This is a genomic window from Paenibacillus sp. FSL H7-0940 (assembly GCF_037979415.1).
GTDB lineage: Bacteria > Bacillota > Bacilli > Paenibacillales > Paenibacillaceae > Paenibacillus > Paenibacillus amylolyticus.
The window spans coordinates 6055215-6516587 of the sequence record NZ_CP150280.1 but is presented as its reverse complement, the minus strand read 5'-3'; the positions used below and the strand labels follow the sequence as shown (position 1 = coordinate 6516587).

General features: G+C 47.6%; 365 protein-coding genes, 1 tRNA gene, 3 rRNA genes, 1 pseudogene and 1 riboswitch (2 of these 371 running past the window's edge). Of the genes and pseudogenes, 83 read left to right on the top strand and 287 right to left on the bottom strand.

Annotated features, from left to right (window positions below):
- The 5 genes from cysE to MHB71_RS28545 form a co-directional block, all read right to left on the bottom strand.
- Nucleotides 1–543, bottom strand: partial view of a serine O-acetyltransferase gene (gene cysE / locus MHB71_RS28565; RefSeq protein ID WP_221825254.1) — the 5' portion only. Its footprint begins 117 nt before the window's first position; only the first 543 of its 660 coding nucleotides appear in the window; the start codon lies at nucleotides 541–543; its stop codon lies off the left edge, out of view.
- A gap of 538 nt (nucleotides 544–1081) precedes the next feature.
- Entirely contained in the window at nucleotides 1082–2539 is a 1458-nt protein-coding gene (gene gltX / locus MHB71_RS28560; protein ID WP_036607153.1) for a glutamate--tRNA ligase, read from the bottom strand.
- 33 nt (nucleotides 2540–2572) lie between these two features.
- Nucleotides 2573–3049 (bottom strand): 2-C-methyl-D-erythritol 2,4-cyclodiphosphate synthase, encoded by a 477-nt coding sequence (gene ispF / locus MHB71_RS28555; RefSeq protein WP_017692052.1) that lies wholly within the window; start codon nucleotides 3047–3049, stop codon nucleotides 2573–2575.
- Nucleotides 3046–3741, bottom strand: a complete 696-nt coding sequence (gene ispD, locus MHB71_RS28550) for a 2-C-methyl-D-erythritol 4-phosphate cytidylyltransferase (RefSeq protein ID WP_076320294.1) — start codon at nucleotides 3739–3741, stop codon at nucleotides 3046–3048. Before ispD ends, ispF begins: the two co-directional genes overlap by 4 nt.
- 82 nt (nucleotides 3742–3823) lie before the next feature.
- Nucleotides 3824–4909: a PIN/TRAM domain-containing protein gene (locus MHB71_RS28545; protein WP_100528521.1), complete on the bottom strand. Its 1086-nt coding sequence runs from the start codon at nucleotides 4907–4909 to the stop codon at nucleotides 3824–3826.
- Nucleotides 4910–5082: 173 nt separating this feature from the next.
- On the opposite strand from MHB71_RS28545, the gene MHB71_RS28540 reads away from it, so the two are divergent.
- Entirely contained in the window at nucleotides 5083–5478 is a 396-nt protein-coding gene (locus MHB71_RS28540; RefSeq protein ID WP_017692049.1) for a hypothetical protein, read from the top strand.
- Between the two features lie 126 nt (nucleotides 5479–5604).
- Here the strand turns inward: MHB71_RS28540 and pssA are convergent, their stop codons facing one another.
- The 12 genes from pssA to MHB71_RS28480 all read right to left on the bottom strand — a co-directional run bounded on the left by pssA (nucleotide 5605) and on the right by MHB71_RS28480 (nucleotide 20944).
- Entirely contained in the window at nucleotides 5605–6336 is a 732-nt protein-coding gene (gene pssA, locus MHB71_RS28535) for a CDP-diacylglycerol--serine O-phosphatidyltransferase (protein ID WP_017692048.1), read from the bottom strand.
- Nucleotides 6337–6381: 45 nt separating this feature from the next.
- Nucleotides 6382–7458: a DNA integrity scanning diadenylate cyclase DisA gene (gene disA / locus MHB71_RS28530; RefSeq protein ID WP_036607144.1), complete on the bottom strand. Its 1077-nt coding sequence runs from the start codon at nucleotides 7456–7458 to the stop codon at nucleotides 6382–6384.
- 13 nt (nucleotides 7459–7471) lie between these two features.
- The gene (gene radA, locus MHB71_RS28525; RefSeq protein WP_036671578.1) at nucleotides 7472–8839 is read right to left on the bottom strand and encodes a DNA repair protein RadA; all 1368 of its coding nucleotides are present in this window, start codon (nucleotides 8837–8839) and stop codon (nucleotides 7472–7474) included.
- A gap of 272 nt (nucleotides 8840–9111) precedes the next feature.
- Nucleotides 9112–11574 (bottom strand): ATP-dependent Clp protease ATP-binding subunit, encoded by a 2463-nt coding sequence (locus tag MHB71_RS28520; RefSeq protein ID WP_036607223.1) that lies wholly within the window; start codon nucleotides 11572–11574, stop codon nucleotides 9112–9114.
- A 184-nt stretch (nucleotides 11575–11758) separates the two neighbouring features.
- A complete protein-coding gene (locus tag MHB71_RS28515) occupies nucleotides 11759–12829 on the bottom strand; it encodes a protein arginine kinase (RefSeq protein WP_036607140.1) in 1071 nt (356 codons plus the stop codon).
- Between the two features lie 28 nt (nucleotides 12830–12857).
- Complete coding sequence (locus MHB71_RS28510; protein WP_036607138.1) at nucleotides 12858–13382, bottom strand: UvrB/UvrC motif-containing protein; 525 nt, start codon at nucleotides 13380–13382, stop codon at nucleotides 12858–12860.
- A gap of 31 nt (nucleotides 13383–13413) precedes the next feature.
- Nucleotides 13414–13875: a CtsR family transcriptional regulator gene (locus MHB71_RS28505; RefSeq protein WP_036607135.1), complete on the bottom strand. Its 462-nt coding sequence runs from the start codon at nucleotides 13873–13875 to the stop codon at nucleotides 13414–13416.
- A gap of 461 nt (nucleotides 13876–14336) precedes the next feature.
- Nucleotides 14337–15512, bottom strand: coding sequence for a GNAT family N-acetyltransferase (locus MHB71_RS28500; RefSeq protein WP_340028283.1), 1176 nt, complete (start codon nucleotides 15510–15512; stop codon nucleotides 14337–14339).
- Nucleotides 15513–15690: 178 nt separating this feature from the next.
- A 5S ribosomal RNA gene (rrf, locus tag MHB71_RS28495) occupies nucleotides 15691–15807 on the bottom strand.
- 142 nt (nucleotides 15808–15949) lie between these two features.
- Nucleotides 15950–18997: ribosomal RNA gene (locus tag MHB71_RS28490) — 23S ribosomal RNA — on the bottom strand.
- 210 nt (nucleotides 18998–19207) lie between these two features.
- A tRNA-Ala gene (locus tag MHB71_RS28485) sits at nucleotides 19208–19283 on the bottom strand.
- 108 nt (nucleotides 19284–19391) lie between these two features.
- Nucleotides 19392–20944, bottom strand: a 16S ribosomal RNA gene (locus MHB71_RS28480).
- The 16S, 23S and 5S rRNA genes sit together here with 1 tRNA gene alongside, the layout of an rRNA operon.
- 599 nt (nucleotides 20945–21543) lie before the next feature.
- Here MHB71_RS28480 and MHB71_RS28475 point away from each other — a divergent pair.
- Nucleotides 21544–22917 (top strand): molybdopterin-dependent oxidoreductase, encoded by a 1374-nt coding sequence (locus MHB71_RS28475; RefSeq protein WP_340028282.1) that lies wholly within the window; start codon nucleotides 21544–21546, stop codon nucleotides 22915–22917.
- 133 nt (nucleotides 22918–23050) lie between these two features.
- On the opposite strand, the gene ligA is transcribed toward MHB71_RS28475, so the two are convergent.
- The 15 genes from ligA to uvrB form a co-directional block, all read right to left on the bottom strand.
- Complete coding sequence (gene ligA / locus MHB71_RS28470) at nucleotides 23051–25072, bottom strand: NAD-dependent DNA ligase LigA (protein ID WP_047840609.1); 2022 nt, start codon at nucleotides 25070–25072, stop codon at nucleotides 23051–23053.
- 211 nt (nucleotides 25073–25283) lie between these two features.
- Nucleotides 25284–27638: a DNA helicase PcrA gene (gene pcrA, locus MHB71_RS28465; RefSeq protein WP_340028281.1), complete on the bottom strand. Its 2355-nt coding sequence runs from the start codon at nucleotides 27636–27638 to the stop codon at nucleotides 25284–25286.
- A gap of 357 nt (nucleotides 27639–27995) precedes the next feature.
- Complete coding sequence (locus tag MHB71_RS28460; protein WP_076254149.1) at nucleotides 27996–28691, bottom strand: heptaprenylglyceryl phosphate synthase; 696 nt, start codon at nucleotides 28689–28691, stop codon at nucleotides 27996–27998.
- A 115-nt stretch (nucleotides 28692–28806) separates the two neighbouring features.
- On the bottom strand, nucleotides 28807–29682 hold the full coding sequence (locus MHB71_RS28455) for a phosphatidylinositol-specific phospholipase C/glycerophosphodiester phosphodiesterase family protein (RefSeq protein WP_339195764.1): 876 nt from the start codon (nucleotides 29680–29682) through the stop codon (nucleotides 28807–28809).
- A gap of 134 nt (nucleotides 29683–29816) precedes the next feature.
- A complete protein-coding gene (gene rfbD / locus MHB71_RS28450) occupies nucleotides 29817–30698 on the bottom strand; it encodes a dTDP-4-dehydrorhamnose reductase (RefSeq protein ID WP_340028280.1) in 882 nt (293 codons plus the stop codon).
- Nucleotides 30695–31720, bottom strand: a complete 1026-nt coding sequence (gene rfbB, locus MHB71_RS28445) for a dTDP-glucose 4,6-dehydratase (protein WP_076328771.1) — start codon at nucleotides 31718–31720, stop codon at nucleotides 30695–30697. Before rfbB ends, rfbD begins: the two co-directional genes overlap by 4 nt.
- A 54-nt stretch (nucleotides 31721–31774) precedes the next feature.
- Nucleotides 31775–32323, bottom strand: a complete 549-nt coding sequence (gene rfbC, locus MHB71_RS28440) for a dTDP-4-dehydrorhamnose 3,5-epimerase (protein ID WP_340018603.1) — start codon at nucleotides 32321–32323, stop codon at nucleotides 31775–31777.
- Nucleotides 32324–32504: 181 nt separating this feature from the next.
- Nucleotides 32505–33383, bottom strand: a complete 879-nt coding sequence (galU, locus tag MHB71_RS28435; protein ID WP_036612381.1) for a UTP--glucose-1-phosphate uridylyltransferase GalU — start codon at nucleotides 33381–33383, stop codon at nucleotides 32505–32507.
- A gap of 294 nt (nucleotides 33384–33677) precedes the next feature.
- On the bottom strand, nucleotides 33678–37328 hold the full coding sequence (locus MHB71_RS28430; protein WP_340028279.1) for a DEAD/DEAH box helicase: 3651 nt from the start codon (nucleotides 37326–37328) through the stop codon (nucleotides 33678–33680).
- 110 nt (nucleotides 37329–37438) lie between these two features.
- Complete coding sequence (locus tag MHB71_RS28425; RefSeq protein ID WP_017692029.1) at nucleotides 37439–39952, bottom strand: U32 family peptidase; 2514 nt, start codon at nucleotides 39950–39952, stop codon at nucleotides 37439–37441.
- A 502-nt stretch (nucleotides 39953–40454) separates the two neighbouring features.
- Nucleotides 40455–42350, bottom strand: a complete 1896-nt coding sequence (locus tag MHB71_RS28420) for a stalk domain-containing protein (RefSeq protein ID WP_340028278.1) — start codon at nucleotides 42348–42350, stop codon at nucleotides 40455–40457.
- A gap of 43 nt (nucleotides 42351–42393) precedes the next feature.
- Nucleotides 42394–43563, bottom strand: a complete 1170-nt coding sequence (locus tag MHB71_RS28415) for a trypsin-like peptidase domain-containing protein (RefSeq protein WP_340028277.1) — start codon at nucleotides 43561–43563, stop codon at nucleotides 42394–42396.
- Between the two features lie 461 nt (nucleotides 43564–44024).
- Nucleotides 44025–44237 carry a hypothetical protein gene (locus MHB71_RS28410; RefSeq protein ID WP_017692026.1) on the bottom strand — a complete coding sequence of 71 codons (213 nt, stop codon included), beginning with the start codon at nucleotides 44235–44237 and terminating at the stop codon, nucleotides 44025–44027.
- Between the two features lie 338 nt (nucleotides 44238–44575).
- Nucleotides 44576–47434 (bottom strand): excinuclease ABC subunit UvrA, encoded by a 2859-nt coding sequence (uvrA, locus tag MHB71_RS28405; protein ID WP_340028276.1) that lies wholly within the window; start codon nucleotides 47432–47434, stop codon nucleotides 44576–44578.
- 723 nt (nucleotides 47435–48157) lie between these two features.
- Nucleotides 48158–50149, bottom strand: coding sequence for an excinuclease ABC subunit UvrB (gene uvrB, locus MHB71_RS28400; RefSeq protein WP_076328766.1), 1992 nt, complete (start codon nucleotides 50147–50149; stop codon nucleotides 48158–48160).
- 169 nt (nucleotides 50150–50318) lie between these two features.
- On the opposite strand from uvrB, the gene MHB71_RS28395 reads away from it, so the two are divergent.
- Both MHB71_RS28395 and MHB71_RS28390 read left to right on the top strand, forming a co-directional pair.
- Nucleotides 50319–51116 (top strand): flagellar motor protein, encoded by a 798-nt coding sequence (locus MHB71_RS28395; protein WP_062837042.1) that lies wholly within the window; start codon nucleotides 50319–50321, stop codon nucleotides 51114–51116.
- A complete protein-coding gene (locus MHB71_RS28390) occupies nucleotides 51100–51942 on the top strand; it encodes a flagellar motor protein MotB (protein ID WP_340028275.1) in 843 nt (280 codons plus the stop codon). The genes MHB71_RS28395 and MHB71_RS28390 overlap by 17 nt, the downstream gene beginning before the upstream one ends.
- Nucleotides 51943–52042: 100 nt before the next feature.
- Here MHB71_RS28390 and MHB71_RS28385 read toward each other — a convergent pair whose 3' ends face one another.
- Genes MHB71_RS28385 through MHB71_RS28375 form a run of 3 tightly spaced genes read right to left on the bottom strand, consistent with a single transcriptional unit; the run spans nucleotide 52043 to nucleotide 55358 of the window.
- Nucleotides 52043–53221: an ABC transporter permease gene (locus tag MHB71_RS28385; protein WP_339191160.1), complete on the bottom strand. Its 1179-nt coding sequence runs from the start codon at nucleotides 53219–53221 to the stop codon at nucleotides 52043–52045.
- The gene (locus MHB71_RS28380; protein WP_340028274.1) at nucleotides 53214–54410 is read right to left on the bottom strand and encodes an ABC transporter permease; all 1197 of its coding nucleotides are present in this window, start codon (nucleotides 54408–54410) and stop codon (nucleotides 53214–53216) included. The genes MHB71_RS28385 and MHB71_RS28380 overlap by 8 nt, the downstream gene beginning before the upstream one ends.
- A gap of 12 nt (nucleotides 54411–54422) precedes the next feature.
- Nucleotides 54423–55358: an ABC transporter ATP-binding protein gene (locus tag MHB71_RS28375; protein WP_036667718.1), complete on the bottom strand. Its 936-nt coding sequence runs from the start codon at nucleotides 55356–55358 to the stop codon at nucleotides 54423–54425.
- A gap of 211 nt (nucleotides 55359–55569) precedes the next feature.
- Here MHB71_RS28375 and MHB71_RS28370 point away from each other — a divergent pair, with 211 nt between their 5' ends.
- Nucleotides 55570–56781 (top strand): histidine kinase, encoded by a 1212-nt coding sequence (locus tag MHB71_RS28370; RefSeq protein WP_340028273.1) that lies wholly within the window; start codon nucleotides 55570–55572, stop codon nucleotides 56779–56781.
- A 21-nt stretch (nucleotides 56782–56802) separates the two neighbouring features.
- Entirely contained in the window at nucleotides 56803–57492 is a 690-nt protein-coding gene (locus MHB71_RS28365) for a response regulator transcription factor (RefSeq protein ID WP_340028272.1), read from the top strand.
- Between the two features lie 91 nt (nucleotides 57493–57583).
- Here the strand turns inward: MHB71_RS28365 and MHB71_RS28360 are convergent, their stop codons facing one another.
- The 5 genes from MHB71_RS28360 to ftsE form a co-directional block, all read right to left on the bottom strand.
- Nucleotides 57584–58912: a PDZ domain-containing protein gene (locus tag MHB71_RS28360; RefSeq protein WP_340028271.1), complete on the bottom strand. Its 1329-nt coding sequence runs from the start codon at nucleotides 58910–58912 to the stop codon at nucleotides 57584–57586.
- 64 nt (nucleotides 58913–58976) lie between these two features.
- On the bottom strand, nucleotides 58977–60449 hold the full coding sequence (locus MHB71_RS28355; protein WP_074096593.1) for a S41 family peptidase: 1473 nt from the start codon (nucleotides 60447–60449) through the stop codon (nucleotides 58977–58979).
- 135 nt (nucleotides 60450–60584) lie between these two features.
- Nucleotides 60585–61865, bottom strand: coding sequence for a M23 family metallopeptidase (locus tag MHB71_RS28350; protein ID WP_036612408.1), 1281 nt, complete (start codon nucleotides 61863–61865; stop codon nucleotides 60585–60587).
- A gap of 187 nt (nucleotides 61866–62052) precedes the next feature.
- Nucleotides 62053–62970, bottom strand: a complete 918-nt coding sequence (ftsX, locus tag MHB71_RS28345; RefSeq protein ID WP_036612410.1) for a permease-like cell division protein FtsX — start codon at nucleotides 62968–62970, stop codon at nucleotides 62053–62055.
- Nucleotides 62960–63646, bottom strand: coding sequence for a cell division ATP-binding protein FtsE (gene ftsE / locus MHB71_RS28340; protein WP_024631580.1), 687 nt, complete (start codon nucleotides 63644–63646; stop codon nucleotides 62960–62962). Before ftsE ends, ftsX begins: the two co-directional genes overlap by 11 nt.
- A 254-nt stretch (nucleotides 63647–63900) precedes the next feature.
- On the opposite strand from ftsE, the gene MHB71_RS28335 reads away from it, so the two are divergent.
- The gene (locus MHB71_RS28335) at nucleotides 63901–65334 is read left to right on the top strand and encodes a VanW family protein (RefSeq protein WP_340028270.1); all 1434 of its coding nucleotides are present in this window, start codon (nucleotides 63901–63903) and stop codon (nucleotides 65332–65334) included.
- Between the two features lie 213 nt (nucleotides 65335–65547).
- Here the strand turns inward: MHB71_RS28335 and MHB71_RS28330 are convergent, their stop codons facing one another.
- The 4 genes from MHB71_RS28330 to MHB71_RS28315 all read right to left on the bottom strand — a co-directional run bounded on the left by MHB71_RS28330 (nucleotide 65548) and on the right by MHB71_RS28315 (nucleotide 69258).
- On the bottom strand, nucleotides 65548–67101 hold the full coding sequence (locus tag MHB71_RS28330) for an MDR family MFS transporter (RefSeq protein ID WP_340028269.1): 1554 nt from the start codon (nucleotides 67099–67101) through the stop codon (nucleotides 65548–65550).
- Nucleotides 67102–67173: 72 nt separating this feature from the next.
- On the bottom strand, nucleotides 67174–67857 hold the full coding sequence (locus tag MHB71_RS28325) for a hypothetical protein (protein WP_100528447.1): 684 nt from the start codon (nucleotides 67855–67857) through the stop codon (nucleotides 67174–67176).
- A 34-nt stretch (nucleotides 67858–67891) separates the two neighbouring features.
- The gene (locus MHB71_RS28320; protein ID WP_340028268.1) at nucleotides 67892–68620 is read right to left on the bottom strand and encodes a polymer-forming cytoskeletal protein; all 729 of its coding nucleotides are present in this window, start codon (nucleotides 68618–68620) and stop codon (nucleotides 67892–67894) included.
- Nucleotides 68621–68634: 14 nt separating this feature from the next.
- The gene (locus tag MHB71_RS28315) at nucleotides 68635–69258 is read right to left on the bottom strand and encodes a YhbD family protein (RefSeq protein ID WP_340028267.1); all 624 of its coding nucleotides are present in this window, start codon (nucleotides 69256–69258) and stop codon (nucleotides 68635–68637) included.
- 274 nt (nucleotides 69259–69532) lie between these two features.
- On the opposite strand from MHB71_RS28315, the gene MHB71_RS28310 reads away from it, so the two are divergent.
- Nucleotides 69533–70321 (top strand): alpha/beta hydrolase family protein, encoded by a 789-nt coding sequence (locus MHB71_RS28310; protein ID WP_076254082.1) that lies wholly within the window; start codon nucleotides 69533–69535, stop codon nucleotides 70319–70321.
- 206 nt (nucleotides 70322–70527) lie between these two features.
- On the opposite strand, the gene argH is transcribed toward MHB71_RS28310, so the two are convergent.
- The 7 genes from argH to argC all read right to left on the bottom strand — a co-directional run bounded on the left by argH (nucleotide 70528) and on the right by argC (nucleotide 80020).
- Complete coding sequence (gene argH, locus MHB71_RS28305; RefSeq protein ID WP_340030237.1) at nucleotides 70528–71931, bottom strand: argininosuccinate lyase; 1404 nt, start codon at nucleotides 71929–71931, stop codon at nucleotides 70528–70530.
- 107 nt (nucleotides 71932–72038) lie between these two features.
- Nucleotides 72039–73274, bottom strand: coding sequence for an argininosuccinate synthase (locus MHB71_RS28300; RefSeq protein WP_017692004.1), 1236 nt, complete (start codon nucleotides 73272–73274; stop codon nucleotides 72039–72041).
- Nucleotides 73275–73599: 325 nt separating this feature from the next.
- A complete protein-coding gene (gene argF / locus MHB71_RS28295) occupies nucleotides 73600–74565 on the bottom strand; it encodes an ornithine carbamoyltransferase (RefSeq protein ID WP_047840650.1) in 966 nt (321 codons plus the stop codon).
- Nucleotides 74566–74764: 199 nt separating this feature from the next.
- The gene (locus MHB71_RS28290) at nucleotides 74765–76018 is read right to left on the bottom strand and encodes an aspartate aminotransferase family protein (RefSeq protein WP_340028266.1); all 1254 of its coding nucleotides are present in this window, start codon (nucleotides 76016–76018) and stop codon (nucleotides 74765–74767) included.
- 406 nt (nucleotides 76019–76424) lie between these two features.
- Nucleotides 76425–77264 (bottom strand): acetylglutamate kinase, encoded by an 840-nt coding sequence (gene argB, locus MHB71_RS28285; protein ID WP_127551507.1) that lies wholly within the window; start codon nucleotides 77262–77264, stop codon nucleotides 76425–76427.
- 335 nt (nucleotides 77265–77599) lie between these two features.
- Nucleotides 77600–78838 carry a bifunctional glutamate N-acetyltransferase/amino-acid acetyltransferase ArgJ gene (argJ, locus tag MHB71_RS28280; protein WP_340028265.1) on the bottom strand — a complete coding sequence of 413 codons (1239 nt, stop codon included), beginning with the start codon at nucleotides 78836–78838 and terminating at the stop codon, nucleotides 77600–77602.
- A 132-nt stretch (nucleotides 78839–78970) separates the two neighbouring features.
- Entirely contained in the window at nucleotides 78971–80020 is a 1050-nt protein-coding gene (argC, locus tag MHB71_RS28275) for an N-acetyl-gamma-glutamyl-phosphate reductase (protein WP_036612448.1), read from the bottom strand.
- 330 nt (nucleotides 80021–80350) lie between these two features.
- On the opposite strand from argC, the gene cls reads away from it, so the two are divergent.
- On the top strand, nucleotides 80351–81799 hold the full coding sequence (gene cls, locus MHB71_RS28270) for a cardiolipin synthase (protein WP_340028264.1): 1449 nt from the start codon (nucleotides 80351–80353) through the stop codon (nucleotides 81797–81799).
- A gap of 280 nt (nucleotides 81800–82079) precedes the next feature.
- Here cls and MHB71_RS28265 read toward each other — a convergent pair whose 3' ends face one another.
- The 73 genes from MHB71_RS28265 to MHB71_RS27905 form a co-directional block, all read right to left on the bottom strand.
- Nucleotides 82080–82988 (bottom strand): YitT family protein, encoded by a 909-nt coding sequence (locus MHB71_RS28265; protein ID WP_076209832.1) that lies wholly within the window; start codon nucleotides 82986–82988, stop codon nucleotides 82080–82082.
- Between the two features lie 132 nt (nucleotides 82989–83120).
- A protein-coding gene (gene prfB / locus MHB71_RS28260) for a peptide chain release factor 2 (RefSeq protein WP_101313559.1) occupies nucleotides 83121–84234 on the bottom strand; the annotation gives its coding sequence in 2 pieces (ribosomal slippage) (nucleotides 83121–84161 and nucleotides 84163–84234; 1113 coding nt in all).
- A gap of 242 nt (nucleotides 84235–84476) precedes the next feature.
- Nucleotides 84477–86981 (bottom strand): preprotein translocase subunit SecA, encoded by a 2505-nt coding sequence (secA, locus tag MHB71_RS28255; protein ID WP_047840658.1) that lies wholly within the window; start codon nucleotides 86979–86981, stop codon nucleotides 84477–84479.
- A gap of 788 nt (nucleotides 86982–87769) precedes the next feature.
- Nucleotides 87770–88333, bottom strand: coding sequence for a ribosome-associated translation inhibitor RaiA (raiA, locus tag MHB71_RS28250; RefSeq protein ID WP_047840659.1), 564 nt, complete (start codon nucleotides 88331–88333; stop codon nucleotides 87770–87772).
- Nucleotides 88334–88754: 421 nt separating this feature from the next.
- Nucleotides 88755–88952: a cold shock domain-containing protein gene (locus tag MHB71_RS28245; RefSeq protein ID WP_024631599.1), complete on the bottom strand. Its 198-nt coding sequence runs from the start codon at nucleotides 88950–88952 to the stop codon at nucleotides 88755–88757.
- Between the two features lie 390 nt (nucleotides 88953–89342).
- Nucleotides 89343–89678: a hypothetical protein gene (locus tag MHB71_RS28240; RefSeq protein ID WP_340028263.1), complete on the bottom strand. Its 336-nt coding sequence runs from the start codon at nucleotides 89676–89678 to the stop codon at nucleotides 89343–89345.
- Nucleotides 89671–90066, bottom strand: coding sequence for a flagellar export chaperone FliS (fliS, locus tag MHB71_RS28235; protein WP_338707158.1), 396 nt, complete (start codon nucleotides 90064–90066; stop codon nucleotides 89671–89673). The genes MHB71_RS28240 and fliS overlap by 8 nt, the downstream gene beginning before the upstream one ends.
- Before the next feature lie 29 nt (nucleotides 90067–90095).
- Entirely contained in the window at nucleotides 90096–91652 is a 1557-nt protein-coding gene (fliD, locus tag MHB71_RS28230) for a flagellar filament capping protein FliD (RefSeq protein WP_340028262.1), read from the bottom strand.
- 36 nt (nucleotides 91653–91688) lie between these two features.
- The gene (locus MHB71_RS28225) at nucleotides 91689–92075 is read right to left on the bottom strand and encodes a flagellar protein FlaG (protein WP_340028261.1); all 387 of its coding nucleotides are present in this window, start codon (nucleotides 92073–92075) and stop codon (nucleotides 91689–91691) included.
- Between the two features lie 135 nt (nucleotides 92076–92210).
- Nucleotides 92211–93887 (bottom strand): flagellin, encoded by a 1677-nt coding sequence (locus MHB71_RS28220; RefSeq protein WP_340028260.1) that lies wholly within the window; start codon nucleotides 93885–93887, stop codon nucleotides 92211–92213.
- 145 nt (nucleotides 93888–94032) lie between these two features.
- The gene (gene csrA, locus MHB71_RS28215; RefSeq protein ID WP_074096614.1) at nucleotides 94033–94278 is read right to left on the bottom strand and encodes a carbon storage regulator CsrA; all 246 of its coding nucleotides are present in this window, start codon (nucleotides 94276–94278) and stop codon (nucleotides 94033–94035) included.
- Nucleotide 94279: 1 nt separating this feature from the next.
- Nucleotides 94280–94711: a flagellar assembly protein FliW gene (gene fliW / locus MHB71_RS28210; protein ID WP_340030236.1), complete on the bottom strand. Its 432-nt coding sequence runs from the start codon at nucleotides 94709–94711 to the stop codon at nucleotides 94280–94282.
- 102 nt (nucleotides 94712–94813) lie between these two features.
- On the bottom strand, nucleotides 94814–95383 hold the full coding sequence (locus MHB71_RS28205; RefSeq protein ID WP_076254060.1) for a DUF6470 family protein: 570 nt from the start codon (nucleotides 95381–95383) through the stop codon (nucleotides 94814–94816).
- Nucleotides 95384–95402: 19 nt separating this feature from the next.
- Nucleotides 95403–96323 (bottom strand): flagellar hook-associated protein FlgL, encoded by a 921-nt coding sequence (gene flgL, locus MHB71_RS28200; protein WP_340028259.1) that lies wholly within the window; start codon nucleotides 96321–96323, stop codon nucleotides 95403–95405.
- Nucleotides 96324–96346: 23 nt separating this feature from the next.
- Nucleotides 96347–97900 carry a flagellar hook-associated protein FlgK gene (gene flgK, locus MHB71_RS28195; protein WP_338707165.1) on the bottom strand — a complete coding sequence of 518 codons (1554 nt, stop codon included), beginning with the start codon at nucleotides 97898–97900 and terminating at the stop codon, nucleotides 96347–96349.
- 19 nt (nucleotides 97901–97919) lie between these two features.
- Nucleotides 97920–98423, bottom strand: a complete 504-nt coding sequence (locus MHB71_RS28190; protein ID WP_338707166.1) for a flagellar protein FlgN — start codon at nucleotides 98421–98423, stop codon at nucleotides 97920–97922.
- An 11-nt stretch (nucleotides 98424–98434) separates the two neighbouring features.
- Nucleotides 98435–98719 carry a flagellar biosynthesis anti-sigma factor FlgM gene (flgM, locus tag MHB71_RS28185; RefSeq protein WP_047840678.1) on the bottom strand — a complete coding sequence of 95 codons (285 nt, stop codon included), beginning with the start codon at nucleotides 98717–98719 and terminating at the stop codon, nucleotides 98435–98437.
- Nucleotides 98720–98893: 174 nt separating this feature from the next.
- Nucleotides 98894–99301: a TIGR03826 family flagellar region protein gene (locus MHB71_RS28180; protein WP_076328744.1), complete on the bottom strand. Its 408-nt coding sequence runs from the start codon at nucleotides 99299–99301 to the stop codon at nucleotides 98894–98896.
- A 150-nt stretch (nucleotides 99302–99451) separates the two neighbouring features.
- Nucleotides 99452–104929, bottom strand: a complete 5478-nt coding sequence (locus MHB71_RS28175) for a fibronectin type III domain-containing protein (RefSeq protein WP_340028258.1) — start codon at nucleotides 104927–104929, stop codon at nucleotides 99452–99454.
- A gap of 311 nt (nucleotides 104930–105240) precedes the next feature.
- On the bottom strand, nucleotides 105241–106137 hold the full coding sequence (locus MHB71_RS28170) for a ComF family protein (protein WP_340028257.1): 897 nt from the start codon (nucleotides 106135–106137) through the stop codon (nucleotides 105241–105243).
- A gap of 72 nt (nucleotides 106138–106209) precedes the next feature.
- The gene (locus tag MHB71_RS28165; protein ID WP_340028256.1) at nucleotides 106210–107229 is read right to left on the bottom strand and encodes a helicase-related protein; all 1020 of its coding nucleotides are present in this window, start codon (nucleotides 107227–107229) and stop codon (nucleotides 106210–106212) included.
- A gap of 1323 nt (nucleotides 107230–108552) precedes the next feature.
- Nucleotides 108553–108930: a hypothetical protein gene (locus tag MHB71_RS28160; RefSeq protein ID WP_036612497.1), complete on the bottom strand. Its 378-nt coding sequence runs from the start codon at nucleotides 108928–108930 to the stop codon at nucleotides 108553–108555.
- A 357-nt stretch (nucleotides 108931–109287) separates the two neighbouring features.
- Nucleotides 109288–110010: a response regulator transcription factor gene (locus MHB71_RS28155; RefSeq protein ID WP_026081439.1), complete on the bottom strand. Its 723-nt coding sequence runs from the start codon at nucleotides 110008–110010 to the stop codon at nucleotides 109288–109290.
- Nucleotides 110011–110017: 7 nt separating this feature from the next.
- The gene (locus MHB71_RS28150; RefSeq protein WP_017691966.1) at nucleotides 110018–111178 is read right to left on the bottom strand and encodes a sensor histidine kinase; all 1161 of its coding nucleotides are present in this window, start codon (nucleotides 111176–111178) and stop codon (nucleotides 110018–110020) included.
- Between the two features lie 47 nt (nucleotides 111179–111225).
- On the bottom strand, nucleotides 111226–113949 hold the full coding sequence (locus tag MHB71_RS28145) for a stalk domain-containing protein (RefSeq protein WP_340028255.1): 2724 nt from the start codon (nucleotides 113947–113949) through the stop codon (nucleotides 111226–111228).
- A 231-nt stretch (nucleotides 113950–114180) separates the two neighbouring features.
- On the bottom strand, nucleotides 114181–115407 hold the full coding sequence (locus MHB71_RS28140) for a stalk domain-containing protein (RefSeq protein WP_340028254.1): 1227 nt from the start codon (nucleotides 115405–115407) through the stop codon (nucleotides 114181–114183).
- Between the two features lie 116 nt (nucleotides 115408–115523).
- Nucleotides 115524–119231 carry a SwmB domain-containing protein gene (locus MHB71_RS28135; protein ID WP_340028253.1) on the bottom strand — a complete coding sequence of 1236 codons (3708 nt, stop codon included), beginning with the start codon at nucleotides 119229–119231 and terminating at the stop codon, nucleotides 115524–115526.
- Between the two features lie 192 nt (nucleotides 119232–119423).
- Complete coding sequence (gene metK, locus MHB71_RS28130; protein WP_074092510.1) at nucleotides 119424–120626, bottom strand: methionine adenosyltransferase; 1203 nt, start codon at nucleotides 120624–120626, stop codon at nucleotides 119424–119426.
- A 255-nt stretch (nucleotides 120627–120881) separates the two neighbouring features.
- Nucleotides 120882–121154 (bottom strand): alpha/beta-type small acid-soluble spore protein, encoded by a 273-nt coding sequence (locus MHB71_RS28125; protein WP_017691962.1) that lies wholly within the window; start codon nucleotides 121152–121154, stop codon nucleotides 120882–120884.
- Nucleotides 121155–121302: 148 nt separating this feature from the next.
- Complete coding sequence (locus MHB71_RS28120; protein ID WP_340028252.1) at nucleotides 121303–121869, bottom strand: hypothetical protein; 567 nt, start codon at nucleotides 121867–121869, stop codon at nucleotides 121303–121305.
- 140 nt (nucleotides 121870–122009) lie between these two features.
- On the bottom strand, nucleotides 122010–124607 hold the full coding sequence (locus MHB71_RS28115; RefSeq protein WP_340028251.1) for a hypothetical protein: 2598 nt from the start codon (nucleotides 124605–124607) through the stop codon (nucleotides 122010–122012).
- Between the two features lie 126 nt (nucleotides 124608–124733).
- Complete coding sequence (locus MHB71_RS28110) at nucleotides 124734–128003, bottom strand: S-layer homology domain-containing protein (protein WP_340028250.1); 3270 nt, start codon at nucleotides 128001–128003, stop codon at nucleotides 124734–124736.
- A 586-nt stretch (nucleotides 128004–128589) separates the two neighbouring features.
- Nucleotides 128590–128931, bottom strand: coding sequence for a hypothetical protein (locus tag MHB71_RS28105; RefSeq protein ID WP_076332560.1), 342 nt, complete (start codon nucleotides 128929–128931; stop codon nucleotides 128590–128592).
- Nucleotides 128932–129135: 204 nt separating this feature from the next.
- Nucleotides 129136–133092 carry an S-layer homology domain-containing protein gene (locus MHB71_RS28100; protein WP_340028249.1) on the bottom strand — a complete coding sequence of 1319 codons (3957 nt, stop codon included), beginning with the start codon at nucleotides 133090–133092 and terminating at the stop codon, nucleotides 129136–129138.
- Nucleotides 133093–133256: 164 nt separating this feature from the next.
- Nucleotides 133257–134384 (bottom strand): MraY family glycosyltransferase, encoded by a 1128-nt coding sequence (locus MHB71_RS28095; protein ID WP_036667762.1) that lies wholly within the window; start codon nucleotides 134382–134384, stop codon nucleotides 133257–133259.
- Between the two features lie 374 nt (nucleotides 134385–134758).
- Entirely contained in the window at nucleotides 134759–135520 is a 762-nt protein-coding gene (locus MHB71_RS28090) for a WecB/TagA/CpsF family glycosyltransferase (protein WP_340028248.1), read from the bottom strand.
- Between the two features lie 7 nt (nucleotides 135521–135527).
- The gene (gene csaB / locus MHB71_RS28085; protein WP_340028247.1) at nucleotides 135528–136709 is read right to left on the bottom strand and encodes a polysaccharide pyruvyl transferase CsaB; all 1182 of its coding nucleotides are present in this window, start codon (nucleotides 136707–136709) and stop codon (nucleotides 135528–135530) included.
- Entirely contained in the window at nucleotides 136685–138706 is a 2022-nt protein-coding gene (locus tag MHB71_RS28080) for a DUF5693 family protein (RefSeq protein ID WP_340028246.1), read from the bottom strand. The genes csaB and MHB71_RS28080 overlap by 25 nt, the downstream gene beginning before the upstream one ends.
- Before the next feature lie 410 nt (nucleotides 138707–139116).
- A complete protein-coding gene (locus MHB71_RS28075) occupies nucleotides 139117–140838 on the bottom strand; it encodes a phospho-sugar mutase (protein WP_340028245.1) in 1722 nt (573 codons plus the stop codon).
- A 111-nt stretch (nucleotides 140839–140949) separates the two neighbouring features.
- On the bottom strand, nucleotides 140950–141381 hold the full coding sequence (gene fabZ / locus MHB71_RS28070) for a 3-hydroxyacyl-ACP dehydratase FabZ (RefSeq protein ID WP_036613058.1): 432 nt from the start codon (nucleotides 141379–141381) through the stop codon (nucleotides 140950–140952).
- A 488-nt stretch (nucleotides 141382–141869) separates the two neighbouring features.
- Nucleotides 141870–142094, bottom strand: coding sequence for a DNA-directed RNA polymerase subunit beta (locus MHB71_RS28065; protein ID WP_017691949.1), 225 nt, complete (start codon nucleotides 142092–142094; stop codon nucleotides 141870–141872).
- Nucleotides 142095–142106: 12 nt separating this feature from the next.
- Complete coding sequence (locus tag MHB71_RS28060; RefSeq protein WP_340028244.1) at nucleotides 142107–142946, bottom strand: flagellar hook-basal body protein; 840 nt, start codon at nucleotides 142944–142946, stop codon at nucleotides 142107–142109.
- A gap of 418 nt (nucleotides 142947–143364) precedes the next feature.
- Nucleotides 143365–144249, bottom strand: a complete 885-nt coding sequence (locus tag MHB71_RS28055) for a flagellar hook-basal body protein (RefSeq protein ID WP_105600129.1) — start codon at nucleotides 144247–144249, stop codon at nucleotides 143365–143367.
- A 102-nt stretch (nucleotides 144250–144351) separates the two neighbouring features.
- Nucleotides 144352–145350: a rod shape-determining protein gene (locus MHB71_RS28050; RefSeq protein ID WP_036612542.1), complete on the bottom strand. Its 999-nt coding sequence runs from the start codon at nucleotides 145348–145350 to the stop codon at nucleotides 144352–144354.
- Between the two features lie 219 nt (nucleotides 145351–145569).
- Nucleotides 145570–145857, bottom strand: a complete 288-nt coding sequence (gene spoIIID / locus MHB71_RS28045; RefSeq protein ID WP_024632710.1) for a sporulation transcriptional regulator SpoIIID — start codon at nucleotides 145855–145857, stop codon at nucleotides 145570–145572.
- A 170-nt stretch (nucleotides 145858–146027) separates the two neighbouring features.
- Nucleotides 146028–146768, bottom strand: a complete 741-nt coding sequence (locus MHB71_RS28040) for a M23 family metallopeptidase (RefSeq protein ID WP_036667765.1) — start codon at nucleotides 146766–146768, stop codon at nucleotides 146028–146030.
- Nucleotides 146769–147806: 1038 nt separating this feature from the next.
- Nucleotides 147807–149147, bottom strand: a complete 1341-nt coding sequence (gene spoIID / locus MHB71_RS28035; RefSeq protein ID WP_340028243.1) for a stage II sporulation protein D — start codon at nucleotides 149145–149147, stop codon at nucleotides 147807–147809.
- A 464-nt stretch (nucleotides 149148–149611) separates the two neighbouring features.
- On the bottom strand, nucleotides 149612–150958 hold the full coding sequence (murA, locus tag MHB71_RS28030) for a UDP-N-acetylglucosamine 1-carboxyvinyltransferase (protein WP_017691942.1): 1347 nt from the start codon (nucleotides 150956–150958) through the stop codon (nucleotides 149612–149614).
- A 522-nt stretch (nucleotides 150959–151480) separates the two neighbouring features.
- Nucleotides 151481–151738, bottom strand: a complete 258-nt coding sequence (locus tag MHB71_RS28025; protein WP_340028242.1) for a DUF1146 family protein — start codon at nucleotides 151736–151738, stop codon at nucleotides 151481–151483.
- A gap of 606 nt (nucleotides 151739–152344) precedes the next feature.
- Nucleotides 152345–152749 carry a F0F1 ATP synthase subunit epsilon gene (locus MHB71_RS28020; protein ID WP_036612555.1) on the bottom strand — a complete coding sequence of 135 codons (405 nt, stop codon included), beginning with the start codon at nucleotides 152747–152749 and terminating at the stop codon, nucleotides 152345–152347.
- Between the two features lie 62 nt (nucleotides 152750–152811).
- Nucleotides 152812–154215 carry a F0F1 ATP synthase subunit beta gene (gene atpD / locus MHB71_RS28015; protein ID WP_047840699.1) on the bottom strand — a complete coding sequence of 468 codons (1404 nt, stop codon included), beginning with the start codon at nucleotides 154213–154215 and terminating at the stop codon, nucleotides 152812–152814.
- Between the two features lie 95 nt (nucleotides 154216–154310).
- Nucleotides 154311–155183, bottom strand: a complete 873-nt coding sequence (gene atpG, locus MHB71_RS28010) for an ATP synthase F1 subunit gamma (RefSeq protein ID WP_036612560.1) — start codon at nucleotides 155181–155183, stop codon at nucleotides 154311–154313.
- Between the two features lie 210 nt (nucleotides 155184–155393).
- The gene (gene atpA / locus MHB71_RS28005) at nucleotides 155394–156908 is read right to left on the bottom strand and encodes a F0F1 ATP synthase subunit alpha (protein WP_047840700.1); all 1515 of its coding nucleotides are present in this window, start codon (nucleotides 156906–156908) and stop codon (nucleotides 155394–155396) included.
- A gap of 16 nt (nucleotides 156909–156924) precedes the next feature.
- Entirely contained in the window at nucleotides 156925–157473 is a 549-nt protein-coding gene (locus MHB71_RS28000; protein ID WP_036612565.1) for a F0F1 ATP synthase subunit delta, read from the bottom strand.
- The gene (gene atpF / locus MHB71_RS27995) at nucleotides 157470–157958 is read right to left on the bottom strand and encodes a F0F1 ATP synthase subunit B (RefSeq protein ID WP_211084047.1); all 489 of its coding nucleotides are present in this window, start codon (nucleotides 157956–157958) and stop codon (nucleotides 157470–157472) included. Before atpF ends, MHB71_RS28000 begins: the two co-directional genes overlap by 4 nt.
- 113 nt (nucleotides 157959–158071) lie before the next feature.
- Nucleotides 158072–158296: a F0F1 ATP synthase subunit C gene (gene atpE / locus MHB71_RS27990; RefSeq protein ID WP_017691934.1), complete on the bottom strand. Its 225-nt coding sequence runs from the start codon at nucleotides 158294–158296 to the stop codon at nucleotides 158072–158074.
- A gap of 78 nt (nucleotides 158297–158374) precedes the next feature.
- Nucleotides 158375–159193, bottom strand: a complete 819-nt coding sequence (gene atpB, locus MHB71_RS27985; RefSeq protein ID WP_017691933.1) for a F0F1 ATP synthase subunit A — start codon at nucleotides 159191–159193, stop codon at nucleotides 158375–158377.
- Between the two features lie 45 nt (nucleotides 159194–159238).
- Complete coding sequence (locus MHB71_RS27980; protein ID WP_017691932.1) at nucleotides 159239–159616, bottom strand: ATP synthase subunit I; 378 nt, start codon at nucleotides 159614–159616, stop codon at nucleotides 159239–159241.
- On the bottom strand, nucleotides 159609–159863 hold the full coding sequence (locus MHB71_RS27975; RefSeq protein ID WP_017691931.1) for an AtpZ/AtpI family protein: 255 nt from the start codon (nucleotides 159861–159863) through the stop codon (nucleotides 159609–159611). Before MHB71_RS27975 ends, MHB71_RS27980 begins: the two co-directional genes overlap by 8 nt.
- Before the next feature lie 185 nt (nucleotides 159864–160048).
- Entirely contained in the window at nucleotides 160049–161206 is a 1158-nt protein-coding gene (wecB, locus tag MHB71_RS27970) for a UDP-N-acetylglucosamine 2-epimerase (non-hydrolyzing) (protein ID WP_036667768.1), read from the bottom strand.
- A 223-nt stretch (nucleotides 161207–161429) separates the two neighbouring features.
- On the bottom strand, nucleotides 161430–162059 hold the full coding sequence (upp, locus tag MHB71_RS27965) for a uracil phosphoribosyltransferase (RefSeq protein ID WP_017691929.1): 630 nt from the start codon (nucleotides 162057–162059) through the stop codon (nucleotides 161430–161432).
- 429 nt (nucleotides 162060–162488) lie between these two features.
- A complete protein-coding gene (glyA, locus tag MHB71_RS27960; protein WP_164783303.1) occupies nucleotides 162489–163736 on the bottom strand; it encodes a serine hydroxymethyltransferase in 1248 nt (415 codons plus the stop codon).
- Nucleotides 163737–163970: 234 nt separating this feature from the next.
- The gene (locus tag MHB71_RS27955) at nucleotides 163971–164564 is read right to left on the bottom strand and encodes a TIGR01440 family protein (RefSeq protein ID WP_340028241.1); all 594 of its coding nucleotides are present in this window, start codon (nucleotides 164562–164564) and stop codon (nucleotides 163971–163973) included.
- A 141-nt stretch (nucleotides 164565–164705) separates the two neighbouring features.
- Nucleotides 164706–164787, bottom strand: a riboswitch (ZMP/ZTP riboswitch).
- Between the two features lie 96 nt (nucleotides 164788–164883).
- Nucleotides 164884–165456 carry a low molecular weight protein arginine phosphatase gene (locus MHB71_RS27950; RefSeq protein ID WP_036612575.1) on the bottom strand — a complete coding sequence of 191 codons (573 nt, stop codon included), beginning with the start codon at nucleotides 165454–165456 and terminating at the stop codon, nucleotides 164884–164886.
- 58 nt (nucleotides 165457–165514) lie between these two features.
- Nucleotides 165515–166075, bottom strand: a complete 561-nt coding sequence (locus MHB71_RS27945) for a manganese efflux pump MntP family protein (RefSeq protein WP_076209792.1) — start codon at nucleotides 166073–166075, stop codon at nucleotides 165515–165517.
- A gap of 175 nt (nucleotides 166076–166250) precedes the next feature.
- Nucleotides 166251–167333, bottom strand: coding sequence for an L-threonylcarbamoyladenylate synthase (locus MHB71_RS27940; protein ID WP_340030235.1), 1083 nt, complete (start codon nucleotides 167331–167333; stop codon nucleotides 166251–166253).
- Nucleotides 167334–167893: 560 nt separating this feature from the next.
- Complete coding sequence (spoIIR, locus tag MHB71_RS27935) at nucleotides 167894–168553, bottom strand: stage II sporulation protein R (RefSeq protein ID WP_340028240.1); 660 nt, start codon at nucleotides 168551–168553, stop codon at nucleotides 167894–167896.
- Between the two features lie 925 nt (nucleotides 168554–169478).
- On the bottom strand, nucleotides 169479–170699 hold the full coding sequence (locus tag MHB71_RS27930; RefSeq protein ID WP_047840705.1) for an FtsW/RodA/SpoVE family cell cycle protein: 1221 nt from the start codon (nucleotides 170697–170699) through the stop codon (nucleotides 169479–169481).
- 270 nt (nucleotides 170700–170969) lie between these two features.
- The gene (locus MHB71_RS27925; RefSeq protein ID WP_076254008.1) at nucleotides 170970–172190 is read right to left on the bottom strand and encodes an FtsW/RodA/SpoVE family cell cycle protein; all 1221 of its coding nucleotides are present in this window, start codon (nucleotides 172188–172190) and stop codon (nucleotides 170970–170972) included.
- An 85-nt stretch (nucleotides 172191–172275) separates the two neighbouring features.
- Nucleotides 172276–173160 (bottom strand): peptide chain release factor N(5)-glutamine methyltransferase, encoded by an 885-nt coding sequence (prmC, locus tag MHB71_RS27920; RefSeq protein ID WP_340030234.1) that lies wholly within the window; start codon nucleotides 173158–173160, stop codon nucleotides 172276–172278.
- Nucleotides 173161–173184: 24 nt separating this feature from the next.
- A complete protein-coding gene (prfA, locus tag MHB71_RS27915) occupies nucleotides 173185–174252 on the bottom strand; it encodes a peptide chain release factor 1 (RefSeq protein ID WP_017691918.1) in 1068 nt (355 codons plus the stop codon).
- 638 nt (nucleotides 174253–174890) lie between these two features.
- Nucleotides 174891–175991 carry a redox-regulated ATPase YchF gene (gene ychF / locus MHB71_RS27910; RefSeq protein WP_340028239.1) on the bottom strand — a complete coding sequence of 367 codons (1101 nt, stop codon included), beginning with the start codon at nucleotides 175989–175991 and terminating at the stop codon, nucleotides 174891–174893.
- Nucleotides 175992–176183: 192 nt separating this feature from the next.
- The gene (locus MHB71_RS27905) at nucleotides 176184–176654 is read right to left on the bottom strand and encodes a GNAT family N-acetyltransferase (protein WP_340028238.1); all 471 of its coding nucleotides are present in this window, start codon (nucleotides 176652–176654) and stop codon (nucleotides 176184–176186) included.
- Nucleotides 176655–176869: 215 nt separating this feature from the next.
- Here MHB71_RS27905 and MHB71_RS27900 point away from each other — a divergent pair, with 215 nt between their 5' ends.
- Complete coding sequence (locus MHB71_RS27900) at nucleotides 176870–177304, top strand: hypothetical protein (RefSeq protein WP_340028237.1); 435 nt, start codon at nucleotides 176870–176872, stop codon at nucleotides 177302–177304.
- Between the two features lie 70 nt (nucleotides 177305–177374).
- On the top strand, nucleotides 177375–177827 hold the full coding sequence (locus MHB71_RS27895; protein ID WP_340028236.1) for a hypothetical protein: 453 nt from the start codon (nucleotides 177375–177377) through the stop codon (nucleotides 177825–177827).
- Between the two features lie 149 nt (nucleotides 177828–177976).
- Here MHB71_RS27895 and fni read toward each other — a convergent pair whose 3' ends face one another.
- The 9 genes from fni to MHB71_RS27850 form a co-directional block, all read right to left on the bottom strand.
- A complete protein-coding gene (gene fni, locus MHB71_RS27890; protein ID WP_036612604.1) occupies nucleotides 177977–179044 on the bottom strand; it encodes a type 2 isopentenyl-diphosphate Delta-isomerase in 1068 nt (355 codons plus the stop codon).
- Between the two features lie 333 nt (nucleotides 179045–179377).
- Entirely contained in the window at nucleotides 179378–180859 is a 1482-nt protein-coding gene (gene crtI / locus MHB71_RS27885; RefSeq protein WP_340028235.1) for a phytoene desaturase family protein, read from the bottom strand.
- Nucleotides 180856–182004, bottom strand: coding sequence for a glycosyltransferase family 2 protein (locus MHB71_RS27880; RefSeq protein ID WP_340028234.1), 1149 nt, complete (start codon nucleotides 182002–182004; stop codon nucleotides 180856–180858). Before MHB71_RS27880 ends, crtI (MHB71_RS27885) begins: the two co-directional genes overlap by 4 nt.
- A gap of 1 nt (nucleotide 182005) precedes the next feature.
- Nucleotides 182006–182767: a lysophospholipid acyltransferase family protein gene (locus MHB71_RS27875; protein ID WP_036612609.1), complete on the bottom strand. Its 762-nt coding sequence runs from the start codon at nucleotides 182765–182767 to the stop codon at nucleotides 182006–182008.
- Entirely contained in the window at nucleotides 182736–183503 is a 768-nt protein-coding gene (locus tag MHB71_RS27870) for a carotenoid biosynthesis protein (RefSeq protein ID WP_340028233.1), read from the bottom strand. Before MHB71_RS27870 ends, MHB71_RS27875 begins: the two co-directional genes overlap by 32 nt.
- Nucleotides 183503–184375 carry a phytoene/squalene synthase family protein gene (locus MHB71_RS27865; RefSeq protein ID WP_340028232.1) on the bottom strand — a complete coding sequence of 291 codons (873 nt, stop codon included), beginning with the start codon at nucleotides 184373–184375 and terminating at the stop codon, nucleotides 183503–183505. Before MHB71_RS27865 ends, MHB71_RS27870 begins: the two co-directional genes overlap by 1 nt.
- Nucleotides 184372–185835, bottom strand: a complete 1464-nt coding sequence (gene crtI, locus MHB71_RS27860; protein ID WP_340028231.1) for a phytoene desaturase family protein — start codon at nucleotides 185833–185835, stop codon at nucleotides 184372–184374. The genes MHB71_RS27865 and crtI (MHB71_RS27860) overlap by 4 nt, the downstream gene beginning before the upstream one ends.
- Nucleotides 185832–187382 carry a phytoene desaturase family protein gene (gene crtI, locus MHB71_RS27855; RefSeq protein ID WP_340028230.1) on the bottom strand — a complete coding sequence of 517 codons (1551 nt, stop codon included), beginning with the start codon at nucleotides 187380–187382 and terminating at the stop codon, nucleotides 185832–185834. The genes crtI (MHB71_RS27860) and crtI (MHB71_RS27855) overlap by 4 nt, the downstream gene beginning before the upstream one ends.
- A gap of 264 nt (nucleotides 187383–187646) precedes the next feature.
- Entirely contained in the window at nucleotides 187647–188591 is a 945-nt protein-coding gene (locus MHB71_RS27850) for a MerR family transcriptional regulator (RefSeq protein ID WP_036612617.1), read from the bottom strand.
- Between the two features lie 372 nt (nucleotides 188592–188963).
- On the opposite strand from MHB71_RS27850, the gene MHB71_RS27845 reads away from it, so the two are divergent.
- The 8 genes from MHB71_RS27845 (at nucleotide 188964) to MHB71_RS27810 (ending at nucleotide 198572) form a co-directional block, all read left to right on the top strand.
- Entirely contained in the window at nucleotides 188964–190334 is a 1371-nt protein-coding gene (locus MHB71_RS27845) for a phospholipase D family protein (RefSeq protein ID WP_235193714.1), read from the top strand.
- Nucleotides 190335–190459: 125 nt separating this feature from the next.
- Nucleotides 190460–191083 (top strand): TetR/AcrR family transcriptional regulator, encoded by a 624-nt coding sequence (locus MHB71_RS27840; RefSeq protein ID WP_340028229.1) that lies wholly within the window; start codon nucleotides 190460–190462, stop codon nucleotides 191081–191083.
- Nucleotides 191080–191421 carry a multidrug efflux SMR transporter gene (locus MHB71_RS27835; protein WP_017691902.1) on the top strand — a complete coding sequence of 114 codons (342 nt, stop codon included), beginning with the start codon at nucleotides 191080–191082 and terminating at the stop codon, nucleotides 191419–191421. The genes MHB71_RS27840 and MHB71_RS27835 overlap by 4 nt, the downstream gene beginning before the upstream one ends.
- Entirely contained in the window at nucleotides 191421–191735 is a 315-nt protein-coding gene (locus MHB71_RS27830) for a multidrug efflux SMR transporter (RefSeq protein ID WP_017691901.1), read from the top strand. Before MHB71_RS27835 ends, MHB71_RS27830 begins: the two co-directional genes overlap by 1 nt.
- Nucleotides 191736–192006: 271 nt before the next feature.
- The gene (locus tag MHB71_RS27825; protein WP_279303093.1) at nucleotides 192007–192138 is read left to right on the top strand and encodes a hypothetical protein; all 132 of its coding nucleotides are present in this window, start codon (nucleotides 192007–192009) and stop codon (nucleotides 192136–192138) included.
- Between the two features lie 212 nt (nucleotides 192139–192350).
- Complete coding sequence (locus tag MHB71_RS27820) at nucleotides 192351–193298, top strand: TetR/AcrR family transcriptional regulator (protein ID WP_340028228.1); 948 nt, start codon at nucleotides 192351–192353, stop codon at nucleotides 193296–193298.
- 33 nt (nucleotides 193299–193331) lie between these two features.
- Nucleotides 193332–196556 (top strand): efflux RND transporter permease subunit, encoded by a 3225-nt coding sequence (locus MHB71_RS27815; protein ID WP_340028227.1) that lies wholly within the window; start codon nucleotides 193332–193334, stop codon nucleotides 196554–196556.
- 339 nt (nucleotides 196557–196895) lie between these two features.
- The gene (locus MHB71_RS27810; protein WP_340028226.1) at nucleotides 196896–198572 is read left to right on the top strand and encodes a PucR family transcriptional regulator ligand-binding domain-containing protein; all 1677 of its coding nucleotides are present in this window, start codon (nucleotides 196896–196898) and stop codon (nucleotides 198570–198572) included.
- Between the two features lie 16 nt (nucleotides 198573–198588).
- Here MHB71_RS27810 and MHB71_RS27805 read toward each other — a convergent pair whose 3' ends face one another.
- The 11 genes from MHB71_RS27805 to MHB71_RS27755 form a co-directional block, all read right to left on the bottom strand.
- Nucleotides 198589–198816 carry a hypothetical protein gene (locus MHB71_RS27805; RefSeq protein WP_047840726.1) on the bottom strand — a complete coding sequence of 76 codons (228 nt, stop codon included), beginning with the start codon at nucleotides 198814–198816 and terminating at the stop codon, nucleotides 198589–198591.
- Nucleotides 198816–200261 (bottom strand): dihydropyrimidinase, encoded by a 1446-nt coding sequence (gene hydA, locus MHB71_RS27800; RefSeq protein WP_340028225.1) that lies wholly within the window; start codon nucleotides 200259–200261, stop codon nucleotides 198816–198818. The genes MHB71_RS27805 and hydA overlap by 1 nt, the downstream gene beginning before the upstream one ends.
- Nucleotides 200258–201553 carry an NAD-dependent dihydropyrimidine dehydrogenase subunit PreA gene (preA, locus tag MHB71_RS27795; RefSeq protein WP_076319240.1) on the bottom strand — a complete coding sequence of 432 codons (1296 nt, stop codon included), beginning with the start codon at nucleotides 201551–201553 and terminating at the stop codon, nucleotides 200258–200260. Before preA ends, hydA begins: the two co-directional genes overlap by 4 nt.
- A gap of 685 nt (nucleotides 201554–202238) precedes the next feature.
- The gene (locus MHB71_RS27790; RefSeq protein WP_340030233.1) at nucleotides 202239–203606 is read right to left on the bottom strand and encodes an NAD(P)-dependent oxidoreductase; all 1368 of its coding nucleotides are present in this window, start codon (nucleotides 203604–203606) and stop codon (nucleotides 202239–202241) included.
- A 49-nt stretch (nucleotides 203607–203655) separates the two neighbouring features.
- On the bottom strand, nucleotides 203656–204537 hold the full coding sequence (locus MHB71_RS27785) for a nitrilase-related carbon-nitrogen hydrolase (protein ID WP_036612648.1): 882 nt from the start codon (nucleotides 204535–204537) through the stop codon (nucleotides 203656–203658).
- A gap of 4 nt (nucleotides 204538–204541) precedes the next feature.
- Entirely contained in the window at nucleotides 204542–205831 is a 1290-nt protein-coding gene (locus MHB71_RS27780) for a M20 family metallo-hydrolase (RefSeq protein WP_340028224.1), read from the bottom strand.
- Nucleotides 205832–205928: 97 nt separating this feature from the next.
- Entirely contained in the window at nucleotides 205929–207302 is a 1374-nt protein-coding gene (locus MHB71_RS27775) for an aspartate aminotransferase family protein (RefSeq protein WP_340028223.1), read from the bottom strand.
- A 21-nt stretch (nucleotides 207303–207323) separates the two neighbouring features.
- Nucleotides 207324–208388 carry an ABC transporter substrate-binding protein gene (locus MHB71_RS27770; RefSeq protein ID WP_282320062.1) on the bottom strand — a complete coding sequence of 355 codons (1065 nt, stop codon included), beginning with the start codon at nucleotides 208386–208388 and terminating at the stop codon, nucleotides 207324–207326.
- 140 nt (nucleotides 208389–208528) lie between these two features.
- Nucleotides 208529–209467: an ABC transporter permease gene (locus MHB71_RS27765; protein WP_340028222.1), complete on the bottom strand. Its 939-nt coding sequence runs from the start codon at nucleotides 209465–209467 to the stop codon at nucleotides 208529–208531.
- Complete coding sequence (locus MHB71_RS27760; RefSeq protein ID WP_340028221.1) at nucleotides 209464–210276, bottom strand: ABC transporter permease subunit; 813 nt, start codon at nucleotides 210274–210276, stop codon at nucleotides 209464–209466. The genes MHB71_RS27765 and MHB71_RS27760 overlap by 4 nt, the downstream gene beginning before the upstream one ends.
- The gene (locus MHB71_RS27755) at nucleotides 210257–211081 is read right to left on the bottom strand and encodes an ABC transporter ATP-binding protein (protein ID WP_100528372.1); all 825 of its coding nucleotides are present in this window, start codon (nucleotides 211079–211081) and stop codon (nucleotides 210257–210259) included. Before MHB71_RS27755 ends, MHB71_RS27760 begins: the two co-directional genes overlap by 20 nt.
- Before the next feature lie 364 nt (nucleotides 211082–211445).
- On the opposite strand from MHB71_RS27755, the gene MHB71_RS27750 reads away from it, so the two are divergent.
- The 3 genes from MHB71_RS27750 to MHB71_RS27740 all read left to right on the top strand — a co-directional run bounded on the left by MHB71_RS27750 (nucleotide 211446) and on the right by MHB71_RS27740 (nucleotide 216005).
- Entirely contained in the window at nucleotides 211446–213671 is a 2226-nt protein-coding gene (locus MHB71_RS27750; RefSeq protein ID WP_340028220.1) for a methyl-accepting chemotaxis protein, read from the top strand.
- A gap of 119 nt (nucleotides 213672–213790) precedes the next feature.
- The gene (gene moaA / locus MHB71_RS27745; RefSeq protein ID WP_340028219.1) at nucleotides 213791–214792 is read left to right on the top strand and encodes a GTP 3',8-cyclase MoaA; all 1002 of its coding nucleotides are present in this window, start codon (nucleotides 213791–213793) and stop codon (nucleotides 214790–214792) included.
- Nucleotides 214793–215168: 376 nt separating this feature from the next.
- Nucleotides 215169–216005 (top strand): methyl-accepting chemotaxis protein, encoded by an 837-nt coding sequence (locus MHB71_RS27740; protein WP_340028218.1) that lies wholly within the window; start codon nucleotides 215169–215171, stop codon nucleotides 216003–216005.
- A gap of 212 nt (nucleotides 216006–216217) precedes the next feature.
- Here MHB71_RS27740 and MHB71_RS27735 read toward each other — a convergent pair whose 3' ends face one another.
- On the bottom strand, nucleotides 216218–216826 hold the full coding sequence (locus MHB71_RS27735) for a LysE/ArgO family amino acid transporter (protein WP_340028217.1): 609 nt from the start codon (nucleotides 216824–216826) through the stop codon (nucleotides 216218–216220).
- 135 nt (nucleotides 216827–216961) lie between these two features.
- Here MHB71_RS27735 and MHB71_RS27730 point away from each other — a divergent pair, with 135 nt between their 5' ends.
- On the top strand, nucleotides 216962–218455 hold the full coding sequence (locus MHB71_RS27730) for a PLP-dependent aminotransferase family protein (RefSeq protein ID WP_340028216.1): 1494 nt from the start codon (nucleotides 216962–216964) through the stop codon (nucleotides 218453–218455).
- A gap of 159 nt (nucleotides 218456–218614) precedes the next feature.
- Here MHB71_RS27730 and MHB71_RS27725 read toward each other — a convergent pair whose 3' ends face one another.
- The 6 genes from MHB71_RS27725 to MHB71_RS27700 form a co-directional block, all read right to left on the bottom strand.
- Nucleotides 218615–219442, bottom strand: a complete 828-nt coding sequence (locus MHB71_RS27725; RefSeq protein ID WP_047840740.1) for a carbohydrate ABC transporter permease — start codon at nucleotides 219440–219442, stop codon at nucleotides 218615–218617.
- Entirely contained in the window at nucleotides 219439–220323 is an 885-nt protein-coding gene (locus MHB71_RS27720) for a sugar ABC transporter permease (RefSeq protein WP_340028215.1), read from the bottom strand. The genes MHB71_RS27725 and MHB71_RS27720 overlap by 4 nt, the downstream gene beginning before the upstream one ends.
- 181 nt (nucleotides 220324–220504) lie before the next feature.
- Nucleotides 220505–221785: an extracellular solute-binding protein gene (locus tag MHB71_RS27715; protein ID WP_221825477.1), complete on the bottom strand. Its 1281-nt coding sequence runs from the start codon at nucleotides 221783–221785 to the stop codon at nucleotides 220505–220507.
- Nucleotides 221786–221932: 147 nt separating this feature from the next.
- Nucleotides 221933–223042: a response regulator gene (locus MHB71_RS27710; protein WP_340028214.1), complete on the bottom strand. Its 1110-nt coding sequence runs from the start codon at nucleotides 223040–223042 to the stop codon at nucleotides 221933–221935.
- On the bottom strand, nucleotides 223039–224829 hold the full coding sequence (locus tag MHB71_RS27705) for a sensor histidine kinase (RefSeq protein ID WP_340028213.1): 1791 nt from the start codon (nucleotides 224827–224829) through the stop codon (nucleotides 223039–223041). Before MHB71_RS27705 ends, MHB71_RS27710 begins: the two co-directional genes overlap by 4 nt.
- Nucleotides 224830–225176: 347 nt before the next feature.
- Nucleotides 225177–227180 (bottom strand): beta-galactosidase, encoded by a 2004-nt coding sequence (locus tag MHB71_RS27700; RefSeq protein ID WP_340028212.1) that lies wholly within the window; start codon nucleotides 227178–227180, stop codon nucleotides 225177–225179.
- 245 nt (nucleotides 227181–227425) lie between these two features.
- Between MHB71_RS27700 and MHB71_RS27695 the strand changes: the two genes are divergently transcribed.
- Nucleotides 227426–228400, top strand: a complete 975-nt coding sequence (locus MHB71_RS27695) for an AraC family transcriptional regulator (RefSeq protein WP_340028211.1) — start codon at nucleotides 227426–227428, stop codon at nucleotides 228398–228400.
- Here the strand turns inward: MHB71_RS27695 and MHB71_RS27690 are convergent.
- The gene (locus MHB71_RS27690; RefSeq protein ID WP_340028210.1) at nucleotides 228370–228999 is read right to left on the bottom strand and encodes a molybdenum cofactor guanylyltransferase; all 630 of its coding nucleotides are present in this window, start codon (nucleotides 228997–228999) and stop codon (nucleotides 228370–228372) included. The two genes, MHB71_RS27695 and MHB71_RS27690, sit on opposite strands and share 31 nt — an antisense overlap.
- A gap of 157 nt (nucleotides 229000–229156) precedes the next feature.
- Here MHB71_RS27690 and MHB71_RS27685 point away from each other — a divergent pair, with 157 nt between their 5' ends.
- On the top strand, nucleotides 229157–230350 hold the full coding sequence (locus MHB71_RS27685; RefSeq protein WP_036667790.1) for an MFS transporter: 1194 nt from the start codon (nucleotides 229157–229159) through the stop codon (nucleotides 230348–230350).
- Between the two features lie 195 nt (nucleotides 230351–230545).
- Here the strand turns inward: MHB71_RS27685 and MHB71_RS27680 are convergent, their stop codons facing one another.
- Nucleotides 230546–231103 (bottom strand): stalk domain-containing protein, encoded by a 558-nt coding sequence (locus tag MHB71_RS27680; protein ID WP_340028209.1) that lies wholly within the window; start codon nucleotides 231101–231103, stop codon nucleotides 230546–230548.
- A 258-nt stretch (nucleotides 231104–231361) separates the two neighbouring features.
- The gene (locus MHB71_RS27675; protein WP_127548964.1) at nucleotides 231362–233095 is read right to left on the bottom strand and encodes a glutamine--tRNA ligase/YqeY domain fusion protein; all 1734 of its coding nucleotides are present in this window, start codon (nucleotides 233093–233095) and stop codon (nucleotides 231362–231364) included.
- A 259-nt stretch (nucleotides 233096–233354) separates the two neighbouring features.
- Here MHB71_RS27675 and MHB71_RS27670 point away from each other — a divergent pair, with 259 nt between their 5' ends.
- Together MHB71_RS27670 and MHB71_RS27665 are read left to right on the top strand one after the other, a co-directional pair.
- A complete protein-coding gene (locus tag MHB71_RS27670; RefSeq protein WP_076253656.1) occupies nucleotides 233355–233618 on the top strand; it encodes a DUF2164 domain-containing protein in 264 nt (87 codons plus the stop codon).
- A 127-nt stretch (nucleotides 233619–233745) separates the two neighbouring features.
- Nucleotides 233746–234294: a GNAT family protein gene (locus MHB71_RS27665; RefSeq protein WP_036612698.1), complete on the top strand. Its 549-nt coding sequence runs from the start codon at nucleotides 233746–233748 to the stop codon at nucleotides 234292–234294.
- Between the two features lie 114 nt (nucleotides 234295–234408).
- Here the strand turns inward: MHB71_RS27665 and MHB71_RS27660 are convergent, their stop codons facing one another.
- Nucleotides 234409–235197 (bottom strand): SDR family oxidoreductase, encoded by a 789-nt coding sequence (locus tag MHB71_RS27660; protein WP_036667794.1) that lies wholly within the window; start codon nucleotides 235195–235197, stop codon nucleotides 234409–234411.
- Between the two features lie 27 nt (nucleotides 235198–235224).
- Entirely contained in the window at nucleotides 235225–235725 is a 501-nt protein-coding gene (locus tag MHB71_RS27655) for a GNAT family N-acetyltransferase (RefSeq protein ID WP_340028208.1), read from the bottom strand.
- A 266-nt stretch (nucleotides 235726–235991) separates the two neighbouring features.
- On the opposite strand from MHB71_RS27655, the gene MHB71_RS27650 reads away from it, so the two are divergent.
- Nucleotides 235992–237191 carry a methyltransferase domain-containing protein gene (locus tag MHB71_RS27650; RefSeq protein ID WP_340028207.1) on the top strand — a complete coding sequence of 400 codons (1200 nt, stop codon included), beginning with the start codon at nucleotides 235992–235994 and terminating at the stop codon, nucleotides 237189–237191.
- 79 nt (nucleotides 237192–237270) lie between these two features.
- Here the strand turns inward: MHB71_RS27650 and MHB71_RS27645 are convergent, their stop codons facing one another.
- Together MHB71_RS27645 and MHB71_RS27640 are read right to left on the bottom strand one after the other, a co-directional pair.
- Nucleotides 237271–240663 (bottom strand): cellobiose phosphorylase, encoded by a 3393-nt coding sequence (locus MHB71_RS27645; protein WP_340028206.1) that lies wholly within the window; start codon nucleotides 240661–240663, stop codon nucleotides 237271–237273.
- Nucleotides 240664–240824: 161 nt separating this feature from the next.
- The gene (locus MHB71_RS27640; RefSeq protein ID WP_340028205.1) at nucleotides 240825–241814 is read right to left on the bottom strand and encodes a LacI family DNA-binding transcriptional regulator; all 990 of its coding nucleotides are present in this window, start codon (nucleotides 241812–241814) and stop codon (nucleotides 240825–240827) included.
- Between the two features lie 763 nt (nucleotides 241815–242577).
- On the opposite strand from MHB71_RS27640, the gene MHB71_RS27635 reads away from it, so the two are divergent.
- The 3 genes from MHB71_RS27635 (at nucleotide 242578) to MHB71_RS27625 (ending at nucleotide 247154) form a co-directional block, all read left to right on the top strand.
- Entirely contained in the window at nucleotides 242578–244224 is a 1647-nt protein-coding gene (locus MHB71_RS27635; protein ID WP_076253662.1) for an AraC family transcriptional regulator, read from the top strand.
- Nucleotides 244225–244334: 110 nt separating this feature from the next.
- Complete coding sequence (locus MHB71_RS27630) at nucleotides 244335–245363, top strand: ABC transporter substrate-binding protein (protein WP_076253663.1); 1029 nt, start codon at nucleotides 244335–244337, stop codon at nucleotides 245361–245363.
- A gap of 78 nt (nucleotides 245364–245441) precedes the next feature.
- Nucleotides 245442–247154, top strand: coding sequence for an ABC transporter ATP-binding protein (locus MHB71_RS27625; RefSeq protein WP_036612711.1), 1713 nt, complete (start codon nucleotides 245442–245444; stop codon nucleotides 247152–247154).
- A gap of 52 nt (nucleotides 247155–247206) precedes the next feature.
- On the opposite strand, the gene MHB71_RS27620 is transcribed toward MHB71_RS27625, so the two are convergent.
- The 20 genes from MHB71_RS27620 to MHB71_RS27525 all read right to left on the bottom strand — a co-directional run bounded on the left by MHB71_RS27620 (nucleotide 247207) and on the right by MHB71_RS27525 (nucleotide 281271).
- Nucleotides 247207–248781 (bottom strand): hypothetical protein, encoded by a 1575-nt coding sequence (locus MHB71_RS27620; RefSeq protein WP_340028204.1) that lies wholly within the window; start codon nucleotides 248779–248781, stop codon nucleotides 247207–247209.
- Between the two features lie 197 nt (nucleotides 248782–248978).
- Nucleotides 248979–250271 carry an ABC transporter substrate-binding protein gene (locus MHB71_RS27615; RefSeq protein WP_340028203.1) on the bottom strand — a complete coding sequence of 431 codons (1293 nt, stop codon included), beginning with the start codon at nucleotides 250269–250271 and terminating at the stop codon, nucleotides 248979–248981.
- On the bottom strand, nucleotides 250250–252025 hold the full coding sequence (locus MHB71_RS27610) for a sensor histidine kinase (RefSeq protein ID WP_340028202.1): 1776 nt from the start codon (nucleotides 252023–252025) through the stop codon (nucleotides 250250–250252). The genes MHB71_RS27615 and MHB71_RS27610 overlap by 22 nt, the downstream gene beginning before the upstream one ends.
- 92 nt (nucleotides 252026–252117) lie before the next feature.
- Nucleotides 252118–253767 carry an extracellular solute-binding protein gene (locus tag MHB71_RS27605; protein WP_315371733.1) on the bottom strand — a complete coding sequence of 550 codons (1650 nt, stop codon included), beginning with the start codon at nucleotides 253765–253767 and terminating at the stop codon, nucleotides 252118–252120.
- A gap of 27 nt (nucleotides 253768–253794) precedes the next feature.
- The gene (locus MHB71_RS27600; RefSeq protein ID WP_036667808.1) at nucleotides 253795–254664 is read right to left on the bottom strand and encodes a carbohydrate ABC transporter permease; all 870 of its coding nucleotides are present in this window, start codon (nucleotides 254662–254664) and stop codon (nucleotides 253795–253797) included.
- 15 nt (nucleotides 254665–254679) lie between these two features.
- A complete protein-coding gene (locus MHB71_RS27595) occupies nucleotides 254680–255645 on the bottom strand; it encodes an ABC transporter permease subunit (RefSeq protein ID WP_017691858.1) in 966 nt (321 codons plus the stop codon).
- Nucleotides 255646–255872: 227 nt separating this feature from the next.
- The gene (locus tag MHB71_RS27590) at nucleotides 255873–257420 is read right to left on the bottom strand and encodes a response regulator (RefSeq protein WP_340028201.1); all 1548 of its coding nucleotides are present in this window, start codon (nucleotides 257418–257420) and stop codon (nucleotides 255873–255875) included.
- Between the two features lie 289 nt (nucleotides 257421–257709).
- The gene (locus MHB71_RS27585) at nucleotides 257710–258933 is read right to left on the bottom strand and encodes an MFS transporter (protein ID WP_036667966.1); all 1224 of its coding nucleotides are present in this window, start codon (nucleotides 258931–258933) and stop codon (nucleotides 257710–257712) included.
- Between the two features lie 192 nt (nucleotides 258934–259125).
- Nucleotides 259126–261189: a molybdopterin oxidoreductase family protein gene (locus MHB71_RS27580; protein ID WP_340028200.1), complete on the bottom strand. Its 2064-nt coding sequence runs from the start codon at nucleotides 261187–261189 to the stop codon at nucleotides 259126–259128.
- A 425-nt stretch (nucleotides 261190–261614) separates the two neighbouring features.
- Entirely contained in the window at nucleotides 261615–262466 is an 852-nt protein-coding gene (locus MHB71_RS27575; protein WP_340028199.1) for a formate/nitrite transporter family protein, read from the bottom strand.
- Nucleotides 262467–262845: 379 nt separating this feature from the next.
- Entirely contained in the window at nucleotides 262846–264207 is a 1362-nt protein-coding gene (locus MHB71_RS27570; protein WP_074092585.1) for an FAD-dependent oxidoreductase, read from the bottom strand.
- A 485-nt stretch (nucleotides 264208–264692) separates the two neighbouring features.
- Nucleotides 264693–265172, bottom strand: a complete 480-nt coding sequence (locus tag MHB71_RS27565; protein ID WP_340028198.1) for a glutathione peroxidase — start codon at nucleotides 265170–265172, stop codon at nucleotides 264693–264695.
- 239 nt (nucleotides 265173–265411) lie between these two features.
- The gene (locus tag MHB71_RS27560; protein WP_036612750.1) at nucleotides 265412–266296 is read right to left on the bottom strand and encodes an ABC transporter ATP-binding protein; all 885 of its coding nucleotides are present in this window, start codon (nucleotides 266294–266296) and stop codon (nucleotides 265412–265414) included.
- 486 nt (nucleotides 266297–266782) lie between these two features.
- The gene (locus MHB71_RS27555; protein ID WP_340028197.1) at nucleotides 266783–269998 is read right to left on the bottom strand and encodes a hypothetical protein; all 3216 of its coding nucleotides are present in this window, start codon (nucleotides 269996–269998) and stop codon (nucleotides 266783–266785) included.
- Nucleotides 269995–271254, bottom strand: a complete 1260-nt coding sequence (locus MHB71_RS27550; RefSeq protein WP_024632789.1) for a hypothetical protein — start codon at nucleotides 271252–271254, stop codon at nucleotides 269995–269997. The genes MHB71_RS27555 and MHB71_RS27550 overlap by 4 nt, the downstream gene beginning before the upstream one ends.
- A 90-nt stretch (nucleotides 271255–271344) precedes the next feature.
- Entirely contained in the window at nucleotides 271345–271992 is a 648-nt protein-coding gene (locus MHB71_RS27545) for a beta-mannanase (RefSeq protein ID WP_076209731.1), read from the bottom strand.
- A gap of 19 nt (nucleotides 271993–272011) precedes the next feature.
- Nucleotides 272012–273295: a vWA domain-containing protein gene (locus MHB71_RS27540; protein WP_340028196.1), complete on the bottom strand. Its 1284-nt coding sequence runs from the start codon at nucleotides 273293–273295 to the stop codon at nucleotides 272012–272014.
- 85 nt (nucleotides 273296–273380) lie between these two features.
- Nucleotides 273381–275828 carry a transcription initiation factor TFIID gene (locus MHB71_RS27535; protein WP_340028195.1) on the bottom strand — a complete coding sequence of 816 codons (2448 nt, stop codon included), beginning with the start codon at nucleotides 275826–275828 and terminating at the stop codon, nucleotides 273381–273383.
- 1 nt (nucleotide 275829) lies between these two features.
- Entirely contained in the window at nucleotides 275830–279219 is a 3390-nt protein-coding gene (locus MHB71_RS27530) for a tubulin-like doman-containing protein (RefSeq protein ID WP_036667823.1), read from the bottom strand.
- 258 nt (nucleotides 279220–279477) lie between these two features.
- Nucleotides 279478–281271 carry a VWA domain-containing protein gene (locus MHB71_RS27525; RefSeq protein WP_036667825.1) on the bottom strand — a complete coding sequence of 598 codons (1794 nt, stop codon included), beginning with the start codon at nucleotides 281269–281271 and terminating at the stop codon, nucleotides 279478–279480.
- A 262-nt stretch (nucleotides 281272–281533) separates the two neighbouring features.
- Between MHB71_RS27525 and MHB71_RS27520 the strand changes: the two genes are divergently transcribed.
- Entirely contained in the window at nucleotides 281534–281677 is a 144-nt protein-coding gene (locus MHB71_RS27520) for a hypothetical protein (protein WP_179086527.1), read from the top strand.
- A gap of 2 nt (nucleotides 281678–281679) precedes the next feature.
- Nucleotides 281680–282612 carry a hypothetical protein gene (locus MHB71_RS27515; RefSeq protein ID WP_036667826.1) on the top strand — a complete coding sequence of 311 codons (933 nt, stop codon included), beginning with the start codon at nucleotides 281680–281682 and terminating at the stop codon, nucleotides 282610–282612.
- A 489-nt stretch (nucleotides 282613–283101) separates the two neighbouring features.
- Here MHB71_RS27515 and MHB71_RS27510 read toward each other — a convergent pair whose 3' ends face one another.
- From MHB71_RS27510 to MHB71_RS27415, 20 genes are all read right to left on the bottom strand, one after another.
- Entirely contained in the window at nucleotides 283102–284706 is a 1605-nt protein-coding gene (locus MHB71_RS27510; protein WP_036667827.1) for a DEAD/DEAH box helicase, read from the bottom strand.
- Between the two features lie 1456 nt (nucleotides 284707–286162).
- On the bottom strand, nucleotides 286163–287614 hold the full coding sequence (locus MHB71_RS27505; protein ID WP_340028194.1) for a SulP family inorganic anion transporter: 1452 nt from the start codon (nucleotides 287612–287614) through the stop codon (nucleotides 286163–286165).
- Nucleotides 287615–288128: 514 nt separating this feature from the next.
- A complete protein-coding gene (locus MHB71_RS27500) occupies nucleotides 288129–289799 on the bottom strand; it encodes an AarF/UbiB family protein (protein ID WP_036667829.1) in 1671 nt (556 codons plus the stop codon).
- Nucleotides 289800–290180: a phasin family protein gene (locus MHB71_RS27495; RefSeq protein ID WP_036612779.1), complete on the bottom strand. Its 381-nt coding sequence runs from the start codon at nucleotides 290178–290180 to the stop codon at nucleotides 289800–289802.
- Between the two features lie 72 nt (nucleotides 290181–290252).
- On the bottom strand, nucleotides 290253–290891 hold the full coding sequence (locus tag MHB71_RS27490) for a ThuA domain-containing protein (protein WP_036667831.1): 639 nt from the start codon (nucleotides 290889–290891) through the stop codon (nucleotides 290253–290255).
- Between the two features lie 43 nt (nucleotides 290892–290934).
- Complete coding sequence (locus MHB71_RS27485; RefSeq protein ID WP_235193706.1) at nucleotides 290935–291657, bottom strand: SDR family oxidoreductase; 723 nt, start codon at nucleotides 291655–291657, stop codon at nucleotides 290935–290937.
- Between the two features lie 178 nt (nucleotides 291658–291835).
- Complete coding sequence (locus tag MHB71_RS27480; RefSeq protein WP_076319281.1) at nucleotides 291836–293335, bottom strand: cobyrinate a,c-diamide synthase; 1500 nt, start codon at nucleotides 293333–293335, stop codon at nucleotides 291836–291838.
- A 206-nt stretch (nucleotides 293336–293541) separates the two neighbouring features.
- A complete protein-coding gene (locus MHB71_RS27475) occupies nucleotides 293542–294372 on the bottom strand; it encodes a uroporphyrinogen-III synthase (protein ID WP_076319282.1) in 831 nt (276 codons plus the stop codon).
- 130 nt (nucleotides 294373–294502) lie between these two features.
- Complete coding sequence (locus tag MHB71_RS27470; protein WP_076319283.1) at nucleotides 294503–295705, bottom strand: endospore germination permease; 1203 nt, start codon at nucleotides 295703–295705, stop codon at nucleotides 294503–294505.
- 56 nt (nucleotides 295706–295761) lie between these two features.
- A complete protein-coding gene (locus tag MHB71_RS27465) occupies nucleotides 295762–295983 on the bottom strand; it encodes a hypothetical protein (protein ID WP_036612790.1) in 222 nt (73 codons plus the stop codon).
- On the bottom strand, nucleotides 295976–297175 hold the full coding sequence (locus tag MHB71_RS27460; protein WP_076319284.1) for a Ger(x)C family spore germination protein: 1200 nt from the start codon (nucleotides 297173–297175) through the stop codon (nucleotides 295976–295978). Before MHB71_RS27460 ends, MHB71_RS27465 begins: the two co-directional genes overlap by 8 nt.
- 4 nt (nucleotides 297176–297179) lie before the next feature.
- The gene (locus MHB71_RS27455; RefSeq protein ID WP_091036071.1) at nucleotides 297180–298775 is read right to left on the bottom strand and encodes a spore germination protein; all 1596 of its coding nucleotides are present in this window, start codon (nucleotides 298773–298775) and stop codon (nucleotides 297180–297182) included.
- 174 nt (nucleotides 298776–298949) lie between these two features.
- On the bottom strand, nucleotides 298950–299285 hold the full coding sequence (locus tag MHB71_RS27450; protein ID WP_340028193.1) for a hypothetical protein: 336 nt from the start codon (nucleotides 299283–299285) through the stop codon (nucleotides 298950–298952).
- Nucleotides 299286–299329: 44 nt separating this feature from the next.
- Nucleotides 299330–300031 carry a pirin family protein gene (locus tag MHB71_RS27445; protein WP_340028192.1) on the bottom strand — a complete coding sequence of 234 codons (702 nt, stop codon included), beginning with the start codon at nucleotides 300029–300031 and terminating at the stop codon, nucleotides 299330–299332.
- Nucleotides 300032–300230: 199 nt separating this feature from the next.
- The gene (locus MHB71_RS27440) at nucleotides 300231–300644 is read right to left on the bottom strand and encodes a DoxX family protein (protein WP_100528505.1); all 414 of its coding nucleotides are present in this window, start codon (nucleotides 300642–300644) and stop codon (nucleotides 300231–300233) included.
- A 50-nt stretch (nucleotides 300645–300694) separates the two neighbouring features.
- A complete protein-coding gene (locus tag MHB71_RS27435) occupies nucleotides 300695–301555 on the bottom strand; it encodes a M56 family metallopeptidase (protein ID WP_340028191.1) in 861 nt (286 codons plus the stop codon).
- Between the two features lies 1 nt (nucleotide 301556).
- On the bottom strand, nucleotides 301557–301973 hold the full coding sequence (locus MHB71_RS27430; RefSeq protein ID WP_036612800.1) for a BlaI/MecI/CopY family transcriptional regulator: 417 nt from the start codon (nucleotides 301971–301973) through the stop codon (nucleotides 301557–301559).
- A gap of 208 nt (nucleotides 301974–302181) precedes the next feature.
- Nucleotides 302182–303645: a catalase gene (locus tag MHB71_RS27425; RefSeq protein ID WP_036667842.1), complete on the bottom strand. Its 1464-nt coding sequence runs from the start codon at nucleotides 303643–303645 to the stop codon at nucleotides 302182–302184.
- A gap of 290 nt (nucleotides 303646–303935) precedes the next feature.
- Nucleotides 303936–304742 (bottom strand): winged-helix domain-containing protein, encoded by an 807-nt coding sequence (locus tag MHB71_RS27420; protein WP_036612804.1) that lies wholly within the window; start codon nucleotides 304740–304742, stop codon nucleotides 303936–303938.
- Nucleotides 304718–305113: a transcriptional repressor gene (locus MHB71_RS27415; RefSeq protein ID WP_036612807.1), complete on the bottom strand. Its 396-nt coding sequence runs from the start codon at nucleotides 305111–305113 to the stop codon at nucleotides 304718–304720. Before MHB71_RS27415 ends, MHB71_RS27420 begins: the two co-directional genes overlap by 25 nt.
- 272 nt (nucleotides 305114–305385) lie before the next feature.
- On the opposite strand from MHB71_RS27415, the gene MHB71_RS27410 reads away from it, so the two are divergent.
- Nucleotides 305386–306498, top strand: coding sequence for a diguanylate cyclase (locus MHB71_RS27410; RefSeq protein ID WP_100528313.1), 1113 nt, complete (start codon nucleotides 305386–305388; stop codon nucleotides 306496–306498).
- Between the two features lie 124 nt (nucleotides 306499–306622).
- Here the strand turns inward: MHB71_RS27410 and MHB71_RS27405 are convergent, their stop codons facing one another.
- On the bottom strand, nucleotides 306623–307561 hold the full coding sequence (locus MHB71_RS27405) for an aldo/keto reductase family protein (RefSeq protein ID WP_047840782.1): 939 nt from the start codon (nucleotides 307559–307561) through the stop codon (nucleotides 306623–306625).
- A 153-nt stretch (nucleotides 307562–307714) separates the two neighbouring features.
- Nucleotides 307715–309352 (bottom strand): histidine kinase dimerization/phospho-acceptor domain-containing protein, encoded by a 1638-nt coding sequence (locus MHB71_RS27400; protein WP_340028190.1) that lies wholly within the window; start codon nucleotides 309350–309352, stop codon nucleotides 307715–307717.
- A gap of 481 nt (nucleotides 309353–309833) precedes the next feature.
- On the opposite strand from MHB71_RS27400, the gene MHB71_RS27395 reads away from it, so the two are divergent.
- From MHB71_RS27395 to MHB71_RS27385, 3 genes are all read left to right on the top strand, one after another.
- Complete coding sequence (locus MHB71_RS27395) at nucleotides 309834–311795, top strand: anaerobic ribonucleoside triphosphate reductase (protein ID WP_340028189.1); 1962 nt, start codon at nucleotides 309834–309836, stop codon at nucleotides 311793–311795.
- Complete coding sequence (gene nrdG / locus MHB71_RS27390; protein WP_340028188.1) at nucleotides 311792–312301, top strand: anaerobic ribonucleoside-triphosphate reductase activating protein; 510 nt, start codon at nucleotides 311792–311794, stop codon at nucleotides 312299–312301. The genes MHB71_RS27395 and nrdG overlap by 4 nt, the downstream gene beginning before the upstream one ends.
- Nucleotides 312302–312517: 216 nt before the next feature.
- Nucleotides 312518–313357, top strand: a complete 840-nt coding sequence (locus MHB71_RS27385; RefSeq protein ID WP_074092610.1) for a methyl-accepting chemotaxis protein — start codon at nucleotides 312518–312520, stop codon at nucleotides 313355–313357.
- Between the two features lie 152 nt (nucleotides 313358–313509).
- On the opposite strand, the gene MHB71_RS27380 is transcribed toward MHB71_RS27385, so the two are convergent.
- A complete protein-coding gene (locus MHB71_RS27380; RefSeq protein WP_340028187.1) occupies nucleotides 313510–316332 on the bottom strand; it encodes a glycoside hydrolase family 3 C-terminal domain-containing protein in 2823 nt (940 codons plus the stop codon).
- A gap of 368 nt (nucleotides 316333–316700) precedes the next feature.
- Here MHB71_RS27380 and MHB71_RS27375 point away from each other — a divergent pair, with 368 nt between their 5' ends.
- The 5 genes from MHB71_RS27375 (at nucleotide 316701) to MHB71_RS27355 (ending at nucleotide 321151) form a co-directional block, all read left to right on the top strand.
- Entirely contained in the window at nucleotides 316701–318245 is a 1545-nt protein-coding gene (locus MHB71_RS27375) for an FAD-dependent oxidoreductase (RefSeq protein WP_340028186.1), read from the top strand.
- 296 nt (nucleotides 318246–318541) lie between these two features.
- Nucleotides 318542–318871: a PadR family transcriptional regulator gene (locus MHB71_RS27370; protein ID WP_036667851.1), complete on the top strand. Its 330-nt coding sequence runs from the start codon at nucleotides 318542–318544 to the stop codon at nucleotides 318869–318871.
- Nucleotides 318864–319457: a DUF1700 domain-containing protein gene (locus MHB71_RS27365; RefSeq protein ID WP_340028185.1), complete on the top strand. Its 594-nt coding sequence runs from the start codon at nucleotides 318864–318866 to the stop codon at nucleotides 319455–319457. The genes MHB71_RS27370 and MHB71_RS27365 overlap by 8 nt, the downstream gene beginning before the upstream one ends.
- Complete coding sequence (locus MHB71_RS27360; RefSeq protein WP_340028184.1) at nucleotides 319454–320353, top strand: DUF4097 family beta strand repeat-containing protein; 900 nt, start codon at nucleotides 319454–319456, stop codon at nucleotides 320351–320353. The genes MHB71_RS27365 and MHB71_RS27360 overlap by 4 nt, the downstream gene beginning before the upstream one ends.
- 78 nt (nucleotides 320354–320431) lie before the next feature.
- Nucleotides 320432–321151: a 3-ketoacyl-ACP reductase gene (locus MHB71_RS27355; protein ID WP_340028183.1), complete on the top strand. Its 720-nt coding sequence runs from the start codon at nucleotides 320432–320434 to the stop codon at nucleotides 321149–321151.
- 292 nt (nucleotides 321152–321443) lie between these two features.
- Here the strand turns inward: MHB71_RS27355 and MHB71_RS27350 are convergent, their stop codons facing one another.
- Both MHB71_RS27350 and MHB71_RS27345 read right to left on the bottom strand, forming a co-directional pair.
- Nucleotides 321444–321983 (bottom strand): XRE family transcriptional regulator, encoded by a 540-nt coding sequence (locus MHB71_RS27350; RefSeq protein ID WP_036667855.1) that lies wholly within the window; start codon nucleotides 321981–321983, stop codon nucleotides 321444–321446.
- Between the two features lie 67 nt (nucleotides 321984–322050).
- Nucleotides 322051–322416 (bottom strand): glyoxalase superfamily protein, encoded by a 366-nt coding sequence (locus tag MHB71_RS27345; RefSeq protein ID WP_340028182.1) that lies wholly within the window; start codon nucleotides 322414–322416, stop codon nucleotides 322051–322053.
- Between the two features lie 228 nt (nucleotides 322417–322644).
- Here MHB71_RS27345 and MHB71_RS27340 point away from each other — a divergent pair, with 228 nt between their 5' ends.
- The 5 genes from MHB71_RS27340 to MHB71_RS27320 all read left to right on the top strand — a co-directional run bounded on the left by MHB71_RS27340 (nucleotide 322645) and on the right by MHB71_RS27320 (nucleotide 327047).
- Nucleotides 322645–323319, top strand: coding sequence for an alpha/beta hydrolase-fold protein (locus tag MHB71_RS27340; RefSeq protein WP_340028181.1), 675 nt, complete (start codon nucleotides 322645–322647; stop codon nucleotides 323317–323319).
- Nucleotides 323319–324089, top strand: a complete 771-nt coding sequence (locus MHB71_RS27335) for a class III extradiol ring-cleavage dioxygenase (protein WP_340028180.1) — start codon at nucleotides 323319–323321, stop codon at nucleotides 324087–324089. The genes MHB71_RS27340 and MHB71_RS27335 overlap by 1 nt, the downstream gene beginning before the upstream one ends.
- 460 nt (nucleotides 324090–324549) lie before the next feature.
- Nucleotides 324550–325146, top strand: a complete 597-nt coding sequence (locus MHB71_RS27330; protein ID WP_340028179.1) for an SMI1/KNR4 family protein — start codon at nucleotides 324550–324552, stop codon at nucleotides 325144–325146.
- Between the two features lie 144 nt (nucleotides 325147–325290).
- Nucleotides 325291–326292, top strand: a complete 1002-nt coding sequence (locus tag MHB71_RS27325; protein WP_340028178.1) for a cation diffusion facilitator family transporter — start codon at nucleotides 325291–325293, stop codon at nucleotides 326290–326292.
- A gap of 254 nt (nucleotides 326293–326546) precedes the next feature.
- On the top strand, nucleotides 326547–327047 hold the full coding sequence (locus tag MHB71_RS27320) for a hypothetical protein (protein ID WP_017691802.1): 501 nt from the start codon (nucleotides 326547–326549) through the stop codon (nucleotides 327045–327047).
- A 376-nt stretch (nucleotides 327048–327423) separates the two neighbouring features.
- Here MHB71_RS27320 and MHB71_RS27315 read toward each other — a convergent pair whose 3' ends face one another.
- Genes MHB71_RS27315 through MHB71_RS27300 form a run of 4 tightly spaced genes read right to left on the bottom strand, consistent with a single transcriptional unit; the run spans nucleotide 327424 to nucleotide 331210 of the window.
- Entirely contained in the window at nucleotides 327424–328497 is a 1074-nt protein-coding gene (locus MHB71_RS27315; protein WP_340028177.1) for an ABC transporter substrate-binding protein, read from the bottom strand.
- Nucleotides 328494–329303, bottom strand: a complete 810-nt coding sequence (locus MHB71_RS27310; protein ID WP_062836831.1) for an ABC transporter permease — start codon at nucleotides 329301–329303, stop codon at nucleotides 328494–328496. Before MHB71_RS27310 ends, MHB71_RS27315 begins: the two co-directional genes overlap by 4 nt.
- Nucleotides 329278–330111, bottom strand: a complete 834-nt coding sequence (locus MHB71_RS27305) for an ABC transporter permease (RefSeq protein ID WP_017691799.1) — start codon at nucleotides 330109–330111, stop codon at nucleotides 329278–329280. Before MHB71_RS27305 ends, MHB71_RS27310 begins: the two co-directional genes overlap by 26 nt.
- The gene (locus MHB71_RS27300) at nucleotides 330101–331210 is read right to left on the bottom strand and encodes an ABC transporter ATP-binding protein (protein ID WP_036612848.1); all 1110 of its coding nucleotides are present in this window, start codon (nucleotides 331208–331210) and stop codon (nucleotides 330101–330103) included. Before MHB71_RS27300 ends, MHB71_RS27305 begins: the two co-directional genes overlap by 11 nt.
- A gap of 256 nt (nucleotides 331211–331466) precedes the next feature.
- Here MHB71_RS27300 and MHB71_RS27295 point away from each other — a divergent pair, with 256 nt between their 5' ends.
- Nucleotides 331467–332870: an MFS transporter gene (locus MHB71_RS27295; RefSeq protein WP_340028176.1), complete on the top strand. Its 1404-nt coding sequence runs from the start codon at nucleotides 331467–331469 to the stop codon at nucleotides 332868–332870.
- 49 nt (nucleotides 332871–332919) lie between these two features.
- Here MHB71_RS27295 and MHB71_RS27290 read toward each other — a convergent pair whose 3' ends face one another.
- Nucleotides 332920–334131, bottom strand: coding sequence for a nitric oxide synthase oxygenase (locus MHB71_RS27290; protein WP_340028175.1), 1212 nt, complete (start codon nucleotides 334129–334131; stop codon nucleotides 332920–332922).
- Nucleotides 334132–334258: 127 nt separating this feature from the next.
- A complete protein-coding gene (locus tag MHB71_RS27285; RefSeq protein WP_340028174.1) occupies nucleotides 334259–334738 on the bottom strand; it encodes a DNA starvation/stationary phase protection protein in 480 nt (159 codons plus the stop codon).
- A gap of 360 nt (nucleotides 334739–335098) precedes the next feature.
- On the opposite strand from MHB71_RS27285, the gene MHB71_RS27280 reads away from it, so the two are divergent.
- On the top strand, nucleotides 335099–335449 hold the full coding sequence (locus MHB71_RS27280; protein ID WP_340028173.1) for a cupin: 351 nt from the start codon (nucleotides 335099–335101) through the stop codon (nucleotides 335447–335449).
- A gap of 71 nt (nucleotides 335450–335520) precedes the next feature.
- Here the strand turns inward: MHB71_RS27280 and MHB71_RS27275 are convergent, their stop codons facing one another.
- Nucleotides 335521–336258: an HAD family hydrolase gene (locus tag MHB71_RS27275; RefSeq protein ID WP_340028172.1), complete on the bottom strand. Its 738-nt coding sequence runs from the start codon at nucleotides 336256–336258 to the stop codon at nucleotides 335521–335523.
- A 226-nt stretch (nucleotides 336259–336484) separates the two neighbouring features.
- Between MHB71_RS27275 and MHB71_RS27270 the strand changes: the two genes are divergently transcribed.
- A complete protein-coding gene (locus tag MHB71_RS27270; RefSeq protein ID WP_340028171.1) occupies nucleotides 336485–336670 on the top strand; it encodes a hypothetical protein in 186 nt (61 codons plus the stop codon).
- Between the two features lie 122 nt (nucleotides 336671–336792).
- On the opposite strand, the gene MHB71_RS27265 is transcribed toward MHB71_RS27270, so the two are convergent.
- The 7 genes from MHB71_RS27265 to MHB71_RS27235 all read right to left on the bottom strand — a co-directional run bounded on the left by MHB71_RS27265 (nucleotide 336793) and on the right by MHB71_RS27235 (nucleotide 344384).
- Nucleotides 336793–338532, bottom strand: a complete 1740-nt coding sequence (locus MHB71_RS27265) for an adenine deaminase C-terminal domain-containing protein (RefSeq protein ID WP_340028170.1) — start codon at nucleotides 338530–338532, stop codon at nucleotides 336793–336795.
- Between the two features lie 173 nt (nucleotides 338533–338705).
- The gene (locus MHB71_RS27260) at nucleotides 338706–339764 is read right to left on the bottom strand and encodes an ABC transporter ATP-binding protein (protein ID WP_047840797.1); all 1059 of its coding nucleotides are present in this window, start codon (nucleotides 339762–339764) and stop codon (nucleotides 338706–338708) included.
- 18 nt (nucleotides 339765–339782) lie between these two features.
- A complete protein-coding gene (locus MHB71_RS27255) occupies nucleotides 339783–340574 on the bottom strand; it encodes an ABC transporter permease (protein WP_340028169.1) in 792 nt (263 codons plus the stop codon).
- A 4-nt stretch (nucleotides 340575–340578) separates the two neighbouring features.
- The gene (locus MHB71_RS27250; RefSeq protein ID WP_036612869.1) at nucleotides 340579–341400 is read right to left on the bottom strand and encodes an ABC transporter permease; all 822 of its coding nucleotides are present in this window, start codon (nucleotides 341398–341400) and stop codon (nucleotides 340579–340581) included.
- Nucleotides 341401–341679: 279 nt separating this feature from the next.
- Nucleotides 341680–342618, bottom strand: a complete 939-nt coding sequence (locus MHB71_RS27245; protein WP_047840798.1) for a nucleoside hydrolase — start codon at nucleotides 342616–342618, stop codon at nucleotides 341680–341682.
- A 100-nt stretch (nucleotides 342619–342718) separates the two neighbouring features.
- Nucleotides 342719–343789 carry an ABC transporter substrate-binding protein gene (locus MHB71_RS27240; protein WP_036613093.1) on the bottom strand — a complete coding sequence of 357 codons (1071 nt, stop codon included), beginning with the start codon at nucleotides 343787–343789 and terminating at the stop codon, nucleotides 342719–342721.
- A 250-nt stretch (nucleotides 343790–344039) separates the two neighbouring features.
- On the bottom strand, nucleotides 344040–344384 hold the full coding sequence (locus tag MHB71_RS27235; protein ID WP_017691786.1) for a Na-translocating system protein MpsC family protein: 345 nt from the start codon (nucleotides 344382–344384) through the stop codon (nucleotides 344040–344042).
- Between the two features lie 374 nt (nucleotides 344385–344758).
- On the opposite strand from MHB71_RS27235, the gene MHB71_RS27230 reads away from it, so the two are divergent.
- The 3 genes from MHB71_RS27230 (at nucleotide 344759) to MHB71_RS27220 (ending at nucleotide 348732) form a co-directional block, all read left to right on the top strand.
- A complete protein-coding gene (locus MHB71_RS27230) occupies nucleotides 344759–345673 on the top strand; it encodes a hypothetical protein (protein WP_340028168.1) in 915 nt (304 codons plus the stop codon).
- A 320-nt stretch (nucleotides 345674–345993) separates the two neighbouring features.
- A complete protein-coding gene (locus MHB71_RS27225) occupies nucleotides 345994–346740 on the top strand; it encodes a DUF3105 domain-containing protein (RefSeq protein WP_340028167.1) in 747 nt (248 codons plus the stop codon).
- Nucleotides 346741–347013: 273 nt separating this feature from the next.
- Nucleotides 347014–348732 (top strand): methyl-accepting chemotaxis protein, encoded by a 1719-nt coding sequence (locus tag MHB71_RS27220; protein ID WP_340028166.1) that lies wholly within the window; start codon nucleotides 347014–347016, stop codon nucleotides 348730–348732.
- Nucleotides 348733–348968: 236 nt separating this feature from the next.
- Here the strand turns inward: MHB71_RS27220 and MHB71_RS27215 are convergent, their stop codons facing one another.
- The gene (locus tag MHB71_RS27215; RefSeq protein ID WP_127548851.1) at nucleotides 348969–349922 is read right to left on the bottom strand and encodes a nucleoside hydrolase; all 954 of its coding nucleotides are present in this window, start codon (nucleotides 349920–349922) and stop codon (nucleotides 348969–348971) included.
- 269 nt (nucleotides 349923–350191) lie between these two features.
- Nucleotides 350192–352423 (bottom strand): MMPL family transporter, encoded by a 2232-nt coding sequence (locus MHB71_RS27210; RefSeq protein ID WP_340028165.1) that lies wholly within the window; start codon nucleotides 352421–352423, stop codon nucleotides 350192–350194.
- A 178-nt stretch (nucleotides 352424–352601) separates the two neighbouring features.
- On the opposite strand from MHB71_RS27210, the gene MHB71_RS27205 reads away from it, so the two are divergent.
- Complete coding sequence (locus MHB71_RS27205; RefSeq protein ID WP_340028164.1) at nucleotides 352602–353228, top strand: TetR/AcrR family transcriptional regulator; 627 nt, start codon at nucleotides 352602–352604, stop codon at nucleotides 353226–353228.
- A 157-nt stretch (nucleotides 353229–353385) separates the two neighbouring features.
- Here the strand turns inward: MHB71_RS27205 and MHB71_RS27200 are convergent, their stop codons facing one another.
- Nucleotides 353386–354183 carry a hypothetical protein gene (locus MHB71_RS27200; protein ID WP_340028163.1) on the bottom strand — a complete coding sequence of 266 codons (798 nt, stop codon included), beginning with the start codon at nucleotides 354181–354183 and terminating at the stop codon, nucleotides 353386–353388.
- Nucleotides 354184–354216: 33 nt separating this feature from the next.
- Between MHB71_RS27200 and MHB71_RS27195 the strand changes: the two are divergent.
- Nucleotides 354217–354606, top strand: a pseudogene (locus tag MHB71_RS27195) (GNAT family protein); the annotation flags it as partial.
- A 40-nt stretch (nucleotides 354607–354646) separates the two neighbouring features.
- On the opposite strand, the gene MHB71_RS27190 reads toward MHB71_RS27195, so the two are convergent.
- Nucleotides 354647–355543: a diacylglycerol kinase family protein gene (locus MHB71_RS27190; protein ID WP_076328679.1), complete on the bottom strand. Its 897-nt coding sequence runs from the start codon at nucleotides 355541–355543 to the stop codon at nucleotides 354647–354649.
- 315 nt (nucleotides 355544–355858) lie between these two features.
- Between MHB71_RS27190 and MHB71_RS27185 the strand changes: the two genes are divergently transcribed.
- Complete coding sequence (locus MHB71_RS27185) at nucleotides 355859–356452, top strand: hypothetical protein (protein ID WP_340028162.1); 594 nt, start codon at nucleotides 355859–355861, stop codon at nucleotides 356450–356452.
- 98 nt (nucleotides 356453–356550) lie between these two features.
- Here MHB71_RS27185 and MHB71_RS27180 read toward each other — a convergent pair whose 3' ends face one another.
- The 4 genes from MHB71_RS27180 to uxaC all read right to left on the bottom strand — a co-directional run bounded on the left by MHB71_RS27180 (nucleotide 356551) and on the right by uxaC (nucleotide 362534).
- Entirely contained in the window at nucleotides 356551–358428 is a 1878-nt protein-coding gene (locus tag MHB71_RS27180) for an ABC transporter ATP-binding protein (protein WP_076319302.1), read from the bottom strand.
- Complete coding sequence (locus MHB71_RS27175) at nucleotides 358425–360152, bottom strand: ABC transporter ATP-binding protein (RefSeq protein ID WP_340028161.1); 1728 nt, start codon at nucleotides 360150–360152, stop codon at nucleotides 358425–358427. The genes MHB71_RS27180 and MHB71_RS27175 overlap by 4 nt, the downstream gene beginning before the upstream one ends.
- Entirely contained in the window at nucleotides 360149–360691 is a 543-nt protein-coding gene (locus MHB71_RS27170) for a MarR family transcriptional regulator (protein WP_036612904.1), read from the bottom strand. Before MHB71_RS27170 ends, MHB71_RS27175 begins: the two co-directional genes overlap by 4 nt.
- A gap of 400 nt (nucleotides 360692–361091) precedes the next feature.
- Nucleotides 361092–362534 (bottom strand): glucuronate isomerase, encoded by a 1443-nt coding sequence (gene uxaC / locus MHB71_RS27165; RefSeq protein WP_036612908.1) that lies wholly within the window; start codon nucleotides 362532–362534, stop codon nucleotides 361092–361094.
- 203 nt (nucleotides 362535–362737) lie between these two features.
- Here uxaC and MHB71_RS27160 point away from each other — a divergent pair, with 203 nt between their 5' ends.
- A complete protein-coding gene (locus MHB71_RS27160; protein ID WP_340028160.1) occupies nucleotides 362738–363499 on the top strand; it encodes an MBL fold metallo-hydrolase in 762 nt (253 codons plus the stop codon).
- A 157-nt stretch (nucleotides 363500–363656) separates the two neighbouring features.
- Here the strand turns inward: MHB71_RS27160 and MHB71_RS27155 are convergent, their stop codons facing one another.
- The 3 genes from MHB71_RS27155 to MHB71_RS27145 form a co-directional block, all read right to left on the bottom strand.
- Entirely contained in the window at nucleotides 363657–364289 is a 633-nt protein-coding gene (locus MHB71_RS27155) for a hypothetical protein (RefSeq protein WP_340028159.1), read from the bottom strand.
- A gap of 557 nt (nucleotides 364290–364846) precedes the next feature.
- Nucleotides 364847–366328 (bottom strand): alpha-amylase, encoded by a 1482-nt coding sequence (locus MHB71_RS27150; RefSeq protein WP_076328674.1) that lies wholly within the window; start codon nucleotides 366326–366328, stop codon nucleotides 364847–364849.
- Nucleotides 366329–366692: 364 nt separating this feature from the next.
- Nucleotides 366693–369005: an ATP-dependent DNA helicase gene (locus MHB71_RS27145; RefSeq protein ID WP_340028158.1), complete on the bottom strand. Its 2313-nt coding sequence runs from the start codon at nucleotides 369003–369005 to the stop codon at nucleotides 366693–366695.
- A 168-nt stretch (nucleotides 369006–369173) separates the two neighbouring features.
- Between MHB71_RS27145 and MHB71_RS27140 the strand changes: the two genes are divergently transcribed.
- The 4 genes from MHB71_RS27140 (at nucleotide 369174) to MHB71_RS27125 (ending at nucleotide 372656) form a co-directional block, all read left to right on the top strand.
- Nucleotides 369174–369386, top strand: a complete 213-nt coding sequence (locus tag MHB71_RS27140) for a helix-turn-helix transcriptional regulator (RefSeq protein WP_036612923.1) — start codon at nucleotides 369174–369176, stop codon at nucleotides 369384–369386.
- Nucleotides 369376–369690 carry a hypothetical protein gene (locus tag MHB71_RS27135; RefSeq protein ID WP_339180267.1) on the top strand — a complete coding sequence of 105 codons (315 nt, stop codon included), beginning with the start codon at nucleotides 369376–369378 and terminating at the stop codon, nucleotides 369688–369690. The genes MHB71_RS27140 and MHB71_RS27135 overlap by 11 nt, the downstream gene beginning before the upstream one ends.
- 320 nt (nucleotides 369691–370010) lie before the next feature.
- Nucleotides 370011–370508, top strand: coding sequence for an antibiotic biosynthesis monooxygenase (locus tag MHB71_RS27130; protein ID WP_340028157.1), 498 nt, complete (start codon nucleotides 370011–370013; stop codon nucleotides 370506–370508).
- Between the two features lie 171 nt (nucleotides 370509–370679).
- Nucleotides 370680–372656 carry an LTA synthase family protein gene (locus MHB71_RS27125; protein ID WP_340028156.1) on the top strand — a complete coding sequence of 659 codons (1977 nt, stop codon included), beginning with the start codon at nucleotides 370680–370682 and terminating at the stop codon, nucleotides 372654–372656.
- Nucleotides 372657–372840: 184 nt separating this feature from the next.
- Here MHB71_RS27125 and MHB71_RS27120 read toward each other — a convergent pair whose 3' ends face one another.
- Nucleotides 372841–373734, bottom strand: coding sequence for a LysR family transcriptional regulator (locus tag MHB71_RS27120; RefSeq protein WP_340028155.1), 894 nt, complete (start codon nucleotides 373732–373734; stop codon nucleotides 372841–372843).
- Between the two features lie 167 nt (nucleotides 373735–373901).
- Here MHB71_RS27120 and MHB71_RS27115 point away from each other — a divergent pair, with 167 nt between their 5' ends.
- Nucleotides 373902–374759 carry an alpha/beta hydrolase gene (locus MHB71_RS27115; RefSeq protein ID WP_036612931.1) on the top strand — a complete coding sequence of 286 codons (858 nt, stop codon included), beginning with the start codon at nucleotides 373902–373904 and terminating at the stop codon, nucleotides 374757–374759.
- A gap of 159 nt (nucleotides 374760–374918) precedes the next feature.
- On the opposite strand, the gene MHB71_RS27110 is transcribed toward MHB71_RS27115, so the two are convergent.
- The 4 genes from MHB71_RS27110 to MHB71_RS27095 form a co-directional block, all read right to left on the bottom strand.
- Nucleotides 374919–375590 carry a GNAT family N-acetyltransferase gene (locus tag MHB71_RS27110; RefSeq protein WP_340028154.1) on the bottom strand — a complete coding sequence of 224 codons (672 nt, stop codon included), beginning with the start codon at nucleotides 375588–375590 and terminating at the stop codon, nucleotides 374919–374921.
- Between the two features lie 46 nt (nucleotides 375591–375636).
- On the bottom strand, nucleotides 375637–376311 hold the full coding sequence (locus tag MHB71_RS27105; RefSeq protein ID WP_339284639.1) for a GNAT family N-acetyltransferase: 675 nt from the start codon (nucleotides 376309–376311) through the stop codon (nucleotides 375637–375639).
- A gap of 254 nt (nucleotides 376312–376565) precedes the next feature.
- Nucleotides 376566–377423: a carbon-nitrogen hydrolase family protein gene (locus tag MHB71_RS27100; RefSeq protein WP_036612939.1), complete on the bottom strand. Its 858-nt coding sequence runs from the start codon at nucleotides 377421–377423 to the stop codon at nucleotides 376566–376568.
- Nucleotides 377424–377535: 112 nt separating this feature from the next.
- Nucleotides 377536–378420: a LysR family transcriptional regulator gene (locus MHB71_RS27095; RefSeq protein WP_036612948.1), complete on the bottom strand. Its 885-nt coding sequence runs from the start codon at nucleotides 378418–378420 to the stop codon at nucleotides 377536–377538.
- 161 nt (nucleotides 378421–378581) lie between these two features.
- Between MHB71_RS27095 and MHB71_RS27090 the strand changes: the two genes are divergently transcribed.
- From MHB71_RS27090 to MHB71_RS27070, 5 genes are all read left to right on the top strand, one after another.
- Nucleotides 378582–378953: a CidA/LrgA family holin-like protein gene (locus tag MHB71_RS27090; protein WP_017691758.1), complete on the top strand. Its 372-nt coding sequence runs from the start codon at nucleotides 378582–378584 to the stop codon at nucleotides 378951–378953.
- Nucleotides 378950–379630 carry a CidB/LrgB family autolysis modulator gene (locus MHB71_RS27085; RefSeq protein WP_340028153.1) on the top strand — a complete coding sequence of 227 codons (681 nt, stop codon included), beginning with the start codon at nucleotides 378950–378952 and terminating at the stop codon, nucleotides 379628–379630. Before MHB71_RS27090 ends, MHB71_RS27085 begins: the two co-directional genes overlap by 4 nt.
- Before the next feature lie 105 nt (nucleotides 379631–379735).
- Nucleotides 379736–380254 carry an AbrB/MazE/SpoVT family DNA-binding domain-containing protein gene (locus MHB71_RS27080; RefSeq protein ID WP_036612972.1) on the top strand — a complete coding sequence of 173 codons (519 nt, stop codon included), beginning with the start codon at nucleotides 379736–379738 and terminating at the stop codon, nucleotides 380252–380254.
- A 127-nt stretch (nucleotides 380255–380381) separates the two neighbouring features.
- Nucleotides 380382–381077, top strand: a complete 696-nt coding sequence (locus MHB71_RS27075; protein WP_076329276.1) for a Crp/Fnr family transcriptional regulator — start codon at nucleotides 380382–380384, stop codon at nucleotides 381075–381077.
- A gap of 77 nt (nucleotides 381078–381154) precedes the next feature.
- Nucleotides 381155–381994 carry a DNA alkylation repair protein gene (locus MHB71_RS27070; RefSeq protein WP_083677525.1) on the top strand — a complete coding sequence of 280 codons (840 nt, stop codon included), beginning with the start codon at nucleotides 381155–381157 and terminating at the stop codon, nucleotides 381992–381994.
- A 125-nt stretch (nucleotides 381995–382119) separates the two neighbouring features.
- Here the strand turns inward: MHB71_RS27070 and MHB71_RS27065 are convergent, their stop codons facing one another.
- Complete coding sequence (locus MHB71_RS27065; RefSeq protein ID WP_051447288.1) at nucleotides 382120–382500, bottom strand: DoxX family protein; 381 nt, start codon at nucleotides 382498–382500, stop codon at nucleotides 382120–382122.
- Nucleotides 382501–382924: 424 nt separating this feature from the next.
- Between MHB71_RS27065 and MHB71_RS27060 the strand changes: the two genes are divergently transcribed.
- Nucleotides 382925–383224 (top strand): helix-turn-helix domain-containing protein, encoded by a 300-nt coding sequence (locus MHB71_RS27060; RefSeq protein WP_026081419.1) that lies wholly within the window; start codon nucleotides 382925–382927, stop codon nucleotides 383222–383224.
- A gap of 104 nt (nucleotides 383225–383328) precedes the next feature.
- Here the strand turns inward: MHB71_RS27060 and MHB71_RS27055 are convergent, their stop codons facing one another.
- From MHB71_RS27055 to MHB71_RS27035, 5 genes are all read right to left on the bottom strand, one after another.
- Nucleotides 383329–384333, bottom strand: coding sequence for a Gfo/Idh/MocA family oxidoreductase (locus MHB71_RS27055; protein ID WP_076329275.1), 1005 nt, complete (start codon nucleotides 384331–384333; stop codon nucleotides 383329–383331).
- A 68-nt stretch (nucleotides 384334–384401) separates the two neighbouring features.
- Nucleotides 384402–386060, bottom strand: coding sequence for an FAD-dependent oxidoreductase (locus tag MHB71_RS27050; protein ID WP_076320319.1), 1659 nt, complete (start codon nucleotides 386058–386060; stop codon nucleotides 384402–384404).
- A 401-nt stretch (nucleotides 386061–386461) separates the two neighbouring features.
- Nucleotides 386462–387949, bottom strand: coding sequence for a glycerol kinase GlpK (gene glpK, locus MHB71_RS27045; protein ID WP_340028152.1), 1488 nt, complete (start codon nucleotides 387947–387949; stop codon nucleotides 386462–386464).
- A gap of 28 nt (nucleotides 387950–387977) precedes the next feature.
- Nucleotides 387978–388547, bottom strand: coding sequence for a glycerol-3-phosphate responsive antiterminator (locus MHB71_RS27040; protein ID WP_074092664.1), 570 nt, complete (start codon nucleotides 388545–388547; stop codon nucleotides 387978–387980).
- A gap of 192 nt (nucleotides 388548–388739) precedes the next feature.
- Complete coding sequence (locus tag MHB71_RS27035) at nucleotides 388740–389507, bottom strand: GTP cyclohydrolase II (protein WP_340028151.1); 768 nt, start codon at nucleotides 389505–389507, stop codon at nucleotides 388740–388742.
- A 362-nt stretch (nucleotides 389508–389869) separates the two neighbouring features.
- Here MHB71_RS27035 and MHB71_RS27030 point away from each other — a divergent pair, with 362 nt between their 5' ends.
- From MHB71_RS27030 to gntK, 4 genes are all read left to right on the top strand, one after another.
- Nucleotides 389870–391105, top strand: coding sequence for an ABC transporter substrate-binding protein (locus tag MHB71_RS27030; RefSeq protein WP_340030232.1), 1236 nt, complete (start codon nucleotides 389870–389872; stop codon nucleotides 391103–391105).
- 116 nt (nucleotides 391106–391221) lie between these two features.
- Nucleotides 391222–392100 (top strand): sugar ABC transporter permease, encoded by an 879-nt coding sequence (locus MHB71_RS27025; protein ID WP_143781166.1) that lies wholly within the window; start codon nucleotides 391222–391224, stop codon nucleotides 392098–392100.
- A gap of 20 nt (nucleotides 392101–392120) precedes the next feature.
- Nucleotides 392121–392948 (top strand): carbohydrate ABC transporter permease, encoded by an 828-nt coding sequence (locus tag MHB71_RS27020; protein WP_036612996.1) that lies wholly within the window; start codon nucleotides 392121–392123, stop codon nucleotides 392946–392948.
- A 266-nt stretch (nucleotides 392949–393214) separates the two neighbouring features.
- The gene (gntK, locus tag MHB71_RS27015) at nucleotides 393215–394765 is read left to right on the top strand and encodes a gluconokinase (RefSeq protein WP_340028150.1); all 1551 of its coding nucleotides are present in this window, start codon (nucleotides 393215–393217) and stop codon (nucleotides 394763–394765) included.
- A 603-nt stretch (nucleotides 394766–395368) separates the two neighbouring features.
- On the opposite strand, the gene MHB71_RS27010 is transcribed toward gntK, so the two are convergent.
- Nucleotides 395369–395758, bottom strand: a complete 390-nt coding sequence (locus MHB71_RS27010; RefSeq protein WP_340028149.1) for a nuclear transport factor 2 family protein — start codon at nucleotides 395756–395758, stop codon at nucleotides 395369–395371.
- A 393-nt stretch (nucleotides 395759–396151) separates the two neighbouring features.
- Between MHB71_RS27010 and MHB71_RS27005 the strand changes: the two genes are divergently transcribed.
- From MHB71_RS27005 to MHB71_RS26995, 3 genes are all read left to right on the top strand, one after another.
- On the top strand, nucleotides 396152–396469 hold the full coding sequence (locus MHB71_RS27005; protein WP_340030231.1) for a metalloregulator ArsR/SmtB family transcription factor: 318 nt from the start codon (nucleotides 396152–396154) through the stop codon (nucleotides 396467–396469).
- 69 nt (nucleotides 396470–396538) lie between these two features.
- Nucleotides 396539–397354, top strand: coding sequence for a hypothetical protein (locus tag MHB71_RS27000; RefSeq protein WP_340028148.1), 816 nt, complete (start codon nucleotides 396539–396541; stop codon nucleotides 397352–397354).
- 118 nt (nucleotides 397355–397472) lie between these two features.
- A complete protein-coding gene (locus MHB71_RS26995) occupies nucleotides 397473–398432 on the top strand; it encodes an MraY family glycosyltransferase (protein ID WP_036613004.1) in 960 nt (319 codons plus the stop codon).
- A gap of 121 nt (nucleotides 398433–398553) precedes the next feature.
- On the opposite strand, the gene MHB71_RS26990 is transcribed toward MHB71_RS26995, so the two are convergent.
- From MHB71_RS26990 to MHB71_RS26980, 3 genes are all read right to left on the bottom strand, one after another.
- Nucleotides 398554–399372, bottom strand: coding sequence for a carbohydrate ABC transporter permease (locus MHB71_RS26990; RefSeq protein WP_074092669.1), 819 nt, complete (start codon nucleotides 399370–399372; stop codon nucleotides 398554–398556).
- A complete protein-coding gene (locus MHB71_RS26985; protein ID WP_036613007.1) occupies nucleotides 399372–400265 on the bottom strand; it encodes a sugar ABC transporter permease in 894 nt (297 codons plus the stop codon). Before MHB71_RS26985 ends, MHB71_RS26990 begins: the two co-directional genes overlap by 1 nt.
- 138 nt (nucleotides 400266–400403) lie before the next feature.
- Nucleotides 400404–401747, bottom strand: a complete 1344-nt coding sequence (locus MHB71_RS26980; RefSeq protein WP_340028147.1) for an extracellular solute-binding protein — start codon at nucleotides 401745–401747, stop codon at nucleotides 400404–400406.
- A gap of 489 nt (nucleotides 401748–402236) precedes the next feature.
- Between MHB71_RS26980 and MHB71_RS26975 the strand changes: the two genes are divergently transcribed.
- Entirely contained in the window at nucleotides 402237–403268 is a 1032-nt protein-coding gene (locus MHB71_RS26975) for a LacI family DNA-binding transcriptional regulator (RefSeq protein WP_036667984.1), read from the top strand.
- A gap of 200 nt (nucleotides 403269–403468) precedes the next feature.
- On the opposite strand, the gene cydC is transcribed toward MHB71_RS26975, so the two are convergent.
- From cydC to MHB71_RS26955, 4 genes are read right to left on the bottom strand one after another with little or no spacing between them, the layout of a single operon-like run.
- Nucleotides 403469–405406: a thiol reductant ABC exporter subunit CydC gene (cydC, locus tag MHB71_RS26970; RefSeq protein WP_340028146.1), complete on the bottom strand. Its 1938-nt coding sequence runs from the start codon at nucleotides 405404–405406 to the stop codon at nucleotides 403469–403471.
- A 1-nt stretch (nucleotide 405407) separates the two neighbouring features.
- A complete protein-coding gene (cydD, locus tag MHB71_RS26965) occupies nucleotides 405408–407324 on the bottom strand; it encodes a thiol reductant ABC exporter subunit CydD (protein WP_340028145.1) in 1917 nt (638 codons plus the stop codon).
- 1 nt (nucleotide 407325) lies between these two features.
- Nucleotides 407326–408381, bottom strand: a complete 1056-nt coding sequence (gene cydB, locus MHB71_RS26960; RefSeq protein WP_244898245.1) for a cytochrome d ubiquinol oxidase subunit II — start codon at nucleotides 408379–408381, stop codon at nucleotides 407326–407328.
- Nucleotides 408326–409741, bottom strand: coding sequence for a cytochrome ubiquinol oxidase subunit I (locus tag MHB71_RS26955; protein ID WP_076320331.1), 1416 nt, complete (start codon nucleotides 409739–409741; stop codon nucleotides 408326–408328). Before MHB71_RS26955 ends, cydB begins: the two co-directional genes overlap by 56 nt.
- 382 nt (nucleotides 409742–410123) lie before the next feature.
- Here MHB71_RS26955 and MHB71_RS26950 point away from each other — a divergent pair, with 382 nt between their 5' ends.
- The 4 genes from MHB71_RS26950 to MHB71_RS26935 are packed head-to-tail and all read left to right on the top strand — an operon-like array spanning nucleotide 410124 to nucleotide 414619.
- Nucleotides 410124–411416 (top strand): hypothetical protein, encoded by a 1293-nt coding sequence (locus MHB71_RS26950; RefSeq protein WP_076329262.1) that lies wholly within the window; start codon nucleotides 410124–410126, stop codon nucleotides 411414–411416.
- On the top strand, nucleotides 411413–412408 hold the full coding sequence (locus MHB71_RS26945) for a glycosyltransferase (RefSeq protein ID WP_340028144.1): 996 nt from the start codon (nucleotides 411413–411415) through the stop codon (nucleotides 412406–412408). The genes MHB71_RS26950 and MHB71_RS26945 overlap by 4 nt, the downstream gene beginning before the upstream one ends.
- A 1-nt stretch (nucleotide 412409) precedes the next feature.
- Complete coding sequence (locus MHB71_RS26940; protein WP_340028143.1) at nucleotides 412410–413951, top strand: glycosyltransferase; 1542 nt, start codon at nucleotides 412410–412412, stop codon at nucleotides 413949–413951.
- Nucleotides 413948–414619: a class I SAM-dependent methyltransferase gene (locus MHB71_RS26935; protein ID WP_340028142.1), complete on the top strand. Its 672-nt coding sequence runs from the start codon at nucleotides 413948–413950 to the stop codon at nucleotides 414617–414619. The genes MHB71_RS26940 and MHB71_RS26935 overlap by 4 nt, the downstream gene beginning before the upstream one ends.
- Nucleotides 414620–414885: 266 nt before the next feature.
- Here the strand turns inward: MHB71_RS26935 and MHB71_RS26930 are convergent, their stop codons facing one another.
- The 6 genes from MHB71_RS26930 to MHB71_RS26905 form a co-directional block, all read right to left on the bottom strand.
- Nucleotides 414886–415350, bottom strand: a complete 465-nt coding sequence (locus tag MHB71_RS26930) for a hypothetical protein (RefSeq protein ID WP_340028141.1) — start codon at nucleotides 415348–415350, stop codon at nucleotides 414886–414888.
- Entirely contained in the window at nucleotides 415317–416924 is a 1608-nt protein-coding gene (locus MHB71_RS26925; RefSeq protein ID WP_340028140.1) for a glycosyltransferase, read from the bottom strand. The genes MHB71_RS26930 and MHB71_RS26925 overlap by 34 nt, the downstream gene beginning before the upstream one ends.
- 80 nt (nucleotides 416925–417004) lie before the next feature.
- Nucleotides 417005–418975, bottom strand: coding sequence for a glycosyltransferase (locus MHB71_RS26920; protein WP_179088728.1), 1971 nt, complete (start codon nucleotides 418973–418975; stop codon nucleotides 417005–417007).
- The gene (locus MHB71_RS26915) at nucleotides 418932–421214 is read right to left on the bottom strand and encodes a glycosyltransferase (RefSeq protein ID WP_076320337.1); all 2283 of its coding nucleotides are present in this window, start codon (nucleotides 421212–421214) and stop codon (nucleotides 418932–418934) included. Before MHB71_RS26915 ends, MHB71_RS26920 begins: the two co-directional genes overlap by 44 nt.
- Nucleotides 421215–421292: 78 nt before the next feature.
- A complete protein-coding gene (locus MHB71_RS26910) occupies nucleotides 421293–422699 on the bottom strand; it encodes a DUF6385 domain-containing protein (RefSeq protein ID WP_235200712.1) in 1407 nt (468 codons plus the stop codon).
- A 45-nt stretch (nucleotides 422700–422744) separates the two neighbouring features.
- Nucleotides 422745–423242: a DUF6385 domain-containing protein gene (locus tag MHB71_RS26905; RefSeq protein ID WP_036606672.1), complete on the bottom strand. Its 498-nt coding sequence runs from the start codon at nucleotides 423240–423242 to the stop codon at nucleotides 422745–422747.
- A 198-nt stretch (nucleotides 423243–423440) separates the two neighbouring features.
- Between MHB71_RS26905 and MHB71_RS26900 the strand changes: the two genes are divergently transcribed.
- Both MHB71_RS26900 and MHB71_RS26895 read left to right on the top strand, forming a co-directional pair.
- The gene (locus MHB71_RS26900) at nucleotides 423441–423974 is read left to right on the top strand and encodes a hypothetical protein (protein WP_036606670.1); all 534 of its coding nucleotides are present in this window, start codon (nucleotides 423441–423443) and stop codon (nucleotides 423972–423974) included.
- Between the two features lie 30 nt (nucleotides 423975–424004).
- Nucleotides 424005–424586, top strand: a complete 582-nt coding sequence (locus tag MHB71_RS26895) for a hypothetical protein (RefSeq protein ID WP_076320338.1) — start codon at nucleotides 424005–424007, stop codon at nucleotides 424584–424586.
- 335 nt (nucleotides 424587–424921) lie between these two features.
- Here the strand turns inward: MHB71_RS26895 and MHB71_RS26890 are convergent, their stop codons facing one another.
- The 24 genes from MHB71_RS26890 to lspA form a co-directional block, all read right to left on the bottom strand.
- Entirely contained in the window at nucleotides 424922–425170 is a 249-nt protein-coding gene (locus MHB71_RS26890) for a hypothetical protein (protein ID WP_076320089.1), read from the bottom strand.
- 34 nt (nucleotides 425171–425204) lie between these two features.
- Complete coding sequence (locus MHB71_RS26885) at nucleotides 425205–425987, bottom strand: hypothetical protein (RefSeq protein WP_076320090.1); 783 nt, start codon at nucleotides 425985–425987, stop codon at nucleotides 425205–425207.
- A gap of 643 nt (nucleotides 425988–426630) precedes the next feature.
- Nucleotides 426631–427977, bottom strand: coding sequence for an MFS transporter (locus tag MHB71_RS26880; protein ID WP_083669954.1), 1347 nt, complete (start codon nucleotides 427975–427977; stop codon nucleotides 426631–426633).
- A gap of 69 nt (nucleotides 427978–428046) precedes the next feature.
- A complete protein-coding gene (locus tag MHB71_RS26875; RefSeq protein ID WP_076320091.1) occupies nucleotides 428047–429225 on the bottom strand; it encodes a winged helix-turn-helix domain-containing protein in 1179 nt (392 codons plus the stop codon).
- Nucleotides 429226–429418: 193 nt separating this feature from the next.
- Nucleotides 429419–430213 (bottom strand): ATP-binding cassette domain-containing protein, encoded by a 795-nt coding sequence (locus tag MHB71_RS26870; protein WP_036606660.1) that lies wholly within the window; start codon nucleotides 430211–430213, stop codon nucleotides 429419–429421.
- Nucleotides 430214–430215: 2 nt separating this feature from the next.
- The gene (locus MHB71_RS26865) at nucleotides 430216–431136 is read right to left on the bottom strand and encodes an ABC transporter permease (RefSeq protein ID WP_017691724.1); all 921 of its coding nucleotides are present in this window, start codon (nucleotides 431134–431136) and stop codon (nucleotides 430216–430218) included.
- A 133-nt stretch (nucleotides 431137–431269) separates the two neighbouring features.
- A complete protein-coding gene (locus MHB71_RS26860) occupies nucleotides 431270–432319 on the bottom strand; it encodes an ABC transporter substrate-binding protein (RefSeq protein WP_074092683.1) in 1050 nt (349 codons plus the stop codon).
- Between the two features lie 732 nt (nucleotides 432320–433051).
- Nucleotides 433052–433699 carry a winged helix-turn-helix transcriptional regulator gene (locus tag MHB71_RS26855; RefSeq protein WP_081745846.1) on the bottom strand — a complete coding sequence of 216 codons (648 nt, stop codon included), beginning with the start codon at nucleotides 433697–433699 and terminating at the stop codon, nucleotides 433052–433054.
- Between the two features lie 12 nt (nucleotides 433700–433711).
- A complete protein-coding gene (locus MHB71_RS26850; RefSeq protein ID WP_036606654.1) occupies nucleotides 433712–434599 on the bottom strand; it encodes a rhodanese-related sulfurtransferase in 888 nt (295 codons plus the stop codon).
- A 239-nt stretch (nucleotides 434600–434838) separates the two neighbouring features.
- Nucleotides 434839–435945: a hypothetical protein gene (locus MHB71_RS26845; protein WP_051447007.1), complete on the bottom strand. Its 1107-nt coding sequence runs from the start codon at nucleotides 435943–435945 to the stop codon at nucleotides 434839–434841.
- A 60-nt stretch (nucleotides 435946–436005) separates the two neighbouring features.
- The gene (locus MHB71_RS26840) at nucleotides 436006–437511 is read right to left on the bottom strand and encodes a HAMP domain-containing sensor histidine kinase (protein WP_340028139.1); all 1506 of its coding nucleotides are present in this window, start codon (nucleotides 437509–437511) and stop codon (nucleotides 436006–436008) included.
- Nucleotides 437508–438218 carry a response regulator transcription factor gene (locus tag MHB71_RS26835; protein ID WP_340028138.1) on the bottom strand — a complete coding sequence of 237 codons (711 nt, stop codon included), beginning with the start codon at nucleotides 438216–438218 and terminating at the stop codon, nucleotides 437508–437510. The genes MHB71_RS26840 and MHB71_RS26835 overlap by 4 nt, the downstream gene beginning before the upstream one ends.
- Before the next feature lie 211 nt (nucleotides 438219–438429).
- The gene (locus MHB71_RS26830) at nucleotides 438430–439281 is read right to left on the bottom strand and encodes an Rpn family recombination-promoting nuclease/putative transposase (RefSeq protein ID WP_076329252.1); all 852 of its coding nucleotides are present in this window, start codon (nucleotides 439279–439281) and stop codon (nucleotides 438430–438432) included.
- Nucleotides 439282–439366: 85 nt separating this feature from the next.
- Complete coding sequence (locus MHB71_RS26825; protein ID WP_081745845.1) at nucleotides 439367–440263, bottom strand: AraC family transcriptional regulator; 897 nt, start codon at nucleotides 440261–440263, stop codon at nucleotides 439367–439369.
- 235 nt (nucleotides 440264–440498) lie between these two features.
- Complete coding sequence (locus tag MHB71_RS26820; RefSeq protein ID WP_036606645.1) at nucleotides 440499–441908, bottom strand: MATE family efflux transporter; 1410 nt, start codon at nucleotides 441906–441908, stop codon at nucleotides 440499–440501.
- Nucleotides 441909–442144: 236 nt separating this feature from the next.
- Nucleotides 442145–443008 carry a carbohydrate ABC transporter permease gene (locus tag MHB71_RS26815; RefSeq protein WP_340030230.1) on the bottom strand — a complete coding sequence of 288 codons (864 nt, stop codon included), beginning with the start codon at nucleotides 443006–443008 and terminating at the stop codon, nucleotides 442145–442147.
- A gap of 54 nt (nucleotides 443009–443062) precedes the next feature.
- Entirely contained in the window at nucleotides 443063–443944 is an 882-nt protein-coding gene (locus tag MHB71_RS26810) for a sugar ABC transporter permease (RefSeq protein ID WP_036606643.1), read from the bottom strand.
- Between the two features lie 38 nt (nucleotides 443945–443982).
- The gene (locus MHB71_RS26805; RefSeq protein ID WP_036671596.1) at nucleotides 443983–445302 is read right to left on the bottom strand and encodes an extracellular solute-binding protein; all 1320 of its coding nucleotides are present in this window, start codon (nucleotides 445300–445302) and stop codon (nucleotides 443983–443985) included.
- 114 nt (nucleotides 445303–445416) lie between these two features.
- On the bottom strand, nucleotides 445417–446211 hold the full coding sequence (locus tag MHB71_RS26800; RefSeq protein WP_036671597.1) for a response regulator: 795 nt from the start codon (nucleotides 446209–446211) through the stop codon (nucleotides 445417–445419).
- Entirely contained in the window at nucleotides 446201–447973 is a 1773-nt protein-coding gene (locus MHB71_RS26795; RefSeq protein ID WP_340028137.1) for a sensor histidine kinase, read from the bottom strand. Before MHB71_RS26795 ends, MHB71_RS26800 begins: the two co-directional genes overlap by 11 nt.
- A 329-nt stretch (nucleotides 447974–448302) precedes the next feature.
- A complete protein-coding gene (locus MHB71_RS26790) occupies nucleotides 448303–449130 on the bottom strand; it encodes a carbohydrate ABC transporter permease (protein ID WP_036606635.1) in 828 nt (275 codons plus the stop codon).
- Entirely contained in the window at nucleotides 449130–449996 is an 867-nt protein-coding gene (locus tag MHB71_RS26785) for a sugar ABC transporter permease (protein ID WP_036606633.1), read from the bottom strand. Before MHB71_RS26785 ends, MHB71_RS26790 begins: the two co-directional genes overlap by 1 nt.
- 24 nt (nucleotides 449997–450020) lie before the next feature.
- Nucleotides 450021–451259: an extracellular solute-binding protein gene (locus tag MHB71_RS26780; protein WP_339190733.1), complete on the bottom strand. Its 1239-nt coding sequence runs from the start codon at nucleotides 451257–451259 to the stop codon at nucleotides 450021–450023.
- Nucleotides 451260–451523: 264 nt separating this feature from the next.
- Nucleotides 451524–452015: a signal peptidase II gene (lspA, locus tag MHB71_RS26775; protein WP_036606631.1), complete on the bottom strand. Its 492-nt coding sequence runs from the start codon at nucleotides 452013–452015 to the stop codon at nucleotides 451524–451526.
- 226 nt (nucleotides 452016–452241) lie between these two features.
- Here lspA and MHB71_RS26770 point away from each other — a divergent pair, with 226 nt between their 5' ends.
- On the top strand, nucleotides 452242–452721 hold the full coding sequence (locus MHB71_RS26770) for a heme-degrading domain-containing protein (RefSeq protein ID WP_340028136.1): 480 nt from the start codon (nucleotides 452242–452244) through the stop codon (nucleotides 452719–452721).
- Between the two features lie 77 nt (nucleotides 452722–452798).
- Here the strand turns inward: MHB71_RS26770 and MHB71_RS26765 are convergent, their stop codons facing one another.
- The 10 genes from MHB71_RS26765 to MHB71_RS26720 all read right to left on the bottom strand — a co-directional run.
- Nucleotides 452799–453746, bottom strand: coding sequence for a nucleoside hydrolase (locus MHB71_RS26765; RefSeq protein WP_340028135.1), 948 nt, complete (start codon nucleotides 453744–453746; stop codon nucleotides 452799–452801).
- A 57-nt stretch (nucleotides 453747–453803) separates the two neighbouring features.
- On the bottom strand, nucleotides 453804–454208 hold the full coding sequence (locus MHB71_RS26760; RefSeq protein WP_017691702.1) for a DUF350 domain-containing protein: 405 nt from the start codon (nucleotides 454206–454208) through the stop codon (nucleotides 453804–453806).
- Nucleotides 454190–455593, bottom strand: coding sequence for a glutathionylspermidine synthase family protein (locus tag MHB71_RS26755; RefSeq protein WP_340028134.1), 1404 nt, complete (start codon nucleotides 455591–455593; stop codon nucleotides 454190–454192). Before MHB71_RS26755 ends, MHB71_RS26760 begins: the two co-directional genes overlap by 19 nt.
- A 4-nt stretch (nucleotides 455594–455597) precedes the next feature.
- Entirely contained in the window at nucleotides 455598–455882 is a 285-nt protein-coding gene (locus tag MHB71_RS26750; protein WP_036671603.1) for a hypothetical protein, read from the bottom strand.
- Entirely contained in the window at nucleotides 455882–456349 is a 468-nt protein-coding gene (locus MHB71_RS26745) for a hypothetical protein (protein WP_340028133.1), read from the bottom strand. The genes MHB71_RS26750 and MHB71_RS26745 overlap by 1 nt, the downstream gene beginning before the upstream one ends.
- Nucleotides 456350–456741: 392 nt before the next feature.
- Nucleotides 456742–458823, bottom strand: a complete 2082-nt coding sequence (locus MHB71_RS26740; protein ID WP_340028132.1) for an ABC-F family ATP-binding cassette domain-containing protein — start codon at nucleotides 458821–458823, stop codon at nucleotides 456742–456744.
- A 98-nt stretch (nucleotides 458824–458921) separates the two neighbouring features.
- Nucleotides 458922–459083, bottom strand: coding sequence for a hypothetical protein (locus tag MHB71_RS26735; protein ID WP_017691697.1), 162 nt, complete (start codon nucleotides 459081–459083; stop codon nucleotides 458922–458924).
- A gap of 113 nt (nucleotides 459084–459196) precedes the next feature.
- Nucleotides 459197–459481, bottom strand: coding sequence for a YesK family protein (locus MHB71_RS26730; RefSeq protein WP_036606621.1), 285 nt, complete (start codon nucleotides 459479–459481; stop codon nucleotides 459197–459199).
- 53 nt (nucleotides 459482–459534) lie between these two features.
- Nucleotides 459535–460533 carry a glycosyltransferase gene (locus MHB71_RS26725; protein ID WP_340028131.1) on the bottom strand — a complete coding sequence of 333 codons (999 nt, stop codon included), beginning with the start codon at nucleotides 460531–460533 and terminating at the stop codon, nucleotides 459535–459537.
- A gap of 18 nt (nucleotides 460534–460551) precedes the next feature.
- Nucleotides 460552–461373: the 3' portion of an aminoglycoside phosphotransferase family protein gene (locus tag MHB71_RS26720; RefSeq protein WP_340028130.1), read on the bottom strand. The gene runs 162 nt beyond the window's last position; 822 of the gene's 984 nt are visible here — the last part of the coding sequence; the start codon falls outside the window, past its right edge — the gene reads right to left on this strand; the stop codon is at nucleotides 460552–460554.

Here is a 461373-nt window from a genome sequence, read left to right as displayed (position 1 = left end):
TTGCTGACTGAGGCGATCTACCCGTCGGCCATCCTGTTTAACAATTCTGCCCGGTATACCTACCACGGTACTATTGGAAGGGACCTCCTTAAGCACAACGGAGTTCGCACCAATGTTACATTGATCCCCCACGCTAAATGAACCCAGCACCTTGGCTCCGGATGAGATAACCACATTATTACCAATGGTCGGATGTCTCTTTCCTTTTTCTTTCCCTGTTCCGCCCAAGGTAACCCCCTGATAGATAACAACATCATCGCCAATCTCACATGTTTCTCCAATAACGACGCCCATTCCATGGTCAATAAACAACCGATTTCCGATCGTAGCTCCAGGATGTATCTCGATTCCTGTCATAAAACGGCTAACCTGCGAAATGAACCGGGCAACCGAGAACCATCTTCGCTTGTATAAAAAATGAGCCATCCGGTGTGCCCATATCGCATGCAGCCCTGAGTAGGTAAATACCACCTCAAACCAACCTCGGGCCGCCGGATCGTTTTCAAACACCGCCTGGATATCTGATCTGATCTTCTTGAACATGCTCGTTCCCCTCTTGTTCAGGTTCCCGTCCTCCGGCTTACCGGACGGCGCGTTCCTTGGTAGTGTACTGCACACTCGCCTAAACAAAAAAACGCCCCTGCAGCATTTAGCTGCAGAGGCGTTTATCGCGGTCCCACTCTGCTCGGTCCATTCTTAAATAGAATGAGCCCTCAAGCGGTTTGGTAACGGAAACCAATCGTCACAACCTATCCTAACGTTTTCCCATGTCATGATCGACAAAGGCGGGGCCGGATTCGGCTGTGCAGCTCACGGGCGCATTTCGACTGATGGACAGTGGATGGTTCACAGCCACCGCATCCAAAGAAATCTCTCTTTGCTACGGGACCATCCTCTCTGAATCTGTACGGGTCAGTCTACTCCTCCCGATCTTTGCTGTTCTATTAGATAAATCATATCAATTATTCGTTGTGTTGTTATTATAGCGAAAAGGCCTCAGACTGACAACAGCCTCCTACGTAATCTATCCATCGTAGGACTGTGTTCAGATTCCAAATAAACGGAATGTCTTCGACTAAGATTATTTTACTTGTGCAAGCAAACGTTCGATCACCGTATCACGACCCAGAAGCACGATCGTTTGGTTCAGATCCCGTCCATGCGTCTGTCCAGTCAAGGCTACACGAATTGGCATAAAGAGCTGTTTGCCCTTAAAGCCGGTTTCTTTCTGTACTTCCTTGATCAATGCAGCCATTTTGCTTGGAGTAAACTCTTCGCTCGCCTGTACTTTATCCGCAAATGCCTTCAGTACAGTTGGCACCTGCTCCTCCGCAAGCACTGCTTCTCCTTCACTTTCAAGCTCCAGATTGGAACGGAAGAATACTTCCGACAATTCGACAATATCGGAGGCAGAATTCATCTGCTCTTGGTACAGGTGTACCAGAGTATAAGCCCATTCTTTTTGTTCAGCAGACAGCTCGGAAGAAATACGTCCAGCCTTTTGCAGATGCGGAATGGCCATTTCGGCAATACGTTCCGGGTCAGCATGTTTGATATAGTGGTTGTTCAAGTGCGCCAGCTTGTGGGTATCAAATACCGCAGGGCTCTTGGACAGACGTTTCGTATCAAAAATGGAGATCAGTTGCTCTTGCGAGAAGATCTCTTCTTCCCCTTCCGGCGACCAGCCGAGTAAGGAAATAAAGTTAAACATCGCTTCAGGCAAATAGCCGAGCTGATCATACTGCTCAATAAACTGGATAACGGACTCATCCCGTTTACTCAGCTTCTTGTGATTTTCATTCACGATCAACGTCATATGACCGAATTGCGGTGGCTCCCAGCCAAGCGCTTCATAGATCATCAGTTGACGCGGCGTGTTCGAGATGTGATCTTCCCCACGCAGGACGTGGGAGATCTTCATCAAGTGATCATCCACAGCAACGGCATAGTTGTATGTGGGAATGCCGTCTTTTTTCACAATGACGAAGTCACCGGATTCCTTGCTGTTGAACGAGATTGTGCCTTTAACCATATCATCAAACGTATATGTGCGCTCTTCCGGCACACGGAAACGAATACTCGCTACGCGGCCTTCCGCTTCAAACGCACTAATTTGCTCTGGAGTCAGGTCACGGTGTTTGCCAGAATAACGCGGTGTTTCTCCACGTGCTGACTGTTCCTCGCGCTCTTGCTCCAATTCTTCTTCCGTGCAGAAGCAACGGTAAGCCAGACCTTTATCCAGCAATTCCTGCGTATATTTACGATAGAGGTCCAGACGTTCCGTTTGACGGTATGGTCCGTATTCTCCACCCACGTCAATACTTTCGTCCCACTCAATTCCGAGCCATTTCAGGTATTTCAGTTGGCTTTCTTCACCACCGGCAATATTCCGTTTCACGTCCGTATCTTCAATACGAATAATGAATTTACCGTTATTATGTTTGGCATATAAATAGTTAAACAACGCCGTACGGGCATTCCCGATATGCAGGTGTCCCGTTGGGCTCGGCGCGTAACGCACACGAATATCCGTGCTCATATGATCCCCTCCGTCACTAATTGATTGATGATATCACACACGTACAAGGCAAACAACGGATTGAGCGGCAATGCCCTCTCCCCGTCCCGGGAATCCCAGTTGCTCTGTCGTTGTTGCTTTCACGTTCACCTGCGTTACATCCGCTTCCAGTGCCTTGGCAATAACCTCAGCCATCTGTGGGATATAAGGAGCCATCTTTGGCTTCTGGGCAATAATCGTTGAATCGATATTCCCTAGCTTATACCCGCGATCCTTCACAAGCTGCCATACATGCTCCAGCAATTTCAGGCTGTCGGCATCTTTGAATTCCGGATCGGTATCCGGGAAGTGCTTTCCAATATCCCCAAGTGCCAGTGCACCCAAAATGGCATCACTGATCGCGTGCAACAGCACGTCTGCGTCCGAGTGACCCAGCAGACCTTTTTCATAAGGAATCGTTACTCCGCCAATAATACACGGGCGTCCCTCTACCAGCTGATGTACATCAAATCCCTGTCCTACACGTATCATCGCTTCTTCTCTCCCCCCAGCAAAAACGCAGCATATTTCAAATCTTCCGGCGTTGTTAATTTGATATTGGTATAATTGCCTTCCACAACCTTGACCGACATTCCCTGACGTTCAGCCAGCATGGCATCATCTGTTCCCAGAAATCCGTCCTGCTCAGCTGATTCGTAGGCGGAGAGCAGGGAAGAAAGACGAAAAGCCTGCGGGGTTTGAATGCTCCACAGACTGCTGCGGTCTGGCGTCGCCGTAACGACTCCTTCCGCATTCACTTGTTTGATCGTATCCTTCACGGGAACCGCCAGTACAGCTGCTCCACCACCGGCTATGGCGGCCGCCATGCATCCCTTGATCTGCTCATGGTTCACAAAAGGACGTACCCCGTCGTGAACGAGAACCCAATCCGTCCCAAGTGCCTCAAGACCTTTATGGACAGAATGTTGTCTCTCTTTCCCTCCGGGGATAACACGGACACGTGAATCCAGTTGGTATTCTTTTACCCAATCCTGGCAGCGTTCAACATCTGCGGTTCCTGTGACCAGCACCATCTCGCGGATCTCGTCCAGCACAGCAAATACCTCAAGCGTATGTATGAAAACGGGCTTGTCCTGCAGCAACAGAAACTGTTTGCTCTCGGTCGTCCCCATCCGGGTTCCGCGACCTGCTGCCACAATGACAACGCCCCACCCTTTATCCATGCCGCAATCCCTGCCTTGTCTGTCAGTTTATCGTCCAAAGATATACAATATCATTCAACGATACACTACCCATCATACCGCTTTATTGGGCTTTTTCCAACAGTTTCGGCTTGGCAAAAATCATTCGTCCGGCTGAAGTCTGCAACACACTGGTCACCAGCACTTCCATCATCATGCCGATATACTCGCGTCCGCCCTCCACAACGATCATTGTGCCATCATCCAGATAGGCTACACCTTGACCATGCTCCTTGCCATCCTTGATGATCTGCACCATGATCTCCTCACCTGGCAGAACAACCGGCTTAACCGCATTGGCGAGATCATTAATGTTCAACACAGATACACCCTGGAGTTCGCACACTTTGTTCAGGTTAAAGTCATTGGTGACCACTTTGCCCTGAAGCACTTTAGCCAGTTTAACCAGTTTGCTGTCCACCTCGGAGATTTCCTCGAAATCCCCCTCGTAGATCAGGACTTTTACATCGAGTTCCTTCTGGATTTTGTTCAAAATGTCCAGTCCACGCCGTCCTCTGTTCCGCTTGAGCAGATCCGATGAATCAGCAATATGCTGTAACTCCTCCAGAACAAATTCCGGAATTACGATCGTGCCTTCAATAAATCCGGTTTTGCATATATCAGCGATACGCCCATCGATAATAACACTGGTATCCAGAATTTTATGTTCTTCCATCCGTCTATCCTCGTCCACCTCGGGATGACCCCATCGTCCAGACATCCAGAAGGCCCCCAGATCGTCTTTCTTCGCCATGGCAAGGGTATAACCGCAATAAGCACTAATCACCGTCAGCGCTACTTGCAGCACTTCTCCTGCCGTCCCCATCCATCCCACAACAGGGTAGAGCAACAAGGCCACCAGCAATCCTGCAACGGTACCTGCGGCACCTGCAGCCAATTCGTTCATAGGTACTTTTGCCAATGAGTCAATTCCACTATGCAGCCTATCTGCCATCAATGTTCCACCAATATTACATACAGCCATAAACATTACAGCTCCCAGCAGCGTCGATATACCAGCTCCCAGTAATCCTGCTGACTGAATCCACTCCGCCATCCATGGGACCGATTTTCCTGCCAGATGATATGCCGTGTAGCCGAACCATGCACCGCACAATCCTGTAAAAGTTAAAATGCCTTTTTTCCACATTAGTCCCTGCACCTCCTTCAATGTATCTCGAACTTTATATCCAGTATGATCCAATTCCTAGATTGCTAATCCCATCTGGAAGAACTTTTTGGAAATGTTGCAATCGTCAGTTGAAAGTAGGTAAATTATTGGCATATAATGAATTCAATTCATATCCCGAGGTGAGTGGCAAAATGAGTACGCTAAGTTTACAGGCTTTCCAGGATCAAGTTTCTGAACTGTTGTTGCGTCATCGCAGCCTGATTGATGTACTGTCCAAAACGGGACAAGCCGGAGCGTCTGTTAACCGTGCCGTGTCCAAAGCCATTACCGAATGCGGCTGCATCGAGCTGCACGCCACCAAGCAGAAATATGCCCCGGAGAGCGATATCGCTCAAACCAAGGGCCTGCTGGAAACGCATGTGGAAGGTGAGTTGTGTGAGAACTGCAGAGAGGTCATCAGCTCTGAGCTAGGGCGTAACCTGTTCTACATGTCGGCTCTCTGCAATCTGCTGGACATTAACATGGAAGAGGTCGTAAATCACGAATCACAGAAGTGTTCAACGTTAGGGATGTTTAATCTGTCGTAAGAAGATATGTATGTCGTCCGTAAGGGTTTCTTTTACCGTAAATAGATCTGAATAAACAAAAAGCACGCATTCTCCAGTTCAGGAGAGTACGTGCTTTCTTTGTATAGTGTCTGTCCCCAAGGCGACTTAACGATCGGAAGGACGGGAAGATTTCTCATCCTTGCGCTTTTTCGCCCGACTACGCGAGGCCGCTGTTCGCACATTATGCTTCATTCCATACAAGGCGTATAACACCAGCGGAATAAAGATCAATTTGGATAACTGCTCTGGGAAAATAACGGCTACAGCTATGGCAAATAACACAACCCATGGTGCAATCCAGATTGCCTTGCGTGGCAAACCGACCTTTTTGAAATTGGGATATTTAAGCGAACTCACCATCAGATACGATAACAGCAACGTAGCAATCATCATGCTAACCGGGCCAATATCCTTATTGAACAAGGACAGTGTGGCCAGTACCCCGCCGGCTGCCGGTATCGGCAGACCTGTGAAGTACCCGGGAATTCCCGGACGAACATTAAATCGAGCAAGACGAATGGCTCCACAAATCGGAAAAGCCGCTGTTGCGATCCAGGCGAGGATCGGCATCGAATCTTGAAACGACACCATAAATATGATCAGGGCTGGTGCTGCACCAAAGGAAACCATGTCAGACAAGGAATCCAGTTCCTTACCGAATTCACTTTGAGCATTGAGTGCACGTGCCACTCGGCCATCCAAACCATCCAGCAGCATCGCTACAATGACCATAATGGCAGCCAAACTGTAATTTCCATCAATCGCAAGCAAAATTGCCATCATTCCAAGAAACAGATTACCCAGGGTAAAGAGATTCGGAATGAATCTGGTTAGCATCGTTGTTTCACCTCATCCATTTCAAGCCTTTATATAGGCAAACCCTTACATCTGTCTGTCGATAAACATTTGCTCCTGCAAACGTTTGAGGCCTTCCTTAATGGTCCGGGCACGAACTTCACCAATACCGTCCACTTCGTCCAGTTCTTCAATTGTAGCCATAATAACATGAGGCAATTGTTCGAATTGATCCACCAGATTATGGATAATAACATTGGGCAGGCGGGGGATCTTATTTAATACCCGGAATCCACGAGGGGCAACCGAATCCTCAGAAGTAGCCGCTGATGATGGATAGCCGAGAAGACGGACAATATGATGTGCATCCAGCAACTCATCGTCCGACAATCTTTTCAGTCCCACGATAATTTCACGGATTTTGTCATCACTGTCGTCACGGGCATAGTCTTTATACAATAACCAGGCTTCTTCTTCCGTTGTACCCACAAGTTCTTCCATTTGCATGGAAATGAGTCGTCCCTCATTCCCGAGTTCATGAATGTACCGTTGGATTTCCGTTTTGATCCGCATCACCATTTCGGTACGCTGAATCACATTAACCACTTCAGGAATCGTTACTAATTCCTCAAATTCCGAAGCACTCAGATTCGTAAGGGACTGTGTTAATACCGCTTTGTATTTCTCCAGGGTTTGGATCGCTTGATTCGCTTTGGTCAGAATAACCCCGATTTCCTTGAGGGAATAACGAAGTGTTCCCTGATACAAGGTAATGATATTCCGGCGCTGTGATATGGATACCACCAATTTACCCGTTTGCTTTGCTACACGCTCTGCCGTCCGGTGACGAATCCCCGTCTCTGATGAAGAGATAGATGAATCCGGGATTAACTGGGTATTGGCGTAAAGAATACGCTTCAAATCCTCGCTAAGAATAATGGCTCCATCCATCTTGGCGAGTTCGTACAGATAGTTTGGGGAGAAATCACAGTTAATCGAGAATCCCCCATCCACCACTTCCATTACTTCAGGGCTGTATCCTACAACAAGCAGTGCGCCCGTCTTGGCGCGCAGCACATTTTCCAGACCTTCGCGGAAAGGTGTACCTGGTGCGATCAGCCTTAACAACTCATTCATATTATCCAGTTGGCTCATATCTTTCATCTTGTTATGCCCCCTAATCTAAAGCAACCGCTAGTGCATCTGCCACGGTATTCACACCGATCAGTTGTATCCCGCGAGGATGTTTCCAGCCCTTTAAGCTTTTTTCTGGTAAAATGACTCGTTTGAAGCCCAGCTTTGCGGCTTCCTTCACTCGTTGTTCGGCCCGTGATACGGCTCGAACTTCACCTGTCAGACCGATCTCGCCAAAGATGACGTCGTCTGGCTTGGTCGGTACATCTCTCAAACTGGATGCAATGCTGACAGCAACCGCCAAGTCTACAGCGGGCTCATCCAACCGTACTCCACCAGCTACATTTAAGTATGCATCCTGGGTCTGTAAAAACATCCCCATCCGTTTCTCCAGCACTGCAATGATCAGATTTAATCGATGCAGATCTACCCCTGTTGCCATACGGCGGGGAGAAGGGAAATGGGTGGTTGAGATCAACGCCTGTAATTCCACGAGCAGAGGACGTGTCCCCTCCATACTGGCAACTACCGTTGAACCTGCTACACCCAGTGGACGTTCCGACAAAAAGAGTTCGGACGGATTGCCCACCTCACGAAGTCCATCCTCACCCATTTCAAAAATGCCAATCTCATTGGTGGAACCAAAACGGTTCTTCACCGCACGCAGCAGGCGATACGTATGATGCCGTTCTCCTTCAAAATAAAGCACGCAATCCACCATATGTTCTAACATACGTGGACCGGCAATGGCACCTTCTTTGGTAACATGCCCCACAAGAACCGTTGCAATGCCTCTGCCTTTGGCAATCCGCATGAACCTTGACGTACATTCCCTTACCTGTGCTACACTACCCGGCGCACTGGTAACTTCGGGAAGATATACCGTCTGAATGGAGTCGATGACAAGAAAATGCGGCTGGATCTGATCCACCGCTTCCTCTACACGTTCCATATTCGTTTCACACAGTACATACAACTCGGCAGAGAGTGCCCCAAGACGGTCGGCCCGCAATTTGGTTTGCTTGACTGATTCCTCACCGGAAACATATAACACACGCAAACCCGAATGCGTCAAAGCATGAGACGTCTGCAACATCAACGTTGATTTACCAATACCCGGATCTCCGCCCACCAGAACGAGTGAACCCGGAACGATTCCGCCACCCAATACCCGGTTCAACTCTCCGATTCCAGTCTGTACACGCGGTTCCTGACCGCTATCTATATCTATGATAGGAAGCGGTTTATCTTTACTGTCAAACAGAGGAGAATTTCTCCCTTGTGTTTTGACCACCGTCTCTGTTTCTTCCACCATTGAATTCCATGACTGACAACCCGGACACTTACCGTACCACTTGGGGGCTTCATAGCCGCATTCCGTACATTGAAACTTGGTTTTAACTTTGGCCACTTCAGCACTCCTATAATTTAATTTTATAACAGCATTTTGCATTATTCGACGAATTTCACCCAAACTCCCTGACGTGCAGGGTTACTAAAAGTTTACCATTGTTTGAGATTTTTCGTAAAGGATTATTGCAAACTTTACACATGTTCCTGACATAATCATGTCCGTCTTCTGTCCAAAGTGCAAAAAATCCTCCCCGGCCGAAGCCGGGAAGGATTTGATTAAGGATTATGGATCAATACAAGCTGAAGTTTAACTCCAAAGCTTGCTAAATATTATTTAGTTTCGATTTCCTCATTGGACGGAACGACCACGTCTTTTTTCGTAACAGACAGTGCACCGTTCTCTTCGTCGATGAGCAATGAATCCCCTTTGGTTACGTTACCTGTGAGCAACTCTTCGGACAATTTGTCCTCGATATGCTTCTGGATTGCCCGACGAAGCGGACGCGCACCGTAAGCTGGATCAAAGCCTGACTTCGCAAGGAACGACTTGGCATTATCAGTGAGTTCGAAATCGACCTCATGTTCGAGCAGTCGTTTACGAAGTTCTTCACTCATAAGCGTAACAATTTCAGCGATGTGTTTTTCTTCAAGTGAGTGGAACACGATAATTTCATCAATCCGGTTAAGGAACTCTGGACGGAAGCTTTTCTTCAGCTCATCCATCACTTTCCCCTTCATGTTGTCATAATCTGCTCCTGCATCTACAACTGCAGTGAAGCCCAGTGTAGAGTTACGTTTGATCGCTTCGGCACCCACGTTGGATGTTAGAATGATCAGCGTATTGCGGAAGTCAACGACGCGACCTTTGGAATCCGTCAGACGACCATCCTCAAGCACTTGTAACAAGATATTGAATACTTCTGGATGTGCTTTCTCGATTTCATCGAGCAGGACTACGGAATATGGTTTGCGACGAACTTTCTCTGTCAGCTGGCCACCTTCTTCGTACCCAACATATCCTGGAGGCGCTCCGACAAGTCGGGAAGTCGAGTGCTTCTCACCATACTCGGACATATCAATCCGGATTACTGCATTTTCATCGCCGAACATCGCTTCAGCCAGAGCACGAGCAAGTTCTGTTTTACCTACCCCTGTAGGGCCGAGGAAAATGAATGAACCCATCGGACGTTTTGGATCTTTAAGTCCCGCACGAGCACGACGAACCGCACGGCTGACAGACTTCACTGCCTCATCCTGACCGATGACACGTTCATGTAGAATAGACTCCAGATTCATCAGACGCTGTGTCTCTTCTTCTTTCAGTTGGTTCACAGGGATTCCTGTCCAGCTGGCTACCACTTGTGCGATATCCTCAGGAGTAACCTCGGAATCGGTGCGACCTTGTTTCTCTTTCCACTGGTTCTTCGTTACATCCAGCTCTTCACGGATTTTTTGTTCCGTATCACGCAGAGCTGCTGCTTTTTCGAACTCCTGACTTTGAACTGCAGCGTCTTTTTCCTTACGGATATCTTCCAGACGGCTTTCCAGTTGTTTCAGGTTTGGTGGGATCGTGTAAGAGTTCAATCTTACTTTGGAACCCGCTTCATCAATCAGGTCAATCGCTTTATCTGGCAGGAAACGGTCTGTAATGTAACGGTCAGACAGTTTAACGGCCTGCACAATTGCTTCGTCCGTAATTTTCACGCGGTGATGCGCCTCATAACGGTCACGCAAGCCGTGCAAGATTTGAATCGCTTCTTCTGGAGAAGGCTGATCTACAGTAATCGGTTGGAAACGACGCTCAAGCGCTGCATCCTTCTCGATGTATTTACGATATTCATCCAGTGTTGTCGCACCGATACATTGCAATTCTCCACGAGCCAGAGCCGGTTTCAAAATGTTAGAAGCATCGATGGCACCTTCAGCCCCGCCTGCGCCAATCAAGGTATGCAATTCGTCGATAAACAGGACAATGTTACCTGCTTGGCGAATCTCATCCATGATTTTTTTCAGACGATCTTCAAACTCACCACGATATTTGGTTCCAGCGACTACTGAACCCATATCCAGGGTCATTACCCGTTTGTCGCGCAATGTTTCCGGAATCTCATTTGCAATGATTTTTTGTGCAAGGCCTTCAGCAATCGCTGTTTTACCTACACCTGGCTCACCGATCAATACCGGGTTGTTCTTCGTACGACGGCTGAGCACCTGGATGACACGTTCAATTTCTTTGCTACGTCCAATAACCGGGTCAAGGTTATTCTCTCTGGCGTATGCCGTGAGGTCACGTGCCAGACTGTCCAGCGTTGGTGTGCTTACATTGGCAGGTGTGCCATTATGGCTGGATACAGCTTCACTGCTGCCAAGCAATTGCAGCACTTGTTGACGTGCTTTGTTCAGGCTAATTCCTAGGTTATTGAGCACACGTGCTGCAACACCCTCGCCTTCACGAATCAATCCGAGCAGGATATGCTCTGTGCCTACATAAGTGTGGCCCAATTTACGAGCTTCATCCATAGACAGTTCAATTACTTTTTTCGCACGTGGCGTATATGCAATGTTGGTAGGTTGCTCTTGGCCACGGCCAATTAGCGTTTCTACTTCATCCTGAATTTTTTCCAATCCGAGTCCCAGGCCGATCAGTGCTTTGGCTGCGATGCCTTCGCCTTCACGAATGAGGCCGAGCAAAATATGCTCAGTACCGATGTTATTATGACCGAGACGGACAGCTTCTTCCTGCGCGAGTGCGAGCACCTTTTGGGCCCGTTCCGTAAATCTTCCAAACATCATATCTCCTGCACCTCCATGGTTTTGGATAAAACGAGGTCATGTAATGAAATAACCGTCGTATTCTTCATATCATTTTTGTTTGCAGCCGTGCTGCGAATAAAGTCATTCGGCATTTGTACATGCCTTATTATATAAAAGCCGCAATGCGGCATGAAACCATAATTCAATACTATATCAGGCTAAACTAGGACTGCTTCGCTGCATTGATCGTATCACGAATCAACTGAGCACGGTATATGTCACGCTCATCTGTGCGCATATCTTCCCCGAATGTTTTCTGCAAAAATCCCGGCTGTGTCATCACATTCAACTCATTCATTACCGTGATGGACAGTCCATCCAACAATCCGAGATCCACGCCAAGGCGTACATCCGATAAGCGCTGTGCAGCTTCCTTGGAATCAACAATAGCTGCATGAGACAATATGCCATAAGAACGCATGACACGATCCGTAATCCGCAGTCTGGAGTCGGTAATTAACCGTTCTCTGGCTGTACGTTCATGACCAATCATCTGTAACACAACACCATGCAGGTTCTCAATGACTTCCTGTTCGGTCTGTCCCAATGTAATCTGGTTCGAGATCTGGAACAGGTTACCCATCGCCTCGCTACCTTCACCGTATATTCCTCTTACCGTCAATCCCACTTGGGAAACTGCGGTTAGAATACGGCCTATCTGTTGTGTCATCACCAGGGCAGGCAAGTGCATCATAACCGATGCTCTAACACCTGTACCTACATTAGTAGGACAGCTGGTTAAGTATCCTCTGCGATCATCAAAAGCATAATCCACGTGCGCTTCAAAAGCATCATCTATTGCGGAAGCTTTCTCCCAGGCTTCTTTCACCTGGAACCCCGGATAGAGGCACTGGATACGAAGATGATCCTCTTCGTTAATCATAATACTGACTGACTCATCCTCACTGAGAATAACCGCACCATTCCTGGATTCATTCGCAAGACTTGGACTGATGAGATGTTTCTCCACCAGCACCCGTTTGTCGAGTTCGTCAATATCGATCAGATCCAACGTATGAAAATCCCCAAAGGCATGAACGTCATCGTATTGAAGTACTTCGCTCAGCTTATTCAGCACCTCTTCCGATTGCTCATTGGAAGCCAGCATCGGAAACGGAACATGCTGAAGGTTGCGTGCAATCCGGACACGGCTGCTAATGACAATTTCGGAATCAGCCGCATCACTGCGCATCCAGTCGCTGAGCGCCTTCTCTGTAAAGCGCAGATTAGGCATTACGCATCCCTCCTACTCATGACAAACTTTACTCCTGAGCTATTCCTTTTTCAAGTCCTCTGATCTGGTCACGGATCTGGGCCGCCTCTTCAAATTCCTCTTGCGCGATGCTCTCTTGGAGCTCACGCTTCAGATCAGCGATTTGCCGTTTCACCTTGATGCGACCACCAGCTCGTGCAGGTACTTTGCCTACATGGGACGTATTACCATGAACCCGCTTGAACAAAGGATCCAGACGACTGTCAAAATATTTATAACATGAACTGCAGCCGAACCGGCCTATCTTACTAAATTGTGCGTACGTCATACCACACTCTTCACATTGAAGAGCTTTTGCAGGTGGTGTTCCTGCCGATCCACTTTTGCCGGCTGGATCAAAATCAAGCAATCCGGACAACAAGTTGTGAATGGAAAACCCACCTGCTGTTCCAGGGATCATTTCCCCTTTTTCACGGGCACATGACTCACAAATATGGAATTCCGTCTTCTCTCCATTTACGATCTTCGTAAAATGAAGTGTCGCCGGACGTTTATTGCATTCTTGGCACAGCATATTGATGTACCTCCTTTGACCCCGATAGTTTTCATTTACCGAGCAAAGATATTAACATCGCCTTCAACATTCTGGCACGAATTTGATCCCGGTAAGGAAGTTTGACCAATATAACCTCTCTAGATACAGCAGCTCGCATCAACCCGGCTTCCCGCTTGCTCAAGAAGCGCGCTTCTTCCAATTGATAGATCAGACCTTCGGCAGCTGTCTGCCCGATCTCTTCACCAATACTATGGTGCAAATGATTATGCAGAGCTGATTGGGCCGGTAATTCAATGCGCTGTATGCGAACATAACCACCACCGCCGCGTTTACTCTCTACCAGGTATCCCTTCTCGAGTGTAAAACGTGTGCTGATGACATAATTGATCTGGGAAGGTACACATGAGAATTGATCTGCCAGATCATTACGCTGAATTTCAACCATTCCTTCGGGACTTTCATGCAAAATACTCTTCAGATATCGTTCGATAATATCAGAGATATTACGCATCCAATCATCCTCCACTGTCTGAAACGTTAAGTCAATAAGGACCCACACGCCCCCACAGAGTACACCTTCTCTACCCATTTAACCAATCAGGGAAACAGCGAATCTTGCTTCCACAGGTGTCAACAGGAGAGCGAAGGAAGCACGAAGGTCCTTTAATATTCCCTTGATCCTCCGATGAAATGAATCCCGTATATTGGCGATCATGCATCAGATTGTAGAAAGAAAGCTACTTAAGTATTAAACCTTTAGTTGACTTTGACTTTCTTTGACTTTATAACCATTATAGCATATTTTGTGGTTTTGCCAAGTGGGGTCACTATTCATTTTTTACGATTTTACACGAAATATTCCCCAGACACAAAAAAACCTCCCCAAAATTGCTGGAGAAGTCCATTTGTCTTTCAATCACGCCGTATTTCTATATAAGCTAATCAAGTTAAATGGAGCAGTGGGAATAGTCATCAGAAGAAATCGAGCAAATAGGTTTCCCGTTCAGGAATCGCTTGTTCCAAAGCCTTGATTGCTGTGTTCGGTCCGTGAATTCTTCCGATTCGTGCCATTTCCGTTGGTCTGCGATATCCCATGAGCACCGAGGTAAGGGATTGAATATCCACCTTAATGATCTGATCATCAGTAATTGGCTCCGATGTTTTCCATATGGACGCCGTTCCGTTCATTGCCACGTTTAATTGCCATACCCCTTCATTCCATGGAGCGTGGGCATCTTCTACCTGAAGTACAATCTGCACCGGTGAGTCCTGGCTTGCAAAGGGATACTGGGATATAAACTGCTCTACACTAACGATACGCGCCATAAAATAAGGTACAATCTCCTGCTGAATCCGTGGGTTATCCAATTGGAAGGCAAGCGTGTCACTGGCAGGCGCCTGCAACGTAACTTCCTGGATCATGGAATCATGGTTAGCAATGAAGGTCCACAGCCCTTGCCTAGCCTCTTCATTCAGATAGATGATCTCTTTAATGGTAAACTTATTTTCCTTAACCTCATATAAAAGATAACCTTGTGCTGCATCAGCTTCATCGTAATATACAGCCTTCTGGCTGGTCCCATTAACAAGAACTGAATTCTCCCACCTTGCATCATCCCGGACCAGAGTTCCGTTATAACGCTCAGCATAAGCACTGTATACTTCCTTTAATATGCTGAGGCCTGGATCCCCACGCCGAATTGTTCCAGGTGTCGCTTTTTTCGAAGGCAAATGAGTTGTAGGTACTTTATAACGTTTAAATTCAACATACGTCTCCCATCCATACTTCCGATAGAAACCAAAAGAGAATGGATGCAAGAATGATATGCTCTGTTTGTTACGATTCATTTCTTCCAACGCATGCTTCAGCAGACCCGCTACCCAGCCTTTGCGTCTATACTCTGGCCAGGTGGCAACACCCGCAATACCGCCCATCTCGAACGATCTGCCATGAATATAGGTTTGAAAAGGAATGATGTGAAGTTTGGCTCCTAGCTGCCCGTCCTCATATACACCCCATATATCCTGTGACGAAAATTGACTCCGCCGTTTTTCTTTCTGTTCTTCACTCATCACTACTTGAAAAGCATATTCGGAGAGTGCCATCGCCGGTTCAAAATCATCTACCGTCAATTTCTGAATTTCCATGTTGTCCTACACCCCATTCGCTAGAGTTATATCAATCCAAATCATGGCCTGATATCTGATATATGTACCCCTTAGAGTGTGTCAGAGGATTCTTACAAAGTCAAATAAGAGATGCTTCCGCATCCCCTAAAATAAACAAATAAAAACCACCACCGAATAACATCGGCAGTGGTTCTTCGCTTGGCGGCGTCCTACTCTCCCAGGACCCTGCGGTCCAAGTACCATCGGCGCTAGAGGGCTTAACGGTCGTGTTCGGGATGGGTACGTGTGGAACCCCTCCGCCATCGCCACCAAACGCGATTTGTCGAAGCATAGCTTCTTAAAATCAGATATGGACTGAAAATCATACACACGTTCTGTGATGTACCAATTTTCATTTCAGAGATCGTTCTCTGAAAACTAGATTCGAAACGAAACATGCGATTTACAACTTGCTATTGGATAAGCCCTCGACCGATTAGTACTGGTCAGCTCCATGCATTGCTGCACTTCCACCCCCAGCCTATCTACCTCGTCGTCTTCAAGGGGTCTTACATACTGGGAAATCTCATCTTGAGGGGGGCTTCACGCTTAGATGCTTTCAGCGTTTATCCCGTCCGTACATAGCTACCCAGCGGTGCTCCTGGCGGAACAACTGGTACACCAGCGGTACGTCCATCCCGGTCCTCTCGTACTAAGGACAGCTCCTCTCAAATTTCCTACGCCCACGACAGATAGGGACCGAACTGTCTCACGACGTTCTGAACCCAGCTCGCGTACCGCTTTAATGGGCGAACAGCCCAACCCTTGGGACCTACTTCAGCCCCAGGATGCGATGAGCCGACATCGAGGTGCCAAACCTCCCCGTCGATGTGGACTCTTGGGGGAGATAAGCCTGTTATCCCCAGGGTAGCTTTTATCCGTTGAGCGATGGCCCTTCCATGCGGTACCACCGGATCACTAAGCCCGACTTTCGTCCCTGCTCGACTTGTAGGTCTCGCAGTCAAGCTCCCTTATGCCTTTGCACTCTTCGAATGATTTCCAACCATTCTGAGGGAACCTTTGGGCGCCTCCGTTACTCTTTAGGAGGCGACCGCCCCAGTCAAACTGCCCACCTGACACTGTCCCCGCACCGGATTACGGTACCAGGTTAGAACCTAGATACGATCAGGGTGGTATCCCAACGTTGCCTCCACGCAAGCTGGCGCTCACGTTTCAAAGGCTCCCACCTATCCTGTACAGATCGTACCCAAATTCAATATCAAGCTGCAGTAAAGCTCCATGGGGTCTTTCCGTCTTGTCGCGGGTAACCTGCATCTTCACAGGTATTAAAATTTCACCGGATCTCTCGTTGAGACAGCGCCCAAGTCGTTACGCCATTCGTGCGGGTCAGAATTTACCTGACAAGGAATTTCGCTACCTTAGGACCGTTATAGTTACGGCCGCCGTTTACTGGGGCTTCGGTTCACAGCTTCGGATTGCTCCTAACCACTCCCCTTAACCTTCCAGCACCGGGCAGGCGTCAGCCCGTATACTTCGCCTTACGGCTTCGCACAGACCTGTGTTTTTGCTAAACAGTCGCTTGGGCCTTTTCACTGCGGCCCCCTCGTGCTATTCACACTACCGGGGCACCCCTTCTCCCGAAGTTACGGGGTCATTTTGCCGAGTTCCTTAACGAGAGTTCTTCCGCGCGCCTTAGAATACTCTTCTCGCCTACCTGTGTCGGTTTGCGGTACGGGCACCATCACCTGGCTAGAGGCTTTTCTTGGCAGTGTGAGATCATGACCTTCGCTACTATAATTTTCGCTCCCCATCACAGCTCAGCCTTACAATGTGCGGATTTGCCTACACATCAGCCTTACTGCTTAGACGGACATCCATCAGTCCGCGTCACTACCCTACTGCGTCCCCCCATTGCTCATAACGGCTTACGGTGGTACAGGAATTTCGACCTGTTGTCCTTCGACTACGCCTTTCGGCCTCGCCTTAGGTCCCGACTTACCCTGAGCGGACGAGCCTTCCTCAGGAACCCTTAGGCTTTCGGCGGATCAGATTCTCACTGATCTTTTCGTTACTCATACCGGCATTCTCACTTGTATAATGTCCAGCGCTCCTTACGGTACACCTTCAACCCTTATACAACGCTCCCCTACCCCTGGATCGACTTCACTCCAGCTTCGAAGTCCTGTGTTTATCCCCTGGGAAGCATTTGGTCATCCAAGATAGAGTCTCTTGTCAGACAAAAATGTTCTTGTGGTAAACACCGCCTCAAAGAAGCAGTGAAGTCGATCCAAGCCATAGCTTCGGTGGTGTGTTTAGCCCCGTTACATTTTCGGCGCAGAGTCACTCGACCAGTGAGCTATTACGCACTCTTTCAATGATGGCTGCTTCTAAGCCAACATCCTGGTTGTCTGTGCAACTCCACATCCTTTCCCACTTAACACACACTTGGGGACCTTAGCTGATGGTCTGGGCTGTTTCCCTTTTGACAATGGATCTTAGCACTCACTGTCTGACTCCCGGAAGTAAGTCTATGGCATTCGGAGTTTGACTGAGCTTGGTAACCCTTGCGGGCCCCGCACCCAATCAGTGCTCTACCTCCACGACTCTGTTTTCCGAGGCTAGCCCTAAAGCTATTTCGGGGAGAACCAGCTATCTCCGAGTTCGATTGGAATTTCTCCGCTACCCCCACCTCATCCCCGCATTTTTCAACATGCGTGGGTTCGGGCCTCCAGTGCGTGTTACCGCACCTTCACCCTGGACAGGGGTAGATCACCCGGTTTCGGGTCTACGTCCACGTACTACATCGCCCTATTCAGACTCGCTTTCGCTGCGGCTCCGGCTCTTCACCTTAACCTTGCACGGGAACGTAACTCGCCGGTTCATTCTACAAAAGGCACGCCATCACCCCTAAAACGGGCTCTGACTTTTTGTAAGCACACGGTTTCAGGTTCTATTTCACTCCCCTTCCGGGGTGCTTTTCACCTTTCCCTCACGGTACTGCTTCACTATCGGTCGCTAGGAAGTATTTAGCCTTGGCAGATGGTCCTGCCGGATTCATACGGGGTTTCACGTGCCCCGCACTACTCGGGATCCGTCTCGGAGGGAACAGACTTTCAACTACAGGGCTTTTACCTTCTTTGGCGGGCCTTTCCAGACCTCTTCGCTTAACCGGTTCCTTTGTAACTCCATGTGAGACGTCCCACAACCCCAAAGAGCAAGCTCTCTGGTTTGGGCTTCTCCGCGTTCGCTCGCCGCTACTGACGGAATCACTATTGTTTTCTCTTCCTCAGGGTACTTAGATGTTTCAGTTCCCCTGGTATGCCTCTGCATAACCTATGTATTCAGTTATGAGTAACTGGAAATTACCCCAGCTGGGTTTCCCCATTCGGACACCCCCGGATCAAAGCTTGCTTACAGCTCCCCGAGGCAGTTTCGTTGTTCGCCACGTCCTTCATCGGCTCCTAGCGCCTAGGCATCCTCCGTGTGCTCTTAGTAGCTTAACCATTTTGTTCCGGTTTCGGTCGCTCGCTTCCCTTGTTTTGCTTGCGCAAAGTCAAAAGTCGCTCTCACCCGATACCATCACAAAAGCAATTTAACTACCTTTATACACTTGACTTGTTTGCACAAGTTCAGCTTAAAGGAATGTTCTAATTCGCGTTTGTTTCGTTTCGATATCTAGTTTTCAAAGAACAAGCCAAATAGATGAAATTGTTTGGTGGAGCCAAGCGGGATCGAACCGCTGACCTCCTGCTTGCAAGGCAGGCGCTCTCCCAGCTGAGCTATGGCCCCTCAAATTCCATCAAAACTGAACAAATGGATAAGTAACTGTGTTGCTGTTGCAGGTTCTAAGAACCTGCATATTTGAATGTTTCCGTTGCAGGAAACGATTCTCCATAGAAAGGAGGTGATCCAGCCGCACCTTCCGATACGGCTACCTTGTTACGACTTCACCCCAATCATCTATCCCACCTTCGGCGGCTGGCTCCTTGCGGTTACCCCACCGACTTCGGGTGTTATAAACTCTCGTGGTGTGACGGGCGGTGTGTACAAGACCCGGGAACGTATTCACCGCGGCATGCTGATCCGCGATTACTAGCAATTCCGACTTCATGCAGGCGAGTTGCAGCCTGCAATCCGAACTGAGACCGGCTTTGTTGGGATTGGCTCCATCTCGCGATTTCGCAGCCCGTTGTACCGGCCATTGTAGTACGTGTGTAGCCCAGGTCATAAGGGGCATGATGATTTGACGTCATCCCCACCTTCCTCCGGTTTGTCACCGGCAGTCTATCTAGAGTGCCCACCCGAAGTGCTGGCAACTAAATATAAGGGTTGCGCTCGTTGCGGGACTTAACCCAACATCTCACGACACGAGCTGACGACAACCATGCACCACCTGTCTCCTCTGTCCCGAAGGAAAGATACATCTCTGCATCGATCAGAGGGATGTCAAGACCTGGTAAGGTTCTTCGCGTTGCTTCGAATTAAACCACATACTCCACTGCTTGTGCGGGTCCCCGTCAATTCCTTTGAGTTTCAGTCTTGCGACCGTACTCCCCAGGCGGAGTGCTTAATGTGTTAACTTCGGCACCAAGGGTATCGAAACCCCTAACACCTAGCACTCATCGTTTACGGCGTGGACTACCAGGGTATCTAATCCTGTTTGCTCCCCACGCTTTCGCGCCTCAGCGTCAGTTACAGCCCAGAGAGTCGCCTTCGCCACTGGTGTTCCTCCACATATCTACGCATTTCACCGCTACACGTGGAATTCCACTCTCCTCTTCTGCACTCAAGTCACCCAGTTTCCAGTGCGATCCGGGGTTGAGCCCCGGGATTAAACACCAGACTTAAATGACCGCCTGCGCGCGCTTTACGCCCAATAATTCCGGACAACGCTTGCCCCCTACGTATTACCGCGGCTGCTGGCACGTAGTTAGCCGGGGCTTTCTTCTCAGGTACCGTCACCTTGAGAGCAGTTACTCTCCCAAGCGTTCTTCCCTGGCAACAGAGCTTTACGATCCGAAAACCTTCATCACTCACGCGGCATTGCTCCGTCAGGCTTTCGCCCATTGCGGAAGATTCCCTACTGCTGCCTCCCGTAGGAGTCTGGGCCGTGTCTCAGTCCCAGTGTGGCCGATCACCCTCTCAGGTCGGCTACGCATCGTCGCCTTGGTGAGCCGTTACCTCACCAACTAGCTAATGCGCCGCAGGCCCATCCCCAAGTGACAGATTGCTCCGTCTTTCCAGTTTCCTTCAGGCGAAGAAAACAATTATTCGGTATTAGCTACCGTTTCCGGTAGTTGTCCCAAACTTGAGGGCAGGTTGCCTACGTGTTACTCACCCGTCCGCCGCTAAGTATCAAGGAAGCAAGCTTCCTATCAACTCCGCTCGACTTGCATGTATTAGGCATGCCGCCAGCGTTCGTCCTGAGCCAGGATCAAACTCTCCAATAAAGTATTGAAAAGAGCGATAAGCTCATTTTGAATCTGACGATTCATTGTGAATCAAAAGTTACTATCCATTTGTTCAGTTTTCAAGGAACTTGTATGTCCGTTTATGTTGATGTTTGTCAACCGGACAGGAATCTTATCATATCATGTTAACTAACTTACTGTCAACATTTTGTTTTCGTCATCTTTCAAATGATTATGACAATCATTCGTTTGAAGCGACAAGAAATAATATATCACGTAGTGATTTATTTAGCAAGCATTTTTAATCAACCTTTTGATATCATGATATCTTCATCTACGGTGTCTTGTTTCCAACCTGTATTCGACAGATTAGCACATTCTCTGAACCCAAGATGGGATAACGATCCCTGCCCTTCTGTTGGTTTGAAGAAAGTGATCCAAAAACTCTATAATAAGGTATATAGATATAGAGATAAGGTTAAGCAGTCAAGTGTACTACTTTCATAAGTAGCCTATGAACAATCGTATAACCATCTCGCATTGCACCTTTACACAGATCACGTACTCCATTCACAGCTAGCTATTACATATCAAAGTTCTGAATAAACTCATTACTAACCTATATGGGGTGATCGCACTTGAAGCAATGGTTGAAGAACAGACGCAAAGGTTACGGCAAAAAGTTGGTTTCCATCCATGCTTGGAATGCCTGGATTGTTGTGATCCTTGCTATAACAGGTCTTATGCTGGTAGGCGGCTTTTGGCGCGAGATACTCGGAATTGGACGTGTCTGGTTAAAATGGCTACATATCATCGTTGGGCTAGCTATGCTGGCACCCGTAGTATATTACTTGATTTTGGCCGGAAAGCACTGGAGACAGCTTCGTAATAGGCCTTGGCAAAGGGTGAACACCATCTTTGTTCTTGCGCTGCTGGTAGGCTGGCTCCTCTCGGGTATTGTATTATGGCAGTTCAAGCTAGCTGGACCTCGATGGTCGAATGCTGCACTTTTGATCCATGACCTGCTGACTTGGGTGGGCTTACCTTATATTATCTATCACTCCATCACTCGGACCAAATGGTTAAAGGACCCTGCACGTCGTGCGGTTAAAACCACTACAACTTCAACACGAACTCAAAATACAGCTGATCCATCTGATTCAATATCGGATGAAAAAGAAACTCCGGCTGCTATATCTTCTTCCCAGTTTGATCGCAGTTCCGAGAGAGATCCCCTCAAATCAGAGGAGCGACCTCAACCGTTGTATACACGACGAGCTTTCATCCGTTCTGCTGTGGGGGTTGGTCTCGCCGTGACTCTTGGTCCTACTTTTATATCCTGGGTAGGACGAAATCTCAAGATCGATAATAGTATTGATAGCATGCTGGAGAACGATCCTAACCGTATGGTTCCTCTGCCACAACCGCTGTCTGCCTCTTCACCTCCCATTGGAGGCGGAGCTGAAGGTCATTTCCGCGTATATACGGTTACGCCTATACCGTCCTTCTCCAATGCTAACTGGTCTTTCCGAATTGATGGACTGGTTGAACGGGCACAGGTTTGGAATTGGGAACAATTCGTGAAGCTGACGCGCACCGTACAGGTTAGTGATTTTCACTGTGTAACGGGCTGGTCTGTATATAAGAATACCTGGGAAGGTATCTCTCTTGCACAGCTTTTGAAACAAGCCGGGGTCAAACCGGAAGCTCACAGTGTGAAATTTTATTCCGGTGATGGTGTGTATACGGATGCTATTACGATGGATCAAGCACAAATGGAAGATATTATGGTCGCTGTCATGCATGATGGCAAACCGATTCCTGCTGATCTTGGCGGTCCGGTACGGCTCGTCATTCCTCAGATGTATGCCTATAAATCAGTAAAATGGTTGAATCGCATTGAACTCATCGACAGCGAACATATCGGTTACTGGGAAGAACGAGGATATGATAAGGATGCATGGCTTACAGGGGCATCTCAGCGCATCCCTAACAATTTAAGTGGATCATGATGAGATAAGATAAGATTGGTGAGCGTTCTTTCGTTGTAAAAATAATTCAATAAACAGCAAAAGCCCCCGATCACATATTCGTGTCTTCGGGGGCTTTTTTCTTTTTCCTCATTATGAACTCTCTGATTACACTTTAACCCTGTGGGTTCAAAAGACGTACAAGTTCGTCCTCATCCTCAATCGTTGGAATACCGAGATCATGAGCTTTGGTTAGTTTACTACCTGCCTTCTCTCCGGCAATAACCAAATCTGTCTTTTTCGACACACTGCCAGTAACCTTCGCTCCGAGCGCTTCCAGTCTTTGCGTTGCCTCTTCCCGCGTCAATTGGTGCAGCGTTCCGGTCAAGACAACCGTTTTACCACTGAAGAAGGAATCTTCCACAACAGCAACGGCTGGTGCCTCAGGTGCCTGAGCTTTCACGCCCAAGTTGAGCATTTTCTCAATCGCAGCCTGTGTAAACGGATCTGCAAAAAAGTTTACGATGCTCTCAGCAACGATACCACCCACGTCGGGTAGTTCAACCAGTTCTTCCACGGTTGCATTCATAATGGCGTGCAGATCTCGATAATGATCAGCCAGCATGCGCGTTGTCGATTTACCTGTGTTCGGAATACCCAGTGAGTATAAGAAGGAAGCCAAGTCTCTATCTTTACTAAGCTCAAGCGCAGCGATAAGATTGTTCGCTTTCTTTTCCCCAAACCGCTCCAGCTTCACCAGATCATCAAACTGTAACGTATACAGATCGGCAGGCTCACGTACGTTCAATTCATCATACAACTGAATCGCCGTTTTCTCACTGAACGTCTCGATGTCCATAGCATCACGGGAAGCAAAATGGGAAATACGTGCCACCGTTTGCGGTTTACACGCAAGTCTATTGTTACAGAACAGATGCGCTCCGCGTTGCTCCAGTGGGAATCCACATGCAGGACACTGCTCAGGGAAGACGATCTCCTCGCCATCACTCTCCTCCGTCACTTTACCCAGAATCTCAGGAATGACGTCGTTGGAGCGACGGATAAAGACCCGTGTACCCAGAGCAAACTTCAGATTTTTGCGCTCAATATCGCCGACATTGTTCAGAGTACAGTTCTGTACCGTTACTCCGGCAAGTTCAACCGGTTCTACCCGTGCCAACGGAGTTACTTTGCCAGTACGACCCACATTCCATACCACAGCGTTAAGAACCGTCGTGGTCTCTTCTGCTTCGAATTTATATGCTACCGCCCAGCGAGGGAACTTATCGGTATAACCCAACACCTCGCGGGTGCGCATGTCCGTAATTTTGATAACAGCTCCATCGATCAGATAGTCTAGCTGCCCCCGGTTCTCCTGAATCGCGGCCAATTGTTCCATCACATCATCAAACTCATGGAAATATGTGATGGATGGATTAACTTTGAATCGGTTCTCACGCAGGAAGTCCATCATCTGCTGATGATTGGCAAACTGAATGTCATCCGAATAACCTACATTATAAAAATAAGCATTCAACCGACGCTCAGCCGTCGCCTTCGGATTCAGGTTGCGGAGCGCTCCCGCTGCTGCATTCCGCGCATTTTTGAGCGGCTCTGCCGCTGTCTCATTGTATCGATCCAGGACAGACAGATTCATGATACCTTCACCCTGTACTTCAATTGTACCGCTTGTGTAAGGAATTTTGAGCGGAACGGATCGGATCGTTCTTACCTGTGCCAAAATACCTTCACCTACGGTACCGTTCCCTCGTGTAGAGGCTTGCACCAACTCACCGTTGGTGTATGTCAGGTTCAGCGTCAATCCGTCAAACTTCAACTCAATGACATAACCTGGTTCCGGTAAAGGCGTATCGGGATTTTTACTGTTATAGTCATTAATCAGTTTCAGTACACGGGTATTCCAACTCCGAAGTTGCTCAATATTCTGTGCTTTGTCCAGACTCCATAAGGAGGATAAGTGGCGATGCGGGGTAAACCCCTTGAGCAGTTCGCCACCCACACGCTGTGTTGGAGAATCAGGCAGAACCATGCCGCTTTCCTGTTCCAGCGTAACCAGTTCATCGTACAGAAGATCATATTCCTTATCGCTGATCTGTGGCTGATCCATCGTGTAATACTGATAATTATGCTGGTTCAGCTCGGTAACGAGTTGCTCCATCCGGTGCATCGGGTCCATACAGGGCCATCCCTCCGTTAATTTGATCTATGTAGAACGAACACTCCTATTGCACGTGAACTCCGATAACAGAATAACTTTCCGATCGCTGTTATCCCCGGATTTCTTTTAATCCATTTTAAAAGGTGGAAATCCGGGGATAAAGGCGAACGCTATGCTTCTTCAAGTTATTTCTGCTCTATCTGTTATCGTGCAAAAGGAGGTTCCGTTCTTATTCTACTTTCGTAATTGGGGCAAATCCGGCAAGCAAACGTTTCACACCCACCGGAGCCGGGAAGGCAATCTGCAGTTCGGTATCATTACCTGTCCCTTTGACCGCAACAATGGTGCCTGTCCCCCATTTGCCATGCTGCACTTTATCTCCTGCCTTGAATCCTGCTTCACCATCAGAAGCTACCGGCTTGGAAGCAGATGATGGCGTAGAATATGTTGGGCGGGAGACACTTGTGGTCACACGCGAAGTTGGCGTGGATGAGGTAGCAGATGAACCGCTTTTACTTTGGTGATCGAACAGCTTGGTGCCACCACCGAAGTTACTTCCTCCACTGGAACCTAGTCCGCGTCCACCATATGAGCCTCCTCCGATACTGCCACGGCGGTAACGATCACGAGCCATGGAGGTGTCTTCCTTCAGCTCATCCGGAATTTCATCCAGGAAGCGGGAAGGCGGGTTCGCTGTTGTACGTCCAAACAACGTCCGCATCTGTGCACAAGACAGGAACAGTTGCTCTTCCGCACGGGTGATCCCTACATAAGCAAGTCGGCGTTCTTCTTCCAATTCTTCATTGTCCATAAAGGCACGGCTATGCGGGAAGACCCCTTCCTCCATACCCACGATAAAGACAACCGGGAACTCCAGACCTTTGGCGCTGTGCATGGTCATCAGGGTAACAGCGTCGCTCTGATCCTCTTCATCATCGTTCATGCTGTCGATGTCAGCAATCAATGCAAGATCGGTGAGGAACGACACGAGCGTTTTGTCTTCATTATTTTTCTCAAATTCCATCGTTACCGACAGGAACTCTTCAATGTTCTCCAGCCGTGCACGGGATTCGAGTGTGTTTTCATTTTGCATCTCAAGACGGTATTGGCTCATCTCAAGAATCTTCTCGGTCAGTTCAGTTACAGACAGATACTCTACCATCTGATGCAACGCAGCGATCATGTCATAGAACTCCACCAGCGCATTCCGCGTACGACCAGCAAAACCAAGATCATCTACGACCTGAAGTACACGGAAAATAGAAATTCCACGCTCTCCTGCCGCAGCCGCAAGCTTAGCTACCGTTGTATCACCAATGCTACGTTTCGGTACATTAATGATCCGGGTAAGACTGATATCATCGTCCGGGTTAGATAACAGGCGCAGATACGCCAGAATGTCCTTGATCTCTTTACGATCATAGAACTTGATGCCGCCGACAATCTGATACGGAATATCAGACTTGATCAGAATTTCCTCTATAACCCGGGACTGAGCGTTGGTACGGTACAAAATGGCATGGTTCTGATAGGATTTGCCGTTCTTCACATTTTTACTAATCTCAGAGGTAACAAAATACCCCTCATCATGCTCGGAATCCGCACGGTACACCTTGATCTTCGAACCACCCTCTTTGTCCGTCCACAGTTTCTTCGGTTTACGCCCTGTATTCAGGCCGATCACTTCATTCGCTGCATTCAGGATATTGGAAGTTGAACGATAGTTCTGCTCCAGCAAAATCGTACTTGCTTCAGGGTAATCTTTCTCAAAGTTCAGGATATTGCTGATATCCGCCCCACGCCAGCGATAGATCGACTGGTCACTATCCCCTACAACGCAGATGTGATGGTGACTGTCAGCGAGCATACGGCACAGCATGTACTGTGCACGGTTCGTATCCTGATACTCGTCCACGTGAATGTATTGGAATTTCTTTTGGTAAAAGTCGAGGACTTCCGGCACTTCCTTGAACAGTTGAATGGTCTGCATAATGAGATCGTCGAAATCAAGTGAGTTGTTGGCTCTTAACTTTTTCTGATACATCTTATATATCTTCGCTACAATACCCTCGAAATAATCTCCTGCCTGCTTCTCATATTGCTCCGGACTAATCAGTTCATTCTTCGCCGTGCTCATCATGGATTGAACTGCTTTGGGCTCGAATTTCTTGGTATCAATATTCTGGTCTTTCATACAGCTGCGAATAACAGATAATTGGTCCGATGAGTCCAAAATACTGAAGTTGGAGGTAAAGCCAATACGTTCAATATCACGACGCAAAATACGCACGCACATGGAGTGGAACGTGGATACCCATATGTCGCGGCCTTGGGAGCCACCAACTAGTTGGGATACACGATCTTGCATCTCACGGGCGGCTTTGTTCGTAAATGTAATCGCTAAAATGCCCCACGGGGGTGCCTTCCGTGTTGCAATGAGGTAGGCAATCCGGTGTGTCAGCACCCGGGTCTTGCCGGAGCCGGCTCCGGCCATAATCAGCAGCGGGCCATCCGTCGCCTCGACGGCTTGCCGTTGAGGGGTGTTAAGCCGTGCAACGGCATCATGTATATTTACAGGTTGCATGCATGCATGCTCCTTTCGTTGGTTGGTCTATAAAGCAAAATTAATAGGTTACACTCGCCACTCCGATTGACAGAATAATCTTCCGATCGCTGTTATTCCCGGATTTTTCGATCTACTTTTCAAAGGTAAAAATCCGGTAATAAAGGCGAACGCTCCGCTTCTCCAGCTTATTTCTGCCCTCTTCGTTCTCGTGTAAAAATTAGTTTAGCTTATATTTAAAGGTAGTAAAAATACAAGAGAGAACACTTCTTTTCTGTGTAAACCTTACTCTTGTATATGAATTGCTTAATTAGTAAGGGCAAAGTTCTATTTTAACAGATCATAAGGGGAAAATGGGGGAATGGTAAACTAAACCGATTAAATGGTTCCTTTTACAGCCAACACTGTCTCAAGCGCCTTAGTCAAATCGCTGTATACAATGTTACCTACCACGACAGTATCTGCCACCTGGGCAGCTTGCGTGGCTTTCTCCGGATCATCAATTCCACCGCCGTAGATGAGGTGTGCCCGCTCCAATTGTCTGTGTGTCTCACCAACAAGTTCCATATCTCCGAACGTTCCGCTGTACTCCATATATACAATTGGAAGATTGAGCAGACGCTCCGCAGCCTGGGCATATGCCACCGCAGCTCCTGTCGTCAGATCCGTATCTGCACCAGTCAACCGCGCTACCGTAGAGTTTGCATTCAGGACGATATAACCTTCGGCAATCAGCAGATCCCAAGGGATAAGATAACCGTAACGCTCTATGGCTTGCTGGTGGTGCCCAATCATCCATTTGCTGTCCATTGCATTCAAGACCATAGGGATCAAATATCCGTCAAACCCGGGAACAACAGCCTCCAGATCGGATACTTCAAGCACACATGGCAATTCATAACGACGCACTCGGGACATCAGGTCTACCGTGTTATCATAGGTAATTCCGGAAGATCCGCCAACGATAATTGCATCTGTCCCCGACATGCAGACCAGATCGAGTTCTTCGTCCGTAATCTCCCGGTCCGGGTCAAGCTTAAATACATGTCTCCACTGCTTAATCATGTCTATCAACGAACATTCCTCCAGAGGTTCTTCTGCATCCTAGAAAGCTTGTAAACTAAGTCTAAGTCAGCAGACAGTGAGTGTCAATGTTCGTATAAAAAGGGGAACAGGAAAACATGAATTTTTACGGTTTCCAGGCAAAACGTGTATTCATCTCATCCAGTTCTTGCTCTGTCAGCACGTCCGAGTAGACCCCGTACACGCCCCATTTCTCATAATTAGCCACTTGTTCAGTGTCATTGATGGTATGCACGTATGTGACTGAGCCTGCACTATTCAGCTTGGCCACGAAATTCTGGTTTACTTTATATTCCGGCATAGTCACGGCATCAATATCATTCTTTTGCACAAAATCAACAACCTGAGCTTCTGTATCCTGTGTGGCATATAACGTATAGATAATGGAAGGGAATGCATAGACTTCTTTCACCGTTTCGAGCATCGGTTCGTTATAGATCTGTACAACCACCCGGTCCAGCACGGATGGGTCATGTTCTTTGGCTGCATCCACGAGGGATCTTAACACCTGCTGAATATCCTCATCCTTCTGTTCCTTGGTGTCAGTTACGATATACATATCCGGATACTCGGCCAGTACATCTATAATGCCATCGGCATCCATGGGTTGATACATGCCTAAAATAGGCGTATTCATAAATTCATCATGTGTCAGTGCCCCGGCTTGTTTATCCTCCGGAAGCTCTTCGTCTTGTCCTAGCATTTTGCTCATATTAGCGGTCCATTCATGTCTGGCTACGGCTTTGCGATCCGATGTTAACATAAAGTCGATCTCAAATACACGTGTGCCTTTCTCGTAATTGGCAATCATCGCTTCATAGGCGTTGGTATATGGTTGATCACGAATGCTGCCCATCGCATGGGCGATTAATCTATAAGCGGTAAATCCGTCCCGTTGTTCCTCACTCTCGCTTTCATAGGCGAAAAAGAGTGTGCCCACGGTAACGATCAGTAGTATTAACACGGCGGCAATGCGTTTCATATAGCATTCACATCCTCAGTACCTTTTTGTTAGCTAACTACCCGAATTGATGAGGTGCAAAACAAAATAGCCGCCCGAGGCGGCTGTTAAATGGTGGGTGCAGTTTGGGAATAAAGCAGAGACCCTCCACATGCTCAGTCCTTTTGCTGTACACTCAACTCTTTCAAAAACGCAATCAGTGCCTCACGCCAAGGTCTCAGAGGTTCCAGACCGTTCGTTCGAATCGTCAGATGATCCATCACCGAGTATGCAGGACGAGGGGCTGGACGCGGAAACTGATCGGTTGTGCATGGCGTAAGTTCGGCTGTAGGCTCGAACCCACTCTGCTTATTGGCTTCTTCTTTTATTGCCTCTGCAAACTCGTACCATGTGCAAGTTCCTGAATTGGAGGCATGATAGATACCATATTTTTCACTTATGGAAAGGATATGAATGAATCGGGCAAGATCGACCGTATAGGTTGGCGAACCTTGTTGGTCATGAACAACTTGCAGTTGTGGACGTTTTTCCATAAGTTCCAGCATGGTTTTGACAAAATTACTGCCATACACGCCAAACACCCATGATGTTCGAATGATAAACCATTGCGTACACAAACTTTGAACCAGCCGTTCCCCAGCAAGCTTCGACTTGCCATATACACTCTGCGGATTCGTTACATCGTACTCGCGGTAAGGTGTACTCCCGCTCCCATCAAATACATAATCAGTACTGATATATACCAATTTTGCTTTCACTTTCTCGGCGGCAACCGCGATATTTCTAGTACCTGATGCATTAATTGCGTATGCTGTATCCTCATCTACCTCAGCCTGATCGACCGCCGTGTAAGCAGCGCAGTGAATAATGATGTGAGGCCGGAACGTTGTAATCATATCTGTGCACTGCTGTTGATCGGTAATATCCATCTGGTTTTTGTCACAGGCCAATACCTGATGACCCTCTGCTTGAAAGGTCTTCACCACATCATAACCCAGCTGTCCTGCCGCGCCAGTCACCATAACTCTATAGTTCATTTGGACGAATCACCCATCCGCTTACCGTACTGAAGCTGAACATAGTCCTGATATGTGCCTGATTGAATTCTCGTCCACCAATCTTGATGTTTCAGATACCATTGGATCGTCTCCTTGATCCCTGTCTCAAAATTGTGTGCAGGTTGCCATCCGAGCTCTGTACGTATCTTGGTAGGATCTATACCATAACGTCGGTCATGTCCCAATCGATCCTGTACATATTGAATCAGACTCGCCGGTTTACCCAGTTGTTCCAACACGCTCTCCACAATATATATATTAGTACGTTCATTATTACCACCAATGTTGTATACCTCTCCAGATTGTCCATTATGAATCACCAGATCAATCGCGCTGCAGTGATCCTCAACATAAAGCCAGTCACGAATATTGAGGCCGTCACCATATACTGGAATGGCTTCATCATTTAATGCACGGGATATAATCAGCGGAATCAGTTTCTCAGGGAATTGAAAAGGCCCGTAGTTATTGGAGCAACGTGTAATATTTACAGGCAGTCCAAAGGTTTCATGATAGGCTCTTACGAGCAGATCCCCGCCAGCTTTACTTGCAGAGTAAGGACTGTTTGGCATCAGAGGTGTATCTTCAGTAAATAACCCTGTTGCACCCAATGATCCATATACCTCATCCGTCGATACCTGAACAAATTTGGTGACTTGATACTTCTTTGCCGCATCCAGCAGAACCTGAGTACCCATCACATTGGTACGCACAAAGATATCCGGGGACAAAATACTTCGATCCACATGAGACTCGGCAGCGAAATTCACAACCACATCGATGCCTTGAGAAAAAACAGCTTCCATCTGCTGTACATCTGCAATATCTGCCTTGATGAAGGTATATCGGGGATTGGACTCTACCGTATGCAAGTTCTCCAAGTTCCCTGCATACGTTAATGCATCCACATTGATAATTTCATAACTCGGATGTTCACGAAGCATATATAACACAAAGTTGCTGCCGATAAATCCGGCCCCACCCGTAACCAGTAGTTTCATGCTGTCTCTCTCCCTCTGCCTCCAGATACAGAAGTATCTGAAAAGTCTGATTAATTAGTCGAAATTCAGTTCAGCATCTTTCAGTAAAGGATGCTTCTGATCCTTCTCCGATAATATAGGTTTCGTCACAGGCCAATCAATGGCGAGCGCCGGATCGTTCCACAGAATTCCACGATCATGTTCAGGCGAATAATAGGCATCTACCTTATAAGTTACCCGGCAATTAGGCACCAAGGTACAAAATCCATGAGCAAATCCTTGAGGAACAAGCAGTTGCCGCTGGTTGTACTCACTTAGAATGACACTTTTCCATCGGCCAAAAGTAGGGGATGAGGTGCGGACATCCACAATCACATCATATATAGCCCCAGATATAACCCTAACCAATTTAGTCTGTGCTTTGGGCTGAAGTTGATAATGAAGCCCACGCAGAACACCTGCTTCAGCCGACAAGGATTGATTGTCCTGAATAAAGACGTGCTGTATCCCCTGTTCACGCAGAACCTGCTCATTATAACTCTCCATAAAATATCCACGGTGATCACCATAAACCTTGGGTTCCAATATGGCAGCGCCATCCATAAACAGCGGAAGTACCTTCATGACATCCCTCCGTTTTGCTGTTGACATCATTTCTTCATATTGACTATGTATATGTAAAGTGTCGGGTATGTGTTTGTTCATTGGCCTGTATAACCCTCATATTTACTCTTCCATAAAATAAATTAAAGCCCAGCCGCGATATCATTCTTCGGCTGGACTTCAAGGGCATGCGGAAAACCATTTATTGATCCTTTACGACCTGTTCCAAATACTTTAAGAGATCTTTCCGTAGATCCGGGCGTTGCATTGCGTAGTGAATCGATGTCTCAATAAAGCCCAACTTCTCACCAACATCATGACGCAGTCCGTCAAAATGATATGCGAGAATCTGTCGCTGTTCATTCAATCGGGACAAGGCATCCGTGAGCTGAATTTCTCCCCCTACACCAGCAGATTGTTGACCCAGGATCTCGAAGATATCCGGTGTAAGAATGTATCGTCCCATAATAGCAAGGTTCGAAGGGGAATCTTCAGTCTTTGGTTTCTCAATTAAGCGGCGCGCGCGAAAGACACGATCATCGGTAGGAGTCAGCAATTCTCCGTCTACAATCCCGTAGCGGGATACCTCGCTCCAATCAACAGGCTGTACACCAACAATCGGAGATTGCAGTTCATCGTAGACATCGATCATCTGCTTCAGGCAGGGATGTTCCGCTTCCACAATGTCATCACCTAACAGGACGGCAAAAGGCTCGTTGCCGATAAACTTGCGGGCGCACCAGATGGCGTGACCCAGTCCCTTCGGTTCCTTTTGACGGATATAATGGATATCTGCCATCTCGGAGGGTTTGCGTACTTCGTTAAGCAAGTCCCACTTCTGTTTATCCGCCAGATTCTGCTCCAGCTCAAAAGAATAATCGAAGTGATCTTCAATGGCCCGTTTCCCTTTACCTGTCACAATAATGATATCTTCAATGCCTGAAGCTACGGCTTCTTCAATAATGTACTGGATCGTTGGCTTGTCCACGATGGGTAGCATTTCCTTAGGCATCGCCTTGGTGGCAGGCAGAAACCGGGTACCCAGCCCTGCGGCTGGAATAATCGCTTTGCGAATACGCACACGAACCCACTCCTTTTGCTAGATAAGTTGAACTAAAGATTATTTACACTGACACTACGATGACAGAACAACCTTCCAATCGCTGTTATCCCCAGATTTTTTAATTCACTTTTACAAAGGTGAAATCTGGTGATAGCGTATGCTTCCGATGCAGCTTTCTTTCAGAAAGCTTTTAGGCGAACGCTTCGCTTTTTCAGGTTATTTCTGTCCTCTCCGTTATCATGTAAATGATTAGTCCATCTTGTATAGATTCATATATTTAATGATTCTTATTGCTAGGATGCTTGGACTCCATTATACCATCAACAATTCGCGGATATCCTGTTCGGATAAGGTCGTCGATCCCCCGTCTCCCGGTTCGATTACTTCCGCAATCAAGTCCTTCTTGCGCTGCTGGAGTTCCAAAATCTTCTCTTCAATCGTACCCTCGGTAACCAAGCGGATGACTTGCACCACTTGTTTCTGTCCCATGCGATGGGCACGGCCAATTGCCTGTTCTTCCACGGCAGGATTCCACCACAGATCATATAATATAACGGTATCTGCCCCTGTTAAGTTTAATCCGGTACCTCCAGCTTTCAGGGAGATTAAGAACAGTTCAGCTTCGCCCTCATTAAATCTGTGACACATCTCGACCCGGCTCTGAGCAGGGGTCTGACCATCGAGGTAAAACAGGTTTCTTCCCTGTGCCGCAAGGGTCTGACGAATCAGGTTCAACATGCTCGCAAATTGGGAGAAGATGAGAATTCGTTTGCCTGAAGCCAAACAATCCTCGACCGTTTCAAGCAACTGTTCCATTTTCCCGGAATCGCCTTGATAGCCTTCAACAAAGAGGGCCGGATGACAACACAACTGACGCAAGCGCGTGATGCCAGCCAGAATTTTGATACGATTCTTCTGGAATCCGTTATCCTCCATGTCCTTCGATGCTTCATCCTGAAGCTGGGAAAGGTATGCGGCATACAATTTCTTCTGTTCAACCGTAAGCTCTGACCGCTGTACCGTTTCAATTCGATCAGGCAATTCTTCCAACACATCCTTCTTCAGGCGGCGCAGAATAAACGGACGCACCATCCGCGAGATCCGTTCCGGAGGAAGGTCGCGGAATCTTCTGTAACTTGGAAACAACCCAGGGAATACCGCTTCAAAAATGGACCACAATTCATCCAGTGAGTTCTCTACAGGCGTTCCTGTGAGTGCAAAACGACGCGGGGCTTGAATTTGTTTCACTGCCTGCGCGGTCTGGGAAGAAGCATTTTTGATTGCCTGAGCTTCATCCAAAATGAGCGTATGGAAGGTTCGGCCGAGATAGGTGTCCAAATCCCGTCGCAACAGAGGATACGACGTCACAATTACATCTGCCTCATCCATGCCTGAAAGCATATTGGCTCGCTCTTCTTTCTGACCGGCTGCGATCAGGACTTTCAGATGCGGGGCAAACCGTGCAAACTCATTAGCCCAGTTATAGGTTAGCGAGGCAGGCGCCACGACAAGTACCGGGGGATGAATGACCCTCGTTCGGATCGTCAGTCCATCCTGCTGCATCGTGGACCATAAGCCATCCGCATTGTCTGAACCCATCTTATCCAATGGGAGCCCAGTTTCGGGATCGATGTCGGAAGTCGCCAACGTTTCACCGCCCCATAGCGATCCGCTCTCCCGGTATTTATCAACGCCCGTATTGTCCATATTGTAGTCGGGCTTCTCCTGAAGAACCGCTGTGATATAGGCGATACTTTGCAACGTTTTGCCAAGTCCCATATCATCCGCCAGAATGCCGCCAAAACGATAATAAGCGAGGGTACGCAGCCACTGGTATCCACTGTTCTGATAATCCCGCAGGATGGGGGTCAGTGTCTCTGGCAATGCAAAATCCATCCGTTCGGGATCTCGCAGATCATCAAGGAAACGTTTCAGGGAGCCTCCCCACTTCACATGACCAGAAACTTCATCCCTGCCTGGCAATTGTAACGCCCGAACAGCTGGCAGCCGGATATGGCTACTCTTGATGTCATCTGCTCCCAGCCCAAGTGAATCGGCCATGTGAGCGAAGCTATCTGCACCTTCATTTTCAAGCGAGAGAAAGACACCGCTCTTGAGACGGAAATACGGTTTCTTTTCCACAATGCGACGCATGAGTTCCTGAAGCTCCTGCTCGTCCACACCTTCCATCTCAAATGAAATCTCCAGCCAGTCCAATCCTCTTCCCAAATCTGCCCGTACTTTCGGCGGTGTTGGATAGGATTGCACCATCGCCTTCACGGCGTTTGGCATATAGATATCTACCTGTTTCTCAAGCTCAGGCAACAGATGATACATTACATCATATATTGCATCTTCCCGTTCGCTCGCCCAAACACTACCATCCCTTTCGAGAAAGGATCGATCAAGCCGTTCAATCAGATTCCGCTCTTTGTATCGATCACGCACCAAAATAACCTTTTTCTCTTCTTCATCTATTAAATACTCGGCAAGCGGATTAATAACCATGACCTCATAATCGAATTCCAGACGCGCTGTAATACGTTCACGATAGAAGTCAATGTACAGCTTCGGTGAAAGTTCCGGTTCCGCGATCTGTTCACGCACCTGCGAATCAATGGACAGATGTCCAAGCGTACGCAGTTCTGGCACGACATGCTGTACGAATTCATCCACCTGCTGAGTCGAAATATCGATGCTTTCCTTGATTCCATACGACGTGAGCGCCCCACTCAAGTCCTCCAGACTTCGCATCTGCATCGGCTCCAACATATGCAACTGTCCTTCCACCACAGCGGCATCATAAGCAGGGAGAAGAATCAGCTCACGCAGTCCAGAAATTTCAAGCTGATATCCTTCATTCGCTCCCTGGGCGATCCGGTAAAATAAAGGAAGTACCCCCTCACCCAGTGTGAGTGGTCCATTGGCAAATCCCGTGCCCTCCATCCGGCTGTCAGCCTGTAGCAACAACTCCAGCAATGGCTTCCATACGAGAGGAGCAATCAATATATCCCGTCCGTCCGAAGCTCCCAGATAACCGGAGATGGATTGGCGATAGGCCTCCTCACTCTGTCTCATTCGAATAAGCATCGAGAGAATGGCCTGATCCTGCGGAGTGAAAACATGCATTAATGGATCATAGTGAAACAGCTTGGTAAATGACATGGGCTCGCCCTTCTCGATACAGTTCAGGAATTGCTTCACTTTCTGCACCACATACAGACGTTTGTTACCCACTTTCAATTCAAGAGCAAGTTTCCCACCACCCTTGTGAACCTGTATCAGCTTACATATAAACTGAACCTGCAATTCTTCCCGCAGGGAGGAACGGCTGACAGGGGCAGTGTATTTACGATCATTTCCATGCAGCGGTCTCCGATCCTTGGCAAACATGGACAGAATCTGATCCGCCGTACGGTAAGAAGGTTTATCTGCCGAGCGGCCCCACCCCGAAGCTGAGCTTGGCCGACCTGCTTGGGCAAAGTGAACGGGCGGACGCTCTGGGGCATCATTCAGTTGCTCTCGTTGTGAAGGGGACTGCGGTCGCTCCCACATGCTCTCTTCGACCAACGTCCCAACCCTGGACTTGGAACCTGAACTGGAACTGGTATTGGCTCCTTGGCCTGTAGTAGTTTGAGGAGGCTTCCCAGAGGCAATCGTCGCATTACGCTCCTGCTGCTCACCCCATTCGTGAATAGCCAACAGGACAGCAGCGACATGTTTGCAATAGTCGTAATGCCTGCCGTCACCCGGACAACTGCAGCCTGCCACAATCTCACCTGATCCATCTATATCCACCGTCACCTGATAACGCTCCGATCCACGTACCTGTGCTTCAAAATGAAGCTGATCCTCACTAACCACCAGATTAGTTACCCTGCCAGATTGGTTATAATCTTCTCCGCGCTTGAATGCCGTGACCCCGCACAGCAATTTGATATCCATAATTGTGAATGGCGCCACGCTTCTTCGCCTCCTGTGTCATGATGTAAAAAAACCCCAAGAGCTCCGTAAAGCAGAGATTGGGGTTGCTTCATGCTTGATTGTAAATGTTGATGTAAAATACAATCTGTTTATTTCACCAATTGACCACGTGTAACGCCCAGTTGGTTCGTTGCTTTGAGTGTTTTCCAAACTTGTGTACCACTGATCTCGCCGCGCAGTGCACGGTTGTACAGATCAATTACTTCGCGTACCTGCTCCGGTGTCTCTTCCAGGAATTCCACACGGTAGCGGGATACACCCAGATCCATAAAGTTAGTCAGATACTCGGCACCCGACTGCTCCACTGCGTTGTATACCGTATTACGGCAGCCTTCATCCACACGTACCGGGTGGGACATGCCGATCCGGTCTTGCAGTGATGCACGCTGTTCCTCACAAGGACGGCCACAGTTCGTGAAGTCCGTTCCTTCGCTCATGAACGTACAATATACACAGTGCTCGGTGTGGAACATCGGCAGATGCTGATGGATGACCACTTCGGTCTGACTTGTACGGGAGTGGCCCAGCAAATCAACCATTTGTTGAATGTTCAGGTCATAGGATGGGGTAATCCAATCACATCCGGCTTCCAGGAACAACTCTACTGCTTTGTGATTGGCGATGTTCAATGAGAAGTCGCCGATCAGTTCCGGGTGCTTCGCATCCGGGTTTTCCATCCGGTGGCGCAGGTAGAAGTACAGTGCGCCTGTATTACGAACCAATACCGCATCCGGCTTCAGACGCAGGATGTTATTATGATATCCGTTCTCCCCAGGCATATGAATACGCGGTGTTGCCAGCGCGATCTTGCGACCAGCGGCATGCACAGCTTCCACGGCTGCCGGGAACTGTTTGATAAACTCGAAGTCGGCATAGATCATACCGATTCCTGCTTCAATCGCTGCCTCCACTTGTGGCAGGCTACGGCAGAGTGCGGTCAGTTCTGCTTGACCGCGAGCGACTGGTGATGCCGGTTTAACCGAATCGCCGTACACATCTACCGCGCGTTTCACGTAGACGGGCGGTTTAGGACGCTCGCCCGCGAGTTGTTCTACCGCCTGACGACGAATGTTATTCAACTCGCGCATTGGGATGATGACGTCACCGTGCAGGTTGACGTCCATTCCTTCCAACTGGAACACGGTGCCTCCCAGACGTCCGAACTGCTCTTCGAGCAATTCATGTGTCATTGGACGTTTCTGCGCGATGTCCAGTTCCATCTCGGAATCAATCCGGACGGTCGTGCCTTTCTGTACGTCTGTCCACCATGTGCTAAGCGGCTGCCCCGGGCTGCCGATGACCTTCACCTTCACCGGGAATACACGGTACGGCTTCTCGGTCTCGAAGCTTTGACGCAGACGTTTATCCAGCGCCGGGTCATTTGTTTTCCACACTTTGTCGCCAACTTTCACGCGGCGCAGATCTACGTCACTGCGGCCTGGCACAACGTCAACGATCCAGCCCTCTTCGGCTTCGCCTTCGAGTTTTACGCCTTTGCGACGTACATCGTATACACGTCCGCCCTCTTCCTTCTGAGTAGGGTCTCCGGCGTCAAATACAATTCCGTCTCCACGTTTCACGGGTGCATCCAGCTTCAGGACCACACCATCGCGCAACACTTGATCCACACGACCGAGGTAGACACCACGGCTTTTCGGGAACGTTCCATCCACCAGTTCTTTGTTGTTTGTACCACTGAGGAAACCATGCGTGAAGCCACGGGAGAAGCTTTGCTGCAATTCGCGAACTTCTTCCTTGCTTGGCGGTGTGTTATCTCCATCAAAATAACGGTCAATCGCTTTACGATATTTGCTTACTACGTTTGCTACGTATTCCGGCGTTTTGAGACGTCCTTCAATTTTGAAAGAAGTTACTCCTGCTTCGATCAGTTCCGGCATCAGATCAATCGCTGCCAGATCCTTCGGAGACAACAGATAGGCTACATCACCCATCGGTTTGTGCACCCCATCCACCATCAGATCGTATGGAAGACGACAAGCTTGTGCGCACTCTCCGCGGTTCGCCGAACGTCCTCCCCACATTTCGGAAGTCAGACACTGCCCCGAGTAGGATACACACAGCGCACCATGCACAAATACTTCCATTGGAAGTTTTGCTTGCTCACCGATCTTCTGGATCTGCTTCAGGTTATTCTCCCGTCCCAGAACGACACGTTCCATATCAAACGGCTTCGTAAACTCGACCGCTTCCGGTGACGTAATCGTCATCTGTGTTGAACCGTGAATCGGGAAATCCGGTGAGATCTCGCGGATCATCTTCACCAAACCCAAATCCTGAACAATTACAGCGTCCACACCTGCATCCACACAAGCGTCAATCAGTTCTTTGGCATCCGTCAATTCATTTTCAAAAATCAATATATTAAAGGTCAAAAAACCTTTTACGCCATAACTGTGCAAAAACGCCATTATCTCCGGCAGCTCGTCCATACGGAAATTGTTCGCCCGTGCCCGTGCATTAAACTTTTCGACTCCGAAGAAAATTGCATCTGCGCCATTAGCTACCGCCGAACGCATACAATCCCAGTCACCAGCGGGTGCCAGAAGTTCAACGTCTTCTCTTCGTATTGTTGCTGTTTTCATGTAGATCCTCCCCATAACCGGCTATCCGCCGGATTTCATCCCTATATCCTTAAACGCCTGAACATACTAAGCCTAAGACTGCACCTTATCAGGTACACCTGCATTGTCACGGTATTACAATATCTATCTATTATGTCTGTATTGCCTGAACTCCAAGCTTACAGTCATTCCTATTCATCAGATCAGCAGTCATAACTCCTGAACTAGTATAGTGTACCACTTCTGCACCGACTCTTCTACGTTTTCCTGAAAAAACCGTTTACCATTTTCATTTCCATTAAGATTTACACTAGACACTTCGATTGCAGTACCATCTTCCGATCGCTGTTACCCCCAGATTTTTTTTATTTCCTTTTCTAAAGGGGAAAAATCTGGTGATAAACGCGCACGCTTCGCTTCTTCAGATCGGTTCTGCACTCTTCGTCCCAGTGTAAATATTTAATTTATCTTATACAGAAAACAAATAAGCCGAAAGGTCTTTTGACCCTCCGGCTCCACTACATTATTTAATAAAAGTAAATGAGTTCACTGCTTTTTCCAAGGCGGCCGCCTGAACTTCTGTCTTGTTGGCATCATTCAGCCCACTTGTGATCGTATAGGTTGTTCCGTCCTTTTCAAACACGATCTGACGACCCGCATATGGCACGCCTTTGTCCAGCTCATGATACGTAAAGGAAAATGCAGGCACACCCGCAAACGTCAGCTCTTCACTGCCAAGAAACTTGAAGTTCTTACGGGTTTTGGTGGCTTCGGCATAGGCTTCTCTCAATTGGCTGACCGTCATCTCGATCGACTTGTCTTCGCTCGCCGCAATGGAGAATTCTCCGCCAGTAAAGGTGTACACCACAGGTGAGTATTCGAATCGATCACTATACGGCGTCCAGTAACGCGGAATATCTACACTGTATTTATAACGTTTGGACGTACGTGTAAGTGTCTTCGTTTTGTCTGTCAAATACGGATCTTCATCCAGCTGACCGAAATTATCGGCAACCGTATCAAAATCAATCTCCACACTCTTCATAATCCGTTCAAACCATGCCCGATCTGCACTTTGCTCCTCAGGGAACGTATACTCTGCATAATATCGATACCCATTTTTCTGCAAAAGAACATCAAACTCGGTCTGCCAGCCCCCACCAAAGTTATAACGGAATTCATTCACCTCGGCAGTTTCTCCTGAGATATCCATCGTATATGAACCAATTGGCTCGTAACTCTCTGGTGTAAATGTCTCGCGCATCCACTTATCCAGTTGGCCGCTCCAGTCTTTTACCGTTGTACCTGCTTTCGCCGAAGTGACACGCCATTGCAGATACGCACCATCCTTGGCTTCATAGATCATCTGATTGTTATCCATCGACCAGCCGGCTGGAATCTTCAATTCAATACCATAGTCATCGTTCCACGCGGAGCGCATGCCATTATCTACGGTGGATAGATCCTTAATCGTTCGATCCGACTCTGCATAGGTTGGCTGGAATGAATTGAGTAGCGCTGCACGTTTGCCCAGATCTTTATAATTCAGGGCTTCGTAATCCGCGAGGTACACATCATATTGACGACCTTCACTCAGATACTGACGCATCTCCCATAACATGCCGTCTACATCTTTCACGATAATCCGTGCATAAGGTGTTTTGCCTTTCGACACCGCTTCACGATCCAGCACCGTATCTCCCGATTGTTTGGCCTCCTGGACAAGTTGCTGCAACAAATCATCCGCATCCAGAGCCACATCCTGATCGCTAACATACACTTCAAGATAATAACTGTTGTCCGCAGCGCCGAATGTCATCATGCGCTCCTGCTCACCGGTCTGGAAAACTATAAGGTCTGCCGGGTAGTTAATGGACCAACCGTAAAAACTGTTGCCAATTCTGGTTTTGCCTTCATCCGGATGAATGCCATCCTCGTCATCCACCGAATCATCGGTTTGCAACAGACGAATGACCATTTCTCCGGAGCTAGTTGGAGCTAGCGTCGCCCCGATACCGGCAGCAACCGGACGAAGTGGAACCATAAGTACACCATTCACCATCTTGGGAGCGGCACCCATCTCATGTTTTACACCATCCACCCAGGCAATTGAACTGCCAATCGTTAGGGTAACCGTGTGTGGACCTTCCTTGATTTTGACAACATCATTTTTCTCCAACCGGATTTCACTGCCAAATGCTTTCTTGAACACTCCCACAGGCACCATCGTAACACCCTTGAACTTGTAAGGTTTGGCTATGGCCTGCTTATCGCCGTTGATATAGGCGCTCGTGCTCCCCGCTTTCACCCGTAGTTCACTTGTCGTCAGATCAGATGCCCATACAGGCAATGCCGCGCCAATGGTCAGCATCCCGGTTAATACACCTGTGCTTAGCACACGTATCCATGACTTTTTCATTCCGTTCTTTCGTCCTCTCTCCATCCGGGCTGATCGCCGGGCTTTATTGTTCTTCATCTGCAAGGAACGCTTCATCTTCCTCGTCTACGATGTCTGCGCGATCAGCAAGCACCAACGTGCGGGTGACGATATCGCCATCCGATTGCATCAACAGCTTAACCTTTTGCCCAGGCAGATACTTTTTGAGCAACTCATTGATATCCACTACTGAAGAGACACGTGTGCCCGCAACACTGTAAAGGACATCGCCCTCTTTGATTTTGGCTTTCTTGGCTTCTGGAGACAGTACGCCCGTAATCGTTAAGGGATCATCTGTAGGCAGGCCCACAATTGCAGACCAACTTTCCTCCAGCTGTAGCCCCAGACTTGCACGTTTTATTTTGCCATATTTAAAAAACTGATCGATGATATATTGAACGGTATCCACCGGAATCGAAAATCCCAAACTCTCTACGCCGACCGCAGAAAATTTCATGGAATTGATACCAACCACTTCACCCTTCAGGTTGACCAGTGGTCCTCCGCTATTTCCTGGGTTAATGGCCGTGTCGGTCTGAATCAACCGGTAGGTCGCCTCAACACCACGATTCAAGCCGCTAATTACCCCTACCGTTGCCGAGTTGCGCAAAGAAAAGGAAATCGGCGTACCCAAGGCAATCACCGTTTCTCCAACAGTGGTTTGTGAAGCTTTGGCAAAGCTCGCCGGTTTGAGTGATTTGGCATTGATTTTGATTAGAGCCAGATCACTTAGTGCATCACTGTATGTTTTCGTAATTTTGTATGTATTGCCATCCGTCGTTACGACCACGGGGTTCGTTAATCCGTCGACCACGTGAGCATTCGTTACAATCCATCCGTTCGACCGGATAATGACACCTGTACCATGTGCAAGATTATAACGGTCGTCTGATGTTGCACCGTCCTGCGCTTCGGTAGATTTCCCAATAATTCCTACGACAGAAGGAGATACCTTTTCGATCACTTTGGGAATGGCTTCACTTCCCTTGTACGTGTACGTTCCGGATTTGGCATCATATTGTCCACTTCCACCAACTGCCTTGAGCAGATCCTTGGTGTTCACATAGACTTGACCGTCTACCACTTTCGCTTGCATCGCCGCTTTGGATTCAGCTGCACCGGCCGTTGCCGCTACACTAATCGAGAGTACAGCAGCCATCAGAATGGCTATCCCCTTTTTACCCAACACGCTCATATTCTCACCTGACCCTCTCTATACATCCTTCTTGCGCGACTCGACATCGGATTCATCGCTGAATCTATTCTCTCTTTCTCTCATCTGCAATTCCGGTATCCCTCAATGTATCATACAGAATCTGGATATACAATTGTTTTAAGTCCTATTTTAGTAGAGAAGATAGAATCCTGTTCAATCGTTTCAGTATAAATGAAAAAAACACCCTCCATGTCTCTCTGGAAAGTGTTCGTCTGTACCTCTTTTAGAGGTTGTTCAAAAAGTCCGCTTTTGATTACCAAGGATGCCTAGTGGCATCATCAGCATCGAATATGGAATTCAGCCGAAATGTCCGTTGCTCACGTAGTTCTCCCTACGCTCCGCTACTCCATTTCTAGCTTCATCCCATCTTCTCGGTACTGAAAACCGATCTTTTTGAACATGCACTATTGGCTTAAATTCCATTCACTTCAGTGGCATTCCTACTGAGCAAACCAACCGGTTATCATCGCATAGTCTGTCATCAGAAATACCAGTAGGCTGACTACTGCAAATCCGATCGCAAACAGATTTTTCTTCGGTGCCCGAAGAAGCCGAACAACTCCGATGAAAATCAGGATCGTAAATAAGATGACAAAAATATCAAATGCATTAAAATTCGATGTACTCGCCGTGGCAGCTTCTGCAAACAGCATGGATAGACAGACCTCCTTACCATAGTTGAACAGCTAACGCATACCCTAATATCTTCCTCTATGTTATCTGTACCCTGCTTGTAATGCAAGCCCTATCATCCATAAAAATGAAAAAAAGACAATTCGGCCGAATATTCCTGTAACGTTCGTCGCAATGCATATGTAAACACTTTCACCAAATAACCTTAGTCCGAAGGAAACACCGTGCATAACTCAAAATGAAAAACCCTTCTTCTCGGAAGTAGAGCACATCAGATCGTAATCCAACGTCTTTACCTTTTCGAAAAGAAGGGCCAATACTGCCACTTCATATTGATATAACTACTGGTTAGAGGACCTTAGTCCACCAACTGCAGTGCCTTGCTCCGCTCGGTATCCCTCTCCAGAACCGGCTTCAAGTACTTGCCGGTATAAGAAGCTTCCACTTTAACGATATCCTCAGGTGTTCCGGTTGCAACAATGGTACCTCCACCGCTACCGCCTTCTGGACCCAGATCAACAACATAGTCTGCCGTTTTGATCACATCCAGGTTATGCTCGATCACTAACACCGATTCCCCGGAATCAACCAGACGGTGCAACACGTTCAGCAAACGGTCGATATCATCGACATGCAAACCGGTAGTCGGCTCATCGAGGATGTAGATGGTTTTCCCTGTACTGCGGCGATACAGCTCGGAAGCGAGCTTCACACGCTGGGCTTCACCACCAGACAATGTGGTTGCAGGTTGTCCCAGGTTGATATAACCCAATCCCACATCCATCAGCGTCTGCATTTTGCGATGGATCTTCGGAATGTTCTCGAAGAATTGGGTTGCATCTTCAACCGTCATTTCCAGCACATCGGAAATATTTCTGTTTTTATATTTCACTTCAAGTGTTTCCCGGTTGTATCGTTTGCCTTTGCAGACTTCACAAGGAACATAGACATCCGGCAAGAAGTGCATCTCGATTTTGATAATACCGTCTCCACGGCAGGCTTCACAACGTCCACCTTTGATATTAAAACTGAACCGGCCTTTCTTGTATCCACGTACCTTGGCTTCGTTCGTCTGAGCAAACAGATCCCGGATATCATCAAAGACACCTGTATACGTAGCCGGGTTGGAACGTGGTGTCCGCCCGATTGGCGACTGGTCAATATCGATAACTTTATCGATATGCTCCAGACCACGAATCTCTTTATGTTGACCCGGACGTACCCGAGCACGGTTCAGATCACGTGCCAGCGTTTTGTAGAGGATCTCATTGATCAATGTGGATTTACCTGAGCCAGACACACCCGTTACCGCAGTAAATACACCTACAGGAATCTTCACATTCAGATTCTTCAGGTTATTTTCTTTGGCTCCACGTACTTCCAACCAACGGTCTCCTACACTTCTACGTTCTGTACGAATCGGAATGAATTTGCGTCCACTCAGATATTGACCGGTTAAGGAGTTCTCATCGTTCATGATCTCTTGCGGTGTACCCTGTGACATAATGGTACCTCCGTGTATACCTGCACCCGGGCCAATATCAATAATATAGTCGGCAGCCATCATCGTGTCCTCATCATGTTCAACCACGATCAATGTGTTACCAATATCCCGCATATGCGCAAGGGTTGAAATCAGGCGGTCATTATCCCGTTGATGCAGACCGATACTTGGCTCATCCAGAATATACAGCACACCCATCAGGCTGGAACCAATCTGTGTAGCCAGTCTGATCCGCTGGGCTTCCCCACCGGACAATGTTCCGGCAGCACGACTCAGTGTAAGGTAATCCAGACCGACATTCACGAGGAAGCCTAGACGGCTGTTGATTTCTTTCAGAATAAGTTTGGCAATCGTCTGCTCTTTCTCACTCAATTCCAATGAATCGAAGAATCGGCCAGCTTCACCAATGGACAAACTAGTCACATACGCCATGTTGTGATCATTAATCGTAACTGCGAGACTTTCCCGTTTCAGACGCTGACCTTTACATGTACCACAAGGCTTCGCACTCATGTAACCTTCGATGAATTCACGAATACCTTCAGAAGCTGTATCACGGTAACGACGCTCCAGGTTATTCACGATACCTTCAAAGGTAACCAGCGCTTCCTTCCGTTGTCCAAAATCATTCTCATAGCGGAAACGGATTTTCTCCGTACCTGTACCCTGCAACAACTTGTTCATCTGCTCAGTTGGCAGATCTTCGACAGGTACATTTTGCGGAATGTTGAAGTGCTCACATACTGACTTCAGGAACTGCGGATAATAGGTGGATGTACCACCTGTCCAAGCATCAAAAGCTCCATCTTCGATGGTCTTAGTCCGATCCGGGACGAGCAGATCAGGGTCAACGATCATTTTGACACCCAAACCATCACAATCCGGGCAAGCTCCGAAGGGACTGTTAAATGAGAACATCCGCGGTGCAAGTTCTTCAATACTGAATCCACACACCGGGCAGGCAAAGTTGGAACTAAAGCGCAGCTCTTCTTCGCCCATAATGTCCACTAGTAGTTGTCCACCGGACAAATTAAGTGCTGTTTCAATAGAGTCGGCCAGACGCGCCTGTACATCATCTTTAACGACGATCCGGTCAACAACGACTTCAATGGTATGCTTTTTATTTTTCTCCAATTGAATATCTTCTGACAGGTCACGCAATTCCCCGTTCACTCGTACACGAACAAAGCCCTGTTTGGACACATCGGCAAATACACTTTTGTGCTCACCCTTACGGCCCGAGATAATGGGTGCCAAAATCTGCAACCGGGTACGCTCTGGATATTGCATAATGCGGTCAACCATTTGTTCTACGGTCTGGGAACTGATCTCCACGCCATGGTCCGGACAATGTGGATGGCCCACACGTGCAAATAACAGGCGCAGGTAATCATAAATTTCGGTCACGGTTCCTACTGTGGAACGTGGGTTACGGCTTGTTGTTTTCTGATCTATTGAAATGGCAGGAGATAATCCTTCGATGGAATCCACATCCGGTTTCTCCATCTGTCCCAAAAACTGCCGTGCGTAAGCTGACAATGATTCTACATAACGCCGCTGTCCTTCGGCATAGATCGTGTCAAAAGCCAGCGAGGACTTGCCTGAGCCACTCAGGCCGGTCAATACAACAAAGCGGTCACGTGGGATGGTAATGTCGATATTTTTCAGGTTATGCGCTCGTGCGCCTTTAATGACAATGTTATCGCTCGCCAATAGTATTCATCCTCTCAGTGTGTTAATCCAAACCTTTATAAAGGCTTTTCGATCCCTCCCAAACCCTCCCTTCCAAGGGAGGGCCCCAGAGGGCGCAGCCCTCTGGACACCCGAAACAAGCGGTGCAACGGTGAGGGGTCGGGTCTTGCTATGTGAAGGGTTGTCGTGTGCCCGCGGCTCCACATAAGGTTCCGGCTCATTGCCGGAACCTTATGTGGCCGCTCTACTGGGAGGTGACGCTCTCGGCTTCGCCACGTTCGCGACAGGGTCGCCATTGCCTTCGGCTCGGCTCCAAGGTCAAGAGCGGGACGCTCTCGGCTTCGCCTTGGTCGCGACAAGTCGCCATTGCCTTCGGCTCGGCTCCAAGGTCAAGAGCGGGACGCTCTCGGCTTCGCCTTGGTCGCGACAGGGTCGCCATTGCCTTTGGCTCGGCTCCAAGGTCAAGAGCGGACGCTCTCGGCTTCGCCCTGGTCGCGTCAGGTCGCCATTGCCTTCGGCTCGGCTCCAAAGGTCAACACTGGGGCACTCTCGACTCCCAATTGCTTTCCTATAAACCTTTTAACCAATTTCAACATTTCTATCAGTATAGACTTGATTTCAAGATTTCAACATCTCTTATTATCGGTAGATATCAACGATTTCCTTACTCAACAAGAGAACGGCCAATTGGCCGTTCTCTTGTTACAGATCCATCTTTACCGGAGCATATGAATGAGCTGTATCTTATTCAGCGCGAAGTTCCAGCAACGCATCGCGAAGCTCGGCAGCACGCTCAAACTGCAGGTTTTTGGCTGCATCTTTCATCTCTACCTCTAGGCGCTGAATAAGCGCCTGGCGATCCTTCTTCGACATCTTCTCGGCTGCGCCTGTGAGATAGTCTTTCTTGGATTCGGCAACTTTGGTTGCCTCAATCACGTCACGCACTTTTTTGCGAATCGTCTGCGGTGTAATGCCATGTTTCTCGTTGTACGCGATCTGAATTTCACGACGGCGTTCGGTTTCCTTTATCGCCTTATCCATCGAATCGGTCACTTTGTCACCGTATAGAATAACGCGACCCTCGCTGTTCCGCGCGGCACGACCAATCGTTTGGATTAATGAGCGTTCGGAACGCAGGAATCCTTCCTTATCGGCATCCAAAATGGCTACCAAGGATACTTCAGGCAGATCGAGACCTTCCCGGAGCAAGTTGATTCCGATTAGGACATGGAAAACGCCCAATCTTAAATCACGTAAAATCGCCATCCGTTCCAACGTCTTGATCTCGGAGTGCAGATAACGAACTTTGATTCCAACTTCCTTCAGATAATCCGTCAGGTCCTCGGACATCTTCTTCGTTAATGTTGTAATCAACACACGCTCGTCTTTGGTAATCCGGTCGTTAATCTCACCAATCAAGTCATCGATCTGCCCCTTTGTTGGACGCAGTTCAATGATTGGATCAAGCAGTCCGGTTGGACGGATAATCTGTTGCACCATCGTATCGGTATGCTCTATCTCATACGGGCCTGGTGTGGCCGATACATAGATGATCTGATCCATCTTGCCTTCGAACTCATCGAATTTGAGTGGACGATTATCCAGCGCTGACGGCAGACGGAAACCATGCTCAACCAATACCGTCTTCCGCGCCTGGTCACCATTGTACATCGCACGGATCTGTGGCAGAGTCACGTGAGACTCATCGACCACGATCAACATATCATCCGGGAAGTAATCCATCAGTGTGTATGGGGTATCGCCGCGTTCGCGGAAAGTCAGCGGACCGGAATAGTTCTCAATCCCCGAACAGAATCCAACTTCCTTCATCATCTCGATATCATACCGTGTGCGCTGCTCCAGTCGCTGAGCCTCCAGCAATTTCCCCTGTTCACGCAACACTTCAAGACGCTCCTCCAGTTCACGCTCAATGTTCACCAGCGCAACCTTCATTGTCTCTTCTTGCGTTACGAAGTGAGACGCCGGGAAGATGGCAATATGTTCACGTTCACCAATCAGTTCTCCGGTTAACACATCAATCTCCGTAATTTTCTCGATCTCATCACCAAACAATTCAACCCGAATTGCATGTTCACCCTTGGAGGCAGGGAAAATCTCAACAACATCCCCACGAACACGGAACGTACCCCGCACAAAGTTAATATCGTTCCGCTGATACTGGATCTCTACCAGACGAGACAAAATCTGATTGCGCGGTTTCTCCATGCCTACCCGGAGTGACAGCAACATGCTTGAATACGAGTGCGGTGAACCCAAACCATAAATACAGGATACACTCGCTACAATGATGACGTCCCTGCGCTCAAACAACGAACTTGTCGCTGCGTGCCGCAGTTTGTCTATCTCTTCATTAATACTTGAATCCTTCTCGATATAAGTATCGGAGGACGGGATATATGCTTCTGGCTGAAAATAATCGTAATAACTGACGAAATACTCAACCATGTTGTTAGGAAAAAAATCTTTGAACTCACTTGCAAGCTGCGCTGCTAACGTTTTGTTGTGTGCAATAATCAGCGTCGGACGTTGCAGTTGGGCTATCGTCTGGGCTATCGTAAACGTCTTACCCGTACCCGTTGCACCCAGTAGTGTCTGGTATCTCTTCCCCTCCTGAACACCCTTCACCAATTCTATAATGGCTGCAGGCTGATCACCTTGGGGAGAAAACTCTGACTCGATTTCGAACGTTTTGTCGCTCATTATAATATCGCTCATTGCCGTATCTCACCCTATCGTCTAAAATAATAGTCACTATATATTGTCGAAGTTCCCCGAATTTTCATATGGGAAAACTTATAGTAATAGGAATATTTGTTCCCGTTTAATTATACCTCGTTCGTTTTAGTGATGCAAACGTGAAATGAAGATAGGAGTGGGTTAATTTATGGATATTGCGACACTTATCGGTATTATTGCCGGAATTGCCGCAGTCATTAGCGGTTTTTTGTGGGAAGGCGGCCAATTGTCTGGTCTCCTGCAAAAAACGGCTGCTTTAATTGTATTCGGTGGAACGATTGCTGCTGTGGTTGCCAGTTTCCCGGCGCATCGCCTTCGTACGATTCCAGCTGCCCTGCGTATGGCTTTTGGACGTAACAATAATGAGTCAGGCTTGTGGGTTGAAGAACTGGTGGAGATGTCTTCAATCGCACGCCGCTCAGGTGTACTTGCATTGGAACGCAAGGTTATGGATCATCCGCATCCATTTTTGCAAGACGGTATTCAGATGGTTGTTGATGGTACCGATCAGGATGTAGTTCGCCAGATCCTGGAGATGGAGATCGATTCTATTGAACAAAAACATGAGGGTTACGCCAAAATATTCGAATCCGCTGGTGGGTACGCTCCAACCATGGGGATCATCGGAACCGTGATGGGACTTATTCAGGTACTTGGCAGTTTGACCGATCCAACCGGACTCGGACCTGCCATTGCTGTTGCCTTTACCGCAACCCTGTATGGGGTCGCCAGTGCCAATCTTATCTTTTTGCCCATTGCCTCTAAGATCAAATCCAGAGGTGCCGATGAAGTACAGACCATGGAAATGCTTCTCGAAGGTGTACTTGCCATTCAGAACGGTGAGAATCCCCAGCTTGTACGCAAAAGACTGGAGTCCTTCACCCTTACGCATCGTCAGCATATACGCCCCCTAGCAAAGGAGGGATTGGATGAGTCGGCGCAGTAAACGGCGCGGAAAACGTGAAACTATCGATCATCGGGATCGCTGGATGATTACTTATGCCGATCTCATAACTCTGCTTTTGATCTTTTTTGTCATCATGTATGCCATGAGCAATCTGGATTCCGGTAAATATGACGTCGTTACTCAATCGTTACAAAATACATTTAATGCGTCCGACTCAATCCTTGAGCTTGGTGAGGGACTCGGTGAGAAACCCGGTCAAACGATTACAGAGACTCCACCATCCGAGGTGCAGGGTGAAGATCCTTCAGATGGTGAAGGAAACCCTTCCGATTCCGGGACTGCAACACCAGATAATGACAACAAGCCCCTCACAGAACGGGAAGAACAGTTCAGATCACAGGAGCAGGAATTGCAAAATCTGTTCAATGTGATTACCCAATATATCGAGGATAATAAACTGGAAAATCAGATTTTTGTTGCGGACAAGCCACAGGGCCTATCCATTACACTTAGTGACCGCTTCCTGTTTGATCAGGGACAGGCCGCTCTAAAGGACGGTGCAGCACCAACGCTAAGTAAACTTGCCAGCCTGTTCCGTGATCTGAACACCGTTGTCAGCATTGAGGGTCACACCGATAATGTTCCTGTGGGAGCAAACTCCGCCTATACCGATAACTGGCAGCTTTCCGGGGAACGTGCACTGTCTGTATTACGATTTTTTCTGGATACAGAGAAACTTAACCCGGACGGATTCCAGTATGCCGGATATGCGGATACTCGCCCAACGGGTGACAACATCACAGCCGCCGGAAGACAAAAGAACCGTCGGGTTGAAATAACGGTCCTGCGTCAACTCCAACCTTAATCATCAATATCTCACATAATGCATCATTCCTTATGCAAAGAAAGCACGCTCTAACTGAATTCAATTCAGCAGAGTGTGCTTTCTTTTATGTCGTATTACCTTATGCCTCTACTCCTGGCTGGCTAGGGCGTAGAATCGCAGAGCCAACAGTCAGTAAAATGGCAGCCATGCCAAACAAAATCAATAGTGGCAATGTGATATCCGACAATGTACCGCCAGCAGAGATCGTCTCCACCGCCTGAATCGCCCATTTCTGTGGAACAAAGTTGGCGAGCTTTTGCATATAATCCGGCATCAACGAGATCGGCCAGAAACAACCACCTATCATACAGGTTGGCATAATGACAAGTGAATTCAGCATATTGGCATTTTTGGGATTACGGATTAATCCTGCCACGGTACTTGCGATCCCCATGGAGACCAGCATGAATGCAGCCAAGATGATGAAATGAATGCCAAAAGGAATACCGGCATCATAATGCAGCAGCCACCTGCTGACTCCCAAAACCATAACAATCTGTATCATGCCAATGACAAAGCTGCCGAGGAAATTACCAAGCGCAATCTCATATGCACGGACGGGTGCCGTATATACTCTGGCCATCGTACGTTTCCTGCGATCTTCCATTATCACAGCCACTGCACTGGTCAACAGCCCCATCATAAACATGATTGTAAATCCAGTCACATTGTTCAGGCCTGGCTTGGGATAGATCTGCAGATCGGTGACTTCACCAGCAACCTGATGTTTTCCTATCTCCTGTAAAAGCTGTTCAAATGGCTTCTGTATACTCGATAGTATATCAGTCTCACTTGAGACAGGACCTGCCGCCACCTTAACAGCTGAAGCAGATTGTAACAATCCGCTCGTCAAACCTTCAACTGCTGCTCGTAGGGTATAGGAACTTTCACTTATACGCAGTTCCACCAATTGAATTTCGGTTGGCTTTCCTTGTAACAGATCCTCCGTATAATGTGCCGGAATGATGATGCCAGAACTTCCTTTTTGCTGAGCGATGGCTTCCTTCACTTCTGCTTCGTTTGTCATCGGTTTGAGCAAGTACTCCTCCTTGTCAGCAAGTTCATGAATCATCCATGGCCCTGCCACCCCTCCATCCTCATTCACATAGGGAATAACAGTACGTGTAATCTGCTCGCTTCCAAAAAGAGCAACCGCTCCTGTAACCACCAGGCAAGGCAGAAGCAGAAACGTAATGAAGCCCATTTTACGGCCAAGTGTACGTCTAATCATCAACCAGGCGATGTGTAGACTATTCATATCGGTATCCTGCCTTTCTATAGATCAATCCTGAGATGAGCAGTAATACAGCGCATACTACGCCTAACATTAGAATGTTATACAGGATCTCAGCTACAGGTGCATCCAGCATCATTCTCAGAAAACTTTGGAGCGCCCAGTGGTTAACCGTAAATTGGCTAAGCCGTTGTACAAAATCAATCGGAATGGGCATGAACCCACCGCTGATGAATGTCATGGCAACGATGATACCTTGTAAGGTTGCACTGGCCGATGCTGTGCTTTTGCATACCAGTGCGACGATCACGCCAAGAGTCATGGAGGCCAATGTTATACATACACAAGTCAGCACAATATACCAAGGATGGGTTCCCCAATCCACACCGTAGAGCCAGTATGTCATAAGTATGATCGTTGTTGCTTGTAAGAAAGCGAGTAGACTATTACCTGCAATTTTGCCAGCGAAAATAACTCCATTACCTATCGGCGCAGCCTGAAGGCGAATTAACGTTTTGTTATCACGCTCTCCAAAAAGGCTGGTACTGGTAGTCATGCCTGAGTACAACATGAACATTGCCAGCATGGAAGCTGCATAGTATTGGGAGGCACTATACGCCGTACCTGTCTTACCAGGATTAGTGACAGCAATGGAGGTGGAATTCGCCGCACCAGACTCCGAAGCAGAGGCCATCGCAGCAATTACTTCCGGACCGAGCACTTTGGTAATCGCCATCTGTCGGTTCCATTCATCCGTAAAACGTGTGAATAAAGTTTCACCCAAGGTATTAAGTGTGTTGTCCTTTCCTCGTATCCACTGTAACCTGGCCTCTTTCCCCATCACCACGTTTTGCTCAAAATCCGAAGGAATCATTACAGCAAAGTCCAGCTTGTCGGTACGCAACGAATGAACAGCCTCTTCTTCAGTCGTAAAGTTCTGCACCTTGACCATCTCAGCCACTTCCGGGGATTTAACGAATGTATCCAGCGCTTGATTAACCGTACTTGATCCTCCACCAGATTCAGTACTCAAATGAATGATTCCCACACGTACAGTATCCGGAATAACATCATCCGCCGTACCCATCGTACTGGAAAGTGCCGTGCCCAATATAAAAATCAGTAACAACGGCAAAATAAACAGGTTTAACACCACAGATCGAATCTTAAGAATACGCCTTAATTCAAAGATGCAAATATGCCATATATTCATCTCTTGCTCCCCCTAGTCCCGAAGCGTACGCCCGGTCAGATTGAGGAACAACGTTTCCAGATCCGGCTCTTCGACCTTGAGCGACTGAATGGATACTTCATGTTTGCTGCAAATGAAGAGCAGATCCTGGAGATCCTGCTGTGCCGAAGGCAGCGTAATGGTCAGTGTATTCTCTGAAACGTCTACCATCCGCACACGGGGGTGAAGTTTCAGTTCTTCCACGACGTCGGGACCGATACCGGAAGTGGAGAGCACTACTTTTTCCTCCGATGCTACCCGTTCTCTCAGCTCTGCTTCAGTCCCACAGGCAATAATTCGCCCCTGATCCATAATCGCAACCCGGTGACTAATCGCCGCCACTTCCTCCATGTAATGACTTGTATATATGATCGTTGAACCCATCTTGTTGAGTGTCCGTACCGATTCAAGAATATGATTCCGAGATTGCGGATCAATGCCAACTGTCGGTTCGTCCATGATAATTAGATCCGGGCGATGTGTAATCGCACATGCGATGTTTAACCTGCGTTTCATACCACCAGAGAAGGTCGAGGGGGCATCCTTTGCTTTATCCTGTAACCCTACAAATTCAAGGGACTCCTGCACTCTTTCCTTAAGTAATTTCCCACGCAGTCCATACAGTCGGGCAAAAAAAGTCACATTCTCGGCAGCAGACATGGTTTCGTATAAAGCCAGATCCTGCGGAACCAGTCCAATCTTGCGTTTCACTTCAAGCGGTCGCTCCTTGACCGATATGCCATCTAATCTAATTTCACCCTGATCCATATTCAGGAGCCCTGCAATCATGCTGATGGTCGTACTTTTTCCTGCTCCATTGGGACCGAGCAATCCAAAAATCTCGCCTTTGCCAACACTAAGGTTCAAATGATCCACGGACAGCTTGCTGCCGTATCGTTTCACAACATGATCCACTTCAAGTATACCCATCCCTTTTACGCCCCTCTTCCGTTTCGGCTTCCGCCGCTGGATTTCATATTTGTATTGTAACGGATCGCAATCTGTAGCGAAGGTACAAAAAGTCATGAATCGAAGGTGACTTAAGTCATCTCCTGATTCGAATGCTGCTTATGGTATAATCAAGGGCGCATTACCAAGAGATTTTCTACTCCACTTTTTATATAAAGGATGTCATTTACATATGCCAATGCGGTTTCTGCAATACGGATTAATTATCGTTCCAGCAGTGCTGTACATGTTGGTGCTGCCCTTGGAAAACGAAGCCGTCTACACCCTATATATCATCATCGCGCTTGGACTCTCCGTGTGGAAAGATTTTAACCGTTCAAGTACACAGCAATGGCTGTTGCTTCTGACCGAAATGCTCTGGAACTGCTGGCTGATTGCTTCATATGGACCATTTATGTTTTTCCTCTCTCTATCCGTGCTCTACGTGTATATATACAGACTGGAGGGAAGTCGCAGATGGTTGATGTTTGCAATTCAGCTTGTCGCTAACAATGTCGCTTTGCATTGGCATTATTCTGTCCCAGAGGCATCGCAGCGAGGGTTAACCACACTAAATACAACCGCCACTACATTACTCTCCGCAGAGACAACTTCGATGGTTCTTGGCAACCTGCTTCTGCTCATCACAGCAGCTCTGTCTTGGCAGGGATCAAGAACGGCGAGCAGCCGTGGACAACTGGAACAAGTCTATGACGAACTTCGCAGCAAACATTACGAGCTACAAGAAACTCGTGCGCAGCTGCTGTTATTTACAAAGCAACTTGAAGGAGTGGCTCAGGCAGAGGAACGTACCCGTATCTCCAGACAGCTTCATGACGATATCGGTCATCGACTGATTCGCACTAAAATGATGTCGGAAGCCGCCCTGCTGACCCTCCCCCTGAGTATGGAACAAGGAACGGAAATGGTGAGACAGATTCGCGATCAATTGGCCGATAGTATGGATGATATGCGCAGCACACTACACAAACTGCAACCTAATTCCTATGCATCCGAAGCCTACGCCCTGGATCGTCTCCTAGAGGAAGTGGGTAGAGATACCGGCGTGAAGACAAATTATAAAGTTCATGGCTCATCCCATGTGCTGTATCCCAGCATACAAATCGTTTTGTTCAAAAATGCCAAAGAAGCCCTGACCAATGCCCTGCGACATGGAAATGCTTCTTCGATCACATTGGAGTTGGTATTCGGGGATCAGGAAGTGTGTATGAGTGTAAGTAATGATGGCAAAATCAATCCTCATTCTTCCAAGCGAAATGGCATAGGACAGGAAGGGATGCTTCTGCGCACACAAATGGTGGGAGGAGTCCTGGAGATTCAATCGGCTTATCCGTATACAGTGATTACACGCATTCCATTAACGAACCAATTGAATATACTCTGAAAAAAGGAAGTGAATGTTCTCATGTCCGAACGGAATGATGTAAACAACAAGAATGATTCAGCCCACCCTCCGCTTATCCGGCTGATTCTCGCCGACGATGACTATTTCATTCGCGAAAGCCTGAAAGTGCTACTTGGACTCGGCTCCGGCATTAGTGTTACAGGCACAGCCTCAAACGGGCAGGAAGCGTTGGAATTGCTTGAAGCAGGAACGCCTGCGGACGTGGTTTTAATGGATATTCGGATGCCGGAATGTGACGGAGTTGATGGTACCAAACGCATCAAGGCACGTTTTCCTGAAATTCAGGTGCTCATGCTGACTACGTTTGACGACGATGAGTATATTATTCAGGCATTACAGAATGGAGCAAGCGGTTATTTGCTAAAAAATGTTCCACCCGAGCGGATCATTCAAGGCATCAAGACCGTACATAACGGTGATATGTTAATTCATCCGGATATTGCCCGCAAATTGGCAGGTCTTCTTCGTCCCGCTGCAATTCCCCTGACACAGAATCCAATCGAAGCCTATGGACTGACACGTATGGAGCTGGCGGTTGCCGAGGCCATATCGGAGGGTTTATCCAATAAGGAAATTGCCGCCAAATTATTCCTCAGTGAAGGCACGGTCAAAAACTATGTCACGGATATTCTCGGCAAGCTGAGCTTGCGTGATCGAACCCAAATCGCCATCTTTATGTTAAAACAATAACAAAAAAGGTATTTCCCTTGCCTGTGACGGCGCTCGGAAATACCTTTTTCATGGCTTGATTTATGCAAACATACTTCATTACGTATTCTAGTTACATCTCCACGGACCCTTTATCACTGGCCACCGGGGCTGGCGGTAACGCCAAGGGAGCTTCGTCCCTTTGTGGTTTTTTCAGACGGGCAAACAATTTGAGGTTGATGATATGGAACAACGTCAGTGGACGTAACCGAATCGCCCAGACCTCGTGATTGTCCGGTGCCATAATGACCCCAAGCTGATGATGCTCCCCTTCATAGATCGCTCGTTGCATGAACTTGCTTTCACCCTGGTGATTGCGAACCTCAAGTTTGCAAAAAGCCGGGTTCATCCGCAGAGCACGATGCAACTCTTCCGGTGAATGAACCAACTTACCATTCACCTTGTACAATGTCTCTCCTGCTTCAATCCCCAAATCTGCAGCAGGACTCTCCGGAATAACAGCCAATACCTTCAGGCCATGCTGCGGATGGACAAATACCGGACTGCGGTTTTGCTCTTCAAACGCGCTGTACCATACCAGAAATTCATGTCCAATAAATGCGATCAGCGCAGCAACCACTATGAGTGGAGACCACCATGCAGCAAGCAAACTGAACACAAGCAAAGTTGCCCCGTATATCATCAACCGCTTGGATGAGATCTGTACCTTTTGTCCCGGAAGCATACTCTGCGTTATCTCACCAAATCCGAGCATAATCGGCAACGCAACCAGCATGTAACTATGACCTGCATTCATCAGTGGATTCCATGCCAGCTCCGCGCCACCTCCTGTGACTGGAACAAGAATCAGTAGAGGAATAGCCCAGAACTGCTGCAGTTGATATCCCCCAACCAGTTTCCCGCGTTTTCCCTCGAAGAGAAGTGGTGATGCCATCGATACCCCCTGCATGCGTACCAACAAGGCTTCACCCATATGTAGAAGGGCCGCCAGGACAAGCAGTGCAGGCATATCCAGGGTACGTAGCGTTTCTGTGATAGTGCCCATCCAACCCGTTGGTTGCCAGCCTGAAGCCACATTCAAACCAAATTGTAACACACCCAGTAACCCGGCCGCATAAGCAAAGCACAGATACCGGATACGGAACAAGGATAGAATTAATGTTGCAGCCCATATGCATGTGAGGCTTCCCAGTGTAAGATGTGCACCGAGGAATAAGGACACGATCGAGACAATGGTACCGATGAGTATACCTCCAAGCACCGCACGAATCGTCTGTGTTATCGAGCTTTGCAAACGGACATGAAACAATTTACGCTCCTGCAGTAACTGACGATGATAGATCAGCGCAATCAGGATCACCGCAATATAATAAAACGGCTGAATAAACAACTGCAACAAAGCTTCCCCTAATGTAGTTAACCACGGCCATACCCATTCCATTGTGGTCGGTCACCCCTCTCTTTCAGCCGGTTCAGAAAAAAAGAAGGCTGAAAATCAGCCTTCTTTATGGCTTCGACACAGCGGACGAAATATCCTTTGAGACATTTTCGATCGCGCGTTTCAGCTGTGCATCATATTGAGGATTGGCAATACGTTCAATCAGAGCCGCTTCCAGTGATTCAGCGGTTTTCTCATCAATCTGGCCTGTAGCCTGAATGCCCTTTTGCTTCTGGAATGCCTTGACCGCTTCTTCCGTCTTCTGGTCGTAGTATCCATCCACACGATCCGGTTTGAAATCGAGTCCTCTCAGCATCGTCTGCGCACTTTTCACATCCGTGCTATTACTGTCATATTTCAGTGGTAACTTCTCTTTGTTAATCGGTGCCACCGAGAAATAATCCGGCTGGTCTACCGCAATATCCGGTTTGATTCCTTTTTCATGAATCCAGTCTCCGTTCGGAGTGAGCCACTTGGCAATAGTGATCTTCAGCAAGCTGCCATCACCCATCTGCTTGTCATAACTCGTCTGTACGGTTCCTTTACCAAAGGAATTTTCTCCAATCAACTTGGCACCTGCTGACTGTTGTAATGCACCGGCCAAAATCTCCGACGCACTCGCACTGCCTTTGTTCATCAGGACTGTGACTGGGTAAGCTTTAGCTGAACCATTGGACTTGCTTTGTTCCTTTTTGCCGTTCTTGTCTTCAACTTGCACAATAACCTTGCCTTTAGGAACAAACTGTTCAGCAATATCAATAACGACTTGCAATACACCGCCTGGGTCATTCCGTACGTCGATGACCAGACCTTTCATGTTCTGCTTCTCAAGCTTCGCCAACTCTTCCTTAAAGCGATCGCCTGTATTCAAAGAGAATTGAGTAATGGCAATAACGCCAATTCCGCCATCCTCCATGTGAGCATATACGGTCTCCAGATCAATGTCATCCCGTACAATGACAAATTCAATCAGCTCGGAAGATCCGGCACGTTTGACCTGTACCTTCGCTTCACTGCCCTTGGGACCTCTGATTTTGTTAACAGCCTTGTTCAGTTCCAAACCTTGCAGGGATTCGCCGTTGACCGACATAATCATGTCTTTTGCACGAATACCCGCTTTCTCGGCAGGAGATCCTTTGATTGGGGAAACAACAACAACGTTTCCATCCTGGGAGGATACCTCTGCGCCAATACCGGTAAATGAACCTTCGATCGACTCTTCAAACTGAGCAGCCGTTTCCTGCCCCATATAGTTGGAGTACGGATCACCAAGCGATTCCATCATGCCGTTGATCGCACCGTCAATCAATTTGGTCTGATCCACGTCTTTATAATAGTTGCTTGAGATCAAATCCATCGCAGTTTCAATCTTTTTCAAATCGTTCTTCTGCTGTGTATTGCCGGTTACACTAGCCAGCAAACCTTCGCCCGCTGTGGTTTGGTTTGCTATTCCCGGGTAAGTCATTAGTACCAGGGTTAGCAAACTACCACCCAGGAGACCCACAATGACAAGCAGTAGCGCCGATCTTTTCTTCATCATCCGTTTGTCACCGCCTTTAGTTTTGAAGCGTGTCCGATTCCATTGTTGCCAGAATCCATTCCCTGAACATGCCAGCTTAGTATATGTCTAGCTTGTACGGAATATGTTTTTTCCATTCGAACGATGGAGCAATAATTACAAATAGTTCATCGGATTTACAGCAGTACCGTTGTCTCTCACTTCAAAGTGCAAGTGAGGTCCAGTAGAGTTCCCTGTATTTCCTGACTCCGCAATGGTATCCCCCTTGCTCACTGTGTCTCCCTTGCTGACTTTGAATCCACCTTCGCGCAAGTGACCATATAACGTCCATAGTCCACCGCCGTGGTCCACTATAACCGTATAACCATAACCGCTATACCATTCAGCCATGATCACGATTCCGCCAGAAGCAGCGTGAACCGAAGTTCCCTGAGGAACAGCAAAATCGACACCGGCATGCATTTTACCCACTACACCCGTAATTGGATGGGTACGGGGGCCGAATCCAGAAGAAATACGTCCTCCAGATACCGGTCTTGAGAAGATACCATTACCGGATGAGTACGTGACCTCACTGCTACTATCCGAACTCACTCTAGTAGGCGCCTTGGCTGCAGCTTTCGCCCGAGCCGCTGCTGCGGCTTTTGCTTTGGCTGCGGCAGCTGCCTGCTGTTCACGCAATTTATTTTTCTCTTGAAGAAGTGCCGAACGTTTGCTGGCAATCTGCATTAATACATCTTCCTGCTCTTGTGTCAGCTCTTCTGACTCTTCAATTTTAGCATCATATGAAGCGAGAAGCACTTGCTTTTCCGCTTCTTTTTCATTCAATTGGGACTTGCGCTGTTTCTTCTGTGCATACAGACTCTTGGCTTCCGCATATTGCACATCCAATTCTGCCTTTTTGTCCACAACCAGTTGCTTGTCCGCTTTATGTTCATCCAGCAGATGCTGATCCTGATCCACAATCGTTTTGAGTGAATCCGCACGGGTCAGGAAGTCAGTGAAGCTAGTAGAGGACAACAATACATCCAGATAGGATACAGCACCGTCCGTATACATCAGACGCACGCGTGACTCCAAAAGTTTCTCCCTTGCAACAATGCGTTCTTCTGCCGCTTGCAGATCTTTTTTTGTTGTACGAAGATCTTCCTCCGTGTTCTCGATCTGCAAGGATACACTCGCCAGTTCATCACTAACGACATTGATCTGTTCCATGACAACCTTCAGATAAGCGTTGGTTTTGTTCTTGTAATGCTGTGCTTCCTTTTTGTTGGAAGCCGCTTTTTTTTGCTCCTGCTTGGCAGAAGCCGCCTTGCTCTCCAGTTGCTGAATCTGTTGGTCAATATCGCTGATGCTACTCTTGGCATATCCGTCAGAAGGTTGAAGCGTCAAACTGGCCAATAACGTAAAGGCCAGCAGCGAAGCGGTTTTTTTCAAAATGATGATCCCCCATCCTATGATTTCACAAGAAAGCAACCTGCACAGGTGGTGAACAGCATGTTCTTTGCTTTCTTCAATCTTAAAAGACTCCGTCTTTCCTACATATCGTCAAACAGCGTCCATTAATGAACCTGCTTTACCATTCTTTTCGACATATTCTGCAATTCGATCGTTGAAAACAAAATTAAACGTTGAGTGATTTCCGAATGGACAGCGTACTTCCCAAAATACCTACCAGCACACCAAGTCCGATCAACAGTGTTCCAAACAGCCCCCAGATTTCGCCGAGCGGGATTAAGTTAAGCATCTGCATGAAAACATCCTGACCAATCGTCTTCATCAACTGGCTGTACCCAACAAACAGCACACCAACCGTAATGACAGAGCCAATAAATCCAATGAGTGCACCTTCAATAAAGAAAGGCCAGCGAATAAAGGTATTGGTTGCACCAACCAGCTTCATAATTCCGATCTCCCGGCGACGTGCCAGAATCGTTACGCGAATCGTATTCGAGATCAGGAACATGGACATGAGACCCAGTCCCCCGACAAAAATAAATCCGATGTTACGAACAAGCTTCGTAAATTTGAACAACACTTCCACCGTTTCCTTGCCGTAGTTCACTTTCATGATCGGCTTCTCCGGGTGTTTTTCGTTCAAAGCTTCGATTTTTTGCGCCACAAAAGTGACGGTTTCCGGTTCAATGACCTCAACTTCAATGGTCTCCGGCAGTGGGTTGTTGTCCACATCGAAACCGCTAAGCACGTTATCTGCGCTCTCTCCAAGACGCTCACGGAACTCCTTGAGTCCTTCTTCCTTGGAAACAAAACGAATCTCACTTACTTCAGGCATCGCGCTGATTTCTTGCTCCAGTGTGTTACGCAGGTTCTCGTCCACATTCAGTTCGAGGAACGTGCTGATCTCCACCTGGCTATCAACCTGATTCGCCATGGAGTTCACATTGAGGACCAGTAGCATAAACACACCAAGAATCAATAACGACACAATGATGGACATGATGGAGGCCACAGACATCCAGCCGTTGCGGAATACGTTTTTGAATCCCTCCCGCAGATGGCGCAAGAGAGTACTAAAATTCATAACCGTATTCCCCTCTCATCTGATCCCGTACAATCTGTCCACGTTCAATCGCAATTACCCGCTTACGCATCGTATTCACGATATCTTTGTTGTGGGTTGCCATAACAATGGTTGTTCCCCGGAAATTAATCTCATCCAATAGTTGCATAATGCCCCACGACGTCTCCGGATCGAGGTTACCTGTAGGCTCATCCGCGATAATAACCGATGGGTTATTGACGATAGCCCGTGCAATGGCAATACGCTGCTGTTCTCCACCCGAGAGCTGTGAAGGTTCGCGATTTGCCTTGCTCCGCAGTCCCACCAAGTCGAGCACTTCCATCACTCGTTTCTTGATATGACGCTTCGGTGCTTCAATAACTTCCATGGCAAATGCCACATTCTCAAATGCTGTCATCCGTGGCAGCAGACGAAAATCCTGGAACACAACGCCGATGTTACGACGCACATAAGGAATCTTTCTTGGCTTCAACTTACCAATATTAAATCCGTTAATGGATATTTGTCCTTTGGTCGGAACTTCTTCTCTGTACATCAATTTCATAAATGTTGATTTACCTGCGCCGGACGGACCGACGATATAGACAAATTCATTGCGGTCGATCTTCACCGACACCCCTTGTAATGCGTGGGTCCCATTGGCGTAGGTCTTCCACACGTCCTGCATTTCTATCACATCATCACTTCCTGCTCGCATAGTTAGCCATTATAATTTCGACACAATCCCGGCATTTCCTTTAAAAAGACCTGAATTTCATCAGGGAAAAATCCACTTCGTTCCTGTTTCAATGGTGAAGCATGGATTCATATGAAGTTTATTGTAACAAATTTGTTACCTATTGAGTACCCGAAAGTTTTCCTGCATTGGATCATATATATAGAAAGTGTTACAAAGTCGGGAACAACTGAAGTATAAAGGAGCGTACGGTTATGAAAAAAATACATTTGACGGTCATTGTTCTATTCTCCATCCTCTTGATCGGCTCCGCGTCTTATGGATTGCTGTATATGTACGTGAATCAACCTGCCCTGCCCAAAAACGTTCATGTTGGCGGCATGCTGGTGGAGGGGAAGAATCGCAAGAACGTATTGCATGAATTGGATGAGCAGATCCAAAAGCTGGAGGACTGGCCTGTCACCTTTGAAGTGACTGAACCCAACCCCCAGACGATGTCGTATAGCGCAGCTCAGGTGGGGGTGAGCTACAACGTTAACAGCTTGAAATCCGCGATACAACAGCTGGAGGAAGGTAACCTGTGGGAACGCGCTTATGCACGTTATCATTTTCCGAAAGAGTTCTCTCTCGATATGACCTACAACTCAAGACCACTCCAAGAACATCTCAGCCCTGCCTGGGAAAAAGAAACCTTTGGTACACCTGCGGACGCTGTTCGCCGCATTACCACAAGTGACAAAGTCCAGTATATCCCGGAAAAGGGCGTCCGCCGCATTGATTGGGATACACTCACAAGTCTCATTCAGACCAAGTTGCACCGAGATTTCAGTGTACTGAACCCGGATGAAAAACCCGCCCCATTGCTGATCCAGGTACCACTGTATACGCTGAAACCTGAAGTAACTCTTGATTCGTTGCGCCAGGAAGGCATTGACCGAAAGATCATCCAGTTCTCCACGGGTCTAGGCAATAGTAGTGAAGGCCGGATACATAATGTCAGCGCAGCAGCGGAAGCGATTAACGGCATGATTTTGCCACCAGATGCCACATTCGATTATGAGAAGGTCGTCCGTCAAGCTGAAAAGGAGTATGGGTTTCGTGAGGCCCCGGTCATTGTTAATGGCAGACTAACCCCCGGAATTGGCGGGGGAATCTGTCAGGTATCCAGTACGGTGTATAACGCAGCGCTATTGACGGGTCTTGATATTATTGAGCGTCGCAACCATTCCCTGCCGGTCAAATATTTACCCAAAGGACTGGATGCCACCTTTGCCTCGGGAGCCATCAACTTTCGCTTCAAGAACAATACAGGAAAATCCTTACTCATTCATGCAGAGGTGAAGAACCATCAATTGATGGTGAAATTTTTCGGCACCTTCCCGGAGAATGTCAGCTATGCACTTGAATCTCGCACCATTGAAACATTAAGTGTTCCGGTAAAGTATGTGTCCAGTACGGTACTGCCTGATGGTGCACAGCAGGTGCTGCAAGACGGACAGCCTGGATATATTGTGGAGACGGTAAGAACCAAGAGGCTGGACGGAAAAGTGGTCGAATCCAAAACGATTACACGGGACACGTACAAAGCTCAGAATCGTCTAATTGCCCGATCCGGTCATAGTAGCCTGCCTGACCCGCAAGGGCCTTCTGTGGTCGAGGACGGGATTAGCGATACGAAGCAACCTTAGGCTCCTTTTCTGAAGCAGCCAAAAGAGTTCAATCCGTAATTCATGCATTCTAGGATAAACTGATCCTACGAAAACAAAAAGACACACTTCCCGCCCCTTTTAAGGATACGCAAGAAGTGTGTCTTTTTATGGTTTAAGATATGTTATTCGAGTTTTACCAAGCTACGATCAGCTGTACTACCTTAACTTATAGTTAGTTTACTGCATTACGGTTTAGTGACCACCGGTGTATTCGCCTTGCTCTTCGCCTACAACCATCTTCTCTCTTCCCATGAAGAAGGAAGCGACCAACGCGAGTGCAGCCGGAATGACAGCCCAGGCAAATAACTGCACGATGGAAGAGGACAGGGCATGTGTGATGGTATCCAGCACCTGAGGCGGAATCTCCTGTCTGAGTTCTGGTGAGAGCAACGCATGTGGATCGGTCAGATCCACTCCCTGCGGCACGCCACCCGCTGAAGCACCGCCTGCTTCAGCAGCTGAACCAGCGAGAGCATCGTTCATTTTACGCGTAAATACCTGGCTCTGTACGATACCAAAGATCGTAATGCCCATCGTCATACCGAGGGACCGCAAAAAGTTAAGTGTGGAGCTTGCCGCACCGCGTCTTTGCGGTTCAAACGCATTCATGGCTGCATTGCTAAGTACGGAGAACGAAGCACCGACACCCAGACCAACCATCACCATGTAGATACGTATCGTCCAAAGGGATGAGTTCTCATCCAACGTAGTCAACAATCCAAGTCCTATGACAAGTAAAGCCAACGTAGGAATCATGATATTACGATACTTGATTTTGGTCATCAACACCCCGCCCAAGGACGCCGTCACAACGGACCCAAGCATCATGGGCAGCAGCACAAGACCGGAGTTGGTCGCTTTACCACCGAGTACCCCCTGTATGAAGATCGGAATGTACACGGATGCTGTAATGAACGCCGCACCACTGAACATACCAATAACGTTACTGGACCAGTAGACCCGGTTGCGGAACATGCTGAAAGAGATGATTGGTTCTTTGGCTTTGGTTTCTGCAAAAAGGAAGAGCAGCGCTAATGCTACAAATCCGGCAAACAAGCCAAGAATCTGCCATGAACCCCAGGCAAATGTTTTGCCGCCAAGTTCCAGACCAAAGATCAGGCACACAACAGCACCGATCAGCGTTACAGCACCCAGCCAGTCGATCTGTTGGGATTGATGCTGATGGGATTCTTTATAGAAGAACGCAATAAACACAAATGCAATCAAGCCTAGCGGCAGGTTGATATAGAATACCCATTCCCATGTCGCATACTGGGTAATGTAAGCACCGAGCAGAGGTCCGAATACGCTGGAGAGGCCAAAGACGGCTCCAAACAATCCACCCAATTTACCACGAGATTCTGGCGCAACGACATCAAACATGATCGTAAAGGCTATCGGTACCAGGGCCCCCGCGCCAATACCTTGAATCGCTCTGTACATCGTCAATTCCACAATAGACGTTGCCGTTCCGCACAGCGCTGAGCCAAGCATAAACACAATAATACCAAATACAAAAAACTTCTTCCGTCCATACATATCGGATAACTTACCGAAGATCGGCATCCCTGCCATCTCAGCCACCATGTACGCGGAGGTAACCCAGACGAACTTGTCGAGCCCACCCAGCTTCCCGACAATGTCCCCCATAGCTGTTGCCACGATGGTATTATCCATCGAAGCCATTAGTATGCTGAGCAGTAACCCTGCCAGCACCAATCCAATACTGTTTTTACGTGCAGCCATTGTACTCAATCTCTCCATTCACGCTCTATTCATATGACTGCATTAGTATATCCGAAAAGAAGTCTGCGTTAATCAGTCCAAGGACCGATTGCTTTGCAGCAAAACTTCCGATTGCGGATGAATTTGCAGAGATGAACGATATTCCACTGTACCAATCCGGCAGCCAGGACCGATTTTTATTTTATCGCCACGGACAATCTCGGCCTCCGTATTCTCTAATTCAATGTCATCACCTTCGATAATCTGTGCCTTGAGAATTGATTTATTCCCCGTAAACAAGTCATTCAACCGGCCACTCTTCACCGAGATGATGGAACCACCCATTTCCTTGACCTCGGATGGACCCATGATTTTGAGTGTCATGTGTTCAGCGCTTAGCATCCCCGCTATCGTCAAACGCCCGTTCAGCTTGATATTTTCCGCCTGACAATCCCCTGACAGATGAAGTTCACCGACCACTTTTATATGCTCAGCTTTGGCATGCAGGCCAGATGCCTGGATTCCATCCTCACCATCGTTGCTGGTCTCTCGCTCTGTTAGAGTCAGGGTTCCGGTAATTTTAATATCTGTGGATTCAAGCGATCCGTATATGACCGATGTACCCGTACATTTGAATCGTTCACAAGATAGATTGTCGTTAAAGGACGCGTCCCCTACAACCTTGATCTTGCCGTACACGCCACCAGAAGAACTGCCATCACCAACGATGCTGATATCCATTTTTTTGTCCAATGAACGCCCAGGATTGTTATTCATGTCGATCCCATCCCTTTCTCTCCATATCCAAACTTTAAATTCGCTGACTGCTGCCCACCTTGGCATCCTGATCTACCTCAAGTTCACCTGAATACTCAACCAGTCTGATGTTACAGCCGCGACCGATAAAAATGTTACTCCCCCGAACAATGTCAGCTTCGGTATCTTCCAGCACAATCTCATCACCCTCAATTAAGGAAGTCTTAAATGAAGGAGTCCCGCCCAGACCAATACTTTTCCAAAAGCCATTCTGTTGTTCCTTGCGACGAATATCGATACGCTCTCCGCCAATCTCTTTAGCCGAAGATGATGTATGCAGCCTGATCTCCACTGTTCCCGCATTCAGTAAACCGCTGATCTTAATATTGCCCCGTACATTCAGGGACTCACATTGGACATCCCCTTCAATATCGATCACACCGCCAATATCAATTCGTTCCCCATCCACTCTTCCACGTACGGTACACTTTCCGTTCACTTCAAGTTCAGGGCTATGGAGATCTCCGTTAATCGTCGTCATGCCATCCACCCGAACACGAGAACTGGTCAGAGGTCCATTCAACGTGCACATGCCGTTAATCGCTGCACTCTCGGAGGTCAAAGCGCCGTGCATCTTCAATGTTCCATTCACTTCCATAGAGGTGCAGTCCAGGTTGCCGTTCACCTTAGCCATGCCATCAATAGATACACGGTGAAAATTCCCGCCTGCCGTTTGACTTATGCCCGCCACATTCAGATCATTCCGCTTATTCCGCTCTTCCATAGATGATCCTCTCCTTATCCCAATTTGAGTTTTAATTCTTCCATAAATGTTCCCATCGGCTGCCTAAGAACCACTTTCACACCATTGTCAAAATAAAACTCCGTTCCTGCTGTTACCAGCATGAATGAAGGAACACCCATCTTACGAATAAGCACGAGTTCGCTGGGTTTGCCTGTAAAACGATAATAATGTTCGGACATCACTTCGATCAGCAACGCACCCTCTTGCCGAGTAATATCTCCGCTCATTAACAGCTTATCAAGGACGTAGAGCATCATAATCTGCTCCAAAGCATACAGCGGTTGTTCTCGACCTGCTTCTTTTAACAGATCCAGCGAGATTTGTGAAACAATGTTTCGATCTAATAGTTGCTGTGCAGACATCTCTACTTCACCCAACGTAGGTGAGAACACGTCTGCCAGCTCATCCAGCGATAATCCGTCTTTCATATTGAGAATCTTGTCAATGCGCAGTAAAATCTGTTGTTTGGGAAAAAAAGTCTCTTGTCCGGTGTAGGACGACTTCCGAATGAACCATTCTTCCGGAATGAGATTTTTCCGCTTCCAACGGTATAACTGGCCGTATGAGATTCCTGTCAGGTCCAACAATTCTTTCTTGGAGATCAAATCATCCGTCATATATGGTCCCCCTTTTTATTGAAGTGAGTGTAACATAACATTGTTACGTTGTAAACCAGATTGAAAAATCGATGATCAGATTACAGATTTCCACTTTAACCACTGGTGTGAAATTCTTTGTTTTCTACTGTAGATCTTGTTATTGCAATGGAAGCGTAATGCGTATAACCTGTTACATATAAACACTTTGGAGGCTCAGGCATCCGATTTCCATCCCATCGTCTCATGTCAGAACACGTGGTTAACGAACTTATGAAAGGGGTTTCTTATACTCATGGCACTTATTAAATGTGATTTTTACTCGGATACGCTCGGGCTTAGCACCAGCATGCATGTCATTCTGCCGCAACAAACCCACAATCAGATCGGTATGGAGAATGTGACTGGCAAAGGACTGCACCCAACCCTGTACCTGCTGCACGGTCTGTCTGATGATGATTCCATCTGGCTGCGTCGGACTTCCATCGAACGTTATGTGGCCAACCTCGGGATCGCCGTTGTTATGCCACAGGTACATCGCAGCTTCTATACAGATATGGTAGAAGGCGGACGTTACTGGAGCTTTATCAGTGAAGAACTGCCGGCACTTGCTCGTTCTTTCTTCCCGCTGTCAGATCAACGGGAGGACAACTTCGTTGCCGGATTATCCATGGGTGGCTATGGGGCGTTCAAGCTGGCCCTTCGTAAACCAGATCAATATGCGGCTGCTGCCAGTTTGTCTGGAGCACTCGATATGTCTGCACATATGGATAGAAACGCATCCTCTGCTTTGCAACAGACGGAGTTACAACGGATTTTCGGACCACAGGTGGCAGGCACTGAGAACGATCTGATTCATCTGTTAAAAGAAAGCCAATCTAGTGAAAGTCCTCGACCTTTGCTCTACCAATGCTGCGGAACGGAAGATTTCCTGTATGAGGATAATCAAACCTTCCGTCAAGCCTGTGAACAAACGAACTTCGAACTGACATACGAGGAAGGGCCTGGTGAACATGAGTGGGGCTACTGGGATGCCAAGATTCAGGATGTATTGAAATGGTTGCCTTTACAAAAGCGCGATTAGTGGAGAATTGCAATGGAGCTACCGCGAGTAACTAAACTGGTACTCCGATAGTAGAACAACCTAACTTCCGTTCGCGGTTGAGTTCAATATATCTAGAGCACATCGCTGTAAAACACAAAGAAGCAGGCCGTTGAGAACAAAGTTCTCTGACCTGCTTCTTTGTTGTACTGTTGTATCTGTAAGGGTACCTTATAGTGGCGGTGGTATTAACCGCGGTTCGTAATCCATTGCTCGGTGATCTCCAGTACCTTCTCACTGCGTCCAATCGCTTCAGCAACTTGACCCGAAGCTGTCCCGCCGTAAACATTACGAGCGTTCACTACCGCTTCCGGTTGCAGTACATCAAAGATCCGGTCATCAAACAGTGGTGAGAACTGACGGAATTCATCAATCGTCAGATCCAGCAAATACTTGTTGTTCTGGATGCAGTACAGCACCGTTTTACCAATCACTTCATGCGCCTGACGGAAAGGCAAGCCTTCGCCCACGAGGAAGTCAGCAATATCCGTAGCATTGGAGAAATCCTGGTTGACCGCTTGACGCATCCGATCCTTGTTTACTGTCATTGTCGCGATCATTGGAGCAAACAGTTGCAGTGCACCCTCCAGCGTCGCTACCGTGTCGAACATACCTTCTTTGTCTTCCTGCATGTCTTTGTTGTATGCCAGTGGAAGAGATTTCAATACTGTCAGCAAACCGATCAGGTTGCCGTACACACGTCCTGTTTTACCACGAACGAGTTCAGGAACGTCCGGGTTTTTCTTCTGAGGCATGATGCTGCTGCCTGTGCAGAATGCGTCGTCCAGTTCAACGAACCCAAACTCTGTGCTGCTCCACAGCACCAACTCTTCACTCAGACGGGACAAGTGAGTCATGATCAGCGAAGCTGCCGCCAGAAACTCAACGATAAAGTCACGGTCGCTTACTGCGTCCAGACTGTTCTCGTAAACCCCATCAAAGCCCAGTTGTTCCGCGACAAAATGACGGTCAATCGGGAATGTTGTGCCCGCGAGCGCACCTGCGCCCAGTGGCAGGATGTTAATGCGTTTGTAGCTGTCCATCAGACGCTCCGCATCCCGTTGGAACATGGATACATACGCCATCAGGTGATGAGCGAACAGAATCGGCTGTGCCCGTTGAAGATGCGTATAACCCGGTACGATGGTATCGAGGTTATCTTTCGCTTGTCCAATCAGTGCTTCCTGCAAGGAATGCAGCATGCCTACAAATCCAACGACGCGCTCACGCAGGTACAAGTGCATATCCGTTGCAACTTGATCGTTCCGGCTACGGCCTGTATGTAATTTACCGCCTACAGGACCAATCGTCTCGATCAGGTTTTTCTCAATATTCATGTGGATGTCTTCATCCGATACGGAGAATTCCACTTCGCCCGCACGGATTTTGTGCAGAACGGTGATCAATCCTTCTTTGATGGTCTCTACATCTTCCGCTGGCAGAATGCCGCATTTGCCCAGCATCGTTACATGAGCCAGACTTCCTTGAATATCTTCCTCTGCCAAAGCCTTGTCAAAATTGATCGATGCCGTATATTCCTCAACCAAATGATTGGTTTGTTTTGTAAAACGTCCTCCCCACAGCTTGCTCACGGTGAGTACTCCCCTTTCGCTCATGGACAAAGCCGCTCCTGCCAGATGTGCAAGAACGGCCTGCCTTGTCATTTATATTGATATAGCTCTATAGATGCAGGTTGAAATTAGTTTTTGTTTTGCTCCACGCCGGAGTTTACTTTCAAACGCAGTGCATTCAGGCGGATAAAGCCTGTTGCATCACCTTGATCGTAGGCTTGCGTTGGATCAGCTTCCATCGTTGCGATGTCCGGATTGTAGAGACTGACAGGACTTTTAACACCTGCGCCGATGATGTTGCCTTTGTAGAGTTTCACACGAACTGTACCTGTAACGTTCTTCTGACTTTCAGTCACCAGTGCTTGCAGCGCCAGACGTTCCGGTGCGAACCAGAAGCCGTTGTAAACGAGTGTGCTGTAACGTGTGATCAAGCTATCACGCAGGTTCATCACTTCACGGTCCATCGTGATGGACTCCATTTTGCGATGTGCGGTGAACAAGATTGTTCCACCTGGTGTTTCGTATACGCCACGGCTCTTCATACCAACAAAACGGTTCTCAACCATATCTACACGGCCAATACCATGTTTGCCACCCAGCTCGTTCAGTTGCTCCATCACTTGCAGTGGGCTCAAGCGCTCACCGTTCAGTGCAACACAGTCACCTTGTTCGAATTCCAGTTCAACATATTCCGCTTGATCTGGTGCATCTTCAGGTGCACTGCTCAGCAGGAACATGTCTTTGTTCTCGTCCGCGCTTGGATCGAACCAAGGATCTTCGAGCACACCGCTCTCATAGCTGATATGCAGCAAGTTACGGTCTGTGGAGTATGGTTTAGCCGCAGAAGCGGTTACCGGAATGCCATGTTTCTCAGCGTATGCGATCATCTCGGCACGTCCCGGGAATTGGTTACGGAATTCTTCCAGACGCCAAGGTGCAATTACGTTAATGTCTGGTGTCAGTGCAGCCGCGTTCAGCTCAAAGCGAACTTGGTCATTTCCTTTACCTGTAGCGCCGTGAGCGATGGCTGTAGCCCCTTCTGCACGAGCGATGTCCACCATACGTTTAGCGATCAGTGGACGAGCGATACTTGTACCAAGCAGGTATTGTCCTTCATAGAGGGCACCCGCCTGGAACATCGGATAGATGAAATCTTTTGCGAATTCATCGCGCAGATCGTCGATGTATACTTTGGAAGCGCCTGTTGCCAGTGCTTTTTCCTCCAAACCATCCAATTCATCCTTTTGTCCAATATCCGCTGTGAATGCAATAATCTCAGCATCATACGTTTCTTTCAACCATTTCAAAATTACAGATGTGTCCAACCCGCCTGAATACGCGAGTACAATTTTTTCCTTAGCCATGTTCAATGGTCCTCCCCAAGATCAGTTAAGTTAAACAGAGCCTTCATACACTGAATCCTACGAGCCAGAAAATCCTTCCGATCACTGTTATCCCCAGATTTTTTTCATCCCTTTATGACAAAGGGTAAAATCCGGGGATAGCCTATGCTTCGGATGCAGCTTTCTTTCAGAAAGCTTTCAGGTGCACGCTTCGCTTCTTCAGGCTTTTTCTGTCTCTCCGTGTTTGTGTATGCTTCTTATTTAATTAACTTTTTAAAGTACATTATAGATGAATCTATCATCGCGAAATCTGCGCCTAAAATCAACCCATAAAGGCAAATAGCATCTATTCGCTCATTAATGCAGCCATTAATGCTTTCTGTGCATGCAAGCGATTCTCCGCCTGATCAAAGATCAGGGAGTTCGGTCCGTCAATTACACCGGCACTCACTTCTTCGCCGCGGTGTGCTGGCAGACAGTGCAAGAACATGTAGTCCGGCTTCGCACCTTTCATCAGTTCCTCGTCCACTTGATATGCGGCAAATGCCTGCTCACGAATCTTCTGCTCTTCCTCAAAGCCCATGCTCGCCCATACATCCGTATACACGATATCTGCATCTTTGGCTGCTTCTTGTGCACTGTACGTTACAGTCACTTCAGAACCGCTCTCCTGTGCGATAATGCGCGCCTGCTCCACAACTGCACTATCCGGCTCATAACCTTCTGGCGTTGCGACAGCAACATGCATTCCCATCTTCGCTGCTCCGAGCATCAGGGAGTGAGCCATGTTGTTGCCATCTCCGATGTAAGCCATTTTCAGACCTGCCAGCTTGCCTTTGTGCTCCAGCACCGTTTGGAAGTCTGCCAGTACCTGACAAGGATGCGCTGCATCGCTCAGGCCGTTAATGACCGGAACATCCGCATGCTCTGCCAGTTCAGTTACATTATGGTGTCCAAAGGTACGGATCATGATGCCGTCCAGGTAACGGGACAATACTTTGGCTGTATCATGTGTTGTTTCCCCGCGACCCAGCTGGATATCATTTTTGCTCAGGAAGAGCGCGTGTCCGCCCAATTGGAACATACCCACTTCAAAAGATACACGCGTACGTGTGGATGATTTTTCAAAAATAAGTCCGATCGTTTTGCCTTTCAACGGTTGAAAAGGTACACCGCTTTTTTGTTTGCCTTTAATCTCAATTGCGAGATCAAGCAGATAACGAATTTCCTCGGCTGTGTAGTCCGTGAATTCGATAAAATCCCGGCCTCTCAGATCAATTTTCTGAATCTTTTCCGTCTGTTGTGCTGTCATGTATAATGTCCTCCTTATTTCCGGTTCCCTGCACCCGCATGGGCAGAAGAGAGAGCAACATTGACACTTTGTCTTGGTGCTTCTCAAGTTTATTCTTTTCCGCCTTCTGCAAGTTCACCGCGCGGCTACAGGGATTCATCATCTCGTTCTGCTTCGAGGCCGGTAATGGCCCCGAGACAGAAAGGTTCTCATTTTTATGTTAGGCTTTCGCCGCTACGTGCTCTTCGATCAATGTGGCTACCAAGGATACCGCCTCGTCGATCTCTTCTTTGCTCACATACAGGTTCGGAAGCAAACGGATCACATTCGGTCCTGCAGAGACAAACAAAATCCCGCGTTTTTGCCCAGCAAGTACAATATCACCTACCGGCTCAGCACATTCTATGCCGACCAACAATCCCAAGCCACGAACCTCTTTTACAAAGGAATTACCCGCCAAACGATTCCGCAGGGAGCTCATGAGGTATTCGCCCATCTCCGCTGCGCGCTCTGGCAAGCGATCTTCCAGCATTGTTTCGATTGTTGCTATCACAACGGATGAAGCAAGTGGTGTTCCGCCAAATGTTGTCGCATGGCTACCTGGCGTGAACGCATCCCGCAGGAAACCTTTACCCAGCATTGCGCCTACAGGGAAACCACTGCCGATACCTTTGGCAACGGTGAACACGTCTGGCTCAATGCCATAATGTTCGTGTGCAAACAGTTTACCCGTACGTCCCATTCCTGTCTGTACTTCATCAACAATGAGCAACAATCCATTCTCGTCACACAATTTCCGTACATGTTTGACGAATTCCGGTTCAACCGGATATACACCACCCTCGGCCTGAACCATTTCCAGCATAATAGCTGCTGTGTTGGGTCCAATTACCGCTTCAAGAGCAGGGATATCATGCAAAGGTACAGTTACAAATCCGGCTGGCAATGGTAAAAATCCTTCTTTCACCTTATCCTGTCCGGTTGCTGTCAGCGTTGCGAGTGTCCGTCCATGGAAGGACTGGGCAAAGGTGATCACTTTATAGCGATCTGTGCCTTTCACCTTTTGGTGATAACGACGTGCAACTTTGATAGCTGCTTCATTCGCTTCGGCACCACTGTTGCAGAAGAACACTGCATCAGCGCACGTATTGGCTGTCAGCAATGCTGCTGCTTTCTCCTGGCCTGGAATCTGGAACAGGTTGGACACATGCCACAACTCATCAATCTGAGCTTTCAGCTTGGCTCCAACTTTCTCCGGTGCATGGCCCAGGCTAGTTACAGCGAGTCCGCACATGAAATCGAGATAGCGGTTGCCCTGGTCATCCCACAACCAGCTGCCTTTACCTTTGACCAGACTGATTGGATAACGTGCATACGTTTGGAAAAGCGAGCTTTCCGTCTGTGCCGCTGCACCTGTTGCTGTTGCGCCAGCTACCGCTGTGCCAGAACCTGGCAGTTCGTTGCCTTTTGCCATGACCATATCACTCCTTATTGGTTGGTGCAACGGCAATTATATAAGAGCTCTTATTTACACTAGATCACTCCGATTGCGGAACCATCTTCCGAACGTATGCATACTCCACTTCGATGACAGAACAACCTTCCGATCGCTGTTATCCCTGGATTTTTTTTATTCCCTTCAATGGGGAAAATCCTGTGATAAAGGCGAGATGATGCTTACGAAGTAGCTTTCTTTCAGAAAGCTTTTAGCTCCGCTTCTTCAGGTTATTTCTGTCCTCTCCGTTATGCATTTTTATTCTTCAGATTGGTTCTGCACCCTACGATATGTGAGTGTAATATTAGATTTCTTATATAAAAAAGCCGTGCACATATTTTTCTATTTAAATAAGACTATTAAGACCCTAGCGTATCGAGCAATTTTATTGCATACGGATGATTCTAGTTCCGATGATTTCTCCGCCGAGCACTCGGCTCAGGATCTGGGGTTCGCTTCCGTCTACGATGACGACCTCACGTACTTGGCCATGGATACATGCGATTGCTGCACGCACTTTGGGAATCATTCCGCCATAGATTTCTCCGGTCTGGATCATGTCCTCAATCTCTTGTACAGATACGGATGGCAGTACTTTTTTCTCGCCGCCTACGTTCTTCATGATGCCAGGAACGTCTGTCACGACAATCATCCGGCTTACGCCGAGATGAGATGCCACTGCACCCGCAGCTGTATCTGCGTTAATGTTGTAGCGTTGTCCAGTTGCATCTACGCCAACCGGTGCGATAACCGGCATGTATCCCATGTTCACGATACCTTGAATAATCTCTGCGTTCACACCAGTGACATCGCCTACCCAACCGATCTCTGCGTGGTTCGATACGGGCTTCGCCTGAATGAGACCCCCGTCCACGCCGGACAAGCCTAGTGCACGACCGCCCACACGCTGAATCAGGCGCACGATCTGTTTGTTGATACTGCCCGCAAGCACCATCTCCACTACGTCCAGCACAGGTTCAGTCGTTTTGCGCAGGCCATTAACGAATTCGGTTTCGATACCAAGCTTCGCCAGGTTATCTGAGATCGCAGGACCTCCACCATGCACGATTACCGGCTGCGTGCCCTGAGACTGCAAATCACGCAGATCCGCAAAGAAAGACTCGGGCAATGCTGCCAGCGTGCTGCCTCCACATTTCATGACAAACATCTGTTTCTCTGTGCTCGCTTCCGTTGCGGTACTCTCGTTTGGCATTGTTGAATTCATGAGGGCAAGCTCCTATCATAGTAAAAATTATATTCAAAAAAATATAACACTTTTATAAGGTGACGAAGGCTGGTAGGAGTCCATTCCGAATTCGGATTGTTCTTTCAATCGCTGTTGTCTCCAGGTTTCTTGAATTATCCCTATATAGGGGAACACCCGGAGACAAAGGCGACCGCTCCGCTTCTGCAGAATCAATTCCGTCTTCTCCATTACTATCGCTATATGTCCAACACCAAACAACAAGTTTAAATTTTATTGATAATTTTGAAACATCTCACGAAACAGCTTCACAATAGAAGACAGCTGTTTCGCAAAACCTTTACCCCAAAGGTTTATTACGTGCGGTATGCTGCGTTAATTCGGACGTAGTCATACGTCAGGTCACAGCCCCAGGCTGTTGCTGTTCCTTCGCCGTGGTGCAAATCCACCACGATGCGAACTGTATCAGTCTGCAAATAGGCCAATGCCGCTTCTTCGTCAAACACGACTGGGCGGGACTGCGCAAGTACCGAAATATCTCCCAAACGGATATCTACGGTATCCGGGTTCACCGGCTGTCCTGCACGCCCTACGGCTGCAATAATCCGTCCCCAATTGGCGTCAGCGCCAAACATGGCTGATTTCACAAGACTCGAACCGATGACAGTTTTCGCGATTGCTTGCGCGGATTCATCACTTACCGCACCTGTAACTTCTACCTCAACCAGTTTGGTTGCTCCTTCACCATCACGAGCAATGGCTTTGGCCAGCACTTGGCATACATAGGTAAATCCAGCTGCAAAAGCGTCCCAATCCGGGTGCTCCATCGTCAGCTCTTCATTGCCTGCATAACCACTGGACATAGCTACCAGCATGTCGTTTGTACTTGTATCCCCATCAACGGTAATCATGTTAAATGTATGATTGGTTGCCTGGCGCAGCAGGCGCTGCAACGCTTCTGCACCAATGACCGCGTCAGAGGTCATGAAAGCGAGCATTGTCGCCATATTCGGATGAATCATACCCGAGCCTTTGGCGGCTCCCGCAATCGTAACCGTCTTGCCGTTAACTATAACGGAGACGCAAGCTTCCTTTTTCACCAAATCCGTTGTCAGAATCGCTTGTGAAAATTGCTCCGCCTCATTCGACTCCTTGCCCATATGCGCTGGAAGTCCGGTGACGCCTGAATGTACAGCATCCATCTTGAGCAATTCACCAATGACACCTGTGGATGCCACAGCCACGTCCTCTTCTGCCACACCCAACTCACGCGCAGCCGCCGAACGCATCGCATAAGCATCTTCTTCACCTTGTTGCCCTGTACATGCATTGGCGTTGCCGCTGTTAACGATAACAGCCTGAAGGCGTCCGTTGCTCAAGCTTTCGCGCGTTACTTTGAGTGGTGCGGCCTGAAACACATTCGTTGTGTATACAGCAGCAGCTGTAGCCGGTACATCACAGCGGATCGCTCCGATGTCATTGCGAGATGTCTTTTTCAATCCGCAGTGAAGTCCACCAGCAGTGAATCCCCCAGGGGTTACAATTGTTCCGTTCTCAACCACGGTAAATTTCTGTTGCTCCACATTCGTTCCCATATCATATCCCCCGTATGCGTTCAGCTATATGCCGATGATCCGCCTGCTTAACCCTGATCCGATCTCCCTAAGTTAACTCCAAGAATGCACTCTTACGTCCATTGTTCCAATGCTCTTCTTGAATTCCATCTCTTATGGATATACCGGTGTCATGTTCAGCCCGAGGTTCTCCTCCCATCCCATCATCAGGTTCATATTTTGAATCGCTTGCCCGGAAGCACCCTTCACCAGGTTGTCGATGACCGAAATAATCGTTAAACGCCCTGTGCGAGGATCCACCGCAAATCCGATATCACAATAGTTGGATCCGTACACTTCTTTGGTAGAAGGCCAGATGCCCGGTTCACGTACACGTACGAAAGGTCGGTTCTCATAATATTTGCGGTACAAATCCACGATCTCCCGGTCGCTGTGTTCCCCAACGAGGTTTGCATACATCGTACTCATAATTCCACGTGTCATTGGCACCAGATGTGTTGTGAAGGTAACTGTAACAGGCGTTCCCGTTATATTGCCAAGCACTTGTTCGATCTCGGGAATATGTTGATGTTTATTCAGTTTATAGGCTTTGAGATTCTCGTTCATCTCTGCATAATGGTACGACAGATGGGTTCCACGTCCTGCACCGGATACGCCCGATTTGGCATCAATAATAATAGTTGAAGGATCAATCCAGCCTGCCTCTACTGCAGGGATCAGTCCAAGAAGTGTAGCCGTTGGATAACAACCTGGGTTGGATATAAAATTCTGCCCCTTCACTTCTTCGCCATACACCTCAGCCATGCCGTATACCGCTTGTTCCAGCAAATCAGCTGGAGGCGCCGGATGTTTGTACCACTCTTCGTACACTGTTCCATCCTTAAGTCTGAAATCGCCAGACAGGTCAATCACCTTAAGTCCTGCTGCCAGCAGGCTTGGTACGAGCTTAGCACTTACGCCGGACGGGGTCGCTGTGAATACCAGATCCGCACGACTCGCAATTTCAGCCGGATCTACACCGTCGAGTGGCCTGTGAATCACGCCCGTCAAATGCGGAAATCCATCTGCGATGGACTCACCACTGCTCGATGATGAGATCACCGATGTGATTTCAACCAGCGGATGGTTCTGGAAAAAACGAATCAGCTCCACCCCGCCGTAGCCGGTGGAACCGACGATTGCTACTTTTAATTTGTTATTCACTCTCGCTCCCCCAATCTCGATGTATGCGCTACTTGTGCTATGTCCTTGCCTGAAGGATACTTGAACACAGCAATTCCGTCGCTTATATGCATATTTGTGTATTATTATACGACTCTGGTTATATAAATACAACACTCTATCATCAATTTCACATGGATTTTCATCCAATCCGAACATATCTTTTTTTCTCATCCGGGACGAATAGGTATACATCTGTTAAAATACGTATTAGTAGGAAACATTACAATCAGGGTCTCATTCATAACTAACCTGCTACCAAGGACATATGAATAGATTCATGATGGTCATTATGAGACGTGGGGGACTATAGTGCATATCGAATCCATTTTACTTATTGTACTCCTTGGCCTGAATATTATTTTTGCGGCAGCAGTCGTTTTCTTCGAACGGAAGGATGCCAGCGCTTCATGGGCTTGGCTGCTCGTCTTGAACTTTATTCCAGTGTTTGGGTTTGTACTTTATCTTTTAACCGGTCAGAACCTGACCCGATACCGGCTTTTCCAGTGGAAAGAACGTAAGAAGCTCGGGCTAGAGGAACGTATTGAAGCCCAGCTCACGCAGTTGCACGATAACCGCACACCTTTCCGCAACCAAGCAACCGAGACTAGCCAGGACATGATCTATATGAACCTGAAGCAGAACGGTGCTCTGGTGACGGAAGATAATGCGGTCGAGATCATTACGGATGGAACAGATAAATTCCAGCGGCTCTTGGATGACATCGAAGCGGCTCAGGATCACGTGCACGTACAATACTACATTTATAGAGGCGACCGTCTGGGCAAAAGAATTCGAGATGCACTCATCCGCAAAGCGCGGGAAGGCATCAAAGTTCGTTTGCTGTATGACGCGCTCGGATCACGGCGGGTATCAAAACGCTTTTTCAAAGAATTGCGCGAAGCAGGCGGTTTGGTTGAAGTCTTTTTCCCTTCCAAATTCAGTCTGATCAACTTACGTATGAACTACCGGAACCACCGAAAGATTGTCATCATCGATGGTAACCTGGGGTACACGGGCGGATTTAACGTTGGAGATGAGTATCTTGGCTTGAACTCGAAATTCGGTTACTGGCGTGACACACATCTGCGCATTCAAGGGAATGCCGTTCATGCTCTGCAGACCCGTTTTCTCCTGGATTGGAATGAAGCGTCCAAACAACACGACACACCTTATGTTCCGTCGCATTTCCCTCATATTGAGGGTACAGGAAAGATTGCCATGCAGATTGTCTCCAGTGGACCGGATGCAGAGACTGAACATATCAAGAACAGTTATCTTAAGATGATTAACGGGGCCAAACAATCGATTCTGATTCAAACGCCTTATTTTATCCCGGATGCCAGTGTATTCGAAGCTATTCGTCTCGCGTGTCTGTCCGGCATAGATGTTCGCATTATGATTCCAAATAAGCCCGACCACGCCTTTGTATATTGGGCTACGCTATCTTATATTGGTGAGTTGCTAAAAGTGGGCGCCAAAGTATTTATATATGATAATGGCTTCATTCATGCCAAAACACTTATCATTGACAGTTTGGTTGCATCCGTGGGAACCGCCAATATTGACTACCGTAGTTTCCGGTTGAACTTTGAGGTTAATGCTTTTATGTACGATGAAGCGATTGCGACAGCACTTGTACAAACCTTTGAGCACGACCTGCATGTATCGCGGGAGATGACGCTTGATGAATACCAAAAACGCAGTCTGATCATTCGCTTCAAAGAAGCGATTTCCCGTCTGTTGTCTCCGATTCTGTAGTGGTGGCACTCCGATGACAGAACATCCTTCCGATCGCTGTTATCCCCAGATTTTTTTGATTCCCTATTCTAAAGGGGAAAATCCGGGGATAAAGGCGAACGTTCCACTTCTTCAGGATATTTCTGTCCTCTCCGTTATGTGAAATGTTAAGTTGAACTTTTAATAATAGAAAAGCAGGTACTCCCTCTCCGTTATCTCAGAGGAGGGCGTACCTGCTTTTTTTCTTAAATTTTCAAACTTATGAGCCTATATTGGCTCACTCATTATATTTTCAACCAGTTCACACATGCTCTCCCCGCTTAAAACCTTCACCAAGCACTTCATGCGCGTTACTGATAATGACAAAAGCTCCCGGGTCCACAGACCGGATCAATGCCTTGAGTCTTGGCACTTCATTTTGCCCAACCACTACCATCAGTACGGTTCGTTGGTCGTCGGTGTAACCGCCTTTTGCCTCCAGCTTTGTTAATCCACGATCCAAGTCATCCAGAATCACTTTGCTAATCGCTTCGGTCTGGTTGGAGATAATATAAGCCACCTTGGAAAAGCCCAGCCCCATCTCAACGGCATCGATCACTTTACCGGTAACATACAACCCAATCAGCGCATAGAGAGACTGCTCCAATGACAGCACAAATGCAGCCATAATAATAACCGTAGCATCCATGATGACTACACACAATGAGTAACTCAGTCCACTGTATTTCTGTACGATTCTGGCAAGAATGCTCATGCCACCTGTTGACCCTCTACCTCTATATACAATTCCAATCCCTAAACCAACGCCAATCCCACCATACAGTGAACCAAGTAGTGGATTCGTTGTTGGAATGGCCCAATCCTTCGTCAGATAAACTAACAGTGGCAGGACAATACTGCCCAATACGGAGCGAACACCATACTGCTTACCAATAAGCAGGAAACCAGCGATCAAAAGTGGGATATTAATTGCCCATTGGGTATATGCCGGCTCCCAATTAAGCCACTCCTTGCCCAGGATCGATAACCCGGACACCCCACCCGAAGCAATCTGATTCGGTAATAAAAATAAATTAAAGGCCACGGCAATTAAAAACGAACCTAAAATGATAGATACCGTATCCACGACGTTTCTCCATGGACCATTGAGTGGAATGAGGCTAGTTATCCTCTTTTTGCGATTATTGTGAAGTTGTGATCGTTGTTGCATGTTCTCGTGCTCTCCTTTTATGTGACTGATCAGTTGTTCGCTCATTTTTTCTATCCTATAAAATTATTCAAAAAAAAGCTCCCGTATACACCAGCATACGCCTACACGTATGGGTCCATACAGGAACTTATATTAATCGGTTTCTACTTTAATCTGGCTACGCAAATAACCATCGATGAATGCATCGAGGTCGCCGTCCATTACTGCCCCTGTATTTCCAGTCTCTACGCTTGTACGGTGATCCTTTACCATACTATAGGGATGGAACACATAGGAGCGAATCTGGCTACCCCATGAAATATCCGACTGATCTCCTCGGATTTCATCCAGCTGTTGTTTTTGCTCTTCAATTTTACGCTCATACAATTTCGAACGAAGCATCTTCATCGCCCGCTCACGGTTCTTGATCTGTGAACGTTCATTCTGACACGTTACAACTACACCTGTCGGAAGGTGGGTAATCCGCACGGCTGAGTCGGTGGTATTGATATGCTGTCCACCCGCGCCACTCGCACGGTAGGTATCAATCTTGAGATCCTCTGTTCGAATGTCCAATTCAATCGTATCATCAATCTCAGGAACCACATCACATGATACGAAGGACGTATGTCTACGGCCCGATGAGTCAAAAGGAGAGATCCGCACCAGTCGGTGTACACCCTTCTCGGCTTTCAGATAACCATAAGCATTGTGCCCCTTGATCGATAGCGTGACGCTCTTGATCCCCGCCTCATCTCCTGGCAGATAATCCAGCACCTCAACCTTGAAGCCACGCTTCTCGGACCAACGTGTGTACATCCGGAGTAACATTTGTCCCCAGTCCTGTGACTCGGTACCACCTGCCCCCGGATGAAGCTCTAGAATGGCATCCATCTTATCATACGGCTGGTTCAGGAGCAGCTGAAGTTCGAACTCTGCCACCTTGCTCACGATCGCTGTGACGCTTCTACCGATCTCTGCAGCGAGGTCTTCGTCGCCTTCCTCGTCAGCCAGTTCTACCATCATCACCGCATCATCATAGTCCTGTTGGAGTTTGGTGTATTGATCCACAGATCCCTTCACCGCATTTAGCTCAGCGATTACGGATTGCGCCTTGTCACTATCGTCCCAGAAATCGGGGGCAGACATCTTCACTTCGAAGTTGCCGATCATCTCTTGCTTCAGATCTAAGTCAAAGAGACCCCCTAAGGTTTGTTAGTTTTTTGCCTATTTCACGCAGGTCATGCTTCACGTTTGGATCGATCATGTGCAATTCCTCTTTTCATTAAGATAAGCTCCCCGCATCCAGGGCATCCCTCCAGATCAAGCATCCGATGCGTCACCCTGGTGTTGAGACTACTGTTGTATCAGTATATCTCTTCCCCGTGATCATGGTCATATTATTATAACTATGCACCATTAATCGGTTTTGCATCCTTCACTTCATCCTATGGAATACCCGGCTGCAAGGAGCCATTCATGTCATTCGTGTATAAATGAACCCTTCAACTACTCTTGACCGTGGCAGTGTTTGAACTTCTTGCCACTACCGCATGGGCATGGATCGTTACGTCCGATTTGGTCAGAAACCTTCACTGGACGTTTCTCAGCAGGTTCACCGCTTGTCGAGATCTGACTTTCCTCAACAACCGCTTGACGCTCCTGATTGCTCTCGATCTGTGCTCTCATCACATAAGTCGCTACTTCTTCTTGAATCGAAGCGATCATCTGATGGAACATCTCGAAGCCTTCGAACTGGTACTCACGCAGTGGATCTGTACCGCCGTAGGCACGAAGGTGGATACCTTGACGCAATTGATCCATTGCATCAATATGATCCATCCACTTGCTGTCTACTGCACGGAGCACAACCACTTTCTCGAACTCACGAACCATCTCTTCGCCAATTCGCTCTTCACGTGCATTGTACTTGTTCTGAACTTTCGTGAACAGGAACTCGATGATCTCTTCTGCTTCCTTACCCCACAGATCATCTTTAGTTATGGAACCATCGTCCAGCAATTTGCTGTTCATGTAATCAGCAACTTCCTGAAGCTCCCAGTTTTCCGGGATATCGTCACTACAATGTGCTTCAACGATACGTTCAATGGAAGGCTTGATCATATCCATAACGATCTGTTTGATATTTTCGGACTCCAGTACCTCGCGGCGCTGTTTATATATAATTTCACGTTGTTGGTTCATTACATCATCATATTGGAGAACGACTTTACGCACGTCAAAGTTGTTACCTTCAACACGCTTCTGCGCTGATTCTACTGCACGGGTAATCATCCGGCTCTCGATCGGTTGGTCTTCTTCAAAACCAAGACGCTCCATCATGTTCAATACATTGTCTGCACCGAAACGTCTCATCAATTCATCACCCAGTGACAGGTAGAATTGTGTTGAACCCGGGTCACCTTGACGTCCCGCACGGCCACGTAGCTGATTATCAATCCGGCGTGATTCGTGACGCTCTGTACCGATGATATGAAGGCCGCCTACTTCAGCTACACCATCACCCAAGATAATATCTGTACCCCGTCCTGCCATGTTGGTTGCAATCGTTACTGCACCCGCTTGACCAGCTCCTGAGATGATCTCTGCTTCTTCCGCGTGGTACTTGGCGTTCAGTACCTGGTGTTTGACACCACGGCGTTTAAGCATGTCAGACAGGCGTTCAGAGTTCTCAATGGACACTGTACCTACCAGAATCGGTTGATTCTTACTGTGGCGTGCCACGATCTCTTCTACAACGGCATTGAACTTGCCATCGATGCTCTTGTACACGACATCTGCCATGTCATCCCGCTTGTTTGGGCGGTTGGTTGGAATTTGCAGTACTTCGAGACCGTAGATTTTTTTAAACTCTTCTTCCTCGGTTTTCGCTGTACCCGTCATACCCGCAAGTTTACGGTACATCCGGAAATAGTTCTGGAAGGTAATCGTAGCAAGCGTCATGCTCTCATTTTGTACTTCAATGCCTTCTTTGGCTTCAATCGCTTGGTGCAATCCATCACTGTAACGACGTCCAGACATCAGACGACCTGTGAATTCATCGACGATCATGACTTCCTCATCACTGACAACATAATCCACGTCACGACGCATGATTGCATTAGCTTTCAAGCCCTGTACAATGTGATGGTTGAGAGTTACATTGGCATGATCATACAAGTTCTCGATACCAAATGCTTTCTCTGCTTTTGCCACGCCCGCCTCAGTCAACGCTACGGATTTCACCTTAATGTCTACCGTAAAGTCTTCTTCCGGCACCAAACGTTTCACAAAACGATCTGCTGCATAGTACATATCCGTCGACTTCTGAGCTTGTCCAGAGATAATGAGTGGCGTACGCGCCTCATCGACCAAGATGGAGTCTACTTCATCAATGATACAGAAGAACAATGGACGTTGTACCATTTGCTCTTTGTACAGCACCATGTTGTCACGTAGATAGTCAAAACCAAACTCATTGTTCGTTCCGTACGTAATATCACATGCATACGCATGTTGTTTCAAAGCATGGTCCATACCGCTCAGGTTAACCCCTACCGACATGCCCATGAATTCATAGATTTGTCCCATTTCCTGGCTATCCCGTTGTGCCAAGTAGTCATTGACCGTGACCACGTGTACACCTTTGGACATTAACGCGTTCAGATATACCGGAAGTGTTCCTACCAGCGTTTTACCTTCACCCGTTTTCATCTCGGAAATACGGCCTTCATGCAGAGCGATACCGCCCAGCATCTGTACATCGTAGTGACGTTTGCCCAGTACACGACGTGATGCCTCACGTACAGTTGCAAATGCCTCTGGAAGAAGCTCATCTGTTGTTTCTCCCTTTTCAATACGAGCACGGTATTCGTCCGTTTTACCTTTCAGTTGTTCATCAGACAACGCCTGAAATTGTGGTTCCAGTTTATTGATCACATCGACCGTCTTCATCAGACGTTTAACATCACGTTCATTCATGTCGCCGAAGATCTTTTTGACAAGTCCTAGCATGGTATACCCCTTTCGTGCAAAACAGAATAGACCCCCTGTTGCCGCCACGCGACACCATCGGATGGATGTTGCATCCACTTGCCCGGGGGTGACAAACAATATAAAAAGTAATATGGATGAATCAACTCCAGGCTTGCCAAGGGTTCCTCATGAAGCTGATTCGGTATTCAAACGGATTCGGTTATTAAAAAGTAGCCGAAGCCCGAGCCTTGCGAATCATGTTCATGGTGCTGTGCCTGTCATTGATTATGATTAGCGATCATTCGTTGACAATTCCTCATCAGGACAATGATTCTCTTTGCATAAATTGTAACAGTTTGTAAGAGCCGCCGCAACACGCCACGGCACACTTCTTTGAACTTCTGAGACATATCAAATGGAGTTTAAGTGCAAAAAATCATAGTCGTTAGCGGAAGCGTTCGATTGTCATGTTTCGTTTTGCAGGATAGACAGCCCTGTCAACGAATTTTGATGGTAAATTTGGATGGAAATCTCAATATCCAGTTCTCGAATGTAGGTATACGAATATTTTCGTGAGCATCGGAATCTGGTGATAAACTTGTACCAATTATGATTATTCTTACTATCTATTAGACGCAACAGCATAGGGAATAGTTTCACCATTTTATTTCCAAAGGTGATTTCCCAGCTTCTCTACGCACAAAAGAGCCCCATCCCCTAAGGGATGGAAGCTCTTGTTAAGTCCAATCCAGGAAACTACAGTCCCTGTCTTCATTATTATTAGATATTCATACGCATGTCCGTTCCGATGATCCTGTACGTTAATATTAACCTTGTTCGATCAATCCGTACTTACCATCGTTCCGTTTGTAAACAACGCTAACTTCTTCACTGTCAATGTTGGAGAATACGAAGAAATTGTGACCAACCATGTTCATTTGGAGGATGGCCTCTTCCACGTCCATTGGTTTCAACATAAAGCGTTTCGTCCGTACAACTTCCAGATCATCGTCATCCGTGTCCGCATCCAGTTCAGCTGTAGCTACAGTACCTGTTGGATCTTCAACGAAGAGTGTTTTCAGGCTGCCTTCCTGGCGGAACTTACGGTTAATTTTTGTTTTGTGTTTGCGGATCTGACGTTCCAGCTTGTCCACCACGGAGTCAATAGATGCGTACATATCGTCGCTCTCATCCTCGGCGCGGAGCACAATGCCTTTCAAAGGGATCGTCACCTCTACCGTATGCAAACCTCTCGTCGTGCTCAATGTAACAGCACCGTCAGAGTTAAGGGGTGCATCGAAATACTTCTCGAGTCTACTCAACTTTTTGTCGACATAATCCTTCAAAGCATCAGTAACCTCGATTTGTTGACCTCGAATACTTAAATTCATAGGGCACTCCTCCTTTTTCCTTTGCCACTTCATTATAACACGAATGTAAGCGCCATGTAAAAACTCCCGGTGACCGAATAATGACATCTGTTCAAGCCACATCTGCCAACGTAGGCATAACGCCATATTTCGCGATATTTCATCATATTCAGCCCTAATCGTATATTTACATGGTATGTCTTATTAGGCGCTTGATGATGTATTTAACCGTTTTTGAGCTACCTCAATCTAATATGTAAAATGAACTTCAATCTGTCTCTTGAATCTATTAAATTTAATAGAAAAATGTTCCTGGGATGATTCTCAAATTTCTAATCTATTGAATCAAAAAAAGACCCCGGAAAGTACCGGAGTCTGATGCTAGCGATAATTCAATTTGGTAACCATCTAACCATATATGTAGGTCGGATTGTCCGGATGATTATAATTTGATTACGTTAGCTGCTTGCGGTCCACGCGCGCCTTCGACGATGTCGAATTCTACGGATTGACCTTCTTCCAAAGTTTTGAATCCTTCGGATTGAATTGCGGAGAAATGTACGAATACGTCGCCGCCGTCTTCAGTCTCAATGAAACCGTAACCTTTTTCTGCGTTGAACCATTTTACTTTACCTTGCATGCACTAACATTCCCTTCGTCATCAAATGAAGTGAAGCTTTCGGCCTTAACCTCTGCCCACAATTCAGATAATACCATCCAAAGTTATCCATTGTCAATTGGAAACGTAAATGTTTTCTTGGAATTTTTTGTAGATTAATTGGGGTTTGTGTTGAAAGGTGGGATATCTTGAATATATCAGGTAATTGGAGGGTTGGTAAGTCTATTTTTGATGTATTAATGATAGACGATTGGATGAGAGTTTACTGTTCAGATAACGAGAAATAGATACACCTTGCGTAGGTAAACATTTCATAATTCCAAATATTAAGAAAATTAAAACAAGATAACACAACAGAAAAAGGACGCAAAATATCCCTCACAGGTATCTTACATCCTTCTGAATTCTTATTTAATATCTTTTTGTGTCTACAATAATACTGTCCACTGCGTAAGACATCTCATATGCATTCTTTTGTACTTTAGCCTGCTTGCGTTGAATGAGCCAGTCTTTTGCTTCTATTTTCAAGCTGTTCATGCGCATCAGAATGGCATGATCATTATCCATAATCTTCTTAAGCCGTGCTTGTTGAGGCACTGAAGCTTCGCGCTGATCCTGCTTTAACATAGAATCAATAATGTTCTGACGCTTGTCCACAAATAGTTCCAATTCATCTGAACTCACCTCATCAATCTGAAGCATGATATCTTGCGTTAGCCGCTCTAGCTCTTTAATCAAATCATCCATGAACGGCTCCAAGTTCAGATGAGGATACCATTTTGCTTGCCTGAACCCAGGTCTCTTTCAACTCTTTCAAATAACCCAAAGCTTCCTCAGCTGGCTCAGCAACCTTCTTCGTATTAGCATCAATAAGAAGATAATTAATATATTCATACAAAGCATTAAGATTCTCTGCAATATCAGAAGAGCGATCCAATGTAACTGATAACTCGCTAACAATGGTTTGTGCTTTTCCAAGATTCAAACTAACCTTCTGATAATCCTTGGCACCCAATCCATCAATCGCTGTCCGTACAAAACGAATAGCCCCATCATATAACATTATCAACAACTGACCTGGTGAAGAGGTCTGAACGGACGACTGACGATATTGATCATATGGAGACTTAATCATATTTACACCCTTTCAATCTTTAAGTTAACTTAGCTGGAGAAGAAACTGGATAAGCTTGAAGCCTGACTTTGATACTTGCTCATAGCCGTTTCCATAGCCGTGAATTGTTTGTAGTAACGATTTTCAAGAGCACTCAGGCGTTTTTCCAAGGCTGTAATCTGAGTATTATAGCCTTTGAGCGTTTTACCCATGACGCTCTCTTCCTTGAATAGACTGTTAACATCACCGCTAAATTTAGTTGTACCGGCACGTTCTGCAACTTTGCTCATTGCTGTATCCATCTCTTTATACATCTTGCCAAAAATAGAGCTATCTGCACCGGCACCCGTACCTTGTAGTAAATCAGAGACCTGCTGAGGATTATCAAGTATGGCTTTTTTAAACTTATCCTCATCCAAGTATATTTTCCCATTTTCGTAATACTTACCACCTGTGATTCCAATACTACTTAGTTCTCCCATTTTCTCGCCCATGATGTTTCTCATCGTTGAAGCTAAGTTCGTAAGGATATCATCGTTTTTAAGAAGACCACTCTTGGCCTTTTCTTCCCACAACTTAATGTCACTTTCTGACATAACGCTACGTTGTTCTGTAGTTAACGGTTGGAAGCTACGATACTTCTCTTCACTAACCTTGGTATTTAACAATTCTAGCATTTTATTATAATCTTCTATAAAGGACTTAACCGTTGAAAGAGCCTTATCAGGATCATTTTGCGTATTGATTGTAAAGGGTTTATCACCATTCAATGTAATTGCACCATTATTCTCCGTAAATGAACTTGCAGTCGTTGAAAGCAAATTCATTTGCACCCCATTGTAAGTAATCACATTACTTGAAGGTGGAGGATCTAACTTCACACCATTGATTAAAACAATAGCATCCTTCGCTACAACCTCATTGATTACTGCAGTAGAGTTTTGCCCAAATAAATCCATTAGCGAATTATTCCCAGCGCCTGGTGCCTCAACCTTAAGTGTGCCTTTAGAGCCTAGATCTTTAGAAGCAATGGTAAACTTTCCTGTCAGTTCATCAAAACTAGCTTTTACGTTTAATTCCGTCTTACTATTGATTTTTGCAATAATAGAAGAGACTGTATCCTGCCCTGTAAAAGTCATTTCTACATCATTAATCTTAATCTTGTATTCTTTTGTATTATCGCTTGCGCCTAAACTTGTAGTTGGCTCTCCAAATTTTATGCCGTTTGCTAATTCAGCTAACGACTGCCTCGAACTATAACCTTGGCCCTTCCCATCGGTTTCTTGAGCTTTCGCAGTAGCAAGCTGCGCAACCGAAACCTCCATTTTAATACCATTAGCTGCTGCACCTGCTTCAGCTTTAACCGCATCCGTATTACCTGTTACAACCGCCTTTTGTGTATTAAGCGCTGTTGATTGTCTATATGTCTGTTGTAGCTTGGTATTACGGAACTCATACATCTTACTATTCAATTCACGATAACTGTCACGTTGCCATTCCAGTGTCGTCTTTTTTTGATTCAATTTATCCAGCGGAGCCCTTTTGGCTGTCATGAGTTCCTTAACCATACTATCGATGTCCATACCGGAAAATCCGTTAATACGCATAAATTCACTCCTCGCTCATTAAGTTACTTTGTACCTTTATACTTTCTCGTCGATCAGGATGCCCGCTATTTCCATCATCTTGGCTACCAGATCCAATGTCTTCTCAGCAGGAATCTCGCGAAGCACTTCTCCCGTTTCCTTGTTCAGCACTTTGACCATGATATCATGAGTCTTCTCGTGAATGCTGATATCCAGCGTTGTCTCTGGACCTTGTAGTGCTTTCACTGCTCTATCAATATTACGGATCAGTAGTTCTTCTCCCATGGATAGATTTAAACCCTGCTTTTCTTTGCTATAGGCTTCTTTCGCTGTCCTGATGTTTACTGTGTCGGTTCCCGCTTGAGAAGCGCCTGCCGGGTGCTGTACCTCGATAGCAGGATTACTTGCAGATGAGGCAGCAGATAAGGAAAATTGAATGTTCACCCTTGAACGACCTCCAAATATTTCGCATTTATATTATATATCGGCGTTTCGCCTGTCCAGCTTTAGGAAATATGTAAAATTCAATAAAAAAACCTTGGATCAGAGATCCAAGGTTTAAGATGAAGCAAGGTGAAATTAACGAAGCAATTGCAGAACACCTTGTGGTTGTTGGTTAGCTTGAGCCAACATAGCTTGAGCTGCTTGAGCCAAGATGTTGTTTTTCGTTTGTTGCATCATTTCTTTAGCCATGTCAACGTCACGGATACGGGATTCAGCAGCTGTCAGGTTCTCAGAAGCTGTTCCCAAGTTGTTGATTGTGTGCTCCAAACGGTTTTGAACAGCACCCAGCTTAGCGCGCTCGCTTGAAACCAGGGAAGTTGCTTTGTCCAGAACATCGATTGCTTTGGAAGCATCTTCACGAGTGGAGATATTCAGAGCTGCTTCAGCCTTGATATCGTTTGTTCCGTTAGTAACGGAGTTCTCTTTCGTGAAACCAGCTTGTCCAGCGTTACCTGTAATACCCAGGGCAGCAGAACGAACATCGTTGATTGTCAAAGACATAGATTGACCAGTGTTAGCACCGATTTGGAACTTCGTGGAGAAGCCTACGCCTTGAGCGCCTGCGCCTACAACTTGCTCAACGTTTTTAACTGCTGACATATCACCTGCAGTAGTAAAAGCCAACCCAGTTGCACTTGCAAGTGGTGTATTAGCACCGTCAGTCAATTTGATATCTTTACCTGTTTCAGAAATGAACTGAATTTTATTATCGGAAGATAATGATGCAGTTACTTTCGAATCAAGACCAGCTTTTTGCAATGCTGCATTAACATCCTTGATCAGATCTTGTCTAGCAGCATCTGCAATATTTTTATCTGTGTTAAAAGTATCATACACTTTAGGGTCAGTGCCTTCATTCAGCTTAACTTCTACTTCACTGTCAGATCCAACTGTGACTTTAAAAGTACTTCCAGCGGCAATTGAAGTATCAGCAGTAGCACCCAATGCTGCAGTTGCTTGCAGACCAGCACGTTCTACAGTACTTGGATCTCCAACTGTTTCAGCTTGAGCTGCCCCTAAACCAATAGCTGCATCAGCAGCTTGGCTGAATTCGATTTTGCTATTTTTACCTTCGGATTTAGCTGTAAATTCAAACCCAGTTGTACCAACTTTGATGTCCACCAAATCAGACAACTTAGTTCCGCCAGATGTTACATTACCCAAAAGATCTGCGTTTGCAGCATCAAAAGCTGTAGTTATAACACCACCAAGGTTAAATGTTTGACCATCAACTTTGATAAAAGTTCCAGTAGCAACTGTACCTGCTGTAACTGCTCCGAGTTCAACTTTTGCACTTGTTGCAGCAGTCAATTTACCGCTTTCGCCTGAACCGATACCACCGTTCAGCAATTTTTGAGTATTGAACTCCGTTGTGTTACCGATACGGTTGATCTCGGAAGTCAGTTGGTTCATTTCGTCTTGCAGAGCTTGACGATCAGAATCAGTGTTCGTTCCGTTAGCAGATTGGTTAGCAATTTCGCGTTGACGTTGCAGGATGGAGTGAGTTTCATTCAAAGCACCCTCAGCTGTTTGGATCAAAGAGATACCGTCTTGAGCGTTACGGGAAGCTTGGTCCAAACCACGGATTTGACCGCGCATTTTTTCGGAAATTGCCAGACCTGCAGCATCGTCACCAGCACGGTTGATACGAAGACCGGAAGACAATTTTTCGATATTTTTGTTAGTGTTAGCAGTGTTTGCAGACAATTGACGGTGTGTGTTCAATGCCGCGATATTATGGTTGATAATCATTAGAGTATTTCCTCCCTGAAAATAAATTAGTTCCACATCCATGTGGTAAACGCCGCGACATTAAGGTCGGCCGCCCTGCCGAAGCAGCGTCTAAATTATATATCGACGGAAGGTGAGCAACTGTTTATAGCAAATTGGAATATTTTTAATCTTTTTTATTTTCTGTTTTTCTTAAACGTTCCATAAACGCTTCAATATTGGCTGCGAGAGGTGTAGCAGACTCCCGATTCGCTTCCTGAATGGACGCGTATATCTCCTGCCGAAAAATATCTATATGCTTAGGTGCAGAAATACCAATTCGCACGGTATCCCCCTCTACAGCAAGTACGGTCACCTCAATATGATCCTGAATAACAATGGATTCACCCTTTTTTCGTGATAATACCAGCATGTTAGACTCCACCCTTCACTGAGTTTGCTTCTTCGTCTTCTGACCAGATTAGATGGCGCGTTTCATAGATCGACTGATGGAGTATAACTTGCTTGCCTAGACGCTTTTCCGGATTGAGCACAACAGGTGCAAGAAGGTTCATTGTGGAATGATTCGTCTGGGAATGAATTGTGACCAGCGAGTATACAGATACTTGCTCTACAATCTCCAATTCTTCCTTATCCACTTCGCTTAACTCAAAACTATAATCCGTAACAAACGTAAATGGACTTACCAATAAGAAAGACAAATCCTTTTCTCGAACAGATTGTAAATAACTAAAAGACGTGTCTTCCCATGGGATTAGCGCGAACTCAGTCTCCTCTTCAAATCCAGGTAACCCTTTTGGAAATTGATATATATCTCTCTCCTGAACCTCTACTTCTCCCCACATGCTTGTCTGAATATGAATAATAAACGCCTCCTTGGCGATGAATTTATACAAAAAGAGCCATAGAGGGCTGCGTCCGAGACCCTCTATAGCTCACATTATAACTTATAACTCCATATCTATGGCTGGTGGAGTGTATTGTACTGATGCGTACTGTTTCACATAAATGTCCAGCTTACCTCTCTGATACTCAATCTCTGGCTTATTCACGATAACGTTCATCTCAGAGACCGCGGGATCATAGCTGATATCTGGAGGTCTTGTGTTGATACGAATATCCACATTATCAAAAGAAGCAGGGGTTCTCGTCTCAGGAAAAGGTTGCGGCTTCCAGTCGGTACCCACAATATTAGCAATCGTATTTCCCGGTTTATGAATAGCCGCTAACTGATTACCCTGCTCCACACGCGAAGCTATGTTTTGCAGAAATTTCTGTTGGATCCCCGAATAAATACGAGCGTTCATATCAATCATGTTGCCACCAGTATATGCAGAGAATGCCCTGCTTTGATCAACATTCAGCTCAATTGGATGGCTTTGTACAGTCAGTTTTGCAGGTTTGGTATGAAGTTGAACCTCCGCCTTAGGTTGACGAATGGAGTACTGTCCAGGGTCAGCATCCATGTTTAATATAGATGGAGTAGTTCGAATCTGAACAACAGGAAGAGTGTTCATAACATAACTCCTCCTTATATTATCTCAGGAAGTCCACCAGAGATGGCGAGATGATTTTGGCACCTGCTGAAAGAGAAGCATTATAGATATTTTCTTGAATTTTAGATTGTAAGGATAGCTCTGCGTAATCCGCATCTTCCACCTTGGATTGCAGATCTGTCAGGTTAATACCGAGATCCTCCAAACGACCCATCATCAGGTCAACACGGTTAGTCTTTGCGCCGATTTCAGATCGAATCGACAACATTTTACCCATTCGACTATCGATGTTGTCCAGCTGATCAGATAGCTCTTTCTGATCACCTTCCGTCAAAGCTTGCATGATCGTATTCATGATGACAAAAAGATTGTCTTCTTCCGTCTCTGTTCCAAATACTTCATTACCACTCACATTAATAGGCAATTGAACACTTTCACCTACAATGAAGTTAATTTTTCCTTTATCAGTAACAACAGAAGCAGCATTCGTTGTATCCAAAGTACCATCTGGATTTGCAGGGAAATCATATGGCTTCACATCATAGGTCTCACCATTGAATACATATTTGCCGTTAAGCTTACTATTGGAAATATCAATTAACTGTTCATTAAGCTGTTTTACCTCTTCATTGATACTGTCCAGCGCGGACTGAGGATTCGTTCCTGTCGAAGCTTGTACCGTCAACTCACGTAGACGCTGCACGACATTCCCCGCCTGATTCATAACAGTATCGTTAAACTCAAGCCAGGAAACTGCACTATCTACGTTTTTCTGATACTGCTCATTGGATGAAAGTTCTGCCCGATAACGAAGGGAGTATGTGATCCCTACCGGATCATCCGAAGGTTTGTTAATTTTACGGCCTGTTGCCAGTTGAGTCTGAGTATTGTTCATCTGCTGTGCATTCCGGTTCAAGTTCAAGAGCAATTGTGAACTAAGCATGTTATTCGTGATTCTCATGGTTGTTAGGTCACTCCCTTCTATTATCTGCCTACCATGCCTGTAGAGTTAATCAATTTATCGAGAAGTTGATCATATGTGGTCATGAAACGTGCAGAAGCACTGTATGCATGTTGAAACTTGATCATGTTCGCCATTTCTTCATCCAGTGATACACCACTCACAGATTGACGACGGGTATCCACTTGCTCCACCAAGAACTCCGAGTTGGATGTCTGACGAGCTGCCTCCTGGGACTGCACCCCCAGTTGTCCCACAATCGCACTGAATTGCGCACCAATCGTGGCATTACGTAAACCGTCCGCTGATTTCATCGGCGTATCTTTCAGATTCGCAAGTAAAATGGCAAGTGTATTGTTACCTTTTATTACAGTTTCAGTGCCAGAAGCATCCGTTGTGCGGAGCGAAGTAGCAATCTTATTTGGATCAGCCAAAATCTCTGCGTTTAATGAGATATTGCCAGCTGTAATAGCTGTCCCGCCATCCGCTGCTGTAAAGAACGGTAATCCTCCCGTATTTGTCCCATCCATGCTGTATCCAAGCTGATGTAGTCCGTTCAGACCTTTGACCGTAACCTTGAGATCTGTAGCTAGTGTCCGTGCTGCACCCGTGTATGTAACACCATCCAGGATAGTATTATCCGGCAAGACAGAACCCGCAGGAAGAGTAATATCAATATCACCGTTGGCAAGCGTATTAGCTAAGTCATCCATTTGTTTCTGGTAATCACTTACCAACGTGTCTCTGGACTTAATCATGCCGTGGACTTCACCATTAGTGAGCGTGCCTGCTGTATACGCGGCATTCAGAAAAGCAGGATCTACTGCAACCTGCACTGCTCCGCCTGTAACAAGTGCTTGTCCATTCATTTGAATCTGATATCCTTGTGGAGAATCCGTAACAGTAACATTCATGATTTTAGACAGCTTGTCCGTCATCAGATCACGTTGGTCACGTAAATCGTTGGCATTGTCGCCAAGAGACTCTACTTTCACAATAGCACTGTTAAGGTTCGCAATGTTACCCAGGTAACCTTGGATCTCATTACCTTTGACCGCGATGTTGCTATCCAAATCCTGACTAAGCGAACCCAGTTGGCGGCTAATCTGGTTCATCGCATCTGTCAGCGCCAGAGTCGTTTCTTTCACGATCCGACGTGCTGTAACATCCTCAGGATTCTTACTCAGATCTGACCATGATTTGTAGAAGTTATCCATAACGGTCCGAAATCCGGTGTTTGATGGTTCATTCACAATAGCTTCAAGTTTCTCAAGCGTGTCTCGTTGAATGGACCAACTCCCGAAGTTGGTATTTTCATTGCGATACTGGTCATCCAGAAATTTCTCACGCACACGTGTAATGGAGTCAAATTCTACCCCTGTACCGAGCTGTCCTGGTGTTGTACTATGCAGAAATGCAAATGGCTCCATTGGAATGGAGGCCTGCATGTTTACCTTTTGGCGTGAGTACCCTTCCGTGTTGGCATTGGCTACGTTATGACCTGTTGTGCTAAGAGCCGTCGTCTGTGTGAACAAACTGCGTTTAGCCGTTTCGATTGAATGAAATGTAGATGTCACCTGGTTTCCCCCTAATTAATCAGGCACGCGTGTCAAACAGACCGATTCGCCCTGGATTACCGTTCTTATCAGCAGGATGCTGATATGTGGCATCCTGTTCTGGTCGAGAAGCAAAGATGTCCATAGATAAGTCAATAAACATCAGCGATTGCTCGATCAACTTTTGATTCAGTTGATTGATTTCCTTTAATTCATGCAGTGTTTCCGCCAGCTTTTTCTGGACTTCAAGCAATCGCAGTTTGTCAGCCGGATCAAAAATCAGTTTGGAGATCTCCGTAATGTTCAGGTTCAGCATGGACTTGATCCCACGCTCCTGAAGCAATTCGTGAACTGCGCTCTGCCTTTCAATCTCCAATGGCTCCTGTTGTTTCATGAAACGGGATTCTTTGTTCAGAATGGCAATGAGTTCATCCACATCGTTTTTGACAATGACCTGTCTCTTGACCTCACTGAGTGCCAGCATATCGCGGTGACTTTGTTCCATTTGCTGCAAAACTGCAATCAATCTGTCCAGTGCTGCCATTACGTGATCACCTATTCCTTATCAAAAGACTTAAAATACGGCAGCAGCTTGTCAGCAAGCTTGCTACTATCTACCTGATACGTTCCCGAACTCACCTGTTCTTTCAGTTCCTGTATCCGTTGTATGCGTCCTGCATCCTGTGTACGACTTTGTTCCTCAAGCATCTTCATCGCCTCCGGAGAAATGGATACTTCGTCCTTACGGCGGCTCTTCTTGGCATCAGCCTGCTGATTGGATTCAACGTTCCTTTGATATGAATTGATTGCTCCAATTCTACTCGGTTCATTGATTTTCATTCAAAATACACTTCCTTCCATGATTAGGAGTTTATGTTGATATACGTTTTTCTTACTTTATCTTTATGTTATCGAAATGATTAGGATAATAAAAAAAACCGATAATCTTTAATAAGTTTATCGGTACGTTTCAAAACATTTGTTATAGCAAGATCTGTATTTAAGACCTCGTTCCTATGAATCGCGTAGTTTGTCGACAGCATTGTAGGTTCGTCCGCCTATATTGCCGTTATCCTTCTGACCTACATCACGAGCTGCACTAGCTAAGTCTTTCGTCAAGCGATGACGACAAGAGTCACACATATGACCTTCACGAATCAATGTTCCGCATACTTCACAAGGATACATCATATTCGGGGCATTTTCGATGGAAATCCGTCCCTCACGGATGAACTTGGTAATGGTTTTGATCGAAACTTCTGTTGCATCAGATAGTTCCTGTATATTGGTGCCTTTGTTTTCGCGCAAATAATCTACACAGATCTGATATTCCTGTTCCATTTCTTTAATACAATTCGAGCATACATCTCGAAAATTCAACGCATATAATTTACCACAGCGAGGACAATTGCCTAGATTCATCGCTAAAACGCCCCTCTCAAACTTCCATTTCCGAATAGATAATAACTATAGATTACCTTATTTTCTCTGATGAAGCCATAGTCTATTTGCAAAACAAAAGAAGGGAGCAGGATGCACATATACGCAACCCTGCTCCCAAATTTTATATCCCTAATTCAATGTTCTAATACTTAATACAGGAGACCATGCACTTGTGTTCTGATCGTTGAATGCCCGAATGCCATATTTATGCAAACTGGACGGTAACAGGTCAGAATGAATAAACGTTGTGTCATTGACAGTCGCCACAATTTGCCCATCTGCTTCAATTTCGTAAGACGAAGCACCCATAGCCGCCTCCCATGTCAGAATAACGTTTGTTTTGTCCGAAGTTCCCTTCAGCACAGGTGTAGTTAATTGAGTCATTCCCGTTATGATCTCACTCCAAGCTCCCGCACCAGAAGCATTTTTGGCACGAATCCGGAAAGTATGCTCCGTATTTGGTGCAAGTCCGCTCTTCGTATAAGCTACTCCACTCACGGCAACCACCGTACCATCAATCTCCAGATCATACCCGGTAGCTCCAGTTACAGCACTCCATCTCAGCGCAATAGCCGCTGTGGTTGCAGAGTTAATACTTAAACCGGAGACACTGGCAGGTAACGTAGTTTGCGACAATATTGCTGTCCATGCACTCACATTGGTGTCGGTCAGGGCACGAATACGATATTTATGAATGGTTCCACCAAGTACTCCATTATGGACATACAAGAGATCACTTACAGTAGCAACCACTATGCCATCTGCCTCAATCTCATATTTGGTTGCACCAACAACTTCATTCCATGTCAGCGTAACTGCGGTTTCTTCAGGTACAGCTTTCAGCGTTGTTGGTACATTTAATTGGGTCGAGGCGGTTACAATCTCACTCCAGCTACCAATCCCAGCAGCATTTTTGGCACGAATGCGGAAGGTATGCTCTGTATTGGCTAGAAGTGCTGTTTTGGTATAAGCCAAAGCGGTTACTGCGACTATTTTACCGTCAATTTCCAGATCATATCCTGTTGCTCCCGTAACTGCATTCCACTTCATAGCAATGGCTACTGTTGTTGCAGAATTCATACTCAATCCGGTCACACTGCCTGGTATAGTGCTTTGAGTCAAGACCGTAGACCAAGCGCTGCTGTTCTTATCCGTTAATGCACGCACACGATAGGTGTGCGATGTTCCTGCAAGCAAATCACTATGAACATATGAGGGATCGGTTACTGTAGAAACAATTGCTCCATCTGCCTCAATTTCATAACTGGTTGCATCTTTGATATCAAGCCAATTCAAAGTAATAGCTGTTTCCTCTGATGTTGCTTTCAGAGCAGGTGTGTTTAACTGGGTTGTAACATCTGTTACATCTCCCCAAGCCCCAGCCCCAGCAGTATTCTTGGAACGAATACGGAATGTATGATCCGTATTGGCGATAAGTCCCGTTTTGGTGTAAACCACTCCACTAACAGGTACCACCGTGCCATCAATTTCAAGGTCATATCCCGTCGCTCCTGAGACTGCGTTCCACTTCAGAGCAACAGCTGTGTTCGTTACACTTGTTACCGTTAGCCCGGTCACAGAACCAGGCAACGTATTTTGTGTCAAGACCGCAGTCCAAGCTCCAACATTGGTTTCGGTCAGAGCGCGTACGCGGTATTTATGTGCTGTTCCAGCTATCAGATTATTGTGAGTATAAGTAGGCACCTTAACAGTACCCACTAAGACTCCATCCGCTTCAATCTCATATTTGGTTGCATCTTTAACTTCAGGCCATGTCAAGGTGACCGCTTGTTCCTCAGAAGAAGCCTTTAGCACAGGTGTGTTAAGTAAAGTTGTGCCATCTACAATCTCACTCCATATACTTGCACCTGCTGTATTTTTAGAACGAATACGGAACGTGTGATCCGTATTTGTCACAAGCCCACTCTTCGTATAAGCTACTCCCGTTACTGGTACAACTGTACCATCGATCTCAAGATCATATCCTGTTGCTCCCGTTACTGCCGTCCATTTCAATGCAATGGCTACGTTCGTAGCCGAGCTAATACTTAAACCAGTAACTGAAGCAGGTATCGTACTTTGCGTCACCACTGCAGTCCAGGCACCTGTATTAGAGTCCGTCAGTGCACGTACACGATATTTATGCGCCGTTCCTGGAAGCAAACTAGTGTGCACATATTTCGGTTCGCTAATTGTACCAGTAACGACTCCATCTGCTTCAATCTCATACTTGGTTGCATCTGTTACATCTGCCCATGTCAATGTAATCGCAGTGTCTTCCGAGGAAGCTTTTAGAACAGGGGTATTTAATAATGTTGTACCACTTACCTCATCACTCCATGCTCCGGCACCTGCCGCATTTTTGGAGCGAACGCGAAACGTATGATCCGTATTAGCCGCAAGTCCGGTCTTGTTGTAGCTTAATCCAGTAGCAGCTACAACTGTGCCATCAATTTCAAGTTCATAACCTGTTGCTCCGGTTACAGCATTCCATTTCAAAGCCATTGTTGTGTTCGTTACAGAGGTAATGCCCAATCCAGTAACTGAACCTGGTAGTGTATTTTGATTTAAGACAGCAGTCCAAGCCCCGTTGTTTGTATCTGCCAGTGCTCGTACACGATACTTATGCACTGTTCCTGGCTGAAGACTTGAATGCACATATTTCGGCTCATTAACTGTTGCAACAATTGAGCCATCTGCTTCAATCTCATACTTGATCGCATCTGATACATCTGCCCATGTTACTGTAATAGCAGTCTCTTCCGAGGAAGCTTTTAAAACAGGGGTATTCAACAATGTCGTACCGTCAATGATATCACTCCATACTCCGGCACCTGCCGTATTTTTGGAGCGAACCCGGAACGTATGATTCGTATTGGCTGCAAGACCTGTCTTGTTGTATGTTAATCCACTTACAGCTACTACCGTGCCATCAATCTCCAAGTCGTAACCCGTTGCTCCAATTACGGCATTCCACTTAAGCGCGATAGCGACATTGGTTGCAGAGGTTACACTCAATCCTGTGACTGAACCCGGTAAAGTATTCTGAGTGAGAAGTGCAGTCCAAGGGCTAACGTTCATCTCCGTCAGGGCTCGTACACGATACTTATGCGTTGTTCCTGGAGTCAAACTCTCGTGCGTATAGACTGGCGCCGTAACCGTAGCTACAACAATACCATCTGCCTCCACTTCATATTTGGTTGCATCAGTAACATCTGCCCAAGTTACTGTAATTGCATCTTCTTGGGAAGATGCTTTCAGAACAGGCGTATTGAGTTGAGTCATGCCACTTACTACGTCACTCCACACACCCACACCTGCAGTATTCTTGGAACGGATACGGAACGTATGGTCCGTATTCGCTGTAAGACCACTCTTCGTATATGTTAAACCAGTAACTGGAACTACCACTCCATCAATCTCCAAGTCATATCCAGAGCTACCGGTCACTGCACTCCATTTCAAGGCAATTGTGGTGTTTGTTGTGGATGTTAAACTGAGACCTGATACTATTGCAGGCAATGTACTCTGCGTCAGGATTGCTGTCCATGCACTTGTATTGGTATCCGTCAACGCACGAATGCGATACTTATGGGCTGTTCCTGGCAGCAATGCTGTATGGCTATAACTAGGTTCTTCTACTGTTGACACTACTGCTCCATCAGCCTCAATTTCATATTTCGTTGCGTCCGCTACATCATCCCATGTCAGATTGATTGCATTTTCTTCTGATGTTGCTTTCAAGATAGGTGTGTTCAACTGCGTTATTCCGCTGATCAGATCACTCCATGCCCCTGCACCAGCGGCATTCTTTGAGCGAATACGGAAGGTATGATCTGTATTTGCTGCGAGACCATTCTTCGTGTAGGTTACTCCTGTTACAGGGACAACTGTTCCATCGATCTCGAGATCATAACCTGTGGCTCCGGTTACTGCTGTCCATTTCACAGTTACAGCTGCATTGGTCGCTGCACTGACCACCAATCCATTAACGGAATCAGGCAACGTATTCTGTGATTTTACTGCCGACCATGCGCTAACGTTATTGTCACTTATAGCTCGTACACGATACTTATGGGCCGTTCCAGATTTGAGCCCTGTGTGCGTATAGATTGAATCTGATATATCTCCAACGACAACGCCATCTGCCTCAACTTCATATGACGTTGCACCATCAACTGGTGACCAGATGAGAACAACTTCTTCTTGTGAAGGGTTGGACTGAATAACGGGTGTACTCATCTGGGTGATTCCTGTAGTTACATCACTCCAGCTTCCTGCACCACCAGCATTTTTAGGTCTGATTCTAAAAGTGTACTCTGTATTAGCTACAAGGCCAGTTTTACTATAAGTGGTGCCTGTTACAGCAACATTAGTGCCATCAATCTCCAAATCATATCCTGTAGCACCCTTTACCGCAGTCCAAGCTACCGTTAATTTATTGAATGTGGCATCAGTAACCGTCAGCCCGTTGGTACGATCAGGTACTGTTAACTGACTCACCATTTTACTCCACGCACTCTCATTGTTAGCCGAGAAGGCTTTTAGCACATAGGTATGCGTTGAATTAGCTTCAAGCCCTTCATGTACATAGGAAGTTACGTTTCCTAATTCAAATGGTGTACCACCATCAATCTGCAACTGGTAGCGATCTGCAGACTCAACCGCCATCCACTGAATCGTATTCTTGCCTTCCTCTGGCGTTACGGCCAAAACAGGTTTCTCAAGCAAGGTTGTTATTGCAACCGGCTCACTCCACTCACTAGCTCCTAGTCTGTTAATTCCACGTACTCTATAGGTGTATGTAGTATTGGGTGTAAGTGAAGAACGTGTATAATTGATTCCGTAAAAAGGCCCTTTGACTACGCCATTCTCTTCAATCTCATATTGAACAGCTTGTGGAGCAGCAGACCAATTGAGATTAATAGCTACATCACTGGCATCAGCCGCCAAATTAGCTGGAACAGCAGGATTTGTAGTAATAGGCTGTGTTGTCCCCGGCTCTTTTACAAAACTGAATGATTCTGCTTTCCGTATGTAATACGGATTCAGGTTAGATACAAAATCTACTACCGCTCCTGTATCGGCATTAATCACAAGACTTAACTGTGTAGCCTCATAGCTTTGCACATATCTTGGCGTAGTCATTCCAAATTCATCAACGGTGGAATTATTCCATACTCCAACACTGGTTCCGGATTGTCTGTATTCCATAGTCGTGTAATACTCCCATACCTCAGCAAAGTCGATGATAAAGGCATTGGTAACTTTACCGGCATAAGTAGATGTATAGGAGCCAAATGAAATCTTGGTTATGTCCTCAACTGCTCCATTAATCGATTGGCTTCTCCTAAAAGAATATCCTGATGTTGAAATCTCATATGATCTCACCCAACCCAGCTTAACTGATTTTTGATTCACCTGTAATTGGCCGTTGTTGTTGGTCAACACATATTGGTAATCATTACTTGATGAGACTATCCCACTTCCTACGGCTGCATGTGCCCGGTTCCCCCCGTACACGCCAAACTGTCCGAATACCAGCATGAATACTAGTAGACGGACAGTCCATAAGTAAAATCCATTTTTTCTTTTTCCTGCGACCACTTTTGTTCTCCCCTTCAACAGATATGTTGTGCCACTCCCTATGCTGTCACCTGTGGTGAACGGCAAAACTATCTATTCTGCGCGAGAAAATCAATTCCTCTTTTTTACATGTAAAAAATTCCTTGTTACGCTTTCATTATAATTTCATCAAACAACTATATCTTAAACGTATGGAAAAAAGACACACATTAACATACCAATACTTAATAAAAGAATATATTTTCCTGTCTACTATTAATCTTAGAGTATAGATCACCCACCTAAAGTGGCTGAAGAATGCTGGGCCGTCATTTATTACTTGAATTTACTTTCTAGGATCTTGCCAGTGTCAGCGTGTAAATCTCGACTGGAATCTTCATAGCGAATCCAGCATTTAGAATAACCCGGCCACAAGCGTCCAAGGTGCTACCTGTTGTATAAATATCATCAATCAGCAGTAACTGTAAGGGTTTGGCATGCGATATGCCCATATGTGTTGGCAGATGAAATCCCCTGTATAACTCTTCAATTAAATGCATGCCATCCGGGTTGATGGAGAAAGCATTCTTCATCGTTTCGATACGCTCACCGCGTGATTTGAAGCTTTGTTTGGTGGTGTTGATCTGGCGCTGCAACAGATCCACGATGGGTAGGCGGCAGGCGGTGGCGAGCCCAGCAGCCAGCCGCTCCGCCTGATTGAAGCCGCGCTCGGCCAGACGCTCGCTGCTCACCGGGACATAGGTGACCGCGTCAGGCCGCCATTGCGGCTTCGTTTGTTGAGCATGTGTGGCGGAATGAGCCACGGGGGCTGGGGGTTCTTTTGCCAAAGCAGAATTCTGTTCATCACTCATCGCTTGAAAGGCTTGAATCAACAGCGCGGTTAAGAGCGGCGCGTATCTTTCATGACCTCTGAATTTGTACATGCCTATCCATTCTTTCATGAGAGCGTTGTACTGTACGGCGCTGCGGTTGGCGATAAAAGAACGGTTTTGCATGTGTGGACGAGCACAGTCCGGGCACCCAACACCCCGACCACAACGCAGGCAGCGGATAGAACGAATCCATGGAATCTGCTTCACACAACGTGGGCATATGCCCGGATAGATTGAAGACAGAATCGCTCGAGTACCACATGTTAAACAAGTCGCTCCCGGCGGGGCGAGCAGGTGATGGAGACGCTGGGTCAGGTGTTGCGCGTGATCGGTTATGTTGCTGAACCAGTTGAACATGGATGAGCAAACCTCCAGTCTTGGGAATGTATTGTGCAATGTGGATACGAACTTGTCAGATAACGATTAAGTTTAGGATGGTGGGTGCAGGTAGCCTTTGCGACGAGCGATGGTGTTCATTTTCCGAATTTGTGCAACGGCCTTCACCTGTGAACGTGTCCGACGAGATGATGCAAAAACCACTCTACCCGCTGGGTCATCCATGGAACGCCCTGCTCTACCCGCCATCTGGACCAGCGATGCTTCATCAAAGAGACCATTGTCTGCATCCAATATAAAGACGTCGCTACGTGGAATGGTAACGCCACGCTCCAAAATTGTGGTGGTTACGAGCAGACGAATTTTGCGTTCACGAAAGGCTATAACTTTGCTAGCGCGATCAGGGTCCTGAGATGAAGTTCCTTCGATATGGATTCCGGGAAAAGTACGACGCATTAGATTCACAAACGCCTCAATCTGGGCAATGCGTGTTACAAAGACAAATACCTGAGCGTCACGCTTCAATGAAATTTGGATGTTAGTCCTCAAGGCAGAAGGAAGATTTCGTTTCTTAATACATTCAGCAACGGTAACCATTTTGATCAATCTTGGCACGGGCAAAGGATGGCGGTGGAAACGTACTGGAACTTTGGCATGGGTTAGTTTCCCCTGTGCTGCTTCCCTCTGCAGCCGAGCTGGCGGTGTAGCAGATAGATAAACGAAATTCCCGTCTGGTTTACATGAGGATGCCGCCGCGTGAGCGAGCATGGGATCGTTGTGGTACGGGTAAGCATCCAGTTCGTCGATAATGACGAGATCAAACCCCTGATAAAAACGCATCAGTTGATGTGTGGTCGCGAGCGTGAGCTGAGCGTCTTTCCAGCGTTCGTCACTGCCCCCGTAAAGAGTAGCGAGCGAGGTGTCCGGAAAAGCTTTGGCCAGACGCGGAGCTAGTTCCAGCACCACATCCCTGCGCGGCGTAGCGACCAAAGCTCGTCCGCCACGATCCAATGTATGTTGGAGTAGAGGGAATATCATTTCGGTCTTGCCGGCCCCGGTCACGGCCCACAGCAAAAACCGCCCCGGCCCATCCCCTGCGGGTGGCCGGGCCAAAAACGCAAGCGCCGCGGCGGCCTGCCGCGCTCTGCGCTGCGCTTAGCCCCCACCGGGCGAGCCCGCCGCCGGTGGGGGCCAAGGCCGTGCCACGCGGTGCTTCGCCGCGTCGTGGCACGGCCTCTTGCGCTGCACTGCGTAGCAGCAGCGCACAAGCACGGCTGCGCCCGAGCGCGAGGCAAGCCTCGCAGTAGGCGCACGCCGCCAGGCCGCAGGCAGCGCAGGGCACGCGCTGCCTGGCTTCGCTGCCACAACGGTGGCAGCGGGGCGCGCTCCGCGCGCGTCCAAGCCACGCGTGCCGACGGCGCGTGGCAGGCCCTTCGAGGGCGGCTGTGATACTCAGCCGCCCGTGCAAGCGCGCGAGCCTGCGCAGCCGCGCGCGCGCCACCTTTGGCGGCTGGGCGGTATCCGCCAGCAACGCCTCCGCCTCGGCCGCCAGTAATTGGCGGCCGCTGATCCGCTCAGCCAGCAGGGCCGCGTCCCGCTCCAGCTGAGCCCACTGCCCGGCGGGATACGGCTCGGGCATCCCGCCTACCTGATTGCCACGCACAGCGGTACTTCCCGCTTTGCCCGCTATACCTTTTCTGGCCTCTGTTTCCCCCGAGGCCAATTCATACACATCCAGCTTCCGCGCAAGATAGTTCTGCCATTCGCGCTTGCCCCACTGATCCATACCTCGCTCCATCTCATAATGTTCAACCAACCAGGATGCCTGACTTAACGGTAACGCCTTGTCTAACAGCAACCAGCGCAGCACATGTCGCCCACATCCTCCCTCCAGCCACCAAGCCACATCCACTCGAATGTCGAGTGATAACATCATGCTCCACCCTTCCCCTACACGGCACATATACAAAGCAACCTTCATTTACTCTCCTCCCCCATCGCACATTCTCCGAACGCAAAAAAAGCACATGCCAACCCGGCTGTTCGCCGGAGCATGTGCTTCATGTCCATATTCCATCTTCTTATGATTAATCTATTTATCACTATACCAATTGAATCTTTACATCACAAGGTTAGTCACACAACATGATACCATCATACAATTCTGCTAATAACCAGAATCTTTCTATAAAATTGCGAAACTTTTTCCAATCTGAATCGTCTATACTTTTAAATTAAGAGTTCTGACTTCGAAAAGTTTATTTTAATACTCATGAACTCGTCAAAACCCAGACAATAACCATAGATTGCATAAAAACCCATTTTTAATTTAAAAGCAGACTTGGCTACAATTACAAAAAAAGACTACAGCTTCTGCTGTAATCTTTTCACTGTAGATCTGCGAAATGCTAATCCCATTTCCGTTCACATGATGATTTATTGCTCTGACTCACGCAAATCAATCAGGCGAAACGTGTGATCGGTCTGTGCTACCCGTTCAATATCAGCAGGGACAGCAGGCAGATAAGATGTCTCCATGCCTTGCCTTTGCATAAGCTTTTCAATAATCGTAATCGTTTCCGCTTCTGTACGATCAGCGACAACTGTTAATCTGAAGCTCTTTCCACGGTATAACAATTCCCGGCAAAGTTCTCTTACAATGCCTTCGATCCGCCCTGCCTGATTGGAAGGGATGAGCAGGATCTGCTCGAAACCTTCAGATTCCGGACGGGAAAGATGGCGCTGGTGCATGGCATGAACGGCCATTGCCGCCAGGAAGTATATGAGCAGAATCATAGTCAGATGAGCAACCATGGCAACTGCACCTCCTCGGAAGGTCATGCTCACCCATGGCGAACATCCCTGTATACAACAAGTATATGCTGTACTTCCTGAAGGGTTACACTTGCATTTCCTATCACTCATATTCCACGCTGATCGACACCGGACGAAGAAAGACAGGCCAGGTCATTCATTCACACCTAAGCTTGAACATATGTTCCGCACAACCTTACACTTTGCTCATTTGCAGTGATAAAGTCCATTAACCCGCAGACCAATCCAACATTCTGGAAAGGGCGCGAGTGAACACCAATCTATACTTCGTCTAGGTTGAATCAACCAATGGACTGACTTACCGTAAGAATACTGCTTTACGAAAAATATAAGGTATTAGAGCGTAACCCAACCATATTTGATCGAATTGATAACAGCTTGAGTACGGTCGTCCACTTCCATCTTCTGCAGAATACTGCTGACATGGTTTTTTACTGTTTTTTCACTGATGAACAGGAATTCACCAATCATTTTATTGCTCTTACCTTCTGCCATCAAGCGAAGAACTTCAGCCTCACGACGTGTGAGCGGGTTATTGTCGCCAGCGACAAATTTAACACCTGCTTCCTTCGAAGCTCCTTCACTCATTGCCCCTGTTTCATTAAGATACGTCATACGACGCAGCTGCATGATCAGTTTGCCTGTTACTTTCGGATGTATGAACGCATGTCCTTCATGCACGGAACGAATCGCATTGATCAGAGACTCGGCCTCCATATCCTTCAGCAAGTATCCGTTAGCCCCTTTACGAAGCGTCTCAAACACATAACTTTCATCATCATGAATGGACAAGATAATTACTTTGACATCAGGGAACAGCTCACGCAATTTCTCCGTGGCCTCAACCCCGTTTTCGATTGGCATGTTGATATCCATCAATACGATATCAGGTTTATCCTGATTGCAGAATTCGAGCACTTGAATACCATCGCCGCATTCACCGATGACCTCAATGTCGTCCTCCATATTTAAAATGCGTTTCAGTCCCTCACGGAACAGCTGATGATCATCAGCCAAAAGAACTTTAATCGATGCTTTACCAGTATCACGGTTTTCCATCATCCTGCTACTCCTTTCCCTTATCCACGTTTGTCGGGATATGAATCACTATTTTGGTTCCTTGATTTTCTCCGGATTCAATCTCTATTCTTCCTTCTAACAGTTCAACCCGTTCTCTCATCCCAATCAGACCGAAGTGGGTATGATCCTTGCTTTTCTTCGCAAGAAGCTCCGGTTTGAACCCAAGCCCATTGTCCTGAACGACAATTTTGACGAGCTGAGCCTGGTATGTAATTTCCACTACAACATATGTGGGATAAGCATGCTTTGCAGCATTCGACAGACCTTCCTGCACAAGGCGGTAGATTGCAGCCTCCATGGCTGAAGATAAACGATGTTCCTTACCTCTTGTTTCAAAAAGCGACCGGATTTTCGTTTTTACCTCAAAATCCTGCACGTACTTCCGAAGCGTTGGAATCAGTCCCAGATCATCCAGTGCCATAGGACGCAGATTGAAAATAACTTTTCTCATTTCTTCAAGACTGGAACGAACCTGGCCTTTCAAATCTACTATTTCGGCCTGGACCATCTTAAAATCCTGCTTAATGAGCATTCTTTCTACAATTTCCGTCCTAAGCACTAGATTGGCGAGCATCTGGGCAGGCCCGTCATGAATTTCACGAGCAATACGTTTCCGCTCTTCTTCCTGGGCCAAAATTATTTTCAAACCAATCATTTGTCGATTTTTGGCATTTTCAATGATCCGGGTCACTTGACCCAGTTCACCTGACAGGTATTCGAGTACAACACCCATCTGCGAACCGATGGTCTCGGCACGCTCCACAGAAGCTTCCACATTTTTGGCACGCTTCTGTAGGTCATCCCGACGGGCCTTCAGATACATTTCCTTCTCACGATAAATCATCAGATCCAGCTGCAGCTGTGTTGCTTTCTCGTACGCCTGCTTGATATCATGTTCGGAATAACGGACAAAGTCGCGGCTAACCTCAGTCAGCCGGATCCGGGAACGGCGGTAGTTCAGCTCCAATTGATCTACTTTCTCGATCGTTTCCGCCGTTTCCTTCAGCACCGACTTTAACTCCTCGTTGAGTGTTTTCAGCTCATCGCGAGTTGCGTCCATGATCTCGAACATTTGATATTTGCTGTTTTCCATGACTTGTATGGCGTTTTTAATGACGCGGTCTATGGCATCGGCTTGTAAATCCACGTTTGTTCGACTCCATTTCTATCGTTTCCGGTATATATCATACCATATCACGATGAGATGGTAACGGTCTTCGTTTTCTGTTCCCATTTTACAGTCAGACCAAGTTGCTCGGAAACAAGTCTAAGCGGGACTAAAGTCCTACCACCCGTTACGTATGGTGCAACAGTTGCGCTCTGTCTTTTACCATTCAGAATGAATTCTTTCTGCCCTACAACCAGATCAATCAGCTTGCCACCACGTAATACCGTGATCCGCTGATTTTTGCTATCCCAGCTTGCCTGACCACCAAAAGCGTCCAAAACATGTTTGATTGGCACATACGTTGTACCATTTTTAAGGACCGGTGCTGCATCAATCGCTTTTTTCGTTCCGTTCACCGTCATCGATTTCTGTCCAAGCACAAGTGAGGCAGTCCCCGTAGGCAATCCGACTTCACTGGACTTGGAAGGCATCGTGAATGCGATATTGTCAAAAGCAACCGTACCTGATTTCGCACGCTCATCCTGACCTTCCTCCACGTTCACCACATAGACCCGCTTCAGCTTCGCCGGATAGGAGATGTTCAGTCCGTTCAGGTCCACACTCAGCTTCTTCCACCCGTTCCAGTCAATTGCCTTGGCGAGATCGGCATATACCGTTTTGCCATTGGCATCCGTAAATTCGGCACGTAACCAGTTTAGGCTCTTATCTCCCATAACATCCATTGACATCGATGTAGCTGCAGCAGATACCTCTCTACCGGTAGAGCCATTCAGTTGTGCATAAGCGTACATTTTGCCTGTTCCAGCAGTCATATCATAACCGAGTTGCAGTACATTGGAGCCGGCTTTTTCACCAGTTCCTGCTGTAACGGTTGCTGTACCAGTTACACCCGCTGCGTTTGTCGTGAAGTTGATCGGATAATTCACATTCTCGAAGTTCTCCCAGATCGTTTCGCTCGCAGAAGCCGAGAGTACTACGACTGTGCTGTAACCATCATAACGTCCAATCGCATATCCTACTTGTGCACCAGAATTGACAGAAGATACGGTTAATTGGTCAGCAGTGACTTTACCTTTGAACCCGATAAATTCCCATGTCAGCGAGTCTGCCGGAACCGTAACACTTTGTCCGCTCTTCGTTGTTGCTGTTACCGGAATGGACATCGTTGTGCCTGCTTTAAGCGAACCGAGACCTGATCCTGCTGTCAGTGAAGCCAATTCACTTCCACCCAATACCGATACTTTAATAGAAGATGAAGCTCCATTGCTCGTTGCCGTCAGTGTTGCTGTGCCTGGCTTCACGCCTTTGATCGTGCCGTTGCTGACACTCACGATGCTGTTGTTGCTGGACTTCCAGGACATGCTGATATCGCCTGTTGCGATCGGGTTGTAGTAGGTGTCATATCCTTTGGCTGTGTACTTGCCCTCTTGACCCACCAGCAACGTTTGGCTGCCACTCACGGCAAAGCCCTTCAGTTTACCTACAGGAGCCGTAGAGAACACACCTAGCGTGTTTACAACCTGACGTTGCTCGGTGCCATACTCTGTGTTGAACGTCAGACCGGCGGTCTGCTCACCTAACGGACGGGTTACCATGGTTGTGGAGCCGCCTCCGTCCAGGTTCATGCCTTTCCAGACACCCACACTGGCCATAAAGGATTGCAGTTCCGTCAGCGACATCCCGCTGCTGTTACTGTTTTTCTCCGCTGCAATGATATAGACATACCGACCATCCTGGGAGTATCCTACTGCCGTTCTTGCACGAATGCCACCAATGCCGGAAGATGCGATATCACGGGAAAAGGATGCTGCCTTTCCACCGTTCACAAGAATCGTATGACCGCCAATCATCATCTCCAGATTACTCGGATCAACCGATTGTCCGGTTGTTTTGGCTTTTAACTTGTAATCCGCATCCAAGGTTTGCCCAACGGATAGATGGCTCATGATCCATGTCGCCGCTGTTCCATGCGCACGCAAAATGTACCCATCCTTCGGCACCGTCATGTTTAGCGCTTTTTTATCCGAGATTTGGGTGATTACTCCGTTCTGCACGAGAACCTCTGTTGGGGTTGTGGAAGGATCATTTGGACGTTTGGAGGAGGTCCATGCCGGTGTATAAATATACATTGAGTTGGCATGACTATACTTCACCGCACCCGACTCTACCGTATAATCCTCTTTATTTATCCCACGCAAAGCAAAGGTTGAACCATCCTGTGCCTTCACTGTTCCGTCAAAAGAATACTCATCGATCATCGGTTTGCCATCCTTGGTCACCGTGAGGGCATACATGCCTGACAGTTCGGAAGGTGTGGAGACCAGCACGCCATCGGAGACCTGTCCACCAATTGGCGAGAGTTCCCCGGATACATTGAAGTAATCGCCATTTACAGCAGCTACTGCACCATTTTCCTTGGCCATGGCACCTGTGCTCTGTTTACTGTTCAGATTACCGCCCTTGCCTGTCATTACATCCAGCTTCACATACGGGTTCTGCAGATCCACCTGGATTACATCCGCCAGTACGTTGACCTTGGAACCGGAACGTGTTGTTGTATATCTGTATTTCATGAGCTTCGCACCCGAAGTCAGAATTTCTTCACTCAACTTGCTTGTATTTGTAGATGCTGCAGCGGCCACCGATTGCCACGAAGTGCCTGACCACATCTGCCCGCCTGCGCTCATCACCGGTGCAATCCAGATCACACCCGCCAGCGTCACAATCGCCCATTTCTTCACCTTACTGCCCTTAACGTCTTCCAGCTGTTTCTCATGTTTCCCCAGCATGTCTGAAACGTCTCTCCCATCTTGTATATCAATCTTAGACATCACGAACACTGCCAAGTAGGCAGCCGATAGCGAGATCTCTAGTATACTCTTCTATTAATAGACTGCTTTTTGTGGAAAAAGTTACGCCCCCAGCTAACTTTGAGGGGATTCTTGGCAAAAAGAAACCCATGTATGGAATTAGCTACTCATACATGGGAATTTATCTGTATACTGATATTCGTTATATTTTCAATTTAACTCTGGGAAATGAATTTCGGGTAACATTCGATTGGGGTCCTCTTCGTTCACACCAATGTCATGATCATAACTATAATTCCAGTGCCCATTGGCGTAATCGAGGTAGATCAGCGCCTCATATATAGAATGGTTCTGCTCTCTGTTCTCTGAAATGTAGCTCCATTCCAAGGTTGCATGAACAACAGCCTGCTTCTCCCCAAGGAACACGACTCGTTCATTAGACATATGATACGTAGTGTCTCCATACTCAAAAGAAGCTCTTGTAATGTGCTCCCATGTCCTCCATTCATCAACTGCATTTGCGTTAATTCGTTCAATATCAAATGGCGAAGTATATTTATACGTTAAATCAAAATCTTTCTGATTATATGCTCTATAATATGTCTTTAAGTCAGATAGGACTCTTTGTTGCTCATCATTAAAATTCTCTTTTACTATATTTACAGATTTATCGATATCTTCTGGAAGCGCAGTATTACTGGAAAGATATCGATCCTGAAGTATTTTCCACTGATTGTTCTCCTTTATAATTCGAAATACGACCTCATGTTGGTCATTTATTACCTGATTATTATGAATATAAGTAACGTACAATAATGCCTGGTTCGCAGATTCGTATGTAATGCTTGTTATATCAACATTGTAGATTCGATCAGGGATTTCTCTTTCTTGGGGTGCAATCCAACTCTCAGTCAGATAAAATCTCTGCATATGTTTAGAAGCTAGTAGTTTTACAGTAAATGCTCTATCATACGCCCTCACCAGATCGAGAATCGCTTGTTCTTGACCATAGCCGTACGCTACCATTCGCGCAGTGTTTGCTTTTCGATCATAAGCCATCGAATGTTTTGTATACCAAGCAGCAAATCGAATAGGAAGATAGAATTTCCCATCAATGAGTATACCTGGTTTTTCCAACTCAATATATCCTTCCTTATCATCAGAGTATCCTACATCTGGTATAAAATATGTCTCCGAATGATCCGTTCTAGCAAAAATTTCACGACTTTCTATTGAGTAGTCCGCTCGGTACCCCATTAGTTGAATAAACTCTCGAAATGGAACATACACCGTCCCTGATTTTGTTATCAGTTTAATGTCTGTAGGCTTTTCATTCACGTACAGTTGTATGGGTTCTTTATTATTTTGAGCATAAACCAATGATGGTATGGATATTAAACCTACAGCAAAGAAGAATACTAGTATTTTTTTGAGCAAATCTACACCCTCTATCCATGAAATTCATGATTTATGATATTAAAAAGCGAAACCAATCAGTTGAATTTATTCCCCTGATCGATTTCGCTTCACTAAGATAAAAAAGCTAATTACTATTACAGATATTCCAACTTATCCAAAACCCGTTTCAACATGACTGCAGCCTGTGCACGAGTTGCATTTCCCTGAGGTTCAAACGTTCTGGCTGTCATGCCTTGAATGATTCCCTCCTGCACCGCTTTGGCAACAGAATCCTTAGACTGGATTTTGTTGCTGTCCTTGAACTTGGATAGAGTGGTAGCAGCCGAAGATTGAAGAGAGACTGTTTTCCCACCGTAATTCATCGCACGTACCATCATAAGAGCCATCTGTTCACGAGTGATTTCACTTTCCGGTTTGAATGTACCGTCCGTGTTGCCTGTAATAATTCCGGCTTCTGCCGCAGCACCAATGTAGGCACTGGTCAGATCTCCTCCACGAATATCACGGAAACGACGTGCAGCAGTCTGATCTCCTTTCAAACCAAGGCCTTTGGCTACCAATTCGGCAAACTCGGCACGCGTTATTTTCTGATTAGGTCCATAATAGGAGCCGTTCGTGGCCCCAATGATCCACTTGGATGATAACTCTTTGATGACTGCACCTGCCCAATGGCTGGAGGTATCCTGATAGCTCACAGAATGAGTGACAGGCACTATGGTCTGGTTACCGTTTAGTTGTCCTTTAACTACCAAACCTCCTGTTGCATTCGCAAATGTATGTGGCACATTCGCCAGGATCAGTGTAGTGGGATCAATATACGTAAACCCGGAAGTCGCTGTAGGTGTGTTTACAGGCAACTGCATCGCGAGCTGGCTTTTGATATTTTGTTCTACCCGTTGATTCGTATTTCCACTAAACGCAGATAGGTAGATGTCTGTAACATTACCAAGTTTCTGTGCGCCTGCAACCGCCAGCATTCCATCTATCGTACCTGAACTGGAGACAGGAACCGTCTCCACCTGTACATAGAAGTAGGAGGCATCCGTGTTCGTTGTGTTTCCCCCTACAGCTTGACTCATTGCGGATACATTCAGATTGGATAGTGGGACCATCCACAGACGATCACCATATTTGACACCAATTGAACCTGTACGGTTACTCGATGCAACCTGAGCCAATGTATTCAGCGGGAACCCTACATAAGCGGACGATTCGCTGGCAGGGACTTCAAATACAACAGGTTGTGTTGTTTTGCCAGTCGTTGTTGCGTACTGGAAGGCCTGCAAAAGCTTGGCCCCGTCTACATTGAACTGACGAGTAGAGCGATTGTTGCGTGACATCATGGAAGCTGTAGCTGCCGTATCGGTACTCATCACAAGCAGAGCTTGCCCATAAGTTGACGAGTCTTCTTCTGTAAGCCAAGAAGGACGGCTGTTCGTCTGGTTGCCTGTCGAGCTGCTGCCATTTTGTTGCAGGGCAAGCGGTCCAAAAGCAGCAATGGTGTTGTTCAACGCATCACGTAGTGGAACTGCTCCCGGAGTATAGCTGACAGTACCTGTCTGTCCTGCTGTTGCGGAGTTCGAAAGATTAAGAGTCACGATCGAGCCTGATATCGAAGCGTTCAGAACATTCGTTGTTGTTCCTCCAAGCTGCACACTAAACTGCGAAGCCGTTAAAGCCGTCTGAGCCTGAAGCGCATCTCGAAAGTTAATATACACTTTGTCCCCTTGAAGAGTAGCCGACAATATTTTCCCGTTACCAAAGGTATATTTTACTGGAGCCAGATTAACGTATCCTGCAGGATTGTTGTTTAGATCGGTTAACCGCAGGGTGCCTGGCACATAAGAAAAGGTTACGTTTTGAGTACTGGCAACTGTGTTGGCTAGCGTCAATGTAATCATATCATCCTCAATCTCGGAATCATTCACAAATACTGCTTTACCATCTACCAATACGGAATATTGGCTCTTGAGTGGTTTGTTCGTCCGGCTCAGCGGCTCGTTATATCTGATCCACATCGTCGTACCACTCACTTCTGCACTCTTGAACTCAGGTGGTTTCGTATCAATACTGTTACGTACATAGAACCCGTTGAATCCAGCAAGAGCTTGACCACGACTGTCTTTCACTGGCCATGTTCCTGGCGCATAGGATACTTGTACCACTTCACCATTCTGGATGGAACGACTGAGACTAAGCGTTACCAACGAACTATTATTGGTGGATATGCTGCTGATGCCCACCGCTGACCCGTCTGCTGTAACACTGAATTGTCTCACAGCATCACTGGAGTTGATATAGACGGTCTCTGGATAGTACAGACTGATTGTATTGTAATAAGCTGTTCCTTCGCGTGGTTTAGACATAATGGAATCGAGACTGTTCTCTACATCTCTCGCTCCGAATGCTGGAGCCGCGTTAAGAGACAAATCCTGAATTTTACGTGTTCCTGTTCCCGGTGCGTAGGCAATGCGGACAACCTGCCCTACGGCTACACCTGTATCCAGAACAACGTACACACTGTCTCCTGAAACATAGGAAGAACTTACATTCCGGTTTTCTCCGTTAACCGTCACTGTGAAGCTGGAAGCAAACGGATCAAGGCTAGAGAGTAGCTCATCATACGTTAATCGAATGATCGTATTGCTGTACATTTTGGCTGTTTTCAGCACAGGTGGTGTTGTGTCTACGGTCAGTGTTCTAAAGGTCCACGATGTGGCTCCATTCAGACCAGTAAACAGATTTCCCGTCTGATCCCGGAACACATTCGCAGGAATATCAATCGTATACGTTGTGTTACTTGTCAGAGTGGTTTGCGGGATAATACGCAACTGTCTAGGGTTGGACGTATTAATTAACGTGGTTGAAGCCACAATTCCGCCATTTGCATTCTTAACTGTAGCCGAACTTGTAAAGTTCCGGTCCAGGTCTTTGTTGAATGTCAGAGTGAATTCATTGGTGAGCGATACGCCTGTTGCTCCGTTTGCAGGAGACAGGGTGGATACGGTCACTGCTGTGGGATCGGATATCACATTGAATCCCCATGTAGTTCGCTGAATGGCTCCCGTATCATTGTTCATGTCATCACGCAAAAAACCTTCCGGTACTGCTATGTAAATCGTGCTGTTATTCGCCCAATTGTTCACTGGATCAATCGTCACCGTTGTTCTCGCCGTGTTGAAACTAATTCGGGCTGAATTGGCATCGATTTCTTCCAATAATGTACTGCCACTATAGATCTGAAGCTTGCCTGCACCGACCTTCATTGCCCGATCATACGTAAGCTGGATATTGGCTGAAGGAGACACATTGGATGCCGCATTAAGAGGTGACTGCCCTGTTAATCGAGCTGTACTAACTCCTGCTGTACGGAATGTCCACTCTTTGTTCAATCCCTCAACCGGTTGACCGTCCCCATATACGAAAGACTGGCTACCTATCCTAACATAGAATGAACCTCCAGGCAGAGATGCAGGAAGCTGGATTTCCACACGTTTCCCCAAACCCGCAATAGCAGCATCATCTGCAACAACAGTCACAGCTGCATCCGTTACAGGAACTCTTGTTACAATGGATTCATCCTGGACTCGTTGTATAAAGATTTCCTCTGTAGAAGCGTCGATTTTCTTTACTGGCTTAATAAAATCAATCGTTAGTGGTGCTGATCCACTTGCCTGTTGTTCGTTCACAGCAGGTGACGTTGTACTAATCCCTTTTCCCGTCAACTCATCGGCGGCATACGTGGACTCTACTCCTACCCATCCGGCGAGTACTCCTTGAGTGACTAACATCAAAATCATAAGACTAGCTAATCCCCTGCGGGCCATTTTTTTCACAAACACCCAACCTTCCCCCTTATCTCATTTCCCTAATTGTCTGATATACAGACCTCTATATTTATGTCGGTCAGAGGGAGATTTTCAATTAATAAAATGGAAATGTATGGTGTTTTATTTTGTAAAAAGATGCAAAAAGCCCCTGATTCCACAACGGAATCAAGGGCTTCATTTGATAATCCACTTACTTTTAGCTAATTACAGACCTGCTTGAGTTTTCAAAAGGTCTACTTTATCCACTTGCTCCCAAGGTACGTCCAGGTCTGTACGGCCGAAGTGACCGTAAGCAGCGGTTTGTTTGTAGATTGGGCGACGCAGATCCAGCATACGAATGATGCCAGCCGGACGAAGATCGAAGTTGTTACGCACAAGCTCAACCAATTTCTCTTCGCTGACTTTGCCTGTTCCGTATGTATCCACATTGATCGATACCGGGTTGGCTACACCAATCGCGTAAGCGAGCTGGATTTCCAATTTGTCTGCAAGACCTGCAGCAACAAGGTTTTTCGCTACGTAACGAGCTGCATATGCTGCGGAGCGGTCTACTTTTGTTGGATCTTTACCGGAGAACGCACCACCGCCGTGACGTGCATAACCGCCGTAGGTATCTACGATGATTTTACGTCCAGTAAGGCCTGCATCTCCCTGAGGTCCGCCAATAACGAAACGTCCTGTTGGGTTGATGAAATATTTAGTCTGCTCATCCAGCAATTCAGCTGGAACGACAGGCAAGATTACGTGTTCTTTGATGTCTTTTTGGATCTGCGCAAGTAGAGTCTCTTCAGCATGCTGAGTAGACACAACGATTGTATCTACACGTACCGGCTTGTCACCGTCGTATTCAATCGTTACTTGCGTTTTACCATCCGGACGAAGATATTCCAGTGTACCGTTCTTACGCACTTCCGCCAGACGGCGTGCGATACGGTGGGATAATGCAATTGGTAAAGGCATGAGTTCAGGTGTTTCGTTCGTTGCAAAACCGAACATTAGACCTTGGTCACCTGCACCAATGTTTTCTGTTTCACGAGCGACTTGTTCCGGGTCACGGTTCTCAAGCGCTGCGTTCACGCCTTGGGCAATATCAGCGGACTGCTCATTCAGAGAAGTCAGAACTGCACAAGTGTTATAATCAAAACCGAACTGGGCATTGGTGTACCCAATTTCCTTAATTGTATTACGAACGATGGACGGAATGTCCACATATTCAGACGCTGAGCTAATCTCACCGATAACAAGCACAAGGCCTGTGGCTACAGAAACTTCGCACGCTACACGAGCATTAGGATCATTCAACAGGAACGCGTCCAAAACGGCGTCTGAGATCTGATCGCAGATTTTATCCGGATGTCCTTCGGTTACAGACTCCGATGTAAATAGATGCCGGCCTTTAACAGACATGAAGTTTCAACCTCCCATAACTAATAGTATGGCGATTGCCCGAACAAAACATGACAGCGATTCGTTCACTGTACCCTCGAAGCTTTCCAAAATGGAATAAGGACCCAGGGTCCGCAGTTACGAAGATAAGGATTTTTCAGGTAATTGCCTCAAACGAAAATCAACCTTTCCCTAGTGGAAAAGGTTGCATACCTCAAGTGCCATCTTAACGTATTTGTCAAGACGTGTCAAACGAAATGGGGTAAGGAAAATGCCCTATAAGTGCTGCTCTGCCTGACGAATTAGCCTTTTTGTGATCTCTCCACCAACGGATCCATTCTCGCGGGAAGTCAGATGTCCCCACCCTTTGTATTGCCCATAAGAGTGATCACTCACTTCACCCAGTTCAGATCCAAATTCTGTATCCGCACCAGCCAAACCTCTGCCACCATAACCCACATTGAGACCAAACTCTGCAGCAATCTCATACTTCATCTGATCCAGCATTTGACGACTTTCGGGTACCACTTTGCGATTGCTTCTAGCCATGGTTCCTGCACCTCCATTAATTGATTGTCAACAGTTATAGAGTGAGCAGGAACAAGGCTGGCTAGCCGTATTAATGTTTGTTAGAACTGGGTAATCTGAGCAAATGAAATGTATAACTAATGAATAATTCCTTTAACAGCTACAAATCCTATTTCAGAGTATATCCACCACGAACCATTACAGTCAGGCTATACTTGTTTCCTTCCAAGACGGCGATCCCCCGTCCATCCCTTGGAAAAGAGAGCAGGTGATTGGTCGGCGCTGCCTGTCCATTCGTCAGATCAATCCCATCCGTCAGATCAGCTACACCATTCGTACCCTCACTGACGATCACAGCTTTACCGCTACGTACAATGAACTCCGCGCCAGACTTGCCGATCAGCTGTTGACCCGGCTTCACCGTTACGATCTCAACGGCATCAGAAGCGCCTGAAACTAGTGGAGGAAGTGAAGTGTCTCCACCTGTGCTACCTGAGTTCCCGGATCCCGTAGAACCGGAGTTACTACCAGATGAGTTGCCAGAACCAGTGCTAACGCCACCACCTAATGCTTTCTGAATCTGCTGGTCTACATAACTCTTAGTTACAACCGGATCGTCTGCTGTTCCTGGCTGACTTGTACCAGCACCGATGGCTGTATTGCTGTATACCGACCCAACCCACACGCCAACACCAATCGCGAGCGCTGCAAGGGATACTTTCATATAAGGTTTCATGTGAATCATTTTCCTCCTCTGGTAATCTATTAACTTTAACTATAGAGAAAAAATAGGGATGCGACAAGCAAAACCTCGTTTCCGTTAAGGTGGAAACGAGGTTTTGTGTACAAATCTAATGATTATTCGAATATGTGCATTTATCTCAAATCAACAGGCTCTTCCTTCGGAAGTTTGGTCAGGTCATATCCGTAGCTTTGCTCTGCAAGACGAATACGTTGTCCCTGGAACTGATCATCTACGCTTAAGCGATACGAACCACCACGCAACTTCTCGAAGAAGCTATCTTCTATGCTCCAGCTCAGTGTCTGGTTGGTTCCCACTTTCAGATCGGTTCCCAAAGTCAGCTCTTTCTCATATGATTTACCTGCTTGGTCCGTCATTGTAAGGATTAACTTGTGCTCGTTCTCACCCATCTCAATCTCTTCATTACGGGATAAGCTGTAATTCATCTCGATCTGTACAGACGAGCTGCCTGCCAGATATGCTCTCACACTGTTGGCAGTCCAGGAGTAAGGATAGAGATTAATATTAGTCAGCGTGCCTTGAACACTAATGGAAGTTGGCGGCACTTCAAATGCCAGAGCATTCACATAAGCAGTCGCTTCTCCTTCACCCGTTACAAACTTGCTGTCTGCAATACCTTCACCCACAATTAGACGCAGGTCAGAGAAGGTAACGGACTTCGGAATCTTAGCCCAGAACGTAACAATCGACTTCTGACCCGGTCCAGGCAGTCGCTCTGCTTGCTTCGCTGTTGCTCTGTAATACTGGCCATCCGATGTTTTGAAGTAACCTACCAGTTTACCGAGACCACTTTGACGCAGTGATTTGTTCGTCATTTCGAATTCGGTATATACGATGTCAGATGACGTTCCCGGATAACGAATCGTTCTCCGCACACCCATTTCGGTCTCTTTATCAGCAGTACCCAAAGTATATGTCTTACCGCTTCCAACATAAGATACCGGTGGAATTAATCCAGACGTATTCAATGTAATCCACTCATTCGTTTCTTCTTCACTAACTTTCTCGTTCAGACTAAGTTCGAGACGCGAAATACGTAATTCAGAAGGAATCTTGGTCAACAGGTAAGCCTCAGTTGTCATGCCGGCTCCAAGAAGCTTGCCACTTTGTGTGTAGATTAACTTCTTGTCTCCTTCAATCTCAGCAGAATCAATCATAAACATCGCTTCAAGTTCAGGAAGTTGAACTGTTTTGTTACCTGCATTACGAATGGTCACTTTTGCGGCAATAATATCACTATCAAGCCAAGGCAAACGCTGTAACGATCCAAAAGACACACCAAATGTACCTTTGTTATTTTTAACGACAGTTTCGGTCGTCAATCCATCTCCACTGGATACCGATTCAGGAATCGCATAGACACCCACAGGATAGGAGAAAACAAATCCATTCGTTGGAGCAGAGGTTGTCGATTCTGTGCTCTCATTTTTGTCTACCGGACTCATTACATACAGCTTGATTTTGCTTGTATCACCATCACCCTGAAGGGTTACACTGAGCTTAATTGTCTTGATATCGCCGGGGTTCAACTTCAATGTATCCAGAGCTTTGGTTTCGATCGGATATACTGTTCCGTCTGTATTCCGTACCTCGAAGGTATATGTTGGCACCTTAATGGCTTTCTTGCCTTCATTCTTGAGTTTCATTTGAAGGTTAAGACTATACTCACCATCTTCGATCCGGACTTTGGCAGATTCAAGCAATGTCGATAATCGTTGTCCTTCAACAGAAATGATGTTTGGTTGATTGGCGGCGACTTCTACATTCGTTTTGCTAGCCTCTGGCAATTGCAATGCAGCAACAGGCAGAACACTTTTCTCTTCACCCTGTTCCTCTACAAGCAACAGCTCAGACTTTTGCAGCTTCACTGACGTAGGGAGAGATGCCATCAGATTAAGGGCCTTATTAGCTTGAGCCTGAATGCTGACACTCGTGCTGTCTTTATCCGGAGTTAAAGGATAGTTCGTACCACTTGGCGTACGCAAAATCCATTTGATATTTGGATTTTCAAGCAATTTATAACTGATATTGTTTAAATTCACGCCAATTTTCACATACTGTTTCTTATCTTCACCTGGAAACACTTTAATGCCAGATACTTTCACCTTCACCGCAGAGTCGCTTAGACGAACCGTCTTTGGTTTACCTACAGGTGTAGTAATGCTATAGGATGCGGGGACGTTAAACTTACCCAGCGTACGTTCATAGTTAGCTTGACTGAAATCCCATTTCACGATGAGGAAGTTCAGATCACTGAGTTTTACCTCGCGACCCACTTTCATGACATAGGTCAGGTCAACTGTTGATCCAGGCGCGACTGTTTTCTTTTCCTGATCTTTTGCGATCAGTTTAGGCGAGAACGATGTTCCACCCTTGGTTTTCACTTTGCTCCAGTAATCGAGCATCATCATTGGGGTGCTGTCATTGTTCTTATAAGACAATGTATACGTAACCACATTACCATCATCCTGTGCCAAGATATTTACATCTGTTAATCTTACGGAACTTCGTGCTGTCACTTTAACAGCCGATAGGTTACCGAGTGTATGTACAACCTTTTTCGTGGTTGATGTCGTTTTCTTCGATGTACTGCTATTTGAACTGGTGGCAGACGTTTTATTGGTTGTGCTCGCTGCCATGGCAATGCCAGCCGTTGAACTAATCAACATTGCACTCGCGAGCAAGCTCACAAACATTTTCTTTTGATCCACTTCCAAACCTCCCATAAGTTGCTTGGTGCTATTATAGTATAAACGTTTGGGAAGGGGAGAAAGTTACGATGTTGTTAAACAAAAAAAAGCAAGCTAGGATAACCTAGCTTGCTTTAAAACTAATAATTAGTTTTTAGTTACTGTAACAGCACCAGCATCAGCAGGAACAATTACATCAAATGTTTGAGTTGTAGTAGCTGCACCTTTAGTGATAGTTGCAGTAATAACGTTTGTTACATCTGGAGTTGCAGTTGCTGGTCTAACTGCAGTGTATGTGTTACCAGTTACACCTGTTCCACTCCAAGCAATTGTAGTTCCGTTAGTACCTGTTGGAAGAGCGATTGTAGCAGCAGCTGTAGGATCAGTAACAGACAAAGTAAGAGCAGCTTTTTCTGCAGCTACAGCTGTTTGATCAGCAGTTGCTGTAGCTGTTTCAGCCAATTCAGCACTCATACCGTCGAATGCAGCAACAGAGTTACCAGCATTGTCAGTGATGATATTGTTCTCTTTAACAGAAACTTTATAAGCAGTAGCATCTGTACGAGTTGCAAGATCATTAACAGTTACAGTTACTCTGTTTGCATTAGCGCCTGTTCCAATGGCAACTTTAAAGTCACCATTAGCAGCTTTCAATTCTTCGTTGTCACTATTGCGGTTAATAGTGAATGCACCAGCAGCAAGATCATCAGAAGCGGATTTAACTGGCTCAGAGAATACAACTACAAATTGATTATTGCTATTAGCTACTTTCTCGAAAGCATAAGAATCATTTGCTTTCTCGACAACTGGTTTCACAGAGTCAGTGAAGTTAGCTGCATTTGTAACTGTTCCTGATGTACCTGCTGCACCAACATTACCAGCATTAGTTGTCAGAAGTGGATAACTAACAGTCAAGTTAAGGTCGCTACCATCTGTTTTCAGATCAGAAGCAAATTTAACTGTTACTGTAGAAGTTCCATTAACTTCAATGCTTGATACAGCTGGATTATTTTGTGCGTTAACGATTGCTTGGCTAGAGGAATAATTGTTGATTCCGCTGTTAAATTTGAGTTTAACAGTTCTTCTGTCAACCAATTCTGCTTTTCCTTCCAAAGCAATAGAAGTGTTAGCATTCAACAGAACTTGGTTGGCAGCTCCACCTTGAGTGAATTCTTTAAGAACAATACCTGTGTTGCTCTTAACAGCCAATACAGTCAAAGAGTTGAAGTTTGTTTGAGTTGCAGAACCTGTACCTGCAGCCAAAGCTACAGTTTTACCATTCAAGCTCTCTGCGAATTTGATTGAAACCGCTGAACCATCTTGGAATGGAGTGATTTCCGCAATTGCAGGAGTCAAAGATTGGGTTTGGCTATCGATGCTAACCAAGTAGTTAGAATAGTTAGTCAAACTTTCGATATCCATAGTTTTGTCAAATTTAACAACTACACGACGATCGTTAGTATTAACTGTTTTGGATTCCATGATTGGAGCAGCTTTATCAGCCAAGTTCACTTTACCAGTGTAATCCAAGATTGTGTTTTGCAATTTAGTGTCATCTTTCACGTTTTGGATCGTGAATGTGTTGTCTCCAACAGACAAATTAGTGTACAGTTTCACGCGAACAACTTTAGTGTCAAGAGTGTCACGAGTTGCGCTTTGTACTGTAACTGTTTTTCCGTCTTTATCTTTTACAGTGTAGTTAGTGCTCAATTGCGCACTAGCTGCATCCACTGATTTCGAGAAAGTTACTTTGATTGTTTTAGCGTCTTCAGCAGTTACAGAAGCAACTTCTGGACGAACTTGATCAATTACTGGAGTTACAACAACAGATGTATCTGCAGCAATTTGGTTTCCGGAGTAATCTTTCACGCCTTCAACGAAGATCGAAACTGAACCTGTTGGAAGGGATCTGTTAACACCGAAAGTGAACTGCCATTTGTTATCAGCAAGTTGCTTTTTGCTTACTGCTGTAATTTTGTTAGTACCAGATTTCCAGTAAACTTTAGCAGCATCAATTGTATCTACATCTACATCTTCAGAGAAAGTAACTGTTACACTTTCCAAAGTTGCAGTTGCTTCAGCAATTGTAGGAGCAGTAGTATCTTCTACAACTTTGATGTCATGAGTAGAAGCCAAAGATACGAAGTCAGCGAAGTCTTTAACGCCGCTTACTGTAAGTTTGTGATCACCAACAGCCAATGAAGTTGTGCTGTATGGAGTCAATACAACTGTTCTGTAGTTATTGCTTACAGTTACTTTACCGAAGTACTCTTTGCCATCCAAAGTGAAGTTGGATTGAGCAACGTTTTTAACTGGCTCGCTGAATACTACTTTAACAGATTTAGTTCCCAGAGATTGTACGGATGTAACTTCTGGAAGAACGTTATCTACTGCTGTGAATTCAACGTTAGTAGCGCTAACTGTAGCTGTTCCAGCTTTTACGTTGGAAACAGTTACTGCATCAACACGGTTGTTAGTCAATGCGCTGTCTTTCAAGAGCAATGTTGCAGAAGTTTGATCGTCGGAAAGTGTTACACTATCAACCACTTTACCAGATCTCAGAGTGTAGTTAACTACGTTCTCTGCGGAATCTTTATCAACTTTACCGTCAAATTTGATTACTACTTCTTTGAGGTTAGTTGCAGTTGCACTTTGTACTTTAGTAGCTGTAGTTACTACATAAGTAACTTTCTCAGTGAACTCTTTATCTTTGTAAGTGAATTTCACTTCAGTTTCTTTGTTAGCTTCAAGAGCTTTATCCAAAGTTACTTTTACAGTTTCGCCGTCGCTGATTTTGAACTCAACTACTTTACCAGCTTCAGTTACTGTGTAAGATTCTACTTTCAAGCTTTGAGCTTGATCGATAGAGTAAGCTGCACCTACCAACAATTCGCGGGAAGCGTTGCCGCTGAAGTTAGCGTTAGCGTCGATCAGACCTGCGTTGATCGCTGCTTGAACATAACCTTTAGCCCATGCTGCTGCATTGTTGTTAGTTTCAGTTGGGATTTCAAGATCAAGTGCACGAGTCAAGATTGTAGCCATTTCAGCTACTGTCACTTTACCGTTGAAGTCAAAGATTTTTTTCTCTACGTTTTTACCTTCCATGATACCCGCAGCAGTTACTGCTTCGATGTAAGGTACAGCCCAGTTTTTAGCTGTGTAGTTTTTGTCTGTGTAAGAAAGAGTTCCAGTGATCTCTTTCAGACCAAGCAATTTAGTGATAACTTTTGCGAACTCAGCGCGAGTCATCTCTTTGTCCAGACCAGCTGTGCCATCTGGGTAACCATTGAAGATACCTTTTGCTTTCAATGCATCAAACTGTTGTTGTGGTGTTACTGCTGTGTCACCGAATGCTACAGATGCAAACATTGAGAATGCCATTGCTGTAGACAGTGCTACGGATAAAATTTTCTTCATAACCTTTTTGTCTCCTCCTTGGGCGTTCATAACATTGGAATTTTCTTTAATAGGGTCGCTCGTATTCCTCATTCTATTGTCGCACCCCCTTTCCAGAGTTATGAGCAAGTTAATATAAATGATGTCTGTGAGCATATCACAGAAACTTGTAAACAGGAATAAATGATAGAATCATACGTAAATAGAGTAGTTTCCTAATCCTACCTTACGTATTATACAATGGGTCTCTCGTGCCGTAAAGCAATTTTTTCTAATAAATAGACAAGATTCTTCACGAGGTCATTCTTGGTAAGTTGCCCAATGTTTTCGACTCTACATCTTAAACGCAGCAGATTTCAAAAAGTTGCGGATTCCTCAAAAAAAGTTTTGAATTTGTTTATGTATTGGTGCAGTGCGGGTCTTTAACGGGTTCAAAACCTTTAATGCAGTTGTATTTATGACGTTTCCTCCGTAATCACCCTGTGTAAGGAATGATGTGGACGTTTATTTATACCCGTTATTTTCCACAATGAAGCGACAAATTCTACAAAATTGAAAATAAAAAAGAGGGCCCTCAAGGCCCTCTTCTTGGATCAGTGACTATGACTTAGCGGATCTTCATCGCTAGCTCAATAATCTGAGCACGCATATTCGGATCACTGTTCAATCTCAGATACATATCATCAATTGGTTGTCTGTTCTCCCGGTATGTCTTCTCATGCTTCATCGTGGTGTGAGACCATTCAATCAATTCATTCTCGGCCAGAACCAGACTGTTATACGCATCATGGAAGCCAGTGGACTGTACAAGTCCTTCCATGACTTCCTGAGAGATCTCCTCTGTCTTACGTGTATCTTCCAACTTTTTCTCCAGAATGACTGCCTGCTTCTCAAACTGTGTCTTTGCCTTCATGTAGCCCAGTTGGGCTCTCGAATAAATCGGTTTCATTAGCTAACTTCACCCTCTAGATCATTGTGTATTTACCGTTATTGTATCTTAATCTCTAGCAAATTACAAAAATAGTTATTGGTAAAAAACAGATTTCTTCTATTATAAATGAATTCTATATAAGCTCTTCTACAGTCATAAAAAGAACCCATCCCTTTAGTAAAAGGGACAGGTCCTTCCTAAAATTATTTCAACTATGCTAGATTAGCTCAATGTTTTAGGGAATAACTTCGTGCTCTTCTTAAGCAATTCTACAGCAATCTTGGCTGCTTCTGCACGAGTCATATTCCCTTTTGGATTGAATTGGAATTGCGTTTTGGTTGCACCTGGAATATTTACAGGGCTTCCTTCCATGATTTTTGCTTTGGTAACCGCCACAATGGCTGGTCGTGCATAGAAATCGATAGATGTTGAATCCAGGAACGATTTGGCCAAAGTAGCCGTCAGCTTACTGTCATTGGCTGCAAGCTTGGCATTCATCGCCCGTGCAATCATAACCGCTGCTTGCTCCCGTGTAACCGGCTGATCCGGTCCAAAGAAGCCATCGCTAAGTCCTTGAACAATACCTGCGCGTGCTGCTGTTTCAATCGCTTCATACGTCCAACGATCCGATTTGGTGTTCTCGGAAACGTCTGTGAAGGTTGTTTTACTTGGTTTAACCAGTTGAATGTCCATACCTTTGACAAGCAAAGTGGCAAATTCACCACGTGTTGTCTGATCATCCGCACCAAATGCATTGGTTCTGAGCGGATTCATAATTCCTTTGGAATACATTGCATTCAGCAAGTTCCGTGCCCATGGATGATTCGTGATATCCGGGTAGCTTTGACTTTGCTTCATAACTTTATAATAACCAAATTCATCAAACGGCACCGTAATGGTGTGACTCTTCGTATCCACTGCACCACCTATGGAAACCCATTTACCTACATTAGAGTCATCAGAGTAACGATATACCGTAATCGTAGACCCTACATCGTCAACAATGGATGGATCATAGCTCAGTGTTAACGTTCCGCGCTGGGATGGGGTCAGAATACGCTCTTGAGCATATCTAGTAAACTCTCCATCAATGGAATACGGCGTGATTCCGTTCGTTCCTGCTTTGTATCCGTTCGTACCACGATCCCCCAGTTCACCCAGACCTCCGTTGATCCAGTAAATATCAGATACTTGAGTAAAGTTGGCTGTATTGATCACCGAGGCGAAGAAGCTCGACAACTCGGTAGGAATACGGATTACGCTGGCACCATTGGTACTTCTGTCATCTGCATTAACCCCGATAACATTACCGTAGTCATTCTTCCGTTCTACAACCCCATCTTTTGGATCAGTGATACCAAACAACAGTTTATTGTCTGGATAGAACTTCACCATGCCACTTGTTGTTGTCGATTGCAGTACCGTTCCTTTCGGGAATGAAAGCACCACATTTTTGTTGAACACGGTGTACTTGTTGGCTACCTTAGGAGCCATGAATTGTGAATCAATCGCGATCGCACCTGTATAATACACATTGACTGTATCGTTGATCGTGCCGCCCTCGCGTATAATCTGAATCTTGATTGCATTATTTTTATCTGCTTTGAGTCCTACATAATCCAATACAAAACGGTTATTCATGTCAGTACGTTTAACTGCAGGCTCTTTACCAATTAATACTTGGGATGCTCCCTCAGCTTCAATATCGAAACGAACAAAGTTTTTGTTCACAACGATGTTGTTACCTACCGTAGGTTGTGGAGACAAAATACGGTAAGACGAAGGTTCACGTACAATCTCAAGACGTTGTGTCGTTCTCGCACCTGTGCTGTTGATGAGTTCGAGTGTGTACACATGTGTTCCTGGTACATCAAACTTAAGATTCTGAATCCGTGCAAGGAAAAGATCGCTATTACCTGTAATATCATAGCTTGGCAACCCAGCTGTAGCTGGTTGATTCACTTCAAAAATCGTTGTACTTGTGAGCTCTTTAGTGAAAATTTTATCAGAACCGAAGTAGACATTCACAATATCAGCGCCACCGCCATTAATGACGAGATCATAATTCTCTTCACTTGTTACATACTTGTCTTCTTTGAAAGCAAATTCAGGTGTAACCGAGAAAATGCGCTTCATCTCATCATCTTCATATTGCGTGATTGGTTTGTTGATAAACTGCTGACGTGAGTCCTTAGGAATCAGCGTAGGCATGAATGATGTCACTGTTGATTGATTCTGGTCAATGACATTGATCTTCAACGTAGTCGAGATCGTGATTGGGAGTTTGTTCGCATCCTCGTCCGTAGCACGGATCAGAATGGTGTTCTCACCATAGACAATCGGTCCTGATTTCAAGACCGGAAGGTCCACACTGAACGTTCCATCCTCTTTTTTCGGGAATGCTGTTGTTGTTGTGAATTTTTTACCATTTACAAGTATTTCCGCGACAAAGTTATCACCGCCTAGGGTTTTAAAACCAATGAAACGACCTTTTAACGTAAGCTTATCCGTACTGCTCTTGGAGTTAAAAGTGTAGGTTTGTCCGTTTTGAAGACTTTCCACATAAATAGAGCTCGCTGTTACATAAGAAATTTTCACAATCTTAGGCAAGTTTGTCGGACTACCATAGTAAAAGCGTACTTGTTGGTCTCCACCAAGAAAACCGGAGACTTTATAGATTTTTTGGTTATTTTTCAGTTTCATCGCATCAACAGTATCGACAGGGTCAATTGTAAGCTTTGTAGTACCTGTTGGTAAATATTCACCCACAAGCGTTGCAGTGCTCGTAATGGGCTCACTGGATTCTACCATAATGAAGAAATCATTTTTTTGAAGTTTCGTACCGTCAAGCTTTGTTTGTGAATCGACAGCTGTACCTGCAACATAGTCAGGCAGGAAGTAGATTTCAGAAATATCCTGTGAACCAGCCGAGTAGGTATAACTTGCATTGTAGCCTGCACTGAAGTTACCGTATGCAAGGCGGATACGCAACGTTTGATTTTTTTTCGGATCATTTCCATCTACCTCAAGATTGTAAGGCGTTTTAACCTGGAATTTAACCAATCGGTATTCAATCGTTACACCATCTGCCCCTGTAATCAGTATTTCATCAGCAGGTGTTGTTTCAATTTCAAAATTTGTTGGTTGTGTCAGGTTCCCGTTTGATAATGTAATCTGGCCGTTCGTTGCACTAAAGGGATTAGGGCTAGCTGAATACGGAAGCAGGACCTGTCCGGTTAACGTTGCTGTTGTTTGGGTTGTACCCGTAAATACCGGATTACTGTCGAGAATAGATTTATTCTGGCCCCCCAATTGTACCTTCAAATCTGTGAATGGTTGGTCTTTATCAAAGTAGTAAATCGAACGTTCAGTTTCAATGGCATTGGATGCACTTGAAATTTTGAACTTCAGATTATTCAGTCCTGCTTTTAATGCTAGCTGTGGCAAGAAGAATGACCCATCTTGCAGCATGGAGGCATTGATTTCATCCCCGCCGTTCACTTTAACACTTACAAGTGTAGAGTTCTGTACTTTACCTTGAATGGACACACGTTGTGTATCTACAACCGTATTGGAACCCTCATTCAGGTTATAAGACTTGTTGCCACCTGTAGCGGAACTGTCCGTAAACACTTGGAAGCTCTCTATAAATGGAGCCTGATCGTACAATACATAGAATGTATCTGACCGTTCAACTGATCCCTGGTTACCAGAGAAAGTAACTCGGTTGAATCCCGGGAACAGATTCAGGTTATTGGCTGTGAATTTGTTATTACCACTTGGATCAGCAGTAACAGCCGTTGTGATTGATTTAGTGGAGTCCGGTACCCATTTGCTATCGTCGCCGTCAGTCACCAAATTTAGTTGTTCAACCTTAACCTTCAAGCTCGTATTGGATACAAATGCATATGAACCTGAAATTGTAATTGCTGAAGTTGAGGTTGTATATGCATTCGAACGTGTCAAGAAAGCCTTGGTTGCATCTGGAACTATAGATAGAGCAGCGGTCTCCCGCAATGTTCTAAGATCTGGCGTAAAATATGTGGTATAAGCATTAGATCCAACCGGATCACCGTCTGCAGCCGAAGCAACAGCCCCACCGAATAGACCTTGTGGGAACAATGAGAACACCATGGTGACCAACATGATCCAGACCAACGGCCGTTTCTTTTGTTGCATTACGTATCATCTCTCCTCTTTTAAGTCAGTTACCTTTATATATCGGCAAAAGGTTCCAATTATTTAGTAAAAATCTCAAAATAAACAAAAAACCTTATCCACTAGGGATAAGGTTGGGTCTGGAATAATATTCAAGAATAGCTGTAACCATTACATTTATCTATTTATGATTTCGAACGAGTCTCCGGATTCAACTTGACGCGCATGCGCATCAGGAAGTTAATAACCGGTCTTCTCGTTTTGCTAACAAGCCCGATGACTTCTGCTCCCACCTGGAGGAAGAACATCATGATACAGATGACCACGAATGTTACCCAGTTCGCTTCGAACATAGCAGCGGAAGATTGGATAATCGCCAGAACTCCGAAGAATGCGGCAATTCCATAAATGATCAGCACCGTCTGACGGTGACTGAATCCAAGTTCACGCAAGCAGTGATGCAGGTGACCTTTGTCCGGTGCGAAAATCGGTTTCCGCTGTACCGCACGACGAATAATCGCGAAGAAGGTATCCGAGAGCGGCACACCGATAATGATCAGCGGTGTAATAAAGGACACGATAGCAATTTGTTTGAATCCCAGCATGGACAGCATCGCCAGAGAGAAACCAAGGAATAGTGATCCGGTATCCCCCATGAAGATCTTGGCCGGGTGGAAGTTGAAGAAGAGGAATCCGATAATACTACCCAGCAACACAAGGCACATCAAGGCAATCATCATGTTACCCATCAGGAAGGACATCACGGCAATGGTACCAATTGCAATACCAGATACACCGGCTGCCAGACCATCCAGACCATCAATCAGGTTAATCGCATTGGTTACACCAACGATCCAGAAGATCGTCAGCGGAATGGATACCCAAGCTTCGAGTGAAGAGTAGGAATCCTGAAACGGAATGTTAACGAAATCTACCCGGATATTAAATCCAAATACAACGACAGAAGCAGCAACGATCTGACCAAGCAACTTCACTTTGGCCGATAGTTCAAACCGATCATCAAGTGCGCCGATCAGCACGATAATTGTTCCACCAATCAGAAACGCGCTGACAAAACTCATATCACGAGTCGTGAACCATGCCGATACAAACGGAAGCAATGCAGCAACTGTAATAATAAAGGCCAGGAATATCCCCAGACCACCAAGACGTGGCATGATCCGTGTGTGTACTTTACGTGCATTCGGCGTATCCATTGCGCCAATGCGGACTGCGAACTTTTTGACAAGTGGTGTCAGGGCAAGAGCCAGTCCCATTGACACGATAAATCCAATGATAAAGATCGCTACCATTTGAACATTCGACCCCCAATTATAATACCTGTACGAAATTATAAATCCCCTGATCTCTTTTTATATATAAAAAATTATTGTTAGTCACTTTTGATGAAAAATCTTGTTACACGATAACGGAGAGTGCAAGGAAAACCTAGAGAAGTGTAACGTTCGCATTTATCACCGGATTTCATCCTTTAAAAAAGGATAAAAAGAAATCTGGGGATAACGGCGATCGACAGGTTGCCTTGCAATCGTAGTGCCAAGTGTAACGCTTCTGTTTTCATGGAGTGGCGCACATGTAATCCGGAATGAATTATACGCTCATCACACCCGAAAAGCCATCCTCAATTTCTAGCAAAAACACGCATTTATCTCGCAATTACCTGTTTTTAACGGACTTTCGTCACGTTTTCTTTGTCACGCATCACCTTAACAGCGAATTTCGGAAGCGCAAGCATCCGTCCAGCCCGGCTTGGTTCACGCAATAAGCGATAGAACCACTCCAGTCTTAACTTTTGGAACAGCATAGGCGCACGTTTGGTTTTGCCCGAAATCACATCAAAGCTGCCGCCAACGCCCATGGTTACAGGAACCCGTAGTGCATCTTTGTGCTGGTGAATCCACGGTTCTTGGGTGTCGGCCCCACGTGCTACAAACAACAGATCAGGTGCTGCTTCTCGAATGGAAGCGACGACCTGTTCATCCTCAGCCGGACCAAAATAACCGTCGCGATAACCCACAATTCGAATCGCCGGATACTGCTGTTGTAACCGAACTGCCGTTTCTTGAATCACCTCAGGGGTGGAACCCAGCAGATATACGCCCCATCGATAGTTTTCTCCAACACGCAGCAATTCATGTAAAAGCTCAAAACCCGGCACACGCTCAGCTACAGGATCTCCACAATAGTTTGCAGCCCATACGACACCTGTTCCATCAGGAACAATCAATTCCGCAGCTTGCATAACTTCCATAATTGCGGGATTTTCCAATGCGGCCATAACCATAATGGGATTGGCTGTAATGACCTGATGTGGTGTCTGCTTGGACAGCACAGCTTCCTGGAGAACCTTTACCGTTTCTTTCATCGTCAGTTTGGAAAAAGGAATGCCGTAGATCGAAACGGTAGGTATTGATCCGGTCTGACTCATCTTTATCTCATCCTTTGCGGCCTAAATAGTTGATAATCTGCTGTGCAGGCACTCTGGCTTCCTGCTTCAGTTGGGTGATGCCTTCTTCATGTTCCTTCAACCACTGTGAACGTTGATCCAGCAGTCCAACGACAGTCTTAGCGAGTTTGTCGCCATCGAGTGTATCCGTATTGCCTGCTGGTTCACTATCCAGACGAAGCAGGAATTGATCGATTTTCGGATCATACGAGATACCCACCGGAGGCACATATTGCGAAGCTGCATAGATCAGACTGTGCAGACGCATACCGATGACAAGATCACACTTGCTGACTTCCTCCAGCATAAGCTGAGGGTCGGTCAGATCTTCTGTGATGCTAATCTCGCTGCCTTTGCTGGTCACATCACCTAGCATTTCCATAAGGAATCGTGATGCCTGTTCATCAACCGGCAAATGAAATGGCAGAAAACGCAAGTGCACCGCTCTTTTGGAGCACAGCTTTTTCAATCCTGCGGCAATAGCCGTAAGTTCCTTCCGGTCTGACTCCCAGAAGCGTACCGATACGCCGATCACAGGAAGCTTGGTATGTCCTCCAGTTGAAGGTTCCACTCGATTAGCTTGAGTAGCAGCATCTGCTGAGACAGCACCTGCGCCCCTCTCAACTTTTGTTTCAGGTAATGGCAAACCCATTACGGGGTCGGGTACAACATGGATCTGATTCCACTGTAACCCGAGCCCACGCAGGTAGTCTGCAGATTGTTCATCCCGAACGGATACATAGGTGCAGGCCTTAAAGACCGATTTGATCATTGGATTAAAAATTTTACGATTCACAGGGCCGATCCCCTGTGCATAGATAAACGTTGGTTTTTTCAGCCACTGGGCCAGCTTGATTACACCCAGATAATAAGGAATGGATTTCAGTCCAGTTGCATCCTGCAATAGACTTCCTCCGCCACTGATTAACCCGTCGCTCTCTTTGAGTGCTTCACGGACTTCCTTCAATTTCATACGATGCACGGAGCGCACACCGTACATGGCGGTTGTCGAGTCGGGATCACCCGAGAGAACAATAGGTTCAATCGTTATGTTCGACCTTTGGCTTTCCTCTTCCAGCGCTGTCAAAATCGACTTTAGCACCGCTTCGTCTCCGCTATTGCGGAATCCGTAATACCCCGAGATGACTAACTTTTGAGAAGTGGTGACCATTTTTTCCAACATCCTTCCGCTACTTGCCACACACCCACAGCAATGATACCGAAGATTAAGCCAAGTCCCAATCCCATCACTCCACGAATGAGTGACAATACAGCCGGCGTATGGATATGCGCGAACGTATCCACCATGGACAATTGCCCAATCGCTGCAATAATGAGCACAAAGATGACTTTACGATATTTTAAAGCGGCGAACACGCCAACGATAAATAGCGGGTGTCCCAGCATAAATTCTTTGAATCTCGGACGTACACCGAACGTATCTTCCAACGTGGTACGAAGGAACATCTCCAATGGTGTTACTGAACCCGAGTTGCCTGTACGGCTCAAGTAATAGTACCCAACAACGGCAGCAACAAGCGCCAAAACAACCATTAAAACATTAATTGGCATACGAAGCATTTCTTTAATTTTCTTAATAGAGAACGAACCTGAACCACGATAAAACACAATATAGATCGCTACCAGTGCCATAGGTGCAAAGTGCAACAGACTCACGCCGCGGAACTGGTTAATCACCAGACTGTACGTAATACTGTTAAGCAATGCGATGACAAAAGGTACCGCCAGGAATGACAGAATTGAAGTTCTTACATATAACACCAACGTTTGTTTCAAACGACGACCCGCAGATGCGTCGGGTTGACGCTGTTGCTGATAGTTCACTGTACGAACGGCCAGCACCATCGCTATGGTCGGCGCGGCGATTGCCACAAGCAAGGCAATTCCTTGCTCCAGCAGCGTTGGTTTCAAAAGGAACAATCCTGCACTGCCCACCAAAGCGACCACAAATGCGATCAAAGTCAGTAGTGGGATAAAATAAGAAACCATAAGTGCAATCATGGCAATTGCACCAACAAGAGCAACCAGCTTGGCATAACGCTGAATCGAAGAATCCTTAACTGTAAATGCTTCAGCTTGTCCTAGCTCGAATCCATGCTTCGCCATGCGTTCTACCGCATGACCCGGCTCACCCAGACTATTGATCAGATTCTCAATTGGATCTGTAATCATAGCCTTTGCTGTATTCCGGCTTGGCGATGCATTCATATAGAGCATACGAATGTTGCGATCCTTGGTTGCCAGAACAAAACGGTCAGCAATCGTGTCTACGTCCAGATTGGCATCTCCATCACTAAGCGAGTACAGACGCGTAACGTTGTAATCCGTTTTATATGCAAGGGTCTCGAACCCAGACTGCGGTTTCTTCAAGTTCTCGATAGCTGCAAGACCAATATTGTGCTTGTTCAGCAACTGTGCGAATTGGTCGAGACTTTTCATCTCTTCATTATCATTGTACCCTTTCACAGCATCACCATCAAACAAGATGCGCGTTACGCCATTCTGTTCGAAGAAGGTAAGCAAGCGCTCCATCGATTCTTGGCTGTATGGCACACTGTCCGAGATCCGCGGCAAAATGTAGAAACCTTTATCACGCAGCATCTTCACGGCAACCGGATCGGGCTGCAAAGGCTGCATGTTGGCATTCTCCGGAGGAGTCTGCAATATTAAGCCGCTACGACCTTCATATTCCCATGGTACTACCGGAATCTGCCGATCAGCGAACGTTTGTTCAATAATAGGGGTATACGTCTGTGCGTTTTCCTCTGATGTAAATAACACATACGTGTAATTTGCATTAGAAGGGATCACATCTTTGGTCAGGTTCGCGAGATCCTGGCCGTTATATACCATTAGTCGGCGTGTCTTTCTCAGCTCGTCCAATGTACTTTCGAACACAGCCATCGTTGTTACGCCTGCGTCTTTTAGACGAGTCAATTGTTCATTCATGAAATCTTGCGGATGTGCCTGATACGCTGAGATATCCAGCAGTCCTCGATAGTTAAAGACAAGCTCCACCTTTTTGGCAGAAGATTCTGTCTGCACCCGATCACTGATGACAGGGATGGACGCGACCAGACCGATAATAACGACGAGCCACAACCACTTCCGAGAAGCGTTATTCCAATAAAGCCATTTTTGACGCACTACATGTACCTCCTCAAGTGTTGGAACCAAATGCACGTTCATCTCAAGTAATTCGTTCATCTAACATTTATACAATAGGTTACAAACAGCTTGTGTCAACAAGCCCTCTTATATGCTATATAGATTGAACTAAAGCATTATTTACACTCGCCACTTCGATGGCAGAACAACCTTCCGATCGCTGTTATCCCCCGATTTTTTTGATTCACTTTTAATAAAGGTGAAAATCTGGTGATAAAGGCGAACGTTTCACTTCTTCAGGTTATTCTGCCCTCTACGTTCTCGTGTAAATGTTCAGTTCAATTTATATAGATCCATCTGTAATATTATTTCAAAGAAAAACCCCTCCGCCAACCAACCTTACGGTGCGGAGAGGCCTTCTCATGTTCTTGCTCATTGTTGCATTTGTATTATTGTGCGTCTACACGCGACATCACTGTAGTCACCAGACGCTCGATCCGGCTTTCCGCATCTTCCAAATTCTCTCCACGCACGGCGAAGTATACTTTGATCTTCGGTTCTGTTCCTGAAGGACGCAAGCAGAACCATGAACCGTCTGCCAAAATGAACTTCAGTACGTTCTCCTTCGGAAGACCGTCCAGACCAAGGGAGTAGTCCAGTACATCTTGTACAGCAATTCCCGCTACTTCTTGTGGTGGATTAGAACGCCAGTCCGTCATTTTGGCTTGAATCTGAGCTACGCCGTCTTTGCCTTTCAGCGTACGGGACTCCAGCTTCTCCAAGAAGTATCCGAATTGGTTGTACAGCTCTTGCAAGACATCATACAGCGTCTTGCCTTGGCTCTTATAATACGCAGCTGCTTCAGCAATTAGCATCGAGGCAAGGACAGCATCCTTGTCACGGGCATAGTTACCGGAAAGGTAGCCATAACTCTCTTCATATCCGAACAAGAATGTATGACTGCCTGTTGCTTCGAACTGGTTCATTTTTTCACCGATATATTTGAAACCTGTCAGTGTGTTCATCACTTCTGCACCATAATGTTCAGCAATAACAGCACCCATCTCACTTGTTACGATTGTTTTCACAACCGCACCGTTGCTTGGAAGTGTACCCGTCTCTTGCAGGCGACTGAGCAGGTAATGTACCATAATGGCACCAGACTGGTTACCGGACAAGACGAAATATTTGCCATCATTGTCTTTCACGACAGCACCCATACGGTCTGCATCCGGATCTGTTCCGATCAGAATGTCAGCGCCTACGGATTCTCCCAGCTTCATTGCAAGCGTAAACGCTTCGCGTTCTTCCGGGTTAGGGGATTTCACGGTAGAGAACTCAGCATCCGGCTGTTCTTGTTCAGCTACAATGTGCACTTGCTCGAATCCGATCTGCTCCAGTACGCGACGTACAGGGATGTTGCCTGTTCCGTGCAGCGGTGTGTAAACGATTTTGAAATCACGGCCTATGCCGGATTGGATCAGTTCGCGGCTCAGACTGCGGCTTGCTACGGTATCCACAAACGCTTGATCTTGGTCTTCACCCAACCAGATCAGGAGCCCTTGAGCTTCTGCTTCTTCTTGCGTCAGTTTCTTCACATCAGCAAGGGAAGGTACTTCCTGAATGTACTGAATGACCTTTTCCGCTTCAGCCGGTACCAATTGACCGCCCTCATGATTGTAGACCTTATATCCGTTATATTCCGGTGGGTTATGGCTCGCTGTTACAACGATCCCTCCAGTTGCCTTCTGATGACGCACTGCGAATGACAACTCAGGAGTTGAACGCAGGGATGGGAACAGCTTGGCTACAATGCCGTTTCCAGCCAGTACAAGCGCAGCATCCAGTGTGAATTCAGGTGAGAAATGACGGGAATCATGAGCAATGACAACAGAAGGTTTACCTTCTTGATCACCATGCTGCTCAAGCAAATAACGCGCAAATCCTTGCGTTGCCCGACCTACGGTGTAACGGTTCATCCGGTTGCTTCCGGCACCAATGACTCCACGCAATCCACCTGTACCAAACTCAAGGTTTCTGTAAAAACGTTCCTCCAGCTCTTTCGGCTGATCCTGCAAGTCACGAAGCTCCTGTTTCGTTGCTTCATCAATCGAAGCATCCTCCAACCATTGCTGCAACGTCTCTGCTGCTGCTGTGCTTAACTGTTCCATTCCGATAAACCCCTTCCGTCTATATAAATTCAGGTGTGCTGAGTTACTTCAGCATCTTGCATCATTCGGTTCGTCTACGTTCCTGCATGATGTAAATGCTCACGTATGTAATCAGCTTGGGTCAGACAGTGCAAACATGATCTCGCCTTCAGCGACCACTTTGTCGTTCACTCGGGCAGTTGCTTTACCTTTACCAATAGAACCCTTCAGACGTGTAATCTCCACTTCCAGAATCAACGTATCTCCGGGCACAACTTGTCCACGGAATCGGAAGTTGTCCAGTCCCGCCAAAAAGCCGATTTTTCCTTTGTTGCCTTCCAAATTCAGAATGGCTACTGCACCAACTTGCGCCAGCGCTTCTGTAATCAGTACACCCGGCATTACCGGATACTCTGGGAAATGACCAATGAAGAAAGGTTCGTTAATGGTTACGTTTTTCAAACCAACGGCACGTTTACCATCCTCAATCTCTAGAATCTTGTCCACCAGCAGAAACGGGGGGCGGTGCGGGATGATTTCTTGAATCTGTTTGATATCGAGCACAGTGTAATCTCCTCTCGGGATGTTTATATGAGCCTTCTTCATCATGGACTGACTCTTAGCGCTACGGTGGTCGTTACGGTTACGGAGCGTCCCTCTGATCGCTGTTGTCTCCGAATTTTTTTGATCAACCTCAGAGAGGTCAAAATTCGGTGACAAAGGCGAGCGCTTCGCTTCTTCTGAACGATTCCGTTCCCTCCACTTACTTCGATGCTGCAAGGTCAACCCCCACATGACAAAGTCAAAAGCTCATATAAATGGGTTTTTAATTTTTGAATTTTGTATGGAAAGCATATTTTGGGTTAACACTAGTGATATCCTTCATGACTGCAGTAGTGAAGGTTAAGATAAGGGGTCTCTCTTCGCGATGACGAATGTCTTTCGCAGGGGAGGCCTCTTTTGTGACGTCAAACGTCATCCATCATTATACTGTTTTCAACGTCAAAAAGAAAACTCCTGCCTGCGCAGGAGTTTTCGCTTAACTCGTTACATTATGGAGCGAATACCAGATTATATACATGTTCCCATGTACTCCATTGCCATACGGAACCGATATCCTGTTTGCCCAGTACCACATATCCAGCTACCATTCCGCCAGCGAGGGCAAGAACAAGCAGAACCGGAACCAGGAACCATCTTGCGATGCGCCATCCACTCTTCTTCTTCTTGACTTCCTTTTTCTCCGGCTTACTGTTCTGCTGCTGTGTTTCTGTCATCACATTCACCTTTTACGCTCTCATATTGTTGGCAAGACCCAACATGGAATCACTTGAAGTTAGCGCCTTTGCCGCCAGCTGATATGTCCGCTGTCCTTGCATAAGCAAAGACATCTCCTGTGTCAGATCCACATTGGATTGCTCTAGGAATCCTGGACGAATCAATGCAGCTGCTTGACGGGTAGCTGCATTAGCACCAAATACATCATCCTCGGTCAATCCTGCATCCAGACCAAACAGGTTATCCGCATACTGCACCAGCCCCTCAGGGCGTTCAATGTCTACCACTTGCAGCTGTGCTCCAATGGTTGCGTTTGCCGCATTACCGCGTCGGATTAACAGGTTGCCATTTTCATCAAAAGCAACTTTGCTATTATTCGGTGCCGTAATACGATTGCCTAGACGATCCAAGGCAAAGTGGCCTTCGCCATTAACCATCACCATCATATCAGGTGAATTCGGAGTAGGCTTAGGTCTTGTATCAGGTACAAAATGAAATGCACCTTGACGTGTCCACATTTTCTCCCCATTCGCTTCAACTGCAAACATCGCATTTCCTTCAATGGCCAGATCGGTCGGAAGGCCAGTCTCGTTCATGGGGCCTTGAGACATATCCTTCGTTACATCTGCCAAGCGAGCACCGAAACCGAGGTTATATCCCATCGGTGTGGAACGTCCATCCAGTTTGTACTTGTCCGGTTGTTGTTGAACCCGGGTCAGCACATCCTCGAATGCCGCCTGCTTGCTCTTATAGCCTGCCGTATTCACGTTGGCAATATTATCGGAAATGACATCCAGACGCTGCTGTATGGCAGTCATGGAAACCTTGGCACTAATCATGGAATTATTCATTGGTGGTATACCCTCCCTTGTGTCCTGTCCACCCTCCCAAACCCTCCCTAGTAGGGAGGGCCCCAGATGGCGCTGCCCTCTGGACTCCCGAAACAGGCGGATTAGGTAAGTGGGGTACGATCTTGCTAAGTGACGGTGGTGTGTGTTCGCCGCGACTGCCCGACTATGATTCCCGCCATCGTTTCACATGGCTGAATCATAGTCGGGCACGCTCTTTATGCGGCGTGTAGCTCCGCGGGGTCTCTCCTTGCTTTGCTCCGCAAAGGACTGTCGAGACCATCGCTTCGCTCAAGTACTGCTACGCATTCCTCGCATAGGCTCGGTTGCGTCTAGGTCTTGCGCTTCGCGTGAGCCTCTGTTCTTTGCTGCGCAAAGGGCGTTTGGCTCTCCGCTGAGCGGTTATATTTAAACGTCGGCGTTATACACGCCCGACTTCATTGACGGCTTTATCCAGACTGCGGTCGTAGAATTGTACGATCTTCTGGTTTGCTTCATACGCACGGAATGCGGCGTTCATATCAACCGTTGCCTGTGAGGCATCCACATTGGAACCTTCCAGGTATCCCTGACGGATCTGCACATTATCACCGGCAGCCATCATCCGGGACGTTGCCCCGTTTGCATCGCTGAGACTGAAATTGCCATTACCTTGACGAACCAGTTGATTCGGCTGGTCAATGACACTAATGCCAAGAGTAACTCCTGTTGGTGCACCCGTTGCTGCATCTACCAAACGGCCTTGCTCATCCACTTTAAATTGCTCCACAGAACCTGTCAACACTACAGGTTGTCCATTATTATCCAACACTTGTGAACCTGTTGAACTCAGCAATTGTCCCGTTCCAGTGATCTCGAAGTGACCATCGCGTGTATATCCGGTGTTACCTTCTGCATCCTGAACTGTAAAATACGCCTGAGGCTGGTAAGTCACCGTGCCGTCGGCCCGTACAAATTTGCCTGATGCGTCAAACGGGACAGGTTGTCCAGTCTGCGGATCATTGACAGTCATATTGGATGAAATGGAAAAATCATTTTTCTGCCCAGTCTCCATAATGGTCCCCTGCAAATTCATGGACAAACTCTCTTCCGCGAACACCCCCGTGTTCAGCTTGCCCAGCCGCTTTGTTGGAAGATTTGCATCTCCGCCTACCAAAGTAATGAGCATTTCCGGGAAGGAACGGCTTACGCTGTTCACCTGTTTATATCCCGTGGTGTTCATATTTACGATATTCTGTGTTGCTGTGTCATGGCGGCGTTGTTGCGTAATCATTCCCGCAGTAGCGGTGTACAGACCTCTTAACATGAATTAACCCCTCTCCTCAAGCGCTTGACCTGCATCACAGGTTGGCTGCTTGTCCGTTCTGCTTTCCGAGCATGGCGAACCTTTGCTATTTATATCGACAGATTAGAACTTTTTCTTAACCACCTGATCCAAATTATTAAGCATTATGCCTGTCCCCTTCACGACACAGTGCATTGGATCTTCCGCCACCCATACCGGTACATGCAATTCATTGGACAAAAGCTCGTCCAGTCCGTTCAGCAATGCACCTCCGCCAGTCAATACAACACCACGGTCGATAATGTCCGCTGACAATTCAGGCGGTGTACGTTCCAATACCGATTTGGCTGCCACGATGATGGATTGTACGGAATCCCAAAGCGCTTCCTGTACTTCATTGCCCGATATCGTTACGGTAACAGGAAGGCCGGATACCATATCGCGTCCGCGAATGTCCATCTCTGTTTGATGTCCACCCGGATGTACGGTACCAATCGCAATTTTGATGTCTTCAGCGGTCCGTTCACCGATCATGAGCTTGTACTTGGCTTTGATAAACTTGATAATGGCTTCGTCGAACTTGTCCCCTGCGACTTTAATAGAAGAGGCGGTGACCACGTCGCCCATAGAAAGGACTGCAACGTCAGTCGTACCGCCGCCGATATCCACGACCATATTGCCGCTCGGCTGAAAAATATCCATTCCCGCACCGATCGCTGCCGCTTTCGGCTCTTCTTCCAGAAACACTTCTTTGGCACCGCTGCGTTCTGCCGCCTCACGGATGGCCTTCTGCTCCACGGAAGTAATGTTCGTTGGTGCACAAATCAAAATCCGAGGGTGGCTGTACCAGCTTCTTGCACCCACACGATTAATGAAATGTCTGAGCATCGCTTCTGTAATCTCGAAGTCCGCAATAACGCCGTCACGCAGCGGTCTAATGGCAACAATGTTACCTGGAGTACGCCCCACCATACGACGCGCTTCTTCCCCAACAGCAAGGACACGCTTCGTATCTCTTTCAATGGTCACGACGGAAGGTTCATCGAGGACAACCCCACTTCCTTTCACGTGAATAAGCACGTTAGCCGTGCCAAGATCAATACCGATATCCTTGCTAAACATAAAAGAGCCCCCAAAGTGATATTATTTGGTCAGCGTATCCTGTGAAAAAGAGTCCCTTATCACGTCACCGCTCGTTCGACAAAGTGCAACATATATATGTAAAAATCGGGCTGATAAGATGTCATAATTCGATCCTGTACCAGCATTTAACATATCATACTTCAGGGGAGGGATTCAATGCATGTGTGAGCTTTTTGGCCTACGTCTTTGTGAAGATGCTTACGATTTGGCGGAAGCCAACACCTCACGTTTCTTGCCACTCGTTTTTTTGTATTTAATTTTGGTCGCTTCACCGCCCCGCAAATGGCGGATGGACTTGTGATACTCCAAAATGTGTTTCACCTGGTCAGCAAGATCAGGGTTGATTTCCGGCAGACGCTCCGTCAGATCCTTATGCACAGTACTCTTTGACACGCCGAATTCTTTGGCTATGGTACGGACCGTATTCCTCGTCTCAACAATGCAGCGACCAATTTTGATGGTCCGTTCCTTGATGTAATCGTGCACGCTCCCGCCTCCCTACTGTGTGGATAGTTTGGTACATTATATGAGGAGCATGCCTATATATTCGCGGTTTAGAGGTGTGACAAGCTTCGAAGGTCCCATTATTTTCTGAAAAGCACAAAAAGAGCAGAGGTTTAACCCTCTGCCCGTCATGTTGCTGCGGTAAAATTCATTTATTTTTCCGGAAGATATCCTTGCGGGTTAACTGGCTGTCCGTCTTCGTACACTTCAAAGTGAAGGTGGTTGCCAAGCGTTTTACCCAATTCATTGACGCCAGCGGATGCAATCGCATCTCCCTGTTTCACTTCGTCGTCCTGTTTCACTTTGACGTCTGCCAAGCTTTGGTATACCGTTTTCAGGTTATCGCTGTGTGTGATTTCCACAACTTGACCTGTGAGCGGATTTTGCTCAACCCGGGTAACTTTACCGGCAAGCGCTGCTTTTACTTCAAACGTTTTGTTATCCCCACGTGCCAGATCCACACCTGTGTTCGGGATGAATGTATCATTGTACTGCACCATTGCCGCTTCATGTTCCTCGGTTGAAGCTTCGCTATCATAGAAAGGTTTTACTACCGAAATTTCAGACGGTACCGCTACCGGCCATACAAAATTCTCCGACTTTGCAACAACTTCCACACTTTCTTCTTCTCCGCCTACTGCTGTTCCTTCTGTACCCGCCGATGCGCCTGTTTCTACTACCCCGCTAGCAGGGTCCGAGTTCAGCGTTTTGTCGCCTGTGCCCTGATAGACCCACACTAAGGTTAGTATAATGCCTGCTGCTGCGATGTAGGCTGCCGGGAAGACCCAGCGTTTGGACATTGCTCTTTTCCATGAAGAGGGCTGGCTAGCCGGTACTCCTTGAGTTGTTTTAGGAGTTTCTTCTTGGTTTGTTTTTTTGTTTTGTTCATTCATGTTAATCACCTCAGTAACAAGTGTTACCGGGTGCAACTCTTTTATACACGCGCGACTCTAATTATTTTCACGGAGGTTTCAGAGAGTGCTATATATGTGAAGGGTGAGTGGTTAGTGCGTGCGCCGCTTCGGGGCCAGAAAACCTTTCGACCGCTGGTTACTACCAGATTTCTTCTATCACCTTCTTCAAAGGTGAAATCCGGTAGTGAAGGCGGACACTTTGTTTCTACAGGTCTTTTCTGTCCCCTGCGCTCCCCATACGCTAGCACTCTCCTCATATATAGCCGAATCTCGAAAGCTCCGGAATGGGTGTTGGTAGACTGGTCCGGATTGGCTGTAGAGGCCAATCCTTCTATGAAGTGCATTTATCGGTGAGAGCGAAATGATATAGGATGTGACTGGATAATACAGATGTAAGGTGCTCTAGGTTCGTTAAAGTGAGATGTGAGATTAGAGATTTGGCGATGCCACATCAATAATAACTGTTCAATACAACATCTAGATTTAAAAGAAGCTCGATCATGAATGGTTACAGTATAGTTAGAAGTTGCTTGGTAGGCGGGGAACATAAATCAATTTTTTAACCTTAGAGCTTGGAAACTTGATTTCAACGTTCTGATTTTATTTTTGGTTTGGCTGCTTATTGCGAATGAACATGTGGTGAATGACAGCACCCTCAATTTTGCTAATGATTAGATAATAATATATTTCTAACGACCTCAGGCCGCCTTATTGGCAGGGAAACCGTGGCTTAGGAATTCTAACGAACCGTAGACACGCTAATTACTCTTTTGGGCGCTATTATCGGATCAGTTCGGTGGTATGTCGTGATATAACGTGTCCGAGATTTTTTAGAATTTCCATTCGTTGTGATAACGCCCAATAAGGTCTCTCAGATTCGTTAGCGCGCCAATGGTATGTGGGAAGTCTGATGAGTTCCAAACCTAAATTGCTCTCATTCACATACATTTGTATACATTCGCACATACTCCTACTCATTCGAATTATTTCGCTTTACCCATCCTTGTTAATTCCCTCCTACTTCGACGCAAGCATCTTAGATGCCTGTCCGAATGAAATGCCGGTATAGTAGTGTTTGAGAATTTGGGTGGCCGTGTGTCCCCCCTGCGCCATGCCGTTTGCTCCCCATTGGCTCATGCCAACCCCATGACCGTAACCGTACGTTGTAATCTGGATTTCGTCACCTGTGGTCTTCCAACTGAACTGGCTGGATCTTAATCCAAGCAGTTTACGAACCTCGGGTCCACTGAATGTCTCACCTGCAATCTGCATTTCCTTAATTCGATGCCCTTTGGTTGTAGACAATACTTCCATCCACGATCCACCCTTCTGGGCGGTAACCGGAATGGCATCCAAGTTTAACTTTTGCAGAATCTCGTTACGCTTCATGGTGACGGTCTGTTTGAATCCTGGTGCCAGGTTTTTGTCCCACGGACTGTCTACACTTTGCAGATACGGCACAGCGTTTCCCCATACATCCTCAGCATTCTCGGTATACCCATTACTTGTGGAAAAAAAGGATGCGGTGATTGCCTTGCCCTGATATGTCATCACCGTATCTCGACTTTCGCGCACAGCCTGTTGCAGCTTCTCCCATTCCTTCGCCTTCCCTAGACGCGTCCAATCCGCTTTCACCTGATCTGGCGGAATAAACACCTGATGGTTGACCGTATCCGTCACATCCGCCGCACCTGATGGAACACCGCTTGTATCACTCGCAGCTAACCTACGCACGATAAATGTACGAGCAGCTATTGCCTGCGCCTTTAACGCCTCCAGTCTGAATTCCGCTGGCATCTCAGCTGCCACAACCCCGGTAACATAGTCTTCCAATGGCAGATTCATCGTTGTGCCCGTTGCAGACAGGTATACGCGCACTTTAGGTTCAGGGTACGTAACAGGAACGGCTGGCGCAGGAGCTGGGGTTCTTGTACTGCTTGAATCTGTTGGAGCAGGGATCGGCTTTGGTGATTCGCTTGTCCGCGGCCATACCAGAATTACCGGAATCAGCAGCGCCATCGCCAATAAGGCAGATACAGCGGCAGCAGGTTGCCATCGCGTCGTATTACGTCCCCATCGGGGTTTTCGTCCAAATGTCCGCATTCGGCGACGCTTCACTCGGCGGAACTGGTCCAGCTCAATAACAGGTATATGAATATGCTCGGTTGTCTTTCGGTTCAGTTCATCTGCCGACACCCGTCCTGGATTGGATAATCTTGCAGGCTGTGATGGAACAGTCCTCAGGTTCAATGGGGCAGGCTTGTCTTTTTCCACTCCAGAAACGGTATTTCCCTCCGGCTCTTGCATACCTGGACGAGGGACAAGGGGTACCTTTACCTGTACACGAGCTTCTTTCATTCGAATATAACCCTCCGTTATCTATGGCCGGTCATGTGCCGGTCGTGTTGTTCAAATCCATAGTTTAGGTTATGAGCTGGCTTGATCTGATAGAACCTGATTTGAGAGAAACGAGGCCCTTTTCGTTCTGTTCAATTTCTTGTTTTCTTTTGCTATGTACATCTTAGAAACGTTGATCTGTCGCTGAATACCAGTGTTAGCTGGAATCGACACTCTATATAAAGTACGCTCTTTCATTTGGTTCAGAATCGATACAGAATACGATGTTATGCTATACAAGTTAGGACCAGCTATTAATAGAATCAGGTATCAAATATCTCGTTGCCTTCTTAAAACACAAAAAAAGCCAAGCCAGATGGCTTAGCTTTATCATTTTTTTACAATATACGTTCCATCGCATTCATAATCCACACAACTGTGTGACTTATAATAGAGGGACCATATTTTTTCTATTCAATCCAGTGTTAAGCCAAAGTTGGTTGCACCTTAAACATCGGTACTTCTTTCTCCACTTTTTCACTAGGTGCTTTGGTTGCTTCCAGCTTAGGCTCATCAACCGAGATCCGATAGATGTCAGCGCCAAGTCCGTTAAGCTTCTCAGCGAGATGTACATAGCCACGGTCGATGTGATGAACACCGCCCACTTCCGTTGTACCTTCAGCAACAAGACCTGCAATAATGAGTGCGGCACCCGCACGCAGATCGGTAGCCGTTACTTTGGCACCCTTCAGTTTGGCATTACCTGTGACGATGGACGAACGTCCTTCAACTTTGATCTCCGCATTCATCAATTGGAATTCATCCACATGCATGAATCGGTTTTCAAAAACAGTCTCTGTCACGACACTTGTTCCTTCAGATGCAAGCAAGAGTGCCATCATCTGGGATTGCATATCGGTCGGGAATCCTGGGTATGGTAATGTTTTTACATCCACAGCCTTAAGAGGGCGATCTGCGATTACACGCACGCCATTCTCATCCGGTTGGATTGTAACACCCATCTCTTCAAGCTTCGCGATAACGGAGCCTAAATGATCAGAGATTGCACCTTCAATGTACACGTCACCACCCGAAATTGCAGCAGCAGCCATATACGTACCAGCTTCTACCCGATCCGGAATAACGGTGTGTGTAACACCTGTCAGTTTCTCCACACCTTCAATGCGGATCACTCCAGTACCAGCACCACGTACGATGGCACCCATTCCATTCAGGAAGTTGGCAAGATCCACAATCTCAGGTTCTTTTGCCGCGTTCTCCAGAACAGTTACACCTTCGGCCAATGTTGCAGCCATCATAATATTTTGAGTGGCACCTACGGAAGCCACATCCAGATAAATTTTCGCGCCACGCAACCGACCTTGGCTACGAGCTTCGATATAACCTTGGCCCAAGCTGATCTCTGCGCCCATGGCTTCAAAACCTTTCAAATGCTGATCAATAGGCCGTGTACCGATGGCACATCCACCAGGAAGTGAGATTCTTGTATGACCCATACGAGTCAACAAAGGCCCCATGACCAGGAAAGACGCCCGCATTTTACTTACCCATTCATACGGGGCTTCACAGGAAGTAAGTTTCTCCGCATTTACGGTAATCACTTCGTCCCGGTATGTAACTCCCGCTCCCAGCGATTCCAACACCTTGTTAATCGTCATCACATCGTCTAGAGGAGGCGCGTCAATAATAACGCTTTGTCCTTCTTCCCCTAAGAGAGAGGCAGCGATGATCGGAAGAACAGAATTTTTAGCGCCGCTAACTTTGACACTTCCGGTCAACCTTTTGCCACCGCGGACGATAAATTTGCTCATCATGGTTCCCTCCGCGCTTTTATTCCCTTTTCTTCATTCCGGAATACGTAAGCCCCACTATGCTAGAAAGGACTGTTGCTGTGTGTGGAATTTCGACATATTCTGGCATATTGCCACAGATGTCTGTTCAGAAAAGAATTGGTTTTTATAATCCATATCAATGATACCATGTGCCGTGCATCTTGCTATTCAGCATGTAAAAATCAGTGTCTTACAAGCCAGCAGAGCATCAGAACAGACAGAGTGGGATGGTTATTAGCCGGCATGAACCGGATATCCCGTTTATAACTACAAAATAAGTGAACAATTGTGAATTCCCTAACTTCCATCATAACATTGTTGAATTGTACGATACAAGCATTTTTACATAAAACATCTCAAATTCATCCAATTTTACGTCACATTTTTTTCTTAATTTCTTTACCGACAACTCATACTCTAATTGTTAACACAATTAATCGATGTTATTCGACAATGAGCAGCTTGAAGAACCTAACAGATGATTAACCAACCATCTCAACATTAAAACAAATTACGCAACATTTGAGTCCAGGACAAGTAGTCAATGACAAAGCCAGCAACGGCATGCCCCAAAATGATGGCGAGCAACAAATGCAACAGTCTTCCCTGAGCACCTCGTGGTTGCCTGATGATTAAATCCAGTTTGAGATTTGTCAAAGCCCACCAAGACAACGCAATACATAACAGGGAGACGATGATTGAGACCAAGCCATTGGTGCTTAACGCTTGGTTCACCTGATTCATCAGATCAGTATCCATATATTCTTTACCTCCACATTTGTTGCAGCGATCAGCATATCATATGCCCGGCACCCATAACTTGTTAGTATACTGGAATGTCTTAAGCACAACATACTGAGCGTACTGTCAGATTTACTCCTGCCAGGCAGGAATCTCCTGATGCCCAATCACCGAGCAGCAACAATGCGGCTGTGCATGACTATGGAATCTACTACGCAGCTTCCTGCTTCTGCTGACTCTATGGAATATAGGCTCTTTCATCATACATTGTCAATTACATTGATTTCCACTTCTAAAATATTTTAATTTTAAAATGCCGGGATTTTGTGACTAAAACGACATAAAAGAGCGCTATTTCGATATCGATTCTGTCATTTCCTCGGAAATAATTTAAATTTACTCATGAAAAAAATGGTTCTCTTAGTGGTAAATGCGCCCACTACTTTAGTCCTACATTCTATTCAAATAATCATAATCGGTGAATAGTTTGCTTAAAATACTTCTGTTTACTGAAGGGATAGGATGGATTTATGGTCAGCCCTTTTGATATATTCGATAAAACAATTCTATCAAACAAACTCAAAAAAGCCCGGCAGACTAAGCCGCCAGGCTTCAAAGAATCGTTTATTTGCCGAACACATTAATCCGGTTAACCGCTTTTTGCAGCGCAATCTCTGCACGACGGTGATCAAAGTGGTCCTGATTGCTTTGGCTTGCAAGCCGACGTTCTGCCCGCTCTTTCGCCGCACGCGCACGATCCACATCAATGCTTTCCGGGAATTCAGCACTCTCTGCGAGTACAACAACCTTATCTTTACGAACTTCGATAAACCCGCCACCGATAGCAACTCGTTTATTTTCTTTTCCGTTATGGATATAGATTGGTGCAATCTGCAAAGGTGTAACCATAGGAATATGACCTGGCAGAATGCCCAGTTCCCCTTCAATACCACGAGCCGTAATGCTATTCACCTGTTCTGAATAGACCAAACGCTCGGGTGTTACGATTTCCAACAAAAAGGTGCTCAATTCCATCCCTCCTGAAATATCCGAAGGATAGCCCGCTTCATAAGGACAATCCTGGATTCAGACTAAACCAGTGTTTTGGCTTTCTCCACTGCCTCTTCAATTGTACCAACAAAGAGGAAAGCTGCTTCCGGAAGATCATCATACTTACCTTCGAGAATCTCTTTAAAGCTGCGCACCGTTTCTTTAACTGGAACGTATTTACCCGGAATACCGTTAAATGCTTCAGCAACGTGGAAAGGCTGGGACAAGAAACGTTGGATTTTACGAGCACGGTATACAAGCGCTCTATCTTCTTCACTCAACTCGTCCATACCCAGGATTGCAATGATATCTTGCAATTCATTGTAACGTGCCAAGATACGTTTAACGCCTTGAGCTACGCTGTAGTGTTCTTCACCTACAACTTCAGGGGACAAGATCCGGGAGCTGGAAGCCAGTGGATCTACCGCAGGGTAGATACCCATCTCGGAAATTTTACGCTCCAAGTTCGTCGTTGCATCCAAGTGAGCAAACGTCGTTGCAGGAGCCGGGTCAGTGTAGTCATCCGCAGGCACGTAGATGGCCTGGATGGATGTTACAGAACCTTTTTTCGTTGATGTGATACGTTCTTGCAGTTGACCCATTTCTGTTGCCAGCGTAGGTTGGTAACCTACCGCGGAAGGCATACGTCCAAGCAAGGCAGATACTTCTGAACCCGCTTGGGTGAAACGGAAGATATTATCGATAAAGAGCAACACGTCACGGCCTTCTTCATCACGGAAGTATTCCGCCATCGTCAGACCTGTGAGGGCTACACGAAGACGTGCGCCTGGAGGCTCGTTCATTTGTCCGAAGACCATTGCTGTTTTGTTGATAACGCCGGAATCACTCATCTCGTGATACAAGTCATTACCTTCACGTGTACGCTCACCAACACCCGCAAATACGGAGATACCGCCGTGCTCTTGTGCGATGTTGTTGATCAATTCTTGAATGGTTACCGTCTTACCTACACCGGCACCACCGAAGAGACCGATTTTACCACCTTTAGCGTAAGGAGCGAGCAAGTCGATAACTTTGATTCCTGTCTCCAACATTTCTGCTTGGGTAGTCAGTTCATCAAATGCAGGTGCTGAACGGTGAATCGGGTTCTTGTGCTCAGCAGCTACGGCACCGCCAGTATCAATCGCTTCGCCGAGTACGTTAAATACACGACCCAGTGTTGCTTCTCCGACGGGTACAGAGATTGGTGCTCCTGTATCTAAAGCTTCCATACCACGAACAAGTCCATCCGTGGAGGACATCGCAATACAACGTACTCGGTTGTCACCCAGATGTTTCGAAGCTTCGAGTGTAAGGTTTACACTAACGCCGCTCTCACTTACTGTAGTGATCGTAATGGCATTGAGGATTTCCGGCAGACCGCCGCGATCAAACTCGACGTCAACAACCGGACCCATGATGCTCACAACGCGTCCTTTGTTCATCTTAACGTTCCCCTCCTACAAGCCTGCTACTTTTGCAAAAATAATGTACCGTTCGTTTATCTTTGCTCTGCAAGCCTTCATTAATAAAAAAACGGTTAGCCTTGTGCTGCGTTGGCACCTGCCACAATTTCCGTAATCTCCTGCGTAATCGCCGCTTGACGGGCACGGTTGTATGTCAATGACAAGTCGTTAATGAGTTTGGATGCATTTTTGGTTGCATTACCCATTGCCGTCATTTTCGCGCCGAGCTCACTTGCCTTACCGTTCAGAAGTGCACCATAGATCAGCGTTTCCGCGTAACGCGGAAGCAAGACCTCAAGTACAGCTTCAGCAGACGGCTCGTATTCGTAGCTTGCCGTTGGTCCTTCCGCAGCAGTTACCTCAGGTGTTTCCATCGGAAGAAGTTTTTCTACCGTAGGAATCTGGGTCAACGCATTCACAAAGCGGTTATAACAAATGTACAATTCATCAAATTCAGCCAGTTCAAACCCATGAACAGCCTCGTGTGCGATGGATTTGATGTCTGCAAATGAAGGCGAATCCGACAGATCCGTTGTTGTGGATGCCATCGCAATTTCACGACGTCTGAAGTAATCGCGTCCTTTACGTCCAATGACGAACAATTCGTAGTCATCCTGGGAGTTGTGGCGTTCTTTGAGCGTCTGATTAACCTGACGCAAAACGTTCGCATTGTATCCACCTGCAAGACCACGGTCCGATGTAATGATCAGGTAAGCTGTCTTTTTGACCGGACGGCTCTCCAGCATCGGATGCTGTATACCTTGCGTGCTTGATGCAATACTAGCTACAACTTCTTTCAGTTTCTCCGAATAAGGACGGGCTGCTTCCGCTTTTTCCTGCGCTTTACGCAGTTTTGCAGCAGCTACCATCTCCATTGCTTTGGTGATCTGCTTGGTGCTTTGTACGCTTTTAATTTGCCGCTTAATTTCGCGCATGCCTTTTGCCATGATTTCACCACCTTAAAGTTTTGACAAAGTCAAAACTACATCGTAAGCACAACCCTACTTTGACGGGGTCAAAGTTACTTCGTAAGCATCACCACTAGTTTTGACAAAGTCAAAACTACATCGTAAGCATCATCTTTTTTTGACAGAGTCAAAGTATTACATGCAGACATGCGGAATCGGTTAGACAACTCCGCACCTGCAATCATTTATTTAGACAGAGACAGCAAAGCTCTTTCTGAACTTCTCAATTGCACCTTTCAGTGCATTTTCGTTGTCTGCAGTCAATTCTTTAGTATCACGGATGGATGCAAGAATCTCCGGATGGCTGCTCTCCATGAACGCGAGGAACTCACGCTCGAAACGAGTAACATCACCTGTTGGAATCTCATCCAGGAATCCTTTAACCGCAGTGTACAAGCTGACAACCTGTTGTTCTACAGGCAGAGGCTGGTTAACACCTTGCTTCAGGATTTCCATCATACGCGCACCACGATTCAGGCGGGCCTGAGTCGCTTTATCCAGATCGGAACCGAACTGGGAGAACGCTTGAAGCTCACGATATTGAGCGAGGTCGAGACGCAGGGAACCTGCAACCTTTTTCATCGCTTTGATCTGAGCAGAACCACCGACACGGGATACGGAAATACCTACGTTGATCGCCGGGCGTTGTCCAGCATTGAACAAGTCAGCTTCCAGGAAGATTTGTCCGTCCGTGATGGAGATTACGTTCGTTGGGATGTAAGCAGATACGTCGGAAGCTTGTGTTTCAATAAACGGCAGTGCGGTTAAAGAACCACCACCAAGTTCATCATTCAGCTTCGCAGCACGCTCCAGCAAACGGGAATGCAGGTAGAAGACGTCACCCGGATAAGCCTCACGGCCCGGTGGACGACGAAGCAACAAGGAAAGCTCACGATATGCAGAGGCTTGTTTGGTCAAGTCATCATAGATAACCAGAACGTGCTCGCCTTTGTACATGAAGTACTCACCCATCGAACAACCGGAATACGGTGCGATGTACAAGAGTGGTGATGGATCGGAAGCTGCTGCAGTTACAACGATTGTGTACTCCATTGCGCCTTTACGACGAAGAGTTTCCACAACTTGAGCAACCGTAGACTGTTTCTGACCAATAGCCACATAGATACACTTCATGCCGCTACCTTTTTGGTTCAGGATCGCATCAATCGCGATGGATGTTTTACCTGTTTGACGGTCACCGATGATCAACTCACGTTGTCCACGACCGATTGGAACCATTGCATCAATGGCTTTGATCCCTGTTTGCATCGGCTCATGAACCGATTTACGATCCATTACGCCTGGTGCTTTACCTTCAACCGGACGGAATTCCGTTGTAGCGATTGGCCCTTTGCCATCTACAGGAATACCGAGCGGGTTCACAACGCGTCCAATCAATGCTTCGCCTACAGGCACTTGCATGATTTGACCAGTACGTTTCACTTGGTCACCTTCACGAATATCGTAGTAAGGTCCCAGGATAACGACACCGACATTGCTTTCTTCGACGTTCATGGCGAGTCCCATAACACCGCTTGGGAATTCAACCAACTCGTTGGACATGACGTTCTCAAGTCCGTAAACACGAGCGATACCATCACCAACCTCGATTACCGTTCCGACTTCGACTACATCGATATCAGTCTTGTATTGTTCGATTTGGCTCTTAATTAATGTACTGATTTCTTCTGGTTTGATACTCAAGTGTCCTCACCCCAATCTACTGTACTCGTCTGTTAAAAGACTGCTCAAGACGTTCGAGCTTGCCAGCCAAGCTGCCGTCATAGATCGTATCGCCAATGGCGACTTTCAATCCGCCCAGCAGAGTCGGATCAACAATGTTCTCGATACGAATCTTTTTATTCACACGGCCACCGAATTCACGGGCTACCGCTTCTTTTTCTTCATCATTCAACGCATAAGTCGAATAGACACGCGCATCAGCGATGCCCAGCGACTCACCTTGGATCTTCCGATAATCATTCAGCAAGTCTCCCAGCAATTCAACGCGCCCGCGCTCAATCAACAACAAGACTGTACGAAGGACTGAATCGGATACCTTGCCATCAAGACTTGAGTGAATTACGTTCTGTTTGGCTTCATCAGAAATGTTAGGGGATACGATAAACTTCTCGATATCTGCATCTCCGGTCAATGCACTGACTACTGCAACCAGTTCCTGTTCAACCTCAAGCACCTGCTGTTGCTGAAGAGCAACTTCGAACAATGCTTTCGCATAACGCTTGGCAACTATCGTATCGCGGCTCATTGTCGGCCTCCTACCTCATTGAGGTATTGGTTCACAAGCTCTTCTTGTGCAGGACCGTTCTCAACTTCTTTTTTGATCAACTTGGATGCAATCTGAACGGAAGCTGTACCCAGTTCGCTGCGAAGTGCTGCGACTGCTTTGTTCTTCTCGCTCTCGATTTCGCGTACTGCATCGTCTTTCAGACGATTAGCTTCAGCTTTTGCATCAGCCAAAATCGATTCAGCTTGTTTGCCACCTGTTTGTTTGGACTGTTCAATGATGTCGTAAGCATCTTGACGTGCTTGCTCAAGAGCTTGTTTTTGTTCCTCCACATAGGCAATGGCCTGTTCCCGAGTCTGTGCAGCCTCATTCATCTGCGTCATCACGAGTTCACGACGTTTTTCCATAATGGAGAACAAAGGCCCGAAGGCATAACGGCTAAGCAGCCAATATAAAATTACAAATGCAATCATCGCAAGAAGCGTATTTTCCCATATGAAACTCAATCTGTTCACTCCTTCCTGGAGGTATCCTTAAAACGTCATCCGTTAGAACGGACATTACCTAAAAAGAAGGCGCGGATGGCTATGGCCTTCCCCGCCAAACCTTTAAAATTTGATTAAGCCATACCGTAGAACATGAACGCGAGTACCACACCGATGATCGGCAATACCTCGATCAAACCTACACCGATAAACATTGTTGTTTGAAGAGTGGATTTTGCTTCCGGTTGACGGGCAATACCTTCCACCGTTTTGCTGATTACCATACCGTTACCAATACCTGCGCCAAACGCGCCCAGTCCTGCAACAATTGCTGCTGCGATTAATGCCATTGCTCCCATTTGTATATCCTCCTTAAAATGATAAATCGAATTTTTTATTGTTCAGCCTGGTGAAGAAATCTTCGTAGGGCTTGAAACTTAATGCTCGTCATGCGTCTCGATGCTCTGTGAAATGTACACCATCATCAAGATAACAAACACAAATGCCTGGATCGCGCCGATAAAGATACTAAAGCCTTGCCACACCATAAGTAGCGGAATCGCTGCAATAGCACCAAACACTTTGAATGTGGTCAGTTTCAGGATCGTTGCGATCAGTACCTCACCTGCAAAGATATTCGCGAATAAACGCATACCGTGTGTCAACAGCTTGGATGCCGTCTCAATCAAGTTGATTGGCAAGAACAAGGCGAATGGCTTGAAGTAATGCTGGAGATACCCTTTGGTGTTACGGAACAATCCAAGTCCATGAGATACAAGGAACGCTACGAGAGCAAGTCCCATCGTTACAGACAAGTCGGCTGTTGGTGATTTCCACCAAGCCAGTTCAACGTGTGGGTGTGCTTCAGGGTCCTTGGCATGCGCTTTTTCAAACGCCTCCACCGCTGTAACAATCGGCTTACCGAATACCTGTGCCTGATTAACATCTGTTACCTCAGATACAGCCACGAGCGGAAGGCCGAGCATGTTCCCTACAAAAATGAACATAATCATGGAAAGAGCGAGAGAGATAAAATGTTTACCTTTCTTCATATCCATTGTACTGGAAATCAGATTGCGGACGAATTCTACTGCCCACTCCATAAAATTTTGCAGCTTGCCGGGATTTTCAACGGATAATCTCCGTGTTGCCAGTACAGCAAAAATAAAAACAATTGCACCTGTAACTACCAGCATCAACAGAACCGATAGATCCAGTCGAAATCCGCCAAGCATAATAATTGGAGCTTCATGCATATTTTTCTCACCCCTTTCTCGACTTGAAAGCTGCAGCCCTTAACATCATTCTGCTCTGCGGGAATAGACAATCCCTATAATCAATAAGGAATATTGTGCAATGACGAGACCGCCTGCAACCGCATATGTATTGAAGTACTGCGGAAAGCGCATCGATATGAATATACCGAGCACAGCGAATGCCGCTCTTGTCAAAAATCCCAAGTTGACACGCTTCAAGTTACCTTCTGCCGCATCATCAGACATTTTCCTTACTTTGTAGCCCAGGTAAAATGCATTGATCCAGCTAACTCCTGTACCCAGGGCCAGTCCCAAAGCAATTGTCTCCACACGTGGCATAAAGGCCGCTGCGAGAAAACAAATCATAAGAAAGTACATGACGAAAACAGTCATCGATCTGCGGTATCTGGTTAGTTCACTCATCACTTTCCCCCATGATTTTTTTCGCGATAAAGTAGATGCTTACACCGCCTGCCGCAAGAAAAAAGAGAACGCTTACGGCGATCCATATTCCGTTACCTCCGATGGTCTTGTCCAACCAGGAGCCAGCGTAATATCCGGCAACAGCGAGAATGGCAATCTCGATCCCAAAAGCTGTCACGAGTCCCATCGCTTTCCATACATTATCGTCATGGTTACGGGATGAATTTGGTTTGTTCGAATCGGCCATTTTCCACGCCACCCTTGCAATCCCAGTTAATTTTACTGAATGATGAGAGCCTTTGTCAATTGAATGATTTTAGCGTTTTAAAGGGGGAAACGACGGGAATACAGACCCTCAAAGCCCATAAACCCGCGTAAACCGTACAGTTTAACTGTATGCTTGCCCTTTATAAATCCGTCAGAAAAAATGTATTATTTTTTGAATTTTCTGTGAAATGATTCCGGACGCTCACTATTTACACCGAAATGATGCAAAATCGCATTGACAATTCTTTCCGAAGCATGTCCATCACCGTATGGATTGGCAGCCTGGCTCATGCTTGCATACAGGGTTTTGTCTGTAAGCAGAGCTTTGGTCCGTTCATACACACGTTCCTCTTCGGTACCTACCAATTCCAGCGTTCCGGCTTCAATACCTTCCGGGCGTTCTGTTGTATCGCGCAATACGAGCACAGGCACACCAAACGAAGGTGCTTCTTCCTGCAAACCGCCTGAATCGGTCAAAATCAAGTGAGTGTGCGGGTAAAAGTTATGCAAATCCACCACGTCTAGTGGATCAATTAATTGAATACGGGGATGATTCCCCAAGATCGCGTGAGCCGGCTCCTTCACAGCAGGACTTGGATGCACCGGGTACACGATGGCAATATCTTCGAATTCGTCGGCAATCCGTTTGACGGCCTGGAAAATGTTGCGGTGAGGCTCGCCTTGAGATTCACGGCGATGAGCTGTCATCAGCACTAGGCGTTTGCCTTGGGCCCAATCAAGTACCGGGTGTGTGTAGTCTTCCCGTACAGTATATTGAAACACATCTGTTACCGTGTTGCCTGTGACGTACGTACTAGACTCCGATTTATTTTCTTTGGCAAGATTGGAAGAAGACCAATCCGTAGGCGCAAAGTGTAGATCAGCCAGTACTCCCGTCAGCTGACGGTTCATCTCTTCCGGATATGGAGACAGCTTGTTCCACGTCCGCAGCCCCGCTTCCACATGTCCTACCTGAATCTGTTGCAAGAATGCTGCATAGCTCGCTACAAAGGTAGTTAATGTATCCCCGTGAACCAGTACAATATCCGGCTTAGCTTCGGCTAACACTGGCTCCAGACCGCCAAGCACACGAATTGTGATTTCATTCAATGTCTGACGGTCCTTCATCACATCCAGATCATAATCGGGATGAATGTCGAAAACTTCAAGTACCTGATCCAACATCTGGCGATGCTGCGCAGTTACGCAAACAATAGATTCAATAGACTCAGGGTGTTTCTGCAATTCCAAAATAAGCGGAGCCATCTTGATGGCTTCCGGACGCACCCCGAAGATCGTCATGACTTTAATTTTGTTGGACATTCGAGCAAAGCCCCTTTTCTATAAGTTCATGTTCAAAAAGTCCGGTTTTCAGTACCAAGAAGATGGAATGAAGGTAGAAATGGAGTAGCGGAGCGTAGGGAAAACTACGTGAGCCACGGACATTTCGGCTGAATTTCATATTCGATGCCGATGATGCCCTTGGGCATCCTTCGTAATCAAAATTGGACTTTTTGAACAACCTCTTACAAAGCATGCGATATGCTTATTTAGTGCCGTAAAGACGGTCTCCTGCATCTCCAAGCCCTGGAACGATATAACCATGATCGTCCAGACGGTCGTCCAATGCTGCTACATAGATGTCCACATCGGGATGTGCATCTTGCACAGCTTTTACGCCTTCCGGTGCCGCAACCAGGTTCATCATCTTGATTTGGGTACAGCCACGTTTTTTGAGCACGTCAATAGCTGCAATTGCCGAACCACCGGTTGCCAGCATCGGATCAATTACAATCAATTGACGCTCTGTTACGTCTGTAGGCAGTTTGGTGTAGTATTCTACCGGTTGCAGTGTTTCCGGGTCACGGAACAGACCCACATGTCCAACTTTTGCCGCTGGCAACAATTTCACAACGCCATCCAGCATTCCGAGTCCTGCGCGCAGAATCGGCACCAGTCCGAGCATACGTCCAGAGATGACTTTACCTTGTGTTGCAGCTACAGGTGTCTGTACATCAATCGTTTCCAGTTCAACATCTCTTGTAATCTCATAAGCCATCAACGTTGCTACTTCATCCACCAATTCACGAAAATCTTTCGTATTCGTACGCATGTCGCGTATAAACGTCAGTTTGTGTTGAATCAAAGGGTGATCACATATTACTAATTTTCCCATCTAATTTGTCCCTCCGGTAAGTTCTTCATGTTCAGCATTTCCAAATATACCTAGCCACCATTCATGGGCTCGATAAATCCTGTATATTATATCATCACCAACAACGAATTACACCATCAAAGGGCACCCAATCATTACAGATTACCGAATCCTATAAAAAACAGGACCGGAAAATGATCCATCCGGTCCTGTTTTGCTCCTGCTGTTATGTCGTTAAGAAAATGAAAATGATGAATACAATGGCACTCCGCCTACAGAATGATCCTTCGATCGCTGTTATCCCCAGATTTTTTTTATTCTCCTTTTAACAAGGGAAAAATCCGGAGATAAAGGCGAACGCTTCGCTTCTGCGGTCTCATTCTGTCTGCTTCGTTTTTTTGTATCCCATTTTAAGAACATCTCAAATACAAACAGCATGAGCAAAGTTTTTTAGTATTTAAGATCTGTATAGAGCGGGAATTGGTCTGTCAGTGCAGTCACTTCTGCACGGGCTTCATCCAGCTTCGCTGTATCTTTTGGATTTTTCAGCGTTTTAGCAATGATCTTACCAATAGCGACCATCGCTTCTTCGTTCATGCCACGGGAAGTTGCAGCAGGTGTACCAATTCGAATACCACTTGTTACAAACGGGCTTGTAGGGTCGAATGGAATGGCATTTTTGTTCACGGTAATACCGATGGAATCAAGCACATGCTCAGCTTCCTTACCTGTGATGTTCACACTGCGTGTGTCGATCAGCATCAAGTGGTTATCTGTACCACCGGATACGATGTTCAATCCTTCAGCGATCAGTGTTTCAGCCAGAACCTGTGCGTTTTTCACGACATTCTCAGCATACGTTTTGAACGATGGTTGCAAAGCTTCACCGAATGCTACCGCTTTGGAAGCGATCACGTGCATCAAAGGTCCACCTTGGGAACCTGGGAATACGGCTTTATCAATCGCTGCTGCCCACGCTTTGCGGCACAGAATCATACCACCACGAGGTCCACGCAGCGTTTTGTGTGTAGTTGTTGTTACGAAATGCGCATGTGGAACCGGGTTTGGATGCAAACCAGCAGCAACCAGTCCTGCGATGTGAGCCATGTCCACCATGAACAAAGCGCCTACATCATTGGCGATGGAAGCCAGCTTTTCAAAATCAATGGTACGCGGATATGCACTTGCACCTGCAACGATCAGACGAGGGCGGTGTTTGAAAGCCGCTTTGCGTACTTCATCATAATCAATCAGGAATGTATCTTCCTGTACGCCGTATGCTACAAAGTTGTACAGCAAACCAGATGCGTTAACCGGGCTACCGTGTGTGAGGTGTCCACCATGGGCAAGGTTCATACCAAGTACAGTATCACCAGGTTTCAACGCTGCAAGATAAACTGCCATGTTCGCTTGTGCACCGGAGTGAGGTTGAACATTCACGTGTTCTGCTCCGAACAATTCTTTTGCACGATCACGCGCGATGTCTTCAACGATGTCCACATGCTCACAACCGCCATAGTAACGTTTGCCTGGATATCCTTCAGCGTACTTGTTGGTCAGAACAGATCCCATTGCTTCGATTACTGCTTCACTTACGATGTTCTCGGATGCGATCAGTTCGATGTTGTTCTGTTGACGTTTCAGTTCAAGATTCATCGCTTCCAGTACTGCCGGGTCATTCTTGCGCAATTGTTCCATGATTAAATTCCTCCCAGGTATAAGTGAAGTTATAAAGCGAAACTACAGTGGTTACACTCCTGACTTCGATTGCATCACCATCTTCCGATCGCTGTTATCCCCGGATTTTTTCTGAACTCCCTTATAATAAGGGGAAAATCTGGGGATAAAGGCGAACACTTCGCTTCTTCAGATTGGTGTTGCACTCTCCGTTTTCGTGTAAAGTCTAATTTAGCTTTATATTGGTTGAAGATATCAGTCACAAAATGTCGAATCTGGTTGTTCTTCCACACGATACACCGCGCGTTCGCCGCCAATCAACTTCGGACGGGTCAACGCTGTGGTTACACGAGCATCTCCAACATAGCGGAGCGCTGTACGATAGGGTACGGCTACATGCCGGAGATGCATCCCAATCATCGTCTCCCCAATGTCAAGTCCCGCATGGGCCTGCACATGTTCAGCCAGGCATGGATCGGTCAGCGAACGATATGCTGCGGATGCCATTGAACCTCCGGCCTTGGGCACGGGTATAGCACCAACCTCGGTCAATCCAAGTCGAGTAAGCACAGAACGTTCCATTACCAGCGCACGGTTCAGATGCTCACAACATTGGAATACCGTGTCAAAACCGAACTCTTCCTGCACCTCGCGTATACCCGCAAGAAGCTGCTGTGCCACTTCAATGGCACCACTCGTACCAATCCGAGCGCCTGCGACTTCACTTGTGCTTGTACCGATCACAACGATCTGTCCAGGCCCAAGCTGTCCGGCAAGCGCCAGTTCATGCAGAATAGACGCGGTCTGTTCCTGCAATCCGGGTTGTTCCGAATCTAACTCTATAGTCATCCTATTATCGCCTCCCGATAAAATCATGCCCGCTGTCTCTTGGTTGTCCTTCGTATTCTTGCACGGCATCTCAGGTACTATTATAGCGAATAATCAGATGAAAGACGAAAAAAAGAGCAGTCTGCGGGTAACGCAGAATTGCTCTTTTGCCCAGGCGACCGGCCGTTTGTTCCGGTGCTCCATCGTGGTTATGCCCACTTCGTCGCCAGTTACACCGGATCCCTGTTTTCCCCTTCATCATAAAACAACCCGCGGCTAAAATCAACGGTTAATTTACATCACGTGTCCTATTTCTATAACCTGCCTCGCAGGATCAGAATTATCCCAGCTTATCCAAAAGCCGGTCCAATGCCGTCCGAATCTCAGCTGCAGCTATATTGTAATCATCACGACTTCCCCCAAACGGATCGGAGATGTCGAAACTTGGAATTCGTTGTCTAATCTCAATGGCTCGCTCACGCTCCGATGCCAGGATCTCTTGGCCAAGGGCACGTTTCATCTCAAGCGTTGCAAACAGGCTGTCCAACTCCTGAACATCACTTAATACCTGTTCATCATCCTCCACATATTCTTTCAATGTATAGGTTTTGTGGACTGAATCGGGAAAAACCTGCATGACATGTTGCTTATGACTCCGTGTTAATGTAAGAACCAGATCGGCCCAACCTACCAGGTTAGAGCTAAGCTGTGTGGAATGAGGTGGACCTTCAACGTTATGATCTCTCAAAACCGCTTCAGCATGTCGGGAGATCGGCATACCCGACGTTGCTGCCACACCTGCGGAGCGAACCTCTACCTGAATGCCACGCTCCGATGCCAATTTTCGCAAAAGCCCCTCTGCCATGGGGCTGCGGCACGTATTTCCTGTACACACGAATAAAATATGTTTCATTGTGTTAGCCTCCCCATTTTACATATGATGCGAATGATATGATATCTCAAGTTTTATTCTAAAATATAAACAAAAGTCCAAACGCAAGCAAGATTGCGCCACCAATTGCTTCGCCGTAATCCCCGAGATTCTGGCTCACCCGACGGCCTAATAGCAGACCCATAACCGACATCACCCCGCCACACACACCGAAAGCAAGTACAGTTAAGATCAGATCACTGCTGAACATCCCTAAGGATACGCCAACGGAGAATGAATCCACACTTACGCTGAGGGAGAACAAAACAACGCCGAGCAGGGAACGGTGGTCCACCAGCTTTGTATCGCCTTCACGGAATGCATTCAGAATCATATGAGCACCCAGCAAAACAAGCAATCCACCTGCCGCATACGTCGTAATGTCACCGAGCAGGGAGCTAACGTATTTGCCCATATACATGCCGATGAGCGGCATGATGATATGAAATAGCGCCGTTACAATACTGATTCGCAATACATCCCGCAGCCGAATGCCCTTCATGCCAATTCCGATCCCGAGTGAGAACGCATCGAGGCCAAGCGCAATAGCCATGATCAAAATGGTTACCAACTGCCCTACATGGGCAGACACATCCCACATCCCCATACCCCCAAGTCACGTAAAGGTTCTTGTACACGATATGCGGACAAGGACCTAAACATGACCGATGAAAGGCAAACGGCGACGGATGTCTGGTCAGTTGCTGGCTTTATAGAATCTTGATTTTGTTTTGGAAAAAGAGTGATTACTCTCCTGACTGTATGATCAGGAGAGGTTATAAGGGGCGCTGGTTGCCAACTTGTATGAGTTGGTTCCCCGCAGCCTTGAGCAGCCGATTCATGACGGCTGCTCCCAGCCCTTCGCGTGAGCAGGCTTCAGCCACAATATATGTGGCGCCTTGCTCATCGCAGCTGCGCAGCGCGGCGTATAGCCGGCGCGCTGCTTCTTCCAGCTCGCTGGCGTCACCCAGCGAGAACACGGCATCGGCGCGGTACTGCTCCGCGTGCTCGGCGAACGCCAGCACAGCGGTGCGCTCTCCGCGCTGCGCCGCCTCTGCGAGGGCGGCGCTGATCCAGGTCGCCACCGCTGCGGGCGGCCCCTCTACCACGCACAGCGCCCCTGCGGGCGCGTAGTGCGTGTACTTCATGCCCGGCGAGCGCGGCGCCGGGCTACCCACGCCATCGGCCCCCTCCGCGAGTAGCGCGGGGTCCGTGGCGACACGGGCGGCAACGGCGGACAGTTGTTCCGCCGTAATGCCGCCAGGACGCAGGATGGTGACGGTACCGTCGTCACCGACCTGCACAACCGTGGACTCGACGCCCACCCCGGTGGGGCCGCCGTCCACAATGCCGCCGATGCGGCCATCCAGATCCTCGCGTACATGAGACGCGAGTGTCGGGCTTGGCCGCCCGGAGCGGTTGGCGCTTGGCGCAGCTACAGGGCATGCCGCCGCCGCGATTAACTGCAAAGCCACCGGGTGGTCCGGCATGCGCACGGCCACCGTGTCCAGACCGGCGGTGACACGTGGGGACACCGCCCCCGGCCTAACCGGCAGCACCAGCGTCAGTGGTCCCGGCCAGAAGGCCGCCATCAGCGCTTCCGCCGTTTCATTCACTTCCGTGACCAGCGAATCCAACTGGTCACGGTGCGCGATATGCACAATCAGTGGATTGTCGGAAGGTCGGCCTTTGGCGACAAATACAGCCTCCACGGCTGCTGTGCTACGCGCATCGGCACCCAAGCCATAGACCGTCTCGGTCGGAAAGGCCACCGTCTGACCTTGACGAATGCAGGCTGCGGCAGCCTGCAAGTCGGCGAGCGCCTGTTGATCGGCGCTCCCCTTTTTCACATCCAACATTTCAATATTACCCAATCCGTGATCGTTCTCAGCGCTCACCAAGACGCGTACATCCCACATCTCAGTGACCAGCTCTCCCGGAGCTTTCATATCACGTTCTTCTCTATCATCCCTCATCTCAGAGGTGTGTTGCACTGGTTCGTTTTCTCTGCTCATATATCATCATTCCTAAACTTCAAGTAGGTTAGTTCATATCCATATTCAATATAAGAGGTTGTTCAAAAAGTACGCTTTTGATTACGATAGATGCCTAGCGGCATCATCAACGTCGAATATGAAATTCAGCCGAAATAAGCGGGGGCTTACGAAGTATGTTTCCGAAGGAAACATTTTGGTTGCTCACGTAGTTTGCCTACGCTCCGCTACTCCATTTCTAGCTTCATTCCATCTTCTTGGTACTGAAAACCAGACTTTTTGAACACGCGCACTATAAGTAATTATAACATACCTGTCCCAACTCGGATGCCCTTCAAACTTCGCCCGGAAATTCACCACTAATTCATATTAAAAGGGCAGCTCCCTGAATCGAAGTCGCCCTCTACTATATTATAAATACGTTGTTATGAGAACAATCCAGTTACCCAACTCCATAGTTTCACAGCCATATCCCACAGAAAGAATCTCGCTTCCGGTGTGTCTCCCTGCACAGATGCCTCGGCATCTCCTGGTTCAGTTGCTGCGGCTGATACGGTTGAAGGTTTCGCCAGTGCATCCCCGGTCCCTGCATCAATGAAGCACAACGGCGGGAACAACACACACCACCAGTTCTGACCTTTTCCTTCGCCCAGCGTAATCCGAACCGCTTCATAATCTCCGGCAGGATACACAGTGCCACCATATAGTTTGGTCGGGAACGGAACGGAACCCAGCTCCACCTGATACTCATAATTTAAACCGCGACTGGCCAGCTCTTCTCCTACTCTATTCTCAATCTCGGACAAATGCTCACGAATAACCTTGCGCGCTTCATCCAGACTTTGCGGATTCTCCAGTTCGGCTACCCACTCGCCCATCTGAGCAACGACAGCATCCCGAATCTCACGTTTCACCAATTGATCTCCCGGTGCATCCGAGTTTGCTAGAATACGCAAGCGAATCGATTGTTCCGGAATTGCTGTGGCCGCCACAGCTGCATCCGTTTTCTGACCTTCCCACATCATGATAATCAACATAAGACATACAATAATAAGTCCAATTTGCTTTACAATTCTTCTGCTCATTCCGTTCTCCCCCTCGGCTCTCTGATCACGTTGCCTGCAACTCTCTCATGTCTATCAGTATGCCCGGTAGAGAAGGAAGTAAACCTAGCATTTGTAATAAATCTACTAGAGGTTGTTCAAAAAGTCTGCTTTTGATTACGAAGGATGCCCAGCTGCATCATCAACGTCGAATATCAAATTCAGCCGAAATAAGCGGGAGCCTTACGGAGTATGTTTACCAAAGAACCATTTTGATTGCTCACGTAGTTTATCCTACGCTCCACTACTCCATTTCTAGCCTCATCCCATCTTCTCGGTACTGAAAACCCAACTTTTTGAACACGTACTACTAGAATGTGTGGTTAAACCCAGGCAAGTTATACGATGACAAAATGTCAGCGTCCAAAAAGCCTTGAAGACTGTACTGGCTGACCCTAGGCGAATGACTCTCGCGAGTGACCAGTCGATGTTCTAAAGAACCGAGGACGTCTTATTTGCCCTTCAGGTATTCTTTTGAAATTGTAAGGAACATGAGGCACGTTATTCCCCAAAGTTATCTGATCAACACGCTACAGAAGGCTGTTTATGCTGATATAACGTGTCTCAGATTCCTTAGTTTTCTCCAGACACTTCAAATCCCCGAATAAGACGTGTGTGGTTCGTTAGCTCCTAACACCACCTAACTCTTAACTCCTAACAGCTGGCACCTGAAGCTCCACACAATGCTCAACACTCTATTTCCAACTCTTTCAGGTTCGCCTCAGCCTACAGCAGGCTCGAAGACACCTATGCATTGCTTCTTTCATCTCTCATTCACACTTTCTCACCCATCATGTTAAAAAGGCTGATCCGCACCTGGTTACAGGGCAAATCAACCTCTTCATTCCTATAAACGATCACGTTATACGTCTCACCGCTTTACTTTTCACCTACACCGACTCAACAGTTACACAGCACTTTTCTCTTTCTTGAGCATATTCCATAAACGTTCCGACAACCGGGGTTGCTGCTCTCCCATCAGAAGTTCATCCTCCTCTTCTTGCCCGTACAACTTAATGCTCATGACTACACCGATGCAAGCCATATTAATAAGCAAAGAGGTGCCGCCGTAACTGATGAACGGTAACGTAATACCTGTGAGTGGCATCAGTCCGAGGAACGCCCCCACGTTCTCAAACACCTGATACAACAACATTCCGATAATACCTACAATGATGACGGGTCCCGCGCGATCTCTACATGCCAGAGCAATCAGCACCATGCGGTGGATCAGGATAAAGTACAACAGAATCAGTACGGATGCACCAACAAACCCAAACTCCTCTGCGATCACAACAAAAATGGAATCAGAATACGTATAGGGGACTCGTCCACTCTGAACGGATGTTCCTTGCAAATAACCTTTGCCGATGATGCCCCCTGAACCGATGGCTAAACCTGCATTTTTCGTATGCCAGGAAGCCTTTGAGGTAGCCTTTTCCGGTACAAGCCAGGGATCAATCCGCTCCGCCCAATGCTCACGTTTTATCTTCTCAAGAAAAGTGAATACTTCATCATGGTAGAAGGTATAGGCTTTGACAAAACCAAAGAACGCCACTCCCACAATCGCCAGTGCAATCAATGCGTGCTTCAGCCTCATATTCCCGATCCAGAATACCGCAGCCAGAATCACCACATACCCCAGCGCATTCCCCAAATCATTCTGAGCCATAACAAGGGCAAACGGAATAAACGCCCAACAGCCAATCGGCACAATATCTCTCCAAAATTTCAGCGTGCCTCGTTGTCTCTTCACGATCAAATGGGCGAGAAACAAAATCAGAATCATCTTGAACAACTCTGCCGGTTGAAAAGAAAAGTTTTCGCCCAGCTTCAGCCAACCGTTGGCGTTATTGATTGAACTTCCCAGGACATTGGCCAAGATCAGTAGTATGATCCCCAAGCCATACAAATAAAACGCATATTTCACGTATAACTTATAATTTACAAGCCCGATCACAAGCACCGCAATGAACCCGGCCACATAGAAATACATCGTTTTGACATGATGATTCGCCAAGTTGGCATCTGTCTGCGTTCCGCTATAAATCGCAAATACACTAATAATCATGAGCAACAGCATTACAAAAAGAATAACACCGTCCATCTTTTTCAACATTCTCAACATGACTCTGTCCATCCCCCTGAAATCTAGCATTCTATGATTTCCAATTGAACTCAATATTACCATTGTATATAATTGGATAATAAAATGGAAATCAGGGTCGTTTCAGGTTAAAAAACGAACTATTCAACGGCCTGAATTACGCCGTAAAAACAATAAAAACCCCAAAACATCCACCCAATGTAACTTGGGTTGGTCTGTTCCAGGGTTCTATAGTTATCTAGCTTATATACATAAATCTGACGTGCTATTTCACGGTTTGACTCAGAAACGTTATTGCTCCTGCTGGGACGGCTTGCGTCTTAGCAATTTTCTCACCAGATCCGTAATACTCGGTTGTTCCGCAGAGCCAAGAATATCCTCATTCTCTTCCGTGTGGACCTTAATACTCATCACAAGACCCATGCTGATCATGTTGATCATAATGGAGGTACCACCCGAACTGATAAACGGCAGCGTAATCCCTGTCAACGGCATCAGACCAATGAATGGACCAATATTAACAAAGATCTGGTAAAGCAGCATCGCTATGATCCCAACAATGAGATAAGGCCCCGCGCGATCCTTACACTCCAGTGCAATCAGCACCAGCCTGTGAATCAGGATAAAGTACAGGAGAAGCAGTACCGAGGCACCGATGAAACCAAATTCTTCCCCAATCTGCACAAAGATGGAGTCAGCATAGGCCAGCGGCACCCGATTTGACTGAATCGTCGTGCCTTCCATATAACCTTTGCCTGTAATCCCACCAGAACCAATTGCAAGCTTTGCATTATACGTCTGCCAGAGTACATCTCTTGAGGTCAGCTCTGGTACAAGCCAAGGATCAAAACGATCCGCCCAGTGCGAACGTCCAATGTCATTCAGGAATTTAACAATCTCATCATGGTAATGAATATACGCCTGTGTACCACCGATAAAAGCAGCCACTGCGATCATAAAGCCAATGAGGGCATGCGTAAATTTAATGTTACCAATCCACAGTAGGCCCACAAGAATGACTACATAGCTTAATGCATTTCCCAAGTCATTTTGAAGCAATACGAGTAGTAACGGCGGCAGAACACAGAGCGAAATCGGAATAACGTCACGTCCAAAATAGAGCGGACGGTTCTTCTTTCGGGCCAAAAAGGCCGATAAAAACACAATCAGGCATAACTTGAACAATTCAGCAGGTTGCAAACTGACCCCGAAGATGGACAGCCAACCTTTTGCACCATAATACTCCTTACCAAAGAACATAACGAATATGAGCAGGAGCATCCCCACGCCATAGATATATAAATAATTTTTGATTATGAATTTATAGTTGATCATCGACATCCCAAAAAAGACTACGAAGCCCAAAATATAAAAGATCACTGCGCTTTTCGGGAGTCCCTCCAGCTTTGGACGACCAAACGTTGTACTGTAAATCGATAAAATACTGATACCCATCAGAATAACGAGTATAAAGACAATAGAATAGTCTATCTTTTTAAATTTGTGCAGCATGTAATTATGTTCCCCCAAGCATTCAGAAATCTTCGGTATATCTCATTGTAGAGGATTTCACGGCAAAAAGAAAACCCGCGGAACCTTACATTTTCGTCACCTGTTCCGAAGTACGAACACCCAGGACATGCCGCTCGATTCCGGCAAGGTCCGGTACAATGATAATTTCCGGCCAATGTCCCGCCGTTTCAAGCAAAGCTGCGATGTCGCGAGCCTGCCCTTGGCCCAGCTCAAAACCAATGATCTGCGGCGGCGCAGGCAACAGCGCCAACTGCTCCAGCATGATACGGTACGGTGCAAGCCCGTCCGGACCGCCGTCCAATGCCATGCGCGGCTCATGATCGCGCACCTCTTGCTGTAACCCGGCGATATCAGCCGCCGGGATGTATGGCGGGTTGGACACCAGGATGTCCACCCGTGCCCCGGCGAACGGGGCCAGCAGATCGCCTTCACGGAAGTCGATCTGTACGCCGTTCGCGGCCGCGTTCCGCGCGGCCACTTGCAGGGCAGCCGCCGAGAGATCCCCGGCGCCTACCTGCCAGCGCGGGCGCAGTGAAGCCATCGTCACCGCGATGGCACCACTGCCCGTGCCAATATCGACGGCGAGCGGAGCGCCGTCAGGAAACACGCGGTCGGCTTCGCGCAGCACAGCCTCGACCAACAGCTCAGTCTCCGGCCGCGGAATCAGTACGGCCGGCGTGACCTCGAACGGCAGCCCATAGAATTCCTGGCTGCCGATAATGTATTGCGCCGGCTCACCCGCAGCCTTGCGCGTGACGGCGTCCTCCCAGCTGCTGCGATGCTCGCTGGGAAAAGGCTCCGGCTGCATCATGTAATACGCGGCGCCATAAACGCCGAGTACATGTTCCAACAGCAGCCGGGCATTGTTTTGCGGCTCGTACACGCCGCACTTCTCCAAAAAAGAGGAAGCCTCAACGAAGGCTTCCCGACAGCTCTGTTCCAGCGTCATGACAAACTGCGCGCGGGTCACAGATTATTCTCCTCTATCCATCAACTCGGTCTGCTGAGCAATCGTCAGTGCAGACAAGATATCTTCAATCTCCCCGTTCATGATCTGATCCAGCTTGTGCATCGTCAGACCGATACGGTGATCCGTCACACGGCTTTGCGGGAAGTTGTACGTACGAATACGCTCACTACGGTCGCCCGTTCCCACTTTACTTTTCCGCTCAACAGAGATCTTTGCTTCCTCTTCCATACGTTTCATATCGAAAATACGTGTACGCAGAACCTGCAACGCTTTTTCCTTGTTGGAGTTCTGTGATTTTCCATCCTGACATGTCGCCACAATTCCCGTTGGAACGTGCGTTACCCGTACTGCGGATTTCGTCGTATTAACCGATTGTCCACCGGCACCACTGGAACAGAACGTATCAACACGGATGTCTTTGTCATGAATTTCAATATCAAAATCTTCGGCTTCAGGCATAACCGCAACCGTTGAAGTTGACGTATGAATACGTCCGCCGGATTCAGTTGTTGGAATACGCTGCACACGGTGTGCGCCGCTTTCGTATTTCATTTTGCTGTAAGCGCCGCGTCCGTTGATCAGGAAAACAACCTCTTTGAATCCACCGAGATCATTTGTGTTAACGTCCATCAGCTCTACACGCCAGCCTTGTGCATCTGCATAACGTGTGTACATCCGATACAGATCTGCTGCAAACAACGCTGCTTCATCTCCACCAGCTGCTCCGCGAATCTCAACAATAACGTTTTTGTCGTCATTCGGATCTTTTGGCAGCATGAGTACACGAATCAATTCGTCCAATTCCTTCTGGCGAGTGCTCAGTTCGTCAATTTCCATTTTGACCATTTCGCGCATCTCATCATCCAGTTTCTCACCCTGCATTTCCTTGGCAGCTTCGAGATCCTGACTTACCTGTTTGTATTCATTGTACGCTTCATAAGTTGGTTGCAGATCGGATTGTTCTTTGGAGTATTCCCGCAACTTTTTGTTGTCACTTGCCACATCCGGGTCACACAAAAGCTCGCTCAACTTGTCATAACGGTCGGCTAACGCCTGTAATTTATCCAACATGTATAGTCACCTCACACATTATTTTGTCCATGCAAATATCGTTTTTAATAATTATTTCGGTTTCATTATTCATAACATCTATAATCTATATTCCACAACGCACAGGATTCTCACCGAATCCCCTGACTGCAGCATGTATTCACATTCCTGTATGATCGACGTATAACATCGCTACAACGTCATCAAATCCTTTACTTTTAAAGTGAAATCAAGAAATCGCGTACCCTGTATGAAACTCGCTTAAGCTCATCTGTTCAAGCGCGAATTTTAACGTGGTATACGACTCTTAATTATAGCATATTCTTATGGTTCTGAATAGTAACTGTTCCGCATGCGGATGAACTAATTTTTGGTGCTGCGAAATACAAAATGAAATTGTTGTTCGATGTTGTTCCGAAATGTAAAATAAACAAAAGCCACGATGCGCTAACATCGTGACTTCTCTAACAAAGGCCGGTGGGCGACCACGGCGAATTTCAATCAAACGAATGAAAAACCACCGGATTGCAAGGCGACCAACCTAATCCCAATGTTTTTTCTTGTTCCTCATCTGCAAAACTCTAAGTCAAAGACCCCACGAACTTCACGAGAAGGTCGCAGGGTCATGTTATTGAATCTACATATAAACGTGTAACAACCTATACGTTGAAACGGAAGTGCATAACGTCACCGTCATTTACAACGTACTCTTTACCTTCAAGACGAAGTTGTCCGCGCTCTTTGGCACCGTTCATGGAACCCGCTGAAACCAGATCGTCGTAGGAAACCACTTCTGCACGGATGAATCCACGTTCGAAGTCGGTGTGAATGACACCCGCTGCGCCAGGTGCTTTGGTACCTTTACGGATTGTCCACGCACGAACTTCCTGCACACCTGCTGTGAAGTATGTGTACAGACCGAGCAATTTGTAAGCCGCTTTGATCAACAGGTTCAGACCGGAATCCTCGATACCGAGTTCTTCCAGGAACATTTGTTTATCTTCGCCTTCCAGCTCAGAAATCTCTTCTTCAACCTTTGCACTGATCGGCACCACTTCTGCGTTTTCAGCAGCTGCGAATTCTCTTACTTTTTGCACGTAAGCATTGTTCGCCACGTCGCCGATTTCGTCCTCAGCTACATTGGCTGCGTACAGAACAGGCTTCAGGGTAAGCAAGTGCAGATCGCGCACGATCAGAAGCTCATCATCCGTAAGTTCCATGCTACGTGCCGGCTTGTCATCGTACAGAACAGCCTTCACTCTCTCCAATACTTCTACTTCTTGAGAGGCAGTCTTGTTGCCGCCCTTCATGTTTTTCTTGGAGCGATCGATTTTCTTCTCAACACTCTCGATATCGGCCAGGATCAGCTCCAGATTGATTGTCTGGATGTCGCTTACCGGGTCAATTTTGCCATCGACGTGTGTAATGTTCTCATCTACAAAGCAACGTACCACGTGTACAATCGCATCTACCTCACGAATGTGGGCAAGGAACTTGTTACCGAGACCTTCGCCTTTGCTCGCACCGCGAACAAGACCAGCGATATCTACAAACTCAAACGCCGTTGGTACTGTTTTCTTAGGTACAACGAGTTCTGTCAGTTTGTCCAGACGCTCATCTGGTACTTCAACGATCCCCACGTTAGGGTCAATTGTACAGAACGGATAGTTTGCCGATTCGGCACCTGCTTGTGTAATTGCGTTAAACAACGTAGATTTTCCGACGTTCGGAAGCCCTACAATTCCTGCTTTCAAAGCCATGTATATGACAACTCCTCATTGATTACTTGTTCGGTATGGATAATCCTATACATTATATATGACAAACCTCAAGGCATCAAGGAACTTCGCCAATTCGACCAGAGTCCCTTCCGCTTCCCGAAATCCCCAGTTAATGCTGATAATTCGTTTTGCGCAGATCTTAAGTTTGGCCTATATTATCCGTTTTTAGATTTACCCTCTGATTTCCTTGTACATCGTCAGGTCCGTTACCTCATATCCCATCTTGCGATACAGGCTGCTCGCCCGCACATTATGTCCAAACACATGCAAACCAATGCGATCCACGCCAAGACTCAAGGCCGTCTGTTCAAGCGCCTGCATCGTCTCTGTTCCGTATCCCTTACCACGGTGTGCTTCTTCAACCACAATATCCAGCAAAAAAGCATCTTTTCCACGACGATTATCCGTGATATTAAACCAGATATACCCTACATTGCCGTCCACAGGATGCACCAGATTGTAGAGATACGCTCCGGGTGTGTTCAAGCCTTCTGGCAGATAACGTTCATAAGATTCCTCCGCCAGTTGCTGTGCCTCTTCCTCAGCCCAGGTACCCGCTTCTACTTTTTCTTCTGCAAAATCCTTAATCGATCGAATGCGAAAACTCGCATAATCTTCCTGATTCATTGGAGAAAGTTCCAAGTTATTCCCCTCCTTATTTCGAGTGATCTTGATTATGTATGATCTCTGTGCAGCCCTTTTTGCACTACTAGTATCTTATTGTATCCTTTTCTCCTATTAAGCGCATGAAGTTATTCTGACGATTCGAACTTCAATTTTCATATTCATCCATTTTATTTATAACTTTTGATCTCTTCCCATCGTTTATACCTCATGAAGGAAAGGAGTGGATCATATTGAACACACGTCGCCGATTCTCCAAAAAGAAAACAATTATCTTATCCGCTATCATACTCGGAATCGCCATAGTCGCTTTTATGAGCTTTCTGAATGCAGTGGATCCCTTTCGCCACTTAAGGATCACGATCTACAATCAGTCCGACTATGACCTCACCCATATTCAGGCTAGTCTAGTTCAAGGCGACAACTCATTTAACAACAATGAGAGTGGCTCCATCTACATATTCAAAAAAGATATTCCCAGCGGAGCAAACGTGAAATTCGCTCCGCAGCTGAAACGTTCCGGGGAGGGGGCCGTCTCCTTGGCGTTTACGGACAGCCGCGGAAAAACCTATAACAAAACAGTTTGCGGTTATACCGAATACTTGTCCGGCAATTCCTACGTCACTGTAACCAATGAGAATGTCACCGTGAAAGAGGAATGTATGTAATAATTCGACAACACGATCATGTAAGTAATTGAAACATTATTACATAACACTGAATAAGGAGGAAATTACATTGTTATTCAACATAATTTTAGGTGCAGGCGTAGCTTTGTCCATATTACTTTCTGCACATCCAGCTAGTGCTGTTGATTTAGAGGATAGAGTGCAAGATGCTCTCACTACTTCTCCAATCACTATGGAGAACACTGAGGATTCGATTATCAATCCAATGGATGTACAGCTTATCAGACCATTCAATTACAGCAGTTACAATGCGTACGAAAAATCATTCACATTGGTTCCTGACAATGGGGAAGATGCAGATGTTTGGATTCAAAACAATAGTACGGATACTATTTATGCCAAACTTACTGTGGGCAATCTTTCCTCCATTGATATTCCAATCAAGAAAGGGACTCAAAAAACAACAAGAATAGGTGTCATAGGCACAACAAACGTCAAAGTTTATATCTATAGTTCAACAGGTCATAAAATGGATATGAATATCAGCGCCCGACAATTTTAATATTATAAATAGTGTAGAGGATACTTCTTAATGAAGTATCCTCTACACTATTTTTGTTCCAGATTATATAGAAGCAATACGAGTAGACTCAAAATATATAATTAAATAACTCCTAATGAAGTTTATATCATCTTCATTTCAACCCCGGTCTAACGCCGTTCCACCAGACGTGACGTCTGCTTCAAATCCTCAATCCGACCTGCGCCAATACCAAACATCACGGTACGAAGTTCAAACTCAACCTGTTCCAGCCGCTCATTCAGCGCATCATCGGAAGCTACTGCGGATTCGAGCAGAGATCGACCGAAACCAGCGAGATCTGCACCGAGCGCGAGGGCTTTGGCCGCATCCACGCCAGTGTACAGTCCACCGCTGCCAATCAGGGAACCAGTAGGATTCAGCGCTCGTACTTCCTGAATACATTCCGCTGTCGGAATACCCCAGTCGGCAAAAGCTTCAGCTGCGGCTCGGCGTACCGGGTTATTGTTGCGGTACTTCTCCACCTGTACCCAGCTTGTACCTCCAGCCCCGGCCACATCGATAAACGCGACACCTGCTTCATATAGGCGTTGAGCCGTCACACCATCGATGCCAAAACCTACTTCTTTCACACCAACAGGTACGTCTAGCTCACGACACAAGTTTTCAATCCGTTGAAATAATCCACTGAAGTTGGTGTTACCTTCCGGCTGGAAAACTTCCTGCAAGGTGTTCAGGTGAAGCACGAGCATGTCCGCACCCGCAATATCTACAGCACGCTGGAAATCAGCCGTGGTGAACCCATAGTTCAGCTGCACCGCGCCCAGGTTGGCAATGACCGGGATGTCCGGTGCCCAGCGCCGCACATCGAAGGTACTTGCCAGTTCTGGCTGTTCCACGGCAGCCCGGATCGAACCTACGCCAAGTGCCCAGCCTCTGGCGTTTGCTACTCGGGCGAGGCGCTCATTGATGGCGCCCGTTGTTTTGCTTCCACCCGTCATCGAACTGATGAGCAAGGGTGTACGTACTTTTTTGCCAATAAACGAAGTTTCCAGATGCACCTCTTCAAAATCCAGTTCCGGCAGTGGGTGATGGCGAAACGCAAACCGCTCCATACCGCTGGTTACCCCTTCTCCTGCCACATTCTCCTCAAGACAGAGGCGCACGTGCTCTAGCTTCCGTTCTCCCGTAGCCACTTCGGGAAGCAGCCGTTCGCCGGCTCGCTCTTGTTCATTCATGATGAGACCTCCTATGTGAGAATCGCGCGGATCGACAGGATAACCTGCCCGTTCCTTACTTCTATGTATACACGTCTTTTGCAAAAGACAAAAACATTAATCCTATAAGCATTGCAGCTCAGCAGTTTAACTCTATCCAGTATAACGTTCCAAACCGGCTATTGAAAGGATGCCCCGACACCAAATGTCTCACTTAAATCCCGGAGCACCACTATCTCATCCTACTCAACAGCACGGATCATCTGTCGCATCTTCGAAGCTGGTTAGCAGAGACGATACACACGCACATGGATCAACAAAACACATTTTCACTCCATCATCTGCACAACAAACTTATCTCAAAATTTCCGATGCCAATTGCTCACCAACAAGCTGTCCGGACAACGTTACAATCGGGGTTCCACCGCCTGGATGCGTGGTTCCGCCCACGTACCAGAGACCTTGTACATCTTTGCTTCGGTTGCCCGGTCGCATGAAGGTCTGCTTCACCGAGTTGGACGAGATGCCGTAGATCGACCCTTGATGCGCCAAGGTATCCCGTTCGATATCTCGCGGTGTGTACCGGATCAGCACATCGGATTCATTCAACCCGGTAATTCCCCGCGCCGCCAATTGTTCCAGCACAAACGCTCCGTAACGTTCCGTCTGCTGCTCCCAATTCCATGAATCCGACAAATAGGGGGCATTGACCAGAATGAACAGATTACTGGCTCCCGCGGGAGCCATGCCCGCTTCCGAATAACCGGAATAACAGATATAGATCGTGGGATCGGCGGGCATTTTACGGTCACGGAAAATATGGTCAAACTCCGGTTCATACCGTTCCGGGAAAAAGACCGTATGGTGTAACAACGCATCATATTGCCTTCGCACACCTGCCAGCGTTACAAATCCTGAAATGGATGGCTCATACTTCTGTATGCGCGCATCGCTCATCTCTTTCCGGTGTTCCGGTGCGAGCAGCAGTCGATTTACGCTAAGCACGTCTCCATTCGCAACCACCTGATCGGCTTCCCGAAAGCCTTGATCCGTATCCACACCTGCCACTTTGCCATTCCGAACAACAATCTGCCGGACCTCTGTGCCGGTAATGATCTGTACACCTTTTTCCCGAGCCAGCCGGGTCATTCCTTCGATCAGTTGATAGGTTCCACCTTTGACCCCGTAGATGCCGACTTCTGCTTCCACATGCCCCATCATGGCAAAAATGGAAGGCGATTGATACGGCGATGAGCCCACATAGGTCGCGTACCGTCCGAACATAGCCAGCGTATGCGGATGTCGGAAATACGAGCGCAGCAACTTATCCAGCTTCACCGTTGGCCGCACGCGGAGCAGGCTGCGCAGCATTTGAAGATTGTATTTGTCAGAAGGAGACAGCAGCAACTTACCGAGAAAATGACGATTGGCTTCCGCATATAGCGCAGCAGACTCATCCATAAATGCATCATAACGAGCCGCATCCTCCGGACTGTACGCTGCGATCTGCTCCTTCATCCACCCACGATTACCTGACAAATCTACCACTGTGCCATCTGCGAAAATATTACGTGTGCGCGGCTCTAACTCATATAACTGTACGTAATCTTCCATTGCTACACCCGCATGGTCGAAGACTGAACGAAAGGTCGATGGCATCGTGATTGTGCTCGGTCCCCGGTCAAAATGATACCCGTCCCGCTCAATCTGCTGCAGCTTGCCACCTACGTGCTTCTGCCGTTCCAGAATGGTCACCTGCACACCTTGTGAAGCCAGTCGTATCGCACACGACAGACCTCCAAAACCTGCACCGATTATAATGACGTTACCTCTCAACTGTACCGCCTACCTTTCCATACATACCCCTTGCCGGAGCGGCCTGCCTGCCAGGAAGCAAGTCCGATGGCAATGACACAGGCCATGCTGACCGGTTGCAGAAGGGCGAGCCACCAGGGTTGTCCGCCAGCATGATCCGCTACTCTTTTCACAGCCATACCTAATAATGTTCCTAACAATCCATACAGAATGGACATAGAACTGCCCATAAGGAGTCCAATAATCAAGCCTAGCGGGGGCACAATATACATCAGTGTATACATTAACATCGTGACAAGCAGCAACACGTCTTTGCGCCCCATACCTTCGTACATGTTTTTCTTATATCCGTTCCATACTTCTGCACCGTTCTGATACATGCGGGTATTCGTTACGTCATGCACGTCGGTCAGTATCACCGGATGACCTGCACGCTTGACTGCTTTGGCGAGACTCATATCATCCACCAGATGCGCCTGAATGGCAGCATGACCGCCGGATGCCTCGTAACTGGAGCGATGAATCAGCAAAAAAGCCCCCGTAGCGGCCACAAACATCGGACTGGATGATCTGCGTATCATGAAAATGGGCAGATGACTGATGATGGTGAAGACCATCATGGGCACAACAAGCTTTTCCATCCACGTCTTTGTTACCTGATAAGGAAAACCGGTTACCAGCCCCCCGCTCTGCTCACACCCTGCCGCAAGAGTCTGCCGAATGGCACTTGGCTCCAGACGCACATCCGCATCCACGAACATATACCATTCTCCCTTGGCCTCCTGAACCAGCCTGTGACACGCATGGGATTTCCCCATCCAGCCCTCTGGAAGATCGACACCATGCAGCAAACGCACACGCGTATCACGATCCGCAATCGCTTGTACCATGGCCGCTGTCTCATCTTCAGAGCGATCATCCAGCACCAATACTTCCATCCGGAATCCCGACGTATCGCTCGCAAGCACACTTTCCAGACATCCTTCAATATGTAGTCTTTCATTTCTGGCTGGAATCAGCACCGAGACCAGCAGGTCTGGTGGTTGTATTCGGTCTGCTCGAAATGAACGCACTTTAGGCAGACAGGAGACATTCCATAGAGCGAACAGCAACTGTATGCCCAATATGCAGGTAAGCACAATCCAGAAGATTTCAGATGCATTCATGCTAACGGTTCACCCGCTTTCGTGCCGCATCGTATTTTTCACTTGTCGAACGTACATGACGAATCAGTGGAATCGCATCTGGCAAACTTCCCTGCCCCATCCGTATAAGCTCTGATCTATGATCGTCTAACTGCTGTTCCAGCACATGGCCGAGTCTGGCGGCAATCTCTTCACTCTTCAACGCCTTCCAGTCTTCCATCACAGCTGGGCCCGCCTGCATCGATATTTCCGGTAGATCATGCTGGACCATCCCATGGCACAAGGTTACCGGTACGGCGATGGCATTCGGAGAACGACGAAGCAACAATCCGATGCCTGGACGGAACTGAATTGGTCTGGCCTCCTGATGCAATATTTCTCCTTGGGGAAAAATCCAGACCCTTTTACCTGAATCCAATAATTCACTGGTGTACTGTAGAGAGGTCCGAATACCGGACGCACTCTCCTTATTGATCGAATACGCACCCAATTTACGAAAAAAAGCATATTGCTGAAGCTGTTGCTCCTCCATCATCACATAATGATCACCCCGCGATGTCTGCCTGGCCGCATGATAGAGCAGCAGACCATCCCACCAGGAGCTGTGATTCATGAAATAGATCACCGGACGAGTCGCTTCAATCGGGGAGTTGTCCCTGATGTCCACCTGTGGGTCCAGTGACCCTGTGAGCGTGAAGGAGCGGAAGCGCCGACGTAGCAGATAATAGTGATTGTATAAGGCAAAAATACGATTAAACGGTTTTGATTTTACGGCGCGAATCATAGAGCCAGCTCCCTTCGGCAAGAAGCACACCAGCAATGGCGATGATAAAACTGCCTGTAATCCCTTCCTTTAGAGCAAGCAGGCCGAACAGAAGAATAAACAGCTGATACAACCATTTTGCACGCAGCAATGAGCTACGGTCATTAGGCATGGCCGGAAGGAAAAGAGATAAGAATGCACCCATGATAAACCAGCTTATGTAATTGGTCCACGGAACACCGTAGAAACCACCTGTAGCCTGCCACTCCCAGAATCCTCTTGCATGCGCAACAGGGTCGAGCACCAGATCAAGTACAATCGCCCAGAACCCGGTCTTCACTGCTCGAAGCAGTCTGCCAGTCCACGTTGAACCACCGCCACTTAACAGCGCCGAGTTACCCACCACTGCGATCCAGGCGAAACCCAGCGTAACTGGCACACTGAACAGATGAATCCCGAAGAAGTCTGAGTAAGCATACTCACCAAAGGGCCAATGCGTATGAACGCCTACCCACTCTACGCCCATACCTCCAAGCCAGATAATCACAGAGGATATCCAGAGTCCGGGTTTCAGCCAGATGACTGACTGGTCGGACAGGCCTGTCCGATTACGCCCTTGATAGATCAGATCCAACACATACAATGCGTAGAAGATTAGAAATAAACCATTTGAAAAAGATAATACGTCAGGCACACCGATCGTTAGCATCAAGGTTGCTCCAATGACATACCACGCCCAGTAAAGCCACTGGATCATCAGGATACCGCCGTTCGGGAGGCTTGATAGGCCAGCATCGGGTAACGTTTCACAATTGCACCCAGCATCTCCAGTTTCAATTCATCGCTAACATATGCACGTTTGGTATATACGTCATAGTCGTTGCGTTCAACCGCGTGTAGAATGGTGGAGTAAAAGGCTGCTGCCAGCTCGATGGAAAACGCACTTTCTGTTGGGTACGTATCCAGACGATCCATGCCAATACGGAACCAGTTCAATGCTGCAGATTTTAATTCATGAACAATGGCAATAAAACGTTCGTCCACGACTCCGTCTTCAAAGTCCTGCTCAGTGTAACCATGTTTCTCCATGATCTCCAGCGGAACATACCGACGCACTCTGGCCCGATCCTCACCAACATCCCGAATAATATTAACGATCTGCATCCCTTTACCCAAAGCAATCCCGTTCATGGCTACTTCCGCGCCGTTATCATCCCGCAATACAGGCAACAACATCTCGCCTACGGTTCCGGCCACCAGATAACAATAATGCTCCAGTTCCTGCATCGTTGTATAATGCGTTACTTTAAGATCTGTGAGCTGCCCTTCCATCTGACGGAAAAATGGCCCCTTATCCAGATGAGGAAAACTGCTGAACAACCATCTCAGTGCTGGCCAGATAAAATGTCCTTCCGCGTCGTCCAACTGATCAAACAAATCATGGATCTCGTGAATCGTATAGGGCGAATGTTCCGGCTCGTCTACACTGTCATCAATCATGCGGCAGAAGGCATAAATGACATATACCGCTTCCCGACGTGGACTTGGCAGCCCTCTAAAGGCCTGATAAAAAGAGGAAGAACCCTTTTGCATCAACTCTTCACACCTGCTCAAAATCGCTTCATTCATGTTCCCATCTCCTTCATGAGTTGATTGACGGCCATCCGTGCACTCTGCATTACAATCGGCACTCCGCCACCTGGATGTACAGATGCTCCTGCGGCATATAATCCCTTTATATTAGGGAATGGTTTGGGTTGCGGTCGGTATACACCGGACTGGAATAATACAGGTGCTATACCAAAGCTTCCGCCCCCATAGAGCCCGTCTCGCTCTGCGTCAGCGGGTGTACGTACCTTTTTCCACTTGATCGCTGCACGAAGTCCCGGGAATCCTCGTTGCTCCGCTTCTTCCAGTACACGTTCTGCCAATGCTTCACTCTCCTGATCCCAGTCGACACCTTCGGCATCTGGTACGGGAATGAGGAAATACAATACACTCTGTCCTTGAGGCGCTGCAGTTTCATCCAATGCGACCGGATTAAATACGTAAAATGAGGACTTTGCCGGAATGCGTCGCTGATTGAACACTTCCTGCAAACTGCCTTCAAGACTCGGTGGCAGGAAGAACTGGTGCGTCGTTGCATCTTCCCAGGTTTTGTCCACGCCCACATAGAGCAATACACATCCGGAAGAGGGACGATACGGTTTTCTTTTACGTGCTGCCTCTGGTGATTGTCCAAGCAAACCTGATAGATGGGGGAAATCACCATTGTAGATAACTGCATCCACATTTTCTGCGCCTGCTGCCGTTTCTATACCTTCACACACACCATTTTTAATCTTGAGTCCGGTCACTTCCGAATTCAGCACGACACGTCCACCACGTGATATCAGTTCCTGTTCCAGAATGGCCGGCAATGCTGCATATCCACCTTTGACCATCCAGATGCCATATTCATGCTCTGCGTAAGGTAAAAGGGAATAGATACCTGGCGTCCCAAACGGTGATCCACCAATGTATAAACTTTGCAGAGAGTACGCATCAAGCAATTCCTCATGCTCAAAATAATCGCCTACCGCTTTCCGGACACTTTTGTGTGCACGCAATCTGCCCATGAGTGACATGAGCGAAGGGGTGAAGAAATCCCTTTTGCGCGGAAAAGCCCTTTCCAGAAACGCTGCCCGGCCTGCCGGAAACAACGTGTCCATATCTTTCATGAATCGTGTGAATCCCCTGCTCTCTCCCGGGAACAAACGTTCAATCTCCGCCGTCTGTTCTTCACGTGAGGTCATCTTGGTCATGACACGACCACTGTGGTAATGCACTCTGTATAACGGATCACAGCGAAGTAACTCAATCTTCGAACGATCTACGCCTGCTTCCTCCATTATGCCAAGTAACATCTCCGGCAGCAGTACGATCGTTGGCCCCTGATCGATCCGATACTCGCCTTCCTGCTCATATCCAATGCGTCCGCCAACGCGGGAACCCCGTTCATACACGGTGACATCCCAGCCTTGACGGTTCAATAACAGTGCCGAAGTAAGTCCGCCAATCCCTGCGCCTACAATAGCGGCCCGCTTCATGAATGCCCTCTGGCTTCTGCCGTCTTCACATAAGAGGATGGCTTGGAACGTGTGCGTGCGTCCTCTTCCTGAATCAGTCTGACACTGATCCGTGCCGATTCGAAGATCGTGGGCAACCCGCTGCCCGGATGTGTTCCGCCGCCTACCAGCCATACACTTTTCAACTCTTCAAACTGGTTATGGGGACGCAGATACATCATCTGACCCAGGTTATGTGCCATATTAAACGTTGCTCCGCGATACACATCCAATTCAGTCTCCCAATCGAGTGGAGTGAACAGCATACATTCTTCAATACGGCTGCGTATGTCTGCCAGCTCAGGAATGCCTTCCATGCGTTTCATCATGGCCTCCTGCACATTCTCCCGTTCTGCCTCCCAATCAATGTCTGCGGTGAGGTTAGGCGTAGGCATAAGAACATATAAAGCAGATTTCCCTTCCGGTGCCAGCGTCGAATCAAGTCTGGAAGGGTTATGAATATATAGAGATGGATCGGCTGATAACATTTTATGCTTTGTAATCTCATCAACGTTTAACCGGTAGTCCTCGGGAAAATAGATCGAGTGATGCGGCAGGTCCACCTCACCATCCACGCCCAGATACAGCATTGCTGTAGAGCAGGAATACTTTTTGCGTTTCATTTTCTCCGGGGTATATTTCTTAAGCACGCCTGGTTCGAACAGATGATTCACCGCATGTGCAAAGTCGGCGTTCACCACCACATGGTCCGCATCGATGCGTTCACCGTTCTCAAGCAACACACCTTCTGCACGACCATTGCGAACGATGACCTGTTTCACCGGAGTGGAAGTATGTATGCGTCCTCCGTATTCTTCCACGACATCGGCCATGGCTTGGAAGATCCGATTCACGCCGCCAATGGGGTGGAACAATCCGTAGTGATGCTCAATAAACGATAATATGGTAAAGGTGCCCGGACAATCCCAGGCAGACATGCCAAGGTATTTGGATTGGAATGTAAATGCCCAGCGTAGACGCTCATCTGTAAAATAGCGGGACAAGATCCCGTAGACCGTATTGTGGACATCAAGCTTAGGTAGAGCTGTTACCGCATCCTTGCGTAGATAGTCAGTCAGCTTGCCAAAAGGACGACGGAGCAGAGGCATGACTTTGCCAAACTTCACTTCTTCTTCTTGCATGAACCGAAGGTAATTGTCTTCATTGCCCGGAAACAATTCCTTAATCTGTGCAGCTGTATCTTCCCGATTACGAGAAGGCTTGAACACCTTGTCACCAAAGTTCAGTGCGTACAGCGGAGTTAGCTCTTTCATATCCACATAATCGGATAATTTGCGTCCCACCACATCGAACATCTCTTCGATCAGCTGTGGCATCATCAAAAATGTAGCACCCCGGTCGAATCGATATTCACCTAGTTCCAATCTGGCAGAACGCCCCCCGATGACTGGCTGTTTCTCATACACATCTACCTCGTACCCCTGACCGGACAATAACATCGCTGCTGCAAGTCCACCTGGACCTGCGCCAATGACAGCTGCACGTTTGCGTTGTTGATTCGGTATCATGCCACTCACCTTTCTATGTAGGGAATTCCTATAGTTCTCTAGCCCCTAACCTATTATTAAACCGCCCAAGAACACTTTAAGCGGTAACTAGCAAAAACATTATACAAATATAATACAAATATTATACGAGCTTGTAAACCAAAAAATGACCCGTCGGTCAAAATACCTGGTAATCCATTTATAAACACAAAAAACACCCTTTGATCACTTTCGTCAAAGGATGTCCTTTATACACTAACCTATTCATATCATTTGAGATTATGTTTAATTATTGGCCTGTCCAAACCGTGCACCAGGTGACCGCTCGGAGAGATATTCACGCTCCATCCACGACTGCCAGTCCGCAGAACTCTCCGGCATAATCCATTGCGGATAACGCGCATGCTCTGCACGCTCATAGCCCTTTCCACCAAGTACAAAGCGAATATGCGGGAACTCGTTTTTAATCCGCTCGACGAGTTGATCACATTTAACAAGAAGCCCTGGACTTGTGATCGACAGGCAGACCAACTTGATCTTCTGCTCCCGGATAATCGGGAAGATACCTTCTTCTGGCGTGTTCGCACCGAGATACAGTACTTCCGCTCCATTTTTGCGCATAAAAAGAGAGAACAGCAGCAATCCGACCTGATGGTGCTCCCCTTCCGGACACAACGCCAGAACTTTGGGCAGATGCGGATAGATCGGGAACAGATGGAAAAACTGATAAAAGCGCTGTGATATCAGCTGTGTCATGAAGTGTTCCTGAGCCACCGAAGCCCTGCCTTGCTCCCATGCATCTCCAACCCGAACCAGAATGGGCACCAACACATGATAGAACATCGAGTCATACCCATACATGGTGAACCCAAAATCAATCAAACCATTGGCACGTTCACCCTGAAAGTTGTAGAGCGAGTCATAGATCTGATCTGCCATGCGTGCGTAGGCTTCTTCCATCGTAGGCACCGGAGCCATGATCGGCGTGGGCACAGCCTCGGGCGGATTTAATTTGTTTACTTTCAACATCCGTACCGCTTCCGAAATATTGGTCTGATGTAGCTCAACCTGTTCTTTCAACCAGCGCAGATCCGCAACATTCTCTTCGGTATACATTCGATAACCCGATTCCGTCCGCTCAGGGGTGACCGCACTATATCGATTCTCCCAAGCCCGGAGCGTCACCGTCGGGATACCGAGCATGGCAGCGACTTGTTTGATGGAATACACCTTATTACCCACTTTCTTTCCTAAATGTCCAGATTTCAAAGGTTATATCATTGGTTCCCCGTCCTTGTCAGGCATATGAAAACCCTAACATTCTACAAAAATAATACACTCATTATACACAACGCTCAGACACCTGTCGATTGCATACTGCCAATTTTGCCATATGCATTTTACCACTACATTCGTTATGCTAGCGGGTTCTTCTGCGTCAACGTTATCATCCGTGTGGTAATAGAAGTCAGCAAGTACAGAAGGGGGAGTCCACCGTTGGCCTCATTACGCCGCCATACATCAGACCGCAAGTCTTCACGCGGCAAATTTCCATACATACGAACAGGACTCGTCCTATTGGTCCTATGGCTCATCGCCGTCATGCTCTATCAGACCTACAAACCATTACCAACGGGCATTTCCTACGAAAGTCCGGAGTATCGTGTGGATCAAGTCGAGTTCCTGCATGACCTCACTTATCCTTCCTCCGACGGACAGATGGAGCACGAGCAGCAGATTTTCCAGCGCATGATGCAGATTGTGGAGGAAGCAGAGCAGTTTGTCCTGGTGGATATGTTCCTGTTCAATAATTATCAGCACAAGGGACAAAACTTTCCTCCCGTTAGTACTGAATTCACCGAAGCGCTGGTCGCCAAAAAAAATCAGCACCCGGACATGGACATTTGGTTCATTACAGATGAAGTAAATACCAACTATAACTCAGCACCCAATCCGTTGCTGGAACAAATGAAACAAGCAGGCATTCATGTGGTCATCACGGATGTGGACCCTTTGCGTGATTCAACTCCAGTATACTCTGCGGTCTGGCGGACCTTCTTCCAATGGTTTGGCCAATCAGGAGATGGCTGGATCAAAAACCTGATGGCCACGGATGGTCCGGATGTCACTGTGCGTTCCTATCTCAAGCTGCTCAATGTGAAGGCCAATCATCGTAAAGTTGTTGTTAGTGAGAAGACAGCGATTGTCTCTTCTGGCAATATCCATGATGCGAGTGCCTACCACTCGAATATTGCATTTGAAGTAACAGGTCCAATCATTGGCGATATTCTTCAGTCCGAGCAAGCTGTTCTCGACATCTCAGGCGGAGGCAAGGTTCCTGCCTACACAGCTCCTTCCTCGAATTCAAATACGGGAGATTTGCGAATACGCTATTTAACTGAAGGCAAAGTGAATGACGCTGTACTCCATGAGATCAATCAAGCTGGCAAAGGTGACACCTTATGGATGGGCATGTTCTATGTGGCCTCTCCGAAAGTATTGGAAGCCCTGCTGGAAGCGGCAAAACGAGGAACCGAGATCCGGCTTGTACTAGATCCAAATGAAAATGCTTTTGGTCAGGAAAAGATCGGTATTCCGAACCGTCCTGTCGCTGCTGAATTGCATGATAAATCCGACGGTAAAATTCAGATCCGCTGGTATAACACCACCAAGGAGCAATACCATACCAAGATGATCTATCTTGCCAAAGCAACCGGAGATCATATTGTCCTAGGGGGTTCAACCAACTTTACACCACGAAACATGAATGACTACAATCTGGAGAATGATCTATGGGTTGCTGCACCTCCAGACAATAAGTTCACACTCGATATCGCGAATTATTTTGAGCGTATTTGGAATAATAATGATGCCGAGTTCACGTTAGACCTGGATGAGTTCCAGGAGAAGACTACGTTTTTGAAAGGTATCCTATATAAGCTGCAACTGATTCTGGGTCTTACGACCTTTTGATCAGAAACCACATCCATACCTGTTATATCCGCCTGTACTCACTGTGCAGGCGGATATTTTCATCTTGACAGGTGATGTAAAGTGTGGAAATATAATTACCTAACGACCGTTAGGAAGGTGATTGAATGACTGCACAATCCATTCGGGATGCAGCCCTGTTCCATTTTGCCAGAGATGGCTATGAGGGAGCTTCTCTAAGAGCTATTGCTGATGAAGTCGGGATTAAAAAACCGTCCATATATGCGCATTTCAGCTGCAAGGATGACTTGTTTTTACACACACTGGCCTTTGCTTTTCACGAGGTGAAACGGCACACACTGGAATATTTCCGCGATCATGCGGATCTGCCATTGGAGCAGAGGTTGAAAGGCTTGTTGATCTGGTTCGAACAAGAATACAATGCCCATGCTTCGGCTCGTTTGATGTTGCGTAATTGTTTCTACCCACCCCTTTCTCTGTATGGCGAAGTGATGGATCAAGTGTATCCGTTTATCGATGGCATGGAACGCGCACTGACTCGTCTGCTGCAAAGGGCAATGCGTAATGGAGATATTCCAGCCATTCCCGCAGAACAAGCCGCCATTGCATTCATGACGCTCCTCGACGGCATTACCGTGGAGATTATCTATGGAAGTTCCCGTCGGTATAAGAGACGGTTGGAAGCATCCTGGCCTGTATTTTGGCATGGCATTCATCATTTGAACGACGAGGCACACAGCGTTGTGCCGGAAGGAGATTCAACAACATGAACCGCAACTGGTTATATGTATTTATCGGCGGAATTATTGAGATTGTCTGGGTAAGCGGGCTGAAACATGCCTCGAATGCCTGGGAGTGGACTTTAACGGGGATTGCCATCGTGATCAGCTTTGGACTGATCATTGCCGCTTCCAAAAGGTTGCCTGTGGGTACGGTGTATGCCGTCTTTACGGGAATTGGTACGGCGGGTACCGTCCTTACGGAAATGGTATTGTTCGGTGAACCGTTCCGCTTGGCCAAAGTATTGCTTATCGGGCTGCTGCTCTGCGGCGTAATCGGACTGAAGCTGGTTACGGATCAGCAAGAAGCCAAAGGAGGTGCAGTATAATGGCTTGGATGGCAATTGTAGGTGCAGGGATATGTGAAATTTTCGGCGTAATCGGTATTAATGGTGCTTCCACCAAGAAAGGATGGCCATACATCGTACTTATGCTGGTGTCGTTTGTGTTCAGCTTCTCGTTGTTGTCCTACGCCATGACGTCCATTCCGATGGGCACAGCATATGCCGTGTGGACGGGAATCGGGACGGTCGGCAGTACGTTAACAGGCATGTTCCTGTTCGGTGAACGGAAAGAAGCGAAGCGTATCCTGTTTATCGCGATGATTTTGGTGGCAGCCGTTGGTCTGAAACTGATCACGTAACGAAAGTGAAATGAAGTTATACTTTATATCTCCGGTGATAGCATATGCTTCCGAAGAAGCTTTCTTACAGAAAGCTTTAAGGCGAACATCTCGTCTCTTCAAGTTGGTTCTACAATCTCCGTTATCGTGTAATTCTTAGCTTCCATTATGATATCTATTAAATTCTGTAATATAAAAAAGACGACTTCGATCAGAAAGTCGTCTTTTTTGGGGAATGATATAAATAGGGAACCTCTTTATACTTTGCCACGTAAGAAAGGATGTCTTAATCATGAGAAAATTATTGGCACGCATGGGCTCTTTTACCGGGTATACCCTTCTGATCGCCATGGCCATTTTCTATCTCATCGCTCTAGTCGCTATTATTATGCTTGCCTTATACGCCTTCACTGGAGGAAACTAACTTAAACGTTCTTGATACCTTATCCCTATCGTACATACAAGCTCACCTTGTTACTTGCCGTCTCTCCTTCCCTTTGATCAGCCACTTTTCCCCATATACATTTTCCAATTTACTCCCATTTGAATTCCTTTAACCAGATCGTTTATACTTGAATTGACCTTAAAGTCAATTCAAGAACTCACAAGTTCCCTGATGAGGTGAAAGTATCGTTAATGAACCCTATACATGAGATGAATGAGAAGAAAAAACTCATCATTACTACAGCACTCAAGCTATTCTCGGCCAAAGGCAGTGCCGCAACCTCCATGCAGGAGATTGCTGAGATATGCGGGATGTCCAAGGGAAGCCTTTACCTTATATTCAAATCCAAAGAGGAATTGGAAGACAGCACGATGGAGTACTGTTTATTTACGCTCATAGACGAACTATCCCGGATCGAACATGAAGCTGACCTTACTCCGAGAGAACGTTCACACAAACAGATTGAGACACTGCTCGGCCATGTGTCCGAGCTAAAGGAATTTTTACGTGTGCAAATGCAAAGCATGATGATGAATGATGAGCCACATCGCAAGGAAAAATGCAACCCGCAGCATAAAGATCTGGAGGTCCTTACACTACACGGTTTCAAGGACAAACTGGAAGATATGTACGGACCGGAGATTGAACCCTATACGATAGATCTTATTTTGCTCATACAGGGTCTGTTCCTCTCTTACGTTAAGATCTGGTTTACAGAAATGCCTTCCCTTACCGTCTCCAAAATGGCAACCAATATGCTGCAGATGATTGATTATGCAGCTTACGGTTTGCTCGATCATCGCCCTGCGCCTTTGATTTTGTTGGAAGACTGGCCCGCATGGAGTAGTGATCCAAACACAGACTCCACTGTGATGCGTCATCCCATTCACATCATCAAGCAAATGCAGGATATCGCTGGTTCCGATTTGCCCGCAGGGCAAACAAAGAATGATGTTCTCGAAACCATCGCCATCCTCAGACAGGAGATGATGGAATTCACACCGCGGCGTGCCATCATTCTCGGCATGATGCACAATTTGGAGAGCGTATCTGCCATCAAACCTTTGCACTCTGAGCTTAAGCACAGTCTGGATGCCAAGTATAGCCGGTTTATCCAGGCTGACTCGTCACACATATAAACAGGAGAAACAGAGAGGAGAAGAAACCATCGTATGAAAGGTATTATTAATTTTTCACTGAACAACAAGTTTGCGATTTGGATTCTGACGATTATCATCTCTTTCGCAGGTTTGTACAGCGGATTGACGATGAAACAAGAGACAATCCCGAACATCAACGTACCGTTTCTGAATGTCACTGCCATTGATCCGGGGGCTGCACCGGAGGGAATTGTTGAGGATGTCACGAAGCCGCTGGAAGTAAAACTACGCAATGTAGATGGCGTGAAGACAGTTACCTCCACTTCCATGGAGAACGCAGCATCGATCACACTCGAATTTGATTATGGAACAGATCTGACCAACGCAACTGCAACCGTTCGTGAGGCACTGAATGAAGTTCAATTGCCTGACAGCGTGCAGAAGCCGACCATTTCCAAGTTCAGCATTAACTCTTTCCCGGTTGTATCTCTGAGCCTGTCAGACAAGGACGGCGGTGACCTGGAACAATTGACACGACTGGTTGAATCGGATATTCAGCCTGCACTCGAAGATATTGACGGTGTAGCTCAGGTCCAGGTGTCCGGTCAATATGTGAAAGAAGTTCAATTGAAGTTTGACCAAGCCAAAATGGCCGAGCTGGGCCTGACCGAAGATACGGTAAACGGCATCGTTCAAGGTTCATCCATTCGTGTGCCCCTTGGACTGTTTGAACTGGATAAATCCCAGAAAGCCGTTGTTGTAGATGGCAACATCATCGACATCGATGATCTGAAAAACCTTGCCATTCCAGTTGTACCCGGCGGTGCCGGTACTTCCACAGGCAATGGTTCAAACGCAGCCCCTCAAGGCTCTGGAGCACCAACTGGTGAAGCTGGTCAAGGTACCGCTCCAGGTGCTTCACAAGGAACGGACCAAGCCGCTGGTGGTAATGCCGGTGTAGGTAGCCCTTCAGGTGCTGCCAACGCAGCTGGTATCCCGACAGTAAAATTAAGTGAAATTGCCAAGATCGAAGTCATCGGTCAAGCGGAATCCATTTCCCGGACAGACGGCAAGGAATCGATTGGTATTTCCATTGTAAAATCCAACGATGCCAACACGGTTGATGTCGTTAACGCAGTCAAAGATAAAGCGGAAGAGTTGCAATCGCAGTTCAAAAATGCTGATTTGACTGTATTGCTTGACCAAGGTAAGCCAATTCAGGACTCGGTGAACACGATGTTGGGCAAAGCCGTTTTTGGCGCCTTGTTTGCCATCCTGATCATCCTGCTCTTCCTGCGTAATATTCGTTCAACCATTATCTCCATTATCTCGATCCCGCTCTCCTTGCTCATGGCATTGACTGCTCTCAATATGATGGATATTACTTTGAACATGATGACGCTGGGTGCGATGACGGTTGCCATCGGACGGGTTGTCGATGACTCCATCGTTGTTATCGAGAACATCTACCGCAGGTTAACACTCAAAGGTGAGAAACTGAAAGGCCGTGAACTAGTCCGCGAAGCAACTCGCGAGATGTTTGTGCCAATCCTTTCTTCCACGATCGTAACTATTGCGGTATTCCTGCCACTGGCATTGGTAAGCGGTATGGTCGGTGAGTTATTCACGCCATTTGCACTGACCATGGTATTTGCTTTGCTGGCATCCCTGATCGTTGCCATTACCATTGTGCCGATGCTTGCGCACACCCTGTTCCGTGGAGGGTTGAAGAACAAACAGAATCACGAAGAAAAACCAGGCAAAATGGCGGAAGGTTACAAACGCCTGCTGAACTGGACCCTTTCACACAAACTCATCACAGTCAGTATTGCAGTGATCTTGCTGGTCGGCAGTTTGTTCCTGTACCCGTTCATCGGTGCAAGCTTCTTGCCAGAACAACAGGATAAATATGTGACCATTACGTACAGTCCTCAAACAGGAGCTTTACGTGAAGATGTAGAAAAAGAAGCACTTGTTGCCGAGAAGTGGTTGCTGGAACAACCGGGTCTGGAGAAAATGCAATATTCCATCGGCGGAAGTAACCCACTGAGCAGCATGGGTGGCGGTGGTTCCAACTCGGCTCTATTCTATATTGAATATAACGAAGATACGAAAGACTTTACCAAAGTGAAGGAACAGCTTGTAGAAGGTCTGAAGAAAGAAGTTACCGTAGGTACCTGGAATGAGCTCGACATGTCCGGCGGTCTGGGTGGTAGCGGCCTGAGTCTCTCCATCTATGGCGATAATGTAGAGCAACTCAAACCTGTATCGGATGAAATTCTGAAACTGGTTGAAGCGGATAAGGATAATTTTGAAAAAGCAGATACAACACTTGCTGACACCTACGGGCAGTATACGCTCGTGGCGGATCAGGAGAAATTAAGTTCCCTGGGCCTGACTGCAGGCCAACTGGCGATGACGCTGAGCCCGGCACGGGAACGTCCTGTGCTTACGGAAGTCGATATTGATAACAAAACGTACAAAGTATATGTAGAAACAGACAACAAATCATTCAGCAGCATTAAAGAGATTGAGGATGAAACCGTCACTTCACCGCTTGGCATCGAAGTACCAATCAAAGATGTTGCCAAAGTGGAAGAAGGTACATCCCCGAACTCCATCATGCAAATTGATGGTAAAGTTGTTGTACAAGTCACAGCCAACATCCTGGCTTCGGATGTAACGAAAGCTTCGAGTAACCTACAGGCTGAGATCGACAAGCTGGATCTGCCTGATGGCGTTGAAGTGAAGTTTGGCGGTACAACCGAACAGATTAATGATACCTTTACTCAACTGGGTCTCGCCATGCTGGCGGCCATCGCCATTGTATACTTCGTGCTCGTTGTTACATTCGGCGGCGGATTGGCACCATTCGCAATCCTGTTCTCCCTGCCATTTACGGTCATTGGTATTATGGTAGGTCTGTTCATCGCTGGTGGTACGCTCGACGTCTCCGCCATGATGGGTGGACTGATGCTCATCGGTATCGTGGTCACCAACGCTATCGTGTTGATCGACCGTGTTATTCACAAGGAAAAAGAGGGTATGCCTACCCGTGAAGCCTTGCTGGAAGCCGGTGCAACTCGTCTGCGTCCAATCCTGATGACCGCTCTCGCAACTATCGGTGCCCTGTTGCCACTGGTTACGGGCCTCGAAGAAAGTGCGGGGATCATCTCGAAAGGATTAGGAATTACCGTAATCGGTGGTCTGATCAGCTCCACGCTGCTCACGCTGGTTATCGTACCGATTGTGTATGAGTTCCTGATGAAATTTAAAAAGAAAAGAATCGACGATTAAGAAGTCGTTGATTGTACTCATGTAACGGTTCGAGTACAACTTAAATGTAGACTATAATATTAGCTTCTCGCCCCTTAGCGCATATTGGAATGATTGAATTCCGATGTGATGTTAAGGGGCTTTTTTTTATGTAATTCACACGAGACATAGACTGACATATAAATTATTTATTTTAATCAAAATCACAAAAAGAACAGTCCCATTTGTCATTTGAAACAAATGAACGTTAGATTTCAGCCCATTGGCTGTAAATAGAATTATAATATGGATTAATTATGTAAGTTGACGGATTCCAGACTCCAGATAGATCACATGTGATTTGGGAAGGATGGTGGTTGTGTGGGGGAGACAACGCTTCATATTCAAGTCAGAGACATGTTAAAACGTCCTGTGTTTCGCAAGGCAGAAGTCCTGGCCAGTGATCGTGCGCTGGAGCGGTATGTTCGCTGGGTTCATATCATGGAGGTTCCCGAGGTGGGGGACTTGCTCAATGGCGGGGAATTGGTGCTGACAACAGGCATTGGCTGGCAGGAGGGTGAGCAGCAAGGCCTGTCTTTTTTGCGTCAGTTAATTGCACGCGGGGCTGCCGGACTCTGTATGGAACTGGGGGATCACACCAAGTCGCAACTCAGGGCTATGAAAGAAATTGCAGTAGCAGCGGATTTTCCGTTGATCTGGTTTCACGAACAAGTCCGTTATATCGATATTACGCAAGACCTGCATTTCACCCTGATTCGCAGTCATCAGCGGATGATCGCTGAACTCGATAGTCTCACCACCTCATTTAACCAACTTCTTCTGAATGGAGATGGCGTACAACCTCTGCTTCGATTATTGTCACGAACAACCGGATATGCCGTGGCGTTATATCCACTTGAAGGGGAAGCAAGTAGCGTTCCCTACTGCTCTCCAGAGCAGCTGGAGAAGCGACGGCAGGATTGGTTTTTGCAGCGGGAACATTTGGCGGGGGAGGATATTCCGAATTTAATGCAGCTGTCAGATAACACATTGGATGTGATCAGCATGCCTGTTCAGGCGTTGGACTACACCTTTGCCGACCTTGTGCTGATGCATCAAAAGCTGACGGATCAAGATTCAAGCATACCGATCAAACCTTCGGATGAATTCGTCATTCAGGCACTGGAACGATGCGCGGCCGCGATTGCTCAGGACTGGATGCGAACCAAATACATGGAAGAGAAACGCCGCTACAAAGAAGATATGTGGGTCATTGATTGGCTTAACGGACACCACTCCACGAAGGAAATCCATGAATATATATCTACCGTTAATCCCCTTCTCGCAACGAGCAAAGCCACTATTATTTTATTCGACAACAATCCAGCATACACAGATAGCCTCAGACTTCAGAAGTTGTTGATCCAACGTAACATCGTCGCCCGGTCGGTATTTGCTCGGGAGAACTTCACCCTCTACAGCACCGTTCTGAACCACCAGATCATTCTTATCATTCTCGACCCACTACCTGGATCTCAGCGCAAAAGCAGTCTCTGGCGCTGCATCGAACAGCTGCAGCAGCACGAGCAGGAACAGACCCACTGCCTCTTCTCAGGCTTGATCGGTATCAGTCATAACTGCACAGACCTCTCCCGTCTCAAGGATAGTCTGGAATCCGCGAAGGAGACACTGCGAATTCAGAAGGACATCGGTGTGATGCAGCAGCCCTTTTACAGTAATCTTCATTGTTACCGCATCATCGCTAATATGAAGCAGAGTGGCAATCTGGATGATTTCATCGAAGAATATTTGGGGCCGCTCATTCGTTACGACGTGGAGAAAGGAGGTCAGCTGCTGCGGACCCTCAAGCAATATTTGGTCCTGTGCTGCTCCAAGCAAGAGACGGCCACCGCTCTATATATCGTCAGACAGACACTGTATCACCGTTTGGACAAAATCGAAGCCCTTTTGGGAGAAGACTATATCCTCCCCGAGAAAAGGGTCGCGATCGAACTTGCCATCTACGCTTATGAGTACGTACACGGCCCGATCGCATGAAAAGCTTCAGTATGGTCTACGCTCCCCGTTGCTCCTGAAGCTGGCGAATCAGGATGTGACTGAACCACTTCCGTCCAGACGCCGTGCCTACGTATTGCTCTTGTTTCTCTTCGGGAAGATCCGGGTGCCCCCATATGACGTGAGCACCCTCCAGATGTTCCCGTACCGCATAGATCCGATAACCCTGTGCAACCATTCGCTCTATGGCGATCCTCTCGGTCTCAAACACATCATGATCCGACATCAGCTTCTCCCTCCATTCACTGCCGTCACAGGATGTTTCATCGGTATGGGCGCGCCTGCATCATACTTGTTGCGCTTCACATATTGGCCTGCCCCTGCTGTTCCGGTATACTGCCGATCTCGAATGACATACTCCCCGCGGCACAACACCGTCACCGGACATCCCTGTACCTGCATACCTTCAAATGCACTGTAATCCACGTTCATATGATGCGTATCTGCCGAGATCACCCTGTTTACAGAGGGGTCAAAAATAACGATATCCGCGTCTGTCCCGACAGCGAGAGTCCCTTTCTGCGGAAATAGTCCAAATAACTTGCTCGCTCTTGTCGAACATAGATCAACCCACTGATTCAGTGTGATCCTTCCTTTGACTACACCTTCGGAATACAGGATGCTGAGACGATCTTCGATGACAGGCCCCCCGTTAGGAATTTTGCTAAAATCATCCTTGCCCAAGTCCTTCTGCCCTTTGAAATTAAACGAGCAATGATCGGAGCCAATCGTTTGCAGTTGACCACTTTTCAATGCATTCCACAGCACTTCCTGATGTGCTGCTTCCCGCAGCGGAGGTGACCAAACATACTTTGCACCCTCAAAGTCCGGCTGATCCATGATCGATTGATCCAGTGTCAAATACTGAGGACAGGTCTCCCCCCAGATCCGGTAGCCCATTTCACGCATACGCGCAATTTGCTCCACTGCTTCCGCACAGGTCACGTGCACCACATACAGCTGTGAATCCGCAAGTGCAGCCAGACGCGCCGCACGCCCTGTTGCTTCTCCCTCCAGCATGGATGGACGAGTCAGCGCATGATGAATCGGCTCCGTGCGCCCTTCGGCGAGCGCCTGTCGAACCAGCAGGTCAATGACATCCCCGTTCTCGGCATGAACCATGACGAGTGCGCCGTACTCTTTTGCCTTTTGCAACGTCTGGAAGAGAATCCCGTCATCGGCCTGAAACTGGTTTTTATACGCCATGAACACCTTGAAGGATGACACACCCTCTTCTTCAATGATCTGCGGCAGCTCTTCCAGCACCTGATCATTCATCTCGCCAATCATGAGATGGAAACCGTAGTCGATGGCAGCTTTACCCTCGGCTTTGGCATGCCACTCCTGGAGAGATTCGATTAATGGACGGCCTTTTTGTGTCAGACAAAAATCAATGATCGTTGTTGTACCGCCAAAAGCCGCTGCTGTCGTTCCCGTCGCAAAATCATCCGCCGTTAACGTTCCACCGAAGGGCATATCCAGATGCGTATGCGGGTCGATCCCGCCCGGAATGACATAACAGCCCGATGCATCTACAACCTCCATTCGTTCGTCTGGCACCAGTCCGATGCCAATCTGTGTGATTTTACCCTTTTCGATCAAAATATCTGCTTCAAAGGTATCCGACGCCGTGACCAACACACCATTACGAATCAATTTGCGGGTACTCATGATATCGCCTCCTTGGTTGATTGATCTCTAACCGATTGCAACATCGCAATCGCAGACTGACGTTCATTCCAGGTTACAGGTTCCTGCTCAGGCACAAGCTCAACCATCTCAATCGCCCCATCCACCGGGCAAACAATCGAACACAGATTACAGCCAACACAGTCCTCTTCCACCACTTCCAGATAGGAGCCGGACGGGTCGGTCAACATATCAATACACTGATGCGAGGTGTCCTCACAAGCAATATGGCATTTGTTGCAATTGATGCAGACATCGCGGTTGATGCGGGCGACCACTTTGTAGTTCAGATCGAGATTGCCCCAATCCGAGTAACGTGGAACCGTCTGACCTACCAGTTCTGCTACACTGCTCAGACCCTTTTCATCCAGATAATCGTTCAGCCCATCAATCATGTCCTCCACAATACGGAATCCATGATGCATCGCTGCGGTACATACCTGAACCCCTGTAGCGCCCATGAGCAGAAACTCTGCGGTATCCCGCCAATCAGATATGCCGCCTATGCCAGAGATTGGCACACCCACCTCCGGATTACGTGCACACTCCGCAACCATGTTCAGTGCAATTGGCTTCACAGCTGGGCCACAGTATCCACCATGCGCTCCTTTGCCGCCCACATGGGGCACGGTATTCCACGAATCCAGATCCACACCTGCCAGGGAGTTAATTGTATTGATCAGGGAGATCGCATCCGCGCCACCTCGTACAGCTGCCCGGGCTGTCGCCGTAATATCCGTGATATTCGGCGTGAGCTTCACAATCACCGGTGTGGTCGCCACTTCCTTCACCCACATCGTCTGTAGTTCGACCAGGTCAGGTTGCTGACCGGAGGCAGCTCCCATGCCACGTTCAGCCATGCCATGCGGGCAGCCAAAGTTCAGCTCCAGGCCGTCCACACCGACAGCCTCCACCTTTTTCACAATCTCATGCCACTTCTCCCGCGTAGGTTCCACCATCAGTGAAGCGATAACCGCACGGTCCGGGAAGCGTTTCTTGGTCTCGGCGATCTCCCGCAGATTCACTTCCAGCGGACGATCGGATATCAATTCAATATTATTAAACCCCGCCACCCGTTGCCCACCAAAATGGACCGCCGCGAAACGCGAGGATGTATTGATAATTGGCTCACCCAGCGTCTTCCACACCGCGCCACCCCAGCCCGCTTCGAACGCACGCTGGACCTGATATCCCGTATTGGTTGGGGGTGCAGAAGCCAGCCAGAATGGATTGGGTGATCGAATACCTGCCAGATTAATGGATAAGTCAGCCATAACGATCCCTCCTTGGTGTTGTTTGAACATATTAGTTACACTGGACACTCCGATGACAGAATAACCTTCCGATCGCTGTTATCTCCAGATTTTTTTGATTCCTTTTATAAAGGGAAAATCCGGGGATAAAGGCAAGCGTATGCTTGCGATGCAGCTTTCCTTCAGAAAGCTTTTAGCTCCGCTTCTTCAGGTTCTTTCTGCCCTCTCCGTTTCGTGTAAATGTTTAGTTCAATTTTTATCGTTGTACTGGATATTTGGTCGTGCTCAGGATCTCTGCGTAGTAGTGGGGTTTCTGGATAACACCTAAATTCTAACGAACCGTACACCTCTTATTGGGCTCATTAGCGGCACTTTAAAAATCTAACGAATCGTAGAAAGCTTATTTGGCTGTAATCGCTCATTTCGGCTTCATTTCAACAGGTATTCGTCAAAATAAGACGTGTGAGATTCGTTAAATTTTCCAATCCTCGGTAATTGCCACTATAAGGTGTGTAGGGTTCGTTAGCGTGTCAGGTACACGAGAATTTGATGTACCCACACTTCTTGCTCAGATCTGATCTACACCTCTATCACTCTAGCAGTCCCTTGCGCCCTCCCACCCTCGCCTCTCCTTGTATTCTCTCCTTACACCCTTTCATTGCACGGTTTCCGTGTACTCTCCACTTTTCCTTGTCTCGCTCACAACTCACGCCGTCTCTTCCACCTGTCCAGGCAACGCCTTCATGACTGCGGCGGCAGCTAGCTTACCCTGCTGTGCAGCCGAGACAACCATCGCCTCACCCTGGCCCTGACCAAAAATGACATCTCCTGCCGCATAGATCTGAGGATGCGAGGTACGGTACGTATGCGGTTCGATCTCAACGACGCCCCATTGGTGACGCAGCCCAAACGCTTCGATTAATGGTAATAACCGATGCTGCCCAATCGCCCGGATGACCGTATCACATTCAATCATGAACTCCGATCCCTCCACAGGCACGGGCAACGCACGCCCACCTCCAGGCGGAGTAATCAACTCCATTTTCACGCATTCCACAGCTTGGACCCGACCGTTCTCGTCTCCAATGATACGCTGCGGCATCGTAAACCAGCGGAACTCCACACCCTCCTGCTTGGCAAAAGTATATTCAAACGCATACGCCGTCATCTGGCTTTCCCCGCGCCGATATAACATCTGCACCCGCTCGGCACCAAGACGTACCGAACAGGTTGCTGCATCTATCGCCGTATTACCCGCGCCAATAACGGCGACCTTCAGACCATTCAAAGCGGGTGGAACACCTTGCTTGGTAGACTCCACCAGTTCAATCGCATCATAGACACCTTCGAGTGTCTCCCCTTCAATGCCCAGCATAGGTACTGAACCCATGCCACAGGCTAGAATGACCGCTTCATGTTGCTCCAGCAACTGCGAAGCAGGAATATCCACACCGATGCGCACCCCATAACGGATCTGCACACCAAGTGCCTCCACCTGCTCCACTTCCCATAGCGCAACCGATTCGGGCAAACGGAAAGATACGATGCCATACGTGTTCAGCCCCCCGCCTTTGGGTTTTGCTTCATAGATCGTCACCTCATATCCTGCACGCCCCAGTTCACGTGCTGCCGACAGTCCTGCTGGCCCCGCTCCCACAACAGCAACGGTTCTCCCATTGGCAGGTGCTGCCTGGAATAACGGCTCATTCTTCGCCCGCGCCCAGTCGGTGGCGTAACGCTGCAAGTCACCAATGCGAATCGGCTTCGACGATTCGTTCAGCACACATGCACCTTCACACAATTCCTCTGTGGGACACACGCGTGCGCAGCTGGCTCCAACCGGATTTGCATCCATGATGGTGCGGGCCGAACCTTTCAGGTGCCCTGTGGATATTTTGCTAATAAAAGAAGGGATATTAATGTCGGTTGGACAGGCTTTGATACAAGGTGCATCGTAACAGTACAGACAGCGGTTTGATTCCTCTATCGCTTCCTTGCCTGTCATGGCGGGTTTCATCTCGGCGAAACGACTCTCCCACCCATAATCGGATAACGTTGTTCCTGAGCTGTTCATCAATGTCATGCACCTCCTGAAGTTTGATCCGCGCAGCTTCCAGCTACTTTTACAGACTAACCAGATGTTCGTACGTTTCCGGCCTGCGATCTCGGTAGAACTGCCACACATTACGTACCTCACGAATCATCTCCGTATCCATCTCGCCAATGACGACCTCATCCTGATCCCGGCTGCCTATCGCTACCATTCTGCCTCGCGGGTCGACCAGGTACGACTGTCCATAAAATTCACCCATATTCCATGGCGCTTCCACGCCAACCCGGTTGATGGCCGCTACATAATAGCCGTTAGCTACCGCGTGAGCGGGCTGTTCCAGTTTCCACAGATATTCCGATGTCCCCGCAACCGTAGCGGACGGATTGAAAACAATCTCTGCCCCCGCCAACCCGAGCAATCGTGCGCCTTCCGGAAAATGACGATCATAACAGATGTACACACCCACTCTGGCGTAGGCCGTATCAAAAACCGGAAACCCAAGGTTACCTGGTTTGAAATAATACTTTTCCCAGAACCCATTCGTACCCTCACCTGCTTCCACATGCGGGATATGATGTTTGCGGTATTTGCCCAGATACGTACCATCCGCATCAATAACGGCTGCCGTATTGTAATACGAAGCAATGCCCTCCACCTCGTACACAGGTAAAATAATCACCACCGCAAGCTCCTTCGCCAGTTCCTGAAAACGTCTGGTCGTTGGCCCTTCCGGCACCGGTTCAGCGGATGCATACCATTTGGGATTCTGCTCTGTGCAAAAGTACGGCCCATAGAATACTTCCTGCAACCCGATGATCTTAGCGCCTCTTGCAGCCGCTTCACGGACCAGCGCAATGTGTTTCTGAACCGCAGCCTCCTTATGTACCTCAACGGGAGCCGACCCTTCAATCTCATGGGAAGCCTGGATTAATCCGATGCTGATTTTGCTCATAACGTCACAACGCCTCCTCAGGTAAAATGATTGGTTGGTTCATTCCACTACACATCCTCCGAATGGTGCGATATAAGACTTCCGTGCCGAGTCCAATATCCTCCGGGGAGGAATATTCGCTGGGATGATGACTGATGCCGTCTTTGCTGCGGACAAAGATCATGCCATAATCACACACAAGCGAAAGGGCCAACGCATCATGGAACGGACCACTCATCAGTTCTGGCAAAGTAACCCCGATCTCTTCCGCGGATGAACGAATCACCGACTTGATTGACTCTGCACAATACCGCGGCTCACTATTCGTATCCTCTGTCAGCGAGTAGGTTAGACCATATCGGAAACTCACGTCATCCAAAATGTTCATCAATCGGGCTTCAAGCCGGTTCCTGCGTTCCATCTCCATGTCTCGTAAATCAACCGTGAAGCTGACTTCCTCCGGGATAATGTTACGCGAGTCTGGAAACACCCTCAGACTTCCCACCGTACCTACAGTTGGAGCTTCCGGGTCTTCTCTCACCATATCGTCAAAAGCCGCAATGACTTTGGCGCTACCTACCAGAGCATCATGCCGCATTCCCATCGGAACGGAGCCGGCATGACCCGCCATGCCTTTCATCGTCACCGTAAGCCACAACGGACCCGAGATGCCCGTCACCAGACCTACTGGTGCATTCATCGCTTCCAGCACCGGCCCCTGCTCAATGTGCAACTCCAGATAACTGCCTATGGAACCTGGCGGATAGATCGCCTCTTCAAAATCCGAAGGAGAACAGCCAAAGGCTTCCAGTGCCTCCCGGCGGGTCACTCCATTTTTATCCTGCCGCTCCAGTTCGCCTTCTTCCAACTGACCCGTTATGCCACGTGAGCCGAAAAGGCCTTTGTTAAAACGGGAACCCTCTTCGTCGCAAAAGGCAATTATCTCAATTGACATTAGGGGCTGAATGCCATTTTCGATCAGGCATTGCACTGCTTCGAGCGCGCCTAGCACACCAATCGCTCCATCATATCGACCGCCATAAGGCTGAGAGTCGATGTGGGAACCAATCATGAGGAGCGGCAGCGCCTGATCCGCACCCTCCAGACGACCAATCAGATTGCCAAACGGATCAAGTCGCGTCGTCAGACCGGCATTTTCCATCCAGAGACGAACTTGTATGATGCCATCCATATCTTCCGGGGTCAGGGCAAGTCGGCAAACACCCGTCTCCGCGATTCGGCCAATCTGTGACAACTGCTCAATTCGCTCATTCAGCCGAAGCTGATTAATGAGTTTGCCTGTTGTGGTCTGCATCCTTCCTCGCCTCCTTGCGCTTATTTTCGCGTAATGATATGAAAATTTTCATCTCGCTTGCTAAACCGTAAACGTCTGTCGTACCTGTGTATGGCAACTAACCTGCGTCCAGACTACGTAGCGCAACGAGTAAACTTCCAGCGATCAGATCCAACTCATCCTCGGTGGTAACAAACGGTGGAGAGATCGTCAAAATGTTTGCAAACCCCGGTACGGTATCGCCGTTCTTGCCAATCAGGATGCCATCCCTTTTACAACTGGCGAGTACCTTCATTACTTTATCCGCCTCCGCAGGAGATCCGTCTGCTTCAATCAATTCAATGCCACAGGCGAATCCGAATGAACGGATATCCCCCACAATGAACAACTCCAGCAAAGGTTCCAGCTTCTCACGAAGCAGGTTTCCCAGTTCCTCCGCCCGGCTGACCAGATTCTCTCGTTCCAGAATCTCCAGATTCGCCAGTGCCACCCGGCAGGATACCGGATTCCCGCCAAACGTATTCACATGGCGAAAATGGGTGTCCGGGCCGGGTTCCCGGAACGTGTCGTACAGATCGGCTCGCACCGCCGTTGCTGATAGCGGCGAATACGCACTGGTCATGCCTTTTGCCATCGTCACAATATCTGGCTGTACGCCATAGTTCTGATGACCAAACTTCTGCCCAGATCGGCCAAAACCGCAGATTACCTCATCTACAATGAGCAGCACGCCATAGCGCTGACAGATCTCTTGCACGGTACGCATATAATCCGGTGGGGGTACAATCATGCCGCCCCCTGTGATCACCGGCTCCATAATTACTGCGGCAACCGTCTCAGGACCTTCCCAACGAATCACCTCTTCATAGATGGTTGCACATTCGAGTCCGCATCCATCCTTTTTTCGTCCAAACGGACAGCGGTAACAATACGGTGGTGGAACATGAGAGAAACCTACGCCGAGTGGCTCGTATTTGATCTTGCGTGCGGCTTGCCCAGTGGCGCCCAGCGCTCCCATGGAGTTACCGTGATAGGCACGGTGACGGGAGATGAATTTGTGCCGAGTAGGCTCACCATTCTGATGGTGGTACTGACGGGCTATTTTGAAAGCCACCTCATTTGCATCTGAACCTGAGTTGGAGAAGAATATTCGATACTCCCCCTCCAGCCATTCATTCAGCTTCTCCGCCAGCAAAATCGCCGGTTCGTGACTCTGCGTCATCGGTACATAAGCGAGTGCTTTCATCTGTTCGTAGGCACTCCTCGCAATCTCCTCCCGGCCATGCCCCACATTCACACACCACAGTCCCGACATCGCATCCAGATAACGCGTACCATCCTGATCGGTGATCCAGCTGCCCTCCCCACTTACCGCAATCATTGGATGATCGTTATGAGGCGAGATGTGATGCCATACGTATTTGCGATCCTTCTCCAGCCATTCTTCCTTCGTACCGCCAAGCGGCTGGGGCTGCTGATCTACAGAACTCATTCGTCATCCTCCTCCACGCGCTTATTTCACCGCTTCTTCATAGATGCTTTTCTCCAGCGCTTCATCCAGGTTGGCGGCTTTTTTGATCAAACCATAGTTCAGTGCAATATCCGCAGTTCGGGTAAACGACTCATCCACAAAGCTGCCGACTTGCTGCTCCGTAAATCCTTCCGGGCGAATCAGCTTTGCAATCTCTTCGAGCATCGTGACCTGATGTTCACGGGTGGTGCTGCCATCCGTCACATTACTCATCACGATATCCACCGTTTCATCCTGATTGTCGATGGCGTAATTCCAACCTTTCAGAATGGCACGGGTTACTTTGACCGCAAGCTCGCGGTTGTTGTCTACCCAATCCTTCTTGGCAATCAGCGTATCCTCCAGCATCCCAACACCGGCATCTTCAATATTGAACACATCCAGATCGGATTCTTTCATCCCACTTTCCAGCACCACGTGAAATTCGTTATAGATCGTTGCCGTCGCCACATCTACCTGATCGTTGAAAAACTGATCCATCGTGAACCCCTGCTTCACCAGTTCAATATCCTTCTTCGGATCCAGACCATTCTTCTCCATGAACGCGAGCACCTGAAACTGCTGACTGCCAAACCAGGTACTGACCTTCTTGCCTTTCATCTGAGCCGGATCAGTAATACCTAGGGACTTCTTGGCAATCAAGCGATAGCTACTCTTCTGTGAGATCTGGGCGAGTGAGACGAGTGGCAGACCGTTATCCCGGCTGACCAGCAAACTGTCTACACCCGTAATGCCCACATCGGCCGCACCATTGACCACCTGCTGCTCTATCACGATATCCGGACCACCCGGAATAATCTCGGCATCAATGCCTTCATCTGCAAAAAAACCTTTTTCCTTCGCTGCATAGATCCCGGCAAACTGCGCCTGCGGCACCCATTTCAGTTGAATTTTCACTTTGGTTAAGGGTTGATCTGCTTCGCCCGCCCCTCCTGAACTCGCAGCAACAGGCTCAGCCGCCGGCTCGGACTTCGTAGAACATGCGCCCAACATCGTAACAACCAACAGGACCAATACCAGCAAACCCGGCTTCAACGTTTTGTACATGTACAGAACAACCCCCTGTTTATATACGATTTATCTAGCATCAGTCCGTGTTCAAAAAGTCTACTTTTCAGTACCGTGGACTTTTTGAACAACCTCAATCACGTATTACGATCTATGGATGGTTGATACCCTGATGTATGTTAGTGATCTGTGCGTGCACGATTCCACGGAATGAGTCGTTTTTCTGCCAGGACAACCGCTTCATACAACACAATGCCGAGCGCGGCGGCGATGACAATGCAGGACCAGGCCAAGGGCATGTTTGCCAGTCGAATCTGATCCGAGAGCAAGTACCCCAGCCCCTGGGAGGCGATGAAAAATTCACCCACAATGGCCCCGATAATACTGGTCGACATGTTGATCTTCAGACCGGCGAAGAGGGAAGGCAGCGCATGAGGCAGTCTCAGCTTCCAAAAAAACTGCATCCTGCTCGCGGCTAGACCACTCAGCAGATCACTGTACTGCGGCTGAATGGAAGTCAGTCCTTTGAACAGGCTGACGGCCATGGCGGCCATCGTAATCACCGTGACGACTGCAATACGAGACCAGATCCCATCACCGAACCAATTGTTCATAATCGGGGCAAGGGCCACGATCGGAACAGCATTAAGTGCAGACAGAACCGTAACCGCGGCCCTGCCGCTTGTTGGAAAGAACGATGCACCCGCTGCCGCCAGAGCACCCAACAATGAACCGAGCAAAAAGCCTCCCAGCATTTCGGTTCCGCTGTACATCGCATATCGAAAGAGCATATTGGCATTTTCCTGAATGGATGCCGCAATGGCGGAAGGCACGGGCAGTTGGTAGCTTTCCAACGAAAATATCCAATGAAACACCCTGAGCTGCCAGAGGGCGAGAAACAACACACCCGCACCCCAAGGAAGCATACTCAGCGCAACCGATCGTCCGCGAACGCCAGAGCCCAATCTGGCCTTTTCGGCTTGTCCCTGTTGTCCATGAATTTCCGAACCTGGAACAGTCGTCATCTGTGAACCAGAGAGGTTCGTAGCCGCGCCAGTTACAGCAGCAATGGCTACACCTTCATCCCGCTTCCGTTGCAAAACTCTACCTTCACTCATATGGCATCACCTCCTTTGGTCCTGAATTCAGGCTGCCAAGGGGTTAGCCAACGTTCAGCCAGACTGATGGCCAGATATGAGATCAGGCCAATGCCAATGCTAAGCATGATGGTTGCCCAGAACATGCCAACTTGGGCATGGCCGTAATATAACGAACTGACCATCAGGACGCCGAGCCCATCGGGGGCCCCCATCAATTCCACAACGATGGAGGAGGTCACCGCCAGCGGAGCAGCTATTTTCATACCGGAAAATAGTCCCGGCAGTGCAGAAGGCAGCAGACATTTGATATATCGTGCAGTCAATGAAGCTCCACAGGAACGCATAAGCTCCAAATGCTCTGGTGCTGCACTTTTCAATCCTTTTAACGTATGGATGATGATCGGGAAGAAAGTGACATACGCAGCCATAACAATCCGCGCCCACTCCGCGTTGTGGATGATGCCGTACACGATTGGTGCGAGACCAATAACCGGAACCATCTGTGAGGAGACAACATATGGCGATAACGTGCGCTCTAGCCAGACAGCCCCGCTCATGAGTAGAGCCAGACCCAGACCAAGCATCGTTCCCCCAGCAAAACCAATGGCTGCATTGCCAAAGGTGACAGCCCCCTGCCCTGCCAGCGTACCCGAGTAGCGAAACAAGGCAGTAAGGACATCATGCAGATAAGGAAGGCGAGACGCCGCCTGCTGAGGTGACAGGAACAGTTGGAGCATCCAGGCGATTCCTTCCCATAGCACCAATATGGCCATAATCCAGATGACAACCCAGGATCGATATCCCGGTTTAAAGAACCGCAGGGACATGAGATTCATCACGCTCCTCGTAGAAGCAGTTGCGAATGGTTGTGATCATGTGGTAGAAGGCTTCCGTTTCTCTCAGTTCACTATGACGTTCGGAAGGCAGATTGACGGAATGAATGGAATGTACTTGCCCCGGATGTGCCGAGAGTACGATGATCCGGTCGGACAGAAATACGGCTTCGGGGATGCTGTGTGTGACAAAGAGGAAGGTCTTGCCTGTTGAGCGCTTGATCTCAAGCAGCTCCAATTGAAGCTTTTCTTTCGTGAATTCGTCCAAGGCAGAGAAGGGTTCATCCATGAGCAGCAATGGTGGATCAAGTGCAAGCGCACGTGCAATGGATACACGTTGCTGCATTCCGCCACTGAGCTGCCATGGATAATGGTCTGCGAAGCGGGTTAATCCTACCATTTCAAGCAGTTCACCGCTAATGCGGCGGCACTCCTTCCGGCGGGTACCCAGCAGTTCCAAGGGCAATTCCACATTGTGACGAACGGTGCGCCAATCGAACAAGGCGGGTGTTTGGAAAACGATGCCGAACTGTCGCTGTAGTCGAGCCCGCTCAGGCTCCTGACCTGCAATGCGTACGGTGCCTGAGGTAGGTTGAAGTAGATCACCCACCAGCCGGAGCAAGGTCGACTTGCCACAGCCGGAAGGGCCCAGCAGAGAGACAAACTCATTAGACTGGATCTGGAATGTAACATCCGACAAGGCAGTCACTTGTTGTGTACCTGTACCAAAAACAACGGACACATGATCTACATCAATATGGCAGGCTTCGGGGACTGTGGCTGAGGATATGGAGGACATGGGCATTCTCCTTTGTGGGAAGTTGTTTTCATTACACACCAAGGCTGAATGGGAGGTTTATATACACAAACGTAACAGGTTTTGCTTGTTAGATAATACTATATCGCTTTGGGCGGGGATTACATTATACAGTGCGTTTTGAGTATGGGCCTGTTCATGTTACACAATGTAAAATGAGACGGGTTCTCAGATACATACATGTGAGTTTTCTTCGTAGATAGCTAACATTCATTTCACCTAACAACAAGCGCACAATCATTTGTATTTATTGATTAAATATTCGGAAAATATGACATATGCCCTCGTATTCTTGCTCATTTTCTTGTATAAAGATTGAATAGAGAATCCAGAAATCGGGGTGGTCATGATGTTTGATTGGCTGGGATGGAGAAAAGGATTGCCGCTGTGGCGATCGTATCGGTTGAACGCACATATAAAGGAAGATGTGGAACAGATTTTTGAGGGGATTGCCGAAACGAGACGGCAGCTTATGATGGACTGGGCAGATGAACAATGGAATCACCTGGATCGTTTGCTTCAACAGATACAGTCGGTCCGATTACAAGATGTATTACAAGGTTCACAGCAACGAAGTAAACTAGATACATGGTTTCAATCCAGTTATATTCGAGCCGTAGACAGTACGGAGCTATTCATGCTGAACGAACAGAATCAGGTGGTATTCTCTACATATAAGAAACATATTGGACAGATCTATGAAGATTACGAAGCTTTAATTGGACCAGGATTGAAATACTCCAGAGCAGATCGTCATGGCAAAAAATGCTTGTATGGTCCATATTCTGATCCACTGACGTTGGATATTGGTCCCCGCTCGTCCGCTTTTCACGATGATGTCACCTTGCTGTTTATCTCCCCAATCCTGCAGGAAGGTCGATATGTCGGTTCATTATGCAGCCGTGTTCCCGGGGATGTACTCGGTGACCTGATCCAACGAGAATCAGGTCATATCTATCCCGATTCCGGTGACAATTACCTCTTTATGGCTGAGTCGATATTACGGCCCCATCTGCAACCCGGCACCGCCTTATCCCGAAGCCGCTTCGAGGACCGTACTTTTACACATGGGGAAAATCTCAAAGATGGTGTCACCACCGAATGGGGTATTGTTTCCGTCAAGGAGCATACCGAGCTGGAACTCATGTTCACTGACCCGTCGACCGGAGAACTACACCCCGGAGTAGCAAACACCATTCAGAATGGTTCCAATCTGTTCGTAGCTTTTCCTGGCTACTCCGATTATCGCCATATTTCTGTGATCGGCAAAGGCATCACCTTTCAGCTGCCACACTGTCCTGATCGCTGGGGCATGATGTGTGAAGGGGATCTGGAGGAAGTGTATCGGATACGAAGCATCGGCTGGCGCCAGTTCAAGCAACACAGTCTCTTCACGCTTTTGTCAGGCGTTGCAGGAGCAGCTCTTGTCTATGCCTTCACTGGTAGTGGTTGGAGCGCGGCAGCAATGGCCGCTTTTAACGTGTTATTTGGATTCTTCGCTGCATTACAGCTGCATCGCAGCCAATATCAACGGGTTCATGAAGACTTGCGTCGCATCAGCCGATTTATTCGAATTAACGCCGAAGGCAGGGGTGATCTGACCCAGCGCCTGGACACGTCTGCTTTTGCCCAAGACGAATCAGGTGAACTGGCGAAGTGGATCAACAACATGATTGACTCTCTGGAAGGCATTATGCTGAAGGTACAACTTGCCACGGTAGACGTTATGGACAACCAGTATCAGATGCGAACTTCAACAGAGACAACCCAAGGTACGACTGAGCGTGTTAACTACAAGCTTGGTTCGATGATTCAGGCCATTCGCACCCAACTGGAAGATCTTGACCAGGCCAAGATCGCTGCTGATCACATGCGCATAACGCTACAACAACTGGAGACCTCTGCTACCGAACAGATCAGCGTGGCTCAGCAGGAAGTGGAACGAATCGGCGACAAAATGACCCAAATCTCAGGAGCGGTGTCCGATACCAACCGTACCATCCTGTCCTTCATGGATACCATGAAAGAGATTTACCGTGCACTGGCTGTCATTGATGAGATTTCAGCTCAGACCAACCTGCTCGCTCTGAATGCCACCATTGAAGCTGCACGCGTGGGCGAACATGGCCAAGGCTTCTCAGTCGTGGCAGGGGAAATCCGTAAGCTGGCCGAGCTATCCCGCTCTTCCACTGAAAATATCCATCAGATTCTGGACCGAATCTCAACGGCAGCAGGAGCGGCATCTCAATTGATCACAGAGGGAGATCAGGTGCTGGCTGAAGGTACAACACTGGTTCAGGCCGCTTCGCAACTTTTGCAAAATGCTACCGCTGAAGAACCTGAGCGCACACAAGTCGTGGATCAAGTGGTCATGCTGATGGAGAATATTGCTGCAATCAGCCATCAGAATCGGGCGACTTCTGCTGAGGTAGAAGCAGAGATGATGGAGCTGATCCGTGATATGTTGCAGGTTCAGCATTCTTCGCATAATGTGGAAGCCATTACGGTCTTTCTGCAACAACTCGTGGGACAATTCCATCTGAATCACCCCGCCAAAAATGCTGTCATCTGACGTCATCGTTGACGCGGATTGGAGAAATAGCTAAAATTTGATGCAACTGTTCCTTTTGAAATTGTCGTATCATTTATAATAGAAGATTTCCAATCTGAACCGATGAAAGGGTGGTCTGCATGGAACTGCTTCAGGATTCATTTGGCCGGATACATGACTACATCCGTATTTCTGTTACGGACCGCTGTAATTTACGCTGTGTGTATTGCATGCCCGCAGAGGGTATGGAGTTTGCTCCACATGATGAGATTATGAGCTACGAAGAGATTGCACAGGTGCTGAAAGTGCTTGCTCCGATGGGCATGCGTAAAGTTCGGCTCACGGGGGGCGAACCGCTGGTACGGAAGGATCTGCACAAGCTCGTCAGCATGATCTCGGCAATTGACGGGATTGACGATATTGCCCTGACTACCAACGCTCTTCTGCTGGACAAACAAGCTCAGGCGTTGAAAGATGCTGGGTTGAACCGGATTAACATCAGTCTGGATTCCCTGCGCGCTGATCGCTTCTCCATGATTACCCGCGGCGGAGATGTGAACAAGGTACTGAAAGGCATTGAAGCTGCAACAGCTGCTGGCCTTGCTCCGATCAAGCTGAATGTTGTGCTGATGAAGGGTATCAACGATGATGAGATCAAGGATTTTATTGCAATGACGATTGATCAACCTCTTCATGTGCGATTTATTGAATATATGCCGATTGGACAGGCTTCGGATTCATGGCGCAAATCCTATTTGCCGCTGGAAGCCGTGACTGATGTATGTGCTGAAGCAGGCTGGACGGTAGAAAATACAAAAGGCCCTGCGGGCAATGGCCCATCACGAAATATGAAAATTGCGGGCTCCGAAGGCACATTTGGATTGATTCATCCCGTAAGCGATCACTTCTGTGACAATTGCAACCGACTTCGGCTGACCGCTGACGGACATATCAAAGCCTGCCTCTACTGGTCCGATGAGTATAATGTTCGCCGCTTCGTGGATGATCCGGACGCTATGGCGGCACTTTTCCTCAAAGCGCTGGGTACGAAACCAAAGAATCATGAGATGGCTCTGGCTTTGGAACAAAAAATGCAATCGCACACGCCGACGGTACGCCGCATGTCCCAGATTGGCGGATAACAACAGTACGCAATATAACTCAACCGCGTATTCCTGCATATGGATATATATCTTTACCGTCAGGATGACCTCTTCACACAACGGATGAGGTAACGCTCGCGCGGTGACCCCTTACGTAAATCAGCTTTCATAACGTGAAGTGGAGCGTGTCATAAGGCATAGGTGGATAGCCAAAGCAGACAAGAACATGATGTTCTTGTCTGCTTTTTCGTTATATTTTCATAAATTTCTGAAAATCATCAATTCTCCTGTTTCATTTGTTGAAAATTTAATTAATATACGTTATGCCCTTATCAGGCCTTCAAGATTAACCTTATTCTGACGATGTATACAATACATCTAGATGATACACATACATTATAGGAGCTGAACCTTATTGAACATCGTTGAAGCACTCGTTGCAGCAAGTCCATATTTTAAAATTATGCTGAAAGAACACGATATCATGATTGCGGTAACCGACACGGAGAAGTTCTGGTATTATGTTCCCAGCAACGAACTCGATCTGGGCATCAAGGCTGGAGACCCCGTTTCCCTCGATGACCCTACACTACGCCGGGCACTTATACATGGGGAAACTTCAGCGAACCGTATTGATGCGAAATTCTATGGCACATCAATCAACTCGGCGGCCACCCCACTTCGGGATGAACAAGGAAATATCATGGGCACACTTGCCATTGGTTTCTCTCTTCAGAACGAGGAAAAACTGGAGTACTTCACTGAATTGATCGGCGGTATCAGCGGAAAATTAACAGATATGGTGCAGACGGTAGCCGCCCAATCCGAGCAATTGACGGCATCTTCCACGCAGATTTTGGATAATACCCGCATGGCTGTGCAGAACTCAGGCGAAGTGAACAAAGTCGCCGCATTCATCCGTGAAATCTCAGAACAGACCAATCTGCTAGGCCTGAATGCAGCCATCGAAGCAGCCCGAGCAGGTGAAGCAGGCGCCGGATTTAGCGTCGTTGCATCTGAAGTGCGGAAACTTTCTACGGGTATCAAAGAAGCTACGGTGAATATCGAACGTTCCTTGAAGGATGTTCAGCATTCCATTCAGCAGATGGAGCAGGAGATCACTTCGATCTCACAGTCGAGCAACCAACAGGCTGTGCTGGTAACCGAGTTCAGCGAGGTCATTGATCAGTTGAACAGTGTAAGCCGTGATCTGAAAGTGTTTATTGAATCCATGTTGCTGAAGGCGGAATAGATCCGATTACGATGAACTTAACTCAAATGACTAACCATATATAAGAGACGCAATACCGATGCATTATCGAGCACTACAGTTCCAACTCAATAACTTGATCACCAGGCATGCTGATAATCACATTCAGCATCCACATGGAACTCCCTGCGCGATAGACGTCACGGGGAGTTTTTTTATTTTAAATAAAATGAGCCCGCTATATCACGGTCCTTCTATGCATAGATGAGCTTCCACAGCATCATAACCGCCAAACCAACCATGACCACAGCGGACAACCGATTAAACACCAGACTGATGCGTCCAGTTCGATCCGTTCTGCCAATCACCCTGCCTGCGCCTGCAAGTCCCAAGAACCATATCCACGATACAGCCGCGGCTGTCAGGGCAAAATAGATGCGCTCCACCCCTTCATACTGAAGTGAACTGGTGCCAATCACGGCAACCGTGTCCAGCAGAGCATGGGGATTGAGTAAAGATACCGATGCGGCAAACGCAATCTGTCGCCCCGCTGACATTACCGTCCCCGAACCTTCCACAGATTCGGATGACCTCCAGATACTCCATGCCATATACAGCAAAAACAAGCTTCCTGCGCCATACAACACATTCGCAAGCAATGGCCATTGCAGCAAAATGAGCGACACCCCTCCGACGGCTGCCCCGATCAACAACGTATCACTGACCCCTGCCGTTATTACAGCAGGCAGGGCATGTATATAACGCCTCTGGCTCATGCCCTGGTTAAAAATAAATACATTCTGCACACCCAGTGGCAAGATCAGGCCAAACGCCAGAACCACTGCATGAATAACAACCTCCATCGTTCTTCCCCCTTATCTCTGTCCTCCATATTAGGGCAGATGTTGGCTGACGTAACCAACCACTTGGATGGCATCAGACCCAACCAAATGATATATTGTTTGTTACAAAGAAAACCGGAGGTGATTCTGCCAGTTATGGAACGTTCTGATTCTCGGCTAAGCATGGGGTGGAAGCCAAACCCTTCTCTCGACTTGCCCTTATATCGCCAGATTGAAGCCTATATCCGGCAGAAAATCACAACGGGCGAATGGTCCGCAGGATATCGTCTCCCCTCACAGCGATTATGGGCTAAGTCCATGGGCGTAAACCGCAGTACATTGGTCACCGCCCTGGATAATCTGGCCGCCGCGAGTCTACTTGAAGGCAGACATGGCGGGGGAACCTATATTTCCGGCTCCGGTTGGCATGGTATGGCTCACGAAGCGATGCCCAACTGGAATGAAGCCATTGAGGAGGGCTGGTATTATCCCAACCTGCCCGAGATCCAGCAGATTAATCAGGCTGAATTCCGACCTGGCATCATACGACTCGGTACAGGGGAGCTTGCCCCGGAGCTGATGCCTCAGGATGCTTTCAACGACATTCTGTACTCCCTGTCCCATCGTTCTCGTACACTTAACTATCTGGAACCTCAAGGAAGCCTAGAGCTTCGTGAGGCTTTATCCGTCCATTTGCAGACTACCGGCATTCAAGCCTCTCCAGATTCCATACTGATCGTATCGGGCTCTCTTCAGGCACTGCATTTGATTTCGGTCGGACTGCTCCCTCGCGGATCAGCGGTTCTGCTGGAAAAACCGTCGTATCTCTATTCGATTCACGCCTTTCAGTCAGCAGGGTTGAAAATGAGTGGTATCCCGATGGATAACGAAGGCGTACACATTGCACGTCTGGAGGACGCGGCGCAGCATGTCAAAGATCAAGACCACATCTCGCTTCTCTATACGATCCCGAGTTTCCATAATCCCACCGGCTCTGTGATGGGTGATTACCGCCGGGAAGAACTGATGACCACCGCTCGAACACTAGGCATCTCCATACTGGAGGATGCCGCCTACAGTGATCTGTGGTTGGATAAACCTCCTCCGTCATCGCTGAAGGCGCGTGACCAGGAAGGACGGGTGCTGCATATGGGCACCCTGTCAAAGGCAGTCAGCCCCGGTCTGCGCCTCGGATGGCTAGTTGGGCCAGAGCCGGTCATTCGCCGTCTCGCCGATATCAAGATGCAGACCGATTACGGCACCAGTTCACTCGCCCAAGAAGCTGCTGCCCTATGGTTCGCCGAAGGACATCACGCTGGACATATGGAACGCCTTCGCCCTGAACTACGCAGACGCAGAGACTTCATGCTGGATCTGTTGCGACAGTACTTTCATGACATTGCGGAGTGGGAAATACCCGCTGGCGGGTTTTACATCTGGCTGCAATTCACTGTCTCTCCGCTCTCTATCCGTCAATTGTTCCATACCTGTCTGGAGCAGGATATACTTATCCACCCTGGCTATCTGTATGATCGGCTGGATGCGAGTCACATTCGGCTCTCTTACGCTTATGCTTCCCCTGATGAGATGGAGCGTGGACTGCAATGCCTCGCAGAAGCTGTCCACAGGCTTATGGATTCTGGCTCCTGACTACGACGAATGCTGTTTCCTGATTTCACAACCAAAAAACAGCCTTGACCTGGAAGGACCATGTCCTTCAGATCAAGGCTATTCGCGTAAGTTTCGAAAGTTTGGCCAAATACCAGAGCGGACAAATACCAGCTGTGCTTTGGGATTCCCATGAATGTTTTACCCTTTTACCGCACCCTCCGCAATGCCCTCCATGATGAACTTCTGGAAGAACGCATAGATCAGAATAACCGGAATCGCAGTCAGTACCAGGGAGGACAGAATCAATGGCCATTCCTTATTATATTCACCAAACAGCATGTTTGTGGACAGAATCAGCGTATAACGATTCACATCGGTCAGCATGAGCAGTGGCAACAAGAAGTCATTCCAGATCCACAGGAAGTCCAGAATCGCGATGGTGACTGTGATCGGCAGCAAGAGTGGGAAGATAATCTGGAAGAATGTCTGGAACTCATTACATCCGTCCATCTGAGCTGATTCTTCCAATTCACGCGGAATGGACTTCACAAACCCGTGATAGAGGAATATTGCCATGTTCACGCCAAGTCCGATATAGATCAGGGCCAATCCGTACGTGCTTCCTTGCACCCCCATGCCTTTGGCTACCCGTGTCAGCGGAATCATGATCGAGTGGAACGGCACCAGCATGGATGCAACAAACAGGAAGAAGATCAGGTTACTCAAACGGCCGGAGGTACGTGACAACTTGTATCCCGCAAGTGAGGCACAGAAGACGATTCCCCCGATCCCCAGAAAGGATACAATTGCCGAGTTCATGGAACTGCCCAACAGATTGATTTTGTTAAACGCGTCCGAATAATTCTCCCAGTGCAACGTTGTTGGCAGCGCGAGAAAAGATTGGAACATCTCACCCTGTGTTTTGAAAGAGTTCACAACCGCCATGTAGATCGGCAGCATAGCGACGAGAGAACCCAGAATCAGCAGCAGTCGAATCAGATAACTGTTCAGTCGTTGCATCCTCATGCTTCCACCTCTTTCTTCTTCATGACGGTGATCTGGATGAGTGTAAAGATGAGTACGATGATGAACAGCACAACCGATTTGGCACTCGCATAGCCATATCTGAAGTTGTTGGAGAACGCTTCTTCATAGATATTCATCGTGATCACCTGCGTGGCCCGGCCCGGTCCACCACCAGTCAGTCCATACACCACTTCAAACACTTTGAATGCTCCGTTCAGCGTCAGGAAGAAACAGATGGTCACGGCATGAGTAATCATCGGCAACACCACATTGCACAGCACCTGGAATGCGTTGGCCCCATCAATAACAGCCGCTTCTTTGAGACTTTTTGGCACACCCTGGAGAGCAGCCAGATAGATGATCATCATATACCCTACACCGTTCCAGAGCGATACGATCAGGATAGAGTAAAATGAAAACTTCGGATCACCCAGCCATTGCTGGTCGAGGAACGAAAAAGCCAGTTTCTCTGCGAGCTGTGGCAGCACCTGAGAGAAGATGAATGTCCACATGAAAGCACTGATGATTGTACTGATCATGTTAGGCATGAAGAACAGCGTCCGGAAAAGCCCTTTGCTACGCGTTCGTGACTCAATCAACACAGCGAGCAGCAAGGCAATTCCATTTTGCAGAATCAGCATAAATATTACATATTTCATCGTGAACCACAGAGAGTTCAGAAAGTCTGGATCTTCTTTGAACAATTCCACAAAGTTACCCAGACCGATAAAGCTGTAATCCCGATTGAGTCCGTTCCAATCCGTCAGACTATAGAACATGCCACTAAACGTGGGATACAGCAGGAAAATCGCATAGATGACAAAGGCAGGCGCAGTGAACGCGAGCAGTGACAGATACTTCTTGAACACATTCGTAGCCATTGGTTCTCCCCCTTTTCACTCGAAGCGGATGATTGTAAACGAGGGAACAAAGAACGTTCTGCCTGCCGTATCATCTGCTTGGAGACTCTGACGAAACAAAGTACCGCTCATTTGTTGACAAAACTCCCAAAACCGTTGAGATTTTGCCAACAAAAGCAGGTACTAAATTTCTCGCAACTCCTTACTTGTTGACTTTGTTGTAGGATTTCCACGCCTTGTCGAGCGCATCGATAACCTGCTGTTGATTTAATTGCCCAGAGTAGTAGCCTTGCAACGCTTTGCCTGACTCGTCTTTCACCGCTTGAGGGAGGGAGGGATCCTCATAAGCTTTACCTTCACTCACATATTTCTGGGCATCGTCTACCCACGGGAAGCTCTTGAAGTCATGGATCTTGGCAATCGGATTGAACTTGAGTGCTTCGAAGAATGCACTTGAATCCTTGTCATCGAGAATGTAGTTCACGAAATCGAGTGCCACTTCTTTGTTTTTGCTAGATGACGATACTGCCAGCGAAGTGGAGGTGCTCAGATTGATTTTGGTATCATCCGGATTGTCATTGATCGGCATTGGTGCTACACCAAAGTTCAAGTCCGGGTTGGACTTCAGAATGGTTTCGGCAAACCAGGGTCCCTGAATCCACATCGCGGCGCTTCCTGATGCGAAGGCTGCTGAACCATCATCTCCGCCCACTTCCAGCGCTTTGTCCGTTCCATTGGCATTGACGAGATCAAAGATATCAAACAATGCTTTCATATCGGAAAAGGAGCCCTGATCCTGATTCATCTTCTCCACGAAGTCTTTGTGCTCAGACTGAGTTAATGCACCCACGGTAAGTGGCAGGAATAATTGCGGAATCCAGGCTTCTTTGTAGGACAGTTCAAACGGTGTAATGTTGGCTGCTTTGAGTTTCTCCACGACCGCTTTCATTTCCGTTAACGTCGTTGGCACTTCCAGCCCTTGCTCTTCAAAAATATCTTTATTGTACAGATAGCCCCATGATACTGTTTCCAATGGAACAGCTACGATTTTGCCCTCTGCATCCGTTATGGAAGGTTTAACCGAATCCAGCAGCTTATCGACAAAAGGTTGGCCCGACAGGTCTTCCAGATAACCAGCTTTGCTGAATGGTGGAATCTCATTGACTGCATGCAGGGCGAACACATCCGGTGCATCATTGGAGGCGAGACGAGTCTTCAGAATCTGAGGTGCATTGTCCGCAGGCGGCATCTCCAGTTGCACGTTCACTTCAATGTTTTTCTCTGCTTTCTCCTTGGCTTTGAACTGTTCTATATATTTGTCGTAATGTTCTTTCAGCCGAGGTTGTGCAACGAATACTTTGAGTGATACCGTGCTGCCTGATGCGGATTCCTCCTGCCCATTGTCCGTTCCTGCATTGGAACCGCAACCTGCGAGCAGAACACTGACCAGTACCGCACTTGCTACGCTTTTCCATACTTTCATCTCTTATGACCTCCCGGTGTGTAACTGGTTTGTCTTTCATAGGATCATTATATATCAGAAAATGAAAGCGCTTCATTGGACAAAATTAGACTTGTGTATTGGATTATTTTAAACCTTAATCCTGCCGCAAATGCTCTCTCGAATGTCTCATTCCGTACTACTGCCTGATTTACCTGATATACGAGCCTGTCCCTTCCGCATCTCCCCTGGAGATATTCCGAAATGCTTCTTAAACACTCGATAGAAGTAGGACACATCTTCATAACCCGCCATCTCGGCAACATGCTTGAACGGAATCTGTTCATCCATCACCCATTCTTTCGCTCTCGTCATACGTAATTGGACAACATAGTCGGTCACATTCACCTCATACTCTTTCTTGAATACCTTGCTGAGATATTCCTTACTAACAAAAAAGATCTGGGCGAGCTGCTCCAGCGTAATCATCTCCATACAGTGTTGCTCAATGTATTGCTTCACCTCATTCAGGTTCAGCTTGTTCTTGAATTTACGCTGCGCAATCAGCTGCTCCAAAGCTTGATAGTACGGACTCGAAATCCATGCGATCGTGGATTCAATGGAAGCCAGTGCAGCCGCAGGAGGTAGCGCCGTTGCTTCGGGCCGCTCGTACAAGCCATTGGAGACGCACAGTTCGTCCAGCAAAGCCTGTAATTCATGAGCCACCCTTCCAAGCTGCCGAGGTCTGTTAATCTCGCATCGTTCCAGCTTCTGCTGTAATTGCTGGAACCACTCCCGCAGACTCTGAACGTTTAGGTCATTAAACCGCAAGCGAGCCTGCTGCTGAAACAGGGAGAACTCACCTGCGAACGAAGATGGGTACGATTCCCACGATTCAGGTGCTGATTCAACCTTTTCCAACTCCTTTGCACATTTAGCAAGTACACCATTCAGTTCATCCGGATTCACCGGTTTGAGCAGATAATCTGCAGCCCGATGCCGGATCGCATGTTTTGCATAATTGAAGTCATCATATCCGCTCACCACGATCACCTTGATCTGTGGGTATTGTCCGCTAAGCGTCTGCAACAGCTCCACACCGTCTGTGCCGGGCATGCGCATGTCCGTAATGATAATGTGAGGCTGATGCTGCTTGACCAGTTGTATGGCCTGCTCACCATCCTCTGCCTCACCTGCAACGGTCATGCCGAGTTCATTCCAATCTCCCAGGTTGCGCAAAATATCCCGGTTCCACGGTTCATCATCCACCAACAGCACTCTGTACAGTTCCTTGTTCACAAGGCTTCGCCTCCTGTATTGCAGGGGATTCGTACCGTAACGCTTGTCCCCTGTCCGTATTCACTTTCTATGCTCATCCCATATTCAGGTCCAAAATGCATTACAATTCGTGAGGCCGCATTAACCAGTCCAATACTTGTACCTGAACTCCACACCCGATCTGCCTGCCGGGTAAGCCGCTCCAGTCTGGACTGCATCTCCGTTAGTTTCTCAGCATCCATACCCACGCCGTTATCACAAATTCGAATGGTTACATCTCTAGGTTCACAGACCACCTCAATGCCCAGCTTCCATTCGCCCTGTTTCTTCTCCAGACCATGCAAAAATGCATTCTCCACAATGGGTTGCAAAGACAACTTGGGGATATAACACGCCCGAAGTTCTCCCGTAATCTCCAGTGTATATTCAAGCCTGCCGGCAAAACGTTGCTTCTGAATCAGCATATAATGCTCCAACTGATCGAGTTCAGACTGCAGGGGCACCAGTCCATCTGGCGCTCGCACAATATAACGAAACATCTCGCTCAAGGCTCGAATGACCTTGTAACTGTCTGCCGGTTTTTGCGAGTAGACCATGCCGCCAATCATCTGCAACGTATTTTGCAGGAAATGCGGATGGATCTGAGATTGCAGTGCTTTGAGCTCGGCCGTCTGCTTCTCCAGATTCATCAGGTAGTTGTCGCGAATATGTTCCCGAATACGACTAGCCATGCCGTGCAGATTTTTCTCCAGCAGACCAATCTCATCTACCCGGCCACTTCGCACCACTTCCCTGTCCTTGATCAGTTGAATACCCTTCATGGAATTTGCCAGTCTGACAATGGGCTTTGATGTGCGCCAGGCCACCAGCGCAGCTAGTCCCACAGATATGACAGTGGCCAGGCCACCCACAACCAATCCGTATTTCATCGTTTCCAAGGCACTTTCGTTAACGACATGGGCAGGTACAATCTTGATCACACGCAGTCCTGACGGCTCAATGGAATGAAAGAATACGTACTCCTTGGCTGTACGGATAAACCCCGAGCTTTCTTTTGTGCCTGCCAATTTCTCCAGTGCTTCCGCTGAAGGCTGAATATCTTGGTTTGGCTGATAGACCGGACTCCCCGTGCTGTCAGCAATGTATACCGCATAGTCACCCCGGCTATCCAGCAGCTCCAGGGTCTGGTTGAACTCAGCCCACTTGACCTCCAGACTGATGGCCCCGATCTGTGCCTGATCCTCGAAGCGGTTCATGCTGCGGGTCATGTGAAACTTTTGCGGATCGTCCGGATCATTGATAATCGTAAAATCTTTATGTTGTGCAAAAAGCTCATGATATCCTTCCGGTATTTCCGATACCGCTTTGATGCGAGAATCCATCGAGTTGAAGGTGAACAAGGTGTCCAATTCCTTCAGGTACAATTCAACGCCAAATACATAATTGCCAGCAGAATAGTATACACTGTTGAGCATATTGAACATGGCCTTCTGTTCATCGAACCGACTGGCTGCCGGCGCTTCCTCGTTCAACGCCAGATATTGATGCAATTCGTCACTGATCTGAATCGAATAGATAATGTTGTTCATGCGCGCGAACTGTTCACCCAGATAGATGGAGGCCCAGTTCATATTGGCTCGGTTGGTCTCCATAATCTCCTCTTCCATGGAAGAGCGGGTATTCTCGGCTGCCATAGCGGTCATGGCAATGACGGGCAGAACGGCCAGCAGCGTCATGGTAAGAATCAATTTATTGCGAATGCTACGTTTGAAAGGATCTATCAGCTTCCGATAACATTCGGTAAACACAGCGCATCCACTCCTGAGCTAAAATAGACAAACGCCCCAGCATGGAAGCTGAGGGCGCTTTGGTCTTTATATTCGTTTGGAAATGTTAAAATATCACGTTATACAATAGATTGAATGGTTACACGAGATCACTACGTGGTCAGAACAACCCTCTGATCGCTGTTATCACCGAATTTTTTTGATTCCCTTTTCTAAGGGAAAAATCCAGTGATAAAGGCGAGGTATATGCTTCCGATGCAGCTTTCTTTCAGAAAGCTTTTAGCTCCGCTTCCTCAGGTTTCTTCTGCCCTCTCCGTTAACGTGTACATGTTGAATTCAACTTATATACCTATATTTATTATTTCCTATTATTGTTCGACAATCCGTATGCCCCATGGCTCCAGTTCGATCTTCTCTCCAGCAGCAATCGGGGTTCCTGCCAGAAGTTCAGTCCCTTCTCCATAAGCATTCACGAAAGATGTTGCCTCATCCGCATAATTGAAATAGTAGCGAATCGTGTTCCCCTGATCGTTCACACCTGTCTTCACAATGATAGGAAAAGCCAGCTCCTGATCAGCTCCCCATACGCCCGCTTCCTTCATGACACGTTCCAACACCTTACGGATCACCGCAGAACTGGTATAACATCCGACATAGGTTGCTTTGCCTTTTCCATAGGCATTCTGGGTAATTGCCGCATATTCACCCCAATGTGGATGATCATACCAAGCGAGTACTTCAGCCGTTGTTGGTGTAATCAGTTCCATCCAGGTGTGAACCTGGTTCTGCTCCTCACCAACCTCGAATGGATCATCGCGCAGCGAGACATGTTTCGGCTCTACAAAAAGGTTATAACTGATCCCGCAGGCCTCACTGATCAGGCCGGGCTGGCGGGTAGAGCGTACCTTGATATGCTCATTTGCAAATCCGCTTTTGAACGAGTAGACGATATGTCCACCATCCTGTACGAATTGATTTAATTTTTTCAACAATGCATCCGAAGCAGCATACAGAGCAGGTACAACGAGCACGTCATACTCCGCATAACTCTCAACCGATGGGTCGATGAGGTCACAGCCAATGTTCATTTTATACAATTCATCGTACATCCAGCGCACCACATCATTGTAGTTCTTGTCACTGGTGAAGTTAAAACCAAACCACTTGATGGATGTCAGTGCCTCATTGCTGAACAGCACAGCCACTCGATTCTTTTTCTTCAGATTCACGAGCTGCGGACTAAGCCGGGCGAAATCCCTGCCAATGGTCTTCGCTTCGTTATACACCGGATTCGGTTCGAAGTCATGACTAAGCAATCCTTTCCAGTACGTCTCAAAGGAATTGTGCAACGAATGCCAGTGCCAGTAAGCGACCATGTTCGCCCCTGATGCCAGATGACTGAATGCCTGCAAACGCAGTTGTCCCGGATACGGAACCCAATGCCAGAACGCCTGCGCTTCGGTCTCCAGTACCAGATAGTTCGATTGTTTTGTGGAACGCGCCACATCCCCGCCGAATGAAATTTCAATGCCGGTCAGATCATCCTGGGAAGGATGGTAGATGTCCACACTGGTGATGTCAAAAGGTTTCGATGCGGCAAAATGGTCCACATCCCCTTGAATGCCGTAGGAATATCCACGCCAGTCAAAGTCAAAGTTCTGGGTAACAAACTGTCCTTCCTGTTTGTATTCATTCACGATCCCCACTTGCCAAGCCAAAAAGTTGGTTACCAACTGTCGCTGGAACTTGGCAAATTCAGCACCCAGACTGCCGTTGATCGTTCCTACAACAGACGGGAAGTCCTCCCAGCTATTGATCCGATTGCTCCAGTAGTCGAGGCCAAATTCCTTGTTGAGTTCATCCAGGGAGCTGAACTTGTTCCGCATGTATTTCACGAATTGCAGTTGTACATTATCTCCAGCCGTATTGTAATGCTTCGTCTCGTTATCTGTCTGATAACCGATTACCGCTGGATGTGTGCTTACCCGAGAGATCAGCTTGCGGATGATCCGCTCGGCATAGAATAGATAGGTTGGATGTGTAATGTCCATGATCTGTCTTGCGCCATATTTGCCAGGTCCCTGTGAGGTTGTAGCCAGCACGTCCGGATGTTCCTTGACCATCCACGTAGGAATAGCATAAGTTGGTGTGCCAACGATGACCTGAATCCCCGCCTCATGCATGGCATTGAGCACACGATCCACGGAAGAGAAGTCAAATACACCATTCTGCGGTTCATGGGTACTCCAGGTTGATTCTGCAATGCGGACCACATTAATCCCTGCATCCTTCATCATCTGAATGTCTTTGTCCAATCTTTCGTAAGGCATATATTCATCATAGTAAGCTACGCCATATAATAATTTGTCCATGATTTAATCTCCTTTTTAGGTGGAAAATATAATGATCTTGACGTGTGCAAGAGTTGACATATTCCAATCCATAATGGTAGCGTTTACATTAATGTCGGTTGAAGAACTTGGATTGTTCAGCAACCACTTCAAACGCTGATGTATTCGATGGATTATCCATGCTTGCGTTAAACTGATTATAATGAAGTATACTACGGGTGCCGATTGTATAAGGCAAGTTGTTTTTACCCTTTTCCGAGGTGAATATGATGGATATCCGATCACAGCTCCGAGAAATGCCTCACCATACGCTGGCCCACTGGCTGCCTATTATCGACAGTAACATCAAATTCTATGGTGCGCACAGCCAACAAGTACCCTATGGATGGGCGATGCCGGAGGAATCACATCCGGGCTTTGAGATTATGTTGATCATCGAAGGTACGCAGGAGAGTGTGATTCACGGGTATACCTATACCGTGGAGGAAGGTTCCATTCTTCTCATTCCTCCCGGGTTCAAACATACGAATCAATGTGTATCCACGGAAGGCATGACTTATTTTAGCGCTCACTTTAATGTGGATGATCCAGTCTTCACCCTGAAGCTGATGTCACAGCACAGCCGAATCTACGCAGCAGGTACGGCAGATAATAGGAAGATGCGCGTTGTGCTGGAGAGTTGGATGGGGATGATTAACGTATCTGAGGCCTACACGTCCACTGACAAAATGATCATGCAGGCCCGCATGTTTGAACTGTTCGCTCTGTTGTCCCAAGCCGCTGACAATGAACCGGAGTCCACCACTTCCGTTGCTGCTTCACATGCACCAGCTCCAACAGCCATGCATTATGCGGGAGCTATAGCGGAGGCGATCAAGCAGGCATTCCATGCCCAGCTTCGAACCAAGGAAAGCAGCGTATCCACGGTCAAAGTAGAGCAGATTATATCCTCGTTTGGCATCAGCCCGGGATATGGTCTACAGGTCTTTCGCAAGGTGTACGGGCGGTCGCCCAGGGCTTACCTGTCCAGCTTGAAGTTACAGGAGGCCAAAGTGCTGATCGAACAGCCAGAGCTGTCGCTCGGGGAAATTGCGTGGAAGCTCGGTTACACCCATCTGTCCCATTTCAGCAGACAATTCAAACGTTGGACAGGCCAAAGCCCGCTTCAATATCGCAATCATCATGCAGATGCATCAGGTGATCCTGTATCCTACAGATCGGAATCGAGTCCAGAATCTTGATTACGGATACGCTCGTACTCTTCCGGCGTGTTCATATTACTCAATTGTATCGCTACTTGATGAACGCCCGCTCTTTCAAGCTCTTCCGCTTCGACATAACAGCAACCGATCTCTTCAAGCCATCGCATGACTCGAAGATGATCCTGTATCAGACGCTGCTCCAGATCAGGGAGCACTCGTATGTGGTAAGCCCCTGCAAGAGGGTGGACATGTCCATCCACGCGTGGAACGATAGCAGAATAAGAGTCATGCGACTCGGCCAGCTTTTTTATCCCATCAAAAAAAGACGTTTGCAGGAGCGGCATATCGCAGGCGCAGACTAGATTCCATTCCGTACCGGAAGCCTCCAGTGCCGCGTGAAGACCGGCGAGTGGCCCCTTCCCCGGATAGTGATCCTGAACGCAGTCGTAGCCTACTGCACCGTAGGTTGTCACATTGGGTCCGGCAGCCACGATGATACGGGATACGGCGGGTCTCATGGCCTTTGTGACATGTTGCAGTACAACGGAACCGTTCAGTTCCAACATGGCTTTGTTGGTCCCCATGCGGCTGGATAACCCCCCTGCCAATATGATGCCTGTCCATTCACGCGTGTTCATGTTGTTATCCTCCCTCCTGGTATGTGTTTGACTACATCAATTTCAAAACGTTCGCTATGCATTGAATCCCCTTTCAACAAATGATACATTGAACAATATGCATTTGAAAGGAATGGCTTAATTGGACAGACCTGCACCTTCAAGAGGCAATCCCTCATTGGTTTCTCTGAAACTATATAACTTTTTCATATATGGAGCCATCTCCATCTTCGCCGGATTCCTGCAGTTGTATCTGCAAGAGATTGGTATGACCAAACTGGAGATTGGCAGTCTCATGGCGATTGGACCCTTTGTATCCTTGTTTGCCAACCCGTTCTGGGGTTTCTGGAGCGATAAATCTCGCAACATTCGCATCATTCTGATGATTATGATGGGAGGCACATTTGTGCTCGCCCAGGGTGTATTCTATGCGCCCACATATACATGGATCTATGTAGCCATGATTTTCTTTTATTTTTTTCAAAGTCCATTATTTGCTCAAACGAACAGTCTGATTCTTGGATATATCGATGGTACAACCCAGAAATTTGGATCATTCCGGCTCTGGGGTTCACTCGGTTGGGCGCTGACTGCCGTCGCAGCCGGACCGCTCATTGACCGTTTTGGCATCGGCAGTGTATCCATTATATTTGCGTGCATGATTGCCACCGCCTTTGTATTATCCGTATTTCTACCCAGACAGCCGATTGCTTCGGATACACCGGTGGTTACTTTTCGGCGGTTTGGCAAAGTCATGTTCAATCCGTATTTTATGGCATTTATCGGCCTGGGTGTACTCGTATCGGTGCCTAATGCCATGAATAGTACGTTTATGTCACTATACATAGTAGAGATGGGTGGCGATAAACAGATGGTCGGCTGGGCCATCTTCACCTCATCCATTCTCGAAGTCGGCGTATTCCTGCTGCTCGACCGCTTACTCAAACGCAAAATGAGCATGCTCCTGGCATCTCTCATTCTGATCAGTGTGCTGTTTGCACTTCGCTGGCAACTCATGGCACTGGCTAACAACCCGCTGGAGATTGTATTCATTCAGTTGATGCACTCCATTACGTTTGGTGGGTACTTCTATGTGGGTACGCAACTGACCATGCTGTTCATTCCAAGACCTTACCGTTCCTCCGGTCAAGCGGTCTACACGATGGCCTGGGGAGGTCTCTCCGGCGTGATTGCCGGTCTGTTCGGCGGCTGGTTGTTCCAGAGCTTCGGTGCAGAAATCATGTATAGCATTGGCGTATTCTTCTCGCTCATCGGCGCTGTTGGATTTAGCATCATGTGGTTATCGAATCGACGTAACGGCTATCAGCCAGTTGTATTGACAGAGATGGGTAATATGGATGAGGACAGATAATCTTTTGTTGCAGGGGGATATTTGCACGATTAAAGTTACTACTTGAGCACTCCGATGCCAGAACAACCTTCTGATCGCTGTTATCCCCGGATTTTCTTAATTCCCTTTTCAAAGGGTAAAATCCGGAGATAAAGCGGAGCTGTAGTTCGTTCTATCATAATATGAACACGATGCTAGTTTCTCTATAGATTTTAACTAATCATTAAACTGAACAAACACATGCATATACTTATCTAATCCTGGAAAACCGGTTGTACCTTTGATATCCAAGAAATTCAGTTTCTCTTTCCAGTCCACTCTTTCTTGATCGGAGTCATCAGTCGAGAGTTCAAAAATATATGCTAAGACAAATGCATCCATACTCGAGACCCCGTTTTTCAATTGTACCCACTCTTGAGGGAGCACAACTTGATTGTTACCCGCTGTGATTTCTTTGCCAGAGAAATTAAGAATCAGTTCTTGTCCTTCATTTTTAATCGTGGTGATTTTTTTCTTTCCATCCCATTTAAACGTTGCTCCAGATCGTTTAAAAACATCTTTCACTGGGATATAAATGGATTTATAAGTTGTTTTTGTTGCCTTTCCATCCTTTATGACACTTAGTTCAACTTTTTTTAGTGATGAATTGTACACATTCGCCGCACGTTCCTTAAAAGGTAGATCCATTAGGGATTGGTCCAAAGTAGCAGAGGCAACAGAGCCTACACAGACAGCTAAAGTTAACATCAACAATAAAGAAACAAATCGCTTCATCTTGATTCCTCCTTGAAATTATTGTTCACATTAACTTAAACGCCGAAAGTTGGAAAAATGTTTATTTAAGTATCCCGTTGTATTAATAATTATTTTTTGTGTATCCACGCAGAACCAGGACTTGTATTAGTACAACCTTCTTTATCAATTGCAGGCGCACAAGAAAAAGGCGTCTCCATTGGCTTATTGCCCTGGAGACGCCTTTTTCGTTCATAGATTTAAGTTTACTGCTAACCTATCGTCCTACCTATGTTCACATTACGCCTTCGGCAGTTGGAACGAGCTTTTCAGGGATACGACCCGGTTAAATACCGGACGTCCTGGTTCGGAATGTTTCGGATCTACACTAAAGTAACCGTGACGGAAGAATTGGAATTTATCCTGAGCATTCGCTTCTTTCATCTCTTGTTCCACATACCCATTAACAATCTCAAGGGAGTTCGGGTTCAATTGATCCAGGAACGTTTTCTCCGGTTGCTCTTCCACAACCTCAGCTTCAGCCCCAGCTACTGCCACTTCCACCTCTGCTTCCGGTGCTTCATCCAGGATCAACGGCTCGTACAGACGGAATTCAGCAGGTACCGCTTGAGTCGCTTCTACCCAGTGGATTGTTCCTTTGACTTTACGGCCAGTGAATCCACTGCCGCTCTTTGTCTCCACATCATAGGTACAATGAATCTCGGTTACATTACCTTCTGCATCTTTGATCACATCGTTACATTTGATGAAGTATGCATGTTTCAGACGAACTTCGTTGCCAGGGAACAAACGGAAATATTTGTTCGGCGGATTTTCCATGAAATCGTCTTGTTCGATATAAATCTCACGGGAGAACGGAATTTGGCGATTACCCATCTCTGGGTTCTCCACATTGTTCTCTGCTTCAAGCCATTCCACTTGTCCTTCAGGATAGTTAGTGATGACCACTTTGAGCGGATGCAGCACAGCCATCGTGCGCGGAGCTTTCAGTTTCAAGTCTTCACGTACAAAGTGCTCCAGCGTTTGCAGGTCGATAACTCCATAGTTTTTGGAAATGCCTGTCTCATATACAAAATCACGAATAGCTTCCGGTGTATAACCCCGGCGGCGCAGACCCGAAATCGTTGGCATACGTGGATCATCCCATCCATCCACATGTCCTTCATCTACGAGCAGTTTCAGCTTCCGCTTACTTGTCACCATCTGGGACAGATTCAGCCGACCAAATTCATATTGACGTGGTTGGTTCTCCATCTCACACTCGGCAATAACCCAATCGTAGAATGGACGTTGATCCTCGAACTCCAGGGAACAGAGGGAATGCGTTACACCTTCAATTGCATCTTCGAGCGGGTGAGCAAAGGCGTACATTGGATAGATACACCATTTGTCGCCCGTGTTATGATGATGTGCATGAGAAATCCGGTAAATAACCGGATCGCGCAGGTTGATATTCGGTGCAGACATATCGATCTTGGCACGCAGCACTTTCTCCCCGTTCTTGAATTCACCTGCACGCATACGTGTGAACAGGTCGAGATTCTCTTCCACCGAACGATCACGGTACGGGCTGTTCTTACCCGGCTCCGTCAGCGTTCCGCGCATTTCACGGATTTCGTCGGCGCTTTGGTCGTCGATGTAGGCTTTACCTTTTTTAATCAACAAGACAGCACGGTTGTACATCTCGTCAAAATAATCCGAGGCAAAACGTTTCTCGTTCCACTCGTATCCGAGCCATTTCACGTCTTCCTGAATCGATTGAACGTACTCTACATCTTCCTTGACCGGATTCGTGTCATCAAAGCGCAGATTCGTTTTGCCGCCAAATTCGCCGCCCAGCGTAAAGTTGATCCAGATCGCCTTGGCATGGCCGATATGCAGATAACCGTTCGGTTCCGGAGGAAAACGGGTAATAACTTCCTGGACTTTCCCAGACCGGAGATCTTCGGTAATAATATTTTTGATAAAGTTAGGTGGGGTTGTACGATTGTCCACAGGTATCAAACCTTTCATGAATGGATTGGAGCCTTAGGGAATTGCAGCAATTCCGGCTATAATTCCTTAATAACGAAGTCATTTCCTGAAAAAATCTATTTTCTTGGAAAGTTTCGTACGCGTTTCATTTAAATATACCTTTAACGGGGGAGGAGTTCAATAAAGAACGGCACCAAAGTCAGGATAAGCCGTGCATAAATAGGCCCTAAACCATTTTGACGGGTTGGCTCGAATCATGTAGCATGATAGTAAAAACAAATTAAAGGGAGGGTTTCCCATTCCATCGAACTCGCTTAAACTGACCAAAGAACAGCAGGATGAAGCCATTCGCACCATCCAGTCGTATTTCGAAGAGGAACGTGGCGAAGAACTCGGCGATCTGGCCGCTTGGGGTGTCCTCGACCTGTTCATGACACAGCTCGCTCCCTACATATATAATCAGGCACTCCGTGACGCACGCACAACGGTTAATCAACGCATGGCCTCAATGGAAGAAGACCTGTTTGCACTGGAGCAAAAGTTACCCAAGACTTCCCGTTAATCCACTACAAATACGTGTTCAAAAAATCTGGTTTTCATATTCGATGCTAATAATGCCGCTAGGCATAATTCGTAATCAAAAGTGGACTTTTTTGAACAACACTATACAAAGAAAGAAGGTTGCATTCATGTTTACCTATTCATTGGATGAATATACCGAACTCCGGCCACTGGCCATGGAACATACCAAACCGCTGTTTGAACTGACGGATCGCTCGCGGGATCAACTGAGACATTGGTTGCCGTGGGTGGATCATGTGACAGAAGTGGAACACACCTCGAACTTTATTACCAACGCGTTAAAACAAGGTGCCGAGAATGGCGGATTCACCGCGGGAGTATGGTCAAAAGGGGATCTAGCTGGCGTCATTGGATTCCACGAGATTAACTGGACCAACCGCTCGGTAAGCATCGGATACTGGCTTGGCAAAGGTTTTGAGGGTCAGGGCTTGATGACAAGCGCTTGTCGCGTTCTGGTTGATTATGCTCTGGTGACCCTGGACCTGAATCGCGTCGAGATTCGCTCGGCAACAAATAACAAACGGAGTCGCGCTATCCCTGAAAGACTCGGATTTGTTCTCGAGGGGGTCATTCGTCAGGCAGAGAAACTGCCTAAAGGTTACGTGAACCATGCGGTGTACGGCATGCTTCAGCATGAATGGGAACTCTTGCGCTAATTCGCCTACATAATGAATCGGGAGTGATCTCTCCCAACATAATGGATCAACACGAATACCCTCGATCTCCACGTAATGTGGTGACAGAGGGTATTTTATTTTATTCAATGACTTTTATAGTGCTCGAACCATACCACCATCCACGATCAATGAGGTTCCGGTAATGTACGTATTGGCTCCGGATAACAGGAATACAACCGCTTTGGCAAACTCCTCTGGTTGACCATAACGGCCCAGTGGAATCTCTTTACGGAATTGGTCAGATACCTCTTCCTCACTGATTCCGTTCTGCTCAGCCCGTGCTGCATCCAGCTCACGTATACGGTCTGTTGCAATACGTCCCGGCGCCACCGTGTTGATCAAAATACCGTATGGAGCCAGCTCCTGGGATAACGTCTTCGCCAACCCAAACACGCCGGTACGGAACGTGTTGGACAGCACCAGACCCGGAATGGGCTGTTTCACCGAAGTTGAAGCGATATTGACAATGTGTCCTCCGCTTTCTTTCATATAAGGAAGAGCGCCACGAATCAGCCTTACATAACTGAGCACATTTAATTCAAATGCACGTTCCCAATCTTCATCCGTCAGTGACTCAAATGAACCCGATGGCGGGCCACCCGAATTGTTCACCAGAATATCAATCTGTCCGAACATTTCTGCTGTCTTGTGAATCAGAGCCTCAATATCTTCCTTGCGTGTCACATCGGTTGCACAATATTCCACACGTCCGCCACCACCAAGCGCCAGAAGCTCCTGCTTCACTGCTGCGAGCTTTTCTTCGCTCCGGCTGGCGAGCATGACGTCAGCACCTTCTGCTGCCAATTGAGCGGCTACGGCTTTGCCCAGCCCGCGACTGGAAGCCAGCACCAGTGCTTTTTTACCTTGAAGTCCCATGTCCATCGTTGTTCCTCCTCCTCAGCTATGTTTCTATTTGGTCTGGATAAAATAACCCATAAGAATATCGTCCACATATTTGCCTCCGATATAAAACTCGGAAACCAACCTGCCTTCCGTCACAAATCCACACTGTGTATAAAACGTGATGGCTCCCGGATTGCTGGAAAGTACGCGCAGCCTGAGCTTGCGAACGCCTTGTTGGGCCGCATGCTGCTTAATGGCATCCATCAAAGCTGTGGCAATGCCACAACGCCGATCATGAGGATGAACCGCAATATGAATCTCGTAGACATGACGGTTGACGGGCATACCTGTGGCTGGCTGAAAGCCCACATAACCACATACCCGCTCTCCCTGCACCGCAATCAATTGACTGCCTGGCGGGCAATGCTGCAGATATTGTTGTCTGGAACGCCAATGCATCGGTGCAGGAGAGGTGTATTTGTCCCATACCAGGGCGTCCAACTCCATTAGCTGGGCTGCATCTTTAATCTCGGATGGACGAATCGTAAATGTATGGCTGGTAAGCATAATGATTCAACCTTTCGTGCTATAGTCGACAACGCTGTGCGCTACAACGTCGGGAAAGTTAAGAGAGTTAAGAACGTTGAGAAACTTAGGAATAGGAAGACATTGTTCGTTTACTTCACTATTTAAGTTTTTTGTTCTATATATTGTAGCATAGCCTCAGCTTTGACTAAAATTCCACTCGGTATTGAACCTTTTCGCAAAATAAAATAAACACTTAACCTTGCCGTTACGTCATAGTTTATACTGATTCGATAAGGAGGGGATGCATGATGAATATCAAAGAGGCAGCAAGCAGGCTTGGTATATCGGCGAGAGCCATTCGTTTTTATGAGGAAAAAGGATTAATTCTCCCCGCCAAACAGTCCAGTAACGGTTATCGCACCTATACGGAGAATGATATCTGGCGGCTTCAGACCATTGCTGCACTGCGTGAGATTGGCATGTCCCTACAAGATATTACACATGCGCTCGGAGAGATTGATCAAGGAAACCAGCAGCGGCTGGAAGAATATCTGGAACTGCAACAGGCCGTCATATATGCCCAGTGGATCGAGTTGAAACGTATGATGGATACAACCCAGCGTATGATTGACCTGAATCGTCAGGATGGTCCGTTGGATGTCAGCCATCTACACGATCTCGCGGACAGTGCCCGTCGCCTGCGCGAAGCCCGGCAGAACTGGCATGATCGGTGGAATTATGACACGCAGGCAGCCATCCACGATCAGCGAGTGCAGGCGGAAGGCAGAGTCAGTACTGAACACCCCGATTCAGAGGGCAGGCATCATTCGGCCTACGCCTCACCTATAAGCGATGAGAATGAAGTTGCACATCCACACCAGGATACAGATCATTCCACGCCGGGCGAATCCAAGGATACGGTACAGTCTTCCTTTTATCTGTATCACAACTATGACGAAGCGCTCGAACAGACAGCTCATTGGATCTCTCCCGCCCTTGGTGAGAAAGGACTCGATATTGGTACAGGCACAGGTAATCTGGCTGGGAAACTGCTACAGCACGGCGCAGACATGACTGCAATCGACCAATCCCGGGAGATGCTACGCAGATGTCGTACCAAATATCCTGAGATGCATGTGAAACTTGGTAATTTTCTGGCGTTGCCTTTTACCGATCATTCCTTCGACTTTGTTGTATCCAGCTTTGCTTTCCATCATCTAAGTCCAGATCAGCAACTATTGGCTTTACAGGAGATGCAGCGGGTATTAACCTCGCGTGGACGTATCGGTCTAACGGATCTGATGTTTGTTGATGCGACTCACCGTGATTCCTATATTCGGCAGGCAGAAACCACAGGACACGAGGAACAGCTGCGCGCCTTACGCGAGCGTCACTTCCCTCTGCTGGGTGAGCTATGCAGCTGGCTGGAACAACAGGGCTATGTAACCAAGCATGTGCGGCATAATGAGCTGTTGTACACGTTGCTGGCGGTCCCGCTGCGCTAGTGGATTATGAGCATATGCCAAAAAGGCCATCCCGCCTTGATTAAAGGAGGATGACCTTGGTGTACATCATGCTATGAAATTACATATAGATATCAACAACCGTACGCTCAGTTGCACTGCGTGCTTGTCTGAACTCATCCAGTGAGATGCTTACTCCGCCTTGACGGTAACGGTTCGCTGTACGCTCAGTACGAATGTCTTTGCCATTCACCGCTACACGGCTCACAGCACCTTCGTTCAAGTGATAAATGAACGTCACTGGCTCACCCGCATACTCGAATTCGAATTGCATGCCGTTCAGCTCAGCTGGCAATACCGGGTCAATGACCAGATCGCCGCCCTCTTGACGAATGCCAAGCGCATTGGAGATCAGCTGGTTCATGTAGATTCCAGGGCCGCTGGAGTAGATTCTCCATCCGCCTTTCACTTGTACAGTCCCTTTACGAAGCTGGTCAAAATGCTCCTGTGCCTCGTAACGCGTATTAAACTTACCGTCCGAACTACTGAAGTATGAGTTCGCTTGGCGAATCTCCGCGTTAGGTACAACCTCGCCGATACCAACCGGGTTGATCATCGCGAGACCATTCCACACCTGATCTGTCTTACCCAGCTTCGCCATCGCTTCCACGTAACGGATATGGGCGTGCACATATTGCAAACCAATCTCACGTCCGAAGTTGGACGCTTGCTCTGCACGTTTGAAGTGTGTGCTTACACCACCAGCATATTGAGCTGGACGATTCATCAGACGCACGCCATCCGGGCATAGGAACTGCTCACGGATCAAGGCATAATGCGATTCTGCTTGCTCCGCATTCAGCAATTCACCGATCATGCTGCGCGTCATTGGCAACAGTCGATATTGAATGCCTGTCTCTGTGTCTGTTGGATGAAGCATCAGCTTCGCTTGGTCCGCTTCTTCCATGTATACAAAGCCTGGAATCACATCTGTGCCCAGCATGTAACGGTTAAAGTCCTCACGAATGCCTTGAGCCAGCACATCAAGCTCCTGTGCAAAGTCCGCATCCTTGAATTTCAGCGCTTGCGAGAGCACGTTCACGGACTGATACGTCAATGCCACAGTCCAACTGCTCACCATGTATTGCTTGAGCTGTGCATTGGCTGGTTGGAGCGTATCATCCCAGTCGCCATCTCCGTAGGAAGACAGGAACGTATCGTGCAGGAAGTGCGAACGGATATATTCGATTTCTTTTTTCGCGTGATCCAGTACCGTTGCCGTCTCTTCCGTGAACCCGAAGCTATGCTTGACGGTATAAGGTACTTTCTCATCCAGGATTGCATAGTCGCGAGTCGCTGTCAGGTAGTCCGCCAATACTTTCAACGGCCATACGATGATATCGCCATGGCTCTCTTCCTGTTGAATCGCAAAGTATTTATCAAACATGAACCATTGCGGCCAGTTGCCATCATCTTCGTATTGGTGGGTATAAACCATTTTGATGATATCGCGAACTTGCTCATATTTTTGTGTTGCCATAAAGTACTCCACTGGACCTTGGCACACATCCCGTGTACCCCAAGCCGCACCACCGTATTGCTCCAAACCGTGAGGCACGGAGTAGTGAACCAGCATGTTGTGGGTGTACCACCAAGCCAGCGCATTTACTTTGAACAAATCCTCAGCACTCTGACCTTCTCCACGGGACAAACGGAACCCGTTCATCACACCTGCGAAGAACTCGCGGTATGCCTGCACTTCCTCTTCAAACGTAAGGCTTGAACCTGCTACCACTCCGCTATCCGCTTGACCTTCCAATACTCCTTGTACCTTCAGCGTCCATTCAGCACTCGCTTCCAGACTAAGCGTTACCAGAGATGCGGAACCACTGCGGATACCACTTGCCAGCAACGTTTCGTCTCCTACATTCACAGCTGCGCCATCCACCGACATGCGGTATTGCAGATCTGGGTACGTTCCTGCACTAATCGCTTGTGGATCAGCCTTGAAGATCAAAGTATCGCCGTCCTGCGTCATATGCAGTGGATACTCGTATTCATTCACATTCATCGTAATCTGGTTTGTTACCAGGTAACGGTATGCTGTGCCACTTGTGGAGCGTACGTTCATGCTCACTTCGGTGGTGTGTGCCCCTGTATAGTTCGTTACGATGATCGTATCGGATGCCGTTTTGTAGATCCAACGTACATAGTTGAAGCCAATTTCGAACAGGGAAGGCATCGTCAGCAGACGATATTGTCCGTCCATTTCCACATAGATGCGTTGTCCCGCCGTTTTCGGCACGTTTAATGCATTGCGAGCATTACTGATCATTTTATTAAAATTGGTGTTACCAATAACGAGTTGTGAGTTGAAAATACCGTACATATACGATGTTGTCGTAATAACCTGTGCTCCAAGTTGCACGTTGCCACCACTCATCAGAATGTGACCGTGTGGACGCTCTACGAGCAGTTCTTTTGCTTTCAGAACGATATGCTCATAGCTGCCTGTGAAGAAGGACAACAGTTCCTCACCACTGTGCTCTTCCTGATGACGATCAGGGAACAGATCATGAATCTCATCTTGCGTCAGATCGAGTGTTACCAGTGGTTCACCCAGGAAGGAGGACAGTTTCACCTGTTCCAACGTGTCACCATTTTCCACAGTCAGAGCCTGTACTTCATTCCATGCTGCTGTAACTTCATCTCCGAACTCCAGTGCAGAGATTCCTTCGGCATGATTAGGCTTCGCCAGTCCATAGAAGACCACCTGAGCTTCTCCGTTCAGATTCATCAGTTCAGATTGCAATGCCGTATAGGCAAATTCATACTGATATGTCTCATTTGCCAGCGTTGGGCGATTCAAGCTCTCTGGTTGATTCGTTTCCTTGTACGACAGACCGAAGAATTGGAATCCATCTGTGGAGTAACCGACTGCTTTGGTCAGGGAACCTTGTTGCATATAAGGAAATGCACCGCCCTGAGGCTGGTTTTGACGGGAACACACCACATAACCTTTCGCTTCATCTTCAAACACCGTATGGTCAATGTATTGTGACAGATAAGCTTCATTACTGCGTACCGCACCTGGATCAGCAAGACCAACATCCTGCCCATATACCACGTCTACGTTATGTTGTTGTCCTGTTAGTTTCACATCCCAGAACCATACACCTTGCGGTGTAGCCGTAAATACGACCTGATAGCCAATGCCTTTTTCGCTACCTTCCAGCTGGACTGTGCCCTCCCAGATCAACTGGTTGCTGGATTGTGCCTTGCTTGTAATCACCTTGCTGTTCGAATGTACACCGAGCAACGGGAACGAGCTGATATTCTCTCCCTCATGTACACGCAGGTACAGGTTGTTCAATGATCCATCAATCTGGTTGCTGAGCAACTGGTTCAACATCGTTGTACCGGATGTAGCCTGATACAGGTCGCCACTGTTCAAAAAGGTAAAGGATAACTCTCCGGCACTCAACCGGATCGGTTCATTAATCATCGTTGTCATAAGGTTCACTCCTTGAATTAGTTAAAATCGAAACGTTTCGATAAATCTGAAAAAGAATAGGGGCCTCTTCAAACCGGCTCTTTACAGCCCGTCCGGACGATAACCCCATCATTAAACTTTTACTTCAGCATGCAGGCAGTTCTTTGTTATTCAGACTCGGTCTAAACCGAACGTATAGAGCTGCGCTCGATCATATTAATCGTTAACGTATATGAAGGGTCAACCGCTTCGCCATTGAGCATCTGGAATAACAGATGTCCGGCGAGCGACCCGGCTTCATGCTTCGGCTGGCGTATCGTTGTCAGCGGTGGATTCACATATTCGGACAACTGAATATCATCAAAACCGATCACGGAAATATCATTCGGCACCGATACACCACGCTCTTCCAATGCTTTCAGGCCACCAATCGCCATCTCATCGTTACCGTAAAATACCGCTGAGGGAAGATCGCCCTGCATGATCATCATTTTGGTCGCACTGTATCCGCCCTCACGCACAAAATTACCGTTCAGACGCCATTTGGACTTTTCTTCAAGTCCCGCTTCCCGCATCGCTCGCAGATACCCTTGGTAACGGAGCGCGTTGTCATACGAGTTGGATGGGCCACTGATATAAGCAATCTTCTGATGTCCAGCCTGGATCAGGTGGCGGGTAGCAAGGTAACCCCCCTGCTCTCCATCAACCAGCACGTTAACCAGATGGTCACTCGACAGCTGACGATCCATCACAATGATCGGAAAACGATGACCGGCAGATTCTACCAGAATATCATCATGGATGTTATGCGCCAGGATGATGGCTCCATCTACTCTTTTTTCACGCAAAAATCGCACTGCCGTTGAGTCCCGTCCACCCATGGAGCTGCAAGCAATCAGGTCATACCCGTTCGCGAGTGCTACATCCTGTACACTACGGATCAACTCCGAGTAATACGGGCCCGACAGATCGGTCAGGATCAAAGCGATCGTGTTTGTCCGGCTCCGTTTCAGGTCCATGGCAAAGCCGTTCTTGCGGTAATTCAGTTCTCGTGCTGCCTCAAGCACTTTAGCCTTGGTCTTGGCACTAACCTTGCTATCCCCGCTCAACGCATAGGAAGCAGTCGAGAGTGCTACACCAGCCAGCTTTGCCACATCCTTAATCGTTGCCATTCCACGTTCGCTCCTTCTAAACTATATATAAGTTCAACTAAAGAATATTTACACTTACCACTCCGATGACAGAATAACCTTCCGATCGCTGTTATCCCCAGATTTTTTTAATTCCCTTCTTCAAAGGGAAAATCCGGGGATAAAGGCTCAGCATATGCTTCCGATGCAGCTTTCTTTCAGAAAGCTTTTAGCTTCGCTTCTTCACGTTATTTCTGTCCTCTCCGTTCTCGCGTAAAAAGTTTAGTTGAACCTATAAAGAACAAATTCAAGGTTACCCCACATTTTATACGGTACATGGTTAGAACAACCACTAAATCCTTCATTATCGTTTATTAATCTTTATACATATCATAGCGATGGATGTCAATCGAAACGTTTCGAGGTGTTCTCAAAAAAAATCCTCGTTCCCATCCTTATGGGGCCACGGTTGAATGCATCCCGTTCCAATCCATACCATTAGTGATGGTCATGACACTTCTTTCAATCTGGCGCTCTATAAACAGTTCGTGCCTAATACAATGAAACTGGCAGTAAACGCCAGATTGAAACGTTTCGACATTTTCATTATAGTCGGTGTTGATAGCGATTTCAACCACTTTATCTATTTTTCAAATAAAAAGTTGATTTGTTCAATCTGTCCATCCACGTCACTCCGTTTATAGTATATACTGCATAATAGTCGAGATCCGAGAATTACGCCAGTACACCAGGGGCATGAGACGAATACTGTCCCTGCTGACTTATGTAAGGAGACAGTTATCAAATGAATATTTCCAAGCCTATTTACCATAAAAAATCGCTGTCCCGCTCCGTTTCCTTGCAGAAGATTCAGTCCATCCCCGCTGCCCTGTTCAAGCTGCGCCATCTGGTGCAACTTCATGACCGTGAGGCGTTCTCCCGTACAGATGAGATGTGGAGCACACTTCATGTGCTATACGTCATTACTGCTGGCCAGGCCAGGCTGATCAGTACAGAGGGTAAACTGACATTAAATGCAGGCTGTGCAGTCGTTCGGCAAGCTGGAAGCCTGCTTCAGCACGAGAACAAGCGCGGCTCCCTGTCGCCAGTACAGGGCATTGCTATTGCTTTTGATTCCACTGAAAATGAACAGCTGTTCTGGCCGTTCGGGATACCAGTTCCCATTGGAAGTCGCACTCTCACCGACAGGGCAGTAGAGCTGGTTCAAGCCAGTACGGCAGGCCGTGATTCCAGCCCCTTCAGGCCACATATGCTTTTCTATGAGTTACTGGATATTTTGCGGGATCATGCGGCTCATTCTGCTCATGAAGATCACTCCTGGCTCGATGCCGTGCTCAGACATATCCATCAGATGTATACCCATCCGTTAACCCGCGAACAATTGGCACGGGATGCAAATGTGAGTCCTGAGCATTTCTCACGGGAGTTCAAGAAACATACAGGTCTTACGTTTGTTGAATATGTAACTCGTCTCAGAATCAGGATGGCTCAGGAACATCTGTTGTTCGCGAACCCTACGCTACAGGAGATTGCACAACTGACAGGCTACAGGGACACCTTTTATCTGAGCCGCAAATTCAAACAGATGGTTGGATCAGCACCAACACACTACCGGAAAATGCCCAAAAAGATTGTTTCTTTGACTTACAACTATACGGCTTCACTTCTGGCATTGGGTCACACTCCCCACATGGGTGCCGTCGCCAGCTGGATGGAAGAAAAACGTGGTGAACATGTTCATGATGGTCATGAGCAATTTGAGCAGCATTCCGAATATGAGCTTGTTAAACATACGGATCTGATTGCAAACGCTCAGCCCGATGTCATTATCGGGTATGCACCACATCCCGCTTCTGATGAACTACGTCTGATCGCACCAACCATTCTGATGCCCTTTGAGGAAATTGATTGGCAGGAGCAGCTTCTTCTTTTGGGCCGAATTACCGGGCTTGAGTCCAATGCACAGGCGTTGTTAGATCAATATCATCAACTTGAGCAAGAAGCCAATCATACGTTAGACCAACAGATGGAAGGAACACGAGGGTCCGCCGTTTGCATGTTTATGATTGGAGAGGACGGCGCTTATATCTATGGTCATGGCTGGGGCAGAGCTTCTCATGTGCTGTATCAATCGCTGAGCTTCACTCCGCCGTCACGTATGGAGCAGGATGGGCAGTTACTTACGGGGTACGTTCATGTTCCGTTGTCCGAGATTCACTTGTATGCCGCAGATCACATGTTTGTCGCCTTCCCTGAGGAACCTGCCGAACGAGAAATGCTGGATAACCTGCTGAATCAGGAATCCTGGGGCACCCTATCCGCCGTTCGTGAAGGACGTGTATACGAGATTGATGCCGACATGTTCTATGGATTTGATCCCTTGTCCGTTATGGAGCAGTTGCAGCATATCATGCGTCACCTCACATCATAATTGTCCATGCAGTAGTGATCATAGTTGTCCATGTACAAATATCACATCTTCCTCTATGTTATTAATGAGAATAATAATCATTATTGATTATGCACAGGGGGAACAAAAATATGTTTGCTGCAAAAAAACGCTTTTCCGGCTTGCTGCTTATGCTCGCCATCATTATGATTCTGGCTGCATGTAGCAGCGGAACAGGCTCGACTGCCACTGAACAGACTTCGGCAGCGGGAACCGAAACAACAACAGCCTCTTCCGAGACGAACACAGACACGTCGTCCGGTTCAGACAATTCAAATGCTACACGGATCTACAAGTCATTAAGCGGAGATGTTGAAATTCCGGCTGAACCGAAACGAATCGTTACCGATATGTACGTAAGTGATCTGCTCGCACTGGGTGTGAAACCCGTTGGTGCTGTTCAATATTATTTGGAAAACCCGTTCTATGCAGATCAGGTAGCGGGCATAGAGAGTATTGGTGATCGGGCGGCGGTATCCATGGAGAAGGTTGTTGCCTTGAACCCGGATCTGATCATTACCTACTCTGATCAGGCCAGCGAAATTGAGAGTTATCAAAAAATCGCACCGACCGTGGTCATTCCGTATGGTACTTTCACCAATGTACACGACGAAATCCGGGGATTCGGAGAGCTGATGAACAAATCCGAAGCAGCCGAAGCTTGGCTGAAAACGTACGATGAACGGATTGAAGCCGCTCGCGCTAAGGTGAAAACAGTCATTAAACCGGAGGAAACCTTCTCCATCCTTGAAGTATCCGACAAAAGTTATTATGGATATGGAGACAATTTTGGTCGAGGAGGACAAGCGGTCTACAGTGCTTTGCAACTTGCCCCACTCGAAATCACCAAAAAAGAACTGATGGGTGATACCCAATGGAAAGAAATTTCGCGTGAAGTTGTTGGTGATTATGCAGGGGATCATATCTTCTTAACCGTTGGAGAGAACAATAAAAATTACCAAGGCGATTCCATCTGGCAATCCCTGCCGGCTGTGAAAAACAATCAGGTGTATGAGTTGCTGGAAGACCGTTACTGGTACTTCGACCCGATTGCGATTCAAGGTCAGGCTGAGGAATTCGCCGATATGATCGTAGAACGTGCCGAGCAAAACCGTAAATAACATAAGCATGAATACAGGTGTCCGGACAGGCTAATCATCCTGCTCGGGCATTTATGTCATATTGAGGAGGACTTACATATGCTTCGCCGTTTTATGTCTTATTATCGTCCTTACAAAAGACTCTTTATCTTGGACTTCTCCTGTGCCATCGCTGCCGCTCTGCTGGAGCTGGCCTTTCCACTCGCCGTTAACCGGGTGGTCGATCAACTGCTTCCGGCTGGCAATTGGTCCATGATCTTAGCGGCGTGTGTCGGGTTGCTCGGCATCTACCTGCTCAGTTCCTTTTTCCATTATGCAGTGACCTATTGGGGCCACAAGCTTGGTATTAACATCGAATCCGATATGCGGCGTGAACTGTTCCAGCGTGTACAGAAACAGTCCTTCCGCTTCTTCGATAACAATAAGACCGGGCATCTGGTCTCCCGCATGACCAACGATCTGATGGATATTGGTGAGATCGCGCATCATGGACCCGAGGATCTATTCATTGCCCTCATGACACTCGCTGGAGCTTTCGGGATTATGCTGGGGATCAACTGGCAGCTCGCTGTGATGACGTTCATCATTGTGCCGCTGATGATCTACCTGTCACTGTATTTCAGTCGCAAAATGTCCAAGGCGTTCAAGCGCATGTTTGCGGATATCGCCGATTATAACGCACGAGTAGAGAACAATGTGAGCGGCATCCGTGTGGTACAAGCTTTTGCCAATGAAAAACATGAAGTAGGACGTTTCGTTGAAAACAACGAACGTTTCCGGCTTACAAAACTAATCACCTACCGTATTATGGCCTGGAACTCTTCACTCAGTTTTATCCTGATGAAATTTGTATCGCTGTTTGTACTGGTATGTGGAACCTGGTTTGTCATTCAAGGCAGTATGACCTACGGGGAATTCATCGCTTTTGTGATGCTCTCCAATGTATTCCTCGGACCGATCGAGAAGATTAACTCTGTCATCGAGACGTACCCCAAAGGCATCGCCGGATTCAGACGTTACCTGGAGCTGCTTGAAGCTGTACCGGATGTAGAAGATACACCACAGGCGAAGCCGATTCCGGATGTCAAAGGAGATATTGCTTTCCATAACGTTACCTTTTCTTATGGAGAACACAAACCTACGCTGTCTCAGGTTAATCTGGATATTCAGGCAGGCCAGACGGTTGCTCTGGTTGGACCTTCGGGCGGAGGTAAAACGACGTTATGCAGTCTGATCCCACGTTTCTACGATGTGGATGCAGGACATATCTCCATCGATGGCATTCCGGTGAAGGACATGACGCTGGAATCACTGCGCTCCCATATCGGGATTGTGCAGCAGGATATTTTCCTGTTTGATGGAACAATTCGAGAAAATATTGCATACGGCAAACTGAATGCTTCCGATGAGGAAATCTGGCAAGCCATTCGCCGGGCCCAATTGGAAGAGCTGGTACAATCCCAGCCAGATGGACTGGACACCATGATCGGTGAACGTGGCGTGAAATTGTCCGGCGGACAGAAGCAACGTTTATCCATCGCAAGAATGATCCTGAAAAACCCACCTATTCTCATTTTGGATGAAGCAACATCCGCACTCGATACCGAGACGGAAGCTGCCATTCAACTGGCCTTGTCCGAGCTGGCTCAAGGCCGTACGACATTGGTGATTGCCCATCGACTGGCGACCATTAGACACGCCGATCGCATCGTGGTGGTGGAGAACGGCAGCGTTGCTGAACAAGGAAGTCATGAAGAACTGCTCGCGCGCAAAGGCTCGTACAGCCGACTGCATCAAGCCCAGTTTGGTTAAATACAACGACAAAACAACCTTCCCTCAGAACTAGAGGTGAAGGTTGTTTTATTCATTTCAGGTATCCTTTGGATTTCCAAAATCGTTTTGCAAATGATTCAGCAGCGTAAGGCAGCTCCCCATTCAGTAGATCCTCATTTGCTTGAATGAGTACTTGGCGTCCACGTTCGAGCAATTGAACGGCATGTAGTAATTGAGAGCCGCCGATGTAATGAAGTTCAAGCAACAATGGATCTTCTTCCTCGTCATCCTGAGCCGAGTATTCGATCAACACACTTTCCGAGCCGTCCGCATGTTGGTGCAGGGTATAATAGTATTTCTCCACCTGCTTCTCCCCTTGAGCATCCACATACTCTCTTCCAATACGTAGCATAGCTGGCTGGGGAACACCATCAGACATCTGACCTGCTTGTCGAAATGCATAATATAACTCTCCAATCCACAGTCCGTGCCGATCATCATCATAATAATCGTCATATGGCTCCACGACAGGCAGTGCTAATAAATCGTGGATCAGTTGGTGCGAAATTAAGGAACGGGCATACTGATAATTCGATACAGACTGCAACAAGGTGCTCCATCCTTGCTCGCTTAACTGCTGAATATCAGCAGGTGAGTTCTCCGAAAATACGTTCCATTCCGAATTCTCATTGTGAAGATAACGATATGCACCTGAGATCATCCAGACAGGTTTACCCGGTTGTAGGATATGTTTATCAGGAGTGTTGGAACCTTGATCTGATGGCTCCATCTTAAGCAACAATGCACAGTTATGGTCATCCTGAAAATAAAGACTGCGGAAATACCCCTCCGTATGCTCATCTCCATAGACCGATACTCGGCAAAATTGCTCGTTCAACCAAAATTCATAGCTGTTGAGTAACTCATCCTCCTCTCTTACAGGCAACAAAGATGGATGAGTAAGACGCTCTATGTTCTCAGCGGTAATCCGATGATCTTCGAACCAATCCGGCACATCTGGCTCTGATTCATCAGCATGAATGTACTTTCGGTTGATTACAGGTTGTCCTTGTTGCAGCCTCTTTAACATTTCTTCTCGCCAAGGAAACGGCTCTGTATCTTCATCAATCACACATTCAGGAACGAATAACGCCAACATGTCAAAGCCCCGCCATGGTCCGAGATCCTCCCATTCTTCAAGCTGACGCTTCACATTACGCTGTCCTTGAACCTGAATCGTATATTGATCGGTACTTACCAGCAATCCACCTTCTACATTCCCTCTCACTGTCAATTCTCCATGGTTATAATCCCCCCAGAACATATCCTCCACATAGAGATTACCTGTAATATATATTTCCTGCCCACCCACGATCATATAGGGCGTTATGAGATTCCCAAGTACAACCAGATTTGAACTGGCCGCGTCGGAACTTGTATTTCCAATATAACGATCCACTGTCAGATTTCCTTCAACCAAGATCAAAAAAGGTCCTTCATCCAACAACAGTTCACTGATATGAAGATCACCAGAATGTAACCATACTTCCTCGGCTTCAAATTCACCGTTGTGCGCTTCATTCTGAGTGTACATCCAGCTCTCCTGAGGCAACTTCGTTTTCATATCGGCAAAAGACACCTTGTGACCTATCTGATGTATGGACATGTCCTGACACTCCTCATCCATTAATATATGGATAGAATCTATCTAATCTACAGATAGGACAACTACCCATTTTCATTATACTAGAGGAAATATACACCATTCCATAACAAAAACCCTCACCCGAGTAGAATGAAGGTTGAGCTTGTGAACGACAACAGCCCCAAGCCCATTAAATACATATATGATCTAGTCCATTCTTATAACTTCCCACCCAGAATTGCGTTCGCCCGCTCACGGAAATCCTTCGCCGCCTGCTCAGGCGTAATTTTGCCAAACAACAGGAGATCGTACAACTCACGTAACACCGCAGTGACCTCTGGCGCACCTACAGGATCAGGCGGGTCCATCTGAGTGCTGTTATCCGCAACCCAATCGATATAATCAAACACCTGCGCCAGCTCCGGTTCAACCACCAGCTTCATCCGCTCTTTGACACTGGATGAGACAGGCACACCCCGCTCCCCTTTGAGCAGCAGATTGGCATCCAAATCATTCACAAAAAAGCTGATGAACTTGGCTGCCTCTTCCTTATGTCTGGAATTGCCCGCCATGGAGAAAAACATGCCTGGCTTCAAGAACAATCCATCCTGACTATTTGGCCCAGGCATTGGGGAGATGGTTAAGGGTTTGCCATAACGCTGAGCGGTGCTGATAAATTGGTTGGAATACCCCCAACTAAACAAAGCCTCTCCCAGATAAAACGGGTCGTTATCAGGCTGGCCAATATCTGATGTCCAGATATCCGGTGCAAAAATAAGTTTCTTCTCTGCGAGCTGCTGCATCCTGCCAAAGTATTCAATAAATAGCCCATCATCCTCATAACCCAACCTCTTGCCATCCTCCGCGTATAGCTTGGAACCATACTGTCTCAAGTAATACGCGAAAAACTGTTCCGGCGTAAAATAGGTTCCCAGATAGATGCCTTTCCCGAGTAATTGCTCGCCCATCCGGTCAAAATCCGCCCATGTCCACGTATCCGTTGGCAATTCAATATCATGGGCCTTTAACACTTCCGGATCATAGATGCTGAGCATGGCGTTAACCCCCAAACTGAGACCATAGGTTTTTCCATTCAGGCTACCACTCTCCAGCTGTTCCTTCTCAATATCTGTCGTGTCAATCAGCCCGCTCTGCATGTACGGCGTCATGTCCTCCAACAGTTGCAGCGAACTGTACTGGGACAGATAGGAGATGTCCATCTGGATAATGTCGGGCAACGCATTGCCTGCTGCATGTGGGGCAAGTTTTCTCCAGTATTCGTTGAAACTGCTATATTCGTATTCAATGTTCACATGTGGATTCAACTTCTCATACAGGTTGATAACGGCAATCGTTGCATTGTTGCGGAACTCTCCACCCCACCAAGCGATTCGTAGCGTTATCGGCTCTTCTTCCACAATCATGCCTGGCCTTTGATCCAACTGGTTCACGCAGCCAGGAAGAGTCAGCATAAGGCAGAGCATGCCTATCATTCGCATCCATCTTCCCATAACTTCTCCTCCTTACCTGGTGATGGGGGTGGCAGCAGCACCGTTACTCTCGTTCCAAGCCCCGGCCTGCTCTCCAGCAGAACGTCATATTCTTCGCCAAAAGCCAGACGTACCCGCTCCCTGATATTCAGTAGACCAATACCTGTGCCTCTGGTTTTCACTTCACCGCGCAGCACCTGTTCCACATATTCGGGTTCCATGCCGGGACCGTGATCCTCCACGATAAGAGCCAGCTTGCCAGCTGATATCTCGGCATACACTCGAATCAGACATGATCCAACCTGTGGTTCCAAACCATATTGAATGGCATTCTCCAGTAGTGGCTGTAGGGTCAACTTTGGAATGGCACAACCCAGATAAGAAGCAGGCACATCCATACGGAAATCCAGCCGTTGCCGGAAACGGTAGGTCTGAATGGTGATGTAATGATTGACGATCTCCAGCTCTTCCGCAATGGTAATGATATTTTGTTTGAAGCTGATGGAGGAACGCAGCAAATATCCGAGTGATAACACCATACTGGAGATTTGCTCCTGCCTGTTCTTTTTGGCGAGCCAATGGATCGAATCCAGCGCATTATACAGAAAGTGGGGATTGATCTGCGCCTGTAGCGCCTTGAACTCCGTTTCTTTAATGACCAACTGGCTTGCATAATTTTCTTTAATCAATGTATTAATATGTGTAATCATCAGTCGATACGTACGCTGTAGTAACCCCAGTTCATCCATGTGCTGGTGCGTTGGAATGGACAGATTGGCGTCTATATTCTCCAGATCCCCATACTGAACCTCCTTCATCTGACTGATGAGTTGCCTGATCGGCCTTGTCAGACTTCGTGCGAACACCATACCAAGCGCGAGAACAACCAGAATGGCGATAAGATAAACAACAATCAAACTATTTTTCAACCATATAATACGTTCAAAAATTTCATCATAAGAGGCCATATTATAATACACCCAGTCGGTGTATGCGGATTTCTTCTGGGAAAGAAATATCTCCCTCCCATCCAGATTCTTGATCTCATATCCCCCACTGCCTGGAAGTGGATTCAGTCCGGCGGACACCGCTTCTGGAAGCTGGCGATAAGGATACACCACATCACTACCTGCTTTTAAAATAATGTCACTGTCCTGGCTATCGATGCCCGCATACTCCTCGACGAGTCGCTCGATATTAATACGCAGAAACAGTATGCCTACCGGTTCCAGGGTCATCGGTTCATAGGCTCGCACTTGACGCACCATAACCAGCATCGGGTCATCGTCATCCGGGTATAACCAGCGCACTGCACCATTGGCCTGCTCCGCAGCCGCAATCATCCGATCATATTTTTCCTGAGATACGGTTAGTGTCTCGCCATATTTATTGACTCTTCCCCTGGAATCAATCAGATGAACGGACTGCACATATCGTGCAGCCGCACTAATATGCTCCCATAGCCGATCCGTGATCTTTTTTCGTTCAATAAAGCTTGAATATGCGCTATCGTCATCCAGCAACGACTTCAAGGCTCTTTGAATCTGCGTATCGGAGATCATGTTTAATGATAACGCTTCCAACTTCTGAAGTTCAACATCCACTGTAGACGAAGAAAGGTTCAGAAGTCGGGACGACTTATCAAACAGCTGTTTGTCATACTCCGAGTACGTATAATACAAGGACCCAAACGCGAGGATGATGACAAACGCCATCATGAACATAATCATCAGAAACATTTTCATTTTGATGCTGAGTTTGCGGTAGGCTGTCATGACCAAAGCGCTCCTTTGAACCACGTGATACTACTAGGTATATCACATACAGGAAGGTTTCCCCAAAGTTTTAGCGCTCGATTTCTCACGTATTATTTAGACTGATATCGATCATACGCAGCCTGATGAACCTCAATCGCCCGGTCAATATCCATGCTCTTGATTGTTTCGACCATCTTGTCAAATTCGGTGATCGGTTTCTGTCCGCTAATAATGGCAGTCATCGTTTCATTCAAATACGTATTCACCTGACTCATGATGGATGTACTTGTGGTCACCTCATCTGTTGACAAACGAATTGGAGGAAGCGTTAATGCTGAGCTTGCTTTCATCCATTCCGCGTTCGCCGCACGCTGTCCGTCGTCAAATAATAAGGCATCCAGATAACGGCTATCCTGATTGATTGGACCGTCCATAATGGATAAGGCATAGGAAGCCAGTGCCTGGTCATACGTTAGACCGTTCGGATTATCAATGATGGTATCTGTGAATTTGACACCTTCCCCGTCACGAACATAGCTGTCATTTTCGATACCAAAGTTGAACAGATCACTACCCTCTTCGCTATAGTTGTAGTCCATCCACTGAACAATGTATTTCAATTTTTCTTCGTCTGCGGAAGCTGTAATAGCCTCACCATAAGACAACACTTTAGCGTCCAGATTAAATGTCGCATACGAAGTTCCATCCGGAGATACAGGCCATGGTACACCCGTCACGTTAAAGTTCGGATCCGTATCTCTCATCAGATTGAAGTATTTCCCCATGCCGCTGAACACACCACCCTGATATGCGCCTGCCAGATTGCTGGTGACCTTGTAATCGAAAGCTTTACCGTCATTGGTCATGATCTCGGGATCAATCAGCCCTTCTTTGTACCACTTGGCCATGGTCTCCAAGAAATCACGGTAGCCCGGCTGAATCGGTCCAAACTCCACCTTGTCTCCATTCATCTGGAAGCCACCAATGACGCCAAATGCCGCGGCAAAATCATGGAGCTTGGTCAGGTTACCCGGTCCCCAGTTTCCGGTGAATGGTAGCTCATCTGGCTTGCCGTTGCCGTTAGGGTCCTGTTCCTTAAATGCCTTAAGCACCGTATACCACTCATCAATGTTGGTAGGTACTTTGAGATTTAATTTATCAAGCCAGTCCTGGCGCATAATTAAACCTGAAGTGGCATTCAGCTTCAATGCATCCAGCTTCAGCAGCGGGAACATATAGATCGTTCCATCGTCGAGTGCAATCTGCTTTTTCACATCCGGATCGGATTCAATAATCCGCTTTAAGTTTGGTGCATAACTGTCGATCAGTTCGTTCAATCGGATGATCCGGCCGTCCTTGATCATTTTTTCCGGTCCGCCAACGGCATCCGCCCAGTTATAATAAATGACATCCGGCAGCTCCTTCGTGGAGATCAGCAGATTGAACTGGTCGCGCTGTTGTCCAAGCGGAGGATGTGTAAACTTCACTTTGATGCCTGTCAGCTTCTCCTTTTCCTTATAAGCCGCCATATCGCCAAAATTGTTCAAGGAAGCTGTCAGTTTGGCATCATTGGCGCGCCAGTAATCAATGGTAAATGGCTCACTTGTAATCGGTAGCGGAATCTCGGTTAATGCCTGAACCGCAGGTTCTGTTCCTTCTGCTGGCTCTGCGTTACCTGGTTCATTATCACCTGTACAGCCCGCCAGTAAAGACATGGTAAGTAGCGATGACAACAGGATGGACCCCATTCTTTTTTTCACGTAATTCGCCTCCATAGGATACATTTTTTATTGTTTCACAGCACCGATTAGAGCGCCCTGAACAAAATAACGTTGGATGAAAGGATATACCAGCATGATCGGCAGTGTGGAGATAATAATAGTCGCATATTTGATGTTCTCCCCAATGGCAAAGCCGGTATCGGCGCCAGCGCCCATGGCCTCTGTACTGCTGCTGATCAGAATATCACGCATAATAATCTGTATTGGATATAACTCCTGACTGCGCAGGTAGAGCATAGGTCCGACATAATCATTCCAATGGTCAACCGCATAATACAGCATCATGACCGCCAGGATCGGTTTTGACAAAGGCAGTACAATTCGGAACAAAATCAGAAAGTCATTGGCACCATCAAGCTTCGCCGATTCGATCAGACTGATCGGAATGCCCTCAAAGTTTGTTTTCATAATGAGGAAATAAAACGTGCTGATGGCACCCGGAATAATAAGCGCAAAACGGGTATCAACCATGCCCAGATTCTGAATCAGCAGAAAAGTTGGAATCATACCCCCGCCGAAGAACATCGTGAACGTAATCAACTTCATCAACGTTTTTCTGCCCATCAGATCACCGCGTGACAGCCCATATGCAGCCAGCGAGGTCATGAGCAGATTGATGGCTGTACCCACCACAACATAGAACAAGGTGTTCATATATCCCGTATAGATGCGAGTATCCTGAAATACCGACTTGTACGCTCCCAGCTGAAAACCTTCAGGAATGAGCATCAGTGAACGGGAACGTAGCATCTGGTCCGGGTCGCTGATTGAAGAATTGAACACGTACAGCATCGGGTACAAGCATAAAACCATGATCACCAAGAGCAGCAGTGTATTAAATACATCAAAAAGTCGTTCCCCTATAGACTGTTTCATCGCTTCACCTTCCGATTACCATAGACTGGTTGAGTTAAGCTTTCTGCTGATCGCGTTTGCGATAATGAGCAGCGCGAAATTAATGACGCCGTTAAATAGTCCGATGGCGGTTGAATACGTATAGTTCCCCTCCAAAATACCGGATCGATAAACAAAGGTGGATATGACATCCGATGTCTCATAGGTCGGTGCTGTTTGCATCAGCAATATTTTCTGAAAATCCGCATTCATGACCGCCCCCATACGCAAAATTAACATGATCACAATCGTGGGCATAATGCCCGGCAGTGTAATATGTAACAGCTGTCTCCAGCGGCCTGCGCCGTCAATTTTGGAAGCCTCATACAACTGAGGATCAATACCACTTAGTGCTGCCAAAAAGATAATCGAGGCCCAGCCTGCGCCCTGCCATATGTTGGACAGGATGTACATCGGACGGAACATATCTTTTTCCGCCAAAAACATAATTGGCTGCAGATCGAAAAAGTCACGAATGACGTTAAATAACCCACCGTCCAGAGATGAGAACGTTTTCAACATTCCAACCACGACGACAACCGAAATAAAATGCGGCATATAACTGATGGTCTGTACTGCACCTCTGAACCACTTCTTCCGGACTTCATTCAGTAGCAGTGCTAGTAGAATCGGAGCCGGGAAACCAAACACAATACTGTAAAAACTCAAAATCAGTGTGTTCTTAATCAGTCGCCAGAAATAATAACTTTCAAAAAACATGGTGAAGTTGTCAAATCCAACCCATTCGCCTGCCAAGATTCCTTTGATCGGGTTGTAGGATTCCTGAAATGCCATCAGTAGCCCGTACATTGGCCCATAGCTGAAAATCAGATAGTAGGCTACCACAGGAACGAGCATCAGATAAACGTATCTGTTGCGGACAAGTTCCTTTTTCACCGAACTCCATTTGCCAGCTGGCTTCAAACGCCCAGGTTCAATCCCCCGGCTTCGATTCAGCTCCATCCACTCAACCTCCACTCTCGATGTTCATTCACTAACATGACACTTCTAATGATAGAAGCGAGCGCCTTTTCTTCCCATGCTCATTTCCGATAAATGGATGTTCAAAACCGAGTTCCGTCCGACAAAAAAAGACCCTGCTGCCGATGAATGGCGTACAGGGCCCGATCACAGAATAGATGTAGATCGGATGTAAATATTAGCTATGTAGAAGCGACAGCAACGCTGTCTTAGGGTACTTTTTTATACTCGGAAGGGGAGAAACCCGTGTATTTCTTGAACATTTTGCTGAAATACGGCCAGTTGGCACCAAAGCCTGTCTGTTCGGCAAGCGAGGATACAGTGCAGTTCCCGTCCTGCTCCAGAAGCTCCAACGCTTTACGGATGCGGTAGCTTAACACATAGTTCGTAAATTTCTCACCAGTTTCTTTTTTGAACATTTTGCCGATGTAGTCTGGATTCATGTATATTTCCCCAGCGATGGACTGGAGTGTTAATGTCTCGTCCTTGTAGCGTTTCTCTACCAACTGTTTCACACTGCCTACCATCTGCGATTGTCTGGAGCGATGTTGATCATAGCGGCGCAAGGTGATTTCTTTGGCGACAGCAAGCAGAAACTGTTGAAAAGAATGCAGGGTGCTGGATTCAATCATGCCTGGCAACTGGTCCATATACCTTTTCATCTCGGCAGAACCACTGAGTCGAATCATCTCCATAAACATCTGAATAAGATAGGACTTCGTTTGGGATATATCGTATCGCAAGCTGGCAAGCAACTGAAACATCCGGTTCAGCTCTGATCCCACTTCCTGCCAGTGTCCCGCCTTGATTGCAGTAACCATCCGCTCCGGATCGTATTCGAATTCAGGAAGAATGCGTTCTCCGGGAGAGTAAATATCCCGTTCCATAATGAGACTGCCCTCACCGAGGTAAAAGCGGTAATTGAGATAAACCAGCGTCTGCATGTACAAATGGCGTGCCTGCGAGAGGTCTCCTGGCTCGCTTAGCGCTATCGTGAGATCATCATGATAATATCGGGTAAATGTGGCGCGAATCTCATCGATATTATGGAACAACTGCGTTTCAGACAACTTGTCCTCCATGATTAGTAGCACATGCCTTCCAACCGTGGCACTTAATATTGGATTGTGAAAAATATCTTCGGCAATGTTCTTCACCGCGAACAAGTGCAAATACTCATGATCCCCCTCAATCTCTACCAGCAGCAACCGCACACGCTGATCCTGAAACTGTACATCGAATAATTCCTCGAAATACTTCCATTCCTTGACCCCGTATGTTCTGTTCGTGACTAGCTCTTTCAGAAAATATTCCTTGGCATGTGGCAGTAGTCGCTCCAGATTATATTGGATCGACTGCACAAAACGCTCCTGATCGGTTAGCTCCCGCTTCTCACTCACCAATTCACTAATAGCCTGTACAAGATGCTCTTCACTGCAGGGCTTGAGCAAATAGTGCTTCACCCCATACTGCATGGCCGTTTTCGCATATTCGAACTCCGTAAAACCCGTGAGCATGATGAATGAGATATGCTGATACTTCTCTGCCACAGCTTCAACCAGCTGTAACCCATCCATTCCCGGCATGCGAATGTCCGAGATGATGATATCCGGGCGTTGCCGCTCAATTGAAGCAAGCGCTTCCAATCCATCTTGAGCAATGCCGATCAGTTCTGTTCCTAATCTGGACCAGTTCACCACACTGGAGATCCCGTCCGAGATCATAAATTCATCATCAACCAGCAAAACCTTGTACATCGTATGCATCCTCCTGCCTTTAACCAGTTCCATTCTATTATATGGGCATTATGCACAAATAGAGGGGAGGACGTTGATTGACATGGAATTGAACCCTAACAAGTCTGATTGTTGAACATTCCTGGCTCATCTCATCGGGAAAATCATTCGCTGGCACGGCTATTGGAGTTAGTCTCTCTAAAGACAAAACAACCCTCACCCCGCTACTGGGGTGAAGGTTAGCCTCGCTTCATTTTACAATATCATCAGGGTACGGTTACGGTACAGGAAAAGAAATTACGATACTGCGTTACGTATCCATTCCATACTCTTTCACTTCACGATTGCGGTTCAACACTGCGTGCAATACAAAACCAAGTACCGCAATCGCCGCTGTGCCTGTTGCCAGCCACGCTACCGGAATAAGTCCCTGTTTGTCATACATGACCCCCATCGCATAGGGCCCGATAACCCGTCCAACCGCACCGATTCCACCCGATATCCCGATGTAAAAAGGTGCCGCCCTGCCAGCATGCTCCGAGATAAACGCAGGTGTCGCAGGGGAGATCAACATCTCTCCAAACGTGGCAAGTACCATTGCAAGCACCATGCCTGGATAGCTGTACATGGTAATCATGACAATGTAGGCCATGCCATAGAATACCGCACTCGCGGTCATCTGGGCAGTGGAGGTACGGGCCATGGTCCGTTTCACCCAGCTGGTAAAAGGTTGGCCCACAAAGATCAGCACCCCGTTCAGGGTCCAGAGCAGACCGTACATTCTTTTTTCCATACCCTCAGAGATGATATACGGGGACACACCTGTGTTCCAGATGGAGTTGCCGAATAACAGGAAGAGTACGCCCAAGCTCATAAACAGATATAGTCGGGTATTACCCAGCAATGCCCAGACGCCCGGCCCATCGGGGACGGTTTTCCGTTTCGTCAGATGTACTTCCCCCTGATCCGGTTCAACCCGCGACAGATAATACCAGAAGAAAATTGCAAACCCGGCTGAGGTCACCCCGTTTAGAACAAAGCTGAGGTGATAAGAAAAGTCAGCCAGAAAACCACTCAGCGCCGTACCAATCGCCACCCCGATATTGTTCGCCACATAGATAATATTGAATAATTCACCGCGTCGCTCCGCAAACCGGAAGCCAATAAAGGCCTGAATCGCTGGCAGCGACAATGAACTGAACAGCCCAATCCAGCCCATAGCACATATAAATACGACCCAATACGCACTAATCCACGGTAGCGCAAACAAACCTAACGCATTAAGCGCCAGTGAACCAATGATCAGCTTCTTCACGCCCACCCGATGGTACAACGAACCACCAAGCAATTGTCCAAAGATGCCACCCAGGGACTGAATGAGGATCACAAAACCGGCGTTGGCCATCGTTCGTCCAAGCTCATCAAACACATACATGGTGGTCAGCGGCCACATCAATGCACTGCCGGTTGCGTTAACCAGACTTGCTAATAAAAATATTCTCACTTCTTTTGGATAGTTATCCAGCCATCTCATCATCGTTAATTCATTCTCCTTAGTACCTCTGCACAAACAAATGGTCATAAAAAATAGACCTTTGCCCTGACGGCATAACCATAACCAGCCAGAGCGAAGGTTTTATGAAGTGTTACATCTATTGCTCTTTAATCCTGCTCAAATTCTAGCCTTTGTTCATATTACCTCAAAAAAATCGCGCTGCAAGCACACTCATTGCCGCTTCACTTCAACAGTGGCCGAGAAGAAGGTAGCACCGTTACCCATGTCCGACAACCGATTGGACGTCAGTGAATTCGCCCGCTGCTTCTTCCCGTCACCATCCCACCATAAGCCTTGGCTAATCACTGTTCCCGGCAGCATGGCTTCACTCACCTTGGCGGTAAGTTCAATGCGCCCACGATCATTCCATACGACCACTGCATCTCCATCTTCCAGGTTTCTACGGATGGCGTCCTCGGGGTGTATCTGCAATAGAGGCATCTTTTCCAAACGCTGATGTTTGGCTGAATTACCAAAGGTGGAGTTCAGGAAATTATGGTTTGGCGGCGACAGGAACATCAATGGATACGTATCGGCAGGTCCAGCCGGATTCTCCCCATCGTATCCTTCAACCAGAGCACTATAGGTAGGGAGCGGCGGAAGCCCTCTCTGTTCCATCGTCTCCGAATATAATTCAATTTTGCCTGAAGGCGTGGGCAGCTGATCTAGATATGCAGCATATGGCGTCATATCCAGCTTCACGAATCGATGTTCCTTCAGTCCTTCCAACGTGACCCCATTCATGTAGGGGTTGCCTGTGCCCTGAAGTGCGTCCTCAATCATCTGTTCCGGCGTTTCTCCGAAGATTGCAGGATCGTACCCCATAGCCTGCCCAAGCAGTGAGAACAGTTCCACATTGCTCTTGCTCTCCCCAATCGGTGCAATCACCGGCTCTTGCAGATGAACGTACTGATGCCAATAAGAGGTGTACAGGTCCGTCGCTTCAAATGAAGATGTGGCTGGCAATACGATATCTGCATATTTCGCCGTATCCGTCATGAACAGATCATGCACAACCGTGAACAGATCCTCCCGTGCAAAACCTCGCTCCACCCGCTCGGTATCCGGTGCCACCACCAGTGGATTGCTGCAGTAGACCATCATCGCTCGGATTGGCTGCTCTGCTTCCAGCAACGCTTCACCAATCCGGTTCATGTTCACCACTCGCGGCTCCGGATTCTGCCGCAGCTCCGGACGTTCGAGCGCGTCGCTATTTGTGCTCGCGTAGCTGTTGGTGCGAACAGCACCGCCGCCTTGCTTCAGCCATTGCCCTGTAATGGCAGGCAGACAAGCAACGCTACGCACGTTCATGCCCCCATTATCATGGTGCTGGAGGCCATTGCCGATGTGAATATGGGCTGCCTGTGCGTTGCCGTATAGTTCGGCCAGCTCCACAATGGTTTCCTCCGGCACGCCCGTAATGCGTGCAACACGTTCAGGGGTGTAACTGCGGACATGATCACGTAGTGCCTCATGACCTATCGTATACTTTTGCATAAACGCTTCATCCGTTAGCCCCCGTTCGAATAGCACATGCATCAAACCCAGCGCCAGTGCGCTGTCCGTGCCCGGATACAGCGGAATAAACCAGTCGCCCCATTGGGCGGTACGATTGCGATGAACGTCGATGACGACAATCTTGGCGCCTTTCTTACGGGCTTTCTCCGCCAAAACGACCTGGTGCATATTTGTACTGACGATATTGCCGCCCCACACCAGGATGAGATCCGCATGCTCCGTATCTTCCGGCACCGTTCCCCGGTTGGCACCCATCGTATATTTCCAGCCCGTATTTCCAGCAGAGTTACAGATCGTCTGCTCCAGTACACTCGCACCAAGCGCATTGAAGAAACGTCGGTCCATGCCGTCTACGCCGAGAATGCCCATGTTACCGTAAAAGCTGTAGGGCAGGATGCTCTCCGGGCCGTAGGTTTCGGACAATGCAGTGAATTTGGTCGTAATCTCGCGAATCGCTTCATCCCAACTAATTCGTTCGAACTTGCCTTCACCTTTGGCTCCTACACGTTTCATCGGATATTGTAGACGCTCGGGGTGATACACCCGCTCAGTCATATTTCTGACTTTATTACAAATGGCACCCTTGGTGATCGGATGATCCGGATTGCCTGCCACCTTCACAATTTTGCCGTTCTCTTTATGTAATAACAGACCACAAGTGTCCGGACAGTCGAGCGGGCACACCGCCGCAAATATACCATTCTCCTGATCGATCATCGTAAGGCTCCCCTCTTTAAAAGCTATCCCTATATCATATCTTCTTCGAGGTTATCGCGTAAAGAGAACAGTATGTTTTTGCTTCATATTCGCCGCTATAGCGGCTTTAAATTATTTTCAAAAAAATGTTTTTGAGTTTGATTCAACTTCAGAATTCAGGGGTAAATTAAAAATAAGGCATTAGGCTAGTGTTTCCCCACTTCCTCCTCATGCCATATCATGGACCACTCCCGAAATTCGCCATGAACAGGTTTCGTTCCCCCGAACCTTGTCATGGCGAATTTATTTTGCGTTAAACTCCAACAAGAACCCCATACAAAAAAACGATCCCGCCCTGTTCCGTCACAGCATGTTCGCCATGAACCGAGCAAGATCAGAATCGTCTTCACTTCTAATATACGTGTATCCATACCTCGCTGTGCCCTCTATGCTTGTTTGCTCAACATCACTCTAGCCTCAGTCTCCACAGGTTCGATCGACGTTGCTATCTCCGGCTTCACTTTTGGCTCAGCTTGGCGCAGGTACACCACCCAATAGGCTGCAGCTACAAACAGAGCACCACCAGTCAGATTCCCGAGCCATACCGGAATGAAATTCATCACATATTGACCCCACGAATAATGTCCTTCAAAGATTGCCGCCGGGATGAGAAACATATTGGCTACAACGTGCTGGAATCCAATCGCCACAAATGCCATCGTTGGAAACCAAATGCCCAGTACCTTGCCACTCATCGTATCCGAAGCATAAGATAACCACACGGCCAGCGCGACCAGCCAGTTACAGCCGATGCCAGAGATGAAAGCTTGCAGGAAACCGTCATGCAGCTTATGCCCAGCCATATCCACCACTTTTGCCAGATATACACCCTCTCCGGTCAGACCCAGCACATGTCCAAACGCGTACGCGACAAACAAAGCTCCAACAAAATTACCAATCGTCACTAAGGTTAGATTTTTCAACATACTACCCACAGATAATTTTCGTGCAATCGTTGCAAGTGGAACTGCCATCATGTTGCCCGTCAGCAGCTCGCCACCACCTATGAGTACCAAGATTAATCCAACCGGGAACACTGCTGCTCCAATCAGATTGACCAGACTCCCCCACTCTGCCGGCGCAGAAGCAATCACTCGAATATCCAGTAGAAACCCCAGCGCAATAAAAGCCCCTGCCAGAAAACTAAGCACCAGTACAGAAGACGCCGGATATTGAGCCTTTTTCATGCCTGTCTGCGCCGTATATTGTGCAACCTCAAGAGGTGTTTTTGCTGCCATATCATTCATCCTCTCCTTCATTGTTCATCGTTTGGAAAAACGACCTGAATTTCATTGTTTATGCGTTGAATACCACATCCTAATTGTATCTCGGTCCTAAACATAACTTTGTGCAAATTATCACAATGTTGTTTAAAAAAGATACTTTAAGAGTGTCTTGGAATAGTTAACTCAGCAAGCGTATAGTAAGGCCTTTTGTAGCTAAAACAACAAAAAAAGAAGACTGACGATATACTCGTCAGTCTTCTCTTTCCTTTATAATCGTCCGCCTTGTTTCGTAATCTTGGCAGTTATCGCACAGCTCTTATTTACGGACAAGCATGACTTATCTTTGTATGGCGTTTATCAAGATCGCTGTTCAACCATCTATTCTGCTTCCTTACACCATTGCTGGTGCTTTTACTTCTATTGGAGGCAGTGCTTGCAGACCAGCCGTGTTCAGGAAGTTCCATGGTTTGTTGTAATGTGGCTGGAAGAAGAAGTCGATGAAGGCCAGCTCATCTACGGTCATGTTATTTTGGATGCAGACCGAGATCGTATTAATCGATTGGGTCAGATCAACCTGAGACATCACCTGTGCTCCAACGATCCGACGAGTAGCCTGCTCATATACCACTTTGAGCAACAGTTTCTCAGCCGTTGGCATAAACTCCGGACGGTAGCTGTCTTCCAGTACCACGGATTCAACAATCAAGCCTTCGTCAGCAGCAGACATTTCCGTCATCCCTGTACCCGCGATATTTTGCTCATAAATTTTGATACCCGATGTTCCTTGTGTACCCATATACGGTGTCGTAGGACGAACCAGGTTACGGGCTACGAGTGTACCCATCCGCACGGCGTTGGTTGCCAGTGGAATGTAAGATGCTTTGCCTGTTGGGTTGTAATGAATAGCACAGCTGTCACCCGCAGCGAAGACGTCTTTTTGACTCGTTTGCATATATTTATCCACGATGATTGCGCCGTTTGGCAGCATATCCACTTGGCCTTTGAGCAGCTCTGTATTTGGGCGGAAACCAATGCACAGAATAACCAGATCGGTTTCAAACTCTCCTTTGGACGTGATCACCTTAGTCACTTTGCCATTTTCACCAGTAAACTTCTGTACCGTTTGACCAAGAGCCAGCTTGATGCCGCGTCCAGTCAACGTGTCTTCGATCGCATCCGTGAATTCAGGGTCCAGGTATTTGTTCAAAATCCGGTCCACACTGTCGATCAGGGTAACTTCCTTGCCGTTCATTTGGAAAGCTTCGACCAGTTCTACGCCGATATATCCTGCACCTACAACGGTAACACGTTTGGCATCTTTGGCTTTTTCAATAATCGTGTTGGAATGATTGTAGTTTTTGCAAAGTAAGATGTTGTCCATCTCGATGCCTTCAAGCTTCGGAACGACAGGCCATGACCCCGTTGTCACGATCAGTTTGTCAAACGTATCTTCAAATTCTTCCCCGGTTTGCAGGTTTTTAGCCTGAAGGGTATGGCCCTTGGCATCTACTGCTGTTACTTCATGAAGCATCTTGGTCTCGACACCAAGCTCTGCCAGTTGATTAGGCGAAGAATAGAACAAACCGTCAGGGTCTTTCACAACCCCACCTACGTAGAGCGCAATGCCACAAGATAGGAAGGAGATATTGTCATTGCGCTCATACACCGTGATGGTAGCATCCGGGTACAATTTGGCGGTATTTACGATGGCTGCGGTTCCTGCGTGTGTACATCCGATAACTGCGATTTTCATTAAAAGTTCCTCCTCGAAATATATAAATGAGTTTGAATATAAGGTTGTTATGGTTGTGAAACATTTCACTTCTTATTCGAAACTGTGTATGTGATTTATTTCACTTTATACACTCATTATAATGTGATATTTTTCACATTGCAATAGGTTGAGCAAAAAAAGTTTGTCGAAGGAGGTCATTTCCCTGTATTTACGCCTTTCTTCCCTTCATTGTATTGATTTCATTGTCCCCGGATTTGGGCGGGTTTATGCTATGTAATGGCTTCCGTGATCCCTGTATGAACACAGTGTGGACGTATAAAGTTAGAGTCCTCTCTTGCATTCATGTTTTACTTGTACAAAAAATAAATGGCTTCAATTTTCATTACAGGGTTGATTTCATGGATCCAACTCCTACCTGTGAAGAGAATAAATCTGCGTATATAAAATAATCAAAGAAGCCCATCCTTGTTTATGCTAGGACAGGCTTCTCAAACGTTCTTGTATTAACCGAGCAATTTCTCGATATCTGCAATCATTGTCTCCGGAGATTCTTTTGGTTCAACACGACCTACCACTTCACCTTCACGGTTAACAAGGAACTTGGTGAAGTTCCATTGGATGTAGCTTGTTTCGCCTATGCCTGGTTGTTGCTCCTTCAGGTATTGGAACAGGGGATGAGTGCCCTCACCATTCACATCTACCTTGGCAAACACCGGGAAATTCACACCATAGTTAATCTGGCAAAATGATTCTGCTTCCTCACTTGTACCTGGCTCCTGCCCTCCAAACTGGTTACAAGGGAAACCCAGTACAACCAAGCCTTGATCACGATAACGATCATAAAGCTTTTGCAATTCACCGTATTGCGGGGTCAGCCCACACTTGCTGGCTGTATTGGCAATGACCAATACCTTACCTTGATACAGATCCAGTGAGACTTCTTGGTTCGCGGTGGTTACCGCCTGATATGAATATACGGACATGACTGATTCCTCCCATGACATATGTTGGTTTGGGCTGTTGCGAGCACGTTGGCATAACCAATGAACCCACAGCCTGTCCTATTATTATAAACCTGATCCAATGTGATTACCAAATCCCGGGTCTACTCGTCCCCTTTGCTCCCATGCATTGCAAATCCCCCATGAATGCAAAAGAGCCGCGTGCGATAGCGCACAGCGGCTTCATTCTATAATGTAAGGACCACATATGGCCCATTTCGTTAACTTCCTGTCGCTTGAACACGTGGTTCTGCCCGTCCTCCAGCATGAACCATCGCGCTGTTCATGACCAGCTGCTCTGGCGTCTTCGATTGCTGGCGTTCGCCTGCAAGAGCGTAAGGCAAGCAGAGCGGTACACCGGAACGCGGATCAATCACGATATCTGCTTCAATGTTGAATACTTCACGAAGTACATCTGAGTTCATAACTTCCACAGGTGAACCATGAGCGATGGCTTTACCTTTTTTGATACCAATCATGTGATGTGCGTAGCGGGAAGCATGATTCAAGTCATGCACAACCATAACAATGGTACGGTTGGCTGTGGCATTCAGTTGCTCCAGTAATTGCAATACTTCGAGCTGGTGAGCCATATCCAGGAACGTAGTCGGCTCGTCCAGGAAAAGGATATCTGTTTCTTGTGCAAGTGCCATGGCAATCCAGGCACGTTGACGCTGTCCACCGGACAGTTGATCAATCGGACGATCATGGAATTCAGTCATGGCTGTCACTTCAATAGCCCATTCAATCATACGTTTGTCTTCCGCACGCATGGAGCCAAATCCTTTTTGATAAGGAAAGCGACCATACGATACCAATTCAGTAACGGTAAGACCTTCAGGGGCTGTTGGATTCTGTGGCAAAATCGCAAGTTGCTTGGCAACTTCACGCGTGGACTGTTTATGGATGGACTTCCCGTCGAGCAATACATTACCTGCTTTTGGAGCCATAATACGTGCCATCGTTTTCAGGATGGTTGACTTCCCTGAACCATTGGCTCCAACAAGTGCTGTAATTTTTCCTTGGGGAATCTGAATATTCAGATCCTCTACAATTAGTCTTTCCTCATAAGCGATATCCAGCTTGGTCGTCTCCAGACGAAACATGCGATCATCCCTCTCTCATTTATCCCGGTTATGTAATCCGGCTATGACAACAAAAACGAAATTGTAATTCTGTGATTTCCGACGCAAATATCTTCTACACTAAAGATACTGATAATCATTATCATTTGTCAACATAAAAAACCAAATTTTCTTCTCTTTTCGTGCTTTATTTGGTCTTTCTGTAGCAGAAATCCCGCTCTTTCCCCAAGTACACATGAGATCTTTTCTCATTCATTCCGCGCACTTTATCACTTCTGACTGTTTTTCAAACTCTTGAATCGCAAATTTTGTGTCTGAATTGTGAATGTGTGAGTTTTTTTCATGCAATGGCTGTATCCGCCATATCAAATAAAAAAAGATGACCTTGAAATCTAAAGTTCAAGGTCATCTCACATACGCTCGTTTAATAAGAATGAAGCCAGCATTTTTCATTATTGGATCAAAAGACACTTAATGAATCTATGCAACATGCTCATATAAAATAACTTACAGCTTCGGCTGAGGCATCAATTGAATTACAGTCATACTGCCCTGCGTACTTTTCACACTGACAATGCTCTCGGCATCCATATTCGCTGGAAGATTGATCTGCAATCCATACGGATAGAGACGATCTACCTCTCCAATAGACATCTGTGCAGGAGTGTTCGCATCCTGTTCATTGGATACAGATGTGTCAGGCGATGTGGAACCAGTAGCTTGATCGGCATCCGTACCTTGATCCGTGTCTCCACTCCCAGCATTAGACGGTGCATTCGTCCCTGTATCCGTTGTTGTATCAGTAGCAGGATCTGAAGTGGAATCACCCGATGTTGAAGGATCGGCCTGCTGATCGCCATCCTGCGTCTGCTCTGTGTTCCCCGCGTTTCCCGCTAAAGAACCATCCGTGCTTCCTTCGGAAGTACTTCCTGAGCCACCATCGGAGGTATCTTGGGTATCAGGCTCTTCATTCCGATTAAAACTCTCCCACTTGCCTGTAGCATCCCAATCTTGAGTGCTGCCATCCTTCATCGTCAATTGAAGTTTGCCTTGCTCAAACTCAGTGCTTCCCGTATCATTCCTGAAACGGATCACCAGTTGAGCAGGTGATTCCGTACCCTCCTGTTCACTCGCAGGAATCATATAAGCAATCTGCTCCGCGAGCTGCACCTCCGGTTCAGCCGGTATGACAGGCTCCTGGGTAGATGGAGGGGATGCCGCTGGCGGCTCTACAGAATCTTTCATCCATGCATATGTACCGCCAGCAATACCCAGAACCAGGATCAAGAGGATTAATCCGAACAGATTTTTCCTTTTACCCGTTAGCATCCGCACCAGTGGAGAGGACAATTCCGTCTTCGCACGGTCATAGACCGGCTTCATTGTCTTGCTGGCTCTCACGTAATACGGTTTGAAAGCTGACTTCGACTTGAAAGCTTCACGGTCATGGGCTTTGAAATACGCCACGATGGCATCCGCATATCCTTTATGCGCATTGGAACCCCGGACAAACATCCGATGATCTCCTGACCATTCGAAGAATGGATACAGCCCTTCAGCACGACTTGCATTGGTGCGGATGAATTCAATCAGGCCAGGATAATCCAACCGATTGCTGCCGCTTCCTCCCCTATAAAAAGCCATCGGCAAAGCTTCATATGCCGCAATCCCCGGATGAGCCTGTAGCTCTCCGGCAAGCCAGCGACGCGTCCAGCGTTGAAGTTCATTGCGTTCTGCCAGGGAAAGTGCCTCCAATGCCTCTTCTTCATTCCCCTCGCCACTAAGCCACACTCTCGCAGCCAGCATCATGTTCGTTCGAGCAGATACATCAGAGCCCTGACGTGCCGCCCAATCCCGAACCTCATTGCCATGCTGTAAAATATCAATGCTTAATAGCTGTTCACGGTTAACCCGTTCCAGATCCAGATCCTGAATCATAAACAGGTTAATGACATAAGCCAGCTTGTCTGCAAGGCGGGTTAACTCTTCCTGATATGCCGGATCTTGACTGGCAGACGGAGATCCCCCTTTGCGATTAGGACGGGCTGTAGCTTCAGATTGACCAATTCGTGCCGTAATGCCTGTATCATAGGTGACATCAGCGGATACCCGATCCAGTATGTTAACACGCTGGAGGGCTTCATTCGCAGACTGTACCGGATTAGGCGCAGAACATAACCGTTCACGCAGCTCATTGGCTGTCCGCTCCTGCAAGAGGCTGTAGTGGATCGCAGATGGATGGGACGTAACCCATCTTCGGATCACTTCCACAACGTTCGCTGCCGATTCCGTGCGTTTCAGCTGATTGTCCAGATAAGGCTCGAACAACAGCTTAGTGAGCGATTCATTGGCCAGCACTTTATCAAAGAAAGCCCGATTCAGCTGCGGATCCCGATCCAGCACAGCATACAATTCCTGCACAGCACGCATACGCTTCTGAGCGCGGGCATTATTCACACCGTAGATAAAATAGTCCACTATCCGGGATTGCACCACGGGCGCGGCAACACTGAAATATTCGCCAATGCGAGCTGCGACGTCTTCTTCGGGTACGTTCTCACGCTTCACGCTGTCCAGTTCCCTGCTGAGCAAGGTCAGGAACAGCTCGTTCAGACGGGAACGTTGCTGTAATCCACCATCCGGCTTCAAATAGGTCAGCAAGCCACTCAGGACATGACTTTTGTTATCCAGATACAGGTCTTCCATGCCTTGTTCAAGACCGTAGAACACCGCAAGTTCACCATAGGCTTCAATGGAAAGTTCCCGCCCAGGTTCCATGCCGGACAACATTTCATCCGCAAACGTATAGAACGCATCCGCCGCCGCAGGTTCCTGCAATAAGGCCCAAGCGAATTCTGCATAAGGTAACTTCGCCACAGATGCATCCGCATGTGTCACTCTGCCTGATACGAGATCAAAGGTGAAATCCTTCTCCGTATTCCGGTCTTTCGGACGTAACGTCCCTCGCTCAACAAACTGGACGTGGATGCCCTTCTTGGCCTGTGGCTCCTTGGCAAACGTCATGAATCCCAGCTGCCGCCGGAATGCGTATGGTAAAGCCGTGTACAGCAAACGTAACAATCCTTTGGCCCCTGCGGTCACTTCCTCTGCGGGAAGGTCCAGAGCAATGTATACTTTTCTGCGTGTCGCTACAGACTGCATTACCGCATAGAGCAGGCGCTTGAACAGCACTTCGTTCATCTTCAAGGTGCTCAGCACTTGGGTGGGTGATCCTACGCCAGCATCGGTCGCCCCACCCTGTCCGCTCCTAGGTGATATAGGCAATTCAGCAAGTGCTGGCAGAACTGTACCTTGTTCGATGTCATAGGACGTGGCGAACACGGCATCCAGCCAGCCGCCTTGTTTCATCTGCTCTTCCGAGCGTTCGGGAGACAAGACGTAATTATGTGCAAAAAAGGCACTGCGTAGCCCGGTGAAATCTGCAGACTGGTACACATTTTGCCCAAGAATCGTCTCTCCACTCTCCAGATGAAGCAGGTGAATGGCAGCCGGAAACTTCGTCTCGTCCTTCTCGCTACGGCCTGTTAGCTCCGCTGGAGCATCATAGACACAGTAGGGGTGAAGCACTTTTTTAATAAAAGAAGGGTCCAGTCCCGGCGATGCCGCAACCGTATCAAACCCCTCTGTTGTGCGAAACACCCCGCGCCGCTCTCGGGTATACAGCTGTTGTTCAATGGGCGGGGTTACGGAAGAACGCATCATCCCACTCTCCCCTCAATGTATTTCAGCTTGTACAATAGCCATAAGAAGGGTTCATCCACGCGAATCGGACTAACCACACCCTGCAATTTCATATCCACCGGATTGCTACCCAGCGCAGAGACTGCGAAATAGGCTGTATCCTTGAAGTACACATCCATCGTGCCCTTGAATGGGCGATCCACCTTCTCGATAAAACGCCGGATCTCCCCGTCGATATTCTCGAACTCGGTTAAGTCGAACCAATCGCGGTGCACCATGTTGCGGAAGACATTACTGTTGGATTTGATATAATCCCCCTCTTCATCCTTGAGGGAATGCAGCATGTCGCTTTTGGTGAGCACAACAGCCGTTGGAATATTGGTCTTGGCTTTGTCCTGGTACGCGATAAAATCTCCAAACATCGTCAGCACCACATCACGCGGCTCATCGTATCGTGGTGTCCACTCTCCCGGCTCGTTGCCCAGGTTAATGCGGATTTTGTCCCGAATCGAACGAATCTGAAGCGGGTCCACCATGAACAGGATACCTGCCGAGTTCTTGATGTGCTGCCCGTGAAGTCCGAGATAATCCTGCTCCACCATACCTTCACCCGCAACGTCGAAGAAAACCAGTGTCAGCGGCGCTTTATCTTCGTCCTTGAACACAAATTGGAAGATAAACGGCTCCTGCAGTTTCTCCTTCTGTGTGGAATCCAGCAGATCCCCCCGTTCAAACAACGGTTCTTCATAATCCGCACGGAACCGGCGGCTGATCTCCGCATTCAATGGCATGCAAGCCGCGTCAAAATGATCGGCCGTATAATGCTGCAATGTATGAATTAATGAAGTCATGTAGACGGATTTCCCCACCTGGGATGCACCAATGATGGATATGATATTGCTCGGTGCTTTACCCGCCGTAACAGGCAGCTCGTTATGACATTGCGGACACAAGCGGCGACGCGTAACGACACCATACCGATCGTTCAGCCCCATCACGATGTTATCGGAATAAATACGGTGTTCCTCCGGTACATCATGGGGTGCCAATACCGCCTCCATATCAAATACCGTGTCGAGTCCGAACCTTTCGCGATACCGATTCAACTTCGCATCTTCCCCGAGTGCGTAGTCCTCATCATCATCACGGTGATGGGCAGCGCGGAACACCACCTCTTCCGGTGAAAACTTGCTGAAACAATAAGGGCATACAATATCGTAAAACAGCGGACGTTCCTCCGGCTGTTGTCTCTTCAAAAACCGACTAAAAAAGCTCATAGCCACTCCCCTCCCCTGATCAGTCAGACTAAGGTGATATACACTTGCACTACGATGACAGAGTAACCTCCCAATCGCTAGTCCAACTATCTAGTCTGATATAAGCCGATAGGCGGCTCCATATTTCGGTCCATCCGTGAAGAATAATCGCACATAATCATCCTTGGCAACTTCAACGGGCGGCATCTCATTTCTTCCGGGAGCAAAATCACTCACAAAAGGATACACCGTACCATCTTCCTTATTCAGCGGAACCCCGCCCTGTTTGCGAACATAACAGAGGGCTTCCTTTGGAACAGGTACTTCCGCTGTGACGGTGATCAATACACTTTTTCGTTTCTGAAAAAAACCGCTCTTGTAGCGAATGGAAAAGCGGATATCCGCCTTCCCTGCGCTTGCAATCACCATGTTGTCCTCGTCTCGTTGACGGATCAGTACAGGTCCCTCTTCCTCCATCTGACACACATACACGGTGTACTTGATGGCACCAAAACCTGTAATCCGATCCGTGTAACCATTGCTCGCCTTATATTCCTCTCTCGTGTACAGCTTCAGCTTGCCCTGTGCAGGCTCTTCCCCGGTACGATCATCGCTCATCATATCCAGCTCCAGCCGTTCCACATACACAGCTTCTACCCGTTCCGGCCAGAGCCAGCGAAGTGTACAACGCCCTTCGTCCACCGCAAGTGTCAGTTTTCGAATCAAGGGTGTCGAAGGGTCTGCATCCGTAAACCGCATTTCCATTGACCTCCCGACGTTAGAATCCTTTGCTGCGTGTATCTCTTGGTCTCTGACCAAACCCTTCGGCAGAAGAAGTTCCGCCGCCAGCTTCACGACGACCCCTGCTCTTCCGCGGCGTGTTCTCCTTAATCGGAACAATCCAGGAGAAGAGGGTCAATACGCCAGACAAAATGAGCATCGCACCAAGACGTACGAATGTATCCCCCACGTTCGAACCGTCGAGTCCCCACTCCAGCAGAAGCCCTGCCAGTAGGCCCGACACCGCACCACCAATACCAAAGCTGAGGGCGAGATGACGGTTATCAAACACGAGTCCGAGTGACACACCCAGCGCCACGCCAATCAGTAACACTGCTGCTACACGGAAAATCGCCAGATAAACGCTGTGCTCCATCATGCCTGTACGCTCCGTTACCAGCGTCCGTTCATCAATCGTATCGTAGATCTGCTGGAATGCCAGATTCAGACCACCGGAATCTGGTACATCATAGTACATGCCGCCCGTTTGCTGAGCAATATTACGTAGCAGATCCGTACCTGATGGGTCCACCAGGCTTAGGCCGACTGTATTAATAGAGATCTGTTCGTTGTTATATTGGGACAAAATATCGGTCGTGGCCGCTTCACTGAAGCCATCGGATAACAAGATGACGACGGTACCGCGTTTCGGGTCCTGTTTGCCCTGAATCTGCTCCATGCCTTCCCGCAGCACGGCATCAAAATTGGTGCCGCCCGAAGTCGTGACAATGCCATCGATTTTGCTATAAACCTCATTCTTGGCCGCTTCACTATCCAGCGCAATAAACGGCTGTAACAACTGCGGTTGGTCATCAAACGTAATGACAGCTACCTGTTTGTCACTCTCCATTTGGCTGATCAGTGTCTTGGCTGCTTCAAAGCGTCCGTTATCCGGATCTGTCTCGCTCATGCTACCCGAGTTATCGATCATCAGTACGATGTCCTTCACTTGCTTCACACCGCCCGGATTGATCTGATACAACAATTGCAGGGCGAGTCCAACAACAAATAACAGAGCCAGTGTTGCCGGAACAAGCAATTTCCACGACAGTCCCAGATACCGGAGCTTCCATGAAGCGCCATTCAGCTTGGGTGAGATCATCTCTGCGATCAAACAGAACAATCCAACGCTCAGCGCCAGTACGCCAAAGTATAATCCCATCAGCAACAGACGTGGCATCTCCCCAAGCCATTGACGCAGCATGATTTCTCCTGCCGCAAAGCCCACTGCCCCGCCAATCAGGCTGAACAGGACCAGGAGAAGATTGATTTTTCGCTGCATGTCTACATGCATCCTTTCCATACCAGCCGTAAACAGGCTGAGTTAATACAAGATTGGTGCTGGGTGTCAGGACACCGCCGGCGTCTTAACGAATGGGTGACAACTTTTCCACCAGACCAGCGGGGTGAAGTTCATAGCCATTCTCCGTGTACGAGTCATAATATACCTTGCCGTTCCGATACACCATGAGATCCTCCAGATGGAAACCGCCCATCAGATTCAGCTTCTCCACGCCACTACTGCGTTCTTCGTACACCACACCCAACTTGTAGATACGTGACGTCTCTTCGGCATGTGCCGCGTAGTGCATGAAAGCACTATGATGGTCACCAAAGAAATACTTCTCTTCATATCGATGTTCCTGCGTATAATCGAATACCCGGACCCGAACAACCGCCTGATCCTCCAGCGTGTGGTACAACCTGCGGAACAGATCATCGCGGGTTAATACATCTTTATCTCCGTAGGCAATCGTAACGTTAGCACGCTGCAACAGCTCTTCTTCAAATGGCAATTGCAACGGCTCTGCCGTAAGCAGCAACGAGTGACATACCTCCATCAGCCGTTTCAGCAGACGGTCATCGCCTTCCGTGGCAAGCCGGTTCATGTCTCCCATGTAACGGTCTTCAAACCATACATCCCGTCCGCGCTTGGCTTCCAGGTCGATGATTAGCTCTTCCATCACTTTGCCGTAGTACTCCATCACGTTCTGGCCGATGTATTCATCGGCAGCAGCGATACTTTGGGCAGCTGTCTCTCGCAGTGTGCGTTCCAGCGCTTCAAGTGCTGCTGTGACGTGACGACTAAAACGATGAAGTTCTTCCATCTCCGTATCGTAGATACGCAGCAGATGTAATTCATTTTCCAGTCGCAGTAATTCTACCTTTGGTACATACACTCGCTCCAGCATGCAGTCAATCAGATTGCGCACATTCTGTTTATCACGGAACAACGCTCGTTTGAACGACTGATCTTCCACTCGCTCTTGCTGACGTTGCTCCAGTAGAGCACGTGCCGATTCAAGCTGCATCGATTTATCCCGAATCAATCCGAGCAGCGCTTCACGCACACTGCCAGGCTCACTGTCACTCCAGGCCGCCCACTGGAAGTAACCAACCTCTGGATGCTCCGCGCGGGAATGTTCAGCATGACGGCGCAGGGAACCGCTAGAGCTGCGCTCGCGCACACGCTCTTCGACAAGACGGACAACGTTATCGCGGAAGTACGCTTCAGCTCCTTGTCCAAACAACGCTCTCTCCGCTTCACGAAGTGAGAGCGGCTTCAGATCAGAGAAACTGACGTTATGCGTCATGATGCCACTCATGCCACTAACCAGATCTTCATCGGGCAGCAGGCCTTCGACTTTGCGTTCCACCGAGGCTGCGTCCAGTCCAAAGAAAGCGAGCTTGTCCTTGATGCTCCAATCCGGCTCCTGCCGCATGCGTGCAAGCAGATACCGATACATGTGATATAACACCGCCAATGCAATCGGCTTGTTTGGCCGCCTGATCTCGGCAAAACCCGCGCTGGCATAACCATGCTGATCAGAGGTAGTACGAATATTGTTTTTAAAAGATGTATTGTTGTACGTGTTCGCTCCCGTGCTTGAAACGCTACCCGAGTGATCCACATCCTGCTTCCTGTTCTTCAGCAGGCAGATGCGGCAGATGATCTCGGCATTTTCGATCCAGCCACCGGGAACGCCGGTTCCACGCTCATTTTTGTCGGACAACAGATATACCAGATCAAACAACGGTGACGCGGGATGTGTAACCGGAATGGAGATCCCATCCTCCGTCACCAGCAGTTTACCGCTGAACGTGTAGTCCAGCGACTGCATATAATCCAGTTCCCGCAGAAAAGCGAGGCCTGCTGCGCTGGCATACCCGAAGGAATCCACCTGTTCCATCTCGCTGACCAATACATGCAGATCCGTCTGCACCGACTTGAAGGCTTGGGACAAAATGGTCTCCGTCAGCTTGGTGAGCTCTGGCAACAATACATTCAACGGATCATCCGCTCTGGTTACCACCGTAACGTAAATCCGATCAAATGACGAGTATAACCGTCCATATTCGGCAATTCGGTTACTGACCCGACGAAGCGTACGATTCAGATCGTAGAGCGCCTGATCCGATTCGTGGAAACTGCGGTGTACATCCTTGCGCCGTGTTTTGGACGGTCGCTCCGTCTGCCCAGCGGACAGAGGCAAGCGGTGACAAGTCACCTGCCCATCATCGGACGAGCCAATATTCCTCTTTTCACCCGGATGCTCTTTCTGATCTTCTGTACCAATCTGAACGTAGACCACACCGTCTCCGTTATCCCATTTTAGCCGATTGATCTCCTGCACAGCAGACACTGCAGGTGCAACCAGATCACCCACAAACAGGAACAGCGCCGGGTAATGGATACTGCTGCGTCCATCACCCAGGCTGCCTTGACGCTCCTGCTCTATTGCATACTGCGCTGCATACTTCTCCAGATCACGCTTCAGGGTATTGTTCGAATTGAACTCCATCCCGACCGCCATCTTACTTCAGCCTTCTGCGAATGTCGTTCAGCTTGGACGACATCGTTCTGTAGAACTGATAGATGTCTTCTCCGTTAGCCAGTTCTACCCGCTCGTATTCGAGACGATCACGCGATTCCATGAACAGGGCAGCCAGATCATCCAGCTTTGTCAGCAGTGGGGTGATATCCTCAGAAGCTGTAAGATCGTTATCGCGGCGGGAGGCTTTGCGCAGCAATGTACTGCGATCCTTCTCCGCCAGACCGCGGAAGTTGCCAAACACCTCATACTCGGCAAAGTTACGGCTCTTCATCAAGTTTGCGAACGGCTCCCATGCGTCTTCTTCCGGGTCACGGTCATAGACGTAGAGCGCACCTTTTTTGACGATGGTGTCGGTATATAACGCTTCGATGAAGCGGTCATACCATTGCTCTTCGTCCTGGTACTGGGCAAGAATGCCTTCGAGTTCGGCGACTTTGGCCGAGATGGCATTCATCTTCGCCAGTTCCTCACGTACGCGCGCGATCAGCTGCGGAGAGCGTACCAGGTTTTCTTTGGCCATATCTTCATTAATACTGCCGAAAATATCCTTAACTCCCACACGTGGCAACCCTTCGGATTGCAGACGTTTTAGCTCGATCACCGCCCGCTTCACTTCGCCGAGGTTCGGCGTGGTGGACGTGAGACGCATGTCGTAAGCTCCCAGTTTGGCAGACAAATCAAACGCTTCTGTTGTCACAATCGCATACCGATTGCTTGTATTCTCATCAATGGATTTGGCTGTCAAAATGTTGTATACAAGCGCCTGCTCAAATTCGTTACGCACACGGGCGTTATACTGCTTCACGCGGGCGTTCTCGTACACATCTCCCCATGATTTCTCCGGAATCGGAGACGGCAGATAGGTCCAGTTGTTTTTCTCCGTTTGCACCAAGTGACGACCAATGCCTTCTTTGTCCAAAATGGTACGTTCATAACTTTCCTCATATACTTTGAGCGGTGTATACACAAAGAGTGGTACCCCGTTGCGGGTGTTCAGCCAGAATATCCGGTTACGCACTTCACTTTCCTTAACGGTAAAATGAGATTTGCCTACCGCATTGTTCTGATAATTGCGAATCCCTTTCAGAATGCCCGGCGCCTGTGCCGGTACCGATACAAATCCCCATGAAGGGAAATGCAGACTGCCTGTACTGTTGCTCAGATTGAACACCGGAACAGCCTCATCATCCAACTTGCCAGCAATGAAACGTTCCACGAATTTCTCGACTGACTCATCCTGACCGTATTTGATCACCAGGAAATCTTCCATGGAACGGGTAATCAGATCACCGAATTTCTCACTCAGGAAGTCGGAGATGGAGCTGACGATATCAATCTCGTTTTCTTTCACCCATTGGCTGGAGTTTTCCAGCAATTCACGAGAGAAGTCACGGATCAGATCATCTGTATCACGTTTATCCAACAGCCCGTCCACCACACTGACGATATCCGGTACACTTACAACGTTCCAGTAATATGTTTTGTTGCCTTTGTGATCGGCTTGTTCTTCGCCACGTGTCAGGAGGTCACCGTTCTTCGTGAATATCGAGCTAAGGGCATTCAGCGTTTCGGTAAATACGTTATAAATGCGGCTGTTTTCCTGGTTCAGCAACTCATACAGATCTTCATAGAACTCGATCATCTGATCGTTGCGTTCCACGTCGGCGTGCAGCCAGTACTCATGAATTTTTGCTTCAATATAAGCATTCTTTTTCTTCTCTTTGGAGACAAAAGCACTCTTCGCATCGCCCAGTTTCTCTTCGGACTGCTCCTGAGCTGCTTCAATATCACGCGGAATGCGGAAGGCATTCTCACGCAGGGTTTCGATGTACGACTGAATCATCTTCAGTACACAGAAACCTTTTTCCGTATAAATCAGACGGGAGACATAAAACGGACCTTGTTCGGGATGCAAAAACATACGCCGGATCTGTTCGGTGAACTGACCCGCAATCTCACCAGGCAGTTGTTTCTTCGCTTTAATATATTCTTCACGAGCACGAGCCAGGAAGTTCTGCTCCAGTTCAGTATCCATATTCACAACCTGTGATTTCACCACGTTGCCATAGGATAAACGCTCGCTGTTCTGATAACCAGGTAGCGGCTCAGGCACGCGGGCTTCAAAGGACTTGACCACACTTTCGAGATCAATGCCCAGCTTGCGGGCAAACTTCTCGGTATCCTCCTGGTTTGGCGCTTTGGAGAACATGGTGTTCATTTTATCGAACATGCGATACGCCAGATATGTGGTCATCTCTTCGATCGGCAGGACAGCCGAAGATGCACCGATGATGTTGTAATCATAGTTTGCCGGGTACACCTTGTTCATCTGTGCAATGTTGGTGCGAATGTTGCTGATATAGTCATGGATCGCAAACTCCTCACCAGACTGCTTCTCCTCACTTGCCATGAAGTTGGTAATGTTCTCGGCCGTGACGTTCATGCAGTAATCGTAGGCGTTCTCCAGCAGTTTGCCTTCGGTGTTCGTCGCAGAGATCAGATGACACAGGTTAAATGGCGGCAGTGGTGAGTTAACTGTTAAAATATTGCCGTACTTCTGTGTAAATCGCTCACCGCGGCTATCCACGTTCATCCAATAATCCAGCTCTTTGAGCGCAGCATATCCATTCTTGCGAATGTATTCGCGAGTGTGTTCGCTTAAGCTTTTGTTGGACAGGTTCACGTCTGGCGTGAACAGGTATCCAAGCGTATTGACGCGGTCAATCCCGGCAGAGCCGTGATCCCGTTCGATAATACCGCGCACGATATAGGAAATATCGAGGAAACAGCCGCTGCCTGTACCGCCGGACAGACCTGTCAGCAGGAACACCATCAGTTTTTTGTTGGTGCCTACGGATAAGGTTTTGATCTTTTTGTCGATGGCCTGTACGACCTGATTAATCTTGGTGAACAGGAGCAGACGTCCAGCCTGACGTACACCTGCGGCGCCGTTCATACCGTCCGTGATGCTCAGTTCGGGAGACAGCCAGTCCGTAATGTACGGCTCCAGCACGCTGCGGTTCTGTAGAAGTCCGCCAATCTCAGCATTGGACAGCAGCACGAATTCATTGATCGGATCAAGTCCGATCCCTTTATACTTTTTGGCACGATCCTGTTCGTTTGTCTCAAAAGCCAGAAACTCCACATTGTCCGGCTTGTCCATTTTTTTCTTGGATACCGGGTCTTGTGGCAGCTTGAAACGACGGTTGATCTGATATTTGAGACGCAGCAGTGCGTCAATTCCCGTTCCTCCCAGACCGATAATCAGAATGGGATTATCAATCGTATCAACTCTGATCTTCTCACTGACAATACCTCCGCCAAGTGATACATCCAGTTGCTGAATATGTTCTCTAACAATCGGTTTCATTCCATGTCCTCCTTTGATTAACAAAGTTGGAACTGCAACTTCATTACACTTGCCACTCCGATGACAGAATAACATTCCGATCGCTGTTATCCCCAGATTTTTTCAATTCACTTTTACAAAGTGAAAATCCGGGGATAAAGGCGAACGCTTCCGCTTCTTCACGTTATTTCTGTCCTCTGCGTTCTCGTGTAAACAGTTGGTCCCAAATTTTATTGGCATCCTTTTAAACTAAACAATCAACTTAAATCAAATAATCCTTCACACCAGATATTCAATTAAAATGGTCTTGTCCGCCTGTTGCAGCGGGATGCTCAGTCGGTCACCGTTCTTCAGTTCAACGCCTGAGCTTGCATCGACTGCACGACCGGATTTCTCCAAGGTACCGCCTGCGGTGTTACGGATTATAATTCGATCCCCATTGCTGGGCGTAAATACATATTTTTCGGTTTCCTTCAGCTCAGGGTCCAGTTGCAACAACTGATGTAGATGGAATCTGCCCCGGAAGGATACCAGCTTTTTATATTGCGGATAAGACTTGTCTCCCGTGTTCTCATCACGAATCTCCACAACCATCTGACCTACAAATCCCCGGTTTTTGCGTTTCAGCCAGCCCATCAGGAACCAGGCACCAACACCAACCACGATCAGGGCTATAACACCCAGGATGACAGGCAACCAAGGAAACGGCTTGTCCTGTTCACCGCCTGACGTTGTTGGTTGAGATCCACTTCCGGCTGATCCACTCGCGTTGATCGTGATTGGCTCACTTTCACGGTAGAAGCTGTCTTCTTCCGCACGGATGACTAATTCATAGTTATGATTGTCCGGTACTTCAAACGTTCCGGCAAAACCAGAACCTGTGTTTTCCAGCGGTTGTTCCTCGCTTTTACCTGTATCTACATCTTTCACAACCAGCGTGGCCTTCATATCTGTATACAGATCATTATCCTGAAGCGGCTGACCGCCATTCTCCAGTTTGGCTGCAAGATCAACCTTGTCCTCTTTGGTATAGGACTTGGTCTTAATTGGGTCCACAACGAGCTGAAGATCATAGTTGAACAACAGGTTGATATCGATGCTGTCTTTCGGAGCCCCTTTTACCCGAAGTTTCCAGTCTCCTTCTTGGGGTTTCAACAGCTTCACGAGTGAATAACTCTTCGACGTCGAGAGCTTGGCTGCATCCGAGTTCAGGTCCACGGCTTGTCCGGAAGGGTCCGTCAATTGCACTTCCACCGGCTTCGAAGACATGATCGAAATGTTTGCTTCCAATACACTGTCATTCGGTACATTCACGGTAACTTCCTGATAACTGCCGTTTCCCGTTACAGAGGGCAGCTTTACCACATTCAGTTTGGCATGATCCGCGAAGATCTCACTCAGAATCTGTGGCAGATCATCCGGCGTATCGGTAATGAATGATTTACCTCCAGTCTGCTGAGCCAGGTCTGCGAGTGCATTCTTGTTCAGCTTGCCATCGGCGTTCAATCCAATCGTATACACCGGAATACCCTGATCCTGTGCTTCCTTCACGGCTTTTGCCAGGTCAGCATCAGATTGTGCCTGTGTACGGCCTTTGGTTTTGTTAAAGTCATTGTTGCCATCCGCCAGCAGCACGATCATTGGCGAGTGGGATGGGTCTGCACCATGATTCAGTATGTTCACGGCTTCGGCGACACCAACTGAGACATCGGTATATGGCCCCCGGCCAAGCTGATCAATAAAATCCTTCAGGCTGCTCTTGTCCGCATCGGACTGAATCTCCAGCATAGCCTTTTCCCGCTCTACCTGATCGGTATAAGCAACAATCCCTACCTTGTCCCCCTGGACCGGCAGCATATCAATAAACATTTTCATGGCTTCATTACTAATCTTGTCACGGTCACTTGTATTCATTGAGTTACTTACATCGGCTACAAGTACCGCATCGATTCCGCTTGTCTGTGCCTGAGCCGCTGCAGCTTGTGGCAGCAACGCTTGAGGTAACAGTAGCGTTAGAATTGCCAGCAGAACCATCGTTCCACTAAGCCAGCGTATTTTGCGTGTCCGCAGCATTGGGTGTACTCCTTCACGTTTGAGATTAAAATGGGAATAGTTTATTATAGGCGTCAAGCCTTAAGGAAATCTTAACAGTCTACTAACAAATTCTGAAAAGCACCCCTATCTTGAGTTACAGTTTTGTAATGACTGACAAAAATCGACGATTTCATGCCTTGAACTGGCACAAAAGTACCAACTATGGAAATATGATATAGTTATTGCCAGCAAACTGCAATATAACAGCGCTTGTTCACCAAGCCATAGAAGGGAACGGATTATGGTTACATACGGATGCCTCGCCATATTGTTTCTTTTTGTCATTATAAAGGTAACTGCACTCCAGCTTCATCGGCGGAAACCAATCTCCCGCGAAGACACGGATCGTACCCTCTACACTATTCTGAATGGTGAGCGTGATTAAGCATGAGTACTAAACTAGTTGTATCCATAAGACCATTTCATCGAACGACCTATGCCTATGAAAAGTTGCAAGTCTGCTCACGTTGTGGAAAGTACACCTGCCTGTGGGAAGATGAGTGCACGGCCTGTGGCCGGGGTACCCTCAATTCCGTTCAAGCGAAGGCAACTTCCCGTGTAAAACGTCGGATTGCACGCGACTTGTTCATTACGATATTGTTCGGTGTAGCTGCTACCTATTTCGGTGAGACCATAGATCAGACCATGGCGGCAGCCAGCGTTTCCCTGTTGCTTCTGGCCTTACTGATCTTCATGCAGAAACGTTCATTCGAGGTAGAGCAGCAGCGCGAGTTGAAGCGCACGTTACAACAGGATGAGGAACTCATCCGCCAGGGTATTAACCGCAATTGGGCTCTGGTCGCCGAAGCTCGAAAACAGGATGAAGCACTTGCCTATGAGATGCTCCGCGAGATCGGCTCACTCGTCTACAATGACCGGATTCGACTGCAACAGGTTGCGCTGTTACAATCCTTTGTCCTACGCAGTGATATGGATCTGCAGCTCAAGCCCTTGCTCTTACGTAGCTTCGAGCGGCTGCTGGCTGAATATATTGGTGAGATTGCTCGGCTTAAGCCCGATTTGATCCGTGAAGATGCGATTCGTTATATCGCAACCTATGAAGTGAACATTTTACAGCTCCACAATGGAATTCAGATACTTACAGCCGTAGCTGCTGCTGCCGTACGCAAGAGCAAATATATTGAGTTATTCCCTAGTCTTATTACCCGCTACGCCCGCTTTATGCCCAAGGATCGCTTCATGAGACTTTATCACACGATTGAACGCTATCCGAGCAAGGCACGCGGGGGTCTGGCGGAGTCGGTAGGCCGGGTGTATAACGAGAAATATCGGGATCAATACGCAGATGTTCAGCTGTAGGGATGATATATTGAGAAAGAAAAACGTAGTTTAGTGCAAACTCACTCCCTGTATATAGACGAATGCAATTTCATCCATCCCTGCATGCGCGTCAGCACCACAGATCGAAGGTTATGCTTCTAATGATATAAGAATTAATCCAAAAACACCCCATCCTTAGGTCTAGGATGAGGTGTTTTGAATTTTATGGCAGTCTGCCACGTGCTATACGCAGTACACGAAAAAAAGGAAAAACTACATGGGGAATACCTAAATGGCATCTTCCATGGATCAAGTAGGCACGCAAACAGGTACTCACAGATGACAAAAAGAATAAGCGGAAATGATCATCTGTCCTGGTGAAAGGGCCGCGACGTGGTTCCGTCGCGACCCTTGATCTGAAGGTTCGGTACATCTGTACCCGAACCCTCTCATATGTGCCATGCCCATCACTGTGGCATGGCATGGTGCCTGCGCAATTGCGGCTGCATCGCCGCTTGCGCCAAGGCTTTACCGTCCGCGACGAGAATCGCGACGGTCACCCTTCGCCGGTCCGCGTCCTGCGGATTCCGGACGGCGAGAGCCTTCGCTACTGCGCCCGGAGGTGCGCTTGTCGGCACTACGGCCAGCCCAGCCGCTGCTAGCTGCGCGGCCGCTTTGACCCGTTGCTCCGCGACTGCTGTCGCTGCTGCGCGCGGAACCACGACCTGCGCTGCGCTCGTCGCCACTGCGACCCGCACCGCGTCCACCTTGACCCGCTGCACCACGACTGCTGTCGCTGCTGCGGCCACCGCTACGACCACCACTGCGTCCGCCTTCACTGCGGCCACCTTCGCCACCGCGGGAACCACGTCCCCCACGTCCGCCATCTCTGCGATCGTTACGGCCTGCACCGCGACGGGCACTACCAGTTCCGGAAGAGCGTCCGCCTGAACGTTCGTCATCCCCTTGACTGTTGATGGAACGTCTAGCTGCTCCAGTTGAAGCAATTGGACCTTCGCTTGTCCACTGGATACGGGACAGCTTTTGGTCAATACCTTGTTCAATACGTGCAAGTTCCGGTCTGTCGTGCTCTGTTGCAAACGTTACAGCAAGACCTGTACCGCCTGCACGGCCCGTACGACCAATCCGGTGGATATAACTTTCCGCATCATGCGGCATATCGTAGTTAAATACATGCGTAACGCCTTCAACATCAAGTCCACGTGCAGCTACATCTGTAGCAACCAGCACTTGCAGTTTGGCATCGCGGAACGCTTTCATTACGTTCTCACGCTTGGATTGGGACAGATCTCCATGAAGTTCATCACTTGCATAACCTGCTTCACGCAGATCTTGGTTCAGCTTGGATGCACGACGTTTGGTCCGACAGAAAATAATCGCCAAGTATGGGCGATACGTATCAATCATGCCGCGAAGCGCTTCTAATTTACCACGATCCGTACATTCCAGCACTTGCTGGCGAATTTGTTTGATCGGGATAACAGATTGGGAAGATACTTTTACATCTTCCGGATCTTTCATGTAGGTCTTCGCCAGGTTGCGAATGCCCTTAGGCATCGTTGCTGAGAACAGCATTGTCTGACGTTTATGTGGTAGCTCGCTAAGAATCGTCTCCACATCGTCCAGGAAGCCCATGTGCAACATTTGGTCGGCTTCATCCAGCACCAGTTTTTTCACATTATCCAGCTTCAGCGTGCCACGGCGCAGGTGATCCAGGAGACGACCTGGTGTACCAATAACGATCTGGGTACCGTTCTGCAATTTACGCAGTTGTTTGTCCACATCCTGCCCGCCGTATACGGCAAGCACGTGCAGTTTATCGTCGTTAGCAGTAAGCTTCTTCGCTTCTTCCGTAATTTGCAGCGCAAGCTCACGCGTAGGCGCGATAATCAGCGCTTGTGGCGAACGGTCGGATACGTTAATTTTCTGAATAATCGGCAGCAAAAATGCCAGCGTTTTCCCTGTTCCTGTCTGTGCCTCAGCGATAATATCGCGTCCACCCAGCAGTACCGGAATCGAACGCTCCTGTACCGGAGTCGGCACGGCGATTCCCTGATGTTTCAGGATCTCGCACCATTCCGGGCGAATGCCCAGTTGTTCAAAGTTTGCCAATCGTTACACCTCTGTATATTCATTTAGATAAGTCCATTTCATAATGACCTTAGTATCAGTATCTGCCATCAAGACTAGTTTTCCTTATATCAATCATGATTATGAAATGAATTTTTTAAAAAGCAATCCACTCGTTGCTCTTCTTCTCCATACCCTGTAGTTTACACGTTAGTCAAGCAAAACAAAAGGGGATACAGCGTTACACCCCCAACTTGTAGCACAAAATCCCAAGATCAGCGTAACTTGTATCGACCAAGTGAGTTTGAGGATGGTTTTGGAGAGTAACTCCAGAACCACCTCTGAGAATGATGATGAGTGGAACAAGCTAAGTTGTTAGCTCGAAGTCTGACTTTGACTCTGTATATTGGTTGAGGACTTGACTGTACGTGGTCAGGCGGAGGTTATAGCGGGTTACACTTTCTAATGGTACTCCTTGAGAAAGATGTAATGGATCATTATGTTCATAACCCCAGGATAGTTTAGTGATATCGTTGAGATTGAGATAACTGCTATAATTCTATAAATTGTTGTGAAGGTCATCCTAAACAGATCAAAAGGAAGCGATCTTGCAAAAGTTTCAGGAATTGAAAGGTACCTTACATAGCTCTGTACATTGAGATCAAGATTCAAGATTTCTCGCGGTTCGAAAATAGCTCTCAAGCTGAACCTCCCACGTACCACTGATTCTAACGAATCCAGAGCACCCTATTACGCCAATTAAAGCCGTTTGGATTTTCTAACGAACTCCAGTCACTTAATTACTCAGAAATACCCGCGAAACGGCAACAGTATGGGTGGAATCAGCAAAATAAGATGTCTGAGATTCGTTAGAATAACGAAAACATGAAATAACTCCATATAAGACGCGCCAGGTTCGTTAGAGTTTACACATAGGGAGGACACAAGCATCAACACAGTAACATCAGCTACAGCAATAACAACATTTACTAGAACCAGAACACCAACTACAAAAACTAGAACTAGGAACAACAACAACAACAACCAGCACTACCTATACTTCTACTAGAACTATTACTACAACTTCTACTTCTATTTCTATTTCTATTTCTATTTCTATTTCTATTTCTATTTCTATTTCTACTACAACTACCACTACCACCATTAGAACTACTACTACTTCTTCTTCTTCGTTCTTTTTCTGTTCTCTTCTTCACTGTACACACCACACACTCTAATAAAAACAACGACGCCCTCTCCCCAATTTATTTTAGGAAAAAGTGCGCCGCTGATAGAAAGTATCTTTTTATGTTATCTACTACACAGGGCTGTCGCATGTCTACTCAACACTACTTTAGGACAGTAGCCTTCATAACTTTACTTTATTACTTGTTTAGATCCTTAATTCCAGATTTACTAAACTGTTCATTTTTCACCTTGTCTGCGTAACTACGTTTCGACATTGCACCTTTGGACAACAACCTTCGTTGCAACCAAGTTACGAACCGTGCCCTCCAGCTGTAGCAAACCCACTCCGTTCAAGAATGCGAGTGCTCTCCTCGTTTAACCCGCGCAGGTGCACGGTTTTGCCTAGCTTCGCGTATTTGAACTTCAATTTGCCGATAGCCACAACCGCAGTGTTATCCCAGATATGTGAACCTCCGAAATCAATCGTGATCTCCTTCGGATCGGCCTCTGCATCGAACTCATCTACAAAGCGGGACGAAGAGCCAAAGAAGAATGGTCCGTGAACCCGATATACTTTCTGCCCTTGTTCCTGGCTCGTCTGTACGCGAATCTTGGTCTGTTTCCAGCCAAAATGCAGCACACTGAGCACAACGCCGACCATAACCCCGATCGACAGATCGTGGGTATAGACCACAATCGCCACCGTCACGATCATGACAAAGGCTTCCGCCCGCGGCACGCGAGTTATATTTTTGATTGAACTCCAGTCGAATGTCCCGATACACACCATAAACATCACACCGACGAGTGCCCCCATCGGTACCTGTTTCACCACACCGCTAAACAGCAACAACAGGATCGCGAGAAACGCACCCGCAGTAAACGTAGATAATCTTCCACGTCCGCCAGACTTCACATTAATGACCGACTGCCCAATCATCGCACAGCCGCCCATGCCGCCAAACAAACCGTTCACAAAATTTGCAATACCCTGACCACGTACTTCACGGTTCTTGCTGCTCTTGGTCTCGGTCATCTCATCCACGATGGTTGCCGTCAGCAGAGATTCGAGCAATCCAACCAGTGCCATGGTGAATGAATAAGGTAGCAGAATCATCAGCGTGTCCCAAGTCCACGCAATATTTGGCAAGTGGAACATCGGCAGAGTGCTCGTTATATTTCCCATATTGCCTACCGTTCTTACGTCCAGATGGAACACCACGGTAATAATCGTCATTACGACGATTGCAATCAGTGGAGCTGGAACACCTTTGAAAAACCGTGGCAAAATATAAACGATCGCCAGCGTGCCCGCTACCATCGCATACATAATCCAGTTCGCTCCCGTGAAGTGGGTTAACTGCGCCATAAAGATGAGTATAGCCAGTGCGTTAACAAATCCGGTCAGTACCGAATGAGGCACAAACGTAATAAACCGTCCAACCCTAAATATGCCCAGTAGAAACTGGATAATGCCCGTCAATATCGTCGCTGCAAAAAGATATTCCACGCCATAATCCTTGACGAGTCCAACCATCAGTACCGCCATGGCACCTGTTGCCGCCGAGATCATGCCTGGTCTTCCACCAGCAATCGAGATCACAATCGCAATCGTAATCGAAGCGTATAATCCGACCATCGGATCAACACCTGCAATGATGGAGAACGCAATGGCTTCCGGAATTAACGCCAGCGCTACCGTAATGCCTGCCAGCACGTCTCCGCGAATGTTGCCAAACCATTGTTGTTTTAAAGTATTCATATGTTCTTGCCGTTCCTCCTACGTGTATTCCTTATAATGGACAATCCCGCTGAACAGTAACGGAAGCCGTTCACACTAACCATCTACCCAGGACAGCACAAAACAACGGATTCCTCTCCGCGTCATTCACCTATGCTCATCCCTGAGTTGCATCATTATTTACCATCCATATTGCTTTGAAGGGTTAATATGCACTCATGTCTTTTCCGTTCCAGTGTGTACCGCTGGTGTTCCATTACTGCCTCAGTTGTCTTACTCGTGCGACATCAGGAGCTGATCCTGATGCCAATAGGTTTTCCCCTCTCAGACCGGGTCCGTTAATGTACTGACCTATTATTATAGTCACAGGACCGGATATGTACTAATACAGTTAAGGCGAAAAAACAGAACCTTTTCTTCTATTATCTTAATCTTTCTATAATTTACTCACCAATTCTCTATTCACAAAAAATAACCCGCAAAGATCCTTTGGAGAAAGTCTCTTTACGGGTATTCTTGTGATGTAATGCTGTTGCTAGAACCTTCCCGATTTGAATATCGAATAGAGCAGGAAAGCCACCATCAGAATCGCCACCAGGAAACCAATCTCAATGACCGGAATATCCCACAGCATCGTGGACTGATGACTGATCGACGAACCGATAATCAATCCCACCATAATGATACAGAAGGCGAGTAACACGATACTGAAAGACAGCCGATTACTAATCTGGTCCATTCTACGCATGAGTGCATCGAGTTCAGGGACACTGATCTCCAGCCTCAGCTTACCTTTGCTAATGATGGATGATAACTGCCTTAACTGCCCTGGCAGACCAATGACACTCTCGGCCATATCAGCCGCACTGCGGAACAAGCGATTCTTGATTCTTCCTGCGCTAAAACGTTCCTTGATCAGCTTCCGCCCAAAGGGTTCGGCCATATCTACAATGCTCAATGAAGGATCGAGATGTTCGATTACACCTTCCATCGTCAGCAACGATTTACCAAGCAGTAGAATATCCGCAGGCATGACAACCCGGTGCCTCTGAGCTACGCCGAACAAGTCATTCAATGCCTGACCCACACTGATCTTGGAAAAGGGAATATCGTAATATTTGGTACGCAACTTGTCCAAATCCACATGAAGACCACGCAGGTCCATGTCATCTGGCATCATGCCGAGCTTCTCAATCGCCCGGATCATACTGTCCGTATCTTTGCGCATTAACCCAATAATAAGTGAAGCGAGCTGTTGTTTCATCTCATCACTCAGACTGCCCACCATACCGAAGTCTATAAAAGCAAGACGTCCATCCTTTAATACCATCAGATTGCCCGGATGTGGGTCAGCATGAAAGAAACCCTGAATAAAGATCTGATTTAATAATGAATCCACCAGCCGCTCGGCAATGTTATTCAGATCATGACCGCGTCTGACCAGTTCTTCACGATCATTGAGCTTGATACCTTCGATATACTCCATAGTGAGCACACGGGACGAAGTCTGATCCCAGTAAATTGCCGGGATTTTGACCTTGTTGTCCTGTTGGTACTGCTGTGCAATCTTTTCCGTATTGCGGCCTTCGACTGTATAATCCAGCTCGGCCATCAACGCCTGAGCGTATTCTTCGACCATTTGCGGAATCTGATATTGCTTCACCCAGTCCCAGCGCTTCTCGGCCATGGCTGTCAGCTCACGCAAAATATCCAGGTCACGCTGCACAATACGCGATATGCCCGGCCGCTGAATCTTGATGGCTACCGATTCACCGCTTTGAAGTTTGCCCAGATGCACCTGTCCAATGCTGGCCGCAGCTACAGGGGTATCCTCGAACCGGGAAAAGATCTCCTCCAGCGGTGTATCCAATTCCTGTTCCAAAATACCCCGTGCCGTCTCGGAAGAGAACGGCGGGACCTGATCCTGCAACTTCACCAGCTCACGAATGACAGACTCAGGCAACAGATCTGCCCTTGTGCTTGCGAGTTGCCCCAGCTTGACGAAAGCTGGCCCCAGCTCCTGCAGCACAAGCCTGATGCGTTCACTCAGCGTTTTGGTGGTGTGTGCTTCACGCGACATCCACCGTCTGGGCAGAGCCAGCAGCTGGAACAAGCCCAGCTCCTCGACCATATAACCGAAGCCATGACGCACTAGCGCCATGGCAATTTCACGGTATCTGCCGACATGTTTGATTCGCACTGCCATCTACTCGATCTCGTTTCCTTTGAGAGGAGGAGGAACTTCAAGTGGAGCTGGGGATTCATCAGGTTGAAGCTGTGGTGAGTGGCCCAGTTCGGCAAGTTTTTTCTCCAGAACGGCAACGCGCTGTTCCAGACTGGTTACATCACTTTCGGATGCCACACCAGCTTCCTGAAGCACACGCTTGACCTGTTCTTGAATCACTCTCTTGAACTGGCCTTGTTCTTCATCGCCCCGTTCCAGCAGACGTTCAACCAAAGCTTTGGATTCACCGGGCGCAAGTTCCCCGCGCTTGACCAAATCATCCACGGTTTTCTCAATTTTTTCTTTGCTTACGACAGTAAGACCAAGCCCTAACGAGATCGCCTTTTTGAACAAATCGCTCATTTTTGTCATCCTCCTCTTCGTTGATCTCTATATTATACCCCTTATACTCTGCATGCAAAAATGTCAGTCCGATCAGACGTAACGCGCAGCCCATTTGCCTGCTTGCAGAAGTAACTTCCGGTACGTTTCGTGTGCAAAAGACGGCACATGGTGACCCGGCATCAGATAAACAATACGCCCAACACCATATCGATGAGCCCAAACCGCAGGTTTTGGTCCTTCTTCGGATTGATATTCAAGCAATATCTTCGTTTCGGCAAAAGAACCAAATTCGAACTGATACGGCTCTTCTTCCATTGTGAAATTCGAAATGCCCTCCGTCACGGGATGGCTTTCCGCCGTTACAGTGAATTCAAGCGGTGCATACGCCGGATGATGCAGGAACTTGGCACCGATCATCTGTTTGAGCTCATAACGATTTTGGAGCGAAATGCCGTTATGTATAATGACCAGTCCACCTCCATTACTTACATAGGACAACAAACCTGCTGTCTGCTGTGGAGAGACTTTCCCCTTCCAATCGTCCATGTATGAGATACATACATCAAACCCGGTTATATTTTCTTGCAGTAGCATATTCCGATTCTCACTGCACTGCACTGTCATAGTATCATGGAAAATTCGGCTAATCTCCGCATCCACCCCCTGAAGCGGGTGCCAATCCGGATGTGTATAATCGCCAAGTAATAATGCTTTTTTACGATGATCCATTCAATTAATCTCCTTTCTTGTTCACCTCACTGTATAAAACCAACTACCAGGGGAGCTTCTCTCCCTTGTAGTCCACATATGCGGGCTGATCTCCTTTAAACTGTTCATGGCGGTCGATAAGTACTGCGATATGCTGTGCAGATTGCTCGGGCGTGAGATCCGCAGCAACATCCAATTCGCCCCTCATATAACTCTGTACCCAACCGGGATGCACAAGCATCACTTGTCCGCCTTCATCCTTCAGACCATTGTGCACAAGACGGGCCTGCATGTTCAAAGCAGCTTTGGACATACAATAGGCATACCACCCATCCCGACTGCATTGCTCTATACTTCCAGCCTCGGAAGAGATATCAACAATCAGCTTGACCTGTCCTTGAAGAAGGAGGGGCAACAGGGAATGAGTCACACGCAGTGTACCTAAGGTGTTCACATTAAATACTTCAGCCATCTCCGCCATATTCAACGGCCCGCGGATATGGTCCGTAATACTTCCTAGTATAGCCGCATTATTGATCAGCATATCCAAATGATTCGTATCCAGCTTCAATGTCTCCGTGAACAGTGCTACCGACAGGTCGTCCGCGATATCCAGTTCGATGGCGCGCAGATGGTCAGGATATCCTTCTGCAAGCATACGAATTCCCTCGGAATCTTCCACGTCCAGACCGGCCGCATACACGAGATACCCTCTCTTCAGCATCTGTGCCGTCAAAGCCAATCCCAATCCACGAGCAGCTCCCGTTACACATACGGTTCTCATCATGATGTCCCTCCCTCGCATAATGATTCTGTCTTTTATTCATTCCACATATTCATCTGAAAACCTTTAATTCAGAATAGGATTGCCAACTTCACGACCAAAGACTCAGGAGGTAAAAGCGAGATTAGAGCCATTTTGCTTATTGAATTCAGCTATCTATTTGAGCTATAAATAGCTGTTATTATCTCTGCATATCTCGCTCCTGCCGATAGGCTAAACAATGTTCCACCCATCTTTGAGCAGCTGCCGGATAAGAGCCCAGATGAACGTGCGTATACCCCGCCACGATGTTGCCTGCGGCATATCCCTCTTGCTTCAAGCCACGCATCCCCTTGGTCTCATACGCATAAGGAATCGTTTCTTCATCACGATAGGTCATTGTCGAATAATGAAATTCATGACCTCGAAGTACTTCACCCTTTTTCAGTAAAAAGGAATCCTGAACGCTACTCGCTTCACGGTAGCCAAGCGCAGCGCGCTTCTTCTGCATCTGCACCTGTGCGGGGATAATGCCCGCCATGTCAAAAGTAACTCCCTCTCGGTCGGTCAACGTTTCTCCAAGTACCATGTAACCACCACACTCAGCAAATAAAGGCATGTTGGATTGTGCTGCCCGTCGAAGTCCTTCCAAGAAATCTTGGTTACCGGCAATCTCTGCTGCAAACTCCTCTGGAAACCCGCCACCCAAATAGATGCCATCCACATCTGTTGGAATACTTTCGCCAGCGAGCGGACTGAAGTAATGTAATCGAGCCCCGGCCGCTTCGAGCAATTCCAGATTATCGGGATAATAGAAATTAAATGCCGCATCGCGCGCAACGGCAATGACAGGCTGCATCGCATATGATACATGTCGATTATTAACATGGATCACTGAATTGGAAAGTGGATCGTAATTCGAGCCTGATTCAGCATTAGCCGAATCAGCTTGGGCAGTAGTTGCAGGAATCACTTCTTCTTCATTCAAAGGTGGGGCGCTTGTCGCCAGCTCCAGCAGCAGATCCAGATCGGTGCCTTCCATCAGCACATCGGCAGCCCGCTGAAATAATGGTTTCAATTCACCCCGCTCAATGGCAGGTACAAGTCCCAGATGTCTCTCAGGAATGGACATGTCTTCATCCCGCTTCAGCCAGCCAACCACCGGAATTCCGCACATCTGCTCAATGGCTTTTTTCACAATGGTATAATGACCCGCACTTCCACACCGGTTGACGATCACTCCGGCAATATTTAATTCAGGATCCAACTGTTGAAAACCCAGGACAATCGCGGCCGCACTGCGAGCCATGCTGCGTACGTCCACAACCAGAATCACAGGGGTCTGCGTGACCAGAGCAATCTCTGCAGTTGAGCCTGTATTGCTGAGCGGATCTTTGCCATCGTAAAGGCCCATAACGCCTTCTATAATGGAAATATCATGTCCCGCCGATGCCTTCTCGAACGTATCTCTCACGTATTCAGGCGATGTCATCCATGCATCCAGATTACGTGACGGTCTGCCCGTGACGGCGGTATGATATGTCGGATCAATATAGTCCGGGCCGCATTTGAACCCTTGTACACTCAAGCCACGCTGGGCAAGTGCCCTCATCAGCCCCAAGGTTACTGTCGTTTTTCCTGCACCACTTCCGGTCCCTGCAATGATAAGTCGGGGTCTGGCATTACGATCTGAAATGGTCATCGTCATTTCCACCTTTTCGTCAATATAACAAAAGCCTCTGATCGAAGCACTATCAAGGATGTACATTAATGTTTTAGTTGTAACGTATAAATTCTATAATCTAAACAAAACCGCATCATATAGCGATGCGGTTAAGATTAATGCACACTTTTTATTCATGAAGCGACGCCAAAAGCTTTTTGTCGAACTGATCTAAAAGCAGGCCACTAATCTCTAATCTTGGCCGCACGCCCTGCTGCAAAGTAACGCCCAAGCTCAACGATGAGTGCTCCCATCTTCTCTTCCTCCGGAATGACCAGTGCCTCAATGCCTTCTTCACGCATAGAGTTTGCTGTAACTTTACCTACAGACGCAGGAATTACACCTTGTCTGAAGGCTGCAAGCAACGGCTCAAGCTTGTCCTGGGAAGCCGCATATTGCGTCAGAAATCTAACCTGCGGTCCACTTGTGAACGCAACAGCATCTACCTCGAAATTTAGAATTTCATTCAATAACTGTTCCAGTTCTGCCTCTTCTGGCGGTACATGGCGGTAAGGAAGCACTTGTCTGACGATGGCACCTTGTTCTTCCAACCATGCAACGAGTTTGGGAGCTGTCTCCCCATGAAGCTGCAACATAACCTTTTTCCCTGCGAGATCATGTGGGGTGAATTCTCGGATGAGCCCGTCCGTGCTACCGTCATCATCTCGTACCAGCGGTGTTAGCTTGCGCTTTTTGAGCGCATTCACCGTCTTGTATCCCCTTGCCGCAATTGAGGATTCTGATAATACATCCAACAATTGGCCTGCCACTTCCATATCCTCAGCCATTTCAAACAATGCATCCAATCCCATACCCGTCGTTAATACCGCCCAATCTGGCGGGTCTGAGATCCAGGATACCAGCCCATCCCTGATACTCCGATCATCCAGGAATACGGTCCCCTGTGCCGGTCGCACAAGCGGGATTCCACCCATTTTTTCAACCAGTATGGACATTTCTTTCGATTTTCGTGGTCCTGTCAATGCTACACGTACACCTGCCAAATGTTGAGCCATTCATGTTCCCCCCGTTAGTTCAGCCGAATGTTCATCAGTCTGACTACAGTATACAGGGTACTTCTGTGGAGGGAAACTGTACTTTCCCTCTTTTTGCCCGTTCATCTATAAGGATTTTTGATGGAATGCATCAGGAAGGCTGGAGTTCTCCGCCATGAGAATCTTTCCGTCTTTTCTCTCCGTCCTTCTCCGAATCAGCCGATTTTTGTTCCGGCTCATGTTTCTCTTTCTTTGACTGTTCTCCCGATCTCTGTTGGGTAGATTCTTTTTTATCCTTTTTGCGAGGACGAAGGAAAAGAAACAGCACGATAGGGAACATCACTTCAAATACAATGGCGATCCACGTCCATTCCCGAGTAAAACGATTGAGCTGAATGGCATTTCGGAAGAACCAGAATGCACAGACAAATCCGACGAGGGCAATCGGGCCTGTCAACACCTTTCCCGATACGTTCGGAATGATTCGCTTCAATCCCCAGCAGACAAAGTACAGGTCAAATGCAATCTTCGTGATCATGGTAGGCAAGGTTGCCGCTGCCAGCGCAAGGTCAAACCGATCCAAGAAATCACTGATTTGCAATTGTCTTGCCAGTTCATAGGAGGGATACACCAACCTTGAAGCGATAGGAACTCCAATGGAGGTAATGGTCTCCACAAGGATTAGCATCATCAGGAGTGCAGAGAGGATAATACCTGACACAACCGATTTATATCGAAAATCACTGCCTTTGATAACAAAAGGTAATGCAATCATCTCTCCGTAAAACGAAAATATGTACCAACTCCCCTTGCCCACTCCCGTAACATCAACGTGAAAATACGGCATCAAATTATCCATATTGATCTGTTGAATGAGCATGAAAGGCACAATCACGGAGTTTAAGAGAAACAATGTCACATACAACTCCGACATACCGATTAAGGAGCCGAGCCCACCTCTGACGATAAAAACTCCCATAACGATCAGAGATAACACAATGATGGAGATGGGCGTGGTCTCTAACAAAGTTATGCTGATATAATCCCCCGTTAACCGGATATCCCTCGCAAACACAAAGAAAAAAAACAAAATGTACATCAATCCTGCGAGCCTTCCCAAAAAGGGGAATCGCCCAGCAAGGGCTTGAAATAGATCCTGATCCGGAAATCTCCGCTGGACCCGACTTAACATCCACATGGATGCAAGCATCACTACGACTACAGGTATATACGAGAGATAAGCGTGTTGTTCCGCATAGTAGATAGCTTGCGCGTGAGGCTGAATTAACGTTCCTGAAATACTGAGCAGCAGCACGAGCAGGATCATCTGACGGTGTGTCACTCTCTGATTCATGATATACCTCCTTTCCCTCTCGCGATCTCGCAAACTTAATGCATCCTGTCGACAACCTAGGGCAGTGGCAGTAAGCGCTGGATAACGTGGCTTATCCATACCGACACAAATAAGGTTTTGCTTAGATTAGTCACATAGAACCAAATGCCTGTAGCCACTGCTATCAAACTATAGGATAGCCAGCGATTAATGGCAGCTGCCTGTTTTAAATGTCTGAAATCCATCAAAATGACCACGATTACCATGGCCAGGAAGGTAAATAAGAGTGGTTTAATCATGTACAACTTCATCCTCTCCGACGCCAATTGGTTTATTGCTCACCCCAACGTTTTCAATAATGACATGGGGAGTAACCGTCACCTCGACTTCAGGGTATATGTCATCCCAGCGATCCTTCATCGTGTCCCACTTGGCCGGCAGATGTTGATGAATGGATCGACCGATTCCAAGAATGTCCGCATGATATTTTCCCTGAACCAACCGGACACCTTCCTCAATATCCAATTTTATTTTCTCGTGAATGGCTTCATTTATCTTCAGAATCTCATTCTCACGTCGGTCACCATAATTGGATTCGTTATCTACGAGAACTCCTTTGGCATATAATTCAATATTCACGGTGACCTTATCAGCCTTGATACTGGGATGTAGTGAAGCGTTGTTCTCGTTCAACTTGATGAACATATCTCCATCTCCGCCAGGAGCTTTAACCATAATCTCCGGCGCATTGGCTTCGCCCATAGCAAGAATGAGGGCATCAGCTGGAGCTTTGTCGATCATGCCAACCAGTTTATCTTTTTTGAAGATGGCCAATCCATCCAGCTTGATGTTTGTTTTGGCGTCCTTCCACCCTTTTGGAACATTGGTCACTTTCGAAGCGACCGGCAGGAATGGATCCACACCTTCACTAAGAATGGCATCTATAAACGTTTTAAGTGAACGTGGATTACGCATATTGAGGAAACACAGTTCCCGCACCATCTCGGATGGAAACTTCTCTATAGGTGCATCCGTATCCATGACCTCATATGCTGCACCTTTTGTGACCACTGGCAATGCAGAGAATCGGTTCAGCGGATAACGCGTAAACAGATCAAGCATGGAGGCCACGCCATCCCGGGCAAGCTCCTCACCAATAAGCATCGTACGGCGATGCGCATAATAGATTCTTCGTGAGAGTTCCTTTTGACCTTCAATAGATGTACCATGCAATGATTTGGCTGTATTGGATAACATGAACCAGGATTTATCCCCACTCGTGCCGCCTCCGCCTCCTTCACTACCGGAAGAACCGGATTGTCCCGGCAGAGCAATCTGAAGACTGGATCTGTAATTGTCCCCCTCCTTATCAACAGCAATACCAATCACAAAGGCAACATCGTTAATCTCCTTACGATCCCAGCAACCTGAAATAAAAGTGGTACATAACAACAGCGCTATCACTGCCCGGTACTTATATATGAACTGCATGGGTTCACCACCCTTCCTCAGCTTCAGGGGAACCGTTGATCTTTTCGGTCATCCGTTTCTGATCCCGATGTACCGTAGAAGGACGATTGATCATTTTCCACCATGGCACACGAATGAGAATGTCTTTGGTATCTGTTTTACTGTACGGGCTAAGACCGGAAAGATATGGGACACCGAACGAAGTCATCTGTGTCAGATGCACCGAAATCAGGACCAAACCGATTACAATCCCGTATAGTCCGAGCATACCTGCCAGTAACATGATCGGAAATCGCAGCAGACGCACCGTAATCGCGAAGTTAAATCGCGGAATCGTGAAGGAAGCTATACCTGTCATGGATACGATAATAACCATCGGTGCGGATACAATCCCCGCTTGAACTGCGGCCTGTCCGATCACGAGTGCACCGAGGATACTGACAGCCTGACCCACTGTCTTGGGTAACCTGACCCCCGCTTCCCGGAGAGCTTCGAACGACAGCTCCATAATGAGCGCCTCAACCAAAGCCGGAAAAGGAATGGCTTCCCGGGCACCTGCGATACTTAGAATCAGCGTAGTTGGCAGCATGTCCTGATGAAATGTTGTAATAGAGATATACAAGGCTGGCAGGAACAGAGCGATGGCTACGAATAGGAAGCGAATCCACCGCACCAGATTACTGATGAAGAATCGCTCGTAATAATCCTCGCTGGCTTGCAGCATCTGCCACATCGTGACTGGAGCAATCAGCGAGAATGGGGTTCCATCTACCATAATGGCAAAGCGTCCTTCCAACAGATTGCCTGCAACGGTATCCGGCCGCTCCGAGTAGTGCATCTGAGGAAAAGGGGAATACGGATGATCTTCAATCAATTCCTCGATATAACCCGTCTCCAGGATGCCATCAATATTGATTTTTTCCAGACGTTTCTTAACATCTTGAATCGTTTTTGGATCGGCAATACCTTCCAGGTAGGTCAGCACAATATCTGTCTTGGTGTCTGTTCCAAGGGTCATACTCACCATCTTGAGAGCAGGTGTTTTCAGCTTGAACCGCAATAAGGCCGTATTCACACGGAGCGTTTCGGTAAATCCCTCCCGCGGTCCCCGAATCACGGATTCTGTCTGCGGTTCCTCCACACCACGTCTGACGCCACCTTTGACATTGAACATCCAGGCTTTGTTACTTCCGTCGACCACCAGAAGGGCAGAGGATGCCAGCACCCCTTCTGTCGCAGCAGCCCAGGTATCCACTCGCTTCACCTGTGTTAGCTCAACGGTTGTATCATCCAGTGGAACATCAGGTTCATCTGTACGCTGCTGTACCAGCCCTCGAATAATCGGACGCAGCATGTGTTCCTGGATATCAGCCGAATTAACAATGCCTTCGATATAGACCAGAAGTCCTTTCACTTCAGGCGTAATCATGACGTTGCGAAAAACCACATCAGAACAATCGGAGAAGATTTCCTTTACCGCCTTAATCTGAGTTTCATGTACTGCACTAATCGGCTGCCGAAGAAAAGGCGGGGACGGCAGTCCCAAAGGAATATGTTTTTTTTCTTCTGAAGCTCGTCCCGGTTGCCGGGACTTGTCTTTCCCAGATGTTTTGTCCGCCATATGCCGCCCCTCCGTTCTTGTTTTTATACAAGGTAGCTTGTGCCAGACAGCAGGGAATTATGTGGTCTTTTTTGCAAAATTACGATTAAATCCTCTGCGTTTTCAGACAGCAAAAAGGCCTCTGTATTTAACAGAGACCTCTGGGATGTTCCAAGTTCTATAGGTACTTATAAGTTAATCCGCAAAATAATCTTCAGGCACATAACGAATCTCCGACTTCGCATAGATGCTTAGCGTGTGACTCTCCCTGTCGTACACTACCCGTTCACCATCTACGTAGTACCAGTGTTTCAAAAGGGGCTGATCCTTGCGTTGGACGAAGCGAAATACATTCAGTTCCTGTCTAAGCTCCATAATCTGTTCCACAATGTGCTCGTCCAGACCCGTAACGGTAAATATGAAGCCTGTACCCTCCTGTTGGAACCGATAGGACAGGGAATCTGTTTTGCTATTAGCTAATCCTCGCCCGGTCACCGCATGTTTAACCATAAACCATTCCTGTTGCGCCATACGTGTATATCCTCCTTCATCTTGGAGTTGATTTCATCAGCCATCTACGGCAAATCAATAATCATATAGAACGTATCTTCGTTTGCTTGCAGTTCGATTGAATCCCGCTGTTCCACACGAGCCGTGTCGCCTTCGTTCAACAGGTACTCTCCGTCCAATCTCAGTTTACCTTCGATGGAGAAAATATACATTCGGCGGCCTGCATCCTGATTAAAGGTTAACGTTTCGTCTTTGGCTAATCGGCCAAGGTAGATCGTCATATCCTGATGAATGGTCGCAACTCTTGGTCCCCCATCTGGGGATACAATCGGCACGAGTGCTCCTGCCAATGCCGCTGGATCAAATGATGTGGTCTCATAGGAGGGCTCCAACCCTTTTGTCTGTGGCATGAACCAGAGCTGAAGCAAACGTACTTCTTCGGTATCGGATGCATTATGTTCGGTATGAATCATGCCACTGCCTGCTGACATCCGCTGGATACCACCAAAGCCTGTAACGGCTACATTCCCCAGGTTATCTTCATGTCGCAACTTGCCGTTCAGTACGATGGATACAATCTCCATGTCACTATGCGGGTGAGCCCCAAAACCGCGACCAGGCGCGATCACATCGTCGTTCGCTACCCGCATCGGTCCAAACGCCGTATTCTCCGGGTCTTGGTATTCTCCGAAAGAAAAGCTGTGACTGCCACGGAGCCAGCCTCGATCAAAGCTGGAGCGGGCATCGGATGGAATGACGTTAATCATAAAATGCATCCTCCTTATTTTTTCTTAGTAGCATACTTATTCTCATTGTAACAAACCATAGGCATGTCGTCCAAACGAAAAAAGTTCTCTACTGATCAGCCCGGTTCGCAAATCAATTCCCGAACCGGCCTGGCCAATAAAGAACCTCGTTACAGGACTCATCCTGCACTTCATTATTTTTTAGCGATCGTTAGTCAAATCAAGCACTCACATTCTGGCGAGCGTTCCCCTGTCTGGAGAACAGATAATCCACGGCCAGGAGGCGGCTTCCTGTGAAGAGCAGTGTCAGGGAACCCGCAAGAAGCAGGTAATCTAACTCGGTACCACTCAGGAACGGCTCACCCACTTTGGCTGTAAACAGAACGCCAACCATCACGATGGCAAACAGGGCAGCAAACACACGTGTTCCCAGACCCAGAATCATCGCTGCACCACCTACCAACTCAATGATGGCTACAACGGATGCAAGAAATCCGGGAATACCAATGCTTTCGAAAAAACCTACCGTACCGCTGATTCCACCTTCAAATTTACTCCAGCCGTGCAATACAAAGATCAAACCGATCATAATCCTTGAGAAAAGTAATCCAATCTCTACACTTTTATTATTCATGTTCATCTTCCTTCCTCATTATATTTGACTTCACATTTAGCCCAATTAATCTATCCGATGGACCAAACAAACAAGATAGACAGCAATAGAAAAACAGTAGCCGACATCAGAACAGCATAACGTGGCAACCTCAGCGTCACGTCCTGTTCCGGGTCCAGCAGACGTGAAATTCGGACATTCACCGACGTATCCGCAAATGAGGATTGAACGGTCAGTTCTTTGGCCCCCCAAGGTTCAGGACAAGCACGGAGCAACTTGAGCAAAGCACTGCCAATGCCAGCCACATTGCCTGTACGCTCAATGGCCTCATTGTCTGCCAGAATTTCTCTAACAATATTGTAATGTTTCGAAGTATGCTTCAATACAGGAATATACGGCATCATGATTGCAAATACCGATAACAGTGTTGTCTTCAGTGGGTCACGGTGCCACAGATGATGGACTTCGTGGTACACAACTGCAGTCTCCTCTTCTGCATCCAGCATCGTCAGAAGCCCCGTGGAAAGTACGATGCAAGGTCTCCATAGACCAATTGTAAATGCAACCGGAGAATGCTTGTCCACTACAATGAATCCTGGCTGTCCGAGATGGTGATACTTGGACTCCAGTTCGTGAGACAATGCACGCACCTCCATGGAGCGAAGTTTACGTACGGCTGCTCTGGTTTTCATCATACGCACCATTAACAACCAACCTGTTCCCGCAAATGTCAGCAATACCAGTGCCAGCAGGAAATGTCCCACGGATAACCATCCCAGTCGACTCATCCAATGATTGCAGAGCCAGAGCAGGTTAAACGGGATATCCCAGCCAAAAATTTTGTACATCGCGTACATGAACATCTGCATGAACACGAGTAACGGAATGCCAAACCCGACGGTAAACAAAAGTTTCGAGCGGGTCTTCCACATCTTAATCGCTATCCTTTTTCCATTGTTTGATCTTCTGTTCCAAGCGTTCAATCAGACCCGCATCTGCTTCGTCCAGCGCATCCAGCATATGATTCAATGCCAAAGCTCCGAATTCATCTACCAACTCATGTGACAGTTCCTTGGATTGGTCGTTCATAAACTCCTCCTTGCTCTGTACCGGTTGGTACAAAGATGTTCTGCCCTTTTGTGACTTTCCGAGAAGTCCCTTGTCTACGAGCCGGTTCATCACGGTCATGACTGTATTAAAATTGACGTCTTTGTCTTGTTCAAGTGCGGTCTGCACTTCACGGATGCTGCTGCCAGGATGAGCCCATAAAATGTCCATAATCTTGGCTTCCAGCGGACCGAAAAATCGGTTGAGCCCACGCTCACCCACTTTGAAATTGTGTATTCTCATTTTCTGACACCCCTCACACTACCCATTGTAGTGCCATCAAATGAGAAGTCAACCTCTATGTCAGCTATTTTATGTAAATGATTTGTAAATTTGTTTTCCATTTCAGTAAAAAAGGCCAAAGACCGGGAGTTCCGCACGTTCGCGGTTCTGCCCGGTCTTCAATGAATATCAGTCCGTATGATGTTGTAGAACATGTTCAAACTGTACTTTATTTTCCATCCTGTGACGGCATATGTGCAGAAATATCCACGCCGAGTCCATGAGCTAAACGTCCGCCAAGCTGTCCATCCGCTCGGAAGAAGTGGCACAGGGCACGCATTTGAATATCAACAGATACGCCCTTAAGGTCATTGATCAGATTATCAAGCAAATGCTGCTGCTCTACAGGAGTAAATGAACGGAAAAGCTCACCTGACTGCGTATAATCATCCGTCTTCTCGATTTTCTCTCTTGTAACATGCCCTTGCAACGGAACCTGACTGTCCCGGTATGCCGGATCTTCTTGCGGGCTGTTTCCTGAACTGTTGGGTTCATAGTTCACCGGAGATGGGTCCTGATTCACATTCATGAGTCCATCACGCTGATGATTACGAACGGGTGCGTACGGGCAATTCACCGGAATTTGCAAATAGTTCGGTCCAAGCCGGTGACGCTGTGTATCTGGATAGGAGAATAAGCGTCCTTGCAACAATTTGTCTTCGGAAGGCTCAATTCCGGGTACAAGCGCACTAGGAGAAAAGGCCGCCTGCTCCACTTCAGCAAAGAAGTTTTGTGGATTCCGATTCAGGGTCATGGTCCCTACCGTATGGAACGGCAATACATCTTCAGGCCATGTTTTGGTTGGATCGAGAGGATCAAAAGCAAAATCATCCATTTGCTCCGGCTTCAAGAGCTGTACCTGAAGCTTCCACTGCGGGTATTGCCCGTTCTTGATATGTTCATGCAGGTCCCGGGTAGCATGATTAAAGTCCTGCCCCTGTACCTCGGCAGCTTCCTGACGAGAGAAGCCTCGCACGCCTTGTGCAGACTCCCATTTGTATTTCACATAGTGGACCTGTCCCTGTGCATTAATCCATTTGAAAGCATGTACGCTGAAACCATCCATCTCCCGATAACTTGCTGGTGTGCCCAGATCAGAGAACAACCAGGTCATCATATGTGTTGATTCCGGTGAGAGGGTCATAAAGTCCCAATATCGGGCAGGTTCCTGAATGTTTGTATCCGGAGCCGGCTTCAAGGAATGCACCATATCAGGGAACTTCATCGCATCACGAATGAAGAAAACGGGCAGATGATTACCGACAATATCATAGTTGCCTTCCCGTGTGTAAAATTTGACGGAAAATCCACGTGGATCTCGTGCAGTCTCGGGTGATCCCGTACCATGAATAACGGTTGAAAAACGAACCAGCACATCCGTCTCCGTACCTGGATCTTGTAGGAAGTCAGCTGTTGTATACTCCTTCATACTTTGCTCTAGCGTGAATACGCCATGAGCACCTGCTCCTCTTGCATGAACCACCCGTTCTGGAATACGTTCACGGTCAAAGTGGGCTATTTTCTCAATGAGATGGTAGTCTTCAAGCAGTGTCGGCCCTCTTCTGCCTGCTGTGCGGGAATTCTGGTTGTCACCTACAGGTGCTCCCTGATTTGTTGTCATACGTTCTGTCATCATGTCGTCCTCCTCTAATGGGTCTCACGGCTGTTATATATCTACTATTAAAATCATATTCGGCTTCGGTTTAAATATACATTTAGACTTGATCTAACTGTTAAATTGATTCTAACATGTCCCACTCTGCTCTTGCATGAGGTTCACATGAGATTAAGATGAGGTTCTTCAACATTCATGAATGAACTATGAACATGTTTTAAGGGAATGATTCTGATCTGCCTATCTATTAGGTAGTACCCGAAAAAGCATGAAGTGAAAGATAAAATTTGGGCAAAAAAAAAAGCGGACTAATCCGCCAGGCGGTAGCCCACTCCTCTTACAGTGACAATATATTGCGGCGAAGACGCATTATCGCCCAATTTTTTGCGCAAGCTTTTGATATGAACATCGACCACATTACTTCCACCTGTAAAATCCGTCTCCCAGATATCGCTGAGCATTTCCTCACGGGAAATGACTGCACCTTTGGCATCAATCAGCTTGAGTAACAGATCATATTCGGTCTTGGTTAGATGAATCCGGTTATTATCGCGCTGTACACTCATCCGTTCACGATCAAGCCACAGATCTTTGAATCCGATACGGTGCCCTTCCTCAGGCAAAAAACCACGGTTGGGCAGAGCAGGGCTGTTGCCAATCATGCGCTGCACTCGGTAAAGTGCTTCCTGCGGGCGTGCAGGCCACACCAGCAATTCCTCCTGAAGCATCGGTCCACTTGCGCTGCCAATCATCTTCTCACCGACCAGATACAGACAAGGGGTTGTATGCTCAGCCTCACGATTCAATCGGCTGCTAATGCCGGCAAATGCATCGATCGTTCCAGCCACAGACAGATCATAGATCAACAGATCAAAGACAAGACGCTCATGCAGATCCGGTTCCCAGCGATGGAAGACCAGTACATCAAAGCAGCTATCCGTTAAGGCTTTTACCAGTTCATGAACCTGCCCCGGCATCGGGCTGATCAGAATAACACGCCGTGTAACCGGACAATTGTCCACAAGGGGTGTTGAGTCAGACAAGGCTGGTTTAACCCTTAGGGGTAAACGGCGGCCAGGCAATTTTATTTTCACTTGATCCGTTTGTTTCTGCATTCCCCGCAGACACCTCCAAAGACCACATGAGCATGATCGATTGCATATCCGGTTTCTTCAGCTACCTGTTTCATCCATTGTGGAGGAACCTCTGTCATCACCTCGTCCACTTTGCCACACACTTCACACATAATGTGCTGATGATCATCCATACGGGCATCGTACCGGCTTGCTGTCTCTCCGAGTTTAAGTTCCCGTATCAATTCTTTGTCCGTCAGATAACGAAGAGAATTATACACCGTACCATAGGCCAGATTATATCCTTGTTCCACGAGTCGATTCATGACATCAGCAGCTGTCGGATGATCCTCTGAATGGCGCACCACATCATATACTGCTTGTCGTTGTATCGTCAGATTTAAAGTTCTCACAACCATTTCTCCTTTATTATTGATCCATTTTATATGAAATCAGACACTGATCTTCTACTTATGATGGTCTTCCCAAAAAGAAGGAATATATTTTGATTTAGATTAAGTATAAATCTCATTGCATATTGAAGTCAATATCACTCTAACATCCTGTATATGCAAATAAAACATCTTTCCCAGCAATCCCCTCATAAATTTGGGATATTATGGTTCGCTACAGCACCACTTTTCAGATAAAATATAGGGATGTGCGTAAAAAGGGGGAATGTCGGTTGTTTAGCACTTTTTTCATTAATATCTGTGTCATGATTACGTTTATGTATGTGTCCGGGATCATCGCAAAGTTCTATAGTATCCGATTGCCTTTTCCCTCGTTACGTGTTCAGTTGATCGGCGGCTTATTATTCGGTATATATGGCACAGTACTCATGAACTATTCTTTCCCTCTGAACGAAACTACGATTGTAGATCTACGGCATCTGGCCATCGTTACCGCAGCGGTATATATGGGAGGATTGGCTTCGGTCGTTACGGGACTCATGATCTCGGTCATTCGTATTCTGATGTTCGGCTTATCATCCTCTGCCATAGATGCAGGTTTTGTCATGACTCTGATCGGACTGTCCGGTGTATACTTCGCCTATGCTCCCTGGTCCAGACTGACCAAAATAATTACAATGAATCTGCTTGGCATGACATTAATCTTTATCATCCTTATGTTGAATACAGACAGCATGAATTCATTAATGAAGATATATCCGTTACAAATGACCATTTCTTTTGCCGGTGGAATATTTATCTATTTCATTGCAGAATTCATTAATAAATCTAATGAAATGTTATTTCTATTGGAAAAAAGAGCTTCTACCGATCATCTTACCAACCTGAGCAATCGACGACAGTTCGAAAAATCACTTCAACTGGAACTCCAGCGTGCGCGGGATTATCAACAGAAGCTTTCCTTGCTTGCCATTGATATTGACCGATTCAAAAAGGTAAACGACACCTATGGTCATTCCGCTGGCGATGCGGTCCTGAAGCAACTTGGACAACTGCTTGTTGAACATGCACGTTCTGCTGATATCGTGTCACGAAATGGTGGGGAAGAATTCGCCATTCTCTTGCTCGACTGTGGACACCGTCAGGCCGTGGCTACCGCCGAATCTATACGACAGGCTGTAGAGAAATACCATTTTGCTCTGCCCGACGGGCACACGACACGTCTAACCATCTCCATTGGTGTAGCCGTGTACCCCGATCATTGTGATGATCATGACGATGACGATTTCTTCGAACAGGCCGATCGTGCTTTATATGAAGCCAAGAATACAGGGCGTAACCGTGTGTGTGCCTTAACTTTTCGTTCCTTGCCTCTTACACTTTAAAGTAAGATCTAACCTTTCAACGTTATTCAAAAAAGGGATGTCTCGTTCGCCCATTCAGGCGCACAGGACATCCCTTGCTTTATGGATCATTGCATATCATCTCAGCTTGTGTGCTGACAGGAGATCAAGCAAGGATGCTCTCAATCTCCTCCACAATGGCAGCATCCAGCTTCACGCCAGATGCAGCCGCGTTCTCTTTTACCTGCTCGGGACGACTCGCCCCTACAAGTGCACTGGATACATTGTTTTGGCGCAGAATCCAGGCAAGGGCCAGTTGCCCAACCTTCAGATCCAGCTTGTCCGCCACTTCAATCAGTTGACGAACTTTCCCGATACGATCCGCATTGATCTTTCCTTCGTCCCATCCTAGCTTGGCAGCACGGCTATTCTCTGGGATATCGGAAACGGACGTATATTTCCCGGTCAATAGACCTTGAGCAAGCGGGGAGTATACAACTTGTCCGATGCCTTTACGCTCACCGAGCGGGATAATTTCATTTTCGATATAACGGTCAAACATGTTGTACACCGGCTGATTGACCACGATACGATCCAGAAGCAGACGATCTGCTGTACCCAACGCAGCTTCCATCTGAGCCGCTGTCCACTGGCTGACGCCTACATATAACACTTTGCCTTGGCGTACCAGATCATCGAGAGCACGGAGTGTTTCTTCAATTGGTGTTTCGGTATGATAACGATGGCAATAATAGATATCCACATATTCAACGCCTAGGCGCTTCAAGCTGGCTTCACATTGCTCCTTGATATGTTTGCGAGATAACCCCTGGTCATTCGGACCATCACCCATTTTGCCAAATACTTTGGTTGCAAGTACATAAGAGTCACGGGAATATGCTTTGAGCGTCTGCCCAAGCAGTTCTTCTGCTGCGCCCCGTTCGTATACATTGGCAGTATCAAAAAAGTTAATGCCTTCATCAAATGCAGTTTCAATTGATTTCACCGCATTCTCACGTTCCACATACCCTCCGTACGTCAGCCAGCTTCCCAGGCTAATCTCGCTTACTTTCAGTCCGCTTCCACCTAATCTGCGATAATCCATTGATTGCATATCCTCCTCTGTTGGTTATAAAGATGAAGTTCACTTTCTATTGTAACGTAACCAGCTCGGAATAAAAGGGCTTTGGCTCAGAAAATGGAAAATGAAAAAAAGCGCACCTATAAGGTGCGCCGAATAAAGATCTATGATCATGATCTAAGGCAAAGTAATGCTCAATGCATTCAACAGATCAGCCTGTCTGACCGGCTTGGTCAGAACAGCATCAAAGGCTTCTGCTTCATGCAATTCAATGTGCATACCATAAGGAACAAGAACAATGACGGGCAGATTCTCCAGTCGCTGTTTCAGTTCATGTACAAAATCAACCGCGCCGCCTTCCATTAATCCCATATCCACAACGGCTACATCCGGCATGAATCCTTCCTTGATCCAATCATGCGCTAATGTCACACCCGAGGTCATGTGTACATCCATCTCCCACCTACGCATCAGGGAAGAGACACCTTGCAAAATGTCAGGGTCCTTGGCAAGCAACACCTTTTTCCCTTTTAACCGCTGCTGAACACTTGCGAGTTGAGGTAACTCCCAGTATCTGCGCAACGGAAGGGAGATGTTGAATTCCGTCTCATTTTCCTTCACACTGCTCACCTGAATACGGCCATGCATGAGAATGGCAAGATTCTGGCTTACAGCTAAACCCAGATTGCTTCCAATCAGTTTTTGGATATTCAAATTTTCATCTTGGCTGTTAAAGGTTGGTGTCTTCTTGTCCGATAACATCTGACCCGTGTACTTCACCTTGAGCTGAAGTGTACCGGTCTCCTCCAATTCTTCTCCGTTCACCACTGCTGTGATCAGAACGGAACCTTCACGCGTTGAATCGAGAGCATATTGAATGACGTGTGCAAGCAACTGTCCAATCTTGACTTCATCACCAACGAACACTTGAGATACATTCAGTTCAAGATTTAATCCCAGCTCAATGTTCTTGCCCGTCGCAATCCCGGCATAGAGATACACGGTATTCTCAATGGTGCCTACCAGATCAAACGGATCATCATGTATAACCGTTTTACCTGCTTCATTAATGTTGAAATTCATCATATTATTCAGCAAGGAAAGCAGAATATTGCCGCTTGTCTCAATCATGTTCACATATTCGGACTGCTCCTCAGGCATATCCGGTGTGCGCATCAGATCTGTCAGTCCCAAAATACCGTTCAAAGGATTGCGAATCTCGTGACCCATTAGCTTCAACATCTGTGTTTTGGTCATAGCCTCAGATTCGGCACGTTCTTTCTCTGCCTGGAGCTGTTCTTGTATTTGTTCCGAATCACTCAGTTTCCGCTCCTGAACATGCAACGTGCTTTCCAGATCAACAACATAACCCAGGAATACAGCCATCGCCTTCAGTGTCTTCATATCGGTTTCGCTGATCACATAACCAGGATCATCCATCAGACAGATGGTGCCAAATGTTTCGCCCGATCTTCTCATAATAGGCACGCCCACGAAGAAGCGATTGCCAAGTCCGCTCGTAACGCCCATGGATCGTGTCATCGGATGTTCACATGTATCCGGGATCGTAAGCACGTTACCGTTGTCTCTTAATACCAGGCTGCAATATGAATCCGTAAATGGAAGTGCACTGCCTTTAACAACTAACTCTTCCGTACGATTAAAGGCCTCCAAAATGACATTGGTCTCCCCGTCATTCGTGGCAACAAAGATGGTATTGACCTTCAATATACCGCTTAATACGTCTACGATATGGGCCGCAGCTTCCTTTATATCTTCATAGAAGCCTCTTGTAATGCCTTCTGCCGTCCCCATGATTCACCCCTCTTATCTTAGCTGCACTTTCAAATCTGTATTTCAGAATGTTTAATCACGTACAGGGGTCATCAAAAATCCGAATAGCTGTCACAATCTATACTTATATGATTAACACCGTAGAAGTATATGAGAATCATACTCCCTGCCTATTGCCCATTTGTGGACAAAAGCAGGTCTTAAACGGATGGTTTAACGACCGCGAATTCATTGCAACTCGCCTTTTCAGCTTGATTAAAGTCCATCTTGTCCGACTTCGGATATTATACTTGCAGAATAACTAGAAATTATACGCTTCCGCTCAGACTTTGGGAACCTTTATCCGCAGCAATTAAAGGAAAGTCCACTTTGTTCAGTAAGCTGTGTGATCATGATCACACCCAAAAAACCACATATAGTTTATAAATGGATAATACGAATCTACATATAGTATTTAACGTGAATTGAATGATAACCAAAATCATTTTAGGAGGAACCTTACATGAACATGCTTGAGTATGCCACCCCACCGGCATCCGATCTATTATCCGACCTGGGAAGACGAATTATTGGCGCTGAAGACGCCGATACGCTGAGGGAAAATGCGAATCTGAACGGAGACTCCTTCAGCGGTAAGATGAGCAGGCTCGGTTCGGAGACAGCCAAGTGGCATGCTCTGCGTCATGTATTGCCGGAAGAGCTTGCCCAAGCTGTGGAGAATGGGGATCTGTATGTACACGATCTGGATCAGTATGCACTTGGAACGACCAACTGTATCTTTATCCCGTTTGACCGTCTCCTTGCTGCGGGTTTCAACACAGGTAACGGATCGGTTCGCACACCTCAGACGATCATGTCTGCCATGGCTCTGGTTGCGATCATCTTCCAATCCCAGCAGAACAGTCAATATGGCGGTGTATCGGCCAATAAAATTGACTGGGATCTGGCCCCTTATGTACAGCGATCGTTCCGCAAACACTACCGCAAAGGGCAACGGCTCTTTGGTGAAAATGTTCTGATCGGGGATGAACAGCTTCATCTGGATAGCATCGAAGCGAAGAATCAATGTCCGCGAGCATATGCCTTCGCCTATGAAGAGACTGAATTGGAGACAGGACAAGCTGCTGAATCACTGATTCATAACCTGAATACGATGAGCAGCAGGGCGGGTGGTCAGATTCCATTTACTTCACTGAACTATGGATTATGTACTTCTGCGGAAGGACGGTTGGTATCACGCTCATTGCTGGAAGCAACCATTCGTGGGCTCGGCAACGGGGAGACTCCCGTGTTCCCTCAACATATTTTCCAATGTAAACAGGGGATCAATCAGGCTCAAGGAGAGCCGAACTATGATCTGTTCCGGCTCGCAGTCAGCTGTTCATCCCGGCGGATGTATCCTAACTTTGTCAATGTGGATGCCTCTTTCAATCTGCCTTTTTATCATCCGGAAGATCCGGATACGATCATCGCAACCATGGGATGCCGCACACGTACACTGGCTGACCGGTTTGGTCGCAATCGTCAAAGTGGTAAAGGTAATCTGTCCTTCAACACCATTAACCTCGTGAAGCTCGGCATCCGGTTTGGCATCTGCCAAGGTGCAAGAGCTGTCGCTGACCGAGCCGGATTCTATACTGCTTTGGAGTCAGTTATGCATAATGCCGCTTCCGGCCTGTTACACCGCTACCGAATTCAGACATTGCAGCCTGCCAAGGCATCGGACTTCATGATGCGGGAGGGTGTATGGGAAGGTGGAGAACAGCTTGGCCCGAACGAGCCGGTTGCCGAGCTTTTAAAGCATGGAACATTATCTCTTGGTTTTATCGGTCTCGCGGAATGTATGACAGCTCTCTATGGGCGCCATCATGGGCAGGACCCTCATGTACACCGCGAAGCGCTCAACATTATTCGGACCATGAGAGAGTTCTGTGACCGGATGAGCGAGCAGCATAACTTGAATATCACACTGTTTGCCACACCTGCTGAAGGGTTGTCCGGCAAATTCACGAAGATCGACAGAGAGCGTTATGGCATTATTCCCGGGGTTAATGATCGGGAGTATTATACGAACTCATTCCATATCCCGGTATACCACACTCTTCCAGCGTATCGGAAGATTGAACTGGAGGCACCGTTCCATACGTTATGTAACGCGGGTGCAATCTCCTATGTGGAGCTTGACGGAAACGTTCGGGCCAACACCGCAGCTTTCCTGCGGATCGTACAGTATGCACTGGCGCAGGATATCGGTTATTTCTCCATTAATCATCCAATTGATCGCTGCCCTGCATGTGGTTATGAAGGCGTCATTGGGGATGTATGCCCAAACTGTGAAGCCCACGAGAACCATGTACACTTCCAGCGGTTACGCCGCGTAACTGGCTATCTGACCGGGGATTACAAAGTACGCTTCAATGCTGCGAAACAAGCTGAAGTGCGGGATCGGGTGAAGCACCGGTGAATCTATATGGTTACATCCCGGAATCGGTAAATGAAGGGGCCGGCCTGCGTGCCGTGTTGTTCATCAGCGGATGTCGTCACGCCTGTCCGGGCTGCTTCAGTCCGGATTCATGGAGCTTTCGAGCGGGTGAGCCCTTTACAGAGGAGCGGCAGCAGCAGATTCTGCATGAAGTGACGACCCATCCATTGCTGGATGGCGTTACGTTGTGTGGTGGTGATCCCTTTTTCTCGGCAGCAGAATGTACGTCTTGGGTCCAGCAGCTCCGCGCTGCACGTCCTGATCTGACGGTATGGGCCTACACGGGATTTGAATATGAAGAACTGATTACCGACCCTGCAAGAGCGGAGCTTGCCCGGTTGTGCGATGTGATTATTGACGGTCGATACGTTGAAGCGGAGCGTGATGTTTCCCTTCCCTTCCGCGGCAGCCGGAATCAGCGTTTGATTGATGTCAGTGCAACACTAGCCACTCGAACCATCGTTACAATGCAGCTCAGTATGCTGTAAACATTGGTTTTATTCCCCTCACCAACTAACAAGACACGGGTCCCCAGCGGATTCGTGTCTTGTTGGCGTATAGCGGTCTTCTTTAAGAAATAGGTTTTATCCATTCTCTCTATTTTCTTCTCTATTGCATGACGATATATAATATAGGTAGTTATTAAGTTAGCATTTAAAATTTAACCGTTTACATAAGGTAACCAGGGAGGAATCATCTTTTATATGGATATTGTTCAAGCATTAATTACATGTATGCCTTTCTTTCGAGATACGATTCGTCAGGATGTAACCCTCTCCGTTATTGATCATGAGAAGTTCCTATATTTCTCAGCGGGGGAATCGTTAAAACAACTGAATTATCAACCCGGCGACCCTCTATTGGATGGAAATCGAAATTTTGCTGATCTCAACGGCGGTACAGTCAAACGATTCGATCACTATCCTAAAGATTTATTCGGTGTTCCTTTTGACGTGGCTTTTATTCCCATTAAAAATGAACAAGGTGAAGTCATCGCCCTGTTTAACCTGCTCTACAGTATGGATGATCAGGACCAGCTGCAACAGCTCATGGATGCTACCGAAAATCTGACTAACCAGTTAATTGACAGTGTACAGCATGTAGCTGCACACTCCGAGGAACTCAGTGCCACAACCGAAGAGATACGGAACAATTCCAAACAAGCCGTACAGAAATCAGGCAATGTCACTCAAGTCGCCAGTTTCATTCGTGAAATCTCCGAACAAACCAATCTGCTCGGCTTAAATGCTGCCATTGAAGCTGCTCGTGTAGGTGAAGCAGGTGCAGGTTTTGGCGTTGTTGCCAAAGAAATTCGCAAACTGTCTGTGGATACCAAAGAAGCAACGGCCCGTATTGAAGATTCTCTTCTGTCGGTTCGGCAATCCATTCAAGGCATGGAGAATGAACTTGGTGAGATCACTGCAAGCTCCCAAGAGCAGGCTGAACTCGTAAACAATTTTATGAGCACAATTGAGCAACTGAATGAAACCAACAAACAATTGAAGCAATTTGTGCAAAAAATGATTACGTTTGACGGAAAATAAAAATACGTATAATGGACAATACAAGCACGGTTCATATCATAGGAATTTGCATAATTCGAATCCTACCGCTCAGGGGATTTATGCAAAATGGTCATTAAACAACAAACTAAGCCTCCGAATAAGTTCGGAGGCCTTTTCATGAGCTAATTGACTTAACGAATCTCAAAGTGACTGATGCGCACACCTGCAGACAACACAATGTATACATCCTGCGCGCCTGATGCACCTGTGAGTTCCGCCTTCACGGTAGACCACTGCTGGGCTTCACCTTGTGCCAGTTCCACACGTCCTGCGAGCGTACCGTCTGGTGAACCGAGTCGAACTTCCAATACAGCGCCTTCTTGTTCTGCGGATACACGCGCTTCAATTGCTGCTGCTCCACTGCCCAGATCGGCATCTTTGAAGACAATCCATCCTTGCTCTCCAACGACACGGACAGCACTTCCGCCCTCTGTGCTCTCATCCAGATCAACACCCAAGTATGCATCATAATTCTCGGCACGAGTAGCCACACCCAGATTACGGGCAGGGATCGTCTCTCCTTCTACCGTCAGGTCTGCAACCAGCTGAACATCGGAGGATGACTTGGCAACCATAATAGAGTAAGTTCCACTTTCCACGACATACCGATCACGAGTTACATCCCAGATTGCCAGTTCCTGAACAGGCAAGGTGAAGCTGACTTTCGCTGTAGCTCCCGCTTCGACATGAAGACGACGGAATCCTTTTAACGTTTTGAGTGGACGTTTCACCCGGGATTTGCCTGCACGAACGTACAACTGTACAACTTCGTCACTGGCGATTGTACCGGTATTGGTCACATCTACAGTTACCGTAACGTTGCCCTCTGTACCCACTTGAGCTGGGCTAAGTTCCAAATTGCTGTATTTAAACGTTGCATACGTCAGACCATGTCCAAACGGATACAATACATTGCCTTCAAAATATTGATATGTCCGACCGGATTGAATGATATCGTAATCCTTAATGTCGGTCAGTTGATCTGCCGATTGTACCCATGTCATATTCAGACGGCCTGCTGGTGCATAGTCGCCATACAAGACGTCAGCTACTGCGTTACCCAGTTCCTGTCCTGCGTGTGAAGTATACAATACCGCCGGGATGTTCTCCTGAACCCAGTTGGATGTGAACGGATAACTACCCACGATGACAACTACCGTGTTCGGGTTCGCGGCATAGACCGCCTCAACCAGACGTTGCTGGGATTCGGCGAGATCCAGACTTGGACGGTCAATCTCTTCTTTACCATTTACAAGCGGATTATTACCAACAAAGACAATCGCCGTTTCCGCAGCCTTAGCCGCTGCTACCGCTTCTTCAAGTCCGTTCACAATCACATCCTGCTTGAACGTCTCTGTGGCACCAAAGGTTTTCAGTTCTTCGGACACTACGAATGCATCGTTTCCACCATTAGGTGCAGTCACCGTTTTGCCATTCCAAGTAGTCAGACCTACACTGCCATCCTCTTGTGGCAACAGGTGGAATACTTCCTTCACGAACCAGCCGTATACTTCATCAGCGGAAGCCGTTACGGTCTCTTCATCTGTCGTCAGATATTTGCCGTTGCTTTCGGCCTGCAAGGTATAACTTCCGAAGCCCCAGTCGGAAACCATGAACGTCTCCGCTTCTCCCGAAGCAATCACAGGTGATTTCTCACCTTCTACCAGTCCAATTTTCTTCCCATTGGCTACGGAAGTTAACGTAATACGATCATTACCATCCTTGAACGATACTTTATCGCTGCCTACTTTGCCACGGATCGCTTCAAGCGGGGATACGTTATAAGGCATGGTGCCTGCATACCAGTCACGATAGACGGTTCCGCCCAATTGACCAATCACAGCCACTTTACCAGCTTTTGTTTTGTCCAGCGGGAGCGTGCCTTTGTCGTTTTTGAGCAATACCACTTGTTCTCTTGCAGCTCTGAGCGACAGTTCTTTTGCTTTCTCCGTCATCATGGACTCTTCACCAATAGCAGCGTACGGGTTGCCCTCTTCCGGATCGAACTCGCCCAGACGGAAACGCACACGGAACGTATTAAACAACGCTTTGTCGATGTCATCCATCGTGAGTGTACCTTGTTCCAATCCTTCACGCAGTGCCTGTTTGGACAGCTCAGCATCATCGGTGATGCTATCAATTCCAGCTTTAACAGACTCTACCGTACCTGGTGTGTGGGAATCATAGTATTTATGATCATTCATGATGCCCATTACGTCACCTGCATCACTGACAATGAAACCATCCATGCCCCATTCACCTTTGACAATCTCGTTCACAAAAGGATGCAACAACGCTGGCGTACCATTAATGGAGTTGTACGCCGTCATCATCGACTGTGCGCCGCCTTCCTTAAATGGCTTCTCGAACGCCTTCAGATAATACTCACGCATGTTACGTGGATCAATGCTGGACGAACCGCTTCCGCGATCCACTTCGTTATTATTGGCGAGGAAATGCTTCAAAGTAGCAACCGCTTTGTAATACTTCGGATGGTCGCCCTGAATTCCTTTGACCAATGCTGTTGTCAGCTCGGCTGTCAGTTCCGGATCTTCACCATACGCCTCTTCATTCCGTCCCCAACGCGGGTCACGTTCCATATCCACTGTAGGTGCCCACAGCGTAAGACCGTTCACTGCCGGATTTCGTTTATAAAATACACGCGCCTCGTCTCCGAGTACGGAGCCAATCTCCTTCATCAGGTCCGCATCCCATGTGCACGCAAGCCCCACCGGTTGTGGGAAAGATGTTGCTTCTCCAAGCCAGGCCAAGCCGTGGGCCGCTTCTGTGCCGTGTTTGTATGCAGGCACACCCAGGCGGTCTACTGCCGGTTGATATTGCAGCATGGATTCAATTTTTTCATCTTCCGTCAAGCGGGATACAAGGTCCTTCACCCGGGTGTCTAACTCTAGTGCTGTATCTTGAAACGGATATTTCGTTTGGTTGGTCGTCATATAGAATCTCCTTTGGTTATCGGTAGTTAATTAAATGATAGCGAATACATATCTCAAGAAAAAACGAGGGTTAATTCGTATGAAATACTTCTTCCGATGGATCAATTAATCCTTTTATAATCAACGTTTACAGGTGTATAACTTGATCTCCTTTCCAAAACCTAAAACGGTTTCGGTAATCTTATCATAAAGCATGTTTAACAAAAAAAACAGAGGTTCTGCACAGGAAATTGTGAACATCCCCTCTGCAAAATCTGAACAACACCGTTTTTTCCTGGCATAGTCTGGCAATCATGAATAAGAGTACAACGATGTGCGCTGAACAACATCCCATTCGATAGATTGAAGATAATCAAGGAGGAAAAAAAATGAGCGACAATCAGCAGCCCAAGACGGGTCTGCCCCCGGTCCCCGAATCACTGTGGCGTGCTACGCATGAATTCGATAGCTATCCGAAGCTGACAGAAGATATCACCGCTGATGTAGCGATTATTGGTGCCGGTATTGCCGGCATTACTACAGCCTATCTGCTCGCGAAGACGGGTATGCGTGTAGTCGTGCTGGAAGCTGGAAAAGTATTGGATGGCACAACCGGTCATACCACGGCCAAGGTATCTGCACAGCACGGCGTCATATTTGATGAAATTATGCATCACTTCGGAGAAGAACAGGCTCGGATGTACTATGAAGGCAATGCCGATGCCGCGAAGTGGATGCGCAATCTGGTGAAGGAAAAACAGATTGATTGCCAGTGGGCAGAGGAAGATGCCTACGTCTACATTCAATCAGAGGAAAACATTAAAAAACTGGAGATCGAGCTGACCGCCTATGGCAAACTCAATATCCCTGGTGAGTGGGTAGACCCACTCCCTATTCCAGTTCCCGCAAGGGCAGGTATTCGCATGCCGGGTCAGGCACGTTTTGATCCGCTGGCCTACCTGCACTACTTGCTCGATTCCGCTGTGAAACAAGGTGTACAGATCTATGAGCATACCACCGTAACCGATGTGGAGGAGGATGCTTCCCTGCATGTCAGAACTTATGGAGATGGCCCATCCGTAACAGCGGAACATATTGTCGTGGCTTCTCATTTTCCCGTCTATGATCCCGGATTTTATTTCACACGATTACACGCCGAACGATCCTACGCTGTATTAGTCGAACCGGAGAAAACCTATGCGGGTGGCATGTACATCTCGGACGATACACCTTACCGCTCCTTGCGTACCGTCTTACATAACGGGAAGGAACACATCCTTTTTGGCGGCGAAAATCACAAAACTGGACAAGGCATCTGTACCTTTGGTCATTATGAACGCCTAGAGCAGTTCGCAGCGGAGACATTTGGCATTCGCAACATTCCTTTTCGCTGGTCAGCCCAGGATCTGATCTCCATCGACAAGGTGCCTTACATCGGACCGATTACCGGAAGACATGAACGAGTCTATGTGGCGACCGGGTTTGCCAAATGGGGAATGACAACTGGCACGATGGCAGGACACCTTCTTGCGGATCGCATCACCGGTCGTGACAACCCTCATGCTGCCATATTCGATCCGGCAAGATTCAAGGCCGATCCTGGTATGAAACACTTTATTGTGGAAAATGTGAATGTAGCCAAGGAATTAATCTCCGGTAAAGTAGGCATTGTGCACAAAAAGGTTAGCGATATTGGTGAAGACGAAGGAGCCGTCGTTCGTCATAATGGCAAACGTGCTGGCGCCTACAAGGACACCAGTGGCAAGCTGTTTCTGGTGGATACCACCTGCACCCATCTGGGTTGCGAAGTCGAATGGAACGAGGGCGAGCGTTCGTGGGATTGCCCATGCCATGGTTCCCGCTTCGATTATGCAGGCCATGTCATTGAGGGCCCTGCTGTGGAAGACCTTAAAGTTCTGGATGCACAAGAATAACCGACATTTAGCGATTAACCTGTAAACCAAAGAAACAAAAGTTCATCTCACAGACCGGATCGGAATCCGCCTCCAGACGGAAGTAACCGATCCGGTTTTTGCGTATGCTGAATTATAGCTAAACAGACAGCTTCAGCTGATCATCAGTATTAACCGAACTTATTGTCGATCAATCGTGATACGGAACTATTTTAAAGTCACTACCTTGCATTAAACAGTACTGGATGCTATGATGAATTCACCACTACTGAACAATATACACTAGCGATAAATGAAGCTACTAAGGAGGAACCTGTGTGAATGTGAACATCCAGTTCAAAAAAGGAGTATTAGAGCTGTGCGTCCTGGTATTAATTAACCGCCAGGATCGGTATGGCTACGAACTGGCTCAGGCGGTCTCCAAACATATCGAAGTTGCTGAAGGTGCACTGTATCCCTTGCTTCGCCGGCTTGTGAATGACGGTTACTGCACCACCTACCTGCAAGAATCAAGCGAAGGACCGCCGCGCAAGTATTACCGGCTATCCGATACAGGTCGCGACTACATGACGGCACTGACGACAGAATGGAATGAATTTGTGCGCAATGTCGCAAATCTGATTGAGGAAGGAATCCCCAATGAATAGACAACAATTTATGAAAGCCATGGAAATTCATCTACGGCCGATGGACCCATTCGAACGGGCTGAGTTGCTCGCCGACTATGATCAACATTTCGAGCTTGGACTACGAGAAGGCAAGCTGGAAGAAGAGATCGCTCGGGAACTCGGACAGCCGGAAGAAATCGCCAAGGAAGCACTCGGTGATCGTTATGACATGCATACGCCGGGTTCAGATGCGTTCTATGCACCGACGTATCGCGAGATGCGGTCACCCAGAAACAGCACCAGCGCCACTCGCAAATTTTTCACCGCCATCGGCCTGTTGTTCCTGAATCTGATCCTTGGCATCCCCCTTGGTCTCATGATGTGGTCGGTATGGCTTGTTATTGCCAGCCTTTCCTTGCTGGTAGTGGCTCCTGTAGCAGCAGTTGTGGACTTTGTATTCCTGGGCCAACTCGATAAACCGGAAATTTTCGTTGCGATTGGCGCTTTCGGTGTCGGCATTTTGTTTGCCATCGCATCGAAGTATGTCTTTAGAGCCTTCAAAATCGTCACTCTTCAATATATTAGATGGAATAAAAACACGATGAAAGGAGATGTTTCCGCATGAGTACCAAAAAATGGCTTGCGCTTGCCGTGATATGTATCGGAATAGGTTTGCTCGGGACATCCATCTATGGCGTTCAGTTCGGGGATGAACGGGAGCATTATTCCAAACGATGGGATTTCAAAGCAGATGAATTGCAGAACATTATCATGAATGCTAATTTCAGTGCAGATATTGAATTTGTCATATGCCCCGATTCGAATGGTTATATCGAAGTGGATGGTAAATGGGACCCTGCCATAGTCAAAAGCTTCGAACAAGCCACCTTATCCAAAGGCACATTCCAACTGGCTCAGACAGCACGTGAACAATTGCAATTTTTCACCTTGTACTGGAATGAGCAAGACTCCACAATAACCGTTGCTCTGCCTGAAGGACACCAATTAAATGAGGTTAAGCTGGACTCCTCTTCAAGTGAATGGGATCTGACAGGTCTAAATGCCAATCAGCTTGAGCTGAACAACACCTCAGGTTCCATACGTCTGGAAAACATCAAAGCGCCCAATATTGAATTGGTTCTAACTTCTGGCGACATTAACGCTTCCATGATTAATGGAGACATGACCGTGAAACAGACATCCGGAAGTTTTACGGCAGATCAGATTGCCGGTAATGTAAACAGTAAGATTAAATCAGGAGATATTGAGATTACTGAATTAAACGGCGCAGCTGATGTTCAATTCACTTCGGGTAGCATTCATATTGAACAGTCCCATTCCGCCCCGATTAATGCGTCGGGAACATCAGGAGATATTTTCATTCAAGCTGCACCTGATTTTGACGGAATTTATGACGCTAAAGCTACTTCCGGAAGTGTCGATGTACCTGAATCGCCAATGGTGAGCCGGGAAGTGATCAAGGCCCGTACTTCTTCTGGCAGCATCGAGATTACCAAATAGTGATGAAGCCAATTTCCGAACTGTGGGTAATAATAGTATAATTGAATGCTAGTCCATTTCTAAGGAGGAATTACCCACATGGAACTTAAAAATAAAACAGCGATCATCACAGGTGCCGGAAAAGGTATCGGCCGTGCGATCGCTGAAGCTCTTGCCAAAGAAGGAGTGCACCTCGGCCTTATTGCACGTACCGCTTCCGATCTTCAGGCTCTGCAACAGTCTCTGAGTCAAGAATACGGTGTGAAAGTAACCAGTGCAGTAGCAGATATCTCGGATCGCACGCAGGCCGAAGCCGCTGTAGCAGCCATCGAGATGGAACTCGGTGCGGTGGATATCCTTATCAATAATGCGGGGATCGGAAAGTTCGGAACGTTCATGGAGATGGAGCCGGAAGAGTGGGAGCGCATCCTGCATGTTAACGTTATGGGTACATATTACGTTACACGCGCTGTCCTTCCGAGCATGATCAAGGAAAGTAGCGGCAGCATTATCAATATTGCTTCCACTGCAGGTGAGCGCGGATTCGCTACAGGTTCGGCATACTGTGCGTCCAAGTTTGCATTGCTTGGCATGACCGAATCTCTGATGCAGGAAGTGCGCAAGTCCAACATTCGTGTAACGGCACTGACTCCAAGCACCGTTAATACGGAGCTTGCGACCAATGCCGGACTGAAAATTGGGGAGGAAGATCGCATGATGCAAGCGGAAGATGTAGCTGAACTTGCACTCGCAACGCTCAAGCTGTCCGACCGTGTCTTTGTCAAAGCAGCAGGCATCTGGACGACTAATCCACAATAGACAGGTGCTTCTGACCTTTCTAAGGAATCTCTCGCACCTTATTGTTGTCATATGCAGGAAATGAGGAACGTAACGAATCTCAGCGACGTTATTTCGCCAGAATTCTGTGGAATGTAGCCAAATTACACACACAGCAGTGAAATAAAGCGCCTGAGATTCGTTACATCTCGATATCTGCTTAGAATCATCTAATAGGGTTCGCTCAGTTCGTTAGAAATATAAAAGGACGTTTCCCATTGTACATGTATGCAGGTTCGCATGTTCATGACTTGGGAGCCGTCCTTTTTGTATTTTACAAATGATCCAGACCCAATTCTTTGGACACCGCAATGAGCACCACCGCAGGCTCCTCACCGATATTGGTCACTTCATGGGGCACGATCGCATTCCAGGTAAACGAATCACCCACTTCAAGAACTTCCACATCTTCGCATTGCTCCGCACGAATCTTGCCCTGCAACACCAGATGGCTCTCCTCCCCAGCATGTTTGCTAATCCCGGTCGAAGCACCTGGCGGTAACTCCACAATGGACATACGCATGGCACCTTTGGCTGTAAGCTGCTGCACTTTGATCTGTCCGCTTCCTGCTGTCGTCTCCTTACGCTCGTTCTTGCGTACCACGTTCATCCGTTGCTCTGGTGTCAGTAGCAAATAAGGAAGTGGCACTTCCAGATAATCCGCAATACTTTCAAGCGTAGCAATGGAAGGTGACGTTTTGTTGTTTTCCACGTTGCTGATAAAACCTTTGGACAACCCCGTTCCCTCGCACATCTGCATGATCGTAATCTGTTTCTGTTTGCGGATCGTACGAATAGCCAAGCCAATATCCATATTGCGTCCCTCCCCTTCTATTCATCTATATAAGACACCAGACGTAAGCTTAGCTACTACAGGTTATCTATTCGGCGCTTGCCTCAACAAATATAATCCGATTACCAAACGGATCTGTCACGGTCATTTCTCTTGATTGCCAAGGGGTCTCCTCTATACCGGGTCTCGCATGTTTGTACTCTTTCTGACGAAGTGCACCATGGAATGTATCCAAGTTATCCGTTTCCACGCGCAAGGCAGCTCCAGGTGTACAATCTCCATGATGTTCGGACAGATGAATCACGATGGAATCGAGCGAAACCTGCATATATAAGGGCATATCTTGCTCAAATCGATGTTCCCAATCCAATTGGAAACCCAGGTATTCAAGGTAAAACTCTCTAGCTTTATTTTCATCAAATATTCTCAAAATAGGCACGATACTTTTTAACATCCTGATCACGTCCTCGGGAATAAGATATGAACCATGCGCAGCGGCATTTATTGTAGATACAATCAAGATTTTTTATAAACAACTTATATTCATCATACAAAAAAAGTATTGACCCTACAATGAAACCATGATAAATTTTGTTCATAAATAAGAATATTTATTTCATATTGGTGAACTTTATTGTCGAAACGATATATTTAACTCATTCCTCTTCAGGTGGTGGTTTCAATGAATTCTCCTTATATACATGAAGTCCGATTACCGTCTCATTATAATTCAGATCAGCGTTATCCCGTAATCTTCGCCTTACATGGTATGGGATCAGATGAGCAAGATATGCTTCGTTTGATGGAGCCTATGCAGTCTGATTTTATTATCGTCGCCATCCGTGGACCTATCGTTCAGGGTAGTGGTTATGCTTATTTTCAGATCAAAAGCATTGGCAACCCCATCCGTGAATTGTATGATGCCTCCGTTCAGGGACTGCAACAATTGATTGTTGATCTGTCCGCCAAATATGCTATTGATCCCAAGCGGCGTTATATCGCCGGATTCAGCCAGGGCGCCATTATGGCCATGACCCTATCGCTGGTGATGGGAGATGCAATTAAAGGCATTGTAGCGATGAGTGGGTACATCCCGCAATTTGTGAAAGACGAGTACATGCTGCACCCCGATTCGGAGCTGTCTGTGTTCATCTCGCATGGGGATCAGGATCATCTATTCCCGCTGCAACTGGGCGAAGATAACGCCAATTTCTTCCGTCAACACACCAATCACGTCACATATGTACCTTACAACGGTGGACACCAGGTGACCCCCGATCTATATCAAGAATTTCAACACTGGCTTCGGACGGATGCAAATCTGACTACCGAAGACCCGAAAGGACTGAATTCATAATGATGCCATCTCTTTTTATTGCTCACGGTGCCCCATCACTGGCACTGGAGGAGAATGTGTACACCGAATTTTTGCAAAAACTTGGACAGGAACTGCCAAAACCCAAAGCAATCGTGTTATTCTCTGCTCACTGGGAATCCACAACTCAGCTTGTATCCTCGGTAGCCAACTATGAAACCATTTATGATTTCGGCGGTTTCCAGCCCGAGCTGTATCAGATCAAGTACCCGGCTCAAGGACAGGCAGAAACCACAGCCGAGGTGGAGCGTTTATTCACAGAAGCCGGGATTCCGGTACAGACCGATGACGTTCGTGGACTGGATCACGGCGCTTGGGTCGTTCTACGCCTGCTCTACCCAGATGCGGATATTCCTGTAATTTCCTTGTCCGTGAATCGCTATCTGACAGGTGAGCAGCAATATCAGGTCGGACAAGCGCTCGCTTCCTTGCGTGAGCAGGACATTCTCGTGATTGGCAGCGGCGGAACTGTCCACAATCTGCGTCGATTGAACTGGGAAAGTAACGGCGTTGACCCATGGGCATCAGAGTTCGACAACTGGCTGCATGACAAGCTGGTGAGCTGGGATACGGAGTCTCTCTTCTCTTATGATAAGCTAGCACCTTCAGCTCAAGCCGCCGTGCCTACGCCGGAGCATTTTGTACCGCTGCTACTCGCCATGGGTGCGGGAGATCAGAACAAACAGGCATCGCTCCTGTTTAAAGCCTATCAGTATGGCAATCTGAGCTTGTCCTGTTGGAAGTTTGAATAAAGAGGATTATATAAAACGAACTAAAGTATTTACACTCGCTACTCCGATGACAGAACAACCTTCCGATCGCTGTTATCCCCAGATTTTTTTATTTACTTTATATAAAGGTGAAAATCTGGTGATAAGCTTATGCTTCCGATGTAGCTTTCTTGCAGAAAGCTTTTAGGCGAACACTTCGCTTCTTCAGGTTATTTCTGTCCTCTACGTTTTCGTGTAAAAGATTAGTTTCATTTATAAAGTAGATAAATAATTAGCGTGGGTTACAGGGATTGCCCCTGTAACCCACGCTTTATTTTTTGTTACCGCCTATAAATAATGAGACCATTGTAGTATGTAAGCAAGGACTCCGGTTTCTTGTGTGCTTTTTCGGATTATAACTATAATATGAGGTGAAATCAGGCACAGTTTGCTCGCATATCACTCACCATATTATCTGAATAGCTCATACGGAGGGAATTGGATGCCAGAACAGCGTATATATGAATTGATGGATGAACTGGATATGTTGCTGGAGGATAAGGTACAAGATGAGGAAAACCGGGAGCTCTTGGAGGCTTATCGCGAGTTTGAAGGCGTGACGGATGAGCAGCTCGACGCATTCGAGCAGGAACACGGTATTCGATTACCTGCTGATTTTCGTGCATTTTATAAACGTAAAAATGGGAGTGGTTATGGCTTTCACGTCTTGTACCCAAGCCTTGAGGAAGGACGGGAATCCGAACCATTTTACCTGTTATCCCTGGAAAAAATTCAAAAGGAGCAGTCCACGCTGGTGGAGAACCGCATGGATGATTATTTTACCGAAGAAGAGATCCGTGAGCTTGATCCCCGAATCAAACCCTACCTTTCTCAAAAGAAATGGATCACGTTTGGCATGCTTGGAGGTGGTTCGCTGTATCTGATGTTCGACTTTGATCCGACAGAGCAAGGAACGGTTGGACAGATTATTATGTACGTGCATGACCCGGATTTTGTATATTATGTCGCTGGGACGTTTACGGAACTATTGGAACAATCCAACCGAAATTTACGTGCCTTGGAAGCCATTGAGTACTGAAATGCGCATGATGATATGACCTTTTTTGCATAATGCTGGGATATGTCAAAGCGGTTATAATAACATTTAGTGGAAATGCACATGCTGTATAGATAAGACTGCCTTTTCTACACCTAATACATTGATCTGGGAGGAACATACGAAGTGGCTGAACAACCGAAGTCTGAGAGCTTTATGTCTCTCGTCAAAAAAGGAAACACATCCTCCGCCGTAGCGATGGCAGGTAATGCCGTACTTGCTGTGTGCAAAGGGGGAGCCTTCCTATTCAGTGGCAGTGGCGCCATGTTCGCTTCGGCGATGCATTCATTGGCCGATGCCATTAACCAAGGGTTTGTCTTTGTCGGAAGTGTGTTGTCCGAGAAAAAACCTACACGCCGCTTCCCGACCGGATTCGGACGGGTCATCAACATTTTCTGCATGATCGCCGTGATTGTTGTTACCATTATGGCGTATGAAACGATCCATGAAGGTATCCATCTGTTGCAGCATCCTGTTGGTCATACCGGTGGTCTATGGATTAACATCGGAGTGCTCGTCTTGAACATTCTGATCGACGGGGCCATCCTGATCAAAGCCATGAAGGAAATCCTCAAAGAAGCACGCGCACCCAAAGCCGCCGGATTTGCCTTGGTCCCTGCTGCCATTAAAAATGTAGGCCGTGCTGCACCGCCAACCCGTCTCGTATTCTATGAAGATGTTGTCGCTGTACTCGGTGCTCTGCTTGCATTGATCTCTGTCGTGGTCATTGCCTTGACCAATTTTGCATTGCTCGATGGCATTGTGACAACGATTATTGGTTGCTTGATGATCGCTGTAGCCTTCCGTGTCGGTTACGATAATATGATCGGATTGATCGGAGTAGCGGCTCCGCAGGATATTGAGGACAAAGTGTCCCAAACCATTCTGGCAGACACGCACGTTGCCGATATTCAGATGATGCGTATCATTCAGGAAGGCCGTTATTATCATGTCGAAGGTCTGATTGAACTTACCAAAGGACTCAGCCTGGCTGATGCGGATGACATCAAGTTCCGTATTCAGGAGAAACTGATGTCGAACCCCGACATCGCCGACGCCGCCATCTCCATTATTGAGGATGACGGTGTGAACAGCTGGGGCAAGAAACATTCGGATGTGGTGAAATAACAAGCTTCGTTTTGGATAAAAAAATGACAGAACCCACTCTTCAACAGAGTGGGTTTTTAGTATGTTCAACTACACCCTCATCTACAGAGAGGTAGTTGTCCAAAATGCTTACCTAGACTTTGGTCTAGGTTCATTTTAACTCCAAAGACGGAGGTTAGAGTTTTCCAGTTCATGGTATGCTGTGAATAACGAAAGTAATTGCTCTACATACAACCGTTCGGAAAATTGATCTTGTATTAAGAAGGAGAGATATTATGGCTAAACGTACGATCCTTGCGCCTGTTCTCATTTTGCTGGGCGTGTACCTGATTCTGAACCAGGGAGGTTCTCTCGGTCCGGGTACGATCTTTGCGACCTTCTGGCCCACGTTATTCGTGATTCCACTAGGACTGTTCTTCCACTGGCTGTACTTCTCCATGATTGGCAGAGGGGTTGGACTTCTGGTTCCTGGTGGGTTGCTGCTCACGGTTGGTATCGTCTGCCAGATCGCCATGCTGTTTAACAACTGGGGTACGATGTGGCCGGGCTTCATTCTGGCTGTAGCTGTTGGTTTGTTCGAATTGTATTGGTTCGGTGGTCGGAATAAATGGTTGCTGATCCCCATCAACATTCTAACGGTGATATCGTTGCTATTCTTCGCTGTCATGTCGATTGGTACGATGCTGAGCAGCTTGAGCTTTATTCAACCGTTCGTGGCGATTGTGCTGATTATGGGTGGGGCATGGATCATGGTTGGTCGCAAAAAACGCATGTAGTGGCAATTATATAAGATGAATGGGGTGCGATTAACTGAGTCACTGCGGTGACAGCACAACTTCGGATCGCTGTTATCCCCGGATTTTTTTGAATCCCATCTAGCAATGGGAAAATCCGTTGATAAAGGCGATCGCTTCGCTTCCTTCGTTTGTTCTGTCCCCTCCGTTAACGTTTGATCTTAAATGTTCATCTTATATGGCACTTCATGCGCTATTACTCTGATGCGGGTAACAAAAAAAGGGTTGCTGCTCGTCATTTCAGTTGAATGACGAGCAGCAACCCTTTTTGTTTTTTTTCAGAATCTAACGAACTGTTCACACGCTATTGACTCTACTTAATAAGCCACGGTGAATCGTTATCAGATGCTATTACCTCTTATTTGCTGTGCATTTTAAACTCCAGGAACAGGTCGTTATAATGCGAGAGCATTTTTTTGCCCAGATTATCGTAGACCTCAAGCTTACCTGTCAGTGTCTCGTCTGGATAGAACCGTTCATCCTCGGAGATGTCCTCTGGCAGCAGCTTAAGCGCCTCGGCGTTTGGAGTGGAATACCCGACATATTCGGCATTGCGGGCGGCATGATCCGGGTCCAGCATAAAGTTGATAAACTGGTGTGCCCCTTCAATATTACTCGCTGTCTTCGGAATAACCATGTTATCGAACCAGAGGTTTGAGCCTTCTTCCGGCACCATGTAATCCAGCTTGTCGTTCTCATCCATAATCTCGGATGCATCCCCTGACCATACGAGCCCAACGGCTGCTTCCTCATTCGCGAGTAACATTTTGATCTCGTCTCCGACAATTGCTCTGACGTTTGGTGTCAATGTAGACAGCTTCTTCAGCGCTTCTTGCAGATGATCTTCGTTGGTATCGTTCAGAGAATACCCGAGACTGTTCAATCCCATACCAATGACTTCACGTGCACCGTCAAGGAGCAGGATTTGATTTTTCAAGCGCGGGTCCCACAGGTCATTCCAGCTATCAAACGTTAATCCATCCACCAGTTCGGGATTGTACACAACGCCCACCGTTCCCCAGAAATAAGGGATGGAGTACTTGTTGCCTTCATCAAAGGACAAGTCCATGAACCGCGGATCAATGTTATCCAGGTGGGTCAATTTGCTATGATTGAGTGGAACGAGTAGGTCTTCCTCTTTCATTTTGCTAATCGCATATTCAGAAGGAATTGCCACATCAAACGTGGTTCCCCCTTGCTCAATCTTGGTCAGCATCGCTTCATTGGAATCAAACGTCTGATAGATAACCTTAATGCCTGTCTCGTCCTCAAACTCCTTGAGCAGATCGGGGTCGATATAATCGCCCCAGTTATAGATGGTCAGCGTGTTGCCGCCAGAATACCCCTGACTCTTGTTCAGATACGAAGCCAGGATCATCAGGGCAAACGCGGCCACAAAAACAAGCGCAAATGTCCGTACCAGTTGCTTCATGGTCGCAGCCCCTTTCCTCCGGGTGGTATCCGTGTTGCACGGCGGTTAATGAAGTAATATCCAACCACCAGCAACACCGTGAGCAGGAACAATAGGGTGGACAAAGCGTTGATGGACAACGAAACGCCCTGCCTTGCTCTGGAGTATATCTCTACAGAGAGTGTGGAGTATCCATTACCCGTGACAAAGAATGTTACTGCAAAATCATCGAGTGAGTACGTCAACGCCATAAAGAATCCGGCAAAAATACCCGGTTTCACGTATGGCAACACCACACGCGTCAGAATCTGCCATGATCCAGCGCCCAGATCGCGTGCCGCATCCATCAGGGTTGGGCTCATCTCCTGTAGCTTCGGCAGTACCATGATGACAACAATCGGCACACTGAACGCAATATGAGACAACAGAACCGAAGTAAAGCCCAGTTTGATGCCAATCATGGTAAACAGGATCAGGAACGATGCACCAATGATGACATCGGGACTCACGATGAGCACGTTATTGAGTGACAACAGCGTATTTTTGGTCCGTTTGCGACGCACATGGTAGATTGCTAGTGCTCCTGCAACACCAAGGATCGTTGAGATCGCTGATGACAGCAGCGCAATGATAAATGTATTCAGCACAATGATGAGTAGCCGAGTATCAGCGAACACCTCTCTGTACCATTCGAGCGTGAATCCTTCGAAGCTGCGCATATGGCCGCCACTATTGAAGGAATAGAAGATCAGATACGCAATCGGTGCGTACAGTATGGCGAATACAACGGCTAGATAGACGTTAGACAGCTTTCCGTTTCTTCCCATTACGCACCTCCTTCTTGCCTGATCCAGTCAGGAACATTATAATCGCCATCGCAATAATCAAAAAGACGGCAATCGTTGAACCCATCCCCCAGTCCTGGGTGACGAGAAAATGCTGTTCAATCGCTGTCCCCAGCGTAATTACACGGTTCCCCGCAATGAGGCGGGTAATCATGAACAGAGACAGCGCAGGAATAAATACAGCCTGACAGCCTGATTTCACTCCACTAATCGTCAGTGGAAAGATAACTCGGCGGAATGTCAGCCACGATGAGGCTCCCAGATCACGCGCCGCATAGATCAACGATGGATTCATCTCTTCCAGCGCATTGAAGATCGGCAGGATCATGAATGGAATGAAGATGTACACCGAGACAAAAATAAAGCTGAAATCGGTGAACAAAATCTGCTGTGTACCAATACCCACCACTTCAAGCAGGGAGTTGGTCAGACCGTACGTTCCGAACAGGCCGATGAAGGCGTACGCTTTTAGCAAAAGATTGATCCAGCTTGGCAGAATGATCAGCAGCAACCATAGCTGCTTGTGCTTCGTCCGGGTCAGCATATACGCCGTTGGATACGAGATCAGCAGTGAGAACGCCGTAATCAGAAATGCATACCAGAACGAACTGAGCGTCATCTGCAAGTACACCGGTGTGAAGAATCTGGCGTAGTTGCCAAACGTGAAGTTACCCTCCACATCGAAGAACGAATAATAGATGACCAGCAGAACCGGCGCCACAACAAACAACACCATCCATAATACATATGGAATCAGATACGCATTGCGTGTGCTGGCCTTAGTCTGCATGAGCGGCCTCTTGGTAGGCTTCGAGTCGTTTGTCGAACTCTTCTTCGGTCTCGTTAAAGCGCATGACGTGTACTGCTTCCGGGTCAAAATACAGTCCAATCCGTGCGCCGACAACGGCTTTCTTGGTTGAATGAACAAGCCACTCATTGCCCGCATCGTCGTACGTGGATATCTCGTAATGCACCCCGCGGAATAACTGGGAATCCACATTGACCTTGAGTTTGCCTTGGTCTTCGGTTGTAATCTCCAGATCCTCTGGGCGAATGACAATCTCTACCGGCTCGTCCCGCTGGAGACCCTGATCGACACACTCGTGCTGTGCGCCAGCGAATTCCACCACAAAGTCCTGCTTCATTTTGCCCGATACAATGTTCGATTCACCGATAAAGTCTGCTACAAAGCGGTTAATCGGCTCATCATAGATATCATTCGGTGTACCGCTCTGTTGAATCACACCGCCATTCAGGACAAAGATCTCATCCGACATCGCCAAGGCCTCTTCCTGATCATGTGTAACAAAAATAAACGTAATACCCAGTCGCTGTTGCAACTCGCGCAGCTCGTACTGCATTTCGGTCCGCAGCTTCAGATCAAGTGCCGAAAGCGGCTCGTCCAGTAGCAGAATTTCAGGTTCGTTCACAATGGCGCGTGCAATCGCGACACGTTGTCGTTGTCCGCCGGACATTTCGCCAATTTCCCGGTTTTCATACCCGGATAGATTGACGAATTTGAGGGCTTCCAACACTTTGCTGCGAATTTCAGCCGTTTTCATCTTTTTGATCCGCAAACCAAAAGCCACGTTCTCAAATACATTCAAATGTGGAAATAACGCGTAATCCTGAAATACGGTATTCACCTGCCGCTGGTGGGCAGGCACTCGGTTGATGAGCGCACCGTTAAAATAAATACTGCCCTGTGTCGGCTCCGCAAAACCGGCAATCAGCCGCAATATCGTTGTTTTCCCGCAGCCCGATGGGCCAAGAAGCGTATAAAATTTACCCCGCTCAATCTCAAAGCTGACCGCCTTCAATACGGCTTCATCCTGATCGTATTGCTGAGTCACCGCTTCGAAGCGGATAATCGGTTGTTGTTCTGACATGCTTCACATCGCCCCCTTATACTTGAGGTACCTCTTAAGTCTGTACACTTTTCGTTCATGCATCCTTATAGATAACCCATCTATTATATATGATTCAGGTATATCCGCAATGGTTTTGATGTAAACGCCGCGTGTCATTTCTTCTTATTTTCAAAAATCCTGCATACATTACGTGTAATGTCGATAATACGTACCCATATGGAGTAAATGAAGGATTTTTAGGATTCCATTTTATGTGTGAGAGGAGTCTTGGCTCTTGGATATTCGCCGTAACCTGCCTTTGCTGATGACCATTTGTTTCTTAAGTCAGATGGGCGGATTCATGATCCTGCCCCTATTTCCTTTGTTTATTGAGGAATTCGGCCTGTCCGGCTGGATGATGGGGGTTATTTTTGCGCTTTTTTATGTGGGGAAAGTAATTGGTGGCGTTCCTGCAGCGGCAATTTATAAGAAACTAGGTGGTAAAAAGGCTCTCATCCTCATGCTGATACTGCTCGCTGTCTGTATGGGCGGCTTCGCGCTGTCTACTGCTGCGGTGTTATTCGGCCTGCTCCGACTGCTGCAAGGGCTCGCTTCCACTGGCCTTACCGTGGTCGTACGTTCCATCATCGGAGATGAGGGTAATGTAGACAACCGCGGCCTGTACAATGGATATATCAGCAGTAGTGAAGGTGGCGGTATGGTACTCGGTCCGGTCATTAGTGGCTGGCTCGCGCTGCACTGGCCATTGTCGGTGCCTTTTTTGCTCGTTACCGTATGTTGTCTAATGGCCGTGGTCGCTGCGATGGGGATGAAGACGACGGCACAAGCTAGAGCAACACATGAATCCGGGAGTACGTTAAGTGATCACCTATTAGAAGATCATTCGGCTGTCGTTAAGCAAAAACCTCTGGACAACTCAGCACACTCAGTACCCTCCACGGATGAAGTTGTAGAACCCACCACAAGTGACTCCCACCCTCATACTACTGTATCGACTGCCCCTCCTTTATCTTCAACAACATCTGATGCACTGCATACGCAAGCTGCGGATACCGCCCTATCCAACCAAGCTCTCAATTCAACAATGTCTGGCCCAACTGCAAGGCTCACACAGCGTCAACAGCTTGTTGGCTACGGTACGGTACATTTTCTGGAGATGAGCGCCTACGCCGTATTCCTCACCTATTTTGCACTGTATGCAGCTCACATCATGCATTGGGACCCGTTTGCAACCAGTCTCGCCTTCACCGTCTCAGGGATTTCTACGCTTGCCGCTGCTCCCTTTGTCGGTTATCTCTCTGACCGGATGGGCGATCGTCTGCTGCTCTGCATGCTTGGCATGTTCCTGATTGGAATCGAAGTTGTTGTATTTCTAAGCACGTCCTCTCATCTATGGGTCTACGTTGGCATGCTGATTGGCGGGGTTGGCGGTGCATGTTATATGGATTCGTTCTTTGCTCATATTGGTGATCACATCCCAGACGAGAGTCGAAGCTCTGTCATAGGCAAAATTGTCTCTGCTGCCGAGATCGGCTCCATCGTGTCTCCACTGGTTGCAGCGCTACTTATGGAAGTTGGCTCGCTGTACTCCGTGTTTGTGTTCAATCTGGTGCTGATTGCTGTTGCCATTGTAGTTCAGGCTGTGATGCGCAGTCGGTATCGATTGAAAGAGGGGTAGTTCTTCGTTTGATAAAAAAGGATCACAAAAAATAACCCATCTGCATAATTTAGTGTGCAAACGGGCATTTCATTGGTGCATCTCCGGCCTGCGGCTGGTGATTCTCTACCTGTGCATTCTGCTGCTCACTGATTCGCAGTTCTGCGGCAGATTCCACGCCATCTTTCAGGGTATACGCCTGATCCTGACGGAAAAAGTTCGGCTTCACGATCTCATTACGATAGGAGCTGTGGAAAATATGTGTTGTCGCCGGGGATACTGGCGGAATTAGCCACACCCAATCTCCGGTTAGCTCACGCCCAGCCTTCTCTTCCCGCTGTTCAAATAAATCGAACTGCGTTGCCGCCGTGTGGTGATCCACAATGCTCACACCTGCTTTTTTGAACGAATGCAGCACAGCTACATTCAACTCAACCAACGCACGATCCTTCCACAGCGTCGTTTCACTCGACGTATTCAATCCAAATGCTTCCGCCACCACAGGCAGCTTGTTATACCGGAACGTGTCCGCCAGATTACGGGCGCCGATCTCTGTACCCATATACCAACCATTAAACGGCGCTGCCGGATAAGATATACCGCCAATCTCCAGTCGCATATCAGCAATCATCGGCACACCGTACCAGCGCATGCCCAGCTCGGCAATTTCCGCTTGCTCCGGATGTTCAATAAGAACTTCCACAATCTCTTCTTCTGGCACAACATACCACTCTGGGGCTTGTCCTTGTGCCTGAATAATGAGCGGTAACACATCATAGGGGCTACCTGCCCCTTGCCAGCCAAGTGACATCGCCGCCTTGGTCAGCTCCACCGAAGCAGGATCTCCGATAATACCTTGCTCTGTCTCATATCCCGCATAACGAACAAGTTGATGATTCCAGAGGCGTACCGGAGTTCCTTCCGGTCCATCCGGTGGAAGGATGGTAATCATCGGGATTACTTTGCCACCGTTGGATGCCACATGGATATGATTCAACACAGCTTCCGCTGCCGTTCCTGCCGTATCAGCGTGACGGGCGTCCACGATCCGCAATTTATCCCAGAACAGCCGCCCGATGCAGCGGTTGCTGTTGCGCCATGCCATTTTACAACCCTGCTCCAATTCTTTTGTGGTATGCACATAGGTACCCGTCACTTCAATCTCGCCAATAACGGCAACAAGCCGGGCCTGCGCGTCTTCACGCGAATGGCCCAGCTCTTCATAACATGTATATATAAACCGTTCAGCTTCTTCCTGCAATTGTTCCAGGTCTGACCGCATTGTTCATTCCACCATTCTGTACATCTTGAATGCCATCATTATACGGCAAGCGCACCGGTTTTGTAAGCGAACGGACACTTTGTTCACGGACTCTACATATCGTTGTCAGGATGTAGGGTGACTTTGCTTATTTGCCCAGAAATGCGGTTAACATCCATACCTCTTTATCCAGCGCAGCGGTGAATCCAATCAGCATATCTTCCGTTGCGTTATCTTCCGCTTCTCCTGCTTCGTGAATGCCTTGACGAATCACTTCCACCATTGTGCGCAGATCAGCAACTACCGATTCTACCATACGCTCAGCAGACAACTGTCCTTGTGCCTCTTCAATTGGAGACAGACGCAGCTGTTCAGCCATTGTAGCCACCGGACGTCCACCAATAGCAAGCAAACGTTCTGCAACTTCGTCCATATTTGCCGTAGCCAAGTTGTACAGTTCTTCGAATTTGGCATGCAGTGTGAAGAAATGAGGTCCTTGAACATACCAGTGGAAGTTATGCAGTTTCGTGTACAACACGGACCAACCTGCGATCTGACGGTTCAGGACCTCTTGAAGTGCTGTGGCGTTGTTAGTAAAAGTGTTGTTTCTAGTTTGGATTGTGCTCATGGAATTTATCCCCTCTCGAATATAAAAATAGAATTTGAATTTTATAATGGATTGCTTTGATTCGCTTCTTTTTAATTTAGACTTAATCTAAATCTTGTTTTAATTATAACACCGCATATCCTGTTTGGGAAGGCTCTGAGATACTCTTTCAAATGAAGATTCCATGAAGTACAGCTTCATAGAAACGTTGGAACAGGCTAATAAAAAAAGATGATTTTAAGCAAACTCTCCCCAACCTATTGGAGTTATGATAGACTCATCTGATCGGATTATCCATAAATTAGTGAAATAGGATGATACCCATCATAAAGATAGTTACCATCATAGGAAGTTAACTTAGTCACTATTGCGGAGGTAAACATGAGGATATTTCAATTTAAACAAGAGTCAGGGAAGAAGACTATCAAATTCGATTCTAATTTCGTAATGTCACGTATAACGCAGACCAACAAAGCAGCTCATATTGGATGTATGCATTTAACTGAGGGTGGGGTCATAGGTTATCATCAAGCTGTAGTTCCTCAACTCCTTTTAATCGTAAGTGGAGAGGGCTGGGTTAGAGGGGAAGCAAATGAATACATCAAAGTGCATTGTGGCGAAGCGGTTCTCTGGGATAAACATGAATGGCACGAAACCAAAACAGAAGCTGGACTCATGGCAATTGTAATTGAAAGCGAAGAGTTAGACACCTCATTAATGATGCCTTTATAGAAGGTATAATATAAAAAAGCAGACCTGCACCTAAGACGGTAACAAGACTGCTCCTTTAAACATAAATCTCCTTAAGCTTGAACACACTCAAAAGTTAGAATACGACTGATCTCTTCATAGCTCGATGCTACAAAATGGGGCTGATGATCGGACTCCGGCAGCGCCTCCCGATGGTTGAACCAGATAATTGTCCACCCCGCATCGACCGCACCTACCACATCATTACGCCACGAGTCTCCAATATAATAGCTGGAACGGGCATCTGTCCCGGACTGCTTACTCACATATTCGAACAACCTGCGATCCGGCTTCGCATAACCAGTCGTACCGGAGATGAAAATCAGATGCTCGTCTACGAGACTAAGCACATCCAGTGCTTCAAGCTTACGCCGTTGATGCTCTCCTTCTCCATTGGTGATTAGACCAACGGTATGGCCTTCTGCCTGAAGCCTTCTGATTAGCTCGTATGCTCCTTCAAAAGGTACAATCTCGAACTGTCTGCTCAGATACTGTGCTTGCAGTTCTCCAGCTTGTCCCGATTGTAGTGGGAGTCCAAACTCCCCCATCGTCAGCTCAAACCTCCGACGGCGCATTCGCTCCACCGCATCCGGCTCCGGTACAGCGGACAGATCTTCTTGTGCAGACAACCAGTCACTATAATAACGAAAACGGTGATATGCCTCAGCATAAGGAAAATCATCTGGCAGGCCAAGAACATCCTGTAATGCGCCACGAAGCGGCTGCAAGTGATCATATAAGGTATCATCTACGTCGAAAAATATGGTTTTAGCATCATTTATTTCATTCATAATGATTGTCTATCCTCCTGCTTTTGCGTCCAAACATTCTCTTCTTACTATATATGTATTCCTATGCCTCGTCCAAACCATGAAACATCATGCTATGGAGATACATTAATTCCATGGGAGGATTAGCCCATTATTCAGCTGGCATATAGATAATTTTATTCCATTTAATGGAATACAATTATCTAATAACACATTAAACACTAATTACTAAAAGGTGGAATACGCGATGAATACTTCTGAAAAGAAATGCACGGATTGCGGAGGCACGTCTTTCGTACAAGCCTCGGACTTCATCAATCTTCGTCCATTGGACAAGAAAATGGCACTAGGTTCGGAAAGAGTATTTACGGTTTGTTTAGATTCCGGTGAGGTTGTTTCAATAAAAGTAAAGAATCCAGAGAAATTATTATAATCATAAGCAAACGATATACGATATGAAGAGCAGCACACTTTATTGAAGGCATGCTGACGATTATTTTTAATACATTGAGAAACACCCCTGCTCACACTTGTGAGCAGGGGTGTTTTCTCAGATTAAACAATTAATGATACAACCTTACCTGCATTCACATCAATCAAGCCATGGTCCGTAATCTTCAGCGCTGGACTTACCGCAAGGGAGTGCGTGCTAATCGACATGATCGGATTGTAATGCACGTACCCAAGAGACAACATCGCTGCTCTCAGTTCCTTCACTTGATGGGATACCACTGCAAGTGGTTCTTCCGTCAAAATGCCACCTACGGGAAGTTCCAGATGGGACAGCACCTTACCATCTTCCACTACACAGAAGCCGCCCTGGCTCGAAATTACCGTGTTAGCTGCCAATATCATATCTTCACGATTACGTCCTACAACCAGCAGGTTGTGATTGTCGTGTGAATATGTCGTTGCAATGGCACCGCGTTTGATGGTGTCTCCACCGATCAGACCATGTGCACGATTGCCGTTCACACCATAACGTTCAAAGGTTGCGATTTGCGCATATCCGCTTTCTTCCCATAACAATTCGCCATCCGCAGACTGGATCGGTGCAATATGTTCTTCCACAAAAGTAGAACCATCCTTCACCATCATGACACGGCATTGGTATTCACCTTCACCAGCAAGTTCAACACCTGATCCACTGACTTTTGGGTCTGACAACTGAATTGCAAAATCTGTTACGCCCAGCTTCTCCAACTGTACACTCTTATAGAAGTGAGGTGGGAACTGCCCGGTTATGCGTTCCTGCTTATACGGTTCGTAATCGTCATAAGCTTTGCGACCGTTTTTGTACACCTGATCAATAGAGAGATCATTCAAGTTGGATACCAACACATAATCGGCCACTTTGCCCGGGGCCACGCTGCCACGATCGGTCATTTTCATCCGGGAAGCAGGGGTAGATGTTGCGGCGTAGATCGCATCTTCCGGACGCATCCCCATCTGAATTGCTTTACGTACGATATGATTCAGATGACCATGCTCCACCAGTGAATCCGGCATTACATCATCTGTTACGAAGCAGAAATGCTGCGCCACATCATGTTGAATCAGATACTCCATGACTTCCGGGGTCATTGATTTCTCTTGAATTTCAATAAACATACCTGCCGCAATCCGCGCCTGTAATCCCTCAATGCTCTGATGAGTATGATCGGAATCAATACCTGCGTAGATCAGTTGATGCAGATCGAGTCCAAGCAGTTTCGGTGTATGTCCTTCGATCACCAGATCGGGATAGTTTTTGCGAATATGCTGTAAAATCTGGTTTGTCTTGCACTCGGGATCACGGATGACATCGACATAGTTCATGATCTCGCCCAGACAGATGATCTCGCCAGTGGCTAGCAGCACGTCCATATCTTCGATTTCAATCGAACCGCCTGTTGTCTCCATCGGGGTTGCCGGAACGGAACTTGGGATCGCATAGAACATATCCACGGTGGTGTCCCGACTCACAGCCATCATCTCCTGCACACCTTCCAGCCCAAATACATTCGCCATCTCATGCGGTTCTGCGACAATAGACGTTACTCCACAGCCAATCAGACCATGAGAAAAGGTTTCCGGTGTCACCATCGTACTTTCGATATGCAGATGGATATCGATCAAGCCAGGAATCATGTATCTTCCCCGCGCATCAATGACTTCGTCTGCCTGAATCATCTCAGGTCCACCGGGTCCAACATATAGGAATCTGCCGTCCAATACAGCGACGTTGTTCATTTCAAACCGTTTATAATAACTGTTATACACATGTACATTCACAATCAGTTGATCTGCACGCATGGGGCATAATCTCCTTTTTCACAAGCATTTCACCAGATCCGGACTGAACAATGAACCTGCACTTTAATCAGATGCACTACACTTGATTGCGTACCACTGCCTCGTCCGGAATCACCGCATGAAATGCCTTCTTTGCTGCTCTTATTTCTTAATACTGTTCCTTACATTCACGACTACTCCACCAGCACAAGCTTGTCCTGTGGGAAGATCAGGCTAACACGTTGCCCGCTAAGGTATGGTGTTTCCATCTCCTGATTTGCTGTAAAGTCACCGAGTTCCGTCTCGATCACATACTGATAACTGCGTCCCAGATACGTGCTGACCTTGATAATCCCCGGCAAAGCATTCACCACATCCGCAGAAGTATCTCCACTAACGATCAGATCATCCGGGCGAATTGCACCTTTGCGTGCACCAGGACGTGCTGTTCCAGGATGTGCGGTTGCTGTAAATGTGCGTCCACCTGCGGTCAGTGTAATCACTTCACCTGCATCACTGCGCTCCGCGAATTCAATGAAATTATGGAACCCGATGAATCGTGCTACAAACTCCGTTGCCGGATATTTGAAAATCGTTTCCGGGCGGTCGAGCTGCTCGACCACGCCTTTGTTCATAATCGCTACCTGATCCGAGATCGAGAAACACTCTTCCTGGTCATGAGAGACATACAGCGTTGTGATGCCCAACTCTTGCTGAATACGGCGAATCTCCACCCGCATGTTAAGGCGCAGGTTGGCATCCAGGTTACTGAGTGGTTCGTCGAACAAGAGCAGGTCAGGCTCAATGACCAATGCACGAGCAATGGCTACACGCTGACGCTGTCCACCGGACAGTTCTTGTGGAAAACGTTTCTCAAATCCATTCAGGTTAACGACTTCCAGAATTCTCATCACACGGGAAGAGATATCCTTGTCTTTTACCTTACGCATCCGCAGGCCAAAGGCCACGTTGTCATAGACAGACAGATGCGGGAATAACGCATAACTCTGAAATACAAATCCGAAGTTCCGCTTGTTCGCCGGAACCTTCGTATAATCCTTGCCACCGAACATAAACTTGCCCTGTGATGCTTCCAGAAATCCGGCGATGAGGCGCAGCGTAGTTGTTTTGCCGCAACCGCTCGGTCCGAGCAGGGAGAGCAGTTTACCTTTTTCCAGCTCCAACTGAAAATCCTTCAGGATTGTCTGCTTATCGTATGCCACGGATACGTGGTCTAATGTCAGCAATGCCATAGCGTTCTGCGCCTCCAATTAACGTTTAGTAAAGTATGAAAATCCGCCCATGATCCGTTCGATCACGAACATTAATAGTCCGGTCAGTACCATCAACAGCACGGAAATCGCTGCAATCGTTGGGTCAAAATAATTCTCCACATACGTCAGCATCTGGATCGGTAATGTGCTTACCCCTGGTCCGGTCATGAACACCGAGATGTCCACGTTGTTGAAGGACTCCAGGAAGGCAATCAGCACCGCAGCGATAATTCCTGAACGGATATTAGGCAACACGATCGTGAAGAACGTTCTTACCCGTCCCGCACCAAGACTCAGCGCAGCTTCTTCCACTGCAAAGTCAAAGCTCGACAGACTCGACGCGATAACCCGAATGATGAATGGAAGCATGATAATCGTATGACCGATCAACAATCCGAGATAAATCGGCAGATGGTAGATTACGATCAGGTATTTCATCAATGTAAAACCAAGTACGATTCCCGGAATCAGTACCGGGGACAGGAACAGTGCGTTCAGCACGGACTTGCCTTTGAAATCGTAACGACTAAGTGCATACGCAGCCGGTACTCCGAGCACCAGCGCCAACAAGTTTCCCAGTAAGGAAATGATGATGGACGTCTGGAATGTGCGGAGGAAACCGCCTGTGTTGAAAATATTCTCATACCAGCGGAAGGAGAACCCTTCCGGCGGAAATTTGAGTACCGTTCCCGGTTCAAACGAAGTGACCGATATGATCAGAAGCGGGCCCAGCAGAAAGATAAAGACCAGCAGACTGAACAGGCCCAGCCCGATATGTTTCTCCCGCATATGTCTACCCCTTCGGATTTAAAGTTTTGGCCATTTTGTTCATGACACCAACCACGACAAATGTAATTACAATCATAATCGCGGCAACAACCGAGGCCAGATACCAGTCGTTGAGAGTCATGGCGTTTTGATACAGGAACGTAGCAATCACGCGTTGCTTTCCTCCAAGGAGGGCAGGTGTGGTATACGCCGTCAGGCTTCCGACAAAAACAAGCACAGCTCCGATCACAAGTCCTGGCACAGCCAGTGGGAACACAACCCGGCGGAATGCCGTAATACGCGAGGCGCCCAGACTTTGTGCTGCCTTGAGCAGGTCACCGTCAATGTTTTCCAGCACGCCCACCAGAGAGATAATCATCAGTGGCAGGAACAGATGCGTCAGACCAATCATCATCGCTGCTGGTGTATACAGAATATCCAGCGGCTTGTCCACGATACCCAGACCAACAAGGGTGTTATTGATCAACCCTTTGCGTCCAAGAATGATCATCCAGCTAAACGAGCGCACGACCGGGCTCGTCAGCAGTGGGAAGATCGCCAATGCCAGCAAAATGCCTTTGCGGCGCGGCGCTTTCTGCGAAATATAATAAGCTGTCGGGAATCCGAGCACCACACAGACGATGGTGGTGACCACGCTGACTTGCAGCGTCGTAAGCAATATTTTCAAAAAGTATGGGTCTCTGAAAAAATGCATGTATCCTTCAAACGTGAAGGAGTTTTCTTGGAAAAACGTCGACCCGATCGTCAGGACAATCGGAATGATCATAAATGCCGCCAAAAACACGAATCCCGGCAGCAATAGCCAGTAGATTACTGATTTCTTCATCGCGATACTCCTGACTTGTAAAATGGTTTTATTCACACGTTTCACTGGCGCACATTTCAAAAATAAACGTCCATGTTTATCGCACCAGCCGTTCCGGTTACGAATCGTTCTTACGATCGCTGTTATCCTTGGATTTTCTTGATCTCCTTCTTAGTAGAAGGAAAAATCCAAGGATAAAGGCGAACGCTTCGCTTCTTCAGAATCGATTTCGTCCCCTACACTACCAGCGAAATAGGTGGGTTAATTTTAGACTGAACTCCAATGCCGTGAAGTTCATAACTACGCGTTTAATGCGTTGATAAACAGTTCAAGGAATGCTTCCGCATCTACGGTTTCGCAGACGAGGGTGTTGGGCTGCTCACCCAAACGATTTTGGAAGTCGCATACCATCTGGCCATCGCACAGGCGGCTGGCGGTTTCGACATCGACGTAATACGATTTGCGTCCTACCAGTTCCGGGGCAAGGACTACGCCTACGGCTAGTGGATCATGTAAAGCGCAAGCGCGGACGCCGTTCATTTGTTCGTAACGGTTGATGTAAATCTCCGTGCTCTGAGCAACGTATGCGCGCAGTGCAGGATCAGTGAGACGCTCAATCGTTGCTTCATTCAGCAATGTTTGACGCGTCACATCCAGTCCGACTTGGGTAAGCTTATCAATACCTGCGTGCAGTACGATACGTGCGGCCTCTGGATCAGCGTAGGTGTTGTACTCGGCGGTTGGTGTAATGTTGCCATGTCCACGAACTACGCCACCCATGAAGATGACTTCCTTCAATAAAGAAGGCAATTCAGGACACTTCATCAGCGCGAGTGCCAGGTTCGTTAAGGGTGCGGTCATGATTAATGTCAGTTCGCCCGGATATTGCTTGGCTTGTTCCACGATAAAGTCTGGCGCAAAACCTTCCTCGGCTTTCTTAGACACGGCCGGATCAGGCAGCGCACCGCCCAATCCGTCCTGTCCATGTACCCGGTGTTCATAATGCGACTTGCGAGTGAGCGGCCCAGCTGCTCCGGCAATGACCGGAATTTCAGGTGCACCCGCGAGTTCAAGAATTTTGCATGTATTCTCTGTTGCCTGCTGGAGTGATACGTTCCCACAGACTGTGGTGATGCCGAGAATGTCCAACTTCCGACTTTTGACGGCCAGCAAAATCGCCAGTGCATCGTCAATCCCCGTGTCCACGTCCAGAATGATGCGATTTTGCGCTTCACTCATCCGTTCTCAACTCCTATACGGTAATTGGTTGCTTGCTGCAAATGATATAAGTTAAACATGTTGACCAAAGATAACTTTTAAGTCAGTCGGTTACTTGTTTTTATTGTGCAATCTCACGGTTCCAGCGATCTGTCCAGCCTTTAACCTGTTGATTCACGAATTCCATATCCAGTTTGTTCAGCTTCTCAACAACTTCAGCGCCGTATGTTACGCCTTCTGCTTCTTCAGCAGTCAGTTCAACCTTTGTATTAACCGGGGAATCGACTTTTGCTTTAGCAGATTTCGCTTGTACATCCTGGCTAAGCTGCCAGTTGATGAACTCTTCAGCGAGTTCTTTGTTTTTGCTGCCCTTGACAACATTGATTGTGTTCATCACGGCATATGCACCTTCACTAGGTGTAACAAACTTCGCATTAGGCACGGCTGCTTTCAGATCTTTGAAATACATTTCCATGATCGGTCCGCCTGCAATCTCTTCTTGGGAGAACATGTTCACGAATTCGGATGTTTGACTGTAGAATTTCACCACATTGCCGCTCAGTTTTTTCAGTTCAGCAAATGCCGCATCTTCATTAAACGTATCGTTACCGGCTACACGGGAAGCTGCATCCACAACCATTGGGCCTGCTGTTGCCGTAATATTCGGGATGGTCAGGTTACCTTCGAACGCCGGGTCCCACAGGTCACTCCATGAAGTCACTTCTTTGGATACGAGATCCGGGTTATAAGCGATACCGAGCTGTCCAACCGTGTAGGCTGGGCCATAATCTTCACCAAGTGGTGCTTTGGCAATATCATAAATGTCATTTACATTTGGAATTTTGGAGCGGTCGATTTTCTCAAACAGACCTTCATCGATACCTTGCTGTGCATAGTAATCAGACAGGTAGATAACATCGACATTGGATGTACCTTGACGAATTTTATTCAGACGTTCAGCGTTATTGCCGACTTCGAGCACGATGTCTACATTATGTTCTTTTTCGAATGGACCAAATACTTCTTCATTAAAGAAATCTTCGGAGAAGCCCCAAGTGGAGATAACCAATTTGTTCGCTGCGGTTCCCCCACTCCCTGATCCGCCTGTTGCATCATCCGTGCTGCTGCCACAACCTGCAAGTAATACTGATGTCATTGCCACTGCTGCCAAACCGCTAATCCACTTTTTCATCATGATCCTTATTCCCCCTGATATGTGTGATGTGTATGAAAAAACAAAAAGAAAAGTGCTCTTGTATAAACAAGAACACTTTTCTTCGTAAACAAAGGAAAGCGACACCCGCTGCCGGTACATCATCGGTTTCTGCTTCAGAATCAATCCAAAGACAGACGCCATCATATGAAATTGTACGGAACCTGATCATGAATCCGGGCCATAACCTCTGCATACATCAACAAGAATCAATCCTGCCGATCCATCCTTAGGCCTGTTCCAGAATCACATTTGTGATTGCCCACTGAGTGGACGCATCATAATCCCGCAATATAGCTTCAATTGGCAAACCCATGTGTTGCTCGAGCTTCTCCCGGAATTTCTTCTTATATAAGACAGACATGCGGAAGTCCACTTCCAGCTTTAAGCCGGGGGCCTCCCCTTCCAGGGCGTCAGAGCGCGGTGAACGTCGGTGCTTCGCGTAGAAGGTCACAATATTCTGGTCAATGGTCACTCTCAGGAGAGTGGTGCCAAATCCGAACAGTTCCTTCGAGATTTCGTTATAATACTGGCACATCTTCTTCTTGCTCTCATTGCTGTCCAGTAGTTCCATGAACTCACCCACATCTCTTACTACCGTACATTCGACGTGTTAACACGATTGATTATACATAAATATACGATCATAGGCAACCCAAAAGATATAGTTAACATGAGAATAACACATAAAAGCGAACGATGAGACATTAACAACTAAAAACAATTCGTCTTAAACCACAGTGAATTTACATTAATATGCCTGCATGTCATTCCTATACTATTGTTGCTTCTATACTCCGTTTTCATACACAGGATTCGAGGCTTTGTTTCAACTTTCCCTAAATGGGTACTAATTCCTGCGAAACATAGACAAACTTCGTCATTAACCGTTAAAATGAGACACAATGTTGACATGTTTTTATTTTCTAGAAATTGGAGGCTTATACCATGAAATGTCCAGTATGTAATCACGAAAATGGAGATGCCCATTTTTGCGAGAGGTGCGGCTCTAATCTAACGCAAACAACCTCATCACCAACTCCTGTACCGAACTCGAAATCTGCTGCTTCCGAACCCGAATATACCCGTTGGTCCAGCACGCAGGCTACCTCTTCCCAGGCATCCGTTCCATCCAACACACCATCCGTCTCCATTCACAAGGAACAGGCGAGAGAATCAACAGGTACCAATGACCATGCTTCTGCAGGAGACAATAGCTCCAATCAGTGGAATAATATTGTGCAGAATGAGAAGGTTCAGCAAGCCAAAGAAGTAAGCAAACAGTATCTATCCTATTTCCTCAGTGTATTGGCCCGTCCTTATCAGACGGTGAAAACCGTTGGTGACCAGCATTCCCTAAACGGATGGCTAACGATGGCGCTAATTGCAGTTCTATCTTCTACATACTTCTTAATTACCTTTAGTCGCATAGGCATGGACGGCTTGTTCATTGGTGGATTTTTAAGACCGCTGTTGTTCACCGTCATTATCCTGATTGCCTCTATTGCACTGATGTACGCTATTCTAAAGATTGAAAAAATAACCTTCCGTCCCAAAACACTGGTTGCCCAGTTTGGTACATTGCTTGTTCCTGCTGTCGTATCCCTTGTTCTGGCGAATCTGTTTATTATCATCTCGTATTCCATCGCGATTTCATTGCTTGCTGTCTCGTATATCATTATCTTTGTTGCGCTGAACTCGGTGCTGTTCCAATATCCACTGAATCGTACCAAAGCAGCCATCGACAGCATGTACAGCGTGCTGATCGCCAATGTGGTCGTGTTCTTTATTCTGTATCGATTGTTGGGTGAGATTATCATTGGGCTGATCCGCTTGATGCTTTCGCCTTTTGGACGTCTGTAAACTATATCAGTTGGAATAAAGCTGTTTACACTTGTTACTTCGATGACAGAACAACCTTCCGATCGCTGTTATCTCATTAGATTATATTAAGACGTTCCCTGCTCACACGGGGAAGGTCTTTTCTAGTTTTATAAGGCAGCATTGCGCCGAGCATGTATCATACACTATAATGTGTAGTGCAACAGGTATGTTCTTATTTACGTAACAAACACAAAACTAGCAACTCCCGTTACGTAATGAGTGGATTCACCATTGCCACCAACACTACATTGTGTAGTGTATTAATCACTCATTTTACAAAGAAAGCAGAGGAACTCTCTATGGACATGACTCATATGAATCATATGCAAATGGAGCACGAGGCAGGTACATCCTACCTGTGGCTCATCGTAGGTGTGATTGTATTGCTGTTCTCCATCGCCGCCTATATCTGGGCATCACGCACACAGGGAAAAATCCTGGGCCACATGAAAAAGAAAGAGCGGGCGAACATCCAGAAACAAAGTCGATCCCTTCGGCTGGCTGCACATGTAATGATGGCAGTGTCGATTATTACGTTTGGTCTGTTCTTCATGCAAGGGGCAGGTAAAACATATAATGTAGCCGATCTGAAGTCCAACGCGACAATCGACGTGACGGACGATAAATATTATGGGGCAGACCATACGGAGGACCCCATTCAGTATGAGATGACAATTCCAACATCGGGGCCGCATAATCCGCATGATATCAAGTTTGGATTTTACACCGACTTCCCGGGCTATAATTATCTGGTACACAATCTGGAGCACGGGGACATCATCATCTATTATCGTGAGAACGCCAACGAGGATTTGAAGGAACATCTGAAATACCTCGCCAAATTCCGCGAAGCTGGAGCAGGTATTCTGGCTGTACCCAACAAGGATATTCCCGAAGGCAGTGAAGTCGTGGTGACCGCATGGACCAAAACGATGAAACTCGACCAATTCGACGATGCCAAAGTAGGTACTTTTATCAATAAATATATTAATCAGGGACCTGAAAAGATTCCTGCCTCTGTTCGCCAGGGCGGCGGAACGATGTAATGACGTAATCACTCAGTCATGTGAAGCCCCTCTATGTAGTGACAATGAGGTGTGTTCCAATGATGAGCATGGTCAATATAGGATTGAAACGAAACCAGCTCCCGGGTCAAATTGACTCGGGAGCTAATTCTTTATGGACCGGATGCCGATATTTCAAGTAGAAAATTGTATATTTGATATACAATACATACGAACCAAAGAAGAACGACAAGCACCAAGTAAAGAGACAAAAAGACGATTGATTTAACAGATCAAGGGGGAACACTTTTACCAATGAACAGTTTGTTTATGAGGATTTTTTTATTTTTTTCCTGTCTGATGCTGGCCGCGGGTGCGGTTCTTGGCATTACCATGTACCGTTCATCGGCCCAACTGGTCGAGCAATCCATGGGGATGCAAGCACAGGCTGTGGGTGAACGGGCAGCTGCATTAATTGACACCTCTCTGTATGTACCACTCAGTACCGGACAGGACGAGACAGCGTATTACGGCATATTGCGTGAGCAGCTTAGTCAGCTGCGAGAGGCCAATGGACTCAAGTATCTGTACACCCTTGGTACACGCGAAGAAAATGGAACAAATACATATTTCTACGTTGTGGATGGGGCTGCTGCCGATGTGGCAGAGGATGACTTCTCCCCTTACGGTTCCGCAGAAGAGACCCATTATGAAGGAATGCTGCAAGCTTTTGAACAGAATGAGCCTATTCGGGGTGAACTCACACAGGATGAATATGGCGCTACCATTACAGCATATGTGCCGATCCATGGGACTGACGGGAAAGTACTAGGATTGGTCGGTGCGGATCTGGACTCTACTGCAGTCTATGAACTGATGTCCCGCAACCGTATGACCATGATCTGGACAGCCTTGGCTATTGTTCTGCTGAGTGTCTTGCTGGTGTATGGATTCGCCCATTACTTGACCCGACCATTGGTGAAGTTGAAGAAGTTAATTACCCAGGTAGGAAAAGGCGATCTGACCGTCAACGTTGAACTTAGTCGCAAGGACGAGGTGGGACAGCTCGCTTCCGAGTTCAAACATCTGGTTACAGGTACCCGTGATGTCATGACTGGCATCCGTCAAAGCTCCGATTCTCTGCTACAAGCTGCAGAAGGAGTATCCAAACATTCGCAGGCAACTGCCGAAGCTAGCCAGCGTATTGCCGAGCATACGAATCATACGGCCAATGGAGCTGCTGAACAGGTGGCTCGTGCGGGCGAAGTTACGGTAGCTATGGAAGAGATTACACGCAGCATGCAGCATATTGCGAATTCTTCCTCCATGGTTGCGGATGTCTCACAGGAAACGACCAATAACGCGGTGCAAGGTCAGGCCAACATCAACACGGCGATGGACAGTATGGACAAAATTCATCAGGCGAATGTGCAGATGGCGGCCTCCACCTCTCAACTGGAGCAGTACTCAGGTAAAATTGAGTCGGTGGCACATCTGATGAAAGGCATCGCTTCACAGACCAATCTGCTCGCACTTAATGCAAGTATTGAAGCGGCTCGTGCAGGAGAGTATGGCAGCGGGTTTGCAGTGGTTGCCTCAGAGGTTCGCAAGCTTGCGGGGGAATCAGAGCAATCGTCCCAGCATGTAACCGAACTGATCGCCGAGATGACACGCCAGACTGCCCTGTTGTCAGAACATATGTCTGCCAGCACATCAGCAGTCCAATCCGGTCTCGTTGTTGTTCAGGAGGCAGGCCGTTCATTCACATCCATTCATACCGGGATTGAGACGATGAATGAACGTCTGCACGAAGTATCCGCAGCATCTGAGCAGCTGTCTGCCAGTGCAGAAGAAGTGTCCGCTTCCGTGGAGGATATGGAACATATCTCACGCGAATCCTCTTCGAGCATCCAGAAGGTATCGCACGCTACCGGAAGCCAACTGCAATCCATGGATGAGATGAGTGCATCCGCCGAATCTCTGCGGGTATTGTCCAGTGAGTTGAACGGATTGATTGGTCGATTTAAAATATAGCGGGCAGCTTAGATTGCTATATAGATCGGCTATATAGATTGAACTAAAGAATATTCACACATGCCAATTCGATGACAGAACAACCTTCCGATCGCTGTTATCAATCTATATAGATCAGCCCAAAACAAAAAGCCGCACGGCAGGGACGGGAACATGGGGGTCAATCCCATTTCCGGACACTGCCTGCGGCTTTATTTTTGTACCTTTAATGTTGGCAAGCCCTGAGGCTGCCTGAATTAGTAGCGCTGCGGAGCAGCTTTTTTACCCAAATCCGTCATATACGTAAAGAACGCTTCTGGATCGGTATCATACACCAGTTGTACTGGACGTCCGTCTGCTTGCTCCACCGTGCGGCCCTGGCTAGGACCATCCGGGATGACAATACAGTTTACGGTTTTTTTCTTCACGATGTCCTCGCGTCCGACGGAAGCCGTTGTCAGCACATCCCACAGATAGTATGTGGAATTCGTCTCACTGTACACCAGTGGCGGACAACCTGCGTAACAGTTACCCAAGAAGTCAACGCCTTCGAAGCGACGCTCTGCTGCCCAGCGGTTACGAACGGCTGGAGTCAGAGGTACTTTGTTCGTGCTTTCCAGTGCAACCAGATCGATCTGGATACCACTCTGCCATACACGGTAAGCCGCTTCCGGGTCCCAGAATACGTTCCACTCTGCTGTGCCATCATGCTCAGGTTCTTCTACGTTACCACGCTCAAATGTACCGCCCATCCATACCAGCTTGTCGATTTTCTCTTCAATGTCTGGTGCTTCGTCCAGTGCACGCGCAAGGTCAGTCAGTGGGCCTGTGAACAGGAGCAACGTTTTGCCTTCGGTATTGCGCACTTTCTCGATCAGATGCTGGTGTGCCGGAATGGCAGAGAGTGGTGCTTCCATTTTGCCGGATTCGTTCAGTACAGGAAGTGCATCTACATAGAAGGAATGCAGTCTCCACGCCGCAGGAAATGGATTTTTCCCTCTGGAGTTGGATTTGGATACCTCTACGGAATATGTACCGAAACGATCGATAATTTTACGGCTGGCATCTGTTGCTGGCTCCAGATATCCGTCTGCCGGAATAACCGATACGCCGGTTACATGTACATTGTCCATTTGCAGAAGCATGAACAGCGATACGAGGTCATCCACGCCGCCGTCATGGTTAAAATACACATTAAGTTGGTTCGTCATGCTTGCTTTCATCCTTCCCCTGGTTGTCCCATTGATGTTGATCATCCGTCTGCCCAAGGCCGACGCTCTCTCTATTATGTCCCATAACCCTTGGTTACGTAAACCTTCCCCATGCAAAGAAAACAAGGATCACGCCTCATCCTGCGGATATTTTACAGTTCCACCATTCCATCTCAGGAGGACAACTGGTAGAGGTCATCATCGTTCGGAAAACAAAGAAATGGACAGCAGGCTTGAAGCCCCGCCGTCCATCTCACCCATTCCATGCATTACATGGACTGGTTCTGTTTCTCTTCATTCTTCTCTGCAATCGGCACATACTTTCCTGGCCAGAAGGCCCATTTACCCAGCAATGCGGTGATCGCCGGTACCATGAACGGACGAACCAGGAAGGTATCCAACATCACACCAACGGCTGTGATAATACCAAACTGCACCAACACCTGAATTGGTAATGTAGCAAGAACCGCAAACGTTCCTGCCAAGATTAGACCTGCAGATGTAATAACAGAGCTTGTCTCGCCAACACCTTCTCTGATCGCTTGACGAAGTGGCATCGTTTTGCGTTTCTGCCAGATGCTAGAGATCATGAAGATGTTGTAGTCTTCACCCAGTGCCACGAGGAATACGAAGGAATACAGCGGAATCGCTCCCTGAATGGCATCTGCGCCAAGTCCGTAGTGAATGATGATCCAACCCAGACCCAGTGCAGAGAAATACGACAGAACAACCGTTGCAATCAGGTATGCTGTGGCTACGATTGAACGCAAGTACAACAGTAGTAACAATGTAATCATGCCGATGACCACCGGAATAATGATCTTGGCATCCCGTTCTCCGGTTACTTCAATGTCATACTGTTCAGCCGTCTGACCATCGATCCAGACCTGACTGTCCACATTAGCTACACCAGCGTCTTGAAGCGCCTGTTCCGCAGTAGCTCGCAGATCTGGAATATGCTGCATTGCCTCCATGGAATATGGATTCAGATTAAATTCCACATCAAAGGCGGTAATGTTGGCATTCTCGGCACCCTGCTGAGCATCGCCTACTTTGCTAATGTAATCCAGCGATTCGAGACGTTGCTTCAGATCAGTTTCTTTGCCTTCGGCATCAACGATCACTTTGACTGGAGCCAGCTCACCTTGGGAGAATTGTTCACCGATGACGGTGAAACCTTCGCGGGAAGGCACATCCTCCGGGAAGGAAGACAACAGATCATACGTGAATTTAACCTGAGTAGAGAATGCCGCCAGTCCTCCCAGCAATACCAACGTAATTGCAAGAACGGTCCATGGCTTTGTTACTACAACACGGCCAATCCAGCTTTCCTTCACTTTGCGCGGGGCAGGAGCCGGTTTGCCTTTTTTCTTCGCACGCTCCACTTCCATCTCATGTGTACGTGGTACGAACGGATAGAATGAACCCCGACCGAAGATCGCCAGAAGCGCCGGAACCAGTGTCAGACTTGCAATAAACATGATAAAGATGGACAGACTGAATGGTACGGCAAAGCGATGATATGCACCGTATTCAGCCAGCAACAGTACCAGTAGTGCTGCAACGACCGTGAATCCACTCATGGCAATGGCGCCAGATGATCCGGTAATTGCCTGGAAAATGGCTTTCTTTTTGTCCGGCTCATGATAGAGAATCTGGCGGTATCTGGAGATCATGAACAGGCAGTAATCCGTTCCTGCTCCAAATAACAACACGGTCATGATCGAAATGGACTGTGCATCCACCGTAATCCAGCCCTGATCCGCCATGAATCCGAGAATGGGGCTTGTCACCATATACGCGAATCCAACGGCAATGATCGGGATAATCGCCAATACCGGCGAGCGGTAGATCAACAGCAACAGTACTAATACCAGTACAACCGTAGCGATCAGCAAGGATACATCGGCGGAGGAGAATAGCCCGCTCGCATCAATGGATATCCCTACTGGCCCTGTCACACGGGCAATCAGTGTATTGGTATCATCTATGGCTACATCGAACGGATTTGCCCCGAAGATGTCTTGTGTTTTTTGCTCAAGTGCTTCAATAGCTTCCTTCAATTGTTCTGAATCGGCACCTTCATTGAAGAAAAGTGGCATAACCAAAGTACTTCCATCTTCCGAAAGCTGGCCTTTCAATGCCTGTGGTGGCAATTGATAGAGTGGCACAACGGACTGTTGTTGTTCTACCGGATCTTGATCCAGTCGCTCCGTTAATGCCTGAATGTTCTGAATCTGCTCATCCGTCAGACCGCCGGCTTGACGCCATACGATCAGTGCGGGCAATCCCTCACCACCAGGGAATTCCTTCTCAGCAAGTGCAGCTGCCTGAACCGATGGTTTAGATTCACTCAGATCCTGTGCGTTATTGGTTTCACGATCACCTACAGCAGGCCATACCATGCCAAGCACAACGGCGATAATGATCCATACCAACAGCGTAATCCATTTGCTTCGTTTGCCGGCAACCCAGCGGCCGTAACCCGAACCTTCCTGCATTGTCTCTTCATCTCCCTATTCTGTTTCTATGAAGCCCTAATATATATGATGGTGTAGTAATGAACCACGGGTCATAGTATAATCGAGTTAATTATATATACCGGAAGGTTAATTTTGCAATGCCTAATTTTGTGAACACTTCTAACAAGCAATTAAATACGTAAAGAGGTATGTACTTATGAGCAAAAAAACAAACATTCCCCGTTCACCGGGTAGACCCAAAACTGGTGTGGATCAAGCGTCTGTTCAAACCAACATATTGATGACCGCGTCACGTCTGTTTATGGAGTACGGGTATGAACCCGTCTCTCTCCAGCAGATCGCTTCGTTATGTAATGTGACCAAAGCATCAATCTATTATCATTTCACCAGCAAAGCCGACCTGTTCACCGTTGCCATCACCCGCATGATGGCGATGGGCATGCAGCAGACTTCGCTCCGTCTGGATGAACCTGGTACGTTGCAAGAACGACTGGTTAAGGTTGCCGAAGCCAAGATGCAGCATTCCCATATTGAAACGGAGACCATGATGCGAGAAGCCGAGAAACATCTGGACACGGAGCAGCTCGCTCAGATTCGGGAAGCGGAGGTTCGCATATTCGAAGTACTAGCTACCCATTTTCAGAAGGAGATGGATAATGGTTATTTGCGGGTCGGGAACCCTATGCTGCTTGCCCATGCATTTACGTCACTGCTGATGCTCGCGAACCGCGAAGATGTACGCAATATGAATGGCGGCAGCATCGAGGAACTCGCGCAGGAACTGGTGGCGCTATTTCTGGATGGAGCGGTTAAGCGGAACTAAAATATATAGCTGTATCTCAAAAGCAGTTATGTCAAAAAAACCATCGGGCGATGCAATGAACACACCTACCGATGGTTTATTGGTTGAAATCTAATCATGATTATAGGACTCTGCTCCTGAAAATTTTGAATTGATTCTGTAATTACTTACCTGTTACTTAGTCAACAGTGATATAAATAGATATATTAGGGCCATCACTACTATTCTCCGTATAGAATTTACCTTCACCCGTTGGTCTTCCGTTTTTAAACATGCCCACATAGACTAACTTACCGTTTAAGTACCCTTTACCTTTGCCGGTAATAGCTCCATTTTTAGCCTGCCCATCATAGATGATTACACCATCTTCGTACAATTTAATTTTGCCAGAATACGTGGGTACTCCTTTATCAAATGCACCAACATAGGCAATTTCTCCATATTGATATGCTTTACCTTGTCCCTGTGGCAAACCATTCTTAAACGTACCCTGATAGAACATTTCACCATATTCTGTATACCACTTACCTTGACCATGAAACGAACCATTCAAAAAATCGCCCTTATATTTAACCGTTCCATCTGGATAATATTCGGTACCCTTACCTGAAGGAAGCCATGTTTCCTTATCCACCTTACCAACATAATTAAACTTTCCATTTGGGTAATAAGTCTTTCCCTGTCCATTAGAAATATCCGAGTACAGCTTTCCATCTACGTTATACCTTTTTCCTTCATGAGGCATTCCCGCTACAAACTTACCTTCAAAGCTCTTCTTCCCATTTGGAAAGTAGGATATTCCTTTACCATTAGGAACACCATTTTTGACTTCTCCCACATATCTGTGTTTCTCACCAGAAAGAGTAATATAGATTTCTTTTTTCGCTGCTAAGACCTGTCCAGGTGAAGTAAACAGCGGTGTAACCAAAATTAAAAAAACAGTAAACCACTTCAAATAATTCTCTAACTTTCGCATTTCGTTAAATCCCCATTTCTATTCTTATATGACACCAGACTCATGCTACTTATTGCTTTACAGGAAAATGACCAGATCATCGGAGATGTCGTCCTGATGGACATGCATGCCAAGAATCGCAGTGCACATATTCGGGTTGCCATCGATCAGGCCGAGCATCAAGGAAAAGGCTACGGTAGCGAGGCGTTGCTACTTATGCTGGACTACGGCTTCGGCATCTGTAACTTGCATCGAATCGAGCTTGAGGTGTACGCCTTCAACGAGCGAGCCATTCGCACGTATGAGAAGCTTGGATTCCAGCGCGAGGGTGTGAAGCGGGATGTCTTGTTCTACAATCATCAATACCATGATGCCATTCAGATGAGCATGCTTGAGGATGAGTTCAGGCAACGTCATATGAGAGATCAGCCAGAGAGTGTTTAAGTTTTCGATCAGCTAAAATCAAACCAAAAAACCGGGGGATTTAATAACCCTCCCCGGTTAGAAACTTCAAATGACCCGTCAGCACCGACAGCTCGGCGGGTGTCTTCATATACAATTCGCCATCCGTATCGGCTGACATCGGCGCATCCGTCTTCACTTTTAACGTAGATGCCTTGAAGTATGAAATACTCTCACTCTGAGGTTGCCATTCTCCCTCTGGCTTGTGCGACAGAATCTCTCGCAGCAGCGGAATGCCTGTCTCATGAATAATGAGCACGTCCAGTTCGCCATCCTGCAACGCATCCGGTGCAAAGGGCAATGCATTTGTTCCCAGAAAACGGCCATTGGCTGCATAGATCATCACCGCTTCGCCTTCCATCTCTTTCCCATCCGCCTCCAGTTGGTAACGAAACGGCTCTGTATGACTAATTGTCTGTAAAGTGCTGATAAAATAACTGAGCTTCCCCAGTGCGCCTTTCAGATTCTCGTTAATATTCTGCGATGCATCACTGATCAAGCCAATACCAAAAAAGTTCGTGAACACCCGATCATTAGCTCGTCCAACATCAATAGATACCACCCGACCTGCCAGCATTTCTTGTGCCGCAATCTCTGCATCCGGTGAAATCCCGAGCGAACGCGCAAAGTCATTACAGGTGCCTCCAGGCAATATACCAATCAACGGAGGATGTTGCAGATCGGCCAGTCCATTCACGCATTCATGCACCGTGCCATCCCCACCCAGGATAAACACCACATCGAATTGCTCCCCGCGTTCACGACACAACTTCTCTCCTTCACCAGCTTCATCCGTACGCACAATGACGAGTTCATGGACAGCGGGAGCCAGCACACCAGCCACAAGGCCCACTGTATTCTCACGATTGGCCTTGCCCGAATGATGATGATGAATTAACAACGCTTTGTTAAACTCCATCCCTCTTCCTCCATTCCAATGCTTGTAAACCTTTACCCACAAAGGTTGAAGCCGTAAACAAACCCTTCGCTACGCACTCATCATGATTCCAAATAGGTTTCCCAATCAGGTATGCATCCTAATCCTCATTCATTCGTAATAGCTAGATGACCCGTTTATCCATAAACCATTTCCTTGTTTAACCAGATGTATGCATGGAAAAAAGGGTTTCTCCGCACCTTAATGTCATAAGGCTGCAAATTTTGCTGGTGAGAACCCATTCAAATTGAGTCAAAACGGTTATATCTATACCATATACGAATGGAGGGATTCCCTATGATTCCGGCAACGTTGGAACAATTGGAGCAAGTTCGCAAGGAATGCCGTACCATGGTTCGCAAAAGAGCTACCGCTTCTGCCGGCACAACACTCGTTCCGCTGCCCGGTACAGACGTACTGGCTGATGTGGGGATGCTGATGCAGCTGTTGCCTGCCATTAACAATAAATTCGGATTATCACAAAAACAGCTGGACGGCATGGACCCCGAGACCAAATCCATGATCTATGGATTCGTGATGTCCATCGGAAGCAAAGTCATTGGTCGTATGATCACCAAGGAATTGGTTGTCCAGGTTCTGAAAAGAGTCGGCGTACGCGTAGCCACCAAATCCGTCGCCAAATTTGTCCCATTTGCAGGACAGGGATTGGCTGCCGCACTCAGCTTCACAGCCATGCGCTATGTGGGTAACAAACATGTAGATGACTGTTATGAGGTCGTCAAACGCATGATTGAGCAGCGTGAATTGATCCCGGGTGAACCCGCTCCGTCTGCACTGGAGGAAGTGAACAGCGACGACGCAAAAGTAGAAGTGAACTCGATCTCTAGCAGCGGGGCAGATGAACCTGCAAAGAAGACTAAGGATCAGTAAATAAATAATTCATATCTCAGTCAATCCTCTGGATACACGACAAATAGCCGGGAGCATCCCTAGGGGGCTCCCGGCTATTCTTGTTAGTTACAGTGTAATCAGATCGCCTGCGGTTGTTGCTCCGCAAACTGACTATTGTACAGATCGGCGTAGAAGCCCTGACTTGCCATCAATTCATCATGATTACCCTGTTCAATCACGTTACCATGATCCATAACCAGGATCAGATCGGCGCCGCGAATGGTAGACAAACGGTGTGCAATGACAAAGCTTGTGCGATCCTTCATCAGATCATTCATTGCTTTCTGGATAAATACTTCGGTCCGTGTATCCACGCTACTCGTCGCTTCATCCAGAATGAGGATGGCCGGGTTCGCCAGAATTGCTCTTGCAATTGTGAGCAACTGTTTCTGCCCTTGAGAGATGTTCGACGCCTCTTCATTCAGCACCGTATCATAACCATCAGGCAGTGTACGAATAAAGTGATCCGCATGTGCCGCAACGGCTGCCTTGATTACATCGTCTTCCGTAGAACCTTCTCGACCATAGGCGATGTTGTCCCGAATCGTTCCGTTGAACAACCAGGTATCCTGAAGCACCATGCCGAACAGACTGCGCAGCTTGCCACGCTCCATGTCCTTAATGTCGGCACCGTCAATCGTAATCCGACCATCCTGAATTTCGTAGAAACGCATTAACAGGTTGATCAGGGTGGTTTTACCGGCTCCCGTTGGTCCAACAATGGCTACCGTCTGTCCCGGTTTTACATCAATATTCATGTTATGAATGAGCAGTTCATTTTCTTTATATCCAAAATTAACACCTTGGAATGCAACCGCACCTTTAGGCTGCTGTAATTGCACGGGTTGTTTGGACTCCGGAACTTCTTCCTCTTCATCCAGCAACTCGAATACCCGTTCTGCCGAAGCAATCGTTGATTGAATAATATTCGAGATATTTGCAATCTGGTTAATCGGTTGTGTAAATTGACGGGAATATTGTGTGAAGGCCAGAATATCCCCAATAGAGATAGAACCACGTGTAACGAAGATCCCACCGACCACACAGATCAGTACATAACCCAAGTTACCCACAAAACTCATGAGCGGCATAATAATACCGGAGATAAACTGAGCTTTCCAGCCAGATTCATACAGTTCTTCATTGACCTTCTCAAATTGCTGTACGGATTGTTCTTCGCGTCCAAATGCTTTGACGACCTTGTGTCCCGTGTACATCTCTTCGACATGACCATTCAGTTCCCCAAGGGATTTCTGTTGACCCGCAAAGTGTTTTTGCGAACGAGATGCAACCAGCATGACAACAACTACACTGAGTGGCAACGTCAAAATCGTGATCAGCGTCATCCATGGACTAATCGTCAGCATCATGATAATTACGCCGACAATTGTGACGATGGACGTAATGAACTGTGCCAAACTTTGCTGAAGTGTATTACTGATATTGTCCACGTCATTCGTGGCACGGCTAAGTGTCTCCCCAGTTGTGCGGGAGTCAAAATATTTCAAAGGAAGACGTCCTACCTTCGCACTGATCTGCTCACGCATGTCATACACAACACGTTGGGCCACACCGGCCATCAGGTATTGCTGAACATACATAAATGCAGCACTGAACAGATAGAGTCCGCCAAGCAGGTATAATACTTTCATCAATGCAGGAAAATCAATCCCGGCTCCCTGTACACCCTGAAGGATGGCAATGGCGCCTTTACTGAGAATATCCGTTCCTTCGGCCATAACTTTTGGACTGATGATGCTGAATACGGTACTCAAAATGGCTGCAACCAGCACACCTAGCAGACGAGAACTATGGGGCTGGAGATAACGAATCAAGCGACGCAGTGTGCCTTTGAAATCTTTTGCTTTCTCAGCGGGAGGTCGCATGCCCATTCCGGGACCTGGACCCGGCCCACCATGGGGACGAGGCGACTTACGTTCTGTACGTTCACTCATGCGATCTCCTCCTCTGTCAGCTGGGAGGATACAATCTCGCGATACACTTCATTGTGCTCCAGCAGCTCTTTATGTGTTCCTGAACCGACAATTCGGCCCTCATCCATAACCAGAATGCGATCGGCATCCATTACTGTACTTACGCGTTGCGCAACAATTAGCACAGCCGCTTCTGTCGTTTCGGACTTCAGTGCAGCACGAAGTTTAGCATCCGTTTTGAAATCGAGAGCAGAGAAACTGTCATCAAAGATATAAACTTCCGGCCGGCGAACAAGTGCGCGAGCGATGGACAGACGTTGCTTTTGTCCACCAGATACGTTGTTACCACCTTGAGCGATAAGGCTGTCATATCCCTCTTTCATCTCGGTAATGAAGTTCTCCGCCTGAGCCGTGCGGGCCGCATGAACAACTTCATCCATTGTGGCATCATCTTTCCCGTGACGAATATTCTCCGTAATCGTACCCGTAAAGAGGACTGCTTTTTGTGGTACAAAGCCAATTTTGGCACGCAGATCTTCCTGCCGAATTTCACGCACATCCGTACCATTTACCCGAACACTGCCTTCGGTCACATCATAAAATCGTGGAATAAGGCTGAGCAATGTCGATTTCCCAGAACCCGTACCACCGATAATGGCTGTTGTCTCACCTGAGCGAGCTGTGAAGGAGATATTGGACAAAGCTGGATTCTCTGCGCCCGGATAACGGAAAGTTACATTGTCAAACTCAATCATACCCTGCATGGATTTCATACCACGAGGCTGCTCGGGATTGCTAAGATCCGGCTGCATATCAAGCACTTCGTTAATCCGTTCTGCCGATGCTGAAGCTCTTGGAATCATGACAAAGATCATCGAAACCATAATAAGTGAGAACATGATTTGCATTGCATACTGGATGAAGGCAATCAATGCACCGATGTTCATATTACCAGTGTCGATCCGCATTCCACCAAAATAAAGGATGGCAATCATCGAAAAGTTCATAACCAGCATCATCACAGGCATGATGGTCGCCATGAGCACATTAACTTTGATCGATGAATCTCTCAGTTCTGTATTGGCCCCGTTAAAGCGCACTTTCTCATGCTGCCCACGGTTAAAGGAACGAACAACCCGAATCCCTGTTAACTGCTCACGCAGCACCAGGTTGAGTCGGTCCAGCTTTTTCTGAATGGTTTTGAACAAAGGTAAACCCTTGGCACCAATCAGCGCAATTGCTCCACCGAGTACCGGAAGCACGACCAGGAAAATCGTAGATAATTTGGCGTCCTGAGATACCGCCATGAAGATACCCCCGATACACATGAGCGGAGCCATAATCATCATGCGCAGCATCATTGTAAGTACATTCTGTACCTGTGTGATGTCATTCGTCGTACGCGTAATCAGCGAAGCAGTACCCATCTTATCGAACTCTTGGAGAGAGAAGTTCTCCACATGGCGGAATACTCTGCTACGCAGTTGTTTGGCAAATCCACCCGCTGTTCGAGATGAGAGATAACTGGCAATCACCGAACACGCTGTTCCGCCAATCGCGATGACCAACATCCATCCACCAATCTGCCAGATATACGGGATATCCCCTTTAATGATGCCGTCATTCACAATATCTGCCATTAACGTAGGCAGGTACAATTCAGCAAGCGACTGAAACAGTACCAACACCAGAATAAAAATAATCGGAATTTGGTATGGCTTCAGCATGCGAAACAGTTTCATCATGGCTTATCATCTCCTCTTGTCGAATCATCCTTTTGCAAGGAAGTTAATGTATCAAAAAAGGTGTATACCTTTGTCAACAACTCAGCCAGCTGAGTACTGTCTTGCTCACCCAAATGCTCAACTAACTTATTGAATATTTCCATGCGTTCTTGGTGAGCAGCCCGAATAATTTCACGACCTGCTTCAGTAATCGTGATGCGGACAGCACGGCGATCCTCCGGGTCCATCGTCCGTTTGACCAGCCCCTCATCTTCAAGGCCACGAATAACAGGTGTAATGGTCGGTGACTTCACTCGTAGCAATGCGCTGATTTCCGAGACTTTCATCCCGGGATGGTTGGATTCGATCGTGTCATTGAAATCAGGCGGATTGTCCTGCCAGTTCAATTGTTCTCCCGGATGCATCCCGTGGAGTAAACAACCCAGCACCATAATTTCATTGTGATTGCGCCCATGAGGTTTATGTTGCCTCCATTTGCCTTTATTAAACTGCATAATGGAGTACAAAAGCTTCTGAGCGACCGGATCTATACCAGTCATAATGGGTCCCTCCTTCTTTCTTTATCATTCCATAGACATCCAACATCATAGGACATCTATTAAATAGTAATACAATTAAATAGATGCACAATTAATTAGGTGTACTAAGTATATTATCGCAAGAAGCCATTGTCAAACATCTAAAAATAACCAACATAAACCCATAACCAAGAGCATACACGCGCTTGATTATGGGTTTTGTCATATGGCCTCCATTGGAGCCCACTATAGTTAGTATGTACAATTCCATGAATTCAACTTATAAAGAAACTCCCGTTCATAACTCCGGTGGATGATGGCCCGGAGGTAAGGAAGGGGAGCATTTTATTACGATTGAAAAGTAGACACAAAAGAATCTTCTTATTGTATAAATTGCATGATTAGGTGCGTTTGTTACTCATCAGGACTGTGAAGCAGAGACTGTTTTAGGCACTGAGGCAAACGGGAAATACTCTTTTGCATTGTTGTAGGCGATGCCCTGTACGATCTGACCGAGCAGCTCCATATCCTGCGGTGCCTCCCCTTGTTCGGCCCATTCACCGATGAGGTTGCAGACGAGACGACGGAAATACTCATGCCGGGTGTAGGACAGGAAGCTGCGTGAATCGGTCAGCATGCCAACAAAACGGCTGAGCAGACCAACATTCGCCAGGGCTTTCATCTGAGCGAGCATGCCATCCTTCGTATCATTGAACCACCAGGCGGCACCAAGCTGGATTTTGCCCGGAATACCCCCGCCCTGGAAGCTGCCGATGATCGCCGCGAGCACTTCGTTGTCCCTTGGATTCAGAGAATACAGAATCGTTTTGGGCAGTGCTTGTTGCTGCTCCAACGCGTCGAGCAATCCAATCATCGCTGCGGAAAGCGGCGTATCATTCACGGCATCGTAACCAGTATCCGGCCCAAGTTTGGCAAACATCCGTGTGTTGTTGTTACGGGCTGCATTAATGTGGAACTGCATCACCCAGCCCCGATCTGCATACAGTTTGCCAAGGAACGTCAGCGTTACCGTCTTGTATTTGTCCTCTTCCTCACGAGTTACCTTCTGACCCGCAAGTACCTTTGCAAAGATGGCAGCTGCTTCTTCGCGTGTAGCCACGCCGTAAGGAACATAATCAAGTGCATGGTCAGAGACTCTGCCGCCGACGGAATGGAAAAATTCCACACGTGACTCCAGCGCAGCAAGGAAAGATTCATAATCTGAAATGGCAGTGCCAGATGCCTGCGACAGCTTGCCCACCCATTCCACGAAGGTATCCCGGTTCAATTCCAAGCCTTTATCCGGGCGGAAAGAAGGTAATACCGCCGTATCAAAGCCTTCGATTTCCTGAATTTTCAGATGATACTCCAGAGAATCCGTTGGATCATCGGTTGTGCACACAACAGTGACATTGGATTTGGTAATCAGATCACGTGCACCGAATCCGTCACTGTTCAGTTTAGCATTTACTTTTTCCCAGATGGCCGGTGCGCTTGTCTCATTCAATACTTCGTAGACGCCGAAATATCGCTGTAATTCCAGATGAGACCAGGCGTACAGTGGATTACCAATCATCATCGGTACCGTTTTGGCATAAGCCATGAAACGATCGTAATCGGTTACTCCCTCGCCGCCGGTCACATATTGCTCTTCAATTCCGTTTGCGCGCATGAGCCGCCACTTATAGTGATCACCGTATAACCAAGCCTCTGTAAGATTGCCAAAGGTTTTGTTCTCGTAGATCTCCTGAGGACTGAGGTGGCAATGATAATCAATAATGGGCATGTCTTTGGCATAATCCTCATATAACTTGATCGCCGTTTCATTGTGTAGCAAAAATTGTTCATCCAGAAAAGATTTCATTCGCCTCGCACGCTCCCTTTAGGTGAGTTTACGTTCATATGGGTTCACTTCCCATCTTTACGCTACACTGTTTATCATCAAAGTTCAATATAAAATGATAGCGTTATCAAAAAAGGTTGATTTAGGCATATATTCGGGAACAAGGTATACTGGATTTAACGCAAGGATGCTGATCTGAAGATCACATAAGGAGATGAAATGAATTGAAAATTACTTTTCTCGGCACTGGAGATATGTTCAGCGTGGAGCAGCACCACAATAGTATGTTGGCTGAATTCGGAGACACGCATCTGGTCATTGATTTTCCAGAATCAAATGCTAAAGCACTCAAGGAATATGGATTCGCCATGACCGATATCCACAACGTGTTCATTACTCATTTGCATGAAGATCATATTAATGGTGTACAGATGCTGGGTTATTACGCACAGATCGTAGGCGACCGCAAACCCCGTCTGTTCATACACGAACAATTGGTAGATCCGCTCTGGAACATTCTATCCCCCGGCATGCGCTACACAACGGATGGTGAACGTACCATGAGCGATTACTACGATGTCGTTCCCCTGCCAGATGGAGGCACATTCGAACTGGGCGGCGTGACGTTTGAGACGTTTCGGACACAGCATGTTCCCGGTATGGTCAGCAATGGGCTACTCGCCAAGCCTTACTTCTATTACAGTGCTGACAGTACACTCGACCAGGAACGTGTGGAGCAAGTTGCCGCTGATGTGCAGCTGATTTTCCATGAATGCCATATGCACGATCTGGTCATCAAATCCCATACTTCATTGAAGGATCTGGAGCAGTTACCCGCGGAAGTGAGACAGAAAACCGTACTGATGCATTATCATGATGAGTACGCGGATGCGGACAGACGGGATCAGTTCAACCGCGAGCATAATCTGCGGATGGTTGGCACGTTGGAATCATTTGAACTGGAGCAGGTAAAACCACAAACCTGAGAAGCCTGGAGCATTTTCAATGGAACGAAGTGAGTTCAATCGAATGTGGGATACGATGAATCAGTATTTTGAAAAGTAATAACCTTACTATCTCAAATAGATAACCGGCAGCGTCTACTCAGATTCCTCATACGGAACTGGTGGGCGTTGCTTTTTCCTATTTTTCTTTCTCCCATGACTTCATATGCTCAATTGTCCTCGGAGAGGGCTCGGCCTGAACATGAAAATAATCTTCCGTTCGCTGATCATTTGGGCCATAGGAAATTTTGATATACATATCTGCATAATGCTGGAGGATATTGCTGTCGATCTCCGCCTTTGGTTTCAAGACATAACTTCTGCTCAGACTCAATCCAAGCGGTTCCTTGTCAGACTCTAAACTAATCTCGTGTGTATTGCTCACATTGGAATGAAATAACTCTCCGGCATCTATTCGATTTATCATGTTGGGATCGAGGGTGAAGGACTGAATGACATTAACCATGGGCACCCGAGCCTCATTCACCAAAATCTCATAAGTAATCCGATCAACTCCGGATGCATGACTCACATCCACCGTTGCTGTCAAATTATAATCATCTGGCGAGTTCGTCTGAAAAGACTCAAGGTTCGTCGTAACCCGCTCATTCAAATCTCTTCGCTCCGAATTCAACGTATACTCATCGGTTCGCTTCGGTTCACCCGCTGGCCCCTGGTTTGGTCCCAAACTGCAAGCCCCCAGACACACGGCTATTACACATAGGTACATGACCAACGGGAAGAAACGGTTCATCTCTCTTTTGGGACTCATGCCGCCCCTCCTCTTCTCCATCTTCTGCAAAAAATATCGCTTATCACGTTCTCTCATTTTGTTTTCTAACACTCCATATTTGGATTATTGTACCATGTATTAAGATGTGGAACCGAACTGTTTCTTTCTCATTCCATGTTTTTACTTACAGCAATGATTCGTTTGCCTATGGTGAGCCTCAACCCACGTTAAGCTAACGAATCTGAGAGGCCTTATTCGGCTGAAATCCGAGTTACCAGTATTCTAACGAATCTCAAACGCGTTAATCAGGTGATGTTGCTCCAATTGGCGCTATTTCAATCGTTTTTGAGAGTAATAAGGTTACTGAGATTCGTTAGAATTCCAATAACGCTAATTCAGTGCAAATAAGGTGCCCTCGGTTCGTTAGGATGGAGTTTTAGTTGTACCTAGAGAAATGCAAAAAACCACCTGGACACAGGTATACTTGCTCTCCTGTTCAGATGGTTTAACGATCTATATATACTGTTTTTATACGGTCGGTATACTGTTTTCATATCAATCCGTGTATCTTTTATTATATTGCCTGGCACATGCCGTTACTCAGCGTCAGCGCAGTCCTCATTCTGTTCAGGAAGGGCCCATACCGAGACGCCTCCACCGCACACATGGAAGGTGGCCCATCCGTCTTCCTCAATGGTAATCTGATCATCACAGCTCTTCGTCAGATCCACCCAGACTTCACCAGCACGATGCTCTCCGATAAACATCCTCTTCTCACCGTCATCCCCGTTGGAGATGACCACTGCACAACCGGAACCTTCGATTTCCTCTACGCCACGACGTACCCAGCCAATCGTATTGGCGTGATCGAAGTAATCTTCCTGCTCTCCATACGCTTTGTTGCAACGGGCAGACAGCAGAATGTCCAGAATTTCTTTTTTGCCATCCACAGGTTCAGGACCACCAATGCCATAATAATCCCCGTAAAATACAACCGGATAACCATCGCGACGTAATAGCGTCAACGCATAGGCGCTTGGCTTAAACCAGTCTCCAATCCATGATTCCAACGCTTCATGAGGTTGGGAGTCATGGTTATCTACAAAAGTTACCGCATGGGTAGGATGTGTCTGAACCAAGGTATCATCAAAAATTTTGGAGAGATCAAAGTCTCTACCTGCAAGCGAAGCCTCATGCAACTTGTAGTGAAGAGACACGTCAAACAGGTCGATCTGATAGTCTACCGTATCGAGGAATTCACGACATGCATCTAGGTTTGAATTCCAGAACTCACCTACGATGTAGAAATCCTGACCGCGTTTGCGGATCATCTCTGCTGCGAATTCCTTAATGAATTCATGGTTGATATGCTTAATCGCATCCAGCCGGAACCCACCACACTGGAGGGTATCGATCAGCCATTTCCCCCAATCGATCATCTCGCGCCGAACATCCGGGTGGTTATAATCTATATTGGCGAACATCAGATAGTCATAGTTGCCGAACTCATCATCGACATTCTCATTCCATTTTTTATTCTCTCCTGCGATGCGGAATACACCTGTTCGTTCTCCCTTGGCATCAAAGTCCGTGCCGTTGAAGTGTTCAGAGTTCCATTTAAAAGAGGAGTATTGATCCCCGCGACCCGGGAATGTGAATTTGGTCCAGCCCTCAATCTCAAACGGCTCAGAAATTTCCTTCGTTCGATCATTGGGATCAACCTCGATCACTTTGAACACTTCCGTCTCATCTGCTCCGGCCTTGTGATTCATAACCAGATCCACATAGACGGCAATGCCGTTCTTCTGACACTCAGCAATGGCCTCCACCAGTTCCTGCTTGGTGCCATATTTGGTCCGTACGGTACCCTTTTGATCAAATTCGCCCAGATCGTACAGATCATATACACCATAACCTGTATCTTCTGCTGACACTGCCTTGGTTACGGGTGGCACCCATACCGAGTCAATGCCTTTGGCTTTCAGTTCCGGGGCCATTTCAGCCAGTCGCTTCCAATGATCTCCGTCTGCAGCCAGGTGCCATTCAAAAAACTGCATCATGGTATGATTTCTCTTCATTATAACCGACCTCCTTGATTGCTATCGAAGCGGACCGCGGAACGGATAGGGTAATCGCCGTTGTTCGTTCGTTGCTAACCAAGTTATAACCCTTTCACCCTACCCTTCAATCATATAAAGGAAAGAAAATCGAAAAATATATGCTGTATAAGCTGAACAAAGATTATTTACACTGACACTACAATGACAGAATAACCTTCCAATCGCTGTTATCCCCAGATTTTTTGATTCCCTTTTTCGAAGGGGAAAATCCGAGGATAAAGGCGAACGCTTCGCTTTTTCAGGTTTTTTCTGTCCTCTCCGTTATCGTGTAAATGATTAGTTCAACTTATATACATGCATCATTTCATTCGTAGTTCGTTCATCAAATTCGTTTATAGTCCCGCCACTCCTCGGGCAACAGGGAACGATAGGGTTCCTGCGTGAACCGATCGTCGACCAGCACCAACACACCCCTGTCTTCCTCCGTCCGAATCAGCCGTCCACCCGCCTGCAGCACCTTATTCATACCGGGGAAAATATAGGCATAATTGAATCCGTTGCGTCCTGTCCGATCATAGTAATCACGTAATACGTTGTTCTCCAGACCAATCTGCGGCAGCCCCGCACCTACCACAACGACGCCATTCAAACGGTCTCCCGGCAGATCGACACCCTCAGAGAATACGCCACCCATGACGGCAAATACCAATCGTGTTCGTTCAGGATTGGGTTGGAAACCATCCAAAAACTGCTCCCGTTCCAGTTCGTTCATGCCTTGCTTTTGTATAACCGTATCCGCTTCACTTGGAAGCTGTGCATAGGTCTCATATATCTCGCGCATATAAGGGTAGGAAGGGAAGAAGACCATCAGATTGCTGCGCGGCCATTCACTTACCAACTGTTGCAGCATCTCTGCAATGGGGCGCCGGGATTGCTCCCGGTCCTTATATCGCACAGATAAGGGCAGAAGCCTTACATCCAGTTGTTCACGCTGAAATGGCGATGGAATCTGCAATGTATAATCCTCTTCCTCTGCACCCAGCATATCCCGATAATAGCGAAGGGGTGACAATGTAGCTGAGAAATGAATGAGCGAGCGGAATCCTTTGGCTGTCTGACGAAGCAGTACCGAAGGATCGAGACAGAATAACTTCACTCTCACTTCACTTCGAACACACTCTGCATACGTAATAAAACGTTCATCATACAGCTTGGCAATACGCAGGAAATTCTGTGCCGTAAAGTAGGCATCCAACAGCAATTGATCCGTCTCGGCATTCCCCGAACCACCTTCAACAAGACATTGCTCCGCGACCATGACAAAAGGCTCCAGCCGTTCAATCAGTTCCTCCGGTGCTTCCTGCTGGATGATCTTTCCTTCTTCTCCACCGTTTTTCCGAAGGGTAATCAGATACTTATCAATGGCCCCGGTGTAGTCAACAATGGCTTTGGCAGCAGGCACACTGCTGTCCAGCGACTGGAACTCTCTTTTCACATCCAGAAATACTGCCTTCTCCAACTCAGCGGAAAACATCATTCGGCCACGATCGACCAGATTATGAGCCTCGTCCACCAATAACACCGTCTTGCGTTTCTGCTCCTCCAACATTCTTTTCAGAGAGATCCTCGGATCGAAAATATAGTTATAATCGCAGATCACCGCATCGGCTGCATACGCCGCATCCAGTGAAAACTCAAACGGGCACACCCGATGTTTGCGCGCATACTGCTCGATGACCGGACGTGTCATCAACGTCTCATGTTCCAGCATGTCCAGCACGGCCCCGTTAATACGGTCATAATATCCTTCACACATGCCGCATTGCCCCGTATCACAAGCTTCCTCTTCTTTAAAACATATCTTGTCCTTCGCGGTCAGACTGATCACATGCATCTTCAATCCTTCCGATTGCATCCGGGCAAAAGCTTCTTCCGCCGCCACCCGTGTCGTCGTCCTCGCGGTCAGATAGAACAATCGGCTTGCTTCGCCTTCGCCAATCGCTTTGACCGTGGGGAACAGTACGGACATCGTTTTACCAATGCCTGTTGGTGCTTTGGCCATCAATCCCTGACCCTCACGGATTGTTTTGTAAACGGCTCCTGCCAGCTTTCGCTGTCCCTCCCTGTATTTGCGAAAAGGAAACGGCAGCTCTTTCACACTGATATCACGCTTTTCTTCATATGCAGCGATCATCTCTGCATATGGCGCATAACCGGCAATCACTTCTGCCGCAAACTGCTCCAGTTCCTGTCGTTCTGCCATTCGGCGAAACCGTCTTTCTTCATGGGTAACCGAATGCACATACGTCAACTGCACTTGCATACGTGGTTCGTCTTGCTGAACGGCGTACATATAGGCATACATCATCGCCTGCGCCCAGTGTACGGGAAGACCTTCTCCCAGATCATCCAGATTGCCCGCAGTTGATTTGATCTCATCCACCGTCAACCGACCCTCCAACCGGATCAGGCCATCACATCGTCCCTCCACCACATAGGTCAGATCCCCATGTTGAATCTCAGCTTCGAGCACAATCTCTTTCAGATCCTCTTCGGTGTACTCCTTCTGTACCCGCTGATGAATTCGAGTTCCCTCCTGCATCGAGGCATTGGTACGGAACCCTGGACGTATGCTGCCGCTGCGGTACACATACTCCACCAAAGGTCTAACCGATATCCGAATTGTTGTTGTCATACGATCACCCGTTCTGTTTGTAGTGATTATACTTTATCATGAAATATGCTTTTGGACACAGCACCACCTCGAAGAAGTGGAAATATTATAAAGAGAGATTGACATTCCATCGTCGCATAAGTAAAGTTAACTTTACGTAAAGCGAACTTTACTTATGGGAGGATATACTTGCAAAATCTAATCAGAGACAAACGAATACATATGCACATCACACAGGAAGAACTGTCTCAACGCCTAAAGGTCTCCAGGCAGACCATCATATCGTTGGAATCCGGTAAGTACAAACCTTCTCTTGTGCTTGCTCACAAGCTTGCCCAATTATTTGGCTGTCAGATCGAGGAATTATTTATTTTTGAAGGAGATGAGAATATTGAGTTCTGAATTACTGAATCGGATGATCGGGATCGGTGGAATTGTAGCTGGTTTGTTATTTGCAATACTCATTATTTTTTTCACAAGGTTGATTGCAAGAAAGCACAACGGACTGGATGAGCGGTACCTCTATTGTATCACGAGAGCAAAAGCCTTCTCCTGGAATGCGACCACTATCAGTCTTGCTCTGGCTTGGATCCTCGTAGTTATGCTAGACGGGATATCGCTTTCCTTTTTCATTATTACTGCAGTGTTTGTCATTCATTGTTTATCTTCTATTGCGGCAAACCTATACTACTCAGCTCGAAATTAGCCCACCTGTCCGATACATGTGAACCGATTGGACTCACCGATTCCCATATGCTATGTTGAGGTATATAAGTTGAACTAGTTAATGTTACACTTGCCACTCCGATGACAGAACAACCTTCCGATCGCTGTTATCCCCAGATTTTTTTTGATCCCCCCTTAATGGGGAAAATCCGGTGATAGCGTATGCTTCCGATGTAGCTTTCTTTCAGAAAGCTTTCAGGCGCACACTTCGCTTCTTCAGGTTATTTCTGTCCTCTGCGTTCTCGTGTAAACGTATAGTTTAACTTACATGGATTGTATTTATATGAGGAGGCAGCTTCTATGTATATCTATTTGGTTCCTTCACCGATTCCGGATGCACTTGCTGCATACCCGCATCTGACTTTGCGAAGCGAAGAGCACGTGCGTCTGGCTATTGAATCCGCAGAACGCCTGATGAATATTGAGTCTGATGATAAAGTAGCCGCATATGAAGCTTTTGATGCCGCAGGCTCCTGGACTGGCGGTGGTTACGCTGTTCTCAACAATATCCCTGTCACAGAGGATGGTCGTAACGACTTCGAAGAACGGTTTAAGAACCGTGCCCGCAAGGTAGAAGACGAGCCTGGCTTTGTCGGTATTCGTGTGCTTCGTCCTCTGAAGGATGACACATATGTCGTACTTACACTCTGGCAGTCGGAGGAACATTTCAAAGGCTGGCAGGAATCCCAAGCATATAGTCACGCTCACCGTAACCGCAGTACAAGCGAAGGGCTGACCGCACAGAAGCCCACCATGTTCCCCAGACCTTCTTACGTCACAACGTACACTATAGACTAACGAAATTGGGTCGCATCTGGCTTTTATCGCAGTGGCCCATGTTTTTTCAAACCTCTTCCTGCATGGAAGAGGTTTTTTGCCGTCAATTGTAGAAGGCTCTCATTTTTGACACAGCCATGCTCAGATAGGATAATACTTGTTAAATGAAACTTCGGAAGGGAAGGCGGTACCTTGTCACGCAGTTCACTCACCCGATTTCTAAGCGGACCGTTTATATTCTTTACCATTATCATGATGATCAAAAGTTCACTGGCCTGGATTGTTATCTTTGATGACATCCCTGTCTGGAAACCACTGCTGACCGAATTGCCGCTCATCTGGATCGGCTTCTGTCTAATCGAGTGGTTTGCTGCCAAGCGGCGAATGTGGATATACCTTGCCATGAATTTGCTGCTCTCTGGGATTTTCTTTGCAGCCATCATGTACTACAAATACTATGGCGTAATCGTTAACTATCATGCGTTGGCACAGGTGAATCAGGTGACCTCGGTCAAGAGCAGCATGTTTTCTTTGCTTGACCCCTATTATTTGTTTATTTTTGCAGACGTTCTGATTATCGGGGGGATACTCATTCGTCGTCGGATCAAGCTCGGGAGTACAGAACGTCCGAACCGCATTCCGCTTGAACGACGTGCCAGAAGACGGGTTGCCTCGGTCATACTGACCTTGTCCATGATCCTGTGCATGCTTAACATCTATCCCAATCGGGCCAGCATGAGTGAGCTTACACAAGCAGAACAGATGGGCATCCTCGGTTACGAGGCGTATACCATCCTGGATCGACCTGATAAACCTGTGCCCATCGCTCACATTGATCAGACTGACATCGACCAGCTGAAACAAACGACCGAACTTCCTGCAATTGTGGAGCAGGGTGCCGCGAGCGGACGCAACGTGATTATGCTCCAGTTGGAATCGTTTCAGAACTTTCTGATTGGATTAGAGGTAGATGGACAAGAGATTACGCCTAATCTGAATCAATTGGCTAGACAGAGCCTGTATTTTCCGAACTTTTATCAGCAAGTGGGACAGGGAAATACATCGGATGCAGAATTTGTTGTGAACACATCGTTCTACACCCCACCGAACGGGGCAGCAACAACTGTATATGCGGATAAAGCTCTGCCGAGTCTACCCAAGCTGATGTCAGCAAACGGATATCAGACAGCCACATTCCATACAAATGATGTTCGTTTCTGGAATCGGGATCAGTTATACAAGGCACTTGGATTCGACCAGTATTATGATATTAATTATTTCGGCACACAGGACTCTATCGCCTTTTCGGCCTCGGATGAAGTACTGTATTCCAAAACACTGGATAAGCTGGAATCCATGCAGTCTTCGGGCGATCCCTTCTATGCCCATATCATCTCCATGTCAGCCCACCACCCGTACACTTTGCCTAAAAACAAGGTGAAGCTGACGCTGCCAGAGCGTTACAAGGATACATTGCCCGGTGATTATTTGATATCACAGCATTATGCGGATCAGGCGGTTGGACAGTTGATTGCTGGATTGAAAGAACGGGGATTATGGGAAAATAGCTTGTTTGTCTTGTACGGGGATCACCTGGGACTTCCCATATACTCACTGGATCGGGATGACAAAGTCCTTATGAAAGAATTGTATGGTCGGGAATACACATCAGCAGATATGATTAATATTCCACTCATTATCTCGGCCCCGGGCGTTACCCCCGGTGTACAACTGGAACAGATCGGAGGCCAGGTGGACATTCTGCCAACGATTGCGGGACTCACCGGTGTATCGCTGAAGGACCAATTACACTTCGGACAGGATTTGTTACACGAAGGTGGAAATCTGCTACCCGAACGTTATTACCTTCCCTCCGGGTCGGTGCTAAACGATGCTTCTCTCTTCATTCCGGCGAAAGGATACGGGGACGGAACACATTATTCCCTAGCTGATGCGGGCAGACAAGATGCCGAGCAACAGCAGACGGGTGTTCCTTCAGAAGAGATATCGAAGATTTCGGGAGATGAGGAATCTCCAGCTATAGCCACACCCAATTGGCAGTCTTCTTCACGGTTTATAACGAAGGAACAATATGATCGAGCATTGGATCTTGCACACTTGTCCAACAGTTATTTGAGCCAACTACCGGATCGAAAGGACGCGAACTGATTTTATTTTTCTAATATTCTAAAAAGAGCTTCATAGTGAATCACCAAGTACTGAAGTTTCTTCAAGATTACACATCTATAACGTACATGATCAATCCTGCAAGGATGAACATGTGCGTTATTTGAATTACACACAATCGGCATTCAACCCTTTTCCATTTCAGAAGGCTACAAGAGCTGATGGATCAATATTCTTTAAAATATTTCAGTAGTTCCGATTGGAAACTTTCAGCAGTAAAACTACGCTCTCGATTTTTATGAACAATCAGACCATGCGTAAAGCTTATTTTAGAAGTAAAAGGAAGAATTTTTAATCTACCCATCTTTAGTTCGTTTTTGATCGCTATTTTAGGGACCAAGGCAAAACCTTTTCCACAGCATACAAGTTCCTTGATCATCTCAAGACTTGAAAGCTCTAACGCATCCTTAACCACAATCCCTTCATTCTTTAGAACATCTACAGCAGTCGTATGATACAAACAAGATGTGCCGTTACTGATAAACACCTCGTCATTTAGAATCTGCGCCCCTACACTTTCCACTTTCCAAACCAAATCCTCAGATGCAACAAAAACAATAGTCTCTTCCATAATCGGATAAAAGAGAATGTCATGTCGCTCAGGGTTTTGAGGAACAATGCCAAAATCCAGGGCATAACCCAGCACACTTTTTAGAATATCTTGATGCGCCCCTTGTTCAACACGTAAATTTACGCTTGGAAAGTTTCTCGTATATTCCTGTACAAATGGAAGCATGCGTGTAAGAAAAAAGGATTCCTGTAGTCTAATATTTATTGTTCCGCACGGCTGATTCATATCATTCATACTTTCTTTAAGGGATTCACTTAAGTGGACATACTGATAAGCATATTTGGAAAATACTTTTCCAGCTTCCGTAGGTTCCACCCCTCGTGGAAATCGATGAAACAACTTCTGTCCGCAGATCTTCTCCAGCTGTTGAATATGAGTTGTTACTGTGGACTGGACATAACCTAAGCGCTCCCCAGCTCGGCTGAAACTCTTCTCTTCAAGCAAAGCAATAAATGCCTGAAAAAAACGACCCTCTAAGGAATTTATCATATCTTTCACCCTTTTGTATTTCGATTTAAAATAGCTAGCATTCAATCTATTCATTATTCAAATAAACATATTAATTATACAATAAAAACACGTCATCACCAGTTGTACAAGTAAGTAAGAGAAATAATATTGGACTTCTTAATGAATCCAGAAGGAGATGTAAAAAAATGAAGATTAGTTATCAGCACCAGAAAGTTGGAGATGTCGAAGTTTTTTACCGTGAAGCCGGGCCTAAGGATGGCCAAGTTATTTTACTATTACACGGGTTTCCATCCTCTAGTCATATGTTTCGCGACCTTATTCCCAAACTGGCAGAACAATACCGTGTCATTGCCCCTGATCTTGCTGGGTTTGGTCGCACAACAACTCCACCGCGTAGTCAGTTTGACTTCACATTTGACAGCCTGTTTCGAGTTATTGAAGGTTTCACTGAAGCATTAGCTCTTAAGAAATATGTAATGTATGTGTTTGATTATGGGGCACCTGTCGGTTATCGCTTGGCAGTGGCTCACCCGGAACAAGTTCAAGCCATTATTAGTCAGAATGGCAACGCATATGTCGAAGGGTTTAGTGACGCATGGGGACCATGGGAGATGTATTGGCACTCTCCAACACCTGAAAATCGTGAAGCATGTCGTGATTCCTTAACCCCCGAAACTATCCGTAACTTTCAGTATCTTCATGGAACTGATGCTAGCCTTGTTTCACCAGACGGATATTCACTGGATATTGCCTACATGTCACGCCCGGAAGCTGAAGAAATCCAACTGGATTTAATCCTCGATTATAGAACAAACGTGGATCTTTATCCTGAATTTCAGGCTTATTTCCGCAATTATCAACCTCCTCTTCTAGCTGTATGGGGTAAAAATGATCCTGCTTTTCTTCCTGCTGGAGCTTTAGCTTATAAGCGTGATATCCCATCTGCAGAAGTACATTTACTTGATACTGGGCATTTTGCTCTCGAAACACATGTGACAGAGATCCATGAGCTCATTCACCACTTCTTAAAGAAAATATTTTAAAACCAACTTACATTGGCTCAATCTCAACCTTGAACTAAATAGAAAAAGCCCGTAGAAATCAGGTCCAATAATGGCCTGTTCTACGGGCTTTTTGCATCTGTCATCATTCTTCAAGGTACTTGCAACGCCACTATGATTTAATGTTCTATCCCGTCCAGTTTACAACGGCAGTAGCGCAACCGACTTGCGAGCAGTCAATTGCTCTACCATGGCAAGCCATTCTTGTGGTTTGTTAGGAAGCACTGCATAATATCGATTCAGGAAATCAGCCACCAGGCTTGCTGGCAGTTCACCAAGCGACTCATCACCTGGCATGAAGCACAGGTCCAAGCCGCCAACCGCTTCACCGTCACCTTGCCAAGATGGATGAACATATGGGAAGTCCAGACGCTGATATCCCAGATGGGACAGAACTTCGCGACGCACATACGGGTCCATCGGCTTGATGCCGCCAAACTCGTGATCCTGACTCAGATAAGGGTTGTAGATTTCGGCAAACATACCGAACAATTCTTTCCCGTTTGCTGCAGCCAGCTTTTGCAGATCACGCTTGCGGTGATTCGCCAGGAAACTGCCGATCCCCAGACCTTCACGCCCAATAATCGTGAAGTCCGTCATGGCTACGTTCCAGTCCTCGTAATAACGGTACTCCGTCGCTCCAACAACCTGTCCCTCATGTACAGCCACGAACACCCGAATACCCGGATCTTCCAGCGGTTCTTCCCAAAAGGGGAAGTCCAGCACTTCTTCCCGCGGGAAAATCTCCTGCATCAACTTGTGCATTTGGGCAAACAATGGATCTTTAATGGATGTAATGCGCGTGAATTCCATGGATAAATACCCCCTCGATTGATAATGTATTTCATTTAACATTTCTTTATCTGAACGGATTCTGCCACTCCATCAGGGCTGCATAGTTGCAGGATTCCTCATCGTCCAGATAGTCTGCGGTCACACCAACAGGCATGCGGCCACAGCGAAGCAGGAACGATATCACCGGGTCACGCCTCTCTCCCGCTGCTACCTGATCCAGATATTCCTGCGCAGACAGTTGGTCTGCAACCAAATGATAACCAGGCATTCTACCAGCACCAAGTAACCGATCCATCCCCTGAGCGATGACAAGGTGGTACATCGCCTGCATCATAAGCTGAGCCAGTCCCCATTTGCGGTACTTTGGACGAACACAGAGATCAACAATATACAGCGTGTTGCCATCCGGCTGGTGGTTACGAATATAACCGTCATCCGTTACTTGGGCCCAGGTATGACTTGCTGGATGTGCAGGGTCCCACTGCATCCGTAGTGAGGTCATTGAGCCAGCCAACTCTCCATCGACTTCAATACAGATGGCACCCTCCGGGTAATGCTGTACATGACTGGTGAGCTGCTCGTGACTCCAGAGCAGTTCTTCCGGATAAGGAGGAGGGAAACTCTCCGCCTGAATGCGAATGAGTTCCTCAAAGTCGGCAGTAACATAATTGCGAACGACTGCTTTTACCCTTTTACCACTTCGCTCCGGATCGGTGATCAGCATTTCTTTGGTATACATGTTGCCGGTTCACCCCTTTCCACTGACAAAATGAATTCCCTACTCTGTTTCGCTTCGGTTTTAATTATGTGTTCAAAAAGGTCGGTTTTCAGTACCGAGAAGATGGGATGAAGCTAGAAATGGAGTAGCGGAGCGTAGGGAAGACTACGTGAGCAACGGACATTTCGGCTGAATTCCATATTCGATGCTGATGATGCCACTAGGCATCCTTCGTAATCAAAAGCGGGCTTTTTGAACAACCTCTATAAGGTTGCCTACTCCCAATCGGTATACAGATCAGTACGGCGGTCACGCCAGGTCGTTACCGATCCACGTTCACGTACCTCATACAACAAGTCCAGATCCAGATCGGCGGTCACGATCATATCGTTGTTAATCTCACCCTCGGCCAGAATGCCACGTGGCGGGAACGGAATATCATTCGGCGTAATAATTGCAGCCTGTCCATAGTTGGCACGCATGAAATCAACGGTCGGCAGGTTACCCACTGTTCCGGTTAACACAACATACACCTGATTCTCTACCGCGCGGGCATGACTCGTATAACGCACACGGTAGAATCCGTGACGATCGTCCGTACAGGAAGGACAGAAAATTACGTCTGCGCCTTTGGCTTTGGCCATCCGTACAATTTCCGGAAATTCAATATCGTAACAAGTCAGCATCGCAATACGGCCTTTGTCCGTGTCGAACACCTCAAGTCCCTCTCCGGGAGCCATGTTCCATTCCTGGACTTCGGTTGGTGTAATGTGAATCTTGTCCTGCCGCGCGATGCGACCATCCGGGTAGAACATGTGGGCTGTATTATACAGCTTCCCTTCACGGCGAATGACGTGGGTTCCCCCGATGACGTGCATGCCGTACTTGGCAGCGAGTGACGTGAACAGTTGTTCATATTGCTCCGTAAAGTTTGGCAGATCCTCAATTGTCAGAGCATTGCCTTGTTTGTCCCCAATGGACATTAATTGCGTTGTGAAAAATTCAGGGAACAGCACAAATTCAGTTCCGTATTCGCTCGCTGTCCGTATGTAATGCTCAGCCTGAGCGGCGAACTGCTCAAACGAGCTGATTGTGTGCAATTGGTATTGTACAGCGGATACCCGCAGTTTCATGTTCGTACACCTCCATCAAGATTATGCTTCCATTGTAACAACGATCCGGGGTCAACAAAAGAGTGTTTACACTGGGCACTACAATGACAGAATAACCTTCCGATCGCTTCCCTTACTCACCCAGCATCGACTGTGTGAATCCGATCCACTCTCTTGTGGCAAAAGACAGATAGCGGTCCTTCCGCCAGATCATGCCGAGCTGCCATGGAATCACCGGTTCCACCACGGGTATAATGCGCACGCGCATGTTGTCTACCTCACGACAGATCGTTTCCGGTAGTAGAGCTACACCCAGATTGGCGGCAACCATTGCGCTGAGCAGATCCCACTGGGAGCTCTCATATACCACACGGGGCTGGAACCCAGCATGCTGACAGGCCACAATAATCCGGTCATGCAATGCAAAATCCTCCCTAAACAACACAAAGGCATCGTTTTCCAGTTCATGCAGCGCAACCGACTCTTTCCCCGCAAGTGGATGTGAAGGGTGTACAAGCAGGTTCAGCTTCTCTTTGACAAACACAAAATGATCCAACAGTTCATCCACGGTTGGCAGTACGGCAACGCCAATATCCAGTGCACCACTGATCACATCGGCCTCCACTTTTTTGGCACCATCCTCAAACAGCTGAATGGTCACCTGCGGGTAGGCTTTGTGAAATTCACCAATGATCATGGGGAAAAAGCTTGATCCTACCATTGGCGGCAAGCCGATCCGCAGATGGCCTTTCTTCAAATTCATCAGGTCGTCCAATTCGGACGACAGACTGCGGAATGATTTTTCAATCTCAAGTGCCTGCCGAAAAAACACATGACCTGCATCGGTTAATTCCACTTTTTTGCCATAACGGTCCAGTAGCGTGATACCCAATTCCTCTTCAAGACTCTTGACCGTCTTGCTGATGGTAGGTTGGGTGATATACAGAACTTCGGCGGCTTTTGTGAAGCTCTGCTGCCGGGCAACTTCCAGAAAATATTGCAAATGGCGGATATCCATCGGTTGATACTCACCTCTCATAGACAAATGGAATAGTAAACATTCTTATTATGCATTTTACTCATGAAAGAATGCCATGTAAAATTTGTGATATCAAATGAATCATTTTCATTTTCATAATAACTTAAACAATTACGTTGATTATACAAGGAGGGATTGAAGTGAAAAAATGGGGCCTTGGTATTGCACAAGTTGCGCTCTTAATGGTTTTTTCACTGCTCATGGACCTGCTGGCCCGTACTCTCCATCTTCCTGTACCAGGTTCAATACTCGGTATGGTTGTGTTATTCATTCTGCTTCAGACTCGTGTCGTGAAGTTGCGCTGGATTGAAGTTGGAGCTGCCTGGTTGCTCGGTGAACTATTGTTATTTTTTATCCCGTCAGCCGTTGGCATTATGAACTATATGCCCATGTTAGAGCATGACGGACTACAGATTTTATTCATCGTACTACTTAGTACATTCCTGGTCATGTCCTGCACAGGCCTGGTGGCTACACGAATTGCCAAACGAAAGGAGCGTCACACCGGATGATTGGATTCCTCTGCCTGTTGTTAACCGTCGGTATTTATTGGGTTACCAAACGAATATATCGCAATCTGCCGAAAGTATATCTGTCTCCACTGCTCATTACGCCGCTCCTCGTCGTTGGCATATTGCTCGCAACGGGAACGGATTATGCCACGTATAGCAGTGGTGGCAAATGGCTGAGTCTGCTTCTTCAACCGGCCACGGTGGCTTTTGCCGTACCGCTCTATACCTTTTTCCATGTACTCAAAAAACATATTTCCGAGATTGTCTTCAGTGTCATGACTGGCTCGGTTGTTGCCGTACTTTCTTCTGCCCTGCTCGCCAAATGGTTGCGCCTGGATTCCGGTCTCATTCATAGTCTGATCCCAAGATCGATTACCACCCCAATTGCCATGAACGTATCCGCCACTATCGGTGGCATACCCGCAGTGACAGCTGTTTTTGTTATTATGACTGGTCTGCTCGGAGTAATTATGGGCCCTTCCATCGTCAAAATGCTGCGCATCGATGGTGAGATTGCACGAGGCACACTGTTTGGAACCGGTGCCCATGGCACAGGGACATCCAAGGCGTTTGAACTGAGTTCCCTGACCGGTACCATCTCCAGCATCTCCATGGTGCTCGCTGCATTGTTCACTTTAGCGGTTGCACCCGTGCTTTCTAAACTTATTTTCCCATAATGGATGGAATTATCCACTTTTTTGAAATATTATTGTTGTATTAAAGCCCTTTCTTCCTTACAATAAGGACAGGTTTTTAATTGTGAATATTGCGGGGGAGATGCGATGAAAAGAACCGGAATGAAGAGATCTCTGGACCGTCTTGGACGAATTGTCCTTCCCAAAGAAATGCGGGATACGATGGAAATCCATATCGGCGATCCGCTTGAGTTTTTCATTGAAGGAAAAGAGTTGATTTTAAGAAAGTACAAATCAACATTATGTATTTTTTGCGGTGATGTAGATACGGAAATGTATTTCAAAGAACAATTCATCTGCCGGACTTGTGCAATTCAATTAAAACACCCGGATGACTCTCCCAACTGGTTCGTACCTCAGAACAAACAGGCTCCTGCACCCGTGGAGCGTCCTGCTTCCAAATCCGCCCCAGTCTCATCTCCCGCTAGGGAAGAAGGGACCACAGCTGACAACCAAGAATATCCGGACCTGCGGCCAAAGACGGCACGTATGCTGCAACAGATGAAAGAAATTGTTGAACAGAATCCCGGTTTGGCTCAACAGCAAATTGCGGAAAAGCTTGGCATCAGCCAAGGACGCGTCTCTCAATTAAAAAAGTTACTATAATCAAAATGGCATTTGATCATTTATAGTCAGAAGACCTTCCGATCAGGAAGTCCCGCTGCAAGAGAACCCGTTGTTTTTCGTGGGTTCTTCTTTTTTTTATATTCATATTGTAATGGAAAGGAGTTCTATGGATAAAATTCTGTATTTATCACAATTCGACCTCATGTCCTCCTTATCCGAGGCAGACCTGATTGAAATGGATGGGATGACTTCTATTACGACCATACCTAAAAACAGACAGATCCAGACACCCGATACGTTTACAGAAGGTTTCTATTTTGTAAAACGGGGAAAGGTTCGTTTATATACATTAAATCCGGAGGGCAAGCAGTTCACTCTCGATATTTTGACGGAAGGTAACGTGTTTGGAGAAATGAACGGAATCTCACTCGGAACACGTGCCGTTTATATCGAAACGATGGAGGAGTGTGATATTTGCCTGATGAACAAACAACGTTTTGAACAGTTTCTGATTGAACATCCGGAATTTATGATGAGACTGATGAACGTACTAAGCGAGCGGATCAAACGAATGAGCGAGTTGACACAGACGCTTGCACTCGGAAACCTGCATGAAAAGGTGATACATAATCTCTTCCGGCTGGCTGAACAGATGGGATGTATCGAAGAAGATGAGTACTGCCGGATTCAACTCGGGCTTACCCATCAGGAGATTGCCTGGATGGCAGGAGCCACACGGGAATCGGTTACGATTGTCATGCAAGAGTTAGCAAGAGCCGGCCGTATTCGTACCGGATTCAAATCAGTCTCCCTTCATCGTGACGAAATCGCTAACCTCCGGAAAATCACTGCCCACTTGTAAGATGCCTTACATCCCTGTTCTCCAGCAAGTTGTATTGTATAACGCATGATGTTATACAACCAAGGAGGAGTATACCGTTGGATGCTAAGCCAAATCTATTTATCCCTGAAGACATTTTTCGTCGCAAAGGTGCCCGTAAAGCAACGGAAATTCCTGAGCATATCCGCAATTGGCTACAAGCAGGACATATCGAATCGGTCAATCTGACCGAATGGCTGGCTGTAGATCATGTTTCTCTTTTTCAGAAGGTTACCCATGAATGGGGAATGGATGCCGAAACCAGAGCAATTACAGAGCAGTTAACACAGATGGATGAGCAGCGGATCATGAAAATCATCCCGGCCATAGCCATGCAATGGCTTGATCTGTTGAAACGTCCATCAGTCAATGAAAAAACGAATCTCTTTTGTTCCATTGCAGAGCATCGTTCAGACAGTGTTCGCTGCTGGGCGGCTTATATCATTGGGCTAGATTCCGGTCTGAACCTGACTGAAAAGTTGGAGCATATTCGGCCCTTTGCAGCAGATCATCACTTTGGTGTAAGAGAAATCGCCTGGATGGCTGTACGGGAGTCCATCTCTGCCGAATTATCCTTAGCCTTGCAGCAGTTAATCCCATGGAGCGTTGACCCTGATCCACTGATCCGTCGATTTGCCATAGAATCAATCAGACCTCGTGGCGTCTGGGCCAAGCATATTCAGGAGTTAAAAGAAAATCCGGCCATGGCCCTTCCCTTGCTTGACGCGGTGAAATCCGATGCCCATAAGTATGTGCAGGATTCGGTAAGTAACTGGCTGAACGACGCCAGCAAGACCAATCCAGAGTGGGTGCGGCAGGTCTGTGCCACTTGGACTCAGCAGTCGGATACCAAACATACGCGGCGAATCGTTACACGTGCCACGCGAAGTCTTACATAAAAAAAGATGACCACTGCTTACTGGCAGTGGTCATCTTCTGCATAGGCATCCGCGTTTACATTCCTTTTGACAGGAATACCTTTTCCTCAGTAAATAGCCCAATAACGTTCCCTCTTATCTTTAACTTACGCCTGAATCGCGTCCATCTGGCCTTCTTCTTCCGCTTCCAATCTGCGCATGCCCACAACCAAAACAATTATGTTAGCTACCAACAACACAGCCGGGAACGGAACAGCAGCGTATTGTGCATAGATCAGATGACTTCCCACGGCCCCAATCAGAATGAATGTCAGTATGCCAGAAGCCAGGATGCGAGTACGTGGAATCAGCAAACCTACTGCACTAAGCAACTCCGCGGCACCCAGCAGATACATGGTCCATGTCGGATAAGAGAAACTTTCGAATGTCTGAATCATCATGTCTGCTCCACTAATCTTGTTAAACCCCGTCATGACGAAGACACCTGCTAACACAACCAGAAAAACGTAACCCAAAATCTTGTTCATATGTATATCCTCCTGTAACAAATTATATGTTCCTACTAGGTAATGATTATTTTGCTTCACATTGTAAAAAAAAAGAATCTATGTAAAAGTTCCCAAAGGTCACTCTGTTTTCAAGCGTTCAGCCCCGTTCAATTTTCAGAATAGTACGCGTTCAAATTATACGTATTATTTATCACCAACTTACTTTTGTGAAGTTAGTATATAATAATAATATAATTTCTTCAAGTAATTTTTCACTGTATGATGTATAATACATACAAAAGGTATGTTACAGTATATTTTGTAGTAACCCTCATTTACTTGGATGTCCTATATTCTTAAAGCGGCAGAAATCATGTCCTTTCATATACAACTTTGAAGAAAATCATTATGAATCGAGGTGAACACGTTGAAGCTGAAAAAAGTAAAATCACCAAGTCCCTGTATGATCACTCAAGCCATAGACATCATAGGCAAGAAGTGGGTACTGTTAATCATGTACCAACTGTTGTCCGGACCCAAGCGGTTTACGGAGCTTGAAGCAGAGATGGCGATCAGTGGACGACTTTTATCGGAGAGATTGAAGGAAATGGAGACGGAAGGTATCGTAACCCGACACATGTTTCCCGAGATACCTCCCCGTGTAGAGTATGAATTGACACCGAAAGGCAGAGCCATTGAACCTGTCATTGATCAGATCTACAGTTGGTCATCCGACTGGTTGAAACAGCAGAAATCCGAGTAGTTGAATTGCTACTTAATAATCTCTACTCAACACAAATACGCCTGAATCAGGCTGATCTGCGGATCATTCCCTGATTCAGGCGTATTTATATTACCTTCAACCTTTTAATGAGAGAGATGTTTTGATGGCTGAAGCTGTACCGGCAGACCGGAATCTGCCGATGCCAGCGCCGCCGTCGTAATCTCCTGTGTACGGCAGGCATCCGCATAATCGGACAGAATTCGTGAACGGTCTCCCGTACGCAGGGCGTGAATGAACGCTTCATTCTCACGCTCGTATGGGTTATGTCCTGCCGGAATCTCCAGACCTGCCATCGCATGTGTTGCGGCACTTGGCAGAAGCAAACGTTCTGGCGTCCAATCCCATACACCTGCATCCGTGTAGAACTGGAGTCCTGCGCCGCCCTCTCCGTCTGGCAACAGACATGTATTGGCGATACTGGCAATCGCTCCACTTTCCAGCTTGAGCGTCACATTTGCCACATCGGCTACGGTCACATGCTCATGCTTCTCATGCATGCTTCGCTGAGCTGCTACAGCATATACCTCCGTAACTTCTCCTGCACAATACCGAAGCAAGTCTACAATATGTGTAGTCTGCTCTACGAATTGTCCTCCTGAACCGTCCTGACGCCGCCACCAGGCGACTCCTGGCATTCCGCCCATCCAGCGGCCAAGAGCCATGCCGACCGTCTGTTCTTTCATCGATTGCCGCAGGACCTGCGCAGCCTCCTGATAACGGAAATGGTATCCTACAGAGGTTAACAATCCACTCTTTTGCACCTGATCCAACACCTGACGCGGAACATCCATTCCGGTGCTCAACGGTTTCTCCACCAGGAATGGAATACCGCGGCGGATTAATTCGGATTCAATCGATCCGTGAGACATCGGAGGCACACAGATATACACCGCATCCAGCTTCTCACCATCCAGCATATGTTCAAGTTCCCCGTAACCAACAGCATCATAAACGAAGGCCATAGCCTCTGCCTTTTCGAGCGAAGTTCCACAGACACTCGCAACACGAACACCTTCCATCCGTGCGAGAATATCCGCGTGTACCTTACTGAACCAGCCTGTTCCAATGATTCCGATCTGTAATGTCATGGATGTAATCCCCTCTCTATGTTACACGCTTACATGTTCCATTCGACTCTCGATCTTGAAATCCTGCCTTAGATTTTTCCGGATGCTTCCAGCAACAGCTGATCCAGTTCCTGTGTATGTTTAACCACTTCCTCTTCTGACCAGTCCAAACGACCTGCCATATACGAGATAACTGCTGCTTTATAGCGACGAACTTCATTAATACGGAAGAATAAATCACCTGTTCTTCGTACCAAAAAGTCAGATGGAGTTGCAGCCATCTCTTCATCAATCGCGTAATGTAGCATAAGCAATAACTCCTGTGGCATGCCATGAAGATCGGACTTGGTGCGTGGATCGGGCATTCGCTCATACAGTGCCTCCACATTGGAACCATACGTGCGAACCAGCCGCTCCGCAGCAGGTCGGGCAAGCCCGAGAGCAACACCGTCCTTGATCTTGCGCTCCGCATACGATACAAATCCAGCCGATCCCCCTACATCACCGCCGGAGATGGGCATCTTCTTTGTTACACAAGGGCCTATGGAATGCCCACTCTCCTGCTCCATCTGGCGTGCGACCAGATCAACAACCATCTCGGCCATTTTACGGTACCCGGTTAACTTGCCCCCGGCAATCGTAATCAGATTGGATTCGGATACCCAGACTTCATCTTTACGTGATATTTCGGAAGGATTCTTGCCTTCCTCATGAATTAGTGGACGTACACCCGCCCATCCGGATTCCACGTCCTCGGTACCAATGTGTACATCTGGAAACATGCCATTAACTGCATCAATCACATAATCGCGATCCGCGTCGGAAATTTGCGGGTGTGCAGGATCGTCCTGATATACAGTGTCGGTTGTACCTACATAGGTTTTGCCATCACGTGGGACAGCAAATACCATTCGACCATCTGGTGTATCAAAATAGACGGCCTGTCTTAATGGGAATCGTTCACCATCAAAGACCAAATGAATGCCTTTGGTCATCTGCAGCGTTTTCCCCTGGCGCGAACCGTCCAATTCCCGCAGACCGTCCACCCATGGACCGGAAGCGTTGATCACCTTGCTTGCTTTCAGCATATATGCCTGACCGTCGATCTGATCCACGGCTTCAATACCTGTAATCTTGCCATTCTCCTTCAGGAAACCTTTCGCCTTAACGTAGTTCACTGCCTGTGCCCCACGTTTGACAGCTTCTTTCATAACTTCTATGGTGAGCCTGGCATCATCAGTCCGGTACTCCACATAGAGTCCACCACCCAACAACCCCTGTTTGCGTAACAGAGGTTCACTATCTGACACCGCTCCAGCATTCAACATTTGGCGCCGTTCACTGCGCTTCACCCCGGCAAGCCGATCATACACCATCAGTCCAATGGATGTGCTGAAACGGCCGAACGTGCCAGCCGTATAGATCGGTAACAACATCGGTTCCGGTGTGGTCACATGTGGCCCATTTTCATAAACTACAGCCCGCTCCCGTCCTACCTCAGCAACCATCTTCACTTCATATTGCTTCAAATAACGCAATCCGCCATGGACAAGTTTGGTCGAACGACTGGATGTACCTGCTGCAAAATCCTGCATTTCTACAAGCGCCGTCTTCAACCCACGCGAAGCCGCATCCAATGCAATCCCTGCGCCTGTAATCCCGCCGCCAATAATCAATACGTCAAAATGTGCATTCGCCATATTTTGCAAATATTCGGTCCGTTGTGCTGACGAGAACGTTTCTGTCATTCTTGAACCTCCCATTGATTCCTTAATATTTCCGTAAAAAAACAAAAAAAAGGACCACGTCATTCGCTCAGCAATTGCTGAGCGGCACGTGGTCCCTCCCGATCTCCAGACATCATTTTTTTAACTTGTGCCTTTATCCTATCACAGATTTTTGACGGCGTGAAGTCCTGAAATGACACATTATTCAAAAAAAATTCAAAAAGTTGTTCTGCCAAAGGATGGAATTTCAAATGAATCCACTAACCTTGTTTTTTTCCTTATAGTGGGTATATATTTTGCCTTCTCCAGGAAGAATAACCCTGTAAATCATGCATCATTTTCCACCAGTAAATATCATTTATAACATATGTTTAGTTAAAAAGTACAAATACCCACACCAAGAAATATTCATTTCATTTCTTTTATTTAAAAGCCATTGCTGCGTTCACTGCACGCTTCCAACCTGCATACAATTCTGTCCGCAGTTCCTCAGCCATAACAGGCTGGAAGACACGCTCCGTATTTTCATGATCCGTCAATTCATCCGCACTCGTCCAATATCCTACCGCCAATCCTGCCAGATAAGCCGCACCCAATGCAGTCGTTTCATTCACCGTTGGGCGTTCGACAGGAATGCCCAGAATATCACTCTGGAACTGCATGAGAAAATCATTGGCCGCCGCTCCTCCATCCACACGCAGAGCATGCACGGGAATACCCGAGTCGGATTCCATTGCCTCCAGTACATCTTTGGTCTGATACGCCAACGCCTCAAGCGTAGCACGGATAAAGTGTTCCTTTGTCGTGCCTCGGGTCAGGCCAAACACCGCACCCTTAACCTCACTATCCCAATACGGACTGCCCAGTCCCACAAATGCAGGTACCATATAAACGCTGTCTGTCGAAGGCACACGTGAGGCGTAATCCTCGCTATCTTTTGAAGAGCGAAGCATTCTTAATCCGTCACGCAGCCACTGAACCGCTGAACCTGCAACAAAAATGCTGCCTTCGAGTGCATATTCAACCTTGCCATTCATCCCCCAGGCAATCGTTGTAATCAGTCCGTGATTGGATTGTACCGCGTTCTCTCCCGTATTCATAAGCATGAAACAACCGGTACCATATGTATTTTTCATACTGCCCTTGGTGTAACAGCCCTGACCAAACATCGCTGCCTGTTGATCTCCTGCTGCTCCCGCAATCGGAATCCGATGACCGAAGAAATGATAGTCTGCTGTGTGTGCATACACCTCGGATGAACCTCGCACTTCTGGTAGCATAGCCTTGGGAATGTCGAGGATATCCAACAATTCGTCATCCCATTGCAGATCATAGATGTTATAGATCAGAGTACGTGAGGCATTGGATATATCCGTGACATGTGTACCCCCGCTCAGTTTCCAGATCAGCCAGCTATCAATCGTACCAAACAGCAGTTCACCCTTCTCTGCCCGCTCCCGGGCACCAGGGACATGATCCAGAATCCACTTCACCTTTGTTCCCGAGAAGTAGGGATCGATCAGTAATCCTGTTTTACGGCGGAAAAGGTCCCCGAGACCCTGTGTCTTCAGTTCTTCACAGATATCTGCGGTCTGTCTGGATTGCCATACCACTGCATTATAGATGGGTCTGCCTGTTTCTTTGTCCCATACCACAACGGTCTCACGTTGATTCGTAATTCCAATTCCGGCAATCTGAACAGGTTTAATTCCGCTCTCTGCCAGACATGAAGCCATCACGGCAAGAATGGAACTCCAGATTTCGTTGGCATTCTGCTCTACCCAGCCCGGTTTGGGGAAATATTGAGGGAATTCCTGCTGTGCAATGTGCACAATCTCCCCGCCACGGTTAAATAGAATAGCTCGGGAGCTTGTTGTTCCCTGATCCAGAGCCAATATATATTTTTCCATACAGACAACCTCCTGTTGTGGGTTCTTTTTAAGGTGTAAGCGATTTCTCGAAGTGTCGGATCAGATCTGTGTTGGATGTGGTCACTGCCGTAGCCCCGACGCCAAGCGCAAGTTCAACCTCTTCCGGTGAACGGATCAATCCCCCTGCAATAATGGGTATCCCTGTACGCACAGATACTTCCGCAATAATATGCGGAATGACGCCAGGTAATACTTCAATATAATCCGGTTGGGTTTTGGCCAGCAGCAGATAACTTTTCTCCAGTGCATGGGTATCGAGCAGAAAAATACGTTGAATCGCTGTAATGCCTTTCTGCTTTGCCTTCTGAATGACACTCGCTCGCGTAGAGATCAGTCCTGCAGGGCGAATGTGCTGACACAGATACTCTGCCGCATACTCATCATTCTTCAATCCTTGGACCAGATCTGCATGCAAAAGTATCTTTTTGTCGTACCGCCGAGCCTCGTCCATTACACTCTGAAGTTGTGCAATATGCGTTTCCAGCATCACCCCATAGGTATAAGGGCCTTCAATCATCGCTTCAAACTGCTTCATGCTCTTTGCAGCCGGCAATATACGTTGTCCCTCAAATGGCACCTTGGTTCCTCCCGCATTCATCAGATGACTATATTGTATAATCCGCACTGCGGGAACGGCAAGCCATTCCGTGAATCAGGAAAACCTGATCGCTACCCTATCATCCATAGCAAAAAGCCGCTGTTGTACTTCTCCATAACAGAGAGTACATCAACGGCTAGCCATCTATTCGTATACGTCTATAAATAATGATTAACCCTGCGCATGCGGAAGCAGCGTCTCTGCCCCAGCCCAACCATCACTTTCTGACAAATGACCGGAACGGTTCACTTTCGTTTGCAGATATTTCTCGTTGAAAGCAGAGCGATCTCCCCATAGTGGCACACGTCCGCCCACATTCAATCCCGCTTCCTGCAAAGCAGCCAGCTTCCGTGGATTGTTGGTGATCAATGTAACCGGTGCGGAGCGAAGCGCACGCAATACGGCAATCGCATCGTCATAATTGCGGGCATCGTCTGTGAATCCGAGTTGCAAGTTTGCATCTACCGTATCCAGACCTTCTTCTTGCAAAATGTACGCCATGGCTTTGCTGAACAGACCAATGCCACGTCCTTCATGGTTGGCAAGGTAGAACAGTGCGCCCGCTCCGTGAGCGGCGATCATTTTCATGGATTGCTCCAATTGGAAGCCGCAATCACAGCGTTTGCTGCCAAAGATGTCGCCTGTATGACAGATGCTATGCATCCGGATCAGCGCTTCTTGTGCTTCAGCAAAGTCACCATACACCAGAACACTGGATTGTTGACGCTCTGCCAGTTCAGCTTCAGCAAGAGATTCAATTAACTCGCCGCTCTCCATCGCTTTGTCCGACTTCATCCAGCTATACCACTGGAATGTCTTGGTCTCCCCATCGAGGTTTACCGGGAGTTTGATTGGCCCCACCAGGTATATGAACTCTTTTCCACTCGGAAAAGTCTGAATTTTGGGGGCAAGCAGTTGAATAATATGTGAATTGATCATTGTCGTTCCTCCTGTTTAGGCCAACTTGTCTGTTGATTGATTCGCATCCAAAGCGAAAATGGATCACTTGGACGTTATATAGTACGTATCTATATTATTCTCATCATCATTAGTTACTTTATGTAAGTTAGTTTAGAATAAAAATTATAATGTGTCAAGTAACTTTTATTTTTAAAGTAACTACCCAATTTATGTTACGTAATCGACACAAATATGTGTTTCATTTCAGGAATATTGGGTATGAGTTTATAAACTGCTCATACACTAATGTTGTAGTCCAAAGCACTTCATGCCTCGAACTTAATGATGAGGGGGTAATACACATGATCCGCCGGAAAAGAACTTGCTGGACAGCCATACTGATGGTCTGCGTCCTGCTCATAAGCGGATGCTCCATCTGGCCCGGACAGGACGATTCAGCGAACAATAAAAAGGTAGCGCTTACATTATGGTACTGGAATCGTTCCATCGATGATAAGTTGATTGCCAGGGCTAAGGAAAAGTTCCCCAATATCGAACTGACAGCTCAGAAAATCGGCGGTGATTTCAAAGCAAAACTCAAAACAACACTCGCTGCACGCTCAGGTGAACCAGACATTGTAGCATTGAACGACTGGATCATGGAGCTATTTCCCAGTGAGGACCGTTTCTATAATCTGTATGATCTCGGTGCAGGAGATATTGAAGACCAATATCTGCCGTGGAAATGGAAGCAAGGCGTTACGCCAAGCGGACAGATGATCGGTTTCCCGATGGATACGGGCCCAACAGCCCTCTTCTACCGAGAAGATCTGTTCAAGGAGGCCGGATTGCCATCTGATCCCGAGGACGTTACACGCCAGATCAACAGTTGGGATGCATATGCTGATGCCGGAGAACAGCTCAAGGAAAAATTCGGAGGCAAGGTTTTTCTAACCGACAATATTGCAACCGTTTACAATCAAGTCATATCTCAGTCTGCGGAGCGTTATTTCCGGCCGGACGGGTCCTTTATCGGCATGGATTCCCCTATTGTGGGCAAGAGCTGGGATACGGCCGTTGCTTTCAAAGAGAAGGGACTGCTAGCCAATGCAGATGGCTGGACTCCAAGCTGGAACGCCGCGATGAATAATGGCGAAATCGCCTCTTTCGTGGGTGCCGTCTGGATGAAACAAGTGCTTCAGGAAGCCGCTCCGGATACCTCCGGGAAATGGCGGGTCGCTCGGGCACCAGGGGGAGATGGCAACAACGGGGGATCATTCCTGTCCATCCTGAAGTCGAGTGAACATCCTCAGGAAGCCTTTGAACTGGTTCGCTGGCTGCAAAGTCCCGAAAATCAACTGGAGCAATATCAGACACTGAACCTGTTCCCTTCTGCACCAGGTGTGTTTGATGATCCTGCCATGAAAGAAAAAGAACCTTTCTTCGGTGGACAGGCGACAGGGCCTGTATTTGCCGAATCGGCACAGGATGTGCCGGATGCTTTCTTTGGCGAAAGATACCCATCCGTACACAACATTATCACCCGGCGGCTGAATGATGTCGCGAAGCAAAATGCCGATCCACAGCAGGTCTGGACGGATACGGTACACCGCGTCGAGCGGGAATTGCAGCGTTAACCTGAACAACGTGTGGTTTCGTTATCCGCAAAGGAGGAATTCATATGGCTGTAACTGAACCTCGTCTTACTCCCGATCCCGGAAATGCAAGACCTGATCTGGATCGGCAGAAGTCACTGTGGGCCAGAATGTGGGAGCATCGTGCACTTTATGTTGCGATATCGCCGTTTTATATTCTGTTTGCGGTATTTGGGCTGTTCCCGATTGGGTTCTCACTCTATCTGGCTTTTCATAAATGGGATGGCATCGGTATCATGACGTTTAACGGACTCAACAATTTCAAATACATGCTGACCGATGCCGAGTTCTGGCAAGCCGTGGGCAACACGTTCATGATCTGGATCTATTCGACGATTCCGATGCTCTTTTTCGCCCTGATTATTGCCTTTTTGCTACATGCACCATTTGTGAAGTTCCGTACCCTGTTTCGGGTCGGTTATTTTCTGCCAAACGTCACATCCATCGTGGCGGTAGCCATTATCTTCGGTGCTTTATTTGCCAACAATTATGGCTTTCTCAATTATCTATTGCAGTCGGTCGGGCTACCGGTTGTGGAGTGGCTTAATGCACCATGGGGCATTAAAGTCGCAATCTCCTCCATGGTGGTCTGGCGCTGGACCGGATATAACGCCGTCATCTATCTGGCCGGACTTCAGAGTATTCCGCAGACATTATACGAAGCGGCCAAGATTGATGGCGCATCAGCGATACAGTCCTTTTTCCGAATTACAATTCCGATGTTGCGTCCTGTGATCCTGTTTACGGTCATTACATCAACGATTGGCGGTATGCAACTGTTCACCGAGCCACAAGTATTGGTAGGCAATGACGGTGGCGCAGGTGCAGCTGGCATGACGATTGTACTGTACCTCTACCGTGAATCCTTCATTAACAATTACTTCGGATATGGCGCTGCCGTTGGTTGGGGCATGTTCCTCATTATCGCCCTGTTCTCGATTGTGAACTGGAAGCTTGTTCAAGGCAAATCATCCTGATGTGATAAGGGGGAGCACACATGGCGACCAAACACCTCAAATCGCTGGTGTTGTATACCGGTCTTATCGGGGGCATGCTCATATCCATGTTCCCGTTCTATTGGCTGATTGTAATGTCCACCCGGACAACGTCCGATATCTACAAGTTCCCACCCCAGCTCTGGTTCGGCGGTGAACTGTGGAATAATATTACGCGGGTGTTGCAGCAGATTGACTTCTGGGGCGCCTTTCTGAATACGTTGTTTGTGTCAGGCCTTGTGACCATTCTGGTGCTGTTTTTTGACTCACTAGCGGGGTTTGCGTTTGCGAAGTTTGAATTTCCCGGTAAAAAGTGGCTATTCATCTTGCTGCTCGCAACCATGATGGTACCTTCCCAGCTGTCGCTGGTGCCTTCCTTCGTACTCATGGCTACGTTCGGTTGGGTCGGTTCCTTCAAAGCTCTCATTATTCCGGGCATGGTGAACGCCTTCGGCATCTTCTGGATTCGCCAGTATGCAACAGAGTCCATTCCCAACGATCTGCTGGATGCGGGCCGCATCGACGGCTGTAATTTCTTCCGACTTTATTGGAACGTGGCACTTCCAATTCTGCGACCTGCCTTTGCTTTCCTCGGCGCGTTCACCTTTATCGGCGTATGGAATGATTATCTGTGGCCTTTGATCGTCCTGACGGATGAACGCAAATACACGTTGCAGATTGCGTTGTCCCAATTAAACGGACTGTATAACACAGACTATGCCATGGTTATCGCGGGTACGTTGCTTGCCGTCATTCCGCTCATCGTTATGTTCCTGTTCATCAGCCGCCAGTTTATTTCGGATATTGCCGCAGGGGCGGTGAAGGACTAAGATTGTGGCATTTTGATCCATCCCTCAAGTCTGATATTCTTATCTATAGATGAAATAACAGATGCCATATAAGTTGGATGAATAGCACCACGTGCACGAAGGGGACAGAAAGGGCCTGAAGAAATGGAGTTAAAAGCTTTCCAGAGGAAAGCTACTTCGAAAGCATATGCTTCGCATTTACGCGATCGGAAGGCTTTCTGTACCCGAAGTGTTAACGTGTAACAGCATTCATTTCACTTATATATTTAAGAAAGAGGGATGACAAAATGGCTTCTTCACCCTATATGATCGGCGTAGATATCGGCACGACCTCCACCAAGGCCGTCTTGTTCGAACAGAACGGAACCATTGTGGCTCAAGGCAGTGCCGATTATCCGCTGCACACCCCCACACCTGCGATTGCGGAGCAGGATGCGGAAGATATTTTCAAAGCAGTCATCGATTCCGTTAAACAGGCCACTTCCAAAGCGGGAGTGAAGCCAGAGGACATCCTGTTTGTATCCTTCAGTTCAGCCATGCACAGCATTCTGCCTGTCGATCAACACGGCAAACCGCTGATGCGGGCCATGACTTGGGCGGATAATCGCAGTGCCGAGTGGACCGAAGCACTCAAATCGGAGATGAATGGTCACGAAATATACCTGAGAACAGGTACGCCGATTCATCCGATGTCCCCACTCACCAAGATCATGTGGCTCACTCGGGATCAACCGGAACTGTTCAGACGGACGCACAAATTCATATCCATGAAAGAATATGTTTTCTATAAATTATTTTCTGAATACGTCATTGATCACTCCATGGCCTCCGCAACCGGACTCATGAATCTGGAAAAACTCGACTGGGATGCAGAAGCGCTGCATGTGGCGGGCATTACGCCGGAACACCTGTCCCGATTGGTTCCAACCACTCATGTGCTGAAACATGGGTTGCACCCGGAGTACGCCAAGGAGATGGGCATTGCGGTCACCACACCATTTGTCATCGGTGCAAGTGATGGTGTGCTCTCCAATCTGGGCGTGAACGCCATTGATCCGGGCGTCGTGGCCGTGACCATTGGTACCAGTGGAGCGATTCGTACAGTCGTAGATAAACCGGTGACCGATCCCAAAGGACGCTTCTTCTGTTATGCGCTCACGGAGGATGCCTGGGTCATTGGCGGACCGGTGAACAATGGCGGTGTTATTTTTCGCTGGATTCGGGACGAGTTTGCAGCTTCCGAGGTGGAGACTGCGAAACGACTTGGCATCGATCCATATGAAGTGCTCACTCGTGTCGCGAAAAATGTACCTCCAGGTTCGGAAGGTCTCTTGTTCCATCCGTATATGACAGGTGAGCGGGCTCCGCTCTGGAATCCCAATGCACGGGGTTCGTTTTTCGGCCTGACGCTGCATCATAAGAAAGAACATATGATTCGCGCCGCGCTCGAAGGTGTGTTGTTTAACCTGTACACGGTCATGCTGGCGATCGAAGAAAAGATTGGCCGTCCGAAAAAAATTCAGGCGACAGGCGGCTTCGCCCGCTCTGAGTTATGGCGCCAGATGATGGCCGATATTTTCGATCAGGATGTCATCATCCCCGAAAGTATCGAAAGCTCCTGCCTCGGCGCAGCCGTACTGGGCTTGTATGCTCTTGGCCGCATTGATTCCCTGAGTGCCGTCTCCGGCATGATCGGATCAACGTATCGGCACCAGCCGGACCCGGACAGTGTCCGCGTCTACCGGGAATTGCTGCCCATCTTCATCCGCATCTCCCGTAAGTTTGAAGAAGAGTATGCGGATATTGCTGCTTTTCAGAATAAGACGATGCAAGGGTAGGGAAGTCGTGGGATGTTACACGTCGGGGATTTAAAAAGTCGAACATGGAATACGCTAACGAATCGTAGACGTCTTATTTGAAGCTTTTAGCATGTTTTCAAAATCTAACGAACCTGAGCCACCTTATATCGGCTTACATGGGGCACGAAACTGCTCTAGAACCTAATATCTAGCCTACTAACTTGTCTGTGGTTCGTTAGAAAATTACTTTTGCCAAATATCCTCCAATAGCGCGTCTCAGGTTCGTTAGAATTGACAGACTATTGTCACCATGCAGAAAGTCACCATCTCCTAAGCTGCGTCTGGCTCAGAATAACCTAAGGCTCTAGCGACTACGTCTTATGCACGTTCATGAGGACCGTCCGCCATGTTTAAAACATGTGGGAGGGTCTTTTTCATGAACAGATTTTTATGTACAGATCTTCATGTACAGTTTTTGTGTACCAATTTCCCTGTAGAAACTGTGCTATCAGAGTGATGAAGCCCTCGTCCCCAGCGCCTTTAAAATCACCTAAATATGCGAACAAAAAAAGCCCCACAGCTTGAAAGACTGCGGAGCTTCGTTTCCTAACCATTGCATTATTACCTATTAATACTCCGCTATTACTGATTATACTTGTTGAACGCATTCTGGTCAGCCTGTACATTCTCTAGGTACACGATCTGCCCCGCATCATTCACACGCGCAATATCAATGCCTGCTTTGGCATATACCGTTCCGTCTGCCGCTTGTCCACATACCGCCCAGTTGGTCTGGTAGCTGCCGTCAGGCTGTTGCACCCACGCGTCCCACATATGTTTTACATCCTTATTATATTCGTAGAAAGCTTTCATAAAACCATCGAATCCTGTTCGGCTGGTGCCGTTAAGCACAATCTCCGCGTCCGGTGTAAACAGGGACAATAAGTCCTGCATGGCGCGCTCGTCTGTACGTGAAGCATCAAATAAACGGAAATAGTTGTTCAACAGTGTAGTGGTACTCATAGTACTCATTTATATTCCTCCTAGAATAAAAAGCCGTTTTCTAATCTTTCAGTTCGAATATTTTCGAACTAATTGAAAAGAAATGTATCATACTTCTTATACTGCCTGCAAGAAATATATAAGTTGAGACCGACTTTTACACTAACACGGAGAGTGCAGAACCAATCTGAAGAAGCGAAGCGTGCGCTTGAAAGCTTTCTGAAAGAAAGCTACATCGGAAGCATACGCTATCACCGGATTTTTCCCTTGGACCAAGGGAATAAAGAAAATCTGGGGATAAGAGCGATCGAAAGATGGTACTGCAATCGGAGTAAACAAGTGTAATAGTTACAAGTTCAACTTCTATAGTTCGAAATATTTCAAACATTGAAAGAGAAAGCCGAATATGCTAACGTCATAGATATGAGAACTCCAACGATACCTATGGCTTCGGAATTGAAGCTGACCACGGTCTGCAATGCATTGGGCGATCCGATCCGCATGAAAATTGCACACTGTCTGGCCAGTTCTGGCGAGAAAAACTGCTCCGCCTTCGAAGTTGACCATATTTCCAAATCCACGTTGTCCCATCACATCAAAATTTTACGTGAAGCTGGCGTGATCCAGCCACGCATTGAAGGTAAACAGCACTTTTATTCCCTACGAAAGGAAGAACTAAACACACGTTTTCCAGGACTCGTCGAGATGATTCTGAATACAACCGAGGAATACGTAGACTAAAGTAAGCAGGTTTGAAATTGAAGAACTACTTTCATCATAATTGCAATTCCCATAAAGGAGGCTAACCATATGGACAAAAAGGCAGCAAAGATACTGCTGAGCACCTTCTGGGGAGGTGGTGGCTGGAAAACAACCTCTCTACCCTTCTCCGGGGAGGAATTTGAATATGCCAAAAGCAAAGGTGTTATGTTCGATCCACTCACGATCACGCATGACGAGATTGTTCAGCGTCTGTACGACATGCATCAGGAGGACTCGTTTAAAGAACGGGTGATTTCGGCATTTCTACATAGTCTGTCCACCAAAAAAGTCTATCTACGCAGCGCATTATCCAGCTGGGCTTTAACATTGAACATGCCTTTACACACCTATGCGGAGCGCCCTGCCCTTCACCCTAACACCAGTGCCTGTGGAGATTGTAACTTCCTGCGTTTGCAGTCAGACAAGGAATATTCCGATGTCGACTTAAACGTCCTTAATTTTGAACGGATTAAGTGGGGCGGCGTGCGTCACGGCTGGCTTATCTATTGCCTGATGGATCTGGAATTACTGCTTCAGGACAACGATGCGAAATATGAAGTAACCCCTGAAGACCAAGCCATCCTGGTCAACCTGCTTGAAGCAGCTCAGACGGAAGACCCCAAAGACAGTGCTCGCTCACTTGAGAAGAAGTGGAAGGATCTCTTCCCTTCCAGCAAACAGGAGCGGGATGCCCTGCTGGAAATCTGGGCGGCAGCCGGCATACTGGCTCCTGGAGATAAACCAAGAAAACGCAAAGGTGGTTCCAGTGATTTTGTCTTTGCAGCAACCTGGCAAGGTGATGATGGATATCATACAGAAGCCGTAAAACATTATTTCGGCTCCTATCTTCCTCACATGCAATAAAACCTGAACTTTTGCTCACCTTTGCGTACGTCTGGTTACAATAATGACATCGACAGATTTCCTGTTTAACTCGTATAATAAGGGGAAATTGGTAGATGGGAGTGAAACAAGCGAGTTTATGGTATACATACTGGCTTTTATAGTGTCTTTTGCTGTCGTGGTTCTGCTTATTCCACCGCTTGGTCGATTGGCTCACCGGCTCGATTTTGTGGACAAGCCTCGGGAAGATGTGGAGCGTAAGCTACACAGGCAACCTATCCCGCTCACGGCGAGTTACGCGATATTTACTGGATTTTTCCTGACATACATTGCTCTGACAAAAGAAATCACATGGGAAACAGCGGCTCTGGTCGCTGGTGGTATGCTTCTGCTAACGATTGGTACCGTCGACGACTGGTACAAAACAAAAGGCAAAGATTTTCCTGCCCTGCCCAAAATGCTCGTACAAGTCTCTGCGGCAGTACTCGTATTTGCTTCTGGCATTGCGTTCACCGGATTTGTGAATCCCTTCAACGCGGAATATGTCATGCTTCCGATCTGGCTGCAATTCATTCTCACGATCCTGTGGATCTTCGGGGTGACAACAGTCATCAACTTCTCGGACGGCATGGACGGACTGGCTGGCGGGTTATCGGCCATCTCGGCAATTACCCTGTTCATCGTGGCGCTTGCCAAAGGTCAAAGTGATTCCGCACTCATGTCGATCATTCTGGTCGGTGTAACGATTGGTTATCTGAAGTACAACAAAGCCCCTGCCAAAGTGTTCATGGGTGATGCAGGCGCTACGTTCCTTGGCTTCATTCTGGCGGTTATCGCTCTGGATGGTGCATTCAAACAAGCAACCATGTTGTCCATCTTTATTCCAATTCTGGCGCTGGGTGTACCGATCTTCGACAACATCTTTGTCGTTATCAAACGTTTCATTCAAGGTAAAGCGATCTATCAGGCCGATGCAAGTCAAGCTCATTATCGGTTGCTGCGTGCCGGATTGAATCAAAATCAGGTGGTGGGTGTGCTGTATCTAGTCAGCACATGTCTGTGTCTATCCTCCATTATTCTGATGTTAGTGGAGTTATAAAACCAAAATAACGATGAAAATAATAGAAGCCACCTTCATTGCGTTGAGGGTGGCTTTCTTATGATGTTTTTTTGGATCGCTTGCCTTTTTTTCTTTTCAGTTAAAGCGGAGTGATTCTAACTTACGATTTAACAGCCCCTGCCATAGCACCTCCAACAATGAAACGTTGCAAAGCAACGTACAGGACAACCAGTGGCAAGGTAACAATCAGAATGCCACAGGCGAGCAGCGGCCAGTTGTTCATGTACTGTCCATAAAATGTAAAGAGTCCTTTGGTTACCGGCTGATAATTCGGATCAGATAAATAAATGGTTGGCCCGATAATATCGTTCCATACACCAATCGCGGTAAGAATAATACCTGTTGCCAGGATCGGTTTCATTAACGGAACAAGAATGGTGAACAGATACCTTGTATACCCGCACCCGTCCATGGCAGAGGCTTCATCCAGTTCACGCGATATTGATTTGATATAACCCACAAACATGAGAAAGGCAATGCCCGTACCTGTCGTCTTCAATAAGATGTACCCGATTTGGGTGTTGTAAAGACCCAGATTATTGATCAGGGAAAACTGCGGAATGAGCGGGTTGGGAAGGTACATGGAAATCAGAAAGAAAATATAAATGAGTGTGCTGAATTTAACATATCTGCGTGCGAGCGGGAATGCAGCAAATATAGATAAAATTAACGTCAGCAGGGTGGACATCCCTGTATAGAGCACACTGTTCCACATATACTGAGAGAAGTTCCCTTTGTTCCATGCTTCGGAAAAGTTCTCAAGCCGGATCCCTTCAGTAAGAGCTACAGGATCAAGCAGATACTCTGTCTGTGTCTTCATGGATACATTGAACAGATAGAATAGAGGGAAAACGTACAACGCAAGCATGAGCAGAACGATAACGTAGCTGACCATTCTGGACGTTTGGCTCTGTTTCATTACGCTTCCACCTCTCTTCTGCGAAGGTAAAATAAAGCGACCATCGATATGGTAAATACAAAGAGGAACTGAATCATCGCCACAGCAGAAGCCAAACCGTAATCAGCCGTTCCTGTGCCAAATGCCGTAGCATAAACATCAAACGCAAGCGTCGTTGTATTGAACTTTCCGCCTGTAAGTACATAGATAATATCAAAGGTTTGCAATGCCCCTATGATAGACAAGAGCATGTTAACGGTGAATGCAGGAGCAATCATGGGGAATGTAATGTTTGTAAATGCTTTCCACCCCGAAGCACCATCCATGTAACCCGCCTCATACAGATCACTCGGAATAGACTGCAGACCTGCAAGAAAAATCGTCATGGAGTAACCCATGTACATCCAGATTTGAACAAAAATAATCAATTCGAAGGCAATATTATAATCGCCAAAAAAGTTGGAACTGGTACCCAAGAAATTCAGAAAGGACTGGGCTGGTCCGCCCAGCGGATTTGCAACGAGTTGCCAAATGAGTCCAGACACAGTAACCCCCAGCACCACTGGCAAAAAGAATACCGCGCGATATAATTTATCGCCTCTAAGCTTTTTATTGATCAAAATCGCTATAAACAAACCCACTGCATTTTGTATGATCACAACAGCAAACGCAAAGTATAAGGATCGCCCAATAGCATCCATTCGGTCTCCAGCATTGGATGCACCAAAAAATGTTTTATAGTTTTCAAAGCCGATAAAGCTCCATTCCTGGCCCCGAACACCAGTAGCATCTGTAAACGAAAACAGTATCGTCACAAGTGATGGACCGAAGCCAAACACGACATAAAGTAACAACGGAATGCTCAAATACAGATAAGGAATAAGTCTTGCCTTACCTTTCCCAAACGGATACATCGTCCTCACACCTTTCATGGGGTAAAACTAAGACATAAAAAAACCGGAATAACAGCCTTGTCTGGCCTGAAGGCTCAGACCCGAGCGCTATTCCGGCGCATACGGCCAACTTGTGCCATGAATATGAATGATTATGAATTACTTTGGAGCAGCAGCATCCCAGTCCGCTTGGGATTTACCCGCAAGCTCTTCCGGTGTTGCAATCGGTCCGGCTGGCTTGAGCATCTCTGCGTGAACGCTGGCCTCCGAAATGTACTGTCCTACATTCTGACGGTTAATGAACAACTGATCCCAAGAAAGTTTAAAGTCCTCCAGGTAAGGCTGAATGCCTTGGATAAACTCACTTGTCATCTCCACATCAGGCTGTGTTGGCAGGAATCCGGCTGCATTCACAAATTCCGTGTAGTTCTCTTTCTCCGATAACATATCAAGCCATTTCATTGCGTAATCCTTGTTCGGTGAGTTATCCACCACCATCCAAGTCATATCGTATTTACCTGCCAGATTTTTGTTCTTGGCTGCATCATTGCTACCTGGAATTGGGAAATATCCAAACTTCAGATCAGGGTTGGCCGTTTGAATTGTTGTTGCATCCCAAGTACCGTCAGCAATCATAGCCACCTTGCCTGTAGCGAACAAACTGGGCAATGTTCCGTAGTCAATACCCATGAAACCAGGCATTGCATTGTTCATCAGATCCTGAGATTTCTGCAAGACTTCAAGTTGAACCGGATCAGTCAGCTTGGTTTCACCAGTCCATAGACCTTTGATATAAGCAAGCTGATCATCATGAATAGAGGCCTGAAGCCCTTGCACCGCAAGACCTATTGGCCATACATCTTTACCCGCCAGACCCAGCGCTTCGACACCATTGTCTTTGAACACTTTGATAACATGTTGCAATTCATCCCAGGTTGTAGGGATCTCCAGATTATATTTTGCGAAGAGTTCCTTATTGTAGAACAGTCCTGTGAATGCCACCTTGCCCATGTTTACACCGTACACCTTATCGTTATACGTCATTGCGTTCTGTACATCCGCTTCATTGTAGTTTTTGATAAAAGATTGATCCGACAGATCACTGATTAACCCGGCATCGATCCATTGCTTCCACATTGGATCAGCAGCACCACTGGACCATTCCTGTGGAGCGCCTACAAAGCTTGATTTGAGTGGAATGATATCTACGTCCCCATTACTTCCGGCGTTCATCCGTGTTTGCATCAACTGATCGTAAGTCGCGTCTGCCGGAACGGTAGTATACTCCACCTTTACGTCCGGATATTTCGCTTCAAATTTCGTATTAAACTCTTTGATGTAGTTGTTAATATTCTCTTGCTGCCAGTGAATGATCTTCAAGGTAACTTTTTTGGTGCTGTCTGTAGCCTGAGTTCCTTCTGATTCCGAAGAGCTGCTACTACAAGCGGCGAGCACACATAATAAAACGGTTACAAGTACGATGGCTAAAGTCATTTTCTTCATTTTCGTTGTCCCCCATATTTTTGAATTAAATCTACGAAATTAGTTTCGTTAATTTCACCCTTATTATGACTTCAGATCTTTATTTTGTAAATAGTCATTTTGTTTTTTTGATTTCCATGCTGCAACCCGCTTGATAAAAGCTTTATTTATTGCTGTATACGTTGAAATCAAGGTACCCTTTACGATAGTCACGAAAATTACGAAACACAGCACATGACATAATTTCATTTAAGCCCCAGACAACCCGGAATTCCTTTAAATGGACTCAAAATCTGTAAAATAATTAAGATTACGAGCTAAAATTCGTCCTTATTTTCGCGACAAACCTCCTTGATCACTTCAAACCTATGGATGCATATCATTTCAAGTGTAAAACCCTCTCTCTGCTGTTGACTCTCCGGTCTATGTAGCATAGAATACTTGCAAGAAAGCGAAAAAACCGATACAGCCCCAGTTTACGAAACCAGTTTAGGAATCCGAGGGATGTTTATGAATATCAAAACGATAGCGAGTTTAGCCGGCGTGTCTGTAGCCACGGTGTCCAAGATTATCAATAACTATCCAGATATTAGCGAGGAAACGCGCCAGCGTGTGCTTAAAATTATGGAAGAGACAGGCTATCGTCCATCTTCTTCAGCCAAAACACTGGCAACCAAAAAATCCAGCCTCGTTGGCGTTGTGTTTGCAGGGAAGCTGAACGTGGATTTCAGCCACCCTTTCTTCGTACAGGTTATCAATGCGTTTAAGAAACAAATTGGCTTGCTTGGATACGATCTACTCTTCTTCTCGAATGAGAAGTTTCTGGATCAGGGTGAGGACTACTTGGCGAGATCCAAGTATTTTCAAGTGGATGGCTGTATTATTATTGCGGGGGATGAGGTCGAGAGCAGCATATTCGACCTGGATGCCAGCCCGATTCCTTGTATCGGAATAGATATCGAGCTAACAGGACAAAGCTCCTGTTACATCATGTCCGATAACGATAAGATCTCAACCAAAGTTGTAGAACAATTTTATATGAACGGTTATCGAGATGTTGGTTTTATCGGGCTGGAGCGCGCCTCTCTTGTGATGCAACAGAGAGAGATGGCTTTCAAACGTTCACTAAATCAGTTTAGTCTTGATGAAAAGCCCGAGTGGGTTGTATACAGCAAAGATTATGCAGCAGCGGATGGATACGAAGCGGCCAAGAAAATGCTCGCCTGCAAAACTCTGCCACGTGCCGTGTTTGCAGCCACAGATCTACTTGCCTTTGGAGCTATTCGCGCCTTTAAGGAAGTGGGGTTACGCATTCCAGAAGATATAGCTGTGGCAGGTTGTGACGACATCGAAGCCTGCCGTTATACCGATCCACCGCTCACAACCGTCAAGCAGGATACCGACAAAATCGGACGCCTTGCTGCCATGATTCTGTTTGATCTGATGAACAAACAAATGGATAATCGTTGCATTAAAGTAGAGCCGGAACTGGTTGTGCGTCAATCCTGTGGCACAGCCATGCTGCTGGCACAGGAAATCTGAGCGTTAAGTCCTTGGGACTGGCTGCTGCAGATCAATTCACATCATAGACATAGCGATTTTTCATAAAACTCCACACCAAGAAGCAAAAAGGGGATGTCCTATAAGTCATGAATATGACAGGGGGCATCCCTTGTTTGTGTTATTTTGTTTTAATGAACCTGAGACACGCTATTCGCTTCCATTTGCCGAGAAAGTTCCTGCTATCTGGAAGCGGCAGTAGGCAGCTTGCCCTCTACTGTCTGCAAGTCAGACCATCCGGGTCGATCAAGTTCAATGAGACGGCGGTATCTCTCTTCCCCAGCCAGCAATTGTTCGTGAGAACCTTGCATGGCAATCTTTCCATTTTCCATAAAAATAAGTTCATCCATCTGTTCCGCACCAATCAGGTGATGGGTGACCCAGATCATCGTTTTGCCTTGCAAGTTGTCCAGGATGGTGCGCATCAACTCTCGTTCCGTCACCGGATCAAGCCCTACGGTTGGTTCATCCAATATAATAACAGGTGTCTCCCGAAGCAGTACCCGGGCCAGAGCGATCCGTTGCCTTTCCCCACCGGAGAAACGCAGGCCCGTCTCCAGCATTGGCGTATCATATCCCTGCGGCAAAGATTCGATTAGACCGGATAACCCTACTTGGGCGGCCACCTGACGAATCTCCTCATCCGTTGCATGTGGACGACCAATCCGCAAATTATTGGCTACCGTGGTGTCGAACAGGTGTGGGCTCTGATTCAGTACTGCGATGACATCCGTGACACTCTCACCCAAGGTCTGCACAGGCATATTATTGATCAGAACTTTCCCCGCAGATGGAAGCAATGCCCCCTGAATCAGCTTCAACAAGGTTGATTTGCCGCCGCCGCTTCGTCCAAGAATAGCTAATCGTTTGCCTTGTGGCAGATGAAGGGATACGTCCTGTACGGCGTAGGAATCATCCGCTGCATAACGATAACTTACGAGATTAATCTCGATGTCTGCTCTGAGTTTGGGTGGAATGCGAAGACGAATTCGTCTGTCTGGGATAACATTCGCAGCTGGCAAGGACTCCGATGTCTGTCCAGCCATCACGTTGCCGTTTTTTACTACAGAGATCGATTCGCCCGTTCCATCAGCATCACCGGCTCCATTCTGCCCCGGAAGATACCCTTTCCCTTCGAGCTGTTTCAAGCGATCCAGTGATTCTCGATACTGGGGAAGATGCTCCACTGCATCCCCTACAGGCAGAATTGATTCCGTGAGCGGAAATAATACCAATACAAAAGCAGCAATCATCACGGCAGGCAATTGCCCGATAGAAGCGGCATTTCCGGCCCATAACGTAACCGATACCACCAGCAGGCCAATGACAGACTGAGCCATCAGATCACGCCAGCGTGTCCAGCGCCGCAACTTGCGACGAATCGCGTCGACCTGTTCCTCCGCTTCTTCCTGTTGCTGAACAAATTCGGCCGCTCGTCCACTTGCAAGCCAATCTCCCAGTCCAAGTACACCGTCAGTCAGACGGGTATACAACCTGCTGTTTTCCTTTTTCATCCGTACACGCCATTTCCACGTCACTTTCAGGGAGATCGCAGGTAACACGGCAACGAGAAATAACATATACAAGCCCATCCACACCGCAAATCCCAGATCAACACTGCCAAAAGCAATCACAGCCCCACCGTACATCACGAGCGCCGTAACCGCAGGGAAGACTGTACGCAGATAGATATCCTGCAGCCGCTCCACATCATCAGCGAGTGCTCCAAGCACATCTCCGGTCTGCATACGCGAGCGCAGGAACAGAGCCTGTGGCTCCAGAATGCGATATAATTTCACCCGTTGATCGGCCAACACCCGCAGTACGGCATCATGTCCTGCCAATCGCTCGATATATCGAAACACGGCGCGGAATATCCCAAATGCACGTACACCAACAATAGGTACATACACCATCAAAATATTTTCAGGACGCAGCGCAGACTTGGAGATCAGAAATCCGGAGGTAAACAGCAGCAGTACCGCACACAGTGCAGCGCATGTACCTAGCGCAATAACTGCGATGAATCTCCAGCGGTACTGTGCCAAATACGGAGCAATCCAGCTATTTTTTTCTTTTCCGTTACGGACGGTCTCCATATGTTCATATCCGGACTTCATTTTATATCGCCTCCATTTGGGCCTGAATCATCTGATAATATACACCTTGTCTTGCCAGCAATTCCTGATGTGTTCCCGTCTCTGCCACTGTGCCGCCATCCATGACAATAATCCGATCCATATGCGGCATCCAATGCAGACGATGGGTAGCCAAAAATACAAGTTTCCCTTCAAATAGCGGCAGCATCGTCTGTTTCAGTTCATACTCTGTCTCTACATCCAGATGAGCTGTCGGTTCATCAAGCAGCAGGATGTTTCGTTTACTAAGCAAGGCCCTTGCCAGCGCCACGCGTTGCTCCTGCCCACCACTGAGCTGTCTGCCACCAGCCCCAATGGGCTCATACAGTCCACCGGATAATGAGGACAGTAGCTTGGTTAATCCAGCTGCGCTAATAGCTTTGGCCACTTCCGCATCCGAAGCCTCCGGCATGTAGAAACGAACGTTATCCGCCAGACTTCCGCTGAAGATATACGGATGCTGCGGGATAGCTGCTGTCTGTCTTCGCCAGGATTCAAGCATATCCTGTGACACAGGCTGTCCGTTGGCTAATACTTGGCCTGAAGTAGGAAGCTGAAATCCAGCCAATACATCAATCAACGTGGACTTACCTGCTCCGCTGGTGCCAATAATACCGATTTTGCCAAGACCCGTGATCTGAAATGTGACATCCTTTAGCGAATAAGGACCTTCATCATCATGCCGTACCTGTACATCCGTTAGAGCCAATCTGCTATGCTCATTCCAAGAGAACACTGAGGAAGAAACAAGCTCAGGAGTAGTAGAAACAGAAGCAGAAACAGAAGCAGGAGCAAGATGCCCCGCAGCCGTTTTATCATTCAACACGACACGTATGGTCGAAGTAGCGACTTTCCTTTTACCCAAAGATAATGATGATGCGGATCCCGTCCCATCCTCTGCCATGTCCGCATGCGCAACAACATTTGCATAGGCTTCTTTTTGTTTCTGTTCAGCAGCTTTCCCCCGTTCAATCACTTGGTTGATAGCCGCTCCAGCTTCCTTACCGTCCAATGTGGCATGATAATCAGCGCCGAGCATACGTACAGGCAGGAAATATTCGGGTGCCAAGATCAGTACCGTCAGCGCAGGGCCAAGTAGCATATGCCCTTCTGTCAGACGTAATCCCAGACCAACTGCTACGGAAGCAACGGACAACATCGTAAAGAAATCGAGTGCAAACGAAGAAAGAAAAGCCATGCGCAGAGTAGACATCGTTGCTTTCCGATACCGCTGACTGACCCGCAGAATGGACCCTTCATGTGTTTTGCTCTGTCCCAATGTTTTTAGCGTTTCCAGCCCCCGCAGGGTATCGACAAAATGGTTAGCGAGTGCTTTGTAGGATCTGAATTGTCCGTCTATCTTACGCTGAGCTGCGAGGCCAATCAGAATCATGAACACGATCAGAATCGGGAGTGTCAGCATCAGAATAACCCCGGACATCAGATCCAGCTTGAACACATACAGCAGAATGACGATAGGTGTGAATCCTATGCCCAGCATGCGAGGAATGAATAGTTCAAGATACGTCTTGTATTGAGCTGTCCCCTCACGTGCCAGCGTGACCAGATGGCCTGTGCCCTCCGTCTTCGCATAACGCGGTCCAAGTCTGAACCACTGCTCCACCATCTTTCTGCGCAGATCGGTCCCTGTCCTCTCCGCATATCGCGAAGTCACGAGTTGTAACCAGAAGGATAGGGCGTAGCGGGCGGCAAAAGCAGCCAGGAACAGCAGCAGTACAGGGTACTGCTCCGTTACGGATGAACCTTCAAACAATGCCGTGATGGCCTGTGCCAGCCATTTGGCTTGCATAATGATCGTCATCGCCTGTAGCAGCACCAGCGCTGAGGCCAGCGCAAGTACCGGCCGGATGCCCGGCAGCTTCATCAGCCCCCGTCCCATATCAGTACTCCAGGTGGTGCTGCTCGTTCAGACGTTTGCGGAAGATATAATAGCTCCAGATCTGATAACCGAGAACAAACGGCAGCAAAGTGCAAGCTACAATGGTCATTACTTTCAATGAATAAGCACCAGATGCAGCATTGTATACAGTCAGGTCATATGCCGCCCCAAAGGAACTCACCATCACTCTTGGGAAAAGTCCGATAAAGACCGAGGCAAAGGCAATTGCAATCACTGCCCCTGTCATACCAAAAGCCCAGCCTTCACGCTTCTGACGAACAAAGTATGCCGCAAGTGCAAGCGAAACTGCGCCAAGTACAACCATGATCCAAAGAGCCCAGCCGCGTACGGCGAACACATCGGTCATGAAATACGTCATTAACGCGTAAACAGCGAGCAGTGCAGCCAGCGGCAGCATCAATTTTTGCGCTGTCTTCAAGGCACGCTCTCTGAGATCACCTACTGTTCGTAGTGATGCAAACAGCAATCCATGAACCAGACACAGTAGCGTTACGCTCAAGCCGCCAATCACGGTGTACGGATTAACAATATCGAGGAATCCTGCACGCAATTGCATCTCCCCATCAATGGGCAGACCTTTCATCAATGTGGCAAAGACCACGCCGAACAGGAAAGGCAAGAGCGCGCTGGAGACAACAATGATGATGTCCCATGTTTTGCGCCAGCGTTGCTGTTTCATTTTACTGCGGAATTCGAAAGCAACTCCGCGGCCAATCAAGGCAAGCAACACCACCACAAGTGGCAGGTAAAAACCACTGAACAACGTGGCATACCAGTGCGGGAAGGCAGCAAACATTGCTCCCCCCGCCGTAATCAGCCATACTTCATTACCATCCCAGAACGGACCGATCGAGTTGATCAGAGTCCGACGTTCACGGTCTGTTTTGGCGATAATGCCTGTAGACATCCCCACACCAAAATCAAAACCTTCCAAAAAGAAGAAACCAACAAACAATACGGCAATCAGCAAAAACCACAACTCACTTAGTGACAACGGAATAACCTCCATCCACGCCGAACGGATCGGCCGATTCATCGTGATCTTCTGGCTTCTCGACCGCAAACGGTCCTGCTTTGATCTCACGTACGAACAGGTATACCATCACGATTCCGAGAACCGTATACGCAGCGGTAAAAGCGATGGTCGAGAACAGGATCGTTCCTGCGGATACGTTCGGCGAGACCCCGGCTTCGGTTGTCATATAGCCAAATACTGTCCATGGCTGTCTTCCTACCTCGGTCATAATCCAACCTGACGTATTGGCGATAAACGGCAGGGAGATGGCGAACACCATCAGACGCATAAACCACTTTCCAGCGACCTCCAGCTTCTTACGCATGGCTAGGAACGTACCGTATAGCGCCAATGCAATCATTAAACCACCCGCTGCGATCATAATGCGGAAACTCCAGAATGTTGTCCGTACCGGCGGGATGTAGTCCCCCGGTCCATACGTCTGTTCATACTCAGCTTGAAGCTCCTTCATACCTTTGACACTACCGGAGAACTTGCTGTAGGACAGATAACTGAGCAATCCAGGGATTTTGATCTCACCCGTACTCTCCTGTTTATCTGGGTCAATAAAAGCGACCACCGTCCATGGCGCCGGATCTTCTGTCGTTGTCCATGTGCCCTCACTGGCTGCCATCTTCATCGGCTGTGTCTCCACCAGATATTGCGCCTGGAAGTGACCCGAGAATGCGACGCCGAATGAAGAAACAAGAGCGATAATGATCGCAATATTAAACGATTTGCGGAAGATCTCCACATCCTGCTTTTTCATCAATTTGTAGGCACTGATCCCGGTTACGACGAAGGCCCCTGTCATCAATGCCCCAAAGATTGTATGTGGGAACTCGACAAGAAGCTGACCATTTGTGATGAGTGCAAAGAAATCATTCATCTCGGCTCGGCCGTTGTTAATCTCGAACCCAACAGGATGTTGCATAAATGAATTGGCTGCCAGAATCCACAGCGCGGACAGGAATGTGCCGACAAACACCAGCCAGATGCAGGCCAGATGCACTTTTTTGGACAAACGATCCCATCCGAATATCCACAATCCAATAAATGTAGACTCCATAAAAAACGCCAGTAGTGCTTCAATAGCCAGTGGCGCACCGAACACGTCCCCGACAAATCGGGAGTACTCGGACCAGTTCATACCAAACTGGAACTCTTGCAGAATACCTGTGACTACCCCGACGGCAAAGTTAATCAGGAACAGTTTGCCCCAGAACTTCGCCATCGTTTTGTAGATCTCCTTACCCTTAACAACGTACAACGTCTCCATGATTGCAACCAACAGTACAAGACCGATGGATAGCGGGACAAAAAAGAAATGGAAAATCGTTGTAAGTGCATATTGGATACGCGATAACATAATCGGATCCATACCGTTACCCCTTCTTTCTGTTCACTTCGCAGTATGCGTATTTGGCATTGAAGCTGCACCTTCGCTGTCTGTCCGCCAAATACGTTGATGAACGTATTGTGCCAGATTACCTATTTTATACATGTGAGAATTATCACAATCTTCGTCTCTAAAGCAAAAAAAAGTGATCCTGGTCACACAAAAGATAAAATTCAGCCTATTATCACAGCATGCCAACTGCATCTATTCATGGAAGATACTCATGTTTGGGACGGAAAGCCCATATGTTAGTCTCAGGCATATCATGCGAAGTACCGTGAGGGCTTTACATATGAAGTGAAAGCATGAAGCACATGCAGAGCGAAGACGCTCCATATTACAGTCAAGGTGAGGTGAACTATTCATGGAAAAACCTGCACCACTACCAGGTGAAGACGCTGAAACCAGCCTGGATAAGGCCAGTACAACACAGCCCCCTGTCCGGTATGTTCTCTTCCCTCGCAAAGGAGGCTGGTCATCCTTTCCCTATCCCGATATTGCTGCACTGCTGTCGATCGAGGGAGAGGTCTACTATGTCAGCAGCCTGACGCAAACAGAACATGTACCTCCGGTCATTACCGTCATCTCCCTCCCTGAGGCTGAGCAGCTATTGCTGGAACCTCGCACCGTAGCCGTGGTCGCCCATCCCTACTGGCTAATGGCTACAGCTTCGCTGGAGCCTGAGCTATGTATTGCCCTGCTCCCTGAGCCTGCTGGAAACGAAGCAGAATCTCCGCTATGGGAGAGCAGTATTTCCAAACTGGTCGGCATCGCCGATCTGGTAGGCACATCCTCCGAAACACGTTATATGAAGTTGTTATTCCAAGGCGTACGTGCTATCTGGCTGGGCGGAGAAGACCCTGCACCTGCGGGTACGATGCAAAAGGATGATCTCGAAGTCCCTCTCCGGGACTACGAATTGCTCTTCCTGCATGCGCTGCGGCAGATCCTGTCAGGCACTCCGGATAGTGTCACCCTGCTTCAATGCAGTGTACGTGCCGACTTCTACCGTCAGCTCCGTGCCAAAGCAGGTGCACATGAGACGATATCCTTTTTGCTGGCAGCCTATGAGTACTTGCTTGAAGATCCGCGGGCCGTCCATTCGTTGCAAGAGGCCTTCACCCATGCGGTCATGAATGGTCGCAGTGATTGTGTGGTCTCCCATTATCGATTCCTGTCTGCCATCCATGCCCGGGCTGGACAGTTGGAGGACGCCCTGCGGGTATATGGAATTAGTGCAGCAGATGAACAAGAACGGCATCATTATGAACAGCTCTGTCGCTGGTTTGAGGCAGGAGAAGATCAACTTGTACGAGCGGAACTATTGCGTATGAATGATGATTACGGAAATGCCCTGCGTATCCTGGACGAACTTGGCGGAGAAACGGCGAGACATTGGAAATTCCGCATTTACCAGGAGACTGGACGTGTGGAAGAAGCACTAGCTCTGGTGCATGCAGTCGATATTCAGGATGATGCTAGTCGCCGGGATTATCAGCAATTATCCGGCAGTGCGCTGGCACTACGAGGGGAACGACACGGGGCAGTCCGACATTTCCTTGAGACAGCACTGGAGGATGAAGATGCACTGGCCCGGATTGTCGAGCTGGAGCTGTTGGATCATGCTGTACAGCAATTGCTTGGGGAGGTGCCATGATGCTGGACCCGAAGAAGCGTAAACAACAGTTGAATGGGCCAATGGTGCACAGGAATATCCGAACCGAAACCACTTACACGCCAACCGAAACAGTCGATCGAACACATACAGACGCATTGGAACATGGAGATCACACCCCGGATCATGCACAACCAACGCAGGACATCCGAAGCCAAGTGCATCACTGGAATGATTCACAAGGTCAGGCAGAACAGAATGCTGCTGTAACACAAGAGGAAACAAGTGTATTCAAAGAGCCCTTCTCCATTCGTCGGGTTCGCAAAAGCAAAGGCAACAAGCTGACCGCCATGCTCCAGGTTCGCAATGAACGCGGCCGATACCTTGAAGAAGTATTGCATGATCTGAGTGAGTTCGTGGATGAAATCGTGATTGTAGACGATGCCAGCACGGACGGAACTCCAGATCTATGCAAAGCCTATCCTAAGGTAGTCCGTCTGGAGGTATTGGAGAAACCGCTGTTCGCTGAGGAATGGCGACTTCGCAACACCTTATGGCAAGCGGCGGCGGGAACACGTCCCGACTGGCTGCTCTCAGTTGATGCCGATGAGCTGTACAGCACAGAGGCCAAGAAAGCCATACGTACTCTGATTAATCAGGAGTATGCAGACTGGTTTGCATTCCGTTTTTACGATATGTGGGGTGGGCGGACCCACTACCGGGAAGATGATCTCTGGTCTCTGCACAAACGGCATACCGCTTCACTTGTACGATATATGCCTGGATATCCTTATTTTTATCCACAACAGAATCATCACGTTCCCCGTCTTCCCTTGTCCTGCACCGTGTTGCCTGGGGTCAGCACGGAATTAAAGGTTCAGCATCTCGGATGGGCAGGCAGTCTGGAGGACCGGGTTCGTAAATATTTGCGTTACAAGCGCATTGATCCTAGTGGTGAGTGGGGCAATCTTGCACATTACGAGTCTATTCTCGATCCGGAACCTCGGCTGATTCCCTGGAAGGAGGGACCGTGAGATGGGCGTGGTGAGTATTCTGACGCATAGTTTCACCGATGGGTATAACCGGGAATTCGGTCGTGTATTTGGTGGCGGACTGGAACGCTATATTCTGGATCTGTGCAGTGTCATCCGAGGACTCGGGCATATCCCCGAGGTTCATCAGCTCTCTTATTTTGAAGAATTCCAGACTCGGACGGAGCAGATTGACGTATTTGGTTATTCGTACGACATGGATAATGTACCGGAAGCCTTTGACCGGATGGCAGCCGCAGCGCGCGGCCCCGTGATCTATGCCAGCTGTCTGTGGCAACCCATTACCTACAAACCCGGCAGTCTTGGCATCTGTCACGGCATTAACTGGGATCGTCCCGGACTGCCACTGGAGACCAAACAACAAGTCGCGGAACATATTCAACTGGCTCTGGATGGACTCGTGCGCATTGTATCCGTGGATTCCCATTTCCAGACCTTTTGCCGGGCTGCGTGCACCTATACCGATCCAAGGCAGGTTGTCCTGATTCCCAATGCAGTGGATACATCCTATTTCACACCTGCCCCGCCAACGCGGACCTTCGAGCAGAAACAGGAAGACGAATGGCTTGTCGCATGGAAGAATGATCTGGCAAGTCATGTAGAGAGTGCTGGTGCAGTTATATCAGGGGTGCAGGCTGCAGAAGGCAAGGGTGGAACGAGTGGTGCTGGAGCGAACAGCGGTAAGGCTAACAGAGATGGAGGTGGAGATACAGATAGCGATCAAGAACGAGAGGGGAAAGAAACGGTAGATTTCCATTTACAGTTATCGAAACTGGAAGAAGTCGAGGCAGATGGCGTAACGTATAGGTTTGCTCATAATCACCGGAATTCAAAGGATTGGGCTACGGAGATTCTGGTAGAAGCAGATGCTGAGTATCAGGTTAATGGTCCGATTCAGGGACAGGTTGAAAAGAAAACTGTGGATGCCCGTATAACCTCTCCCCGCCCAATTCGCATTATCTATCCACGCCGCATCAGCATGGAACGGGGTATTATTCCAATGATGTTGGCGGCGGATAAACTACTTGGAGCCTTTCCAGATCTGGAGATTGAATTTGCCGGGGAACTGGTCGAAGGTAGCACGGTCGGGAGAGTCTTTCGTTACTGGCATCGTACTCATCCACATGCGGAGCGAATTAACCAGCGCACGTATGATTTCCGGGATATTCGGGAGGCCTACCATCAGGCAGATATCGCTGTGATTCCAACTGTGTTCTCGGAAGGCACCTCCTATGCCTGTCTGGAAGCGATGAGCTGTGGACTTCCGGTAATTGCCTCCAATGTTGGCGGATTGAATGATCTGATTCAGGATGGTTTTAATGGGCTACTGGTACCTCCTGGTGAGCAGGAACTAACCGCTGCACTGGTACGTCTTGTACAGGATCGGGCCGAGCGAGAACGACTGGGAATCTATGCGCGCGAGACTGCACTGTCCTATGATCTTGCCAGGTGGCGGAGCCGGTGGAGCACGGTGTTGGAATCTTTTTTGGCAGAGACAGGATTAAAGGAGGGAATTCGGGGATGATGGATACGCCCAAGGCAACGGAATTCATGGAATCAAGATACATTCGGCAAAGTGACCCTAAAACGGACACATTGGTCTTCCCGCTGCATCCGGCATGGTGGAGCCGTCCCTACGAATATGAATGGGCCCGGCGGTTTGCACGTCCAGATGATGTCGTCCTTGATGCAGCCTGCGGCATCTCCCATCCGTTCAAATTCTGGCTTGCCGAACACTGCCGCGAGGTTCACGCTTGTGACTGGGATGAACGTATTTTGTCTGAAGAGGCGATAAGACTGGATATTGTTTCTGATTTTGGCGAGCAGGCCGCTCAGGATCTGCCGGAATCAACTCTCGACCGATTGCACCGTGCAAAGGCTAATCTGGCCCAGCTTCCGTACGAGTCGGGTAAGTTTGATCGGGTGTTCTGTATCTCTGTACTGGAGCATCTGGATACGGGCACGATGCTGCGAGCTTTTCGTGAATTCGCTCGGGTGCTGAAACCAAACGGACAGTTAATTGCTACCTTCGATGTGCCCGAGATGCGGCCTGATCTGCTGGAGACAATCATGGCTGTCACCGGATTAACCATTGAAGATAAGCTGAATGTGAAAGAGCCAGACGATGCCATCTGGTCTGACATGTACGGCGCGCCGATCCGCTGTTTTCGAGCGGTGATATGCAAAGGTTGAGACGAATTGGGTTTCGTTGAGTTAAGTGCAGAATGGAAAATTGAGGGCTTAAGGGCTTCACCCATTAGCAACGGAACAATACACGGTTCGGGCAATACTCCGATTACCGGTAGCTCCGTTGCTCTTTTGCAATTTCAATCGGATGGGCTAGTGCGGGAATATGTGGGGATGTACAGGGGTTGGAGGTTGGGGACTAGAGACTAGAAATAAGAGATTAGTGATTAAGGATTAAAGATTAAAGATTAAAGATTAAAGATTAAAGGAAATTATAGGTGTACCAGTAACATGTTGCACTGGTTGGTGTACTCTTTGGCATAGGCTGCGCCGGGTGCTGTCAGGCGCAACAGGGTTTGCAGGCCCGGCGGGATTGTCGTCGCCGGGCGACCTGTGGCGGCAGGTTGCCGCGCAGTGAGTTGGGCCGATTTGGCCCATTCACGCGCCAGGTTCTGCCGCCCGGCGAGCAGCGCGAGCGTGCCCGCGAGGAGCGCGTAAGCGGTACGCTCCGGGGCGGGCACTTCGTCCGCGTGGGGCTGCTGCGCGCCGTCAGGCGTGCCGCATAGCGCAAGCAGCCCTTCGCGGACGCTAGCGGGTGCGCGCAGCAACCCGCAGCGTGCCGCAGGCGGAAGCGCTGCGAGCAACGCCAGCGCGCCGCGAGGCGGCAGGGCTTGCAGCAGGCGCAGCCATGCGGCCCAGGCGCCTACGCCGGCGAGCGCTTGCGCAGCCGCGAGCACGCCGCCCGGCGCAGGCGCGGTCGGGCCGCCTGGCGCTGCGCCGCGGGGCGGGCTGCACGCCAGGCCACTGCTGCCGGCCGTGGCACCGCGCAGCAGCAGCGCCTCGGCGGCGTGGGCCGCTGCGGGCAGCGCTGCCGCATGGCGAGCCGCCGCTCGGGCGTTGCGCCCGCCGGGCTGCTTGTGGCCCAGCGCCCACAGCGCCAGGGCCGCCTCTGGCCCGTGCTGCGCATGCGCCGCGCAGGGCTGCAAAGCCGCCCGAGCCGCGGCGTTCTCGCCCAGGCCTGGGCCAGCGCAAGCCCGGCGGCCAGCGGCTGTGCCCGCAGCGGGCCAGCCAGCGCCGCCGCATGGCGTAGCAGCCACTCCGGCCGATGCGCGGCAAGCGCGGCCGGGATCAACGCTTGCCATGCCGCAGGCGGCAAGCTTACCCGGGCTGCGACGCTGGCGATGGCATGCGGCCGCCCTGTGGCTGCGGCCAGCAACAACAGCCGCTGCCATGCAGCCATGCTGCCGGGTTGCATGCTCAGCGCCGCCGTGTATGCGGTTTCTGCCTCTGCCCAACGGCCAGCCCGCTCATATGCCATGCCTTCCAGCGTCAGGCTACGATAGGTCCCAGCACCAGAGACTGATGTATACCTGCTGGCTGTGGAAGCAGCTGATTTAGCCTGATTTAACCAGTTCAAGGCCACATTCTCTCTCCCTTGATCCAGTTCTAGGACAGCACCAAGCTCCAACAAATCCGGGAAATCCTCATACACGGGCGCCCATGCTTCCACCACAGCAAGCGCCCGTTCTGGACTGCCAATCTCTCGCCAGGCGTAAGCCGTTTTCAGCACCAGATCCGAGTGATATCCACACTCCGGCGTAAGCTGTGCCAATAATGGCTGCAACAACCGGAGTGCTTCGTCATACTTCGCTTGCTGAAACCATTCGGCGGCCAGAGCATATAACAGCTCCGGTTGATCTCCCTCCTGATTCAACGCGGAACGTATCAACTGCATGTTGCGTGCACCTTTATTTTTGGCGGTAATCGCCTGCTCCAGATATCCGTAATGAATGACTTCAAGTCCAGAATGAAGCACACCTTGCGGAGTCAGTGCCATGATGGACGAAGCGATCTCTTCATGAATTCTACCCTGAAAGGCAATTCGGGGATCATTTCGGAACAAGCGACACACCGCATCCGTCACACGCTCTTCACCGGACACACCCAACAGACTTGTGACCTGTATCCAGTATCCCCACACGTCATCCCTGCTTGCTGCTAACAACCGCATGAGTTCTGTCTTCATCTGAGGGGTCTGTACCCATACCTCATCCGCATCAAGCACCAGAATCCAAGGATTCGTAGCAGCGGCCAGCGACAGATTACGGGCTTCACTGAAATCTCCATTCCATTCCGTACGAATTACAATGGCCCCATGGAGACGCGCAATTCCGATTGTATTATCCACCGATCCGGTATCCACGATGATGATCTCATCCACAACATCCCTGACTGCATTCAAGCACCGCTGGAGTGACACCGCTTCATCCTTCACGATCATACACAAGCTAATCCCTATGCCCATATTCATCACCACCCCTCACCAACGGAGTTCACCCCACCCATTAGCCTGCTGATTTAAGTTTGACCCCGGACCTGCCTGATCCCCTCTCAGCTCTCAAACCCGTCCGCTCCCGGCAACTCCAGCCGAATATGCTGAACGACAGGCCAACAACGGTGCCGCTGTCCATCTGCATGCTGAGCGAACACCTCCAGATGATGGTCCGCAGCACTGACCAATCCTTTCACCAGCCAGCTTGTTCCCGTCAGGGTATCCGAAGCCCCAGGGAACGAATCAATGTCACTCACCTTCCCGTTTTCCTTTTTCCCTTCCATCTCTTTCTCCTTCTCTCCCATTCGAACGCTCTGTTCCACCGATAATCCTTCTCCAGCCAATTGCTGTCGACACATCTGAATTAGGCTATGCAGCTCTTTCCATCTCCCTGACTGTACACATCCTTCCATCATCAGTCCGAGCGCCTGCCAGCCATCATACTCTGCTCCTGCAACCGTTCCGTCCATACCGGAGTCCGTGTCCTTCTTCTTTGTCGCTCTCAGACCAGCAATTCGTCCTGTCTGCACAGCAGGTTCCTTATTCGTTACTGCCCCAGCCTGAGAACTACGCTTCAACCACAAGGTCAATGGATCATCTCCGTTGGCTTTCTTCCCCTCGATCCACTCCAAACGTTCGAGCCATCGTGCAGACGAGATCGCGAGTAGCCCTTTTTTCCGCTGCACAGGTTCCAATTTCAGACGCGCCTTGTTCCATCTTCCCTGTTGGATTTGGAGCATCGACTCCGCCACAGATAAACGCTCCCTCATCTCTGCGGAGGGTTGTGAGGATATACCCGATAACAATTGCAGAGCCGCATCATAACAACGAGATTGCTCCAGAATACCCAATACTTTGTGTGTAGCCTCTTCCGAACTGAGTGCAAAGCGCTCCCTCACCAGCTCTGGAATCTGATGTTCCTGCCCGGAGACTCGCATAATTCGGAATATCCGATAGAGCGGCGGTAACAGACTGGATTTGGCACGTACCGCTTCCACGTAAGCATCTACCGCACCCTCCAGATCTGCCCTTCCTTCCAGTAATCGTCCTAACGTATACCACGTCTGATAGGTGCCGATGCCTTCTTCCGTATGATATATGGGTGGAGGTGGTCCCATACGGACAGCTTCACGCAGCGAATATTCTGCCCGATCTGCATCACCCAAGGCGTCTGCACATACCCCGCGATGGTGCATCAGATCCGTGTACTCTGGAAAGAGTTCAAGCGCAGCATCAATGCGATCTAATGCCTCCTGCCAGCGATTCAGATGCTGGAGACAACGAACTTCATATTTGAACAGCAAATGCGCGTAACTGGTCACCGCAGGATCAATCCCCATCCGAGCCACACCAAACGTCTCCAACGCCCGCTCCGCTTCCCCCACACGCAGATACTCGACACCCAGATTATAGTGATGGAACGGCTGATCTGGTTCTTCCTCCACTGCCTGTTGCAGCAGGCGAACATTACGGTTCACCTTATCTTTGCGCTCCACAATCGCCGTCTGATACCCATAATGATGGATGACCATGTCCGTCACATGAAATGCAGCCTCTGGATTCCCACGACAGATCGCCGCCGCAATCTGCTCATGAATTCGACCTTCGAACCGATGCTCCGGGGCATTACGGAAGAGACGCAAAACCGGATTCACTGTAACCCCCTGCTGACCCGTACCTGTATAGTTATGAATGTTTAAAAACAATCCGTCACATCCGCTGACCGACGTCCAGCTCCTGATCTGCTCCCGCGCAGCCCTATCGAGCGCCTCGTCCGCATCAAGAAAGAGAATCCAGTCGCCGGAAGCGCGCTCCAGGCCAGCATTCCGTGCTGCGGCAAAATCATCGCACCACTCAAATCGCACAACCAACGCGCCATATTGCTGCGCAATCTCCGCGCTGCGATCCGATGAACCGGTGTCCACCACAATAATTTCGTCCACCGCTCCCTGGACACTGGCAAGACAATGAGGCAGCAACTCTTCCTCATCCTTCACGATCATGCATAGGGAAATTCGTTCCGCTCGCAAGCTGATTCCTCCTTTCCTTTGCATGGAAAAGCGTACGCCACGGCATACCATCGGTCGTTCGCAGCCTTTGTTCCAGTGCATTATGTTGTGCAGCGAGTACACCTGAAGAAGGAGATCGAACCAATTCCTGCCGAATCGCCTCCATTGCCAATCGCATGTAACATACAGCTGCTCCAACTCGGGCCTGCCACATATCAGGCTCCCGCTCCAGAGCCTGCTCGAACAGAGACAGCGCTTGATCGTTGTGGCCTTTTGCATACAGCGTTTCACCCAACCAGAATAACCCTTCGGCATCCAGTTCACTCTCGGTCATGCACTGAATCAGGATGTTCGCGGCTACCATGGTATACCCGTGACGATACAGCAGACTTGCAAACTTTCGCCTTCGAGTTAAAGTCGTTCCCCAATGATCACACATCATCATGGCCCGCAACTCATGCAGTTGCTCAGCAAGTGTGAGCTGTCCTATCTTTACGGCTTGCTGCACAACCTTCTCTGCTACCATTTCTGCCTGCGGACCCCATTGAATAAGCTTCTGTTCTTGTGACGCAGGTTCCATGCTTCGCGGCTCTTTCGATAGCTGATCCAGCAGTCGATCCATGACCTTCCAAACGTTCTTTTCTTGTGGAAGCGTAGTTGCGAGGAACGCCTCGGATAATCTTAATCCGTTGGCCCAACAAGCCAGTGCCCAATCCATTCTGTGCCCAGCCAGCAGATTGACTTCATGCACACACCCCACGCTCCAGTGTTCTTCTGCCAGTTGCAGTGCTTCGGAAACCCTATTCGCACACAACATCCAATGTATTTGATCCGCTACATGGATACGAGCAGTACACGAATCTGCATCCAGCATTTTCAATGCCTGTTCATATGCTCCACAGCCTGTTAGAACATAAATCATTTGCACCAGATGATCCTCATTTGTCACTGCATATGAATGGGGCATTTCACCACGAATCAAATCACCGTGATCTGACTCTCCCATTCCTCTGCTTCTGGAAAGTAATGTTTCTGCTATGTTCTCATCCGTTTCACCGGATTGTTGTAGCACGTCTGCCAACCCGGCCCATGAAGGAGCATATGTGAACATGCTGTCCAGAGCCAGCCCGTACAGATGTGCAGACTCTTTATAGAATCCCCGTTTCTGTGCAAGTCTTGCCATCGCAGTATAGGCTCTGTAACTGTTAGAACCCGCTTCCGTTACATATGACGCGTCTAACGTGCTACCGCCATCACTGTGTCCAACACGGTCTATTCCCTCCCGACAGTCCGTTGCTCGAGCATACGATTGATATGCACGCTCCTCCAAACCTTGCAGCTCCAACGTCTCCCCATACAACAGGTGCAGATCAGCATAAGATGGATAACGCTGTCTTTCCACAGCCAGAATTGCATGCGCCTCGTCGTAACGTTCCGATCCCACAAGGGTCTTTGCATAATCTCTAACCAGTGTAGGTCGATATGGTGCGAGCAACTCTGTCAGGTGTAATGATTCACTGAACGCTTCAATTGCCTTTTCAACCTCACCAAGCTGGCAATACGTTACTCCCAGATTGTACAGGTGAAAAGGATGTTTCGGGTCATCCTGTAATTCACGCTCAATCAGTTTCAAATTACGTCTTGGCTTATGCTCTTGCGCAATCGTTGAAGCCAGATATCCATCATGAATCAGACATAATGGAGCAAGCGGTTCAGTCTCGATCAATTGGCTTTGTTCTCCTGTACAGGTCTCGCTCTTATCCATATCACCAGCCACTTCTTGGACAAGCTCCCTTGGGCCACTACGAACCAATTGCTCATGAATACGCCCCTTGTATCGATATCCTTGATGAGCACGGAATAGTCTCACCGGCTGGGAGATTACCCTCTCTTCCACCCCTTCACCGTATCGATTCTCTATGGTAATACGTAATCTTGAAATGCTTTTATGGACTTTAGGTAAATAATTCAGCAGTTCTTCCAATCCCTGCGTAACGTACTCATCCGCATCCAAACACAGGACCCATTCCGTGCTCGCCAGAGGCAGGCTGATATTTCGTGCATAGGCAAAGTCATCTTCCCAACAGGCGTGCAACACCGTTGCTCCATACGTTCTGGCGATCTCGGGTGTACGGTCAGATGAGCCAGTATCGGTGATAAAACATTCCGTGCTGATATGCTTTAAGCTGTCGAGACAGCGGGGCAGGTGATGTTCTTCATTTTGCACAATCATATGAATTCCAAGTAAACGGTTCTTCAAATCCAACCACCTCCAATACAAAAAAGTACATGAAGTCCACCAAAGGAACTCCATGTACCTATATGACAAATAAATGGGTTATGTGCCTTGTCCATTGAAGAACACATCAATCGTGCTTGGTGCGCCGATTAGGCTGGAGCGGTAGGAAAGACGCGTGTATTTGAGAAAACGCTGAGGTACCAATACATCGACTGACCCGGACAAAATGCCCGTTACCGTCGTTACATCCGTGTACCAGTTCGTTCCGTTGGCGCTAATCTCAACAAGAGCATCTACCCGGTTTACACCCGGCCCCCGGTTATATACAAAGAAAGAATACGTGCCAAATACACTGGTCGTAACCGCCGGGAGCGCTGTGAAGGTGTTGGCGGTCGGGGTGCTTATGAGTTGGGACTCCTGAAAACTCTTCTGTGAAATGGACGTCACACTGCTAAGTGTTCCCGCGGTAATTGTAGCACCGAGCACGCTGGTGATTGTACCATTTAGCAGGTTTGTCAACGTCCCTGCAGTTACCGTTGCGCCAAGTACGCTTGTAATGGTTCCGTTCAATAAGTTTGTCAGTGTTCCTGCGGTAATCGTTGCTCCCAATACACTCGTGATCGTACCATTCAGCAAGTTCGTCAACGTTCCTGCGGTCACCGTGGCCCCGAGCACACTGGTAATGGTTCCGTTCAACAGGTTCGTCAGTGTTCCTGCTGTAATTGTCGCTCCGAGTATACCTGTGATGGTACCTGCTGTAATCGTGGCTCCGAGCACACTCGTGATCGTTCCCGCCGTAATCGTCGCTCCCAATACACTTGTAATCGTACCATTCAGCAAGTTTGTCAGTGTTCCTGCGGTCACCGTGGCCCCGAGCACACTCGTGATCGTTCCGGCGGTAATCGTTGCTCCCAATACACTTGTAATCGTACCATTCAGCAAGTTCGTCAATGTTCCTGCGGTCACCGTGGCCCCAAGCACACTCGTGATCGTTCCGGCGGTAATCGTTGCTCCCAATACACTTGTGATCGTACCATTCAGTAAGTTCGTCAATGTTCCGGCGGTCACCGTGGCTCCGAGCACACTCGTGATTGTACCGTTCAACAAGTTTGTCAGCGTTCCTGCTGTTACGGTTGCCCCGAGTACACTTGTAATCGTTCCCGCTGTGATCGTTGCTCCCAATACACTCGTGATCGTACCATTTAGCAAGTTCGTTAATGTACCCGCTGTAACTGTGGCCCCAAGCACACTGTTGATCGTACCTGCCGTGATCGTCGCTCCAAGCACACTCGTGATGGTTCCGTTCAGAATGTTGGTAATGGTTCCGGCGTTAATTGTAACCGTGGTCAGACCTGAGATGTTACTGATCGTTCCGTCCAAAATAATACCAACCACGTTCCCGCTTGTATCCGTTCTGACAGGCTGGGCTGTGCCTGTACTATCCTGACCAAAAATCAAGGTTCTCAGATTATCCGGATTCGTATTAAACGTTGTAAAGTTAGGCATGTGCCTCGTCCTCCTCCCTGGTCAAATCTGTGAGATCATACTCCCTTATGGCATACGCTGCGCCTGAAAGTAAACATCGAGCCGGGTCGGCTGATCCGGTTCAACGGATCGAATTGCAAGCCGGGTATAGTGCAAAAATCGCAATGGTACCAGCGCTTTGGTCTGGCCTCCCGCGACCACCTCCTGGCTGTCCACAGCATAATCCACGGCATTGGGGCTGATCTGGATCTGTACAATAGCCGGATGTTTGCCCCGATTCACAACGCCATAGGTATACATGCTAAGTGATGAGGTGTCTTGTGCCGGGAGTGAATCCATGCTGCTACTGGTTTCGGCTCCGACATACGTATGCTCTGTAAAACAATGAATAGCACCAGGGAGTTTCGTACGTGAGGAAGCACCCTGCTTGAACCGGGGACGAGTAATCCGGGAACAAGGGGGTTTCAGCAATTTAGCGCGGCAGGAATGACGGGAGCGGCGGCGACTGACATATTTAGTTGGTTGCTTCGTTCTCTTCTTGCTTTGCTTCGCTGTTCGACTCATCTCGATTTCCCCTTAAAAAATGTGCTTACGCATCGTATGCCCGGATTGGATATACGGGCACGGCAACCGCCGTTATTTCCAGATATACGGCTCAGTCCCCAATCCATTTTGCTTCTTTTCACATACACTGCAAGTACAATGAAATACGAATCAATCGGAATGTTGCTCAAATGAACTGGTCTATGGAAGGTGGATGAGATGACCAACTATAATGTATTCAACCAATCTAATCGTCCCCTGTTTACTCAACTGACCAATACCTTCTCAGCCCCGGGCATTGAAGCGTCACCAGACAGTGGTGCAGCTGCTGCAGGCAGTTTTTTTGCCCTGACGACCAACAATACCTTAATTCCTTCCAACCAGAGTCTTCTTCTACAGATCCTGAATGCCGCTGGCAGCGGCCGAACAATACGCATATCCAGCCTCACAGGAGGCACAACAGCGGCAGCTACTCTTGTTATCTATTCAGGAGGAACCGTGACTGTCGGTAGCACACCAGTGCCCGTCAATACGTTACTTGGAAATACCAACGCCAGTGTAGTTACCACAAGACAAAATACAGGTACTCTGGGGGGAACCTTCACAAGCATCGCAAGTATTCCGCTCACCGCAGGAATGTATTCACTGGATCTGAATGGCTCCATTATTGTTCCACCGGGACAAACATTATCCATTAGCGTAGGCACGGGGAATCAGACCGCAGCCATTAATCTGTTCTGGTGGGAAATCTGAGTTTGACCCTGATAAAAGGAGGTGCACACTGTGCCGAACAATAATGTATTCAACCCGTTAAGCCAGCCCGTCTATACGTCCAACACCAACACGTATATTTCTCCCGGCATTGTTGCACCTCCGGAGAATAATGCTGGCAGTACAGGCAATCTGTACAATGCAGGTTCCACCAACTCCACAACACTGGGGTTGCTGGGAGGAACGGTTATCGCCACCGTACAATTGGCCAATCCCGCAGGGAGCGGGAAAACCCTATACGTATCACGGCTCTCCGGCGGAATCACGGTATCACTCAATCTGTTATCTTCCTTCAGTGGTTCCATGAGTCTGAGCGCTAATGGAACACTGACATCGCCCACCGCACTCACATCGGTAAACAGCAATCTTTCCAGCAGCAATACCAGCGTAGCCACGGTACGCTTCTCTGCTGCTACACCTTCAGGAGCGACCCCATTGATGGCTATGCCCCTTCAAGCAGGGCCGTTTCTGTCCAATGAATTCGGCCGTTACGTGGTTCCTCCGGGTCAAGCCATTAACCTCTCTGTCAGCGGATCACTTTCAGTTGGTGGACTGATGGCCTCAACTGCTTATTTTGCTTGGTGGGAAGTATGATTCGTTCAACGATGTATAACAAAGGCAACGTGCAAACAGCCGCCCTTCGGTGACTACCGGAAGCCCCTTTGATAGAACGGATGAGCGACTTGGCTTCCGAGAGGGTGAGGGCGAAGCAGGAGGCTCGGCCTGCCGGAAGGTTAATCGCTTTCCCTCTGTTAACATTCGGAAAGCACAAGGGAAAATGCGAGTACAACAAAAAGACCTTCTCTGAAGAAGATCTTTATCTAGGTATCAATCCTACTCTCCGTTTGGAGAGTAAGCTTAATCATTAAGATCAAAAAGAGCACCCGTATGGATGCTCTTTAAGAATGAGTAAAACGATGATTTATTATTCAATGCACTTCTTTCTTTTTGTCCATTTCAGCCCATACTAGATAAATAATCCCTAGACAGAGTGCAATTATTTCTGGGACAAAAGAAAAGGATTTAGTAACTGACAAAGCATACTCAAACATACCCTCACCTAAAACATTATCTTTGCGGCCCATAATTGCCGCAACAATAAAATGTGTACTATTTCTCGAAATAAACAATATGGCAGAGATGACAAGGAGGGTAATACCAGCTGCCCGTTTATTCATATAATCATTCCTCCTTGGTATCAATAGATTTGTTTTAATTCGGAACTGTATCAGTTTCCATTATTACATAGAGCCCATCAGGCAATCCTGCATTTCCTTTTTTCGCGATATAAACGTCTAGAAAATATGTCTCATCAGTTATTTTCACATTGGTCTTACCATCGAAGTTCCATAGTTCTTCATACATTGTACCAAAAGAATTACTCATGTTGGGAGTATATTGCATCCATGAGTATTTTTTTGGAGGTATTGGTTGAGCAATTGAATCAGTGTTAGAGTATGAGTTGCTCCACGATGCCCCTACTGATACCCCTGCAGTAAATGCTTTTTTTGTATGAGAAGCGGATAAACTAACGTTACTCGTAAAGGATTGTGAAGCCGCAAAGGAGATAGTTCTAGTGGCAGTTTGTGTCCCAGAATTATAAACCGGAACGGAAATTCTGCGAGCTAAATTTTGCCGATACACTGTAGGTACGAAGCCAGCCTGAACGTATCTACTTCGATCAATCAAAGCAAATGGTGTAATCAAATCATCATCATTAGAACGACTCTTTAAATCCCCAATATTAATTCTATTAGTCATAATACTTTTCTGTGCCTCTAAAAGTTGTTGTTTTTCCTCATTTTCCTTTATTAAAAGATCATACTGCTCAGTATTAAGCTCTTTTTTCACCCCATCTTCAACGATAAATGCTCTTGATACATTAGACTCGGCCGAAACTGTATTTTCAGTTTCAGCAAAAGCAGCTGAGCTGGTACCTCCTACCAGTGCTACTACTAAAGACAGAATTACAGGAAACTTCAACTTCAACTTCATTTTTCACTTTCCCCTCTCTTAGGTTTATTTACGTACAACCAAATACAATTAATGTATTAAATGTATCTGATTATAATAAGAACACCTTATCTCAGTGTAAAGTTATGGGATTTTATAAAAAATAATAATTTATTATCCATATGAGAAAATAACATCCATATTTATAGGTTTCCACACCAGATCCAAGATATAATCACTAAAAAAATACCGATGAGGATCACCGTTTCTTTGAATATTCAAGCTCAATCAGAACAACACGTACTCTTCATCTAAGAATAGTTTTGGGAATTGATCTCTCACTTTTTCTTCCTTAGAATTTACAATCATTTTATAAGAAAATAGTTGAGCGTCACTGCTCCAAGGTTTAGTAACCCATAATTCACGGATTCTTTCCTCTTATTCATGTTCAGGATAAGGAACTATATCAGGATCAAGTAATGCATCATCAATTCCTAAAATATTGAAGATACGCTTGTCGTATCTTATTTACATGTAAGTTCGCTTCTCTCGGCTTTGGTAAAACCATGATTATCTCCTCACTCTTTTATGGTAGGAACAGCTAGCTATTAAGAGAGCCCCAAGTTTCAATATGGCTAGTTGTCTGACTGTGGATACAATGATGTTAGGTATCGGGTCAAAGCTGTCAGTCCAATTCCTGCGGAATAGTCTTTTTTGCTCCAGACACGAGAGGCTGCTTCCCTTCCCACAAAATGCGCTGTAGTAGTATGCCGGCAAAACCAATTACCAGCGTAGCGAGACCGATATATTGAAAGGTGGGGCTCGGCCCCGCAACTCGAATGAGCGCTCCACCTGCAAGTGGAGCTACAACCAGTACAACACTGGATAACGAGTTTTGAATGCCAAAGACGCGCCCTACATAGGCAGGAGGGGTTTCCTTTTGCAACAAATAATTCAGAGTTACCATAAATAGCCCATTACCCAGCCCAATGCAGAGGCCCCAGATAATAACCCAAATTTCAGGTGTTTGTGGGCCGATCCACCCCAGCGCAGCAATTCCGGCACCCACGAACAGATATCCTCCACCCAGTCCCCACCCATACCCAATTCTAGGCAAGCGATTTAACAACAAAATGGTGACGACTGCCCCGGCTCCTGCCGAAGACCCCAACCATCCGAGCAGTGATTCATTACCTGGCTTGATCTCCCGAAACAGGGTCGTAAACTGATAATCAATCATCAGAATGGCCATGAGTCCAAAACAGCCGAACAAAATCGTACTCATCACGGTGCGACTGCTCTGTATAAAACGCCAGCCTTGCTTCCACTGGGAGAACAAAGATTCCGATCCATCCTTTTCACTTGCAGTACTTCCGTCTGATTCAACGGACTCCGACTTTTCCACCAAACGCCGCAAGGGCCATAATACCGCACCCGACAACAGGCGGGTACAGGCATTAATGACAATACAGATTTGTGGTGAAAAGATGGCCAAAATGACTGCACCCAGAAGTGGTCCCGCCACTTTAGAACACTGGCTCACAAAACCGTTTAGGGATGATGCCTGAAACAGATGCTCCTCTGCCACCACCTGGCGGGTTAACGCCTGCTGAGCTGGAACGTGAAAAACTCCCATCATGGCCCGCAGGGCAAGAAGTGGAAGCAGCCAAGCCGGGCTTGGTGCGAATAAAATAGCAACGGTTAATCCCACGGTGATCACGTCACACAGGATCATGATCTTTACTTTGTGCAGACGATCAGCCAGGGCACCTGCAAAGGAGCCCAGCAGTATGCCTGGGACAGCCATACATACAGGAATAAGTGCAATGATCAGCGGATCGGCGCCCCAGCGGTAGGACACCATCACCTGGATGGCGAGTGCATCGAACCAATCTCCAAACGTAGCCAGTGAGTATGCGATAAACATGCGGACAAACTGGAGGTTAGTCCATAAGCTTTTGGAAGATTCCGCAGATGAGGCGGGTGATTCGGTGGATTCATTGGATGTGGGTTCATTTGAAATGACGGTCATACATGTACTTCCTCCCTTGATTACAGCCGTTAGCGGTCTGTATGTTCCTTGGCTGTAATCATAAGGGCGTTATATCAGAGGAAGATCAGAGGATGGGGAGGTAGGAGATAAAAAGTTACGTATTTCATCTACAATTTGTTGTCCATATGCGGGTACACCGTAACTTTTGCCGATCTCTGCATACACTTGACGATACTTACTGCGAATTCTGCCTTCGATTCGATGATGACCCAGGAATAGGAGAATCTGATATGCAGCATTCAGATATAGTGGTGCGTTCAGCGACATTTTCAATACATCCAGACCGTCATCCATTCTTAACTCTGCCTCACGAATCCGTCCCTGCCGAAGTAACCATAATCCTTCCATCACCTGAAAACGTCCAATCTCCCGCAGATACGGGGCATCCTTCAATCCTGACCGCAGAACTGCCATCTGGGCCTCAACAGCTTCACCGCTGCCACCCCACAGTTCCACATACAACGCTGCAAGTGCTACAGGCAGTCTGAAATTCTTGAGCTCGTCAGTCTCTATTACACGATATGTTTCTTCCAGCTGCTCTTTGGCACGTTGATATTGGCCCACCTCTACATAGACTTCAACGATGTTGAGAATGCGGAGTTCGCGAAGCTGATCGGCAGACAATGCAGCTGAATTCAGCGCCTGTTCATACAACTGAATACTATCCGCTGGTTCGATCAGGGGGTGCACAAAAATTAGTAGCCAATATAGTCGCTCCTCAAAAGGAATTTCCTTTGTTGTAATCAGCCATTCCAGATCTCCCTGTATAAAACGGATATACAACTGATAATAAGGGGCAATCTGAATGCCAAGTGCCTCCTGTTGTTCAACCAGGGTCTGTATGGCGTTTCCCTGCCCAAACACATGATATTTACGAAGTAATCCGTGAATGACCTCCTGCATTTCTGGGTCCTGAGCAGAGGGGCTAGCGGGTAGAGCGGACTTGTTCTCATGCACAGCAAGTCGATATCCGTAGCCCCGTACTGTATCCAGACGGATCTCGTCCCAGCGTTTCAGCTTCTTGCGCAGGCGATAGATATGATCGTCCACGGTGCGTTCAACCGGATATTCCAAAGGCCATACCCGATCCAGCAGTTGACTACGGGTGAAGGCTTTTTCCTTGTTTTCATACAGGAAATGCAGCAGTGCAAATTCCTTGGCGAGTAGACGAATGGATTCCGTTCGCCGTGTTACCGTATATGTCCCTTCATCCAATTGCAAAGACATGCCTGGTTCCTCCTACTATGTATAATTCGCTGATCCGAAATCGTATAGATTCATTCCATTTTTTCAACGTGTTCAACATACCATAAAAACCCTTTGCGAGAACGCAAAAGGTTTTTTATCGTCTAACTTATAGATGGCTTAGATTGTGGATTACGGTACGTATAGCTATTCTTCCAACAAGTGTTCCCTTGTCTTAACCCAGCACGACACGATCATCTGCCATTTTTTTGCCGCTAATCCGTTCGAATTCACCAAGCAACTCAGGGACAGTCAACGTACGCTTGCGCTCTTCGCTGACATCCAGAATTATTCGGCCTTTGTCCATCATGATCAGACGGTTACCCAGACGAATGGCCTGCTCCATATTGTGCGTCACCATCAATGTAGTCAGTCTCATCTCACGCACAAGTGTCTCCGTTAGTTCCGTGATCAGTTCGGCACGTGATGGGTCAAGGGCTGCCGTATGCTCATCCAATAGCAAAATTTGCGGCTGGGTAAACGTAGCCATTAACAGGCTAAGTGCCTGCCGCTCCCCACCAGACAAGAGACCCACTTTTGCATTCGGACGCTTCTCCAGTCCAATTCCCAACTTCTCCAGTTGCGTGTTAAAAATCTCCCGTCTGGCACGGGTAACTCCGAAGCCTAGTCCGCGTCCTTTGCCACGTTTGTATGCCATCGCCATATTCTCTTCAATGGACATATGTGGTGCTGTTCCTGCCATCGGGTCCTGAAACACCCGGCCAATCCAGCTGCTGCGTTTATGCTCCGGCAGGTTTTTGATGGAGCGGTCATTGATCAGTACATCGCCCATATCCGGCTTCATCACACCCGAAATGATGTTCATCAGCGTAGATTTACCGGCCCCGTTACTACCAATCACCGTCACAAAGTCTCCCGGATTCATCGTCAGATTCACACCAACCAGCGCGGTCTTCTCATCCGTTGTACCTGGGTTGAACAGCTTGGTTACTTGCGTAATCTCCAGCATGATCACATACCTCCCTTCGCCTGATGACCCCCGGATCGCATCAACTCTTCCGTTCGTTTGCGAGCCAGACTACGCTGCTTCATGGAGCGCTGCATCGTTGGGAATACAAGAGCAATAATGACGATCACCGCGGTGATCAACTTCAGATCAGATGTATCAAACCATTCCACTTGAAGCGCAAGCGCGACCACAATCCGATAAATGATTGAACCAACGATCGCTGCAAGTGTAGCCCAGAATACCGTTCTTGCTCCAAGAATGGCTTCACCGATAATGACGGAAGCCAGTCCAATAACGATCATACCGATGCCCATCGTGATGTCTGCAAAACCTGATTGCTGTGCAATGAATGCACCAGATAGTGCAACCAATCCATTGGATAAGCTGACACCTACAATGGTAGTCACATCCGTATTTGCACCAAAGCTGCGAATCATACGTTTGTTATCACCTGTCGCGCGGAGTGCCAGTCCAACATCTGTTTTCATGAACAGATCGAGCATGATTTTAAACACCAGCACCACGATGATAATTAACACCATGACATGCTCACCTGAGAATGGATTATCCATGCCCATAATGGATTTATTCGGTGCGCCAAGAATACGCATATTAATGGAGTAGAGCGCGATCATCATCAAAATCCCGGATAATAATCCGTTGATTTTGCCTTTGGTATGAAGCAGACCTGTACAAGCCCCAGCCACCATGCCGCCAGCCATTGCCGCCAAACAGGCAAGCCAAGGAGAGAAGTCATTGGAGATCATAACCGCCGCGATTGCGCCTCCTGTTGTAAAACTTCCGTCTACGGTAAGGTCAGGAAAATCGAGTATGCGGAACGTAATATATACACCAAGTGCCATCAGTGCATATAAAAGCCCCAGCTCGATCGCCCCTTCAATTGAATTCCAGCTTATACTCACACTACTTCCTCCCTGTCTATCGAAAAGAATGAGGCGAACCCGTTGCACGTCCGCCTCGCATCCATACTGCCGGATTACACTCCGGTCAGATTATTGAATCAATCTCATAACTCATTAAATTTATGAATTGATTCTATTGAATAATGTTGTTTTCCTGGTCTTTTACTTCCGCTTTCATCTCATCCGTAACCGTGATACCTTGGGCTTCAGCCGCTTTCAGGTTCAGGATCAGATCCAGTTTGTCCGGAACGGTGACTTTCATATCACCAGGATTCGTACCATTTTTCAGAATGTCCGCGGCCATCTCACCAACCTGATATCCATGGTCATAATATTTGAAGCCAACGGTTGCGAAAGCTCCTTTTTCAACGGTATCCCGATCACTGGAGAAGAACGGAATTTTATTACTGTTTGCCGTTTGGATGATCGTATCCACCGCACTCACGACAGAATTATCAAGTGTAATGTAGAAGGCATCTACTTTGCCAACGAGGGAATCCGTAGCCTGTTTTACTTCAGATGTATTCGTAACTGGTGCTTTCACCAGCTTGATATTATGTGTTGCGAGCGCTTTTTCAGCGTTATCTGCCATAACCACCGCATTTGGTTCACCTTCGTTAATGACCAAGCCCACCGTTTTCACATCCGGCAGATTTTTAGCGATAAAGTCAGCCAATTGTACGATAGCCTCCGGATTCGTGTCGGATGCACCTGTAACATTGCCGCCCGGCTTATCCATATCGGTCACCAGTTTGGCACCCAGTGGGTCTGTCACTGCTGCAAACAACAATGGCTTGTCCTTCACTTGTTGAGCCAGAGCCAGCGCAGATGGTGTTGCGATGCCGAGTACGAGATCATTTTTGGAATCACCCGAGATTTTCTGTGCAATGGACAAGTTGTTCGTCGAATCACCTTGCGCGTTATTGTAATCAATTTTGAGGTTCTTGTTCTCTTCAATGCCTGCTTCCTTCAGGGCTGCGATGAAACCTTCGCGTGTTGCATCCAGGGATGGATGTTCAACAATCTGCGAGATGGCAATCTGATATGATTTTTCCTCGCTGCCTCCACCTGTTGTAGTCCCCGATCCTTCGGATTCCGAGCCTGTACCGCTGTTATTTCCGCAACCTGCTGCAACGATCATTGAAGCAACCATCATCAGTGACATCCAAAATTTCTTTTTCATGTGTGAGAACCCCTCTCCATCTTATAAAATTTGGTTACCCTTATCGAGATTCCATCGACACGATAGGGCGGGACAAAACAAACGCTTCAACGCATTGTTGCTTTGATCGACAAAAGCAGACAAATATAGACTTTTCTCATGCGACTGAAGTCCATGACCCGTGTTGGTGTTTTATTGTTCCCCTAATATTAAGGGGCGTCCCGATATCCGTCAATGGTTGAACCGCTTCCAATTTACTTTCATTGTATGGTTGTGATAGAAAACATTACATAACGACGAAAAAGCAACCTGCAAGTTATGCGAATGGCTCGTCAAGAAGCTGTAATGTGCTTAGGCGCTTCACGTTGACCAGCTGCACCAAGCCAACGTGTTAGCGCCAAACAATAGAATTGCCCTTTCTCCAATGCTAACGAACCCGAGACATCTTATTGGGGGAATAATCACGATATGCAAATCCTAACGAACCTCATACTCGTTATTCATTCAAATATTAGAATTCGATACCGAGAATCAGCCAAATTAAGCAAAATAGCGCCTTTACGATTCGTTAAATTTTGAAAAGATCTTTGGAGAGGAAATTAACGTCTACAGGGTTCGTTAGAGAAATTTCTTTCATACAGTTTCACGTAACGCAGGATATAAAAAAGAGATGGCCTCGACGAAACTCGATACCATCTCTTCTTCTTTACACTTTGAATATCTTTTATTATCTTTTTTTCAAACTCTCACCAATTAATTCCCCGACGCTTCGCGAATCTCATACTTGCACCTTTTGCCGCCATCGGCGTAACATTCAGTACGCTCCACCTCAGCTTGGAGTAGCGAGCGGAACAGTTCCAGTTCACAGCGGCAAGCCTGCTTGTAGACACTCGCGACTTGTACAATCGGGCAGTTCATTTCCGTAATGACGTAAGTTCCATCGTCTTCTCTGGACGCATCCGCCATATATCCGTTGGCATTCTGGATTCGAGCGAGTTCCTCCACCCGTCCAGCCAGATCCTGGCCCTCCATCTGTGGCAATCCGCTGCGAAGCAACTTGTCCCGGCGACTCTCGAACAATGCATCTACCACACCGCTCCCGGCTGAGTCAGACAATTCTTCAAGAAGTTCCAGCGTAAGGGACGAATATGATTTTGGAAAAAAGCTGTCCCCGCGTACCGTCAATTGGTACACCGAGGAAGGACGTCCGGCCGTAGCCCGGGCCTCCCGAACCTCAATCCAGCCGTCCTGCTCCAGTGCCGTCAGATGACGGCGAATGGCCATGCCGGTCAGACCCAGATCAGCTGTCATTTCCCTCGCGGTCAATGTACCTTGCTGCTTCAGCATGAACAAAATCCGTTCACGCGTCGTTCGTTCCTCTTCGCGCTTCACGATCAGCACCTGCTCTCCTGCTTATGCGTGTACCGGTGCTGCCTCCCGGCAGGCATCCGAGCAAAAGCGGTTATGCGTCTCTTCGCAATCCTCACAGCTTACATGCTGTAGGTTGCAGGTTGGACAATTAATATATCGGTCATGTGTCGTTCCACAGTGATAACAGCTGGCAATGACAATATCCTCTTCTGTCCGGTTAATCGGTACAGAGATCCGCTCGTCAAACACGTAACACTTACCATCGAACAGATGGCCTTGTACTTCCGGATCTTTACCGTACGTGACAATACCGCCGTCCAATTGAGCCACATCCTGGAATCCTTCATTGATCATGAACCCAGTCAGCTTCTCGCAGCGAATGCCGCCAGTGCAATAGGTAATAATCGTTTTGTCCTTCATGTCACCCAGGTTCTCGCGGATCCACTCCGGAAACTCACGGAACGACTCCACATCTGGACGGATGGCCCCGCGGAAATGACCAATTTCGTATTCATAATCATTGCGACCATCGATAACGATAACGTCATCACGTTGTAGATGTTCATGGAACTCTTTCGGCGAAAGGCGTTTGCCGCTAGTCACATTTGGGTCAAGTTCATCTTCCACACGGAAGGTTACCAGCTCTGCTTTGTGACGAACAAAGATTTTTTTGAACGCATGCTCCTCGACATCATCAATCTTGAACACCATGTCGCTGAACAGCGGATTAGCCAGCATATCTTTCATGTACTGTTCCGTCTGTTCTGGCGTACCGGATACGGTACCGTTGATGCCTTCGGATGCGATCAGAATACGGCCTTTCACACCCAGGTCCTTACAGTATTGCAGATGCTCTTGTGTAAACGTCTCGGGGTCTTCAATCTTCACGAACTTATAATATAAAAGCACGCGGTACGCGCTGTTACACATGTATATCACCTGTTCCTATTCCATGTTGTTATTAGCCGGATCATCCGGCAAGACGACTACGTTGCACCCTTACTGTTAAAAAGAAAATAAACAGCCGCCCGAAACATCGTCTCGAACTGCTGCCTGACATTCGACTTTTATTCCTGCATTCTAGTTTATCGGAAGCGGAACAGCTTAGTCAATATAAATGTATAGTAAGGCATGAAAGATATGGAACATATCTGTCCGCACCATTCACCCTATTCCGAGATCGTAATGACCGAGGTTACAAAGTGATACGATTCATTCTCCAATACCGCCTGCGATAACAGGATTTTATTTCCTTTCGGGCTCCAGGCGAGTGGGTCAGAAGCGTTGTCCATATCGGCCGAGATCTGGAACTGTTCTGCCGACTCCGTGTTGGAGACAAATAGCCCTTTCTCATTATCATTCTCAGAATTGATGGTATATGCAATCTTGGAATCATCACCCGACCAGCTTGTGCCGAAAATCTGTGTGCCTCTGGCAAGCGTGGCCTTCTCATTGCCTTCCAGATCGGTGAGCACCAGCGCCCGTTTGGTATCCGCTGTTTTTTTCACAATCGCAAGCCTTGTTCCATCATTAGAAGGGATGACCCACTCCACACTTTTCAGCACCTGTTTTACGTCACCCGTCTTCGCATCGTATGCATTCAACTGGCCATCTTCGCCCGTAATATAATAGAGCATATTGCCTGACACCTTGATACTCCGTACATTGAAATTACCTGTTTCCACCAGTATCTTTGTTGTACCGTCCACACTTGCCGAGATCAGATCACCCTTCATATTAGGGAAAACGACATGTTCATTATCCAGCCACGCGCCCTCTTGGATAAATCCATCCTCCTTGCCAGCAGGGGTTGTCTCCCCGTTATGCAGGTTCAGGAAGTAGCCTTTGCCCGTATTTTCCTCCGGCTCGCGGTAGAACAGGTACTGACCATCCGGTGATACCAGCGGTGCACCCAGACTGGCTTCACTTTCTTTGAGCGGCGTGTCTGTACCTTTCGTCAGATCATACATATATAAGTTATGCGGGTATCTTTCCTGACCTTCAACCGTGACGGGTTTCAAGGACTTGTTCTCTTTGTCGGATACAATCCAATCATCACTTAGCCATGCGATTCCGCGCATATTCGGCAATTTATCAATCTTCTCCAGCTTGAAGCTCTGGTACACGGACGTGTTGGTATTATCTTTTACCGTAATATCCGTGCCCGTTTTCCCGCCTTGTGCGTTGCCCCCCGGCTCCGTTGTTCCCCCGCATGCCGCTGTCGTTAACAGGGCAATGGCTCCGAACGTGCCCATAGCTGCTTGTTTCCAATTCATGATGGTCCCCCCTGGTTTCTCTTGCTATAGACCAAGCATATACATCGCATACTTCCAAAGTTATTCAGACTTGTTTCGAACTTGTAAACTTGAATCAGCCAATGGGAACATGAGCTGGAACGTCACACCTTCCCCATCTTCTGGATCGCCCGACAGCAGGGTGATTGTACCGCCCTGTTTTTCAACAAACTGCTTCACGAGAGATAGACCCAGTCCGGTTCCGCCGGTTTTTCGGGCTCTGTCTTTGTTCACGGTGTAAAAGGGTTCAAAAATCTTCTCCCGCGCCTCTGCCGGAATCGGCATACCCGAGTTATAGATGCGAATGACCGCTTGACGCTCCTGCATCCGCAGTTCATTCTTCACCCGGATCACACCATCCGGAACGTTATATTTGATGGCATTATCCAGCATGTTGATGAAAATATGCATAAGACTCTCCCGATCGCTGCGGATCACCGCCGGTTCAAGATCCAGTTCCATGTTCAGCCCGAATTTCTCGGCTTTCCCCCGCATCCGGCCACAGGCATCCTTCAGCAGAGCGCTGACCTCTACATCTTCGGCCTGGTTCTCGAAGTCATACTTCTCCAGGGCAGATAAATGTAAGACTTTCTCGACCATCTCGTACAGCCGCTCCGTTTCTTTGCCAATGTTACTTGTGGCATCATCAAGCAGTTGCGGATCATCCTTATACATGTCGAGCAGCTCCACATAAGCTTTGATCGATGTCAGTGGTGTCTTGAATTCATGGCTGATGTTACCGATGTATTGTTTCTGCTGCTGTTCCAGCGCCTGAAGTTTCTCAATCGCCAGTTGCAGCTTCTGCTGCTCCGCATGCATGGCTGTGATATTTTGCTGAATGGATGTACTCATATAATAAATGCCCTGCCCCAGCTCCCCCAACTCATCCTTGCGCTTTAAAGGAGACTCCGTAATGTAATTGCCTTCGCGAATGGAATCTGCGGATTTCTTCAACCGAGTAATCGCAACGGCAAACCGATTGTAGAACAGATAACCTAATATGAAGCTCAGAGCAACAACGGTAATTCCTGCCCATATGAACAATTGAAGGATTCGAGTATAGAATTCATGATAGCTTTGGACCGGATATTGCATCCATACAGCACCCATCTGTCCATCCGGACCGTCCAGTGGTGCGGCATAGAGCAAGGTATCCCCTTGTTCATGATAGGCAATTTTATTTTGCAGTGCATAGTTGAGCGTATCCTGAACAATCGCACTCTCCCCAGAGCTGATCGATGAACCGACTTGCTGGCCCTTCATATCATAGAGAGCAATTGGCAATCCGGTAGAATTGGCCAGTTCCTGTGCAAGCCTGCGGCCGTTTTGCTGTAAAAAAACGTCCTGTTCGAGATGAACGGACTCCGTATAGTAGGCTTGTCTCACGTTCAAGTTGACCAGCCGTGTCTGTTGGGACAGAATACCCTCAATCTGTGACTGCTGATTGCGTTCAATACCGCGCAGAACCAGTGAACTAAGCACAACCACGGTCAGGATAAGCAAGGCTGCCAGAAAAACACTGAACTTCAGCTTGATGCTGACTCTCATATGGCCCCGCCTGTTTCAGGCGCAGATGCTTTGTAACCAATCCCGTACACGGTCTGTAATTTTTGCTGATCCGTATCTCCAATTTTTTTACGCAAACGCTGGATGTGAATGTCTACGGTTCGTGTACCACCCGCATACTCCATGCCCCACACTCGATCTAGTAGATCGTCTCGTGTGTACACCCGCTCGGGATTGGACATGAGAATGGTCAGCAGGTCGAACTCTTTTGGTGTCAGATCCAGCTTCTCCTCATTCACGGTCACCGTGCGGTGAGCAACATGAATACGCAGTGTGCCATTCACGATGGCCTGATTCTTCGAATCGTCAGGTGGTGGACTGCTTTTCTCGACACGGCGCATGAGCGCTTTCACCCTTGCAAGCAGTTCACGGATCTCGAACGGTTTGGTCATGTAATCATCGGCACCCATTTCCAGGCCAACGATTTTGTCCACGATATCATTTTTGACGGTCAGCAAAATAATGCCGATATCCTCGCGGTCCTCCAGCCTGCGGCATACGCCGTATCCATCAAGCCTTGGCATCATCACGTCCAGAATCATGACCTGTGGGTGAAACGATGCGACCTTAACCAAGGCCTCTTCGCCGTCACTCGCAGTATCTACTTCATATCCTTCGCGCCGCAGCGCGTAAGCAATGGCACTGACAATACTTGTTTCGTCATCTACCACGAGCACTTTTTTATTCATAGGGTTCATCCTCTTTATCTATGTCATGAGTTAGTTTATGGGTCTATGTTAGCAAGGTCCGTGCGAATTAGCTATGGATGAGTTAAGGGTTAAAAAAAGACGTACATTCTCTCAGCTTGGACTTGGCTCTACTTTCTTTATACCCTAAAGGCAACAAAAAGAGCCAACCCGTGATTGGATTAGCCCTTGGTCTATAGATTCCTAATTTATGTTACTGCTTAGGCAATAACTTCTTAATTTCATCTTCGGAGAGTCCTGATGCTTTAACTATAGCAGAGAGATCTACGCCAAGTGTGAGTAACTCACGAGCCATTTCTCTCTTGCCTTCCAACTTACCCTTGGCTGCTCCTTCAGCTCGTGCGCCTTCAATCCTTGATTTTTCGTCACTCAATGCTTTCATCCGAGCATCGTAGGCCATTCTGGTGGACGCATCCTGACTCAGAAATTCCAGCGTATCCATCGCCTTTTTCAACATCGGTTCATTCATGGCCAGCACCTCCCAGTTTGATGTATCTATTCCTTTCAGGAATAATAACCAATTCACGAGTCCGCCTTTTTCCATCGGAACAGAATACTCATCCAATTTGGTTAGTTCCATCACATGTATTTCGATATCATCCGTCAAACCAATACCTGTATGATCTTCTCGTAAATGAAAAACATTGTGATATCGCTCATTATCCAGACAGGAGTAGTTGAGTATATTAATAGTCACGCATTTTTTGAGTAGACTATAGTTTTCACCCTTTTTTATCTGATGAAAGTACATCTCACTCCAATAAAACAACGTCCTTTTCTCCATGTTATACGGGTTAAACAGCTGCATTTCAATGTTAATTAGTTTGCCTTCTACCGTCTTTGCTTTAATATCCAGAATGGATTGTTTATCCTCTGGACTATCCTTATCTGTATACGTGTTAACCACAGTGATCTCCGTAAGAGGAGATTCGCCGGTCTCTATAAACGTGCTGTTCAGAAAAGCTAACAAAACATCTTTGTTTTGCTCACTTCCAAAAATGCGTTTGAACACAAAATCTACTCGTGGATCGAGTAATTCCGTCACTCAGCATCAGCTCCATTCTCACCAGCATTATATCATAATTCCCATATAGCCTCAGCTTGATAATGGATCTGCACATAAATTGCTTCTACTCCTCAAATGACAGATTCAGCGGCTCGTCCGACATCTCGTACTCTGTCTCCATATGTGTCAGTGGTGTGTTCAGATCAACCTCCTCGAAGCGGAAGCTGTCGACCCACACTTTTCCTTTGCCGTTCAAAATAACCCCGAATGAAATGACCGCGCTGCCCTCCGGCACATCAAGCACAATACTGTACTGATTCCATGGCTGCGTACCCGTGATTGGCCGATCATGCATGTTATCAAATTGAAGTACATCATGCACGTTATTATCCACACGCATCCATAATCCGCAGAACGCATCCACACGCTCGGTCTTCACGAATCCCGATAATTTCATTCGCTTACCCACATACTTGTCCGCTCTGAACTGTTGCATCATTGTTGCAAACTCGTTGGGCTCCATTGGCGTAACGGCCTTCAAATATCCTGATGCTTTTCCCTGATGCACTTCGGCCGGATCAATGCCCATCTCATAATTCTGCGGGTGACTCCCGGTTAACATCCAACCTGTAATTGTTGACGTCTGGTTCATCTGTAATTCTCCTCCTCTGGTTCTTCCTTCGAATAATTTCAGATCGAACAATTTGCGAAAACGTCCTGGTGGCATGCCATATAATTTGCGGAATGCACGGGTGAAGGCTTCTTGACTCTCAAAACCACAAGCCAGAGCGATGTCCAAAATGCCCGCATCCGTCGATCGGAGGGTGGTGGACGCCAGACTCATCCGACGGTTTCGGATATAATCCACCACGGTCATGCCCACCTCATTACGGAAAATTCGATGGTAGTGATATGGCGACAACAACGCCTCGGATGCCACTTCTTCCAGCCCAATCTGCTCATGCAGATGAGTCTCAATATAGAACAAACTTTGCTGAATCATTGCACGGTAACGGCTCAACTGAGGTAAAGCCCCCTTCCATATCCTTACTATACGTGAATGGTGTAACCGCTGTTTTGATCAATTTTGCTATCTTCACCTCTGCTTACCTCTGCCGGAGATGCAAAAAGAGCCAATCACGGATGGAATCCTATCCGTAATTGACTCTTCTGGGAAACCGCCGTCCTGTGGCTACTCTAGAGCCACTTCATTGATCTACAGCAGGTTCATTTATATCTTTGCACAACATTCTTCGTCAGACAGCCGGTACCGGCTGTGCACCAACCTCTTCGTCATCATGCTCCACCAATTCATGTTTCTCCCAAGCTCTGCTCTTCCAGCGGAAGAACATAATGACCGCGCGGGTCCACTCATCTGCCGCAATGGCAAGCCACACACCCGCGAGCCCCAGATGAAGCTTGAATATGAGCAGGTACCCCAGTGGCAGACTCATGCAGACCATGGAGATCAGCCCCATGTATACCGGGAATTTTGCATCCCCTGCCGCACGCAGGGAACCAATGATTACAATATTGCAGGTACGCCCGGTTTCGAGCAAAAGACTGAGTAGAATCACTTGAGCCCCCAGCTTGATAATTTCCGGATTATCCGTAAATATGCTCATCAGCGGCACACGGAAAAAAATGATGATTACATCAATGATAACCGTGGCAAGAAGGGCCCATTTTACACTGTCAAAAACACGTTTGTACGCATCGTCTTTGCGCCGCGCACCCACAAGCCGACCTACAATGATCGATGTCCCCATACCAATCGCCATGCTGAACAAGTAGATATAGCTGGAGATGTTACCCGCATACTGCTTGGTTGCCATAGCTTCTGCGCCCAGATAGGTCACATACAGCGTGAACACGAGCTGGCAGGAATGATATACCATGGATTCCATCGCAGACGGAATGCCAATCCGCAGAATTTTGCCAATGAATTTCTTAGACAACTTAATGTAGTATTCAAAATCCACCCGTACCTCGCTCACACGATACAACAACCAGAAGAAGATCAGCAGGCAGATAAACCGGCTTCCCACCGTAGAGATTGCTGCCCCTTCCACTCCAAGCTTCGGAAGGCCGAAGTGTCCAAAGATCAATGCATAGTTACCAACAACGTGAATCACGTTCATGAATACAGCGACATACATCGTTTCTTTGGTATAACCATGTGTACGAATCGTCGCAGCCAGCGCATTAATGAGCGCCTGAAGGAAGATACCGCCACCGACTATATTTATATACGAACGGGCAAAATCATAAATTTCGCCTTGAATGTTCAGGAGTGATAACAAATGTCCTCCGAACAGAAGGAAGATTCCGCTCAGGACCAGACCTACGATAAGATTCAGTGTGATCGCATTACCCGTAACTTGTGCTGCTTCACTTAACTTTTTGGATCCGATATATTGTGCGACTACAATCGCAGCACCATGTCCAATGACTTCCAATACAAGGATAGCGATAGAAATAATCTGATTGGCTGCTCCAACGCCGGAGACCGCATTATCGGATACCGAGCTGAGCATGAGCGTATCCACGCTCCCCATCAACATAAATAAGAAGAGTTCCAGGAAAATAGGCCATGTAAGTCGAATCAGATTCAGATCCTTGGCATCAGAACGAAGGGACTCTTTGGTTGAGGATATTGCTGTCATTTTCTCACCTTTCCCATGTGGGCTTTAATTCTTAGGGTATGTTAGCACAGGTGGTTTGAAAATGCAGTAGTTTTGCGAAAATAGTTGAAAGTTTTTTGTAATTCCATAAATAGGTATTTTCACTGCTTTCATAAAGCCCCATTTCCGTAAGCTTATCAGAGGTTTCAGAAGACAAAAAAGGCCCCTCCCAACTCGCTTTTAAGCAAGTAATGGAAGGACCTTGGACCCTCAACCTTTTAACCTTTAACAGAACCCGCAGCAATGCCCTCCACAATTCGATTACTCAAGATGAGAAAAGCAATCAGGATTGGCATAATGCTAATCATCAGCGTTGCACCAATGGCTCCCCAATCCGTTGTGTATTGACCAATAAAGTTCTGTACCCCAACAGTCAGGGTTTTGTACGAATCTGTACTGATGAACGTATTAACAAAGATGAATTCATTCCAGTTATAGATCATGTTGATGATCGCCGTTGTGGAAATGACCGAAGACGTCATTGGCAGCACAATCCGAAAGAAAATCCGATGCACGGAGCAACCATCCATCACTGCGGCTTCTTCCACTTCTCGGGGAAGCGCGTAGTAGAATCCGAGTAGAATCATAATGGTAATTGGCATATTAAAGGCAATATAAGACAGGATGACTGACAAAGGATGATCGGTGAGATGAAGCTTCAGGAACAAGCTGAACAGCGGGATCAACGTGGAGTGTACAGGGATCATCAGACCCACCATAAACAGCCCCAGTACCAGCGAACGACCCTTCCAGCGCATACGTGTAATGGCAAAGGTCACCAGACTGGCGAACAGCACGGTGATCACCACCGAGACCACCGTAATCCATACACTGTTGAAGAAGTACAAGCTGATATTTCCCTCTGTCCATACCTTGACATAGTTTTCCCAACGCGGAGTAGCAGGAAGGGAAAAAGGCGCCATGTCGAATACTTCCTGATTATTTTTAAGCGAGAATAACATCAACCATACCAAAGGTAAAATTTGCAGCAAAGCTACCAGGGACAAGAGGAAATACAGCAGAATATATCCGAATCTCCTTAACCATGCCGAACCTCGGCTTGTCCCCGGGTAAGTTGGCAATCTAACGGCCGTATCCGTCTTCACCGGGATGGACCTCCTTTCATTTCACTTACGTCAGGAATACTGGATCGTATCTTTGGATGCTGTCGCTTTACGAAGCAGCCAGGTAACAAGCAGACAGATCAAGAGCAGGAAGAACCCTACAGCACTGCCGTAACCAAAGTCGAAGCTACGGAATGCCTGACGATACATATAGGAGGCCATCACTTCGCTGGAGCCATTTGGTCCGCCATCGGTCATCACGTAAATGAGGTCAAAATACTTGAGTGAGCCCACCACAGCCAGTACCACAGTCACCTTGATGACTTCTGTAATAAGGGGCAGCTTGATTCGAAAAGCGATCTGCCAAGGACTTGCCCCATCAATCCGGGCTGCTTCCACCAGAGATTCCGGAATATTTTTGAGGGCCGCATAATAGATCAAAATATAGAAGCCTGCATACTGCCATAGAATCGGTACGAATAGTGCATACAACACCAGGGATGGCTCCGCCAGCCAAGCTGGCGGATTGCTGAAGCCGATCGCTTCCAGAAAGGTGTTCAGTACACCATTGCTGGGATGATAGATCTTCAGCCATAACTGGGCGATCGCGACCGAAGACAGCAGCATCGGGATCAAATATATTTTGCGGAACAGATTGGCACCCTTGATCTTGCCTGACAGCACCAAAGCAATCATCAGATAACCGATCAGACTCAGCGCAGAGAACAAAGCAAGCAAAAAGGTATGGTTCGCACTCTGCCAGAATGTTCCGTCTTGAAGAAGTCTGGCGTAATTATCCAATCCAATAAAGGTCATTGCACCGATCCCGTCCCATTGCATCAACCCATAATACCCGGTGAGCACGATCGGGATGTAAACCAAGACCAGCAGCAGAAGCAGTGCAGGAAGCACGTACAACGCAGCAACGAGACGGTTGGACATGACTTTGTCCATCACATTATCCTCCCTTCAAGCGTTCAAACGTGTGTACGTCAATTGCCTTTATCAATTGCAGCCTGATGATTCTTCACAAAGTCCTCCGGTGTTACCGCTTTGCCAAACAATGCCTGAATCATGTCCAGATGTGCCTGAGCGGCTGCCGGTTTCATCTGTACGTCTGCAAAGAGCGTAAGGCTGCTGGCCTGATTCAATTCGTTCAGCAGGTCAATATAGAGCTGTGGCAACTGTACTGCCGCCGTATCCACTTTGGTAGCCGGGATGACGCCTGCCTCAGTTACCGAACTTTCACCCCATTTTTCCACAAAGTATTGCACAAACTTCTGCGCTTCTTCCTTCACTTTGGAGTTCTGGGCCACGAACAGTCCTACGCCTGGACCACCTACCCAGCTGTTAATATCGCTCTTGCCATCTTCCATTGTTGGGAATTTGAAAAATCCGATTTTGTCCTTAAATTCCTGCGGGATGTCCGGGTTAGTCGTGAAGTTTGGCAGTTCCCAGGTGCCCATCAGGTACATGGCAGCTTTTTCGTTCATAAATTCGGATTTGCCCTCATCGTTAGACAACCCGTTGAAGCCTTTATTGAAAGCATTCATATCCACCAGTTTTTGTACCTCGGCAGCAGCTTGAGTCAGCGCAGGATCGTCAAACTTGCCAGAGCCATTGATGGCCTTTTCCAATGCATCTCCACCTAATCGATTCGCCAGATACATGTACCAGAGTGAGCCGGTCCAGCGGTCTTTATTGCCCAGTGCAATCGGCACCTCACCGTTCTCTGTCAGTGTCTTCAGCACACTCAGGAATTCATCGTACGTTGCTGGCGGCTGCAAGTTATATTTTGCAAAAATGGCTTTGTTATAATAAATGGGGGAGATATTCAACTCGATTGGTAGCGCATATGTTTTACCGTCTATCGCATAAGCTTCTGTTGTTCCGGCTATGAATTTCTCGCCCAGCGAGTCACTCAACAGATCATCGACCGGTGCGAACAGGTTCCCCTTCACATAAGGCTCCAGAAATCCAGCAGCCCAAGTTACACCAACATCGGGAAGTTCATTGGATGCCGACAGGATTTTCAATTTGTTCTTATATTGTTCATTCTCCAGCACTTCCTGCTTAATGGTTACATTCGGATGATCCGTTTGATACTGCTTGATGATATCGTTGACCAGTTTGTTTTGCTGTGCGGAACTGCCTGCTGGCCAGAGGTGCATGAATTTGAGGGTTACTTTCCCATCTGTGCCGTTGCTGCCTGTTTCACCCTCTTCATCCGAACTTGAACTGTTACATCCGGATAAAATTACGGCGAGAACCAGCGTCCATGACAGAAGAATGGCCATCGTCTTTTTGCTCATTATTCCAACCCCCTTGGTTTTTTCGGTTAATGTAACCGCTTTAACCAAATTGTAGCACGGGCCTATCACACCTATAAGACCAGAGTAATTTGGAAAAACTCCACTTTTTTGAGGTTATTTGTTATTTCGTTCAGATAGGGAATGCCGATATTTGCTTGGACTTAGCCCCTCAAGGCTTTTAAATACTGTGATAAAATACTTATCCGTCTGATAACCCACCTGTTCGGCAATTTCCGAGATGGGCATCGTTGTCTGTACAAGCAACTCCTTCGCGCGCTGAATGCGTTTGCGGGTAAGGTATTCACTAAAATTGATGCCGATCTGTTCCTTAAACAATACGCTGAAGTAACTGGAGTTGAGATGGAGTAAATCAGCGATTTCACGCATGGTCACATGTTCACCCAGATGAGCATCCACATAGGTCAAAGCTTCACTTATCTGGCTATTGAGCCTCTGTTCCCCTCGCTCCTTAACATCCAGCAACTTGGGGTCAACCATTTCCTGCATCGTTTGAATACGTCGCTGTTGTTCGCTGAACTTTAGGGCTTTTTCGACGGTCTGCAGCAATTGTTCCTTATCAATTGGTTTCAACATATACTCCACAACACCCAGCTTAATGGCCTGTTGGGCGTACTGAAAATCGGCATGTCCCGACATAATCAGGACAACAGGCTTGTTCGAAAAATGTTGAATGGCTTCAATCAGAGACAAGCCAGAGAATTCCGGCATGCGAACATCCGTTATTAACAGATCTGCTGGCTTTTTCTTGAGCCATTCCACAGCCTCGACACCACTTTCTGCAGTCTGAATGTGATTTCGTCCTGCCGACCATCCTTCCAGTGTTTTGCGAATACCCTCTCTTGTACGCGGCTCATCATCAACGATAAGAATCGTTTTGTCATGAATCATATGCACCCTCCGTTCCCTTGGGAATCTCAAAACAAATGACAGTTCCTTCCCCAACCTTACTTGTTATGGTAAGCTTGCAACGTTCGCCAAGTTGGCTTCCAAAGTAAAGCTTCAGTCGCCGATGTACGTTGATTAGACCTACACCTGTACCCTTGTTAGATACAGGGGGGCCACCATGTAAAGCTTGAATGACAGCTTGAAGCCGTAATTCATCCATACCGGGACCATCATCCCGAACCTTAATGCAAACCAGATTTTTCTCGGTCAAAGCATCCACATGGATGCTTATCTTTCCCGGTCCCAGTTTACTTTCAATCCCATGGAGAATCGCATTTTCCACTAAGGGCTGTATGAGCAGTTTCGGTATTGCGACCTTACGCACCGTATCACTCAGCTGAATCTCCCATTGCATTCTCTCTCCCAACCGCATCTGCATAATTTGAAGATAACGCTCGGCGTGTTCCAGCTCGTTGGCAATCGTAACCCATTCATCCTGCTGCGAACTGGAGATGATATAACGAAATAATCGGGACATCGCCACAACCATACGTGCCATCTCCTCGTCTCCCTTCTCCTCAAGGGACCAATAGAATGCCTCCAGTGTGTTGAATAAAAAATGGGGATTAATCTGAGACTGCAACGCCTTCAGCTCAGCCCGGGACTGCATGACTTCCTTCTCATGAACCACACGGGTCAATTCATTCTGCCTGTAGACCATCTGGTTATATACGTTGTTAAGTTCATTGATCTCCATCGTAGAGCTAACCATTAGATTAGGTCTCATTGCTCCCGGCTCTGCACTGCGCATGGCCCGCATCAGCCGTATGAGTGGACGTGTAATCATTGTGGACAGGAAGAAGGACATGATAAGGAACAGAACAACACCAATCATTCCCGAGACGAGCAACGCTGTTCTCAGGATGGATACACCTTCCGTTGTCTCCCGCAACGGGGTCAGGACAGCAAGTGTCCATCCCGTTAACTCCGATTTTTGCCTGACGACGATATAGGATTCCTCCCCGTTCTGCACGACTGATCCGCTGTCCAATATGGCCTTTGGATCGAGATTAATTTCCAGATCGGAACTCACCACTTCGCCTGCACCATCCAAGAGCATGATAGAGTCCTGCGAACCATCTGTCCCATTCGAATCATTGAGTTGAAAAAAACTACGCTGCATCCGCACCACCACATAACCTCCGTGTTCGAAAGAATGATCCAGCAGGTTAATCCGCCGAATAGCCAGGAGCACACCCGGATCTTCAGGGTCAGCGCCTGCCCATACCAGTCTGCCTTTTCCTTCATCCGCTAAGCTGATCCAGTTGCGCTCCACTCTGAGATCGAGGGATCGGTCATCCATCGGAAAGATCCGGTTATAACCCGTAGTGTATATCTCCATACTTTGTGCGCCGTTGATGAAAGACTGATAACTGCCTGCAATCTGCAAGAGAGCTTGGCGCTGATTAAAGGTCGCCGGGTTGCCTTGTTTCTCATCGCTGAGCAGACGCTGCACGTATGAATCATCCGCCACCTGGGCGGTCAGCGAATTCACTTGTGCAATGAGTGCATCCAATCTGCCACTGGCTTGGACGGCGGTTTGGTGAATATGTTTCTCCGCATTGCTTTTCAGCAGAGCAGCTACCCGATCATAAGCCGATATGCCTGCGAGCAGCAGAACAACAAGCATCACCATAACAAAACCAATGAAGATCTGATTCCGAAGTGAGTTAAAATGTCCTTTTTTCCCGTGCAACTTCCCCATTCTCCTCTCTTTTTGGCATGTAAAAGAACCCACCACCTTACGCCCGTGCTCTTGAAGACTGGGTACAAACGATGCCGGATTTATCTACGTATTCAGTTTTTTTCGTTAAAGCGCTTGCATAATTGAAACTTAACCTTCTTCTCTTCTAGTCTTTGTTTATCGATTAAACTAACGACTAAAAAATAGCATAGTTTTACAGGTTAATCAATCCTCCCAGGAGTTCCCAAACGTTAAATGACAAGGATCAAAAAAAGAGAGGGGACTTTTAAAGTCCACCTCTCTTTGTTCACATCCCTTCACACATATCCTTTTCTGTGACACATCTTCAGTTATTTTACAGACCCTTGTGTAACCCCGTTGATGATCCACTTCTGCGCAAACAGGTAGATGATAATCATCGGCAGTAACGCGAGCAAGTAGGATGCAAACGCAAGGTTAAACTCGGTATTAAACTGTCCTTGGAATACATACTGTACCAGCGGCAGCGTGTATTGTCCCGGATCACTGATAATAATGAGTGGCAGCAAGAAATCGTTGTACGTGGATAGGCATGTCAGAATACCAACCGTGGCACTGATGGGTGCCATGAGCGGGAAAATGATTTTCCAGAACGTGCCCCACGTCGTCGCTCCATCTACAAACGCCGCTTCCTCCAGCGCTACCGGAATGGACCGGATGTATCCAACGTACACAAATACGTTGAATGCCAGACCATAGACCGTGTGAAGCAGAATCAGACCTACCAGATTTGTCATCTCCAGCGATGCGGTCAGCTTAACAATCGGCAGCATGATGATCGGGAACGGAATGAACATCGCGCTGACGAAGTAATAATACAGTCCTTTGAAAAACTTGCGTTTCTCCATATTCCGCGCAATCGCATAGGCCACCATCGAGTTACTGAGCAACGTCAAGAGCACAGTTGATGCGGTAACGATCGCACTGTTACGGAACGATTGGAAGAAGTTTGTCATGTCGATAGCTCTCGCGAAATTCTCCCAGTGAAGTGTGGTCGGAATGGCAAAGACCGACTGGGCCATCTGTTCCGGATTTTTCAAAGCAATCGTAACGGTCATATACAATGGAAACAGGATAAACAGGGTACCCAGCACAACGAGCAGCATAACGAGCCAATTGATTCGTGTACGGCTTCTCATTACAGATCCATCTCCCTTCTTTGCAGGAACCGGATTTGCAGAATTGAAATCACCGCAATAACGATGAAGTAAATAACCGAGTTCGCAGATTGATATGCATATTCGCCGCCTTCAAATCCGCCGGTGTAGATCAGATGGGAGATGGACTGCGTCGCCCGTCCGGGACCACCGTTGGTCAAGGCTACGATTTGGTCGAAGACCATAAGTGAATTTTTCATCGCCAGCACCATATTAATGGTGAAGAATGGAGCAATGAGCGGGAATGTAATACTCCAGAATTCACGCCATTTGCCTGCGCCGTCGAGGTTGGATGCCTCGTACAGTGTTGTTGGTATCGTTTGCAGACCAGCCAAATACAGAATCGTATTCAGGGCCACGGATTGCCATACTGCAACAATGACGATACCGATCCAAGCCAGACTTTCGCTACCGAGTATGTTCGTGGATAGCGCATTGATGCCCAGGTTTTGTCCCCAGATCGGGAATACGTTGGAGAACAGGTAGTTAAATATGTAACCTACGATCAGTACACTCAGAATATTGGGCAGGAAGTAGATGCCGCGGAAAAAGTTACGGAACTTGATCTTGGCATTCAGCCCGAGTGCAATGAGTAAGCTCAGAATATTGGTCAGGATCGTCACCACGATCGCAAATTTGAACGTAAACCAGTAGGCATTGCCTACATTGTCATCTTGGAACAAGTTGAAATAGTTTTTAAAACCAACAAAATCATATTCTTTTCCGAAACCGTTATAATTCGTAAATGAATAATAGATGCCCTGGAGGGCCGGCAGCGTCATAAACACAAAGAACAACACGACTGCCGGAACCGTCATCCAGTAATAGGGTGCGATACGCTTGTTCATACTCCATCCTCCTTCTGACAAGGCTTAGCGCCGATTAGCAACCTTGTCCCATTCTTTGTCGAGTGTATCTAGATAGTTGTCGATGTTTTGGTTCTGCAAAAAGGACTGTACGATGGAATTCAGCTGCACCGCAGCCGGAATATAGTGATCGGGAAAGTCAATAACTTTGCCCTGCTCGATATATGGCATCAATTCCTGTACGGCAGGATCATCCTGCTTCACGCCTTCTACCGCAGAGAACAGCGTCTGTTCGTCAATATATCTTCCGATATTTTCAGGCTCTAATAGAAACGCAATAAACGTCTCTGCCTGTTCGCGATTAGGCGTGTCCGCCGCAATGGTAAACAGGGAGTCGATCCCGTTCACCAGCTTGATCTCGCTTGCATCGTTGCCCGTAGGGAATGGGAAGAAACCAATATCGACATTTGGGTTCGCTTTGCGAATCTCCGAGATGGCCCAGGTTCCCTGGATGTACATAAAGGCTTCACCGTTAGCAAAGGCACGGTTACCGTCCGAATAAGCTTTACCAAAGTTATCGCCGTGACCGTATTTCATGAGTTCCAGTTGCTTCTCAGCTACCTCGCGGTACTTCTCCTTGAACGTCACTTTGTTATCGCGTCGCTCTTGGTAGAAATCAATACCGACCAGATTGGAGGCCAGTGCATTGAACGGCAGGCTCGTCTGCCAGTCATCCTTGTATGTGAAATAAAATGGAATCTCACCTGCATCCTTAATCTTTTGGGCTGTCGCAATGAGTTCATCCCACGTCTTGGGCACGTCCAATCCCATTTCCTTAAACAGCGTTTTGTTGTACATGATGCCGTTTGCATTAGTCGCGTAAGGAATACCTGTCACTTCGTCCATACCTGTGAGATCCTTCAGCATTTGTATGTAGTTCGGATCAATCGTCTGGAGTAATGAGCTGTCCGTCAGATCGGTGAAAATATCACTCTGAGCCAGAATGGAATAGGTGTCGGTTGCACCCATGGCCATAATATCCGGGATATCATTTTTGACGACACGCGTCTTCAGTACTGTCTCCGCATCGGGCGGATTCACCTGTGTCACTTGGATATCGTCATGCTCAGCGTTGAACGTCTTGATCAATTCATCAAAGGTTGTTTTGGCTTCAGGCTTGTTCTGGAAAAACTCAATCTGCACTTTGCCATTCGCGCTATCTCCACTGGTACAGGAAGATAAAAGTACAGCCATCATTCCACACAGCAACATTGTCCCGAGAGCCTTGGTAAGCGTTGTTCTCATGTTGTACCTCCCTCAGCTTAATATACGTAAAGATTTACCCATACAAATGGTGAAATAACCATTTGGTTAATCCTTCCAAACCGACTTCAATCTGAATGGATAATATACGTCTTTATTATTTCTAAAACGGTTTCGGTAAAAATGAATCACGGCAGTTCTTCCCATGACCTGAATCAGGCATAACAAAAAGGACACTGGATGATATCCAATGTCCCTCATTTAATAAGCTTATATTCAGCCACTGTAACGCTTTTATCCAACCTATTACGAACGTTCTGCTTTCGGCAAAGCATTACGTAAACGCTTGGCCCGATAACTCTGATATGCACGAATCAACATGCCAATGATAATCATGACCACACCAATGTTAATTGCGACATCAGCGAGATTCAAAATCCCGCGTCCTGACGGAAATACGAGGAAATCCGTTACCCGGGCATAGATAAATCGATCGATCGCATTTCCTAAAGCCCCGCCGACCATAAAACCCGCGCCAGCTTGCATCCAGAAACCGCGAATCTCACCTTTACTCCGGTAATACAGCATGCCTGCTATGAACAGAACAGCAATCACACCGAACAGACGCGCATTTCCCTGAAACATGCTGCCAGCCATTCCACTGTTCTCGTAATGCTGTAACTGCATGCCCGAGTTACCCAGTCTCATGACGTCGCCAACTTCCATATACATCCTCACTGCAATCTTGGTTCCCTGGTCCACCAAAGTCACCAACAGTGCTACAAAATAAAACAGCATCGTGCTTCTCCTCCTGCCTACGTAGCAATAACTTATTTTAACTTTAAGAGTTATGTATATTAGGTTCCCTTCACTTTAACACAGCCGATGTACGGTCTCCAAATGAACGGTCTTTAACCACGCAAATAACGTCCACTAACATCGTTCAGACTGCATCCAGAAGGGACTACACCAATCCATGTCGAATGTAGACATCAATCATATATGTAAAGGGGCTGCCTGTAATTTGAACCTGATCATGACAGAGAAATTAAAGGAAATGCAACAGGAAGAAAGTGACTTGGTATTTGGCAAATTTGATTCTGAAACGGCGCTTAACCTTGGCCTGCATCTGGTCGAGGAAGCGAAGCGTCGTTCCCAAGCGGTGACCATTGACATTACCCTGAAGGGACATCGTCTCTTTTTGCATGCGATGGAAGGCACTCATCCCGACAACGAAGACTGGATTCGCCGCAAGAACAACGTCGTGAATCATTTCTCTTCCAGCTCTTGGCACACGGCTCTGCGCCTGAGAAACGAGGACCAAACGCTTGAGCAGGATTTCAACCTGCCTGCATCGGACTATGTCTTGGCTGGTGGCGCTTTCCCACTGATTCTGAAAAATGAGGGACAAGTCGGCACCATTACAGTATCGGGTTTGCCTGATGAGGAAGACCATGATCTGGTCACGACAGGCATCCACTCGTTTTTGTTGCTGCAAGGTTAGATTAAAATGAGCAAAAAAAATCCGTACCTGGGATAGGCACGGATTTTCTTCTTTTTCCTGTAGTTAAATTCCTGCGTTTATTGGATCGCTGAGAGAACGTCCAGCAGCATGGATTTGAATTTTGGCCGATCAATGGCTTCACAGACACGTACATTCGGCTCTTTGCCAAAACGTCCGTTGATATCAACCACACTGTATCCACGCGTCAGCTCTCCTGCGGCTTCCACATCCACATAATACTGACCTGACTTGGTCATGATGGATTCATCTGCCGCAACAGCCATCAGCAACGTATCGGGATGAGTGGTGCCATTGAGTTTATGTACCGACTTGTTGAACTGCATAACCACTTTGTTGATTGCAGTGAAGAAATCAGCACCCGATGTACCCAGAGCCGCAATCTCTGCATGATCGTCATCGTCCATCACTGAATATTGCGTGCACATCTCCCAGCCAACCATCGTGATTGGAATGCCTGCATGCAGTACAATTTTCGCTGCTTCCGGGTCCACGTAGAAGTTATACTCGGCTGCCGGTGTGATATTGCCCAGTGCATTATTGGTTCCGCCCATGATGTACAGGTGAGCAATCTCCGGGATAATGGTTGAATCCTTCTGGATCGCCATCGCAATATTAGTCAGTGGAGCAATCGCCAGAAGTTCAATTTCACCTGGATGTGCATGCACCTTCTCAATGATAAAATCAACCGCATGCCCGCTCTCGGGACGCTGATCTGCCTTCGGGAAATGCGCGCCGCCCATACCATCATCGCCATGCACATCTTCCACTGTGCGGTGCTGAGCCTTTCCGTAGGCCATTAGCGGACGCTCGCATCCTTTATATACCGGCACCTTGCCGCCATGTCCAGCAACCTGTACCGTGTACAGGGCATTTTCAACTTCCTGGTCGAATTGTACGTTACCGCCCGTAATGGTGATGCCTTCCACCTGAAAGTGATGCAATGCCGTCAGGATCGCAATCGTATCGTCTCCTGCTGTATCTGTATCGATGATGACTCTTCTCATGATGCCGCGCTCCTTCTTCCGTTTGATAGTAAACTCCATAAAACACTATGTCTTATTTTACATCAAAAACGTACCAATGACGATGGAAACGCCGATGATAATCGAACGCAGCAGTTGTGCTACCGCCATATTGCCTCGTGCAATTTCGTCACACACCCGCATTTTTGGAATCAGGAAATCAAATATAATATAGACCAGGCACAACACAATAATTCCAAACGCCGACCACAGCAGCATATCCAACCACGAATGCGTCGAGAAAGATACCATGCCCACAATAATACACAGTCCCAGCAATTTGCTGCCCATGTACATGCCTGCCGCCTCGTTACCTTTGGCGATTTCCTCACTATCGTTATACCGGGTCAATTTGCTAAAAGCAAAATATCCACATACCAATACCACCAGCAGAATGCCTACACCCACCGCCACATTCACGAGGTTTAATCCCAAGTTTTCCATTCCTTCTTCTCCTCCTCATCATTCATCCGTTCACTAACCGTAGCCGCGCAATAATAGGCCATATCTCCGGTTACTTTCTCCCCGACCCGTGGTAGCATCCCAGCCAAACGCCCACCGATAACAAACACCCCTGTAAGCAGATAACCGCTGTATGCTCCAGCTTCCGTCTCGATCACAACCTGTTCCATCGGAACCAGCTGCTGATAGATTTTGGGCTGATTTTCGTAATAAGCTGTGATCTCTTCATCCTCGTCTGTTGCCCCAGATGCAAGATTGGATTCCAGCGCCTCGTTAAGAGGATGCTCCATATCCTGCTTTCCAAAGGCATTGTCCGTTCCTCCATCCAGCAAAAGAGTTCCTCTGCCTTCGCGCCCCCAATAGCTTTTGGCTACATATGATATGGCGTTCAGCTCGAAGGGCTCAGATGAAAAATAGGTGGGCAGCAGATATCGGGAAATCACGTCCATCTCTGCTTCATCAAAGAGAGTAAATCCGCAATATTCCGGGGTTTGCTCGTTCCGCTCGTAGAGCGACCAGATTGCCGCCATGAAGCCTTTGCTCTGCATCAGCACATGCTGAACGGGATTCATCAGGCCCAATCTTCCCTCACGTACAAGTTCAAGCAGCGCAGCACCAATGTCCACCCCTGTCGTCTCATCCCGATCATCGATCAGATACTCCAGCGGATAAAGGCGATACAGCAAGTTAATCTCCCGCCCCCTATGGTAAAGCGCCTCTCCCGGAACAATCTCCAGTTCCTCAAGTGGAGCATAGAAAACCTCGTATCCCGCTTCCTGACAACGTCTCATCAGGTATTCCGTATTCGTTCGGTCTTCGACATGTTCGCCAAAAGAAGTGAATGTCACCGGACCCTTTAATCCCTGCTCTGTATAGAATTCGAGCCACATCTTGAAACATTCCCGAATACGTGTATCCATCTCGGCAGATGGTGCAGTCAACGTGGCATCCTCAGCAAGACCGACCATGATATTTTCCAATGCAGCAGCCTCCGGTATGCCCGTAGGAGTGTCCGTATTATTTTCAATACACTTCGGGCCAGCTTCTCCGATAATCCAGTCCTGACGGGTAATGCCTCCAGTCACCATCTCCATACGTGCCGTCGGAATAAGCCCGGGATGGATACCGAGCTGATGCTTCAAAAAAGAATCCGGCATGTATTGCTGAATAAATCGCATCACTTTACAGTAAATGCCGTCTACCGCCTCGGCTGCCGCACGCAGCTCCTGCATCTCCGAGGGAGAATAGACCGTCAATGCAGGCACACAATATTGCTTCCCGTACATTCGATGATATGGAATCTGTTGTTCCGTTTCGCCCTGAAATACCTCCTCGTGACTAAACGGCAGTTGAACCACTCGCCTCATCCGGTTATCCTCCCGAACTGCGGAAGAAGCTACCGAAGCCGCTTGATTTGGACTTGGATTTGCTATAGGAGCTGTTACTGTCCTTATTGCTTCGATACGACGACCCACCGTAGTAATAGTGTCCGCTACTGGAATCATATTCACATCCAGTATCATACTCCGGGTCACATTCATCATTGTTGCTACCACAACCGGATAACACGGCAGGAACCGCCAGCATCAGGGAGAAAGCAACCAGCTTTGCTTTTGATCCGGGTTTCGATGCTTGCCCCCGCTCTTGGTCACTCATCACAGATCCACCTCTTTCATATAAAACAACACTTTCTTGCGATCCGCATCCAGCACGGAATACAGGAACTCATACGTCTTGCCACCGCGAACCATGTAATGGTCCAGCAGTTGTTCGGCAAGCTCCATCGTATAGGTGGAGGATACTGTGAGTTCCAATTCCTGAAATGAACTTCCATTCCACAGCATATACTCTGCACTATACATGGAAGACATTTTGCACATCGCCAGCGCAGCATCCGCAATCGCCGCACCGTACTCATCCGGCATCTGTTGCTCATACGCCGTTACATATACTGCATGTTCCCGCCCATCCTGGCATTCATTGGACAGATGCGCCCAGAGTTTGTTTTTCACCAAGGTGGCATCCACCAGTTTGCGCATGAACAGTTCATCTCGTGTGACTGAAGCCTGTTCCAGCACCCCTGTCTCCGCTTGTCGATCATCCGACCAACTCCGATACGTCAATGAATAATAGATACCGATAACCTCCCTTTTTGCGAGCTCTTAGGTGAGCCGTTTCAATTCATACAAACGTATTTAACGCATCAGAAGGAAAAAAGTTACACTAGTGAATCAATTTCATAGTACCTTTAGCTGCTTCAAATCAAGGCTAGACATAGATCAAAATGGTTTAATTTGTCTATGTCTAGTTACAAAACTCCATTTTTAGTGATTTATGAAATTGATTCTATTCACCATGACATGTAATAAAGAACATATTGGCTACCTTCATTCTCCGATTAACGAAGCAGGAAATAACATACTGTTTTCTACTTTTGGTACGCAATTCAGTTCAAAAAGGCCGGAGAAGATTCTCCGACCTCGTTTGTTCAATCTTATGCTCATGCCATTCGGACTTATAACTCAGCCCACTGTGCCAATACATCATTATATTCAGCGGACAATTGCTCCCGATCATTCCAGATTTGTTCCAGTTCAAGCGGATTGTTCTGCACCGTTTCCAGCTGTTGATCCAGCACCTGAATCTGTGCCTCAAGACGAGCCAACGTCTGTTCCAGCTTATCCGCAGACTGTTGGTTGCCATTGCCACTTCTATGTTTCGATGCAGCTGCTGCCGAAGAGGCCATCGCCTTACCTGATTCAGTAGAAGCTTCATGATCATGACTTCCACCCGCAGCTACAACAGTGGATCCGTTCATTGTCGAGGTTGCTCCTGGTTTCTTCCCTGATCTGGCAGTCCCGCCGGACGCGGACGTTAACCCTGACTTCATCTCTGACTTGGCGTTCCCGCGAGATGGAACTGCTCCCCCTGCTATAGCCTGACTTGTCGCCGCCGCACGAGCTTGTAAATCAAGCTTCTTCTCACGATACGCCTCATAGTCTCCCAGGTAAGCGGTCATCTGACCGTCCTCCAGTTCCCAGACACGGGAAGCGAGGCGATTGACGAAGTACCGATCATGCGAGATGGCAAGTACAGTTCCTTCAAAATCAACCAAGGACTCTTCCAGCGCTTCTCTGGATGCGATATCCAGATGGTTGGTTGGCTCATCGAGCAGCAGTACATTGGGTTTACGTTGCACCAGAAGAGCTAGCCGCAGACGCGTCCATTCCCCGCCAGATAATTGCCCGACAGAGCGGAATACATCCGCTCCATAGAACAAGTATCGTGCCAGAATTCCGCGAGCCTCTCCCTCTTCCACGCCTGCTTCTAGACGGAAGTATTCGAGTACATTCAGCTTTGGATTCGTAGGTTCCTCCTGTTGAGCCAGATACCCGACATCCACGCGTGCTCCCCACTCCAGCTTGCCCGCATTGGGCTGCTCGTCACCAAGCAACAGCTTGAACAAGGTCGTCTTGCCGGAACCATTGCGGCCAATGAGTGCAATTTTATCTCCATATTCCAGCAGACCCGAGATTCCGCGCAGGATTTCACGCTCACCATAGCTTTTTTCGACCTGTTCCAATACCGCTACCCGTTTACCCGTTCGATCCGTAGGACGCACATCGAACTCGGCATTTCGGCGCTCTAGTACAGGACGCTTCACCTGTTCCATCCGCTCGATGGCTTTACGCATAGAAGCCGCCCGTCTGAAGAACTTTTCATTCCCACCAACTCGGCCCCATTCCTCCAGTTGGCGGATCGTTTCCTTCATTTTCTTGATAACCTTCTGCTGCTCCTTGAACTCCTCGAATTGCTGCAACAGCCGTTGTTCCTTCACTTTCATATATTCCGTATAACCGCCAGCAGATGTTTCCGCTTCTCCATCCTCCAGCTCCAGTGTTCGATTCACGACCCGATCCAAAAAATAGCGATCATGCGAGATCAGGACAATGGTGCCGGGATATTCACGTAAAAATCCTTCCAGCCACTCGACCCGCTCCAGATCAAGATGGTTTGTCGGCTCATCCAGCAATAACAGGTCGGGTCTTACGATTAGCTGTGAAGCCAGCACCACCCGAGTCTGCTCCCCACCAGACAGGGAACCAAAGTGCCAACCATAGTGTGCCTTGGCGATATCCAAACCGTCCGCCACCTGATCGATCCGGGCATCCATTTCATATCCACCCTCACGCTCGAACTGGTCTTGCAGTGCCGCGTAGCGTTTCAGCAGGCGCTCCAATTGATTAGGGTCTGCTGCACATGCCGGATCGGACATCTGCTGCTCCATATCCTTCATTTGCGTGCGACATATCATAAGCTCCTTGAATCCAAGACTCAGTACATCCAGTACGGTATGGTCATCCAATCCTTCTGGAACCTGAGCCACATATCCCATTCGTGTATCTTTCTTGATCATCAATTGCCCTTCATCCGGCTTGTTCAGTCTTGCCATCAGGCGCATAAGTGTGGTCTTGCCGCTTCCGTTGCGGCCAATCAGGGCGACCTTGTCACCTTCCATAATTTCAAACGTAATGCCGTCCAGCACCAGATGTGCTCCGTGGTATTGAGTCAGTTGTTGCGCGCTAATCACTATCATAATAAGGTTCCTCCTATGGTATGGAAGATCCTGACCGCAACACAAAAAGAGCCGCAGGAGGTTAGCTCCGCGGCCCTTCAGAATTCAAGCAATATCGCTTATCGTCCGAATGAGGTCAAGGCAGGCATCTTCTCGCAAATGTTAACTTCCGTATATTCAAAATTGGACAGACTTCTCCCGTTGGTCAGAAAAGTATGAACAATGCCAGCCATAGCAATCGGCAGCTGGCTAATACGGTTGTTAAGCATCTCGTGATTCACCTGTCTTCACCTCCCTTGTCATAATTAATGTCAATATATCACAGACGAATGCGTTTCCGCAACCATACCTTCGCCCAATTCAATCATACTGTACAGTAGTTTCATTCTTACGCTTAATTCCTGCCCCGTCGCCGAAGCATTACATCCCTGATTGCCACCGTAATAAGTGTTAACATTCCCGAGGTACCCAGTGATGCGCCGAGCAGGGCATATCCGATGCCGTTCCACCCGCCAATATCGATGCTGATCATGATTACAACGGCACCGCCGAGCAAGGCCACACATGGCAATATATATTGAACCCACGTCATTCGCCGTCCTTGCAATCGGTAAATAAGCCATTCAATCAGCAGCAGCACCGCCCACATTCCCAATGTCCACAAGATCAGTACTTCCATAAGGTTCCCCTCCTGTTGCTGGATGGATTAAGCCCTTTGTTACAGACCTTACGTTACTTCAACCAATCCGAGAAAAAGTGTCGGTACCCTTCTTTCATCTTCGTGCGCGAAAAGGCACCAAACGCATACTCCCGGTTGTCTTCTGACACACTGCGCGGGGCAGCCGCAGCCATGTTCACCAGTTCAAACCAGTTATCCTCATTGCCTGCAAAGGCATGCGTGGATCGAATGTGACCGTAGCAGGCATGCTCCGGCTTCACGACCATTTTGCCCATCGCCATCGCTTCCGTCAACGGCATCGCAAATGTATCAAAGGCCGAACAGTTCCAATACACCTTGGATGAGTTCATCAACGTAAATATCTCATCCTGCGTGAGCGCAAACTTCAGCTTCACGTTGGCAGGAATGTCGTACTTCTTCATGGTTTCCTTATAGCGTACACCGCCAAACACCATATATACTTCCTTGTCCGGGTTCTGCCGAGCGTATTCCAGCACCAGATCTGGGCGGCGGTTCGCCTCATCCCTACCGATCCAGAGCACCCGATTATGCACAACCTGACTCGGATCATAGTGCCGGTTCGCCAGCTCTTCGCTAAAGCCAATCGGAATAACATTCACGTCATGTACACCGAAATTGCGACCCAGTTCTGTTTTCAAAAACTCCGTCTGTACAATTGCTTTATCCACCATCGTATAAAATGGCTTCATCATCTCATATCCCGTTAGCGCGGGATCGGGGAAACTGTGCGGGAACAATACACTCTTCGGTAAGAACATCTTTAAAAACGTAAACCCGGATACGGTGTAGATGACATGTTCTATATTTTGGCTATGAATCTGGTCCAGCACGATATCGTAGTTCACCAGGTCACCTTTCTCATGCTCATAACCCGGCAACCAGTCGTATCCGCTGACATGACGCTCCGGCGAGATGAACACAATATCCACGCCCAGCTCCAGACCAATCTGCTTCAGCCGATCCGCAAATACGCGTGGCCCCTGTGCTTCCGTGAATTGAATTTTACGCATAACAAGTCCGACTTTACGCAAGCTTCTCACCCCTCATTTCTATTCCTCATCCAAGTGCTTCATGCACTGTTCCAGCGTTGCTGCCGTCTCATGCCACTGGTTACGCAACTGTTCCTTCGGCCACACACATTCCTTACTCCTCAGATCACCGTCAATTAAACGCAGCATCCAGAGTGAGAATACAATAGCATAAGCGTCGTACCATTCTGCAAAAGAAACCCGTTCAATTTGCACGCCCAGGCTCCCCAGTTTGTCCAAATAAACATCCACGACCCGCTCTCGCAATGCAGGCGTAACCGTTCTGGGAAACAGCGGATGCGATAGATCAACTAGGTGATATATATCCCACAGTGGCGTATTCAGATGGGCATGCTCCCAATCCAAGATGACCAGTCTGCCGTCCACCTCCGCCATGTTACCTGGATGCAGGTCTCCGTGACACAAAACAGTAGGAAGTTCTTCCTCTGCCGTGAGGATCAACCTGGAGATCTTATCCCAATCGGATGCGGATAGCTGCATATCCAATCTGGATAACAGTTCATCGGTAGATTGCCTATGCATTTGCAACTCATCCAACATTGTGCGAATGGACGGTTTCTGGCCCACGCGAGGCAGCTCACTCCAATCCGTAACAGGCAATGCATGCCATGCTGCCATATGTGCAGCTGCACCGAGCATCGTCGCTTCTTGTGAATCTTGCACCAGTTGCCCCAGATCCTCGTAGATCATCCAGCTCTGTGCTGGAGCAATGGTAAGATCCGACGCTGCAATGAGTTGCGGATAGATTGGTGGTAAGCCAGACATCACACGCTCGTACATCCATCGTTCCCGTCCATGCTGCGCAGGATTCGTCAGTGGTTT

Coding starts and splice junctions, on each gene's coding strand:
- MHB71_RS27335 (WP_340028180.1), top strand. CDS start 323,319: ATGATGCCATCTCTTTTTATTGCTCACGGTGCCCCATCACTGGCACTG.
- MHB71_RS26860 (WP_074092683.1), bottom strand. CDS start 432,319: ATGAAAAAGAAATTTTGGATGTCACTGATGATGGTTGCTTCAATGATC.
- glyA (WP_164783303.1), bottom strand. CDS start 163,736: ATGGAACAATTGCGCAAGAATGACCCGGCAGTACTGGAAGCGATGAAT.
- raiA (WP_047840659.1), bottom strand. CDS start 88,333: ATGAATTTAAGTATTCGAGGTCAACAAATCGAGGTTACTGATGCTTTG.
- MHB71_RS27440 (WP_100528505.1), bottom strand. CDS start 300,644: ATGAATAATAAAAGTGTAGAGATTGGATTACTTTTCTCAAGGATTATG.
- MHB71_RS27385 (WP_074092610.1), top strand. CDS start 312,518: ATGGATATTGTTCAAGCATTAATTACATGTATGCCTTTCTTTCGAGAT.
- prmC (WP_340030234.1), bottom strand. CDS start 173,160: ATGACGCTGGAACAGAGCTGTCGGGAAGCCTTCGTTGAGGCTTCCTCT.
- MHB71_RS28310 (WP_076254082.1), top strand. CDS start 69,533: ATGGCACTTATTAAATGTGATTTTTACTCGGATACGCTCGGGCTTAGC.
- MHB71_RS26790 (WP_036606635.1), bottom strand. CDS start 449,130: ATGAGAAGCCGTACACGAATCAATTGGCTCGTTATGCTGCTCGTTGTG.
- MHB71_RS27625 (WP_036612711.1), top strand. CDS start 245,442: ATGCTTCGCCGTTTTATGTCTTATTATCGTCCTTACAAAAGACTCTTT.
- MHB71_RS27875 (WP_036612609.1), bottom strand. CDS start 182,767: ATGATTCGCGCCGTAAAATCAAAACCGTTTAATCGTATTTTTGCCTTA.
- spoIID (WP_340028243.1), bottom strand. CDS start 149,147: ATGAAAGAAGCTCGTGTACAGGTAAAGGTACCCCTTGTCCCTCGTCCA.
- glpK (WP_340028152.1), bottom strand. CDS start 387,949: ATGGAAAAATATATATTGGCTCTGGATCAGGGAACAACAAGCTCCCGA.
- MHB71_RS28120 (WP_340028252.1), bottom strand. CDS start 121,869: ATGAAACCTTATATGAAAGTATCCCTTGCAGCGCTCGCGATTGGTGTT.
- MHB71_RS27305 (WP_017691799.1), bottom strand. CDS start 330,111: ATGCAGACTAAGGCCAGCACACGCAATGCGTATCTGATTCCATATGTA.
- MHB71_RS28050 (WP_036612542.1), bottom strand. CDS start 145,350: ATGTTTAGCAAGGATATCGGTATTGATCTTGGCACGGCTAACGTGCTT.
- MHB71_RS26910 (WP_235200712.1), bottom strand. CDS start 422,699: ATGCCTAACTTTACAACGTTTAATACGAATCCGGATAATCTGAGAACC.
- pcrA (WP_340028281.1), bottom strand. CDS start 27,638: ATGCAACCTGTAAATATACATGATGCCGTTGCACGGCTTAACACCCCT.
- MHB71_RS28265 (WP_076209832.1), bottom strand. CDS start 82,988: ATGCAACAACGATCACAACTTCACAATAATCGCAAAAAGAGGATAACT.
- MHB71_RS27115 (WP_036612931.1), top strand. CDS start 373,902: ATGAAGATTAGTTATCAGCACCAGAAAGTTGGAGATGTCGAAGTTTTT.
- MHB71_RS27285 (WP_340028174.1), bottom strand. CDS start 334,738: ATGAGCACAATCCAAACTAGAAACAACACTTTTACTAACAACGCCACA.
- fni (WP_036612604.1), bottom strand. CDS start 179,044: ATGAATGAACAAGAGCGAGCCGGCGAACGGCTGCTTCCCGAAGTGGCT.
- MHB71_RS27065 (WP_051447288.1), bottom strand. CDS start 382,500: ATGAACAAGATTTTGGGTTACGTTTTTCTGGTTGTGTTAGCAGGTGTC.
- MHB71_RS27475 (WP_076319282.1), bottom strand. CDS start 294,372: ATGGCTCAACATTTGGCAGGTGTACGTGTAGCATTGACAGGACCACGA.
- MHB71_RS27000 (WP_340028148.1), top strand. CDS start 396,539: ATGGACAAAAAGGCAGCAAAGATACTGCTGAGCACCTTCTGGGGAGGT.
- MHB71_RS26730 (WP_036606621.1), bottom strand. CDS start 459,481: ATGGAAGTACTGATCTTGTGGACATTGGGAATGTGGGCGGTGCTGCTG.
- MHB71_RS28290 (WP_340028266.1), bottom strand. CDS start 76,018: ATGGCAAAAGGCAACGAACTGCCAGGTTCTGGCACAGCGGTAGCTGGC.
- csaB (WP_340028247.1), bottom strand. CDS start 136,709: ATGGTCACCACTTCTCAAAAGTTAGTCATCTCGGGGTATTACGGATTC.
- MHB71_RS27435 (WP_340028191.1), bottom strand. CDS start 301,555: ATGTGGAAGACCCGCTCGAAACTTTTGTTTACCGTCGGGTTTGGCATT.
- MHB71_RS27615 (WP_340028203.1), bottom strand. CDS start 250,271: ATGGGAAGATGGATGCGAATGATAGGCATGCTCTGCCTTATGCTGACT.
- MHB71_RS27690 (WP_340028210.1), bottom strand. CDS start 228,999: ATGAACACGCGTGAATGGACAGGCATCATATTGGCAGGGGGGTTATCC.
- uxaC (WP_036612908.1), bottom strand. CDS start 362,534: ATGAAATCTTTTCTGGATGAACAATTTTTGCTACACAATGAAACGGCG.
- MHB71_RS27515 (WP_036667826.1), top strand. CDS start 281,680: ATGAGTACTAAACTAGTTGTATCCATAAGACCATTTCATCGAACGACC.
- MHB71_RS27250 (WP_036612869.1), bottom strand. CDS start 341,400: ATGAAGAAATCAGTAATCTACTGGCTATTGCTGCCGGGATTCGTGTTT.
- MHB71_RS27940 (WP_340030235.1), bottom strand. CDS start 167,333: ATGTTGGATGTGAAAAAGGGGAGCGCCGATCAACAGGCGCTCGCCGAC.
- ispF (WP_017692052.1), bottom strand. CDS start 3,049: ATGATACGTGTAGGACAGGGATTTGATGTACATCAGCTGGTAGAGGGA.
- flgL (WP_340028259.1), bottom strand. CDS start 96,323: ATGAGAATCACGAATAACATGCTTAGTTCACAATTGCTCTTGAACTTG.
- fliS (WP_338707158.1), bottom strand. CDS start 90,066: ATGATTAAGTCTCCATATGATCAATATCGTCAGTCGTCCGTTCAGACC.
- MHB71_RS27495 (WP_036612779.1), bottom strand. CDS start 290,180: ATGAGCGATTTGTTCAAAAAGGCGATCTCGTTAGGGCTTGGTCTTACT.
- MHB71_RS27375 (WP_340028186.1), top strand. CDS start 316,701: ATGAGCGACAATCAGCAGCCCAAGACGGGTCTGCCCCCGGTCCCCGAA.
- MHB71_RS27200 (WP_340028163.1), bottom strand. CDS start 354,183: ATGCGAAAGTTAGAGAATTATTTGAAGTGGTTTACTGTTTTTTTAATT.
- MHB71_RS26990 (WP_074092669.1), bottom strand. CDS start 399,372: ATGAAACAGAGCCAAACGTCCAGAATGGTCAGCTACGTTATCGTTCTG.
- MHB71_RS28145 (WP_340028255.1), bottom strand. CDS start 113,949: ATGCTGGGGAAACATGAGAAACAGCTGGAAGACGTTAAGGGCAGTAAG.
- MHB71_RS28380 (WP_340028274.1), bottom strand. CDS start 54,410: ATGAATATATGGCATATTTGCATCTTTGAATTAAGGCGTATTCTTAAG.
- MHB71_RS27080 (WP_036612972.1), top strand. CDS start 379,736: ATGAAAAGAACCGGAATGAAGAGATCTCTGGACCGTCTTGGACGAATT.
- MHB71_RS28545 (WP_100528521.1), bottom strand. CDS start 4,909: ATGTGGAAAAAAGGCATTTTAACTTTTACAGGATTGTGCGGTGCATGG.
- preA (WP_076319240.1), bottom strand. CDS start 201,553: ATGGCTGACTTATCCATTAATCTGGCAGGTATTCGATCACCCAATCCA.
- MHB71_RS28090 (WP_340028248.1), bottom strand. CDS start 135,520: ATGAGTCAGACCGGATCAATACCTACCGTTTCGATCTACGGCATTCCT.
- MHB71_RS27505 (WP_340028194.1), bottom strand. CDS start 287,614: ATGAATACTTTAAAACAACAATGGTTTGGCAACATTCGCGGAGACGTG.
- metK (WP_074092510.1), bottom strand. CDS start 120,626: ATGTCTGTTAAAGGCCGGCATCTATTTACATCGGAGTCTGTAACCGAA.
- MHB71_RS27845 (WP_235193714.1), top strand. CDS start 188,964: ATGCTCTATCAGACCTACAAACCATTACCAACGGGCATTTCCTACGAA.
- MHB71_RS28170 (WP_340028257.1), bottom strand. CDS start 106,137: ATGTTCAACTGGTTCAGCAACATAACCGATCACGCGCAACACCTGACC.
- MHB71_RS28190 (WP_338707166.1), bottom strand. CDS start 98,423: ATGGCAGCACTGGACAGATTGATTGCAGTTTTGCAGCAAATGGAACAA.
- MHB71_RS27640 (WP_340028205.1), bottom strand. CDS start 241,814: ATGGCAACGATTAAGGATGTGGCAAAGCTGGCTGGTGTAGCACTCTCG.
- MHB71_RS28160 (WP_036612497.1), bottom strand. CDS start 108,930: ATGGTTGCTCATCTGACTATGATTCTGCTCATATACTTCCTGGCGGCA.
- MHB71_RS27450 (WP_340028193.1), bottom strand. CDS start 299,285: ATGGCGCAACAGGAATGGTTTATGGTTAAACATGCGGTGACCGGGCGA.
- MHB71_RS28240 (WP_340028263.1), bottom strand. CDS start 89,678: ATGGATGATTTGATTAAAGAGCTAGAGCGGCTAACGCAAGATATCATG.
- MHB71_RS26905 (WP_036606672.1), bottom strand. CDS start 423,242: ATGAGTCGAACAGCGAAGCAAAGCAAGAAGAGAACGAAGCAACCAACT.
- MHB71_RS27765 (WP_340028222.1), bottom strand. CDS start 209,467: ATGAGTGAAGGTAGAGTTTTGCAACGGAAGCGGGATGAAGGTGTAGCC.
- moaA (WP_340028219.1), top strand. CDS start 213,791: ATGGAACTGCTTCAGGATTCATTTGGCCGGATACATGACTACATCCGT.
- MHB71_RS28355 (WP_074096593.1), bottom strand. CDS start 60,449: ATGATGAAGAAAAGATCGGCGCTACTGCTTGTCATTGTGGGTCTCCTG.
- MHB71_RS27820 (WP_340028228.1), top strand. CDS start 192,351: ATGAACCCTATACATGAGATGAATGAGAAGAAAAAACTCATCATTACT.
- MHB71_RS27835 (WP_017691902.1), top strand. CDS start 191,080: ATGAACCGCAACTGGTTATATGTATTTATCGGCGGAATTATTGAGATT.
- MHB71_RS28055 (WP_105600129.1), bottom strand. CDS start 144,249: ATGTTAAGAGGTCTGTACACCGCTACTGCGGGAATGATTACGCAACAA.
- ftsX (WP_036612410.1), bottom strand. CDS start 62,970: ATGAATTTTAGTACTCTCTTGCGCCATCTGCGGGAGGGATTCAAAAAC.
- MHB71_RS26940 (WP_340028143.1), top strand. CDS start 412,410: ATGGGCGTGGTGAGTATTCTGACGCATAGTTTCACCGATGGGTATAAC.
- MHB71_RS28300 (WP_017692004.1), bottom strand. CDS start 73,274: ATGGCTAAGGAAAAAATTGTACTCGCGTATTCAGGCGGGTTGGACACA.
- MHB71_RS27350 (WP_036667855.1), bottom strand. CDS start 321,983: ATGGATATTGGCTTGGCTATTCGTACGATCCGCAAACAGAAACAGATT.
- MHB71_RS27470 (WP_076319283.1), bottom strand. CDS start 295,705: ATGAATCAGAGAGTGACACACCGTCAGATGATCCTGCTCGTGCTGCTG.
- MHB71_RS26760 (WP_017691702.1), bottom strand. CDS start 454,208: ATGGAAAACTTGGGATTAAACCTCGTGAATGTGGCGGTGGGTGTAGGC.
- MHB71_RS27430 (WP_036612800.1), bottom strand. CDS start 301,973: ATGAGAATACACAATTTCAAAGTGGGTGAGCGTGGGCTCAACCGATTT.
- MHB71_RS27420 (WP_036612804.1), bottom strand. CDS start 304,742: ATGCAGAAACAAACGGATCAAGTGAAAATAAAATTGCCTGGCCGCCGT.
- MHB71_RS28025 (WP_340028242.1), bottom strand. CDS start 151,738: ATGGATACTGATCTGATGAATCAGGTGAACCAAGCGTTAAGCACCAAT.
- fliW (WP_340030236.1), bottom strand. CDS start 94,711: ATGTGGGGAGAAGTAGAGGTTCAGGAGAGAGATATATATCAATTTCCA.
- MHB71_RS27320 (WP_017691802.1), top strand. CDS start 326,547: ATGGCTAAACGTACGATCCTTGCGCCTGTTCTCATTTTGCTGGGCGTG.
- MHB71_RS26800 (WP_036671597.1), bottom strand. CDS start 446,211: ATGATTCATGACAAAACGATTCTTATCGTTGATGATGAGCCGCGTACA.
- MHB71_RS27075 (WP_076329276.1), top strand. CDS start 380,382: ATGGATAAAATTCTGTATTTATCACAATTCGACCTCATGTCCTCCTTA.
- MHB71_RS28395 (WP_062837042.1), top strand. CDS start 50,319: ATGGATATTGCGACACTTATCGGTATTATTGCCGGAATTGCCGCAGTC.
- MHB71_RS27180 (WP_076319302.1), bottom strand. CDS start 358,428: ATGAGTGAACGTACAGAACGTAAGTCGCCTCGTCCCCATGGTGGGCCG.
- gltX (WP_036607153.1), bottom strand. CDS start 2,539: ATGAGCACGGATATTCGTGTGCGTTACGCGCCGAGCCCAACGGGACAC.
- MHB71_RS27585 (WP_036667966.1), bottom strand. CDS start 258,933: ATGAGATGGCTGGATAACTATCCAAAAGAAGTGAGAATATTTTTATTA.
- MHB71_RS27030 (WP_340030232.1), top strand. CDS start 389,870: ATGGTCTGCGTCCTGCTCATAAGCGGATGCTCCATCTGGCCCGGACAG.
- MHB71_RS27490 (WP_036667831.1), bottom strand. CDS start 290,891: ATGGATCATCGTAAAAAAGCATTATTACTTGGCGATTATACACATCCG.
- argF (WP_047840650.1), bottom strand. CDS start 74,565: ATGACAGCACAACAGACGGAAAAGATTCAGAAAATTGATCTGAGAGGC.
- MHB71_RS27975 (WP_017691931.1), bottom strand. CDS start 159,863: ATGGCCGATTCGAACAAACCAAATTCATCCCGTAACCATGACGATAAT.
- MHB71_RS28505 (WP_036607135.1), bottom strand. CDS start 13,875: ATGCGTAATATCTCTGATATTATCGAACGATATCTGAAGAGTATTTTG.
- ychF (WP_340028239.1), bottom strand. CDS start 175,991: ATGGCTTTGAAAGCAGGAATTGTAGGGCTTCCGAACGTCGGAAAATCT.
- upp (WP_017691929.1), bottom strand. CDS start 162,059: ATGGGAAAATTAGTAATATGTGATCACCCTTTGATTCAACACAAACTG.
- MHB71_RS27790 (WP_340030233.1), bottom strand. CDS start 203,606: ATGAACAGCTCAGGAACAACGTTATCCGATTATGGGTGGGAGAGTCGT.
- MHB71_RS28245 (WP_024631599.1), bottom strand. CDS start 88,952: ATGCAAGGTAAAGTAAAATGGTTCAACGCAGAAAAAGGTTACGGTTTC.
- MHB71_RS28325 (WP_100528447.1), bottom strand. CDS start 67,857: ATGAATAACAATCCTGGGCGTTCATTGGACAAAAAAATGGATATCAGC.
- MHB71_RS27460 (WP_076319284.1), bottom strand. CDS start 297,175: ATGCAGTTCATATATAAGTACCGGGCAGTGATAGCGCTGTTGTTATGT.
- MHB71_RS27055 (WP_076329275.1), bottom strand. CDS start 384,333: ATGACATTACAGATCGGAATCATTGGAACAGGCTGGTTCAGTAAGGTA.
- crtI (WP_340028230.1), bottom strand. CDS start 187,382: ATGATACCGAATCAACAACGCAAACGTGCAGCTGTCATTGGCGCAGGT.
- MHB71_RS27870 (WP_340028233.1), bottom strand. CDS start 183,503: ATGATCCAGTGGCTTTACTGGGCGTGGTATGTCATTGGAGCAACCTTG.
- MHB71_RS27700 (WP_340028212.1), bottom strand. CDS start 227,180: ATGGACAAATTATTATATGGCGTAGCTTACTATGATGAATATATGCCT.
- MHB71_RS26880 (WP_083669954.1), bottom strand. CDS start 427,977: ATGACCGTCATTTCAAATGAACCCACATCCAATGAATCCACCGAATCA.
- MHB71_RS27155 (WP_340028159.1), bottom strand. CDS start 364,289: ATGAGTCCCAAAAGAGAGATGAACCGTTTCTTCCCGTTGGTCATGTAC.
- cydD (WP_340028145.1), bottom strand. CDS start 407,324: ATGGGACGGGGGCTGATGAAGCTGCCGGGCATCCGGCCGGTACTTGCG.
- MHB71_RS27245 (WP_047840798.1), bottom strand. CDS start 342,618: ATGAGTGAAGCGCAAAATCGCATCATTCTGGACGTGGACACGGGGATT.
- MHB71_RS27570 (WP_074092585.1), bottom strand. CDS start 264,207: ATGAAAATCGCAGTTATCGGATGTACACACGCAGGAACCGCAGCCATC.
- MHB71_RS26740 (WP_340028132.1), bottom strand. CDS start 458,823: ATGATAGTGATTAGCGCGCAACAACTGACTCAATACCACGGAGCACAT.
- MHB71_RS26885 (WP_076320090.1), bottom strand. CDS start 425,987: ATGAAGTTGAAGTTGAAGTTTCCTGTAATTCTGTCTTTAGTAGTAGCA.
- MHB71_RS27170 (WP_036612904.1), bottom strand. CDS start 360,691: ATGACTGGTATAGATCCGGTCGCTCAGAAGCTTTTGTACTCCATTATG.
- MHB71_RS27185 (WP_340028162.1), top strand. CDS start 355,859: ATGATTCCGGCAACGTTGGAACAATTGGAGCAAGTTCGCAAGGAATGC.
- MHB71_RS27230 (WP_340028168.1), top strand. CDS start 344,759: ATGAAATGTCCAGTATGTAATCACGAAAATGGAGATGCCCATTTTTGC.
- MHB71_RS27785 (WP_036612648.1), bottom strand. CDS start 204,537: ATGAGCAAAATCAGCATCGGATTAATCCAGGCTTCCCATGAGATTGAA.
- lspA (WP_036606631.1), bottom strand. CDS start 452,015: ATGCTGTTTTATTTTGTAGCACTGTTGGTGACTTTGGTGGACCAGGGA.
- MHB71_RS27405 (WP_047840782.1), bottom strand. CDS start 307,561: ATGGATTATCGCAGATTAGGTGGAAGCGGACTGAAAGTAAGCGAGATT.
- MHB71_RS27190 (WP_076328679.1), bottom strand. CDS start 355,543: ATGGAGTTTAACAAAGCGTTGTTAATTCATCATCATCATTCGGGCAAG.
- MHB71_RS27010 (WP_340028149.1), bottom strand. CDS start 395,758: ATGAGTACTATGAGTACCACTACACTGTTGAACAACTATTTCCGTTTA.
- MHB71_RS26820 (WP_036606645.1), bottom strand. CDS start 441,908: ATGACAGCAATATCCTCAACCAAAGAGTCCCTTCGTTCTGATGCCAAG.
- MHB71_RS27830 (WP_017691901.1), top strand. CDS start 191,421: ATGGCTTGGATGGCAATTGTAGGTGCAGGGATATGTGAAATTTTCGGC.
- MHB71_RS27535 (WP_340028195.1), bottom strand. CDS start 275,828: ATGGCGGTCGGGATGGAGTTCAATTCGAACAATACCCTGAAGCGTGAT.
- MHB71_RS26945 (WP_340028144.1), top strand. CDS start 411,413: ATGATGCTGGACCCGAAGAAGCGTAAACAACAGTTGAATGGGCCAATG.
- MHB71_RS28095 (WP_036667762.1), bottom strand. CDS start 134,384: ATGGTAGCGATCTTTATCATTGGATTTATCGTGTCAATGGGACTGGCT.
- MHB71_RS27580 (WP_340028200.1), bottom strand. CDS start 261,189: ATGATCGATCAGGAGAATGGTATATTTGCGGCGGTGTGCCCGCTCGAC.
- MHB71_RS27175 (WP_340028161.1), bottom strand. CDS start 360,152: ATGATGAAACTGTTTCGCATGCTGAAGCCATACCAAATTCCGATTATT.
- cydC (WP_340028146.1), bottom strand. CDS start 405,406: ATGAAGTCCGGATATGAACATATGGAGACCGTCCGTAACGGAAAAGAA.
- MHB71_RS28320 (WP_340028268.1), bottom strand. CDS start 68,620: ATGGAAGAGCGGAATAAGCGGAATGATCTGAATGTGGCGGGCATAAGT.
- MHB71_RS27520 (WP_179086527.1), top strand. CDS start 281,534: ATGGTTACATACGGATGCCTCGCCATATTGTTTCTTTTTGTCATTATA.
- MHB71_RS28330 (WP_340028269.1), bottom strand. CDS start 67,101: ATGGCTGCACGTAAAAACAGTATTGGATTGGTGCTGGCAGGGTTACTG.
- MHB71_RS28510 (WP_036607138.1), bottom strand. CDS start 13,382: ATGCTGTGCCAAGAATGCAATAAACGTCCGGCGACACTTCATTTTACG.
- MHB71_RS27540 (WP_340028196.1), bottom strand. CDS start 273,295: ATGCAGCGAAAAATCAATCTTCTCCTGGTCCTGTTCAGCCTGATTGGC.
- MHB71_RS27205 (WP_340028164.1), top strand. CDS start 352,602: ATGAGCAAAAAAACAAACATTCCCCGTTCACCGGGTAGACCCAAAACT.
- MHB71_RS27595 (WP_017691858.1), bottom strand. CDS start 255,645: ATGGAGCTGAATCGAAGCCGGGGGATTGAACCTGGGCGTTTGAAGCCA.
- MHB71_RS28110 (WP_340028250.1), bottom strand. CDS start 128,003: ATGAAGAAAATTTTATCCGTAGCACTGTCTACAGCAATGGCATTCTCA.
- MHB71_RS27980 (WP_017691932.1), bottom strand. CDS start 159,616: ATGAGTGAACTAACCAGATACCGCAGATCGATGACTGTTTTCGTCATG.
- MHB71_RS28385 (WP_339191160.1), bottom strand. CDS start 53,221: ATGAATAGTCTACACATCGCCTGGTTGATGATTAGACGTACACTTGGC.
- fliD (WP_340028262.1), bottom strand. CDS start 91,652: ATGCGTATTAACGGATTTTCCGGTATGGACATCGATAGTATGGTTAAG.
- argB (WP_127551507.1), bottom strand. CDS start 77,264: ATGAATTCAACAATGCCAAACGAGAGTACCGCAACGGAAGCGAGCACA.
- MHB71_RS27760 (WP_340028221.1), bottom strand. CDS start 210,276: ATGTCCCTGCGGTTCTTTAAACCGGGATATCGATCCTGGGTTGTCATC.
- MHB71_RS27600 (WP_036667808.1), bottom strand. CDS start 254,664: ATGAAACAGTCTATAGGGGAACGACTTTTTGATGTATTTAATACACTG.
- MHB71_RS26780 (WP_339190733.1), bottom strand. CDS start 451,259: ATGAGAACAACGCTTACCAAGGCTCTCGGGACAATGTTGCTGTGTGGA.
- MHB71_RS27675 (WP_127548964.1), bottom strand. CDS start 233,095: ATGAAAGGTTTGATACCTGTGGACAATCGTACAACCCCACCTAACTTT.
- ligA (WP_047840609.1), bottom strand. CDS start 25,072: ATGGACCCGATGCACCGGATGGAGCAACTCGTTACCGAGCTGAACCAG.
- MHB71_RS27950 (WP_036612575.1), bottom strand. CDS start 165,456: ATGAAACATATTTTATTCGTGTGTACAGGAAATACGTGCCGCAGCCCC.
- MHB71_RS26750 (WP_036671603.1), bottom strand. CDS start 455,882: ATGAGTGACCAAGAGCGGGGGCAAGCATCGAAACCCGGATCAAAAGCA.
- MHB71_RS28515 (WP_036607140.1), bottom strand. CDS start 12,829: ATGCCTAATCTGCGCTTTACAGAGAAGGCGCTCAGCGACTGGATGCGC.
- MHB71_RS27555 (WP_340028197.1), bottom strand. CDS start 269,998: ATGATGCGTTCTTCCGTAACCCCGCCCATTGAACAACAGCTGTATACC.
- MHB71_RS27280 (WP_340028173.1), top strand. CDS start 335,099: ATGAGGATATTTCAATTTAAACAAGAGTCAGGGAAGAAGACTATCAAA.
- MHB71_RS27340 (WP_340028181.1), top strand. CDS start 322,645: ATGAATTCTCCTTATATACATGAAGTCCGATTACCGTCTCATTATAAT.
- MHB71_RS27270 (WP_340028171.1), top strand. CDS start 336,485: ATGAATACTTCTGAAAAGAAATGCACGGATTGCGGAGGCACGTCTTTC.
- MHB71_RS28375 (WP_036667718.1), bottom strand. CDS start 55,358: ATGGGTATACTTGAAGTGGATCATGTTGTGAAACGATACGGCAGCAAG.
- MHB71_RS27775 (WP_340028223.1), bottom strand. CDS start 207,302: ATGAGTTCTGTAGATCAGCAGCCCCAGCCGCTTGGCGGTACGAAGGAA.
- uvrB (WP_076328766.1), bottom strand. CDS start 50,149: ATGAGCGATATTATAATGAGCGACAAAACGTTCGAAATCGAGTCAGAG.
- MHB71_RS27395 (WP_340028189.1), top strand. CDS start 309,834: ATGAACATGCTTGAGTATGCCACCCCACCGGCATCCGATCTATTATCC.
- MHB71_RS26810 (WP_036606643.1), bottom strand. CDS start 443,944: ATGGACAAAGTCATGTCCAACCGTCTCGTTGCTGCGTTGTACGTGCTT.
- MHB71_RS27880 (WP_340028234.1), bottom strand. CDS start 182,004: ATGAATGCATCTGAAATCTTCTGGATTGTGCTTACCTGCATATTGGGC.
- MHB71_RS26980 (WP_340028147.1), bottom strand. CDS start 401,747: ATGAAGAAAATGACTTTAGCCATCGTACTTGTAACCGTTTTATTATGT.
- MHB71_RS27145 (WP_340028158.1), bottom strand. CDS start 369,005: ATGACAACAACAATTCGGATATCGGTTAGACCTTTGGTGGAGTATGTG.
- MHB71_RS27455 (WP_091036071.1), bottom strand. CDS start 298,775: ATGGCGGACAAAACATCTGGGAAAGACAAGTCCCGGCAACCGGGACGA.
- MHB71_RS27400 (WP_340028190.1), bottom strand. CDS start 309,352: ATGGGGACGGCAGAAGGCATTACAAGAGGCTTCTATGAAGATATAAAG.
- crtI (WP_340028231.1), bottom strand. CDS start 185,835: ATGAAGCGGGCCGCTATTGTAGGCGCAGGGATTGGCGGACTTACTTCG.
- MHB71_RS27560 (WP_036612750.1), bottom strand. CDS start 266,296: ATGTTTCGTCTGGAGACGACCAAGCTGGATATCGCTTATGAGGAAAGA.
- MHB71_RS28520 (WP_036607223.1), bottom strand. CDS start 11,574: ATGATGTTTGGAAGATTTACGGAACGGGCCCAAAAGGTGCTCGCACTC.
- MHB71_RS27945 (WP_076209792.1), bottom strand. CDS start 166,075: ATGTGGGATGTGTCTGCCCATGTAGGGCAGTTGGTAACCATTTTGATC.
- MHB71_RS26805 (WP_036671596.1), bottom strand. CDS start 445,302: ATGAGCAAAAAGACGATGGCCATTCTTCTGTCATGGACGCTGGTTCTC.
- MHB71_RS28205 (WP_076254060.1), bottom strand. CDS start 95,383: ATGAACACTCTTCCTGTTGTTCAGATTCGAACTACTCCATCTATATTA.
- MHB71_RS27130 (WP_340028157.1), top strand. CDS start 370,011: ATGTATATCTATTTGGTTCCTTCACCGATTCCGGATGCACTTGCTGCA.
- MHB71_RS27780 (WP_340028224.1), bottom strand. CDS start 205,831: ATGCAGACCACAACAGGCAAACTCATTAATCAGCTTCGGCTGAATGAG.
- MHB71_RS28065 (WP_017691949.1), bottom strand. CDS start 142,094: ATGACAGAAACACAGCAGCAGAACAGTAAGCCGGAGAAAAAGGAAGTC.
- MHB71_RS27060 (WP_026081419.1), top strand. CDS start 382,925: ATGATCACTCAAGCCATAGACATCATAGGCAAGAAGTGGGTACTGTTA.
- MHB71_RS27255 (WP_340028169.1), bottom strand. CDS start 340,574: ATGCGGGAGAAACATATCGGGCTGGGCCTGTTCAGTCTGCTGGTCTTT.
- MHB71_RS28415 (WP_340028277.1), bottom strand. CDS start 43,563: ATGAGCGTGTTGGGTAAAAAGGGGATAGCCATTCTGATGGCTGCTGTA.
- MHB71_RS27105 (WP_339284639.1), bottom strand. CDS start 376,311: ATGTATACCAAAGAAATGCTGATCACCGATCCGGAGCGAAGTGGTAAA.
- wecB (WP_036667768.1), bottom strand. CDS start 161,206: ATGTCCAACAAAATTAAAGTCATGACGATCTTCGGGGTGCGTCCGGAA.
- MHB71_RS26785 (WP_036606633.1), bottom strand. CDS start 449,996: ATGAACAAGCGTATCGCACCCTATTACTGGATGACGGTTCCGGCAGTC.
- MHB71_RS28105 (WP_076332560.1), bottom strand. CDS start 128,931: ATGAAACCGATTTATTCGAGAGCCCAACTGGGCTACATGAAGGCAAAG.
- MHB71_RS27590 (WP_340028201.1), bottom strand. CDS start 257,420: ATGTACAAGGTTTTGCTGGTTGATGATGAATTTATGATCTCGGACGGG.
- MHB71_RS27485 (WP_235193706.1), bottom strand. CDS start 291,657: ATGATGAGAACCGTATGTGTAACGGGAGCTGCTCGTGGATTGGGATTG.
- MHB71_RS28370 (WP_340028273.1), top strand. CDS start 55,570: ATGCCAATGCGGTTTCTGCAATACGGATTAATTATCGTTCCAGCAGTG.
- MHB71_RS26975 (WP_036667984.1), top strand. CDS start 402,237: ATGAATATCAAAACGATAGCGAGTTTAGCCGGCGTGTCTGTAGCCACG.
- MHB71_RS26995 (WP_036613004.1), top strand. CDS start 397,473: ATGGTATACATACTGGCTTTTATAGTGTCTTTTGCTGTCGTGGTTCTG.
- MHB71_RS28410 (WP_017692026.1), bottom strand. CDS start 44,237: ATGCTGTTTGCAGAAGCTGCCACGGCGAGTACATCGAATTTTAATGCA.
- atpD (WP_047840699.1), bottom strand. CDS start 154,215: ATGAACAAAGGACGCGTTGTGAGCATCATGGGTCCGGTTGTTGACGTC.
- MHB71_RS28540 (WP_017692049.1), top strand. CDS start 5,083: ATGAGTACGCTAAGTTTACAGGCTTTCCAGGATCAAGTTTCTGAACTG.
- MHB71_RS28335 (WP_340028270.1), top strand. CDS start 63,901: ATGAAAAAAATACATTTGACGGTCATTGTTCTATTCTCCATCCTCTTG.
- MHB71_RS28390 (WP_340028275.1), top strand. CDS start 51,100: ATGAGTCGGCGCAGTAAACGGCGCGGAAAACGTGAAACTATCGATCAT.
- MHB71_RS28500 (WP_340028283.1), bottom strand. CDS start 15,512: ATGGAAATTCAGAAATTGACGGTAGATGATTTTGAACCGGCGATGGCA.
- MHB71_RS27035 (WP_340028151.1), bottom strand. CDS start 389,507: ATGATCAATTCACATATTATTCAACTGCTTGCCCCCAAAATTCAGACT.
- MHB71_RS26840 (WP_340028139.1), bottom strand. CDS start 437,511: ATGAGAGTCAGCATCAAGCTGAAGTTCAGTGTTTTTCTGGCAGCCTTG.
- MHB71_RS28000 (WP_036612565.1), bottom strand. CDS start 157,473: ATGAGCCGCGATACGATAGTTGCCAAGCGTTATGCGAAAGCATTGTTC.
- MHB71_RS27955 (WP_340028241.1), bottom strand. CDS start 164,564: ATGACTATAGAGTTAGATTCGGAACAACCCGGATTGCAGGAACAGACC.
- MHB71_RS28365 (WP_340028272.1), top strand. CDS start 56,803: ATGTCCGAACGGAATGATGTAAACAACAAGAATGATTCAGCCCACCCT.
- MHB71_RS28425 (WP_017692029.1), bottom strand. CDS start 39,952: ATGAAAACAGCAACAATACGAAGAGAAGACGTTGAACTTCTGGCACCC.
- MHB71_RS26890 (WP_076320089.1), bottom strand. CDS start 425,170: ATGAATAAACGGGCAGCTGGTATTACCCTCCTTGTCATCTCTGCCATA.
- MHB71_RS27660 (WP_036667794.1), bottom strand. CDS start 235,197: ATGGACATGGGACTTCAAGGTAAAAAAGCACTGGTGCTGGCTTCCAGT.
- MHB71_RS27120 (WP_340028155.1), bottom strand. CDS start 373,734: ATGATAAATTCCTTAGAGGGTCGTTTTTTTCAGGCATTTATTGCTTTG.
- ispD (WP_076320294.1), bottom strand. CDS start 3,741: ATGGATAAAGGGTGGGGCGTTGTCATTGTGGCAGCAGGTCGCGGAACC.
- MHB71_RS27680 (WP_340028209.1), bottom strand. CDS start 231,103: ATGAAGCGATTTGTTTCTTTATTGTTGATGTTAACTTTAGCTGTCTGT.
- MHB71_RS27755 (WP_100528372.1), bottom strand. CDS start 211,081: ATGTCCTCCATATCCTCAGCCACAGTCCCCGAAGCCTGCCATATTGAT.
- atpB (WP_017691933.1), bottom strand. CDS start 159,193: ATGCATGAAGCTCCAATTATTATGCTTGGCGGATTTCGACTGGATCTA.
- MHB71_RS27770 (WP_282320062.1), bottom strand. CDS start 208,388: ATGTACAAAACGTTGAAGCCGGGTTTGCTGGTATTGGTCCTGTTGGTT.
- MHB71_RS26950 (WP_076329262.1), top strand. CDS start 410,124: ATGGAAAAACCTGCACCACTACCAGGTGAAGACGCTGAAACCAGCCTG.
- disA (WP_036607144.1), bottom strand. CDS start 7,458: ATGAAAGATATGAGCCAACTGGATAATATGAATGAGTTGTTAAGGCTG.
- MHB71_RS27265 (WP_340028170.1), bottom strand. CDS start 338,532: ATGCGTGCAGATCAACTGATTGTGAATGTACATGTGTATAACAGTTAT.
- MHB71_RS27695 (WP_340028211.1), top strand. CDS start 227,426: ATGATGGATATCCGATCACAGCTCCGAGAAATGCCTCACCATACGCTG.
- MHB71_RS26870 (WP_036606660.1), bottom strand. CDS start 430,213: ATGCTGGAGATTACGCAAGTAACCAAGCTGTTCAACCCAGGTACAACG.
- MHB71_RS27210 (WP_340028165.1), bottom strand. CDS start 352,423: ATGCAGGAAGGTTCGGGTTACGGCCGCTGGGTTGCCGGCAAACGAAGC.
- MHB71_RS27215 (WP_127548851.1), bottom strand. CDS start 349,922: ATGACGAACCAACTTAATGTGTATTTTAACCATGACGGCGGCGTGGAT.
- flgM (WP_047840678.1), bottom strand. CDS start 98,719: ATGAAAATCAATGAACCGAGTAGAATTGGAGCAATCAATTCATATCAA.
- MHB71_RS26835 (WP_340028138.1), bottom strand. CDS start 438,218: ATGAATAAAAAAGTGCTCGTGGTAGATGACGAAACAAGTATTGTCAGT.
- MHB71_RS28125 (WP_017691962.1), bottom strand. CDS start 121,154: ATGGCTAGAAGCAATCGCAAAGTGGTACCCGAAAGTCGTCAAATGCTG.
- MHB71_RS27805 (WP_047840726.1), bottom strand. CDS start 198,816: ATGTCGGATCATGATGTGTTTGAGACCGAGAGGATCGCCATAGAGCGA.
- MHB71_RS27380 (WP_340028187.1), bottom strand. CDS start 316,332: ATGACGACCAACCAAACGAAATATCCGTTTCAAGATACAGCACTAGAG.
- MHB71_RS26955 (WP_076320331.1), bottom strand. CDS start 409,741: ATGGATCCGATTATGTTATCGCGTATCCAATATGCACTTACAACGATT.
- MHB71_RS26755 (WP_340028134.1), bottom strand. CDS start 455,593: ATGAGGCGAGTGGTTCAACTGCCGTTTAGTCACGAGGAGGTATTTCAG.
- MHB71_RS27655 (WP_340028208.1), bottom strand. CDS start 235,725: ATGCTTACCAGCCATACATTTACGATTCGTCCATCCGAGATTAAAGAT.
- MHB71_RS26850 (WP_036606654.1), bottom strand. CDS start 434,599: ATGTGTAACAGCGCGTACCGCGTGCTTTTATATTATAAGTTCGTGAAG.
- MHB71_RS28060 (WP_340028244.1), bottom strand. CDS start 142,946: ATGAATAATTCCATGATTAGTGCCAAGGTTTCCATGACTGCCATACAG.
- MHB71_RS27315 (WP_340028177.1), bottom strand. CDS start 328,497: ATGAAGCAACTGGTACGGACATTTGCGCTTGTTTTTGTGGCCGCGTTT.
- MHB71_RS27610 (WP_340028202.1), bottom strand. CDS start 252,025: ATGACAGCCTACCGCAAACTCAGCATCAAAATGAAAATGTTTCTGATG.
- MHB71_RS27725 (WP_047840740.1), bottom strand. CDS start 219,442: ATGAGGATGCAACGACTGAACAGTTATCTGATTCGACTGCTGCTGATT.
- MHB71_RS27355 (WP_340028183.1), top strand. CDS start 320,432: ATGGAACTTAAAAATAAAACAGCGATCATCACAGGTGCCGGAAAAGGT.
- MHB71_RS27825 (WP_279303093.1), top strand. CDS start 192,007: ATGAGAAAATTATTGGCACGCATGGGCTCTTTTACCGGGTATACCCTT.
- MHB71_RS27840 (WP_340028229.1), top strand. CDS start 190,460: ATGACTGCACAATCCATTCGGGATGCAGCCCTGTTCCATTTTGCCAGA.
- MHB71_RS27150 (WP_076328674.1), bottom strand. CDS start 366,328: ATGAAGAGAAATCATACCATGATGCAGTTTTTTGAATGGCACCTGGCT.
- MHB71_RS27750 (WP_340028220.1), top strand. CDS start 211,446: ATGATGTTTGATTGGCTGGGATGGAGAAAAGGATTGCCGCTGTGGCGA.
- MHB71_RS27240 (WP_036613093.1), bottom strand. CDS start 343,789: ATGAAAAAGTGGATTAGCGGTTTGGCAGCAGTGGCAATGACATCAGTA.
- csrA (WP_074096614.1), bottom strand. CDS start 94,278: ATGCTGGTATTATCACGAAAAAAGGGTGAATCCATTGTTATTCAGGAT.
- rfbD (WP_340028280.1), bottom strand. CDS start 30,698: ATGAACTATAGAGTTATGGTGACTGGCGCGGCAGGACAGCTGGGTTAT.
- MHB71_RS28455 (WP_339195764.1), bottom strand. CDS start 29,682: ATGAAACGCATTGCCGCCGTGTTAATACTACTGATCGTTACCGTGGGC.
- MHB71_RS28420 (WP_340028278.1), bottom strand. CDS start 42,350: ATGAAAAAGTCATGGATACGTGTGCTAAGCACAGGTGTATTAACCGGG.
- MHB71_RS27005 (WP_340030231.1), top strand. CDS start 396,152: ATGAGAACTCCAACGATACCTATGGCTTCGGAATTGAAGCTGACCACG.
- MHB71_RS27235 (WP_017691786.1), bottom strand. CDS start 344,384: ATGGAACTACTGGACAGCAATGAGAGCAAGAAGAAGATGTGCCAGTAT.
- pssA (WP_017692048.1), bottom strand. CDS start 6,336: ATGCTAACCAGATTCATTCCGAATCTCTTTACCCTGGGTAATCTGTTT.
- atpG (WP_036612560.1), bottom strand. CDS start 155,183: ATGGCAAAAGGCATGCGCGAAATTAAGCGGCAAATTAAAAGCGTACAA.
- MHB71_RS27290 (WP_340028175.1), bottom strand. CDS start 334,131: ATGCGGTCAGACCTGGAACAATTGCAGGAAGAAGCTGAACGGTTTATA.
- MHB71_RS27085 (WP_340028153.1), top strand. CDS start 378,950: ATGATTGGATTCCTCTGCCTGTTGTTAACCGTCGGTATTTATTGGGTT.
- argJ (WP_340028265.1), bottom strand. CDS start 78,838: ATGGGAACGAATGTGGAGCAACAGAAATTTACCGTGGTTGAGAACGGA.
- MHB71_RS26900 (WP_036606670.1), top strand. CDS start 423,441: ATGACCAACTATAATGTATTCAACCAATCTAATCGTCCCCTGTTTACT.
- MHB71_RS27620 (WP_340028204.1), bottom strand. CDS start 248,781: ATGTCCATACATCAGATAGGTCACAAGGTGTCTTTTGCCGATATGAAA.
- MHB71_RS27310 (WP_062836831.1), bottom strand. CDS start 329,303: ATGGGAAGAAACGGAAAGCTGTCTAACGTCTATCTAGCCGTTGTATTC.
- MHB71_RS26875 (WP_076320091.1), bottom strand. CDS start 429,225: ATGTCTTTGCAATTGGATGAAGGGACATATACGGTAACACGGCGAACG.
- MHB71_RS27500 (WP_036667829.1), bottom strand. CDS start 289,799: ATGGCAGTGCGAATCAAACATGTCGGCAGATACCGTGAAATTGCCATG.
- MHB71_RS27735 (WP_340028217.1), bottom strand. CDS start 216,826: ATGGAGGTTGTTATTCATGCAGTGGTTCTGGCGTTTGGCCTGATCTTG.
- MHB71_RS27645 (WP_340028206.1), bottom strand. CDS start 240,663: ATGACAACGATGATTAATGAACCGATCCGGTTGAGTGCCGGAGAGTTA.
- MHB71_RS27650 (WP_340028207.1), top strand. CDS start 235,992: ATGATGAATATCAAAGAGGCAGCAAGCAGGCTTGGTATATCGGCGAGA.
- MHB71_RS27445 (WP_340028192.1), bottom strand. CDS start 300,031: ATGATTAACGTCATTCCATCCGATGCCCGCTCCAGCTTTGATCGAGGC.
- MHB71_RS28180 (WP_076328744.1), bottom strand. CDS start 99,301: ATGAATCTAGGCAATTGTCCTCGCTGTGGTAAATTATATGCGTTGAAT.
- MHB71_RS27480 (WP_076319281.1), bottom strand. CDS start 293,335: ATGACCATTTCAGATCGTAATGCCAGACCCCGACTTATCATTGCAGGG.
- MHB71_RS27050 (WP_076320319.1), bottom strand. CDS start 386,060: ATGACAGAAACGTTCTCGTCAGCACAACGGACCGAATATTTGCAAAAT.
- rfbB (WP_076328771.1), bottom strand. CDS start 31,720: ATGAAACTACTGGTTACGGGTGGGGCCGGATTTATCGGCAGCAACTTT.
- MHB71_RS27360 (WP_340028184.1), top strand. CDS start 319,454: ATGAGTACCAAAAAATGGCTTGCGCTTGCCGTGATATGTATCGGAATA.
- MHB71_RS26765 (WP_340028135.1), bottom strand. CDS start 453,746: ATGAGAAGAGTCATCATCGATACAGATACAGCAGGAGACGATACGATT.
- MHB71_RS27635 (WP_076253662.1), top strand. CDS start 242,578: ATGAATATTTCCAAGCCTATTTACCATAAAAAATCGCTGTCCCGCTCC.
- MHB71_RS27365 (WP_340028185.1), top strand. CDS start 318,864: ATGAATAGACAACAATTTATGAAAGCCATGGAAATTCATCTACGGCCG.
- cydB (WP_244898245.1), bottom strand. CDS start 408,381: ATGAATCGGCCGATCCGTTCGGCGTGGATGGAGGTTATTCCGTTGTCA.
- MHB71_RS28100 (WP_340028249.1), bottom strand. CDS start 133,092: ATGCAACAAAAGAAACGGCCGTTGGTCTGGATCATGTTGGTCACCATG.
- MHB71_RS27100 (WP_036612939.1), bottom strand. CDS start 377,423: ATGAAACTGCGGGTATCCGCTGTACAATACCAATTGCACACAATCAGC.
- MHB71_RS27545 (WP_076209731.1), bottom strand. CDS start 271,992: ATGCGGTTTACGGATGCAGACCCTTCGACACCCTTGATTCGAAAACTG.
- MHB71_RS27345 (WP_340028182.1), bottom strand. CDS start 322,416: ATGTTAAAAAGTATCGTGCCTATTTTGAGAATATTTGATGAAAATAAA.
- MHB71_RS27565 (WP_340028198.1), bottom strand. CDS start 265,172: ATGTCCGTATATTCATATCAGGCGGTAACCACCGCGAACCAAGAAGTC.
- MHB71_RS27330 (WP_340028179.1), top strand. CDS start 324,550: ATGCCAGAACAGCGTATATATGAATTGATGGATGAACTGGATATGTTG.
- MHB71_RS27720 (WP_340028215.1), bottom strand. CDS start 220,323: ATGGCTACGAATGTGTTCAAGAAGTATCTGTCACTGCTCGCGTTCACT.
- atpE (WP_017691934.1), bottom strand. CDS start 158,296: ATGGGAGCAATGGCATTAATCGCAGCAGCAATTGTTGCAGGACTGGGC.
- MHB71_RS27815 (WP_340028227.1), top strand. CDS start 193,332: ATGAAAGGTATTATTAATTTTTCACTGAACAACAAGTTTGCGATTTGG.
- MHB71_RS27225 (WP_340028167.1), top strand. CDS start 345,994: ATGGACATGACTCATATGAATCATATGCAAATGGAGCACGAGGCAGGT.
- gntK (WP_340028150.1), top strand. CDS start 393,215: ATGGCTTCTTCACCCTATATGATCGGCGTAGATATCGGCACGACCTCC.
- MHB71_RS28075 (WP_340028245.1), bottom strand. CDS start 140,838: ATGGAACAGTTAAGCACAGCAGCAGCAGAGACGTTGCAGCAATGGTTG.
- MHB71_RS27865 (WP_340028232.1), bottom strand. CDS start 184,375: ATGAATGAAGCGATTTTGAGCAGGTGTGAAGAGTTGATGCAAAAGGGT.
- murA (WP_017691942.1), bottom strand. CDS start 150,958: ATGAGCAAATTTATCGTCCGCGGTGGCAAAAGGTTGACCGGAAGTGTC.
- MHB71_RS27300 (WP_036612848.1), bottom strand. CDS start 331,210: ATGTCAGAACAACAACCGATTATCCGCTTCGAAGCGGTGACTCAGCAA.
- MHB71_RS27425 (WP_036667842.1), bottom strand. CDS start 303,645: ATGACAGAACGTATGACAACAAATCAGGGAGCACCTGTAGGTGACAAC.
- MHB71_RS27730 (WP_340028216.1), top strand. CDS start 216,962: ATGGAACGTTCTGATTCTCGGCTAAGCATGGGGTGGAAGCCAAACCCT.
- rfbC (WP_340018603.1), bottom strand. CDS start 32,323: ATGAAGGTACTTCCGCTGTTTATGGATGGCGCTGCCATATTGGAACCC.
- hydA (WP_340028225.1), bottom strand. CDS start 200,261: ATGAGTACCCGCAAATTGATTCGTAATGGTGTGTTGGTCACGGCGTCG.
- MHB71_RS27020 (WP_036612996.1), top strand. CDS start 392,121: ATGGCGACCAAACACCTCAAATCGCTGGTGTTGTATACCGGTCTTATC.
- prfA (WP_017691918.1), bottom strand. CDS start 174,252: ATGTTGGATAAATTACAGGCGTTAGCCGACCGTTATGACAAGTTGAGC.
- MHB71_RS27550 (WP_024632789.1), bottom strand. CDS start 271,254: ATGAGCTTTTTTAGTCGGTTTTTGAAGAGACAACAGCCGGAGGAACGT.
- MHB71_RS27220 (WP_340028166.1), top strand. CDS start 347,014: ATGAACAGTTTGTTTATGAGGATTTTTTTATTTTTTTCCTGTCTGATG.
- spoIIR (WP_340028240.1), bottom strand. CDS start 168,553: ATGAGCAGAAGAATTGTAAAGCAAATTGGACTTATTATTGTATGTCTT.
- MHB71_RS26985 (WP_036613007.1), bottom strand. CDS start 400,265: ATGTATCCGTTTGGGAAAGGTAAGGCAAGACTTATTCCTTATCTGTAT.
- MHB71_RS27930 (WP_047840705.1), bottom strand. CDS start 170,699: ATGTTGAGAATGTTGAAAAAGATGGACGGTGTTATTCTTTTTGTAATG.
- MHB71_RS26935 (WP_340028142.1), top strand. CDS start 413,948: ATGATGGATACGCCCAAGGCAACGGAATTCATGGAATCAAGATACATT.
- MHB71_RS27465 (WP_036612790.1), bottom strand. CDS start 295,983: ATGATTAAACCACTCTTATTTACCTTCCTGGCCATGGTAATCGTGGTC.
- MHB71_RS27260 (WP_047840797.1), bottom strand. CDS start 339,764: ATGGCATTGCTGACATTAGACCACGTATCCGTGGCATACGATAAGCAG.
- MHB71_RS27665 (WP_036612698.1), top strand. CDS start 233,746: ATGTTTACCTATTCATTGGATGAATATACCGAACTCCGGCCACTGGCC.
- MHB71_RS28040 (WP_036667765.1), bottom strand. CDS start 146,768: ATGAATGAACAAAACAAAAAAACAAACCAAGAAGAAACTCCTAAAACA.
- secA (WP_047840658.1), bottom strand. CDS start 86,981: ATGCTAGGACTTGTCAAAAAGATCTTCGGCGACATGAATGAACGTGAT.
- MHB71_RS27095 (WP_036612948.1), bottom strand. CDS start 378,420: ATGGATATCCGCCATTTGCAATATTTTCTGGAAGTTGCCCGGCAGCAG.
- MHB71_RS26925 (WP_340028140.1), bottom strand. CDS start 416,924: ATGAATATGGGCATAGGGATTAGCTTGTGTATGATCGTGAAGGATGAA.
- MHB71_RS27110 (WP_340028154.1), bottom strand. CDS start 375,590: ATGGAATTCACGCGCATTACATCCATTAAAGATCCATTGTTTGCCCAA.
- MHB71_RS26845 (WP_051447007.1), bottom strand. CDS start 435,945: ATGAATTGGAAACAAGCAGCTATGGGCACGTTCGGAGCCATTGCCCTG.
- MHB71_RS27715 (WP_221825477.1), bottom strand. CDS start 221,785: ATGAAAGTATGGAAAAGCGTAGCAAGTGCGGTACTGGTCAGTGTTCTG.
- MHB71_RS26795 (WP_340028137.1), bottom strand. CDS start 447,973: ATGGGGAAGTTGCACGGGAAAAAAGGACATTTTAACTCACTTCGGAAT.
- MHB71_RS27575 (WP_340028199.1), bottom strand. CDS start 262,466: ATGGCAGCAAAAACACCTCTTGAGGTTGCACAATATACGGCGCAGACA.
- MHB71_RS28220 (WP_340028260.1), bottom strand. CDS start 93,887: ATGATTATCAACCATAATATCGCGGCATTGAACACACACCGTCAATTG.
- MHB71_RS27530 (WP_036667823.1), bottom strand. CDS start 279,219: ATGAAACCGATTGTTAGAGAACATATTCAGCAACTGGATGTATCACTT.
- MHB71_RS28360 (WP_340028271.1), bottom strand. CDS start 58,912: ATGGAATGGGTATGGCCGTGGTTAACTACATTAGGGGAAGCTTTGTTG.
- MHB71_RS28155 (WP_026081439.1), bottom strand. CDS start 110,010: ATGGAAAACCGTGATACTGGTAAAGCATCGATTAAAGTTCTTTTGGCT.
- MHB71_RS27630 (WP_076253663.1), top strand. CDS start 244,335: ATGTTTGCTGCAAAAAAACGCTTTTCCGGCTTGCTGCTTATGCTCGCC.
- MHB71_RS27925 (WP_076254008.1), bottom strand. CDS start 172,190: ATGCTGCACAAATTTAAAAAGATAGACTATTCTATTGTCTTTATACTC.
- MHB71_RS27525 (WP_036667825.1), bottom strand. CDS start 281,271: ATGCTGCGGACACGCAAAATACGCTGGCTTAGTGGAACGATGGTTCTG.
- MHB71_RS28315 (WP_340028267.1), bottom strand. CDS start 69,258: ATGACGGATGATTTGATCTCCAAGAAAGAATTGTTGGACCTGACAGGA.
- MHB71_RS27275 (WP_340028172.1), bottom strand. CDS start 336,258: ATGAATGAAATAAATGATGCTAAAACCATATTTTTCGACGTAGATGAT.